This window comes from Klebsiella quasivariicola (assembly GCF_002269255.1).
GTDB lineage: Bacteria > Pseudomonadota > Gammaproteobacteria > Enterobacterales > Enterobacteriaceae > Klebsiella > Klebsiella quasivariicola.
In genome coordinates, this window is the sequence record NZ_CP022823.1 from 2,967,227 (window position 1) to 3,418,658 (window position 451,432).

Below are 451,432 nucleotides of genomic sequence, written 5' to 3' on the forward strand. Positions count from 1 at the left end.
GCCGAAGATGGTAAGAATTTCCAGCTGCGACCGCGGATCCTGGCGCTGGGCCACGCCTGGCTGGCCTCCACGCCGCTGGCGCGTTCGGCGCAGCCGGTGCTGCGGCATCTGAGCGAAATGCTCAATGAGTCCTGCTCCATCGCCACCCTCGACGGGGACGATATCCTGTATATCGCCCGCGCCTCCAGTTCGCGCATTATGACCATCGACCTGGATATCGGCAGCCGCCTGCCCGCCTGGGCAACCTCGATGGGCCGGGTGTTGCTCAGCCATCAGCCGGAGGAGAAGCTCAACGATATGCTGGCCCGGGTGACCATGATCCGCTACACCCCGCAGACGGTGGATTCGGTGGCGAAGCTGCGCACCGAACTGAAACGGGTGCATCAGCAGGGGTATGCGCTTAACGATCAGGAGCTGGAGATGGGGCTGCGTTCCCTGGCGGTACCGCTGTTTAACGCCCAGGGGCAGGTGCAGGCGGCGCTGAACGTTGGGGTACATGCGGGCCAGATGTCGGCCCGCGAGATGATCGACCGCGTGTTGCCGGAGCTGCAGAAAGCCGCCCGCGAGCTGACGCTGCTTCTGCGCTAACGGCTGCGCTTGGCGTGCTGCTCCCAGGTCTCCTGCTTCGCCTCGGCCGATTTACGCAACGCGACATAGCAGGCGCCGCTGCCGCCGTGATGTGGAAGCGCGGCGCAGAAGGCCTGCACCTCCGGCAGCTCTTCCAGCCAGCGCGCCAGATAGCTACGGATGATATTGGCGTGGGACCGATCGTCGCGGCCTTTGCCGTGAACGATCAGCACATTGCGTAATCCCTCTTTTTGCGCCTGCACCATAAAGGCGAAGAGCATCTGTCGACACTGTTCCACCGGCTGGCGCAGCAGGGAGAGGCTCGCCTGCTGGCTGTATTTCCCCCGCCGTAGCTTATCCAGCACACCGCTTTGCAAACCTTCGCGCTTAAACTCCAGCGGCGCGGCGAGCGGCACGATATCCAGATAGCCGGTAGTGAGGAAATTATCCAGCTGCAGGGTATCGACGCGCTGCGGGGCGCGGCTGTTGCGCCCGGGATGCCAGTGCACGTCATTGTTACGTTTCAGAGGCAGGACATCTTCCATGGCGTCAAGAAACAGGGATTTGTCATCAAGGTTCATGGGCTCTCCTCCAGCGGCTGTCGCCAGCTACTATAGCCGCCCCGCGCTCCCCCCTCAACGCGTTTAGCCGCGTTCGCTGGCAAAGTGAGCGCCACGGGCGATTAAGGAAACAATTGTCGGCTCTGACGACGAAACAGCGTGATTAACGACGCCGTTAATGGCGTCTGCCGGGTGTCGCGCCGCTGTATCAGAAAATAGGCGGCCGTCGGCAAGACGTCGCGGACAGGGATCATCACCAGCTTGTCCGCCATCAGCGGATCGTTGCCGAGCTCCACCGGCAGGATGCTGAGAAAATCACTTTTCACTACCAGGCTGATGCACGACGAGAAGGTTTCGCAAACAATATCCACCTTAGGCGCCATCCCGGCCTGATTAAACCGGTCCTGCAACTGTTTAAAGTAGCTGCCGCGCGGCGTCGGCATGGTCCAGTGGTGATCCATCAGCTCCCCCAGCGAGGTAGCCTGCGCCGCCGGATGGCCCGCGCGGGCGAATACCGCGAACGGTTTCTCAAACAGCTTCTCAAAGCTGAACTCATGGTCGTACGGCCCGGGATAGTAGGTGTTAATGGTGAAATCCAGCTCCCCCTGGCGCAGCTCATTAATCATCGCCAGCAGCTGGCCCTCCATGATCCGCACCTTTACCTGCGGATGCTGCTGATGAAAGCGGCAGATCACCGACGGCATCAGTGACCGGGCGACGCTGGCGCCAAGGCCAATATTGATCTGCCCGGCCTGCTCTCCCTGGCGCTGCAGCAGTTCATCCTGCGCCGCCCGCAGCTCCTCAAGGATCAGGCTCGCATGTTGATAAAAACTTTCGCCGTTTTCGGTCAGCGCCACCCCCTGGCTGCGGCGGACAAACAGCTGGGCGGAAAGCCCCTCCTCCAGCTCTTTAATCGCTTTGGTCAGCGCCGGCTGCGAGACCGACAGCGCCCGGCTGGCGCCGCGAATACTGCCTTCCCGGGCCACTTCGACAAAGGCGCGGATTTGATGAAATTTGATCTGAAATGCCATGTTTTAGGTGATAACCATTGTTTATCAGACAGAAGAAAATGACATCTACTGTAATCCATCAGGCTGTGGCAGGTTAAGGGTGTTAAGGCCTGTAGCGCGTTAGCGATAAACAAAAGCTATCACATCGTGAACGCCGTCACATTTTTTACTTATGACAGGATATGCTATGCCGCAACTTGAAGAATACCTGCGCCAGCTGGCGCCCTCCATGACCCAATGGCGCCGCGATTTTCACCTGCACGCGGAATCCGGCTGGCTGGAGTTCCGCACCGCCAGCAAGGTGGCGGAGATCCTCGACGGACTCGGCTATCAGCTGGCGCTGGGCCGCGACGTTATCGATGCCGACAGCCGGATGGGGCTGCCGGACGAGAAGACCCTGGCCCTCGCTTTCGAGCGCGCCCGCGAACAGGGTGCGCCGGAGCGCTGGTTACCGGCGTTTGAAGGCGGATTTGCGGGGGTGGTCGCCACGCTTGACACCGGACGTCCCGGCCCAACCCTGGCCTTTCGCGTCGATATGGATGCCCTCGATCTCAATGAACAGCACGACGACAGTCACCGCCCCCATCGCGACCATTTCGCCTCCTGCAATACCGGCATGATGCACGCCTGCGGCCATGACGGCCATACCGCCATCGGACTGGGGCTGGCGCACGTCCTGAAGCAGTATGCCGACCAGCTCAATGGGGTGATCAAACTGATTTTCCAGCCTGCAGAAGAAGGGACCCGTGGCGCCCGCGCGATGGTGGCCGCCGGCGTACTGGACGAGGTGGACTATTTCACGGCGATACATATCGGTACCGGCGTCGCGGCAGGCACCGTCGTCTGCGGCGGGGACAACTTTATGGCCACTACCAAATTCGACGTGCAGTTCAACGGCGTGGCCGCCCATGCCGGCGGCAAGCCCGAGGACGGGCGCAACGCACTGCTGGCCGCCGCCCAGGCCGCTCTTGGCCTGCACGCCATTGCGCCGCACAGCGCCGGCGCCTCGCGGGTCAACGTCGGCGTGATGCAGGCCGGTACCGGACGCAATGTGGTGCCCTCTTCCGCGCTGTTAAAAGTGGAAACCCGCGGCGAAAGCGAAGCCATTAACCAGTACGTGTTCGAGCGGGCGCAGCAGGTCATCGCCGGGGCCGCGGCGATGTACGAAGCCCGCTACGAACTGCGCATGATGGGCGCGGCAACCGCCAGCGCGCCGTCGCCGGCATGGGTGGCGTATCTGCGTGAGCAGGCCGCTCAGGTACCCGGCGTGCAACAGGCGGTGGATCGCATCGCCGCCCCGGCGGGGTCGGAAGATGCCACCCTGATGATGGCCCGGGTCCAGGCGCGCGGCGGCCTCGCCTCGTACATGATTTTCGGCACCGAACTGAGCGCCGGTCACCACAACGAGAAATTTGATTTCGATGAGAGCGTGATGGCGGTGGCGGTCGAGACTCTGGCGCGCGTCGCGCTTAACTTTCCCTGGCAGCGGGGGGTGTGATGGAAGCCATTTTTCAGTTTGTGGACGAGATGATTGAGGCACAACGGGACACCTACTGTGCGATCGCCGACGACATCTGGGACCACCCGGAGACCCGCTTTGAGGAGTTCTGGTCCGCCCAACGGCTGGCCGACGCCCTGGAAGCGGAAGGTTTTCAGCTCACCCGCGATGCCGGCGGGATCCCGAATGCTTTTATCGCCAGCGTCGGCGAGGGCAAACCGGTCATTGCCCTGCTCGGCGAATTTGACGCCCTGGCGGGACTCAGCCAGCAGGCCCACTGCGCAGAACCGACCTCCTCGACACCGGGAGCCAACGGCCACGGTTGCGGGCACAATCTGCTCGGTACCGCGGCTTTCGCCGCGGCGGTCGCCGCCAAAGCCTGGCTGCAGCAGCACGGCGGCGCGGGCACGCTGCGCTTTTACGGTTGTCCCGGCGAGGAAGGCGGATCGGGAAAAACCTTTATGGTGCGCGAAGGGTTGTTTGATGATGTCGATGCGGCCCTCACCTGGCATCCGGAAGCCTGGGCCGGGATGTTCAGCACCCGCACCCTCGCCAATATTCAGGCGGCATGGCGATTCACCGGCACCGCCGCCCACGCCGCTAATTCACCGCACCTGGGCCGGAGCGCGCTGGATGCCGTCACCCTGATGACCACCGGCAGCAACTTCCTCAATGAACATATTATCGAGAAGGCGCGGGTTCATTACGCCATTACCGATACCGGCGGCGTCTCGCCCAACGTGGTGCAGGCGCAGGCGGAAGTGCTGTATCTGATCCGCGCCCCGGAGATGGCCGACGTAGAACAGATCTTCGCCCGCATCGAGAAGATTGCCCAGGGGGCCGCGCTGATGACCGAGACGCAGGTCAGTTGCCGTTTTGAAAAGGCCTGCTCCAGCTATCTGCCCAACCGTACGCTTGAGGCGGCGATGTATCAGGCGGTCTGTCATTACGGTACCCCTGACTGGAGCGACGAGGAACGCGCCTTTGCCGCGGCGATCCGCGCCACTCTCAGCGCCAACGATATTAATAACAGCCTGCACAATATTGCCGGCACCAGTGGGGAGGAAGGCAAAGCGTTTGCCCGCCGCCACCGCGACACGCTGCTGATTGATGAGGTGGCGCCGTGGGCGGCCACCGATAACATCCTCGCCGGCTCCACTGACGTCGGCGATGTCAGCTGGAAAGCGCCAGTGGCCCAGTGCTTCAGCCCGTGCTTCGCGGTGGGAACCCCGCTGCACAGCTGGCAACTGGTGAGCCAGGGCAGAACCACCATCGCCCATAAGGGCATGTTGCTGGCGGGGAAAGTCCTCGGCACAACCGCCATCCGTTTATTCAGCGACAGCGCGCTGCTGGCGGCCAGCCAGCAGGAGCTCAGGCAGGCGCTGGCCGAACACCCCTATCGCTGCCCGATCCCGGCGGAGGTGAGACCGTCGGTTTTACGCTAACCATACAGACCAGACCACTCCAGACAGACACTGACCGGCATCGCGGCACGCACCGACCATAATAACCGCCGGCAGTACGGGAGCAGGCCTGCCCAACACAACAACGACAACAGAGGAATGCCCATGAGTATGTCATCCATACCGTCGTCTTCCCCCGGCGGAAAGCGCTATGGCTGGGTAGAGAAGATCGGTAACAAAGTCCCGCACCCGTTTTTGCTGTTTATCTATCTTATCGTGGTGCTGATCGCCGCCACGGCGATCCTCTCCGCCTTCAACGTCGGGGTGCAGAACCCCGGGGACGGTTCGCGGGTGGTGGTCAAAAACCTGCTCAGCGTGGAAGGGCTGCACTGGTTTTTACCGAATGTGATCAAAAACTTCAGCGGTTTTGCGCCGCTGGGGGCGATCCTCGCCCTGGTGCTGGGCGCCGGCTTTGCCGAGCGCGTGGGTCTGCTGCCGGCGCTGATGGTCAAGATGGCCTCGCACGTTAGCGCCCGCTATGCCAGCTATATGGTGCTGTTTATCGCCTTTTTCAGCCATATCTCATCTGATGCGGCGCTGGTGATTATGCCGCCGCTGGGCGCGCTGATGTTCCTCGCCGTCGGTCGGCATCCGGTCGCCGGCCTGCTGGCGGCGATTGCCGGCGTGGGCTGCGGCTTTACCGCCAATTTACTGATTGTCACCACCGACGTACTGCTCTCGGGGATCAGCACCGAGGCGGCAAAATCCATCGATGCCTCATTACACGTCAGCGTGATCGACAACTGGTACTTTATGGCGACCTCGGTGATCGTTCTGACGCTCGTCGGCGGACTGATCACCGATAAGCTGGTGGAACCGCGGCTGGGACAGTGGCAAGGCAGTCGTGAGGAAAAGCTGCAGACGCTGACCCCCGAGGAGCGTTTCGGCCTGCGCATCGCCGGCGTGGCAACGCTGGTATTCGTGGCGATCATCGCCCTGATGGTGGTCCCCGAAAACGGTATTCTGCGCGACCCGGTTCAACACACGGTCATGCCCTCGCCGTTTATCAAAGGCATCGTGCCGCTGATTATCTTTTTCTTCTTTTTCGTGTCGCTGGCATACGGCATCGCCACCGGCAAAATTCGCCGCCAGGCCGATCTGCCGCAGTTAATGATTGAACCGATGAAAGAGATGGCCGGGTTTATCGTGATGGTCTTCCCGCTGGCGCAGTTCGTGGCGATGTTCAACTGGAGCAACATGGGCAAGTTTATGGCCGTTGGGTTGACGGATCTGCTGGAGAGTTCAGGCATGAACGGTGTTCCGGCGTTTGTCGGCCTTGCGCTGTTGTCGGCTTTTCTGTGTATGTTTATCGCCAGCGGCTCGGCCATCTGGTCGATTCTGGCGCCGATCTTCGTGCCGATGTTTATGCTGCTGGGCTTTCACCCGGCGTTTGCGCAGATCCTGTTTCGCATCGCCGATTCATCGGTGCTGCCGCTGGCGCCCGTGTCGCCGTTTGTGCCGCTGTTTCTCGGCTTTTTACAGCGCTACCGGCCGGATGCCCGGCTTGGGACCTACTACTCACTGGTGCTCCCTTACCCGCTGATCTTTCTCGCCGTCTGGCTGCTGTTGCTGGTGGGCTGGTATCTGGTGGGACTGCCGATCGGCCCTGGCATCTATCCGCGGCTATCTTAAACCGCTGATGCGCCAGGGACGGCCGCGTCACGTTAGCGGGAAATCTTCACTTTGCGGCTGGCCTGTTCCACGCTGGCGAATTTATACCACAACGCTTTATACCCCCGCTCAATCACCAGCGTCAGCGCGTGGATCCCTAAGCCGCTGACGATCAATACCAGTACGCCGGTCAGTATATATTGCATAGCCCCACCTCCGAGTTGTTAACCGCGCCGCGTCGACGCACAAAACTGTGCGCAGGCGGGACGTCGTCTGTTAAACGTAGCAAAAACCATGCCCGATAACCCGCCAGGATCGATCCAAAAATAAATCATCATCGCGGCCACTGAACGCAGCCCGTGATGGGGGTTTATCTTTTGGGAGTATAGTTGACCGCCGTCAGCGCGTGGTATCGTGTGGTCCTCGCAACAATAGTGGATGACGGAAAGATGTTGACCTTGCTGCAGGATAAAATGGATACCCCGCTGGGGCCGCTGTGGGTGCTCTGCGACGAACAGTTTAATTTGCGCGCTGTTGAGTGGGACGAGCATCGCGATCGGATGGAAACGCTGCTCGACGTGCATTATCGCCGGGAAGGCTACCAGCGCGTCGACTGCCGCAATCCCGGCGGTCTCAGCAGTAAACTGAACGACTATTTTGCCGGCGATTTGGCCATCATCGACACCCTGCCTACCGCCACGGCTGGCACCCCTTTCCAGCGACACGTCTGGCAGGCGTTACGCGATATCCCCTGTGGCCAGGTCATGCACTACGGCCAGCTGGCCGAAGCGCTGGGTCGTCCTGGCGCCGCCCGCGCCGTAGGGGCCGCTAATGGCGCTAATCCGGTGAGTATCGTGGTGCCCTGCCATCGGGTCATCGGGCGCAACGGCACCATGACCGGCTATGCCGGCGGCGTACAGCGTAAAGAGTGGCTTTTGCGCCACGAGGGCTATCTGTTGCTTTGACTGAAAATGCCTTTTCTGGAATTTTCAGGTAATTTTACAATCAAATGTGGCTGAATAACCTATTTCTAATCAATCAGATATCGGGCTGTTTTGATTTACCCTGCTGATATTACGTGTTTCAGAGCCTGAAGACTTACCTGCTCATCAAAAAGATGTTAAAATTGACCAATATCAATTAAGGCCTGAGCAGACATATGATCCCTGAGAAGCGAATTATTCGACGCATTCAGTCTGGCGGTTGTGCTATCCATTGTCAGGATTGCAGCATTAGCCAGCTCTGCATCCCCTTTACTCTGAACGAGCATGAGCTTGATCAGCTGGATAATATTATCGAGCGGAAAAAGCCTATCCAGAAAGGTCAAACCTTGTTCAAAGCCGGTGATGAGCTGAAGTCGTTGTACGCCATTCGCTCCGGGACCATTAAAAGCTACACCATCACCGAACAAGGTGATGAGCAGATCACCGGCTTCCATCTGGCGGGCGATTTGGTAGGCTTTGACGCCATCGGCACCGGCCTGCACCCGAGCTTTGCGCAGGCGCTGGAAACCTCAATGGTCTGCGAGATCCCCTTCGAAACCCTCGACGATCTTTCCGGAAAAATGCCGAATCTGCGTCAGCAGATGATGCGTCTGATGAGCGGTGAGATTAAAGGCGACCAGGATATGATCCTGCTGCTTTCCAAAAAGAATGCCGAAGAGCGGCTGGCCGCGTTTATTTATAACCTCTCTCGTCGTTTCGCCCAGCGCGGTTTCTCTCCTCGTGAGTTCCGTCTGACGATGACCCGCGGCGATATCGGCAACTATCTCGGCCTCACCGTCGAAACCATCAGCCGTCTGCTGGGTCGTTTTCAGAAAAGCGGCATGCTGGCGGTGAAAGGCAAATACATCACCATTGAAAACAGCGATCTGCTGGCCCAGCTGGCCGGACAGGCGCGCAACGTCGCGTAATCTCTGCGCAACACCTGGTCAGAATCGGCAATTTTTTCAGATTTGTTGATCTGACCAGGCTCCTCCCCTGTTTCAATTCATCCATATGAGTTATCTTTTTATTAACTGACGGTAGCTGCAGTTGTAAGGAGACCCTGTATGGCGAAGTATCAGAGCATGCTGGTAGTAATCGATCCTAACCAGGACGACCAGCCGGCGCTTAGGCGAGCGGTGTACCTGCACCAACGGATTGGTGGACGCATCAAAGCTTTTTTGCCGATCTATGATTTTTCCTATGAAATGACCACCCTGCTGTCCCCGGACGAGCGGACGGCAATGCGCCAGGGCGTCATTGCCCAACGTACCGCCTGGATCCGCGAGCAGGCGAAATTCTATCTTGAATCCGGTGTGCCAATTGACGTGAAAGTGGTGTGGCACAACCGCCCCTTTGAAGCCATTATTCAGGAAGTGGTTAGCGAGAAACACGATCTGCTGCTGAAGATGGCCCACCAGCACGACAAGCTGGAAGCGGTGATCTTTACCCCGACGGACTGGCATCTGCTGCGTAAATGCCCCTGCCCGGTGTGGATGGTCAAAGACCAGCCGTGGCCGGAAGGCGGCAAAGCGCTGGTGGCTGTCAATCTCGCCAGCGAAGAGAATTACCACAACACCCTCAACGAGAAGCTGGTTCGCGAAACCCTGTCGCTGGCGGAAGAAGTCAACCACACAGAAGTGCACCTGATCGGCGCCTACCCGGTCACCCCAATCAATATCGCCATTGAACTGCCGGATTTCGATCCCAGCGTCTACAACGATGCCATTCGCGGCCAGCATCTGCTGGCGATGAAAGCGCTGCGGCAGAAGTTTGGCATCGATGAGAAATTCACACACGTCGAAAAAGGGTTGCCTGAAGAGGTGATCCCGGATCTCGCCGAGCATCTGCAGGCGGGGATCGTGGTGCTGGGGACCGTTGGACGAACCGGCCTGTCGGCGGCGTTCCTCGGCAATACCGCGGAACAGGTTGTCGACCACCTGCGCTGCGATCTGCTGGTGCTCAAACCAGAAGCCTACCAGACGCCGGTGGAACTGGACGACGACGACGACGATTAACTGATGTTCCTGTTATGCCCCTCATCCCCCGCCTCGCGGGGGATTTTTTTGCCCGCTATCCGTCAGGCACAAAAAAGGGCCGCTCGCGGCCCCGTCATTGTTCAGTGAGAATGAATGACTTAGTGGATACCCAGACGCCAGGCCAGATCGATCTCTTCTTTCAGCTCCAGCGAGGAGAGCGCCATCAGGTCAGCAAACTCCAGCTCCAGCAGTTTAAGCTTTTTCAGATACTGCGCTGGGGTCATAACGGTGGTGTCGCGGCGTAAGAATTCGATGGCCATCTGCGTTGGGGTTAACTCGGTATCCATAATATCCTCTGTCTGATGTAAGAACCGGGACATTATATCACCTCTTGCCGCTTATTTTATGAACAATTCCAGGCATCCCCTTGTATATAAAAAAGCCGTCTCACAGGAGACGGCTTATAAACAAAGGTTGTAAAACAATAATTTTACATTACAGCGCTTTCAGGATCGCATCGACGCTGGCTTTCGCATCACCGAACAGCATATGGGTGTTCTCTTTAAAGAACAGCGGGTTCTGTACCCCGGCGTAACCGGTGTTCATCGAACGCTTAAAGACCACCACGTTCTGCGCTTTCCAGACTTCCAGCACTGGCATACCCGCGATAGGACTCTTCGGATCGTCCTGCGCCGCCGGGTTGACGGTGTCGTTGGCGCCGATGACCAGCACGGTGTCGGTATCGCTGAAATCGTCGTTGATCTCATCCATTTCCAGCACGATGTCGTAAGGCACTTTGGCTTCCGCCAGCAGGACGTTCATATGTCCTGGCAGACGCCCGGCCACCGGGTGGATGCCAAAGCGCACCTTGATGCCGCGCGCCCGCAGCTTCTCGGTAATTTCAGCCACCGGATACTGCGCCTGGGCCACCGCCATACCGTAGCCCGGGGTGATGATCACCGAGTGCGAATTTTTCAGCATCTCCGCGGTCTCTTCCGCGCTAATCTCGCGATGCTCGCCCACTTCTTCATCGCCACCGCTGGAGGAACCATCGGTACCGAAGCCGCCGGCAATCACGCTGATAAAGGAGCGGTTCATCGCCTTACACATAATGTAAGAGAGGATCGCACCGGAAGAGCCTACCAGCGCGCCGGTGACGATCAGCAGGTCATTGCTCAGCATAAAGCCCGCCGCCGCTGCCGCCCAGCCCGAGTAGGAGTTGAGCATGGAAACCACCACCGGCATGTCCGCGCCGCCGATAGAGGCCACCAGGTGCCAGCCAAAGGCCAGGGCGATGACGGTCATGACCAGCAGGCACAGGACCTGGGTGCCGGTGCTGTCGGCGCGAACAAAAATCACCATCAGAATGAAAGAGACCACCAGCGCCGCCAGGTTCAGCTTATGGCGATTGGGCAGCATCAGCGGCTTCGAGGAAATTTTGCCGCGCAGTTTACCGAACGCCACCACCGAACCGGTGAAGGTCACTGCACCGATGAAGATGCCGAGGAACACTTCGGTCAAATGAATATTGACCAAAATCTGCTCCATCCCGGTTTCATGCTGCAGGTAGCTGTTAAAACCAACCAGCACCGCCGCCAGGCCCACGAAGCTGTGCAGGATAGCCACCAGCTCCGGCATCTCGGTCATCTCGACCTTCTTCGCCAGACGAATACCGATCGCCCCGCCGATCACCATCGCGAGAATAATCCAGCCGACGTTGCCGGCATCGGGCCCCAGAATTGTGGCGATCAGGGCGATAGCCATCCCGGCGATACCGAAATAGTTGCCCTGCTGCGACGTTTCGTGTTTCGACAGTCCCGCCAGGCTGAAAATAAACAGGATTGCAGCAACAATGTATGCAGCTGTAACTAATCCACCAGACATGTGCTACCCCTTATCCTTTGCGAAACATTTTCAGCATGCGCTGAGTCACGGTAAAACCACCGAAAATATTAATGCTGGCGATCAGCACCGCGATAAAGCTCAGGAAGCTGACCCAGCCACCGTGGCCTATCTGCAACAACGCACCAACAACGATAATCCCCGAAATGGCGTTCGTCACCGACATCAGCGGCGTATGCAGCGCGTGGGAGACGTTCCACACCACGTAGTACCCGACCACACAGGCCAGGGCGAAGACGGTGAAATGGCCGAGGAACTCTTTTGGCGCCACGTTGGCCAGCCAGCCAAAGAGGATAATCACCAGCGCCATCAGCGCATATTTGCGCCACGGCGACGCCGGTTTCACCGCTTCTTTCGGCGCTTCCACTTTTTTCGCCGCGGCCTGCGGCTGAGCGGAGACCTGAATCGGCGGCGCCGGCCAGGTGATTTCGCCTTCGCGCACCACGGTCACACCGCGCACTACCACGTCATCGAAATCGATAACGATATTGCCGTCTTTCTCTTTGCACAGCAGCTTCAGCAGGTTGACCAGGTTGGTGCCGTAGAGCTGCGAGGACTGGGTCGGTAAACGGCCCGGCAGGTCGGTATAGCCAATGATTTTCACGCCATTGGCGGTGGTCACCACTTCGCCCGGCACGGTGTACTCACAGTTACCGCCGTTTTGCGAAGCGAGATCGACCACCACGCTGCCCGCTTTCATGGAATCAACCATCTCGCGGGTGATCAGCTTCGGCGCCGGTTTGCCCGGGATTAACGCCGTGGTGACGATGATATCGACATCTTTCGCCTGGGCGGCGAACAGCGCCATTTCGGCCTTGATAAACGCCTCGGACATGACCTTAGCATAACCGTCGCCGCTGCCCGCCTCCTCTTTGAAGTCCAGCTCGAGGAACTCGGCGCCCATACTCTGCACCTGCTCCTTCACTTCCGGACGGGTATCGAAAGCACGGACGATAGCGCCCAGGCTGTTGGCAGCGCCTATCGCCGCCAGACCGGCCACCCCGGCACCAATGACCATCACCTTGGCAGGGGGAACTTTACCGGCGGCGGTAATCTGCCCGGTAAAGAAACGGCCAAATTCATGCGCCGCTTCAACGATAGCGCGATAGCCGGCAATGTTAGCCATTGAGCTGAGCGCATCCAGCGACTGGGCGCGGGAAATACGCGGCACGGAATCCATCGCCATGACATTGATATTGCGGGCCGCCAGTTTTTCCATCAGCTGCGGGTTTTGCGCCGGCCAGATAAAACTTATCAGCGTGGTTCCCGGATTCAGCAAAGCAATTTCATCGTCATTCGGGGCATTGACCTTGAGGATGACATCAGACTGCCACACCTCGTTGCCGGTCACGATTTCAGCCCCAGCCTGGACAAAGGCCTCGTCGTCAAAGCTGGCCAGTTTCCCGGCGCCGCTTTCGACCGCGACGCTAAAGCCGAGTTTGAGCAGTTGCTCAACGGTCTTCGGCGTGGCGGCGGCCCGGGTCTCCTGGGCTAGCCTCTCTTGTGGTACACCAATACGCATAGTTTTCCCTTCCATCGGTTTTTGATGATGGTTTACTTTTCTGACCAACAACGACAAGACCGCGACAACGTCCTCGCCGTCTTTCGCTGACTGCAAAATGAAACAGTAACAAACTTTTTATAACCTACTGAAAATACCGATTGTGATCTACAACGATAAAACACAATTTTTGATTTTATTGCTTATTGTCAGCACAGATGGTTCCGGGCAGCAATATTTACCTGAATATGCCTTTCAGGCCTGATAATCCGCTTGTCTGGCGGCATAAAACGCCATTTATCGCCATAGAGATCATTGTATTAACATTACATTAACTAATAAAAGTGGTATTGATTATCGTTTTTGCTGGTCAAGCGGCTGTTTTTTCAACATATCGAAAAATGTTATCTTTCCGTAGTATACGATTTGGGCGGCATGCAAAAAATGACGCAGACAGTCACGGCGATTAAATGCAATAATCAAATGTTTTCAGTCAACAACAACACCAGTATATGGTTTGCGCAAGGCAAAGGATTATTTTTATGAAGCTTAAAAACACCCTCCTGGCGTCTGCTCTCCTGACAACCGCCGCGTTGTCTGCCCATGCAGCGACCGAGTTGACCCCGGAGCAGGCGGCTGCGCTGAAGCCCTACGATCGCGTTGTCGTCACCGGCCGCTTTAACGCCATCGGCGACGCCGTGCAGGCAGTATCGCGCAAAGCCGACAAAGACGGCGCGGCCTCATTCTATGTTGTCGACACGTCAGACTACGGCAATGGCGGCAACTGGCGCGTCACAGCAGACCTCTATAAAGAGGATGCGCCGAAAGCAGAGGCGCCGAAGAATCGCATCATTAATGGCGTGATGGAGCTGCCAAAAGATCAGGCCGTTGAGCTGATGCCCTACGACACTGTCACCGTTCAGGGCTTCTATCGCAGCCAGCCGGAAGTGAACGATGCCATCACCAAAGCGGCAAAAGCAAAAGGTGCCTATGCGTTCTTTATCGTGCGCCAGGTGGACGCCAACCAGGGCGGCAACCAGCGCATTACCGCCTATATCTACAAAAAAGATGCGGAAAAACGCGTGCTGCAGAGCCCGGATGCTATCCCGGCTGACTCTGAAGCGGGCCGCGCAGCGCTGGCCAAAGGCGGCGAAGCGGCGAAAAACGTGGAAATCCCTGGCGTCGCCACCACTGCTGCGGTGGGTTCAGGTACCGGCGTAGGCCGATTCTTCGAAACGCAGTCCTCCAAAGGCGGGCGTTACACTGTCACCTTGCCGGACGGCACTAAAGTGGAAGAAGTGAACAAAGTCACCGCGGCGCAAATGGTGCCGTTCGATAACATTCAGTTCACCGGCAACTACGGCAACATGACCGAGATCTCCTATCAGACGGCGAAACGTGCGGCGAAGAAAGGCGCGAAGTACTACCACATTACTCGCCAGTGGCAGGAACGCGGCGGCAATATCACCATCAGCGCCGATCTGTACAAATAATCGCTGCTGACTGGCTAAAAAGGCGGCGCATTGCCGCCTTTTCATTTTTTTTCATCCCCCGCCATTGCATGGCCCCCGGACACTCCGTAAAATCCCGCGCCTTAGCGCAATCCTCCATTTTTATGCGATTTCGCAAAATAAATATTCTGGAACAGCCGTTTTCACCTCGGGAATGCAATGGAAAAGAAACTGGGCCTGAGCGCCCTGACCGCCCTGGTCCTTAGCTCAATGCTCGGCGCTGGCGTATTCAGTTTGCCGCAAAATATGGCTGCCGTGGCCAGCCCCTCCGCTCTGCTCATCGGCTGGGCGATCACTGGCGTCGGGATCCTGTTTCTCGCTTTCGCCATGCTGCTGTTGACCCGTATTCGCCCCGACCTTGACGGCGGGATCTTCACCTACGCTCGCGAAGGGTTCGGCGAGCTGATCGGCTTCTGTTCCGCCTGGGGATACTGGCTGTGCGCGGTGGTCGCCAACGTCTCCTATCTGGTCATCGTCTTTTCGGCGCTCAGTTTTTTCACCGATACCCCTGAGCTGCGGCTGTTTGGCGATGGTAATACCTGGCAGTCCATCGTCGGCGCGTCGGGTCTGCTGTGGGTCGTCCACTTTCTGGTCCTGCGCGGCGTCCAGACGGCGGCGGGCATTAACCTGGTGGCCACCCTCGCTAAACTCCTGCCGCTGGGCGCGTTTATCGCGCTTGCCGCGCTGGCCTTCCAGCTGGATACGTTCCGCCTCGATTTCAGCGGCCTGGCGCTGGGCGTACCGGTGTGGGAGCAGGTGAAAAATACCATGCTGATCACCCTGTGGGTGTTTATCGGCGTGGAGGGGGCGGTGGTGGTGTCCGCCCGCGCGCGGCACAAGCGCGACGTTGGCCGTGCGACCTTGCTGGCGGTGCTGTCCGCCCTCGCGGTTTACCTGCTGGTCACCCTGCTGTCGCTGGGCGTCGTGCCGCGCAGCGAACTGGCTGAAATGCGTAACCCGTCGATGGCGGGACTGATGGTCAGGCTGATGGGGTCGTGGGGGGAGATCGTGATTGCCGCCGGGCTTATCGTCTCGGTGTGCGGCGCCTATCTGAGCTGGACGATTATGGCCGCGGAAGTGCCTTTCCTCGCCGCTACGCACAAAGCCTTCCCGCGACTGTTTGCCCGTCAGAATAGCAACAACGCCCCGTCCGCCTCATTGTGGCTGACCAATATCAGCGTTCAGCTGTCGCTGGTGCTCATCTGGCTGACCGGGTCAGACTACGGCACCCTGCTGACTATTGCCTCAGAGATGATCCTCGTCCCCTATCTGCTGGTCGGCGCCTTTTTGCTGAAAATCGCCACACGCCTACTGCACAAAGCAGTGGCTATCGGTGCCTGCATTTATGGCTTATGGTTATTATACGCGTCGGGACCTGTGCATTTGCTGTTGTCGGTGGTACTTTACGCTCCGGGTCTTCTGGTCTTTTTGTACGCCCGACGTACGCACCAGCACGATCGTTCGCTCAAACGCCGCGAAGTGGCGCTAATTGGTTTATTGCTGGTTGCCGCTGTGCCGGCAACGTGGATGCTGGTGGGGTAAGCGGTCGCCCTGCCGCAGAATGCATAGGAGATACCCATGGCTGAACAACAGCCCCGCCCGATTCTGATCACCGGAGCAGGCCGCCGCATCGGCCTCGCTCTGGCACACCATTTTCTGCAGCAGCACCAGCCCGTCATCGTCAGCTATCGCACGCCCTATCCGGCGATTGACGGCCTGCGCGAAGCGGGCGCCCTCTGTCTGCAGGCCGATTTCAGCAGCGATGACGGCATACTCACCTTCGCCGAAGCGGTCAAATCGCATACCAGCGGCCTGCGCGCCATCATCCATAACGCCAGCGACTGGATGGCGGAAAAGCCGGGCGTCCCGCTGAGCACCGTCATCAACCGCATGATGCAGATCCACGTCCACGCTCCCTATCTGCTCAACCACGCGCTGGAGGCGTTGCTGCGCGGCCACGGTCATGCCGCCAGCGACATTATCCATATCACCGATTATGTGGTAGAGCGCGGCAGCGACAAACATATCGCCTACGCCGCCAGCAAAGCCGCACTGGATAACATGACCCGCTCCTTCGCCCGCAAGCTGGCGCCAGAGGTTAAGGTCAACGCCATTGCACCGTCGCTGATTATGTTTAATGAGGGTGACGACGAGGCGTATCGTCAGCAGGCGCTGGATAAATCGCTGATGAAAATCGCCCCAGGTGAAAATGAGATTAGTGAACTTATCGACTACCTGTTGAGCAGTCGCTACGTTACCGGCCGCTCATTCGCCGTCGACGGCGGCCGCCCGCTGCGTTAGTGGAAGCGGCTCCAGCCAAGGATTAACAGCCAGGCGCACAGCCCCCAGCATCCCACCGCGCCTGCCAGCGCCAACGGCAGGCGCATGATCCCGGTGAAATACCACAGTGACAGCAGATAGATAAAATAGGGAATAATCGACCACATACCGAACACGATGGTCGCGCGCAAGGCTTCAATCCCCCGTTCGCTGGCGACGATATAGTGGGCGATCAGCGCAAAGGTGGGAAACAGCGGGATCAGGCCGGCGATAGCGTAGTTTTTGGTTTTCGCCAGCACGCCAATCAGCACCACCACCAGCGCACCCAGCAGCGCTTTGATTAACAGCCCCATATCCTTATGCCTTAACAGTGAATCAATAAGTTAGCGCAGCATAGCGGATTTAGCGCTGTTTATAAAAGAGTAATGGCGGGTAAAATAAGCGCGGTGTATGTTACTTCTTTTACTGATGTGCGATAGACATGAATAAAATCGTTTTTGTTGAGGATGACCCTGAGGTAGGCGCGTTGATCGCCGCTTATCTCGGCAAGCACGATATGGATGTGGTGGTCGAGCCTCGCGGCGACCGCGCAGAGGAGGTGATCGCCCGGGAAAAACCGGACCTCGTGCTGCTGGACATTATGCTACCCGGCAAAGACGGGATGACGCTCTGCCGCGATCTGCGCGGGCAATGGCAAGGGCCCATTGTCCTGCTGACCTCACTCGACAGCGACATGAACCATATTCTCTCCCTCGAGATGGGCGCCAGCGATTATATCCTGAAAACCACACCGCCAGCGGTGCTTCTCGCGCGACTGCGTCTGCATTTACGCCAGCATATCGCTCCGGCGGGCGCCGGCGCCGGTACCCCGGCAACGCTCACGCCGCACAAAACCATCTCCTTTGGTTCGCTGACCATTGACCCGGTCAACCGCCAGGTGCTGCTCGGCGGAGAAAGCGTCGCATTGTCGACGGCCGATTTCGATCTGCTGTGGGAGCTGGCCACCCACGCCGGGCAAATTATGGACCGCGACGCGCTGCTGAAAAATTTACGCGGCGTCACCTACGACGGGATGGATCGCAGCGTTGACGTGGCTATCTCCCGCCTGCGCAAAAAACTGCTCGACAACGCCACGGAGCCCTATCGTATTAAGACCGTTCGCAACAAAGGCTACCTGTTCGCCCCACACGCCTGGGACAACTAAGCTTCTCCCGCGGCCCTGCGAGGGGCCCGTTTTATGGAGCACTCCCCGACAGTAACCACCTCAACTTTTACTGCTTAGGGCAACTGCGCGGGTTTCCCTCTGCGCGCCCGCTGCCCGCTGCGAATTAGTCATATTGCGTAAATCAATAGATTTAGCCGTACAGTTCCCCATCACATAAGCCTTCAATATGATTGTGCTCAAGGACTTACTGTTATCAGAGTGGCATAAAGCCTGAAAACACAGGACTTTTGCATGATGAAATACGTTGTACTTTTGGCACTCTCACTCTTCACTTCACTCTCTGGTTGGGCTTTTTCCCTCGACAACGCCGATATTCGACTCCTCTGTCCACAGCGCGGGCAAATCGAGGTGATCCTCCACCGCTATGAACATACCCAGCAATCCTGGGGACAGCATCACTTTGAAACGGGAGGCGGCCACGTTCGCCAGGGACCGCTGCTGGTGATCCCGTTTGCCAACCTCGATCAGATGATTTACCACCAGACCACCGGCGAATTTGCTTACTGGTATGCCAAAACGGAAAAGCTGGTGCGCTGTCGTCTGCTGAGTCTGACGACCCTCTATCCGGTCGATATCCCCTACTATCGCGAGTAGCGCATCCATCGACGTACTGAATACGTTAGGCACACTACTGGCCTGATATCGACGTAAACTCACGATGAGTGACACTGTCACATATTAAACGACAGTGCGCTCCCGGCTAGCTATTGTCAGGGGGCATAAACCCTGCTTTGATAGCGTATCGGTTATTCCCGCGCGGGTCTCGGCTCGCCCAGATAAACCCATGACGTTTCCGCCCCGCCGGGCAGATGGTCCCGGGGCACCAGACAGGTCCTCATTTGAATACGCGGTAATGTAATGAAAAAGCTGTTCGTGCAGTTCTATCTTCTGCTCTTCGTCTGCTTTCTGGTGATGACCATGCTGGTCGGCCTGGTCTATAAATTTACCGCGGAGCGCGCCGGACGGCAGTCGCTTGACGATCTGATGAAAAGCTCGCTGTATCTGATGCGCAGCGAGCTGCGGGAAATTCCGCCGCGCGACTGGAGCAAAACCCTTAAAGAGCTGGACCTGAATTTGTCGTTCGATCTGCACATCGAGCCAATGAGCAAATTTAAGCTCTCGGAGAGTTCCCTGCAGCACCTGCGCGCCGGCGATATTGTCGCCCTCGACGATCAGTACACCTTTATTCAGCGCATTCCCCGCAGCCATTATGTGCTGTCGGTGGGCCCGGTGCCCTATCTCTATTTTCTGCATGAAATGCGCCTGCTGGACGTGGCGCTGATGGCGTTTATCGCCATCTCGCTGGCCTTTCCGGTGTTTATCTGGATGCGTCCGCACTGGCAGGACATGTTGCGCATTGAGACCGCTGCTCAGCGCTTTGGCGAAGGCCACCTCACGGAGCGCATTCACTTCGACAGTATGTCCAGCTTCGAACGTCTCGGGGTGGCCTTCAACCAGATGGCCGATAACATCAATGCACTTATTGCCAGCAAAAAGCAGCTGATTGACGGTATCGCCCATGAGCTGAGAACGCCGCTGGTGCGACTGCGCTATCGTCTGGAGATGAGCGAAAACCTCACCGAAGCGGAATCGCAGGCGCTGAATCGCGATATCGGTCAGCTGGAAGCGCTGATTGAAGAACTCCTGACCTACGCCCGCCTTGACCGCCCGCAGACGGAGCTCAGCCTGACCACCCCCGATTTTCCCGCCTGGATCAGTGACCATGTCGAGGATATTCAGATGGTCAACCCACAGCGCGAGGTCGCTCTGGCGACGCTGACCCAGGGTAACTACGGCGCGCTGGATATGCGGCTGATGGAGCGGGTACTGGATAATCTGGTGAATAACGCCCTGCGCTACAGTTCCCAGCAGGTGGCGGTCAGCCTGACCCTGCAAGGTTCACGCGCGTCGTTGCAGGTTGATGATGACGGTCCGGGAATCGCCCCCGAGGAGCGCGAGCGGGTGTTTGAGCCCTTTGTCCGGCTTGATCCCAGCAGGGACCGGGCGACCGGTGGATGCGGCCTCGGCCTGGCGATTGTCCACAGTATCGCCCAGGCAATGGGCGGCGACGTGCGCTGCGAGGCCAGCCCTCTCGGCGGCGCCCGCTTCTGCTTTAGCTGGCCGGTCTATCATCAGCTGCCTGATTTTACCTCTGCCTGAAGAAAACTTGCGCAGAAGCCGCGCGCTAGGTATGCTGCAAAAATCCAATAGTATGTTGTAACTAAGGTAATGATCATGGCCAGCTACGACCTCGTTGAACGTCTGAATGATACCTTTCGCCAGATCGAGCTGGAGCTGCAGGCGTTCCGGCAGGCGTTAAGTGACTGTCGGCTGCTGGCGGGCCGGGTATTTGAACTGCCGGCGGTCAGTAAGGATGCCGAGCACGATCCGCTGGCCACCATTCCGGTGGTACAGCACATCGGCAAGGCGGCCCTGGCGCTCGCGCTACGCCACTACAGCCATCTGTTTATCCAGCAGCAGTCGGAAACCCGCAGCAGCAAGGCCGCCGTTCGCCTGCCGGGCGCTATCTGCCTGCAGGTCACCGCTGCGGAGCAACAGGATCTGCTGGCGCGCATTCAGCATATCAATGCCCTAAAGGCCACCTTCGAGAAAATCGTCACCGTCGACTCCGGCCTGCCCTCCACTGCCCGTTTTGAATGGGTGCATCGCCACCTGCCGGGCTTAATTACCCTTAGCGCCTATCGCACGCTGACGCCCCTTGTCGACCCCAGCACCATCCGCTTCGGCTGGGCCAATAAGCACGTGATTAAAAACCTGACCCGCGATCAGGTGTTGATGATGCTGGAGAAAAGCCTGCAATCGCCGCGGGCGGTACCGCCGTGGACCCGTGAACAGTGGCAGAGCAAGCTTGAAAGGGAGTATCAGGACATCGCCGCCCTGCCGCAGAGGGCGCGGCTGAAGATCAAACGGCCGGTGAAAGTGCAGCCGATCGCCCGCGTCTGGTACGCCAGCGAGCAGAAACAGATACAGTACGCCTGCCCCAGCCCGCTGATTGCCCTGATTTCCGGCAGCCAGGGGGTGAGCGTGCCGGATATTGGCGAGCTGCTGAACTACGATGCCGACAATGTGCAGTATCGCTACAAACCGGAGGCGCAGTCGCTGAGATTACTGATCCCGCGCCTGCACCTCTGGCTGGCTAGCGAGTAGCCAGACTGCCGACCATCTCCTCCGGGCGCACCCAGCTGTCGAATTCGGCTTCCGTCAGGTAGCCCAGCGCCAGCGCCGAGGCCTTCAGGGTCAGCCCCTCGTGGTGGGCTTTTTTAGCAATTTCTGCCGCTTTATCGTAGCCGATATGGGTATTCAGCGCAGTGACCAGCATCAGCGACTCATTGAGCAACTGGCTGATCCGCTCGCGATTCGGCTCGATACCCACCGCACAGTGCTCGTTAAAGCTCGCCATGCCGTCCGCCAGCAGCCGCACCGACTGCAGGAAATTATGAATGACCATCGGGCGATAGACGTTAAGCTCAAAGTTGCCGGAAGCACCGCCGATATTCACCGCCACGTCGTTGCCCAGCACCTGACAGCAGACCATGGTCAACGCTTCGCACTGGGTTGGATTGACCTTACCCGGCATGATGGAGGAACCCGGTTCGTTTTCCGGGATGGCGATTTCGCCAATACCGCAGCGCGGGCCGGAGGCCAGCCAGCGGACATCGTTAGCGATTTTCATCAGCGACGCCGCCAGGCCTTTCAGCGCACCGTGGGCATGGACCAGGGCATCGACAGTGGCCAGCGCCTCAAACTTATTCGGCGCGGTGACAAATGGCTGTCCGCTGAGCGACGCCAGCTCGGCCGCCACCCGTACGGCGTATTCCGGATGGGTATTCAGGCCGGTTCCTACCGCCGTCCCGCCCAGCGCCAGCTCGGCAAGATGCGGCTGACTGGCTTCAATGTGCTTCAGGCTATGGTCCAGCATCGCCACCCAGCCGGAGATCTCCTGGCCTAAGGTGAGCGGCGTGGCGTCCTGCAGATGGGTGCGGCCGATCTTGACGATATCCCTGAAGGCCACCGCTTTGTCGTTGAGCGTCGCCCGCAGCCCCTGCAGCGATGGGATCAGTTTTTCCCGCAGGGCAATCAGCGCCGCAACGTGCATGGCGGTCGGGAACACATCATTTGAGCTCTGGCTTTTATTCACATCGTCATTGGGATGAATTTTTCGCCCCATCCCCCGCTCACCGCCAAGCAGTTCACTGGCGCGGTTAGCCAGCACCTCGTTCATGTTCATATTGCTTTGGGTGCCGGAGCCGGTCTGCCAGATAGCCAGCGGAAACTCCTGCGCGTGCTTTCCGGCGAGGACTTCGTCAGCGGCGGCGACGATCGCCCCGGCTTTCTCCGCCGTCAACAGCCCGAGATCCTGGTTAACCTTCGCCGCCGCCCGTTTGGTCAGCGCCAGGGCGTATATCAGCTCCCCGGGCATTTTTTCGCTTGAGATGCGGAAATGCTCCAGCGAGCGCTGGGTCTGGGCGCCCCAGAGTTTATCCGCCGGGACGTCGATGGCGCCCATCGAATCTTTTTCACTGCGATGCGTTGTCATTACTTTCTCCTTGGATGGAATGTGCGTCATAGCGACAAAGCTCACCTGCTCAAAAGATTAAGTATTGGCCAGATTAATAAGTTGTTTTAGTGGTTCGTGCCGCTAAGCGGCATAAAAAAGCCGCCGCGGAGGGCGGCCCGGACCGCTGACAAAATGCAATCGTCGGGATTGCCCGGCGGCGCTGCGCTTGCACGGGCCTACAGAGAAGAGCGTAACTATTTGATATTGCTGTTTTTCGTAGACCGGGTAAGGCGAAAGCCGTCACCCGGCAGAAAGGCGATCACAATGACGAAAACCGGTTTGTCATCGGCCAGAGCCGCCCCGGAGGGCGGCGTGGGTTACTTCACGCAGCGCGAGCACTGCGAGGTCTGGATCTGCTGGAAGAAGTCGTTGCCTTTGTCATCGACGAGGATAAACGCCGGGAAATCTTCCACTTCGATTTTCCAGATAGCCTCCATCCCCAGCTCCGGATAGGCCACACATTCCAGGCTGCGGATGCTCTGCTGAGCCAGCACCGCCGCCGGGCCGCCGATGCTGCCGAGGTAGAAGCCGCCGTGTTTGTGGCAGGCGTCGGTCACCTGCTGGCTGCGGTTACCCTTCGCCAGCATGATTTTGCTCGCGCCGTGCGACTGCAGCAGGTCGACGTAAGAATCCATGCGGCCTGCGGTGGTCGGTCCCAGAGAGCCGGAGGCGTAACCGTCCGGCGTCTTGGCCGGCCCCGCGTAGTAGATCGGATGGTCTTTGACGTACTGGGGCAGCGCTTCGCCATTATCGATAAGCTCTTTCAGCTTGGCGTGGGCGATATCGCGGGCGACGATGATAGTGCCGCTCAGCGACAGGCGGGTGGACACCGGATACTGCGACAGCAGCGCCAGGATCTCGCTCATCGGCTGGTTAAGGTTCACCTTCACCGCTTCGCCTTCCCCGGCCTGACGCAGATGCTCAGGGATATATTTCCCCGGGTTGCTCTCCAGCTTCTCGATCCAGATGCCGTCGCGGTTGATTTTGGCTTTGATGTTGCGGTCGGCGGAACAGGAAACCCCCATCCCTACCGGGCAGGACGCGCCGTGACGCGGCAGACGGATCACGCGGATATCGTGGGCGAAGTATTTCCCGCCGAACTGCGCGCCGAGGCCAAGGTTTTGCGCCTCCAGCAGCAGCTCCTGCTCCAGCTGCACATCGCGGAACGCCTGACCATGTTCGTTACCTTCCGTCGGCAGGCCGTCGTAGTATTTAGTGGACGCCAGCTTGACGGTCTTCAGCGTCGCTTCCGCCGAGGTGCCACCGATCACAAAGGCGATATGGTACGGCGGACAGGCGGCAGTCCCGAGGGTGCGCATCTTCTCGACGAGGTAGTTTTTCAGCTTCGCCGGGGTGATCAGCGCTTTGGTTTCCTGGTACAGATAGGTTTTGTTCGCCGAGCCGCCGCCCTTGGCGATGCAGAGGAATTTATACTCATCGCCATCGGTAGCATAGAGGTCGATCTGCGCTGGCAGGTTGGTGCCGGTGTTGACCTCTTTATACATATCCAGCGGCGCGTTCTGCGAGTAGCGCAGGTTGTCCTGGATATAGGTGTTGTACACCCCCTGCGCCAGCGCGGCCTCATCGCCCCCGCCGGTCCATACGCGCTGGCCTTTTTTACCCATGATGATGGCAGTGCCGGTATCCTGGCAGGTGGGCAGAATGCCTTTGGCGGCGATATCAGAGTTGCGCAGGAACTGCAGCGCGACGTATTTGTCGTTTTCGCTGGCTTCCGGGTCGTTAAGGATATCCGCCACCTGCTGCTGATGCGCCGGGCGAAGCATAAAGGAGGCGTCGTGGAAGGCATGCTGCGCCAGAAGGGTCAGCGCCTGAGGGTCAACTTTTAGCACTTCCTGGCCGGCGAATTCGGCGACGGAGACGTAATCACTGCTGAGGAGATAATACTCGGTGTCATCCTTTTTGAGGGGAAAAGGATCCTGGTAAACAAACGGTTTATTCGACATTGTACTCTCACTTACTGCTTTGGCTGATTATGTTTCAGGCAGGGACTCCATGTGCCTGTAGAAAAGCGAGTCGATCAATCTTACACAATTTTTTAACAAAAACTGAGACAGGGACGACTTTTTCTTTCAGCAGTTGCTTCTCCACGGTTTGCTGGTTTAATAGGGCGATAATTTACTTTGATTGATACAGGGAATGAGAATGCAAAAGCTGATCAACGCCGTACAGAACTACGCCTGGGGAAGTCACACCGCCTTAACCGAGCTGTATGGCATCGCCAACCCGGACAACCTGCCAATGGCCGAGCTGTGGATGGGGGCGCATCCGAAAAGCAGCTCGCAGATCCTGGCGGCCGACGGCCAGCCGCGTTCGCTGCGCGAGGTGATTGACGCGGATAAAGCCGCCCTGCTCGGCGACAAGGTAGCACAACGCTTCGGCGAGCTGCCGTTCCTGTTTAAAGTCCTGTGCGCCGCTCAACCGCTTTCCATTCAGGTTCATCCCAACAAGCAGGCGTCCGAAGAAGGTTTCGCCCGCGAGAACGCCGCCGGCATCCCGCTCTCCGCCGCCGAGCGCAACTACAAAGATCCGAACCACAAGCCGGAGCTGGTCTTCGCCCTGACGCCGTTCCTGGCGATGAACGCCTTCCGCGAGTTCAGCGAGATTGTCAGCCTGCTGCAGCCGGTAGCCGCCGCGCACCCGGCCATCGGCGCGTTCCTGCAGCAGCCGGACGCGACGCACCTGAGCCAGCTGTTTGCCAGCCTGTTGAATATGCAGGGTGCGGAAAAGGCCCAGGCGCTGCAGGTGCTGCGCGAGGTACTGGCCCGTGAACAGGGCGAACCGTGGCAGACTATCCGCCTGATCGCGGAATTCTATCCGGACGACAGCGGCCTTTTCTCCCCGCTACTGCTGAACGTGGTGAAGCTGAACCCAGGCGAAGCGATGTTCCTGTTTGCTGAAACGCCGCACGCCTATCTGCAGGGGGTGGCGCTGGAGGTGATGGCCAACTCAGATAACGTACTGCGCGCTGGCCTGACGCCGAAATACATTGATATCCCTGAGCTGGTCGCTAACGTCAAGTTCGAAGCCAAACCGGCGGCTGAGCTGCTGACCCAGCCGCAGCGCCACGGCGCGGAGCTGGACTTCCCGATCCCGGTGGAAGATTTTGCCTTCTCGCTGCACGACCTCTCCGCCGAGGCCAGCGATCTGGCCCAGGCGAGCGCGGCGATCGTGTTCTGTGTTGACGGCGAAGCCGTGCTGCACAAAGGTGAACAGAGCCTGACCCTCAAGCCGGGCGAGTCAGCTTTCGTGGCCGCCAGTGAATCACCGGTGCAGGTCACCGGCCACGGTCGCGTGGCGCGCGTATTCAATAAGCTCCAGTAAGTGGCTGACCTTTCAGGTCGCGCTTACTGATCGTGACAACTCAGCCAGGCGGTCTCTCCGCCTGGCTTCATTTATGGACAAATGCTATGAAAAAATCGCTGGTCGCAGCAGGAATCATCGTGGCGCTGGGCGTGGTATGGACAGGCGGCGCCTGGTTCACCGGCAAACAACTGGAAGGCCGGATCGCCGATATGGTGCAGCAGGCCAACGCCCAGCTGCGCAGCAGCGCGCCGGAGTCAGGTCTGGAGCTGAGCTATCAGAATTACCAGCGCGGGCTGTTCAGCAGCCACCTGCAGCTGGTGGTGAAGCCAGTCGCCGGTCAGGCTAACGGCTGGCTGGCCGCCGGGCAGAGCGTGGTGCTGGACGAAGTGGTCGATCACGGCCCCTTCCCGCTGGCCTCGTTAAAAGCCTTCAATCTGGCCCCGGCGATGGCGTCGGTCCACACCACACTGGTGAAAAACGACGCCAGCCAGGCGCTGTTCGAGATAGCCAAAGGCAGCTCCCCCTTTACCGTCGATACGCGCATTGCCTACAGCGGCGACAGCCAGTCGGCTATCATCCTCAATGCCCTCGACTACGCCAAAGGGGATGAAAAAGTCACCTTCAGCGGCGGTCAGTTCCAGCTCGAGGCCGACCGCGACGGTAAAAACATCAGCCTGAAGGGCCAGGCCGGTAGCGGTCAGATCGATGCCCTCAACGAATATAACCAGAAGGTACAGCTGCGCTTCGTCAACCTGACCACCGACGGCGCCACCGAGCTGGCCAGCTTCAACGAACGCATCGGCCAGCAAAAAATGACCCTCGATAAACTGGCCATCAGCGTCGAAGGCAAAGAGCTGGCGCTGATCGACGGCATGGCGCTGGACGGCGGCTCCACGCTGACCCAGGACGGCAAAGGCGTGAACAGCCAGGTGAACTACACCGTCAACAGCCTCAAGCTGCAGGGGCAGGATATGGGCAGCGGCAAACTGACGCTAAAAGTGGATAATGTCGATGGTCAGGCGTGGCACCAGTTTAGTCAGCAGTACAGCGCGCAGTCTCAGGCGCTGCTGGCGAAACCGGAGCTGGCGCAGAATCCGGAGCTGTACCAGCAGGCGTTAACCGAAACCCTGTTCAATGCGCTGCCGATCCTGCTTAAAGGCAACCCGTCGGTGACTATCTCTCCGCTGAGCTGGCGCAACGCCAAAGGCGAAAGCACGCTGAATCTGTCGGTTCTGCTGAAGGACCCGGCCCAGGTGACCACCCCGCCGCAGACCCTGGCGGACAGCCTGGATCGCGTGGTGCAGTCTCTTGACGGCAAGGTGGTGATCCCGGTGGATATGGCGACGGAGTTTATGACGAAAATCGCCGGTCTGGAAGGTTATCAACCGGCCGATGCCGCCAAACTCGCCGAACAGCAGGTCAAAGGCCTGGCAGCGATGGGCCAGATGTTCCGCATCACCACCATGGAAGATAACGCCATCAGCAGCAGTCTGCAGTACGCGAACGGCCAGGTGACGCTGAACGGACAGAAAATGCCGCTGCAGGATTTTGCCGCGATGTTTGGTCTGGAAGCGCCTTCGCTGCCGGACAGCGCGCCGCAGGAGGGCCAGCCGCAGCAGGATGACGCCGCTCCTCAGCAGGACGACGCGGCCCCGCAGCCGTAACTTATCGGTTCAGGAGACGGCCATCGCGCGCCGTCTCCGTCATTTTCGCGTCACCAGCCGCGGGGGCATTATCTGGTTTCGCGCCTCGCCGGTCCCCTCTTCCAGCCGCCGCAGCATTGAATCGGCCAGCGTTTTCCCCATCTCGCGCGCCGGGGTGGTCACCCAGGTGAGCGGCAGGTCATCAAGCGCCGCCTCCGGCACATCGGCAAATGCCGCCAGCGCCACCCGCTGTTCAAAGTAACTCTCGACGCCATCCTCCCCGCTCTGCCTTCCAGCCCTTAGCAGACCGAACCATGCGCCGGTCGCCACCACGTTGTTGTAACACAGCACCGCAGTGATGGTCGGATTCTGGCGCAACAGCCCCGCCATCGCCTCCGCCGCCTGCTTCTGGCTGGACTCGCACTCCAGCACCCATTCGCTGTGAAACGGCAGACCGTATTTCAGCAACGTGGCGCAATAGCCGCCGACCCGCTCGGCGCGCGTCAGCGACGAGCTCTGCCCGCCAAGCCAGGCAATCCGCTGATGGCCGCGGCGGATCAGATGCTCGGTCACCAGCTGTGCCGCCTGCATGTTGTCCGGGCGGATCAGGTCGACATCATCAAGGTAGCTGGCGCGGGAAGCGAACACCAGCGGCACCCCCGCCTCCGCCGCCCGCTCGCGCAGCTCGCTCCCGCGGTCGATCGCCCCGGCGATAATCACCCCGTCGACACCCTGCGCCGCGAGGGTATCAAACCGCTGGGCCATCTTCTCGCCGCTGCGTCCTCCCTGGGTGAGAAATACCATTTTCCCCTGCCTCTCCAGCGCATCGGTGAGGCCGGCGGTTAATTCAGCGTAAAACGGTTTTGACAGGTCGCTGACGATAAGGCCAATCACCCCGCTTTGCCCACCGCGCAGCGAGGCCGCCTGACGGTTGCGCACAAATCCCAGCTGTTCGATAGCCTGATTAACCCGCTCGCCGGTGGCGCTGGAGATACGCCCTTTACCGCTCAGTACCAGTGAAACGGTACTCACGGAGACGCCGGCAGCCAGCGCCACATCATTGATGGTGATCTTTTTTGCGATTGCCATAACCTGCTGGCTGACTCCCTTGCCTGTCGATAAATCGTTTTATCATTGTGCGATCTTTATAAACGTTATTATCGCTTGAATATGTGATTTTTATCGCACTAAAAAGTGGTAAAACGTTTTATCTTGCCGTGGCGTTAGTTCTTCCCGACCACTTATGAATCAGGAACCGTGCTATGACGGCGAAAACAGCACCAAAAATCACCTTATGGGAATTTTTCCAGCAGCTGGGAAAAACCTTCATGCTGCCCGTGGCGTTGCTCTCGTTTTGCGGGATCATGCTGGGGATCGGCAGCTCGTTAAGCAGCCACGATGTACTGACGCTGCTGCCATGGCTGGATATGCCGCTGCTGCAGGCGATCTTTATCTGGATGAGCAAAGTCGGCTCCTTCGCCTTCAGCTTCCTGCCGGTCATGTTCTGTATCGCCATCCCGCTGGGTCTGGCGCGGGAGAACAAAGGCGTCGCCGCCTTCGCCGGCTTCGTTGGCTATGCGGTCATGAATCTGGCGGTCAATTTCTGGCTGACGGCGAAAGGCATTCTGCCCACCACTGACGCCGCGATCCTGAAGGCTAACAATATCCAGAACATCATCGGCATTCCGTCGATCGATACCGGGATCCTCGGGGCGGTTATCGCCGGGATCATCGTCTGGCTGCTGCATGAACGCTTCCATAACATTCGCCTGCCGGATGCCCTGGCTTTCTTCGGCGGCACTCGCTTCGTGCCGATCGTCACCACCGTGGTGCTGGGGCTGGTCGGGCTGGCGATCCCGCTGGTATGGCCAGTCTTCGCCATGGGGATCAACGCCCTCGGGAAGATGATCAACAGCGCCGGGGATTTTGGCCCGATGATCTTCGGCACCGGCGAGCGCCTGCTGTTGCCGTTTGGCCTGCACCACATCCTGGTGGCGCTGATCCGCTTCACTGAAGCCGGCGGTACCCTCGACGTCTGCGGCCACAGCGTCAGCGGCGCGCTGACCATCTTCCAGGCGCAGCTGAGCTGCCCGACTACCCACGGCTTCGCCGAAAGCGCCACCCGCTTCCTGTCGCAGGGTAAAATGCCGGCCTTCCTCGGCGGCCTGCCGGGCGCCGCGCTGGCGATGTACCACTGCGCCCGTCCGGAAAACCGGCATAAAATTAAAGGCCTGCTGATCTCCGGGGTCATCGCCTGCGTGGTCGGCGGCACCACCGAGCCGCTGGAATTCCTGTTCCTGTTCGTGGCGCCGGTGCTGTACGTCATCCACGCGCTGCTGACCGGTCTCGGCTTTACCATCATGGCGGTGCTCGGAGTGACCATCGGCAACACTAAAGTAAAATACACCTCATTAAGAATTGAGGCGTAAAAACAGCTATACCTGTCGCCCCAATGGATTACCAAGGAGGTGATGACCAATGTCTGCACATGTTACAATCTTAAGAAATACAGTACTTCCAGTGAAATTCAATACCATGAATCGTCCACGCTTATATTCATATATCCGTTACTCCAGCGAACGACAAGGTAAAGGTAGTTCGATTGAGCGTCAGAAGAGCTACATTGCTGAAATGGCAAAACAGATTGCTACTGAGTACGATCTGGAGATTTTCGAGGAATACCAAGATTTAGGGGTATCCGCGTACAAGGGTAAAAACGTTCAGGAAGGAGCTTTATCGGATTTCATAGACCAAGTTGAATCCGGTTTGATCCCAAAGGGGTCTTTCCTCTTGATTGAATCCCTTGATCGCTTCTCACGCCAGAACGCCATGCAAGCGGTTAACCTTTTCACCAGCTTATTACTTAATGGCATCACGGTAATTACCGGGATTGATAAACAGGTTTACAGACAGACTGAAGTAAACACCGAGACATTGCAGCAACTGATGTTTAGCGTGATGTTGTTCAGCCGTGCAAACGAAGAAAGTTCAACCAAATCACACCGCACCATTGCAAGTGCTCTGTCCAAGATCAGACGTCACCAGGAACGGAAACCAGGTGATCCTGTAGTCGCAATTAAAGAGTTAGGCTCGGATAAATGGTGGACAGATTCAAGTACTGGATATGTCAATCCGCATCCAGTCCTGTTCCCCATAGCAAAAAAAATTATCCAGTTAAAACAAGACGGTTGGTCAAATCGGATGATCCTTCAACATCTGAAAAACAACTACGATGGACCGGTTATTGGCAACAAAAAATCAAAAGGTATATGGAATATGCAGCATTGTTCCAGAATCCTTGAACCTGCCATTTATGGACGAAAAGTAATCACTGTAAACAATGCAGAATACGTTCTGGATGATTATTACCCTGCGATCATCAGCAAAGATGAATATGAAGCGTTAAAGCTCCAAGTTGGAAACAAAGGATTTGCCCCGAATCGCGAGAGTAATCCAGAAATACCATTACTTTCCGGTATTGGTATTTTGCACTGTGCGCACTGCTCATGTTACATGGTTAAGGCTAAATCAACCCTTAAAAACCATCCACATGCTTACCGTTACCAATGTGCATCCAGAGATTTACATCAAGATTGTAATAAGTGGGGATTCAGGGCAAGCACCCTTGAAAGGACGATTTTACAACTAATAGCCGATAGAATATTCTTACAGACGAAATATCAACCATCTGGTTTAGAAGGGAAAATAGCGGACATACAATCGCAAATTGAGAACTATGTATTGGCTATAGGTTCAGCTAAAAGCCCTGAGATCATTAATAGCCTCACTTCGCAAATTGATCAACTAGAACAAGAAAAACAAAGTCTGATAGTGGAAAAAAGACTATACGATGAATCAATCGTGCAAATGAACACTGAAGGTTGGGACAAGTTCAGGAAGTTTGACATTGATGACGCACTTAACCCTTTACGCACAAAAATAAGAGCAAACATTAAGACCGTTATTATGCGCGTAGATTGCTCCAGAATAGATAAGAAACACAACTTGTTTACCATCACATACCGCGATCAGCATAAACAGCGTATCGTTATCGAAAACAACTCAGGCTGGAAGAAGGGTAAGATTTATGTTGAAGCGCAGACTATCAACGATATTCAAATTCTTGAATCTGAAGGTTTGATACTGCATGACCATATTGACATATTGATCAACCGAGACAAGTTCATGACGGAAGCGAAAAAACGACTAGATCATCCCCGAACACTGATCGATGAACTGACGGAATAAAGGTAAGTGTTAGTGCCATTGTAAAATTGCCCCACAGAAATGTTAGCGTAATCCATCGCTATATAGCCATGAATCGCTCTGTATCTTGTCAGAGCGATTAAAGCAGACTTCAGGCATCGTTCAATATAAAACCCCCGTAAAACTTGATACAGAGCGTTGTAGAGCAAGGGTTCAAAATTACATCGTATTCATTCTGTCTACGAACTGTACTTATTGCACCGCTCCTTATCGAAACACCTCTATGGTTGCCGGAAACCCCGCACAAAGTAGATTGTTATGTCTTTCAATCGCAGTATTCAAGACTAACCGCTGCCCGCCGCCCGACGTTAACACCAAGCATATGAACCATTTTAAAACCCTTTAAAAACAATACCCTTCGCATCTTCCCCCTCTTCTCCCCATGTTAATCGATCGTTTTTACAGATCAATTATACGATATTGATAGATTTCATAGATCAATGTAAGATCATGATTCTTCGGTTAGTGTTTCTCGTAAACAAGACTCACGGAATGAATACTCTGTCCACGATGGAGTGCGAAAGAAAGAAGGTATCCAGAATGACAATTCTTATTAAAACGTTAAAAATCATGGCGTCAGGTGTTGTTTTCGTTTCAGGTTTAACCACCGCCTCCAGTACCGTGTATTTCTTGCCAGAGGCAAAATCAATGGGTGTCGCCAGCAGCGACAAAAACGCACTGATGTTTCTCGGGATGGACAGGGATGTAAATCTGAAGGGAATATGCTTCGCGATGACAAAGCAATCATCATCAATCGTTCCGCTGGTAGATATCACTGCTACAACTGATAACGGCAGATTCACGATGCACGGGTTACGCCCTAATGTCAGTGATTCTAAAGAAGTCGCTTGTTCCTTCGGGTCCGAAGCTGGTGATTTCTTGACTGCCATTTCGAAGTCAACAACCGTTAACGTGAAGCTGGACTTCAATGGCGAGATCCGCAATTACAGTTTCGACACTACAGAGTTCGGAAAGGTATTGACTGCGAATGGGCAAGCCGTGGGGGAAAAAGCAGCTAAAGACTACGCTCAGGGAGTACGTGCACCCGTTTTCTATAGCAGCGGTAGCGAAGCTCCCAAAAACAATGCAGTAACCTCAAACGTCGATACACACAGTTATAAAGCAAGCGATGAGAAACTTAATTCGGTCTGGAAAAGCCTTAGCCCTGAAACCCGAAAACGATTGCTTCCTTCTCAAAGAGAATGGATAAAGCACAAATCCGGCTGCAATAATGAACAGAAATGTCTTACCGACATGACGAACAATCGCATTCGTGAACTGGAGTCTGAATATGGAAAATAATGCACTGACTTTGGTTTTAAAAAACGATTGGGTAGCATCGTCTTCTGGTAATACCTATACCGGAAAATACACAGTTGGACGGTTTCACCTGACAGATGCGTTCATCGTTGTGTATATGAAGCTGATACATGGAATTGAAATACCCGATTTATGGGTCAGTAGCAGTTTCACTAACATACCAGATACCGATACCCGTAGGGTTATGTATATGGAAGGCTGCGATATGTTATCGAAAGAAACAATGAACGAAATTCGTAATACGGTGAAGTCCCCAACAGACAATATGAAAATACACCGCAATGGCAATCATGTTACCAAAATAGAATTCATGGAAGAACGAAATGAAATCACCCTATGAACGTTATATTAAAATAGCAGTCATAACCGTCGCAATAGCCTACGGCATCAATCTCCTTTACGGGCTGACGCCCCCCCATATCAGCCTAAAACCCCCGAAGTGAAGGCCAAGGTAAATGCTGATACCGTAACTCAGCAACAACCTGAGCAACCATCCAAACCATCGATAATCGATATACTTCCGCGAATGTATACAATAGGGGAAGTTTATGCGCGGTTTGAACAACATGAATTCAGGGCAACAAATGACTTCAAAAAATGTCAGTTAATGGTAACAGGAAAAATAACTGGTATCGGTACTGTTACTTTCAGAAAAAATCCTGTAGTAACATTGGGTATTCCCGGTTCAGATGAAGGCCTGAAGTTCATATTTGAAGATACGAATTACAATAACGATAAAGTTGCTGCATTGAATATTGGGGATCTGATTATAATCGCCGGGAAGAATGCACGACCTGGAACCTTTGGTGGTATCTTTCTTGATGACTCGAAGATAATGACTGATATGATTTCAAAGAAGAAACGACAAATTTTGGTTGTCAATGGTGGCGTTTACGACCGGGAAATTTGCCAGAAGTAGCGTTGTCCTTGCCCTTGAAATGGAGGGGGAGAATCCCCTCCATCACCCCTTCAACAGGTATTGGCGCAAGCAGGAATCGAGTTTGAAGGGAGCTGCATTGCAAATTGTTTTGCGAAGCATCGCCAGTAAGATGGTACTCGAATTGTGCTTCATAACATTAAAGCAGGGCCTGCCCTGTAAAATGACCAATCCCCATAGACAAAAGCATAGCCATGGTACTCCAGAACGTAATTCTTATGATCGCCCTGACAGGAGAGGCTTTACTCAAAACCGAAGATATATAGCCAAGGACCGCCAGTGAAAAAAGGGTGGAAAGGATTATCAACAAAAAAGCCAGTTTCAGAGGGGAGAGCCATGCCACGATTAAGGGTAACACCGCACCAGCGGAAAAACTCAGGGCAGAAAAGACAGCTGCCTGTAGGGGCTGTGCAGAATTTATATCCGTCAACCCCAGTTCTTCACGGGCATGAGCATCCAGGGCATCTTTGACCATAAGTTGCTCCGCAACCTGCCGGGCAAGCTCTGGCTCCAGTCCACGTTGCATATAAAGTGAAGTCAGTTCCCGCACCTCTCCCTGATAATCAGTTTCCAGCTCCCTTTTTTCCTGGGCAAGTGCTGCGTTTTCGGTATCCGCCTGAGATGAGACGGAAACATATTCCCCTGTAGCCATTGACATAGCTCCGGCAACCAGTCCTGCAACACCTGCAAGTAAAACACCGGAAGGACTGCTATTTGCAGATGCAACCCCAAGAACAAGGCTCGCTGTCGAAACAATTCCGTCATTTGCCCCCAGTACAGCTGCCCTCAGCCATCCCACTTTTTCGATACTATGTCGTTCAAGATGCATATATTTTTTCCTTCAAATACGCATACTCATCGGAATTACGGATAAATAGAAAATGCATTGACGGATAAATGCGCGGTTATAGTCTGTTTTAGCCAACCATTACAGGGCATCTTATCCATCATAAACCTACAGCACTATTCGGTAACGGGATTTTTCCTTTGGCTACGAACGGTGAGGAAGATATGCAGCAACCCCATCGCACCATGTGCCCAGAAATAGGTTTCAATAAATACAGTCAGAAACTTATGCACATGCAGGACGGTTTCTGTCAGCACAGGTGACGTGCCAAGAGCAGTATTGAGAGCAAACCAGAATCCACCACATAATGCAACGCCCAATAGTGCAAGTACACCAAGCCCCTGAACCAGAGCAGCAATCCCACCAGCATGAGCTTCAGGAAGACGGAATGATATCAGCATTTTGATATCTTCAACCACACCTCGAAAATCAAGGACCACCCAGGCAAAATAGTAACGAAATCCTCGTTGTGTCAGCATCCATGCAAGCATGACAAACCCAAGGACAATCAGTGATAACCCAGTGATAACATGGAACCATGTTACGAACCCAGTGAGAGTATAGTCACTAAGCGCATCGCTTTCGGTAAGGTTTGAATTAATAATCTGCAATAAAATCAATACAGCTACGATGATATGCAGCACACGTAGAAATGGTGTGTTTTTGTGAGGAAGAGCATTACGTAAATTTTCGTTCATAATTTAGCCACTTTTTTAAGGTTGGTTGACCACTCAATATTATGCCTTTTTATTAATGATAACCTTAACTTCTCAAAACCAAGATGCACTCAGTAATATCCAAACCATGTTCAAAGGCCCAGTACTCGACAGGTAAATTCAGGTTCCTGAGTGGTTCTTATCGTCGCCAGATAGCCACGAAACAACGCAATGCTGTACAGAATGCTTATATCTGAACGCTTGAAATTCCAAAAGCGACGTGGATCGTACGGCACTTAATCCGACGACCGATGAAGAGTGCAGCCATGACAAAATCCATTCACCAAGCCACATTAGGTGACGTCGGAAATGATCTTCTTACGGCAAAGCACATGGCTTAGAATCCCTGTTCCAGCCTCGAAGAGGATACTGATGATTTATTTGCCGGAAAAAAGCATCTTAATGAGGGTCTCATACCGATGATGAAGACATTACGGGCATCAGTGTGTTAATCAACGGGGAGCAGGTCATCATGACCAACAAACAAAACACAGACTGACGCGTGACCACCAAATATAATTTGGCCCCCTGAATCCACCCCGCGCAACACCAATAGGTACTTAACTTATGTTGAGGCAACAAACTAAAATATGTAGCATTGATAATGCATGTTTGTTACCCCAACATTTTTATATGTATTTTGCAGATAAGATAACGTTGTGAAATTTCCTCACCAGTGCATAGCTATCTGCTTGATTACAGGCACGTGTATCATGTCAGTTCAGGGATATCTTTCCAGCATATCTACCTTCACCGAATAATTCCCGGTCTCAGTCAACACCTAGTTTATTGTGGTATTTTCTCATCAGACTGCCTAGTTTCTGTGCTGCAATTTTCCCGGCGTCAAGACCTTCCTTCTCAGCGGTACTTTCAACGGCAGTTACCTCATCAATTAGAAGTGACATGCCTGCAACATACGTTTCCCTGTCATACCCTTCTACAGGGCTGTTCAGGATGGACTCTGCTGTTGCTTTCAGTTCCCGCATATCTTTCCTGAAGGATGTAACGTCCTCCTCCTTAAGTGCTGCGCGGTAGCTTTTATTCATCATCTTCATGGCATGTTCAACACCGTCAGAACCAGCCATTACACAGGGGGATAAAAGAAGGGTGGCTCCTATCACAACAGTACGCATAATTTTTCTCATAATAGCCTCCATATTGTTTACTCTCGTTTTCACAGTCAGAAGGGGTAATATTGCGCAAAAAAATAATCCCTTCCCAATCTTCTTAAAAAACAGCAGCATTCATATTATTTTTCAGGATTATTTGCCCCCGCAACCAGGACTATTATCACCTTTAAAATAAGGGTCAACATGTGTCATAACATTTAAAACATGATGATTATCTAAAACTGATTTCCTGGCCAAAACAGCAATGTCATGTCCTACTTTCACTGATAAATCACCATCAATTTCCAGATGAACATCAACCACAACAAGGTCCCCCATTTTTCTGGTCTTGAGGTCATGGATGCCTTCGACCCCAGGCGTGGACAATAATGTTGTTTTTATACTATTTTCAGTTTCAATATCCACGGCCCTGTCCATCAAGTCATGAAGCGAATCTGACATAAATGAATATCCCATTCTGGTCACAATCAGTCCCACAACCAGTGCAGCTACCGGATCAAGCAATTTAAACCCTGATAAACTACCAATAATACCAATAGCCACCACCAAAGATGAGGCGGCATCAGAGCGGGCATGCCAGGCATTGGCAACCAGCATAGTGGATTTTACTCGGGTTGCTACTGCCAGCATATAGCGAAAAAGAAGCTCTTTGATAACCAGTGCGGCTAAGGCCACCCACAGAGCAACAATATGTACCTGAGGAATATCATCTGGTTGTTGCATTTTATTTGCTGCTGACCATAACATCCCGATGCCAACAATGAATAAAATTGTCCCCAGAATTAATGATGCACCATTTTCATAACGATGATGCCCGTAGTGATGGTCATCATCGGGATTTTTTTTACTTTTATGATTAGCAATAAGCACCACAAAGTCTGAAACTAAATCAGACAGAGAATGGATACCATCCGCAATAAGCCCCTGAGATCCGGAAAATACGCCAGTAATCACTTGCCCGGATGTCAGAAAACAATTAACAAGCACACTAACCCATGTGCTTTTACGGGCCGCGAGGAAACGCTCATGAGAACTAATATCAATATCATCCGTAAGTTTGTTTACCTGCACCTGAAACTCCTAATAACAGCATCTACAGTTAATACTAAGCAGCCAATACTACCCGGCCAAGTTCAGTTTTGGTATATGAAATTTTGAGGTACTGTGGTGAAAATATAAAAATGGTGAGATTTATTCCTGTAAAGACCGCGCCATGGTGGCGATAACATCTATTTATCATAACGCCTGAACATTAATTTATTCTGAACAGAAGAGAGAAGAAAAGTTGACAGTTATCACAACTATACACTTACGCCCAGTGTGGATGGGTTCAACAAACTAAAATTGCAAACCCGATTAACTGAGGAATTGAGCGCTCTCGAAGAGGAGTTGCTTTCGGGTAGCTGTCAACCATTGCAAAATGGTAAACAACATCCTTTGGGTCCCCAACTGTGTGGCCACTGTAGTGACTGTGGTGGGTGATAGAACTGGTCACATTGATGCCAGACTTTTTCGTGCCGCATGTATGGCACACTGAATTTGATTAAGACCTGCTGAAATGAAACCGGAGTGCTTCAGCTACAGAAACTGACCAAATCGTATACCCCAAGCAAGATCTGAATACCATCCGAACAATATCTCTTTTAGGTATACCTGATAAAGACCATGACACAAAGTATCGATAGGGTTTAAATTTAACTCTATTGACAGCAAAATAACGTAATGTATCATATGGATATTGGATTGATATTTCAAAGAGAATACATAATGAATGTCCGTATCTACTGCCGTGCATCTACGGAAGGCCAACATGCTGATCGTGCATTAGTTAGCCTGCGCGAATTTGCGCAAAGCAAAAACTGGTCGGTTGCCGGAGAATACGTTGAGAATGCAAGTGGTGCGAAGCTTGATCGTGTTGAACTCATGCATCTACTGGTGGAAGCACAACCCGGTGATCTGCTTCTTATTGAAGCAATTGACCGTCTCAGTCGTCTTCAACATGAAGAATGGGCTGAACTCAAAGCTACGTTGAATAGTAAAGGGCTGGTAATCGTATCAATGGACTTACCGACCAGTTGGCAGATGGTTGAAATGTCCGGTAATGACCTTACCAGTGGCATTCTTCGGGCAGTCAACTCCATGCTAATCGATATCCTCGCAACAATGGCACGACAGGATTATGAAACTCGGCGTAAACGTCAGGCACAGGGGATCGAGAGAGCAAAACAGGCAGGTTTGTATACGGGGAAAGAAAAAGATATGGAAGCCCGTGAGACTGTTCGCGAAATGCTGGCGCAGAACGTTAAACCAGCCCACATAATGAAAGCTGCTGATATCAGTCGTGCAACGTTCTACCGGATCAAAAAGGAATTGGTAAGCTAGTTCAAATAAGTGTATTGGCTTTGACTCGCACTGACAGTTTCCGCAGACAGAGTACAATCGAACCTGACTGTCCGCTCTGAGCGAGGATAGGACGTAAAACAACTGAAAAAAAACTATTTAACTCAGGAAGACATGTCAAGATTCAGTGAAAATGTCTAATCACTGGTTCGTTAGAAATGCCCATATGTTCAAAAGACCGCTGCAAAAAAGTCTCTCGCAGCGGCCTCTTTAATATAACGTCATTGAGTGCATCATCTTTAATTATGGGTTTAACTCAAATTGCTCCCCATTTATTAATTTTCGCAATAAGTCAAGTGCCTCTGATGAGTATTTTCCGACACCACTTTTCCCAGATTTAATGAAAACATGATAATTGTTGTCTGATGCTTTAATGTTGAAGTCGGTTAGTTTTCTTAATTTTTCGAATTCTTGATTAACATAGTGCCACGATCCCATGTCGAGAATCCTTGCCAGATCAGACATTGTATATGGGAAACTAGCATTTAGTGCCTGTCCATTATTGAGTTCAGCGATACCATACATTTTTGCTAATGCATCATCATGCTCTGCAATATTGCGGAACATCTCAAAATCGTATGGAAGCTCTTGTTTAACAAGGGATTCTGATGCGAATGTGTACGTTCTGGCTAGAAATGCACGCACAAGTTTTGGATTAACGCTAATTTCCGGTGTATTAGATGATAACGCATCAAAAATCCAACCAAAATCATTTGCGTATATCACCTTTATTCGAACGCTTTTATTCTCACCAACACCGATTAGCAATTCCTTTTGATGAGAACCAGTGGCCTCGCAGTCCTTACTGAAGGAGACAAGATAAATATTTGGAATAAGTGCATTATTGGGAGCGATGATTTCATCTATATCAGAGAGAATTGACTTTATGTTTTCATCATTGATACTGTACCCAAAGAAAAACAAGGGGTGTTCAGCAAAATATGTTAGCAACTTTGCACTGATATATTTCTTACGTTTATAGAAATCAACATAATCTTCATTTGTAATAACAATACTTTCAACTTCATGACTGCTACCATGAATTTTCATGATTTCGCCATAAGATGAATAATTCACTTTAACAACATTATGACCAACTATTGCCTGATAATTGTCAAATATTTTTTCTAATGTGTCGTCATAATTTGTTGTGATTATTGCATGAGGTTTTACTTTCCTTAATTTCTGAACTTCCTCTGTATATTCCATGTTCGAAAAATCAACGGAGTTTGATAATTCATTCAGAATAGATGCAATTTCATGCTTAATATAAATATCTTTTGGAGTCGTTCCTTCAAAGTATGTCTCTGGATAGCGATCCTTGCCATCATCCCAAGCCCACTCAGCATAGAAGTCACAAAAATCGCTAGCAATCAATGGTTTGTTATCACCCTTTGTTTGGCTGTAGTAACCATAAGGGCGTTTGATCAAGGGGCAATTTTCCGCTAGTTGCTTTAATAAACCTTCCCAGTCAGGCGCTTTTATATATCGTTGTGAAATACCCGCCCCCATGAATAAAATGGGTTGGACTTGTAAGTTTTCAAGGCAAGATTTAACATCTTCAATTATTTCTTCTTGATATTCCGTAAAGTCCATATATTTACCTCAGGGATAGGTGATTGCTATGTGATGCACCGCGAAACTATTCGGGGCTTTGTGACACCCAAACTTTGCCCCAGTTTCCCAGCGTTTCCTTTGTATATAATATCATTGAAGTTAATTGCGTTTCTCAGAAATCTTCTTAGGATGTGATTGCAATAACGGCAACACAGCGCACACATCGCGGCTGATCAGTGAGTATGAAGTGGTTTACTGAATTTGACCGCCTGAATCGATAGACAAAATGTCCGCACCTGGCACGGAGCGAGCTGTCAGATAGAGTTCGGCCCTGCGCCACACCTTTGTCAGGCCAAATCTGAGCTAATACAAATAAAGTTATCGTTTGACGGTCGCTGGAAGAACCTCATCCTGTGCCAGTAAAGTAATCACATCTCTGGCGATATCCGGTATTATGCCAGGCGTTTTGTAAGTGGCATACACCGCAACCGATAATGGACTCCATTTGTGCTTATCAGCAATACGTTTTACCTCCTCGATAACCTTAAACGTATCGTTTTCCAAAGCCAGTCCTAAACGAGCTGTATCCAGATAAACGCGCTGAACTGCGGAGATATACGCGAGCTTTTTAAGTTCTGTGGTAATAATGCGCTGCGCTTCAACACCGATAGAGGAGCCTCCCTCAACGACCCCTGTCAATCCAACAAGCTTGCCTCCATCACTACGAGTATTGTCATCTTTGTCTCTGTGGAGCGGTACTAAGGCATTCAACTCTACATCCTGCTGAAGTAACTCCAGCAGTTCGGGCAAAAGCTCAGTTTTGATGACACCTTTTAAAGCGGCTGCTCTTTTAGCCAGGCTAACAGGGTATTGCCCCAACCGAGCCGACATTGAAATAATGCAACTAGCGATTATGAAAATATCGTTTTCCCCGATTAGTGGGGCACACTCGGCACGAAAGGATTGTTCTTCACGAAGGAGAGGATTTGCTTTTTCAGGCTTCCTAATTTTTGATTTTGGCTGCTTCTTGCTATAGCCACGCAAAGCATCCTGTGCGCTTCGGGTTAGAATGCTGATACTTTTAATGAGCCCCTCATTACCCTTGAGGTTGGCAATCATTTGCTGCATATTTTCGAGCCTGCCAAGCATCTCGGGAACAGCTTTACCCGCTGCGATCTTCTCGCTGATATCATTAAGATTTCTCAGAACACCAGTAACAAGCTGTGAGGGTGCAGGAACCGAGGCATTCAGTTGGTGGCTTTTTTTGATTTCTTTTTCCATCAACTGGATCGCATGCTTCCAGTCGGTTTGTACACCAGCTTTAAGGGTCTCAAGATTAAGAATAGCAGTTCGAAGACTTTCGCATTTATCTAAGGAAGGTGCGAATAAGCAGGTCATTTCTTCCCAAGCTGACTCGCTGATTAAAATTTCGCGGATCTGGGCCGATTTTTTTCCCGCAAACACATCGAATCAGCCTATTTAGGCTATTTTTTCCACCATTTCTGGCGTTATTTCCGGTTTTTACTGAGATCTCTCCCACTGACGTATCATTTGGTCCACCCGAAACAGGTTGGCCAGGGTGAATAACATCGCCAGTTGGTTATCGTTTTTCAGCAGCCCCCTGTATCTGGCTTTCACGAAGCCGAACTGCCGCTTGATGATGCGAAACGGGTGCTCCACCCTGGCACGGATGCTGGCTTTCATGTATTCGATGTTGATGGCCGTTTTGTTCTTGCGCGGATGCTGCTTCAAGGTTTTTACCTTGCCGGGACGCTCGGCGATCAGCCAGTCCACATCCACCTCGGCCAGCTCCTCGCGCTGTGGCGCTCCTTGGTAGCCGGCATCGGCTGAGACAAATTGCTCCTCTCCATGAAGCAGATTACCCAGCTGATTGAGGTCATGCTCGTTGGCCGCGGTGGTGACCAGGCTGTGGGTCAGGCCACTCTTGGCATCGACACCAATGTGGGCCTTCATGCCAAAGTGCCACTGATTGCCTTTCTTGGTCTGATGCATCTCCGGATCGCGTTGCTGCTCTTTGTTCTTGGTAGAGCTGGGTGCCTCAATGATGGTGGCATCCACCAAAGTGCCTTGGGTCATCATGACGCCTGCTTCGGCCAGCCAGCGATTGATGGTCTTGAACAATTGACGGGCCAGTTGATGCTGCTCGAGCAGGTGGCGGAAATTCATGATGGTGGTGCGATCCGGCAGGGCGCTATCCAGGGATAATCGGGCAAACAGGCGCATGGAGGCGATTTCGTACAGGGCATCTTCCATGGCACCGTCGCTCAGGTTGTACCAATGCTGCATGCAGTGAATACGCAGCATGGTCTCCAGCGGATAGGGCCGTCGGCCATTGCCCGCCTTGGGATAAAACGGCTCGATGACAGCGGTCATATTCTGCCATGGCAGAATCTGCTCCATGCGGGAGAGGAAAATCTCTTTTCGGGTCTGACGGCGCTTAGTGCTGAATTCACTATCGGCGAAGGTGAGTTGATGGCTCATGATGTCCCTCTGGGATGCGCTCCGGATGAATATGATGATCTCATATCAGGAACTTGTTCGCACCTTCCCTAACGGAATAGGTTCACCATTCTGTTTACCTGTTTTCAGCCAGTGAACTAAGGATACGAAGTCAGCTTTAGCCGTCGCAACGAGTCCATTGATAACACGCTGCCTCGCTTCAGGCGTAAAGTGATTTGTTCTCGGCACTGGCAGACGATCATTTTTGCGCGCTATTGGTCTCTTCATAACGGATATCTCAACTTGGCCCCATCACGATAAACCCCATCTGGGTTATTGGCGGCAATTATCCCCAGTTACATATCATGTTTTAAGGTAGTAATACCCGCTACACCATCAAAGTATTGTCATATTTTGATCGCACAGATGGTTGTTCAACTTACGCTTCTGGCAAGGGGCGGAATGTCAAATTGCCTCCGGCTCTGCGGCAAAGCTGTGTCAGGCCAAATCTGATCTAATACTTTTTTCTCGATTCCGACCGGACAATAATCATCGAACAAAACATTCTGCGGGCTGTGAATACATTAAACACTCACTACGTTCGTGTACTTGCTTCAAATGCTGAAGTGATGTCCTGAATTACGAGCGAAGCGAGTTTCGTCAAGCGAAGCGAAGACGGATAGCCAAACTGGTTAAAAAGTATACGGATATGTCTACTTTTCTCTATATATAAAATATAAAAATATAATAGTAGACATTAGACACTCACTACGTTCGTGTCCCTCGCTTCGCTCGGAATTTTGAAGAAATGTATGAATCTATAAGCAAAGCAACTATCGTTGAACTATCATGCAATTGACCGAAGCTAAAGTTAATCAGGTTCAAATCATGCCTTAAAACGCTCTGAGCGAAGCTGTAAGCGCTTTTTATGATATGGGTAATACGATTCATGCCTTGGAAAGAAAAAACGCTCTACGGGCTTCCAGTGCGACATTTACGAATTCAGTGCTTTACCACTCAATTTCGATGTTGAATACAAGCGCGTTCCCTTCCCTGTCTGCGACTTCCCGCGTTCTTTTGCCAGGTAAGAAAGCCAGAATACCGGACCTTCGAGTGTCGAAGGATCATCACGATGAATGACGTAGTGATCGGGATAGTCTTTAGTGGCTTTAGACAAGTTCACAAGTGTTGCTTTCCCACCAGTCAGTTTCATCCAGATTTCCGTAATAACACCAGCAATACCTCTGTCTGGCGTTCCAAACCACCTTACCGAACGATGTGGAAGTGCAATCCAGCAATGGTAATGTGGCTGTGAAGCCTTTTCCTGTTCGCAAACCCAACCGTAAGCAAAATCGATGATAGGTTCTGATAAACCGTTGTTTCTAGACTCCAGGCGGTCACGTAATCGTTTGAATAGTTTGCGTATGTATTCGTTACCAGCTTCAACAGAAGTGAACTCAGGGAGGTGGAGATCAAAACGGGTCAGGAACACTCGACTGTAGAACTTCAGGATTGCTTTCAGTTCGTTGATTGTTGACATAAGTATGTCATGACGAACACCAGAGCCGATTCTTGTGTTAATCCGGTATTCATGACCATCATGAACAAAGGAGTTGCCATTAATTGTTTTGTAACGTCCGTGTTCATGGTAGACGGCACGAAAACTTGTTGCCGATAAAACCGACGATTCGAATAGGGTTTGTGATTGTTGCATCATTGTTAAATTAACCTTTTTGTACTCAGAAAGAGATCACACCCCCTACATAGTTACTACCTAAAACCACGGTAAAACGATGGCATTTGCGATAGCGCAAAGCCGCCTTGCATCTGACGTTGGGGATGTTTTCGAGGAGAGAAATACTACGGAACAAAGTTTACGGAAATATTTATAATAACTCATTATCATATCAGAAGGAGTGAAAGGGGGCAACGGAAATCATGCCTTGATAAAAGAGGGATGATGATTGTGTGGGGTGTTGGTAACAACGGAGAAATTCAAAGGGATTTACAATCTTGTCTTTGGCTTCCTTCCGGCATACACAGTTGAGTGGGAGCTGTAATTTTCAACATTGCAGTAACCTGATTGTTCACAGTGTACATCGGCAAATATCAATTATACCCATTACACTTCAGTGAACACCGACGGCAATATCATCGACTTCGTGGTGTTTGGCATCCTGCATGGTCTGGCAACCAAGTGGTATCTGGTGCCGGTGGTGGCGGCTATCTGGTTCGCGGTCTACTATGCCATCTTCCGCTTCGCCATTACCCGCTTCAACCTGAAAACGCCGGGCCGCGATATCGACACCGCCGCCAGCGTGGAGAAAGCCGTCGCGGGCACCATCGGCAAATCCGGGTATAACGTGCCGGCGATTCTGGCGGCCCTCGGCGGCGCCGAGAACATTGTCTCGCTGGATAACTGCATTACCCGTCTGCGTCTGTCGGTCCACGATATGAGCAAAGTGGATGCTGCCGCGCTGAAAGCCCATCGCGCCATCGGGGTGGTCCAGCTCAATCAGCATAATCTGCAGGTGGTCATTGGCCCGCAGGTGCAATCGGTAAAAGATGAGATGGCCACACTGATGAATACCGTTCAGGCCTGACACCCGGTCCCCCTCCGCAGCGGAGGGGGACACTCGCTAAGGAAGTTCCGATGTTTGATTTTGCTACCCCCATCGACCGCCACGGCACCTGGTGCACACAGTGGGACTATGTCGCCGACCGGTTTGGCGCCCCCGACCTGCTGCCGTTCACTATCTCCGATATGGACTTTGCCACCGCTCCGTGCATTCTCGATGCCCTCAGCCAGCGACTGGCCCACGGCGTGTTCGGCTACAGCCGCTGGCAGAACGAGGCGTTTCTCGGGGCGATTGCCCACTGGTACGCCAGCCGCTTTAACAGCGTCATCGATCCGCAAACGGTGGTCTACGGGCCGTCGGTTATCTACATGGTGGCGGAAACCATCCGCCAGTGGTCGAGCGAAGGCGACGGCGTCGTGGTCCATACCCCCGCCTATGATGCCTTCTTTAACACCATCACCGCTAACCGGCGGCAGATTGCCCCGGTGCCATTGACCCTGGCGGATAATCAGTGGCACTGCGATATGGCACGCCTGGAAGCGGCGCTGGCCGAGCCGAAAAATACCCTGCTACTGCTGTGCAGCCCGCACAATCCAACGGGGAAAGTCTGGCGGCGCAAGGAGCTCCAGACCATGGCGGCCCTGTGTCAAAAACATGGCGTCAGGGTGATTAGCGACGAAATTCATATGGATATGACCTGGGGCGAACACCGCCATATCCCGTGGAGCGAGGTCGCTCAGGGGCCATGGGCGCTGTTCACCTCCGGTTCGAAGAGCTTCAATATTCCGGCACTAACCGGGGCCTACGGCTTTATCCCCGAGGCGAACGCGCGCGACAGCTACCTGCAGGCGCTGAAGGGGCGCGACGGGCTCTCATCACCCGCGGTGCCGGCGCTGGTTGCCCATATCGCTGCCTACCGCGACGGGGCTCCGTGGCTCGACGCCCTGCGCGACTACCTGCAGGCGAATATGCGCTATGTGGCCGACACGCTCAACCGCGCCTTCCCTGCGCTACGCTGGCAGCCGCCGGAAGCCACCTATCTGGCGTGGATCGACCTGCGCCCCCTGAACATCGACGACCGTGCGCTACAGCAGGCGCTGATCGCCGACCAGAAGGTGGCGATTATGCCGGGCTATACCTATGGCGCCGAGGGCAACGGCTTTCTGCGTCTCAACGTCGGCTGTCCTCGCGAGAAGCTGACGCGCGGCGTCGAAGGGCTGATTGCCGCCCTGCGCAGCCTCAGCTGATTCGACGTGCATTCTACAGGTCATCGCGCCGACGGAACGCCAGGTAACCGGCGCCGAGGGTGAAGACGGCGACAATCACCACCAGCAGGATAAACCCGTGGTGGTTGCTCGCCAGCGGGATCCCGCCGACGTTCATGCCGAAGAAACCGGCCACGATATTAATCGGCAGTGCGAGAACGGTGATCACCGTCAGGGTATAGAGGGTGCGGTTGCTCTGCTCCAGCTGGCGGGCGCCAATCTCCTCCTGCAGCAGGCTGATGCGCTCGATCAGGCCGGACAGGTCGTTAAGCACCACGCTAAACTCTTCAGTGAACTGGCGAAACGCCTGCACCACCGCGCGATCCATCCATCCCGGCGGCCGGTTAAGCAGCCGGAACATCGCTGCGGGCTCCGGCGCCAGTAGTCGCTGAAAACGCAGAAGCATCCGCCGCAGCCGCGCCAGATCGGCCCGGTTGCGCTGCACGCGGCTGCTCAGGAGACGCTCTTCGATAAGGTCAACGTGGCGGCTGGCCTGGCGCACTACCTGCTCCAGCACTTCCTCCTGCTCCTCCAGCAGAAAAGCCAGCAGCTCGGTAGACGTGTTCACCCTGAGCGTCTGCAGCCGCGGCAGCATCCATTCAATAAAGCGTAACGGTTTAAAGCGCGCCGTCACCACCAGCTTAGGGCTACAGTAGAGCCACAGCGTGGCGGTTTCGGCGCTGGTATCCTGCGGACGAAACAGCACATCGTTGAGCACGGCGAACAGGTTCTCGCCCTGTCGTTCAATGCGGGTGGTATGCGATCCGCTGCGGATTTCCTCGAAGAAAAAGTCCGCCACCGGAAAGTGGCTGGTTAACCATTTCTCCGCGGTGGCGTGATTGAGATTAAGATGCAACCAGATAAAGGCCCTGTCGTCGGCCAGCGCCTGATAACGGGCGCATACCTCACCAGAGAGGATAGGCTGCGGGGGGCGCTGTTCATGAAACAGATAACCATGCACCAGGCCGGATACTTCACTATCAAAATCGGGCTTTAACATCTTCGCGGTGACGTCTTGACTCATGGAACCCTCAGGACAGGCACTGGCACATGGGTGCCCGAAAAGCGCCATCTTTCGCTATTTTCCACCGCCTGGCAAGGTTAATAATTTCGTCATAAAACAGTCACCTGGCAGACATATTACCCATCGCTGTCAGGCGGTTTTCACACGTAGGTCGCAGCCCCGTTGCGCATTTGCGCCTGCTTGTTTAAAATTTTTTTGATTATTCTCAAAACTTTTTTAAGCAAACAGGCGTATTACTTTAGGCGCTTAATCATTGCTTCCACACAGGTTTATTGAGGAGGAGACCATGAAAACCTATGACCGTAATCGTAACGCTATTGCTACCGGCAGTATGGTAATGATCGCTGGCAATGGTGGGACCGGAGTGATTAAAGCTATCCATGGCGAGGGGAAAACCGCCGAGCAGCTGCGCCGGGCAGACTGCGTTGAAATTGACGGCCGCGAAGGCCGTTTCTGCCCGATAGATCTCATTCGCCTCGGCATGCATTAATCCCCGCAATCCTGCGCTGATGGCCTGAGACGACCGCCAGGTCATCAGTCTCAGGCTATCTGAGAACGGTTCTACGCGCCGCAACCGGTTGGCCAGGCGCTTAGCGAAAGCGCCACTGAATACTCATCACAAAGATCGCCGGCACAATAATGCCGCCTTCCACGCCGAAATAATCGGTGAAGTTATATTGCAGCCCATGATAGATATAGGGCGAAAAACCGACGCCGGTGATTTTTTTGGCGGTACGGTAGGTACCTGAATCCCCACAGTGGCTGAAAGCATCAAAGAAAAATTCCCCGGTATAGGCATACACCCCTTTCAGCACCCAGCCGGTATCGTTTTTCAGCCAGTCGCGGCGCACGCCGAGAGTCAGACAGCGATCGTCAAAGCTGTTTTTCATCGTGCCGATCAGCACACTATATTTTGAATCCGCAGAAAACTTGCGCTCCACCGAGAAAAAGTTGTTATTGAAATGTTCGTTATATTGTCCATGGTTACCGGTCATATGATAAACATATGAGCCGGTATTCATCGAATAGAGGTTTAATTCTCCGGCCTGCGCCGAGGGCATGGCGACCATCACTAGTCCTGATAACAACAATAATAATTTATTTAACATTCAGTAACCTACGCCATACGCGAAAAAAGAACCCGGCATACTAGCACCGTGAAATTAAACCAAAGGGCAATCAGCTAACCGACGCAGATCGCGCCGGCTAAACATGACGCTGTCGCCACAGGTAGTGCCTTGATCCAAAACAGAGAAAGCCGGCGCTGAGGCGGGTACTATTTGCTCCCTTCGGTCGCTCATCGACCTTTAATACCTTCTGAGTTCAGAGGCATTCTTATGACATGGCAATCCTTTAAACAGGCCTGGCTTATCCGGTTCTGGTCCCCCGTCCCGGCGGTTATCGCGGCAGGCATCCTCTCTACCTACTATTTTGGCATCACCGGCACCTTCTGGGCGGTGACCGGCGAATTCACCCGCTGGGGTGGTCAGCTGCTGCAGCTGATGGGCGTCCACAGCGAGCAATGGGGCTATTATCAGCTGATCCATCTTGACGGGACGCCGCTGACCCGCATTGATGGCAGGATGATCATCGGTATGTTCGGCGGCTGTCTGGCCGCGGCGCTGTGGGCCAATAACGTCAAACTGCGTTTCCCGCGCAGTCGCATCCGCATTATGCAGGCTGTGGCCGGGGGCATCATCGCCGGCTTTGGCGCACGACTGGCGATGGGCTGCAACCTCGCCGCCTTTTTCACCGGCATTCCGCAGTTCTCCCTGCACGCCTGGCTGTTTGCCATCGCCACCGCCATCGGCTCCTGGTTTGGCGCCCGCTTCACGCTGCTGCCCCTTTTTCGCATCCCGGTAAAAATGCAAAAAGTGTCCGCCGCCTCGCCGTTAACCCAAAAACCGCAGCAGGCGCGCCGCCGCTTCCGCCTGGGGATGGTGGTCTTTTTCGCCATGATCGGCTGGGGCCTGCTCACCGCCGCAGACCACCCGGCACTGGGCCTGGCGATGCTGTTCGGTATTGGCTTTGGTCTGCTTATCGAGCGCGCGCAGATCTGCTTTACCTCCGCCTTTCGCGATATGTGGATCACCGGCCGGACGGTGATGGCGAAGGCGATTATCTTCGGCATGGCGGCGAGCGCCATTGGTATCTTCAGCTATGTGCAGCTGGGGATGGCGCCGAAAATTATGTGGGCGGGTCCCAACGCCGCGATTGGCGGCTTGCTGTTTGGTTTTGGTATCGTGCTGGCCGGCGGGTGTGAAACCGGCTGGATGTACCGGGCAGTAGAGGGTCAGGTTCACTACTGGTGGGTGGGGCTGGGCAATGTCATCGGCTCAACGCTGCTTGCCTGGTGCTGGGACGATATCTCGGCCCCCCTCGCCACCCACTGGCAGAAAATTAACCTGTTAAACGCCTTTGGCCCCTTCGGCGGGCTGCTGGCGACCTATCTGCTGCTGCTGATCGCCCTGCTGCTGGTGATCGCCTGGGAGAGACATTTCTTCCGCCGTCAGTCGGCGGCGGTCCGGACCGTGAAGGAGAGCGCATGAAAAACATCATCCCTGATTATCGCCTGGATATGGTCGGCGAACCCTGCCCCTATCCGGCCGTTGCCACTCTGGAGGCGATGCCCTCCCTGCAAAAAGGCGAGATCCTGGAAGTAGTCAGCGACTGTCCGCAGTCGATCAATAACATTCCCCTCGATGCCAGGAACCACGGCTATACGGTGCTGGATATTCAGCAGGATGGCCCCACCATTCGCTATCTGATCCAGAAATAATTGCAGCGGGAAGTCCTTCCCGCCGCCGGCGATCTTCATCGCCGGCGCTTCTCCCCGTTGTTCACATCGCGACCTTCCCCTTCGCTGGCTCGCCCTGGCAAACGATTGCAATAGCTTGTAACACTTGAAACGGTGTTCCAGTTACATAATAACCATTAATATAACGCGCCTATATTATTTAAAAATGAATAAGTGATTTCGTGAATGGTTTTTGCCCGCACACAAAGCAGCCTGACACGACAATACCGTAAGGACAGAAATGGAACTGCTGGCAAGATTGGGTCATTTTTTTGAACAAGTTCGCTCGGATGCTGATTTTGCCACCTTCGCCGGTGAGCTACGGCGGCATCAGGTCTCCTACTACATCTATTTTGTCACCACCGGCAATGTGAATTTCGTGATGGCGAACGATGACGTGATTTCGATAAAAAGCGCTCGCGGCCTGCTGCGCGTATGCGCTGAGGTCAGCCACTGTCTGACCAGAGCCGCGGTTATCCGCCACTTCGCCGGGGCCATCAATTTTGAACAGTACTGCCAGGATTTGGCCAGCGCCGGGGTATTTAAGTGGACCGTCGATCTTGAGGACAATACCCGCCATTACTGGTCGAAGGATAATACCCTGCTGTTTAAAGAGCGTTTACTGCCCCCCTGAACGGGTCGCCGGGGGGCGTCGCGAGCGGTTCATCTTTAGTCGCGGGTTTGCACCCAAAAGGCGTGGATCAGACCAGGAATATAGCCCAGCAGGGTCAGAATGATGTTGAGGATAAACGCCCAGCCGAAGCCTTTACCCAGCAAAACGCCCAGCGGCGGCAGAATGATAGTGAAAACAATTCTCCAGAATCCCATAACCTCTCCCTTCGTCTAACGTCATTATTTTACTAAGCTATTCAATAGTTAAGCATAGACGCTTTTCACCGTTTCGCCAGCAGACGGCACTCTCATCCCGGTAACAAAAATTTTTCTCTGCCGTCGACGACAAAAAAGACCGGGAAAACATTCACTTTTTACTCAACAGTCCTGGCGCACTGGCGTTGCGCACAAATTATCGGTTGACCAATCTAAGTGACAGGGCTAAGCCTGGAGGAGTTTTATTACATCGAGTCGTTTTACCAACCGGAGAATATCCATGAGTAAACTTGGAATTAATGGATTTGGTCGTATCGGACGTCTGGTGTTACGCCGCTTATTAGAAGTCGACAGCAGCCTGGAAGTGGTCGCTATCAACGACCTCACCTCGCCAAAGGTGCTGGCCTACCTGTTAAAGCATGATACAAACTACGGCCCCTTCCCGTGGAGCGTCGACTTTACGGAAGACGCGCTGATCGTCAACGGTAAAACCATCACCGTGTATGCCGAAAAAGAGGCGCAGCATATTCCGTGGCAGGCGGCCGGCGCCGAGGTGATCGTGGAGTGTACCGGGTTCTACACCTCAGCAGAGAAATCGCAAGCCCATCTCCAGGCCGGCGCCCGCAAAGTGCTGATTTCGGCCCCCGCTGGCGAGATGAAAACCATCGTCTACAACGTCAACGATGACACTCTGGCTCCGGATGACACCATCATCTCCGTGGCCTCCTGCACCACCAACTGCCTGGCGCCGATGGCCAAAGTGCTGCAGGATGCCTTCGGCATCACCGTCGGCACCATGACCACCATCCATGCCTATACCGGCACCCAGTCGCTGGTGGACGGGCCGCGCGGTAAAGATCTGCGCGCCTCCCGTGCGGCGGCAGAGAACGTCATTCCGCACACCACCGGCGCGGCTAAGGCCATCGGCCTGGTGATCCCGGCCCTCAGCGGTAAACTGAAGGGGCATGCCCAGCGTGTGCCGACAAAAACGGGTTCGGTGACGGAGCTGGTCTCCGTGCTGGAGAAAAAGGTGACCGCGGATGAAGTGAATCAGGCGATGAAGCAGGCGGCCGAGGGCAATGAATCCTTCGGCTATACCGAAGAAGAGATCGTCTCTTCCGATATCATCGGCAGCCATTTCGGTTCAATCTACGATGCCACCCAGCTGGAGATTGTGGAGGCTGGCGGCGTACAGCTGGTGAAAACCGTCGCCTGGTACGACAACGAATACGGCTTTGTCACCCAGCTGATCCGCGTGCTGGAGAAATTTGCCCGCTAAGTGAACGGCGGGCCGCCTGCGCTGCCCGCCGGTACGGTGTTGAGTGCCTCAGGCCTGCAGATAGACCACCTGGGTCTGCAGGTACTCGTTCAGTCCGTGGCGGCCGTCAGCGCCGCCGATCCCCGATTTACGCCAGCCGGCGTGGAAACCCTGCATCGCCTCAAAGTTCTCGCGGTTGATATAGGTTTCGCCGAATTTCAGCCCCTTAATTGCCTTCATCGCCACGTTCAGATCGCGGGTATAGATTGAGGAGGTCAGGCCATAATCGCTGTCATTGGCCATCGCCAGCGCCTCGTCGAGGGTCGAAAACGCCACCACCGGCAGCACCGGTCCGAAGGTTTCTTCGTGGATAATATCCATCTCCTGGCGTACATCCAGCAGCAGGGTCGGCGGATAAAAATAGCCTTTGCCCTCCAGCGGCTGGCCGCCCAGCGCCACCCGCGCCCCCTGCGCCACCGCCTTCGCCACTTTGCCCGCCACCTGGTCCCGCGCCGCCGCATTGATCAGCGGCCCCATCGCGATGTCGTCCCGCGCCGCCGGATCGCCAAACTGCACGGCCTTCATCGCCTCGCCGAGACGGTTAACGAAGCGGTCGTAAATACCCTGCTGGACATAGACCCGCTCGACGCAGTTACACACCTGCCCGGTATTAATCGCCCGCGAGTCCACCACCGCCTTCACCGCCAGCTCCAGATCCGCATCGTCCATCACAATCGCTGGCGCTTTACCGCCGAGCTCGAGGCACACTTTGGTGATATTTTTCGCCGCGGCGGCCATGATTTTCTCCCCTGCCGCCACGCTGCCGGTCATGCTGACCATCGCCACCTTCGGATTACCGGCCAGCTCCTGACCAACGGTTTCTCCGCGGCCGAGCACCAGGTTAAAGACCCCTTTCGGCAGCCCAACCTGATGGACAATCTCGGCAAAGGCGATGGCATTATTGGGCGTAAATTCGCTGGGCTTAATGACGATGGTATTCCCGGTGATCAGGGCCGGGGCCAGCTTGCGGGCGATAAGAAAGAACGGGAAGTTCCACGGCAGGATCCCGGTAGTCACCCCCAGCGCGCGTTTAAAGACGAGGATATTCTCCCCGGGGCGATCGCTCTGCACGATCTCGCCTTCGTAACGCCGCGCCCATTCGGCCATATAGTCGAGATAGTCCGCGGTGAACGCGACCTCCACCGCCGCCAGCTGCTGGATCTTGCCGCCTTCAGCCACGATCAGCCCGGCGATGTCGTCGGCACGCTGGCGGATACCCGCGGCAATTTTGCGCAGCCAGCCCGCGCGCTCAATGGCCGGCAGCGCTTCCCAGGCCGGCTGGGCGCGCTCCGCCGCGTCAATCGCCAGCCGCGCCTCTTCGGCGGTCCCGTCCGGGATCCGCGACAGCAGCGCTTCGGTCGCCGGGTTAAGCACGTCGATCCAGCCGTCGCCGCGACCGGAAACGAACTGGCCATCAATATACATCGGGTGTTGAACGGGTGCTGTCATGGCTGCTCCTGTGGTGCATTTGTATTTAACAAGTGATTTTTTTGTTAAATATCGAGCGGATAAGCCGCCGTTTCGCAGCACATTAGCGCCGTTCTGTGAGCTAATTCATAAAAATGGGCCTAATGCACCCGTTTTAAGTTACATTTCAATAACACAAAATGCCCGTTTGCGACGAATCTGCCGTAAACGGGCATTTTTCAGCCGAGGGTTCGCACCTGCAGCGCCCCGGCAAGCCGGGCGTCCTCCCGCAGCTGTCGCCAGGCATCGACGACCTCCGGCGGAAAGGTGACGTGGCAGATGAAGTCTTTCCCGCGCGGGCCGTATCCGTCAGGCGTATCCTGCAGACGGGGCAGCTCGCCCAGCAGCAGCGCCAGGTAGCGGGTAACCGGCCAGAGCCCCGTCCCGCCGCCCGCGAACCCCAGCTGGCCATCGGTCTGCTCCAGCACCGGCGAGCAGCCGGGAAAGCTCAGCCACTGTGGCGGCGTCGTCGCCCCCTGCCAGACGCGGGCGAAGGTAGCCATGGTTCGCCGCTGCATGGTGGGGTCCTGAATGACGATCCCGCGACGATGAGGGATCCCCCGGCTCTCCAGCGTGTTCCGGGTAAAACGGGCGTTCTCGCCGCAGTTGGTCGACTGGTCCTCCACCACCAGCCGCGAGCGTGGAATGTGCCAGTAGTCATGAGCAATATCGGCCAGAATATGCGCTTCCGGACGCCCCGCCACCGGCAATGTACGGTAACGGGGATCCTGGCGCACCGCCTCGTAGAGATAGTTCGTAGAATGTCCCACGCCGCCGCTGATCAGCAGCGGGACTTCCCGTTTAGCCGCCAGCCGACAGGCGGCGTCAATGGTCGGGATCACGGCATTGCCGGCCAGCACCATCACGTCCACTTCCGGCATCGCGGGCAGTGTCGCCAGATCGTCCTGCGCCAGCCAGGCGCCGACCTGGTTAGCCGCCGCCAGCGTCGCTGCCGACAGCAGAGGAAATTGTTCTGCCATTCTGTCTCCTTTAATCCCTCTCAGCCGATCGGAGAGGATGCATTCGCCATCATAAACGCCGCCTCGCGGGAGGCAAAGCGGCGTCGATTTGTAACCATTTTGAAATAACAAGAAACATCTAAAAACAGGCGGGTTGCACCTGAACAACTCACTATGAAAATAACAAAAAACAGCAAAATCAGGTGGAAAATAAAAAATAGCTTCGCGGTTACACCAGTCCATAGCGCGCCATAACGCCCAGTTTGCCAGCGCTGAACTTGCCAATTGTAACCTTCACCCCTAAGTTGCTTAACAATTACACAACCTTTTCACACCGGGTTGCACCCTGCACGCACAGAGTGACACCTGACCTATTTACCGTCGCGGGAGAACGTTTCGTAATGAGCAATCCACAAGACAACACTGCATACATTCTGCAGAAATCAAGAAGGTCCTGATCGCGAGCCTGACAGGCAGCGCCATCGAATGGTTCGATTATTTTCTCTATGGCACCGCCGCCGCGCTGGTGTTCAACAAAATCTTCTTTCCGATGGTCGACCCGGTCATCGGCCTGATCCTCTCCTGGCTCTCCTTCTCGCTGACCTTTTTTATCCGCCCCATCGGCGGGGTCATTTTCGCCCATATCGGCGATCGCATCGGCCGCAAGAAGACGCTGGTGCTGACCCTGTCGCTGATGGGCAGCGCCACGGTGGCGATCGGCCTGCTTCCCACCTATGAGATGGTGGGCCTGTGGGCGCCCGCCCTGCTGATTACCCTGCGCATTATTCAGGGCATGGGTATCGGCGGTGAATGGGGCGGCGCGCTGTTGCTGGCCTACGAATACGCGCCGGAAAAGCGGAAAGGCTTTTTCGGCAGTATTCCCCAGGCCGGCGTGACGATCGGCATGCTGATGGCGACGTTTATCGTCTCGCTGATGACCCTGTTCGATGAGGCACAGTTTCTCGCCTGGGGCTGGCGCATACCGTTCCTGCTCAGCTCCGTTCTCGTTTTTCTCGGCCTGTGGATCCGCAAAGATATCGACGAAACCCCCGCCTTTAAGCAGGTGAAAAAATCCGGCCAGGTAGCGAAAGCCCCGCTGCGCGAAACGCTTAAGCACCACTGGCGCGAAGTGCTGATTGCCGCCGGTCTGAAGGTGGTGGAGACCGCGCCCTTCTATATTTTCTCCACCTTTGTGGTCAGCTATGCCACCACCACCCTGAGCTATCAGAAGTCGCAGGCGCTGGAATCCGTGACCCTGGGCGCGCTGGTGGCCACCGTGATGATCCCGCTGATGGGGCTGCTGTCAGACAAGGTGGGGCGGCAAAAGATGTATACCCTGAGCGTGGTGCTGCTGGGGCTGTTTATCGTTCCGTGGTTCCTGCTGCTCGACACCGGCACCAACTGGGGCATCATGCTGGCGACGGTCGTTGCCTTCGGCATCCTGTGGGCGCCGGTAACTGCGGTGCTCGGCACCTTGTGCTCTGAGATTTTCAGCGCCAATGTGCGCTATACCGGGATCACCCTCGGCTACCAGCTGGGTGCCGCGCTGGCCGGGGGCACCGCGCCGCTTATCGCCACCGGTCTGCTGGCAAAATATGACGGGGACTGGCGGCCGGTGGCCGTTTATCTGGGCGTAACGGTGGTGATTTCGCTGCTGGCAATTTTCTGCGCCAGCCGGATGAAGTCCGCGCCGGGTGCGGCCCCTTCCCGGGCGGAAAGCGCCTAACCGCCGCCGTCTGGGCAGGTAGCGTGCCGACTATCCCGCCCGGCGGCGCTGCGCTTGCGCGGGCCTACAGAGGGAGATCACGCCGCGGGGGATACCGCTCATCCCAGGTCCGGTAAGCATGTAGGCCCGGTAAAGCGCCAGCCGCCACCGGGCAGTAAAGCCGCTACGGAACCGACTATCCTGCCCGGCGGCGCTGCGCTTGCGCGGGCCTACAGGGGGGATCATACCGTGAGGGATACCGCTCATCCCAGGTCCGGTAAGCATGTAGGCCCGGTAAGGCGCCAGCCGCCACCGGGCAGAAACAGACGTAACGTCTTCACCTCCTGCTTAGCCGGCCAGGTTGGCCGGCGAGTGTCAGGCGCTCTGGTTATCCAGTGTCAGTTGCCCCTCACGCCGCTGCTTCAGCTTCCAGAAGCCCCACAGGGCAATAAACCACAGCGGAGAAGCCAACAGCGCCAGCAGCGTGTCCGGGTCAAAGATCATGATGAAGATGGCGAAGGCGAAGAACAGCAGGCTCACCCAGCTCATCACCACCCCGGCAGGCATCTTAAAGATCGACCCGGCGTGCAGGTCCGGACGCTGACGGCGATAGACCAGATAGGCCACGAGGATCATCCCCCAGCTGAACACCACCATAATCGCCGCCAGGGTCGAGACGATGGTGAACAAGGTCATCACGTTCGGCACCAGGAACAGCAGCAGCGTGCCGATCAGCATGCAGAAGCAGGAGAACAGCAGGCTACGCACCGGGATGCGGGTATTGCGCGACAGGATGCGAAACTGCCAGTGCGCATGCTTCTCCACCGACAGGCCGTACAGCATGCGGGTGCTGGAGAAGACGCCGCTGTTGGCCGAGGACATCGCCGAGGTCAGCGCCACGAAGTTAATCACCGCCGCGGCGGCAGGCAGCCCGGCCTTGGCAAACAGCGTCACGAACGGACTGGTCTCCGCCGATACCCCCGGCCAGGAGGCGACGGCGATAATCACCACCATCGACAGCAGATAGAAGATGATAATCCGCTGCGGCAGAGCATTGATCGCCTTGGGCAAAATGCGCTGCGGATCGCGGGTCTCCGCCGTCATGGTGCCCAGCAGCTCAATGCCGGTAAAGGAGAAGATCGCTATCTGGAAGCCGGCGAAAAAACCGGTGATACCGTGAGGCATAAAAGCCGTCGGGTCGGTAAGATGGCTGAGAGAAGCCGTCACGCCGTCCGGAGAAGTCCAGCCAGTGGCAATCATCCAGCCGCCGGTGCCGATCAGGGCGATAATGGTGATCACCTTGATCAGGGCGAACCAGAACTCCGCCTCGCCAAACATTTTCACCGACAGCAGGTTAAGCAGGAACAGGATCGCCAGCATGCTGAGGGCCGGCATCCATGCCGACAGTTCCGGGAACCAGTACTGCATATAGCTCCCGCAGACCACCACGTCGGCAATGCAGGTCACTACCCAGCTTAGCCAGTAGGTCCAGCCGAGGTAAAAGCTGGCCTGCGGCCCGAGATACTCGCCGACAAAGTCGGCAAACGAGCGGTAGTCATGGCGGGTGAGCAGCAGCTCCCCCATCGCCCGCATCACCATATAGGTAAAGAACCCGACCAGCACATAGATCACCAGAATCGAGGTGCCGGCGACGGCGATGTTGCGCCCCGCCCCCATAAACAGCCCGGTGCCGATGGCGCCCCCGAGGGCAATCATTTGAATGTGGCGGGCGCCGAGCCCGCGTTTAAGCTGTGACGCGCCCTCACCTCCGGCGGCAGGAGACGCCTGATGTTGATGTTCAGTCATGGTGTTTCCTCAGGCTGGTTGTGGGAGGCGAAGAGCCGCGGCGCGCAGCAGCAGCCCGGCGCGCTGACCGGTGGCGACCCCGGCATTGGGAAAGAGGATATAGGGGGCCCGGGCCTGCACCACCCACCGTTTCTCCGCCTGGCGAGCGATTTCGTATCCCGCCGGGAGCGCGGTGAAGTTCTCAACGTTGGCCGCGAGATTAAGCGTAAATTTCCCCTCGCGCTTGATGATGCTCTCCTCGACCAGGAAGTAGTCCACTGGCGCTTTGTCGCGCGGCGGTAGCGGCGCGTCAGAAATCCAGGCCCGGATCGCCGCGTCGGTAGCGGCGAACAGGCTGAGATCGTTGGCGCCGAACGGCATCACTTTCCCCAGCTCCAGGGTGGCGCTTTGCGCGGCGAACTTTTCGCAGGTGAAATGGGTGAAGGTGCCGCCCGCTTCGGTATGCCGCACGATGGCGTCCATCCCGCTGGCCTGCAACAGCTGGTAGAAGCCAGGCGAAAAATCCCCGGCGTGGGCCGGGAGCAGCGCAAACTGGCGATACAGCGACCCGCGAATGGCGGTATGCATATCGAGATGGCTACGGTTGACCGGACCCGCCGCATCGGCGGCGCGATAGAAGGCCTGCACCGCTTGCTCCAGCGCAAAAGCCCGCCGCGACTCATTCCCCGGGGTGACCGCCAGATGGCGGCCGCCGAACAGGCGATTCAGGTCGTTGTGCAGATAGCGGCGTGCGGCGCGGATCGCCGGCAGGTTACCAAAGACGATCAGCAGCGCCTGAGTGAGCGGCTGCCGCCCCTGGCTCAGATCGTGGGTCAACTGCAGCAGCAGCTCCGTCGGCGCGGTCTCATTGCCATGCACGCCCGCGGAGAGGATCGTCGCCTGGCGCCACGGCGCCGTCGGCAGCAACTGCAGGATCCCCTCGCCCAGCCAGCGGGCCTCGATGCCCGCCGGGAAGCTCCACTCCTGCAGGCGGCAGTGCAGTAAATCGTTAACCAGGTGCTCCATCTGCCGCTCCTTAACGCTGAAAATCATAGACCGCGCCCAGGCGCAGGATCTGCGTCAGCTCATCCAGCGCCTGATAAACCTCGCGCAGCAGCTGCGGGTCCGCCAGATCGCGGGCGTGCAGCCGGTCGCGATAGTGTTTTTCCACCCATGCCGTCAGCTGCTGATAACGCTCGTCGTTCATCAGACTGTGGGCGTTGACCGCCTGGCGTTCAGCCTCGTTGAGCACTACCCGCAGCCGCAGACAGGCCGGGCCGCCGCCGTTGCGCATGCTTTCCCGCAGGTCAAAGACCGCCACTTCATCGATCGGCGATGCGCTGTCGGCGGCGAGGTCGCTCAGATAGCGCCAGACGTTTTCCCGCTGGCGGCACTCCTCCGGCACCACGATCAGCATCTTGCCGTCAGGTTTACTCAGCAGCTGGCTGTTGAACAGGTAAGAGGACACCGCGTCATCGAGCGACACCCGCTCGTCCGGCACTTCCACGCTGGTGAACGGGATATCCAGACTGTCGCTTTTAGCCCGTAGCGTCGCCAGCACCGTCGCCTGATCGACAAACGCCTGCTGATGGTGGAACAGCACATGGCGATTGCTGACCGCGATGACGTCGTTGTGAAACACGCCGCGATCGATAGCCTGCGGCGCCTGCAGGGCAAACACCGTGTAGCGCGGATCCAGCTGATGCAGGCGGGCCACCGCCTCGCTGGCCTCGAGGGTCTGCCGCGCCGGATACTTCACCGGGGCGATCCCGCCGCTGGCGCGTCGACCGTAGACAAAAAACTGCACCCCCTGTCGGTCATACTCCCGGCAGAAGCGGTTATGGTTGGCTGCCCCTTCATCGCCGAGGTCGCCATGCTGCGGCAGCGCCGCATGGTGGGCGAAGTAGCGCGGATCGGCGAACGTGGCGCCCAGGATCGCCGAGGTGGTGGGCGCCTCCTGCATACGGTGCAGCTTATTGTTCAGGTTGGCGACGGTGAAATGGACTTTGCCATCGGCGCTGTCCGCCGACGGTGAGACGGTCGCCGCATTGGCGGTCCACATCGACGAGGCGGAGCTGAAGGCGGAGAGCAGCTGCGGCGCCGCGTGGGCCGCCTGCCGGATGACCTGCTCATCGCTGCCCTGGAAACCGACTTCGCGCAGCAGACGTAGATTCGGACGCGGCTGCGGCGGCAGAATGCCCTGCACGAAGCCGCGATCGGCAAGGGCTTTCATTTTATACAGCCCCTGCAGCGCCGCCTTTTTAGGGTTAGAGAGACCATCGCGGTTATTTTGCGAGGCTTCATTGCCGACGGAGAGTCCGGCGTAGTGGTGCGTCGGGCCGACCAGGCCATCAAAGTTTGCTTCAAAACCAGACATATGTCCTCACAGGATCCGTTATCAGAATGGCAGGCCCGGCGATACCGTCGCCGGGAGCGTCAGCGTATCGCTGACCAGAGAGGCCATCGGCCAGGCACAGTAATCAGCGGCGTACCACGCTGCCGCGCGATGGTTGCCGGAGGCGCCCACCCCGCCAAACGGCGCTTTACTCGAGGCGCCGGTCAGCGGCTTGTTCCAGTTGACGATCCCGGCCCGCGCCTCGTCCGCCAGCTGTTCAAACTGCGCCGCATCGCTGGAGATCAGCCCGACGGCCAGGCCATAGCGGGTCTGGTTGGCGAGGCGAATGGCCTCCGGGAAATCGTCATAACGGATAACCGTCAGCAGCGGGCCAAAGTATTCTTCATCCGGCACCTCGATACCGGTGACGTCGACGATCCCCGGCGTCAGCACCGTGGAGTGCGGGTCGGGCTGGCGCATGCGCAGCAGCACCTTGCCGCCGAGCCCCTCCAGTTTTTGCTGCGCCGCCAGCATGTTCTGCGCGGCGTCGAGAGAAATCACTCCGCCCATAAACGGCGTGGGCTGGTCATCCCACTTGCCGGCGCGGATCTGCGCGCTGGCCGCGACCAGCCGCTGCAGCAGCGCATCCCCCTGCTCGCCGCGCGGCACGATCAGCCGGCGCGCGCAGGTGCAGCGCTGCCCGGCGGAGATAAACGCCGACTGGATAATCACATGCAGCGCCGCATCGACATCGGCCACGTCGGCGACGATCAGCGCGTTGTTGCCGCCCATCTCCAGCGCCAGCATCTTCTCCGGCTGGCCGCCGAAATAGCGATGGAAGTGGAAACCCGCCGCCGCGCTGCCGGTGAACAGTACGCCGTCGATATCACGATTTTCCAGCAGCGCCTGGCCAGTGGTTTTTCCGCCCTGCAGCAGATTGATCACCCCGTCAGGGACGCCCGCCTGCTGCCACAGCTGGACGGTCATTTCGGCGGTGGCCGGCGTCAGCTCGCTGGGTTTAAACACGATGGTATTGCCGGCAATCAGTGCCGGAATGATGTGCCCGTTGGGCAGGTGGCCCGGGAAGTTGTAGGGACCAAAGACCGCCATCACGCCATGCGGTTTGTGGCGCAGCTGTGCTTTTCCGTCCGGCAGCGTCGACTCGTGAAAGCCCGTCCGCTGGTGATAGGCCTCGATGGAGATCGCGGCCTTGCCGATCATCGCCTGTACTTCGGTGCGGGTCTCCCACAGCGGCTTGCTGGTCTCCCGGGAAATCAGGGTCGCCAGCGCCTCTTTATGTGTCTCCAGCAGCGCGGCAAAACGCTCCACCACGGCAATACGCTCGGCCAGCGGCCGGTGCGACCAGGGGTAAAATGCCGCGCGCGCCGCGGCGCAGGCCGCCTGGACGTCGTCGGCACCCGCGCTGGCCGCCTGCCACAGCAGCGACTGATCCTCCGGGGCCAGTTTGCTCATCGTTGCCCCACTGCCCGCCTGCCACTGCCCGGCTATAAACTGTGCTTTTACCGCCATGATCTGTTTTCCTCTGGATTCAGGGTTACCGTATAAACGCGGTCGGTTTCACTGACCTGCAGCGCGTCCAGCGCGGCGGCGTCCAGTGAGACCTGCTCTTCGTGGGCCACCAGCAGCGCCCGGAAATTGTCGAACTGACCGTTGGCGACGAGCGTCGGCGCCGGCAGGGCGCCCATCAGCTGCTGGGCCGGCAGGCACTGGCTGTCGCGTACGGCGCGGATCTGATCGGTGTTCGCCTCCAGCACCGGTCCGGCATCGAAAATATCCACCGAGCCGCGCCAGCTGAATCCCTCTTTCTCGAGGATCGCCCGCGCCGGGGCGGTATTGGGATGCACCTGACCGATGACCTCGCGGGCCGCTTCCGGCAGCAGTGAGATATAGATCGGGTAAGCCGGCATCAGTTCGGCAATAAAGGTTTTCATGCCGGTGCCGGTCAGCCGGTCAGCATCGGCAAACGGGATGTCGAAGAAGTGATGGCCCAGCGCATCCCAGAACGGCGACTGCCCCTGCTCATCGCTGCAGCCGCGCAGTTCGGCAAACAGGTACGGGGAAAACCACTCGCGGAAGGCGGCGATAAATAAAAAGCGCGCCTTGGAGAGCAGCAGACCATTGCGGTTGCGCTGATAGGCCGGGTCGAGAAACAGCGTACACAGTTCGCTGTGCCCGGTGTGGTCATAGCTGAGATTAAGCAGCTCCTGAGGCTTATAGACTCCCAGCGCTTTCGAGGCGCGAACCGTTTTCTGAATGCGAAAATTGTAAAACGGCTCGTCCAGGCCCACCGCGACCTCAATGGCGCTCACCCCCACCACCCGCGCCAGCGCGGTGTCTTCCAGCACAAACAGGAAACCCTGCTGGCCGCGCGGCAGTTCGCCGGCGAAGGTCTCGATACTGCGCTGGATACGGGCGGCCAGGCGCCCGGCATCATGCGGTAAGGAGGTCATGCCGACCCCCGCCCGCGCGGCAAGGCGGACGATGTCGTCGAGATCGTTTTCCCGTACGGGACGAAATAGCATCACAGGCCGTCCTCCCGGTTAGCGGGTTAAGCGAGCAACGGCGCGATCAAGGCGCACGAAGGCTTCCGCAATATCCGCCAGCGGGATATTGAGCGCCGGCGCGAAGCGCAGCACGTCCGGGCCGGCAATCAGGGCGATCAGCCCCTCTTCCGCCGCCAGGTTGGTCAACGTTTTGGCCTTGCCGCGCAGCGGCCCCGCCAGCTCAGCGCCGATCAGCAGACCGGTGCCGCGCACGGCGCTGAACGCATCGTAACGGGCAGAGATCGCATTCAACTGGTCAACAATCAGCGCATGGCGCTCGCCAACGCCCGCCAGCAGCGGCGCATCGAGATGGGCCAGCACGGCGTTAGCGACGGTCGCCGCCAGCGGGTTGCCGCCGAAGGTGGTGCCATGGGTGCCGGGCTGGAAGACCTGCGCCCAGGCCTCTTTCGCCAGCATCGCGCCGATTGGGAAGCCGCCCCCCAGCCCTTTGGCGCTGGTGAGGATGTCCGGGACGACGTTGTAGTGCTGGTAGGCGTAGAGATGGCCGGTACGGCCCGCCCCGGTCTGCACCTCATCGAATATCAGGGTCGCGTGATGGCGATCGCAGAGGGTGCGCAGCGCCTGGAGGAACGCCGGGTCAGCGGGTATCACGCCGCCTTCGCCGATGATCGGCTCGACGATCACCGCACAGGTGCGCGAAGAGATGGCCGCGGTGACCGCCTCGATGTCGTTATAGGGCAGATGGGTAATGCCCTGCGGCAGCGGAGCATAATCGCTGGAATATTTCGGCTGGCCGCCGACGGAGACGGTGAACAGCGTCCGGCCATGGAAGGCATGGTTGAAGGCGATGATTTCGCTTTTTTCACCACCAAACTTATCGTGAGCGTATTTCCGCGCCAGTTTGAGAGCGGCCTCGTTGGCTTCGGCGCCGGAGTTGCAGAAAAACACCTTATCGGCAAAGGTCGACTGCACGAGGGTTTTCGCCAGCTGCAGCACCGGCTCGTTGGTATAGCCATTGCCGATATGCCACAGTTTCGCCAGTTGATCCTGCAGGGCCTGAGCCAGCGCCGGATGGGCATGGCCTAAGGCATTCACCGCAATGCCGCCCGCCATATCGATATACTCTTTCCCCTGCTGGTCCCAGACGCGGGAACCCGCCGCCCTGACCGGAATAAACGGCGCGGGGGCAAAACAGGGAACCAGGTAAGCGTCAAAATCTTCGCGAGTCATAGTGCCTGACATCATTCATCTCCGGAACGTAAGACGACGGAAAACGCTCCCGCCGCGTTGGACAATCGACATTAACCCTGACCCTCGGCTTATTTTGGACACGAGCGCGCCCGCTGTGATGGCAAAAATATTCACCACAGGAAAAATAAGCCCTATTTATTTTGCGGGTATTTGTTAATTCATGGTTAACGTCATGTTGTTGTGTGGGCTAATGCTGGCCTGTGAACAATAAGATTGTCAATACGGGTGGAAGCAATTTATTCACTTTTTGAAGATCATCAAGATAATGAAAAACATAGAAAAAATATTTTTCTATGCACTTAAGTGAATAAAAAGTGAATTAAAATGCACAGCTTGTAGGTGGTTGGCGTGCGTAGTTATTCACTTAAAAAATAAAAAATCTAACAAAAATTTAAAAATCGGAATTGCCGTCAAATACCGCTTTATAAAATTGGTGATACCATTCATTGCACAGAGTTTACTGCTGTAGCTATTCCACGGTTTTACACGACATAAATAACACTGAGAAACAGGACTCTTATGGAAAAGTTATCTTACGCATCTGAAAGTAGTACATCTCCATGGACCACCTACCTGCGCCAGATCGACCGTGTCGCGCCTTATCTCGGCGATCTTGCCTACTGGGTGGAAACCCTGCGCCATCCGAAGCGTGCGCTGATCGTCGACATTCCTGTGCAAATGGACGACGGCACCATCCGCCACTTCGAGGGCTATCGCGTTCAGCACAATCTGTCGCGTGGACCGGGTAAAGGTGGTGTTCGCTACCATCCGGATGTCGATCTTAACGAAGTCATGGCACTTTCTGCCTGGATGACCATTAAGTGCGCCGCGGTCAATATTCCTTACGGCGGGGCCAAAGGCGGCATTCGCGTCGACCCCTTCTCACTGTCAGAAGGTGAACTGGAGCGTCTGACCCGCCGCTACACCAGCGAAATCGGCATTATTATCGGGCCGCAGAAAGATATTCCGGCGCCGGACGTCGGCACCAACGGTAAAGTGATGGCATGGATGATGGACACCTACTCCATGAACCATGGCACCACCATTACCGGCGTGGTCACCGGCAAACCGATCCACCTCGGCGGCTCCCTCGGCCGTGAAAAGGCCACCGGGCGTGGCGTATTTGTCACCGGCCGGGAAGTGGCTCGTCGCGCCGGTATCGAAATTGAAGGCGCCAAAGTCGCGCTGCAGGGCTTTGGTAACGTCGGTAGCGAAGCAGCCCGCCTGTTCGCCGGCGTCGGCGCCCGCGTGGTGGTCATTCAGGATCATACCGCGACCCTGTATAACGAAGGCGGGATTGATATGGCCGCCCTCACCGCCTGGCAGGCGGAGAAAAAGCAGATTGCCGGTTTCCCTGGCGCCCAGGAGATCGATAAAGACGCCTTCTGGACCACCCCGATGGACATTCTGATCCCGGCGGCACTGGAAGGGCAAATCACCCGCGAGCGCGCGGAGAAGCTGACCTGCAAACTGGTGCTGGAAGGGGCCAACGGCCCAACCTATCCGGAAGCGGACGACGTGCTGGCCGAGCGCGGCGTGATCGTAGTGCCGGACGTTATCTGTAACGCCGGTGGGGTGACCGTCAGCTATTTTGAGTGGGTGCAGGATATGGCCAGCTTCTTCTGGAGCGAAGAAGAGATCAACGCCAAGATGGACCGCATCATGACCGACGCCATTATTCACGTCTGCGATAAAGCCGCCGAGAAAGCGTGTACCCTGCGTACCGCCGCCTATATCGTGGCCTGCGAGCGCATTCTGATGGCGCGAAAAGACCGCGGCATCTACCCGGGCTGATCCCCGCCAGCAACCGCAACAGGGGTGGCATTGCGCCGCCCCTTTTTTCGCTACCACGCCGTTAACCACCGAGGATATGCGCTATCTGACGGAGAACTGCCCAAAAAATGTGACAACGTCACGCCAACGGAACAAATCCACTGCCCATCCGGGATTATTTTTCGATTAAATCAAAGTCGCCCTGGGTATAGCGTAGGCCAGTGACGTTGTCGGCAGTGAAAATCTGTTCGATGGTCTGAATATCCTCAGGCGCGAGGGTAATATTCGCGGCGCCGGCATTATCGCGCAGATGGGCAATTGTCCTCGCCCCCGGAACAGGCACGATATCCTCGCCTTTGCTCATCACCCAGGCGAGAGCAATCTGCGCCAGGGTGGCTTGATAACGAATGGCCACCTGTTGCAGGCGCGCCAGCAGTCGCTGGTTCTGGCGCATGGTCTCGGCCTGGAAGCGCGGCAGATGGCGGCGAAAATCATCCGCCGCCAAAACGCCGGGATCGGTGATAGTCCCGGTCAGGAAGCCGCGGCCAAGCGGGCTGTATGGCACAAAGCCGACACCCAGCTCGCGGCAGGTAGTGAGAATACCGTCCTCCGGCTCGCGGCTCCATAGCGAGTATTCCGTCTGCACGGCGGTAATCGGATGCACCTTGCAGGCCCGGCGCAGCGTCTGAGCAGAGACTTCCGACAGTCCAATATGGCGAATTTTACCCTCTTTAACCAGGTCAGCCATTGTGCCCACCACCTCTTCCACCGGTACCGCCGGATCGACGCGGTGCTGATAGAGCAGATCGATGGTCTCGATATTCAGTCGCTTCAGCGACCCTTCCACTGACTCGCGAATATGTGCCGGACGGCTGTCAACGCCGGCCATCCGCTCCAGACCCTGGCCGGTGGGCAGAATACGAAAGCCAAATTTGGTGGCAATCTGCACCTTATCGCGGATACCTTTAATCGCTTTGCCGATCAGAATTTCATTAGCGAAAGGGCCATATACTTCGGCGGAATCCAGGAAGGTCACGCCCATATCCACGGCGGCATGGATCGTATTTATCGCCTGCGACGTTTCAGCACCGCCATAGGCAAAACTCATTCCCATACATCCGAGACCTAATGCGGAAACCTGAAAATTTTCTTTTCCAAGATAACGTGTTTTCATCTTATTTTCCTTACCTGCTGAATGGTGTTAAATATATACTTCCCTTTCATATTGATAACAATTAATCTATTCCTAATGCGGTGTTAGCTGGAAATTAACAATGAAAACCTTGCCCGATCTGCAACAAATTGAAATATTAATGCTCATAGTGAAACATGGCAGTTTTCGCCAGGCCGCCAAAGCGTTAAACCTTTCTCCACCGGCGCTGACCGCCGCCATTAATCATCTGGAAGAAAAGTTAGGCGTGCGCCTGCTAAATCGCTCGACGCGCAGTTTGTCATTAACCGCTGTGGGTGAGGAATTTCTTAACAATATGATGCCAGTGGTTAATGATTATCGCCGGGTGGTTGATAGTCTGAATTATCATCGCCAAACGCCGGAAGGCGCGATTAAAATCAATTTACCGCGGATTGTTGTTGACCTCTTTTTTCACCGCTATTTTATTGCCTTTAAAAATCGCTGTCCCGACGTAACCCTCGAACTGTTTACCAGCGATCGGAAAGTCAATATTATTGAGTCTGGTTTTGATGCCGGCATTCGTTATTCTCAGGATGTGCCCAAAGATATGATTGCCATCCCCTTTGGCGAGAAACTGTCGCTGATCCCGGTGGCCAGCCCGGACTATATTCGCCAGGCCGGCAAACCCGACACCCCGCAGTCGTTGGTTAATTTCCGCTGCATTAACCGCTGTTTTCCCAGTGGTGAGAAGTACCGCTGGGAGTTTATTAGCCCCCACGGCGAGCTCAGCGAGATCGCGGTCGCAGGCGATCTGGTGGTCGATTCCGATAACGCAATGATCCAGGCGGCGGAGAGCGGATTAGGCATCGCCTTCGTCTACCAGTCGCTGGTGACGCAGCAGCTCAGCGCTGGCTCGCTGGTTCAGCTGCTGGCGGACTACCGCTACCCGGCGGATCATTTCTGCCTCTACTATCCAAGCCGCAAACATATTCCCGCTCCCCTGCGGGCCTTTATCGCCTGGGTGATGGCGCAGAATAAGAACATCCTCCATGAGTAAAAGGTGTGAGGGGGAATCTCCTTCTCACCACAATAAACGCACATACCGTTAACCTCTTTTTATCCTTCACCTTGAATTCCGCCGGTCGTCAGGCATAAACTCGTTAGAGCTCTAACGATATTGACAGACGACCTATGGACAACCGACAGCTTAACTTCTCCCATCTTTTATATCTGACTGCCCACCACTGGCGGCTGGCGGTCAATCGCCGGCTGAAAGACCTCGGCCTGAGCCAGGCCAGCTGGGTGGCGGTCGCCGCCATTGCCCGCCAGCCGCAGCCGCTGTCGCAGAGCGAACTGGCGCAGGAGCTGGGCGTTGAGAGCCCGACCATTGTGCCGCTGATCAACCGCCTGGTCGCCCTCGGGCTGGTGGAGCGCGTCACCACCGCGCGTGATAAACGTAAGCGGCTGCTGGTCGCCACCGGCCAGGGAATGGCGCTGTATGAGCAGGTCAAAACGGTAGCAGACGATCTGCGTGAAGAGATCCTGACGGCGATTACCCCGCAGGAGCGGGAGCAAACTCAGCGGGTGCTGGAAAAACTGTTGCGCGAAGTGGAGAAGAAATAATGCCCCGTCGCCAGGATAACCCCTATGCTCCGCATGACTGGGCGCCGCATGAAAAACCGGCCCTGCTTGGCTCGCCCTCTACGCCGCTGCACAGTCCGCAGAAACGCCTCGCTTACGGCGTAGTCGGCCTGCTGGTGTGCCTCACCGGCGCGCTGGGCAATGCAGTGGTCACCGCCAACCTGCAGCTGCTGCAGGGCACCTTCGCCGCCTGGTCGACCGAGATCGCCTGGCTGCCGGCGGTGTACGTCATGACCAATGTCTCCATCAACCTGCTGCTGGTGAAATTTCGTCAGCAGTTCGGACTGCGCGCTTTCACCGAAGGCTTTCTGGTGCTCTATGTGCTGGTGACCTTTTCCACCTGTTCGTCAACGACCTCAGCTCGGCGATGATGGTGCGCGCCGCCCACGGCATGGTGGCCGCGGCGCTCAGCTCGCTGGGGATCTACTATCAGGTACAGGCCTGGCCCGCACGCCACCGCCTGAAAGGGCTAATCATCGGCATTACCGGCTCGTCGCTGGCCATTCCCCTGGCGCGCCTCTTTTCCACCGAGCTGCTGCAGATAGATGAATGGCGCGGACTCTACTTTTTTGAACTGGGACTGGCGCTGGTGTCGCTGGCCTGCGTCATCGCGCTGAAACTGCCGCCGAGCGATCGTAAAAAGGTCTTCGAGAAGAAGGATTTTATTACCTTCTTTCTGCTGGCGCCCGGCATGGCGCTGGTCTGCGCCGTGCTGTCGCTGGGGCGGCTGGAGTGGTGGTTCGAAGCACCGTGGATCGGCTGGGCGCTGGCGGCAGCGGTGGTGCTGATCGTCGCCGCCATTACTTTCGAGCATAACCGCAGCAATCCCCTGCTCAATACCAAATGGCTCTCCAGCGGCAGCATCGTGCGCCTCGGCCTGATTATGCTGCTGATCCGCATCGTGCTGGCGGAGCAGAACACCGGGGTCATCGGCTGGCTGCAGTACGTTGGTCTGCAAAACGAACAGATGACTAACCTCGCGTGGTCGATTTTCGCCGGTATTCTGTGCGGGATCGTTGCCAGCTGTCTGACGCTCAACCCGCAGAAGCTCTACTGGCCGACCGCCACCGCCCTGGCGCTGATCATGATAGCCTCGCTGCTCGACAGCCAGTCCAACGCCCTCACCCGTCCGGAACAATTAATGTTCAGCCAGTTTTTACTCGGCTTCGGCAGCGCCTTCTTTCTGGCCCCGGCGATGCTCGCCGGGATTGGCGGCGTGTTTGCCGACCCGCGCAACCTGGTCAGCTTCTCGGTGCTGTTCGGCATGAGCCAGAACATTGGCGGCCTGCTCGGCTCGGCGATCCTCGGCACCTTTCAGACCTGGCGGGAGAAATTCCATTCCAGCCAGCTGGCGGACCAGATAACCACCCTGAATCCGCTGATCGTCGAGCGGTTGCAGCAGTACAGCCAGATGTATCAGAGCCAGATTGGCGACAGTGCGCTGCTCAACGTTCAGGCCACCACCCTGCTGCAAAACGCCGCGACGCTGCAGGCCAATATTCTCGCCTGGAATGACACCTATCTGCTGACGGCGGCGATCTCCGCCGGGACATTAGTGTGGGTGTTCTGGCGCTTAATTCGCTTACGTCTGACCGCCCGTATCGCCTTAAAACGCGCCACCGGCAGCAAATAATTATCATCATTTCATCTCTGGAGTCGTTATGAGTCAGCAGGATGCGGCCAAACAACAGGCCAACACCCGGAACAACATTCGTGTGGTCTCCATTTTTACCGCCGCGGCGATAGGCCTCGTCGGCGTGCTGGTGATCCTCTACGCCTGGCAACTGCCGCCGTTCACCCGGCATAGCCAGTTCACTGACAACGCCTATGTGCGCGGCCAGACCACCTTTATCAGCCCCCAGGTCAACGGCTACATCACCGCCGTCAACGTCAAAGATTTCGCGATTGTTGAGCCGGGCGAGGTGCTGTTCCAGATAGACGACCGCATCTATAAGCAGCGGGTGCATCAGGCCCAGGCCACCCTGGCGATGAAGGAGGCGGCGCTGCGCAACAATCTGCAGCAACGCAAAAGCGCCGAGGCGACGATAGCGAAAAACGAAGCCGCGCTGCAAAACGCCCGCGCGCAGAATCAGAAAATCCAGGCCGATTTAAAACGGGTGCAGGAGTTAACTGCCGACGGTTCGTTGTCGATCCGCGAACGCGATTCAGCACGCGCCAGCGCAGCCCAGGGGGCGGCGGATATTGAGCAGGCGAAAGCGGCGCTGGAGATGTCGCGCCAGGACCGTGAATCGACCATCGTCAATCGCGATTCGCTGGAGGCCGACGTCGCCAGCGCCAAAGCGGCGCTTGAGCTGGCGCAGATCGACCTGCAAAACACGCAGATCATCGCCCCCACCGGCGGCCAGCTGGGGCAGATCTCAGTGCGTCTTGGCGCTTACGTCAGCGCCGGAACCCACCTGACCTCGCTGGTTCCGCCGCAGCACTGGGTGATCGCCAACCTGAAAGAGACCCAGCTGGCCGAGGTGCGTATCGGCCAGCCGGTCACCTTCACCGTCGACGCGCTCAACGGCGAGCGTTTCCACGGCAAGGTGCAGAGCATCTCCCCGGCGACCGGGGTGGAATTTAGCGCCATCTCTCCGGACAATGCCACCGGTAACTTCGTCAAGATCGCCCAGCGCATCCCGGTGCGCATTACGGTCAACGACGGGCAGAACAACAGCGAACGCCTGCGACCGGGGATGTCGGTGCAGGTAACCATTGATACCCGCGCGGAGAAACAGCCATGATCCGCCCGCTCACCCTTGCTGTCGTCCTGGCACTGGTCGGCTGCCAATCCGCCGACGTGCAGCGCGCGCAACCGACCCTGACCATTCCTGCCGCCTGGCGGGCCGACGTTGGCCCGGCGAGCCCGGTGGAAGGCGTATGGTGGCGCAATTTTCATGACAGCACGCTCAATCAGTATGTTGATCAGGCGCTGCGCTATAACAGCGATGTGCTGATCGCCCGTGAGCGAGTGAATGAGTATCAGGCGCGCGCTTACGCCGCCGACAGCAGTCTGTTTCCGTCACTGGACGCCAGCCTGACCGGCACCCGCGCCCGGGCGCAGTCCGCCGCCACCGGTCTGCCGATCCACAGCACACTGTATAAGGGCGGCCTGACCGCCAGCTATGATGTCGATATCTGGGGAGCGAACCGCAGCGCGGCCAGCGCCGCCGGGGCCAGCCTCGAGGCGCAGAAAGCCGCCGCCGCCGCGGCCAATTTGAGCGTCGCCAGCTCGGTGGCCGTTGGCTATGTCACGCTGCTGTCGCTGGATGAGCAGTTGCGGGTGACCCAGCAGACGCTGAAATCACGGGAAGACGCCTGGCGCCTGGCGAAACGCCAGTTTGAAACCGGATATACCTCGCGCCTTGAGCTGATGCAGGCAGATTCGGAGCTGCGCGCAACGCGCGCCCAGATCCCGCCGCTACAGCACCAGATAGCCCAGCAGGAAAATGCCCTCAGCGTGCTGCTCGGTGATAACCCCGGCGCGGTAAAACGCGGCGAATTTGCCCAGCTCACGCCGCTGAGGCTGCCGTCGCAGCTGCCGTCCACCTTACTCAACCGCCGCCCGGATATCGTACAGGCCCAGCGTCAGCTGGTGGCCGCCGATGCCACGCTGGCGTCATCGCAGGCGCAGCTGCTGCCTTCCCTCAACCTCACCGCCACCGGCAGCCTGCAGGATCGCACGCTGCCGGATCTGCTGGATAACCCGCTGCGGCTGTGGAGCGTGGGCGGCAGTATTCTGGCGCCGCTGCTAAACCGCCAGGCGTTAAATGCCCAGGTGGATGTTTCCATGGCGCAACGCAACCAGGCGCTCTACAGTTATGAGAAAGCAGTGCGCGGCGCGTTCAAAGAGGTCAATGACAGCCTGGATGCCATCAGTCGCTACAGCGAACAGTTAAACGAGCTTCAGGAACAAGAGACCGTTGCCCAGGAAACCTTACGTATTGCGCAAAACCGCTACCGCAACGGCTACTCTTCGTATCTGGAGGTGCTTGATGCCCAGCGAACGCTGTTCTCCACCCAGCTTAGCGTGGTGCAGGTGAAAAATAACCTGTTGCTGGCGCAGATCGATCTGTATCGGGCGCTGGGAGGCGGCTGGTTGAACGCGTGACGCACGCGAAACCTCAACCAGGGAGAGAGCGGAAACCCATATTCAGGCCGGGACAGCCTCGCGCCACCCGGCCACCACTACCACCAGGGAGTCAACCAATGCAACACCAGTGGTCTGCAGTCGATAATTTCATGATTTCTTCGCTTATTCCTGACGATGACGTACTGAGTCAGGTACTGGAAAACAACAAACGCGCCGGGCTACCTGAACACGATGTTGCGGCCAATCAGGGGCAACTTCTGGCGCTGTTGGTGCGTATAACGCAGGCGCAGCGGATCCTGGAGATTGGTACCCTCGGCGCCTATAGCACCATCTGGATGGCGCGCGCGCTGCCCGCCGACGGCAAATTGATCACCCTTGAGGCCGATCCCACCCATGCCGGGGTGGCGCGCCAGAATATCCGCCTCGCGGGGCTAAACGATCGTATTGAACTCATTGAAGGGCCAGCGCTGAACACGCTGGAAAATTTCGCGGATGTGCAGCCGTTCGACCTGATCTTTATTGATGCCGATAAACCAAATAATCCTCACTATCTGGAGTGGGCGCTGCACTATTCGCGCCCCGGAACGTTGATCGTGGGCGATAACGTGGTGCGCGATGGCGAAGTGATTAACGGGCAAAGCGAGGATGCGCGCGTGCAGGGCGTGCGCCGGTTTATCGAAATGATCGGGGATAACCCGCGGCTCACCGCCACCGCGCTGCAGACGGTGGGCATTAAGGGATGGGATGGGTTTACGCTGGCGCGGGTGAATGGATGAGCGCTGGGCGGCCTGACGCCCTCCCCCGACCCTCTCCCCCAGGGAGAGGGAGAACCCCCGCGCCGAGACGCGTCACCCGCGGCAGGTTACCGCGAACGATCATTGGGGATAATAGGTATAGCTATAATGCAGAGACTCTTCGCTTTTTCCGCCGTATCCTTCATGTTCACTATATTCTCCGCTACAGTTCCCCGCGGGATCCCAGCCTAAGCAGCGGGACTGGTATTTGGTACGATAAGTGGTGGTTCTATCCTCGGATAGCCAACGTCCTTTTTCATCCCAACGCAGCGTCGAGGTGGAATCCGAGTCGGAGATACCGCTTAAATGCCCTGCCACGTAGCGATAATTGACAGACAGCATAGCCATCAGGCCGCCATTGACCGTTTTACGCACCAGCTGGTGCCGCTCGTCATAGTGATAGGTGGTCGTGCTCAGGAGCTTTGATGATTGCTGGGTGGTGGACACATTTTCGGAGCGCACAATCCGTCCCAGATTATCGGTATAGAACTGCTCGCGCATGACCATTTTTCTGATATTCCCGTTCACATTTCGGGTCTGCCTGATATATTCCCGTACCCATCCTTTATCATTATGCCAGCGGACATTATCTCTGACTATCGTTGAGTCATTCGCGGTATTAAAGGTTTTTGCTCTCTCATAACTTACCAGCCGACGGCACTGGGAAAAACGCAGCGTGCCTGCGTCGTTATTTTGCTTACCGTCAATTTGCACGCTTTGCACATCGCCGTTCAAAGGAGAAAGATAAGTGAGAATAAAAAAATTGGCATCATTAATGGCACGCTGTGCTTCATCGCAGGGCGAAGAGTCAGAAAACGGTTTACATGCCGCGACAAGAACAATGGCGGGGAGTAGCATTAGCGGTTTATACATATCATCTCGTATTAAAAGGTGGTAAATAACGTCGCGGACGGGGGCGATGACAAATCACAGGATGTCTTGCCACCGCCGCAGTGACATCGTATTACACGGCGTATTCGGCTGTTCATCTGAATTATTATCGCCAGTCATAGATGGCAAGCGCGAGCAGTTGAAAAGGCGATGTGACAATATCAACAACAACGGCCACCGGATAAAGGACGCGGGCCGCTGACAGGCCATTCTTTTTATAGAAGGTCACCGGGTAGGGCTGTTCAAAATAGCGAATAGCGCGGTTGTCCGGGATTTTGCCTTTCTTCTGGATCGTACCCTGCAACGCGTTAACAGGCAGATAACAAGGCCCGGTATTCACCCCGTAGCCATAGCATTCGAAGCCATTTTTCGCGAGAACATCGCGCGTCGTTTCATCTATTATTCGCTGCCCATAGCGAAACCGGATATTACCTGAAAATTCGCTACGTGTTTTCCCCATCATAAAACTCTTCAGATCGGTGATCTTTAGCTCAGGCAAATAATTTTCTTTCAATAGATAAATTTTCGTAATTTTTTCCCCGCCGCGCTGTAGCGGGTAATCAAAGCGTTCACCAATAAATGCAACTGTGCTGTTTGCTTTCCCATCCTGGCTCAATGTGATCCCGACGAGGCTATCATTCGCATATACGTTAACTTGTGATTCCTGACCTCGGATATATTCCTTAAGACAAAGCGTGCTGCATCCTGTTATCCCTAAAATCATTACCACACAACATGTCACTTTAATGAATAATAAATATTTTTTATATATCGAGTTAGTCATCAACACTCCGTGTCCTGTTTGACTCTTTGCGAAAGGCTAAAAATACGCGAACAAAGCAGGTTACCCAAGCCACCTTCCCGATTTTCAGATTCCATTAATTCTATGACCGCGAGAAACCCTGCGGGTAACGTCAGGTACGGGGAATTGACCGCCAGGGCAGGCTTATTCGCGGCGGCGGGGAACTGTCTCCCTTCAGCAGACCCGGCAACACGGTGCCGCCGGGCCTGAGGAAGGATGTTACTACGGCGTAATCTGCTCCATCGCCTGCAGCACACGCTTGTCCGAGATAGGATACGGGGTGCCCAGCTGCTGGGCGAAGAAGCTCACCCGTAGCTCCTCGATCATCCAGCGGATCTCCCGGACATCGTCGTCCTCACGGCGGTTCGGCGGCAGCTTATTCAGCCACTGCTGCCACGCCTGCTGCACGCTCTCCACCTTCAGCATCTGCGCGCGATCGCGGTGCGGATCGATAGCCATCTTCTCGAGACGCTTTTCAATCGCCTGCAGATAGCGCAGCGTATCGCCAAGACGGCGGAAACCGTTGCCGGTGACAAAACCGCGATACACCAGACCCGCCATCTGCGCTTTGATATCCGACAGCCCCAGCGCCATGGTCATATCCACGCGGCCTTTCAGCCGTTTGTTGATATTGAACACCGCGGTGAGGATCTGCTCGACCTGTTTGGCGATCTCCACCACCGTGTCGTTGAGCTCGGCTCGCACTTTATCGTGCAATTGACTGAAGCCCTCTTCCGTCCACACCGGACCACCCGCCTCGTCGATAAGCTTATCCACGCCGCAGGAGATGCAGTCGTCAATCAGATCCAGCACTTTGCCGTACGGGTTAAAGTAGAGCCCAAGCTTGGCTTTGTTCGGCAGTTTCTCGTGCAGATACTTAATCGGCGACGGGATGTTGAGCAGCAGCAGGCGACGCAGACCGCGCCACATGGCCTGCTGCTGTTCCTGTGGATTATCAAACAGCTTGATGGCCACGCTGTCGCGCTCATCCACCAGCGCCGGCCAGGCTTTCACCTTATAGTTGCCGCGTTTCTGTTCGTAACTTTCCGCCAGCGTGCCAAAGCTCCAGATATGCAGCCCGCTCTGCTCAATGCCGTCATCGGCCACCGCCGACAGCGTCTCCTGAACTTTGCCCTTCAGCGCGTCTTTTAACGCCTGCAGCGAGCGCCCTTCCTGCAGCTTCTTGTTTTTATCATCCACCACCCGGAAAGTGATTTTCAGGTGATCGGGCACCTGATCCCACTGCCAGGCCTCGCGGTCGATGGTCACGCCGGTCATCTTACGCAGCTCGCGCTCCAGCGAATCGAGCAGCGGCAGCTCGAGCGGCGTCGCCCGTCCGAGAAACGCTTCCGCATAGTTGGGAGCCGGGACGAAATTGCGCCGCACCGGCTTCGGCAGCGATTTTATCAGCGCGATGATCAGCTCGCGACGCAGGCCAGGGATCTGCCATTCAAAGCCGGCCTCTTCCACCTGGTTGAGCAGCGGCAGCGGAATATGCACCGTCACCCCGTCGGCATCAGCGCCTGGTTCAAACTGGTAGCTAAGCCGCAGCTTGAGGTTGCCCTGATGCCAGAAGTTCGGATAGTCCAGCTTGCTGACCTGCTCCGCCCCTTCCTTGATCAGCATACTTTTCTCAAAGTTGAGCAGATCCGGGGTTTCGCGGCTGGCCTGCTTCCACCAGGCATCAAAATGACGGGCGGAGATGACGTCGTGACTGATGCGCTGGTCGTAGAACTCGAACATTGTCTCGTCATCCACCAGGATATCGCGACGGCGCGATTTATGCTCCAGCTCTTCGATTTCCGCCCGCAGCTTCAGGTTTTCGCGGAAGAAAGCGTGACGTGTCTGCCAGTCACCCTCCACCAGCGCGTGGCGGATAAACAGCTCCCGACACAGCGCGGGGTCGATCTGGCTGTAGTTGACCTTGCGTGCGCCAACGATCGGCAGGCCGTAGACGGTGACCTTTTCCGTCGCCATCACCGCACCCTGCGCCCGCTCCCAGTGCGGTTCACTGTACGAGCGCTTGATCAGGTGCTGCGCTACCGGCTCCACCCACTCCGGCTCAATGCGGGCGGCGATGCGCCCCCACAGCCGGCTGGTCTCCACCAGCTCGGCCACCATCGTCCACTTCGGCGGCTTTTTAAACAGGCCGGAGCCCGGAAAAATGGAGAAGCGGGCGTTGCGCGCGCCGGTAAACTCCTGCTTATCGGCATCCTTCATCCCGATGTGCGACAGCAAACCGGTCAGCAGCGCAGTATGGATCTCGCGGTATTCCGCCGGCTCGCTGTTGACTGGCAGGCCAAGCTCTTTCACCACCTGGCGCAGCTGGGTGTAGATATCCTGCCACTCGCGCACGCGCAGATAGTTAAGAAAATCGACCCGGCACTGGCGGCGAAACTGATTCGACGACAGCGCCTTCTGCTGCTCGCCAAGGTAGTTCCACAGATTGACGAAGGCGAGAAAATCGGACTCTTTATCGTGGAAGCGGCGGTGCTTCTCGTCAGAGGCCTGCTGCTTGTCCATCGGCCGCTCGCGCGGGTCCTGAATCGACAGCGCGGAGGTGATGATCATCGCTTCCCGCACGCAGCCGTGCTTCTGTGCCTCCAGCACCATGCGCGCCAGACGCGGGTCCACCGGCAGCTGGCTGAGCTGGCGGCCCATCGGCGTCAGCTTATAGGCGGTGGCCTGCTCATCGGTGGTGATGGCGCCCAACTCTTCCAGCAGACGCACGCCGTCCTGGATATTGCGCTTATCCGGCGCTTCAACAAACGGGAAGGCGGCGATATCGCCTAAGCCCAGGGCGGTCATCTGCAGAATGACCGACGCCAGGTTGGTACGCAGTATTTCCGGGTCGGTAAACTCCGGGCGCGACAGGAAATCGTCTTCCGAATAAAGACGAATACAGATCCCTTCCGAGACGCGGCCGCAGCGGCCCTTACGCTGGTTGGCGGACGCCTGGGAAACCGGCTCGATCGGCAGGCGCTGCACCTTGGTGCGGTAGCTGTAGCGGCTGATACGCGCGGTACCGGGATCGATAACGTATTTAATCCCCGGTACGGTCAGCGAGGTTTCCGCCACGTTGGTCGCCAGCACGATGCGTCGGCCGCTGTGCGGCTGGAAGACGCGGTTCTGCTCGCTGTTGGACAGGCGGGCGTACAGCGGCAGCACTTCGGTATGGCGCAGATCCAGCTTATTCAGCGCATCAGCGGTATCGCGGATTTCCCGCTCCCCGCTCATAAAGATCAGAATATCGCCGGGCCCTTCGCGCCCCAGTTCGTCAACCGCATCAAAAATCGCCTGTAACTGATCGCGCTCGGTGTCGTCCGCCTCTTCCACTATCGGCCGGTAGCGGACTTCCACCGGGTAAGTTCGCCCGGAGACTTCGATAATGGGCGCATTATTGAAATGCTTTGAGAAGCGTTCCGGGTCGATGGTCGCCGAAGTAATGATGATTTTCAGGTCCGGGCGACGCGGCAGGAGCTCTTTCAGATAGCCGAGCAGAAAATCGATGTTCAGGCTGCGCTCGTGCGCTTCATCGATAATGATGGTGTCGTACTGCATCAGCAGGCGATCCTGCTGGATCTCGGCCAGCAGGATACCGTCGGTCATCAGCTTGACCATAGTGTTGTCGCTGACGTGATCGCTAAAGCGGACTTTATAGCCGATACAGCCGCCCGGCTCCGTTTGCAGCTCTTCGGCAATGCGGTTGGCGACGGTTCGCGCCGCCAGGCGACGCGGCTGGGTATGACCGATCAGCCCTTTCAGCCCGCGCCCCAGCTCCATGCAGATTTTAGGCAACTGGGTGGTTTTGCCCGAACCGGTCTCCCCGGCGACGATCACCACCTGGTGGTCACGCACCGCCTCGAGAATTTCTTGTTTTTTCTGGCTAACCGGCAGGTTTTCCGGATAGGTAATCGCCGGGCGCGCCGCTTCGCGCAGCAGGACTTTACCGGCTGCCTGGCTTATCTCCTGCGCCATCTCCTGCAGAATGGCCTGTTGCGATTCAGGATTTTTAACCTTCTTCACACCGTGCAGACGGCGGGCAAAGCGCGTCTTATCGCGCAGCATCAGGCCGTCGAGCTGTTGATAAAGCTGGGAGAAGGTGATTTTTTGTTGTTCTGTCATAGCGTTATCGGGCAGAGCTCTGCCGGTAAAATCTCTTTTGAAGTATTGCCTTAGAGTACCACATCTGTGTCATCCGCGCCTTGTTCAAAAAATCTGAACATAGGATTCGATATATTGCGCTATCTCTGTGGCGCGATTGTGAATACAGTGTCAACAAGCACCAGGGCATTGACCCGTCAATCACATTAATAAAAGGAAACACCCATGAGCAAAGTATTAGTTCTGAAATCCAGTATTCTGGCAGGGTACTCACAATCTGGTCAGCTTTCCGACTATTTTGTTGAACAATGGCAGGAAAAACACCCGGGCGACGAGATCACCGTGCGTGACCTGGCCGCTAATCCAATCCCGGTTCTGGATGGCGAACTGGTTGGCGCCCTGCGTCCGAGCGACGCGCCGCTGACTCCGCGTCAGCAGGAAGCGCTGGCCCTTTCCGACGAGCTGATCGCCGAGCTGAAAGGCAACGATGTGATTGTTATCGCTGCGCCGATGTACAACTTCAACATCCCGACACAGCTGAAAAACTATTTTGACCTGGTGGCTCGCGCCGGCGTCACCTTCCGCTACACCGAAAAAGGGCCGGAAGGTCTGGTGACCGGTAAACGTGCGGTCGTCGTTACCAGCCGCGGCGGTATCCATAAAGATACCCCGACCGACCTGGTCACTCCGTACCTGTCCACCTTCCTCGGCTTCATCGGCATCACCGACGTGAACTTCGTGTTCGCCGAAGGTATCGCTTACGGCCCGGAAGTGGCGGCCAAAGCGCAGTCTGACGCGAAAGCGGCCATCGACAGCGTGGTTGCAGCCTAAGATTTCCACTCCCACCGCCCGGTGGGAGTATTTTTTCCCCCACGCCCGTTTCCCTTTTACGAGCCGCCTCGTAAATTCACGCATCAATCCAACGCCTTAAGCATCCAGCCTGTACCATCGCCGTCGCCGCGCGAATCTGGCTCACTCCCGCTCGCTGATGGCAACCGTTGTCATGGTCAAAAACAGGAGTGCGTACTATGTACACTCAATGGTGTACATGGTACCTTAGCAAGGAGTGTTTTCGTATGTCATGCCATTGAATTTATCGAAACGTCGCTATTTACCCGCCAGATAAAACAGCTGGCCAGCGATGAAGAGCTGAGGGCACTGCAGAGGCTACTCATAGGCAACCCGGATTTTGGCGATCTTATCCAGGATACCGGCGGGTTACGGAAAATAAGAATGGCGACAGGCTCACAGGGGAAAAGCGGCGGCGTGCGGGTGATATATTTTCTGGCAACCTGCGAGATCATCTATCTGGTCTTAGCCTACTCTAAGCACACCAAAGAGAGCCTGAGCGCAGCGGAAAAAAACGAACTCCGGAAACTGACCCGGCGACTAAAAAATGAGGTTTGAAATGGGTTACTTTGACGAGCTTAAAGCGTCTCTGGAAGAAGCTATTGAGATCAAAGACGGCAATAAGGCCCCAGCCCGGACGACGCGCTATGAAGTTGCTGATGTGAAAGCCATCCGCGCGCAGCTTAATGTTTCACAGGCGGAAATGGCAAAAGCGCTGGGTACCAGCGTGGATACCATCAAAAGCTGGGAGTCCAGGCGGCGCAACCCTACGGGCCTGGCAGCAAAAGTACTGGCGGTTATCCAGGCCAACCCGGCGTTCTTTCGCGAACTGGCTGAGCACTAATCCACTGAACCTCTCCGGGCTGCTCTGGGAAGTTAGCGCGGCGATTTCGGCCGCAGGTTGTCATCAAACTCCAGCCGCTTACGCCCCTCTTCCACTTCCCGCAAAGGCTCCACCTGGTGCAGCGTCTGCTTACAGCGTTCCACCAGCGCCTGGTATTCACGGGTACCCTGTTTTTTCCACGCCAGCTCCTGTTCGCTCAGGGTGCGAATCGCTTTGGCCGGGCTGCCGATAATCAGATGGTTGGCGGGCATTTCGGCGTTGGCTTTGACAAAGGCCGAAGCGCCGACAATGCTGTTTTCGCCAATGACCGCCCCGTCGATAATCACCGCGCTCATCCCCACCAGCGCGTTGCGGCCAATCACGCAGCCGTGCAGGATGGCGCCGTGGCCGATGTGGCCCTCCTCTTCCACCACCGTATCCTGGCCGGGGAAGCCGTGCATGACGCAGTTATCCTGAATATTGGCGCCGTCTTTTACCACGATGCGGCCAAAGTCGCCGCGCAGGCTGGCGTTGGGCCCGACGTAGACCCCTCTGCCGAGGATCACGTCGCCAATCAATACCGCGGTTGGGTGGACGTAGCTCTCCTCCGGCACCACCGGCGTCAATCCATCAATCTGATAAATCGGCATGCAACCTCCTTATGCGCCCGGCAAACCGCCAAAGCGCTGATAATAGAGCGGGCCCGGCGCCGGAAGCTCGCCCACCGAGCTTTCCCCTTTCTCGCTAACGAACGCCAGCGCGCCGGAACTAACACGTTGATAAATATTGATACACAGCTGACGGGCGCTCTGCCCGGCCCAGTGCGCGGGCAGGAGCTCCTCCGGCAGCAGCGGATCTTTGAGCACCACCCGGCGATAGAAATGGATCAGCAGCAGCTGGATGTGGAAGCAGCGCGCCGGCGTCAGCTCTGACGGTTCGCTGTCGCGTAGCAGCGGCAGTAACGGTCGGAACAAGGCGATAAACGCCTCGTACATCTCGTTTTGTTCGGTGAGGTGCCAGCACTCCTCCACCCGGCTGCGCAGCGCTGCCCTGGAGAGCGCCAGCGGCGAATGGGCTTCAAAACAGATGACGTTTTCGGCGACGCCCGCCTCGTGGAGCAGCGACTGGACATCCGCCAGCTTTTGCGACGGCGAGGCTAACAGGCTGGGCGCCAGTGCGCCAAAACCCTGCCACAGCAGCTGCTTTTTGACGTCGGTAAGCACATTTTTTTCTAACCCTTCCGAGAGCAGCAGCAGCCAGGTGCCGTCCCATTCCGGTGCGCTGGCGCGATAGATCTTGTGTTCCGCGCGCCGGGTCAGACGTAGCCCTTTATCGCTCAGGCGATAGAAGCTGCGCCGGCCGATGCGCACCACATCAAGCCACTCTTCTTTATTGAGGCGAAACAGCGCGGTGCGCACAAAGCGCTCGCCGAAGCCTAATCCTTCCAGCAGCGCCGCGACGCTGCCCAGCCACACTTCCCCACCGCGTTGTAATAAGGCGTCGCCATACAGCGAGGCAATTAATGACGTGCCGCTGATCGGCATCGCCGTCACCGCTTGTTGAATAAAGGCGTCGAGTTTACTCATCTGATTCATTCTGTTGTTATATTTTTCCTTTATGAATCATAGCACAGGAAATTCCCCGGCTGACGGCGTCAGACCTTAGCCGGGGAGAGATTTAACCGCTAACCACCGCTTTACGCAGGTCGAATACCCGACAGGCTTTTCCTTCAGAGCGGGGAATGCTGCCGCAGTTGACGATAGTAATATCGGTAGAGATCCCGACCATTGACTTAATGCGGTGACGCAGCTGATGGCAAATCTGGCAGCGTTGTTCGTGGCTCAGCGCCAGCCCGCTCTCTTTCAGCTCAACGCGCACCGCCAGCGAATCAAGATGACCGCGGCGATTCACCTCCAGCTGATAGTGCGGCGCCAGGTGTTCAAACTTGAGGATCTCCTCTTCCAGCTGCGAGGGGAAGACGTTAACTCCGCGGATAATCAGCATATCGTCGCTGCGTCCACTGATGCGATCCATGCGGCGCATGGTCCGCGCGGTGCCCGGCAGCAGGCGCGTCAGGTCGCGGGTACGATAGCGGATCACCGGCAGCGCTTCTTTGGTCAAGGTGGTAAACAGCAGTTCGCCATGCTCGCCATCTTCCAGCGGCGTACCGTCGTCCGGGTTGACGATTTCCGGGAAGAAGTGGTCTTCCCAGATGGTCGGGCCGTCAACGGTTTCCAGACACTCCATCGCTACGCCCGGCCCCATGACTTCCGACAAACCGTAAATATCCAGGGCGGTGATCCCCAGGCGGCGCTCGATTTCCGCGCGCATCGCCAGCGTCCACGGCTCGGCGCCAAACACGCCGACCCGCAATGAACAGCCGCGGGCATCGCCGCCCATCTGGCGTTCCAGCTCTTCAATCAGATTCAGACAGTAGGACGGCGTCACCATGATCATATCCGGCTGAAAATCGCGGATCAGCTGCGCCTGTTTCTCGGTCTGACCGCCGGACATCGGGATCACCGTCGCTCCTAAACGCTCCGCGCCGTAGTGCGCGCCAAGGCCGCCGGTAAACAGGCCGTAGCCGTAGGCGACGTGAATTTTATCTTTTGCTGAACCACCGGCCGCGCGCAGCGAACGGGCGACAATATTGGCCCAGTTATCAATATCGTTTTGCGTATAACCCACCACCGTCGGTTTGCCGGTGGTGCCGGATGAGGCGTGAATGCGCACCACCTGCTCCATCGGCACCGCGAAGGTATCGAAGGGATAGTTGTCGCGCAGATCTTGTTTGGTGGTACAGGGGAATTTTTGCAGATCGTTTAATTCCCGGAAGTCGTCAGGGTGCACGCCGGCGGCGTCGAATTTGCGGCGATACATCGGCACATTTTCATACGCATGCTTCAGCGTCCATTTCAGGCGCTGGGTTTGCAGGGCCTGCAGTTCGTCACGCGATGCGGTTTCAATCGGATCTAATTTTGTAGTAGTTATCATTGTAGGGTACTCGCAGGTAAATTAGCTCACACTCGCTCGAGGATCATGGCAATGCCCTGACCCACGCCAATACACATCGTACACAGCGCATAGCGCCCGCCCCGGCGTTGCAGCTCAAGGCTGGCGCTCAGCGCCAGTCGCGCGCCGCTCATGCCCAGCGGATGACCTAACGCGATGGCGCCGCCGTTGGGATTCACGTGCGCCGCATCATCCGGCACGCCGAGTTGTCTGAGCACCCCCAGCGCCTGCGCGGCGAAGGCCTCATTCAGCTCTATCAGATCCATATCGTTAATATTGAGTCCGGCGCGCTCCAGCACTTTACGCACCGCCGGTACCGGCCCCAGCCCCATCAGGCGCGGCTCAACACCCGCCGTCGCCATCGCCACGATACGCGCCCGCGGCGTGAGCCCCTGTACGCTGGCCTGCTGTTCACTGGCGATAATCAGCGCCGCTGCGCCATCATTAACGCCGGATGCATTCCCGGCCGTAATGACTCCGCCTTTCCGGAACGGCGCTTTTAATAGCGCGAGTTGCTCAAGCGTGGTTTCCGGGCGCGGATGCTCATCATCGCGTACCGCGCTGACCGCGCCTTTCTTGCCGATGATCTGCACCGGCACGATCTCCTGCGCCAGAATGCCATCGCGCTGGGCCTGCGCCGTGCGCTGCTGGCTGCGCCAGGCGAAAGCGTCCTGGTCGGCCCGGCTGATATTTAACAATTCAGCTACATTCTCGGCCGTTTCCGGCATGCTGTCAGTTCCGAATTGTTGCGCCATGAGCGGGTTCACAAAACGCCAGCCAATCGTGGTATCGAAGAGTTCCGCCTGACGCTGATAAGGTGCGCTGGCTTTTCCCATCACGAACGGCGCGCGCGACATCGATTCCACGCCGCCGGCAATCAGCAGATCGGCCTCGCCGGCTTTGATCGCCCTGGCGGCAAAACCGATCGCATCCAGACCCGAGCCACACAGGCGGTTAATCGTGGTGCCCGGCACGGTATGCGGATAACCGGCCAATAGCGTCGCCATATGCGCCACGTTGCGGTTATCTTCACCGGCCTGGTTAGCGCAGCCGAAAATCACATCATCAATCGCTGCCGGGTCGAGCCCGGGATTGCGGCTCAGCAGCTCACGCAGCGGGATCGCCGCCAGATCGTCGGCGCGGACGCCGGCCAGCGCGCCGCCGTAGCGGCCAATCGGCGTGCGGATCCCGTCACAAATAAAGGCGTCGCGCATTACACGTCTCCTGTGATTGTGCCGCCGATACGGTGCGATTTGCCGCGGAACAGGGCCACAATCTTTTGCTGTTGATTAACAATTTCGATGTCGTAGACGCCGGTCAGCTTGCCCTGCTGTTTGACTCTGGCGGTGGCGATCAGCCGGTCGCCGGCAAACGCCGGACGAAGAAAATCAATGCTTGCCGCCGAGGCCACCGCCGCCAGCCCCTGGCTGTTACAGGCGTAAGCGAAAGCGGTATCGGCGAGCGTAAATAGCTGACCGCCGTGACAGGTTTGATGGCCGTTAAGCATGTCCGCCGAGACGGTCATGCTCATCTGCGCAAAACCGTCGTCCATTTCGATAAGTTCAATCCCCATCTTTCTGGCGCAGGTATCTTTTTCGTACATCACGCGCGCGTTGCGCCACGGATCATTGCTCATGGTGCTTCTCCATCAGCGCCTTCTGGCGCAACAGGGAACAGGGGCGATAGCGCTCCTCGCCATAATGGTGTTGCAGGTTCTCCAGCAGGTGCAGCACCCGTCGCCAGCCGAGGCTTTCTCCCCACGCCAGCGGGCCGTGCGGATAGTTGACGCCAAGGCGCATCGCGGTATCGATATCCTGCGGGCTGGCGACCCCTTTTTGCAGCGCATCCAACGCTTCGTTGATTAACATCGCCACCGTGCGCCACACCAGCAGTCCGGGATAATCGGCGATACGTAGCACTTTCTTGCCCTGCTGTTGGAAGTAATGCACGGCCTTATCAGTGGCCGCAGGCGCGTTGGTTGCCGCTGCGGCCAGCACCACCGTATCGCTGGCGCACAGGTCATACACCACCACCGGGCGGTGGTGCTTCACACTCAGCGCCAGCGCCGTCTCGCCTGCGGTCTCCAGCAACAAGAGATCATCTAATTCAGTGACGTTGTCACTTACAACCGTAATGGATTGAGCGCCAGTAGAGACCGACGGCAGCGCCGCGTCCGGCTGCGTCTCCATAGGCCAGCGATAGACGCCGTGACCGCTCTTTTTACCCAGCCGCCCGGCCAGCGTCAGCTCTTGCTGGAGGAGCGATGGCAGGTAGCGGCGGTCCTGCCAGAAGGCGTTAAACACCGAACAGGTCACGGCGAAGTTGACGTCCTGGCCAATCAGGTCAGTCAACGCCAGCGGTCCCATCGGAAAACCGCCGCCGTCACGCAAAGCGGCATCGATAACCTCAGGGGCGGCAACCTGCTCTTCCAGCGCGCGCCAGGCCTCGGCGTAGAACGGACGCGCTACGCGGTTAACGATAAAACCGGGCGTTGAGCGGCAGTGCACCGGCTGTTTCCCCCAGCCGCTTACGCACTGGCACAGCTGCTCTACCACCTCCGCAGACGTCTCCAGGCCACTCACCACCTCGACCAGCTTCATCACCGGCGCCGGATTAAAAAAGTGCAGCCCGGCCACCCGCTCCGGGTTTTTGACCCCGGCGGCGATGGCGGTAATCGAAATAGACGAGGTATTACTGGTCAACAGCGTTGACGGCGCGCAGATCTCCGCCAGCTGCGCGAACAGCGCCTTTTTTACTTCCAGACGTTCAGAGGCGGCTTCGATCACTAAATCTGCATCGGCAAGCGCGGTTAAATCGTGGGCCGGATGCAGGCGCGCCAGCAGCGCGTCGGCCTGCTCAGGGGCCAGTTTGCCCCGCGCAACGCGCGACGCCAGACGCCCGGCGATACCCTCTATCGCCTGGCCTACGGCCTTAGGGTTAATATCAAAAATACGCACCGGATGTCCGGCTGCGGCGGCCACTTCAGCAATACCAGCGCCCATGGTGCCGCTGCCGATCACTGCCACCGTGGATAAGGATGTTGTCATGGCCTATTTCCCGCTGAACTGCGGTGGTCGTTTGGCCAGAAACGCGCTGACCCCTTCGCGGTAATCATCGCTGCGCCCGGCCAGACGCTGATAATCGCGCTCCAGGTCCAGCTGCGCGTCGAGACTGTTGGTTTCAGCAGCCAGCAGCGCCTTTTTAATCAGCCCAAGACCAAACGTCGGTTGCGCCGCCAGATGGCGCGCCAGCTGCAGACTGGTATCCGCCAGTTCTGAATCGTCCACCAGCTGCCAGATCATTCCCCACTGCGCGGCTTGTTCCGCGCTGAGGCTATCGCCCAGCAGCGCCAGCCCCATTGCGCGAGCGCGACCGGCCACCCGCGGCAGGAACCAGCTGCCGCCGCAGTCCGGCACCAGGCCGAGCTTACTGAACGCCATCACAAATTTGGCCGAACGCGCGGCCAGCACGATATCGCAGCCCAGCGCCAGGGTAGCGCCTGCGCCAGCGGCCACGCCGTTGACCGCGCAGATGACCGGCTTCGGCAGCGCCGCCAGACGGCGCACTAACGGGTTGTAAAAGCGTTCTACCGACAGGCCGAGATCCGGCGGCGGGCCGCTGGGGTCGACATTGCGGTCGTTCAAATCCTGGCCGGCGCAAAAGCCGCGACCGGCGCCGGTGATCAGGAGGCAACGTATGCCGTCATCGCGCTCGGCCAGCTTCAGACAGTCCGCCAGCTGTTGATGCATCAGGTCGTTAAAACTGTTGAGGCGGTCCGGGCGATTGAGGGTAATGGTCATGACGCCCTGTTCCACTGCGCTGAGAATGAAAGCTTCCACGATTAGCGTCCTTTAAATTCCGGTGTACGTTTTTGTAAGAAGGCGTCGATACCTTCGCGGCGGTCCTCGGTGGCGCTCAGCAGGCTAAACAGCTGGCGCTCCTGTTGCAGACCGGCCTGCAGGCTGACTTCCTGCGACAGGCGCAGCGACTGTTTTGCCGCCCGTAGCGCCAGCGGCGAATGGCGGGCGATGGTGGCAGCCAGTTTCAGGGCGTACTCATCGGTTAACGCCGCCGGATGGATATCGCTGACCAACCCGGCCTGCTGGGCCTGGCGGGCGTCAATACTTTCGCCGCTTAGCACCATCCGGCTGGCCAGCGCCTTACCTACGCTGCGGATCAGCCGCTGGGTGCCGCCAGCGCCCGGCATAATGCCGAGGGTAATTTCCGGCAGGCCAAAACGGGCGTTGTCGCCGGCGACAATCAGGTCGCACAGCAGGGCCAGCTCGCAGCCGGCGCCGAGCGCGTAGCCGTTGACCGAAGCGATGAGCGGTTTAGTAAAGGCATCGATTCGCCCCCACAACCGTGGGCGAATATCATCCAGGGTGGCAGGCAGATCTTTTTCAGCCATTTCGTTGAGGTCAGCCCCGGCGGCAAAGAACCGCGGATTGCCGCTGATAACGCAGACGCTGACGCTGCCATCGACTGCCGCCGCCTCCAGCGTCTCGGCAATCTGGGTTAAGAGGGCATTGTTCAGCGCGTTGCGGGCCTGCGGGCGGTTCAGCGTCAGCTGTAGCACCCGGCCATGACGGTGGATCAGCAGGTCACTCATGCCATCCCCCGCGCGTCAAAGTCGACCACCACATCGCCGCTGGTCGGCAACGACTGGCAGCTCAGCACGTAACCCGCCGCCAGCTCATCCGCTTCCAGGCTGTAATTGGCGGCCATCGCCACTTCGCCGCGCAGCACTTTACATTTACAGGTGGCACAAACCCCGCCCTTACAGGCAAATGGCAGATCGGCGCCCTGGCGCAACGCGGCATCCAGAATGCTGTCGTCTTCGGCGCTGAGGGCGATCAGCCGGTCGCGCCCGTCCTGGCGGATGGTTACCGTGCGCCCTTCCGCCTGCACACCGGCGGTGCGCTTCACATTGCCGCCAGGTGTATTGAAGCGTTCGAGATGAATCGATTTCTCCGCTACACCAAGTTCACGTAACGTTGCTTCCGCGTCGTCCATCATCGCCGCCGGCCCGCAGATAAAGGCGTCATCGAAACGGCTGAAATCCAGTAAATGCGCGGAGAGCTGGCGCAGTTTGTCGCCGTCAATGCGCCCCTGTAACAGATCGCTGTCCATCGATTCCTGGCTAAACAGGTGTATCACCTGCTGGCGCTGCGGATAGCGGTCTTTTAAATCGGCCAGCGCCTGGCGGAACATCATGCTATGGCTGCTGCGGTTGCCGTAGATCAGCGTGAAGCGGCTTTGCGGCTCGGTCGCCAGCGTCGCGCTAATGATCGCCATCATCGGCGTGATCCCGGAACCGGCGGCAATCGCCAGATATTCACCCTGTCGTTCAGCCTGCGGTTGATAACCGAAATGCCCCTGCGGCACCATCACGTCCAGCTCCATACCCTGCTGGATATCGTGCTGGGCGTAGCGCGAAAAGCGCCCGCCGTCGATAGCTTTGACCGCGACGCTAATTTCGCCGGGCGTGCGGCTGCGACAAATGGAATAACAGCGGCGCAGTTCTTCGCCGCCCAGACGGGCTTTTAGCGTCAGATGCTGGCCCGGACGAAAGCAGTACTCCGCCTGCAGGGCTTGCGGGATCGCAAAAGTGATGGTCACCGCATCGCGGGTTTCCGGCTCGACTCTCGCCACCTTAAGCGAATGGAACGTCGTCATGGCAACCTCAAATACATTTAAAGTAATCAAAAGGTTCGCGGCAGCTGTCGCAGCGATAGAGCGCTTTGCAGGCCGTGGAACCGAATTCGCTAATCAGCGAGGTATGGATGCTGCCGCAGCGCGGGCAGCTCACCTCGGTGGGCATGTCCGCATGGCAGGCGTGCCCCTGGGGCGGGCTGATGCCGTACTGGTGCAGGCGCTCGCGAGCATCCTGGCTCATCCAGTCGGTGGTCCACGGCGGATCCAGCTGCAGGACGATATGTACCGGCACAAAGCCATGCTCGCTCATGACCGTGCGGATCTCGCCCAGCAGATGCTCTGTCGCCGGACAGCCCGAATAGGTCGGGGTAAAGCCAATCACCCAGCCGTCGCCGTGGCGCGCGACGCTGCGCACCATCCCGAGGTCGGTGATGGTCAGTACCGGCACTTCCGGATCCGGGATCGCGCTTAATAATCCCCAGATGGTGCGAACCTCTGCGGGAGCGATGTCGGCAAGACGTTGCATAGTCACCTCATTTACCACTGCAGTCCGGGATGCGAACGCTGCAGATACTGCATCTCCGCCAGCAGCGGGCCGAGATGTTCACTGTGCAGCCCCTGTTTGCCGCCGCTGCGGAAAGCCGCTTCCTGCGGGATCGGTAAGCCAGAGTCGAGCAGCGCCGTGTGTACCGCGCTTTGCCATTCGGCCTGCAGCTCGCGCGGATCAACCGCAATGCCCTGCTCAACCAGGCTGAGCTCCACTTCATCAGCCAGGAACAGTTCGCCGGTGAAGCGCCACAGATTGTCGACCGCCTGCTGCATTTTGCGATTTGATTCCTCGGTGCCGTTACCGAGACGCTCCAGCCAGCCGCGGCTAAAGCGCTGGTGGTAACGCACCTCTTTCAGCCCTTTAGCGGCAATGGCCGCCAGCTGCGCGTCGCGGCTGTTCACCAGACGGCTGAACAGGGCGACGTGCCAGACGTCGATAAAGAACTGGCGGGCGATAGTGTCGGCAAAATTACCGTTGGGCTGCTCCACCAGCAGCAGGTTGCTGAACTGGCGTTCATCGCGGCCAAAGGCCAGCGTATCTTCGTCGCCGCAGCCGTTAAGTTCGGCGGCATAGCTTAAAAAGTTGCGCGCCTGGCCGAGCAGGTCGAGGCCGATGTTGGCCAGCGCAAGATCGATCTCCAGCTCGGGCGCATGGCCGCACCAGGCGCCTAAACGCTGGGCCAGAACCAGACCATTGTCGCCAAGACGCAGGGCGTAGGTGGCTACGGGGTTAGGGGTATTCATCGCCGCCTCACATATGTTCCATGCCGTCCGGCACGGTATAGAAAGTCGGATGACGGTAGACTTTGCTTTCCGCCGGGTCGAAGAATTCGCCGCGCTCTTCCGGCTGCGAAGCAACGATTTCGCTGGCCTTCACCACCCAAATCGAGCAGCCTTCGCTGCGGCGGGTATAGGCATCGCGGGCGTTCTCCAGCGCCATTTGATCGTCGGCGGCGTGCAGACTGCCAACGTGGCGATGGGATAATCCCTGTTTGCTACGAACGAACACTTCATATAACGGCCAGTAAACTTTGCTCATGTTCTCTCTCCTCATGCCGCGCTGCGGGCCTGCTGTTTTTGCGCATGGGCCAACGCGGCTTCGCGCACCCACTCGCCCTCTTCCCAGGCCTTACGCTTGGCGGCCAGCCGTTCGTGATTGCAAATCCCACGGCCGCTAATCACCTCGTTAAATTCCTGCCAGTCGATTTCGCCAAAGCGGTAGTGGCCGCTGGCTTCATCAAAGCGCAAATCCGGGTCCGGGACGGTCATACCGAGGATCTCTACCTGCGGCACGGTGTTATCGACGAAGCGCTGACGTAGCTCGTCGTTGGAGTGCAGTTTGATTTTCCACGCCATACTGCGGGCGCTGTTCGGCGAGTTGTCATCGTTGGGGCCAAACATCATCAGCGCCGGCCACCAGAAGCGGTTAATGGCATCCTGCAGCATCTGCCGCTGCGCGTCATTGCCCTGCGCCAGCGCCATGCAGGCTTCAAATCCCTGACGCTGGTGAAAGCTCTCTTCTTTGCAGATTTTGACCATCGCCCGGGCATAGGGGCCGTAAGAGGTCCGGCACAGCGCCACCTGGTTGACGATGGCCGCGCCATCGACCAGCCAGCCGATCACGCCGATATCCGCCCAGCTGAGGGTCGGGTAGTTAAAAATGGAGGAGTATTTCATCTGCCCATCGAGCATTTTCTGATACAGGTCTTCCCGCGCGCAGCCCAGCGTTTCCGCGGCGCTATAGAGATAAAGCCCATGCCCGGCCTCATCCTGTACCTTAGCCAGCAGGATCGCTTTGCGGCGCAGCGTCGGCGCGCGGGTGATCCAGTTGCCTTCCGGCAGCATGCCGACAATTTCCGAGTGCGCGTGCTGGCCTATCTGCCGAATCAAGGTCTTACGATAGGCATCCGGCATCCAGTCCTGCGGTTCGATGGCCGTTTCCTGCGCGATGCGCTGGTCAAAGCGTTGTTCTTCTGTCACGTCATCACCTTTATGATTCCGATATTCACAACAAAAACATTTATGTGAATCACTTTGTTTATTGAAGGTTACATATTGGTTAAATAAAACCACAAATTTTGTTTATTCTTTTTGTGATGATAACCGCAAAACCTTTTGTAAATGGCAGATAAAACAGCGATATAAGCACAACAGCCAATTAACCACCGATCACAATGTTAATAAAATATTAAATACGGGCTTGATTTTTATGATTCATAAAAGAACTATTTATAGATATCACACGTAACATATTTGGAGATTTGCGATGCAGCAGTTAGCCAGTTACTTATCCGGCGCCTGGCAGACCGGCCGGGGCCGCGCCCGTACTATCCATCACGCCATTACCGGCGCGGCGCTTTGGGAGGTGACCAGTGAAGGACTGGATATGGCGCAGGCGCGCCGCTTCGCGATTGAACGCGGTGGCAAAGCCCTGCAGGCGATGACCTTTATTGAACGTAGCGCGATGCTGAAAGCAGTGGCGAAACACCTGCTGGAGCAGAAAGCCGAGTTCTACGCTATCTCGGCGCAAACCGGCGCCACCCGCGCCGACAGTTGGGTGGATATTGAAGGCGGTATCGGTACTTTGTTCACGTATGCCGGGCTGGGTAGTCGCGAACTGCCGGACGATATCCTGTGGCCGGAGGACGAACTCATTCCGCTCTCCAAACAGGGCGGTTTTGCCGCACGTCACGTGCTGACCTCGAAGTCGGGCGTCGCCGTACATATCAACGCCTTCAACTTCCCGTGCTGGGGAATGCTGGAAAAACTGGCGCCCACATGGCTTGCCGGTATGCCGGCTATCATTAAACCGGCAACCGCTACCGCCCAGCTCACCCAGGCGATGGTAAAAGCGATTGTCGACAGCGGCCTGGTGCCGGAAGGCGCCATCAGCCTGATTTGCGGCGGCGCGGGCGATCTTCTCGACCATCTCGATAGCCAGGACGTGGTGACCTTTACCGGCTCTGCCGCCACCGGCCAGCAGCTACGGTCGCACCCTAACCTGGTGGCCAAATCCATTCCCTTTACCATGGAAGCAGATTCGCTCAACTGCTGCGTATTAGGCGAAGATGTCGCCCCGGAGCAACCGGAATTCGCGCTGTTTATTCGGGAAGTGGTCCGCGAGATGACGGCGAAAGCCGGGCAAAAATGTACCGCTATCCGCAGAATCATTGTGCCACTGGCGCAGATTAATGCGGTTAGCGATGCACTGATCTCCCGCCTGCATACAGTAACCGTCGGTGACCCTGCACAGGAGGGCGTTAAAATGGGGGCCCTGGTTAACAGCGAACAGCGTCAGGATGTGCAGGATAAGGTGAATAAACTGATTGCCGCCGGCTGCGAAGCCCTGCTTGGCGGACAGGCCGATCTTAATGCTGACGGCGCATTCTTCCCGCCGACCCTGTTGTACTGCTCACAGCCGGATGAAACGCCGGCAGTCCACGCCATTGAAGCTTTTGGCCCGGTGGCGACGCTGATGCCATATCGTGACCGCCAGCATGCGCTGACTCTGGCGCGCGCCGGCGGCGGCAGTCTGGCCGGGACGTTGGTTACCGCCAGCGGCGAGCTGGCGCGCGAGTTTATCCTTGGCGCCGCGCGCGCGCATGGTCGTATTCAGATCCTTAACGAGGCGTCCTCGGCAGAGTCGACCGGCCACGGCTCGCCGCTGCCGCAGCTGGTACACGGCGGCCCCGGCCGCGCTGGCGGCGGAGAAGAGCTTGGCGGGCTGCGCTCGGTGAAACACTATATGCAGCGTACCGCGGTCCAGGGCAGCCCAACGATGCTGGCGACCATCGGCCAGCAGTGGGTGCGTGGCGCGCAGGTTAGCGAAGACCGCATTCACCCGTTCCGTAAATACTTCGAAGAGATCCAGCCTGGCGATAGCTTATTAACCCCGCGCAGAACCCTGACCGAAGCGGATATCGTTAACTTCGCCTGCCTGAGCGGCGACCATTTCTATGCGCATATGGACAAAATCGCCGCCGCCGAGTCGATTTTCGGCGAGCGGGTGGTTCACGGCTATTTCCTGATCTCCGCAGCGGCCGGGCTGTTCGTCGATGCCGGGGTCGGGCCGGTTATCGCTAACTACGGCATGGAAAACCTGCGCTTTATTGAACCCGTCAAACCGGGAGACACCATTCAGGTTCGCCTGACCTGTAAGCGGAAAACCGTTAAGCGTCAGCGCAGCGCCGATGAGAAAGCCACCGGCGTGGTGGAATGGGCGGTGGAGATTTTCAACCAGCACCAGCAGGCGGTGGCGCTGTATTCCATTCTGACCCTGGTGGCGCGCCAGCAGGGAGATTTCCCGACGTGATGCACTGAAAATCGCCCGGCGGCGCTGCGCTTGCGCGGGCCTACAGACAGTCAGACCCGGTTGGGTAGGCCGGGTAAGGCGTCAGCCGCCACCCGGCAAAAAAATCGGCGCACGTTCTCAATGCCTCTGCGGAGGCATTTTTTACGTCCGTCTGGCAAAACTGACAAACAAGCTGGCAAAAGCAAACAAACGTTCCTGAGCAGCAGACTGCTAGGGTAAGCGTAACAAAGCCGACATTCGCAGCGGCAATAACAACACAACAATAAGATGAGGTCACAATGGCAAACGGCTTAATGTTTTCCCCTCGTAAAACCGCGCTGGCGCTGGCTGTCGCGGTGATTTGCGCCTGGCAATCACCGGTCTTCGCTCACGGTAGCGAAGCCCACATGGTGCCGCTGGATAAAACGCTGCAGGAATTCGGCGCCGATGTGCAGTGGGATGACTACGCGCAAATGTTTACCCTGATAAAAGACGGCGCTTACGTCAAAGTCAAGCCCGGCGCCAAAACGGCGATCGTCAACGGCAAATCCCTTGATCTACCGGTGCCGGTGGTAATGAAGGAAGGTAAAGCCTGGGTCTCCGATACCTTTATCAACGATGTGTTCCAGTCCGGTCTCGATCAGACCTTCCAGGTGGAAAAGCGCCCTCACCCGCTAAACTCGCTCTCGGCGGCGGAAATCGGTGAAGCGGTGACCATTGTTAAAGCTGCGCCGGAGTTCCAGCCGAATACCCGCTTTACGGAGATTTCCTTACACGAACCGGACAAGGCGGCGGTATGGGCCTTTGCCCTGCAGGGAACGCCCGTTGATGCCCCGCGCACCGCCGATGTGGTGATGCTCGATGGCAAACATGTCATTGAAGCCGTCGTCGATCTGCAAAACAAAAAAATTCTCTCATGGACGCCAGTTAAAGGCGCCCACGGGATGGTGCTGCTCGATGATTTTGTCAGCGTGCAGAACATTATCAATGCCAGCAGTGAATTCGCTGAGGTGCTGAAAAAGCACGGTATCACCGATCCTGGCAAAGTGGTTACCACCCCGCTCACCGTTGGCTACTTTGATGGCAAAGATGGCCTGCAGCAGGATGCGCGTCTGCTGAAGGTCGTCAGTTATCTGGATACCGGCGACGGCAACTACTGGGCGCACCCGATTGAAAACCTGGTGGCGGTGGTCGACCTTGAAGCGAAGAAAATTATCAAAATTGAAGAAGGCCCGGTGATCCCGGTGCCAATGGAACCGCGCCCTTATGATGGCCGAGACCGCAACGCCCCGGCGGTGAAACCGCTGGATATTACCGAACCGGAAGGCAAAAACTATACGATTACCGGCGATACCATCCACTGGCGGAACTGGGATTTCCATCTGCGCCTTAACTCGCGCGTCGGGCCCATTCTCTCGACGGTGACTTACAACGATAACGGCACAAAACGCCAGGTGATGTATGAAGGTTCCCTCGGCGGGATGATCGTTCCCTACGGCGACCCGGACGTCGGCTGGTATTTCAAAGCCTACCTCGACTCCGGCGATTACGGCATGGGCACCCTGACCTCGCCGATCGTGCGTGGCAAAGATGCGCCATCGAATGCGGTACTGCTGGATGAAACCATCGCCGATTACACCGGCAAACCGACCACGATTCCAGGCGCGGTCGCCATATTTGAACGCTATGCCGGGCCGGAATATAAGCATCTGGAAATGGGCAAACCTAACGTCAGCACCGAGCGCCGGGAACTGGTGGTGCGCTGGATCAGTACCGTCGGCAACTATGATTATATCTTTGACTGGGTGTTCCACGACAACGGCACCATCGGCATCGATGCCGGCGCCACCGGGATTGAAGCGGTAAAAGGCGTGCTGGCGAAGACCATGCATGACCCCAGCGCCAAAGAGGATACCCGCTACGGGACGCTGATCGACCATAATATTGTCGGCACCACTCACCAGCACATCTATAACTTCCGCCTCGACCTCGACGTGGACGGCGAAAACAACACCCTGGTGGCGATGGACCCGGAAGTGAAGCCCAACACCGCCGGCGGCCCGCGCACCAGTACCATGCAGGTGAATCAGTACACCATTGACAGCGAGCAGAAAGCGGCGCAGAAATTTGACCCTGGCACCATTCGCCTGCTGAGCAACACCAGCAAAGAGAACCGCATGGGCAACCCGGTCTCTTATCAGATTATCCCTTACGCCGGCGGTACGCACCCGGCGGCGACCGGCGCGAAGTTCGCCCCGGACGAGTGGATCTACCATCGCCTGAGCTTTATGGATAAACAGCTATGGGTGACGCGTTACCACCCGACAGAGCGTTATCCGGAAGGGAAATACCCTAACCGTTCCGCCCACGATACCGGCTTAGGCCAGTATGCTCAGGATGATGAGTCGCTGACCAACCACGACGACGTCGTGTGGATCACCACCGGCACCACCCACGTGGCGCGCGCCGAAGAGTGGCCGATCATGCCGACCGAGTGGGCGCACGCCCTGCTCAAGCCGTGGAACTTCTTTGACGAAACCCCAACGCTTGGCGAGAAGAAAAAGTAATCTTAACCCGCGGTAAAATCGAGCAGGATTTTACCGCCTCTGCCCGGCTGGCCGGCGGCGGCAATCGCCTCCCGCCAGTCGTTCAACGCGATTCGCCGGGCCGGCGGCTGCGTGGTCATCGGCAGGCGCTGCCAGATTTCGTCGAACGCCGCCCGCCACGCCGCCACGCTGAGTGTTGGCAACGCCTCCCGCAGATGAAACTTGCGCACCGTCGCGCAACCGCGCGTCTGGGTCAGCGGCCGCCCGGATAACAGCCCATAGGAGATCAGGGTCGACGATGCGGGCAACACCGACAGCAGCGTATTCGCCAGTTCGCCGCCCACCGCGTCAAACACCAGATCGCTGTGCTGGCTGACCTTCTCCATCAGCGCCCGGTCGGTATCGAGGATCGGATAGATCCCGGACTGTTCCAGGCGCGCCCGGTGCTGCGGCGAGCGAATAATCCCGCTCACCGAGCGGGCGCCCATCGCCAGCGCCCACTGCCCCAGCAGGCTGGCGCAGGAGGAGGATGCCGCGGTCAGCAAGAGGTGTTTTCCGGCAACCGGCCAGCGCCTGAGCATCAGCATCGCGGTCAGCGGATTGATATACCCACGGGCGGCCAGCAGATCGTCCACCGCGGGCGGCACCGGCACCAGCCAGGTCTCATCCAGATCGATAAACCGCTGCCAGGTGCCGCCTCCGCGCAGAGGCAGCACCCGCTGGCCGGCGGTCAGCCGGCTGCCGTATGGCGCGGCGACCACCTCGCCAAGGCCTTCATAGCCGGCGACGGCCGGCAGTCGGGTACGGTGGCGATAGGCGCCGGTCACGGGGATCAGATCCGAAGGATTCACCGGGGCATAGCGCATCCTGACCCGCACTCGTCCGCCCGCCAGCGGCGCCAGCGGCGTGCGTTGCAGGGTCAGCACCGCGGCCGGCGGCCCGTAGCGGTCATAAACAATAGCGTCGTTGAACATCGACAGGCTCCAGACAGCGAAAGGCGGGATCATAGCAGATCCCGCCGCCGCTGGCTCACGCCCGCGGCCAGACCTGGGGGAACAGCGGGGAATCCAGCGGGTCGCCGTCCCGCAGGGTCAGCTGGGGGAATGGTGGCGACGTCACGCCGCCGCGATCGGCAAAGGCGGCGTCATCCCCAACCCAGCGGGCGGAGAAGACCCGTCGCGCCCGCGCGCCGGGGTTGCCGCGGGCGCCATGGACGGTGCGGAAATGAAAGGCCACCGCATCCCCCGGCTCCAGCGCCCAGCTGACGATATCGTACTCGTCCTCATGGGCGTCAATATCCGGCAGGGTGCTGAACCGGGTGTGCTCGTAAAGCTTAGTGCCATTGAAACGGGTGGGACTGTACTCCTCCTCCCAGCGATGCGACCCGCGAATGCAGCGCAGCGAGGTGGCTTCCGCCACCGGGTCCAGCGGGATCCAGAAGCTGACGTTCTGCCGGCCCGAAACGCAATAGTAAGGCTGGTCATGATGCCAGGGCGTCACCGTGCTGCCCCCGGCCGGTTTGACCAGCGTATGTTCATGGAAAAATTTCGCCGTCTGCGACTGCATCAGCGCCGCGGCGATCTCGGCGGCGGCCGACTGGAAGACAAACTCGCTAAACGCCGGGATCCGCGACCAGTTGCAGTAGTCCTGAAAAAAAGGCGGCGAGCCATCTTTGGGGATCACCGTGCGCGCATGACCATACTCGCTGGGGCTGGCCATCAGCGCCGTGACCCCCTCGGCGAGGCGCTCGACCCAGGGGGTAAAGACGCCTTTTAATAACACCGCGCCATCCGCCTGCCAGCGGTCGATGGTCGCTTGATCGATGTGGGGAGAGTGTTGATTGTGCATCGCTTGGGTTCCTGTGTTGAGGGATCAGGTGAGCGGTTCCGCGGGTTCGGCACGCATCCACGCGCAAAGCTGGCGCAGCATCGTCATACAGCGCTCGGTCTGCGCGATGCTGATGTACTCATCGGCTTTATGGCCCTGGGCCATGCTGCCCGGCCCGCAGACCAGGGTCGCGACGCCCATCTCATCGAACAGCCCCCCTTCGGTGCCGAACGCCACGGTGGAGAAGCGATCGCTGCCGCACCACTGCGCCAGCCAGCGGGCGAAGTCGGACTGCGGATCGCTGAGCAGCGGTGGATAGTGGCTTAACAGCTGGAACTGGATGTCGCTCCCGCTGCCGACCCGGCGCATCTCAGGCAGCAGCTGGCGACGGGCGTAGGCCGCCAGCGCCTCGGTGACCGCTTCGGGACGCATCCCCGGCAGGTAGCGGATCTCAAAATCAAAGCGGCAGGACTGCGGAACAATGTTCAGCGCCGCCCCACCCTGAATGGTGCCCACCTGCAGCGTGCTGAAGGGCGGCGAAAAGCGGCTGTCCTGCTGCCGGGCCAGACGCGCGCCCAGCCGATCCAGATGGTTGATCAGCCTCGCCGCGTAGCGGATAGCGTTCACCCCCTGCGGGGCATAGGCCGAATGGCAGGCCTGCCCCTCGATGCAGCAGCGCATGGCCAGTTTGCCTTTATGTCCGAACACCGGCTGCATCTCCGTCGGCTCGCCGATGAGGCACAGCGCCGGTTTCTCCGGTGAGGCCTGCAGAAAATCCACCAGGCTGCGCACGCCGAGACAGCCGACCTCTTCGTCATAAGAGAAGGCCAGATGCAGTGGCATGCGCAGCGGCGCCGCCAGAAAGTCATCCACTGCCGCCAGCACGCAGGCGAGAAACCCCTTCATATCAGCGCTGCCGCGGCCATAGTAGCGGCCATCGCGCTCGGTCAGGCTGAACGGCGGCACGCTCCAGGCCTGGCCGTCCACCGGGACCACGTCGGTGTGGCCCGAGAGCATTACCCCACCGCCACCGGACGGCCCCAGCCGGGCGTAGAGATTGGCCTTGCCGCCCGACGGGTCATAAAAACGACGCGACGCCACGCCGCGGTCAGCGAGAAAATCGGCGATCCAGTCGATCATCGCCAGGTTCGAATGGCGGCTGGTGGTATCAAAGGCCAGCAGCGCGGCGAGGATGTTATTCATCGCCGGGGACGCCATAGGCGGGCGCCTCGCGCGGGTCGAGCGCCCGGGTAATATAGGCGTCCATTTGCGGCTCCCAGGCCAGCCACAGTTGCTCAAGGGCCGCCAGCGGATCCGTCTCCGCCCAGTCAATGCGCAGATCGACCACCGGCCACGGGTAATCGTCCACCACCTTCACCGCCGCCGAGTGGACCGGGCCGGCCTCGCCCCCGGCGGCAATCCCTGCGCGCAGCCCGGCCAGCAGCCGGCTGGCCAGTTCACCGGTGGCCGCCTCGAAGGCGGCCACCATCGCGGCGATCACCTCGTGACTGGCCAGCATGTTGCCCGCCGCCACGCAGTTATCCCCCGCCAGGGTGCCGCCGATCCCGAGAGTATGTTCCCCGCTGAACACCGCCACTTCACCGTTGACGTCAATCGCCGCGACCTGGCGATATTCGCGGAAGCGGTCCTCCGCCAGAGCCTGCTTCAGGGCCTGCCCAACGCTGGCCCCCGCCTCGAGCGCGCTGAGGATCTGCGGCCCCAGCGACGGTAACGTGATGTTCTGACTGGCGACCGCGCCAACGCCAGGCAATAGCCACGGACAACGCGATCCCACGGCCATGCTTGACGAACTAATGGCAATGCCCAGCTGACCTGATTCCGGGCAGCGGGCGCTAATAGAGAGAGTCATTCCGCCGCCTCCCCCTGCCAGTCGTCGGGGATCACCGCCGTGACGTCAATCTCCATCAGCCACTGTGGCTGCGCGAGGGCCGACACCACCACCCCGGTAGAGATGGGAAAGACGCCTTTTAACCATTTGCCCACCTCCTGATAGACCGGCTCGCGATAGCGGGGATCGATCAGATAAGTGGTGGTCTTGACGATATGCGAGAGGTCGCTGCCGGCCTCTTTCAGCAACTGCGCGACATTCTTCATCGCCTGCTCCGCCTGCGCCCGCGGGTCGCCAAGGCCAATCAGATTGCCGGCGAAATCGGTGCCAACCTGGCCGCGAACGTAGACGGTATTGCCGGCCCGCACCGCCTGGCACAGATCGTTGTTCAGCGCCTGGTTCGGGTAGGTCTCTTTGGTGTTAAACATGCGAATACGGGTATGAGTTGGCATCAAAGCACTCCTTACGGACAACGGTTAACAGGACGGCTGGTAACGCTGGTACTGGCGCTGAATAGCGATCTGGTCGGCAATATATTTGGCATCGTGCCAGACGCCCCAGATAAAGGTGGACCCGCGCCGCGAGAGCCAAGGCAGGCCGAGGAAATAGACGCCCGGCTCCGTCGATACGCCGCGGTGATGCTGTGGCCGCTGTGCGTCATCGAAGGCGTTGACCTTCAGCCAGCGATAGTCGGTGGTGTAGCCCGTCGCCCAGATGATGGTGCCGATCCCGGCCTCCGCCAGATTGAGACTGAGCAGCGGGTCGGTAACGCAGGCCGGATCGGGCAGAAATTCGCGGGCGGAGGGCTCTTCGGGCAGGTCCATACCGTTGCGGGCCACCCACGCGTCCGCGGCGTCGAGCAGCGCAAGGTAGGAGGCATCGCCGCGGCGGATATTCTCCGCCAGGTCGTGGTGAAACAGTGCTTTGTCACCGTCAAAGCCACGGGTCTGCCCCACTAACGTGACCCCCTGATGCGCCAGCTGGCGAAAATCGACGGTATGGCCGCCGCGCGCGCCGCTCACCGCGATAGTGACATGCTCTTTACCCGGCGCATTGGCCGCGGCATCCCACATTCCCAGCACCCCGAGCCACCAGCAAAAATCGCGCTGACGATAGCGACGCGGCGGGCGGTCGTGCGCTCCCACCGACAGCCACACCGCGCGTCCGGCTCGCTGTAGCTCATCGGCAATCTGCACGCCGGAGGAACCTGCGCCAATCACCAGCACACCGCCCTCCGGTAGCTGCTGCGGGTTAAAATAGTGCGCGGAGTGGAGCTGGTGAATAGCCGGACTCTGCGGGGCGATGGCCGGGATCGCTGGCCGCTGAAACGGCCCGGTGGCCGCCACGATGCGCTGCGCTTCAATCACCCCCTGCGAGGTGTCGACACGAAAGCCCGGCCGTCCGACGAGGCGTTCGGCGCTGAAGACCTCCACCCCGGTACGGATCGGCGCATTGAAGCTGCGGGCATAGGCGGCAAAATAGTCTGCCACCTGCTCTTTGCCGACAAAGCTGTCTGCCGGGCAGTCCGGGAACACCATGCCCGGGAACCGATCGTGCCAGGCCGGACCGTTGGCGACCAGCGAATCCCAGCGTCCGCTGCGCCAGGCCTGGGCAATACCCTGCTTTTCCAGCACCAGGTGGGGGATATCCAGCCGGGTCAGATGCTCGCTCATGGCGACGCCCGCCTGCCCCGCGCCCACCACCAGGGTATCGATCTCGGTAATCTGTTCAGTCATTTCGCTATCCTTCAAGCACAGTTGCCGACGACGTCGCCGGAATTGACGGCTTTCAGGTTATTTAACTGTGACGAATTGGTAAAATATTATAAAACGATCGACTGAATAGAATTTTGCGAGGCTGAGTGACGACAAAAAATAATGCCTGCCGCATCGACAGGCGTTATTTCAGGCGTGAGTTGGGGTTAATTCAATACTGCGACAATAATCCATAAACAGTTGCGTCGGCCGCGTGGGTTCATTATTTGCGAGATGCGCCATAATTAAGGTCGAGGCGGGCATCTCATCGGCAATATCCCGCTGCACCACCCTTTCGCCATCATAGGTCATATCGCAGCAGGGCCGGGTGACCAGCACCGAAAAACCCAGCCCCTGGCCCACCATACAGCGCACCATTTCAATGGAGGGGGAGCTGTAAGCCACTTCCGGGTGATAACCCTTTTCCTTAAAGATGGAGATAAAATAATTTTTACTCGGGACCGCATCGAGGAGGATCATCGGTTCGCGGCTCAGCTCCTGCAGCGTCACCTGCGCCTTTTGCGCCAGCGGATGCGCGGCGGGCAGCAGTGCGTAGGGTTTATGCGGGGCATTGAGCCGCTCTTTATTGATCGAATGACCAAGCTCCAGATCGTAAACCAGCGCCAGGTCGAAGCGGCCGCGGTGCAGGCCATGCATCAGCTCATGCTGTTCGCCGTCGTACAACTGCAGGGTGATGTCCGGGTAGCATTTTTTAAACCCGGCCACCAGCTTCGGCATATACAGCGGGGCCACCGATTCAAAGCAACCGATGGAGATCATGCCAGAAACCAGCTCTTTATCCGCTCGCGAATTCTGTTCGAACTCCCAGGACAGGCGCAGCAACTCTTTCGCTTTATCGTAGATCCGCCGGCCGCTGGAGGTGAGCGAAACGCCCTGCGCATGGTGGCGAATAAACAGCTGCTGGTCGAAGGTGCTCTCCAGATTCTTGATGGCAATCGAAATCGACGGCTGCGCAATGTGCAGCTGGCGGGAGGCCTCGGCGATACTCTCCGTCTCCACCACGGTGACGAAATATTTGAGCTGCTTCAGGGTAAATCGGTTCATAGCATCACCATTGATAAAATATGGTCCGGCGCACAGGCGGAATAGTTTTCCTCTACGTCGCAAGCAATCCGCGTGCCACCCGCGGAAAAGAGCGGCGCATTGCCCGCCAGGGGGCAACAATATTTTTTATCGCTCTGCGTCTGCATCGTTTATTTCCGCCGTTGCACCATCATGCATCACGCTGCACATTGGGCAGGCAGCGGTCGCCCCAGTTTCGCGCAAAATACCTTTCCCCCACAAAATAGAGTTATTGAATTACAGTCATTGTTTTTAAATTGTTTACGCAAAGTATCTTAACAATCACTTTAAATTCCATATCGTTAATATCGCTGTATAGTTTTTTTAAACTTAAAGGCCAAAAATTTACTAATTGCCTCTGAAAGCTTCCTGCCAGCATAGTGTATTCGCACGATGAATAACGGTGGCGCCCCATTACGGCACAGCCGAGCCACTTTCATTTTTGATAATTATGACGAGTGAAATAGCCCATGACGTTTAACTGGAACTACATGTTAAGCCTGCTCAGCGATGCCGATTTTTGGTGGGCCACCTGGACCGTCATTAAATTAAGTCTGCTGACCTGGGGCTGCAGTATTGTGCTCGGATTTATTCTGGCGCTGGCCAAACAGTCGCCGCGCGGCTGGTTATCCACCCCTGCCCGGCTGTATATTTGGTTATTTCGCAGTATGCCGCTGCTGGTCCTGCTGATTTTTGTCTACAACATGCCGCAGGCGCTGCCCTCCTTCGCCCCGGTGCTCAACGATCCCTTCTGGGCCGGCCTGCTGGCGATGGTCCTCAGCGAAGCGGCCTATATCGCCGAGATCCACCGCGGCGGGTTGCTCTCCATCCCTCGCGGGCAGAGCGAAGCCGCGCGGGCCCTGGGTTTACGCTACGCCGGGATCCAGTGGCGAGTGATCATCCCTCAGGCGCTGCGCGTCGCCCTGCCGGCGCTGGCCAATGAATATATCGCCATCGTGAAGCTCAGTTCGCTGGTGTCGGTGATCTCCCTGACCGAAATATTGATGGTCGGCCAGCAGCTCTACTCGCAGAACTTTCTGGTCATGGAGACCATGACGGCAGTGGCGCTGTATTACATCTTTATCGTCACGGTGTTCGATTTTCTGCTGAAACGGCTGGAGAACTACCTTGACGTGACCCAGCGCAACACCGCCCGTCCGGTGGATGCCGAGATGCAGCGGCTGGCCAGCGCCCGCCGCCCGGCGATGGCGCGCAGCGTTACCCCGAGTCATGAACCGGCGCTGCAGGCCTCTAAGCTGCATAAGGCCTACAACAACGTCGAAGTGCTGGGGGCGGTAAGCCTGCAGATCCAGCCCGGCGAGGTGGTCTCGGTCATCGGCCCGTCGGGCTCGGGGAAAACCACCCTCATTCGCCTGCTGAATGGTCTTGAGCAGATCGACAACGGTGAAATTCAGATCAACGGCCAACCCTTTATTCACCTCGACCGCCAGGGACAGCAGAAGCCGCGCTTTATGGAGAATGCCGAACATCGCCTGAACATCGGCATGGTGTTCCAGAGCTTCAACCTGTTCCCGCACCTGACGGTGTTCGGCAATCTGCTGCTGGCCCCGCGCTATCACCGCCTGGCAAGTGACGCGGAGCTGCGCCAGCACGCCTGCGAACTGCTGCACAAAGTGGGCATGCTGGAGCACGCCTGGAAGTATCCGCACCAGCTCTCCGGCGGTCAGCAGCAGCGGGTGGCGATCGCCCGCGCCCTGATGATGCGTCCGCAGATCATGCTGTTCGATGAGCCCACCTCGGCGCTGGATCCGGAAAAGGTGAATGAAGTGCTGCAGGTTATCGAATCCCTGGCCCACGAAGGCATCACCATGGTCATCGTCACCCACGAGATGAACTTCGCCTTCAAAGTATCCGACCGGATCGTGTTTATGGAGAAAGGCCGGGTGGTGTGCGATGACACGCCGCAGGCGATGCGCAGCGGGCAACACCCGCGCGTCGAGGCCTTTCTCAAAGATGTTTCTCTGGCTTAACTATCGGGACGTGAAGAGGAAAAATTATGATTGCGCAGTGGCAAATTGATCAGTTTCATCAGCAGGGTTTTCTGGTGGTCGAAGGGGTGCTTTCCGCGACGGAGATCGCCGCCCTGCAGAGCGATTTCGACGGCTGGGTGGAGGAGAGCCGCGGTCACGCGACGGTGTGGGGAGAAACCCTCGACGGGCGGCCGCGCTTCGATATCGAGCGCGACCATGCGCCTGACCATCCGTCGCTGCGCCGGGTCGCCTCCCCGACGGAGATCTCCGAGGCCTATCGCTACACCGCGCTGAATTCGCGGATGGCGACCATCGCCGCGCAGCTGATCGGCGGCAGCGGTACCCGTTTTCATCACAGCAAAATTAACTCCAAGCTGCCGCACACCGCCACCGAGGTGAAATGGCATCAGGATTTCCTCTTCACCCCGCACAGCAATGACGACATTATCACCGCCCTGCTGATGGTCAGCGAGGTGACGCCAGAGAATGGCCCGCTCAACGTGGTGCCGGGCAGCCATCAGGGGCCGCTGTGGTCCCACTGGCAGGAGGGACGCTTTACCGGCGCGGTGGATGACGACGTGGTGACCGCCCACTGCCAGCAGCCGCAGGCCTGTTTTGGCCCGGCGGGCTCCGTCTGCTTTATGCATACCCGCCTGCTGCACGCCTCCAGCCCCAACGAGACCGCCCTGCCGCGCACCCTGTTCATCAGCGTCTACGCTGCGGAGGATGCGCTACCCTACGGCGAAAACCCGCTGCCGAGCCGCCATGCCGGCCAGCTGGTCGCCGGAGAAGAGAGCGGCCTGGTGCGCAGCACCGGCAATCAGCTTCGTCTGCCGCAAAAGCCGCGCGGCGCTTCATTTTTCGTTCAGCAGGCCGGTGCCGATCGCGCCAGCATGTAATTTGCCCACCCTCCGGAGGTTTTATGACACGCTTTTTCGCACCACGCCCGCTGGCCCTGCTGCTCTGCGCAGCCGGCGCGCTGACATCTTTTAGCGCGCTGGCTTTTCAGCAAAACGGCAAAATCACCGCCGGTTCGGACATGACCTTTTTCCCCTACGAGTACATGGAGAACAATAAGCCGGCCGGGTTTGACATCGAGCTGCTCGATGGTCTGGCGAAGACTATGGGCCGTGAAGCAGTGAATATCGATACCCGTTTCCCCAACCTGATCCCCGGGCTGCAGGGCGGGCGCTTCGATATCACCAACTCGTCGATGTACATTACCGCCGAACGCCTGAAGGTGATCGATATGGTGCCGTACCTGAAAAGTGGGGAAGCGATCCTCGCCCGCAAAGGCGACAACTACCAGCCTAAGACCCCGGAAGCGTTCTGCGGCCATAAAATCGGCTCGATGGGCGCCACCTCCTGGCTGGCTCAACTGCAAAAGCTCTCCACCGACTACTGCGTGAAGAAGGGGCTGCAGCCGATTGCGCTGAGCGTTTATACCACCGACCCGCAGACCACCCAGGCGCTGCTGTCGCGCGCCGTCGATGCGCAGATCACCGACGCCGCCGTGGCGCGCGGGGTGGTGGAAAAGCTGGGTGACCGGGTGGTGATCTCCTCTGACACCCTGATCTACCCGGTGCTGAACGGCTTTGGCGTCAAAAAGGGCAACACTGAGGTGAAAACCGCCCTCGAAGAGGGGCTGAAAAAATACAGCGCGACGCCGGAATATGCCGCCCTGCTGAAGAAATATCACTTCCAGGCGCCGACGGCGGACGATCTGCAGACCCTGATGCCGAAAGCGGAGTAATGCCCATGCGCGATACCGATGAAGAGCAGATCCGCATCGACCTGGCGGCCACCTTTCGCATTATTGCCCATCTCGGCATGCATGAGGCGGTGGCCAACCATTTCAGCGCCGCGCTCTCCGCCGACGGGAAAACGTTTTTACTCAACCCGAAGTGGAAACACTTTTCGCGCATCCGCGCCAGCGATCTGCTGGTGCTGAACGCCGATGATGAAGGTTGCGCCGCGCGCCCTGACGTCGATGCCACCGCGTGGGCTATTCACGGGCAGATCCATCAGCGGCTACCGGACGTGCGGGTGGTGCTGCATCTGCACCCGGTGTACACCACCAGCCTCGCCTGCCTGGCGACGCCGCAGATCCTGCCCATCGACCAGAACACCGCCCGCTATTTTAACCGGGTCGCCGTCGATACGCTGTACGGCGGGATGGCGGACACCGCGGCAGAAGGCGCCAGGCTGGCGGGCCTGCTGGCGGATAAACGCCGTCTGCTGATGGGGAATCACGGGGTGCTGGTGACTGCCCCGACCATCGGCGAGGCGTTCGATGATATCTGGACCCTGGAGCGCGCCTGTCAGATCCTGATCACCGCCTGGTCCACCGGCCAGCCGCTGAAGGTGCTGTCAGACGCGGTGGCGGAAAAAACCGCCCAGGACTGGGAGAAGATTGCCGATTTCTCGCGGCAGCATTTTGCCGAAATGAAGCAGTTGATGATCGACCTCGATCCCTCCCTGGTGGACTAACCCCGCCCCTGCCCGGGTCAGCCCGGGCCGTCGCTGGCCGCCGCCAGCAGCGGCACGATGATATCGCTGAGCGGTGTCGGAATGCCGTGCTGACGCCCGCGACGCTGCACCACGCCGTTACGAATATCCCACTCCAGCGGCCGGCCATTGAGGCGATCGATCAGAATAGAGGTGCTTAAGTCGGCAGGCGCCCGGTGAAAGCCGGCGATAATCTCCTGCGGCACGCTGTCGCCCAGGGCGGCCCCTTCCGCCCGCGCTACCAGCAGACATTCGTGCAGATAAGCCAGTCCGAGGGCAGTGATCTCCTCCCGGGCGAACATCCCGGCGCGGCGTCCGGTCAGCACCATCAGTCCGGCGACGGCGTTCTGCAACAGTTTGCGCCAGGCCACGGTGATAAAGTCCGCCGCCAGCTCCACCGCGCAGCGGGTCCCCGCCAGCGCCTGCTGCACTCGCTCTGCCCCCGGCAGATCCGGGAGGGTCAGTCGCGGCGTGGCGCGCAGCCAGACAGAGGCATCGGCATCGCGCTGCGCCGGAAACCAGACCACCGAGGGCAGCACCGTCGCGCCGCCGGTCAGGGGGGCAAACTGCTGGCGCTGCTCAACGCCGTTTTGCAGCACGCACACCACGGTGTCTGCGGAACACAGGGCCGTCAGCCAGGGGGCGATGGCCTCCGTCTGGGTGGTTTTCACTGCAACAAACACCAGGTCGAAGGGGGCGGCTATCGTCGTCGGGTCGGTATGCACTGGGCCGGGCACCACGATCTTGCCCTCGTCAGTGCGCAGCACCAGCGCCGAATGGGCGTTACGCCCGCAGACCACCGGCGCCCTCCCCACCGCAAACAGGGTGGCGGCGATCGTCGTGCCGATGGCGCCGGGACCAATAAGTGCAACCTTAGGAAATGCTGTCATGCCGAAGACCTCCGGGTGATTCACCGCCCTGGTTGGGCAAAGAGTGCCCTCCACAGTAGCGGGAAAGACCGGAGGTCGGCAAGCGGCGCAGCGGGAAAGGCCCTTCGCCTTTCCCGACAGAGGATTAGTAACGTACGCAGACGGATTTGGTTTCGCACCAGCCGTCGAGCCAGTCAGGGCCGAAATCGCGCCCGGTACCGGACTGCTTCATGCCGCCGAAAGGCAGGTTGGCGTCAATCAGGGTATGGCTGTTGACCCACACCGTCCCCGCCTGCAGACGGTCGGTGTAGTTCAGGGCCTGGGTCAGATCGCGGGTCCAGACGCTGGCGGTCAGACCAAAATCGCTGTCGTTGGCCAGGCGCAGCGCCTCCTCGCCGTCGGCCACCCGCACCAGGTTCACCACCGGGCCAAACACCTCCTCACGGGTGAGGCGCAGTCCGGCGTCCGGGTTAACCACCAGCGTCGGCGGAATATAGTACCCCCCCGTATCCGGTCCGGCGCTGCCGCTGATAAGCTCTGCCTTCTGCTGGCGAGCCTCTTCGAGGTAGGCCGCCACCTTGTCACAGTGGGCCCGGGAGACCACCGGGTTGATCTGCGCCGTCTCCTGCATCCCCGGCCCCACCTGCAGCGATTTCACCGCCTGCTCGAAACCGCTGACCAGGGTGTCAAACAGCGGCGCTTCGATGTAGATCCGCGAGCTGGCGGCACAGACCTGTCCCTGATTGAGGAAGCTACCGGTCATCAGCCCCTCAATAACCCACTGGGGATCGGCATCTTTGAGCACAATCGCCGGGTTCTTGCCGCCTAGCTCCAGCGTCACGCGGGTCAGGCGGTCGGCGGCCACGCGGGCAATCTGTTTCCCGGTCGCCGTCGAGCCGGTAAAACTGACCTTCGCCACCTGCGGATGGGCGGTCAGCGCCGCGCCGCAACCGGCGCCGCTGCCGGTGACCACGTTAAACACCCCGTCAGGAATGCCCGCCTGGGTCGCCAGCTCCGCCACCCGCAGCAGGGTCAGCGGGGTGGTTTCTGAGGGTTTGATAACGATCGAACAGCCCGCCGCCAGCGCCGGCATGGCCTTCCACATGCCGATCATCAGCGGGAAATTCCACGGGACGATGCCCGCCACCACCCCGACCGGCTCTTTTTTGGTCCACGCCTGGTAACGCGCCCCTTGCGGGAAGGGGATCGAAACGTCCAGCGTCCGGCCGCTGATCTTGGTGGACAGCCCCGCGGTGTAGCGCATCCAGTTCAGGGTGCAGCCAACCTCAAAGGCGCGGGAGATCGCAATGGATTTGCCCTGCTCGAGGGTTTCCAGTTGCGCCAGCTCTTCGCCGTGCTGCTCCACCAGATCGGCAAAACGCAACAGGATGCGTTCACGGTCGGCCGGAGTGCGCCCGGCCCAGCGGCGATCGACAAAAGCGCGCCAGGCGGACATCACCGCCCGATCGACATCCGCCGGGCTGGCGTCGGCGGTGGTGGCAATCGCCTGCCCGGTGGCCGGATCCCAGACGGTTAACCGGTTTTCGCTCTGCGCATCGAAGGGAGCGCCGTCGATATACAGGCCATGCTGACGGTCTAAGAACTGCTGGACGCTGGCAAGCAGCGCTATCTGAGAGCTGGACATACCCTTTCCTTATTCTTCGCGGATAGTGCTTTCAGTCTATGTCCGCTTGGCGGCTGGCGCTTTTTTCTCCGTGACATTCGTTTGCGCCGCTGTGACAGTCACCGCAATTCCGTCGTCTGCCCGCGCAGAAATGTGCCGCGGGTAATAGTTCTTTCATATACCCGTCATCGCACCCTTGCCTGAGGCGACATAAATGCAACAATGCAGACACATTGTTTTCACAGGGAGACGGCGAATGATCACCACGGCAGAGGGGGGGCTGGCGTACCAGCGCTGGCTGGCGACGATCAATCAGGTCTGCGGCCATTTTGCCGCCCGGCCGCTGGAGGGACGCTTCCACGGCGAAATTGACGCTCGCTATGCCGGTAGCCTTAAAGTGAGTACCGTCACCGCCGCCGGCGTCAATCTCTACCGCACCCGCGATGAGATAAAACGGGATAACGACGCCTGGTTTTATACCGTGTTTCAGCTCGCCGGCGAAGCCATCATCGAACAGGACGATCGCCAGGTAACGCTGGCGCCGGGCGATATCACGTTAATCGACGCCGCCCGCCCGTGCTCGATTGTCTGGCAGCAGACCTCGCGTCAGGCCTCGCTGCTGCTGCCGCGCCAGCGGGTGGCGCCGTCAGGCGACATCGCCACCGCCTGCCGGCTGGACAAATGCCTGCCGATGGTGCAGCTCAGCCAGCGCCTGCTGCTGGAAAGCATGGGCGGCACGGCGCTCTCTGCCAGCGAGAGCGAAGCGGCGCTGGAGGCAATAGCCTGCCTGTTGCGCCCGGTGCTGCATCAGCGCGAGCCCACGCCTTCCCGGCGGGAAAAGCAGTTTCAGAAGATTATTGCCTTAATCGATGCGTCCATTCAGTCGGAGCATTTACGCCCGGAGTGGCTGGCCAGCGAGACGGGGATGTCGGTACGCAGTCTCTACCGGCTGTTTGCCGACAAAGGGCTGGTGGTGGCGCAGTATATTAAGAACCGACGGCTGGATTTGTGCGCACGGGCGCTACAGAACGTTCATGACGACGAAAAGCTGGCGGGGATCGGCTACCGCTGGGGCTTCAGCGATCACAGCCATTTCTCCACCGCCTTTAAACAGCGCTTTGGCGTCTCGCCGGGGGAATACCGTAAGCGCTGTCGCTAATTATTTGCGCAGCCACTGGCCGTTCAGCCCCTGGACGTACTCCCCGGGCTGCGCGCGGGCCACCAGCTTCTGCCCGGCCATTTTCGCCACTTCATCCACCGGCAGATTGTTGTCATCGGCCAGCTGCTGGTAGCTTTCGCTGCGCGCGGCATTGATCTGCTTCACCAGCGCTAAGGTCTCTTTATCCTGGCGCAGCGGCGCCAGATAGCCGTTCAGCGTCTCCCCTACCCGCCCCTGCTGACGCGCTTCGCTCAGGGTCAACGCCAGCGCGGGCGCGCTGAGTAAGGTCAGCGCCAGCGCGGCGCTTAACAGTCGTTTTCTCATCGTCGCCTCAGAACAAATCGCTGCGCGATTTCAGCAGGTTTTCCACATCCTTATCGACCTTGATATGGATCTCATGCTCAATTTTGACATTCATATTGATGGTGATGGGCTCTTTCGATGCCGCGATTTCGATGCGCGGCGTACAGCCGGCGAGCAGCATCGACGCCACCATGGCCAGTAACAGCTTCTTCATTTAGGTTCCTTACACGTCTTACCGTCCGTACAGCGCCGCACGGGCAGCATGGCATTCTGTTCGAGCCACGCCTGTAAATTGTCGCCAAAGCGTAAACTGCGCCACAGATCGAAAATATTCTCTTCATGAGCGTAGTTTAGCTGCACGGTACTGCTTTTCCCTTCCACCCGGCTGGTGCCGTTAATGGTAGCCTTTAGCGTCAGCACGCCCAGATTATCGAGATTAATCCGCGTCGAAGAGCGGGAGATCTCCATATAGCGCAGCCAGTTGATCGCCGCCCCGGCGGAGACGTTGTCCGCCACCAGCGCATCGGCGGTGTCTTTATCCAGTCGCAGGGTCATCGGCCCGTCATTACGCAGCCAGCCGTCGTGGATAATCCACTGGTTATTTTCCAGCCACAGCGGCAGCGCGCCGCTCACCGCCCCGGACATGGCGAACTGCTTCACTTTGACCGCGCTGGTCAGCTCGCTGCTGGAGATATGCTGCAGGCGGATCAGCGCCGGGTCGCGCTGCGGCATGCGCAGCTGCAGCAGCGTCAGCTTACCGCCTAACAGATCGACGCTGACGTCGCTGAGCTGCAGCGGATTGGCCTCACTCCACGGCCAGGTACCCTGCAGGTCCGCCGTCAGGTTGCGCGCGGTGACCTGGTTGACGATTTCGCCAATGCGCAGGGAGACCGGGCGACGGGTGCCCAGCTGCCAGTGGCCGTCGCTGAAACGGAATGGCAGTACGAAGTCGACGCCGTTAATCTGATTATCCGGCATCCAGGCGCTGCCGCCCTTCAGCACACCATGGCCGCCCGCCTCAAATCCCTGCCCGGCTGCCGCTGAAAAGGCCACCTGGGCATAGAGGCTGCCTTCCCGGAGGTTCATCTTCCAGTCCGGCGGCACCAGCGGCTGGAACACCGTCAGCGACTGTTTTGGCCACCACGCCTGGCCGCGCAGCCGTTCGCCATCCCAGCGCCCGGTCAGCCGCACCGGGCCAATAGCCTCGGCGTGCAGGGCGCCGGTGAACTGGAACCATGTCGGGTCGCGACCGTCGAGAGCAAATTTCAGCGTTGACGCCGGGAGATAGCTGCCGCCGGAGAAGGTGGTTATTGCCGCGTCCAGCGACAGCGCGCCGGTCAGCCGCGGATGTTCGGCATCGCGCAGCCAGCGGATCGGCTGCTCGAGCGTCAGACGCGGCGTACTGACCCGCATCGTGCCGTACTCGAGCTTATCGAACCCGGTGGAGAGGCTGTTCAGGGTAATAGCATTGTCGCGCCACTCCCCGCTGCCCTTCACATCCCAGCGCGCCTGCATTGGCGTAAAATGCCCCTCGCCCCAGTAGCGCCACTGCCAGCGGCCGCTGTCAGGCAGAAAATCGTTCGCCTGGCCGTCCAGGTGCAGCGTAAAGTCGCCCATCTGCTGCTCATGGGCGCGGAGGATCGCCTGCAGGCGGCCATCGACGCCCTGCTGCGTGACCTTCACTCCGGCCAGCGGCCAGCGAATTTCGTCAATATTCAGCGCATCGATCACTCGTCCGCGCGAGCGCAGCAGCGCTCCGGGATGAAACGCCAGCTGCGGGCTGACCAGCGGCCCGCTGAGCTGGGCCGGCAGCGCCGCGTAGAAGATCATCTCTCCCAGCTTGGCCTCGCCGGTGAGCCGCAGCGGCAGGTCGCTGTTATCCATGCTCAGTTTGCCCGGGCCGATATTCAGCACCGCATTACCCTTCCCGGCATGCCCCTCGGTGAGAACATTCAGGCGACCGCTGACGGTCATCTGCTCGGTCCCCTGCTGCCAGTTACCCACCGACAGCGCCACGCGGCCACTCAGCGGATACGCCTCGTAGCGGGTGCGCCAGCGTCCGTCGCTGATGGTGATCCGCTCCGGGGTGATCTCCCACGGCAGATCCAGGATTGGCTCCACCTCGCCGCGCGGCGTCACCAGCAGCTGACCGCGATTGTGCTGCCATTCGAGCTCGGCATCGATCCATTCCGCGGTCTGCGGAAATTCAAAGGTACCCTGCATCTGGCCATCGACCGGCAGACCATCCGGTACCAGCGGCAGATGGAAGGTCCCCACCAGCTTCACCGGCGGCTGATCGTCAGTCAGCCGGGCGCTGAACTGGCTAACGGTGAGGGCCTGGCCGCGCAGGCGCGCCTGCAGACTCAGTTCCTTACCGGCAAAGCCGATGTCCTGCTGAGCGGGCGTCAACGACATCACCAGCCGCCCCTGCCATTTCTCCCACGGCGACAGCCGCAGGTTGTCAATGGTTAACCAGCTATAGGGCAACATCGATTGCCATTCGGCGAGGGTGCGCGGCGACCCCGGCGCAGGATCGCTGGCCGGCAGTTTGCTCAGACAAGCGCTATTGATATCCAGCTGGTCAATATGCAGGCGCCAGCGGCTGGGGCGCGAGAGGCGGGTATCGGTCACCCGGGCGAGTTCACAGTCGCCCACCAGATAGCGCAGATCGGGGATCAACAGGGCCGACCGCGTCAGGCGCGGGCTCTCCTGCAGCGAGATACGTGTGCCCACGGGCAGCCAGATACCCGCCAGCGTCGGCACCCAGTGGGTCAGCGTCAACAGCAGCGTTAGCGGTAATAACACCAGAACTAACACCAGCGCGATGGCGGCTTTATATTTACCCTTCATGGGCAGTTAATATCCTGATTCAACATAAGTAAAAGCCGAAAGGCGCCCATTGTGACACGTTCGACCAGTGAGTGAAAGTTTGCGACCTGTTAAAGCATAGTTGCCAGTCGGTATCGCGGCGCGGCGATTGCTCGTCACTATTTAGCTTTTGTTTAAGCGCCCCCTGCCACACTCCAGTCAGATCGGAATGGCTTGCGGGAGAGACGGTGTCGTTAATTATCTCGCTCATTGAGCGCGCACAGGACCACTATCCATGGGTATTGCTGATTGTTTTTCTGCTTACCTTCACTAAATCCTGCGCGCTGGTGTCGCTGGCGATCCCGGGCACCTCCGGCCTGCTGCTGCTGGGGACTTTTGCCTCCGCCAGCCTCGGGCATTTCCTGCTAATGTGGTCCAGCGCCAGCCTTGGCGCCATCGGCGGATTCTGGCTCTCGTGGTGGCTGGGCGTTCGCTACCGTCACCGACTGGCGCATCTGCGCTGGCTGACCGCTGAGCGGCTGGCCCGCAGCCGGCTCTTTTTTCAGCGCTATGGCCTGTGGGCGGTCTTTTTCAGCCGTTTTCTCTCACCCTTGCGCGCCACCCTGCCTTTCTTCAGCGGCGCCAGCGGTCTGCCGCTATGGTCGTTCCAGCTGGCCAACGTCACCTCCGGCCTGCTATGGCCACTTCTGCTGCTCTCCCCCGGGGCTTTCAGTTTAAGTTTGTGGTGAAAAAACTTTGTCTTTCAAAGAGATTCCGCAATTCCGCGATATGCTCTAGAATTAGGATTAGCACCTCCTTACTAAACTATTTTTTAATAATTGTACGATTATTTTAAATATGCTACCGTGACGGTATAATCACTGGAGAAAAGTCTTATGAAAATCGCGGTTTATAGTACGAAGCAGTACGATAAAAAGTACCTGCAGCACGTTAATGATGCATACGGCTTTGAACTGGAATTTTTCGATTTCCTGCTGACAGCGAAGACCGCTAAAACCGCCAACGGCTGTGAAGCGGTATGCATCTTCGTCAATGACGACGGCAGCCGCCCGGTGCTGGAAGAGCTTAAGGCCCACGGGGTGAAATACATCGCCCTGCGCTGCGCCGGATTTAACAACGTCGACCTCGAGGCGGCGAAAGAGCTTGGCCTGCGCGTGGTGCGCGTGCCGGCGTACTCGCCGGAAGCGGTCGCTGAACATGCGATCGGCATGATGATGTCGCTCAACCGCCGCATCCATCGCGCCTACCAGCGTACCCGTGATGCCAACTTCTCCCTCGAAGGCCTCACCGGTTTCACCATGTACGGCAAAACCGCCGGGGTGATCGGCACCGGGAAAATTGGCGTGGCAATGCTGCGGATCCTCAAAGGTTTCGGCATGCGCCTGCTGGCGTTTGACCCGTACCCGAGCGCCGCCGCGCTGGAGCTGGGGGTGGAATATGTTGACCTGGCCACGCTGTACAAGGAGTCGGACGTGATCTCCCTGCACTGCCCGCTGACCGACGAAAACTACCACCTGCTCAATCGCCAGGCGTTTGATCAGATGAAAGACGGGGTGATGGTGATCAACACCAGCCGCGGCGCGCTGATCGACTCCCAGGCGGCCATTGACGCTCTGAAACACCAGAAAATTGGCGCGCTGGGGCTGGACGTTTATGAAAACGAACGCGATCTGTTCTTTGAAGACAAATCCAACGACGTTATCCAGGACGACGTCTTCCGCCGCCTCTCCGCCTGCCACAACGTGCTGTTCACCGGCCACCAGGCGTTCCTCACGGCGGAGGCGCTGATCAGCATTTCGGAGACGACCCTGGGCAACCTGCAGCAGGTCGCCAACGGCGAAACCTGCCCGAACGCCATCGTCTGATTCCTTTCCCTTTTGTGCTCCTCTCCCGGGGGGAGCACATTCAGATAATCCCCACAGATCCCCGCTGCGATACCGTTACACTGGCTTGGTTTTATTAGTCATGTGAATGTTTTGGAGTGAAAATGAACAAATTTGCGGCGCTACTGGCGGCAGGTATGCTGCTGTCCGGCTGTGTCTATAACAGTAAGGTCTCCACCGGCGCGGAGCAGCTGCAGCATCATCGCTTCGTGCTGACCAGCGTCAACGGCCAGGCGGTCAACGCCAGCGACCGGCCGCTGGAGCTGAGCTTCGGTGAGAAGATGGCGATTACGGGCAAGATGTCTGTTTCAGGCAATATGTGCAACGGCTTTAGCGGCGAAGGTAAGGTGTCGGACGGCGAGCTGAAGGTGAACTCGCTGGCGATGACCCGGATGCTGTGCCACGATGCCCAGCTCAACACCCTTGACGCGACGATCGGCAAGATGTTGCGCGAAGGCGCGCAGGTCGATCTGACGGAAAACCAGTTGACGCTGGCGACCGCCGACCAGACGCTGGTCTATAAGCTCGCCGACCTGATGCACTAGCCGACGCTGCGGTGCCGCTGACGCCGGGGGCCGCCGTTAGTAGCCGCAGCTGCCGCCCGCCAGCGCCTGCTCGCTGCAGCGTTTGCCGTTCGGTAGCGCGCACATGCCAATCGCCGAACCATCGAGCTGACGAGCCACCGATAACGAGCCGCCTATCATGGCGCAGTTGGCCTGACCGGCGTCGCTCATCGCCGCCCGCATGCCCGGTGTGACGTGCGCCGCCGTGGCCTGCTGAACGGGTTCACTACTGCACGCCGACAGCAACAGCGCCGCACATCCTACTAACATCGCAGCTCGCATTCTCTCTCCCCTCGGAAACGTCTTAAAAAAGCAAACCCAAGAATAATAGGCAGCGTGCTGCGCGGCGTCGAGAGGGTAAACACGTATTTATGCGTCTCATTAACATTTTCTAGCAAATTTTTGCCTAAAGCTTGATCTGCCCCGGGTACGGAGTGAATCGCATGGTGTTCCCCCCTCGGCAGGCAGCCATTTTCTCCGCGAACGAGGCAAAATATTGATCTGGGCACGGGTACCTGCCCTATTGAGGACACAAATGCAAAAATGGCGGCGTCAACGGTTTGCTAAACTAGCTCTTATATAATTACAGGGCGCGTCGCGGTTTCACGCGTCCATTCTTTTGCGCAATGTAAGGGTGTCTTCATATGATTACGATTGATGGTAATGGCGCGGTCGCTTCCGTCGCGTTTCGCACCAGTGAAGTTATCGCCATCTACCCGATCACGCCCAGTTCAACGATGGCGGAGCAGGCCGACGCCTGGGCCGGTAATGGACTGAAAAACGTCTGGGGCGATGTTCCCCGGGTGGTCGAAATGCAATCGGAGGCGGGCGCTATCGGTGCCGTGCATGGCGCGCTGCAGACCGGCGCCCTCTCCACCTCCTTTACCTCATCGCAGGGCCTGCTGCTGATGATCCCCACGCTGTACAAACTGGCCGGCCAGCTGATGCCGTTTGTGCTGCACGTCGCCGCCCGCACCGTCGCCACCCACGCGCTGTCGATCTTCGGCGACCATTCCGATGTCATGGCCGTGCGCCAGACCGGGTGCGCGATGCTGTGCGCCAGCAGCGTCCAGGAGGCGCAGGATTTTGCGCTGATCTCGCATATCGCCACCCTGCAGAGCCGGGTGCCGTTTATTCATTTCTTTGATGGTTTCCGCACCTCGCACGAAATCAACAAAATCGCCCCGCTGGCCGATGACACCATTCGCGCCCTGCTGCCGCAGGATAAGATCGCTGAGCATCGCCAGCGCGCGCTAAATCCGGAGCATCCGGTGATCCGCGGGACCTCGGCCAACCCCGACACCTACTTCCAGTCGCGGGAGGCCACTAACCCGTGGTACGACGCGGTGTATGAGCATGTCGAGAAAGCGATGGACGACTTCGCCGCCGCCACCGGCCGCCAGTACAAACCGTTTGAGTTTTACGGCCACCCGCAGGCAGAGCGCGTGATCGTCATTATGGGTTCGGCCATCGGTACCTGCGAAGAGGTGGTTGATGAACTGCTGAGCCGCGGCGAGAAAGTCGGCGTGCTGAAAGTGCGCCTCTATCGCCCATTCTCCGCCGCCCACCTGCTGGCAGCGCTGCCGGAAAGCGCCCGGGCGGTAGCGGTGCTCGATCGCACCAAAGAGCCTGGCGCCCAGGCAGAGCCGCTGTATCTCGATGTGATGACCGCCCTGGCGGAAGCCTTTAACCGCGGCGAGCGCGAGACGCTGCCGCGCACCATCGGCGGCCGCTATGGCCTCTCCTCCAAGGAGTTCGGCCCGGAATGCGTGCTGGCGGTATTTAGTGAACTGCAGTCCGCTCAGCCGAAGCCGCGCTTTACCGTCGGTATCTATGATGACGTGACCAATCTGTCGCTGCCGCTGGGCGAAAATACCCTGCCCGCAGAGGCCAAGCTCGAGGCCCTGTTCTACGGTCTCGGCAGCGATGGCAGCGTGTCAGCCACCAAAAACAACATCAAAATCATCGGCAACTCGACCCCGTGGTTCTCACAGGGCTATTTTGTCTATGACTCGAAGAAAGCCGGCGGCCTGACCGTCTCGCATCTGCGCGTCAGCGAAAAACCGATTCGTTCATCGTATCTGATTTCGCAGGCTGATTTCGTCGGCTGCCACCAGCTGCAGTTTATCGATAAATACCAGATGGCCGAGCGGCTGAAGCCCGGCGGTATTTTCCTGCTCAACACGCCGTACAGCGCCGATGAGGTCTGGTCCCGCCTGCCGCAGGAAGTCCAGGCCACCCTGAATCAGAAAAAAGCGCATTTCTACGTGGTCAACGCGGCGAAAATCGCCCGTGAATGCAACCTCGGCGCGCGCATCAATACCGTCATGCAGATGGCGTTCTTCCATCTCACCCGCATCCTGCCGGGCGACAGTGCGCTGGCAGAACTGCAGGCGGCGATTGCCAAAAGCTACAGCAGCAAAGGTCAGGAACTGGTGGAGCGCAACTGGCAGGCACTGGCCCTGGCCCGCGAATCGCTGGCGGAAGTGCCGCTCCAGCCGGTGAACGCCAGCAGTCCGAACCGCCCGCCGGTGGTTTCCGACGCCGCGCCGGATTTCGTCAAAACGGTCACCGCTGCGATGCTGGCCGGCCTTGGCGATGCGCTGCCGGTCTCCGCTCTGCCGCCGGACGGCACCTGGCCCATGGGTACCACGCGGTGGGAGAAACGCAACATTGCCGAAGAGATCCCCATCTGGAAGGAAGCGCTGTGTACTCAGTGCAACCACTGCGTCGCCGCCTGCCCGCACTCGGCGATCCGCGCCAAAGTGGTCGCGCCGGAAGAGATGGAGCACGCCCCTGCCAGTCTGCATTCGCTGGACGTTAAATCCCGCGATATGCGCGGACAGAAATACGTTCTGCAGGTCGCCCCGGAAGACTGCACCGGCTGTAACCTGTGCGTCGAAGTGTGCCCGGCAAAAGATCGCCAGAACCCGGAGATCAAGGCCATCAATATGATGTCGCGCCTGGAGCATGTGGAAGAGGAGAAGGTCAATTACGAGTACTTCCTCAACCTGCCGGAAATCGACCGCACTAAACTGGAGCGGATTGATATTCGCACCTCGCAGCTGATTAGCCCGCTGTTTGAATACTCCGGCGCCTGCTCGGGCTGTGGCGAAACGCCGTATATCAAACTACTTACTCAGCTGTACGGCGACCGGATGTTGATTGCTAACGCCACCGGCTGCTCTTCCATTTATGGCGGTAACCTGCCCTCAACGCCCTATACCACCGACGCCAACGGCCGCGGCCCGGCGTGGGCCAACTCGCTGTTTGAGGATAACGCTGAATTCGGGCTCGGCTTTCGTTTAACCGTCGACCAGCATCGCCAGCGCGTGATGCGCCTGCTGAGTGAATTTGCCGACCAGCTGCCGGCAGAGCTGAACGCGGCGCTGCATGCGGAGGCGACGCCGGAAGTTCGCCGCGAGCAGGTGGCTGCCCTGCGTCAGGCGCTGGCCGGCGTGGCTGGCGCTGAAGAGCTGCTGACCGATGCCGACGCGCTGGTGGAAAAATCCGTCTGGCTGATCGGTGGCGACGGCTGGGCCTACGATATTGGCTTCGGCGGTCTGGATCATGTGCTGAGCCTGACGGAAAACGTCAACATACTGGTGCTGGATACCCAGTGTTACTCCAACACCGGCGGGCAGGCGTCAAAAGCCACGCCGCTGGGGGCAGTCACCAAGTTTGGCGAGCATGGCAAACGCAAGGCGCGCAAAGATCTGGGCGTCAGCATGATGATGTACGGTCATGTTTATGTGGCGCAAATTTCGCTGGGCGCGCAGTTGAACCAGACGGTGAAAGCGATTCAGGAAGCGGAAGCCTATCCGGGGCCATCGCTGATCATCGCCTACAGCCCTTGCGAAGAGCACGGTTACGATCTGGCGCTCAGCCACGACCAGATGCGTCAGCTGACCGCCACCGGCTTCTGGCCGCTCTACCGCTTCGACCCGCGTCGGGCAGACGAAGGCAAGATCCCACTGGCGCTGGATTCCCGTCCGCCATCAGACGCGCTGGCCGAGACGCTGCTCAATGAGCAACGTTTCCGCCGCCTGAACGCCCAGCAGCCTGAAGTGGCGGAGCAGTTGTGGAAAGACGCCGCCGCCGATCTGCAAAAGCGCTATGACTTCCTCGCCCAGCTGGCAGGCAAAGCGGAGAAAGCGCCAGGCGAAGGTTAACCGCCCCGTCACCTTCGGCCATAAAAAAAGCCCGAACATAACGTTCGGGCTTGTCGTTTTACCGATAAACAAAATCATTCCGTAGAATGAGACGGCAACAATAAATTATTGGCATGACAATAAAGGCATATAACGCGCAAATAATACGTGATTAGCCCGGGCATGTATAATTTTTATTTTGTATATTACCCATGAATGTATTCAGCATAATTATCACCATTTCACTGGTATTATTTATTTTAGATTTTACTTATATCGTAACAATTGAATCTTACCGGATCTCAGACCGCTCCTTTAGCATGAGTTCACTTCCTTCCCGGAAGCTAAAACATAAAAACAGTTAAAGGAATTTCTTCATGAAAAGAAAAGTACTGGCCCTCGTCATCCCGGCTTTATTAGCTGCCGGTGCCGCTCACGCAGCGGAAATTTATAATAAAGATGGAAATAAATTAGATCTCTATGGCAAGGTAGATGGTCTGCATTATTTCTCCAGCGACTCGAAAAAAGACGGCGATCAAACTTATTTGCGTTTTGGCTTTAAGGGCGAAACTCAGATCAACAATATGCTGACCGGCTATGGTCAGTGGGAATATAACGTTCAGGCCAACAACACCGAGAGCTCCAGCGATCAGGCGTGGACCCGTCTGGCATTCGCGGGTATCAAAGTCGGCGATTACGGCTCCTTCGACTACGGTCGTAACTACGGCGTGCTGTACGACGTCGAAGGCTGGACCGATATGCTGCCGGAGTTCGGCGGCGACTCCTACACCTATGCGGATAACTTTATGGCAGGCCGCGCCAACGGCGTCGCGACCTACCGCAACAGCGATTTCTTTGGCCTGGTGGAGGGTCTGAACTTTGCCCTGCAATATCAGGGTAAAAACGAAGGTCAGAACGCACAGGATATCAACGTCGGCACCAATAACCGCAGCAGCGACAGCGATGTTCGTTTCGACAATGGCGATGGTTTCGGCCTCTCCACCTCTTATGACTTCGGCATGGGCATCAGCGCGGCGGCAGCCTACACCTCTTCTGACCGTACTAACGATCAGATGACCCAGACCAACGCCTACGGTGATAAAGCGGAAGCCTGGACCGCCGGTCTGAAGTACGACGCCAACGATATCTACCTGGCGACCATGTACTCTGAAACCCGCAATATGACCCCGTACGGCAACGACGGTGTGGCCAATAAAACGCAAAACTTCGAAGTCACCGCGCAGTATCAGTTCGACTTCGGTCTGCGTCCGGCCATCTCCTACCTGCAGTCCAAAGGCAAAGATCTGTACAATAACGGCCGCTATGCCGATAAAGATCTGGTCAAATATATGGACGTTGGCGCGACCTATTACTTCAACCGTAATATGTCCACCTATGTTGATTACAAAATCAACCTGCTGGATGGTAACGACAAATTCTACGAAGACAACGGTATCTCTACCGATAACATCGTCGCTCTGGGCCTGGTTTACCAGTTCTGATGCGCCTGCCCGCCGGTTCCGGCGGGCTTCCCCCACCCGCCTCGCTGCAGATAAAACAAAACGCTATATCTTACGAGCTAAAATAGCCGTCCGTTTAATGATATAGTCATGGCCAGTCAGTGCTTGCCCGAGGACGTCCATGATGCACCACCATCCGGTAAAATCTTCCCGAATTATCTCCGTCGCCTACGATGACGCCTCCGCCACACTGGAAATCTATTTTTATCACCAGCCGCCATTACAATATACCGGCGTTCCACCGCGTATTTTTCGTGACTTTTTACAGGTGGTTTCAAAAGGGCGATTTTATGACGGCGTGATTAAAGGAAAATTCCCCGAACGCAAGCCACGTTAATGTCAAAATGTGACCGCGGTCATGATACAAAATGTGCCATATTGCCTTACAATATGAGGGGATACTTAAACAGGAGGTTTTATGAGCAGAATGATTCTTGTCCCTATCGATATCTCTGATAAAGAATTTACTGAACGCATTATCAGTCACGTTGAATCGGAAGCGCGGATTGACGACGCCGAGGTCCATTTCCTCACCGTGATCCCTTCTCTGCCCTATTATGCCTCACTGGGAATGGCCTATACCGCTGAGCTTCCCGGCATGGATGAGCTGCGTGAGGGTTCTGAAACGCAGTTGAAAGAGATCGCAAAGCAGTTCTCTATCCCGGAAGACCGGATGCATTTTCACGTCGCGGAAGGGTCGCCAAAAGATAAAATCCTTGCTCTGGCCAAGTCGCTGCCAGCCGACCTGGTGATCATCGCCTCCCACCGGCCTGATATCACGACTTATCTGCTGGGCTCCAACGCCGCCGCGGTGGTTCGTCACGCCGAGTGCTCGGTCCTGGTAGTCCGCTAACGCCACAGCCCGCCGCCCGGCGGGCTGTTAATTTCCGCATCAGCCGGCCCCGCCCGGCTGCTCGCTGCGGAAAGTGCCGGAAAGATGCTGACATTCCGCCCCTGAATCCGTACCATACACGCCACGGTTGCCTGTCAAACCTCAATAATTGCTACGCGCCAGCGCCACGTTGTTCAGCGGCTGGCAGAATGCGTGCTCTTCTGATGCCACACTATGAATTGAGCCACTATTACATGCTGCAAAATCAAGAAATCAGTAAAAAAGAAAAATACAACATCGATAAGCTGCAGAAACGTCTGCGCCGCAACGTCGGTGAGGCGATTGCCGACTTCAATATGATTGAAGAGGGCGACCGCATTATGGTTTGTCTTTCAGGCGGCAAGGACAGCTATACCATGCTGGAGATCCTGCGTAATCTGCAGAAAAGCGCGCCCATCTCCTTTTCGCTGGTGGCGGTCAACCTCGATCAGAAGCAGCCCGGGTTCCCGGAGCATATTCTGCCGGCGTATCTTGAGCAGCTGGGCGTGGAATACAAGATTGTCGAAGAGAATACCTACGGCATCGTCAAAGAGAAGATCCCGGAAGGGAAAACCACCTGCTCGCTGTGCTCTCGCCTGCGTCGCGGCATCCTCTACCGTACCGCCACCGAGCTCGGGGCGACCAAGATCGCCCTCGGCCATCATCGCGATGACATCCTGCAGACGCTGTTCCTGAATATGTTCTACGGCGGAAAAATGAAAGGGATGCCGCCGAAGCTAATGAGCGACGACGGCAAACACATCGTCATCCGCCCGCTGGCCTACTGCCGCGAAAAGGACATCGAGCGCTTCTCCCAGGCCAAAGGCTTCCCGATTATTCCGTGCAACCTGTGCGGTTCGCAGCCAAATCTGCAGCGTCAGGTGATCGCCGATATGCTCCGCGACTGGGATAAGCGTTATCCTGGGCGCATTGAAACCATGTTCAGCGCGATGCAGAACGTGGTGCCTTCACATCTGAGCGATGTCAATCTGTTTGATTTTAAAGGCATCACCCACGGCTCCGAGGTGGTGGACGGTGGCGATCTGGCGTTTGACCGGGAAGAGATTCCCCTGCAACCTGCCAGCTGGCAGCCGGAAGAAGAAGACGCCCGTCTCGATGAACTGCGTCTGAACGTGGTGGAAGTGAAGTAACCCTCACGCGTCTCAGGCAGCCGCCTGAGACGCACTAACCTGCCCTTACTTCAGCAGTCGAACGCGGCAGGCTTTGCCCTTAATCTTGCCATTTTGTAACTGCTTATACGCCTTCTGCGCCATATTCTGGCGGATCGCCACATAGACATGAGCCGGATGAACGGTAATTTTGCCGATATCGGCGCCATCAAAACCCATATCCCCGGTCAGGGCTCCCAGCACATCTCCCGGGCGCATTTTCGCCTTTTTACCGCCGTCAATACACAGCGTGGCCATCTCCGCCGTCAACGGTGCGATGGTGTTGCCCGTCGGCGCCGGCAGCCAGTTCAGGGAGAGCTGCAGCATGTCGGCCAGGATCGTGGCGCGCTGCGCCTCTTCCGGCGCACAGAAGCTGATGGCCAGCCCTTGTTCGCCGGCGCGGGCGGTACGGCCGATGCGGTGAACATGCACCTCCGGATCCCAGGCCAGCTCGAAGTTCACCACCAGCGCGAGGGATTTGATGTCGAGGCCGCGGGCGGCGACGTCGGTCGCCACCAGAACCCGGACGCTGCCGTTGGCGAAGCGCACCAGCGTCTGATCGCGGTCGCGCTGCTCGAGATCACCGTGCAGCGACAAGGCGCTCTGCCCGGCGGCGTTGAGCGCATCGCAGACCGCCTGGCAATCGCGTTTGGTGTTGCAGAACACCACACAGGATGCGGGCTGATGCTGGCTGAGCAGGCGCTGCAGCAGGGCAATCTTACCGTGGCGGGAAACTTCAAAAAACTGCTGCTCAATCGCCGGGAGCGCATCGACAGTGTCGATCTCAATTGTCTGCGGATTGCGCTGCACCCGGCCGCTGATCGCCGCGATTGCCGCCGGCCAGGTGGCGGAAAACAGCAGGGTCTGCCGGTCAGCCGGCGCGAAGCGGATCACCTCGTCGATGGCGTCGCTGAAGCCCATATCGAGCATGCGGTCCGCTTCATCCATCACCAGGGTCTGCAACGCGTCAAGGGAGACCGTCCCCTTCTGCAGATGATCGAGCAGACGGCCCGGGGTGGCGACGATGATATGCGGGGCGTGCTGGAGTGAATCTCGCTGGGCGCCAAAGGGCTGCCCGCCGCAGAGCATCAGAATCTTGATGTTCGGCAGGCAGCGCGCCAGGCGACGCAGCTCACCGGCAACCTGATCGGCCAGCTCGCGGGTCGGACACAACACCAGCGACTGGGTCTCAAAGCGCGCCGGATCGATATGCTGCAGCAGACCCAGCCCGAATGCGGCCGTTTTTCCGCTGCCGGTTTTTGCCTGCACGCGCACATCTTTCCCCGCAAGGATCGCCGGCAGGGCGGCGGCCTGAACCGGGGTCATCGACAGATAACCCAGCTCATTAAGGTTGGCTAATTGGGCGGCAGGTAAAACAGTCAGGGTAGAAAAAGCGGTCACAATGTATTCTCGTATTAAAGGACGGACAATCTGCAGGCGCGTATCCTCGCAGATCTCCGCGCCTGATGCGACAATTTAATCGGCTCTTCGTCAGGCGGCGGATCGGGCTGCGGCTGCGGACGCGGTCGTGGGTCGGGTAAAGGAGCCGGATCGTTCGGCTCGGGTGAGATGGGGATAGACTGGGCTGTCAGCCCTGAAGCGTAATGCATAGAGGCCTCCCGGAGAGTAATACGGGCGTACCCGCAGGCTTAACGGCCTGAAGACCGTCGGGTGTCTTAGTAAGCGTAGAAGCTGGTCCGGAGAGCGCAAAAAAAAAGCCGACTCAACAAAGTCGGCGTCGTACGAATTAATTGTGCTATGCAGTAATTCAAAAAAGGAAGTAAGACAATATGGAGCGCAACGCCCATCGCTTGACGTTGCATTCACCTGCGAGAGAGATATTGCCCTGAATGGGTAGGTGGTTTATTGATTTCGCTCAAACATTGCCGGGTTTTCCCGGCAATGCGGCCGCTAAAAGGCGATTCTTTACAACCATTTACTGCGATGTAACCACCACGCAACACCACCGATGACAACAACTAACATCAGGCAGAAGAGGCTAAACCCCAGATGCCAGCTGTTTCCCGGGATCCCGCCAAGGTTGACGCCGAACAGGCCGGTTAAAAAGGTGCTGGGCAGAAACACCATCGCCATCAACGACATTGTATAAGTCCGCCGCGCCAGAGACTCCTGCATAATCTGGGCGATCTCGTCGCTCATGATCGCCGTCCGGGCGATACAGCTGTCGATCTCATCCAGACCGCGCCCCAGCCGCTCAGCGATATCCTGCATCCGCCGCCGCTGATCGTCACTCATCCACGGCAGCCGCTCGCTGGCCAGTCGGGCGTAAACGTCGCGCTGCGGCGCCATATAGCGGCGCATCACAATCAGTTGCTTACGCAGCAGCGCGAGAAAACCCCGCGGTGGCACCTGTTGGTCAAGCAGGTCATCTTCCAGGTCGATAATGCGGTCGTGCAGCTGTTCGATAAACTCGCTGGCATGATCGGTCAGCGCATCGCAGACTTCCACCAGCCAGCTGCCGCCGTCCGTCGGGCCATTGCCCTCCTTCAGGTCACCCAGCACATCGTCCAGCGCCAGCACCTTGCGCTGACGGGTGGAGACGATCAGCCGCTCGTCCATGTACAGGCGCATCGCCACCAGCTGGTCGGGACGCTCATCAGTACTGCCGTTAATGCAGCGCAGGGTTATCAGCGCCCCGTCGCCGATCCGCGTCACCCGTGGCCGGGTGCTCTCTCCCGCCAGGGCGTCACGCACGTTATTGGGCAGCAACGGGGTGGCCGCCAGCCAGTCGGCGCTGTCGCTGTGGGTATAATTCAGATGCAGCCAGCAGGGCTTGTCTTTGTCGATAATATCGTTATCGGTGAGCGGCTTCACGCCCCCCTGCCCGTCGAGCACCCACGCGAAGATCGCGTCCGGTATTTGCAACTCCGAGCCTTTAATCGCGTCCACTCAACCTCCGTTAATCCATACCTGTCACATTGCGCGCACTCTCTATAAGGTACGCGAAAGCGCGCTTTTTCGCTTTTTATTGCCCGGTAAGTAGGGCTAATAGCTTCATTAAAAAGCGCTTTCGCCCCGGGTCGCGCTGCACTCTTCATTTAACGTTAAAGCGTAGTGAAATCAAGTTCTTCCCGTTTTGCCGATCTCACTGCGCTTTTTTGCGGTTTATTTTGCCACTCATTGCTGTATTATGCTGTTTATTGCGTTAATTTGCGGGGTCACTTGCCATGCATAAGCTCGCCAGACAAAAACACATCCTCGACAGGCTGAGTGAAAACGGCCAGCTGAGTATTAGCGAACTGGTTGACGCGCTGCAGGTGTCAGCCGATACCATTCGCCGCGATCTGAGCGACCTGGAAAAACAGGGCGTGCTGCAGAAAAGCCACGGTGGCGCCATCGCCCTTAACGTGCCGGCGATGACGCGCCAGGGAAGAAATGCCCTGCTCACCCAGACGAAGCAGCGTCTCGGCGAGCTGGTCGCCGCCCATATCCCCCAGGGCTCGACGCTGTTTCTCGACGCCGGAAGCACGCTGCTGGCGGTCGCCGCGCAGCTTAAAGGGCCGCTGACCGTGATCACCGCTTCTCTGGATATCGCCCAGCTGTTCAGCGATCGCGCCGACATTCAGCTGATCCTGCTTGGCGGCCAGTGGGACAGCGAACAGCGGCTCTTCGCCGGCAGCGCCACCCTGTCGCTGGTCGCCCGCTACCGGGCCGATATCGCGATCCTCGGCGCCTGCGCCTTGCATGCCGGGCTGGGGCTGAGCGCCAGCCAGGAGGCCGATGCTGACGTGAAGCGCGCCATGCTGGCCGCCAGCGCAGAGCACTGGCTGGTGGCAGACCATACCAAAGTCAACCATTGCGAGCCGTGGCTGGTGGCCGGGCTCAGCGATATTCACCATCTTTTTCTTGATCGTCCCTGGGCTGAGCTGGGGGATGACCCCGCCCTCTCTGTACACATTGCTGACGCTTAACCGCGTGGAGAACCTGATGAGTAACAACACAATAAATATCGCCCTGATTGGCTATGGCTTCGTCGGTAAGACCTTCCACGCGCCGCTTATCCGTTCAGTGCCGGGTCTGAATCTGGCGTTCGTCGCCTCGCGCGATGAAGAGAAAGTCAAACGCGACCTGCCGGATGTCACGGTCATCGCTTCCCCGGAGGCAGCGGTTCAGCATCCGGATGTCGATCTGGTGGTCATCGCCTCCCCCAACGCCACCCACGCGCCGCTGGCCCGCCTGGCGCTGAACGCCGGCAAGCATGTGGTGGTGGACAAACCTTTCACTCTCGATATGCAGGAAGCCCGGGAGCTGATCGCCCTGGCAGAGGAAAAACAACGCCTGCTCTCCGTCTTCCATAACCGCCGCTGGGACAGCGACTATCTCGGGATCCGTCAGGTGATTGAGCAAGGCACCCTCGGCGCGGTGAAACACTTCGAGTCGCATTTCGACCGCTTTCGCCCGGAAGTCCGCGTCCGCTGGCGCGAGCAGAACGTCCCGGGCAGTGGCTTATGGTTCGACCTGGGGCCGCACCTGATTGACCAGGCGCTGCAGCTGTTTGGTTTGCCGCAGTCGGTGCAAGGCAACATCGCGACCCTGCGCGACGGCGCGGAGATCAACGACTGGGCGCATGTGGTACTAAACTACCCGGCGCATAAAGTGATCCTGCACTGCAGCATGCTGGTCGCGGGCGGCTCATCGCGCTTTACCGTGCACGGTGATAAAGGCAGCGTTATCAAAGCGCGGGCCGACCAGCAGGAGAGCCAGCTGCTGGCAGGCGTGGCGCCGGGAAGCGCCGGCTGGGGTGAAGATGATGACCCGCTGGTTATCTATGATGCCGCGCTGCAGGCCCGCACTCAGGCCACTCCGCAGGGCGATCAGCGCCAGTACTATATGCAGATCCGCGAGGCGCTGAACGGTCAGATTGCCAATCCGGTACCGCCGGTAGAAGCGCTGGCGGTGATGGCCGTGCTGGAAGCGGCGGTACGCTCCGCGGAAAGCGGCGTGGTACAGCCCCTGGACCTGACCGAGGACGAGCGCAACGCGCTGCGCTAATCCTGCCTGTTTCCCCCGGTTACCTGCGCAACTGCCGGTAATCGGGTCGGCTTCGCCATTGTCAGCAAAAATCACTACCTGTCCGCATATTAGCCCTTCATTATCCTGCCCTCAGGGGCAAACCTCCGCTGGAAATTTCAGCCATTTGGGAGGAGGATAGAGAACAGATCGATCGTGATGAGAACAAGGTTGCTGACGCTGTGGACGCGGCAACCGCATTACTGGACAGGAGAAGCTCATGTATTACACGTTAGGAGATACCACTCTCCATTTTTATCGCTATCAGTGCAAATTCTACGTCGCCCACTGGGAAGGGGGTAACGTGATGACCGAAAAATTTAAATCGTTTATCGAACAGATCACTGAAAAGACCGGGCTGGATGCGAAACGCGTCGAGACCGCTGCGCGCGATTATTTTACTAACGTGGATTAACAGGTCGGCTGATGCTGTTCGCGAGGGGGGGGTTGGCTGATGCGGTAGCCGCGTATGCTAACCCTCTCTTTCACCGCCAGGGCGCCTGGCGGTTTATCAACCCCACCCGCGTTAAACGGTAGTCAGTTTTGCCAGAATGGCGGCAAAGGCGTCATTAACGTTATCGCCAGCCAGCATCTTTTTGCGCAGTATAAAACTCCTGCCGCTGGACGGGATCAGCAGCCGAACTTTCGCATCATTATTGCTGCGCTCAACCACGACCACGTCACGCAAGGGAATAACGTAAGTATCAGCATAAAGTCCTGGCGTAAATATCATCGACTCGCCGCTCACGCCAATCACCACGCGATTTTGCAAACGGTAGCCATTGCACAGCGCAACAATACCGGCAGCAATAAATACGCCGCCGATACCCATACCAATCATTAAAATAATGATCCCGGCGATGATCGCCAGCGCCCCCTGAGGATAAAAGCCCGAGGCGTTAAAGGTTAACAGCTTGTGGTTATCATCTGTTCCTGCTTGCGCAGTTGACTGCCACGGCGTAAATCCGGCGTTAATTCGCGTTTGCAAGCTGAACAGACTGCCCACCAGAAAGATCACGCTGGCGGGCACCATCACGATACCGCCAACAAACGCCAGGACGATGGCCAGATAAGGATAGCGGCCTGACAGCATTATGCTGACCGCCTGAACCACCACGGCAATAAACAGGGCCAGCACCAGCCAGGACCACATGCTATCCACTCCACGATGGAAGTTCAGTTGTCCCTCCTCTAATAATAAATTACGCGAAATAAAACAGATTACGATATTAACGAACAGGCCAATCCAGACCAGCTTATGTACATGCTTCATGCCATACTCCATGAGGTATTTTTACATTCCATTCTCGGGCATTATTAATAACATTCAATGCCGCCTGGATAGTAGCAAAGCCCCCGGCAAGATCAATCAAAAAGCGCGCAATCCCCCTTTCCGTTATCTATTTTCAGATTGCTATCATCAGTGAGTATTTATGGTGATTATATAATCCATTATATATATTCTCAGAATTTGTTTACGGCAAAATAAGATCGCCCTGCCATCCTGGAGGGCGTTGAAGATTAACAAGCCTTTAGTGCGCGGCTCCCGGCGCGAAATGGCCGTTATTCACGGCGCAGTCGACGAGCTAAACGGGTGCCCAGCGTCTGGATCAGCTGGACAATCACAATCAGCACCAGAGCGGTGGTTAGGGTGGCAAAGGCGTCGAAGCGCTGATAGCCGTAGGTGATGGCGAGGTCGCCAATCCCGCCGCCGCCCACCGTTCCCGCCATGGCGGTAGCGCCAAGCAGGCCGATCGTCGCCGTGGTGAGGGCCAGAATCAGCGACGCCGCCGCCTCCGGCAGCATAAAGAGCCAGACCGTCTGCAGGGGCGTGGCGCCCATGGCATCCGCGGCCTCCAGGATCCCCTCATCCACCTCCAGCAGCGAGCTCTCCACCAGCCGGGCAATATAGGGAGCGACAAAGACGATCAGCGGCACGATGGCTCCCGCCGTGCCGATCGTGGTGCCCACCAGCAGTCTGGTAAAGGGCAGGATCACAATCAGCAAAATGATAAACGGCAGCGAGCGCAGCACGTTAATCAGCGGATTCAGCGCCTGATGCACCACCGGATGGGCTACAATGCCGCCGGGACGGCAAATCACCAGCACAATTCCCAGCGGTACGCCAAGCAGCGCGCCAAAACCCAGTGAAACGGCGACCATAATCAGAGTGTCATGCAGCGCCAGCAGAAACTGATCGCCGGTGATAGCGGTATCTATAAGATCAAACATGGATGATTTTCACTCCTGCATCAGCAAGATGGGTGATGGCGCGTTCGGTTTCGTCAGGCTCGCCGAGGAGTTGCACAATCATAAATCCCAGAATCCGGCCCTGAACTTCGGACATACTGGCGAACAGGATATTGACCTCGACCGCATATTCGCGGATCAGGTGATTAATGATCGGCTGCTGCGCCGTCGCGCCGATAAATTCGAGGCGTAAAGCCCGGGCGCCGTTATCGCGCTGCAGGAGCGACGCCACCCGTTGCGGCAGGCGGTCGTGCACCACCGACTGAACAAAACTGGCGGTGACCGGGTGCTGCGGCTGGGCAAAGAGGTCGAAAACCGTTCCCTGTTCAACGATACGGCCCGCCTGCATCACCGCCACCTTGTGACAGATTTTCTGGATCACCGACATTTCATGGGTGATCAGTACGATGGTGATGCCATAGCGGCGATTTATCTCCTGCAGCAGAAGTAAGATCTGCACCGTGGTGTGGGGATCGAGCGCCGAGGTAGCTTCATCGCACAGCAGCACCGACGGGTTAGTGGCCAGCGCCCGGGCAATACCGACACGCTGCTTTTGCCCTCCTGACAGCTCATTGGGGTAGCTGTGCATTTTGTCGCTCAGATCGACAAACGCCAGCAGCTCCGCCACCCGCGCCTGAATATAGGCCTTGTCACGCCCCTGCAAAATAAGCGGGATGGCGATGTTATGGAAAACGGTTTTCGAATTCAGCAGATTAAAATTCTGAAAGATCATGCCGATATCTTTTTTGATCGCCTGCAGACGCTGGCCGTTGCAGGCCTGTAACGACTCGCCGTTCAGCAGCACGTCGCCCTCGCCCGGCGTTTCCAGACGATTAATCAGCCGCAATAAGGTGCTTTTTCCTGCGCCGCTGTAACCAATAATGCCGAAAATATCGCCCCGCTCAATGCTGAGATTAATATCCTGTAAGGCCAGTACCGGATGCCCTTTCCTGGAAAAGGATTTACTGACGTGGCGAAATTCAATCATCGCGTTATTCATTTTAAATAATCAGGCAGCAGGTAACCATCATACTGCGGATGGCTAAGAATATATTTTTTGAAATCGGCAGAGTGATAGCCGGCAATAATATCTTTGGCAAACTGCGCGTTTTGGTTTTTACCGGCGACGGTCACGACATTAATAAAATGGCTGGTGGCGGTCTCCAGCTTTAATGCCGAGGTGAGCGACATGCCGCTGGATACGGCGAAATTGCCCTGAATCAGGCCATAGTCGACGTCCGGCAGCGCGCGAACCTGCTGGGCATTATCCATCTCTTTGAGAACAATTTTGTAGGGATTATCCACGATGTTACGCTGCGAAAAAGTGGCCGGATCGCTGTCTGGTTTGATTTTCACCCAGCCCAGACTCTCCAGCACCAGTACCGCGCGATACTCATTCGACGGCTGGTTTGGTACCGACACGACGGTGCCTGCCGCCGGGGTACCCAGGGTGGTTAGTTTCCCACCATACAGCCCCATCGGCGGCGTCGGTACCTGCACAATGCCCACGTTATCAATCCCCAGTCGCTCATTAATCGCTTTCAGGTATACCGGATGCTGCATGATATTTGCTTCGATAGCGCCGCGGGCCACCGCGTCATTGATCTGAATACCATCGCTGAAATCTTTATATTCGATTTTATACCCCTTACTCAATAAATAGGGCGCGACGCCTTTTTCAAATTGTTCTTTATACGGTCCGGGGTTAAAGCCGACGCGAATAAGATGATCGTCGGCGGCGGCGTAAAAAGAGCTAGCGGACAACAGGATGAATGTTATCCCGAACGCAACTGATTTGTTCATAAGGTATTTTCCCCGAAGGTTGGCGATAATGAGCGATTAAATCACAGCCGACTGTGGGTTGTAAGCCAGAACGCCGGTTTTCCTTTTGCCTATTCTTCATAACCTTTTATCATGCTGGCATATCCTGAAAACAATAATGCTTTGCAAATTTTGTTATTTAGCTCGCGGCAATAAATCCTTTAAAGATGGCGGATTATTTACGATCTGAGCCGGAAATTTTATGCCTGATTTTACTGCTTCACCGCTGGTGGACGCCCTGGAAGAGAATTTATTCAGTGTTCTGGAAAAACTGGCCGCCGAGGTCAACACCGAGACACTGCCGCTGATCGATCTCTCCAGCGGTAGCCCGGATCAGCCTACCCCGCCCGAAGTGATTGATGCATTGCAAAGCGCTATCCAGCGTCGTGAAAACCATGGCTATCCGTCGTTCTGGGGCAAGCCGCAGGTCCGCGAGGCGATCGCCCAGTTCTATCGCCGGCAGTATGATGTGGAACTCGATCCACATAGCGAAGTCGCCGTGTTTCAGGGTTCCCATATCGGCATTGGCGGCATCCCGCGGGCGCTGCTCAGCCCCGGGCAATACCTCATCTCCACCGATCCGTGCTATCCGATTTACCGCTCGGCGGCGCTGCAGTCTCAGGCGGCGTTTTTTGGCCTGCCGCTGAGGGCGGAGAATCAGTTCCTGCCGGATTTTGACGACCTTCCTCAGGAAGTGGCGGACAAAGCAGGCCTTGTGGTGCTCAACTACCCGCATAACCCGACCGGCGCCCTCGCCACGCCGGCGCTGTTCGCCAGCGCCCTGCAGTTTGCCCGTCGTCACCATGTGCCGATCCTGCACGATTTCGCCTATGCGGCCATCGGCAGCACGGCTGGCGACGCGCCGCTAAGCCTCTTCTCCCAGCCCGACGCGAAAGCGTGGGGAGTGGAAACTTATACCTTTTCCAAGACCTTTAACATGGCCGGCTGGCGCTTCGGCTTCGCGGTCGGCAACGCCTCGATTATCCGCGCGTTCAAAAAGCTGCATACCCATAGCTACAGCACGGTGTTTGGCGCAATCCAGGATGCGGCGATCGCCGCGCTGAACCTGCCGGCGGAGCGCATTGCGCAGCTGACGGCGGTCTATCATCAGCGCCGGACGTGGGTTTTGCGTCGACTGGCCGCGCTGCGCTGGCCGGCTCGTGCCGCCCAAGGCACGTTCTTTCTCTGGCTGGGCGTGCCGCCAGGATACAGCTCACAGCAGTTTGCCCAGCTGCTGTTGCAGGACGCGCATATTCTGGTGGCGCCGGGCAGCGGTTTTGGCGAAGGAGGAGAAGGGTTTATTCGCATTAGCCTGACCGCAGGGGACGACGCGCTGAGCAACGCGCTGGACCGTCTTGCCCGGCTGGCGCTGTTTTAGTCCGCCGCCGGGAAGAAGCCAAAAACGCAACTCTGGCCGCCGGGCCTTACTCTGCTGACGGGTCAATCACCGACAGTACGATTTTGCCCTCAAGATGGCCCTGCGCTGCCCGCTCGTGCGCCCTGCGCGCCTGTGCAAGCGGGAAAACGCTGTCAACAGCGACCCGAATGGCGCCAGCATCCAGTAGATCCGCAAGTTGAGCGAGCTGCGCGCCGCTGGAGCGCACCTGGGTAGTCGAAACGGTCACGCCGCGCTGCCGTGCCTCTTCCGCCCCGGCAAAGCCGAGCGGGAAGATCGGGTACAGCACGCCGCCGCGCCGCAGGGTACGCAGAAAACGGCCGCTGTCCGGCCCGCCCGGCGCATCGATAACCAGATCCAGGTCACGCACCGTCTCCTCGACCGCTGTGGTCGTATAGTCGATAAAAGCATCGGCGCCGATCTGACGCAAAAAGGCTTCATGACTGCCGGCAGCGACGGCAATCACCTCGGCGCCCTGCCACTTCGCCAGCTGCACGGCGAAATGACCGACGCCCCCTGCCGCGCCGTTGACCAGGACGCGTTTACCCGCCAGCGGCACCGGCCGGTGCGGCTCCGGCTGCAGCGGATTCGCCACCTCATGCCCGGGATCGATCATGAACTGCCAGGCGGTCAGGAGCGACATCGGCACGGCCGCAGCCTGCTGATGGCTTAACATCCGCGGTTTGCGGGCCAGGTCGCTCACCGGTACGCTAACGTACTCGGCGTAAGCGCGGCTGCCCCCTGCCGCCCCTTCGGGAAATCGCGCCATGGCATACACGTCGTCGCCGAGCGCCACCTCCCGGACGTCGTCTGCCCGCGCTACCACCACGCCGGAGAGATCCGTTCCGAGGATCAAGGGAAAGTGGACCTCGGGCCGCCACTCCGGGGGCAGCTGTTGATAGCCATCGCGCAGATAGCTGTCCGGAGGGTTCACGCCCACCGCGTGCACCTGCACCAGTACCTCACCAGCCTGCAGCGCCGGCAGTGGCGCATCCTCATAGCTCAGGACTTCCGGGCCGCCAAAGGCGTGCTGTTGAACGGCCTTCATCATCTGCGTCGACATCGCTTTCTCCTCATATGGAAATGCGTTATATTTAACGGAGCACTGTTCCGAATATATGGAGCAGTGCTCCGATTGTCAAGGAACGCCAATGAGAGCTGATGCCAGAAAAAATTATGACCTGTTAATCGACGTGGCCCGCGAGGTTTTTGTGGAGCAAGGCGCCGAAGCGTCGCTACGCGATATTGCCCGCCGGGCGGGCGTCGGAATGGGAACCCTTTACCGCCACTTTCCCAACCGCGACAGCCTGCTGGAAGCCCTGCTTCGCAGCCGCTTTGCGGCGCTAACCGCCCGGGCTGAGTCGCTTCTGCTCGCCGCCGATCCTGGCGCGGCCCTGCTGGAGTGGCTGGCCGAGAGCGTGGCGTTTACCCATCAGCATCGCGGGATCATCGCTCCGCTGATGAGCGCCATCGACGATCCTGAGTCCGCCCTGCACAGCGCCTGCGTGACTCTGCGCGCCGCCGGCACGTCGCTGCTGACCCGCGCGCAGCAGACCGGGCAGGCACGGCCAGATCTCAGTGGAGACGAACTGTTCGATCTGATTGCCGCACTTGCCTGGCTACGGGAGCAGCCGTCCCATGCCCCGCGCGCCGAGCGGATTTTCGCGGTGCTGGCCGACGCGATCCTGACTGCCGGCTAGCGGCGGTCGGTCACCGGCGAGACAGCACGCCTGGCGGGTGACCGGAACCTCCGTTTGTTAACGATCAAACGCCCAGCTGGCCGCGCTGGTCAGCGCTCGCTCGAAGGCAGGACGGCCGGGGCCGGCCAGCCAGCCGGCGAAGGTGTACAGCTGCGGGTGCAGCCGGCGCATGGCGTCGAGGTCGGCATGCCCGGCCAGCCGCCCGTCGTCCACCAGCCCGGTCAGCTTATGCAGAAAAGGACTGGCGGCCAGCACCTCGTCGGAAAATCGCGAATAGGGGATCGGCCGTCCCGCCTGCGCGGAAAATAACGCCTCGAGCTGACGACCGGTCACGCTGTCGCTGGCGATCTCGAACGTCTTGCCGGCAAACCGTGCCGGCGCGGCAAAAACCGCGGCGACCAGGTGGCCGATATCCTCCACCGCCAGCACCTGCATCCTCCCCTCCGGCAGCATAAAAAAGTGAAAATGCCCTTCATCAAGACCAAAACCGGGCATCACCAGCAGCTCCATAAAGGTGGCGGGCCGCACGATGGTCGACGCCAGCGGCAGGCCGCGGATATGCCGTTCAATCGCCGCTTTGGTGTCATAATGCGCTACGCCGGTCGGCGTATCGCCCGCCGCACTACCGGAGCTGTACACCAGATGCTTCACCCCGCACTCGACGGCGAGATCGGCGATGGTTATCCCGTAGCGTACCTCCTGCTCATCGGTCACCGTCCCTCCCGGCGAACTGGGCTGGACGCTGAAGACGCCGTCGACCCCGGCCATCGCCGACCGCATTGCCGCCCGGTCTTCAAAGGTACCCTCCACCAGCTCGGCTCCCCGCGCCGCCAGCGCGACCGCCCCGACGGAGAAAGGATCCCTGACCAGCGCCCGCACCTGCCAGCCGCGGTGCAGCAGCGCCCGCGCCACCGAGCCGCCCTGCTGACCGGTGGCGCCAAAAACCAACACGCTTTGCGCATTATTCATCACTCTTCCCCTTTATCTGCAGCCTGTTGCCCGGCCTCTCGCCAGCGATATTCACCTTGCTTATCCTCCTCCAGCCAGCCGCAGGAAGGCCCGGCAAAATGCCCGGTGAACCATTGAGCATGATGGCTTGTCCCCCACGCCATCATCTCCCGTCGCGAGGCTTCCGCCAGCCGGGGATCGCCGCAGAACGCCGAATTCCACTGCGGGTGGGCAAACTGGAGCGGGGAATGCAGAAGATCGCCGGAGAAACAGGCGTAGTCATCCCCGGAGGCGAGGATCAGCGCGGCGTGGTCGGGACTGTGGCCGGGCGTGGGCACAAAGGCGATCCGCCCGCCGACCCGCGGCCGGGCCGCCACATCGACGGTTTCCAGCTGGCCGGCTTCGATCACCGGCAGCAGGCTGTCGAGCCACAGCGCCCGGTAGCGTTCGCTGTTTTTCACCCGCGTCAGCTCTTTTGCCGAGCACAGATAGCGCGCATTCGGGAACAGCGGCACCCAGCGATCGTCCTGCCACACGGTATTCCATCCAACATGGTCGGTATGCAGGTGGGTCAGTAGCACCAGGGTCACGTCCTCCGGGTTCACTCCCGCGGCGCGAAGATTCTCCAGATACGGCGTGTTAAGTTGATGATAGAGCGGATTACCGCCGCGCTCCCGACCGTTGCCGGTGGCCGTATCAATAACAATCAGATCGTGGGGGGTCTGCACCACCCAGCTGTGGATCGACAGCGCAATCGGCTGAATGACGGCGTCCGCCTCCGCTACCGGGAACGCCTCTGGATAGAGCGCCGCCGGCTGCAGGGTAATCTCGCGCTCCGGCACTTTGAAAATCAGGCTATCGCCTGTCTGGTACGTTTGCATCACTCCCTCCGCGCGTATTGCGCTGGTTGATTTATCGGGGTGATATTCACTATGCTGCCAGGATAACCCACATTCAAATTGATTATCATAATGAAGAAAATCATTGAAAATGATTTTAGTCGTATCGATCTGAATCTGTTGACGGTCTTGATGGTGCTGTACCGCGAAGGGAGCGTCACTCGCTGCGCAGAGGCACTGCATCTTGGCCAGCCGGCCATCAGCGGGGCGCTGAAACGGCTGCGCGAGATGTTTGACGACCCGTTGTTCGTGCGCAGCGCCAGGGGCATGCTGCCGACGCCGCGGGCGCAAGCGCTGATGACCGACCTGCAGCCGCTGATGGAAAAGCTGCATTCGGCGATGTTTGGCGCCGGAGAGTTCGTCCCGGCGCGCGCGCAGCAGCTTTTTCGTATCGGCCTCAGCGACTGGAGCGAACACTGGCTGATGCCCCCGCTGTTACCCGGGCTGATGCAGGAGGCGCCCGGGGTTTCGTTGCAGACGATAGCCGCCGACCCCTTCCAGGTACGCCAGCTGCTGGAGGAGGATCGCATTGATGTCGCAGTGTCTCTCAACAAACAGAGCCGCGGGGAGATCGTCAGCGAGCCGGTGATGACCATGGGGGTCACCACCCTGTGGTCGCCGCAGCAGATCCCCTGTCGCGGCCCGCTGTCGGTGGGCGACTTTGTCGCCTGGGAACATGTGATGGTGGCCTATCGCGAAACCGGCCACGGTGAAATTGACCGCCAGCTCGCCAGCCAGGGGCTGGCGCGGCGCGTGCGCTTTGCCACGCAGAATTTCTCCACCTTTCCCCTGCTGCTGACCACCCTGCCGCTGTTCGCCACCGTCCCGCAGGGGCTGGCGCAGCGCTGGCAGGCGCAGTACGCGCTGCGCGCAGAGGCTCCGCCAGTGGCATATCCGCAATTTACCTTGTGTATTCTGCGTCACAAACGGCGGGCGCAGGATCCGGCGCTGAACTGGCTGGTGGCGAGACTGAAACAGGCCATGCGCGGCGAGTAACGGGGTCAGCGTTCGATGAGCGGAGGCTCCAGAACACGCCTGCTCCAGTCATAAAACGCGCGCACCGCCGGCGGCAGATAGCGGTTTTGCGGATAGACCAGCGACAAAGGAAGATCAGAAGCGGTCTGCTCCAGACAGGCGACCAGCGCCCCGCTCTGCAGATAAGGTTGCGCCAGATAGCTGGCGACGCGGATCAGACCCAGCCCCTGAACGCCGGCCTGGATATAGGCATCGGTATCGTCGACCACCAGCGTCTCCTGCATACGGATCGCACGATCACCGTCGTCGAGAGTAAAAAGCCAGTCGATGGTCCGCCCGGTACGGTGGTTGAGATAGCCTACCGCGCGGTGCTGGTGCAGCTCGTCGATGTCCTGCGGGCAGCCGTGGGCCGCGAGCCAGGCCGGCGCGGCGAGAATCATCCAGCGGTAGCGGGCCAGAGGCCGCGCCACCAGGGTGGTGGAATCTTCGATCCGCCCGGTACGGATCACGCAGTCGAATCCCTCCTGAATAATATCTTCCACGTTGTCGCTTGAGCAGAGGATCAGCTCCAGGTCGGGATACTGCTGCAGAAACTCGCCGATCCGCGGCAGAATGCAGTGGCGGGCGAGGGATTGCGGCATCCCTACCTTGAACCGTCCGGCGGGCTGAGCCGAGCGCCCGGGAAAGGAGGCTTCCATCGCCGCCATCTCGGCCAACAGCCGTTTACACTCCTCATAGTACCGGCGACCTTCCGCCGTCACGCTGAGCTTGCGGGTGGTGCGCTGGAGAAGCTGCGCCCCGAGCCAGGCCTCCAGCTCCTTTACCACTCGCGATACCGTGGAGCGCGGCTGCCCGAGCACCTCCGCCGCGCGGGCGAAGCTATGGGCGTCCACAACCGCAACATAGACCTGCATAGCATCCAGTTTGTCCATTTCGTTATCTCCCAGCGCTGATTATCCCATTATTACGAACAGTCTAACCCGAAACGCTGTACTTATCGAATGTCGCCCGCCCCCCTACACTGAGCCTGTAACCAGCCAATTCAGGGCTTAACTGAGTAAGGAGTCAAAATGAATACTGATAATTTTAATCATGAGGAAAAGGTATTGGTGCTGGGAGCGGGACAACTGGGCGCCGCCGTTCTCGATGCGCTGGTGCCTGCGGTGTTCCAGCGCCAGGGCACGGTCTCGGTTATCGTCTCGCCGGGGGCCTGGGATGAAACCGGCCAGCTGCGGTCGGCAAACCATCAGGCGCTGGCCGACGCCGGGGCCACTTTTCTGGCGGTCGACATCGCCGGTGGATCCCAGGAGGCCCTCGCCGGGCAGTTTCGCGGATTCACCACCGTGATTAACTGCATGGGGTTTGTCGCCGGTCCGGGGACACAGCTGAAAATTACCCGCGCGGTGCTGGCGGCCGGGGTACCCCGCTATTTTCCCTGGCAGTTTGGCGTCAATTACGATGTGGTTGGCAAAGGCAGCGGTCAGCCGGTCTGGGACGAGCAGTACGATGTCCGGACCCTGCTGCGCGCGCAGCAGGCCACGGAGTGGGTCATTGTCTCCACCGGGATGTTTACCAGCTTTCTCTTCGAACCAGACTTCGATGTAGTGAATTTATCCAACCGAACCCTTCACGCCCTTGGCAGCTGGGATACCCAGGTGACCGTCACCTCACCGGCGGATATTGGCCGCCTGACCACGGCGATTTATCTGCATCAGCCGCGGATCGTCAACGAGGTGGTGTTTGTTGCCGGCGAAACAACTTCTTACCGGCAGCTGGCAGACACCGTAGAGCGCGTAACGCAGCAAACGTTCAGCAAAGCTGTTCATACCCTGCCCGCCCTGCTGGACCAGCTGCGGGCGGACCCGGAGAACACCATGCTGCGCTATCGCGCCGCCTTCGCCCGGGGCGACGGCATGTGGTGGCCGATGGAGGATACCTGGAATGCCCGGCATCATCTGCCGACCCAGAACGTTGCCGGCTGGCTGCAGGCCGCGCGCTGATTTTCTCTCACAGGACAGAATGACGATGAAAAAGTTAATTCCACTGATCGTAGTGAGTTGTCTGCTGCCGCTGGCGGCAAATGCCAGAACCATCACCGCCACCGGCGATACCCTGGACCATGCGGAGAGCAAAATCCGCCAGCAGGCCGCCCGCGAGGGCACGACCGCCTATCGCATCATTGAGGCGCGAATGGGCAACAACGTACATATCACGGCGAAAATCGCGGACTAATTCCCCGGCATCAGGCTCAGGGAGGAGCCGCCGCCAGCCCGCGCGCCAGGTCAGGCGCTCATTTTTTCCCGTCGACGATCGCGGCCCGGCGGCGCGCCGTACAGGCGAGCATACTCCCGGGTGAACTGCGACACGCTGATATAGCCCACCTCCCCGGCAGCCTGCGCAATGCTCATGCCTTCCGCCAGCATCAGGCGACGGGCGTGGATCAGGCGCAACTGCTTCTGAAACTGCAGCGGCGACAGCGTGGTCATGGCGCGGAAATGACGATGAAAGACCGAGACGCTCATCCCGGCGGCATCGGCCAGCGCGTCGATGCTGACGGGCTGCATAAAATCCCGGCGCAGCATCGCCACCGCCCGGCGGATCCGCGCTGAATGGCTGTCTACGGCGCCCAGCGTCCGAATGGCCGGCCCATGGACACTCTGCAACAGCCAGTAATGCAGCTCCCGCCGCAGACCTTCTCCCAGCACCGCCTGCGCCCCCGGCTGATCAAACAGCCTTGCCAGCCGGTAAGCAGCGTCCGTCACATCGGCGTTCATCGGCTCGATACCGACGCGGGGTACTTCATCCGGTCCTGACGGCCCGGCCTCCGTCAGCTCGCGCAGGATAGCCAGGTCCAGCTCCAGCACCAGCGCGTAATAGGGAAAACGCTGACTGGCCTCGGTGATCTGGCTGGTGGTGGGGACATCCGCGGCAATCACCATTGCCTCGCCCGGACCATAGTCAAAGCTTGTCAGGCCGGTAGTCACCTGCTTTCGCCCCTGCAGCAGCATGGCCACCAGCGGCCTGGCGATGGCCGCCTGCAGATCGCCGGGGTGCAGAGCCCGCACCAGGGTGATACCGGGAACCGGGGTAACCGCCACCCCGCTGCTATCGACATGAGCATCGGCAAACCGGCGGCAGTGATCGAACAGGGCGTCGCGCATACGTTCCTTTCAGGCAAGTTTTAAAGCCTGAGTATGCGCTATTTCCCGGCAAAAGGGAGTGAACGGAGAGAAATGGGCAAAAAATAACAAGGATTGGGCAACCCGACCTGACGCGCGGCCCCTATTGTAGAGCCTCAACATACCAGAGAGGACAGACCATGACTAAGATTGCACTTATCACCGGCGCCAACCGCGGCCTTGGCCGTCAGACCGCACTTGCTATCGCCCACCAGGGCGGCGATGTTATTGTCACCTGCCGCGGCAGTCTCGAACAGGCGGAAGCGGTGGTCGCCGACATTCGCGCGCTCGGTCGTAAAGTCATCGCTCTGCAGCTGGATATGGCGCAGACTGCCAGCTTCCCGGCCTTCGCCGACAGCCTCGGCAGCGCGCTGGCCAGCGTCTGGGGGCGGGCCACTTTCGACCATCTGATCAATAACGCAGGGCACGGCGAATTCGCCCCGCTGGCCGAAACGCGCGAGGCGCAGTTTGACGGGCTGTTTAACGTCCACGTTAAGGGGGTGTTTTTCCTCGTCCAGACCCTGCTGCCGCTGCTGGCAGACGGCGGACGGATCGTAAACTTCTCCTCCGGGCTGACCCGCGTCTCATACCCAGGCTTCTCCGCCTACGCCGCCGCCAAGGCAGCCGTGGAGATGCTGAGCGTGTACATGGCCCGGGAGCTGGGCGGGCGCGGCATCACCGTCAATACTGTCGCCCCTGGCGCTATCGCTACCGATTTTGGCGGCGGGCTGGTACGTGACGACGCAGGGGTTAACGCGCAGTTTGCCGCCATGACGGCCCTCGGACGGGTCGGCGTTCCCGAGGATATTGGGCCGATGGTCGCTAGCCTGCTGCGCGACGATAACCGCTGGGTGACGGCCCAGCGAATCGAGGTGTCGGGCGGACAAACCATCTGACAACTCAGGCTGGCAGGAGGCGCTCCAGCGCCAGGCCAGCCAGCCGCGCGGTCTGCAGAAGACGCGGGAGGCTATCGCCCTCCCGCGCTTTCGCCGACAGGCCGAGCATCAGCGTGTCCATGTAGTCGGTCACCCGCAAAGCCTCCTGCGGGTAATGGCGGGCAATATACTCGTGGATTTTGGCCCTGGCAGCAGCATGCCATTCGCCCGCCGCCACGCGAGCGTCGGGATCCTGACAATGCTCTCCCTCCAGCACCAGGCAGCCGGCGGCAGCCGGATCGGCCACGTAACGACGGGCGGCCTCCTGCAATACCGCACTCAGCGACGCCGCCACCGGCTGGTTGTCTTGCAACAGTTCCGCGATGGGGATAGCTCCATGCTGACTATAACGTTGCAGGACGCGGGTATACAGCCCAAGTTTGCTGCCGAAAGCGGCATAAAAGCTCGGGGGGTTAATGCCGAAAGCCTGGGTCAGATCGGCCACGCTCACCGCGTCATAGCCTCGCGAATGAAAGAGACGTTGCGCCGTTTCAATAGCCTGTTCTGCATCAAACTGACGGGGGCGTCCCGGAGTACGCCTCGATTTTGTAGTGGTCACTATACTAATCCTTGACAGCCTGTTTTGCTGCAGCATATTGTAATCATCACTACAATATCACGAGGTGCGGGACATGACAGCGTTTAACAACAAATCAGTGCTGGTTTTGGGTGGGAGTCGGGGAATTGGCGCGGCGATCGTCAGGCGTTTTGCCGCCGATGGCGCATCGGTGATGTTTAGCTATTCCGGATCGCCAGAGGCTGCCGAGCGGCTGGCAGCAGAGACGGGCAGCACAGCGGTACAGGCAGACAGCGCCGATCGCGACGCGGTCATAAGTCTGGTTCGCGACAGCGGTCCGCTGGATGTGTTAGTGGTCAATGCCGGGATCGCGATTTTCGGCGATGCCCTGGAGCAGGACAGCGATGCCATCGATCGCCTGTTCCGCATCAACATTCATGCCCCCTACCATGCCTCCGTGGAAGCCGCGCGCCGTATGCCGGAGGGCGGGCGCATTATTGTCATCGGTTCAGTCAATGGCGATCGTATGCCGGTGCCGGGGATGGCGGCCTATGCGGTCAGTAAATCGGCTCTGCAGGGACTGGCGCGCGGACTGGCACGGGATTTTGGCCCGCGCGGCATCACGGTCAACGTCGTCCAGCCCGGTCCTGTTGATACCGATGCCAACCCGGAGAACGGCCCGATGAAGGAGCTGATGCACAGCTTTATGGCGATTAAGCGTCATGGCCGCCCGGAAGAAGTGGCGGGAATGGTGGCGTGGCTCGCGGGTCCGGAAGCATCGTTTGTGACGGGAGCCATGCATACCATCGACGGGGCGTTTGGCGCCTGATGGCCCAGGGCGGCGGCGCGCGCTTTGCACCGCCGCATGGGCGTACTGGCCCGCAGGGTATCATCAGGCCAGGCTGTCGACCGCCATAAAAAAGCGATCCTCGGTGAGATTAAGACGCGCCTCCGGTGGCTGGTGTGCTTTGCGGATCATCCAGCCATCGTCCGGCGCCAGGCTCAGATAATAAACCTGGCGGGTCGCCGTACCGCCGTGAGTATCAAGACTAAGGCTCACGACCCCTTTTTCAACGCCGTTCCACAGCTGCTGCGGCACAATATTGACGCTGCGCTCGCCGTTTTGCAGGCGGATAGCCGGGATATCGTACCGGCAGATGCCGCTGTTGAGGCTATAGCCGAGGGTGCTCAGATCGTGGAGGTATCGGGTCGAAACCTCCACATCGATACCTGAGCCGTCAAACCACTGGCTGATCTGCTGCGCCAGCGCCGCCATCTGCTGGCGAAAGGCGTTGATGTCCGCAGCGGCCGACCCGTCGAGGGGCAGTGTCCGCTGCGGATTTTGCTGTTGCTGCAGTTTCTTAAAAAATCGTTCCCTCGCTGTCACGTTATCTCCCTGTGCTGTGGTGAAGATGGTTATCGCCCGTTCGCTGGTTAATGAAGGTGGAGGGCGAACTGTGGCGATAGCCCCGCCACAACTGTTTGTTTTCGACGTTACTTCGCCGGTTCAGGCTTAAGCCGTAGCTGATTGTTTTCGGCGGTAAAAATACGCGGCTTGTCCGGGTCCAACTCCTCACGCGCCAGTACCTGCTTCCAGGTATTTCTCTCCAGGTCCGGATGGCGGAACAGGCCAACAAGCGCCACGAACGTCGCCTCCGCCTCCAGCGGCATATTCAGACTGGCGTCACCTCCGGGGCTGATCACCACATCGCGACTGGCGAGAAGATCGGCGGCAAGCAGGATATCCCCCTCCTCGAGCAGTTGCTGGTAAACCAGCCGGTCAAAGGTCTGGCGATCTTTAAGCTGATAGATGCGCACCACCACCGGCTCGGAAAGCGTGTGATTCTCTCTGGTGTCGGTATTGAGCGCTTCGCGGGCCGTGAAATCCAGATGCAACGTAGTAATTTTCTTATAAAAAACGGCGTTGAAAGCGGATTTTGTCCCGTCGGTGACACGTTGGGTAAGTCCGCATCCGCTCAGGCAAAACGCCAACAAGGGCAGCAGGCAGGCCGTTTTAGTCAAACTTGTACGTAACACGTCGGTTTCCTTGTGATGAGGTAGCAGACTGCAGGCCCGAATAGGTGCCCAGCTCAGTGGTAAAGGTCTGAGGAATATCGTCCTGACGCTCATCCTCCCCCACGCCCAGTACGCCATTCATGCCGAGCCAGAACGGCCCTTCCCCCAGCGGCGGGACGGCCAGCAGTCGGGTCGGCACGGTCAGGGTGATATTGGCCCGGAATCGCCAGCCCAGATAAACCCGTAGCATAATAAGGAAGTCCTGAAATAGCTGTCCGTCAGGCTTCCAGCCTTGTGCCTCCTCGGGATTATCCGTCGTGAGGGTTATCCGTAGCTGGCTGCTGGCGTCCATCACTTCATCCCCCAGAGGGGTATTACCATCCAGCAGGAAGTCGTCATCGCCGTAAAAGCCCAGCGGCTGGCTGATCGCCACCGGACGCAGGCTGTACGGGCTCACCCTGACGGTAGTCGCCGGGGCCAGCAGGGTGACCAGCGCCTGGATCCCCTGCTCGGTTTTGCCAGGCTGGCGCAGCACGCTGGTCAGCGCCAGAAAACGCGATGCCGGCGAGGCAATATGATCTGCTGTTCCAGGAATACCCAGCCCCGCCAGGCTCAGCAGCGACTGTGAAAGCTGATCGCTACCGCCGGGCTCAAAGGTGGCCGGCCAGGAGTATTTCCGCCAGATGCGGTAAAACTGCGTCATGATCCGGTGGCTGAAGATGTCCAGTAAGCCCTGCAGCGCTTCATGCCCTTCCCTGCGCTGGGCAATATCATCGAGATATGCCGTCGGGAGCGGCGAATCGACACCGTACAACCCCATAAAGGTGGTGCGAATGACCGGCGGCCTGCTTTCATCAGCCTCATCGTATTCCACGGCTTTCAGTTCGCTGGCCGGAAACCCCATCCCCGGATGCGGGTAAAACCGTACCGGATCGTCTGCCGGATGGCTGGTCGCCCCCATCAGCGGTTGGCCGGGACGCCGCTTTTCCAGAAGCTGGCAGAAGCGGTAAAAATTGATCCGCGGCAGGTCGGCCTCCAGCCGTGGGGTCAGCCGGGAATGCGGCGGCTGTGCTTCTCTTCCCATTCCAGTCGTTCTCCGGTAGGTTGCAGAATGATAATCAGGCGGTTAAACAAGTAGATATCGGTGTAGAGCGCAAAGAAGCGGCTGAGCATCTCGCCAAACAGGCATATGTCGCCTCGTCCGGCAAAGCCGTGACTGTCAAGGGTGACTTCAATCTCCACGCCGCGTACCAGATGGCCCTGTGCGAAGCGTTCTATTGCGCTGTGCTTCACGTCAAGGATGGCCTCCAGGCGTCGACGATTCATCTCGCTGTCGGTCCATTCATACAGCGCCAGGGTACCGCGCAGGACCTCCGCGTTATCCATCAGGGAAAGAAAGCTGCTGCCCAGATGGCTCAGCACGCGCCAGTGAAAGCGGTCCTGAGCAGGGGGATAGCACGGCAGCGTTGGTGCGCAGAGGTTACGCACTGCGACGCTGGCCGAGGTGGTTTTCATCACTGTATCAAGCACGGTGCTCTGCAGCGCGCGCCGCGGCAGCTGGCCGTTAGTTCCGGTGAGGGTCAGCGACAGGCTTTCATCTTCCGGTACGGTATGATTGTCAAAGGCTTCCCCGCCGACGATAAGCCAGGTGTTGTACAGCCCGGAGGGGCCACGGCGCACCCGGGTATGATAGTAATAGTCCGCCGCGTCATGACGCATCATGCCGCCTTTGTGGCGAAAACTTGAGAACGGCGCGTAAACCTGCTGGTGCGAGGAGATCACGGAATCGACGGTGTAAATTTCGGTGTGGCCGTCCTGCACGCGCATCGGGCGCAGCGGGTATTCGGTCTGCAGGGAATTGATGGTCAGCGGATCGGACTCCAGCGGAAACAGGTTGATCACTGGCACGCAGTGCAGGCGCAGCTGCTTTTCGCTGAAGCGGAAGTCATGTTCCCAGCGTTCCGCCAGCACGACGTCGATTTCAAACCACGCCAGTCCGGCCGGAAAAGCCACCGTCTCCAGCCCGCGCAGATCGATGAACATGAACTTTTCGCGGAAGGTAAAATACTCCAGCAGCAGCTGGTAACCGCGAAAACTGCGGCCATCTTCAGGCCAGAGGCTGTCCTCCTCGCCAAATCCCAGCGCGCTGAAATACCCGTCCAGCGGCCTTCTGTCCACCTCATCGGACATGCGCAGCCACATCCGGGCCACATTGAGGGTAAAGGCCTCGTGCATGGCGCAGGCCAGCGGCGCATCGGCGTTGCAGTAGAGCGGGATATGACTGAGATCGACCCGGCGCCAGTCCGTCAGCTGGCTGCAGTTAAAGCGCAGCGTGATCACCGACCGGCCATCCGTATCGGTGGCCAGCCGGGCGTGCTCAAGAGATAACGGCTGCAGAGCGATCGCTTTGGTGGTGGTGTACCGGCAGCGCGTGCCCTTTTCACCGATCGGCCGGGAAAGCACTTCAAAGCCTTTGACCATCGTCATCGGCTCTTTCATTTCCGGCCAGTCGGGGGTGAATTCCACGACCGACATCGAGGGAATGGTACGTAAATAATGTGGCCACAGCAGACTGACCACGCCTTCGGTCAGCTCAGGCAGATCGTCATCGAGCTTCTCGCGCATGCGGCCCATCAGGAAGGCAAAACCTTCAAACAGGCGCTCAACAAAGGGGTCGCGGGCGCCCGCTTTGTCGAGATTGAGCATTGCCGCCTGCTCAGGATGAGCACGGGCAAACTCTTCACCCGCTTCCAGCAGGTAGCGCATTTCAGCGTCGTAATAACGCAGGGTTAAATCGTCCATAAATCACCAGAATGAGTAATAGCTTTCAGATATGCAGAAAACCGCAGGTGCAGGGAGTGCAATGTGAATGATGCGTGAATTATGCGCACAGCACCGCAGCGCGAGCGGGATCCAGAGCGATAAGCCCGGCAAGCAATGACTCCATTTCTGGCAGCAAGCGATTTTTTTCTGCCTCACTGCGCCCGGCCTTGCCTCTGAGCAGCCGGAGTCGGCGGGCTTTGACCTCAAAGATAAGCTCCGGCTTCCATTGTTCGAGCGTCATTTCCCGGGCGCGGCTGTCGAGTTCCGCCAGCAGATGCAGCGCCATTTCATTTTTTCCGTACTGCTCGCTGACCCGCGCCATCAATAAGCGCATCAGCCACCGATTGCGGCTGGTGGTATAGCCCGGCTGCGCCTGTAACCAGTTCAGCGCCGACTCAATACCCTCATCGTCCGCGCGGGTGAGCACTTCTGGCTCCAGCGACAGCACCTCATCAGCGCTGGTCGCCGCCATTACCGGCTCATCTTGCCATCCGGCCATCTCATCCAGAACACGCTCGTTAAGCCAGTTGAGCGTTACTTCATCGGCGAATGGCGTACCATCGTTAAACGCCAGGGTTTCCAGCCCCGGCAGACGAGCCAGTAGCCCTTTCATATCCCGGCACAGGATATCGGCCCGTACACTGTCAGCATCCAGTTTCAGCAGCGCCTGCCAGGCGTACCACTGCACATCCAGCCACAAGTGGTTGACGCCTTGCGCCAACAGCGTGTCCGTATGCTCCAGCAGTTCCGACCAGCTTTTCTGTAAATACAACCGCTTAAGATGGGCTTTACTCTCAGGCTTGGGAGGCAATAGCCGGGTCCGGCCCGTGGCATCCAGCGGCGGTAACTCCGTTAACGTATCCCAACGCACACTCTTCATCAGATGATGACCTGCCAGCCATCCACCGGGACACTCACGCAGATATTTCGCCAGCACCTTAGCCTGATCGAGCAAATCACGACCAGACGTGACGGTATGCATTACCGGTGCGGTGTCCGTATGTTGGGGCAGCAGATCGTGTTCTTCACGGCTGGTCTGCGGCACCAGACTGTGGGCTCCGCCGTTTTGCACCAGGCGGTTCTCCAGTATCTGATATAGCCCGGAAAGATCGGGGCGGGATGCCTCAGCCAAGCCGGCAAAAGAGGCTTCCGCCAGCAATAACGCCCCGATAATGACCTGCATAGTGGTCATGTCGACTTCCGGATAAAGAGACAGACTGTCCGACATCCGGCGACTGCCAAGCCATTCCAGCGCCGATTTACAGCTACGTTCACGCTGGGGATGGAGCATAGCCCCAAACCGCTCAAGCATTGCCGCCAGCAGCGTAACGCCTTCCGCCAGACCGCTCTCGCCTTCCCGCTGCAGACGCGCCCACACGTAAAAGGTGATCACGCGCAGATCCTTGCAGGTCTGAGTCAGCAGTTTTTCTGCCAGCTGGCAAATCAGTTCGGTATCGACACCGGAGATCTTATTGACCTCCTCGCGGATACGCTGAAAATCATCGTCATAGCCCGGATCGTCCCCGGTTGGTTGGGCGTCACTGATTGGCGCAAGCCAGGACTGCCACTGCGCCTGACGTGACCGGGCCTGCTGTTGCAGTACGCTTTCATCCAACTGACTGGCGGCAACCAAATTTTGTAAAATGCTCATTATTCCATCTCATCCATGTCACTATTCCCTACCCCCGTCGTCAGGGCCTGTGCGCTCTCAGCCGCATCGACAGTGAAAATCTGATCTGGCAGGGTCAATCCGCGCAGCGCCAGAAGCGCCAGCGGGCCACTCCCAAGCTGGGAGCGCAATACCCACTGCAGGGTGCGGCCATCCGGAGCGGAGAAGCTCATCATCCACTGACTGCGATCCAGCGGCTGGCGTTTACCCTGCTCCAGCCAGCGAATAAAGCCCCAGGTACCGCTGTAGTCACCGAACAGGCGCGTGCCCGCATTGACGCTGGTCCAGGTCAGCAGAGTGCCGGGTTTATACGTCTCCCCCGGCCAGCGGAAAGTCTTCCAGTCGGCCATCTGATTGAAATAGCGTAACTTTTGGCCGTCTATCGTCAGCTGTGTCTCCACAACCTCCGGGGCAGGCCTGGCCTGTAACTCAAAGCTGATCCCCTGGCTTCCGTCGGTGAAAAGAATGTCGGACAGCTGGCTTAGCTGGTTGATCGCGCGCAGAAAGGCCGGATTAAAGACCAGGCCGTGACTGTTGACCTTATCCGGCACCCATTGACTGCCTTCTTTATGCAGGACACCGTTCAGCTCCGTCGTGAGAAAACGTTCGATCCGCCCGCTGTCCTTGCGCACAAACTCAGCCAGCATCGGCAGGGAGGCGTCGCTTTTGCTGGCGGCAAACGGAAAGCGTCCGTCAAAGGCGGTGTGCCAGTTGGCGACCACCGATCGGCGCCATTTATCATTCAGACTGGCCGCCGACGGCAGAAGCACGGTTTCCCAGGCCTGAGTTAGCGGCTGCACAAACAGAGTGTTACCGAAGCCACTCCACTCTTCGCCAAGGCTTGCCGAAATCAGGCTGCCATATTGTTGCGTGTCGGTCAGGTCGACGCTTTTCCCCTGGAAGACGGTCTGCGCCAGGGTCTGCATCATCTCCTGCGGATCGGAAGCATTCGCAACCTGCTGCAGGCGCAGGCGCACGCGGGTGATACGGGTCAGATAGGTTTGCAGGCTCAGGGTGCTATCGGCCGACATGACGTTGCTGCCCGTGTTTTTCCCCATCAGCTGGAGCAGTGGGCCGAACGTGTCATCCAGAGGCCCCTGCGGGCCGGCGGCCGACTGGTCGATGACCGGCTTGTCTTTCCCGCCCACCAGATCTTTGGCCGATTTAATAAGGCTGTCCGACAGCCCCTCCCTTTGTTGCCCCGCCTGCCCCTGCCAGGCAAGGGTATTCATCAGGGCAATCAGCGGTGACTGACGGACATCGCTTATCAGCGTGAGCTGGTCGGTAACATCGGCGATATTGGTCGTCGGGTTGAGTCGCAGACTGTTGAGAAAATTCAGCCAGCTGCCGGCGAAATCGGTGAAGTAGCGTCGGGTCAGACGCGCTTTCAGCGCCTCCGGCGACAGGTCTGTCGACATCGTTTTGCGCGAATCGCTCAGCACCCAGTCGATTTCCTCCCGGCGCGAGCTGGCTGCCTTATCAATGGCCTGCTGAATGCCGCCTTCCCATGCCTGGCGGGTAAACATCCCCGGGACCACTTCATCGGTGGTAAACAGGCGGCGCGCGTCGGTGCCACTGGTCATGTCTTCCAGCGACACATCGGCAAAATTACGACGCACGGATTTGAGCATGTTCTCATATAAGGTGCTTTCGGCATTGCGGCGACCTAGCTGCTGCAACAGAACCTGACGGCTCTGACTCACCCGTTGCGCATCCGGGATGATCTTCCACTCTGGCCGCTCGGGCAGCAGGGAGAGATAAAAGGCCCACAAATCCGGCGCCAGACTTTGCCACAGACCGGTCGAGATCCCCATTCGCGTCGGCTGGACCGTTTTCATGGTCTGCGCGAAAAATGCGCCATCGGCTTTATCCGGACGAGCCATCATCAGCCAGGCTTTCAGCTGGTCATAGCCTGGTTTCGCCAGCTGGGCTCGTTGGTCGCTATTGGGGGCGGAGTTGACCAGCGCGCTGAGCGCCTGCTGCAACGCGGCATTGGCCGGGTCACGTATCAGGCGATGATTTGCCACACCGTACCAGGGCAGGACGGCGTCTAATAGTTGCTGATGATGGTCCAGACCAAAGCGCCGATACCAGGGAGCGCCCTTCTGCCCATCGTGCACGAGACGGCCGGCCTCATTGCGCAGGGCATGCAGGGCCGTCAGTTGATAGTCAGAAACAGAGGGGTGGGCCACCAGGTCGCGGGCTTTTCCCGCTACCGAAGCAATCTGACTGTAATTGAGGGCAAAGGAGAGCAGCAGTCCCGCCGCCCACAGGCCGAGGATGGCCAGCAGACCGCACGCCAGGCCCCGCTCCCATGCCATTCCCACGTGATGCCCGCGTAAACGGCGGCAGTCATCGACGATCCCCTGCCAGGTCGCGGGCAGCGTCAGGAGATGAGGCTGGCCCGCAGGCGAGGTATCAGCCTCCTGATAAGGATCCTTGGCGCGAGGCTCTGGCAGGCTAAACATCAGGCCACGCAGCGCAAACCGCTGCCGCGAGGCGGTCAGCCACGGCGCCAGCTGCCAGCGCCATTGCGCGATCCCTCCGTCGATAAGCCGCTGCCCCAGACGCAGCAGGAAGTCGTGGCGGGTCTCCTCCGCGATCTGGCGCATCCCCTGCTCCCGCAGCATGGGCAGCATCTGCGCAAGCTGACGGGCGACATCGTCCTCAGTGGCGCGCAACGGGAAGCTAACGCCTACCGCCTGCACCGCGCGGTCAGCCTGCGGCCACTCACTATCGCATAGTTTCCACAACCAGACCGGGGCGGCATAGCCCAGCAGTTCACTGATTTTTTCCAGCCCGTGCAGGTCGCTCTCGCTTATCTGCGGCGTCAGGGTGAGAGACGACGGCATCACCCGCACAATCCCGTCCAGAGGACGACCGCGGCGCAGCTTGCGCAGCGCGGCGTATTTTTCTTGGTCGGGCTCTGTGATCAGGTTACCGCCGTAAATCAGCACAGTGCGGTTACCTTCAAGCCACTGCTGCTGACGCAGACCAGGCGCCAGTTGTTCGATTGCTGCATCGTCCCCGGTAACCAGCAGCAGGCGGACTTTGCGGCGCCAGCGCAGGCGGTAACGTGCGTGAAGGTGCTTTTTCAGCGGGGCATAAAGGGCTTCGCGCCCGGCGGGCCTGGTGGGTTGCCGCACAGGCGCAGCTGAAGGCTTAACCTTATCTTTTATCAGCAGTCGAAAGGCCATAAACCCCAGTACCAGCAGGCTGAGTGCCATCCCCCAGATAATAAAGCCCGTGGCGATAAGCGGGCGCAGCGTTTCCCACTGCGTGGCACGATCCATCGCCCACAGCCACCATGCCAGCCCGCCCAGGAGCACCAGAAGCGTGATCGCAGCAATACAGACGATAACCGTAGCCGCCACAGAGATAGCGGCAGGTTTATTGACGTTGTCCATCAGGTTTTACAATTCCAATTGCGAGGGTATTCAAGGGATCGCGGGCTAGCCAGCCACACGGTTGTTGGTAGTGCGCGGCGTAGATCGCCGCCAGCGACAGAACGGTCAAGCCTTCCATCTCGCCGATGTCTCCCCAACAGGCATCCTGGCGATACAGGTTAATATCCCAACCGCTGTGCGCCAGCGCTTCCAGTCCCGGCTGAAAAAACAGCGCACAGGCTTCCGGGGGGCCGCTCAGTTCGTTCTGCTCCAGCACACGAGCGGCTACAGCAGTCAGGGCCTCCCCTTTTTCTGCGCAATAGGTTTCCCCCCTGGTCAGGTGCACCGGACCGTCCCGTCCGGCGAGCCACAGTACCGCAGACTCTCCGGCGGGTTGCACCGCCCCCGTCCGGGCGACAATCACCTGACATCCGGCGATAAGCACAGTGTCATCGGGGTCAGCTTCCGCCAGAGTGTGTGCTATCTCCGCGAGGCTGGCCTCCCCACGCCAGGCATACGGGCGTGAGGGTAGTGTCATCTGCGCAACAGTGAGGGTCATCTGTGCACGAAACGCCTGCCAGGCGAGCTCCGTTCCCTGCCAGTAGCAACGCAGCGGCGGCGTAAGCGTTCTTTCACTGCGCTGTCGTTGCCATTCCATCACCAGTAGTTCCGCCAGCCGTTTTTCGCGGGCGATAGCCTCAGAAACTGAAAGGTATGGCGCTCGCAGCGCCCTGCCGCCGCCCTCGTTCTCTTCCTCTGGCGGACGCTGGTGACGGCTTAGCACCCGCAGCCAGTCAGTGGTCGTTTTGCCCATGGGCCCCAGCAACAGACCTTCCTGTAACCCGATCGGCTGCCGATGCTCCGCCCACCATTGCTGTTGTTCGTATGCTACCAGTTGGTCATAGAACCTGGCGTTATGCACGCTCATGCGGTAGTACAGCAGCCGGATCAACCAGCCGGTACCCGCCAGCACCAGAGCCAACAGGATCCCGGTGGCGGCCAGGGCGCTTTTTCCTTCTGCCGAGGGAAGTAAAGCGCTGACCCCGCCGCTAAGCAGGACCAGCAGGGCCGAAGCCGATAGCCACCTGGCCGTACCAGGCGGTCGCGCGTCTCCGTACGGGGGATACTCCGGTACCGGCCTCACTGATCAACCCCGCAGTCTGGGTTAGAGCTGACCAGCGTGCAGCCGCAGGCGCAGCGATGACCGTGCAGCGCAACCGGCTGGCCATCAATCGTGGTTCGTGCGCTGCCTTCAGCAATGGTCGTCATACCGTGTTTGTTACACTTGACCGGGTCGCCCTTGCAGGCGAATCCCAGACCAAAACACTGATAATGCCCCATCAGCACCCTGCCCCCATACTCCCGCAGGGTATCGCCTTTGCGAATGACTTTATTCATCGGATCCTCCTTATCCGCGTTCAGACCGTTGTCGTCAGAACGTCCTCCAGCCAGCTGGCCGGCAGCGCGGCTTGCCCCCGCGCCAGCTGCTGTTCCGCTTTCCGCGCCTTTTGCTGTGCGACAACGGTTCCCGGCTCGTGGGTAAATGCCCGCAGCTGCTCCCCTCCGGGCAGCTCCGGCAGCGCTTCCCCGGTTATCTTGTCCAGCACCGCCACCTCCAGCGAGCGCACGGCGCCTGTCGCGGCCAGCCCGGCCAGCTTGCCGGTCAGGCGCTTTTGCCGGAAACTGAGCACGACACCCGCGGTCACGGTCGCAAAACCCACCAGGTCTCCGGCGAGCACCAGCGGCGAGAGCGGTTTACTGCAGCGCTCGCTGAAGTAAATCATCCGGTAGCGGAAGTAACCGGTCCACATCTCGCGCGTGCCGAGCGCGGCATACATAAACCAGGCGCGTGAGTCATGCACCTGATCATCAAACAGCGCCCTCACCAGCCCGGCAGGCTGCTCCGCGTTGCTGGCCTCCCCGGCATCGGGAAAGAGGACGGCCACCCGGGCCTCTCCGTCACACTTCATGCGCCGGTATTCCTGCGCTTCATCATCGGTATTGAGAACGAAAATCACCGGCTGCAGCACGGTATCCAGCACCAGCTGCGCCAGGTTATCCGGGATACGGTAACCGTCGTGGTAATCCTTTCCGAACTCCTTCGCCGCGTCGAACAGCTGGGTTTGATCCATCTTTGGGTCAAAATCCTTCACGCCCGGCTGCAGAACCAGCTCATCCATCCTGTCAGGAGACTGGTTTGCTATCTGGTCCTGGCGAGCACTGAGCACCTTCTCCTGTTCTTTATCACGAATCTCTTCTGCCGCCTTACGCGCGGCAGGCAGCGCTTCGGTATTCGTGGCGCGCTGATAGAAGGGCGTTTTCAGCATCGAGCCTCTGGCATAGCGGTCGATGCGCCAGGCGGTGATCCAGGCCATCTGCTCAGCAATGACGGTTTCCAGACTGCCGCCGGCGGCAAGTGGTTCGTAGTGAGAGGCTGCTTCAGGATCGAACGTTTTCGGCGTGGTTTGGCCCAGGGTGAGTTCGCGCCAGGCGTTGAAGCGGTTGATAAGTTCAGGTGAAACAGCAAACTCCAATTGCATTGTTGGATCCATAGCCCTCCAGTTAGCATTTTTCAAATTTTCTGGGAGCGATGGTTCTGGAACCTTTAATGGAGCACCTGCTTGAAATGCATTGGCATACATGTCATGAAGCGAGATCTGCGATAACAAAAATCGATCAAATTCATCGTTGCCTTTTCCTTGATCCCCCGGCGGATACCCTCCCCCGATATCCGAATGCATCCCCGGGTAAACCACCTCTCTGGCACAGGGCGGGTATTTGCCGTTTGCCCGCCGCACAGAGTCCAGCGGAAAGCAGAGACGCTGCTCATGCCCGGAGACCAGGTGAACACATTTTTTTATCAGCCCGCCATAGGTTTCATCATCCGGCAGCTCCATCGTGCCGTCTGCCCAGGACATATGCCCGTCGGCAACCGGCACCACATGCGCCACCCCGACGGAGGCCACCGTATCCAGCAGCCCGAGAAACTCCACGCTGACGGGCAGCTGCATCCCGCCTGTCTGCAGGCACTGCGGCGGTTTTTCACCCTCCGCCGCCGGAGGGGGCAGCAGTTCGCTCAGCCAGCGCACAAAGGTGCGCGCCGCTGCCGCGCCGCGGGAAAAACCATAGACATACAGCTTGATGCCTGTCAGTTTCGGCTTGCCCGGTTCAGGCTGAATCAGCATCGGCATCAGTTTCGGGGCAAGACCATTCAGCAAGCGAGTGAACTCTTCATAGCGGTTATGGCTGCCGCCAAACCACAGCCGGTTCCAGCTGGTGCTCATTTCTTTCAGTGAACGACGACTCTCTGTGGTGGTCAGCCATTTTTCGGTGGCACTAAACATCAGCACATCGATTATGCGCAGCAGCGCCCAGTTAATCCGATCCTCCCCCTTAACTGCCCCCACCAGACCCATGGTGGAATAGTCCGGGTCATTCACTTCCGGGAAGGGGGTGCCAACGCCAGGCATATAGAATTTAAAATATTTCCCGTCCCCCCCGCCGTCATCATCAAACAGCTTGCTCTGATCGTCAGACGGCACCCCGCCAGCCGTTCCCGTTCCAATAGTCGCCCGAAACAGCCGGGCGATATTGGTCGGATGTTTCGGGTTCGCGATAAAAAAGTCATGATTTAAGTTATTGCCGGTACCGTCGAAAAACAGGCTGATGTGCAGCGTCTTGCAGCACGGCGGCTCCACGCGACGTCCGGCAGCCAGGCACAGTTCCTGGTGATAGCGCCGCTCGTCGCTGTTCTGCTGATGGCAGTTCTGCCCAACCTGCAGCGCCCGGCCCGGCAGACGTCCCTGCGGCGGAAACGGCGGCGGGACCCAGGCGGCATGGGTTTCGGTTATTTCGGACATACAGCGGGCTCCTTCATCCTGACGGGCTCTTTTATCGGATAGTTCGCATTTCTCGGTGACCAGCAGCTGGTGGTCACTTTCACGTCATCGCAGGGCAAAAAGTGAACCGTAATGCCGCACACATCCTGGCCGTTATAGTCGGGCAGCGGGACAGTTTTGCTGTGCTGGCGGTTGTTTTGTTTTAAATTATCTCTCCACTCTCTGTATTTTTTTGAATCAGCAAATCCAGGAAAACCTTCAGTCGATGCCTCACCACTTTCCCAGTCAACGCGCACCGTCATACCCGGCGTCCAGCGGGCGGGCACGCTGAAGCAGCAGCCGCCTCCGCCGCCCTGAAACGGGCCTATAATGTCGATCCCCGACTGGCCGTTGACACTGAAGTGGTTGATCGCCCATTTTGTGTGGTTGATGGCTTTTATTGTTCCGCCACCGCCGCCTCCGGCCTGTGCGGCAGGCTGTGCACAGCCGGTTAACAGCAGCAGACCCGCCAGCAGCGGGCTGATTAATGCAGATTTCATCGGACTCTCCCTGTCGGTTTGAGGGTGATTAAGTGAGGGTGATGCCAGCCTGACGTGCTACTCCGGACAGACGGCGGGCTCCTTCATCCTGACGGGCTCTTTTATCGGATAGTTCGCATTTCTCGGTGACCAGCAGCTGGTGGTCACTTTCACGTCATCGCAGGGCAAAAAGTGAACCGTAATGCCGCACACATCCTGGCCGTTATAGTCGGGTAGCGGGACGGTTTTGCTGTGCTGACGGTTCTGAGCTTTAATATTCCTTGCCCACTCTAAAAACTTCTTCTCATCTTCATATCCCGGGAAACCCGCAGATGAACCCACCCCGGTTTCCCAGTCAACGCGCACCGTCATACCCGGCGTCCAGCGGGCGGGAACGCTGAAGCAGCAGCCGCCACCGCCGCCCTGAAACGGGCCTATAATGTCGATCCCCGACTGGCCATTGACACTGAAGTGGTTGATCGCCCATTTTGTGTGGTTGATGGCTTTTATTGTTCCGCCACCGCCGCCTCCGGCCTGTGCGGCAGGCTGTGCGCAGCCGGTTAACAGCAGCAGACCCGCCAGCAGCGGGCTGATTAATGCAGATTTCATCGGACTCTCCCTGTCGGTTTGAGGGTGATTAAGTGAGGGTGATGCCAGCCTGAATAAACGAAGGCGAGCTACTTCGGACAGACGGCCGGCTCCTTCATCCTGACGGGCTCTTTTATCGGATAGTTCACATTTCTCGGTGACCAGCAGCTGGTGGTCACCTTCACATCATCGCAGGGCAAAAAGTGTACCGTAATGCCGCACACATCCTGGCCGTTATAGTCGGGCAGCGGGACGGTTTTGCTGTGCTGGCGTTTTTGGGCATCAATGTCTGCTATCCAGGCTTTATATTTAGCCCTGTCGGCAAACCCCGGGAAACCCGCGGATGAACCCTGCCCGGTTTCCCAGTCAACGCGCACCGTCATACCCGGTGCCCAGCGGGCGGGCACGCTGAAGCAACAGCCGCCACCGCCACCCTGGAACGGACCTATTGAATCAATGCCCGACTGGCCGTTGATACTGAAGTGGTTGATCGCCCATTTGGTGTGGTTGATGGCGTCAATGGTGCCGCCTCCGGCCCGGGCGGCAGGCTGCGCGCAGCCGGTTAACAGCAGCAGACCCGCCAGCAGCGGGCTGATTAATGCAGATTTCATCGAGTTCTCCCTGTCCATCGGTTCCTCTTTTTCGGCGTTCAGACCGTTGTCGTCAGAACGTCCTCCAGCCAGCTGGCCGGCAGCGCGGCTTGCCCCCGCGCCAGCTGCTGTTCCGCTTTCCGCGCCTTTTGCTGTGCGACAACGGTTCCCGGCTCGTGGGTAAATGCCCGCAGCTGCTCCCCTCCGGGCAGCTCCGGCAGCGCTTCCCCGGTTATCTTGTCCAGCACCGCCACCTCCAGCGAGCGCACGGCGCCTGTCGCAGCCAGCCCGGCCAGCTTGCCGGTCAGGCGCTTTTGCCGGAAACTGAGCACGACACCCGCAGTCACGGTCGCAAAACCCACCAGGTCTCCGGCGAGCACCAGCGGCGAGAGCGGTTTACTGCAGCGCTCGCTGAAGTAAATCATCCGGTAGCGGAAGTAACCGGTCCACATCTCGCGCGTGCCAAGCGCGGCATACATAAACCAGGCGCGTGAGTCATGTATCTGGTCATCAAACAGCGCCCTCACCAGCCCGGCAGGCTGCTCCGCGTTGCTGGCCTCCCCGGCATCGGGAAAGAGGACGGCCACCCGGGCTTCTCCGTCACGCTTCATCCGCCGGTATTCCTGCGCTTCATCATCGGTATTGAGAACGAAAATCACCGGCTGCAGCACGGTATCCAGCACCAGCTGCGCCAGGTTCTCCGGGATACGGTAACCGTCGTGGTAATCCTTTCCGAACTCCTTCGCCGCGTCGAACAGCTGGGTTTGATCCATCTTTGGGTCAAAATCCTTCACGCCCGGCTGCAGAACGAGTTCGTCCATCCTGTCAGGAGGCTGGTTTGCTAGCTGGTTCTGGCGAGCCCTGAGCACCGCCGCCTGTTTTTCATCACGAACCTCTTCTGCCGCCTTCCGCGCGGCAGGCAGCGCTTCGGTATTCGTGGCGCGCTGATAGAAGGGCGTTTTCAGCATCGAGCCTCTGGCATAGCGGTCGATGCGCCAGGCGGTGATCCAGGCCATCTGCTCAGCAATGACGGTTTCCAGACTGCCGCCGGCGGCAGGTGGTTCGTAGTGAGAGGCTGCTTCGGGATCGAACGTTTTCGGCGTGGTTTGGCCCAGGGTGAGTTCACGCCAGGCGTTGAAGCGTGATATTAATTCCGGTGCAGCGACAAAATCTCTAATTTGCTCAGCATCAAGAGCGCGCCAACTATCCTTTCTTAAACTCTCCGGTAAACTAAATTTATTGACTTTCAGTGGCGCGCCAGCAGAAAAAGCGCTTGAATACAGGTCATGCAACACTATTTGTGACAACAGATAGCCATCATGTTTAGCATTCGCCTTCCCCTGATCCCCCGGCGGATATCCTCCACCGATATCCGAGTGCATCCCCGGGTAAACCACCTCAGTGGCACAGGGCGGGTATTTGCCGTTTGCCCGCCGCACCGAGTCCAGCGGAAAGCAGAGACGCTGCTCATGCCCGGAAACCAGGTGAACACATTTTTTTATCAGCCCGCCATAGGTTTCATCATCCGGCAGCTCCATCGTGCCGTCTGCCCAGGACATATGCCCGTCGGCAACCGGCACCACATGCGCCACCCCGACGGAGGCCACCGTATCCAGCAGCCCGAGAAACTCCACGCTGACGGGCAGCTGCATCCCGCCTGTCTGCAGGCACTGCGGCGGTTTTTCACCCTCCGCCGCCGGCGGGGGCAGCAGTTCGCTCAGCCAGCGCACAAAGGTGCGCGCCGCTGCCGCGCCGCGGGAAAAACCATAGACATACAGCTTGATGCCTGTCAGTTTCGGCTTGCCCGGCTCAGGCTGAATAATCAGGGGCTTCAAATCAGAGGCCAAATCATTCAGCAAACGAGTGAACTCTTCATAGCGGTTATGGCTGCCGCCAAACCACAGCCGGTTCCAGCTGGTACCCATTTTTTTGAGGGATTCACGGCTGGCTCCTTCGGACAGCTTTATGCTGTTGTTTTCCTTGTCCTTACTCAGGCGCATTAGCACATCAATAATCCGCAGCAGCGCCCAGTTAATCCGATCCTCACCCTTAACTGCCCCCACCAGACCCATGGTGGAATAGTCCGGGTCATTCACTTCCGGGAACGGGGTGCCCACGCCGGGAATATAAAACTTGAAGTATTTTCCTCCACTGTCTTTTACCCCATCCAGCGGCATCTTTTTGGTATCAGTGACGCCGCCGGCGGTGCCGTCGCCAATGGTGGCGCGAAACAAACGCGCGATATTGGTCGGGTGCTTCGGGTTCGCGATAAAAAAGTCATGATTTAAGTTATTGCCGGTACCGTCGAAAAACAGGCTGATGTGCAGTGTCTTGCAGCACGGCGGCTCCACGCGCCGTCCGGCAGCCAGGCACAGTTCCTGGTGATAGCGCCGCTCGTCGCTGTTCTGCTGATGGCAGTTCTGCCCAACCTGCAGCGCCCGGCCCGGCAGACGTCCCTGCGGCGGAAACGGCGGCGGGACCCAGGCGGCATGGGTTTCGGTTATTTCGGACATACGGCGGGCTCCTTCATCCTGACGGGCTCTTTTATCGGGTACGACAGACTGCCGTAGGTGTAACAGCTGGTGGTCACCTTCACGTCATCGCAGGGTAAAAAGTGCACCGTAATGCCGCACACATCCTGGCCGTTATAGTCGGGCAGCGGGACAGTTTTGCTGTGCTGCCGATGACTGGCTTTTATTTTCTTTTCCCATTCAAGATATTTATTCCAGTTTTCATATCCCGGGAAATCATCAGTTGAAGCTTCCCCACTTTCCCAGTCAATGCGTACCGTCATACCCGGCGTCCAGCGGGCGGGCACGCTGAAGCAGCAGCCGCCACCGCCACCCTGAAACGGGCCTATAATGTCGATCCCCGACTGGCCGTTGACACTGAAGTGGTTTATTGCCCATTTTGTGTGGTTGATGGCGTCAATGGTGCCGCCGCCGGCCCGGGCGGCTGGCTGTGCGCAGCCAGTTAACAGCAGCAGACCCGCCAGCAGCGGGCTGATTAATGCAGACTTCATCGGACTCTCCCTGTCGGTTTGAGGGTGATTAAGTGAGGGTGATGCCATCCCGGGGAAACGGAGGCGAGCTACTCCGGACATACGGCGAGCTCCTTCATCCTGACAGGCTCTTTTATCGGGTACGACGGACTGCCGTAGGTGTAACAGCTGGTGGTCACCTTCACGTCATCGCAGGGTAAAAAGTGCACCGTAATGCCGCACACATCCTGGCCGTTATAGTCGGGCAGCGGGACGGTTTTGCTGTGCTGACGTTTTAGTGCTTTGATTTTTTTATACCAAACTCTTTTTTGTTGGTTATATTCTGCTATTTCTTCGGTCCAGACTTTATTATCCTGCCCTTTATAATTCGGATAAGCAGGTTCAGGAATTTCAGGAATGTCTCTGGCAAATGCGACTCCACTTTCCCAGTCAACGCGCACCGTCATACCCGGCGTCCAGCGGGCGGGCACGCTGAAGCAGCAGCCGCCACCGCCGCCCTGAAACGGGCCTATAATGTCGATCCCCGACTGGCCATTGACACTGAAGTGGTTGATCGCCCATTTTGTGTGGTTGATGGCTTTTATTGTTCCGCCACCGCCGCCTCCGGCCTGTGCGGCTGGCTGTGCGCAGCCGGTTAACAGCAGCAGACCCGCCAGCAGCGGGCTGATTAATGCAGATTTCATCGGACTCTCCCTGTCGGTTTGAGGGTGATTAAGTGAAGGTGATGCCATCCTGACGTGCTACTCCGGACAGACGGCGGGCTCCTTCATTCTGACGGGCTCTTTTATCGGATAATTCGCATTTCTCGGTGACCAGCAGCTGGTGGTCACCTTCACGTCATCGCAGGGTAAAAAGTGCACCGTAATGCCGCACACATCCTGGCCGTTATAGTCGGGCAGCGGGACGGTTTTGCTGTGCTGCCTCTTTTGGGCATCAATTCCTTTTTTCCAGGCAAGGTATTTTTCCCTATCCTGATACCCCGGAAAGTCCATGGAGTACCCCACCCCGGTTTCCCAGTCAACGCGCACCGTCATACCCGGCGTCCAGCGGGCGGGCACGCTGAAGCAGCAGCCGCCTCCGCCCCCCTGAAACGGGCCTATAATGTCGATCCCCGACTGGCCATTGACACTGAAGTGGTTAATTGCCCATTTTGTGTGGTTGATGGCTTTTATTGTGCCGCCACCGCCGCCTCCGGCCTGTGCGGCTGGCTGTGCACAGCCCGTTAACAGCAGCAGACCCGCCAGCAGCGGGCTGATTAATGCAGATTTCATCGGACTCTCCCTGTCGGGTGAGGGTAATGAAGGGATGGTGATGTCACCCCGGGGAAACGAAGGCGTGCTACTTCGGACATACGGCGGGCTCCTTCATCCTGACGGGCTCTTTTATCGGATAGTTCGCATTTCTCGGTGACCAGCAGCTGGTGGTCACCTTCACGTCATCGCAGGCTAAAAAGTGCACCGTAATGCCGCACACATCCTGGCCGTTATAGTCGGGCAGCGGGACAGTTTTGCTGTGCTGGCGGTTGTTTTGTTTTAAATTATCTCTCCACTCTCTGTATTTTTTTGAATCAGCAAATCCAGGAAAACCTTCAGTCGATGCCTCACCACTTTCCCAGTCAACGCGCACCGTCATACCCGGCGTCCAGCGGGCGGGCACGCTGAAGCAGCAGCCGCCACCGCCGCCCTGAAACGGACCTATAATGTCGATCCCCGACTGGCCGTTGACACTGAAGTGGTTAATTGCCCATTTTGTGTGGTTGATGGCGTCAATGGTGCCACCGCCGCCTCCGGCCTGTGCGGCTGGCTGTGCGCAGCCGGTTAACAGCAGCAGCCCCGCCAGCAGCGGGCTGATTAATGCAGATTTCATTGGACTCTCCCTGTCGGTTTGAGTGTAATGAAGGGATGGTGATGCCATCCTGAATAAACGAAGGCGGGCTACTTCGGACAGACGGCGGGCTCCTTCATCCTGACGGGCTCTTTTATCGGATAGTTCGCATTTCTCGGTGACCAGCAGCTGGTGGTCACCTTCACGTCATCGCAGGGTAAAAAGTGCACCGTAATGCCGCACACATCCTGGCCGTTATAGTCGGGCAGCGGGACGGTTTTGCTGTGCTGCCTCTTTTGGGCATCAATTCCTTTTTTCCAGGCAAGGTATTTTTCCCTATCCTGATACCCCGGAAAGTCCATGGAGTACCCCACCCCGGTTTCCCAGTCAACGCGCACCGTCATACCCGGCGTCCAGCGGGTGGGCACGCTGAAGCAGCAGCCACCGCCGCCCCCCTGAAACGGGCCTATAATGTCGATCCCCGACTGGCCGTTGATACTGAAGTGGTTAATCGCCCATTTGGTGTGGTTGATGGCGTCAATGGTGCCGCCACCGCCGCCTCCGGCCTGTGCGGCTGACTGCGCGCAGCCGGATAACAGCAGCAGACCCGCCAGCAGCGGGCTGATTAATGCAGATTTCATCGGACTCTCCCTGTCGGGTTGAGGGTAATGAAGAGAGGGGTGTACTCAGCCAGACCAGGCTTTTCATTCTGAAGGTCTCTCACTGGTTTTTACGTCGGAAAGCCACTTCTTCATTACCCAGTCTTCACGAGCGTCATCCAGAAGAAGGCCCTGGCGTGTCGCCTCCACCATGCCTTGGTAACAGGCCGAAAACAGTGACTGTCTTGAATCAAACATGCCCGCAGGCGGAGCACAGTGCGACAACATGACGATGACATCGCTGATACACATCAGATGCTCAAGCTGGCGATCGCTGAGTTCAATTTTGGGCGCATTTTCATCGCGTTCCGGCGGGAGACCACTGCCTTTGATGCCTTTCGCCTGGCCGTCAAAATCCTGCCACGCCCAGAACAGGGCCGGACGCATCAATGGCTCTTGCTGCTCGTCACTGAGAATGTGCGTAAACAACAGCGGAAATACCCGGGTATCGTAAAAGCGTAAAATTCCGCTGCGCCCTTCCTGCAGAATATCCATACACTGCGTGAGCCAGTTCGCTAGCGCCGAAAAGGGCCAGTATGTGCAGAACAGGAGCAGCGGCGCCTGGATGGCAAGTTGCTGGCTGATATCCTGTAACCAGCGCATTTGCTCATGATCATCAAGCGTAAAGCGTGCCACCAGCGGAGCATCATCGACAATAAATGCTTCCGGAAGTCCATGAAAAAGCGACTGCCACTCAACTGACAGCGAATTCAGCGCCGGAATAACGGAAAAATCCACCCCCGCCTGATCGATAATGACATGCAGATAATCCGTTCCGAAAGCCCGACAGGTTCCGGCGACCTCTTCAATCCATTGTCTGGTCATCTATGCCTCCCGCGGCACGAAGCCCTGCGCCAGCGCCTGGGCTTTTTTAAGGCACTCTTTACACACCGATGCCGGTAGCTCAGGCAAGGGAAACGCCTCGCTGACCGGCCCCTGCAAATCATGCTGCCCCTTAAGGCTAATCACCCCCGGTCCGTGGATCTGTACCTCTCCCTGCGGGGTAAGACGGATATATGCGCCGCCGCAACCCAGGGTGATGCCATTTTTAGCCGTCAACTGCAGATGCCCCTGGGTTGACTGGACGGTGATATCTTTTAGCGCGGTCAGCGATAGAATATCGCCGTGCGACTCTACTTGCAGCGGACCTTTGGCGGAGACCAGCCTCATCCCCTCCTGTTGCGCCAGCAGTGAAATAGCCTGGCTGGCATTCAGAGAACAGCGCTGTGCCGTGGTGATGTTGACCTCTCCCAGGCTCTGCAGATACAGCCCGTTACCGCTGTGTAGTAGGGTCGTTTCCGGCGTGACTGCGGCAATCCCCTGCGGGGCCGACATCAGCAATGTCGGCTGTTTAAGATCGCTGGCGCCTGTGGTCAGTGCGCTTAATGGGCCGGTGTCTGGGATAACATTATGATGGGTTTGCGTAATGCTTCCCCATTCCGTGACCTGATTCACCGCACCTTTCAGCAAACTGACCGCCGGCTCCATCGCCAGCACCTGCCCCTGAGCCTGCGCCTGCCCGTCAGCGCTGATAAATATCCCTTTCTGTGCCCGGATAGCTCCCCAGCTGTCGGTTCTTAGCTCAAAACCGTCCCCGCGCTGCTGCTTTTCAGCATCCACGAGATGGCCGAGGTTCAGCTGGCTCTTGCCGCCATACTCCGTCGACACCTTGATATGTTCTTTCCCGCGCTCATCGTCGAGGCGGATTTTGTTGTTGGCCGGGGTGCGCAGGACGTTACGTTTGTCATTGCGGATGGTGACATGGTCGCCGTGCGCCGAGTCGTGCAGCACGCCCGCGATATACGGCCTGTCGGGGTTACCATCCTCAAAGCCAATCGCCACCTCCGTCCCCGCCAGCAGCGGCAGGTGCAGACCGTAGGTGTCTCCGGCATACGGCCGCGACTGGCGGACCCACAGGCTCTCGAACCCGGTTTCCCAGCGCGCCCGGTCAAACAGCATATTCACCCGGTAGCGCCCGTGTTTGTCGATATGCCCGTAGGTGTCGTTTTCCCGGGTGCTGGTCACGCGGGCCGGCAGCGTCCCGGCCATCACCGGACGCGCGCCGGGCTCAGGCCGGTAGCCGACGTCCGGGCTGTCCGGTATGCCGGCAAACTCCACCGCAAAGTCCGCATCGCGCCGGGCGTGGCTGTGCATCGCCGTGACGAGCACGCCATCAGCAAACTCCCCGGCCACCTCCTCTCCGCCGGTGACCTTCAGCACCTGTCCCGGGCAGAGCGTCGGGCAGCTGGTGGTGGCCTGCATCCGGGTCTGGCCGTTCAGATAACGCTCATGGCGAAGGCGGGCGTAAAACGCCCCGGACTCCGGCGCCGGATGCCGGTCATGGGCATTCCCCGCCGTCAGGTAGTTATCTCCCCAGTGGTAAGCCTCACCGAAGGTGGTGGTCTCCCCGCGGGTGACATCCACCTGCGCGCTCATGTCCGCCGTCGCCTCGCGGTAGTTGTAGTCGCGGGTACTGACCTGCTGCTCCACGACACGGTGGCGGCATGCCATCTCCCACACCGCGTCCACCCCGGCCGACTGCTGCCCGGACGGCGGGACCGAAGGCAACGTCAGCCCCTTCTCATAACCCTGCTGACTGTCGCAGAACTCAGCGACGTCGATGTGCAGCCGCGTGTCGGCGGTAAAGCGAAACCAGATCCCCACCTCACCCAGCAGCCGGGTGATAAAGCGCAGGTCATCCTCGCCGTACTGCATCACCTGCTCGCGGCGCGGATACGTTTTTGTCAGCGAGAACAGAAAATCCTGACCGCGCAGGCCGTGGCGCTCGCGGAGGATTTTTTCCACAATCTGCGGAACGGACTGGTCCTGGTAAATGGCGTTCTGGTGCGAGCGGTTAAGCAGCGCCAGGCGTGGCTGAAGCGTCAGCGCGTAGTGCGTTTCATCCCTGGAGGTACTGAGCCGTTCAAACCCCGTCACCACGCCCTGGATAACCCGCACGGGTTGCTGAACATTGATGCCGAAGCCCTGAGCCACCGGCGCCTGCAGCGTCAGGGAGGCTGCCTTCATCAGCATCATCTCTTTGCTGATGGCATGGTCTGCGCTGGTGAATTCAATACGGTAGCGGAACGGCTGGCTCAGGGCTTCATCGCCCTCGAAGGCCAGCACATCAAGCCCGGCTTCACATCCCTTCACCGAAAGCAGGTGGTGGTTATGGCTGAACAACAACGATTTCACGCTACTCATCGGATATTGTCCCCTCGTCAAACGCCATCACGACGCCTTCCTCTTCGTGATACCCCAGCGTCACCTGGCGCGGTTTCTGCCCCGCCGCCATATGGCTCAATAGCTGCTGACTCAGCGCCGGCAGGATCTGCTGATTCAGCAGACTGTCGACGTTGCGGGCGCCGGTATCCGGCAGCAGGCAGGCCTCGGTCAGCACTTCGAACAGGCTCTCGCTGAGGGTGGTGGTGATTCCGTAATGGCAAGCCAGACGCTGACTCACCTGACCGAGCTTGATCCCGACAATGGCGCGCAGCGCAACCGCCGGCAGCGGACGGTAAATCACCGTCTGGAAGCGGGCCAGCAGCGCCGGCTGGAAGTGGCCGCGCAGCACCGGGCGCAGCAGCTCGTGCAGGTCTGATTCACTGGCCTCCGGCTGTTCATCCAGCAACTGCATCAGGAGGTCGCTTCCGAGGTTGGCGGTCATCAGGATCACGGTGTTGCGAAAGTCAATTTCACGCCCCTCGCCGTCGCGCATCACCCCCCGGTCGAAGACCTGATAGAACAGGTTCATCACATCGCGATGGGCCTTCTCCACCTCATCGAGCAGCACCACGCTGTAGGGGCGTTTGCGCACCGCCTCGGTCAGGATCCCGCCCTGGCCGTAGCCGACGTAGCCCGGCGGAGAACCCTTCAGCTGGCTGACGGTGTGCGGCTCCTGGTACTCGGAGAGATTGATGGTGATCAGCGCTTTCTCGCCGCCGAACAGCGCATCGGCCAGGGCGAGAGCCGTTTCCGTTTTGCCGGTGCCGCTCGGCCCGACCAGCAGGAACACCCCCTGCGGACCGTTCTCCGGCGTCAGGCCGGTTTTCGCGGCGCGCAGGCGCCGGGCAATAGCGCTCAGGGCCGCCTCCTGGCCAACCACCCGTTTGCCGAGACTCTCTTCCAGACTCAGCAGCTCCGTCTGCTCATCTTTCATTAGCGAGGAGAGCGGCACGCCGGTCCAGTCGGCAATCACCGTCGCCACGGTGCGGACGTCGACGTCCAGCCCGAGCAGCGGATTGCCCTGCTGGACGGCAATAAGCGCGTTTTGCAGGTCGTTAATTTCCGCCTGGCGGGAGATATCGCGGCGACAGGCCAGCAGCGCCTCCGTCAGCTGCAGCTCCTGACCATACTGAGTTTCAAGGGTATCCAGCGCCAGAATAAGGCGGATCTCCTCCTGCTCAATGGCCGCCAGCCGTTCGCCGCGGGGGCTGTTGCCCAGCGCAATATCTTCCAGCAGCGCCTGTTTCTCCATCGCCAGCGCGGTGAGCTGCGCCTTCATGCGGGTCAGCGGCTCAGGCACGGTATCGAGACTCATGCGCAGGCGGGCGGAAGCGGTGTCGAGTAAATCCACTGCCTTGTCCGGCAGCTGGCGACCGGTGAGGTAGCGTCGTGACAGCGTCACGGCGGCGCGCACCGCATCATCCGTGATATGCACGCCGTGGTGGTCGGCATAGCGGGACTTCAGGCCGCGCAGCATCAGGCAGGCGGTGTCGTCGTCCGGCTCATCCACCTTGACCATCTGAAAGCGGCGCTCCAGCGCGGCGTCGCGCTCGAAGTACTGCTTGTATTCAGACCAGGTGGTGGCGGCGATGGTCCGCAGCTCGCCCCGGGCCAGCGCCGGCTTCAGCAGGTTGGCGGCATCCGCGCCGCCCGCCTGATTACCCGCGCCGATGATCGTGTGCGCCTCGTCGATAAACAGCAGCACCGGCGAAGGCGACTGCTGTACCGCCTCAATGATATTTTTCAGCCGCTGCTCGAACTCGCCTTTGACCCCGGCGCCGGCCTGCAGCAGACCGAGGTCGAGGGTGCGCACCGACACTGGCTTCAGCGCGTCGGGGACGTTGCCTTCGGCTATGCGCAGCGCCAGGCCTTCCACCAGGGCGGTCTTGCCCACGCCCGGCTCACCGACGAGGATCGGGTTGTTTTTACGTCGACGGGAGAGAATATCCACCATCTGGCGGATTTCCGTGTCGCGTCCGAACACCGGGTCAATCTGGCCGTCTCTGGCTTTGGCGGTGACGTCGAGAGTGAATTTGTCCAGCGCGTTCTGCAGCGCCGGATTGAGCCCATCCGCATTCAGTTCGCTGCCCGCAGGACGCCCCACAAATTCCACGTCCCCGCCATGGGGCTGCGCCAGCGCCGCTTCCTGCTGCGCTGGCGGACGTTCGTCGGACTGGGCATCAAGCAAGGGGCGCAGGCGTTCCAGCTGACGCTGGCCCAGCGTTAACAGCGGCCACAGCCCATCGCACTGGATCAGATTCTGTTTTTCAACCAGCGCCATCAGCAGGTGAACACTGCGGATCTGCGCTTCGCCGCTGAGCGAGGCAATCAGCCAGGCCTCCTGCATCAGCCTCAGGGTATGGTCAGAGAGCTGGGGACGATGACGTACCGAGCGCGGCTGTTTATCCAGCCAGTTCAGCAGATCCTGCCACAGCGCATCCATATCCCATTCATAGCGCCGCGCCAGCACCGTCAGATCGCCTTCCCCCTGTTCCAGCAGCTTAAGCAGCCAGTGCTCGGGCAGGATCTCGGCATGCGCCCGGGTCTGGCACAGGGAGGCCGCCCCCTCCATTGCGCGGGCACAGCAGGGATTAAGACGGCGTAACAGGCTGGCTGGATTTTCCATGAGATCCTCTCTTATTGGTTCCGGACACGCTACCGCCCGTCGCTGTTCCTGAACAGGAACCCCAAGCGCACAAGGTCAGGCAGACAGATTGTGTTTTTCTTTGCTGAGACCCCGTATCTCAGGCGCTCAGCAAAAAACGGCGGGCAGAGAAACGCTGCCCGCATCAGGCGATCGCCCGCAATAATCCCCGGCCGCAGAGATAACGATGCGGCCGGGATGAGCGAACGTCGCCTGCGCGCCAGCGGCGCGAAATATGACGGGCAATTACGCGGTGGCGCGTTCGTTCCAGCTATCGGAGTGAATGATGTTGCCGTCTTTATAGGTCCAGGTGATCTTCTCGTAGCGCAGCTCAATCTGTTCCAGATGGTTGTGCTTCTCGTAGGCGGGGTTTTTGATGTCGTGCATCAGGGGATTCACTTTCACCACCTTGACGTTCTCAAGTTTGGTATTGAAATACTCCACTTCCTGGCCGGCATCGTTGATTCGGTACCACTTGAACTCAGCGGATTTCAGGGTCTGGCCGGTGGTCACTGCCTTGTACAGGTAGGGGCTGGAGGAGTCGATCTCCTTGGTGAACAGGAACGGCGTATGAATACGCGTGCCGGTCAGTTTGCCGGTGTTGTTATCGGTCGGGATGTACAGGTTATGCTCCTGGGCCACCACTTCGATACTGCCTTCACGATCCTGAACGTCGACAGACCCTTTAATGTCCGCGCCGCCGTCGTCTTTCAGCCAAAGATAAACAGGAATTGCCATGGAATTACTCTCCATTGTGTAGTGAAGCGCCATCATCCTGGGATGACGCAGAGGGTTGGTCCGGTAACCGGCAGGCGTCTACCTGCGGCACCAGACTGATTTCGACACGACGGTTCAGCGCACGGCCTTCCGGCGTATCGTTTGTTGCAATTGGTCGGCTTTCGCCATAGCCCTGAACGGCAAAGCAGCTGTCCGGCACGTCGCCGGTATCGCGCATCCAGTCGCGGACCGATTCCGCACGTTTCAGCGACAATAGCTGGTTGGCTTTTTCCTCACCCACGCTGTCGGTATGGCCCGCCACCACGATCAGCCACCCGGGCCTGGCCTTAATGTCCATCAGCGAGCTGACCAGCCGCTTTGTCGAACCAGGCTTCAGTACCCATTTCCCGGTATCGAATAGCGACATGCTGTCAAGGCGGATGACGTTCGGCGCGACGCGCTGCACCGGCCTGGGCGGCGGCGGAGGCGGCACGTAACCGCGAATCGCCTCCAGCAACGGCAGGCGAATCTGCGCCCCGTGATACAAGCCCAGACTCAGGCGCAGCGGGACGCCGTTACGCGCCCAGCTATCAAGCAGCGCGGCATCTTCACGCAGCACCCTGACAGCGCTGGCTTTTGGTTCATAATCATCCATCGCAATCCGCTCATAACGGGCAATATCGACGCCCACGCGCTGCAGCAGTTGTCGATTGTTCCAGCCACTGCTGAGCAGCGCGGCGATAGCTGCGAGGGTGAAAATAGCGAGCGCCGCGCGCCAGGTCCTGCCCCGTGGCATGAGCCCCCGCCCTGCCGGTAATTGCGGCAGGATAAAATCCGGCAAAGCTGAAGCGTCCCCGGTGTCGCGCTCATCTGGCTGCCAGCCCGCTACCCGCGACAGGCCGCTATGTCGGGATAACCACGTCGTCCAGGCTGACGACGCCAGACTTCCGGGCAGCGAGGGTCCGAGGCCCCACAGCACTGCCGCCGGGGTCAGGGGCGGCAGGTCGGTATTCTCTTCCGTCAACACGGCAGTGACGTGCTGTTCAAACCAGCCCATCAGGCTGTTCATCAGCACCTGCTGCTCCAGCGCGGCCGCCCCGCTGGCGCTTACCCATGCCGGTACGGAACAGGGGGCGCAGGAGGGCGGCCAGGTTTTCACCGCTTCACCTGGCAGAACCGACTGCCACAGCATGACGTGGGCCATCGCGCTCCCCACCTGCCCGCCCAGTACCAGCGGCACGGCATATCCCGTTTGCTGACGCAGCTGGCTGAGTTGCCAGCGCAGGGCCAGCAGACGGCTGGTAAGCCGCTCGCTTTGCGCGTGCTGCTGCGGACAAACGCAGACCAGCGCTGACAGCTGACGACCCCACTCCGGTCGCAGATTCAACACCTGGTGCGCCATTTGCTGCAGGTCCTCTGTCTTTTCCACGCGGATCCAGCAGCCCTGTTTAACGACCCGCACCGGTGATGGCTGCGGCCAGACACACGGCAGATCGCCACAGACGAGGACGACAGGCTGGCGATAAGCGCCGCCCGGAAGATTGTCCAGGGTTGACGTGAGATTGCGCCCAGTCCGACGACTGGCGATGCGCCAGCTTCCCGCAATCAGGATCAGCATGACCAGCAGAATGAGCCACGCTCCCCAGCGGGGAACCGGTAAGAACAGCAGGCAGACCAGCGCACTCAGCAGACCGGCCCATAACGCCAGCCCGCGGTGTTGCGCCGGGCTCATTTCACCTCCCCCGGTAACCGGGTTAACAGCAGGTGAGCGAGCCAGTGGTTAAGCCCCCACCACAGGGCGAGTACCACCACCACGCTCAGGCCAATACGTACCGGCCATGAAGCCAGCCAGCCGCTTATCCCCGGACCGGCACGACTTTCTACCAGCACCGGCGAGGCTGGCGGGCAATGGAAAGGCGCTACATGTTCACTGAGTGCGTTGACCAGCCTTTGGCGCTCGGGGTCGTTAAGGGAGCGGAAGCTGCCAAGAAACCCCAGCAGCATCACCCGCTGAAAACAGGTCACCACGGCCGGGTCGGGCGCCGGTTCACGCAGGACTTCCCGCATCCGCTCACAAAGGGTGTCGCCGGCATCCATGGTGCCGAGGAAGTGTCCCTGCAGCGGAATGTCATACCACTGCAGGCAGGCATCATCCTCCACGCCGCGCCCCTTTACTGCTTCATCGAGCAGCGCGCACTGGGCGGTAAGAATATGCTGACAGCTGCGCTCATCAAGCCCGCTCGCTTTCAGCTCACGCTGTACGCGTTCGACATCAGCAATGCAGCGCTCCCACAACGTGCGCCCTTCCTCATCGCGGAACTGCGGGCCGTGGCGCAGGCTGATAACCTGCAGCCAGGTGTCCTGCAGAAGGGCATCAATATCAATCGAGGCAGCAGAGCTGCGTTCAGGCTCACTCATGTTCTCAATACCGCAAAGAGTTCAAGTTCAGGCTCGCCGAGCATGCCCGGGACGTAAAACATACAGGTGCCGCTCTGCAGCATTTCCGTCGCCAGAGGGTGGGTGACATCGAGGCTGAAATACTGATTTTCCAGACGCAGCGGAATGGCGGCCGGCACATGACGCAGCGGCGTCAGCGGCACGCCCACCCGGGAGGAGTTGACGATGGCTTTGACATGGTCCGGGCTGCCCACTTTGCACTGGCGCGGAAACTGCTCCTGCAGCCGGGCAACCGGTACCGACGAACGCACTGACAAATAGTAATCAGCCCCTTCCCGCAGCCGGGCATCGTGCAGACGCGCCTGCCAGAAGTGCAGCCGTTTATCATGTTCCAGCGCAATCGCCACCACCCGCGACGGCAGGCTCGCCTCCAGCAGGTCGCTCAGTAAATCAAACAGCGGCGGAAAGACCGCGTTCAGCTGGTCATGCTGATAGACCGGGACGGCATTCGCCTGGTGGGTCAGCGAAAAGGTCAGCAGGCTACCGGCCAGGCGCGCCAGCTCAGGATAGAGGCGCTCCGGCGGGCTCTGCCGGTAACGCAGAAAGTATCCCAGCACCGGCTCAGCGCTGTTCAGCGCATTCAGCAGCCAGAACAGTGAAACATCGGCCACGGCAAAATCAGCCATCCGTTCATTGCTCTCGCGACGCATGGCCATCAGGCGCGCCAGGCGAGCCCGGAGCTGGGTGAGCAACTGTTCAAGCTGCGTCGTCAGCCAGCGGCTTCCCTGGATTTGCAACAGCGGCGGGATAAAGGTCTCGTCGATAAACCAGGCGCCCTGCGAATCCTGCTGCAGGCGAACAAGCGGACAGGTCAGGTAATCGCTGTTGTCCTGATGGGCGAAGCGGAGGGTCAGCTCCGGCTGCATGACGGCAATCTGCCGGGTATCATCCCCGAACTGGTTGCGGACATCACACCAGCGCTGCCGGAAGCGCACCGGCCTTTCGGCCACCTCCTCCGGCTTCAGGCAGTTGCCGCCATTCGCCTGCATCAGGGGCAGCGCCAGCACGATCACCGCCTCGCCGTCCGCGCCGTCCAGTGACAGCGCGGACGGCAGCGCATCGGCATTGTCCGTATCAATCATCGTGCCATCCTGGAACCGGACCTGCAGCCTGTGAGCCTGCAGGCGGCCCAGTTTGAGCATCTCTGGGTCGAAGGTCGCCTCAACCACTCCCCAGGGGTGGTTAAGCCCCATCCGGGCAATCACTTCCGCAGTCCAGGCTGCATACGCAGCCTGCTGTTGAAAATGCTGGGGCGACACCATAATGCCCCGCCCCCACAACGGACGTTCCGTTTTCATCATCGTCCGAACCTACGCCTTCGCCTTTGGCATCTGGCTAACCAGCGACAGATTGACGTCCATCCCCTCGACCTGGAAATGCGGCACCGCGTACAGCTTCACGCGGAAGAAGCCCGGGTTATCCTCAATATCTTCCACCACCACGCTGGCATCGCGCAGCGGATGGGAGGCCTGCAGCTCGTCGCCAGGGTCGGTCATTTCAGTCACCAGGCTCCGCACCCAGGTGTTCAGCTCCAGTTCCAGCAGCCGTCGGTCCTTGGTGGTGCCGATATTCTCGCGCTGGATCATCTTCAGGTAGTGCGCGATGCGCGACAGCAGGAAGATGTAAGGCAGACGAGCGTTGATGCGGCTGTTGGCGGTGGCGTCGGCGGTATCGTACAGCGCCGGTTTCTGTGCGGAGTTGGCCGAGAAGAAGCAGGCGTAATCACGATTTTTGTAGTACGACAGCGGGATAAAGCCCAGGCTTGCAAACTCAAACTCCCGCGTTTCCGGGATCATCACCTCGGAAGGGATCTTCACCTGGTTGCCGGTGCCCAGATCGTACAGGTGGATGGGCAGATCTTTCACCGCGCCACCGGCCTGCGGACCGCGAATTTGCACACACCAGCCGTTATTGACAAAGCTCTTCACCATATTGGAAGCGAAGGAAAACGCCGCGCTGGTCCACAGATACTTTTCGTGGTCCGGCCCCTTTACCTGCTCGACATAGTTGAAGCTGCGCACCGGCACGGTGTCCGGGCCGTACGGCAGACGACCCAGCACGCGCGGCATCACCAGGCCAATGTAGCGGGCGTCGTCGGTTTCACTAAACGCCTTCCAGCGAATATATTCCGCGCGATCGAAGTAGTTGCCGATATCCTTAATGGCAGCCACCTCTTCCATGGTCTCTTTCAGGAAAAAGGCCGGACCGACGGCGCCGATAAACGGCATATGGGCGGCCGCAGAGACGCGGGAGATATTGCGCAGCAGCGCCACATCCTGCGGGCTGGCATCGAACTCATAGGCCGAGATCACCGAGCCGATCGGCTCGCCGCCGGGAGTGTCATATTCCGCGGTATAGGTGTGCCAGTAGAGGCCGCTCTGGATAAGCTCCGGCGCGTCCTCAAAGTCCTGGCGCAGGTCGTCTTTGGCGACGTCGAGGATCTCCGTTTTCACGTTCTGGCGATAGTCGGTGTTGTCCACCAGCTGTTTGAGGCCACGCCACAGGGATTCGACCTGCTGAAACTCCTGGTGGTGCATCACCGCGTCCAGCTGGCGGCTTATCTGGAAATCCAGTTCGGCGATGTGATGATCAATCAGCGTTTTGTCGAGCTTGTCCACCCGCTGGCCGGACTGGCGGATGCGCTCCATAAACACCTGCATCGCCGCGGTGAGACGTTCTGCCGCCGGCGCCTCGGAGAGCGCGGCATCGTCCAGAAAGTCGTTGATATCCCCGAGGCGAGACGCCGGGGCGAGATTAATTTTTTCAAACAGCGAGGCGTAAACGCCCTCGCCCACCCTATTTTCCTGCAGCGTGGTTTGCCCCTGAACAGGAGCATTTTCTGTGGTAACAGACATTAGCATTTTCCCGGTTAATCCATTAACAGACTTGCCTCGAAATTATTTCGGGGCAAGTGCACTCATTTCGTCACGTAATTCCTGGGACAGCGCCGGATCTTTCAGGATTGCCTCAAGCTCTTTTCTGAAAGTGGCGTTATCGAGAAGATTGGATTTGAGATCGCGTAATAAATTTCGCATTGCCAGCATGGCGCGCAGTTGCGGAATTTGCCGGGCGACCTGTTCCGGTTCAAAATCTTTGATATCGGTAAAACGCAGCCTGACATTCTCCTCTTCGCCGTTGCCGGTCAGCGTATTCGGTACGGAAAGATTAACCTCCGGGCTAAATTCTGAAAGTACGCTGTTGAAGTTATTTTTATTGACGCTGATTTTTTCTCTTTCCGATAATGGCCGGTTTTCCCTGCCATGACTAAAATCACCGACGGTAAGCAGCTTGAGCGGTAGTTCAACCTTTTTTTGCGCGCCGCCGGTATGGAGAGATAATTTGAGATTAATGCGAGCCTTGGGGACTTCATTCTGGAACGTATCAGCCATAGCAGTTCCTTTCCTTAGGGAATAATGAGTAAAGAGTTGACAGTGAAAAACGTGGCAATCATAAAACAAAAATAGATTATCGATCAACTTAACAAGAAAATTTATTAAATATATTCATAAGATGAAGATATTTTCTCTTAACAACAAGAATTACACATGTTCATTAATGGATGATAAAAAATCAATGATAAGAATAATAGATTTTGATACAGATGATATTAATGCAAAATATTAAAGCGCCCATAAAAATATAAAATATATGAATATAAATAGCGATGCCATTGTTAGCATTATTCTCTCCAGATAGCACCGCGCGTTCGTAACCCCTTGTCGCAAGGTAGGTGGATCGCGGACAACGCACCTGCGCGAAACGGCGCCGTACGCAAGGGCTTTGGTTCTTCTCAACCCCGACCGGGGCACAGTTGACGTCGTATCGTGGGCGGCCACAGGGGCTGGCTAAAAAGAGCGCCATTGCCGGAAAAACATGATGCTGATAACAAGACGCTCATGTCGCTGTCGCCGCGCTTCAGGACAGTTCGCATTCTGCGGAGCGCCAGGCTATATCTAAGACACCTTTTCTCCCACAATGAGTAACCACGATGAGCAAGAAGATCCTGATGCTGGTCGGTGATTATGCCGAAGATTACGAAACGATGGTCCCTTTTCAGGCACTGCAAATGATTGGCCACCAGGTCGATGCCGTCTGCCCGGATAAAGCCGCCGGCGACTATGTCATGACCGCGATCCACGACTTTGATGGTGCCCAGACTTATAGCGAAAAGCCGGGCCATCGCTTCACGCTGAACGCTGACTTCGCCGCAGTAAAGGCCGAGAGCTACGATGCGCTGGTGATCCCCGGCGGCCGGGCGCCGGAGTATCTGCGCCTGAATGAGGAGGTTATTAAACTGGTACAGGCGTTCGACGCCGCGCGTAAACCTATCGCCGCCGTCTGCCATGGCCCGCAGCTGCTGGCCGCCGCCGGTATTCTCCAGGGCCGCACCTGCAGCGCTTATCCCGCCTGTGCCCCGGAAGTGCGCCTGAGCGGCGGACACTATGCCGAGATCGGTATCGACCAGGCATATGTGGACGGTAACCTGGTCACCGCTCCCGCCTGGCCGGCCCACCCGCAGTGGCTGGCGAAATTCGCCGCCCTGCTGGCGGAATAATCATACTGAGCCGGCGTTTTTGCTGAGCCACCCGCCGCCCTGAGGAGGATATGCCTCAGGGCGTTGTAAAGTAACGGACGGTAGTGCTGTTTTATGCAATCCCGACAGCGACGATGCACCACGATTTCTCGCTTATCTCCAGGGTCCGGTAAACAAGCCAGACCCTGAAAGGTTTATCGCTGCCCTGGCGGGCATCATCAATTCAGCAACGCGATCTGCTTTACCACTATTTCATTGATTTTATAGATTATTTCAGGAGTTACGCGTGCTTTGATATCGCGGTCAACAAATACCCGAATGCAATATTTGATGATTTGATATTGATTTAACTTATCACCACATTCAATTAACGGTTTTATTTCGTAGCGGTTCTTAAGATCTTTCACCAAAAGCTTAACTTCGGTTTTATCCAGGTCTTTAAAGGCGCAGTCGGAGACAATATCAACGGCAAATTCATGTGGTTTGAAATGAGGCTGTAATACAGAAGTCAATAACCCGGTGAGTTGACTCTTCCACGCCTTATTTTCCTTGTCAGCGATGTTAGCTTTATAAACAGAGTGCTTGGCCTCATAGACCTTCGACCATGGGTGTCGGTTAATAATGTCATCAAGTATTTTTTTATTAACCGCTTCGGTATTGCTGATATCTATCCATTCACCAAGCTTTTCATTCAAAAAATAATCATCACTGCATGCTAAATAAAAATCCTTCAGCACGTCAATGAAGCTTTCAACGCCAGGGTCAACAATACGGTCGCTAACATCGGTGATAATGACATTTTGTGGATCCTTGCTTTGCATAAGCTCGCATAACTTGCTCAACATCGTCGCAAAGGCGCGGTTTGTTTTATGGTAATACACCTGTGAGAAAAGGCTTGAGCGCGCCCCGATAAACTCAGCGATCGAGTCAATTCCACTCTCTTTGTAAGCGAGGTACAGTTTTCCCTCTTCCTCGACAGGCACAATAGACATAAACAAGCGATTGTAATCGTAGATGCCACATTTAACCCCGGAGAAATAGCCGTCTCTGAGCAAGTAATCCATCCGATCGGCATCGATCGGACAGGAAGAGATAATCGAGGTCATTAACGGCAGGATATCTGTTGCCTCTCCATTAATTTCCTCAATGATCTGTTGGTCACCGTATCTTTTTTCGATGATTTTTAGCACGTTTTCTATTTTTATTTCGTCATCGACCTTACCCTGTTTTCTCAGATCATCATAAATCATCAGGCTGAACAGCAGCGAGAGCTGTTCATGTTCAACTTTCTGATCTGGCTTGCTTAATACATCGATGACCGAATGGAAGGCTTTAGGGAGAACATCGGAGAATTCGTGCTTACTGGGCATAAAACTCTCAAACTGGTGGGATACAGGCCCATGCCCGATGTCATGCATCAGCGCAGCCAGTCTCAACTCCTGAATGTTGTGTTTTGGTATCTGATCGATATGACAAAACACATGGCCATCATCATATTTCTTTTGATAGCGTATCGCATTGAGACGTAAATTATTGAGTATTTCACTTGATAAATGCAGTACGCCAAGAGAGTGTTCGAAGCGGCTGTGCACCGCAGAGGGAAACACCTTATATAAAAAAGAGTTCTGTTTAATATTGCGTAAGCGCTGGAACAGGGGGTGATTGATAAATGCAATCTCGAGCATCGTCAAACGAATAGTGCCATGAATGGGATCAAGAATCTTGCTGGTCAATTCATTTTCAAAATCCATATCTTTAATCCTATCATAAGTGTATTAAATATATTTAGTATATTGGCTGTTTATTCAACAATAATCTTGCGCATTCAGGCAATAAGGTCAATCACTACTCTTTAATGAGCAACGCGGCAGATTTTATTTCCTTATCTCTGCTCAGCGTTGCGCGATGCCGGCATCCTCTGCCACACCGATTGACTAAGGATGAAAACGGCAGCGGTTTTCTCCGCTCAGATGCGCATTCCCCCGGAGACTTCAATTCGCTGGGCATTCACCCAGCGATGATCCTCAGATAGCAGCGAGGCGATCATCGGCCCGATATCTTCTGGCAGGCCAGGCCGGCCCAGCGCTGTCATCGCGGCGACAGCCTGGGCGACCTGCGGGTTATCCCGCACCGCCCCGCCGCTGAAATCGGTGGCGATGGCGCCGGGCGCCACGCAGTTAACCGAGATCCCGCGACTGCCCAGCTCAAACGCCATATAGCGGGTCAGGGTTTCCACCGCGGATTTCATGATCGCATAGGGCGCCCGGTTCGCCATCACGATGCGGGTCAGTCTGGACGAGACATTCACTATTCGCCCGCCGTCTGCCAGCAGCGGCAATAGTTTTTGGCTGAGGAAAAAAACGCCCTTCACGTGGATACGATACAGCGCATCGAATTCCGCTTCCGTGGCGTTAAGAAAACCCATGCCGCTGGCGTTGCCGGCGTTATTGACCAGATAATCAAATTTACCGGCACCCAGCTCCGCCAGCGCGCCCTGAAAGGCGCTAACAAACGCGTCAAAGGTGTCGATGTCGCCGGCGCTGAAGGGCAGCGCGATCGCCCGGGCGCCCAGTGCTTCAACCCGTGTAACCACCTCGCTCGCCTCGACAAGACGCGTTTTGTAGGTCAGTACTACATTTACGCCGCGCTGAGCCAGCGCTTCAACGGTCGCGCGCCCCAGGCCGCGGCTGCCGCCTGTCACCAGGGCAATTTTTGCGCTATTGTTCATGTTTCCCCCTTTTATCTCTGCTGAAAACATGAGCGATTATAGGCTTCTGCATGCCGACGATAAGACCGCGTTGCGCGACAGGATTGTTTTGCCAGCTGGAACAATGTCATGGATAGACTGGATACCCTGACCCTGTTCGTGCGCATCGTCGAACGTGGCTCATTCAGCGCCGCGGCCGCGGATCTGGGGGTTTCCCGGCCGGTGGCGACTGCGGCTATTAAGGCGCTGGAGGCAAGCCTCGGGGCCCGGCTGCTACAGCGCACTACCCGACACGTAACGCCGACGGCGGAGGGCTCGCTGTATTATCAGCGCTGCGTGTCCATTCTGTCTGCGCTTGAGGAGGCCAACCGCAGCGCCGGGGGGAGCATTTCCGGCACTATTCGGGTAGACGTGGCGGGTAACCTGGCGCGGACCCTGCTTCTGCCCGCGCTGCCGCAGTTTCTCGCCCGCTATCCTGACATTACCCTGCAGATCGGCGAAAGCGAGCGCGACGTCGATCTGGTTCGCGAAGGTGTCGACTGCGTCATTCGCGGTGGTCATCTTCCCGACAGCGAGATGATCTGCCGGTCACTCGCCAGGCTGCAGGAGATCACCTGCGCCAGCCCGGCCTACCTCGCCCGGTACGGTACGCCGAAAACGATCGACGGGCTGGCGGATCACCAGATGATTGGATTTGTGTCATCGCGTACGCACCGTACCTTGCCGCTGACCTTTACCCTGGATGGCCTTCAGACCGAGGTCAGTTTGCCCTGCCGGCTGCTGACCTCAGATGCCGACGTCGGCGCCGAAGCGGCAAGGCTTGGCTTTGGCCTGTACCAGGCGCCCTTGCCCCGTCTTATGGCCGATCTGGCGGCTGGCGCATTAGTTGAAATTCTCGCTGATTATCGCCCTGCGCCGTTGCCGCTGTCCCTGCTCTATCCCAGCAACCGGCAGCTCTCTGCCCGGGTACAGGTATTTATCGACTGGGTGACGGTGCTGATGAAGGCACCCCTGACACAGCAGGCATCCGGAAGGCTAAAATAATATTTGCTATTATTCGCGGCACGTGCGTTAATCGTTGTGTCGATTTACCAGACGAAAAGTTATTATCTGAGTACGAGTTCTCATCTCCAGGCGTTATCCCTGATACCACCTTCCTTTGAGCAGTCCCGTTAGTATTTTGCTTTTTCTGTAAACAGGCCCTGTCAGATCCCCTATCGGCTCACGAAATAAGCCGCCATCTGACCCAAAACCCGGCTTACCACTAACAAAAAATAGCCGCGTTAATTTTCCTGAAAACGACCATTGTCTTTTCAACAGAACATTACCCATACAAGGTTTATATTATGATCGAACATATCCATTTTAGATGCCCATGCTGCCATGGCTCCCAGTACCGAACCTCTCAGTTTGACGTGACGGAAAAAAACCCTTTCGGTGCAAAATGTATTTTTTGCAAATCGGCGATGATGACATTTGATGCTATCCGCCCTCGTCATCTGGGCGCGCAGTCCACTGCACAGGCACAACAATAAGTATGCGTGGGTAAAGTATGCCTGTTATCCGCCAGGCGGATGGTGTCTTTTTATCAACCGCCGTTTTTGTCGGTTGAATGATTAACAGCGGGACCAGGCAACGCTTTTATCAGGGTGGTAATATTCTTCCCTGCATTAATTTCAACGTCAAAACAGTCCACCGCACGCAGAATAAGCCGCAAGCCTCTACCGCTTTCCGCTAACGGATCGACATCAAAGTGCTCATCACTACGCGCCAGCGCCAGGCGCTCGGCGGGAAAGGTTTCCCCCGCGTCGGTAAAGCGCAACGTCACCCGTCGGTCCACGACCCTAAATTCCACACCAAAACGACGTTGCCCATCCTCATGCAGCGCATAGCGAATAATATTCGTCGCCGTTTCACAGGCGGCGAGATCGAGCGCGAAACGCCACTCCTCCCCGACAGGCAGCGGAGCCATTTGCTGGGCAAGCCACTCCGCCAGCGGTGAAAGCGAGGTGAGTTCGGCAGGAAACATCATGATGCTATTCACGGGCACATCACTGATTTAACTGCGCAAGCGCTGAAATGCGATCCTCGCAAATACGGAAAATACGATCCATACGGGTCAGCGTGAACATATTGCGGATGCCAGGGTTCAGCGCGCACAGTGTCATCTCACCTTTTCCGTTCATGATTTTCATCAGAGAAACCAGCGTTCCCAGACCACTACTGTCGATAAAATCAATTTTGCTGAAATCAACAATCAGATCGCCGGGCGCTTCGCCTATCTCCTGGACGATTGCCGCTTTAAAGGCCACTGCGACGGAAGCATCCAGCCGCCGCACAACCGGCGTCAGGATCGTGACCGAGGCCTGCCGTTCAGTATCAATTTTCATCACTGTCCCCTGTACGTTCAATAATCAAGAGTGACACATCATCAGCCATTGCCTGCGGTTCACGGCCATCACCATTGCGCCAACGAGTGAGATGCCCGGCAAATTCCGCCAGCAGCGTAGGTAGCGAAAGCCTCACGCCATCCTGCAGACAACCCTGCAGGCGCACGTCGCCAAACTGTTCGCCGCTCAGGTTTTCACATTCGGTAATACCGTCGCTGAAGAGGCACAGCCGCTCCCCCGGCGCCAGCGAGAAGCTGACATCTGCCCATGAGAGATTGTCTATCAGCCCCACCGGCGCGCCACCGCTGCCGACCCGCCGAACACTTCCATCCAGGCTAACAATAAAGGGGGTAGGATGACCGCCCTGACACAGTTTACCCGCGCCGGTCTTCATGTCGATGACGCCATAGATCAGGGTGAAATAGCTGACGATATCTGCCTCGTCGCTACAAAAACGACCATTCAGGATCTGCACCACCTCGGCTGGTGACGCCGGCTGGTTGTCTGCAGTAAAAAGAAAACGCTCAACCGCCCTGCCATGCAGAAACTGGCGGGCGACGGCAAGCGACATCATCGCCGCCCCTACGCCGTGCCCGGAGACATCCACGCAGTAAAACCCGAGATGATCCCCCAGTGGGAAAACATTAAAAATATCCCCCGATACCCAGGCCGACGGCAGGAATATCCAGTCGGAGAAAAAACCCTGATGGCACAGCTGATGGGCGGGGAGAACCGACTGTTGAATGCGCGCCGCCAGCTCCAAATCGTGCTCAATCTGCCGCAGCGCTTCGCTCAGCCGCGCATTGCGCGCGGCGAGGTCAGACTCCAGAGAGAGGATCCGCGCCCCGGCATGCAGCCGCGCCCGCAGTTCACTCTGCTCCACCGGCTTACTGAGAAAATCGTCGGCCCCGGCCTCAAACCCCAGCGTTAAATCGCCCGGATTTTCGCGGGCGGTGAGCAATATCAGATAAACGTAGTGGCCAAAGTGGCGGCGGCGAACTTCCCGGCACAGCGTCAGGCCATTCATCTCCGGCATTTCCCAGTCGCTAATCACCAGGCTGACGGACTGGTTCTCCAGGATCGCCAGTGCAGCGACGCCGTTTTCCGCCTCACTGACGATATAGCCCCACTGCGTCAACATTCGGCTCAACAGCCGACGATAAACCAGCGAATCTTCAACAATCAGGACGTGCTGTGCCGACATTGCGCCTCCTAAATCGGCAGGAACCAAATCAGGCTGACCGTGCCTTCACGAAACTTGCCGCTGTACGTTATCAGTTTAGTCAGTAGCGGGTTGGCTTGCTCATCAGCAACGGGGTTGTCAACCAGGCTATACTCCAACCTGACGGCAACGCCAATCGACTGTAGCGACAAACCGGCGATAAATGGCTGGTCAGCAAAAGTATCGTGTGGCTGATGCTGGATAAAGACGGGTGAGCGGCGGCCCGCTTTACCGCAGAATGGCAACGAGGAAATCCTGTAAGGGGAAAACTCATGCATGGCCAGCGCGTGTCGCCTGCGGATCCTAGCCCGCCCGGCCGCTGCCGGGCGAACGGGTCATGAGGAACGCACCATGAAGTTTTATCGCGATCTTTTTGAAGCCAGTCTGAATCGCGTCGTACCGGAGCACGATAAAAAGCGCTTTTTTCAGGCCTTCTACAGCACCTTTATCCATATGTCGCCCGAGACGGAGCAGCACTTCTCACGACGCCCGGGCGAGGAAGGCCAGCAGATGATCTTTAAAAGCTTTTTCGCCATGCTGGCGGTCAACGGCGACCTCTTTGTACCCGATTTTCTGGAACGGCTGGCACGCGAGCAGAGCGAGGAAGGCCTGCGTCTGCCGCCGCGGTTTTTTGCGCTGTGGCGAGAAGCAATGCTCAAAACCGTCCGCGCCAGCGATCCACTGTGCGATGAAGAGATCCTCACTGCATGGGCAATGGCGATCGCCCCTGGTCTTGAGTATCTGCGCCGCCAGGCGGAGCTCCACTATCAGACCGCAGGTCAGTGATCATGCGCGCCGATAACCGTGTCGACCTCAACGTCCTGCCCTCAGCGGTGATGATCTACGATGATCGCGAACGACTGCAGGCCTGGAATGATAAGGTGACGCTGTTTTATCCAACGATCGCGCCCTGGCTCGCCGTCGGCGCTCCCCTGGAGAGCCTGGCGGAGAAGTTCATTGATGCCGGGTATAACATCGACCCTGGCCGGCAACAGACGCTACGCGAGACGATTATCCGCAACTGCCGCCAGGCGAACCATTGCGAAGTCAGGCAATCGGGAAAACGTCGGCTGTACGTCCAGCATCAGCGGCTGGGGGATGGTGGAATTGTCAGTCTGCATACCGACATCACCGAGCTTGACGACGCCCGACGCGCACGTCACCAGCTTCACGACGATTTTTTATTCACTGCGGAGTCGATCCAGATTGGTATCTGGGACTGGCAGGTCTCCCACGACAATCTCCAGGTGAATGACACCCTGCTGGCGATGGTCGGCCAGTCGCGGACACAGTGGCGCTATCCGCTGCGTTTTATGCTCAATCTGGTCCACGAGGACGATCGCACTACCCTGCAACAGGCGATGATCGCCTCGCAAAACGAGCATATGCCGGTTTTTGAATGTGAACTTCGCGTCCAGCACCCGACGCAGGGCTGGCGCTGGATGCTGCTCTCCGGGCAAATCGTCACCCTCAATATGCAGCAACAGGCAGAGCGAGTGATCGGGACGTTGCAGGATATTACCCGGCGCAAAGCCGCAGAGCTGCTGGCCATTGAGGCGGCGAAGGAGGCCCGCGAGGCAAACGAGGCCAAAAGCGCCTTCCTCGCCAATATGAGCCACGAAATCCGCACCCCGATGAACGGCATTCTCGGCATGACGCAGCTGTGCCTCGACACGCCGCTGACCGCGGAGCAACGGGAGTACCTTTCGCTGGTGATGAGCTCAGCCCAGTCGCTGCTGCACATTATTAACGACATTCTTGATTTCTCACGCATTGAGTCGGGCAAGATGCAGGTGGACGAAGAGCCGCTGGAGATCCGCCCCTTTATTCAGTCGCTGATCCGCCCGCATATGCCCGCCGCCAGCGAAAAGGGTATTGAGCTGCTGGTGGATATCTCCCCTGCGGTACCGGAGGTGCTGATCGTCGATGGCCCCCGGCTGCGGCAAATCCTGACTAACCTGTTGGGTAATGCGCTGAAGTTCACTCATCAGGGGGAGGTTCTGCTGGCGATAGCGCCGGCCGACGACGAAAGCCGCTGGCGCTTTCGCATTCGCGATACCGGGATCGGCATCGCCCCGGAGAAGCAAAAGGCGATCTTCGAAGCCTTCAGCCAGGCCGATAGCTCTACCACCCGCCGCTACGGCGGCACCGGGCTGGGGTTAACCATTTCAGCCCGCCTGGTCAGCCTGATGGGCGGCGAGCTGATGGTGGAGAGCCAGCCCGGGGCGGGCAGCGAATTTGCCTTCACCCTGCCGCTGGCAGGTCTGCACACCGCCTCCGCTAACGCCCCGCCGGGACGCTTCAACAATGAGCGGGTGCTGGTGGTTGACGACAACAGCACCAACCTGCGCCTGCTCGACACCATGCTTCGCCAGATGGGACTGATACCGACCTGCGTGGACAACGCCGGCGAGGCGTTACGCCGGGCCGCCGAAGGGCCGCCCTGGCCGCTGATCCTGCTCGACGCGCAGATGCCGGACATGGACGGCGTATCGCTGGCGCTGGAGCTGTCCGCTCTGCCCGAAGCACGGCAGAGCCAGATCATTATGCTCAGCTCCATGAGCCGTCATTTTGACGCCAATATGCTTAAGCGCATCGGTATCGCCCACTATCTGCATAAACCGGTGGCGCAGCGCGAACTGCATCAGGTTATCGCCGGTATTCTGGTCCCCACGCCAGTGGCGACAACAACGCCAGCCCCCGTTGCGGCGCCGGTCAGGGCCCAGGCCGGGCTGCATATCCTGCTGACCGAGGACAATCTGGTTAACCAGAAGGTCGCCAGACGGCTGCTGGAGCAGCTTGGTCACCGCTGCGAGGTAGTGAACAACGGCCGGGAGGCGCTGGAGCGCTGGCGCGCCGCCTGCTGGGATCTCCTGCTGATCGATCTGCAAATGCCGGAGATGGACGGTGAAACCGCCATCCGCCTGCTGCGCGAAGAGACGCTGGCGCGGGGCCGGGAGCACCAGCCCGCGATGGCCATGACCGCCCACGCCATGCAGGGCGATAGAGAGCGCTGTCTGGCGATGGGCTTCGACGGCTATATCGCCAAACCGGTGAGTCAGGAGGCGCTACGGGAAGCCATCGCCCTCGTCGGCGCAGCGGAAGATTGCGGTCTGGAGGAAGGGGAAGGCCTGCCGGACGAGGCCCACCTGCTAAAACAGTGCGCCGACGATCCTGAGCTGGTCGAGGAGCTGCTGGGACTCTTCGCTGAAGGGCTTGATGCTGCGGTCATCGCCCTCACCCACGCCATTGATGCTAATGACCGGGAGACGCTGCGCCGTACCGCCCACAAGCTGCGCGGCGAGGCGGTCACCCTCGGCTTTCAACGCCTTGCCGGGGTGCTCCAGCAGCTGGAGAGCCAGGCGACGTCGCCCGACCAAACCGTGTCTGACGCTCTGCGCGACGCGCTGGCTGAGGCGATCACAGGCTGCCACTTGTGGCTGCGGCGCAGAGCGCAGGCGGCTTCACGCTAAGCTCCTCTCAGTCGTGGATTTTCACCCCCAGACAGCTGCGAACAAATTCAGGGTTAAAGTGTTTCACCGCTTCGCCAACGTAACCTAAATCCAGGGCGCCGATCTGCGCCATTTCGCTCGTGGTGAGCGAGAAATCCCAGATGGCAAAGTTCTCTTCAATACGCTCCTGGCGGGTGGATTTAGGGATCACCGTGACGCCACGCTGCACGTTCCAGCGCAGGATAACCTGCGCAATGGTTTTTTGATGGGCATCGGCAATCCCCTGCAGCATCGCCTCTTGATACGGATTATGTCTGCCACCGCCTAACGGCGCCCACGCTTCCGGCTGAACGTGATAATGCTTCATGGTTTCCAGCGCCGCAGGCTGCGCGAAATAAGGATGCAGTTCAACCTGGTTCACCATCGGCCTGATTCTGACGGTTTCGCAGAAGTTAGCTAACACATGGGGGTAGAAATTGGAGACACCGATCGCTTTCAGGGTACCGACCTCATAAACCTCCTCCAGCGCGCGCCAGGCGCTGAAATAATCCCCCATCGCCTGATGTAATAGATAAAGATCGAAGTATTCCAGGCCCGATTTTTTTAATGACGCCGCAATACCGGCTGCCGCTAACTCGCCGCTGGCCATATCCTGAACCCAGAGTTTAGAGGTAATAAAAAGCTCCTCGCGGGTACACAGACCTTGTGCAATAGCTTCACGGACGGCGTCACCGACGGCGTCTTCATTGTCATAGACGGCGGCAGTATCGATGAGGCGATAACCGGTGCGAATGGCGTTCAACACCGCCTGCTTACACTCCGCTTTATCGGTCACTTTGAAAACGCCAAAACCCAACATCGGCATTTTGCGAGCATTACTTAATACTGAATAGTCCACGGTGAAGCCCTCATCATGTAAAAAAGCAATGGTAAGCCAAAAACGCCGTCACGATTAGACGGTCAATCCTGATTTGACCTATGCATCCAGTTCATTAATCGCGTTGCGCTGAGATGACCTGTGTTTGACAGAGAGCAGGACGCTCCCTCCCGCGGCACCCAGCAGTAACAAACCGCTCAGTGCAAAAGTGCTGTGCCATCCCAGACGATCAAACGCCAGGCCGCCTGCCGTTGACCCGAGGGCTATCGATAGCTGGATCACGGCGACCATCAGCCCGCCGCCCGCCTCCGCATCCTCGGGCAGCGTCCGCGCAATCCATGTCCACCAGCCGGTGGGCGCCGCCGTCGCCAGCAGCCCCCACAGGCTTAACAGTACGGCGACCGATCCCGTGTGGTGTCCGGCCAACAGAAGCGTTCCGGCAATTGCGGCCATCAACAAAGGGATAGCCACCAGCGTCGGATAAAATCGGGCATTCAGAACGGTCGTAATAAGCAGCGTGCCGACAAAACCGGCGATACCCATTGCCAGCAATATCAGGGACAGACCAGAAGGACTGACTTGGGTCACCGTCTCCAGAAACGGTCGCACATAGGTAAATAAGGTAAACTGTCCCATAAAGAACAGTCCGCAGGCCAGCAATCCCAGGGATAGCGTAAAAAGACGGAACAGACGCAGCACCGATCCCTGCCGCTGTGGTGCGCGCGGACTTTTCATCGACGGCAGGCTAATGCATTGCCAGACGAAGGCCAGCACCGCCAGCGGGACAAGACATAAAAAGGCGCCGCGCCAGCCGACGGTGGCCCCCAGGTAGCTGCCCAGCGGCGCTGCCACAACGGTGGCCAGCGCGTTGCCGCCGTTAAAGATGGCCAGTGCGCGGGGGACCTGGCGTTGCGGCACCAGCCGAATGGCCGTTGCCGCCGACATCGACCAGAAGCCGCCGATGACGATCCCGATCATCGCTCTGCCCAGCATATAAACCGGGAAACTGGACGCCAGGGCAATAATCACTCCAGAGGCCGCCATCAGCGCCGTGAGCCCCAGCAGTAGCCATTTACGATCCAGCGATCCGGTAAGACGGGAAATGGTCAGGCTGGTCAGTACCGCCAGCGCGCCCGAAAGCGTAATGCCCTGACCGGCTAATCCCTCGGTAATGTGTAAATCACCCGCGATGGGTGTCAACAGACTGACCGGCATAAATTCTGAGGCAATGAGCACAAATACGCAGAGCGTCATCGCCAGGACGCCGCTCCAGTGTGCCCGGGTATTACCTAATGCAGACATTCTTTATCTCCGACAATACAAAGCCGCCTGCAGGCGGCTTAGGGGATGTCTCCGACACAGGAGATCTATTTCAGATTGGTTTTGAAGAACTGCTCGAACCTGGCAAATGGGATTTTGCCCGCGACGTTGTCATAGAGATCGACGTGGTTTGCGCCAGGGACAATCACCAGCGCTTTCTCTTTACTGCCGATGGCCTTAAAGGCATCTTCGGCAAAATAGCGTGAATGGGCTTTTTCACCGGTCACGATAAGCGTCGGAATAGTCACTTCGCTGGCGTAACTCAGCAGCGGCATATTCATAAACGACAGCGGCATCGTTGCATTCCAGGCCCCGGTTGAATTAACCGAACGCGGATGGAAACCACGCGGCATACGGTAATAATCGAAGAACTCTTTCAGGACCGGGTTGGGGTTGGCGGGCAAGGTTTCCGGCAAAATACGATCGGCAGCGCTGACGTTGCCCTTATCATCAACATAAATGTCATGCCCACCGGGGGCGAAGGTGCCGTTTGCCGCATCTTTCCAGCGCTGCACGTTCAGATAGCGCAGTACGGCGCGACGATCGGCAGTGGTATAGCGGTCTTTGCCATCGCCCACCCCATGCCCCATCGCGCGGCTCATGTCATACATTACGCTGGTCGCCACCGCTTTGACGCGTGTATCCATCGCCGCGTCGTTTAGGGCCATACCGCCCCAACCACAAATGCCGAGCAAACCGATACGGTTGCGATCCACCTCTTTTTGCAGGCCCAGAAAGTCCACCGCGGCACTAAAATCCTCGGTATTGATATCCGGTGAGGCCACGTTGCGTGGGTAGCCACCGCTTTCGCCCGTATACGATGGGTCAAACGCCAGGGTGACAAAACCTTGTTCGGCCAGCATCTGGGCATACAGGCCGCTGGACTGCTCTTTTACCGCGCCGAAGGGACCGCTCACGGCAATGGCTGCCAGTTTGCGTTCACCGCGATCCTTCGGCAGGTAGAGATCGCCAACTAAGGTTATCCCGTAGCGGTTCTGGAAGGTCACCTTACGGTGATCCACTTTCGAACTCTCAGCAAAAGTTTTGTCCCATTTTTCAATCATTGAAACAGGCGCATTCGGGTTAGTTGTCTCAGCAGAGCTCATCGTTGTGACTCCAGTTAATGAGGCGCAAAGCAGCATGGCGGGTATCGCGGCTGTCAGTTTTTTGGTGAAAACCGTCATCAAAATTCCCCTAAATAAACGTGATCAATGCAAGTCTTCAGTAGACAACGCTGCTGTGCTTTGTTGTCGTGCGCTTAGTGTAGCCAGCAGTAATGGTTCTGATTAGAGGCTGAAAAGTGCTAAAATTAATACCATATTGTTCTAAATGGCATCTGGGTGACGAGGCAGGAGAATGGCGAAACGGGAAAACTATAATGACCTCTATCTGTTTATGCAGGTGGTGCGGGAAGGCAGTTTTACCGCCGCAGCGCAACGACTTGGCCTGGCGCAGTCCGGTGTAAGCCGTGCGGTTCGTGAACTTGAAGAGCGGCTGGGCGTTCAGCTTCTGGTGCGCACCACCCGCCGATTGTCGCTCACTCAGGCGGGTGAGCAGCTCTATCACAATGTCGAATCCGGTTTCGACGCCTTAGATATGGGACTCGCCACGCTGGCCCACTATCGTCAAACGCCCTCCGGTACGGTACGCATCAATGCCAGCCAGCATGCCATTGATAAAGTCCTGCTGCCGAAGCTGGCAGTATTTAAACAACGCTATCCCGATATCAGACTGGAACTGATCAGCGAAAGCCGGTTTGTCGATATTATTGCGCAGCGATTTGATGCGGGCGTACGTCTGGGCCCGGAAGTCGGAAGCGGCATGATTGCGGTACGCATTTCGCCCGATATGGAGATGGCGGTGGTGGGTACCCCGGAACATTTTCGACGCTACGGCTTTCCACAAACGCCCGCCGATTTAGTCGCCCACCCCTGCATCGCTTATCAGTTCGGCGACGGCAGCCTTTACGCCTGGGAACTTAATGTGGATGGCAAAAAAATTACCCACCCGCCTCAGGGACAGTGGGCTTTCGCCGATAGCTACATGGAAGCCAAAGCGGCGAGGCTCGGTCTGGGGCTGGCCTATGTCCCGGAAGAACTGATTACCGACGATCTCGCCCAGGGCACGCTTATCCGGGTGCTCCAGCGTTATAGCCAGCGTCTGGAAGGTTCATTTCTCTATTACCCGCACCGCAATGTGTCGCCCGCGCTGAGAGCGGTCATTGATACATTGCGAATGTAGCTGAGGTTGCCTGCAGGCAGCAGGCAACCGGTAGCGGCCGGTGACAGCTTCTGTACTCGGACCTGTCATTTAATTCCGATCGATGCAAACAGTAATGCCAGACGGAAATGAATTTATATAAATATTAATTTTGTGAGTTATGTACTTCATTATAAAGTTTAGAAGCAGCACCTCTGCGTAACAAGCTAAAAAAGCAAATAATCGTAAAGATGAAGGGGTAAATAGCCAAAACCCATGCCAGTTTTTGATTTTTAATAATATTATTTATAGTATCACTCAACGAACCACTTGAAAAGTTCTCACAAATCCTGTCAACCGAGCGCACACTTATCCCCGCTTTTTCTGAGAAAACCGTTTTATCGAAATCTTCACTTTCACACTGTTTTTTATCGAGCTTCCACTCAGTCCAGTTCAGGGGAAGGTAATTATTGGTCCAGATCGAACTCTCAGCAATATGATCATTAATCCAAACCCATGACTTGTCATCGCCTAATCGTACTAATGCGGATGGCTTCAATGCCAGCAACATAAAATTTGATAATAGCAGCATAGTTAACACACAAGAGACAAATACACCAACGTTAGCGATAAATAATGGTTTTATTGCCTTAAGCGTTGATATTTCAAACCATCCTTTCGCGGCTGTGACATGACGAATATCTATATTTTTCTTTTTCGTCCAGTTAATCAGTGACTTGATCTCTTCTTTATTTCTTGCGCCGACATTAAATAAAACATTAAAACGTTCAACATCATTTCTCTCATTGAAATATGCATTTATTTTACCGTCGTGAAACGTTTTCCCTCCCAGGCAGAACTCCCATAGCCGGTTCAATAAAGAATATGCGGATCCTGCCCGTTTCCAGATAAACACTCCTAATAAACCAAAAGTAACAAAAATTAACGCGCTATTTATCAGTCCATCAAAATTCCATATCGAAGAAATTAAACTTTCCATCTAGCCCCTCTTAATCATCCCGCTAATCGTATGCTCAGCAATCACACCACAGCATCATTACAAAATAAATATTTTTTAACTGCAACTTTTCTTATCGAGAGCACAAGGTCATTGCCGATATCTTCTTATACGCAGGCCACAACTATACGTCACGCTCTTCTGCTACTTGAGCCTTACATTCCACCTCAGTGCTGCTACGCTATCTCTGAGAAAATGGCGAAGGAGATATAATGAAAGTCCTCAATATCCTGATCCGTCGATGCGTGCTGATTGCCCGCTTTGAAGATACCGTTTCGTTCTACGAAAATCTCATCGCGCAGAAGGCAAGGTTGCGTTTCGACTATCCCGAATACGATCTCAAACTGGCGCAGGTGGGTTCCGTGCTTTTAATTGGCGGAACCGAGCAAAGCCTGGCGCCGTTTCGCGCCACCGAGGCCACTTTCCTGGTAAACGACATTACCGCCTGGGAGAAACATCTGCCTTCCACCGGGGCAACGATTATCAACCCGGTGAAGGCCGTGCCAACCGGCTGGAACATGCTGGTTCGGCATCCGGATGGCATGGTTGCCGAATACGTTGAGCATCATGATAAAAACCCGGCGGATGAGATCTTCTGATGCTTCGCGACCAGATGGTAGAACCTGGCATCAGTCGGCCATACTGCCAGAAAAGTCATGCTTTCTGCTGTATCGGGAGAAGGAGAGCAGGAGAAACTGGCGCTGCAAGCCGCGCCAGCGCGGAGTTCAGCGATGGTTGCCTGACATCTTCAGGCAACCACGACCGGTTAGTGCTTCACGATATACATGGTACGGCTGTAGGCCACATCTTCCGGGTTGGTGATCGGGTAGCCTTTCAGCCACGGCTTAATCAGCCGGCCGTTAGTGTACTGGTAGATCGGCGCGATCGGCGCTTTGACCATAATGATCTTCTCCGCCGCGTTGTAATCGTCGTTACGCGCTTTGGCCGAATTCTCCACCGCCGCCTGGGCGAGGATTTTGTCGTACGCCGGATCGTTAAAGCGCGAGATATTTCCGCTGTGGGTGGAGGTCAGCAGCGACAGGAAGGTGGACGGCTCGTTGTAATCCCCTACCCACGAGGCGCGGATCACGTCGAAATTGCCGGTATTACGGCTGTCGATATAGGTTTTCCACTCCTGGTTCTGCAGTTTCACTTCCACGCCGAGGTTCTTTTTCCACATCGACGCCACCGCGATGGCTATCTTCTGGTGGTTCTCAGAGGTGTTATACAGCAGCGTCAGCTTCAGCGGACGATTCGGGCCATAGCCGGCGGCAGCCAGCAGGGCTTTCGCCTGGGCATTAAGTTCGGCCTGACTCATGCTCTCAAACTGCGACGGCTGTGGGGTGAAGCCGGCCGTCACGTCCGGGGTGAAGCGCCAGGCCGGTTTTTCTCCGGTCCCCAGCACCTTCTCCGCCATTACCCGGCGATCGATGGTCATACTCAGCGCCAGCCGTACCCGCTCATCCGCCGTCGGCCCCTTTTGGGTATTAAAGGCGTAGTAGTAGGTACCCAGTTGCGGCGGGGTATACACCTGCCCCGGAATATCCTTCAATAGCTTCTGATACATATTCTTTGGGAAAGATTCGGTGATATCGATATCGCCAGCGAGATAGCGCTTGGTGGCAGCAGACTCCTGGTTGATCGGCACAAAGGTGACCTGCTGGATCACCGTTTTGGCGTTATCCCAGTACTGTGTGTTCGGCACCAGCACCAGTTTTTCATTGACCACGCGGTCTTTCAGAATATAGGCGCCGTTGCCCACCAGGCTGCCGGGCCGCGTCCAGTTCGCGCCGCTGTCGACATTCGCTTTTTGCACCGGGTAAAAGGCAAAGCTAGCGGTCAGATTACTAAACCACGGCAGTGGTTTATCCAGCTGCACCCGCAGGGTGTGGGCATCGACGGCGGTGACCCCCAGGGTCTCCGGCGCGGCTTTACCGTCGATAATGTTCTGTGCGTTAGCGATCCCCGCGAGGGCCGCAAACCAGGCGAACGGCGAGGTGGTTTTCGGATCCACCAGACGCTGCCAGCTATAGACGAAATCTTCGGCGGTAACCGGCGTGCCGTCGGACCAGCGGGCGTTATCACGCAGGGTGAAGGTCCAGACGCGGTTATCGTTGCTCTGCCAGCGGGTCGCCACGCCCGGAACCAGGTTGCCTTTCGCATCCTGATTAACTAAACCTTCAAACAGATCGCGGATCACCTGGATTTCCGGCAGGCCCACCGCTTTGGCGGGATCTAACGAGGCGGGTTCATCTTTGATATGGCGTACTAACAGCTGTTTTTCCGCCAGTACCGTGCCCGGCGGTACATCCGCCGCCCAGGCCAAAGAAGATACGCTGGCTAACCACAGCGCGCCGCATGTCAAAGCGACAGGATACTTCATAAGATCCCCTTTAAAATGAAAAAAATACCGCCAACAGAGCGATAATTATTTGTTTCATCACCTGAAATTGCAAACGACATATGATAGAAAATTGATGTGTCGTCGGATTTCACGCCCCAGGGAATGGGTTTGATCCCGACACACTTTTCGCCAACACTGAATAATAACGACACACAGGAAGCCCTATGTCTATTTCACGCCCTCGCCCGCAGCGCGGCGACTTTCCGCCGGGAACCCGGCAGTACGGCAGCTCGGAACTGGGCGCGCCGCTGCTGTGGTTTCCTGCGCTGCAGGCCGACAGCTGTAGCGGGCTGATTATTGCCGGCACCCACGGTGATGAGAACTCGTCGATTGTGACCCTCTCCTGCGCCCTGCGCACCCTGAAACCTGAGCTGCGCCGTCATCACGTGGTGCTGACGGTCAATCCTGACGGCTGCCAGCTCGGGCTGCGGGCCAACGCCCGTGGCGTTGACCTCAACCGTAACTTTCCAGCCGCTAACTGGAAGCAAGGGGAAACGGTGTACCGCTGGAACAGCGCGGCAGAAGAGCGAGACGTGGTGCTGTTGACCGGCGAGCAGCCGGGTTCGGAGCGGGAGACCCAGGCGCTGTGCCAGTTGATCCATCAGATCCATCCGGCGTGGGTAGTCTCCTTTCACGATCCGCTGGCCTGTATCGAAGACCCGGGCCACAGCCCGCTGGGGCGCTGGCTGGCCGACGCCTTCTCCTTGCCGCTGGTGGGTAGCGTGGGATATGACACGCCGGGCTCCTTTGGCAGCTGGTGCGCCGATATCGGACTCCCCTGCATCACCGCCGAGTTTCCGCCGGTCTCCGCCGACGAGGCAACAGAGCGTTACCTGCCGGCGATGACCGATTTGCTGCGCTGGCAGGCTTAAAGATGAAGCACGCCGGTGCTGAACCGCAGCGCCGGCTCGATGTCCACCGCCAGCCATGTCGGTCCATCGAGATCGGCAAAGCGCGCCAGCGGCGCCAGGGGGAGCGCGGCGGCGATCCCGCGCGAGGTGCAGAGCATACAGCCCAGCATCCGTTCAAAGCCCTGCCGTTCCGCCTCCCCGGCCAGGGCCAGCGCTTCGGTCAGGCCGCCCGTTTTATCCAGTTTGATGTTGACCATCTCATACCGTCCGCGCAGCCGCGGCAGGCTCTCCCGGGTATGGCAGCTCTCATCGGCGCAAATCGGCAGCGGATGAACGAAGTTTTCCAGCGCCGCGTCGGCGTCGGCAGGGAGCGGCTGCTCGAGCATCGCCACGCCGAGGTCTGCCAGCAGCTGACAGCGCGCCGCCAGCCCCTCGCTGTGCCAGGACTCATTGGCGTCGACAATCAGCGTGGCCTGCGGTGCCGCCTGGCGGATAGCGATTAGCCGCTCGCTGATCAGCCGGTCGTCAAGCTTCACCTTCAACAGCTGAGCCCCCTTCTGCCACAGCGCCGCGGCGCTGGCCGCCATCTGGTCCGCCGTGCCAATCACCACCGTCTGAGCGGTGATTACCCGGTTAGGTAACGCCACGCCCAACAGCTGGGGCAAGGTTTTGCCTTCGCGTCGCGCCTGCAGATCCCACAGCGCGCAGTCAATGGCATTGCGCGCGGCGCCTGCCGGCAGCAACCGCTGCAGCTGTTCGCGGGTGAGGCCCGCCTCCAGCTGCTCGCCGATCGCCATCACCTGGGCCATCACCGAGGCGATACTCTCGCCATAGCGGGGATACGGTGTGCATTCGCCCACCCCTTTCACGCCGTCCTCTTCCAGTTCCACCACCACCACTTTTGCTTCGCTGCGGCTGCCGCGGGCGATCACAAAGGGGGTATGTAGCGGCCAGGCTTCCTCGTACACTCGCACGTTGCGCATTCCCTTGTCCTCACAGGTAGATGTTAAATAGGGTTTGCCGTGTAGCTGGCGGATGTCATACACTACTCGCGACGTTAACTATATGTAAACAGGAAGATAACCATGTCACAAACCGTGCATTTCCAGGGCAACCCCGTTTCTGTTCAGGGCACCATTCCGCAGGCAGGCGCTAAAGCGCAGCCGTTTACGCTGGTCGCCAAAGATCTCTCTGACGTCGCGCTGAGCCAGTACGCCGGCAAACGTAAAGTACTAAATATTTTCCCGAGCATTGATACCGGCGTGTGTGCCGCATCAGTGCGTAAATTCAACCAGCTGGCCGCTGAACTGGACAACACCGTGGTGCTGTGCATTTCCGCTGACCTGCCGTTCGCCCAGTCCCGCTTCTGCGGCGCGGAAGGCCTGAGCAACGTGGTGACCCTTTCCACGCTGCGCGGCGCGTCCTTCCTGGCTGACTACGGCGTCACTATCGCCACAGGTCCGCTGGCAGGCCTGGCCGCTCGCGCCGTGGTCGTTATCGATGAGAACGATCAGGTCGTCTACAGCCAGCTGGTGAACGAAATCACCGAAGAGCCGGACTACGACGCCGCGCTGGCCGCCCTGAAAGCCTGATAACAGACGGCCCGGGCGCATCGCGCCTGCGGACATCCGCTCTGCCCGGCCCTCGCTCTGCGAGGGCTTTTTATTGCCGCGGCGCATAGCGGGAGATGGCCCGCGCCATCGCCGGGCCGGTCAGCAAAATGGTAAACAGCCGCAGCGTCTGGAGCGCCATAATAAACGACATATCCGCCCGGGTACCGGCGGCGATAATCGCCACCGTGTCCAGCCCGCCAGGGCTGGTCGCCAGATAGGCGGTCATAAAGTCCATCTGCAGAATGTGGGTCAGGCCGAGGGCCATCAGGGCACACATCAGGATCAGCCCAAGGATGGAGGCGATAATCTGCGGTAGCGTCTTCAGCGCCAGCAGAAAAATAGCTTTGTTAAACTGAAGACCGACCGTCCAGCCGAGCACCGCATAGGCCATCGCCAGCAGCCACTCCGGCAGCTCCAGCATCACCCAGCCGTTCCCCTGCGCCAGCGCGCCAAGCAGCATCGGCAACAGCATGGCCCCGGAGGGGATGCGCAGCCGCATGCCCAACCAACAGGCTAGCGCCGTCAGCAGCAACGTGAAAGGGAAATTCAGGGTCAACGATGGAAACCAGACAATATCCTGAGCCATTGCCTGCGCTTCATTGCCCAACGCATAACGCACCACCAGCGCCGCCGCGCCGACGACAAACAGCACCCGCAGATACTGCATCAGCGCCACCAGCCGCACATCGGCCCCGTACTCCTGGGCCATCACCACCATTGCCGACGCGCCGCCGGGAGAACTTCCCCAGGCGCCGGTGGCGCCGGGCAGCGCGCTGTAGCGGACCAGCAGCCAGCCGGTAAGGCCGCTGATCGCCAGGGTGGTCAACAGGATCGCCAGCACCAGCGCCCAGTTGCTGAACAGCACGCTAAAAACTGAGGGGTTGATCGCCCGGGCGATCATGCAGCCGACAATAGCCTGCGCCGCCAGGTAACAAGCGCGGGGGATCTGCAGCTTCACCCCGCGCAGGCTCAATATAATGCCGGCGATGAGCGGCCCCAGCAGCAGCGCCGCCGGCAGATGAAGTCGTAACAGCAGCGCGGAGAAGAGAACAGAGAGCAGCAGCAATGTTAGCCATTGCCCAATCGCGAGACGCGACGCCAAGATGCACCACCCCGGAAAAAGAATTAAAAAACCAGTATATACAGGTTTTGCCCGCTTTGCAGGCCGGGATGCCGGCGACGAGGGTCGCCGGCCGGGCGGGATTATTCGTCGCCCTTTTTCTGGCTCAGACCATATTCGCGCAATTTGTTAGCGATGGCGGTATGCGACACCCCCAGACGTTTCGCCAGCTTACGGGTGCTGGGGTAGCTGCGATACAGTTGGGTCAGCACCGAACGCTCAAAGCGGCGGGTGATGTCGTCCAGCGACCCTTCCATCGCCTCCTCACCCACTGGCAGCGACGCGACGTCATGGTCCGGCAGCAGAATGTCCTGCGGACGCAGCTCGAATCCTTCCAGCTGAGTCAGCGCGCGATAGACGGCATTCTTCAACTGGCGAACGTTGCCGGGCCAGCTGTAGCGGGTGAGCACCGTACTGAGATCGGCGGAGAGCTTCGGCCGCGGGACCCCCTGCTCATCAGCAAAGCGGGCCACGAACAGCTCCGTCAGCGGCATAATGTCCTGCGGGCAGTCGCGCAGCGGCGGCAGATACAGCGTCAGGACGTTGAGGCGATAGTAGAGATCTTCACGGAACAGCCCTTTCTGCACCAGCTCGACCAGGTTTTTCTGCGTCGCGCAGATCACCCGCACATCGACGTGCACTTCATGATCCTCGCCAACGCGGCGGAAGGTGCCGTCGTTGAGGAAGCGCAGCAGCTTAGTCTGCATTCGCGGCGACATCTCGCCAATTTCATCCAGCAGCACCGAGCCGCCGTTGGCCTGCTCGAAGAAGCCTTTTTTACCCTGCAGGGCGTCGCCAAACAGCTCACTCTCGACGGCATCTTCAGGAATAGAGCCGCAGTTGAGCGCCAGATAGGGTTTGCCCGCCCGCGGGCTGGCCAGATGACAGGCATGCGCCAGCAGATCTTTACCGGTACCGGTGTCGCCGACAATCAGCAGCGGCGCGCTGAGCATCGCCAGCTTGCGCGCCTGCTCCACCACGTGGCGCATTTTCGGTCCCACCGCAAGGATCTGGCTGAAGGCGCTGGTGTCCTGGCTGGTCATGGTCTGCAGCTGGCGTCCCATGCGTACGGTTGAGCGCAGCATCGCCACGGCGCCAGTGAGCACCCGTTCGTTATGTTCCCCTTCCAGATAGACCGGGGTCACTTCCAGCAGGAAATTCTGACCATTCACCACCACATGCTCCGCCAGCGTCTCCTGCGGGCTGCTCTCCAGCCAGCGCTGGGCGTTAAAATCGGCGATCAACTGCGCCACCGGGTGGTTACGCAGCTTCGCCTGGCTTTGACCAAACAGCAAACAGCTGGCGGGGTTGGCCAGTTCCACCCTGCCTTTGGTATCCAGCGACAGCACCGGCTCCGGCATCGCCACCAGCAGGGCGCTGAGCGCCAGGTGTTCGCGTTCAGACGGCATCCACGGCACAGTGCGCACGTCGGTTACGCCAGCGATTCGGCGGATCTCCGCCATCAGGCTGCTGAAAGTGGCGAACTCCAGTTCGGCGAAATTGAGGTAAATTCGGCCAATAGGGTCAATATCGATACCGCGCAGGTCAATGCCGCGCAGCACCAGCAAATCGAGCAATTCACGAGTCAGACCGAGACGGTCTTCACAAAAGACTTCAAGACGCATGGGAGTGTTCACCCTAAAAGTGCCAATGACGGGAGAATAATAGGCCAGGAATGGGTTTTCGGGAAGCTAACTGTCAACAATTATTGACAGTATGGCGGAAAAATGGGCGTTGCGCCGTAAAGTCAGGCGGTCAGGGGTTAAATCACCGGCCAGGGGGCCGGTGAGTCTCGGGTCAGGCGTGAAAAGCAGGCAGCCACTGACGGTTCTCGGCGATCACCTCATCCAATGCCAGTTCGAGCTTCTCGCCGCTGACGATCAGTGGATTCAGCATCAGAGCACGCCATGCCGTATGGCGGTTGCCAGTGAGCGCGGCCTCGATAGTCAGCCGTTCAAATGATTTCATCAGCTGCAGCAAACGCAGGGTATCTTCCGGGAACGGCGCCACATTGAGAGGCAGCGGACCAGAAGCGGTAATCAGCGAGCTGACCTCTACCGCGCAGTCATCCGGCAGGCCATTGATAGCGCCGTTATTACGCGTGTTGACGTGCATGATAATCCGCTTGTCGTTGTAGATGGCATTCATCAGCTCGCAAGCCGCCTCGGAATAGTACTGGCCGCCGCGGCCTTCCAGCGCCTTGGGCTTAACCGCCAGGTGCGGGTCGCGGTACTGGTCAAACAAGGTTTTTTCCAGCTGTTTAACCACTTCGCCACGAGTCCCTTCGCCGCCCGCCTCCGCCAGCTCCTGGCGCAGCAGATCGTCTTTCATGTAGTAATAACGCAGATAGGCGCAGGGGATCATGCCTAAGCCTTGCAGCAGATGCGATGGCCAACGGAACGGCGGAATATTGCGTGGCACCAGCGGATCCCGTCCGGCGTTGATCTCAGCTATCACCTCCGGCAGCCATTCTTTACCTTTGTGCAGGATCTGGCGCACAAAGATAAAGTGGTTCAGGCCGGCGACCTGCATCACCACCTCTTTTTCGTCGGCGCATTGCAGCAGAGTGGTTACCCCTTTTTGCATAATCACCGGCACATTACACAGGCCGACGGCTTTGATGCGGCTGTGGCGCAGGATCGCTTCGGTCACCATCCCCGACGGGTTGGTAAAGTTCAGCAGCCAGGCGTCGGGACACAGTCGCTCCATATCGGCAGCGATCTCCAGGGCGATGGGTATGGTGCGACAGGCGTTGGCGAAGCCCCCAAGTCCGTTGGTCTCCTGGCCGATCAGGCCATACTTGAGGGAGATACGTTCATCGCTGATGCGGGCGTCAAGGCAGCCAGCGCGAAACTGCGAGCAGACGAAATCGGCATCGCGCAGCGCGCTTTCCCGGTCAAGGGTGGCCACCACCTCGATGGTCAGCCCGGCTTTGGCGATCATTCGCCGCGCCAGTCCGGCGATAATCTCGACTTTCTCTTTGCCCTCTTCAATGTCCACCAGCCATAGCGAAGCGACCGGCATCTCGTGATAGCGGTTAAGCAACCCCTCAATCAGTTCCGGGGTGTAGCTGGAACCACCGCCAATCACCACAATTTTGCGTCCTGACATGGTATACCTCGGTTTAGTTACGATATAACTATTTAAAACCGGCCAAACTGGCGTAACAAACGAATTAAATCCGCCTATGCATGAACCCAGTTAATGCATAAGGGAGACAACTTGTGCTTGAACAACAAAGCATCCTTGCACTGCTGCAGACCTTTGAGGTGACCGCCCGCCATCTGAGCTTTACTCTCGCCGCGCATGAAATGAACCTGACTCAAGGGGCCGTCAGCCACCGGATCCGCAGGCTGGAGATGCATATCGGGTTTCGCCTGTTTATTCGGCTGACGCGTAAACTGGCGCTGACGGAAGAAGGCAAGCGGCTGCTGGCGACGCTAAGCCATTCGCTGCGAGCGATTAACGATGAAATTGAGGATATTCGCGATCAGGATCTGCGCGGCACACTGCATATTGGTATTGCGCCGACGCTGGCCCATCTGTGGCTAATGCCGCGCCTGCCGCGCTTTCAGGCGCAATGGCCGGGACTGAATCTGCAGTTTCGCGTGCGCGCCGGGGTGATGGATTTTAACGAGGAACGGGTGGATCTGGCAATTTACTACGGCGCTACGCGCTATCCCGATCTTTATCAACAGCGGCTGATGGCGGAAAGTTTGCTCCCGGTCTGCTCCCCGCGTTATCGCCAGCAGTATCGTCCGCTGAGCGACGGCGACCCGGCGGCGATCGTCTGGATCCATGCGTGCGAATCCACCGACGTACAGGATCAGTTTGCGGAATGGCGCCTGTGGTGCCAGCACAGCGGACAAGCGTTACCTTTTGACGGCCGGTATTACGCGGTGAATAACCACTCGCTGGCCATCGAGATGGCGCTCAATGGACTCGGCGTGGTGATGGGGCGCAAAACGCTGATCCAGCCGCTGCTCGACGCCGGCAGGCTGGTGGCCTTGTCTGAAAATGAAGCGCCCTCGCCCTTTGGCTATGACCTGATTTGTCCCCAGGAGAACCGCTCACGCCCGCGCTTTCGCGCCTTCAGCGAGTGGCTGGCGGCGGAATGCGCCTAATCGAATATTGCCAGGATGCGCGAGCCATGGCTCGACGTCGTAGGCCGGGCAAAGCGAAGCCGCCGCCCGGCAATGTCTCTGAGCGGAAGTTACTTCTCCGGACGGGTTTTGCTTTTCTGCAGGGTCTCTTTCAACTGCCCAATCAGCTCGCGACGAAAATCGCCCAACCGCGGTTTATCATCGGCGATCCACGGCAGCGGGCGGCACAGCTCCATCGCCTTGATCCCCAGACGGGCGGTCAGCAGACCGGCGCCAATGCCCTGCGCGGCGCGCGCCGACAGCCGGGCCGCCAGATCCTGCGACATCCAGTCCATTCCCACCTCACGCACCAGTTCGCTGGCGCCGGCGAAAGCGATATTGAGCAACACCAGGCGAAACAGTCGCAGACGGCTGTAATACCCGAGCTCAATGCCGTACAGCGTGGCAATCCGGTTGATCAGCCGCAGATTACGCCAGGCGATAAACGCCATATCCACCAGCGCCAGCGGACTGACGGCAATCATCAGCGTCGACTCCGCCGCCGAACGGCTGATTTCCCGCCGCGCCTGGGCATCGAGCACCGGTTGCACCAGCTGGGCATAAAGACTCACCACTTCGCGATCGCTTTGTGTTTCGTGGATCGCGGCATACCAGCGCTGCAGCGCCGGATGTGACTGATCCAGACCTGCCTGCTGCGCCAGCTTCTCACAAAAGGCTTTGGCTTTACCGACCGCGTGGCTGTGCAGCATATCGCGCGCTTCATCGCGTTCGTGATCGCGCTGGCGCAGGCGCCACAGGCGGCGCCACTCGGTGGCCACTGAGCCGACGCCGGCCCCGACGATCAGCGCCCCGGCCGCACAGCCGCCCAGCGCAATCCAGTCCTGGGTCTGCCAGGCGTTGGCCGTCCACTGCACCCCTTGCGCCACGACGCTGACGCCGAAGATCGCCAGTCCGGCGCTGACCATCCGCCGCCACAGGCTGCGTTTGGGTCGCAGGACCGACTCCACCACCGCTTCCGCCGCCCCCTCTTCCTCTTCTCCTGCCACCAGACGGGCCGGCGCGAAGTTGTCCGCCTCAAGAGTGTCAAAGGCGCGGGCGCTTTTCAGCGGCGGAATTTTTTCCGCTTGCAGCGGGCCATCAAAATCAATCCGCGGTTTTAACGGTTCGCTCATCGCAGTTTATCTCCAATCAAAAATTCCAGCGCCGCGTCGAGGCGAATGTGCGGCAAAGGCCGATCGACATCCATGACCTGCGGACGAAAGTTTTCAAACTGAAATCCCTGCTGCTGCCAGAAGGCCTGGCCCGGCAGGCGCGCTGGCACCTCGCCAGGATAGATGGTCAACGGCTGGCCATCACTCAGGCGATTGCCGCGCAGGGCGGGGATTTTCTCACCGTTCACCTCAATAAGCCCGCTCTGGGTCGCCTGAATGGACGCCAGCCCCAGGCAATCCATACTGATCCCCTCGAAAGCGGCGTTTTGCCACGCGTCCTGAATCAGCTGTTGCAGAAGCGACACCATATTGCTGTGCTGATCCACCGTGACGTGGTCGGCTTTGGTGGCGGCAAACAACAGCTTGTCGATGACCGGCGAAAACAACCGGCGGAACAGAGTGCGCTGTCCGTAATGGAAACTTTGCATTAGCTGGGTCAGCGCCAGGCGCATATCGTTAAACGCCTGCGGCCCGCTGTTGAGCGGCTGCAGGCAATCCACCAGCACGATTTGCCGGTCGAAGCGCAGGAAGTGCTCTTTGTAGAACCCCTTCACCACCCTATCGCAGTAGTACTTATAGCGTTCGCGCAGCATACCGGCATTGCTGTGTTTATCGGCCTGGGCCAGCCTGGCTTCGCCGACGGCGTCGACGTCAGGCCATGGGAAAAACTGCAGCGCCGGCGCACCCGCCATTTCTCCGGGCAGGACAAAGCGCCCGGGCTGAATAAAGTGCAGTCCTTCGCGCTTACAGGCGTGCAGATAGTCCGTCCAGGCGGCAGCGATATCTGCCAGCCGGGCCTCGTCGGCGGGCGCCAGCGGATCCAGCCCCGCACACAGCTGCCGCCAGCGGGCCGACCACTCCGCGCGCTGTCCCTGCAGGAGACCGGTCATCTGTCGCGACCAGCTCAGATAGTCCTGCGCCAGCATCGGCAGATCGAGCAGCCACTCGCCCGGATAGTCGACGATCTCCAGATACAGCGTGGAGGTATCTTTAAAATGGCGCAGCAGGGAGTCATTGGAACGGTAGCGCAGCGCGAGACGGATCTCGCTCACCCCGCGCGTTGGGGTCGGCCAGGTCGGCGGCTGGCCGTACAACTGGGCCAGCCCTTCATCGTAAGTGAATCGTGGGATACCGAAATCACGCTGCGGCACGCGCTTGACGCCGAGCAGCCGCTCTTCGCGCGCGGCGCTCAGCAGCGGCAGGCGGGCGCCGGTATGGATATTCAACAGTTGATTGACCAGCGCGGTGATAAACGCCGTTTTACCGCTGCGGCTCAGGCCGGTCACCGCCAGACGTAAATGCCGGTCAACCCCGCGGTTAACCAGCGCATTCAATTCAGTTTTCAGTCGCTTCATCGCCAGTCCATTATGCCCTGAAGGTGGTTCTCGTTATCATAAGCTATCTGCCGGGGATAAGCAGGGCTACGTTCATCCCTGGGGGATGTCCCCACGACGGCATTATTTCATCCCGCGCGTGACCCGGTTGGCCAGCCGGCTGAGCAGCGGCTCCAGCGCCACCGCCAGCAGCATTTTCAGCGGCCGCCGCGCGACCGATTTGACCGCCCAGCCGGCAACGCCCGCCGGGCCATAACGCAGCGCGGTCAGCAGCGCCAGCTTACCGACGATTTTCAGACCGGGTTTCACCTGCTGCCCGGCGCGTTGCCATTTGCTATTCATGGGTTGCCTCACTCGTTAAAACAGGATTTACAGCTGGCGAAAGCGGCTGCGCAGCGTAAAGGTGTCGGAGGTCACATACCGCTCCATTTCACGCAGACGCTGTTCGCCGGAGGCCAGTTCGGCATCCACGGCGGCCAGCAGGTCGCCATTACTCGGCGCTTTGTGGCCGTACAGCTCGCTGTCCGGTATCGGGTCCAGGGCAAAGGTCAAAATGACGTAGGCCACGAGGACAAAGAAAAACAGGCCAAAAACCATCGCCAGCACGGTAATCAGGCGCACCAGCTTCACCGGGACATCAAGATGCTGAGCAATGCCCGCGCAGACGCCCTTCACCATCCCGCGCTGCGGGATACGCCACAGTTTTTTATTCAGATCCAGTCCAGCCATTATTTGTCTCTCCAGTTCGGATGTTCGGCATCCAGGATCGCTTCCAGCGCCTGAATGCGCTCGCGCATCCGCTTCGCATCATCAGTCAGCTGCAGCAGCCGCTGCTGCTCATTTTGCGTCAGGCTGCCGTTGGCGCCGCGATTGTTGTAGTGCAGCCACAGCCAGACCGGCAGAACAAACAGCACAAACAGCGTCAGCGGAATGGCGAGAAAAAGCATGCTCATGTGTACTCCTTACAGGGGGTGAGCCGCGGCGCAACGCCGCGCCGCGCAATCGTACTTACTGGTTGGACTGATTCATTTTGGCTTTCAACGCCGCCAGCTGCTCGCTGATTTCGTCGTCTGCTTTCAGTTCGGCAAACTGCTGATCCAGCGTCTGCTGCTTGCCAAAGCGGTGGCTCTCCGCTTCCGCTTCCATCTGATCGATGCGACGCTCAAAGGATTCAAAGCGAGCCATCGCCTCATCCAGTTTACCGCTGTCCAGCTGGCGACGCACATCGCGGGACGAGCTCGCCGCCTGATGGCGCAGCGCCAGCGCCTGCTGACGGGCGCGGGTTTCGCTGAGTTTGTTCTCCAGCTCGCCAATCTCTTTTTTCATGCGCGCCAGCGTTTCATCCACCAGCTGCACTTCGTGGTCCAGCTGAGCGATCAGGTCGGTCAGTTTCTGTTTTTCGATCAGCGCCGCCCGGGCCAGATCCTCTTTCTCTTTACGCAGCGCCAGCTCGGCTTTTTCCTGCCATTCCGCCTGCTGGGCAATTGCCTGCTCAATACGACGGGACAGCTGTTTCTTTTCCGCCAGCGCGCGGGCCGACGTCGAACGCACCTCCACCAGCGTGTCTTCCATCTCCTGGATCATCAGACGCACCAGCTTTTGCGGGTCCTCGGCTTTCTCCAGCAGGGAGTTGATGTTGGCGTTCACGATGTCGGCAAAACGAGAAAAAATACCCATAATTTCAATCCTCATAGTTCTGGTTTCAGGTATTCACCTGTGGCTTAGCTAATACAAATGGCGTGCCAACTTTTTATCTTATTGATTTTAAACAACGTGGTTGCGAACTGCGCAGCGCATTGCTACAGTCACCTGGTTAATCACACTACTTAATGGCGAAATTCATCATGGCGCAGTACAAGGATAATCTGCTGGGCGAGGCCAATAGCTTTCTCGAGGTGCTGGAACAGGTTTCCCGGCTGGCCCCGCTGGATAAACCGGTGCTGGTCATCGGCGAGCGCGGTACCGGGAAAGAGCTTATCGCTAACCGTCTGCACTACCTCTCCAGCCGCTGGCAGGGGCCGTTTATCTCGCTGAACTGCGCGGCGCTGAACGACAATTTGCTCGATTCGGAGCTGTTCGGCCACGAAGCCGGGGCCTTCACCGGGGCCAGCAAGCGCCATCCCGGGCGCTTCGAGCGCGCCGACGGCGGGACGCTGTTTCTTGATGAGCTGGCGACGGCGCCGATGCTGGTACAGGAGAAGCTGTTAAGAGTGATTGAATATGGTGAGCTGGAGCGTGTAGGCGGTAGCCAGCCGCTGCAGGTCAACGTCCGGCTAGTGTGCGCCACCAACGCTGACCTGCCGCGGATGGTGGAGGAAGGCCATTTTCGCGCCGACCTGCTCGATCGCCTCGCCTTCGACGTGGTGCAGCTCCCCCCGCTGCGCGAACGGCAGAGCGACATCATGCTGCTCGCCAACCAGTTCGCCATTCAGATGTGCCGCGAACTTGGTCTGCCGCTGTTTCCCGGCTTCAGCGAACGGGCGACCGCAACGCTGCTTGGCTACCGCTGGCCGGGGAATATTCGCGAACTGAAGAACGTCGTTGAACGCTCAGTGTATCGCCACGGCGACAGCGAGCATGAGCTGGACGCCATTATTATTAACCCTTTTCGCCAGACCACCGTCTCCCCGCCGGAAGCCGCGTCCGGCGATGAGCTGCCCGCCCTGCCGCTGGATCTGCGTGATTTTCAGCTCCAGCAGGAAAAACGCCTGCTCCAGCGGAGTCTGGAGCAGGCGAAGTATCATCAGAAGCAGGCGGCGACGCTGCTGGGGTTAACCTATCACCAGCTCCGCGCCCTGCTGAAAAAGCATCAGCTGTGAGAGGCGCGCGGCAGCAGCAGCGCGCTCACCGCCATCGCCCCCAGACATAAGGCGGCGTTAAACCACAGGGCATACTGGGCGGCATGGGCCATGCCCAGTGGTAAAAACAGCGCAAAAAGTGACGCCGTCACGGCGATACCCATCGCCCCGCCCAGCGAGCTGCCCATCTTGTAGATCCCTGAAGCGACGCCGATTTTGTTCTCCGGCGCGTTGGCTACCACCGTATCCGTTGACGGCGTGGCGTAGCAGCCCAGCCCGAGGCCAAACAGCACATTGCTGCCGAACACCACCCCGATATACAGCGCCTTATCAAGAAAAGTACAGGATATCAGCGCGATGGCGATGGCGGTCAGCACCGGCCCGGCCATCATCGGCAGCCTGGCGCCATAGCGCTGCAGCAGCTTCTCGCCGACCCGGATCATCGCCAGGACGGTCACCAGATAGCCGAGGGTCATCATCCCGCTCTCCAGCGGCGTCAGGTGGTGCCCCTGCTGCAGCCAGATGCTGGCGATCATCATCGTGCCAATCGCCCCGTTGAGCAGAAAGTTCGACAGCACTGCCGCGCCGTAGGCCCGGTTACGAAACAGCGCAAAATCAATCAGCGCCGCCTCGCCTTTGCGCAAACCGCTACGGATAAATACCGCACCGGCCGCCAGCGCCCCGACCAGCATGGTCAACGACAGCGGGCTGCTCCAGCCCCAACCGTGGCCCTTGCTGATAAACAAATTCACCAGCACCAGGGCGGCAATCAGGCTCAACAGACCGCCAACGTCCAGCTTATGCTGACTGGCGCTGGCGCTACGGCTCTCCGGCGTACCGCGCAGCAAAAACAGCGCCAGCAGGGCAACGGCGATGGAGAAGACGAAGATCCAGCGCCAGCCGAGCCCGGTGGCGATGGCCCCGCCAACGAAGGAACAGAGACCGCTGCCGCCCCACGAGCCGATGACCCAGAAGCTGACCGCCCGCTGCCGCGCACGCCCTTCGTACCAGGTCTTAATCAGCGCCAGCGTCGCTGGCATAATGCAGGCCGCCGACAGCCCCTGCAGCACCCGGCCGGCCAGAAACAGCCCCGGCCCCTGGGCCAGTACCAGCATGGCGCTGCCGACAATACTCAGCCCCAGCCCGAGGGTGGTCATCCGCATGCGGCCAAATTTGTCCGCCAGGCCGCCGCTGGCAACCACGAAACAGCCGCTGAACAGCGCGCTGAGGCTGACGGCCAGGGTTAAGGTTTCAAGGGAAATATCAAGACTGCTTTTCATCGCCGGCACCACGTTAATCACCGACTGGGCAAACAGCCAGAAGGTTAAAACGCTTAACACAATCCCCACCAGCAGGCGATCGTTGCCGACAAACGGGGTGTCGCTTATTGTGACAGTGCTCATCGCATGGCCCTCCCGTTTCCGGTGATTAACGCAGATAGTGTTCCGTCAGGCCGCACCATAGCGCCGCCCCGGTCAGCAACAGCGCGTCGTTGAAGTCATAGCCCGGGTTATGCACCATGCAGCGCTCCGGCTCATCGCCCGCGCCGATAGTGAAATAGCTGCCGTGCGGGTGCTGTTCGAGCATAAAGGCGAAATCTTCACTGCCCATAAACGGCTTCACTTCACCCACCTGCTCTGCACCGAACAGCGATGTCGCCACCTCCCGCACCATGGCGTTCGTCGCCGGATCGTTACGCAATACCGGGCTGCCATTGACGTGCGTCAGCGTGGCGGTGGCATTGAAGCTCTCCGCCTGGGCCACGGCAATATCGTGGATCCGCTGCAAAACGGTTTCACGTACCTGCTCATTGAGGGTGCGCACCGTGAGCTTCATCAGCACATGGTCGTTAATGATATTGGGCGCGTGTCCAGCCTGGATGCTGCCGACGGTGACCACCGCCGGTTCAAACGGGGTGATATTCCGCGAGACGATCGACTGCAGCGCGAGGGTGATATGGCAGGCGACCAGCGTGGCATCCACGGTATGCTCCGGTACCGCGCCGTGGCCGCCAACGCCTTTCACCTCAATATGCAGCGTATCGGAGGAGGCCATCATCGCCCCGTCGCGCAGGCCGATCTTGCCCAGCGGCTGACCCGGCATATTGTGCAAGCCGAAGATAGCGTCGCAGGGAAACTGATCAAACAGACCGTCCTCGACCATCACCCGCCCGCCGTACAACAGCTCTTCCGCGGGCTGGAAAATCAGCTGCAGCGTCCCGGTAAACTGGCGGGTGCGCGCCAGATATTCTGCCGCATAGAGCAGCGTGGTGGTGTGCCCGTCATGGCCGCAGCCGTGAAAACGCCCTTCAATCTGGCTGGCCCACGGCTTCCCGCTGCGCTCCTGCATCGGCAGGGCATCCATATCCGCCCGCAGGCCAAGGCGTTTTTTCCCCTCGCCGACGCGCAGCGTGCCCACCACTCCGGTGCCTGCCAGGCCGCGGTGAACGTCGTATCCCCATTCGCTCAACAGCCGGGCAACCTCCTGGCTGGTCTGATGTTCTTCAAAGCCGATCTCTGGCTGCTGGTGGAACTGGCGACGCAGGGCAATAAATTGCGCCTCGTTGACCTGCAGGGCTTCAAGCAACGGATGTGTCATTTTTGTTATTCCTGTGTTGTGTTTGCACGACACTGTCGAGTTTATGCGGCTCACCCCGCTTTCAGGTGCGCTTTTTTGTTTTATATTGACGATAAACTCATGACTGTTTTTCATACACATCAGTTATGACAAAAAATAACCGGTTTTTTTTTGTCTCACGAGGAGAGCCATGTGGAACTGCATTCCGGCGACTTTAGCGTCACCGTGCGCGATGTGCGCCAGTTGAATCAGCCGGAAGGCGACCTGCTGACCCTGCTGTGGGTACTGGAAGGAGCCGTGACGCTGACCGAGGCGGATGTCGCGCTGCCGCTGGGCGTTGACGCGCTGGCCATCGTCAACCGCAACCGTCGCTGGAGCCTGAGCAGCGCCGCGTCCAACGCGGTGATGATCCTGACCCTCTCTGCCAGCTGGCTGGCCCGCCTCGACAGCGCTTTTTTTGCCGTCGACTATCAGATAACGTCGCGCACCCGTGATGCGCAGGATGGTCTGCGCCATCTGATGCGCCAGCTGCTGGTGAGCGGCCTGGTCAATCATCCCGGCCATTCCCGGCTGGAGGCCAACCGCTGGCTGAGTGAGATGGCGCTCCTGCTGGCCACCCGCTTCAGCCAGCCCATCGCCTCCATGCCACGGCGCGATGCCGAGCCGTGGAGTCGGCGGATAGCCAGCGTGGTGGCGCGGATCGACGCCAACTATCAGCGCCGCCTTTCATTACAGGAGGTGGCGGCGGCGGAATTTGTCTCGGAGGCCTGGCTGTCCCGGTTATTTCGCAAAGAGGTGGGCGTCAGCTTTGTCCAGTATCTCACCGCGCTGCGTCTGCGCCACGCGGCAGACCAGCTGTCGGCCACCCGCAAACCGGTCCAGCAAATTGCCCGCGAACAGGGGTTTGCCAGTACGCGAATGATGAGTGACCTGTTTAAGCGCCAGCACGGCGTGACGCCGCGCCAGTATCGTGAACAGCATCCCCGCGAGCTTGCCCGACCGCGTCCGCCGCTGGCCGATCGCTGGCAGCCGGTAGCGCTTGACCGGCTGTATGCCCGACTCAATGAACCGGAGAAGCGCGACCGGGAGAGCCCTCCGCTGCTGATCAATCCGCCGCAGACCCGGGAAATCAACCTGCAGGAGCGCCCGGCGCGCTCCGCCGTTCTGCGCCATACACGGATGGTAGTGACCGTGCGCGAGCTGGACGACCTGCTGCGGGAGGATGTGCGCCGGGAGCTGGAACACCTGCATCGTACCCTGCCGGTGTATGCCGTCGATATCAACGATCCCTTTCTCAGCAGCCGGCTGTTCGGCACCGGCTGGGACGATCCGCAGATGGCCGGCTACGCCTGCTGGTACAATCTGCAGCAGATCTTCAGCTGGCTGGCGGCGATGGGCTGGCATGTGATCCTGCATACCGGCGTCACCACCCGCAGCGACCTGCTGCAGCGCTTTCTGCAACTCGCCGCCAACCATTTCCCCCCGGCGACGCTCAACAGCTGGCGCGTTGTCTGGCACTGGTCGCCGCAGGCCAGCGAAGCTACCCGCCAGGCCGCCTGGCGGCAGCAACGCGAGGTTCTTGACCGCCTGCTGCCGCAGCCGCAGCTGGGGATCTGGCACCGCTTTGCCGCCAGTGACCCTGGGGACGATCCGCTGTTTCACTCACCGCTGCTGGCGGAAGCCGATTTTCTCGCCTGCCAGGCAGATGCCAACGAACAGCTGGATCTGGCGCAGGCGGACAGCAGCCGCCTGGCCTCCAGCGAGCATTATCCGCTGCACAAGCTGCGGCAGATCCACAGCGCGCTGCGCCAGCGCCAGCTCAACCTGCCGCTATGGCTGCTCTCCTGGAATACCCTGACCGGCGATACACGTGATACTAATGGCCGTTTTTTTCGCGGTGCGCTGTTGATGGACAATTTGCTGGGGGTGGCGGACCAGGTCTGGCTGGCGGGGTTCTGGTTGAACTCAGGCCTGCAGGGAGAAGCCCGCTCCAACGGGAAGCTGGATACCTCAAGCCTCGCGCTGCACTATCTGCACGGACTGCCGCGACCGGTTTACTGGGTGCTGTGGCTCTGGCGGCGGCTGCGCGGCGAGATCCTGTTTCACGACAGAAACCTGCTGCTGCTCCACCACCAGGGGCATTACCAGCTGCTGTTACGCAATACAGTAGTCTACAATCCCTGGCTCTCCAGCGAAGCGGCCTTTATTCAGCGCTTTAGCCAGCCGTACAGCGTCAAGCTGCTGGGTCTGGCGGGCCGCTGGCGCATTAAACAGCACCTGTTCGATCAGCATCACGGCGCGTTATTCCCACTGGTCGACGCCTTTCGCAGCCGCAGTGGCCCCGACGCCGAGGATTACCAGTGGCTGATGCATCAGGCCCGTCCGGCGCTCAGCGTGGAGGAGGCCCGGCTCGACGGCCACTGGCTGCGGATCGACTCGCTGGAAAGCAACGCCCTGGCGCTGTATGAATTTACCCCTCAGCTCTCCTCCGGCGAGGATCCCGTCCCCTGAAGCAACCCGTCAATTTTCCGCTGACTTTCCGTTGTTGCCGGATTAAAGACCAGCAGGGACAGATCGGGGCGGCCTTCCACGGCAAACGAGGTGAACTCCAGGTCGAGGGGGCCCATCTGCGGGTGGTGGATGCGCTTATAGCCTTCTCCATGGCCGGCGACGTCATGGCTTTGCCAGAAACGGGCAAACTCGACGCTCTGCTGGGTGAGTTCCGCGATCAACTGATCCGTCTCCGCCGTGGCCCCCAACCGGGTGACATCGGCGCGAAAGGCGTTGACGATAAGCTGTCCCACGGTTTGCCAGTTCTCCAGGGTGCAGCGGGCCTCTGGCCGGGTAAACAGGCGGCGCAGCACATTGCGTTCGGCCAGCGGCAGCTGGCCATAGTCGGTCAGTACCCTGGCCGCCGCGCTATTCCAGGCGATGACGTCCCAGCTGGCGGTGCGGATAATCGCCGGAATGGTGAAAGCATCAAGCACCCGCTGCAGGCGCGGCGTCATATCATCCGTGACCGTCAGACGCGTCTGCGGCGGATGGCCAAACGCAAGAATAAACAGATGTTCGCGCTCCGGGGTGGTCAGCCGCAGACCGCGGGCGATCCGCTCCAGCACCTCGCGGGACGGCGCGCCGCCGCGCCCCTGTTCAAGCCAGGTATACCAGGTCGGGCTGATGCTGGCGAGCTGCGCGACCTCTTCGCGGCGCAGACCGGGCGTGCGTCGGCGCCCCGCCGGAAAGCCAAAGGTTACCGGGTCGAGGCGCTGGCGCCGGGCGCGAAGAAAATCACCTAATGCATGGTGGTCAGAAGTATTCATCATCTGTGTGAGATCTGCCTGTTAGAATTTATACCCCGATAATGTCTCTACTTTAAGAGTATGGCAGCGCGGGTAGGATACGCCTGAAAACTCGTTCAGGAGGTTCAATGATGCGTATATTTCTTACCGGCGCGAGCGGCTTTATCGGCTCACGTATTCTTCCGGCGCTGCAGGCGTCGGGACATCAGGTTATCGGCCTCGCGCGCAGCGACGCCGCGGCGCAGGCCCTGGAGGCGGCCGGCGCCGAGGTGCATCGCGGCACGCTGGACGCCCCGGACTCGCTGCTGGCGGGTGTCGGGGACGCCGACGCGGTGATCCATACCGCCTTCGACCACGATTTCAGCCGCTTTGCCGCCAACTGCGAGAAGGATCGACAGGCGATCCTGGCCCTGGGCCAGGCGCTGCGGGGGAGCGCGCGGCCGCTGGTGATCACCTCCGGCACGCTGATGGGTGACGACGGAAGCGGCGCCCCGGCCCGGGAGTCGTTCTTCAACGCAGCGCACCCCAGTCCGCGCACCGCCTCAGAGCTCGCCGGCCAGCAGCTGCTGGAAGCGGGAGTGGATGTTCGGGTCGTCCGCCTGCCTCAGGTGCATGACACCGTACGCCAGGGGTTGCTGACCTGCTATATCGAACGTGCGGTCGCCAACGGGGCGGTAGCCCTGCGCGGCGAGGGGAGCAATCGCTGGTCCGCCGCCCATGTGGATGACGTCGTACGTCTGTATGTCAGTGCGCTGCTGCATGGTGCGGCCGGTGAGCGCTATCATGCAGTGGCCGAAGAGGGGATCGCGTTACGGGATATTGCTGCGGTAATTGCCCAGGGATTAAACCTGCCGCTGACCCACCTGGATGAGTCGCAGGTCGACGCCTGGTTCGGCTGGTTTGCGCCGTTTACCGCTCTTGACCTGCACGCCAGCTCGGCATGGACCCGCGAGCGATTGCAGTGGCAACCCATTGGCCCCGGCCTGCTCGACGATCTGCAAAATATGGACTATGAAAAAGTGACGTTGTCACTATAAACAATGGCGTTCCCCCTGCATAACACCCGACGGGTGCATTGTTGTGCCCGTCGGGCCACGCTCGTTCTTCCCCGCTATACTCAATGCACTATGCCCTCAGCGCCTGCTAAACAGGCGAGCAAACCGCAGCCAAACAGACCTGACTGGCGATATCGGCGATAAAAAGTTACCATGTTTCACTATACAGACTCGGTTCCGCGACTATTTTAATCAATTGACTGAATACTATACGCACCCGGTAACCGCATTATCCCTCAGGCTTGTTGAAGGCGGTGGTGAATGTCTATTAATCTTAATAAGATAGAGTTCAACTCTATAATCAAACAGAAAATATGCGCCTGAAATTGTCATCTCTCCTGGCAGCCGTTTCCCTGCTGTGTGGACAGGCTTTTGCCGCCCCTGCGCTTCCCGACCGCGCCGATATCCGCGATAGCGGTTTCGTCTATTGCGTCAGCGGCCAGGTGAATACCTTTAATCCGCAAAAAGTCAGCAGCGGACTGATCGTCGATACGCTGGCGGCGCAGATCTATGATCGCCTGCTTGACGTCGACCCCTATACCTACCGGCTGGTACCCGAGCTGGCGGAGAGCTGGGAAGTCCTTGATAACGGCGCCACCTACCGTTTTCACCTGCGTCGTCATGTCCCGTTTCAGCGCACAGCGTGGTTTACCCCGACCCGGGATTTCAACGCTGATGATGTGATTTTTACCTTTGGCCGTATTTTTAACCGCGACCATCCGTGGCACAACGTCAATGGCAGCAGTTTCCCCTACTTCGACAGCCTGCAGTTTGCTGACAGCGTAGAGAGTGTGCGTAAACTGGATAATCAGACCGTCGAGTTTCGCCTTAAGCGACCGGACGCCTCGTTCCTCTGGCATCTGGCCACCCACTATGCATCGGTGACTTCCGCCGAGTATGCCGCCCGGTTAACGCAAAATGACCGTCAGGAACAGCTGGATCGCCAGCCGGTCGGCACCGGTCCGTTCCAGCTGGCAGAGTATCGTACCGGGCAGTACATCCGCCTGCAGCGCCATCCCGGCTACTGGCGCGGTAAGCCGTTGATGCCGCAGGTGGTGGTCGACCTCGGCTCCGGTGGTACCGGTCGTCTGTCGAAACTCCTCACCGGGGAATGCGACGTGCTGGCCTGGCCTGCCGCCAGTCAGTTGACGATCCTGCGTGACGACCCGCGCCTGCGCCTGACGCTGCGCCCGGGCATGAACATTGCCTGGCTGGCTTTCAACACCGCCAAGCCGCCGCTGGATAACCCGCAGGTGCGCCATGCCCTCGCGCTGGCCATTAACAACCAGCGCCTGATGCAGTCCATCTACTACGGCACCGCGGAAACCGCGGCCTCGATGCTGCCACGCGCCTCGTGGGCCTACGATAACGACGCTAAAATTACCGAATACAATCCGCAGGAGGCCCGCGCCCGCCTGAAGGCTCTGGGGCTGGAAAATCTGACCCTCAAGCTGTGGGTACCCACCAGCTCGCAGGCGTGGAACCCGAGCCCGCTGAAAACGGCGGAGCTTATCCAGGCGGATATGGCGCAGATTGGCGTCAAGGTGATCATCGTGCCGGTAGAGGGGCGATTCCAGGAAGCGCGCCTGATGGATATGAGCCATGACCTGACGCTCTCCGGCTGGGCGACGGACAGTAACGATCCGGACAGTTTCTTCCGTCCGCTGCTGAGCTGCGCGGCGATCGCCTCGCAAACCAACTTTGCCCACTGGTGTAATCGGGAATTTGACGACGTGCTGCAAAAAGCGCTGATCTCGCAGCAGCTCGCCTCGCGAATGGACGCGTACAAAGAGGCGCAGCAGATCCTCGCCCGCGAACTGCCGGTCCTGCCGCTGGCCTCATCGCTGCGGCTACAGGCTTATCGCTATGATATGAAAGGCCTGGTGCTCAGCCCCTTCGGTAACGCTTCGTTCGCTGGGGTGTCGCGGGAGAAAACCGAAGAGGTGAAAAAACCATGATTATATTTACCCTGCGCCGCCTGCTGCTGCTGCTGGTCACCCTCTTTTTTCTGACCTTTGTCGGCTTCAGCCTGAGCTATTTCACCCCTCATGCCCCGCTGCAGGGCGCCTCGCTGTGGAATGCGTGGCTGTTCTGGTTTGAAGGGGTGCTGCACTGGGATTTTGGCGTCTCCAGCATTAACGGCCAGCTGATTTCTGAGCAGCTGCGCGAGGTGTTCCCGGCGACCATGGAGCTGTGCATCCTCGCCTTCGGCTTTGCCCTGCTGATTGGCATTCCGGTGGGCATGATCGCCGGCGTAATGCGCAACAAATGGCCCGATACGCTGATCAGCGCCGTTGCGCTGGTCGGTTTCTCGATCCCGGTCTTCTGGCTGGCACTCCTGCTGACCCTCTTCTTCTCCCTGACCCTCGGCTGGTTTCCGGTCTCAGGCCGCTTCGATCTGCTGTATGAGGTGAAAAATGTCACCGGTTTCGCGCTGATCGACGCCTGGCTCTCGGACTCGCCGTGGCGTCATGAGATGATCGTCAGCGCCGCCCGGCATATGGTGCTGCCGGTGCTGACCCTGGCGGTCGCCCCCACCACTGAAGTGATCCGCCTGATGCGCATCAGCACCAGCGAGGTGTATGACACCAACTACGTAAAAGCGGCCGCCACCCGCGGCGTGTCGCGACGCAAAATTTTACTGCGTCATGTACTGCATAACGCCCTGCCGCCGGTGATCCCGCGTCTCGGCCTGCAGTTTTCCACCATGCTCACCCTGGCGATGATCACCGAGATGGTGTTCAGCTGGCCCGGGCTGGGCCGCTGGCTGATCAACGCCATCCGCCAGCAGGACTACGCGGCGATTTCCGCTGGCGTCATGGTGATTGGCGCGCTGGTGATTATTGTCAACGTAATTTCCGATATCCTCGGTGCCATGGCTAACCCGCTGAAACATAAGGAATGGTATGCCCTACGATAGCGTTTATCTGGAAAAGCGTCCGCCCGGCGCGCTGCGCACCGTATGGCGTAAATTCTATGGCGACACCACGGCGATGATCGGCCTGTACGGCTGCGCGGGCCTGCTGCTGCTCTGTATCTTCGGCGGCTGGTTCGCTCCCTACGGTATCGATCAGCAGTTTCTGGGCTACCAGCTGCTGCCTCCATCATGGTCGCGCTACGGTGAAGTCTCCTTCTTCCTGGGAACCGATGACCTCGGCCGCGATGTGCTGAGCCGGCTGCTGAGCGGCGCGGCGCCGACCGTTGGCGGGGCCTTTGTCGTCACCCTCGGCGCCACGCTGTTTGGCCTGGTGCTGGGCGTGATTGCCGGTTCAACCCACGGCCTGCGCTCGGCGGTGATGAACCATATCCTCGATACCCTGCTCTCCATCCCGTCGCTGCTGCTGGCGATTATCGTCGTCGCCTTTGCCGGACCGCATCTCAGCCATGCCATGTTCGCCGTCTGGCTGGCGCTGCTGCCGCGGATGGTGCGCTCGGTTTACAGCATGGTCCACGACGAGCTGGAGAAAGAGTACATTATCGCCGCCCGCCTCGATGGCGCGTCGACGCTGAATATTCTGCTGTTTGCCATCCTGCCCAATATTGCCTCCGGCCTGGTAACCGAGATCACCCGCGCCCTGTCGATGGCTATTCTTGATATTGCTGCGCTGGGCTTTCTTGACCTCGGCGCCCAGCTGCCTTCGCCAGAATGGGGAGCCATGCTGGGCGATGCGCTGGAGCTTATCTATGTGGCGCCGTGGACCGTCATGCTGCCCGGGGCGGCGATCATGCTCAGCGTACTGCTGGTCAACCTGCTGGGCGACGGTATTCGCCGGGCGATCATTGCCGGGGTTCAATAATGCCGTTACTCGATATTCGTCACTTAACCATCGAATTTAAAACCAACGAAGGTTGGGTAAAGGCCGTCGATCGCGTCAGCCTGACCCTGACCGAAGGCGAAATCCGCGGCCTGGTGGGTGAATCCGGTTCCGGAAAAAGCCTGATCGCCAAAGCTATCTGCGGCGTCACCAAAGACAACTGGCGGGTCACCGCCGACCGCATGCGGTTCGATGACATCGACCTGCTGCGGCTGTCGAACCGCGAGCGGCGGAAACTGATCGGCCATAATGTGTCGATGATTTTCCAGGAGCCGCAGTCCTGTCTCGATCCCTCTGAGCGCATCGGCCAGCAGCTGATTCAGAGTATCCCAGGCTGGACCTACAAGGGGCGCTGGTGGCAGCGGCTGGGCTGGCGCAAGCGCCGGGCCATCGAGCTGTTGCACCGGGTGGGCATTAAAGATCACAAAGACGCGATGCGCAGCTTCCCCTATCAGCTGACCGAGGGCGAGTGCCAGAAGGTGATGATCGCCATTGCCCTGGCCAACCAGCCGCGCCTGCTGATCGCCGACGAGCCGACCAACGCCATGGAGCCGACCACCCAGGCGCAGATTATTCGCCTGCTGACGCGGCTCAACCAGAACAACAACACCACCATCTTGCTGATCAGCCACGACCTGCAAATGCTCAGCAAATGGGCGGATAAAATCAACGTCATGTACTGCGGGCAAACGGTAGAGAGCGGGCCCAGCGAAGAGCTGATCACCCTCCCACATCACCCCTACACCCAGGCGTTAATCCGCGCGATCCCGGATTTTGGCAGCGCCATGCCGCATAAAAGCCGCCTCAACACCCTGCCGGGAGCGATCCCGCTGCTGGAGCAGTTGCCCATCGGCTGTCGGCTGGGGCCGCGCTGCCCGTACGCCCAGCGCGAGTGTATCGAAACGCCGCGTCTTACCGGGGCGCGCAACCATCTGTACGCCTGTCATTTCCCGCTGAACATGGAGAAAGAGTGAAATGGTCGAAACATTGCTGGAAGTTCGCCAACTCAGTAAGACCTTTCGCTACCGCACCGGCTGGTTTCACCGCCAGACGGTGGAGGCGGTTAAGCCGCTGAGCTTCACGCTGCGCGAACGGCAGACGCTGGCGATTATTGGCGAGAACGGCTCCGGAAAATCGACGCTCGCGAAGATGCTGGCGGGCATGGTGGAGCCCACCAGCGGCGAGCTGCTCATCGACGACCATCCGCTAACTTTCGGGGATTACTCCTACCGCAGCCAGAAGATTCGCATGATCTTTCAGGATCCGTCGACCTCGCTGAACCCGCGCCAGCGTATCTCGCAGATCCTCGATTTCCCGCTGCGGCTGAATACCGATCTCGACGCTGAAGCGCGGCAGAAACAGATTATCGACACCCTGCGCATGGTCGGTCTGCTGCCGGACCACGTCAGCTATTACCCTCATATGCTGGCGCCCGGTCAGAAGCAGCGTCTCGGCCTCGCCAGGGCGCTGATCCTGCGGCCGAAGGTCATCGTCTGTGATGAGGCGCTGGCCTCGCTGGATATGTCGATGCGCTCCCAGCTCATCAACCTGATGCTGGAACTGCAGGAGAAACAGGGCATCTCCTATATCTATGTCACTCAGCACCTGGGAATGATGAAGCACATCAGCGATCAGGTGCTGGTGATGCATAACGGGGAAGTGGTCGAGCGCGGCAGCACCGCCGATGTGCTGGCTTCGCCGCTGCACGACCTGACCCGACGCCTGATCGCCGGCCACTTTGGTGAAGCCCTCACCGCCGACGCCTGGCGTAAAGACGGGAAATAGCTCGCAAGGACCAGCAGGGGCGCCTCTTACGCCGCCCCTGTCATTCAGGTGGTAGGGAAGAGACTCTGCGCCGGCAGCGACCGGCGGTCAAAGCGGCGCAGCGCGTAGTAAAGCCCCCCGGTACCAAACCAGCCAATCATCCATGACACATCGTTACCGGCGAAGATCCACGTGAGCGAACCATGGAACAACGGGTTCTCAATGAACGGCAACTGGATCAGCACACCGACGATATACAGGCTAATCGCGTACAGGTTCCAGAAACCGTAGCGTTGATGCGGGTCGCTTAGCGCCGGAATATCGAGGGCCCCTTTCGAGATAAGGTAGTAATCCGTTAGACAGATGGCGCTCCACGGCACGAAGAACGCCAGCAGGAACAGAAGAAAATGCGTGAAATGCTTTAAGAAAGCGGGCTCGCTAAGCAGCGCGATAATACAGGAAGCCGCCACCATCAGCACCACGAATGCAATGCGGCACGCTTGCGACAGCACGGTCTGTCGGCGGAAGGCGGAAACAATGGTGGTCAGCGACATAAAGCTGCCGTAGGCATTCAGGGTAGTAAAGGTAATTTTACCAAAGCAGATGGCGAAATAGATAATCATGGCCATAGCCTGGCTCTTACCTAATCCCACCAGATAGCTCACCTCGTGACCAGGGAACGCGCTGCCGGCAATGGCCGCCGTCAGTACGCCCAGCGTCATCGACGTTTGGGTGCCCAACACGGTGCCGAAAAACACCGAGCAGCACGTTTTTATGGCGGAGACATTGCGTGGCAGGTAGCGCGAATAGTCGGAAACATAGGGGCAAAAGGCGATCTGCCACGATGAAGAGAGCGATACGGCTAACAAAAACGTCGGCAGCGAAAAATGGTTATTGCGCGCAAGCGCACTGAGATCGGCCGAGAGTAGCAGCGTGATGAACATATAAACGAAGGCCAGAATACCGACGATACTCGCCAGTTTGCCCAGTTTGTGGATCACTTTATAACCGAGGACGGCGATAACAATAATAATCGCACTGAATATCAGCATCCCGGCCACATGGCTGATCTTCAGCAGTTTGGCCATTGCCTGCCCGGCCAGTACGGTACCGCTGGCAGAAAAACCGATATACATGACGCAAACCAGCACCAGCGGCACCACCGCGCCAAAAACGCCAAACTGGGCGCGGCTAAGGATCATTTGCGGCAGTCCGAGTCGCGGTCCCTGCAGCGCATGTAGCGACATCACCGCCGCCCCCAGCATCTGACCGACCAGAAGCCCGATCAACGACCACACGACGTCGCCGCCCAGCACAACGGCTAAAGCGCCGGTGACAATTGCCGTAATTTGCAGATTGCCGCCAAACCACAGGGTGAACTGGCTAAAAGGGTGTCCATGCCGTTCGCTTTCCGGAATGTAATCAATCGACCGCGTTTCACTCATTCCAGCATAATTGCTCTTTGACTGCCCGTCTGTAGATGAAAACGAAGACATAGGTTCCTCACTGAAATTGTTAATGTCACCTCACTCAACCGATCATGTATATACAAGCATTGACAATACTCCGCCTTGCATGCACTCTCATTTTGTGACGAATATGTAAAATATTTGTATTGCAAAAGGTTACTAAATAACGTCAAGGCGGCGTTTATCCTTGGCGTCAGAAGCAATTAACGAAGGTGTGCTACCCATGATGGTCCCTTTTCAACTTGCGTCGCTCCCCGTCACGCCGTGGAAAAACGGCGGCGGAGAAACGCGCGAAATCATCTGCGTACCCGCGCCAGATGCCCCCTTTCTCTGGCGAGCCAGCATCGCCACTCTGCAGGCGGATGGTCCTTTCTCCCCTTTCCCAGGCGTTGACCGGGTGATCACCCTGCTGGCGGGACAGCCGTTACGGCTGTGTGGCGAGAATATCAACCAGCCGCTGGCGCTCTGGCAGCCGTGGGCGTTCCCCGGGGAATGGGCGCTGTCCAGCGTCGGGATCGTTGAGCCGGGGCTGGACTTCAATATCATGACCCAGCGCGGGCGAGCATCGGCAACGGTGCAAATGGTGAGCTCGCCGCAACACCCGGCCACCGACGGGGTCGCTTATGTGCTGCAGGGCGAGTGGGATCTGGCCGGGCGGCGCTGCGCCGCCGGTAGCGGCCTCTGCTGGCGCGGTGAATCGCCGGGAGATCTGCGTCCCCTGGGCAGCCATGGACGCCTGCTGCTGGCGGAGATCGCGCTCAAATAATCGTCAGGAGAGAGGGTATACTGGAGCTATCGCGATACGCTTTTGCCCTGTACGCCGCGGGCCGGCTGAAAAATATCGTGACACAAGGGGTCGTCAGTGGGATATAATTCCCGGCTAAATTTGAGTTATTTTGAAATAACAATGTTAACGTTATGATTGTTAAAGTAAAAATAAGCAATAACGATAAGGATTAAAGCTATGGGTTTTCTTTCCGGTAAGCGCATTTTGATCACTGGCGTCGCCAGCAAACTGTCCATCGCCTACGGTATTGCGCAGGCAATGCACCGTGAAGGCGCGGAACTGGCATTCACCTATCAGAACGAAAAACTGAAAGGTCGCGTAGAGGAATTTGCTGCCGCGCTGGGTTCTGACATTGTGTTGCCGTGCGACGTTGCTGAAGATGAGAGCATCACCGCGCTGTTCACCGAGCTGGAAAAAGTCTGGCCAAAATTCGATGGTTTCGTCCACTCTATCGGTTTTGCCCCGGCTGACCAGTTAGACGGCGACTACGTTGACGTTGTCACTCGCGACGGCTTTAAAATCGCGCACGACATCAGCACCTACAGCTTTGTGGCGATGGCTAAAGCCTGCCGTACTATGCTGAACCCGGGCTCGGCTCTGCTGACGCTCTCCTACCTGGGCGCAGAGCGCGCGATCCCGAACTACAACGTGATGGGTCTGGCCAAAGCTTCTCTGGAAGCTAACGTCCGCTATATGGCTAACGCCATGGGTCCGGAAGGCGTTCGCGTCAACGCCATCTCTGCCGGTCCGATCCGTACGCTGGCCGCGTCCGGTATCAAAGATTTCCGTAAAATGCTGGCCCACTGCGAAGCGGTCACCCCGATCCGTCGCACTGTCACCATTGAAGATGTGGGCAACAGCGCAGCCTTCCTGTGCTCTAACCTGTCCGCGGGTATCTCCGGTGAAGTCGTTCACGTTGACGGCGGGTTCAATATCGCCGCCATGAACGAGCTGGAACTGAAATAAGTTCCTTGCCCTCCTCGCCCCGGTGAGGAGGGTTCCCCCTTCCCCTTCGCATCGCGCTCCCTCTGTTATTCCAATCGGCTATTTGTTAGCACGTATCAATATTTTCTCCGGCTTCCGGGTTACGCCAGGATAGTTCTGCATAAACGATCCGCGGAACGGCGGTTCGCCACATACCGAACAAGGAAAGCCCATGGAGCCACGCCGCGTGAATGGCAAAAACCACTGGTATCACGAAACCCAGTCAACAATCTGCCCGGTGGATGTCCTGCCGCTTGTCCCCGAAGCCGCCCATGTTGAAGACCGCTTTTTGCTGGACCTGACGCTGCCGGACGCCTGGTTATCTACTCATGCTGGCTGGTTACACCCCGCTCGCCAGCTGGCCGGACTGCTGTTTCCCGATCAGGTGACTGTCAGCCGCCTGCAAACCTTTACCGCCTACGATCGCCTGAGCACCGCGCTGACTGTTGCTCAGGTTTACGGCGTCCAGCGCTTGTGTAACCACTACGCTGCCCGCCTGGCGCCCCTGCCGGGTCCTGACTCTTCGCGCGAGAGCAACCGCCGCCTGGCGCAGATCACGCAATACGCTCGTCAGCTTGCCGGTTCTCCCTCTGTGATTAACGCCCTCTCCCGCAGCCAGCTGGATGAAGTCGGTTTAACCAGCCGGGATATTATTTTGATCAACCAGATTATTGGTTTCGTCGGCTTCCAGGCCCGGGCAATTGCCGTCCTGCAGGCGGCGCTGGGCTTCCCGGTGCGCTGGATCCCCGGTATGCCTCAGCAAGAGGAGGCGCCCGCCGACCTGTTCACTTCCCCGACGGGTGAGTGGCAAAGCGACCTTGACGATCCTGACCTGCAGTACGCCGATGATGAGCGCCAGCGGCGCATCGCCAGCTGGCAGTCGCTACCTGGCCTCGGCGAATTAGCCCCCCTGCTGGCCTGCGACCCGCTGTTGATCGCGCCTCTGGAGACATTGATCCGCCAGCTCAGTACTGACGATGCCTTTGGCCCGCAGATCGCCCTACTCACGGCGCGTACCAACGGCAGCGCCACCTGTTTTGACGCCTGGCTTAATCGCTGGCAAGACGAAGAGGATTTTGCCAGCCATCTGCGGCAAGGCGAGCTTGCGCTCCAGCGCTGGCTTAACCGGCACCCTCAGTCGCGTGCGCTCGTCACCGCGGTCCAGTTGTTGACCCGCTCGCCAGACCGGTTTAGCGCCGCTCAGCTAACCCCCCTCGCGGAATATGGACTTTCTGCGGAACAGGCAATCGATTTGTTAACCTGGAGCGGGTTGTGCGGCTGGATGAATCGTCTGAAAATCGCCCTCGGCAATGTGCGTCAGCAGACGTAAATTGCTGAAACAGCGCTTGCTGCGGCAGGCATATTCGCGTAAAAATGTCAGCCGCTCTTTTAGCCACGAAAATACCTAATTATGTTTCAGGATAACCCGCTGCTAGCGCAGCTTAAACAGCAACTGCATTCCCAGACGCCGCGCGCGGAAGGGGTCGTTAAGGGCACGGAAAAGGGCTTTGGCTTCCTCGAAGTGGACGCTCAGAAGAGCTACTTCATTCCGCCGCCGCAGATGAAAAAAGTGATGCATGGCGACCGTATCGTCGCGGTGATCCATTCTGAAAAAGATCGCGAAAGCGCCGAACCAGAAACCCTGGTTGAGCCCTTCCTGACCCGTTTCGTCGGTAAAGTCCAGAAGAAAGACGACCGCCTCGCTATCGTTCCTGACCATCCGCTGCTGAAAGACGCCATTCCCTGCCGCGCCGCCCGTGGCGTTGAGCACGATTTCAAACAGGGTGACTGGGCCGTCGCCGAGATGCGCCGTCATCCCTTAAAAGGCGATCGCGGGTTTTACGCGGAGCTGACCCAGTTTATCACCTTTAGCGACGACCACTTCGTCCCCTGGTGGGTAACGCTGGCGCGCCATAATCTGGAAAAAGAGGCGCCGGACGGCGTCGCCACTGAGATGCTTGACGAAGGGCTGACCCGCCGCGATTTAACCGCCCTCGACTTCGTCACCATCGACAGCGCCAGCACCGAAGATATGGACGATGCGCTGTATGCTGAGTCCGCCGCCGACGGCAAACTGCTGCTGACGGTCGCCATTGCCGACCCGACCGCCTGGATTGCCGAAGGTAGTAAGCTGGATAACGCCGCAAAAGTACGCGCCTTTACCAACTACCTGCCGGGCTTCAATATTCCGATGCTGCCGCGCGAGCTGTCAGACGATCTGTGCTCGCTGCGTGCCAACGAAGTGCGCCCGGTACTGGCTTGTCAGATGACCCTGGCAGCCGATGGCACCATTGAAGACAACATCGCGTTCTTTGCCGCCACCATCGAATCAAAAGCCAAGCTGGCCTATGACGATGTTTCTGACTGGCTGGAAGGCCGCGGCAGCTGGCAGCCGGGCAGTGAGGCGATCGCCCAGCAAATTACGCTGCTGAAGGACGTGTGCCAACGTCGTAGCGAATGGCGTCAGACCCATGCACTGGTATTTAAAGACCGTCCGGACTACCGTTTCGTCCTCGGCGAAAAAGGCGAAGTGCTGGACATCGTCGCGGAACCGCGCCGTATTGCCAACCGCATTGTTGAAGAGTCGATGATCGCCGCCAACATCTGTGCCGCACGCGTTCTGCGCGACAAGCTCGGCTTCGGCGTTTATAACGTCCATACCGGCTTCGACCCGGCGAATACCGAACAGTTGGCCGCCCTGCTGAAAACCCACGACGTGCACGTCGACCCGGCGGAAGTCCTGACTCTCGAAGGGTTCTGTAAACTGCGCCGTGAACTGGACGCTCAGCCGACCGGTTTCCTCGACAGCCGCATTCGCCGCTTCCAGTCGTTTGCGGAAATCAGCACCGAGCCGGGTCCGCACTTTGGTCTTGGGCTTGAAGCTTACGCCACCTGGACTTCGCCGATCCGTAAGTATGGCGACATGATTAACCATCGTCTGCTGAAGGCCATCATCAAAGGTGAGACCATTGCGCGTCCGCAGGATGAAGCCACCGTGCAGATGGCGGAGCGCCGTCGTCTTAACCGCATGGCGGAACGCGATGTCGCTGACTGGCTGTATGCCCGTTTCCTCAACGACAAAGCCGGGACCGATACCCGCTTTGCCGCGGAGATTATCGACGTCAGCCGCGGCGGGATGCGCGTACGTCTGGTGGACAATGGCGCGGTTGCCTTTATTCCGGCCCCGTTCCTTCACGCCGTACGCGATGAACTGGTGTGCAGCCAGGAGAACGGCACCGTGCAGATCAAGGGCGAAGTGGTTTACAAAGTCACCGACGTTATCGATGTCACCATCGCCGAAGTCCGCATGGAAACCCGCAGCATTATTGCGCGTCCGGCAGTCTGACGTGTCATCTCAGCGGTTCCTGCGGGAACCGCTGCTTCTTTCCTCTCCATCCAGCTATTTCCGTCGCGCCGATTAAGGTTGTGCGTTTTTTTCGCTTCTCTTTTTCACTCTTTTTTAGCATCATTGATTTCATTCGTTTTTGTTACCAGGATAATGCCATGTCAGATGTGAATGCCCACCTGCTCGCTCAACGTATCGATACCGTGCTGGATATTCTGGTTGCCGGTGATTATCACTCTGCAATCCATAATCTGGAGATCCTCAAAGCAGAGCTGCTGGCGCTGGCGGCGGACGACGCGGAGCAACAAAACCAGCCCAAAGCGCCCTGGGAAATCTGATTATCACCTATTCTGCAACCGGCTTTTCATTCCGGTTGCTCGCCAAATAGCCCCCTAACAGTGATGTTGCTATGAACGCCCGACAACAAAGTATTTTGCAAGTGGTCATCGATAAAGGCCGCATGAGCGTCGCCGATCTGGCGAAGATGACCGGTGTCTCAGAGGTCACTATTCGCCAGGACCTGAATCTGCTGGAGAAGCAGAGCTATCTGCGCCGCACCCATGGTTATGCCGTCCCGCTGGACAGCGAAGATGTCGAAACCCGCATGATGACTCATTTTGCCATTAAGCGTGAGCTGGCCAGCCGGGCAGCGGCGCTGGTAAACGCCGGCGAAACCGTGTTTATCGAAAACGGGAGCAGCAACGCCCTGCTGGCGCGCACCCTGGCTGAACGGGGAGATATCACCATTATCACCGTCAGCAGCTATATTGCCCACCTGTTGAAAGAGACGCCGGGAGAGGTGATCCTGCTGGGCGGGATATACCAGAAACGCAGTGAGAGCATGGTAGGCCCCTTGACCCGCCAGTTCATTCAGCAGGTGCATTTCAGTAAAGCCTTCATTGGGATCGATGGCTGGCAAGCAGACACCGGCTTTACCGGCCGCGATATGATGCGTGCGGATGTGGTAAACGCCGTGCTGGAAAAACATTGCGAGGCAATCATCCTCAGCGACAGCTCTAAATTCAGCGCGGTTCACCCCTATCCACTGGGGCCCGCCGGCCGCTTTAATCGCGTGATCACCGACGATCGGCTGCCGACCGCGTGCCGCGATCAGCTGATCCGCAGCGGTCTTCTCGTCGATATCGTCCCTCACACCTGACAATCTCTCACCCCGCTCCACACGATAGCAGCGGACGGGGTGTTCTGGCGCTCTGAGAGTATTCCGAGCCGTTAATTAAGATTTTTTACCTGACGATAAATTTTAAAAAAAGTAAAATTATTATTAGCGATATAACAGGAAGTGACTATCACCTGCGTGATTTTCGTGAAACCTGCGCACCCTAACTTCATGGTATTGCCCTAAAGCTGCTATATCAGGCTATGCTTAAAGGAGCGTTGTATCCATGAATAGATTATTCAGGAGAAAAAAAATGATGACTTCAACGAGCAAAAAAATGGCTGCTGTCGTTCTGGCTGTCACTGTAGCAATGTCTCTGAGCGCTTGCTCTAACATGTCCAAACGCGATCGCAACACCGCAATCGGTGCTGGCGCGGGCGCCATCGGTGGGGCAGTGTTAACTGACGGTAGCGCGCTCGGTACCCTGGGCGGGGCAGCAGTCGGTGGTATTATTGGTCACCAGGTCGGCAAATAATATAATTACCTGACCAAATAAAAGAATAATTCACACGAATTGACTTACGCACGTAAAATGATTCAAGGCCGCGGCTTTCACCGCGGCCTTGTTATTTGAGCAGAAGATTTAAATATTGCAGAAATAGTGCTCAACCGCCGGCTAACTTGACCTTCATCCCTTTCGCCTCGAGCAGCGATTTGAGTAAATCGCGTTTATCGCCCTGAATCTCGATCACGCCATCTTTCACCGCGCCGCCGCAACCACATTTCTTTTTCAGCTCTGCCGCCAGGGCCGTTAGCGCAGCATCATCGGCATCAATGCCGCTAATCAGGCAGACGCCTTTGCCCTTGCGACCGCTGGTCTGACGCTGGATACGTACAATGCCATCGCCTTTAGGGCGCACTGGCGCCGGTTTTGCCTCGTCGATACGCCCGGATTCCGTGGAGTAAACCAGGCGGCTATTGGAATCGCTCATTATGCCTCCTTTGACAACGAGACGTTGATCGCCCGCAGCGTTGCGGCAGGATCGGCCGACTGCGTTACCGGCCGACCAATCACCATATAATCCACCCCGGCTTGCTGGGCCTGCTCAGGGGTCATGATCCGCCGCTGATCGCCAGCGTCGCTGCCCTGCGGACGGATCCCCGGGGTCACCAGTTTAAACGCCTGCCCCAGCTCCTGTTTGAAGCGCACTGCCTCCTGAGCTGAACACACCACCCCGTCCAGGCCGCAGCGCTGAGTGAGCGCCGCCAGCTTCGCCGCATAGTCCGCCGGGGATAAGGTAATGCCCAGATCCTGCAGGTCGCTGGCTTCCATGCTGGTGAGCACCGTGACAGCGATGAGCAGCGGCGCATCTTTTCCAAACGGCAGCAGCGCTTCCCGCGCGGCGGTCATCATTCGCGCCCCGCCGGAGGCATGGACATTCACCATCCATACGCCCAGCTCCGCCGCTGCCGCCACCGCACGGGCGGTAGTGTTGGGAATATCATGAAACTTAAGGTCAAGGAATACCTCAAACCCGCGCTGATGCAGCTCGCGTACAAACTGCGGCCCCAGCAGGGTGAACATCTCTTTACCCACCTTCAGACGGCAGTCGAGCGGGTCGATGCGGTCGACAAATGCCAGCGCTTTATCGCGATTATCATAGTCAAGCGCAACCACAACGGGAGAGGAAGTGACAGCGCGGGAAGATGTGATAGCTGTAGACGTCATGACCAGACCTTAGTGTTGATGGGCGCCTGAGCGGCGCAAAAAAGGTAAACGGGCAGCATTCTACCTGTGATGCTAACAAAATGACAGGCCGCTGTATTTGCGCTGGTCGAACGATGGCGCTGCCGGGGTCACAGACGATAAAGCCGAAAAAACCGATAAGGATGTTGTAACTAATTAGCGGCTTTTTTTTGACCCTATTGGCCATCGAGGCCGCGAATCGGTTTGATGGTTGCCCAGGAGCGGCAGGATGGGCAATGCCAGTAAAGAGTATGCGCCGTAAAGCCGCATTTCTGGCAGCGGTAACGCGGTTTGCTGCGCACCTGCTCGCCAACCATGTTTCGCAGCACCCCCAGGCTTTCTTTCGCCCGCCCTTCTTCCGCCTCGTTGAGATGGTAGTCCATCAACTTATGGAAGACACGCATGGTCGGGTGACGTTCCAGCTGACGGGTCACATAATTTTGCGCCGCTTCAACCCCTTCCCGTTGCTCGAGAATTTGCGCCAGCATCAGTTCGGCAGTCGCCCCGGTGTTCTCTTCGACGCAGCGCCGCAGGAAAGCCTCCCACTCCTCGGCTTTGCCAAGCTGCTGGTAGCAGGTCTGCAGCATCTCCAGCGTCTCTCCCACCAGCTCTTTATCCTGATCGATAACCCGTTCAAGGCTTTCCACCGCTTTGGCGTAGTCACCCTTTTCCATCCACACCCGACCCATCATGATCGACACCCGGGCGCTGTTGCGGTCCGCGGCGGCACCTTTTTTCAGCAGGGCCATCGCCTTATCCAGATCGTTGGCCGCCATCTGCTGCAGGGCCAGCTCGCACCAGAAGTTGGCGATCTCGCCACGATGTTTCTCTTTACCCAGCTTCACCAGTCGTTCAGCCACTTCAATCGCCGACTGCCAGTCGCTGGTCGCCTGATAGATCTGCAGCAGCTGCTGCAACGCGCCGAGACGGAAATCGGTCTCATCCACCAGCTGCTTAAACATGTCTTCCGCGCGATCGTACAACCCGGCGGCCATATAGTCGCGCCCCAGCTGTTGCACCGCCAGCAGGCGCTGATCGTAGGTTAAGGATGCGCTTTCCATCAGGCTCTGATGAATACGGATCGCGCGGTCAACTTCGCCGCGGGAACGGAACAGGTTACCGAGCGTCAGGTGCGCCTCGACGGTGCCGGTATCCTCTTTCAGCATATCAAGGAACAGGTCGACGGCCTTATCCTGCTGGTTACTGAGCAGGAAGTTTACCCCCGCCACGTAATCACGTGACAGGCGGCTCGCATCGTCCTGTTTGGACTGTTGTGCACTTCTGCGGCCCATATACCAGCCGTAAGCGGCGGCAACGGGTAAAAGCAGAAACAACAACTCCAGCATAAGAGGTTATTCCTTCACGGCAGGCACGCCTGCGACGGCAGTGGCCGGACTGACGGGGGCAATCTGATGCTCAAGGCGCTTAATTTTACGCTCCGCGCGCGCCAGCGAGACACGCACCCGCAGCCAGAACAGGCCGCAGATCAGCCAGCCGATGGCAAAGCCCGCGGCAAACAGCACCGCCAGCAGCGTCGATATGCGGAATTCACCCTGAGCGAGTAAATAGTTGAAAGTGACCTGTTGGTCATTCTGCGCCCCCAGCGTCACTGAAATGACGAAGATTGCTAACACCAGTAAGAAAATGAGTAAATATTTCACATGACTTCCCGTTATGTGGGTTGCGCGAAAAAAGCCCGCTTTCAGCCCTATAAAGTATCATTTTCGCCGCAGCGGTGGAATGAAAAAGCATGGCAACTCGTCAGGATATGCGGTCGGATGCCGCTAAAATCAACATTACTCTGCTTCGGTTGTCCGTTTTTTAATATCCTGCGCCTCTTCCCCCGGAGGGGAAAGCGGCCCGCAGAGGCGCTGTGTCAACCAGCAGGCCACGGTGACCAACAGCCAGGAGATCAGCGTAGCGACGATGAGATCCAATGGCCAGTGCATGCCCAGCGCCAGGCGACTGCCCATCACCGCCGTCGCCCACACCAGCAACACCGCGATCGTGCCCCAGCGCCGACGCGGCCACAGCAGCCCGGCAGCTAACAGCGCCCAGCTGGCGGCGAACATCGTGTGACCAGACGGGAAGGCAAACCCGGTCTCCTTCTGCCAGTGCTTGCGTAAAAAGGGCGGGATATCCTGCGCCTGTGCCAGCTGTTCATGCACCAGTTTAGCGCGTTCTTTGCGCTTCAACGCATAGAATTGCGTCACCGGCACCTGGCGTGTGTTTTCCAGCCAGATGACAAAGGGTCTCGGCTCCTGGACTCGCGCCTTGACCCAGGATTTCGCCCCCTGTCCCACCAGGATGGCGGCGGCGAGGATAAGGAACAGGATCAGCGCCGCGCGCAGGCGAAAGCGCAGACACCAGAGAAACCAGGCGCACAGCACAACATGCGTGATGATCCCCCATGGCTGAGTCACCGTTTCTGTCACCCACCACAGTGTTTTCAGCCAGGCGACCGGCAGCCCTGGCTGCCACAGCCAGCCAGACAGCCAGACGGCAAGGGGCATGATCAGCAGCAGCGCCGCCGCGAGAGCGGTTCGTCGGGCAATTAACAGCATTTTCTCTCCTTCTCCTTGTAGATGAACATCATAGCGGAAACTGGTTCGTTTGTGCGCTTTCCACGCGGCTAACCGTTCGCGATTAGGAGAACGTCCAGGCCTTGTGGCAAAATAGCGGTAAACAGAAAGCACATTCAGGTGCTGACAGAATCTGGAGAATCACATGCAGCTTAAACGTGTGGCAGAAGCCAAACTGCCAACCCCCTGGGGCGATTTCCTGATGGTGGGTTTTGAAGAACTGGCAACCGGACAGGATCATGTCGCGCTGGTTTATGGCGATATTTCAGGGCAGACGCCCGTTCTGGCCCGAGTACATTCAGAATGCCTGACCGGCGATGCCCTGTTTAGCCTGCGCTGTGATTGCGGCTTTCAACTGGAGGCGGCTCTGTCGCATATCGCTGAAGAGGGCCGGGGGATCCTGCTCTATCATCGCCAGGAAGGACGCAACATTGGGTTATTGAATAAAATTCGCGCCTACGCGCTGCAGGACCAGGGCTATGACACCGTTGAGGCGAACCATCAGCTTGGCTTCGCCGCCGATGAGCGCGACTTCACCCTGTGCGCCGATATGTTCAAACTGCTCAACGTTGAGCAGGTGCGGTTATTAACCAATAACCCGAAAAAAGTGGAAATTCTTACCGAAGCCGGGATCAACATCGTGGAGCGCGTTCCGCTGATCGTCGGACGCAACCCGAAAAACGCTCACTATCTGGACACCAAAGCCGCCAAGATGGGTCATCTGCTGAACAGCAAGCCGGCGGAATAAACCGGTGTAACCAAAGAGAAAGGGCCAGCGATGCTGGCCCTTTGCTTTACAGCATATTACGGATGACGTAGTGCAGGATACCGTCGTTGCGGTAGTAGGTCAGCTCGGTCGCAGTGTCGATACGGCACCGACACGGGATCACGTCCTGCGTGCCGTCAGCCCGCGTAACCGTGACCGGCACCGTCGCGCCAGGCTGAAGCGACTGCAGGTTGCTGATATCAATCCGCTCCTCCCCGGTCAACTGCAGCGTTTTACGGGTCACACCTTGCGGGAACTCCAGCGGCAAAATGCCCATTCCGATCAGGTTGGAGCGGTGGATACGTTCGAAGGATTCGGCGATCACCACCCGGATCCCCAGCAGGCGCGGCCCCTTGGCCGCCCAGTCACGGCTGGAACCTGACCCATACTCCTTACCAGCGATCACCGCCAGCGGTATGCCTTCGGCTTTATACCGCATCGCCGCATCGTAGATCGCCACCGGTTCGCGGTCTGGCAAATGGCGGGTCATGCCGCCTTCCACGCCTGGCACCATCTCGTTGCGAATGCGGATATTGGCGAAAGTGCCGCGCATCATCACCTCATGGTTACCGCGACGGGAACCGTAGGAGTTAAAGTCGCGCCGGGCAACCCCATGCTCCTGCAAATAGCGACCAGCCGGACTATCGGCTTTGATGCTCCCCGCCGGCGAAATGTGGTCAGTGGTCACTGAATCGCCCAGCATAGCGAGGATCCGCGCACCATGAATATCCTCCACCGGCAGCGGCTCGACGCCCATCTCGTCAAAGAACGGCGACAGGCGAATATAAGTCGAGTCCTCCTGCCAGTCATAGGTATCTGACGCCTCCACCTTGATTGCTTTCCACTCCTCAGTACCGGAAAACACTTCCGCGTACTCTTTGCGGAACATTTCGGTGGAGACCTGTTCCACCGCGAGGGCAATCTCCTCCCCGCTCGGCCAGATATCTTTCAGATAAACCGGCTCGCCATTCTTACCCTGCCCCAACGGCTCGCGGGTGAGGTCGATATTCATGTTCCCCGCCAGGGCGTAAGCGACCACCAGTGGAGGAGAGGCCAGCCAGTTGGTTTTCACCAGCGGATGGATGCGTCCTTCGAAGTTACGGTTGCCGGAGAGCACCGCCCCGACGGTCAGGTCGCCCTTTTTGATCGCCTCTTCAATCGGTTCCGGCAACGGACCGGAGTTACCGATACAGGTGGTACAGCCATATCCCACCAGATTAAAGCCGAGCTGGTCGAGGTAAGGCGTCAGGCCGGCATGAGCCAGATAATCTGACACGACTTTCGAGCCTGGAGCCAGAGACGCTTTTACCCAGGGCTGCGGCTGCAGGCCACGTTCGACGGCTTTTTTCGCCAGCAGACCGGCGGCCATCAGCACGCTGGGGTTGGAGGTATTGGTGCAGGAGGTGATTGCCGCAATGGCTACGGCGCCATCCGGCAGCGAGTAGTGATGCCCGTTCAGCGTATAATCCACCGGCTGGCGCTGACGCTGCAGATGGTTGACCTCCAGTTCACCGCTGGCGGCAAAAGCTTTCGGCACATCGCCTAAGGCCACGCGATCCTGCGGCCGCTTCGGCCCGGCGAGGCTCGCCTCAACGCTGCTCATATCCAGTGCCAGGGTGCTGGTAAACACCGGCTCATCGCCAGGCTGGCGCCACATTCCCTGCGCTTTGGCATACGCTTCCACCAGCGCGACCTGCTCTTCGCTACGACCGCTGAGACGCATATAGCTGAGCGTCACGTCATCGATTGGGAAGAAGCCGCAGGTGGCGCCATACTCCGGCGCCATATTGGCGATGGTCGCGCGGTCGGCCAGGGGTAAGGTATCCAGCCCGTCGCCGTAGAATTCAACAAATTTGCCGACGACACCATGCTGGCGCAGCATCTGGGTAACGGTCAATACCAGGTCGGTGGCGGTGATACCTTCGCGCAGTTTACCGCTGAGTTTAAAGCCCACCACATCCGGGATCAGCATCGACACCGGCTGACCCAGCATGGCGGCTTCCGCCTCAATCCCGCCGACGCCCCAGCCAAGCACGCCGAGACCATTAATCATGGTGGTATGGGAGTCCGTACCCACCAGGGTATCCGGCCACGCCATCCACTGGCCATTGACTTCCTCGCTCCACACCGCGCGACCCAGGTATTCAAGGTTGACCTGGTGGCATATCCCGGTTCCCGGCGGCACCACGCTGAAGCGGCTAAAGGCCTGCTGCCCCCAGCGCAGAAACGCGTAGCGCTCGTGGTTGCGTTCCATTTCCAGACGGACGTTGTCTTCGAAGGCTTCATCATCGCCGAAACGGTCGACGGTCACTGAGTGGTCGATCACCAGGTCAACAGGTGACAGGGGATTGACCTTCGCCGTATCGCCGCCCAGGCGTTTCACCGCCTCGCGCATCGCGGCCAGATCCACCACCGCCGGCACGCCGGTAAAGTCCTGCATCAGGACGCGAGCCGGACGATAGGCAATCTCCCGGTCGGCATGGGCCTGTTGCAGCCAGCCGGCCAGGGCACGAATATCTTCTTCAGTTACCGAGTCACCGTCCTGCCAGCGCAGCAGGTTTTCCATCAGCACCTTCAGCGATTTGGGCAGCCGACTGATATCACCCAGCTGTTTTTCCGCTAACGGCAGACTGTAGTAGTGCCAGGTTTTCTCGTTAACCTGTAGCGTGTCCTTACTGGCTTCTCGTAGGGTTGACGACATAGCTCCTCCTTTATCTCAGGGATGGCATACCCTGATTCTCCTCAGGGTCTCCATTAAAGATAACACATGCTGAGCATAACACTTTGATAACAACCCAAATTGCTAAATGCCGGGAGGGCGCAGGTCCTGAAACGGGAATTATCTTAATACCGGCGAAAAGGCACCAAAATAGTGCAAAGAGGTGGTTAAAGGCGATATTGTATTAGTACATGAGGACAAAAAAAGAGCTAATCTGTCAACGAAGGATGATTAGCTCTTATGAGAGGTTTCTGGTTGGATAAATCCCGCGGCAAAATATATTCTCCCTGTATTGCCGGTCACTAATTTTATATTACGGTTTCCTTTCACTGTCATAAAAATGACATGTATCTACAACGATGACCTACAGCTTTAGCTGACAATCCAGATGTTGCAGATGGTGAGCGCAATGATGCTCCAGAACATCGCCAGCCCCACCAACACTACGCCCCATACGCGACTACGCAGAACGGGATCGATTTCGGTTTTGTCATTCTCGTATGACATCGCCAGTTTCATGTAATCGATATTACTTATCATATTGTCACCACCAATTGCTCAAATCATCAGGTACAGATAAATCTTAATTATGGATAAAAGATTAATCCAGTGAATTTAGGCTTGATGGTATATATTTAACCGGTTATTTGATCGCGGCGGGCATAATGGCAAACGTGTTACCAGAATTTATTAATTTTGTGATTGGTTCGAGGTTTACATCGTTAAATAAGGGCCATGATAGTAAATGGCACTCCCCACCGGGAATGCCATTATTTTTATCAGGGTTATTTTTCCGGAAGTTTTATATCTTTGAACATCGCTTCAATATCTTCATTCGAGCGCAACGCCACGGCGGTATCTACCACATCGCGGGTCAGATGAGGGGCAAAGCGTTGAATAAAATCATACATATAGCTGCGTAAAAAGGTGCTACGGCGGAAACCAATTTTAGTGGTGCTGTGGCTGAAAATACCGTTCGCATCCAGCTTCACCAGATCCGGGTCCGAAACCGGGTCCACCGCCATGCTGGCGATCACCCCGACCCCAAGCCCCAGACGAACATAGGTCTTGATAACATCGGCGTCAGTGGCGGTAAAGACAATGCGTGGCGTCAGACCCGCACGATTAAACGCGGTGTCCAGTTCGGAACGGCCGGTAAAGCCAAAGGTGTAAGTCACCAGTGGATACTGCGCCAGTTCCTCTATGGATACCGAACCCTTCGCCGCCAGAGGATGCTCAGGCGTGACCACAATCGAGCGGTTCCAGTGATAGCACGGCAACATCACCAGATCGTCATACAGATGCAGCGCCTCGGTGGCGATAGCGAAGTCGGCGTTACCTTTTGAGACCGCCTCCGCAATCTGGGTCGGCGAGCCCTGATGCATATGCAGCGAGACGCGCGGATAACGCTCAATGAAGCCTTTGATCACCCCAGGCAATGCGTAGCGCGCCTGGGTATGGGTGGTCGCCACATACAGCGAGCCTTTATCAGGCCAGGTATGCTCCCCGGCGACAGATTTGATAGCATCGACTTTCGACAACACCTCGCGGGCGATGCGGATGATCTCCTGCCCGGCCGGTGTCACCTGGGTTAAATGTTTGCCGCTGCGGGCAAAAATCTGGATGCCCAGCTCATCTTCCAGCATGCGGACCTGCTTACTGATGCCCGGCTGGGAGGTATAAAGCCCTTCGGCGGTGGATGAAACATTCAGGTTATGGTTAACCACCTCAACGATGTAGCGAAGCTGTTGTAGTTTCATGGCTGATATCCGTTTGCGCGTAAAATGAAGCCGCTTAATACACTTTACGTTCAGGCAACTTGTCGGCTGTGAAGACCCGGGTCTACCGGCAGTTGGCCATAGTGGCGCCGCAACGCATCCTGAAAGCGATGATGTATAAGACGTTTTAATAATAAAAAAGGGATTAACTATAACCACTATATCATTTATATCTACAGTGTATAGACACTAACGAAAAATAATATAGGTGGTTATAAGGGGCAAAAAACCCATGCGGAAGGGGGAAACGACACGGCAGAGATATCCGCTATCTCTGCCGGTCGGAGGAGCAGGAAAAGCGTGCTTTTCCTGCCCGAACGAACGCCATTACTTTTTAGCTTCCGTCCATTTACCGTCGATAAAGAAGGCTGACCAGCCAGTCGCTTTACCCTCTTTTTCGGAGGCGACATACTGCTGCTTCGTTTTACGGCTAAAGCGTACCAGCGTTTTATTGCCTTCCGGATCCTGCTGCGGCGCATCGGCAAGATAGCGCAGTTTTTCCGGCAGACGATCGCGGAAGCGGTACAGCTCTTCCACCAGCGGCGCACGCGTTTCCCGTGATTTCGGGAACGTGTTGGCCGCCAGGAAGACCCCCGCCGCCCCGTCACGCAGGACGAAATAAGCGTCAGACTTCTCGCACGGCAGCTCCGGCAGCGGGACCGGATCTTCCTTCGGCGGAGCCACTTCGCCATTGCGCAGGATCTTACGCGTGTTCTTACACTCGTCGTTGGTACAGGCCATGTACTTACCGAAACGCCCCATTTTCAGGTGCATTTCAGAACCGCACTTCTCGCACTCCACCACCGGGCCGTCATAGCCCTTGATGCGGAACTCGCCCTCTTCAATTTCGTAGCCGTCGCAGGTCGGGTTATTACCACAGACGTGCAGTTTACGCTTGGGATCGATAAGGTAGCTGTCCATCGCCGTCCCGCACTTCTGGCAGCGACGTTTAGCACGCAGGGCGTTAGTTTCCGCGTCATCGCCTTCCAGTACGTTGAGGACTTCGTTTTCCGGCACCAGGTTGATGGTGGTTTTGCACCGCTCTTTCGGCGGCAGGGCATAACCCGAACAGCCGAGGAAAACGCCGGTGCTGGCGGTACGAATACCCATTTTACGTCCACAGGTTGGGCAGTCGATGCTGGTAAGCACCATCGGGTTCGGCTGCATGCCGCCCTCTTCCGGATCTTTCTCCGCCGTCTCCAGCTGGGTGGTAAAATCGCCGAAGAAGTGGTTCAGCACCTCTTTCCACTCGGCCTGGTGGTTGGCCACCTGGTCGAGACGATCTTCCATCTGCGCAGTGAAGTCATAGTTCATCAGATCGCGGAAGTTTTCTTCCAGCCGGTCGGTGACGATCTCGCCCATTTTCTCTGCGTAGAAACGACGGTTTTCCACCCGCACGTAGCCGCGATCCTGAATGGTCGAGATGATCGACGCGTAGGTCGACGGACGGCCGATGCCGCGTTTTTCCAGCTCTTTCACCAGCGAGGCTTCGCTGAAGCGTGCTGGCGGCTTGGTAAAGTGCTGCGCAGGCGTCAGCTCCACCAGGCTCAGGCTGTCGCCCTGTTTGACCACCGGCAGCGTCCGGTCTTCATCGCCCTTGCGCAGGGCCGGCATGACTTTTGTCCAGCCGTCAAAACGTAAGGTACGACCGCGCGCTTTCAGTTTGAAATCACCCGCCGCTACGGTCAGCGTCGTGGAGTCATACTGCGCCGGCGTCATCTGACAGGCGACAAACTGGCGCCAGATCAGCTGATACAGTTTCTGCGCATCCGCTTCCATATCTTTCAGCGTTTCCGCCAGGACATTCACGTCAGAAGGACGAATCGCTTCGTGCGCTTCCTGCGAGTTTTCCTTGCTGGCGTACTGGTTAGCGCTCTCCGGCAGGTACTTTTTGCCGAATTTATCGCTGATATAGCCGCGGACCATGTTCAGCGCGTCCTGACTCAGGTTGGTGGAGTCGGTACGCATATAGGTGATGTGACCGGCCTCATAAAGACGCTGAGCCATCATCATGGTTTTTTTCACGCCGAAGCCAAGACGGGTGCTGGCCGCCTGCTGCAGCGTGGAGGTAATGAACGGGGCGCCCGGCTTGCTGCTGGTCGGCTTGTCTTCCCGCTCCAGCACGCTGTAGCTGGCTTTTTCCAGCAACGATACCGCCGCCATGGTCTCATCACGGCTGACCGGACGGAACGGCTTATCGCCTTTATGCGTCACCTGCAGCGGCAGCGCGTCGCCGCCCGGCGTGGTGGTGCTGGCATCGACTTCCCAGTACTCTTCCGGGACGAACGCCTTGATTTCACGCTCACGCTCCACCACCAGGCGGACCGCAACGGACTGCACGCGCCCGGCAGAAAGACCGCGGGCAATTTTTTTCCACAGCAGCGGCGAGACCATATAGCCCACCACGCGGTCCATAAAGCGGCGCGCCTGCTGGGCGTTAACCCGATCGATATTCAGTTCGCCCGGCTTTTCGAAGGCCTGACGAATCGCGTTTTTGGTGATCTCATTGAACACCACGCGGCTGTAACGCTGTTCATCGCCGCCGATCACTTCCCGCAGGTGCCACGCAATGGCTTCCCCTTCGCGGTCAAGGTCGGTTGCGAGATAGATGTGGTCAGCTTTTTCCGCCAACTGTTTGAGTTCTGAAACTACCTTTTCTTTACCCGGAAGTACTTCATAGTGCGCATTCCAGTCATGCCATGGGTCCACGCCCATGCGGTTAACCAGAGCACCACGTTCATCCTTTTTAGGCTTTTTAGCCCCTTTGGTGGCGGTAGAGTCGGCGCTCTTTTTGGAAGCTGATCCACTGGTCGGCAAATCGCGGATATGACCGACGCTGGATTTCACCACGTAGTCATTACCCAGATACTTATTGATCGTTTTGGCTTTTGCCGGGGACTCAACGATAACGAGAGCTTTACCCATATTCACCTTTACCTAATTTGATTCATCCAGGAATACATCGCACATTCATACACCCTCCACTGGCGACTGCCTCATATGTTGCGGCACCGTCGGTGAATATCAACCCTGAACACCCGTTTCATCTCCGTAAAACCAGGCGCTTGAGTTTGCTGACTTTTTTTCGTCAGGTGACATAGCACGAAGAATTTTTGGCCGAATGTCAAGCAAATCTGTTGCCAGATCGCCGAAAGCGTCACACTGTACCTGATAAAATTCGTTACGCAACTTTATTAGCATGCAAAAGCAAATCCCGCCAGTAAACGGCTGTTTCTCCACTGGTTACGATTACCCCTGTTTTGTCCATGGAAAATTTGCCCCACGCCGCCGCGCGGCGTACACTACGCGCGGAGAAAAAGAGGAGTCCGTTATGCAAGGTACAACCCAACCAATCGATCGCCAGACGCTGCTCGAAAAAGCCAATAAACTTATTCGTGAACATGAGGATACGTTAGCCGGTATCGAAGCCACCGACGTCGTTCAGCGCAACAATGTCCTGGTGTTTAGCGGTGAGTTTTATCTTGATGAGCAGGGACTACCGACGCCGAAGAGTACAGCGGTATTTAACATGTTTAAGTATCTCGCTCACGAGCTGTCGGACAAATACCACCTGGTCGATTAAGACCGGTGAAAACAATAACGCGAGGTCAGGCCTCGCGTTATGTCATTTACATCAGCGGTTTCTGACCGCGCTGCCACCAGCGTAGCAGTAATCTGTCAGCGCTCTCCGCCGCGCTACCGGTAAAACGATCGAGCATTTTCTTGCGCTGTTGATAGCGCACCCCGATCACCTCGTGGCTCTCCATCAGCCCCAGCAGCAGCTCGTCGCTGGTTTCAACCGCATCGACCAACCCTTTCTCCAGCGCCTGTACCCCATACCAGTGCTCGCCGGTGGCCACCTGTTCAATATCAAGCCCCGGACGCATCCGATGGACAAAATCCTTGAACAAATGGTGCGTCTCATTGAGATCCTCACGGAACTTGCGCCGCCCTTCTTCGGTGTTTTCACCCAGCAGAGTGAGCGTCCGTTTGTACTGTCCGGCGGTGTGCAGTTCGATATCAATATCTTTGTTCTTCAGGAAGCGGTGCAGGTTCGGGATCTGCGCCACCACACCAATTGACCCAAGAATCGCAAACGGCGCCGAGACAATCTTGTTCGCCACGCAGGCCATCATATAGCCGCCGCTGGCCGCCACTTTGTCGACCGCCACCGTCAGCGGGATCTGTTTGTCGCGCAAGCGCTGCAGCTGAGAAGCCGCCAGCCCGTAGCCATGTACCACCCCGCCAGGGCTTTCCAGACGAATAACTACCTGGTCGCGCGCTTTCGCCGCCGCCAGCACCGCGGTGATCTCTTCCCGCAGGCTATTGACCTCATGAGCATCCATACTGCCTTTGAAATCCAGCACCCAGGCGCGCGGCTTGCCTTCTGGCTCGGCATTACCCAACTTCGCCCGCGCTTTGGCCGCCTTCGCCTCTTGTTTTTGCTTTTTCTTCTGCGCCTTATGCCACTGCTTCTGCTGCGGGCCGTCCAGCAGCGCCACCGCCAGCGATTCCTTCATCTCTTTATAATGCTCGCTAAGATTAGTCACCCGCAGCTCGCCGCGCTGCTTCTTGCGCTGAGCGAGGTTGACGATAATAGCGGCAATCACCGCGATAGCGACAACGACGGTCGCGATCTTGGCCAAAAATAAGCCGTACTGAGCAAGTAATTCCACGTTTTCACCTTGTGTAAAGCACTGACGTTGCTGCACAGTGTACCTCAGCCGCTGGCGAGAAGTCTTTGTGCTTTGTGTCCTCTGCGCAGCGGATTCCCGTTTTTTTCAGCGAGGCTGAAATCGTTGCAAGATATTAATTTTGTGAATACTTTCCGCTTCGCCGATTGCAATGATGGACGCTTTCAGGCATAACAGCGCAAAAGTGAGATACCAAAGATGAAGCGCGATCGGGAACCGATCGCCCAAGGAGTCGCCGTGCATTATCAACCGCAACGCCACTTGCTGAAAGATCGCATCATCCTGGTCACCGGCGCCAGCGACGGGATTGGTCGTGAAGCGGCCCTGACCTACGCCCGCTACAGCGCCAGCGTGATTCTGCTGGGCCGCAACGACGAAAAACTGCGCGCCGTCGCCCAGGAAATCGAGCGCGAGGGCGGCATTCCCCCTCGCTGGTTTACCCTCGACCTGCTGACCTGCACGCCGCAGGCGTGCCAGCAGCTGGCGCAGCAGATCGGCATGCATTATCCCCGCCTTGACGGCGTGCTGCACAACGCCGGCCTGCTCGGCGACATCTGTCCCATGGACGAGCAGAAGCCGGAGGTCTGGCAGCAGGTGATGCAGGTGAACGTCAATGGCACTTTTATGCTGACCCAGGCGCTTCTTCCTTTATTACTCCGTTCGGATGCGGGTTCGCTGGTCTTTACCTCGTCCAGCGTCGGTCGTCAGGGCCGCGCTAACTGGGGAGCCTATGCGGTTTCAAAATTCGCCACCGAAGGGATGATGCAGGTGCTGGCCGACGAGTATCAAAGCCGCCACCTGCGGGTGAACTGCATCAACCCCGGCGGCACTCGCACCGGGATGCGCGCCAGCGCGTTCCCGACGGAAGATCCGCTGAAACTGAAAACCCCCGCTGACATCATGCCCGTCTATCTGTGGCTGATGGGCGACGACAGTCGCCGCAAGACGGGAATGACCTTCGACGCCCAACCGGGACGCAAACCAGGAATTGCCCAATGAGTGAAGAACGCTACCGCGAACGCCAGCAGCGGCTGAAAGATAAAGTTGACGCCCGGGTGGCGGCAGCCCAGGACGAACGCGGCATTGTGATGGTCTTTACCGGCAACGGTAAAGGTAAAACCACCGCCGCCTTTGGCACCGCGACCCGTGCCGTCGGTCATGGCAAAAAAGTCGGCGTGATCCAGTTTATCAAAGGGACCTGGCCTAACGGCGAGCGTAACCTGCTGGAACCTCACGGCGTCGAATTTCAGGTGATGGCCACCGGTTTCACCTGGAACACCCAGGACCGCGACAGCGATACTGCCGCCTGCCTGGCGGTCTGGGAGCATGCCCGCCGTATGCTCGCTGACGACCAGCTCGATCTGGTGCTGTTGGATGAGCTGACTTACATGGTGGCGTACGATTACCTGCCACTGGAGTCGGTGCTGAGCGCCCTGCGTGAGCGTCCTGCCCATCAGTCGGTGATCATCACCGGCCGCGGCTGTCATCGCGATATTATTGAACTGGCGGATACCGTCAGCGAACTGCGCCCGGTCAAGCATGCGTTTGATGCCGGGATTAAAGCGCAGATGGGGATTGACTACTGAGGGCCTGATACGGCGAAAAGAAGTACGCGTTCCGGCGGCAAGCCACCGGAACGCATAATATTAACCGTTAGTCTTATTGCGGGTACTGGAACGACGGTTGCTGTTGTTACCCTGGCGCGGATTAGCGCTGGTCTGGCTGTGACGCTTCACCGCCCGACGGATCTGATTGGCTTTCAACCGCCGACGGTCTTTCTCAACGGCAACCTTAGAGCTGGTTTCCGGCGTCAGCTCCACCAGCTCGCGCAGGTAGTTGGTCTGCGCCAGGTCCAGCTCGGTATAACCGCCGCGCGGCAGGCCTTTCGGCAGCAGAATGTCGCCGTAGCGCACGCGGATCAGACGGCTGACCTGCACGCCGACCGCTTCCCACAGGCGACGCACTTCGCGGTTACGCCCTTCGGTCAGGGTGACGTTGTACCACTGGTTAATCCCTTCACCGCCGGTGAATTTGATGGTTTTAAATGCTGCCGGACCATCTTCTAACTGTACGCCGCGCGACAGCTGGCGCAGCTTATCCTCATCCACCTGGCCGAAAACGCGAACGGCGTACTCACGCTCGACTTCACGGCTCGGGTGCATCAGGCGGTTGGCCAGTTCACCATCGGTGGTGAACAGCAGCAGGCCGCAGGTATTCACGTCCAGACGACCAACGGCAATCCAGCGCGCGCCGCGCAGTTTAGGCAGACGGTCGAACACCGTCGGGCGCCCTTCCGGATCGTTACGGGTACAGAGCTCGCCTTCCGGCTTATAGTAAGCCAGCACGCGGCAGATCTGCTCGGCAGACTCTTTCACCGAGATCAGATGACCATCGATACGAATTTTTAACCCAGGGACAATTTCTACACGATCGCCGAGGGTGGCGATTTTGCCATCGACGCTGACGCGGCCAGCTTCGATTTTCGCTTCAATTTCACGGCGGGAGCCGTGGCCGGCGCGGGCCAGCACTTTTTGCAGTTTCTCGCTCATTGAGCTTCCTTAAGGTGTCGCCTTCCCAGGCGTCTGGTATGCTTTATGAAACAATGAGGCCAGAACAGACAACTCATTGTTACGTATATACTTTTAACGTAAAGTCTCGTCGGCGCGTTCAGCACATTCACCGCGAGCCCGTATTCGTGGCCGAACATACTACACTAACTTCATCGGGAAAGCTTCTGTTCGCCGCACCGCGCCTTGAGTATGGAACAGATTTTCCTTATTCTCCTGGGCATTCTCGCACTTGTCCGTCTTTGCCAGAAAGAGGGGTCCCCTCGTTACGCCCCTTCTCTGCCATAGCCAACAGCCAGTCGCGAAAACAGCGATTGGCAGGCGCCAGCAGCGCGGTCTCGTGGTAAACCAGATAATAGGCAAGCGGGCAGGCGATGGGCTGCGCCAGGGGATTAACCAGACGTCCCTGCGCCAGCGCTGGCGCTATGAACGAGCGCCGCAGTAATGCCATTCCCATCCCGGCAAGCGCCGCCTCCATCACGCCGTTGGAATCAATGAACACCGGCCCGCGCCGCGCGTGATCCGCCTCCAGCCCCACGGCCTCGCACCACAGCGCCCAGTCTTCACGATGTTCATCATGCAACAGCGGATAATGCAGTAGATCGCTCGCGTCGCTAAGGGTCCGGCGCGGAGCAATCAGCTGCGGGCTGCATACCGGCATCAGGTCGTCATCCAGCAGGCGGTAAGCCTGTAGTTCCGGCCAGCCGCCGGGCCCATGACGCACGGCAAAATCGATCCCTTCGCTCAGCAAATCCACTCGCCGGTTGGTGGTGCCGATCTGGATCTCTATCTGCGGGTAGCGCCGTTCAAAATCAGCCAGCCGCGGTAGCAACCATTGAATGGCAAATCCGCTGGTACAGCTGAGCATCACCTTTTCCGGGGCGGTATGCACCTGCAGGCGCTGGGTGGCGGCGGCTATCTGGATAAACGCGGGCTGAATAGCCCGCAGGTAGATCGCCCCCACCGCCGTTAACTGTAACTGTCGGGGAGTACGAATAAAAAGCGGGGTATTTAGCGCTTCCTCCAGGCGGGCAATCTGTTGACTAACGGCGCTGGGCGTTACGCAAAGCTCACTGGCGGCCAGCTTCAGGCTGAGCAGTCGCGCCGCCGCCTCAAAGCAGCGCAGCGCATTCAGCGGCGGAAGTTTCATGTAGAGAGAACCTCAGTTAAGAAAAACTTAATCATGTAAGCATAACGCGTTTGTCGGCCCCTGCACGTGAACCCTACAGTAGATTTCCTTCGTGACTACAAGGAGTCAATCATGCGTGTTATCGACTATGGCCGCCTGCTGCTGCTCGCCGCCCTCTGGGGCGCCAGCTTTCTGTTTATGCGCATCACCACCCCGGCCTTCGGGGCGGTGAACAGCGCCTTTCTCCGCGTGTTGTTCGCCGCTATCGCGCTTGGGCTGTTACTCGGTGCGCAGGGGAAATGGAGCGGGTATCAGGGAAAATTCATCTCCACTCTGAAGCTGGGGGTCATTAACTCCGGTCTTCCTTTTCTGATGTACTGCCTGGCCGCGCAGTGGCTGCCGGCGGGGTACTCCGCCACGCTCAACGCCACGGCGCCGATGATGGGAATGCTTATCGGCGCGTTATGCTTTGCAGAACCGTTAACCGTGCGTAAAGGCGGCGGCGCGATACTGGGCGCCATTGGCGTGGCGGTGATCGCGCGCCCAACGTCCAGCCTTAGCGCCGCTCTCCTGCTGCCGGGGATCGGCGCCTGCCTGATCGCGACCGCCTGTTACGGCCTGGCCGGCTTTCTGACCCGCCGCTGGATCCAGCAGCGGGGCGGCCTTGAGGCTGAGCGCGTCGCGCTGGGTAGCCAGGTCGGCGCTACGCTGTTTCTGTTCCCTTTCTTTCTCTGGTCCTGCTGGCATGGGCCAGCGGTAGACTGGCGGCAGAGTTTTCCGTGGATAGCGATAGTCATGCTGGGCGTGGTCTGCACGGCGGCAGGGTATATTCTCTATTTCCGCCTGATTGCCGATATAGGACCGCTGCGTTCGCTGTCCGTGACCTTTTTGATCCCACCTTTTGCGGTGCTGTGGGGCTATCTGTGCCTCAAAGAGACCCTCGAGGAAGAATTGATTCTCGGCGCGCTGCTGGTCTGTCTGGCACTGTGGATGACGGTCGTACCGTCAGGGAGAAAACGTGGAGCGCCGGGCGGTGTATGATTCACCGCCCGGCGAACACGATTAGAGAAACGGCCTCACGTCGCCGACGCCTTCGCGCAGCACCACCGGGGTATCTTCCGTCAGGTCGATAACCGTGGTCGGCTGCTGCCCAAGGAAACCGCCGTGAATGATGAGGTCCACCACCTTCTCCAGACGATCTTTGATCTCTTCCGGGTCGGATTCGGTAAAGTCGCTGCCGGGCAGCATCAGCGAGGTGGAGAGCATCGGCTCGCCTAAAGTCTCGAGCAACGCCTGAGCAATAGGGTTAGACGGGACGCGCATGCCGATGGTTTTACGCTTCTCCTGCAGCAGCCGGCGCGGCACTTCTTTGGTCCCCTTAAGGATAAAGGTGTAGTTGCCCGGGGTGTTGTTTTTCATCAGGCGAAACGCCACGTTGTCGACAAAGGCATAGGTCGACAGCTCGGACAGGTCGCGGCACATCAGGGTGAAGTTGTGGCCGTCCGGCAGCTGACGAATGCGGCAAATCCGCTCCATCGCGCCCTTATCTTCAATTTTGCAGCCCAGCGCGTAGCCGGAGTCGGTTGGATAAACGATCACCCCGCCCTTACGCACAATCTCCACCGCCTGGTTAATCAACCGCGCCTGCGGATTATCCGGATGGATATAAAAAAACTGGCTCATACTTCCCTCTCAATTTTTATTCGGCGGCCGTTTCCCAGCTGTGCCAGACGCCTTCCACGCCGGCAGGAAGCCAGAGCTTACGGCCAAGCTCGATCCACGCGCAGGGCTGATGAAAATCGGACCCCTGCGACGCCAGAAGACCAAACTGCACGGCCAGGGCGGCCAGCTGGGCACGCTCATGGGGCGCCTGCTGACACTGGGCCACTTCCATAGCGTCACCGCCCTGCTCGCTAAAGTGGGCCAACAACCGCTTCAGCCACTTGGCGGAAAGATCGTAGCGCCCGGGATGGGCTATCACCGCCTTGCCGCCAGAATGATGAATGACATCAATCGCTTGTTTTATTGTACACCACTGCGGCGGCACGTAACCGGTTTTCCCACGGGCAAGGTATTTTTTGAAGACCTCCGCCATGTTTTTCGCGTGGCCGGCCTCTACCAGAAAACGGGCAAAATGGCCGCGGGTGACGGCGCCACCGTCCGCCAGGCGCAGCGCCCCTTCCCAGGCGCCGGGGATGCGCGCCTTCTCCAGGCGCTCGGCAATCATCTGGCCGCGCAGCTGGCGCCGCGCTTTCTGCTCCTCCAGCAGGGCGGTCATCGCCGGGTGCGCAATATCAATATTGAGACCCACAATATGAATCTCATGGTTCTCCCAGAGGGTGGAAATCTCGACGCCATTCACCAGCGTTAAGGGTAATCCGGCGCGGGCGATCTCTTCCCGCGCCGCCGGGATCGCCGCCACGCTGTCATGGTCAGTGATCGCCAGGGTGCCAACGCGCATCTCATGGGCGCGGTGGACCAGTTCCTGCGGAGTCAGCCGCCCGTCAGAGGCGGTGGTGTGGCTGTGCAGATCGTAAATCACTGCGTATTGGCTGTCGCTCAAAAGGACTCCTGCTGGACTTCAAGGTAAATAAGCGCATTATCATACCGACAGGCAGAGAAAATCTGCAAACAAGGGTTGACTTTATTCCATCGAACTAGTTAACTAGTACGCAAGTTCACATGAAGGGGTATCACGATGAAAAAGCACATTATCACTCTGCACAGCTGGTGGCGCACCTCCTGACAACGGGCGGCGTGATCGCGTTTTGCATTCAGCATACAGATACCCGGCCCGCCAATGAGCGGGCTTTTTATTGGACAAAAATAATACGAACAGGCGAGAACAATAATGCAAACATCCAAACCGGCACTCGAGCTTCTCACCAGCGACGCCATCTACCGGGAGAACCCGACGGCGTTATTCCACCAACTGTGCGGCGCCCGTCCGGCCACGCTGCTGCTGGAATCGGCTGACATCGACAGTAAAAATGACTTAAAAAGCCTGCTGCTGGTCGACAGCGCGCTGCGCATCACCGCTCTTGGTGACACTGTCACTATTCAGGCCCTCTCCGCCAACGGCGCCGCGCTGCTGGAACTGCTGGACGGCGCGCTGCCTTCCGGGATCGCCAATCAGCGCCAGCCCAACGGTCGCATTCTGACCTTCCCGGCGGTCAGCGCCCTGCTCGATGAAGACGCCCGCCTCTGTTCGCTGTCAGTGTTTGACGCCTTCCGTCTCCTGCAGGAGCTGGTGACCGTTCCGGCTCACGAGCGCGAAGCGATGTTCTTCGGCGGCCTGTTCGCCTATGACCTGGTGGCCGGTTTTGAAGATCTCCCGCAGTTGCAAAGCGACACCGCCTGCCCGGACTACTGCTTCTACCTGGCGGAAACCCTGCTGGTCATCGACCATCAGACCAAGCATACCCGCATTCAGGCCAGTCTCTTCACCCCACTGGAGAGTGAAAAGCAGCGCCTGGAGCAACGCCTCAGCCAACTGCGTCAGCAGCTGAACGAGCCACCGGCGCCGCTGCCGGTCACCACCGTGGCCGAAATGCGCTGCGACGTTGACCAGAGCGATGAAGAGTACGGCGCGGTGGTGCGTAAAATGCAGCGTGCGATCCGCGCCGGGGAAATCTTTCAGGTGGTTCCTTCCCGTCGCTTCTCGCTGCCCTGCCCGTCGCCGCTGGCCGCTTATGATGTGCTGAAAAAGAGCAACCCCAGCCCGTACATGTTCTTTATGCAGGACAACGATTTCACCCTGTTCGGCGCCTCGCCGGAAAGTTCGCTGAAGTATGATGCCGTTAGCCGTCAGATTGAGATCTACCCCATCGCCGGCACGCGGCCACGCGGCCGTCGCGCCGACGGCTCGCTGGATCGCGATCTTGACAGCCGCATCGAACTGGAAATGCGCACCGACCATAAAGAGCTTTCCGAACACCTGATGCTGGTGGACCTGGCGCGTAATGACCTGGCGCGCATCTGCACCCCGGGCAGCCGCTATGTCGCCGATTTAACCAAGGTTGACCGCTACTCCTTCGTGATGCATCTGGTCTCCCGCGTGGTCGGCGAACTGCGTCAGGATCTCGACGTCCTCCACGCCTATCGCGCCTGCATGAACATGGGCACCCTCAGCGGCGCGCCGAAGGTTCGCGCTATGCAGCTGATTGCCGCCGCCGAAGGTAAACGCCGCGGCAGCTACGGCGGCGCGGTGGGCTATTTCACCGCCCACGGCGACCTCGATACCTGCATCGTCATCCGTTCCGCCTATGTTCAGGAGGGTATCGCTACCGTCCAGGCCGGCGCCGGCATTGTGCTCGACTCGGTTCCTCAGTCGGAAGCGGATGAGACCCGAAATAAAGCCCGCGCGGTGCTGCGCGCCATTGCCCAGGCCCATCACGCGAAGGAGATTTTCTGATGGCTGACATTCTGCTGCTCGATAATATCGATTCTTTCACCTATAACCTGGCAGACCAGCTGCGGGCCAACGGCCATAACGTGGTGATTTATCGCAACTCCGTCCCGGCGCAGGCGCTGATTGAGCGTCTGGGCACCATGGACAACCCGGTGCTGATGCTCTCCCCGGGCCCGGGTACGCCGAGCGAAGCTGGCTGCATGCCGGAGCTGCTGACCCGTATGCGCGGCAAGCTGCCGATCATCGGCATCTGTCTTGGCCATCAGGCCATTGTCGAAGCCTACGGCGGCTATGTCGGCCAGGCGGGCGAGATCCTGCATGGCAAAGCCTCCAGCATTGAGCACGACGGCCAGGCGATGTTTGCCGGTCTGGCTAACCCGCTGCCGGTGGCGCGCTACCACTCGCTGGTCGGCAGCAACATTCCCGCCGGGCTGACGATTAACGCCAATTTCAACGGTATGGTGATGGCCGTGCGTCATGACGCGGACCGGGTGTGCGGCTTCCAGTTCCATCCGGAATCGATCCTCACTACCCAGGGCGCACGCCTGCTGGAGCAGACCCTGGCCTGGGCGCTGCAGAAGCTGGAGCATACCAACACCCTCCAGCCGATCCTCGAGAAGCTGTACCAGGCGGAAACCCTGAGCCAGCAGGAGAGCCACCAGCTGTTCTCCGCCGTCGTGCGCGGCGAAGTGAAGCCTGAGCAACTGGCCGCCGCGCTGGTCAGTATGAAAGTGCGCGGCGAGCAGCCGCAGGAAATTGCCGGCGCCGCCACCGCGCTGCTGGAAAACGCCGCGCCGTTCCCGCGCCCGGACTACCTGTTTGCCGATATCGTCGGCACCGGTGGCGACGGCAGCAACAGCATCAATATCTCCACCGCCAGCGCCTTTGTCGCCGCCGCCTGCGGGTTAAAAGTGGCAAAACACGGCAACCGCAGCGTCTCTAGTAAATCAGGCTCTTCTGACCTGCTGGCAGCCTTCGGCATTAATCTCGATATGAACGCCGATAAATCCCGCACTGCGCTCGATGAGCTGGGCGTCTGCTTCCTGTTCGCGCCGAAATACCACACCGGTTTCCGCCATGCGATGCCGGTCCGCCAGCAGTTGAAGACCCGCACCCTGTTCAACGTGCTGGGGCCGCTGATCAATCCGGCGCATCCGCCGCTGGCGCTGATTGGCGTCTACAGCCCGGAACTGGTGCTGCCGATCGCCGAGACCCTGCGCGTGCTGGGATATCAGCGCGCGGCGGTGGTGCACAGCGGTGGGATGGATGAAGTCTCGCTGCATGCGCCTACGGTGGTGGCCGAACTGCATAACGGGGAAATTAAAAGCTATCAGCTAACCGCCGACGACTTCGGCCTGACGCCTTACCATCAGGCGCAGCTGGCGGGCGGCACCCCGGAAGAAAACCGTGACATTCTGACGCGCTTGCTACAAGGTAAAGGTGAAGCCGCTCACGAAGCCGCCGTCGCCGCCAACGTCGCCATGTTGATGCGTTTACACGGGCATGAAGATCTGAAAGCTAACGCTCAGCAGGTACTGGATGTGCTGCACAGCGGCGCGGCCTATGACAGAGTGACCGCCTTAGCGGCAAGAGGGTAAAGAATGCAAACCGTTTTAGCAAAAATCGTTGCCGACAAAGCGATTTGGGTGGAAGCCCGCAAACAACAACAACCGTTAGCCAGTTTTCAGAATGAAGTGGTCCCGACGCAGCGCAATTTCTATGATGCGCTGGCCGGCACCCGCACCGCGTTTATTCTCGAGTGCAAAAAGGCCTCGCCGTCGAAGGGGTTGATTCGCGAGGATTTCGACCCGGCGGCGATCGCCAGTATCTACAAGCACTACGCCTCGGCGATCTCGGTGCTGTGTGATGAGAAATATTTCCAGGGCAGTTTCGATTTTCTGCCGATCGTCAGCAAGGTCGCGCCGCAGCCGATCCTGTGTAAGGACTTCACCATCGACCCTTACCAGATCTACCTGGCGCGCTACTATCAGGCCGACGCCTGCCTGCTGATGCTCTCGGTACTCGACGATGAGCAGTACCGCCAGCTCTCCGCGGTCGCGCACAGCCTGAATATGGGCGTGCTGACCGAAGTCAGCAATGAAGAGGAGCTGGAGCGCGCTATCGTCCTGAAGGCCAAGGTGGTGGGTATTAACAACCGCGACCTGCGCGATATGTCGATTGACCTTAACCGCACCCGTCAGCTGGCGGCGCGTCTCGGCCCGGATGTCACGGTGATCAGCGAATCCGGCATCCATACCTATGCTGAAGTGCGCGAGCTGAGCCACTTCGCCAACGGCTTCCTGATCGGCTCCGCCCTGATGGAGCAGGCGGATCTGGACGCGGCGGTCAAACGCGTACTGCTCGGCGAGAACAAAGTGTGCGGCCTCACGCGCCCGCAGGATGCCCAGGTGGCCTGGGAGTCTGGCGCCATCTACGGTGGCCTGATTTTTGTCCCGACCTCGCCGCGGGCGGTGAATGATGCCCAGGCCAAAGCGGTGATCGCCGCTGCGCCGCTGCAGTACGTCGGCGTCTTTCGCAATGCGCCGCTGGACGAGGTGGTCGCCCGCGCACAGGCTCTGGGGCTGGCCGCCGTGCAACTGCACGGTGATGAAGACCAGGCCTATATCGACGCGCTGCGCGACGCCCTCACGGACAATGTCCGCATCTGGAAAGCACTGAGCGTTGGCGAAACTTTCCCGGCCCGTACGCTCCGCCATGTCGACAAATACCTGCTGGACAACGGCCAGGGCGGCAGTGGCCAGCGCTTTGACTGGAGCCTGCTGCAGGGTCAGGATCTGCGCAACGTCATGCTGGCGGGCGGCCTGGGGGCGGATAACTGTGTGGAAGCGGCCAAAAGCGGCTGTGCCGGACTCGATTTCAATTCAGGCGTAGAGTCGCAACCCGGGATTAAAGACGCCAGCAAGCTGGCCTCCGTATTCCAGACGCTGCGCGCATATTAAGGAGCAATAATGAGCACTTTACTGAACCCCTATTTCGGCGAATTCGGCGGCATGTATGTGCCGCAGATCCTGATGCCCGCCCTGCGCCAGCTGGAAGAGGCTTTTGTCAGCGCGCAGAAGGACCCGGCCTTTCAGGCGGAATTCACCGACCTGCTGAAAAACTACGCCGGTCGTCCGACGGCCCTGACCAAATGCCGGAATCTGACCGAAGGCACCCGCACCACCCTGTATCTGAAACGCGAAGATCTGCTGCACGGCGGCGCGCACAAAACCAACCAGGTGCTGGGCCAGGCCCTGCTGGCCAAACGGATGGGCAAAACCGAAATTATCGCCGAGACCGGCGCCGGTCAGCACGGGGTCGCCTCAGCGCTGGCCAGCGCCCTGCTCGGCCTGAAATGCCGTATCTACATGGGCGCCAAGGACGTCGAGCGCCAGTCGCCGAACGTCTTCCGTATGCGCCTGATGGGCGCCGAGGTGATCCCGGTGCACAGCGGCTCCGCCACGCTGAAAGATGCCTGTAATGAGGCGCTGCGCGACTGGTCTGGTAGCTACGAGAAGGCGCACTATATGCTGGGCACCGCCGCCGGTCCGCATCCGTTCCCGACCATTGTACGTGAATTCCAGCGCATGATTGGCGAAGAGACTAAAGCGCAGATCCTCGAAAAAGAGGGACGTCTGCCGGACGCGGTGATCGCCTGCGTTGGCGGTGGGTCAAACGCCATCGGCATGTTTGCCGACTTTATTGATGAAACCAACGTCGGCCTGATCGGCGTGGAACCGGCCGGGCACGGTATCGAGAGCGGCGAGCACGGCGCGCCGCTGAAGCATGGCCGCGTGGGGATCTACTTCGGTATGAAGTCGCCGATGATGCAAACCGCCGACGGCCAGATCGAAGAGTCTTACTCCATTTCCGCCGGGCTGGACTTCCCGTCCGTTGGGCCGCAGCACGCGTTTCTGAACAGCACCGGTCGCGCTGACTATGTGTCGATCACCGACGACGAAGCGCTGGATGCGTTTAAAGCGCTCTCCCGCCACGAAGGGATTATCCCGGCGCTGGAGTCCTCTCACGCTCTGGCCCACGCGCTGAAGATGATGCGCGAGAACCCGGAAAAAGAGCAGCTGCTGGTGGTTAACCTCTCCGGCCGCGGCGACAAAGACATTTTCACCGTACACGACATCCTGAAAGCGCGAGGGGAAATCTGATGGAACGCTATGAGACGCTGTTTGCCCAACTGAAAAGCCGCCAGGAAGGCGCCTTCGTTCCCTTTGTCACCCTCGGCGATCCGGGACCGGAGCAGTCGCTGAAAATTATCGATGCGCTGATCGAAGGCGGCGCCGATGCCCTGGAGCTGGGGATCCCCTTCTCCGACCCGCTGGCAGACGGCCCGACCATCCAGGGCGCAGCCCTGCGCGCCTTCGCCGCGGGGGTCACCCCGGCGCAGTGCTTCGAGATGCTGGCGGCGATCCGCCAGAAGCATCCGACCATCCCAATCGGCCTGCTGATGTATGCCAACCTCGTCTTCAGCCCGGGCATCGATGCGTTCTATGCCCAGTGCGAACGCGTCGGCGTCGACTCGGTGCTGGTGGCCGACGTGCCGGTGGAAGAGTCCGCCCCGTTCCGCCAGGCGGCGATGCGCCATAATATCGCGCCGATTTTCATCTGCCCGCCCAATGCGGATGACGATTTACTGCGCCAGATTGCCTCTTATGGCCGCGGCTACACCTATCTGCTGTCGCGTGCCGGGGTGACGGGTGCGGAAAATCGCGCCGCGCTACCGCTACACCACCTGGTGGAGAAGCTGGCGGAATATCACGCCGCACCGCCGCTGCAGGGCTTTGGTATCTCCGCGCCGGAGCAGGTGAGCGCCGCCATTGACGCCGGGGCCGCCGGGGCTATCTCCGGTTCCGCCATCGTCAAAATCATCGAACGCCACCTCGATGAGCCGCAGATCATGCTCGACGAACTGAAAGCCTTCGTCCAGAGTCTGAAGGCGGCGACCAAAACCGCCTGACCATCAGCCGCCTGGCATCGCGCCAGGCGGCGATTTCCTCGTGTTACCTCCCCTCCACGTTTTCTTGCCCGCCAGCACATCAGACGGACCGATGATCGACACCTCGACGCCGGGCGATGCGCTTTAGCGTGGAAAGGGATGGCGGGCGGATACCGAAGATTTGAACTATGTGAAAGGGAAAAATATCGCTCTCCCTGACACAGGAGAGCGATACGGTCAGGCAATCATTATTGCCCGAATATCATTGACGTTGGTTAACGTCGGGCCGGTGATCAGCAAATCATTAAGCGCGTGAAAATAACAATAACTATCATGGCCATCCAGATATTGCACGGCATTAAGACCGCTCAGCTTGCCGCGCGCAAGCGTATCCGGGAAGACGATCGCGCCTGCGGCATCTTCTGTGCCATCAATACCATCGCTGTCTCCCGCCATGGCCCAGATACCGTGTTCCCCCTGGAGCGCACAGGCCAGACTGAGTAAAAACTCGGTATTGCGGCCCCCTTTTCCAGGCTGAGTGTGGTTTACTGTCACCGTGGTTTCGCCACCTGACAACAGCACAGCAGGCCCTGAAATCGGGTGACCATACTGCTTCGCCGATTTCGCCATACCGGCCATGACCACCGCCACTTCCCTGCTTTCACCTTCTATCGCATCCCCCAAAATAAGAGGGGTGAGTCCATGTTGTCGTGCGGCCAGAGCCGCCGCCGCTAACGCCATCGCCGGCGTGGCGATAAGCCTGACCTCGCCTGTCGCGGCGTTTTCCACCGGGCCGGCCGGCTGGTTTAGCCGTTCGCTAACGGGCTTCGGGATCGCAATGCCATACCGCTGCAGTACCCGGAGCGCATCACGTGGTGCGCTGTTATCGGCAACGGTGGGGCCAGACGCTACGTCCGTCGGATTATCGCCAGGCACATCGCTGATAATCAGTGATACGATGCGCGCCGGTTGCGCCATGGTCGCCAGCTTTCCGCCTTTCACCGCTGAGAGATGACGACGTACCAGATTCATCTCTTTGATGCTGGCCCCGCTATGGAGCAGGGCCCGGGTGATGGTCTGCTTATCTGCCAGCGTTAACCCCGGGGCGGGCAGCGCCATCAACGCCGACCCTCCCCCTGAAATCAATGCCAGCACCAGATCATCGGCAGTTAAACCGCGCAGCGTCTCCACAATCAGCATTGCGGCAACCTCGCTCATGGCATCTGATACGGGATGAGCCGCCTCAATAATGCGGATGCGGCCCGCAGGAACCGCGTAACCGTAACGCGTCACCACCACGCCCGACACCGCCACATCCGGCCAGGCCGCATCCACGGCAGCCGCCATTGCCGCGGACGCTTTACCCGCACCGATCACCACACAACGGCCGCGAGGTTTTTCCGGCAGGTTAGCCAGGGTCACCGGCCCGGCGCGGGCACTGTTGACCGCATGTTGAAAGATATCCTGCAGGATCTCTGCAGCCTGTTCGTTATTCATGGTTATGCGGTCTCGGCAATGTCGGCTTTAGCGTCAATGTAGTGCACCACGGCGCGTGTCACCTCCGCGGTATTGGCTGAGCCACCGACATCTGGCGTCAGAATGCCTTTTTCACACACATACTCAATGCTTTCCATAATCAGCGCAGCGGCATGGCGTTCGCCCAGATGTTCAAGCATCTGTACCGCGGTCCAGAAAGTGGCAATGGGGTTCGCAATCCCTGTGCCGGTGATATCGAATGCGGAACCATGGATCGGTTCGAACATGGAAGGGAAGCGGCGTTCAGGATCAATATTCGCGGTCGGCGCTACGCCCAGACTACCCGCCAGCGCGCCAGCCAGATCGGAAAGGATATCGGCGTGCAGATTGGTGGCAACGATGGTATCCAGGGTCTGGGGATGCAACGTCATACGGTGCGTCATGGCATCGACCAACATTTTGTCCCACTGCACATCCGGGAATTCCTGCGCCACTTCAGCGGCAATCTCATCCCACATCACCATACCATGGCGCTGGGCGTTGGATTTGGTCACCACGGTCAGCAGCTTACGTGGACGGGACTGCGCCAGTCTGAAGGCATAGCGCATAATGCGCGTCACCCCAACACGGGTAAAGATTGCCACTTCGGTACCGACTTCTTCAGGTAAACCACGGTGCGCACGGCCGCCGTTACCAGAATATTCACCTTCGGAGTTTTCACGCACGATGACCCAGTCAAGATCGCCCGGCCCGCGGTTGCGCAGCGGTGAAGTGACGCCCGGCAGAATTTTGGTGGGTCGCACATTGGCGTATTGGTCAAAGCCCTGGCAAATCGGCAGGCGCAGGCCCCAGAGCGTGATGTGGTCAGGGACATCCGGCGCGCCCACCGCGCCGAAGTAAATGGCATCGAATGCTTTCAGCATGTTCAGCCCTTCCTCCGGCATCATCACGCCATGTTTTTTGTAATAGTCTGACCCCCAGTCAAAGGTCTCTACATCAAATTTCAGTTGCGGATCGTGGCGCGTCAGCGCGTGCAAGACTTCAATACCTGCCGAAATGACTTCCGGTCCGATACCGTCCGCAGGGATAGCAGCAATTTTGTAGTGACGCATCGTTATTTCTCCAGTTAATGAGTATGAGGATGTGGAAGCTCTGCTGTCGGCGATTTGTTCGCTCTGGCAGAGAGAATCACGACCACGAGGGCCGAGAGCGCCAGCAATCCGGCGACAAAGTACAGGCCCCAGCTGTAGCTACCGGTTTGCTCGCGGATCACGCCAATCATCATCGGCCCGACGAAACCGCCGAGGTTGCCGATGGAGTTGATAGCGGCAATGCCAGCGGCCGCAGCCGGGCCGCTGAGGAACAGGGTTGGCATGCTCCACAGCGGGGGTTTTGATGCGCTAATCCCCACGGTGACCAGCGTTAAGGCAACCATTACGGTAAACAATGTGTTGACGTTACCGGCGTATATCAGCCCGCCAGCCGCCAGCAGGCAGGCGCCAATGACGTGCCAGCTGCGCTCTTTGGTTCGATCGGAATGACGCGCCCAGAGGATCATGGCGATGACGCCGATCACCGCCGGAAAAGCGTTCAGGAAACCAATCTCCAGCGAGGAAGCACCGAAACTGCGAATGATTTGCGGGGACCAGATGCCAAGCGTATACAGCCCGGCGGAGGTACCGAAATAGACCAGCGCCAGCGCCAGGACGCGTATATCCGCCAGTCCCCGCCATGCGCTGGAATGGCTCTGTTTTGCCGCCCGCGCCAGCTCCTCGGCGTGCAGGGTGTTTTCCAGCCAGGCACGCTCTTGTTCAGTCAGCCATTTGGCCTTGGCCGGACGATCCGTCAGGAAGAACAGAACCACAACACCGAGCACCAGCGCCGGCAAAGCTTCCAGGACAAACATCCACTGCCAGCCGGCATAGCCAAGGAAGCCATGCATCTCCAGCAGTGCGGCCGAAACCGGCGATCCCAGTGCTGTCGACAGGGAAGCTGCGGCCATAAAGATGGCAGTGACCTGCGCACGCCTGGCGGCAGGAAACCAGTAGCTGAGATAGAGAATGATCCCCGGGAAGAAACCGGCTTCCGCCACGCCGAGCAGAAAACGCAGAATGTAGAAGCTCGTCGTGCCCTGCACAAAAGCCATGCAGCCCGAGACCAATCCCCAGGTGATCATGACGCGGGCGATCCAGATACGGGCGCCCACTTTATGGAGAATTAAGTTTGACGGTACCTCAAACAGAAAGTAACCCAGGAAAAAAATGCCGGCGCCCAGCCCAAAAACGGTGGGTGAAAATCCCAGATCCTGATTCATGGTCAGGGCGGCAAAGCCAATATTGACGCGGTCAAGGAAGGCAATGAAGTACAGCAGCATGATGAAAGGAATAATGCGCAGGGTAACCTTACGCATCACCTTCTTTTCGAGGTCGTTTTTCATGACGGGATGCTCCATAGTGATGTAGGGTTGTTATCGTTTTGTAATAAACCCAGTATGAAGTTTTGAACCGCTTTATCATCGGCACGGCTTTATATAAATAATTTGTATAATCAGCTTTTGGTGAAAAAATGGATATAAATCAGCTACGTTGCTTTGTGGTATTAGGTGATGAGCTTCACTTTGGCCGGGCTGCCCGTAAACTCGAAATGATGCCTGCGTCACTGAGTCGCTTTATCAAACTACTGGAAGATGATTTGGGGATAAGGCTACTGAATCGATCGACCCGCAATGTGTCGCTAACGCCTGAAGGCGCCGCCTTTTTGAATGAGGCCAAAACGGTCATTGCTGATTTCGATGCGCTACGGCAGCGATTCCGGAAAAATAGCCTGTTGCAGAAAAGAACGTTGCGGATCGGGGCTATCGACAGCGCAGCCAAAGGGTTACTGCCTGAACTGCTTAATCTTTTCGTCAGACGTTTTCCTGAGGCAGATATTCATCTTACGGAAGATAAATCTCACAAGCTGATTCCCCGACTCATTTCAGGATGGCTGGATGTGGTCTTTGTGCGCCCGCCGGAACATATTGACGCCACGCTGACAACGCGTTTTATCGCCAATGAAACCTGCGTGCTCGCCGTGCCCGCTAACCACCGGCTGGTCAGTTATGACGACGTCAGTATCGATGACTTCCGGCACGAGCCGGTTATCTTGCCGGAAAGACGCACCCGGCGTCACAGCCATGACCTGACAATGAATATTTTCAAAGAAGGTGGCAGCATGCCTGTCATCGCGCAGTACGCCGAAGAGAAGCAGACTATCCTGAGTTTTGTCGCCGCTGGACTCGGTATTGCTCTGGTGCCAGCGTCCTATAAAGACATGAATGCGGACGGCGTGAAATACCTTGCGCTCACGCCCAAAAAACATCTCGAAGGCCTCCCCCTCAGCGCGATGTGGCATCAGGGAAATAACAATATCTATGTGCGATCCCTGCTGGAGATACTTTCCGACAACATCGACGAACTGACCCGTGATTTGTGACGAACAAGATGATTGTTGCGCCAGGCGGCAACACACGAGAATTTAGCCTGGTTGCTGCAAACTGTCGGCGTATTTGCGTGTTAAGCGAAACAGCGCCTGCACCTCCTCTTCCGGCCACTGCGCCAGCACCTGATTCATTAACCGCCGCCGCGCTACCGCAATACTGTCGATCATCTGTTGTCCGCTGGCGCTAAGCGTTACTTCGCTGATCCGTCGATCATGACGGTTAGGTTGCTTACAGGCGAGTCCCTGGGCTTCCAGTTTCTTCACCTGGCGGCTGACGGTGGTGTAATCGCGCCCTAAATGATCCGCCAGCTCCACAACCCCCACCGGGCCATGGCGTCCTACCGCCACCAGCAGCGGAAACAGCATCTGCTCCAGCTGGACGCCGGCCGCCTGGAGGATCTGCTCGTCGCGCAGGGGCTGGTTCATCACGCTGATGATATCCAGCAGCGCACCGTGAAAGTCGGTAATATCGTAGTCATTATGTGCATATTGCATATATTAATTTTCCGCGTATAGTGCTGCAAAATAATATGTGTATTTTACACATAATTCCCGACAGGAGATAATTTATGAAAGCAGCCGTCGTGTTTGACCTCGCAGAAGGTCCGGTATGGGCCGATTTTATCGACCCGCAGCCCGCTGCCGGCCACACGCTCATTGACGTCCGCGCCGCCGCGATAAGCCATGTGGTTAAGGCCCGGGCATCCGGACGCCATTACAGCTTCGATGGCAATCTGCCCTTTGTGCCCGGTATCGATGGCGTTGGCACATTACCCAACGGCCAGCGCGTCTACTTCGCCTTCCCCACCGCCCCCTTCGGCAGTATGGCGCAGCGGGCGCCGGTTGCCCTGCAGAATTGCCTGCCGTTGCCGGATGCGCTCGATGATGTTAGCGCGGCGGCGATGGCCAATCCCGGCATGTCCGCGTGGGCGTCTCTGGTAACACGCGCCCAGCTTCAGGCCGGTGAAACGGTGCTGATTAACGGCGCCACCGGCAGTGCCGGCCAGCTGGCGGTGCAGATTGCCCGCTATCTGGGGGCCAAAAAGATCATTGCGACCGGGCGTAATGCGCAGGCGCTGGCGACGCTGGACGCCGATGAGTGTATTCAGTTAACCGCTGATGATAAAACCTTGAGCGGGCAGTTTTCAGCGGCCAGCGCCGCGCAGATTGACGTGGTCATCGATTACCTGTGGGGACACAGCGCGGAAGTGTTATTGCCGGCGCTGGCGAAATATACTCCTGCCGGCAGACCGGTGCGCTATGTGCAGGTGGGGTCCCTGGCTGGCGCCGATATCGCGTTAAATGGCGCAGTGCTGCGATCGGCTCCGCTCGTGCTGATGGGCAGCGGTATCGGTAGCCTGTCGATGCCGCAGCTGCTGGCGGCCACCGGTGAAATGCTGCAGGCGGCGGTGCCGGGGCAATTGACCATCGCCACCACCCCACGGCCGCTGCAGGATATCGCGGCGGCCTGGCCGCAGGACGACAGTCAGAAGCGTACGGTTTTCACCCTCGGATAAAAAATCGCTTCCGCACAAAAGATGGGGTTGATATCTTAAATGAGAAATATTATCTTTCTCATTACTGAATAGTTGAGTAAATAACTCAGGTATTCAGTACGACATTGCTCACATTGCTTCCAGTATTTTTGCCCGCACTTGTGCGGGCTTTTTTTTACTCGCGACACACCTCACACACCAGCTGACGCTGCCAGCGGTGGCCCGGCGCCTGCTCCAGACGACCTACGGCGCGGCATCGTTCTCCGTCACGCGGCGGGAGAACGCTCGCTGGTCATCACCCCAACAACGCGGTCGCGGAACAGTGCCTGCAGAGGGATCGGTGGTCCCCTGTTTTTCATTACACCATTTTCCAGAACGGCGTTCTCCTCGCGCAGAAGGAGGGCATTTTTTACGCCAAAAGCCACGAAGCGCCGGGTTAGCCCTGGCGCCTGTCACCTCACGGCGCGGCCTGTCACCGGCCTCTTCCAGCCGCCCTTTCGCTTCAATCCCACCCTTTCGTTCAAAATTTGTGAATTATGTAAATTGCGATGAAGAAATAAGTTTAAACGTCAACTTTTCTATGTAAATATTAAGACGAATGATAACTATTCTTTTTATCATTTATGGAATCACACCGGGTCAGCGCAAGCCAGACGACGAATAACGTCGCTTTTGCGCGGTGTGAGATGTGCTAATAACTAAAAATAAGCCTGCATTTATCATGGAAAAAAACGCTTCTCTGCCTTTCGGCAGTTTCAACTCATTGGCATTGTTTACGGGTCTGTGTCTGGGTGCCTCACCGGCAACGGGCATCGCAGCGGAAAAATCGGTCAAAAATAGTGAAGAGACGCTGGTGGTAGAAGCCAGCCCACCTTCACTTTATTCTCCCGGCGCCTCTGCCGATCCGAAATTCAATAAACCACTGGTCGATACCACCCGCACCATCACCGTGATCCCGGAACAGGTGATGAAAGATCAGGGCGTCACCAACCTGACTGACGCCCTCAAAAACGTCCCCGGCGTCGGGGCGTTTTATGCCGGGGAAAATGGCAGCTCAACCACCGGGGATGCCATCTACATGCGCGGCGTGGATACCTCTAACAGCATCTATGTGGACGGCATTCGCGACATCGGCAGCGTGACGCGCGATACCTTCAATACCCAGCAGGTGGAAGTCATCAAAGGACCCGCCGGCACGGACTATGGTCGTAGCGCCCCCTCCGGCTCGATCAATATGATCAGTAAGCAGCCACGTCTTGACTCCGGGATCGACGGCTCGGCCAGCATCGGCAGCGCCTGGTCGCGCCGGGGCACTCTCGACCTGAACCAGGCGTTCAGCGACAACGCTGCGTTCCGTCTGAACCTGATGGGCGAAAAAACCCACGACGCCGGCCGGGATAAGATTGAGAACGAGCGCTACGGCATCGCGCCATCGCTAGCCTTTGGCCTTGATACGCCCACCCGCTTGTATCTGAACTATCTGCACGTTCGGCAGAACAACACCCCGGATGGCGGGATCCCCACCGTCGGCCTGCCGGGCTATTCGGCGCCTTCGCCGAAATATGCCGCGCTCAATTCCGCCGGGAAGGTGGATACCAGCAATTTCTATGGCACCGACTCCGACTACGATAAATCTACTACCGACAGCGGTACCCTGCGCTTCGAACACGATCTGACGGAGAATACCACCGTGCGCAATACCACCCGCTGGTCGCGGGTGAAGCAGGAGTATCTCCTGACCGCGGTGATGGGCGGCGCAAGTAATATCACCGCCCCTGATATCAATGACGTTAACACCTGGAGCTGGTCGCGTCTGGTTAATACCAAAGATGTCAGCAACCGCATTCTGACCAACCAGACCAATGTCACCTCGACGTTCTATACCGGCTCGATAGGCCATGACGTCAGCGCCGGCGTGGAGTTTACCCGGGAAAATCAGACCAACTATGGCCTCAATGCCATGACCGCGCCGGCGGTGAATCTCTACCATCCGGTGAGTAACCTGTCGATTGGCGGGCTGGACAGAAACGGGGCGAACGCCAACGGCCAGACCGATACCTTCGGGATTTATGCCTTCGATACGCTGGCGCTGACCGAGCAGATTGAGGTCAATGGCGGGCTGCGTCTCGACAATTATCATACTAAATATGACAGCGCCACCGCCTGCGGCGGCAGTGGACGCGGGGCTATCGCCTGCCCGCCCGGCCAGTCGACAGGCAGCCCGGTCACCACCGTGGATACCGCCAAATCCGGCAACCTGGTTAACTGGAAAGCCGGGGCGCTGTACCGCTTAAGCGAGCAGGGTAATGTCTACGTCAACTACGCCATTTCACAGCAACCGCCGGGGGGCAGCAGCTTCGCCCTGGCCGCCAGCGGCAGCGGCAACAGCGCTAACCGGACCGACTTTAAGCCGCAGAAGGCGAAATCCAGCGAGCTGGGCACCAAGTGGCAAATCTTCGACAACCGTCTGCTGCTCAGCGCGGCGTTATTCCGCACCGATATCGAAAACGAAGTGGCCGCCAACGATGACGGAACCTGGTCGCAGTATGGCAAAAAGCGCGTGGAGGGGTATGAGCTCTCCGCGACCGGAAACCTGACGCCGGACTGGACGATCATCGCTGGCTACACTCAGCAGCATGCGACAGTGACGGAGGGGCAGAATGTGGCGCAGGATGGCTCATCCGCGCTGGCCTACACCCCGAAACATGCTTTTACGCTATGGACGCAGTATCAGGCCACCAGCGATCTGTCCGTCGGCGGCGGCGCGCGCTATGTCGGAAGCCTGCGCCGGGGCAGCGATGGCGCGGTGGGTACCCCGGATCACACCGAGGGCTACTGGGTCGCCGACGCCAAACTGGGCTATCGGGTCAACAGCAACCTCGATCTGCAGCTCAATATGTACAACCTGTTTGATACCGATTATGTGGCTTCCATTAACAAGAGCGGCTATCGCTATCATCCGGGCGAACCCCGTACCTTTATGCTGACGGCGAACGTCCACTTCTGAGTTTGCACGTGGGGCCGTTGCGCCCCACCTTTTAGGAGAACACCGCCATGATGTATCACATTTCTGACGTGCTAACGGCAGACCAGGTGGCTGATTTTACCCGCCTGCTCACCCAGGCCGACTGGGTTGACGGGCGGATAACCGTCGGCAGCCAGGGAGCGACCGTCAAACAGAATCAACAGATCGATACCCGAACGCCGCTGTATGCCCACCTGCAAGCCGCCGTGCTCGACGCGCTGCGCGGCCATCCGCAGTTTTTTTCCGCCGCGCTGCCGCGGACGATTTCCGCGCCGTTATTTAATCGCTACGGACCGGGGGAGACTTATGGTTTTCATGTCGATGGCGCCGTTCGTCAGAACGGCGAGGCGGGGTGGATGCGCACTGACCTGTCAGCGACGCTGTTCCTTTGCGATCCGGAGAGCTATGAGGGTGGCGAACTGGTGATTGAAGACACCTATGGCCAGCACCGGGTGAAGCTCCCGGCCGGGCATCTGGTGCTCTATCCCGCCAGCAGCCTGCACTGCGTCACCCCGGTCACCCGCGGCGTACGTCAGGCCTCTTTCCTGTGGATCCAGTCGATGGTCCGCGACGATAAGCAGCGCGCGATGCTCTACGACCTGGACCGCACCATCCAGTCTCTTAAGGCCCGCTTTGGCGACGGAGAAGAGGTCCTCTCCCTGCTGAATATGTATCACAACCTGCTGCGCCAGTGGACGGAAGTATGATCCGCTGACCGCAAGCAGGGAGGACGAGGCAATAGACTGGCCATCCGCTGGCCAGTTTTCAACAGAGATTAAAACCGGTAGCCCGCGGAGAACATAAACACCCACGGATCCAGGCGGGTGCTGACTTTCTGGTCCACGCCGCCGGCTTTGAATTTCACATCGGTATCGATATCCATGTACCACACCGACATATTCAGCAGCCAGTCGCGGTTAATCAGGTAATCGAGGCCAACCTGCCCCGCCGCGCCCCAGGAGTCCTTAAGGCTCAGATCGGAAAGCCCGGCCGCTTTGCCGGTGTCGTTAAAGTCTTCATTAAAGAAGGTGGTGTAGTTAATACCGGCGCCTACGTACGGGCGCACCTTGCTTTGCGCATCGCCAAAGTACCACTGCGCCATCAGGGTGGGTGGCAACTGATGGACGGTGGCGATGGTCCCGGTTGGCCCGGTGCCAACCTTATGGCGGAACGGCGTTGCCGCCAGCAGTTCCACGCCGATGTTATCGGTCGCCATATAGGTAAAGGTTAAACCCAGCTGGGTGTTGTTACTGACGTTGAAACTGCCCAGGCTACCCAGCACATTGTCAGAGCCCTCCGTCGGACGGACGGTGGCGGTCCCGGCACGAATGAAAAACTCACCCGCCTCATGCGCCCAGACGCTGCCGGTGGAAAGCGTGCCCAGAATAACTGCCGCCGCTGCTAACTTCCTCATATCCACTTCCTCATTATGGTTTTTCAGCGCGGCCAAATATACCTATAACGAGTTACGTTTGATCTGTTTTAGATCACACTAAATCCTTAGATTTAACATTTATTGATCCAGATTAATTTTTGCAACCAATCGCAATATGCTGATTCCCTCTCACATCAATTTTCACTTATCAGCCAAAAATTTATTTCTGCCCCTCTTGCCGCCGCTGAGGCGGCTGGATAAGTTAACTGCCGACAATCTGTGTTGATGCGTTTTTTTCAGGTGTAATTATGAGTGAAATCAACCCGTGCATGACGTGCGGTGCCTGTTGTGCGTATTTTCGAGTCTCTTTCTACTGGGCGGAAGCCGACGACGCGGGCGGCGTGGTGCCCTCCGCGCTGACCGAGCCGCTGACCCCCTTCCTGCGCTGCATGAGCGGCACTAACCAACGCCAGTGCCGCTGCGCCGCGCTGTCGGGCACCATTGGCGACACCGTCCACTGCACTATCTATGAAAATCGTCCCTCGCCGTGCCGGGAATTTGCCATGTCCGGGGAAAACGGCGTGGAAAACGATGCCTGCAACCGGGCGCGGGCGCGCTATGGCCTGCCGCCATTGCGCTCTCTTTACAAAGATATACCTGCCCGGACCGGCGCAGAGAGTGCTACGACGGAACGATTTGCGGTACAATCGCCGGCTAGTTAACACCTGCAACACTCAAGGAGAATGCATGTCTATCACGGCGAAGTCCGTCTACCGTGACACCGGGAATTTTTTTCGTAATCAGTTCATTACCATTTTGCTGATTGCGCTGTTGTGCGCGTTCATTACGGTAGTGCTTGGCCATGCCTTTTCACCCAGCGATGAGCAGCTGTCGATACTCAGCGAAGGCGACAACCTCACCGGTAGCGTAGGCCTGTTCGAGCTGGTGCAGAACATGACGCCGGAGCAGCAGCAGGTCCTGCTGCACGCCTCGGCGGCATCGACCTTCTCGGGCCTGGTGGGCAATGCGATCCTCGCCGGTGGCGTCCTGCTGCTGATCCAGCTGGTCTCTGCAGGTCATCGCGTCAGCGCCCTGCGCGCCATCGGCGCTGCGGCGCCGGTGCTGCCGAAGCTGCTGCTGCTGATCCTGTTCACCACTTTCCTGGTGCAGATGGGGATGATGCTGGTACTGGTGCCCGGCGTGCTGCTGGCCATCGTGCTGGCCTTTGCGCCAATCATGCTGGTACAGGACAAAATGGGCATCCTCAGCGCCATGCGTAGCAGCATGCGCCTGGCGTGGGCCAATCTGCGGCTGGTGGCGCCGGCCATTATTGGCTGGCTGGTGGCGAAAACCCTGCTGTTACTGCTCGCTTCCAGCTTTGCCGTCCTGACGCCGAATGTGGGTGCAGTGGTCATCAACACGATCAGCAACCTGATTTCCGCCCTGTTGCTGATCTATTTATTCCGCGTGTATATGCTTATCCGCCGCTAATTTTAACCAGGATCGGGGCGTTCCCCGGTCCGTCCTGAAAGACGGGATCGATGTATGAAGCAGTTTCTGGATTTTTTACCCCTGGTGGTCTTCTTTGCCTTCTATAAGCTTTACGATATCTACGCCGCCACTACCGCACTGATCGTGGCGACCGCCATCGTGCTGATCTACAGCTGGGTGCGCTATCGTAAAGTCGAAAAAATGGCGCTGATCACCTTTGTACTGGTGGCCGTCTTTGGCGGGTTGACCATCTTCTTCCACAATGATGAGTTTATTAAATGGAAGGTGACGGTGATCTATGCCCTGTTCGCCGGCGCGCTGCTGTTTAGCCAGTGGGTGATGAAAAAGCCCCTGATCCAGCGCATGCTCGGCAAAGAGCTGACCCTGCCGCAGCAGGTCTGGTCACGGCTTAACCTTGCCTGGGCGGTGTTCTTTATCCTCTGCGGGCTGGCCAATATCTATATCGCCTTCTGGCTGCCGCAGAATATCTGGGTGAACTTCAAGGTCTTTGGCTTAACCGCCCTCACGCTGGTCTTTACCCTGCTGAGCGGGATCTACATCTACCGCCATATGCCGCAGGATGACCACCACTAACGCCTCCGCCGGCGCGCCATCGCGCGCCGCGCTCGCCCCCTATAATCTCACTGCGCTGGCAAACATTCCCTTCAACCACACAACCTCAGCGCATACGCTGACAGCTTCCCGGCCACACTGTGCAGGCTCCCTTCACGATTTCTCCCAACTGCATAAAAAGTTGCGATAATTGTGAGGATTTTATGGAGATTTATTTCCCCACATTGTAATGATAATGATTATCATTAATATTCTCGATCTCGTTTTTCTTTGCTTTGAAAAGGATATTTATATGAGATCGCTGCAATATTATGCCCCCACGACCCTGGCGCTGGTCATATCCAGCCTGCTTGCCCCGACCGCCTTTGCTGAAGAGTCAGAACAAGATACCGAAACGATGATTGTGCGCAGTACGGCGGAAGAGGCGCTCAAGCAACAGCCCGGGGTGTCGATTATCACGGCAGATGATATTGCTAAGCAGCCGCCGGTCAACGATCTCTCAGACATCATCCGTAAAATGCCCGGGGTGAATTTAACCGGCAACAGCGCCAGCGGCAGTCGGGGTAACAACCGCCAGATTGATATCCGCGGCATGGGGCCGGAGAACACCCTGATCCTGATAGATGGAGTACCGGTCACGTCACGTAACGCGATTCGCTATAGCTGGCGCGGCGAACGCGATACCCGAGGCGACAGCAACTGGGTACCTGCCGAAATGGTCGAGCGAATTGAAGTTCTCCGCGGTCCGGCAGCCGCGCGCTATGGTTCCGGCGCGGCGGGCGGAGTGGTCAATATCATTACTAAACGCCCAACCAACAACTGGCACGGTTCGCTCTCTTTCTTTACCAATCAGCCGGAAAACAACAAGGAAGGCACGACTAATCGCGCTAATTTCAATCTCAGCGGCCCACTCGCCGGCGAGGCGCTGACGATGCGCCTGTATGGCAATATCAATAAAACGGAACCCGACGCCTGGGACATTAACCATGCGCAAAACGGTTCCTATGCTGCGGGACGCGAAGGGGTACGCAATAAAGATATTAACGCCCTGCTGTCATGGAAAATGACCCCGCAACAGATCCTCGATTTCAACTACGCCTACAGCCGTCAGGGGAATATCTATGCCGGTGATACCCAGTACAGCAACGGCAATCTTAGCCCGAACGGGCTGGTGGACTCCCTGTACGGCCACGAAACGAATCGTCTCTATCGTCAGTCCTGGGGGCTGACTTACAACGGCCTATGGGATTGGGGCCAGTCCAAAGCCGGGGTTTACTACGAGAAAACTAACAATACCCGCCTGCAGGAAGGTTCCACTGGCCGCGTCGAGGGCATGATCAACAGTGAGGATTATGCCACCAGCCGTCTGGAATCCTGGCGTACGACCTCGGAATTCAATGTGCCTTTCTTCTGGCTGGCGGACCAGACGCTGACGCTGGGAATGGAATGGAACCATGATCAGCTCGACGATCCGGCATCGATGCAGGCCACTGACAGCAACGGCGAGACTATCCCCGGAACCTCGGGCGATCCTGCTCAACGTAGTACCAAAAACAGCGCCACCCTCACCGGGATCTATCTGGAGGATAATATCGAAGCCGTACCCGGCACCAACCTGATCCCCGGCATTCGCTTTGATTATCATAATCAGTTTGGCAGCAACTGGAGTCCAAGCCTCAACGTTTCTCAGGCGCTGGGCGATATGTTCACGCTGAAGGCCGGTATCGCGCGCGTGTTTAAAGCGCCTAACCTCTATCAATCCAGTGAAGGCTATTTGCTCTCCACCCGCGGCAATGGTTGTCCGAACACTATCGCTGAAGGCAGCTGCTATCTGCTGGGCAACCCTGACCTCGATCCGGAGATCAGTATTAACAAAGAGATCGGTATCGAATTCAACCTTAATGGTTACGCTGCCGGAGTTACCTGGTTCCGCAACGATTACAAAAACAAAATCGTCTCCGGAACCGAGGTGCTGGGCTATACCTCCAGCGGCAATAATATTCTGCAGTGGCAGAACGGCGGCAAAGCCGTGGTCGAAGGGCTGGAAGGAAATCTGCTGATCCCGGTGCTGGCTGATATCCTGAGCTGGCGGACCAATGCCACCTGGATGCTCAAATCGGAAAGTAAAGAGACAGGCAACCCACTGTCGGTTATCCCGAAATATACCGTTAACACGATGCTCGACTGGCAGGTAAACGACGCCCTGTCTGCAAATGTGAACTGGACGCTTTATGGCCGTCAGAAGCCGCGTCAGTATGCGGAGATCCGCAACGAAACCGGGACCCTTGCCACTACCGAGGTTGGCGCCTATTCCATCGTGGGGATCGGTACTCAGTACCAGCTAAACCGGGATATTCGCCTGAACGCCGGAATAAGTAACCTGTTTGATAAGCAACTGTATCGCGAAAACGCTGGCGCCTCGACCTACAACGAGCCTGGCCGCGCGTATTACGCCGGGGTGACTCTCTCCTTCTGAACCGCCGCGCCCGCGTCAGCGGGCGTATTCCCCTATTCTCACTGCGCCGTTTTCATAGTAGCATCCCGCTGATCGTCTTTGACCACAACAGAGTAGAGCATGACAACAACAGATCTCGCCCCGAAGGGTGAAATGGTTTTACGCACCCTGGCAATGCCGGCGGATACCAATGCCAACGGGGATATTTTTGGCGGCTGGCTGATGTCGCAGATGGATATCGGGGGCGCCATCATGGCCAAAGAGATCGCTCAGGGTCGCGTGGTGACCGTGCGCGTGGATGGGATGACCTTTTTACGCCCGGTGGCCGTCGGCGACGTGGTGTGCTGCTACGCCCGCTGCGTCAAGCGCGGCAACACCTCGGTGACGATCAATATCGAAGTATGGGTGAAAAAAGTCTCTTCCGAACCAATTGGCCAGCGCTACAAGGCGACGGAAGCGCTGTTTATCTACGTTGCTGTCGATAATCAGGGTAAACCACGCCCCCTGCCAGCAGAATAAGAAGGAGCCCGGCTCACCGGGCACCTGACTTACAGAAAGCCCAGCAGCGAAAAGAAGAAGTAGCCGATGACAATCACGATCACCGGCAGCACGTACAGTGGGAAATACTGCACCAGGATAGTATGGCGCGGAACCACAATGCGTTCGGCGAGCTGCTCGCGGGTTAACCCATCTACGCCTTTGGCCTGCTCAAGGATCAGCTGGTCCTCAATCCCCTCGCGGAGAAATTTCGCCTGCCGCGCCATCCGCGCGCCGGAAGCCTGCAGGGCCATGCCGACGAACACCAGAATGAAGATGATCCAGAAGCCGATGTTCAGGCTATGGTGAAAATCCGGCAGCGGTGAGTTGTACCAGAAAAAGTTCAGGAACGGCGTGTTAAAGCGCATCATCTCAATCATCACGTGCGCAAAATCCATCATTACCGCATCAATGCCGGGTTTCTTTTCACTGTGCTCATACATAAATTTGAGCACAGAAATCAGCGTCGACAGCACGGCGGGAATAAAGATAACCCATCCTAAAATGCGTTTAATAACCGCTATGCGTCCAGCTTGTTGGTACGTCATGAGTTCCCCTTGTTAAAGACGCGTTGGTGGTTCGCCTGCTGCCTGTTGCGTGGCGCTGGCGTCCCTCGCTCCCCCGAGTAGGTCGGGTATAAGTCTATCTGCCACGGCGAATTTCGCCCAATAATGCGCGGTATGATATACCATGATTGCCGATTCGTTTATCTGATTACGCAACAGGAGAAGGACTTATGTCAGCGAAGCGCCGCATTGAGGCCGCGATATTTGATATGGACGGGTTGCTGATTGACTCGGAGCCGCTTTGGGATCAGGCGGAGGTCGAGGTCATGGAAAGTCTGGGGGTGGATACCCGTCGCCGCGATGAACTGCCCGACCTGCTCGGTCTGCGAATCGACCTGGTGGTGGATCTGTGGTACGCCCAGCAGCCATGGCACGGCGTAGACCGGGCGGAAGCCACCGCGCGCATTATCCGTCGCGCCATCGAACTGGTGGAAGCTTCCCGTCCGCTGCTGCCGGGCGTGCGCGAAGCGGTGGCGCTGTGTAAAGCGCAGGGCTTGAAGGTGGGTCTGGCCTCGGCCTCGCCGCTGATGATGCTGGAAAAAGTGCTCGATATGTTTGAACTGCGCGACCAGTTTGCTGCTCTCGCCTCTGCGGAGCATCTGCCCTGGAGCAAACCGCACCCGCAGGTGTACCTCAACTGCGCTGCCGCCCTGGGAGTTGACCCGCAGCGCTGCGTCGCGCTGGAGGACTCGGTCAACGGCATGATCGCCAGCAAAGCCGCGCGCATGCGGTCTATCGTGGTGCCGGAAGCGGAGAACAGCCGCGACCCGCGCTTTGTGCTGGCGGACGTCAAGCTCCCGTCACTGCAGGCACTCACTGCTGAGCACTTGCTCGGCTAACACCGCTGGCGGGTGCAACGATCGCTGTCACGCCGCCAGAACTTAAATCAAAACACAGTTTCATTTTAATTGTAATTTTGTTTCTCTGCCTCTATGCTGGGGACAGGTGGCGTCATGGTACGCCTGAAGATCAGCTGACAGAGGTGCATATGATACTGAACGCCTTCGACCTGACGGGTAAGGTCGCCATCGTGACCGGTTGCGATACCGGCCTGGGACAGGGAATGACGCTGGGCCTGGCGCAGGCCGGGTGCGATATCGTCGGCATTAACCGCAAGATCCCCCATGATACAGCCGAACAGGTTCAGGCGCTGGGACGTCGGTTTCATGCCATACAGGCGGATCTCAGCCATCAGAGTGATATGACTGCCCTGGTTGACCAGGCCGTGGCGGCGATGGGCCGGGTCGATATTCTGGTCAACAACGCGGGTACTATTCGTCGCCATGATGCCCTGAATTTCCCGGAAAGCGACTGGGATGCGGTGATTGACCTGAATCTTAAAGCCGTGTTTTTCCTTAGCCAGGCGGTTGCCAGACAGTTTATTCATCAGGGCGACGGCGGGAAAATCATCAACATTGCCTCGGTGCTCTCGTTTCAGGGCGGTATTCGCGTGCCCTCCTACACCGCCTCGAAAAGCGGCCTGCTCGGCCTCACCCGTCTGTTGGCCAATGAATGGGCCAGCCAGGGTATCAACGTCAACGCCATTGCTCCCGGCTATATGGCGACCAATAACACTCAGCCGCTGCGCGAAGACGAAGAGCGTAACCAGGCGATCCTCGAACGCATTCCCGCCGGGCGCTGGGGTGTGCCGGGCGATCTGCAGGGACCGGTGGTGTTTCTCGCCTCGTCTGCCGCTAACTATGTTAACGGCTACACGCTGGCCGTCGATGGCGGATGGCTGGCGCGCTAAGAGTTTGTGACAAAGAGTTACACCGTCACCTCTTCCGTACACTGTATAAAAACCCTATACTGTATGAATCGACAGTTTAGGGTGTATGATCATGACGGCGGAAGGCCATCTCTTCTTTTCAATCGCCTGCGCAGTATTTGCCAAAAATGCAGAATTAACGCCGGTGCTGGCGCAGGGCGACTGGTGGCATATTGTGCCCTCTGCGGTCCTGACCTGCCTGCTGCCGGACATCGATCACCCGAAGTCGTTTCTTGGCCAGCGGTTGAGCTGGATCTCCAGACCCGTGGCGCGGGCCTTTGGCCACCGCGGCTTTACCCACAGCCTGCTGGCGGTATTTGGCGCGCTAACGCTGTTCTATCTGAAAGTGCCTGACAGCTGGATTATCCCGGCGGATGCCCTCCAGGGTCTGGTGCTGGGCTACCTCAGCCACATTCTCGCCGATATGCTCACGCCTGCCGGCGTACCGCTACTGTGGCCCTGCCGCTGGCGCTTCCGGTTGCCGATCCTCGCACCGCGCAAAGGTAACCAGCTCGAACGCGCCTTGTGTATGGCGTTGTTCGTCTATGCCGTCTGGATGCCGCAGACGCTGGCGGATAACAGCGCGATACGCTGGTCATCCGGGGTGATCAATTCCCTGCAAATCACCTTCAATCGCTTTATTAGTCACCAGAGTGGGCGATAAACCGGCAGAAAACACCGTTTGGTTATAACCCATTCCATTTGAATATAAGTCCTTAATAACGCCTTCTGCTAACCTTGCCGTCATAAGAGCTGGTTATCCACCAGCCCAGGTTATAAAAATATCAGGAGAACGGGGATGAACTTTCCATTAATAGCGAACGTAGTCGTGTTCGCCGTATTACTGTTTGCGCTGGGGCAAACACGCCATAAACAGTGGAGTCTGGCCAGGAAAGTGCTGGTCGGTCTGGCGATTGGCGTGGTCTTTGGTCTGGCGCTGCAGCTGATCTACGGGTCTGACAGCCAGGTGCTGAAGGATTCCATCCAGTGGTTCAATATCGTCGGTAACGGCTATGTCCAGCTGCTGCAGATGATCGTTATGCCACTGGTTTTCGCCTCCATCCTCAGCGCGGTGGCCCGCCTGCACAATGCCTCCCAGCTGGGAAAAATTAGCTTCCTGAGCATTGGCACCCTGCTGTTCACCACCCTTATCGCCGCCCTGGTTGGCGTGCTGGTGACCAATATGTTCGGCCTCAGCGCCGAAGGACTGGTCCAGGGCAGCGCAGAAACCGCCCGTCTGAACGCCATCCAGAGCAACTATGTAGGGAAAGTGGCCGATCTTAGCGTCCCACAGCTGATCCTTTCTTTTGTGCCGAAGAACCCGTTTGCTGACCTGACCGGGGCTAACCCGACCTCCATCATCAGCATCGTCATTTTCTCGGCATTCCTCGGCGTCGCAGCGCTTAAGCTGCTGAAAGAGGATGTGGAAAAAGGCCAGCGCGTGCTGACGGCCATCGATACCCTGCAGGGCTGGGTGATGAAGCTGGTGCGTCTGGTGATGCAGCTGACGCCTTACGGTGTGCTGGCGCTGATGACCAAAGTGGTTGCCGGGTCGAATCTGCAGGATATCATCAAGCTCGGCGGCTTCGTGGTGGCCTCCTACATCGCGCTGGGCATCATGTTTGTCGTCCACGGCCTGCTGCTGGCGATTAACGGCGTTAGCCCACTGAAGTACTTCCGTAAAGTCTGGCCGGTGATCACCTTCGCCTTTACCAGCCGCTCCAGCGCCGCGTCGATTCCGCTGAACGTGGAAGCCCAGACTCGTCGTCTCGGCGTTCCGGAGTCGATTGCCAGCTTCTCTGCCTCCTTTGGCGCCACCATTGGCCAGAACGGCTGCGCCGGTATCTACCCGGCAATGCTGGCGGTGATGGTCGCGCCGACCGTGGGCATCAACCCGCTGGATCCGATGTGGATTGCCACCCTTGTGGGCATCGTCACCGTCAGCTCGGCGGGCGTCGCCGGGGTGGGCGGCGGCGCGACCTTCGCTGCGCTAATCGTTCTGCCGGCGATGGGCCTGCCGGTGACGCTGGTAGCGCTGCTGATCTCCGTCGAACCGCTGATCGATATGGGGCGTACTGCGCTGAACGTTAACGGTTCAATGACCGCCGGCACCCTGACCAGCCAGTGGCTGCGCCAGACCGACAAGTCGATTTTCGATAGCGAAGAAGAGGCCGAACTGGCGCATCGCTAAACGGTAAGCACAAAAAAACCGCTGATAATCAGCGGTTTTTTTATTTCTGCAGCAGACTCAGGCTTCAATCTCACCTTCCTGACGCACCTGGTTAGCCCAGCGCTGGGCCGATTCCGGCACGCTGAACGCCGGTGAACGACGGAAATGCTCCCCCATCAGCAGAAAAGCGACATACTTCCCGCGCAAAATCCAGACATCGCGAAAATGGTCCATTTTCACGGCATGTTCCGGGGGCGCAGGCTCCACGCGCGGCACGTAGCTAATGACAGGGCGATTTTGTTGGCGCAATGGTTTCATAACAAATGGATTCACTAAACAAAGCGGGAAACAGAAACCTCTATCATAGCCGATTGTGGACCCGTTCGTCGCCCCCCTGCCGCCGATGCGCATTTTAGGATAACTCCCTGCCCCCTCGCCGGTCGCGGACAGCGTAATGTTCTATAGTTAGAAGGGTTTTGGTTTATCAACGACCACTTTTAGCAATGAAAGCAGGAGACGAGCAATGTCTGATAAGCACCCGAACCCTCACCACCAACAGGCACCGGTCCATGACAGCGAGGAAGCGCAGCCGGGTCTCGACTCGCTGGCGCCGGACGATCGGGAGTGGCGCCCGACGCCGAAACCCACCGCCCCAGGCGCCGAACCGACAGCCCCCGGCAGCCTGAAAGCGCCGGAAACCCACAGCAGCAAACTTGACGCCCTCGAACCGCAGCGCAAAGGGGGAGAAGACTTTCCGCTGACCACCAACCAGGGCGTACGTATTGCCGACGATCAGAATTCACTACGCGCTGGCACCCGCGGCCCAACGCTGCTGGAAGATTTCATTCTGCGCGAGAAGATTACTCACTTTGACCATGAGCGTATTCCCGAGCGCATCGTTCACGCCCGCGGCTCTGCCGCCCACGGTTACTTCCAGCCCTACAAGAGCCTGGCGGCGTTGACCAAAGCCGATTTTCTTTCTGCAGCGGATAAAGTCACGCCGGTATTTGTCCGTTTCTCCACGGTGCAGGGCGGCGCAGGGTCGGCGGACACGGTCCGCGATATTCGCGGTTTCGCTACCAAGTTTTACACTGACGAAGGGATTTTTGACCTGGTCGGCAACAACACACCGGTCTTCTTTATCCAGGACGCGATAAAGTTCCCCGACTTTGTCCACGCCGTGAAGCCTGAGCCTCACTGGGCTATCCCGCAGGGGCAAAGCGCCCACGACACCTTCTGGGATTATGTCTCTCTGCAACCGGAAACGCTGCACAACGTGATGTGGGCGATGTCGGATCGCGGCATCCCGCGCAGCTACCGCACCATGGAAGGCTTTGGTATTCACACCTTCCGCCTGATCAACGCCGAAGGTAAAGCCACTTTCGTCCGCTTCCACTGGAAACCGGTGGCCGGCAAGGCGTCGCTGGTGTGGGATGAAGCGCAGAAGCTGACCGGTCGCGATCCCGATTTTCACCGTCGCGAACTATGGGAAGCCATTGAGGCCGGAGATTACCCGGAATTTGAGCTCGGCCTGCAACTGATCCCTGAAGAGAACGAATTTGATTTTGACTTCGACCTGTTAGATCCTACCAAGCTGATCCCTGAAGCGCTGGTGCCGGTGCAGCGGGTCGGCAAAATGGTTCTCAACCGCAACCCGGACAACTTCTTTGCCGAAAATGAACAGGCGGCCTTCCATCCCGGGCATATCGTACCGGGGATTGATTTCAGCAACGATCCGCTGCTGCAGGGGCGACTCTTCTCTTACACCGATACGCAAATTAGCCGCCTGGGTGGGCCGAACTTCCATGAAATCCCCATCAACCGTCCGACATGCCCGTACCACAACTTCCAGCGCGACGGGATGCACCGGATGGACATTGACACCAATCCGGCCAACTACGAGCCCAACTCAATAAACGACAACTGGCCGCGTGAAACGCCGCCGGCGGCCAAACGCGGCGGCTTTGAGTCCCTCGCCGAGCGCGTCGACGGCGAAAAAATTCGCCAGCGCAGCCCCTCGTTCGGCGAATATTACGCCCAGCCGCGTCTGTTCTGGCTGAGCCAGACGCCAATTGAGCAGCAGCATATTATCGATGGTTTCAGCTTCGAACTCAGCAAAGTGGTCCGCACCTGGATCCGCGAGCGAGTGGTCGATCACCTGGCCCATATCGATACGCGGCTGGCGGAAGCGGTCGGGGCGAATTTAGGTCTCGAACTGAGCGATGAACAGCGCGCCATTACCCTGCCCTCCCCGGTCAACGGCGTGGAGAAAGACCCCAGCCTCAGCCTCTACGCCGATGCCGAAGGGGATGTGAAAGGCCGCGTGGTGGCCGTCCTGCTCAACGAGCACACCTCGGCGCAGGATCTGGTCCATCTCCTGCAGGCGCTGCAGGCCCATGGCGTACACAGCAAACTGCTCTTCTCGCGGATGGGCGAGGTCATCGCCGACGACGGTTCTCCCGTGCCGATCGCCGGCACCTTCGCGGGTTCGCCGTCGCTGACGGTGGATGCTGTGGTGGTGCCTGGCGGCGACCTCAGCGCCCTGAGCCAGAGCGGCGACGCGCGCTACTACCTTCTGGAAGCCTATAAACATCTGAAGCCGATTCTGTTGGCAGGCGATGCGCGACAGCTGACGTCCGTTCTGCAGGTCCCGTCCCAGGGTGAAGAGGGAGTCATCGTCACCGATGCTCTCGACACGCCAGCGGCAGACGCACTGCTCGCCCTGATGACCGCGCACCGCGTGTGGTCGAGAAGCCCGAAAATCGCCGCTATTCCGGCGTAGTAAAAAGCCCGGCACACTGTGTCGGGCTTGATTCACTTTCTCTTTCCACCGTCGGGCTTACACGTCGCGGTAGGTTCCCAGACGATAACCCCGGTCGGCTATCGCTGCTTTCAGCGAGGCAGAGGTCAACACATCAAGCTCACCCAGCCGCGGGTAGCAGTAGGCGCTGCCCATAATGGTCTGATCGACAAAAGCCGGATGACACATCACCTCCAGGGAGCGCTCCCCACGGGCGAGTGAGGCATCCAGCGTCTGCACAAACAGTTCCTCAGAGACCGCTTCGCCGTAAAACTCGCTGCTGAAGCCTGCGCTGCTGCGCGCCGCCTGTTGATCGAGCCCACTCTGCGCCGCCACCTGGCGGTCAATACGTAACGCAATCCCCTTCTCGCGGGCAAAGGCCGCCACGATGGGATAGATCGGGGCGATCATATGCACATGGTGGTGGCTGTCGATATGCGTCGGCTCATGGCCGAAGCGTTCGACAAAACGACGGTACTGACACGCCAGCTCATGGGCGATCTCCTCCAGCGGCAGGCGACCTTCTTCCGCCTGCTGCCAGATCCATTTCCCGAGCTTACCCTCGCGAGTTAATCCCGGCATCGCCGACAGCGGCTCGCCCAGCGTCAGCACAAAGTGCATCCCGACCGCCAGCTCCGGGATACTGCGGCTCAGCTGGGCGGCGTGGTCAATGGCCGCGCCGTTGACCAGCGCCGTGGTCGATGTCACCACGCCGTTACGGCAGGCCTCAATAATGCCGTAGTTCTGCCCTTTACTGAGGCCGAAATCGTCGGCATTGACGATCAACACGCGTTCCATTTTGCCGCTCCCGTTACGATTTCAGTTTTTCGATAGTCGCCGCGAAGTTCGGCAGCCATTTTTCATGCGCCAGGATCATCTCCCGCGCCAGCTGCTCGGCGTCACGATCGGAATGGATCAGCGGGCTTAAGTTCAGCGCCAGCAGTACGTCGTTCAACTCGCCGCTGATCGCCGCCTGGCTGGCCGCCACTTCGAACCCCTTGATGGTGTAGATAAGCCCTAACACCTTCTCATCGAAATGGGTGATGCGCGGCGTCGGCTTCGCGCCGTCGCGACCTAAGGTGCAGCTCATCTCTACCGCCCAGTCCGCCGGGATATTATCGACATGGCCATGATGCGGGATATTCACATAGTGCTCAGTCTGCTTGTCGTTATAGATAGCGTTGATCACTTCGCAGGCGGCATCAGAGTAATAGGCGCCGCCACGCTGCTCCAGCTCCTTCGGCTTGACGTTAAGATCCGGGTTTTTATACAGCTCGAACAGCTGCTTCTCCACCTTCTGCACCACCTGAGCGCGCGCGCCGCCCTTATAGTACTCGCCCATCTCAATCGCCAGCATCTCTTTTGGCTTAAAGTAGTAGAGCAGATAGGAGCACGGGATCAGGCGCAGGGAGCGGATCAGCCCCTCGCTAAACGGCAGATCGAAGATATTTTTCACCGAGTTCGCGGTCAGACGGCCAGAGGCCACGCCGTCCAGCAGTTCATCGAAGCGCGATACCCCGTTAACCAGTACGTCGCGGACGAACACCAGGTGGTTCAGACCAAACAGGTCGATATTCAGCTCATCGCTCGGGCTCAGCTGCAGTACGTCGGTGATGAACATCTTCATGCCGATAGGAATGTTGCACACGCCGATAAAGCGTTTGAAACTGGTGTGGCGATAGACCGCTTCAGTGACCATACCCGCCGGGTTGGTGAAGTTGATGATCCACGCGTCCGGGCAAATCTCCTGAACATCTTTCACGATATCGAAAATCACCGGGATGGTGCGCAGACCTTTAAACAGCCCGCCCGCCCCGTTGGTCTCCTGGCCCAGGTAGCCGTGGCTCAGCGGAATACGCTCATCTTTTTCACGCGCCTTCAGCTGGCCAACGCGCAGCTGGGTGGTGACGAAATCCGCGCCCTGCAGCGCCGCGCGACGATCCAGCGTTTTATAGACCTTCATCGGCACGCCGGCTTTTTCCACCATCCGCTGGCACAGCGCATGGATAATATCGAGCTTCTCCTGGCCCTCTTCCACGTCCACCAGCCACAGCTCGGTCACCGGCAGTTCATGATAACGCTTCAGAAATCCTTCCAGTAATTCCGGGGTATAGCTGCTGCCGCCGCCAATAGTGACTACTTTTAATTTCTGGCTCATCTTTTTCTCCCTTAGGCGCTACGCCTGGACGCAGGCCGCTCTCCGCAACAATGCGGACAGTTAACTTGAATGATTTTCGGTATAAACCGGGCGGCTAAAACCGCGCGGGTTTAATTAATACTGGTCAAATGTTTGCGATAACTGCTCGGCGTAAACGACGTCAGTTTTTTAAACGTTTTAATAAACAGGCTCGGGCTACTGTAGCCGGATTCATACGCAATATCCGTCACCGAATAGTTGGTAATTTCCAGCTGCTTTTTGGCAAAATTGATACGGATATCATTAATTATCTGCATCGGCGTTTTACCATAATAGCGCTGGGTCGCCCGGGTTAAATATTCCTGGGTTTTGCCCGATAGCTGAACCATATTTTCGAGCGCGCCCTCACCAAATTTCAGTTTATCGTGCATGGCCTCAACGGTATTTTTTAACCATTGCGGAATGACGTCGGCAACTGGCTCTTCGCGATAGTGACGTAAACGGTTAATGACATAAAAGGAGACCAGCTCGATAAATTCGTCAAATTCCGTTTCGCGAAAATTGAGTGAGGCGATAACCGACTCTACGTAACCAAGAAAAGCGCTCTGCACCGCGTAGACCTGGGAGGCCACCAGGCCAAACGGCAGCAGCGGCAGATAATGTTTCTCAAAGAAGCGTCTGCTGATGCCGACGTTAAGGATCCGCGTCGCACCAAACTCGTAAAAGCTCTGATGGTGCGAGCCCATCGGGATAAAGACAAAATCCCCACGCTCCAGCAGCACCCGTTTGCCATTGATCTCCTGGTAATAGCGCCCGGTTAACACCACGGTAAATTCGTAGTAATCATGCTGGTGAAGCCCGCTCACGCTTTCCGTTTTGTTATAGATGACCACATGAAAGTTCTTCCCGTTGAACAGCTGTTGTTCTCTGGCGGTACTGATCTCGGTGGTCATCATCCTGGGCTGCCTCATCGTCGCGATGGCCTATTGTACCTTCTCGTGCAGCTCAATCAATTCGGCGACCAGCTCACGGGCCAGCATGGAGGTCATCAGATGGTCCTGAGCATGCACCAGCACCAGGCTGACCTTCATTTTGCCTTCGCCTTCGTCGCTTTCGATAAGCTGGGTCTGTACGCGATGCGCCTCGCTCAGCGCCTGGCGCGACTGCTCCATCATCGCTTTCGCGGCAGCAAAATCCCCCTGCTTCGCCTGCTTCAGCGCGGCATAGGCCAGGCTGCGGGCTTGTCCGGAGTTGATAATCAGCCCCATCACCACCTCTTCGAGGTCATTTTCCGGGGTCTCTACCGCGTCGATGTTGTCCAGATCAAACATAATATTTCCCTCATTTATCAGGCGGTACGGGATGCTGCCCGTACCGCGCGGTATCAGAATTTCAGTGCGTTAGCGATATCTTCTTCGCTCTCTTCCTGCTCGATGACGGTCTGCGCTTTATTCGACAGCACCACAAACGGCAGGTAGACCAGAGTCGCGACGCCAAGGTTGAACAGGGCGACCAGCAGGGCAGCCACGCTGCCGTTACTGTTAAAGAACGCTCCCAGACCGGTCGGCATGGTCCACGGCGCCAGGTTGGTCACCGGTGGGATAATCCCCAGGCTGTAGGCCGCCAGCGTAATGGCCGCCAGAATCGGCTGGACCAGCACGAACGGGATGAACATCACCGGGTTCATGATGATCGGCAGGCCAAACAGAATCGGTTCGTTAATCTGGAAGATACCTGACGGCAGCGCCAGCTTCGCAACCTGACGATGGTCAGCGCGGCGGGAAGCGATAAAGATGGCGATAATCAGGCCCAGCGTCGCTCCGGAGCCACCCAGCAGGATGTAGGAGTCGAGCATCGGCTTGGCCCAGAAGTGGAACTGTTTGCCCGCTTCGATGGCCGCATCGACAGAGCCGTACTGGTTGTACAGCGCGATGTTTTCCAGCGCCCACGGGGTCATGATGCCGTTATCCAGTGCGGTCAGCGCCAGGGAGCCGTGCACGCCGAAGAACCACAGCAGGGAGTTAAAGATAACGTATGCCCAGCCAACCACGCTGCCCATCGCCGCCAGCGGCGTGGAGATGGAGTCCATGATGATCTGGTGGAAGTTGCTGCCGTAGCTCGCCAGGGCCCACGAGATAATGCCGAAGATGGAGAGGATCAAGAAGCCCGGGATCAGCGCGGAAAAAGAGCGCGATACCGACCCTGGGACGCTGTCCGGCAGTCTGATCACCCAGTTACGACGGATAACGAAGGTGAACAGTTCCGCGACAACCAGACCGATAATCATCCCGGAGATGATGTTCTGCCCGCCCAGCCAGTTGGCCCCCACCGCATAGGCTTCGCCCACGCTATACGGGGTCACGGTCATGAAAGCCGCCACCGCCAGCAGACCCGCGGCCATCGGGTCAACTTTGCGCTCTTCCGCCAGCGCGGAGCCGATAAAGAACGGCGCCATCAGCGACATAATGCCGAGGGTACCGTTATAGACGTTTCCGCCGATAGCCTTAAAGCCGTTTAAGGTTTCAATGGTGGAGGCATCCAGGCGAATGCCCATGGAATAAAAGAAAGAGCCCTCGCCGAAGCTCAGAAAAACGTTGTTAATTAATACAAACATGGCCCCGGCGAGGGTCAGCGGCATTAATTTAATAAATCCGTTTTTAATCGCATTAATATGCGGCTGCTTTCCTATTTTCACTGCAAAAGGAAGGAGTACCTTTTCAAGCGAGTCGATCACTTTACTCATAGTCAATACCCTTAAAAGCCGCAATAAGCTATTACGGCGATGATGTATGAAATTACTCTTTGACGGGAAAATAAACTCTTTATTTTTTGACGTCCGGCAACAGGGTGCCGCCAGGCGTCAAAATACATCGAGTTTTAAAATTTAAAATTATTGTGCTGCAGCTTTCTTAATGGCCGCGACGGCGGCTTTCAATACACCTAAACCATCCACCTTGCCATAGAGAAGAGAATCGATGACTTCTACCGGTTTATTTGGCAGCAGACGCTGAATTTCCGGTAACATATACGCAATTTGTGGGCCTAATAATACCACGTCGGCTTCCGGTCCCTTTTCACCCGCGAGAGTTTCGGGATAGGCTTCAATAATGACCGGGACTTCGTATTTTTCTGCCTGCGCGCGCATTTTGGAGACCAGCAGTGACGTGGACATGCCTGCCGAGCAGAACAGATAGATGTGTTTCTTTTCCATGAACGCTTCCTCAATGTGTGAGACCAGGGCCTTCAGTAACCGCTGAGAGCCGGTAAGACTGGTAACATCCGGTTAATTCTGTTTATGGGTTGAGTATACGGCAACCTGAGCCACGAGGATAATTCGCTGTTGAACAGAATTGTCTCTCATTGACCTCCGGTTTTGACTACCTTCACATTTTCACCCAAATAATTCGCGCAATTAAATAAGCATCAGTACTCGCAAAAAAGCCCGACCAATGGTCGGGCTTACGTATGACTCAGTAAACAGTAGGAAGCTTACTTGGCGTTGCGCGGGTCGGTATCATACTCAGCGCAGGTCTGGTAGCCGGAGTTCATGACATGGCCTGTTTCGTCGAGGGCCACAAAATAGGTTTCCACTTTACCATCTCGTTGACCGAGGATGTAGGTCTGACAGGTGCCGCGAGCATGGACCATGGTAACTTCCGTTGAAGGTTTGCCGGCAATCTGCATCACCTGCTGACGCGACATCCCTTTCTTAACATCTTTCACCACCGGCTGAGTAAACTGGTCTTTGGTACGGTCGTAAGCGGTACAGCCCGCGAGTAAGGTTAACGCGACGGTGACGCCCAGTATTCCTGCTAAGCTTTTGTTCATTTTGGTTCCTCTCTTCTACTGTGTAACGATAAGCCTGGAATAAATAGTGTTATTTTTCAAGCCGAACTGCGAAATCATGTCTGATTGTGTTATTGCGTAAACAGGATTGATCTGCCGCCGTCGGACGGCGGCGCAACGCGCGGTACAGCATCTATAATGAAAACCTATGTCATTGATTGCCTTCTTTTCCGGCAGTCAAAACCCCGGTCCTTGTCGTTTCAGCGGCAAAGAGGTAGCTTTAAGCCAACAGCTTGCCAAACAGATTCACTTTCGGAGGGCGCGATGACGCTACAACAAGAGATTATTCAGGCGCTGGGCGCAAAGCCGCAGATTGATGTCGCCGGCGAGATCCGCCGCAGCGTGGATTTTCTGAAATCCTACCTGCAGACCTACCCGTTTATTAAATCGCTGGTGCTGGGTATTAGCGGCGGTCAGGACTCCACCCTGACGGGAAAACTATGCCAGATGGCGATTAACGAACTGCGTGCCGAAACCGGCGACAGCAGCCTGCAGTTTATCGCCGTCCGTTTACCCTACGGCGTGCAGGCGGATGAGCAGGACTGCCAGGACGCCATCGCCTTTATCCAGCCTGACCGGGTGTTGACGGTCAATATTAAAGCTGCGGTGCTGGCCAGCGAACAGGCGCTGCGCGAAGCAGGGATCGAACTGAGCGACTTTGTTCGCGGTAACGAAAAAGCCCGTGAGCGAATGAAGGCCCAGTACAGCATCGCCGGAATGACCAAAGGGGTGGTGGTCGGCACCGATCATGCGGCGGAAGCAATTACCGGCTTCTTCACCAAATATGGCGACGGCGGCACCGACATCAACCCAATTTTCCGCCTGAACAAACGTCAGGGCAAACAGCTGCTGGCCCATCTCGGCTGCCCGGAACATCTGTATAAGAAGCTGCCGACCGCCGACCTGGAAGACGATCGCCCCTCCCTGCCGGATGAAGTGGCCCTGGGTGTCACCTACGATAACATCGACGATTATCTGGAAGGCAAAACGCTGGACCCCAGTATCGCCAAAACCATCGAAGGCTGGTATCTGAAAACCGAACACAAGCGTCGGCCGCCGATCACCGTCTTTGACGATTTCTGGAAAAAATAGTCCCTCTTCCGCCCCGGCCCGCGCCGGGGTTATTTTTTGCGCTTTTCGCCGCAAAAACCGCCTGCTATACTGGATAGATAGACAGTATCAGGAGTTATTGTGGCCAGAAAGCAATCTGCCCCGCGTCTGGAGTTTGAGGCGGCGGCGATCTATGAATATCCCGAACACCTTCGCCCGTGGCTGGAGACATTGCCAAAGCTACCGGGCGTCTATCAGTTTCACGGCGACAGCGACACGATGCCGCTCTATATCGGTAAGAGCGTCAACCTCCGCAGCCGCGTGTTGTCCCATTTGCGCACCCCCGAAGAGGCCGCGATGCTGCGTCAGTCGCGGCGTATCACCTGGCAGCGCACCGCAGGTGAACTGGGAGCGCTGCTGCTGGAGGCGCAGCTGATTAAAGAGCAGCAGCCGCTGTTTAACAAGCGGCTACGGCGTAACAAGCAGCTCTGCGCCTGGCTGCTTGCGGACGACCGGCCGCAGATTGTCTATGCCCGCGAGGTTGATTTCTCGCACCAGCAGCATCTCTATGGTCTGTTCGCCAACCGGCGGGCGGCGCTGCAGATGCTGCAGACCCTTGCTGACGAACAGCGCCTCTGTTATGGCCTGCTCGGCCTGGAGCCGCTCAGCCGCGGCCGCGCCTGCTTTCGCTCCGCGCTGGGCCGCTGCGCCGGCGCCTGCTGTGGAAAGGAGAGCGTGGAGGCGCACCGCCAGCGCCTGCTGGCGCAGATGAGCAGACTGCAGCTGGTGTGCTGGCCGTGGGCGGGGCCGGTGGCGCTTGAGGAGCGCGGGGCAGATATGACGCAGTATCACGTCATTCATAACTGGCTGTGGCTGGGCGCCGTCGACTCGCTCGACCAGGCCGCTGAGCTGACCCGTCTGCCCGCCGGGTTTGACCAGGATGGTTACAAGATCCTCTGTAAGCCTCTGCTCAGCGGCAACTACCCGCTGCACCCGCTGGGCTGAGAAGCCACCAATAAAAAACCGCCGGTCCTGCCCAACGCCTGATGGCATTATTGGGCAAGACCGGCGGTCTTGATTCAGTACGCTACATTATTATTCAGCTGGTGCAGGCATTTTACCTGCCGGCGCGTTGCGTTCTGTCAGATGCTTCTCAAAATTAGCATTGAACTGTTTTTTCTGCTCTGGAGTCAGAATGTTGTAGATCTTGTTCTGCGTTTCCAGACGGGACAGCGCCATCGCTTTATGCTGCGCTTCCATCTTATCGATCTGCGCTTCCGCTTTCGTCTTATCGAAGGTGTCGCTGGCGATCAGATCGTGCATCGCGCGGCGTTCTTCAAGGGACGGACGTTTCATATTTTCGCGCTGGCTCTTCATGATGTCGCGGATCTGTTGCTTCTGCGTATCGGTCAGGTTCAGGCCTTTAAACATCATGTCATGCTGACCCGGGCCGCCTTTATGATGCATCATCATCGGCTTGCTGTCGCTCGGCGCAGCGGTGGTATCGGCGGCGTGTGCCAGGTTAGCCGCGCCCAGAGCCAGAGTAGAGGCAACAAACAGTGCAGTGAGTTTCTTCATCATTCAATCCTTACTTTACGTTATTCTTACGGCGCGTTGCCGTGTTGACGAGATTAACTTTACGACGTTAATCGTCAATTAGTCAGAGCAAGAGTAAAACAATGAAAGTGTAAAAAACAGTTTCTCGCCAATTATGGAGAAAATAAGGAATTTAGACGAAGAATTTCAATAAAAAATAAATAACTTGCTGTTTTGCAGAGAAATTATGGAGAGTATAAAAGAGGAGAGATTAAAAACAAAGCATTTTACCAGGAATAATCTGCAAATTTACACTGGGGCACGAAAAAAATAAGATGACGAAAAACGACGTGCAAAATAAAGCAGGCCGCCCGGCGGACGGCTTGCCCTCAGGATAATTTCTCCAGCATCAGGCCAGCGCGCAATCCTTTCGCCACCGTCGGGTTGGGAAACAGGACATACTCCGGCTCAGGCCCCACCACATATCGCGTCTCACCCTCCTCCGCCAGCAGCGTGCCGGGTTCGAAGGGGGTGAAGTTCTGCGTCTGATCCGCCATATGCAAGCGGAAATCATCGCTATGGCGGGTTAGCTGCTGTACCACCCGGTAGCGCAGCGGCTCTGGGGCGTCGGCAATGGCCAAATCCCCCACCAGCAGCCGGGAAAGCGCTCCTTCGGCGGCGGCAAACTGCGTCAGATCGTTTTCACCCAACGGCAGCGCTTTGCCCAGCTCAAGGGTGCAGGCCAGCGCCGCGAACCGTTCGCAGCTGAAGTGGGTGAAGGTCCCGCCTGGCTGGCGATGAAACACCAGCGCCTCCAGCCCGGCGCCGCCCAGCCAGTGAAGAAAATCCTCCTCCCACGGCGTATCGCGGGCCGGGAGCACGCCGAAGCGCGGATGCAGCGACCCGCGGATGGCGGTATGCAGATCGAGATGCCAGCGCGGACCGCCGTGGTCGCGATAGAAGCGGGCCACCGCCTGCTCCAGCCGCTGCGCCCGCTGCGTCTCCTCACTGGCCGGGAACTGCCGCCAGCGCTCGCCAAACATGCGGTTCATATCGCTGTGCAGATAGCGCTTATTCGCCCGCAGCGCCGGTGGGTTGCCGACGATCACCAGCAGCCGCCAGCGCAGCGGGAGTTGCTCGCGAACCAGTTGCTGCACCAGCCGGTCGACGATCTCCACCGGTGCCGTTTCGTTGCCATGAATGGCGCAGGAGAGTACCAGCCCGCGCTCGCAGCGCGCATGCGGCGTCAGCTCAAGGATCCCCTCCCCGAGCCAGTGCCAGCGAAAGTGCGCCGTCTCGCCGTGAAAATGGTGGGGCAGACGCCCCGCCAGGGTTAATGCCAGAAAGTGTTCCACCGCGCCCCCTTATTGCTGAAATGGATAAACCGAACCGAGCTGCAGGATCTGGGTCAACCGATCCAGCGCGTCGCGCCCTTCCCTTAACAGTTGCGGGTCGGCGAGGTCGGCCTGGGTGAGGCGATCGCGATAGTAGCGATCCACCCAGTCATTGAGGGTGGCAAACAGCGTATCGTTCATCAGGACGTGCGGATTGACCGCCTGATACTCCCCGGCCGTCAACACCACCCGCAGACGCAGGCATGCCGGACCACCGCCGTTGGCCATACTCTCGCGCAGATCGAACACCTGTAGCGCGGCGATGGGGTTATCCCCGGCCAGCAGCTCATTGAGGTATTCCCAGACGCCGGCATGCTCCTGCGCTTCCTGGGGCAGGATCAGCGCCATGCTGCCGTCCGCCCGGCTCAACAGCTGGCTGTTGAACAGATAGGTGGCAACCGCCTCTTGCACCGTGACCCGGCTGGCGGGAACCACCAGCGGGGTGAAGCCCGGCACCCGCTGCGCCAGCTGCTGGAGAAGCGCGGTCTGGTCGGCAAAGGCCTGCTCATGGCACAACAGGACCTGACGGTTGCTCACCGCGATGACGTCGTTATGAAAAACCCCCGTGTCGATCGCCGTCGGATGCTGGCGGGCGAAGATCAGCTGACGGGGATTGACCTGATTGAGGCGCGCTACCGCCTGGCTGGCCTCAAGGGTTTGCCGCGCCGGATAGCGACGCGGGGCCTCCTCGCTCCCCCGGCGGCGGCCATAGACAAAGAGCTGGACGCCGGGGGCGCCATACTCGCCGCCGAGACGGTTATGGTTCGCCGCCCCTTCGTCGCCAAACCAGGCCGAGGCGGGCAGCGCCGGGTGGATGGCAAATCGCGTGCGGTCGGGGAATATCGCCTGCAGCAGCGCCTCTGTGGTCGGTGCTTCGCTGGCGCGGTGGAATTTATCCTGCAGATTTGCCACCGTCAGGTGCACCAGGCCATCCAGCGAATCGGCGGAGGGACAGACCGTCGCCGCGTTCGCCACCCACATCGCCGAGGCCGAACTTACCGCCGACAGCTGATCCGGATCCTGCTGCGCCGCCCGGGCCACCACCTGCTCATCGCTGCCGCGAAAGCCCAGCTGCCGCAGGAGCGGCACGTTCGGTCGCTCGTGCGGCGGGATCACTGCCTGCGGGTAGCCGGCGTCGGCGAGGGCTTTCATTTTTTTCAGCCCTTGCTTTGCCGCCAGCTGCGGGTTCGACACCCGGTGGCGGTGCCGGGTGGAAGCCTCGTTGCCAAAGGAGAGCCCGGCGTAGTGATGGGTCAGCCCGGGCAGACCGTCAAAGTTGACTTCGCGGGCGGTCATGACGCCTCCCCGGCCAGAAAGTCGAGCCCCGGGTTCAGGCTGGCGGGCAGCGTCAGGGTCGGCGATTCAAGGCTGGCCATCGGCCAGGCGCAATAATCGGCGGCATACCAGGCCCCCGGACGATGGTTACCGGACGCCCCGGTGCCGCCGAACGGCGCGGTACTCGCCGCCCCGGTCAGCGGTTTGTTCCAGTTGACTATCCCTGCCCGCGCCTCGAGCAGCAGTCGATCAAACTTCTCCCGTTCCGGAGAGATTAACCCACAGGAGAGGCCGAAGCGGGTGGCGTTGGCTAAGGCAATCGCCTCCTCGAACGTGTCGTAGCGCCAGACGCCAAGCAGCGGGCCAAACACCTCTTCATCTTCAACATTGGCCACGTCGCTCATGTCGACAATCCCCGGCGTTAGCAGCGACGTTCCGGCCTGCAATAAACGTGGCTCCAGCAGCGTGACCGCGCCAGTGGCGACCCGCTGCAGCCAGGCCTGATGCACTTTCTGCGCGGCCGGTTCAGAGATAAGCCCGCCGAGAAACGGCTGCGGCTCGGCATCCCACGCCGCCGGGATCAGCCGCTGGCTCACCGTCACCAGCCGGGAGAGGAAGGCATCGCCCGCCTCGCCGCGCCGGACCAGCAGACGGCGGGCGCAGGTGCAGCGCTGGCCGGCGGTAATAAAGGCGGACTGGATGGTCAGATGCACCGCGGCATCCACGTCCCGCGGGTCGTCGACGATCAGCGGGTTATTGCCGCCCATCTCCAGCGCGAGGATCTTCTGCGGCTGCCCGGCCAGCTGGCGATGCAGATGAAAACCGGTGGTTGAGCTGCCGGTAAACAGCAGCCCGTCGATATCCGCCTGACCGCTGAGCGCCTCGCCGGTTTCCCGACCGCCCTGCACCAGGTTGAGCACCCCGGCGGGCAGGCCGGCCTGCTGCCATAGTTTCACCACCGCTTCGCCGCTGCACGGGGTGAGTTCGCTGGGTTTAAAGACCACGGTATTGCCCGCCAGCAGCGCCGGCACGATATGCCCGTTCGGCAGATGGCCGGGAAAGTTATAGGGGCCAAACACCGCCAGCACGCCATGCGGCCGGTGACGCAGCGTGGCGGCGCCGTCGGGCAGATCGCTGTGCTGTTCGCCGGTGCGGACGTGGTAGGCCTTCACCGAGATCGCCACCTTGTTGATCATCGCCGTCACTTCCCCGGCCGCCTCCCAGCGCGGCTTTCCGGTCTCGGCGCCGATCATCGCCGTCAGCTCAGCCTTACTGGCCTCCAGCAGGGCGGCAAACTTTTCAACGATCGCCTGACGGTCGGCAAACGGCAGCCGCGCCCAGGCCGGGAACGCCTGGCGGGCAGCCGCCACCGCCTCAGCAACCTGCCCGGCATCCGCCGCTTCGCCCTGCCACACAACCTTCAGGTTAACCGGATCCTGTTTACTGAAACCTGGCCCACGACCGGGCCGCCACTCGCCATTAATCCACAGACTCATGCGGTTTTCTCCTCAGGGATCAGGCGCACCATGCGCACCTGGTCGCCGGCATGACACTTCAGCATATCCAGTTCGCGGGCGCTGAGGGTCAGGGTGTCGCCATCCGGGTCGGCATGCACCAGCAGAGCGCGGAACTGGTGATACTGTTCATTCGCCACCAGGCACAGCGGCCAGTCACCGGGTGGGGTTTCACCGGCCTCGGTGGTCACCAGACGGCTTTTGCGGATCGCCCGCACCCTGTCGATGTCGCACTCCAGAGTCGGGCCGCCGTCGAAAATATCGATGTAGTTCAGGTAGCGGAACCCCTCTTTCTCCAGCACCGTCCGGGCCGGGGCGGTCTGCGGATGAACCTTGCCGATCACCGCCTGCGCCTCAGGGGAAAGGAAATCGATATACAGCGGATGCTTGGGCATCAGGGCGGCAATGAAAGCCTTCTGTCCGGTGCCGCACAGGTAGTCGGCGCGGGAAAACTCCATGGCGAAAAAGCTTTTGCCCAGGCTCTCCCAGAACGGCGAGTAGCCCTGCTCGTCAATCACCCCGCGCATCTCGGCGACCACCTTCTCATTGAAGCGCTCGCGAAAGGCGGCCATAAATAAGAAGCGCGATTTCGACAGCAGATAGCCATTGCCCTCTTTGCGCCACTGCGGGTCGAGGAACAGGGTACACAGCTCACTGCTGCCGGTATGGTCGTTGCTGAGAAACAGCGTCGGCAACGCCTGATAGACGTTGAGCTCCTTCGAGGCATGGACCTGGGTGCCGACCCGGTAGTTATACCAGGGATCGTTGAGCCCCACCGCCACCTCGATCGCGCAGATGCCCACCACCGCGCCGCTTTCGCTCTCCTCCAGCACAAAGACATAGCCCTGCTCGCTTTTCGGTAGCTCGCCGCGCCAGGTCTGCTGCGAGCGGGCGATCCGCGCCGCGAGGGTCGCTTCATCCACCGGCAGCGAGGTCAGCCCGCCGCCGGTCTCCGCTGCCAGCTTCAGCAGCCCGGGCAAATCGCCCGGCTCCACCGGTCGAATAACCATCATGATGAGACTCCTGCCACGAAACGCGCGCAGGCCCGCTCGACGCGATCCAGCCCGCTATTCACCTCTTCTTCACTGACGTTCAGCGCCGGCGCAAAACGCACCACATTAGCGCCGGCGATCAGGATCATCACCCCCTCTTCCGCCGCCAGGTTGCTGAGCGTTTTCGCCTTCCCGGCCCAGGCGTCGTTCAGTACGCAGCCGAGCAGCAGTCCCAGGCCGCGGATCTCCTTGAACAGACCATAGCGGGCGTTGATCGCCTGCAGACGCTCGCAAAACCACTGGTGGCGCTGTCTGACGCCGGAGAGGACTTCCGGGGTGTTGACGATCGACAGCAGCTCGCCGGCCACCGCCCCGGCCAGCGGGTTGCCGCCGTAGGTGGTGCCGTGGGTACCGACGGTCATCACGCTGGCGCAGGCCTCTGTCGCCAGCAGCGCGCCGATAGGGAAACCGCCGCCCAGCGCTTTGGCGGTGGTCAGCACATCGGGCGTCACGCCGTAGTGCATATAGGCATACAGCTCGCCGGTGCGCCCGACCCCGGTCTGCACTTCATCGAAAATCAGCAGAGCGTTGTGCTGGTCGCAAAGCTGGCGCAGGCCGCGTAAAAACTCGACGTTGGCCGGCACCACGCCGCCTTCGCCCTGCACCGGCTCGACGATCACCGCGCAGGTTTGGTCATTGATTAAGGCCTTTGCCGACTCGAGATCGTTAAACACCGCATGCTGGATCTGCGGCGGCAGCGGGGCAAAATCCCGGGAGTAGGCCGGCTGACCGCCCGCCGAAACGGTGAACAGCGTCCGCCCGTGGAAGGCGTTCTGGAAAGCGACGATGCCGCTTTTTTCACTGCCAAAGCGATCGTGGGCATATTTTCGCGCCAGCTTGAGCGCCGCCTCATTGGCCTCGGCGCCGGAGTTACAGAAGAAGACCCGGTCGGCGAAGGTGGCATCGATAAGCATCCTGGCCAGCCGCAGGATCGGCTCATTGGTGTAGCCGTTGCCGGTATGCCAGAACTTGCCGGCCTGGTCGGTCAGGGCTTGCACCAGACGCGGATGGGCGTGCCCCAGCGCGTTCACGGCGATGCCGCCGGCAAAATCGATATACTCTTTACCCTGCTGATCCCACAGCCGCGACCCGGCGCCCCGCACCGGAATAAACGCCGCTGGCGCGTAGACCGGCATCATCCATTCATCAAAGTGGTTACGCGTAATTGACTGAGACATATCGACCTCTTCCGGTAAATTAAAAGTAGCAATAATGTTAATAAATATGAGTTATTACGCTGTAAATGTAGATTGCACGGTTCGTGCCAGCCAGCGATAAAAATGCATAAACCGGATGAGATAACGCAAAATCAAGGAGTTACAACCATTCACTATTCACATAAAATGCATATTTAGTGAATAAGTATCCGATAAAGGGGGATAAACAGTGATTAACAAAGATAAGTTATGCAACGGTAAGATATAATTCTGTAATTGTGATCCTCTGCGAAATTTATCGTAGCTATTTGCCCTTTTTTGGCGCGGCATGCCCGCAAAAGGGGCAACCACGGCACGCTCATGCGCAGCGATTGGCAGAATGATGTATCGGGTGGCAGCCAGCCTGGCGAATTTCTGCTACCATCCCTGCACTATTCACCTTGCACAGTGGCAGCGACTATGAAATTCGTCTCTTTTAATATCAACGGCCTGCGTGCCCGCCCACACCAACTGGCCGCCATCGTCGAAAAACACCAGCCGGACGTGATTGGCCTGCAGGAAACCAAAGTTCACGACGACATGTTCCCTCTGGAAGAAGTTGCCAGACTCGGCTACAACGTCTTTTATCACGGGCAGAAAGGCCATTATGGCGTCGCGCTGCTGACCAAAGAGACGCCGATTGCCGTCCGCCGCGGTTTCCCGGACGATGGCGAAGAGGCTCAACGCCGCATCATCATGGCGGAGATCCCATCGCCTTTCGGCAACGTCACCGTGATTAACGGCTATTTCCCGCAGGGTGAAAGCCGCGATCATGAAACCAAATTCCCGGCCAAAGCGGCGTTCTATCAGAATCTACAGAACTATCTGGAGACCGAACTCAACAAAGAGCAGCCGGTGCTGATCATGGGCGACATGAACATCAGTCCTACCGATCTCGACATCGGTATCGGCGAAGAGAACCGCAAACGCTGGCTGCGCACCGGCAAATGTTCCTTCCTGCCGGAAGAGCGGGAATGGATGGACCGCCTGTTGGGCTGGGGGCTGGTGGACACCTGGCGTCAGGCTAACCCGGACAATCAGGAGCACTTCTCGTGGTTTGATTACCGCTCCAAAGGCTTCGACGATAACCGCGGGCTGCGCATCGACCTGCTGCTGGCCAGCCAGCCTCTGGCGCAGCGCTGCGTGGAGACCGGGATCGATTATGAGATCCGTGGGATGGAAAAACCGTCCGACCACGCGCCGGTGTGGGCCACCTTCCGACCATAATTCGCCCCTTCTCTCGCCTCCCGCTCTGCGGGGGGCAGAATTTCCTGAGCAAAATCAACAAAGCGACGGTAAAGCATTGTGACCGTTGTCGGAACAGGATACTGTCGCGCGCACTTTTTGATGTCCACCGCGCCCAGGCTGTACAGGAGAACCCCCATGCAAAAGAAGCCGTCATCCGGCCATTGGTAAAGGGCTGGGACTTCTCGCGCTGGTGGCCACGCTGGCCGTGATCAGCCATCGCGTCGGTCTCCACGATCTGCTGACTCATCTGCATCTGCTTCAGGACACCCTGCGCCATCATGGCGCCTGGGGATATCTGGTCTATGTTGCGCTATTTATCATTGCCACCCTGTGTCTCATCCCCGGCAGCCTGCTGGTGATCGCCGGTGGGATGCTCTTCGGCCCGCTGCCAGGCTCCCTGCTCTCGTTTGCCGCCGCCACCGTCGCCTCTTCGCTGTCGTTTTTGCTTGCCCGCTGGCTTGGGCGCGATCTGCTGCAGCGCTATGTGGGCCATACCGCCGTCTTTCAGGCGATTGAGCGCGGTATCGCCCGCAGCGGTAGCGATTTCCTGATCCTCACCCGCCTGGTGCCGCTCTTTCCCTACAACATTCAGAACTACGCCTACGGTCTGACGGCGATCCGCTTCTGGCCCTTTACCCTGATCTCCGCCGTCACCACCCTGCCGGGTCTGGTCATCTATTCGGTGATGGCCAGCGAACTGGCCCGCGAGGGGGTGACCCTCGCCTTCGCGCTCAAACTGAGCCTCGCCGGCGGACTGCTGTTTGCCCTGGTGCAGATGGGCAAACGGTTTGCCCGCGCCCGTCGCGTGGCGGCGTGCAGTGAGGAGGTGCGCCATGACCCGACCTGATCGCCATCACCTGCGCCGCGCCCGGCTGGCCCTTGCCGTCGTGGCCGTCGCCGCGCTGGCCGCCTGGCTGTGGTTCCCCGGCGGGCGTGCCTTTCTGCAGCAGAGCCTGGCGGCGTTAGCGTCGCTGGATCCGCAGCATGTCGAAGGGTTTATCGCCGCCTGGGGGCCGCAGGCCGCGCTGGTCTCTTTTGCGCTGATGATCCTCCAGGCGATCGTCGCCCCGTTGCCGGCTTTCCTGATTACCCTGGCGAACGCCGCGCTGTTCGGCGCCTTCTGGGGCGGGGCGCTGTCGTGGTTCAGCGCCATGGTCGGGGCCGGGCTCTGCTTCTGCATCGCCAGAGCGCTCGGGCGCGAAGTGGTGGAAAAACTCACCGGCCGCACGGTGCTGCGCAGCGTTGACGGTTATTTCACCCGCTTTGGCCCGCAGACGATCCTCATTTGTCGCCTGCTGCCGTTTGTGCCGTTTGATCCGGTCAGCTATGCCGCGGGGCTGACCACGCTGCGCTTCTGGCCCTTTATGCTGGCCACCGGCGTGGGCCAGCTGCCAGCGACCATCGTCTATTCCTGGGCCGGGAGTCTGCTCACCGGGGGCACCTTCTGGCTGGCCACCGGGCTTTCGCTGCTTTTTGCCCTGGCGGTAGTCATCTCTATCGCCAAAAATATTTACCGTGAACGTCATAAGAGATCGTCGCCATGAGCTTACCCCCGCTGGATTCTGTCCCCCTGATCCTTCGTCCGCAGGCCTGGCTGCACCGCCGGCATTACGGCCAGGTGCTGAGCCCCATTCGCTGGTGGGGACGGATCCCGTGGCTGTTTTATCTGGTTTCGCTGTTCGTGGGCTATATTGAACGCCGCCGCTCGCCGCTGGAGCCGGTGCTGCGCTCGCTGGTCAGCGCCCGCATCGCCCAGCTGTGCCACTGCGAATTCTGTATCGATATCACCAGCATGACCCTCGCGGCGCGGAGCGGGAGCCAGGACAAGCTGCTGGCGGTCGCCGACTGGCGCAGCAGTACGCTGTTCAGCGAAAAAGAGCGTCTGGCGCTGACCTATGCCGAAGCCGCCACCCAGACGCCGCCAGCGGTAGATGATGCCCTGCGCAGCGCGCTGTCCGCGAATTTTGACGCCCGGGCGCTCACCGAGCTGACCGCCCTGATTGGCCTGCAAAATTTATCGGCGCGGTTTAATGCCGCGATGGCAATCCCGGCCCAGGGCCTGTGCCAGCTGCCCACCTCTTCCTCACACAATAAGGAGTAACGATGCGCCGTTTGCGTGATTACAGCCTCTGTCTGTGCCTGCTGCTCCTCTTGCCGCTGGCGGTTCATGCCGACGACCGCTGGCAGCAGATCCAGACCGAAGCCCGCGGGCAGACCGTCTGGTTTAACGCCTGGGGCGGCGACCCGGCCGTCAACCGGTATCTGGCGTGGGTCAGCGAGGAGGTGAAACGCCACTACGCCATCGACCTGCGTATCGTGCCTGTCGCCGACGCCGCCGACGCAGTGAAACGCATCCAGAGCGAGGCGCAGGCCGGTCGTCGCCGGGGCGGGTCGGTGGATCTGCTGTGGATCAACGGCGAGAACTTTCGCACCCTAAAACAGGCCAACCTGTTGCTCACCGGCTGGGCCGAATCGCTGCCCAACTGGCGCTTTGTCGATCTGCAAAAGCCGGTTCGGGAAGACTTTTCTGTCGCCACCGAGGGCGCGGAGTCGCCGTGGGGTAGCGCCCAGCTGACGTTTATCGCCCGCCGCGGGCAAACGCCGCAGCCGCCCACCAGCCCGCAGGCGCTGCTGGCCTTCGCCAGAGCCCATCCGGGCAGCGTAACCTATCCGCGGCCGCCGGACTTCACTGGCACCGCCCTGCTGGAGCAACTGTTGATTGCCCTCACCGACCAGCCAGCCGCCCTGCGCCAGCCGCCGCAGGCGGCGACCTTCGCGGCGGTCACGGCCCCGCTGTGGCGCTATCTCGATGCGCTGCACCCGGCCCTGTGGCGAGCGGGGAAAGATTTCCCGGCGTCCCCGGCACGGATGGATACCATGCTCAACCAGGGCACCCTCCGCTTATCGCTCACCTTTAACCCGCTGCACGCCCGACAGAAAGCCGCCAGCGGCGAATTACCGACGGACAGCTACAGCTTCGGCTTTACGGCGGGGACCCTCGGCAACGTCCATTTCGTTACCATCCCGGCTAACGCCCGCGCCGTCGCGGGCGCCAAAGTGGTGGCCAATTTCCTGATCTCGCCCGAAGCGCAGCTGCGCAAGGCCGATGCCGCCGTCTGGGGCGATCCGAGCGTACTGGACCCGCAGCGTCTGCCTGACGGCCAGCGGCAGGCGCTGGCGGCCACCGTGCCGCAGGATCTGCCGCCGGTGCTTGCCGAGCCGCACGCGGCATGGGTTGACGCGCTGGAGCAGGAATGGCTGCGTCGCTACGGTACCCACTGATCCTGCTGGCCTGGGGGACAATGGCGGCGATCTATCTGCCGCTGCTCCCCGCCGCCGGGGAACTGGTGGGCGCTGCGCGCTCCCCGGTCCACTGGCGGGCGCTGTTCGCCGACCCGCAGCTGGGCCAGGCGCTGGCCGCCACCCTTGTCTCGACGCTGCTGTCCGTCGGCGGTGCGCTGCTGATCGCCCTGACCGTTGCCGCAGCCCTCTGGCCCTCGCCGCGCTGGCGACAGCTGGCTTCCCGTCTGCCGCTGCTGCTGGCGGTGCCGCATCTTGCCCTGGCGACGGCGGCGCTGCTGCTGTTCGCCGAAGGGGGCTGGCTCTGGCAGCAGCTGCCGTTCTTGTCGCCGCCGGTTGACCGGTACGGCATCGGGCTTGGCCTGACGATGGCCCTGAAAGAGAGCGCCTTTATGCTGTGGGTGCTGTATGGCCTGTTGGGGGAGAAACGCCTCGCCGACCAGGCGACTGCGCTGAAGAGCCTTGGCTATGGCCGCTGGCAGTGCCTGCGCTGGCTGGTGCTGCCCGCCACCCTCCCCGCCCTCGGCATGGTGCTGCTGGCCACCACCGCCTGGAGTCTGTCGGCGGTCGATGTCGCCCTGGTGCTGGGGCCTGGCAATCCGCCCACGCTCGCCGTACTGGCGTGGCAGTGGTTAAGCCAGGGCGACGACCTGCAGCAGGCCAAAGGGACGCTGGCCAGCCTGCTGCTGCTGGCGATCCTTGGCGGGATGGCGCTGATCGCCTGGGGCGGATGGCGGCTACAGCGTCGGCGTCTGCCCGATCTGCGCGGTGTTCGTCACCCTCATCCTCATGCCCTGCCCGGGCGCCTGCTGGCGACGCTGCTGCCGCTGAGCGGCCTGCTGGGCGCCCTGTTGCTGGCGGGGCTGGCCCGCTCGACGCCGCCGCAGATGGATGCTCTTGGCAACAGCCTTGGCCTGGCGCTGGCGGCCTGCGCCCTCGGCGCGGCCGTCTGCCTGCTGTGGCTGGCCTGCGGTCCGGCTCGAGGGGATGGCTGGGTCTGGCTACCGCTGGTGCTGCCGGCCCTGCCGCTGGCCGATGGCCAGTATCGGCTGGCGCTGTACGCCTGGCTTGACGGCGACTGGTTGACCGTCCTGTGGGGCCATCTGCTGTGGGTAGTGCCCTGGATGCTGTTTATTTTGCGCCCGGCCTGGCGCCAGCGCGACCCGCGGCTGACGGTTATCGCCCGCACGATTGGCTGGGGAGCTACGCGTATTTTCTGGCTGGTGACCCTGCCCTCGCTGACCCGCCCGCTGCTGACCGCGCTGGCGGTGGGCTTTTCCGTGAGTATCGCGCAGTATCTGCCGACGCTATGGCTGGGGGCCGGCCGAATTCCGACGCTCACCAGCCAGGCGGTGGCGCTCAGCAGCGGCGGCGAGGTGCAGACGCTCGCCGCCCAGGCGCTGTGGCAATTACTGCTGCCGGCAGTATGCTTTACCCTGACGGCTCTGCTGGCCTGGCTGGCGGGCCGCTACCGACGAGGACTTCGCTAGTGCTAACCGTAAACCATCTGACCCTGAGCGTGAAACGCCAGCCGCTGCTGCGGGAGGTTACCTTTTCGGTGGCGCCTGGCGAGGTGCTGACGCTGATGGGCCCCTCCGGTAGCGGGAAATCGACGCTGTTTGCCTGGATGATTGGCGCCCTGTCAGGCGATTTTCGCGCCGAAGGCGAGCTGTGGCTCAACGAACGGCGCTGCGATACGCTGCCGACGGAGCGTCGGCGCATCGGCATCCTGTTTCAGGACCCTCTGCTGTTCGACCATTTCAGCGTCGGGCAAAATTTACAGCTGGCGCTGCCGGAGTGCGTGCGCGGCGAGGCGCGAAAAGTCGCAGTCGAGCAGGCGCTCAACCGCGCCGGACTGGCTGGCTTCGCCCCACGCGATCCGGCCACGCTCTCCGGCGGGCAGCGGGCGCGGGTGAGCCTGCTACGTGCGCTGCTGGCGCGCCCCGAGGCGCTGCTGCTCGATGAGCCCTTCAGCCGCCTGGATGCCACCCTGCGCGCCGGGTTCCGCCGCTGGGTTTTTGAGGAACTGGCCCGCCAGGCCATTCCGGCGATCCTTGTGACCCACGATCGCGAGGACGGTCCGCCGGCGGGGCGCTGCCTGGCGATGGAGCGCTGGCAATGAAGAGTAATAGCGTGCAAACCTGCGTTACCGCAAAGAAATCGATGCCTGGCGAGCGGAGAATACGCCCTCCACTTTTTACCGTCGGGCATTTCGATGAAACGTGTTTCTCAATTGACCGCACTCGCCCTGCTTATGGGGCTTGCTGCTTCCACCACCTGCGCCGCTGAAACCATGCCTGCGCTCACCTTATCTCATCTGCAACAGCAGCACGGCGTGGCCATTGACACCCGCCTGAGCGCTTATTACAACGGCTGGCCGCAGCGCGCCAACGGCCCGGAAGGCCATGAGCCGCAGGCCCTGAATCTTTCCGCCCGCTGGCTCGGCGCCATGAGCGACGATCAGCTCCGCGCCTGGGCTAAGCAGCACCAGATCCAGCCTGATACCCCCGTCGCGCTGTACGGCAGTCCGGAGGATAACGTCAGCGTCGCGGCGCGGTTGAAACAAGCGGGTTTCACCCGGCTCAGCACGCTGAGCGATGCGCTGAGCCAGACCGACCGCCTGCAAAAACTGCCGCACTTTGAACAGCTGGTCTACCCGCAGTGGCTGCACGACCTGCAGCAAGGGAAAAGCGTAACCGCCACCCCAACCGGCGACTGGAAAGTGTTTGAAGCCGCCTGGGGAGCGCCGAAACTCTATCTGCTGAGCCATATCCCTGGCGCGGGCTACATCGATACCAATGAGGTGGAGAGCGAACCGCTGTGGAATAAAGTGTCCGATGCGCAGCTGAAGGCGATGCTGGCGAAGCACGGCATCCGGCATGACACCACAGTGATCCTCTACGGTCGCGACGTCTACGCCGCAGCGCGGGTGGCGCAGATCATGCTCTACGCCGGGGTCAAAGACGTGCGCCTGCTTGACGGCGGCTGGCAGACCTGGTCCGACGCCGGGCTGCCGGTGGAGCGCGGTATGCCGCCGGCCCAGCAGCCGGCGCCAGACTTCGGCGCGCCGATCCCCGGCCAGCCGCAGCTGATGCTGGATACCGAACAGGCCCGCGGCCTGCTGCATCGTCAGGATGCCTCGCTGGTCAGCGTCCGCTCGTGGCCGGAGTTTATCGGCACCACCAGCGGCTATAGCTATATCAAACCGAAGGGCGACATCGCCGGCGCCCGCTGGGGCCACGCCGGGAGCGACTCCACGCACATGGAGGATTTCCATAACCCGGACGGCACCATGCGCAGCGCCGACGATATCGCTGCCCTGTGGCGCCAGTGGAACATTCTGCCGAGCCAGCAGGTGGCGTTCTATTGCGGGACCGGCTGGCGGGCCTCGGAAACCTTTATGTATGCCCGGGCTATGGGCTGGCCGCACGTCGCGGTGTACGACGGCGGCTGGTACGAATGGAGCAGCAACCCGCACAATCCGGTCGCCCGCGGCGAGCGCGGCCCTGAAAGCAGTCAGTAACGCACCCCGCCTCAGCGCGTCGCCCCTTGTCGGCGACGCGCGCCGTTATAACGGTCCTTGTCGGCGACGCGCGCCGTTATAACGGTCCTTGTCGGCGACGCGCGCCGTTATAACGGTGTAGCCACCCGCTTTAGCGTCTGGTAGCCGCTCCAGATGCGCGTCGCCGTCGTCAGCCAGCACAGCGCGCCAAACAGCCACGCCAGCCAGGCGAAATGCGCCGGAAACAGGCAGCCGAGGACAAACAACATTATGGTCTCCGTCCCCTCCGTCAGTCCCCCGAGATAGTACAGCGATTTATGGGCGTAGCCGGGATTGGCAATTTGATGTCTGGCCGCCAGCGCGGCAAAAGCGAGAAAGCTGCTGCCGGTGCCGATAAAGGCAAACAGCAGCCAGCCGCCCGCCAGCGCATTGTTAAGCGGATCCGCCAGAATAAAGCCGAACGGCACCAGGGCGTAGAAGAGAAAATCCAGCGCAATATCGAGAAAGCCGCCCGCGTCCGTGAGCCCGCGCCGCCGCGCCAGAGCACCGTCCAGGCCATCCAGCAGGCGGTTGAGGAGGATGGCCGCCAGCGCCGCGCCATACCACCCCAGCGCCAGAAAGGGCAGAGCCAGCACGCCGATGGCAAAACCGATCAGCGTCAGCCCGTCTGGTGAGATGCCCGGACGGTCAAGGGCGCCGGCGACAGCGTTAAGCAGGGGTTTAAGGCGCGGATGCAAGTGGCTATCAAGCACGGAGGTCTCCAGCAGGGTTGGCGGTTGTCAGTCAAGGTCTATGGCGGTGATAATAGGCCAGATTCGTCTTATTAACGTTGATGCTTATGCTAAAAATGATTGATGTTGTCGCGGCCATTATTGAACAGGATGGCAAGATTCTGCTGGCGCAGCGCCCGCCCCACGCCGACCAGCCGGGGATGTGGGAGTTCGCCGGCGGCAAAGTGGAGCCAGGTGAAAGCCAGCCGCAGGCGCTGACCCGGGAGCTACAGGAGGAAATGGGTATCATCGCCCGTCCGGCATGCTATATCGCCAGCCATCAGCGGGAGGTCTCCGGTCGCCAGATCCATCTGCACGCGTGGTGGGTACCGCATTTTCAGGGCACGCCGCTGGCCCACTATCACAGTCAGCTGCGCTGGTGCCTGCCCGCTGACGCCTTGACCCTCGATCTTGCCCCGGCCGATATTCCGCTCCTGCAAGCCTTTATCGCCCAGCGCCCCACCTTTTCCGTCTGCTGATCCGCCCGCCGCTGCGTCATCGCTTTTAGTTATGACCGGCGGGCGATTATAAATTTTGTTGTCGGCTCAATTTTTCCTTGCTTGCCTAAGGATTAGCGGTGTTATAGTCGGAAAATCGGTTTTTTCAAGGACCGAACCATAATAAATACATGCAACCACAACCATAAGGGGAACTGATATCTATGGATCAGACGTGCACTCTGGAAGGCTTTCTCACCCGCGTTCAACAGCGCGATCCGCATCAAACCGAATTTGCTCAAGCCGTCCGGGAGGTAATGACCACCCTGTGGCCTTTCCTTGAGGAAAATCCGCGCTATCGTCAGCTTGCTTTGCTGGAACGTCTGGTGGAACCGGAGCGCGTGATCCAGTTCCGCGTGGTATGGGTTGACGACCGCAATCAGGTCCAGGTCAACCGCGCGTGGCGCGTGCAGTTCAACTCGGCCATCGGCCCGTATAAAGGCGGGATGCGTTTCCACCCGTCGGTCAACCTGTCGATTCTCAAATTCCTTGGCTTCGAGCAGACCTTCAAAAACGCCCTGACTACCCTGCCAATGGGCGGCGGGAAAGGCGGCAGCGATTTCGATCCTAAAGGCAAGAGCGATGGCGAAGTGATGCGCTTCTGCCAGGCGCTGATGACCGAGCTCTATCGCCACCTTGGCCCGGATACCGACGTACCGGCGGGCGATATCGGCGTCGGCGGCCGCGAAGTCGGCTTTATGGCCGGGATGATGCGCAAGCTCTCCAACAACAGCGCCTGCGTCTTCACCGGTAAAGGCCTCTCTTTTGGCGGCAGCCTGATCCGTCCGGAAGCCACCGGTTACGGCCTGATCTACTTTACCGAAGCGATGCTCAAACGCCACGGCCTCGGCTTCGAAGGCGCTCGCGTGGCGGTTTCCGGCTCCGGCAACGTCGCGCAATACGCCATTGAGAAAGCGATGGAGCTTGGCGCGCGGGTGGTCACCGCCTCCGACTCCAACGGCACCGTCGTGGACGAAGCGGGCTTCACCAAAGAAAAACTGGCCCGCCTGATCGACATTAAAGAGCGTGCCCACGGCCGCGTGGCCGACTACGCCCGCGAGTTTGGCCTCACCTATCTTGAAGGCCAGCAGCCGTGGTCAGTGCCGGTGGATATCGCCCTGCCTTGCGCGACCCAGAACGAACTGGACGTCGATGCCGCCCGCCAGCTGATTGCCAACGGCGTGAAGGCCGTGGCGGAAGGCGCCAACATGCCGACCACCATCGCCGCAACCGACCTGTTCCTGGAAGCTGGCGTGCTGTTTGCCCCGGGCAAAGCGGCCAATGCCGGCGGCGTAGCGACTTCTGGTCTGGAGATGGCGCAGAACGCCGCGCGCATGGGCTGGAAAGCGGAAAAAGTGGATGCCCGTCTGCATCACATCATGCTGGATATTCACCACGCCTGCGTCGAATACGGCGGTGAAGCGAAGCAGACCAACTACGTCCGCGGCGCGAATATCGCCGGTTTCGTGAAGGTTGCGGACGCCATGCTGGCCCAGGGCGTGATTTAACCGCCCCCCTCCATCCCGGCGGCTGCCCGCCGGGATGTATCTCACGACGTTATCGTGATCACCACTTTTCCCAGATGCTGACCACTGTCCAGACAGGCATGCGCCTCGGCAATCTCCGCCATCGGGTAGCTGGCGTAGATCAGCGGCTTACATTTCCCTGCCTCAAGCAGCGGCCAGACGTGGCGCCGCAGCGCCTCGGCAATATCCTGTTTCTCCGCCGCCGTCCGGCCGCGCATGGTTGAGCCAGTGACGGTGGCTCGCTTGAGCATCAGGGTCTGAATATCAACCTCATGAGCGATTCGTCCGCCCATAAAGCCGATGATCACCAGCCGTCCATCCTTTTTCAGTAGCCCAAGGTTGCGGTTAAAGTAAGGGCCGCCAACGATATCCAGAATAACATCCACGCCTTCATCGTGGGTCAGCTGGCCGATTTTCTCCGCAAAATCATCGGTTTTGTAGTTAATCGCCGTGGCATAGGGACGTAGGGCAGCGATTTTTTCGTCCTGGCCAACGGTGGCATAGACAGTCATCCCCAGCGCGTGGCACAGCAGGACCGCGGTGGTGCCAATCCCGCTGGCGCCGCCGTGCACCAGGATGCTTTCGCCAGGCTGCAGCTTACCCAGCTGGAAGACGTTCGCCCAGACGGTGAAGAACGTTTCCGGGATGGCGGCCGCTTCGGTAAAGCTAAGGCCCGCCGGGATCGGCAACGTCTGGCCTGCCGGTACGGCGCAGTATTCGGCATAGCCGCCGCCGTTGGTCAGCGCGCAAACGCGATCGCCGGGCGTAAACGCTGTGACCTGCGCGCCGACTTTTGCGACCACGCCCGCCACCTCAAGGCCGGGCACGGGGGTGACGCCTTCAGGCATGGGATACAGACCCTGGCGCTGCAGAATATCCGGCCGGTTGACGCCCGCCGCTTTCACCTCGACGAGCACCTCGTGCTCTCCGATAGTGGGGATATCTCCGTCGCGGATCTGCAATACCTCCGGGCCGCCCGGTTGGCTGATAGCGATATATTTCACGGGTCCTCCTTATCGCCGGTGAAAGAAATAAGCAACAATATCGGGAAGGGCGAAGACGCATTCAGGGGGGGAAAGTAATCAGGCCCTGCCCGGCTGTTTAGTGTAGACCATTGGCCTGGCTGGCGGAGAAGCGGTGGCCGCGGGGAATCGCTTCCTCGCGACCACCGGCGGGTTACTGCGGCGGCGGCGGCGCAGCATCGTCTGCCGCTTTTTTGCCTTTCGGCTTGCCTTTACCTTTGCTGAACGACTTTTTCGCCCCGCCCGGCGCCACCAGGCCGCGGAACTGACGCACTGGCGTGCTCCGTGCCTGATCGATCAGCTGGAACAGCGTCCCCACCAGCGGCTGCATAAAGTCCTGATAGCGGCACTGCTTTTCGCTGATCTGCGTCAGGACCGATTCCCAGTGGGCGGTCATATCCGGGCGCGCGGCCATCTCCGGCAGGGAGTGAATCAGCGCCCGGCCAGCATCCGAGGAGTGGATATAACGCCCTTTTTTGGTCAGGAAGCCGCGCTTAAACAGCAGCTCGATAATCCCGGCGCGGGTCGCTTCTGTGCCGAGACCGTCGGTGGCGCGGAGGATCTTCTTCAGATCTTTATCCTGCACAAAGCGGGCAATCCCGGTCATCGCCGACAGCAGCGTGGCGTCGGTAAAGTGGCGCGGCGGCTGGGTCTGTCGCTCCACCACTTCACCTTTTTCGCACAATAGCTCATCGCCTTTGGCGACCACCGGCAACGGCGTACCGTCATTCTCTTCGTCACGCTCTTTGTTACCAAGCAGCGCGCGCCAGCCCGCTTCGGCGAGGAAGCGCGCCTTAGCGACAAATTTGCCGTTAGCAATATCAAGGTCAATCTGGCATTTGCGGAACACCGCGTCCGGGCAGAACTGCATCAGATACTGCCGGGCGATCAGGTTGTACACCTTCTCTTCGTTATCGTTGAGTTTGACCTGACTGCTGCGCGCGGTCGGGATAATCGCATGGTGCGCGTCGACTTTTTTGTCATCCCAGCAGCGGTTGCGGATCTCCGGATCCATCACCGGCTGCGGCAGCAGGTCCGCCGCATGGACGGCAATCGCATTCAGTACCGCATGGCGGCCGGCAAAGTGCTCTTCCGGCAGGTAGCGGCTGTCCGAACGCGGGTAGGTAATGAGCTTGTGGGTTTCGTACAGCTTCTGGCAGATATCCAGCACGTTCTGCGCGCTGAAGCCGAAACGTTTGGCCGCCTCAATCTGCAGCGCCGACAGGGAGAACGGCAGCGGCGCGGGTTCAGAATCGCGCTTATCGTTATAGCCGGTCACCAGCGCCGGCTGCCCTTCGATGCGCTTGACCACATGCTCGGCCAGTGGACGATGCAGCAGGCGCCCTTCTTCATCCTGATAAGGTTCGCAGGCTTCGCTTGGCACCCAGGTGGCGACAAAACGTTCCTCCTGCGGCGTGACGATATGCGCCTTCACGTCGAAGAAGTCTTTGGCGACGAAGTTTTCAATCTCTTCATCACGGCGAACCACCAGGCCAAGTACCGGGGTCTGCACCCGCCCCACGGAGAGCACCCCCTGATAGCCGGCGTTGCGCCCCAGCAGGGTGTAGGCGCGGGTCATATTGATGCCGTACAGCCAGTCGGCGCGGGCCCGCGCCAGCGCCGACACGCAGAGTGGCACGAACTCGCTGTTGGCGCGCAGGCGGTTGATCGCCCGCTCAACCGCCTGCGGGTTGAGATCGTTAATCAGACAGCGCTGCACCTGCTGGCGCTTCTCCGGCGCCAGCTGCAGGTAATCGAGCACTTCGTCCACCAGCAGCTGCCCTTCTCTGTCCGGGTCGCCGGCATGGATCACTTCCTGCGCCTCGCCAAGCAGACGCTTGATTACATTGAGCTGTTTGGTGACCGAGGGTTTGGGCTGCAGCTGCCATTTCTCCGGCACAATCGGCAGATCGTTGAGATTCCAGCGGGCATAGCGGCTGTCGTAGATGTCCGGCTGCGCCTGCTCCAGCAGGTGGCCGATACACCAGGTGACCACCTGCCCGTTGCCGCACTCAATATAGCCATCGCCTTTGCGGTGCGGTTTAGGCAACACATCGGCGATAGCCCGTCCGAGACTCGGTTTTTCTGCAATAAACAACCGCATCGAATCAACGGATCTCGATCATGGGTCGCCCGCCGCGGGCGGTCACCAGCTCGCCGATGGCGGCCAGCTTAATGCCGAACTGCGCCGCGGCGGCCTGTACTTCGGCTTCCGCTTCCGGGGTCACCGCCAGCAGCAGGCCGCCGGAAGTCTGCGGATCGCACAGCAGATCCCGCCACTCCGTCGGCATCTCGCCCATCAGATGGCCGTAGCTGGCAAAGTTGCGCCCGGTGCCGCCCGGCACCGCGCCGGCGGCGATATACTCCTCCACCCCCGGCAGTTTCGGGATATCGGCATAGCGCAACTGCGCCTGCACGCCCGCTCCGCGGCACACCTCGCTGAGGTGGCCAAGCAGGCCAAAGCCAGTGACGTCGGTCATCGCCTTCACCCCGTCGACGGCGGCAAACGCGGCGCCGGCGAGGTTCATCTGGCACATGGTCTCTGTCGCCAGCCCCTGATGTTCCGGCTTGAGCAGCGATTTTTTCTCCGCGGTGGTCAGTACGCCGATCCCCAGCGGTTTGGTGAGATACAGTTTGCAGCCCGCCTGGGCGGTGCTGTTTTTCTTGATGCGCTCGGTGGGCACCACGCCGGTGACCGCCAGACCGAAGATCGGTTCCGGAGCATCGATGGAGTGGCCGCCCGCCAGCGCGATCCCGGCCTGCTGGCAGGCAAAGCGCCCACCCTCCACCACGTCGCGGGCGATTTCCGGCGCCAGGGTGTTGATTGGCCAGCCAAGGATGGCAATCGCCATAATCGGTTTCCCGCCCATGGCGAATATATCGCTGATGGCGTTGGTGGCGGCGATGCGGCCAAAGTCGAACGGATTATCGACAATCGGCATAAAGAAATCGGTGGTGCTGACGATGGACGTGCCGTTGCCAAGATCGTAAACGGCAGCATCATCGCTGGTTTCGTTGCCGACCAGCAGGTTCGGGTCGACAAACTTCGCCTGCTCGCTATGCAGGATAGTTTCCAGTACTTTCGGGGAAATCTTACAACCACAACCGGCTCCGTGGCTGTATTGCGTTAAACGAATGGCTTGCTCGCTCATGGACATCTCCTGTCATTGCAATCCCGCTATGTTAGCGCCCAAACGCCAGGGTGGTAAGTACGACAGTCTGAAATCGCGTATGGTTGCTCATTAAGCAGACAAAAAGCCGTTTTTGCGAGACACGGCAATTTTTTCCGCACCATTTTCACTTTTACTTAACGATGACAGAAATGTGACAGCACAGGACTGTCTTCTCTGGAATGATTATGACGTAAGGAAATTCTAATGAAAAAGCGTGTTCTTGCCCTTTGCCTGGCCAGTTTCTTCTCCGTTAACGCCTTCGCTCTGGTTCCCCCCGGGAATGATGTCACCACCAAGCCCGATCTCTACTATCTGACCAATGCTCAGGCTATCGACAGCCTGGCGCTGTTGCCGCCACCGCCGGCGGTGGGCAGTATCGCGTTTTTAAACGATCAGGCGATGTATGAGCAAGGCCGTCTGCTGCGCAATACCGAGCGCGGAAAACTGGCGGCAGAGGACGCGAACCTCAGCGCTGGCGGCGTGGCCAACGCTTTCTCCAGTGCTTTTGGCTCACCGATCACCGAGAAAGACGCGCCGCAGCTTCACAAACTGCTGACCAATATGATTGAAGACGCCGGCGATCTGGCGACCCGCAGCGCGAAAGAGAAATATATGCGCATTCGCCCGTTTGCGTTCTATGGCGTCTCCACCTGCAATACCGCCGAGCAGGACAAGCTGTCAAAAAACGGCTCCTACCCGTCCGGACATACCTCTATCGGCTGGGCCACCGCGCTGGTGCTGGCGGAGATCAACCCGCAGCGGCAAAACGAAATTTTGAAGCGCGGCTATGAGCTCGGCGAGAGCCGGGTGATCTGCGGCTATCACTGGCAGAGCGATGTCGATGCGGCGCGCATCGTCGGCTCCGCGGTGGTCGCTACGCTGCACACCAACCCGGCCTTCCAGCAACAGTTGCAGAAAGCCAAAGACGAATTCGCCAAAACGCAGAAATAACGTTATCGCCGTTAAACTCCCGGATGCGGCGCCTGGCGCGCCTTGTCCGGGCGACCAAATCGCACAGCGCTGTAGCCCCGGTAAGCGGTAGCGCCACCGGGGATAAGTCGCAAGCCGCCACCCGGCATAATAAGCACCGACTCAGAAGCGCGTCACAAACGGCGCGGTATCCGGCAGGGCAATCGTGGTTGAGGCTTTTAGCTGCGGCGTGCCCAGATAGAGGAAACCGACAATTTTATCCTGCTCGCGGCACGCGAAGCCGGCCCGCACCACCGGGCTCTCGGTCAATGCTCCGCTGCGCCAGATGCCATTGAATCCCTGGGCCAGGGCCGCCATCTGCATCGCCATCACCGCACAGCCTGCGGACATCTCCTGCTCCCAGCGCGGTACTTTCGGGTGGTCTTCACAGCGCGCGACCACGGTAATGATCAGCGGCGCGCGGAACGGCGCATTGCGGGCTTTCTCTATTCCCTTCTCATCCTGGCCGGCTTCCCGGGCCCCCTTTTCCAGCAACTGGCTGAAGCGCTCGCGGCCGTCATCGGCGATAATAAAGAAGCGCCACGGCTGCAGGGTGCCATGGTCCGGGGCGCGCAGCCCGGCGCGCAGTATATTTTCCAGCTGTTCGCCCGCCGGGGCCGGTTCAGCCAGGCGGGAAGCGCTTCGGCGATTAAGCAGCAGTTCGAGAGCATCCATCTGTATAACTCCTGTGATGTTATTTTTCATAAAATTAACACGCACAAGGATTTTGTTACAGCGCGGTCGGTGATTCCTGCTGACAACCGACGGCTCACTCTTTAGGATAGCCAGACGCGGCGGCCCCTGCGGCCTGCCCTTTTTAGATAACGTTAGGGAGAAGACATGCGAACCCTTTGGCGACTGATTGCCAGCTTTTTTAAATGGACGTGGCGGATACTCAACTTTATTCGCAAACTGGCTCTGAATGCGATCTTCCTGGTGCTGGTGCTGGTGTGTATCGGTATCTGGAGCCAGTTCAGCACCACCACCAGCGAACATGCCGCGCGCGGCGCGCTGTTGCTGGATATTACCGGCGTGGTGGTGGATAAACCTTCCGCCAGCAGCAAGCTCGGCGTAATTGGCCGCCAGCTGTTTGGCGCCAGCTCGGACCGTCTGCAGGAGAACTCTCTGTTCGATATCGTGCAGACCATTCGCCAGGCGAAAGATGACCGCAATATCACCGGTATTGTGCTGGATCTGAAAAACTTCGTCGGCGGCGACCAGCCGTCCATGCAGTATATCGGCAAAGCGCTGCGCGAATTCCGTGACAGCGGCAAACCGGTCTATGCCGTCGGCAGCAGCTACAGCCAGGGCCAGTACTACCTGGCGAGCTTTGCCAACAAAATCTGGCTCTCGCCGCAGGGCGAGGTAGACCTGCACGGCTTCGCCACCAACGGGCTGTACTACAAATCGCTGCTGGATAAGCTGAAAGTCTCCACCCACGTCTTCCGCGTCGGCACCTATAAATCCGCCGTTGAGCCATTCATTCGCGATGATATGTCCCCTGCCGCCCGCGAAGCGGACAGCCGCTGGATTGGCGAACTGTGGCAGAACTACCTCAACACCATTGCCGCCAACCGCCAGATCACCGCCCAGCAGCTCTTCCCAGGCGCCCAGGGCATTATCGACGGCCTGCGTAAAGTGGGCGGCGATACAGCGAAATATGCGCTGGACAATAAGCTGGTGGATGAGCTGGCGACCTCCACGGAAGTGGAAAAGGCGTTAACCAAACAGTTTGGCTGGAGCAAAACCGATAACAATTATCGGGCGATCAGCTATTACGACTACAACGTGAAGACGCCGTCTGACCAGGGTTCCGCCATCGCGGTCATCTTCGCCAACGGCGCCATCATGGACGGTGAGGAGACCCCGGGCAACGTCGGCGGCGACACCACCGCCGCGCAAATTCGCGATGCGCGCCTCGACCCGAAAATTAAGGCCATCGTTCTTCGCGTTAACAGCCCTGGCGGCAGCGTGACCGCCTCGGAAATTATTCGTGAAGAGCTGGCGGCAGCCAAAGCCGCCGGTAAACCGGTAGTGGTCTCGATGGGCGGCATGGCGGCATCCGGCGGTTACTGGATCTCCACCCCGGCGGATTACATCGTGGCGAACCCAAGCACCCTCACCGGATCCATCGGTATCTTTGGGGTGATCAATACCGTGGAAAATACCCTCGGGTCGATTGGCGTCCACACCGACGGCGTCGCCACGTCGCCGCTGGCCGATGTCTCCAGCACCAAAGCGCTGCCGCCGGAAGTACAGCAGCTGATGCAGTTGAGCATAGAGAACGGCTATCAGCGCTTTATCACCCTGGTGGCCAACGCCCGTAAGAGCACGCCGGAAAAAATCGACCAGATCGCCCAGGGCCACGTCTGGACCGGGGAAGATGCCAAAGCCAACGGCCTGGTCGACAGCCTCGGCGATTTCGACGACGCGGTGGCCAAGGCCGCCGAGCTGGCGAAGCTGAAAACCTGGCACCTTAACTACTATCAGGAAGAGCCGACCTTCTTCTCGATGGTGCTGGATAGCCTGACCGGCTCGGTACGCGCTTCGCTGCCGGCGGCCATTCAGGCCTGGTTGCCTGCGCCGGTGGCCGCGGCGGCTGAAACGGTGAAAGCAGAGAGCGACAAACTGGCGGCGTTTAACGACCCGCAAAACCGCTATGCCTTCTGCCTGACCTGCGCCAATATTCGTTAATACGCAGTGGCGGCCCCGTCCCCCGGGGCCGCCTTTTTCCCTCTCCTGCCAGCACCGCCACAAAGCCAGCGACCGACGCTGTATTTTTTCCTGCGTCTCTTTATACTGCGCCTGTCTACGACCAACCTAAGCGATGCTATGCAAAAAAAATCGATTTACGTTGCCTACACCGGTGGGACCATCGGTATGCAGCGCTCTGAACACGGCTATGTACCCGTTTCCGGCCATCTGCAGCGTCAGCTGGCGCTGATGCCTGAGTTCCATCGTCCGGAGATGCCGGACTTCACGATCCACGAATACCATCCGCTGATGGATTCCTCCGATATGACCCCCGAGGACTGGCAGCACATCGCCGACGATATCCGCAGCCATTACGAGGAGTATGATGGCTTTGTGATCCTCCACGGTACCGACACCATGGCGTTTACCGCCTCGGCGCTGTCGTTCATGCTGGAAAATCTCGGCAAACCGGTGATTGTGACAGGGTCACAAATTCCGCTGGCCGAGCTGCGTTCTGATGGGCAAATTAACCTGCTCAACGCCCTGTACGTCGCCGCCAACTACCCGATTAACGAAGTCGCGCTGTTCTTCAACAATCGACTGTTCCGCGGCAACCGCACCACCAAAGCCCACGCCGACGGCTTCGACGCTTTCGCCTCGCCAAACCTCGCGCCGCTGCTGGAGGCCGGGATCCATATCCGTCGTCTCGGAACGCCGCCCGCCCCGCAGGGCCGCGGAGAGCTTATCGTGCACCCCATCACCCCACAGCCGATTGGCGTGGTGACGATTTACCCCGGTATCTCCGCCGATGTGGTGCGCAATTTTCTGCGTCAGCCGGTGAAAGCGCTGATCCTCCGCTCCTACGGCGTCGGCAATGCCCCGCAGAATGGCGAGTTCATTCAGGTGCTGGCGGAAGCCAGCCAGCGCGGTATTGTGGTGGTCAATCTGACGCAGTGTATGTCCGGTAAAGTGAATATGGGCGGCTACGCCACCGGTAACGCTCTCGCTCAGGCGGGTGTCATCAGTGGTTTCGATATGACGGTGGAAGCGACGCTGACCAAGCTACACTATCTGCTTAGCCAGCAGCTGGACGTTGACGCTATTCGCGCGGCGATGCAGCAAAATCTGCGTGGCGAACTGACCCCCGACGAAGCTTAAGGAGAACGTATGGCACATCGAGCGCTATTACTGGTTGATTTGCAAAACGACTTTTGCGCCGGCGGCGCGCTGGCGGTTCCCGAAGGCGACAGCACCATCGAGGTGGCCAATGCGCTTATCGACTGGAGCCAGGCGCGCGGCGAGCCGATCGTCGCCAGCCAGGACTGGCACCCGGCGGATCATGGCAGCTTCGCCAGCCAGCACCAGGTGGAACCTTACACCCAGGGTGAACTCGACGGCCTGGCGCAGACCTTCTGGCCGGATCACTGCGTACAGCGCAGTGAAGGCGCGGCGCTGCATCCGTTGCTTAAGCAGCAGGCGATCGCCGCCGTATTCCACAAAGGACAAAACCGGGCCATTGACAGCTACAGCGCTTTTTTTGACAACGGTCACCGGCAGAAAACCGAGCTGGATGGCTGGCTGCGGGCGCAGGGCATTGTGGAGCTGACCGTTCTCGGCCTCGCCACCGACTACTGCGTCAAATTTACCGTGCTGGATGCCCTGACGCTGGGCTACGCGGTCAACGTCATCACCGACGGCTGTCGCGGCGTAAATCTGCAGCCGCAGGACAGCAGCCAGGCGTTTATGGAAATGGCCGCCGCGGGCGCCACGCTGTATACCCTCGACGACTGGCGGGAAACTCACGCGTAACCCCTCCCCCGGCGTCCACGCGCCGGGTCTTCTTTTGCCGCCACTTCGTTATCGTCCATAAATTGAACTCTCTCGCAGTTTCAACAGGTTATTGCTGGTAGTCTGGCAAGGCTATTTTTTCGCCACGCCATTTCCGTGGCGTGGTTATTTTTTTATGTCAAAGAGGAACCACTATGAAACGTTTGCCCTTGCTGGCAGCCTTGCCCTTGCTTTGCGCTTCCGCGCTCTCTGCCCAACCGCTGATGTCCGTCGGCTACTTCAACGGCGGCGGCGACGTCACTGCCGGGCCGGGCGGCGATATCGACAAGCTGGACGTCCGGCAGATTACCCACCTCAACTACTCGTTTGGCCTTATTTATAACGATGAGAAAGACGAGACCAATGCGGCCCTGAAGGATCCTGCGCATCTGCACGAGATCTGGCTGTCGCCGAAGGTGCAGGCGGATCTGCAAAAAATCCCTGCCCTGCGTAAACAGAACCCGAACCTCAAGGTCCTGCTGTCGGTCGGCGGCTGGGGGGCGCGCGGTTTCTCCGGCGCGGCGGCCACCCAAGAAACCCGTAAGGTGTTTATTCAGTCTGCGCAGGAAATTGTTGAAAAATATGGTCTGGATGGGATTGACCTCGACTGGGAGTTTCCGGTCAACGGCGCCTGGGGGCTGGTTGCCAGCCAACCGGCCGACCGCGATAACTTTACCGCGCTGTTAAAAGAGCTTCGTGCAGCGTTTGGTACCAGGAAACTGGTCACTATTGCCGTGGGGGCTAACGCAGAAAGTCCGAAAAGCTGGGTGGACGTTAAAGCGATTGCGCCCTCACTCGACTACATCAACCTGATGACCTACGACATGGCCTACGGCACACAGTACTTCAACTCGAATCTGTATGACTCCAGCCACTGGCCAACGGTCGCCGCGGCGGATAAATACAGCGCCGATTTTGTGGTCAACAATTACCTGGCCGCCGGGCTAAAACCCAGCCAGATGAACCTCGGGATTGGTTTCTATGGCCGGGTACCGAAACGGGCCGTCGAGCCGGGGATCGACTGGACGAAAGCGGATGCGCAAAACAATCCGGTCACCCAGCCCTATTTTGGGCCACAACAGATCGCGCTGTTTGCCTCGCTGGGCTATGACCTGAGCAAAGACACCTATGTGAAATACAACGATATTGTGGCCAAACTGCTCAACGATCCGCAAAAACGCTTTACCGAGCACTGGGACGATGAAGCGAAAGTCCCGTGGCTGTCGGTGCAGTCCGCGGAGGGCAAGCCGCTGTTCGCGCTGTCGTATGAGAACCCGCGCTCGGTGGCCATTAAGGCGGATTACATCAAGGCGAAGGGCCTCGCCGGGGCGATGTTCTGGGAATATGGCGCCGATGACCAGAACCAGCTGGCCCGTCAGCTGGCGGAATCGCTGGGGATCAAACACTAACCGCGGCTGTTTCACCGATCAACGCCGCCGGGCAGCGTGACGCAGGCAGCATCGGCTGCAATGCAGGTATCTCGCGCCGCCCGGGATCGGTTATGATGCCTGTTATCCGCTGCGCCACGCGCTGGCGCAGCTTAATCGTTTGACAGGAGGCAGGGGGCCATGGCCTATATCCCCAAAAATTACGCGCGTCTGGAAGTGGGTTACCGCGAAAAGGCGCTCAAGCTTTTTCCCTGGGTGTGCGGGCGCTGCTCGCGGGAGTTTGTCTACTCCAATCTGCGCGAACTGACGGTGCACCACATCGATCATGACCACTCCAACAACCCGGAAGATGGCAGCAACTGGGAGATGTTGTGCCTGTACTGTCACGATCACGAACATTCGAAGTACACCGAAGCCGATCAGTATGGCTCTACGGTGGTGGCGGGAGAAGATGCGCAAAAGAGCGTCGGCGAGGCCACCTACAACCCGTTTGCCGATCTGAAAGCGATGATGAATAAAAAGTAAGCAGGCTGGTCTGAGCGCTGCGCGCGGTCGTTCAGCCTGACGCCGTCCGGCGTGGGATCACCCAACGCCGGAACCGCTCCCGCCCCGCGAGCAGTTTATTGCAGCTTAACGGTGGCGATCGGCTTCGGCACGATGCCGAAATCTTCTTTCAGCTGCTGTTTGCTCTTCATCACCATCTGGCCACGGGTGTCGATGGTCATGTGCTGGGCGTCGGTGTTATACCGGGCCTGCCACAGCATCACCAGCTGCAGGCTATTTTCCTTCTGCTCCGGCGTCAGCGCCACGCCATCCGGCCATTTTCCCAGCTCCACCGCCGTCGCCAGACGCTGGTACACTTCCGGGGTCATGCTGTCGATAATTTGCTCAATATCCATCTTCCGCTCTCCTCCGCCTGGAATAATTTGCTGAATCGTTTCTTCAACCCTTGATCTGCTCGCCATTCTGCTCGTCGGTGAAGCTGAGCGACGCCGAATTAACACAATAGCGCTCGCCGGTCGGCTGCGGACCATCCGGAAACACGTGGCCGAGATGGGCGTCACAATTTCCACAACGGATCTCAATGCGCTGCATGCCGTGCGAGTTATCGGTCAGATAGCGAATGGCCTCATCGCTTACCGGCTCGTAGAAGCTCGGCCAGCCGCAACCGGAGTCGTATTTGGTCTGGGAGTTAAACAGCGGCGCATCGCACACCAGGCAGTGATACACGCCGTTTTTCTTGTTGTGCAGCAGCCGTCCGGTGAAAGGCGGTTCGGTGCCATGATGCTGCGTCACGTAAAACTGCATTTCGCTCAAGCCGTTTTTCAGCTCTTCCGGGGAGGGTTTATTCGCCATAGGCTTACATCTCGCTTTGCAATGGACTACTTTCGCTCCAATTCTAACAAAACATTAACAATGAAGCGTACACTTTTGTTCTAAACTTATCCGGTGCCCACAGGCAGCCAGATAATTGTGACTTAAATCACGTTTTTATCTTAAATGCCCTTTAAAATTCCGCGCGCAGCCCCCATATGGAATTGGGCTCAAAGGGAGAGTGAGGCAAATCAATCGCGCAAGGTGTGCTCAGGATTGATTTGTCGCAATGATTGACACGATTCCGCTTGACGCTGCGTAAGGTTTTTGTAATTTTACAGGCAACCTTTTATTCACTAACAAATAGCTGGTGGAATATATGACTATCAAAGTAGGTATCAACGGTTTTGGCCGTATCGGTCGCATTGTTTTCCGTGCTGCTCAGAAACGTTCTGACATCGAGATCGTTGCAATCAACGACCTGTTAGACGCAGAGTACATGGCTTACATGCTGAAGTATGACTCCACTCACGGTCGTTTCGACGGTACCGTTGAAGTGAAAGACGGTCATCTGGTCGTTAACGGTAAAAAAATCCGTGTTACCGCTGAACGTGACCCGGCTAACCTGAAGTGGGACGAAGTTGGTGTTGACGTTGTTGCTGAAGCAACCGGTATCTTCCTGACCGACGAAACCGCTCGTAAACACATCACCGCTGGCGCGAAAAAAGTCGTTCTGACTGGCCCGTCCAAAGACAACACTCCGATGTTCGTTCGTGGCGCTAACTTCGACACTTACGCTGGCCAGGACATCGTTTCCAACGCTTCCTGCACCACCAACTGCCTGGCACCGCTGGCTAAAGTTATCAACGACAACTTCGGTATCGTTGAAGGCCTGATGACCACCGTCCACGCTACCACCGCTACTCAGAAAACCGTTGATGGCCCGTCTCACAAAGACTGGCGCGGCGGCCGCGGCGCAGCTCAGAACATCATCCCGTCCTCTACCGGTGCTGCTAAAGCAGTAGGTAAAGTACTGCCAGAACTGAACGGCAAACTGACCGGTATGGCGTTCCGCGTTCCGACTCCGAACGTATCCGTTGTTGACCTGACCGTTCGTCTGGAAAAAGCAGCGTCCTACGAAGAAATCAAGAAAGCCATCAAAGCCGCTTCTGAAGGCGCAATGAAAGGCGTTCTGGGTTACACCGAAGACGACGTTGTTTCTACCGACTTCAACGGCGAAGTTTGCACTTCCGTGTTCGATGCTAAAGCAGGTATCGCACTGAACGACAACTTCGTGAAACTGGTTTCCTGGTACGACAACGAAACCGGCTACTCCAACAAAGTTCTGGATCTGATTGCTCACATCTCCAAATAAGTTGAGATGAATAAGTAATCTGTAAGAGCGACTTCGGTCGCTCTTTTTTTTGTCTGCAGAGATAGGATTGCACAATGATAAATAAAATTTTTGCTCTCCCGGTGAATGAAACCATTTCGCCCGTTATCTCCCGTCGCCAGCTTGACGACCTGGAGCTGATTGTCATCGACCATCCGCAGGTGAAAGCCTCTGTGGCGCTGCAGGGGGCGCATCTGCTCTCCTGGAAACCCGCCGGTGAAGAAGAAGTCCTGTGGCTGAGCAACAACACCCCATTTAAACAGGGCGTCGCCCTGCGCGGCGGCGTGCCGATTTGCTGGCCCTGGTTTGGCCCTTCTGCGCAGCAGGGTCTGCCGTCGCACGGTTTTGCCCGCAATCTGCCGTGGACCCTGGAAGGCCATGACGAAGACGACAATGGCGTGATGTTGACGTTTGCGCTCCAGCACAGCGCGGAAACCGTAAAGCTCTGGCCGCACGAGTTCACTCTCTATGCTCGCTTCAAGCTGGGCAAGACCTGCGAAATCGAGCTGGAAGCGCACGGCGAATTCGAGACCACCTCCGCCCTGCACACTTACTTCAACGTTGGCGATATCGCGGCGGTGAAAGTGAGCGGTCTTGGCGAGCGTTATATCGATAAAGTGAAGAATGCCGAAGAAGGCGTGCTGAGCAACGGCGTGCAGACCTTCCCGGACCGCACCGATCGCGTTTATCTCAATGCCGACAGCTGCAGCGTGATCCATGACGATGCGCTCAACCGCACTATCGACGTGGTGCATCATCATCAGCACAACGTAGTGGCCTGGAACCCGGGCCCGGCGCTGTCCGTCAGCATGGGCGACATGCCGGACGATGGTTACAAAACCTTCGTTTGCGTCGAAACCTGCTGCGTGACCCAACCGCAGAAAGCCAGCGAAGAGACCCCTTCTCGCCTGGCGCAGACCATCAGCGTGAAAAAACGCTAACAGCAAAAAGCCCCGTTTCCGACGGGGCTTTTTTTCTCCGCTGGCTGAGGTGCTGATTAAACCATATCCAGCCGGGTTTTTCGCTGCGGCGGCGGATAGAGGCGATCCAGCTGCGCGAGCTCTTGCGGGCTGAGGACGATATCGAGCGCGGCGGCATTCTGCACCACATGCTCAATACTGGCCGCTTTCGGGATCGCCAGCACTCCGGGATGACGAATCACCCAGGCGAGCAGCAGCTGCGCGACTGTCACCCCCCGCGCCTTTGCCATATTAATGATATCGGTATGCTGAAAAAGTCCATTGCGTAAGCGCCCCGCCTGGGCCAGCGGGCAGTAGGCCATCACCGGCAGACTGTGCTGTTGGCACCAGGGCAGGAGATCGTATTCAATGCCCCGCGATGCGAGATGATAGAGCACCTGGTTGGTTGCGCAATGCTCGCCACCCGCCGTCCGCCACAGCGCCTGCATGTCGTCGGTGTCCAGATTGGAGACGCCCCAGCGGCGGATCTTGCCCTCGTCCACCAGCCTTTCCATCGCCTCAACCGTCTCCTGCAGCGGGATATCTCCCCGCCAGTGCAGGAGATACATATCGAGATAGTCGGTCTGCAGCCGGCGCAGACTGTTTTCACAGGCGCGGCGCATCGCCGCTCCGCCGGCATGCCAGGGATAAACTTTGGAGACCAGCACCACCCGGTCGCGCAGGCCGCGGATTGCCTGGCCCACCACCTCCTCCGCCCCGCCGTCGGCATACATCTCCGCCGTATCGATCACCGTCAGTCCGTGGTCGATGCCCGCGCGCAGTGCAGCCACTTCCTGCTGACGCTGCGCCGCATTTTCGCCCATATACCAGGTGCCCAGCCCGATGGCCGGAACCGCCGCCTGCTCGCCAAAGCGTACTGTTTTTTTCACCGTCTCCTCCTCTTTAGCTTTCTGCACCACCATAAAGCAAAACAGGGCACAAGGCCCTGTTTTGATGCATGAAGTGCACTGTGATAATGCACAATCAGAAGGTGTAGGTGATCCCGGTGGAGATCAGGCCGCTCCAGGATTTATCCACCATCGGGCTGTCGGTAATTTCATCCGACAGACGGGTATAGCGTGCAATACCGTATACGCTCCAGTCGCCGAGGAAGCGATAGTTAGCCGACAGCTCCAGATACGGGTTCCAGCTGCTGTCCGGGTCATAGCTGCGCATGCCGCTGCGACGAGACTCGTGCTGTGAGACGCCATAGTAGTATTCGTTCTGATTGTCGCTGTTCCACTCCACGCCAATGCCCGGGGTCAGCGTCAGGTTACCGTTGGTGTAGCGGTACAGCCAGGCGAGATCCCAGTTGATACCGTTGCTGTTATCCAGCGTATCGCCGGCAATCGTCGTGCGCAGGAAGCCATAGGGCGTGTTGTGGACATACGAAAGACCGGCCATCACCGTCGATTTACGTTTATCCAGACGACGCATTTGTTCACTGTCGCTGTCACCCGGCTTGAAGTACATCGGTGACCAGTAGGCCGTAATCGACAATTTATCGTTGGTATCATTCCACAGGTAGTAGCCCCCGCCCAGCCCGTGGAACCAGAAGTTATCGCTCTCATAACTAATGACCGGCACCGGATAGACATCCGCATCATATTGCTTATACGGATGCTCAACGATACCTACGCCAGCCCCAAGAGTGAACTTCCCGTCGGCATGCGCCGCGCTGGCGGACGTCGCAATTAGCACGCCGAGTGCCAGAAGTTTGATTTTAGTCACAATCCATATTCCCGTTGTCAAATAATCAGCCCGTGCAGTTTACCGTCGTAGGTCTCATGCCTCAAATTCTTTACCCGACATGACACAAATCGTTCACTTTCTCACCCTTCTCTTACTATCTGGTGACAACCCGGTGACAGCTTCGCGTCCTGACGAATCAAAAAGCGTCATTTTCAGGATGAGTTATTGATATGTCATTGAAATTGATTTTCTGCGTCATGCAAGATTTCTAAATGCATCTACGCTTAAATTTAGAAGGTGTAATTGCAGGGCACATTCACGCTACTCCACCCGCAACCTGGCATAAGGGTTGCTGGATATCTGGAGAGCGACGTTCAGCTTATGTCTTCCGGGGGCCCCCACTACTCATATGAACGGCTCTCAACCTGTGCTAAAAAACGAAAGGACGGCATGCCATGAATATATTCGATCACTATCGCCAGCGCTATGAAGCTGCCAAGGACGAAGAGTTCACACTGCAGGAGTTTCTTACCATCTGCCGGCAAGATCGCAGTGCCTATGCCAATGCGGCAGAACGTCTGTTGATGGCCATTGGTGAACCCGTCATGGTTGATACGGCTCTCGAGCCGCGGCTATCCCGTCTCTTTTCAAACCGGGTTATCGCACGCTATCCGGCCTTTGAAGAGTTTTACGGTATGGAAGACGCCATTGAGCAGATCGTTTCCTACCTCAAGCATGCCGCCCAGGGGCTGGAAGAGAAGAAACAGATCCTCTATCTGCTGGGGCCGGTGGGCGGTGGTAAATCGTCGCTGGCTGAACGGCTGAAAGCGTTGATGCAGCGCGTGCCCATTTATGTACTGAGCGCCAACGGCGAGCGCAGCCCGGTCAACGATCACCCGCTGTGCCTGTTTAATCCGCAGGAGGATGCGCAGATCCTCCAGAAAGAGTATGGCGTCCCTACCCGCTATCTCGGCACGATCATGTCGCCATGGGCGGCCAAGCGCCTGCACGAATTTGGCGGCGATATAACTAAATTCCGCGTGGTCAAAGTCTGGCCATCGATTCTTGAGCAGGTCGCCATCGCCAAAACCGAACCGGGCGACGAGAACAACCAGGATATTTCGGCCCTGGTCGGTAAAGTGGATATCCGTAAGCTGGAACATTATGCGCAAAACGACCCGGACGCCTATGGCTACTCCGGTGCGCTGTGCCGTGCCAACCAGGGGATTATGGAATTCGTCGAGATGTTTAAAGCGCCGATTAAGGTGCTGCATCCGCTGCTGACCGCCACCCAGGAAGGGAACTATAACGGTACCGAAGGGATCTCCGCCCTGCCGTTCAACGGGATAATCCTCGCCCACTCCAACGAATCGGAATGGGTGACCTTCCGTAATAACAAGAACAATGAGGCCTTCCTCGACCGCGTCTATATCGTCAAGGTGCCTTATTGCCTGCGTATCTCCGAAGAGATCCGCATCTATGAAAAACTGCTCAACAGCAGTGAGCTGACTCACGCACCGTGCGCCCCGGGCACCCTGGAAACGCTGGCGCGTTTCTCGATTCTGTCGCGTCTGAAAGAGCCGGAGAACTCAAGCATCTACTCGAAGATGCGGGTCTATGACGGCGAAAGCCTGAAAGATACCGACCCGAAAGCGAAGTCCTATCAGGAGTATCGCGATTACGCCGGGGTGGATGAAGGGATGAACGGGCTCTCCACCCGCTTTGCCTTTAAGATCCTGTCACGGGTGTTTAACTTCGACCATGTCGAGGTGGCCGCCAACCCGGTGCATCTGTTCTATGTGCTGGAGCAGCAGATTGAGCGCGAACAGTTCCCACAGGAGAACGCCGAGCGCTACCTGGAGTTCCTCAAAGGCTATCTGATCCCGAAATACGCCGAGTTTATCGGCAAAGAGATCCAGACCGCTTATCTGGAATCCTACTCCGAGTACGGGCAGAACATTTTCGATCGCTATGTCACCTACGCCGACTTCTGGATCCAGGATCAGGAGTATCGCGATCCGGATACCGGGCAGCTGTTTGACCGTGAGTCGTTGAATGCGGAGCTGGAGAAAATTGAGAAGCCGGCCGGGATCAGCAACCCGAAAGACTTCCGTAACGAAATCGTCAACTTTGTGCTGCGCGCCAGAGCCAACAACAGCGGACGTAATCCGAACTGGACCAGCTACGAGAAACTGCGCACGGTTATTGAGAAGAAAATGTTCTCTAATACCGAGGAGCTGTTGCCGGTCATTTCGTTTAATGCCAAAACATCCACTGATGAGCAGAAAAAACACGACGACTTTGTCGACCGCATGATGGAGAAAGGCTACACCCGCAAACAGGTTCGCCTGCTGTGCGAGTGGTACCTGCGGGTTCGTAAATCGTCCTGATGCGTCAAGCCCGGCGGTACGCCGCCGGGTCAACTGCAGCTGAATGATGATAAGTAAAGTTGGCTAATGCAGTACAGGAGGGCATATGACCTGGTTCATAGACCGACGCCTGAACGGGAAAAACAAAAGCGCCGTCAACCGCCAGCGCTTTTTGCGCCGTTATAAGGCGCAGATCAAACAGTCGATCTCCGAGGCTATCAATAAGCGCTCGGTAACCGACATTGAGAGCGGAGAATCCGTCTCGATCCCGACGGACGATATCAACGAGCCGATGTTTCATCAGGGTCGCGGCGGCCTGCGCAACCGCGTCCACCCGGGCAACGACCATTTTGTGCAAAACGACCGCATTGAGCGCCCGCAGGGCGGTGGCGGCGGCGGCGGCGGTGGACAGGGGCAAGCCAGCGCCGATGGTGAAGGAAAGGATGAGTTTGTCTTCCAGATTTCGAAAGATGAGTACCTGGATCTGTTATTTGAAGATCTGGCCCTGCCGAACCTGAAGAAGAACCAGCACCGGCAGCTGAACGAGTTTAAAACTCATCGCGCGGGCTTTACCTCGAATGGGGTGCCAGCCAACATCAGCGTGGTGCGTTCGTTGCAGAACTCGCTGGCTCGCCGTACGGCGATGACCGCCGGCAAGCGCCGGGAACTGCGCGCCCTGGAGGAGGATCTGGAGACCATCAGCCGCAGCGAACCGGTGCAGCTGCTGGAGGAGGAGCGCCTGCGTAAAGAGATTGCCGAGCTGCGCGCCAAAATTGAACGGGTGCCGTTTATCGACACCTTTGACTTACGCTACAAAAATTACGAAAAGCGGCCGGAGCCCTCCAGCCAGGCGGTGATGTTCTGCCTGATGGACGTCTCAGGCTCGATGGACCAGGCCACCAAAGACATGGCCAAGCGCTTTTATATCCTGCTGTATCTGTTTCTCAGCCGGACCTATAAAAACGTCGACGTGGTCTATATCCGTCACCATACCCAGGCCAAAGAGGTGGATGAACACGAATTCTTCTATTCTCAGGAAACCGGCGGCACCATCGTCTCCAGTGCCCTGAAACTGATGGATGAAGTGGTGCAGGCCCGTTATGACCCGGCGCAGTGGAACATCTACGCCGCCCAGGCGTCGGATGGCGACAACTGGGCCGATGACTCCCCGCTGTGCCACGAACTGCTGGCAAAGAAAATTCTGCCGGTGGTGCGTTATTACAGCTACATCGAAATTACCCGCCGGGCGCATCAAACCCTGTGGCGCGAGTATGAACATCTGCAGGCGACCTTTGATAATTTCGCCATGCAGCATATTCGCGACCAGGAGGATATCTACCCGGTATTCCGCGAACTGTTTCACAAGCAGTCATCCAAAAGTGAAGCATAGTTAACTGCTCAGCCAGTAAGTCGAGTGACTTGCTGGCTGTTTTTCTCAGACACAAGGCCCGGTGGCACATCCATACATCATGTAAAACGGAAACAACGGGGCCAGGGCAACGGCGCCAAGCGAGCTGATCGTTTTGGTCTTATCATTGATTGATACCACAACGGGGTGCGCTAACTGGTAGGCGGCGGCCAGATCTGACGCGTCCGATGCAGTCCAAAATCCTGTCGCTTTAAACAACACCCCGAGGCGATCGTTATCAATCTGCACCGCATGATACTGATTCACCAGCTCGCTATGCTGCCCGGCATCCAGTTTGCGCTGATCCATCACCACCAGATATTCCGCCGTCACCTCATGTTGTTCCACGACAAAGTTAACCCGCACGCCGGAAGCCTGTTGGTGAAAGCGTTCATAAAAGGTCTTATAACGCTGATATTCCTGCGGCACACCGTCACGGACAAAGCGGTAACTGTATTTCGCTGAGCTGGCGACAATACCGGACTCCGTGGGTTTAACCGCCACAATAGTATCTGTCGGCGGCAAGTTTGGCGTGCTGATACATCCTGCAAGCATCGCCGCCACCACCAGCGATAAGACATATTTCATCATTTTCAGCCGTTCCTGTTCGCGATTTTTTCTATGATAACTGGCGTTTTTTTAACACTCCAGGTACAAATCCCTAACCCTGTGTATCATAACTGCCTAATCTGCTTCAAACATTCGCGCGATCGTCGGCGTTGAACTGTTTCTACTCTCAGGAGCCTGCTATGACCCCTTTTTATCAATTGACGGCCACCCGCCTGCGCGGCCAGCCCCTCTCAATGTCTGACTATACTGGCAAGGTGGTTCTGGTGGTGAATACGGCCAGCCATTGTGGCTTCACGCCGCAATATGCTGGCCTTGAAGCGCTCTACCAAAAGTACGCGGCTCAGGGGCTGGTTGTGCTGGGTTTCCCCTGCAACCAGTTTGGTCAGCAGGAACCCGGCGGTGCGGATGAAATCGAGCAGACCTGTCACGTTAACTACGGCGTGAGCTTCCCGATGTTTGCGAAAGTGGACGTCAACGGCCCTGCCGCACACCCGCTGTTTCGTTATCTGAAACAGGCGTTGCCCGGCATGCTCGGCGGCCGGATCAAGTGGAATTTCACCAAGTTCCTGATCGCTCGTGACGGCACCCCTCTCAGGCGTTTTGCCCCGTTCACGACACCGGAGAAAATGGAGGACGCCATTGTCGCTGCCCTCACGCGCTGAGTGTTCCCGTCATGCCACGTTCACCTGGCGGTGGCTGGCTGCCCATGCAAGGTAGACGTCGATCTCACGCGACCAGCAACCGTCTGTTGCTGGCCGATCTTCCACCTGCCCGGTCATCAGCCTACAGCGGCGACACGGCCTCAACTTCATGCTGAAACACATAGGGGTCGGAGAGGAGTGCGAATGCGTCGTCGTCCGGATAGGTGACCGCGACGTGATAGTCTTCGCCTGCGAAGGCTTTGACCGCCGCAAGATCCTGCCAGTAGGTGGCGAGAAAGAAATGCGCCCATTCGCCCTGGTTTTCCTGGCGCACCAGCGCGCCTCGGTTGCCGGGGATACCCCGGGCGTGTTCCACGCCGGTCCGCTCAAGGTGCCGGGCAAACCCCTCGGCATGTTGCAATGGCACACAGCCGTGCCAGGTCCTGACAATCATTTGCGTTCTCCTGTAATGATAAACGTCTCACCCTAACATCGACAGGCATTTCTGGGGGAGTACAACAATGCGGCGCTGGCAACAACACAAAATTATTTTGCCGGACGGGGATATCCTCTCACTCTGCAGTATTTTCAACTGCGAAGCAGCATTGGGCCGAATCTTGCGCGACGAGTATCATTGTTAGCTGGCGCGGAAAAAAAACCGCAACTCGTCCCCCCCGGGCAGTCTTATCGATACACGAGATACCTACGCCCCTTCAGGGCAACGCCAGCCGATCTTGATGGTCCGCAAAGAGAGTGATGAGATGGTCGGCGATAACCCGCACGCGTCTGGACCCGGCCAGGTCGGAATGCATCACCAGCCAAAGTGTTTGATCCGCACCGATCTCCGGCTGCAGGTACTGCAGCCCGCTGGCCCGCGCCATAAAGTGCGGCAGGACGCCCAGTCCAAGTCCCGCTGATACCGCGGAAACCTGGGCCACGAGCGTATTGGCTTCGACTTTACAGGGACGCCCTCGCAGGGTGCGCGCGATCCATTGGGCGGCCGGCAGGTGCTGGTGAGTCTCCGGCCACCCCACAAAGTCCGCCTCGCTCAGCGACAGGCCGTCCGCGCCGGCCAGATAGCCGGCGGCGCCATAGACGCCAAACCCCACCGTCCCCAGCCGCTTTAACGTCAGATGCCCGATGTCAGGCTTAACCATGCGGATCGCCAGATCGGCATCCCGACGGTGCAGGTTCACCGGCTGCACGCCGCTCAACACCTCCACCCGCAGGTCAGGATAGTGGTCCAGGAGCCCTTTCAGTGACGGCAGAATAAAATGGGTGGCCAGGTTATCCGAGGTGGCCAGGCGGACAACCCCGGCGACATGCCCCTGCAGCTGCGCCGCTTCGCCGAACGCCAGGCCTGCGTATTCCAGCGCCTCCGCCCGCGCGAGCAGGGCTTCGCCATCGTCGGTCAGGCGATAGCCGCTCTGATGGCGGCTGAAAAGCGGGACCTTCAGCGACTGTTCCAGCCGATCCAGCCTGCGGGACACGGTGGCAATCCCCATGTTCATCTTGTCGGCAGCGCCGCTCAGCGTTCCCGCCCGGGCGATGGCGAGGAAGATGCGCGCATCGTCCCAATGAAATTCTGCTGTCATCTCTTTTCCGTTTATGGAAAACGGCTCTCCGTTTTCTGCTCTTTTTTATCAATTTTGCAGGGATGATACTGCACGCCACTCGCGGAGACAAACAGGCCATCCGATCGCCTGTGCTCTCCTCACCTGAACGTCCGTGCACCATGCGCGACTTCCCTCTTCTTAGGATACGCCTGATATGAAAGAGATTGCTTTACCCCTTAACCCAACCCCGGCGCGCGTCTGGATAGCCGTCATTGCGCTCGGGATCTGCGCCTTTTCGATCGTCACCAGCGAACTGGCGCCGGTGGGCATGCTTAGCGCCCTGGCAGCGGATTTTCACCAGACGGAATCCGGTATGGGGCTTGCCGTCACCGCCTACGGCTGGGTGGGCGCCCTGGCGGCCCTGCTTTCCGGCGCGATGCCGGCGCGTATTTCACGCAAGGCGCTGCTGGTCGGGCTCATGCTGACCCTGGCGCTTTCCTGCCTCGCGGCGACCCGGTCTTATTCCATGTTCGCCCTGATGAGCGCCCGCATGATTGGCGCCCTGGCGCATGGCGCCTTCTGGGCCTTAATTGGCATCGTCGCCGCGCAGCTGGCGCCGCCGCACCGGCTGGGGTTGGCTACGGCAATCATTTTTGGCGGCGTGTCGGCGGCCAGCGTGGTGGGGGTGCCGCTGGCAAGCTTTATCGCCACTCTGGCGGGCTGGCGACACGCGTTTTTGGCGGTGGCCCTGTTGTCACTGGCCGCAGCGGTAGTGCTGTGCTCGACGCTGCCCGCGCCCACCCCGGTCAGGCTGCGTGTTTATCGCGATATCTTCCGCAATCCGCTGCTCTGTGGCCTGTATGGTGCCACGGCCTGCATCATTACCGCTCACTTTGCCGCCTTCACCTACGTTGAACCGCTGCTGATAACACTGCAGGGAGTACCGGCGACCACCCTCTCCGGCCTGCTGCTGTTGTCAGGGATCTCCGGACTGGTGGGTAACGTTATCGCCGGTAAGCTTATCGATCGTCATCTGCAGGGGCTGATTTTTGCTTCACTGCTGCTGAGCGGGGGCGCGCTGGCGCTCCTCGGCACCGGACGGCTTGCCCCCCTGCCTTTCTGTTTTAGCGGGCTGCTGTTAGCCCTGTGGGGCGCCGGTATCGCGATTGTATTCGTCGGCTTACAGACCTGGCTGCTGCGCAGCGCAGGCGAGGTCGCCCAGCCGGCGTCCGCCATCTATGTGGCTATTTTTAATGCCGCCATCGGCACCGGGGCGCTTGTCGGCGGCCAGCTGATCGCCACCGCGGGCTTGTCAGGCATGGTGTGGCTGGCGGCGGGGATCATGGCGGGCAGTACGCTGCTGATCGCCCTGCTGAAAACGCCCTCAACCCGCTAAAGGCTGCCCTGTAAAACCGCGTTTTCCCGATCCAGCGTGAAGACCTGCCACGCGACCTGAGTCGCACTCAGGGTAAAAATGGCCGTCGCCAGCGTATTTTCCTCGTCCGGATCGTCGGGAGATAGCCGGTAAATCGGTAACAGCGGATCCTGCTGGTCGGAGAGCATCGCTTTCGCTGCTGCCCCATCCAGCGACGGATTCGACGCCAGCCACGCGTCCAGGCGCTGCTGGCGTGAGCCGGAGCTCCCGGTCACGATCTGTTCCATGCCCTCAAGCTGGGGATGGATCAGATGGTTGGCATGCCCAAAGGTGGCGGTCAGCTCGCGCACTGAGCTGCCGGAGCCAGTAGCTTCCACGCTAAACAGACGGCTATCACCCATTTGACCCAGCGTGTGGTGAAACGCGCCCGCGCGCGGTGAGGCGGTCAGCAGGCTAATGGCCTCATCTAAGGTGGTGGCATTCAGCGATGCGCGGGCCAGAATCTGGCGCGGCATCCCGTCCGGACGATGCACGGCACGAATGTTGTTGACCGTATTAACTATCCCCTTCTCATTCACCGCGAAGGTGTGCCCGCACAGGGAGCCGGGATAGGCGAAGCTGGTGAAGGCGAGGCCCGCATCCGGCGTCACATGGACGATGGCGCATTCACCGCGCAGCTGCGGGAAGCCGTCTTCGTTGTGCGCAATAATTAACTCCCCCTCAGCGCATCTCCCCGCCAGGGTGGTGCAGCCATCCGACGTCGAACGTACCAGATCGCCGCGACAGTTCCAGGCAAACACCTCCTCCACTGGCGCCTGCAGCCCCTCTGCCATGCCCTCCAGCTCCTGCCAGATCAGCGGGAACTGAGCCTGGACGGCTGCGCGCATGCGCTGGATTTGTTCCGCCGTTTTCATGGCGGTGACGGTTTGCCACAGCGCTGTTTGCCTGATTTTAGTATGCCAGGCCTCACGACCAAACGCGCCAAGCTGCTGACCTACCGCACAGGCGGAACCACGGATTGCGATTGTTTTCATATTGTCATTATTCACTTATGTTCAGGATACATGTTGTAAAAACTCTTGCAGACGCGGATTGCTGCTGGCTGTGAGCAGCACCTCAGGTGAACCATCTTCGGCAATGGTGCCGCCATCGATAAAGATCAACCGCGAAGCGACCTCTCTGGCAAAGCCAATCTCATGCGTCACAATCACCATTGTCATGCCCTCTTCGGCCAGCGAGCGCATAACCTTTAACACTTCATGCCGCAGTTCGGGATCGAGGGCGGAGGTTGGCTCATCAAATAACATCATTTTGGGTTTCACCGCCAGGGCGCGAGCAATCGCCACCCGCTGCTGCTGACCGCCAGAGAGTTGCGCCGGATAGTGGTTAGCGCGTTCACGCAGACTCACGCGGTCCAGCAATGCCAGCGCCTGCTCCCGCGCCGCGGCCTTGCTCTGCTTACGTACGCGAACCGGACCGAACATGACATTCTCCAGGGCGGTCAGATGCGGGAACAAATGAAACTGTTGAAACACCATACCGGCTTCGCGGCGAATATCACACTCATTGGCGTGCGGATCCGTAATATGCATGCCCGCCACCAGCAGCGTGCCCGAGGAGATCTCCTCCAGCTTATTAATGCAGCGCAGCAGGGTCGATTTTCCCGAGCCGGAGGGGCCAATGATCACCACCACCTCGCCCGCTTCAATCTTTAAATTGATATCGTGCAGTACCTGAGTGGCGCCGAAGTTTTTCGCCACCGCGCTAAATTCAACCATGCTCATAAAATATGGATCCTTTTCTCAAGTTGTTTCAGCAGGAAGCTCAGACACAATGTCAACAACAGATAAATCATCGCCACCGCGGTCCACACCTCCAGCGCACGAAAGTTACCGGCAATAATCTCTTGTCCCTGGCGGGTTAATTCCGCCACGCCAATGACAATAAACAGCGAGGTATCTTTTATACTGATAATCCACTGATTGCCTAACGCCGGGATCATTCGCCGAAAAGCCAGCGGCATAATGACATGCCATAATGTACTGCGCGGCGATAGTCCCATCGCCAGGCTGGCTTCTTTAAATCCTTTATTGATTGACAGAATCGCGCCCCGGGTGATCTCGGCAATATAAGCGCCGGAATTAATGACAATAGTGATAATGGCGGCGGGGACCGGGTCAATACGCACCGGCAATACCATCGGAAGGGCGAAATAGATAAACATCACCTGCACCATAATAGGCGTTCCGCGGATTAATTCGACAAACACCAGCGACACCGTTTTGGCTATTTTACCGCCTAATGCGCGGCAGGTCCCCGCCAGCAAACCAATAATTAACCCGCCCAACAACCCTGTTAACGAAATAATCAGCGTCAGCTGCAAGCCTTGCATCAGCAGCGGTAATGCTTCCCAAATATAGCGACTGTCAAAATTCATCATTGTACCCGTCAAGAAAATATGAGGTCGGATCGCGCCGACCTGGCAGGGTTATTTCGGCTGCTTAGCAAACCATTTAACGTAAATCTTATCGTAGGTGCCATCGGCACGCAGGGCCTGCAGCGCCTGGTTTACTTTTGGCGTCAGACTACTGTTTTTCTGCATCGCAAAGCCATACTGCTGTGGCAGAATGCTGTCCGTCTCACCGGTGGATTTGACCTTGCCATTACCCGCCGTCTTCACGTAGTAAAGGACATTTGGCGAATCGTGAACGACGGCATCGAGATTACCGGCCTGCAGGTCAAGATAGGCGTTATCGATGTTCGGGAACTCGATATAATTCGCTTTATATTTGCTTTTCATAAAGCTGGCCGCCGCCGTCCCCTGCTTAAGGCCGACTTTTTTCCCGGTCAAATCACTGAATTTAACAATAGTATTGTCAGTACTTTTCACGGCCATTAACAGATCGGCATTATAATACCCGTCACTGAAATCCACGACCTGTTTACGCGCATCGGTAATTGTTATACCCGCCATCGCCACATCCAGATTACGCGATTGTAATCCGGGGATCAGGCCGCCAAAATCCATTGGCCTTAATTCGTAGCTGATATGCATTTTCTTCGCGATGGCATCCCACAAATCGATATCAAACCCGACATATTTATCACCTTGTTTAAATTCAAAAGGGACAAAAGCAGTATCGACACCTACCGTTATTTTATCCTGGGCGGCGGTAGCAAAACTGGCTGAACAGATAACCAATGCCAGTGTGAGTTTTAATTTATTCAATAATCCAGTCATAATTACCCTCAGCGTCAGTGAAATAGCCTACAACGAACGTCAACCTGCGAAATATATCGCCGGAAGAACCAATAATAAGCGCGGATATGCCGGGCGCAGGATTATGCGCCCGAATTAAAACGATAACTTATTCAGAAAACAGCGAGTCAGAGGTATCCGGTGCTGGCGTCTGGGCGCAGTTCATCACCATCGAGAGAAAACTGTAATAACCGTTTATCCCAATCAGATCCACGACCCCCTTTTCGCCCCATAACGCAATGGCCTGCTGCCAGGTATCATCGCTGACCTTTTGCTGTTGATGCAGTTGCTGACAAAAGTCATAGATCACCTGCTCATCGGGCCGGAGATCGTCTGGCGGGCGCTGTTGCTTAATCGCCCGCACCGCCGCGGCAGAAATGCCTTTCTCACGTGCGATTGGCGCATGGATCGCCCACTCAACCGGCTGTGACCAGTGCCGTGCGGTCAGCAAAATCACCAGTTCAGAAAGACGCTGGCCCAGCGCGCTGCGATAACGCAGGTACTCCCCCATACGCTGGGCATGCGCCATCAGCTCAGGGCTACGCAGCAGCGGTTCAAAAGGCGGCAGCAAGGCGCCGCGCGGCCCATTGATAATCTCTTCCGCTAACTGACGTTGCTGGTCGTCCCATTCTTGTTCCGCTAAGGGCGGCAAACGATTGATCATAATTTCCCCGTCTCTTCGCGGATCACGCTCTCCAGGGTATCGACCACAAAGTCGATCTGCGCCGGGGTGATGATAAACGGCGGTGCGATCAGGATGTGATCGCCATACTGACCATCGATCGTGCCGCCCATGGGATAGACCATCAGTCCACGCGCCATACAGTGTGCTTTGATCGCCGCATGCAGCTTCAGGTCAGGATCGAACGGCGTTTTGTCGTCTTTATCGCGCACCAGCTCGACGCCGGCAAACAGGCCGCGTCCGCGTGTATTCCCGACATGCGGTAACTCACCCAGCACCTCGCGCAGGGCCTTCTGCAGATAGGCGCCCTGCTGTTTGACGGCATCCAGCAAATTATCGCGCGCAATCACCTGCTGCACCGCCAGGGCTGCCGACGCGGCGGTAGCATGACAAATGTAAGTGTGACCATGCTGGAACAACCCGCTGCCCGCCTTCAGCGCGGCGACAATAGTCTCACTCGCCAGTACCGCGCCAATCGGCTGATAGCCTCCACCGAGTCCCTTGGCGATGGCCACTAAATCGGGCACTACGTCGTCCTGTTCAAACGCATGCAGCGTCCCGGTCCGCCCCATACCGCACATCACCTCATCGGCGATATACAGGATGCCGTATTTGTCGCACAGGCGGCGCACGCCTTTCAGATACCCCGGCGTCGGCGGCGTGGCTCCCGTCGTCGCCCCGACGACGGTTTCCGCACAGAAACCGATAATCGTTTCCGGGCCGGCCTCAAGGATGGCTTGCTCCAGCTCATTAAGCAGACGCTCGGTATATTGTTGTTGGGTCTCGTCAGCCCGGCGATCGCGGTACTCGTTGCAGGCTGAGACGCGGATGACATCCATTAATAAGGGGGCAAACTGACGACGGCGCCATTCGTTACCGCCCACCGCCAGCGCGCCCAGCGTATTGCCGTGATAGCTCTGTTTACGGGCGATAAAGCGGGTGCGCGATGGCTGGCCGATCTCCACAACGTACTGCCGCGCCATCTTCAGCGCCGTCTCTATTGCCTCGGATCCGCCTGAGACAAAGTAGGCGTAGTTCAGCTCGCCAGGCGCTGTACGCGTGAGATGGTCGGCCAGCTGCTCTACGACATTGCTGGTAAAAAAGCTGGTGTGCGCATAGGCCAGCCGATCGATCTGGCGGTGCATCGCCGCCAGCACATCAGGATGCGCGTGCCCGAGGCAGGAAACGGCGGCCCCGCCGCAGGCATCGAGATACGGTTTGCCCTGGGCATCAAAGATATAGGCCCCTTGCGCGCGTGAGGCGACCATCGGCGTGCTACGCAGGCTGCGGTGAATGACATGACTCATACTGGGTTCGGCTCCTGAATCCGCGACATTAATTGAGCGTATCTTGCAGGATCCATTTGGATCACGTCAACGAAATAAAGATATAAATGCATCCATTATTCTTATATCAGATACATTTGAATCATTTATCAGGATTTACCGGGGGACACGTAGGCGCCGGACTCGATAAGGTAGCGTTCGGCATTTTCAATTTTACTCACCGCATCGCGGCCGTGGCGCACCACCAGCATCGCCAGCAAGCATTCTGCCAGCCCCATACCGGAGACCACGGAAGGGAAAAACGACGGGCTATCGATGGAGAACAGCAGCGTGCAGTCTGCCGCCTGCGCTAAGGGGGACACCGGCGAGTCGGTAATGGCGAGGATCTTCGCCCCTGCCTGTTGGGCTGCCTGTAAAACATCCAGTGATTCGCGTGAATAAGGCGCAAAACTGGTCAGTAAAACACAATCCCGGGCGGTCAGCTCACGGGTGAACACTTCGATATTGCTGGCCAGGCCATCGATTAACGATACCTGCCGGTTGAACAGACGATAGACATAAAACAGCGACCACGCGATTGGAAAGCTGGCGCGGAATCCGCAGATATAGACATTCTCCGCGCTATCGAGCAAGGTCACTGCCTGCTCCATCTCCTGCGTATTTTCATTTTGCGTAAAGGCCAGATTCGCCTGATGTGCCTGAAATACCTCTTGATACAGCTGTGTTTGCGTCCCGCGGGCCATCAGTTTTTCCGCTTTTGATACGTATGTATCATCGCGCAAACCCAGATCGTCAATAAAATCGCTTTTCAGCTCGCTCCAGCCGCGGTAGCCCAGCCGTTGCGCCAAACGCAGCAGCGTCGCCGGTTTTACCCCAGCTTCCGCCGCGAAGGCACGCATCGATAGCACCACCAGCTGGCTGGCATTTTGCAGTGAGAACTCGGCGGCGCGTTGCAGCTCGGGCGACAACTTGCCAAATTCATTAATAATATTTTCCCTGAGATTCATGGCCGCTACTTACTGGTTTTACGTGAAAGCTATCTAATCATATTTGAGATCAAGACTCTATAGGTCCACTCAGCGCCGCAACCACGCCACTGAAACTGACAATCAGCCCCCCGGCGCAGTCCATCAGCCGAGGTGCTTAAGGTGACTCACGACAATAACACCGCGCTGGTCGTTGACCAGCCGTCCAGGCTGAGACCCTTGCCGCGACAGACTGCACTCAGATTTGCGCCAGTCCGCCATCGACATAGATCTCTGCGGCGTTAATAAAGCTCGACTCGTCAGACGCTAAAAACACCACCGTCCTGCCAATCTCCTCCGGCTCGCCCAGCCGCCCGAGCGGTACGTCCGCGGCCAGGGCGTCGAACAAGCCCTGACGATCCGCCTCCGCCACCAGTCCTCCCAGACCCGGAGTACGCACCGGCCCTGGGCTAACCACATTGATGCGGATCCCGCGATCGTTAACCTCCAGCGCCCAGGAGCGCGCCAGGCTGCGTACCGCGGCTTTACTGGCGCTATAGATGCTGAAGTTAGCCGTCCCTTTGACCGCCGCCGTAGAGCCGGTCAAAATCACCGAGGCGCCGTCGGTGAGCAGCGGCAGCGCTTTCTGAACGGTGAACACCACCCCGCGTACGTTAGTGGCGAAAATTCGGTCGACGTGCGCTTCGGTAACGGCGCTGAGCGGCAGCATATCCCCGCCGCCAGCATTGGCAAACAACACATCCAGCCGGCCGGACTCTTCGGCAATGGTCGCAAATACCGCGTCAAGGTCGCTTAACACGCTGGCATCGGCGCGGATCCCCCGGGCGGCGGGCCCGATAAAACTGACCGCCGCATCCAGTGCGTCCTGACGGCGGCCGGTGATATACACCTTCGCGCCCTGCTCCGCCAGCGCTTTCGCCGACGCCAGGCCAATACCGGTGCTGCCGCCAGTCACTAACGCCACTTTATCCGCAAGTTTTTTGCTCATGGTGCATTTCCTTGGTTAGAGTATAAACAGGCCAGGTTCGCGAAAGCGCCCCGCCGGGTATGGAAAGCACTCTAATCGCCTCAGTGAGGCGGAAAAATGGCCTAATCTGAAAAACACTTTTCCCCTCCGTGGATAATGGACGCCCGCTAACCAGGATACAGCGAATAATGGATCGGTTTTCAGCCCTCAAAGCCTTCACCCGCGTTGTCGAAGCCGGCAGCTTTACCCGCGCCGCGGACTCGCTGGATATGCCCAACGCCACGCTCAGCAAAACCATCCAGCAACTGGAAGCGCACCTGGGGGTTTCCCTCCTGCAGCGTACCACCCGGCGTATTACCGTGACGCCGGAAGGACGGGAGTACTATGAAAAAGCCCGCTGCCTGCTGGAAGACCTGGAAGAGATCGACGCGTCTTTCAATACCACCCACAATAAGCCGAAGGGCCATCTACGGATCGCTATCGGCGGGTCGACCGCGTGCGATGTGCTGATCCCGCTACTGGCGGACTTTATGACCTCCTGGCCGGATATCCGTATCGATTTGCAGGTGGCCGATAAACCTGCGGACCTCATCAGCGGTAATATTGACTGCGCCATCCGCGGCGGTCCGATGGAAGACTCGACGCTGATCGCCCGTAAAATCGGCGAGGCGACGCTGGTCACCTGCGCCACTCCTGGCTATCTTCAACGCTACGGCACCCCCGCCTCGCCGGATGAACTCCATCATGGCCACCGGCTCATCAGCTATCTGTCGCCGGCCAGCGGCAGAGCGTTTCCGTTTCGCTTTACGCGTCACGGCGTCAGCACCGAGCTGAAGACAGAGCCCCATCTCGGCATCAATGAGAGCAACGCGCATATTGCCGCTGGCGAGGCGGGCTTAGGCATTGTGCAGACGTTTACCTATTCGCTGAAACCGGCGCTGGCGAGTGGTGAACTGGTGGAGATCCTCAGCGCCTGGCGCCCGGCCCCCTATCCCTTTCACGTCATCTATGCCCGGCACCGGCACGTGCCGCCCCGGCTCCGCGTCTTTATTGACTGGCTGGCGGCAGTGTTTCCGGCCGCGGTACGGGGATAGCGCGCGTTATCTGACGCGGAGCAGGTCCCCGTATCGCGTGGTGTAGCGCGGCGATAGCATCTCCCGCTTCATCTGCCACTGCTGCTGGATCCCCTGGCCGGCAAAATAAAGCGCGCCCTTGCCATTTTTCGCATTCAGCTGGTCGAGAACCTGCATCAGCCTGGCGCTGTTCTGACGTGGAGCAAGCTCGTCGAACAGATTCAGCTGGGCGACGCCCTGGCTGTAGAAATCACCGAGCATCACGCCGGCCTTCTGATAGCGATGCCCCGCTTTCCAGATAGCATCCAGACAGCTCGTCGCCGCGGCAATAATATCCCGGGAGTCCTGCGTCGGCGTCAGCAGCTTTAGCGAGGCGCTGTTGCCGTAATAGGGTTCATTCAGGGCAAAGGGACTGGTTTTGACAAAGGCGGAAACAAACCGGCAGTACTGATGTTCGCCGCGCAGCTTTTCTGCCGCCCGCGCGGCATAGCTGCAAATCGCCTGGCGCATATCCTCATAGGCCGTAATGCGATCCCCGAACGAGCGGCTGCAGATAATTTCCTGCTTAGCGGGGGCAAACTCCTCCAGCGCCAGGCAAGGCTCGCCGCGCAGTTCCCGTACCGTTCGCTCGAGGACTACCGTGAAATGCTTGCGGATAAAGCGGATATCGCTCTCCGCCAGCTGGAGTACTGTACCGATCCCCATCGCTTCGAGCTTTTTGCCGATCCGCCGCCCGATACCCCAGACTTCACTCACCGGCAGCAGCGCCATCAGCTTCCGTTGGCGCTGCGGGCAGGATAAGTCCACCACCCCGCCCGTCTGCCGCTGCCACTGCTTCGCCGCGTGGTTGGCCAGCTTCGCCAGGGTTTTGGTCGGCGCGATCCCGACGCCCAGCGTCAGATGGGTGCGCTGTAGCACCGTGGCGCGGATTTCCCGGCCAAAGTCGGTCAGATCTCTGCAATGGCGCACGCCGCTGACATCGCAAAAGGCCTCATCGATACTGTAAATTTCGCAGCGCGGAGCCAGCTCTTCCAGGGTGGCCATCACCCGGCTGGACATGTCGGCATACAGTTCATAGTTACTGCTGAACGCCACGACGCCGTGGCGAAGAAACGCCGCCTTCTGCTTAAAGTAGGGTTCGCCCATTTTCACAAACGGCTTCGCCTCTGGCGAGCGGGCGATCACACAGCCGTCGTTGTTCGACAGCACCACCACCGGCCGCCCCTTCAGGTCTGGCCGGAAGGCGGTCTGGCAGCTCGCATAGAAGGCGTTCACATCACAATGCGCGAACATGATCAGCCCGCCGCCTTGATGATGTAGGTCACGACGCCGAAAATATCGAGCGTCTCCTCGCGGCCGACCACGATAGGCGAATAGGCCGGGTTCATCGGGTTAAGCTGCACCCGCGGCAGAAGTTGCAGCTTTTTTACCGTAAACTCGCCGCCGACGGCGGCAATCACGATATCGCCATGCTCCGCTTTGCGTGCGCTGTCCACCACCAGCAGATCGCCTTCGTCAATGCCGGCATCGATCATGCTGTCGCCGGCGGCTTTGACAAAATAGGTCGCACTGGGATGCTGCACCAGCAGTTCGTTGAGGTCGATTCGCTTCTCGACATAGTCCTGAGCCGGACTGGGAAACCCGCACTGCACCAGGTCGGCAAAAAAGGGAAAGGAGACCATCTGACGTAGCTCAACCGGCGTGTAAAAGTTCATTTTTTAACCCACCACATAAATACTGAATATATATACAGTAGTTTTGCCGGTTTTGCGGGTCAATATAGGCTCCAGCTATCAATTGTCCGCACTGAGATAACTTATTGATGTCACTGAAAGTCAGCTTCAGTGGTGACGAACTGTTTGGTGCTTTTGCGCGCAGCCCGCCCGCCGCGCGAGGTGGCGGACGAGAAACGCGGCGGCATTTGCTTGACACTGTACATTAATACAGTAAAACTATCGCCCGCGATCAGCATACAGAGGACAGAAGATGTTTGTGGAACTGATTTATGACAAGCGCAATTTTGCCGGTCTGCCGGGTGCCAGAGAGACCATTCTTAACGAGCTGACCAAACGCATGCAGCGCATTTTCCCGGAGGCGGAAGTCCGGGTGAAGCCGATGATGACGCTGCCGGCGATCAACACCGATGCCAGCAAGCATGAAAAAGAGCTGATCAGCCGCACGGTACAGGAGATGTTTGAAGAGGCGGATATGTGGCTCACTGAAGAGTGATGGCCATCGTCGCTCAGCGCGGCCACATCTTTAAGAGCTTTCCCGGATGTGGCAGGGCGGCGGGCAACAGTACAATAGCGGCGGTTGCAGACTGGCAATGCAACCTTCGTTCACCTGCTGGCTCTTGCATACGGCCAGCAGGTGAGCCCTACCAGCCCGCCCTCATCGCCCTTACAGCGTCTCCGGTAGCGCCGCTATAATTCTATCCACCAGCTCGCGATGCTGATACACCTTCCCGCATTTAACGATGATCTGTCTGGCGTTGTCATACCCCGGCGCCCACAGCCGGTTATTGAGCAGAACGTCCTTATAGACTGCGATCAGCGGCTTGTTCCACGCCGCCGCCATATGCACCACCGAGGTGTCCGGGGAGATAATCAGCTCGGCCTGGGCAATCAGCGCCATCGCGTGATGCAGCGTGTTAAACGGATTAACCACCACCTCCGCTGGCAGCGGGATACGGATCTCGCGCCGGTGATCGAGCAGAATAACCGCGATCCCCGGATAGCGGGCCAGCAGTTTGTCGAGCAGTTCCGCCAGCTGCGTCTGGGACAGGCTGCGGTCGGCGTGGCCGGCAAAAATATTAATCACTACCGCTTTTCCGCTCAACGATGCCAGATACTGCGCCACCTCCTGCATAATCGGCCCGGGCACCGCCAGGTCATAGGTGTCCAGCCCGCGGGTGTCCAGTTTGAGATAGTCGGCGATCAACGCGAACGTCTTCGTCACGTGCCAGCGCTGGCAGTCAAAAGCAAAAGAGTGGGAGTAATACTTAATTGATGGCCATTTATTAAAGCCGAGCACTGATTTGGCTTTTATTTGTCGGAAAAGCCGCAGGCGATGCACGGGAATATCGAACAGCGAAGGGTCAATAATAATATCGTACTTATTATTAGCCAGTTCATTAATAACGTCGCGGGGAACGTTATGGTTAAATTTACGCAAAAAATCGGCGGAAGTGACCGGTTCGGCTTCATAAATATGGCGGATCCGCGGGTTATAACGCATCACCTGGCTATTGGATGTCGTGAGCAGAAAATCAACGATATAGCCTGACTGATGGAGGCATTTCACCAGCGCGGAATCCACCACCACATCGCCGACCGCCCCCTCATTGCGCATCAACAGGACGGTTTTCGCGGACGACAAATCCACCGGCTGACGGCGTCGGCGATCCCAGATCGCTTTCGCCACCCCCACCCGCAGGGCATTACGTACTTTCTTAGTAAAGTAATTCCGCCGTCTGTTGAGTTCCCTTATTTTATTAAACTTCTTGCGTGGGGAACCCTGCATGGTTGCATCGTGCATCATCCTAACCTCATTACGGCAATTATTAATATTCTGTGTCGTCCGATAGAGACTAAGTGAAATAAAAAAAGTTCGATTGAAAATGAAAATCATTCTTTTTTTATTTACAAAACTCATCTGCGCCCGCGAGATTGCACCACAGCACTGTGAAGCAATAATGAGTGAATAGTGAATTTCCTGACCCACCGTTGGCAGGCTGGCGCAACAGCGCTAAGCTGACGGCTTTATGATGTCAGGAGGACGCTATGCTTGAAGCAGTAGAAGGCAATATCCACCAGCGGCTGTGCGCGCTGCTCGACCAACACCAGGCGCGCTACCGGGTGGTGGCGCACGACGCAGTCGGCCAGTGCGAAGCCGTCTCCGCGATCCGCGGCACCGCGCTTGGCCAGGGCGCAAAGGCGTTAGTCTGTAAAGTAAAAGGAAACGGCGTTAACCAGCATGTGCTGGCGATCCTCGCCGCCGATCGGCAGGCCGATCTCGCCAGCCTGGCCCGGCATATCGGCGGCAGTAAAGCCTCGCTGGCCAGTCCGGCGGAAGTGGATGCCCTCACCGCCTGCGTGTTCGGCGCCATTCCGCCGTTCAGCTTCCACCCGGCGCTGCGGCTGGTGGCCGACCCGCTGCTGTTTGAGCGCTTTGCACAAATCGCCTTTAACGCCGGACGCCTGGACCGGTCGATCATTCTCGATACCGAAGACTACTTACATATCGCCCGACCGGAGATCGCGACCTTTCGCCGTCTTAGCTAACCAGGCATCTGCCCTGATTTCCGCCGTATGGCGTAAAAATCCTGTTTATTCACGCTGCGGTGCGTAGAGTAAGCGGGATATTTTTTGGCATTCTTTTTTGGCAAGGACCTCTGTATATGCTTGATACCACCCTGTTGATCCTGCTGGGCCTGGCGGCGCTCGGCTTTATCAGCCATAACACCACCGTAGCGATCTCTATCCTCGTGCTGATTATCGTGCGCGTTACACCGCTGAATACTTTCTTTCCCTGGATTGAAAAACAGGGGCTGACCGTCGGGATCATCATTCTGACCATCGGCGTGATGGCGCCTATCGCCAGCGGCACGCTGCCGCCGTCGACGCTGATCCACTCCTTTATGAACTGGAAATCACTGCTGGCGATTGCGGTCGGGGTATTTGTCTCGTGGCTCGGCGGGCGCGGTGTCTCCCTGATGGGCTCCCAGCCGCATCTGGTGGCCGGGCTGCTGGTCGGTACGGTGCTTGGCGTCGCCCTGTTTCGCGGCGTCCCGGTCGGGCCGCTGATTGCCGCCGGGATCATCTCGCTGTTTATTGGGAAATCGTAGCCAGGCTGCCGTGATAGCGGCCCGGCGTCTGCCCGAGCCCTTTCTTAAACATGGTGATAAAGGCGGTGGTGGAATCGTAGCCCAGCGCCTGGGCCGTCTGCTGCACCGTCTGCCCGCGGATCAGCAGCTGCAGCGCGAGGATCAGCTGCAGCTGATGGCGCCAGCGGCGAAAGCTCAGCCCCGTTTCGCGCACCACCAGGCGCGCCAGATTGCGCTCGCTCATCGCAAACACCGCCGCCCACTGGCTCAGGGTCTGCCAGCGCGCCGGATCCTCGGCCATCATCGTCACCATCTGGCGAATTTTCGGGTGGTTTGATACCGGCAGCTGCAGGTGCTCCTGCGGCTGGCGGGGCAGCTCATCAAACAGAACCTGCACCAGCCGGGCCGTGGCAGGGGCGGCCAGCAACTCCCCGCCGCGCTCTGCCAGGGTGAGGATCAGCTCACGCACCAGCGGCGAAATCTTTAACGTACAGCAGCGGTCCGGCATCGGCGCGGCGCCCGGCTCGATGAACAGGAAGCACACCTGGGCGCCCGGCGTGGCGCGGTTACTGTGGGAAAGCTGTCCCGGGACCCACACCGCATACTGCGGCGGCACCATCCACATCGCGTTCTCCACCTCGCAGGTCAAGGCGCCGTGCAGGGCCAGGATCAATTGCCCCTTACGGTGGGAATGCGCCGGAATATACTGTTCCGCCTCCACTACCTGAATACGAAAGGCAATGGCCGATTCGTGGCCATTGTCCGGTTCATAACCATCCAGACCCAGTCCGATCATCATGTTGTCCGATATTAGCGATAATCTGTCATTTTAGCTTGATTTAAACAGGGGACAAAGTCGCTATCGTAACCCCCTCGTTAGTTACCTTGAGAATGATATGTCTTCTGTGATCTCCTCTACCGGCCGCCGCCCCGCGCTGCTGATTGCCGGTATCTTGCTCATCGCCACCACCCTGCGCGTGGTCTTTACCGGCGCGGCGCCGCTGCTGGACGCGATTCGTAGCGACTATGGCCTGACCACCGCGCAGACCGGGCTGCTCACCACCTTGCCGCTGCTGGCCTTTGGCCTTGTCTCACCGCTGGCGGCGGGGGTTGCCCGCCGCTTCGGCATGGAACGCAGCCTGCTGCTGGCGATGCTGCTGATCTGCGCCGGCATTGCCCTGCGCTCCCTGCCCTCCGCTGCGCTGCTGTTTACCGGCACGGCGGTGATCGGCTGCGGCATTGCGCTGGGTAACGTGCTGCTGCCTGGGCTGATTAAACGGGATTTCTCGCAGCATGTCGCGCGGATGACCGGCGCCTACTCCCTGACGATGGGCGGCGCGGCGGCGCTCGGCTCGGCGCTGGTGGTTCCCGTGGCGCTGGCCGGATTCGGCTGGCGCGGGGCGCTGTTGCTGCTGATGGTCTTCCCCCTGCTGGCGATCCTCAGCTGGCTGCCACAGTCCCGGCGCCGGGCGGAGACGCCATTGACCGGCTCTGGCGCCATGCATAACCGGGGGATCTGGCGGTCGGCGCTGGCCTGGCAGGTGACGCTGTTCCTCGGCATCAACTCGCTGGTCTATTACGTGATTATCGGCTGGCTGCCGTCGATTCTGCAGAGTATGGGCTATAGCGAAGCGCAGGCCGGCTCGCTGCATGGCCTGCTGCAGCTGGCGACCGCCGCGCCCGGCCTGGCGATACCGCTGATCCTGCATCGGCTGCGCGACCAGCGCGGGATCGCGGTGCTGGTCGCCCTGATGTGCGCCATCAGCGCCGCCGGGCTGTGGCTGTTGCCTGAGCTGGCGATCGGCTGGACGCTGCTGTTCGGCTTTGGCTCCGGAGCCACCATGATCCTCGGCCTGACGTTTATCGGCCTGCGCGCCAGCTCGGCGCACCAGGCCGCGGCGCTGTCAGGGATGGCGCAGAGCGTCGGCTATCTGCTGGCCGCCTGCGGGCCACCGCTGATGGGCAGGATCCACGATGCTAATGGCGACTGGCATATTCCGCTGCTGGCGGTGGCGCTGATTTCGCTGGTGATGGCGGTCTGCGGCGCGCTCGCCGGACGTGACCGGGAAATTCACGCCTGAAGATGACCGGCAGCGCCCGCTGCCGGTGGGTTTATTGTGCCGCGGCGCGAAGAAACGCCTGCACCAGCGGCGCGGGACGCCCGTCCAGCGCGTGGCGTTCATGCTGGAACAAGGTGGCGACAAAAAACGGGTGCGTCACCAGCTCGACGGCGCGGATCTCGCCCTCTTCATCCCAGCCGGTGACGCGCAGATCGCCCTGTTCCAGCTCCGCGGCAAACGCGCTGCTCACGCCGTAGCGGCAGTGGTAGCCCTCTTCAATGCTTTCCCGGCCATAGGCGCGGGCAATCAGCGTATTCGCCCGCAGCTCGACAACGGCGGAGGTCTCCACCAGCGAACAGCTGAGGGGAGCGATCACCATCCGCCCTTCGCTGTCGGTTTCCGCATGACCGGCATCCTGCCAGCCGAGTACGTTACGGGCGTATTCAATCACCGCGTGCTGAAAGCCGCCGCAGGTGCCGAGGAAAGGGATGCCGTTTTCACGGGCATAGCGGATCGCGGTAAACGCGCCTTCCGGATGACGATACGGGCTACCGGGAACGACCCAGACGGCATCGTACTCGGCCAGCGCCTCGCCGGAAACAATCGACGGGGTGGCGAGCCAGTCATATTTCACCGGCTGTTCAAGCACCGCGGCGGCATCGTCTATCGCCAGGGGAATAGCCTGATGGGCAACAATATCGGGGTGATAATCGCCGACGAGGGCGAGGCGTAAAGGGGTTTTCATAGCAGGTTCCTTATGTCTGGACGAGACGAGCAGCACAAGGCACGTCAGGATAGCGATCCCTCCTGTGGAACACAATCCTTATTTTCGCCCCACCGCCCCCGCCGGCGGGTAAGGTATACTGGAGCAAGCGCGAAAGGGAGAGAGGATGAAAAGTAAGCTTTTGGTCAGCGCCTGCCTGATGGGATTCCAGGTGCGGTATAACGGTAGCGAGAAGGCACAGCTGGCGGCGACGCTGTCCCGCTGGCAGCAGGCGGGGCGGCTGGTGATCCACTGCCCGGAGCTGGCGGCCGGTCTGTCCACGCCCCGTCTGCCGGCGGAGATCGTCGGCGGCGCCGGCGGGGATGTCCTTGCCGGGCGGGCGCGGATCGTGGAAAGCGACGGCCGCGACGTCACGGGACATTACCAGCTGGCCGCCTGGCTGGCGCTCAGCGCCGCTCGGGAAGCGGGCTGTCAGGCAGCGTTACTCACCGATGGCAGCCCTACCTGCGGCAGCCAGTTTGTCTATGACGGTTCCTTTCGCGGACGACGCAAAGCGGGAGCCGGGGTCGCGGCCGACCTGCTGCGCGCCCACGGCATCACGGTATTTTCCGACGGGCAAATCCCGCAGTTGCTCGCCTGGATGGCACAGAGGGAGCAAGATGATGATTCAGTGTAAACGGGTGTATGACCCACAGGAAAGCAGCGACGGCTACCGGGTGCTGGTCGACCGTCTCTGGCCGCGAGGGCTCAAAAAAGAGGCACTGGCCTGTGATGAATGGTGTAAGGAATTAACGCCTTCCACCGAGCTGCGAAAAGCCTTTCACGGCGAGGCGATTGATTTCGCCCATTTCAGCCAGCGCTATCGCCAGGAGCTTGAGGCTCATCGCGAAACGGGCCTGCGGCTGGCGGCGCTGGCGCAACGCCAGCCGCTGACGCTGCTGTATGCCGCGAAAAACACCGAGCAAAATCATGCCCGGGTGCTGGCCGCCTGGCTGGCGGCGCTGCCCGTTACGATTTAGCCGGATGGTCCCGGCGCCACAGCGCCCACTCGTCGAGAGTTTCGCCGCCGGGCAGTTGGCACTGAGTGCTGACGCCCTGCGGCGTTTGCACCGGCACCCGGGTACCGCCGGATTGCTGACAGTACACCGCCGCGGGATTGGGCATGCCGATGGCTTTCGTCGGCGCAGTGGGCTGCGGCTGGGTACAGCCGGCTAATACCAGTGGCAAAATAGCCAGTAACTTTTTCATCGCGCCTCCCTTTCCTGAACGCCCCGGGATTTTAGCCTGAATCTCCATGTTTTCTCCATCTTGCCTGCACTTTTCCCCCGTAGAGTAGCCCCTGTTCTCGAACTGACCAGAGAACAGATCATTCCATAATCAATGAGTTTTTCCCCGTCGCCCCCGACGGGGCTTTTTTTTCCCGCCGCATGGACAAGTATTCCCCAAACAGATGTGATAAATTTAAAAAATATCACTGTTTATTCGACGCTGATGTCCGTTTGCAGCCCATTATGCTGGGGTGACGTTTGGCGTGCTGGAGCTGTATTATTCATGTCAGATTTTATTCTTGCCCGGGTGTCGCAAACCCTCGCTGCGGAACAGTCCCTGGAAACCCTGGTGCGTCAGCTACTGGAGATGCTGGAGGCGGTGACGCGAATGGAGTCCACCTACCTCACCCGCATCGATCTGAACGCCCAGCGGCAGCAGGTGATGTTCGCCCATAACAGCAGCGAAATGCAGATCCCGGAAGGATTTTCCGTCCCATGGAATGAATCCCTGTGCAAACGCGCCCTTGAGGATCAGTGCACGTTTTGCAATGACGTTGCCCGTCGTTGGCACTCCTGCATCGCCGCCCAGGAGCTGGGGATCGCCACCTTTTTCAGCATTCCCGTCCGCCTGGCCGACGGCTCGCTGTTCGGCACCCTCTGCGCCACCAGCCGGCAACAACAGCCTTATAACCTTGAAGGTGAACAGGTCATGGGCCTGTTCGCGAAGCTCATTTCCCACTACGTGGAAAAAGACACCCTGGTGCAACAGCTGCAGGCGGCTAACGTCGCGCTGGAGCTGCACTCGTCGACCGATGAGCTCACCCAGCTTCCTAATCGCCGCGCGCTGTTTAAGCAGCTGGCGCTACGCTTTGCCGCTGCCCGCGCCCAGCAACAGCAGGTGTCGCTCATTTTTATCGATCTTGACGGTTTCAAAGCCATTAACGATCGGTTCGGCCACCCGTGCGGCGACAGCTTCCTGGTGCAGGTCGGCGAACGGCTCACCGCCGTCGCGCGCCGTGAGGATATCGTTGGCCGCCTTGGCGGGGATGAGTTTTTGATTGTCGGTAGCGCCCAGGATCCCGCGGCGCAGCAGGCGTATGTCGCCGCACTGCGCGATGCGCTGTGCGGTATCTACTCTCTCGGTGCGCAACGGATCGACTATGCCGGAGCCAGTTTCGGGGTCATTACCTGCGACCCGCAGAATATCGATGTGGAAGCGGCCTTGCGCGCTGCCGATGATGCGATGTATCTGGATAAGAAATCCCGCCGTCAGGAGAATTTCATTCATATTGACTAAAATGCCGGGATATCCAGTATCATGCTGGGCATCACTCGTGGGTACAGGGACACTATCATGAAATTGGGTATTCTTTTTCCGGTGGCGATCTTTATTATCGCTGTCGTCTTTCTCGGCTGGTTTTTTGTCGGCGGCTATGCGGCGCCGGGTGGGGCATAATGAAAAAAAGCACCATTATCATGCTGATTGTCGCCATCGTAGCGGTCGCTGGTACCCAGTTCGGCTGGTGGTGATCGTCGCGGCGATATTGCGGAGTTATCCTATCCCATCAATAAGTTAACCCTTTACACTCCCGTTATCCACCGCGGCATTCTCAGCCCCGGGGAAAGAAGAGTAGCGGGAGAAGTAAGGGATGAAAAAACCGATCGTGTTACCGGTGATTATTGCGCTATGCACGCTGTTATCGGGATGCATTATTGACGATGGATATCACGCCCATCGCCATCACCACCATCATCACTATCATGACGATGATTAATCCTTCACGCTGTTGATGAGCGGATAAGACAGGGCGAACCGCAGTTCGCCCGTTGACGCTTAATCCTGACGCTCATCGCCGAGAAAAATAAACCCAAGAGGAATAGCGAAGAGCGCGGTAAAGACAATGCTGTAAACTGTCACCATCGCCCCCTGCAGGAAGAACATGGACGTTGTCCACTCCGAGTATGGCATATTGTACTCGCTCACCACGCCCCCGAAGGTCGCCCGCCCCACCACCGCCAGCGCGATAGCAAACACCACCGCAAGCGACAGACAGTATTTTTTGCAGTTTTTATTGCTGAGGAGTTTTTGCAGAATCATCCGGGCTTCCTTTTTACTGAGCGATAAACGGCTGTATATGTAACACCAATGCAATAAAAAATGAAGGGTTTTTGTTACAGGGCAGGATAAGAGGCGGTGGGCCGGTCAGCGGGTAACCGGCCCAGGGGATCAGGACTGCAGCGTCGCCAGCCGCGCGGCAAAACCAACGAAAACCAGACCAATCAGGCTGTTGCCAAGTTTGGCCAGCTTCTTGCGAGTTTTGACGTAGCGGGTAACAAACGAGCCTGAGAGGATCAAAAAGCTCATATAGCAGAAGCTAATCATCTCGAGAGTCAGCGCCAGAATAAAGAACGCCACCCCGGGGGTTTTGGCATTCACATCGATAAACTGCACGAAAAACGACACATAAAACAGAATCGCTTTCGGATTGGTCAGGCTCAGGGTCAGGGAGCGCTTGAGGATCGCGCTCGCCGGCTCCGCACTGGCGTCAGTCTGGCCGTCGCGCTGGGTCAGCACCGCATAAAGCATTTTGCCACCCAGCCACAGCAGGTAGATCGCCCCGAGGTAGCGGACGACGTTAAACAGCACCGGCGTGGTCTTAATCAGCGTCGCCACGCCGGCAAAGGCCAGAAACATCAGCACCGCGTCGCCAATAAAAACGCCCGCCGCCGCCAGATAGCCCTTCTTCACGCCGTGGGCAATGCCCGTCTTCAGCACAAAAAACGTATTAGGACCAGGAACGAGGATGATAAAAATCGCCCCGACCAGGTAGGTCAAATAATTCAAAACACCAAACTCAGCGAACACTCTGCACTCCTTCGCGCACGACTAAAACATGATCCGGCTCACGTTACCCCAACTGTCGGGATTTTGAAAGCGCAGCCTGTGCGGGAAGGTTAATAGACGGAGGGTTCACCCAGCGGACGGGTTTTAAAACGGCGATGCACCCACAGATACTGTTCCGGGGCGCGCAAAATTTCGCGCTCAATGACTTTGTTGATGTAGCCGGCGGCGATTTGCTTATCCTCACCCGGATAGTCATTCATCACTTCGCTAATATGCAGGCTGTAGCCCTGACGATCCAGCTTGCGCACCATGCTGATGCTCAGCATTTTTGCGCCCGATAAACGGGAAAGGACGTAGGTGCCGTTGGTGGTCGCCGCCTGTGGGACGGAGAAAAATGGCGCAAATACGCTGCCCTTAGGGCCGTAATCCTGGTCCGGAGCAAACCATACCGCTTCACCTGATTTCAAGGCATGTACCAGGCCGGTCAGGTTGTTGCGATCGATCATCGCTTTGTTCGAACGCAGGCGACCGCGGGTTTGCACCCACTCCATCAGCGGACTGTTGTGCGGACGATAGGTGGCCATCATTGGGCGGCACAGTCCCATGGCGCGTCCGCCCAGCTCCAGCGACATAAAGTGCACGCCGACGACCATCACCCCCTTGCCACCGCTAAGCGCATGATTAAGGTTGGCAAAGCCCTCAACATCAAACCATTTCTTGACCCGCTCGTCGCGCCAGAACCAGGCCATGCCGGTTTCGATAAGCCCCATTCCCAGCGACATAAAGTTCTGATCGATCAAGGTCTCGCGCGCCGCAGGTGACATCTCCGGGAAGCAGAGTTCAATATTGCGCCGGGCGATATGTTCGCGGCGTTTGAGAAAGCGTCGGGAAAGTCGTCCAACACTGGTACCGATAAAATGCAGCAACGGATAAGGCAGCTGAACGATCAGCCAGAGGATGCCGAGCCCAAACCAGGTCAGCCAGTAACGTGGATGTAAAAGCTGTTTATGAGATACGCAAGCCATGATTTTTCCTGTAAACATTAATTATGCGGTAACGCTTAAGGAAAACAGAATCCATTTATCATCATTAGGCGGTACGTACAGCAAGTTCGACAATATTAATCCGGCGAAATTCCCTCCGGCAAGTAAAAAACAACATGCTGACAAAAAAACATAATTCCGGCACAAATGTTACCAAATGTAAACTTAAACATAGCGTGCGACTTAATATATTCATCATGCATATCATTTTCATGCTAATCATCTGTGCGACTAGCGGCGAAAAGCAAAATCCATCGCTGTAACCCCTCTCCCGTCAGGGGCTGGCGCCCGCGGAGCCTCACCGTGAGAGGCCTGTCCGCGTTGTCCTGGGCACCGACGTTCAGAGAAATAATTAAAGTGCGTATCGCCACGGTTGCGTTATTTTTAATCCATCAGCGGCAGAAAGATTAAACGCACCTTAAGAGAATAATTAAGAATAGGCTTATTTAAAGTTGCTTTAAAAATAAGCGTTCTACCGCTCGCGAAAATTTTATTCTCCCCTCGCCGACCGGTAAAAAGATATTTCTTTACGCCTTATCGGAGGAAATACCCTGGATATCTGCTGAACGATGACCCACGCGCATTTACACCGCCGCCGGGTCACGAAGGGGAGAAATGCGGCGAAGGGAGAAACGATGCCCTCGCCGCAGAGGATCAATAGGTGTGGAAATATTGTTGGATCAGCTGCGGATCTTTCGTTTGCGTCAACGCCGTCATCAGCAGAATACGCGCTTTCGCCGGGTTGAGTGAATCGGCCACCAGTCCTGGCTGACTGTCATCCGGAGGTACAACGCCGCTGCCCGTGCGGGAGGCGCGCACCACCACGATGCCCGCCTGCTGCGCTTTTTTGATTCCGGCAGCGCTACGTACCGACACCGACCCCGCCCCGGTGCCGGCGTAGATAATACCATCGGCATGATGGGCGATCGCCGCATCGTACATATACTCCGGATCATCCTGATAGCCATAAATGATCACCACCTTCGGCAGGGTCTTCAGCTGACGCACATCAAACACCGAGCGCAGGGTGTGAATTTTATCCACTCGCGTTTCAAACTGCGGTTTCCCCCCGACCACGACGCCAAGGTAACCCTCCTCTGGCGCACGGAAGGTATCCAGCGAAGTGGCATTGGTTTTAGTGACAAAGCGCGCCGCGCCGATGCGGTCGTTAAGCACCACCATCACCCCGCGCCCGCGGGCATCCGGGTCGGCGGCGACCGTGACCGCTTCCAGCAGATTCATCGGCCCATCGGCGCTGATCGCGGTCGCCGGACGCATCGCCGCGGTAAAGACCACCGGCTTGTTGCTTTTCACCGTCAGATTGAGGAAATACGGAGTTTCATCCAGGGTGTCCGTGCCGTGGGTAATCACGACGCCATCGACATCATCCCGGGCTAACAGGGCATTCACCCGCTGCGAGAGCTGCAGAATAATGTCGCTGGTCATATTTTCACTGCCGATATTCGCCACCTGCTCGCCCTCGACGTGAGCGATTTTACTCATCTCCGGCACGGCGTTAATCAGCGTCTGCACCCCAATCGCTCCGGCTTTATAGCCGGTTGTTTGGGTATTGCTCGCCGCCGAACCAGCGATAGTGCCGCCGGTGGCTAAAATAACGATATGCGGTAAGCGCGTCTCGCTGAACGCCAGGCTGCTCATCGTCAGTAACGCAATAGCCAGTAATGCTCTAAAATTCATACAGGTCACTCCCTTCATAGACATTAATCAAACTTACGCTTGCTTAATGCAAAGGGCTTGCCAGTATTTATTTATTTTTGGGGGGAGAAATGGTTAACTATCAGACAATAATAAGATTCTTGCCTGCACATCGCCCAAATCTGGTGCACGGCTGTCTCCAGTTTGGGCAAATGACATGAATCCATACATTCCGAATATTAACCGGTTCAGCCACACACAACACAACACGCATTGCGATCAGATTATCGACACTTCCGTCACCTGCGTGGTCAGCTTTGCCGCCAGGTAACGCGTACGGAGAACAGAAATGCGTATTGCCCTGAAGTCAGCCCTGATGCTGACCACCAGAGTCATTCAGATCATTAACCCTGAACTGCACCGGCATATGCAACGAACAGCCTTAATCGCCCTGACGCTGGCGCAAAGGCTGGGACTGCCCGCCGAGCGGCAGCAAACCATTTTTTGCGCCGCGCTGTTGCACGATATCGGCGTGCTGGGAGATAAACGCACCATTCGTTCGCTGGATGTTATCGACAACATTCACGATCCGCATCAGCATCAGGGGGCGGCAATGCTGGAGGGATTAGCGACCTTCCAGGCCATCGTCCCCTTTATTCGCGATCACCATTTTAGTTCGACCCACCGGGGCTCCCGCGAACAACATATCGTCTATTTCGCCGATGCCTTTGAACGGCTGCTGCCGACCGGGAGTCATGTTGCCGCCTGGCCCACCCGCGCGGTGGTGGAGACGTTCGTCTCTCTGCACCGGGAGATCGATCCGCCGCTCTGCGATACCCTGTGCGAGGTCGCCGAAAATGCGAACTTCTGGCAGCACCTTCATCCCGGCCATATTCAACGGCTGCTGGAGATCATTGGCCCCATCAACACGCGGTATCTGGATATTCACGGTCTGAAAGATATCTGCCTGTTGATTGCCAAAATTGTCGACACCTACAGCAGCTTTACCGCCAGCCACAGCATTATGGTAGGGGAAATCGCCTATCAGCTTGCCCGCTGGATGCAGCTACCAGAGCCGACCTGCCTGCAAATTCAGATTGCCGGCTATCTGCACGACATTGGTAAGATTTATGTCCCTCTTTCTATTCTGGAAAAAGAGGGCGAGCTGGATGATGACGAGCTGAATCAGGTACGCGAGCACAGCTACATGACCGGGGATCTCCTCAGCGACTACAGCGAGCTCGGCGACATTATTAACTGGGCCTCGAATCATCATGAAAAACTGGACGGTAGCGGCTATCCGCTGCATCTCGACAACAATCACCTGACGCTTGCCGACCGCATTATCTCCATCGCCGATATTTTTACCGCCCTGACCGAAGATCGCCCCTATCGTAAAGGGATGGCCTGGCAGGAGGCCTTACAGATTATGGAAGCGGATGTTATAAATGGCGCTCTGGATAGCGATGTCTTCCACGTTTTGCGCCGCCATGCAGAAACGCTACACGCCATCATTCTTCAGACCCTCGAACACCCCAGCCGTGAGAGCCGCTCCTGAAACGGGCCGCCGTTATGGCAGGGGCGGGTTCTATAATTAAAACAGCTTCATCTGCATGCAAGGAAATACAGGGTGAGAATCGCCACCATCACCAACTGGGCTTACGGGATAACCGTCGGCCTGACGCTGGCATCCGGGAGCGCCATGCTCATGGCCTCCAGCGCCGATCGCGTCGAACGCCAGGCGGTACAGCAACGCCAGGTCTTTGATACCCTCTCCGACGAGGTGGAAAACGACGCCTGGGCACTGTCTGATCTTGCCCGGCTGTACGTGGTTAAGCCTTCACCGGAGACGCTGCAGCAATATCAGCAGCTGCAGCAGACCAACAAGAGTATTGAGCTGCGGCTGACCAGGCTGAAAGATAACGGCGCCAGCCGCGAGGAGCTGGCGTTGTTGCACGACGGTCTGCAGATCGCCGATGAGCTACAGGATGAACAGCAGGCCGCCTTAGCGCATGTCGCTCGCGGCGACGCGCCAGCAGCCATTGCGGTGCTGTACGGCAAAGCGTACGAGAGCGAACTGGAACGCATGCAGACGCAGATCGATCACTTTCGTCTGATGCTCGAGCATCGCGCCGCCGCGGCCATCGACCAGGCCACCGAGCGCTCGCGGATCTGGCGCACGCTGTCGGAAATCATGGTCGGCCTGACCGCCCTGATGTTTTTATTTGTCCTCGGCTTCATTCTCAAACGCCGGGTGCTCTACCCGGTGGTTCGCCTGAGCGACGTGGTCCAGCGTCTCGCCTCCCAGGATTATGCAGTGGAGACGCCGCACTTCAGCCAGGTGGATGAGATTGGCGATATGGCCCAGGCGATCCGCATTTTTCGCGAGAACGGTCTGGCTCGCCAACAGCTGGAGCAGCAGCGCGACGCCGACTGGGCGATCCGCGAACTGCTGGCGCGCATGACCCAGCGCCTGCAGGGCTGTGAAACCATCGAGGATGTGATTATGGTGGCGGAGCGTTTTGCGCCGAATATCGCGCCGACGATCCCCGGAAAACTGTATATTCTGGATACCGACCCCTGGCAGATGCGCTGCGTGGCGCAGTGGCTGTCGCCCGCCGGGGAGGAGCCTCCCTTTTCTCCTGACGACTGCTGGGCGATACGCCGGGGACTCAGCCATCCGCCAGTGCAGGGTGAGCCTGATATCACCTGCTACCATCTGCCGCAGGCGCACGCCGACCAGTCGCTCTGCGTCCCGCTTATTGCCCAGGGCGAAGCTATCGGTCTGCTGAGCTTTCAGAACGTCACCGCCAGTGATGGCCCTTCCCGGGCCTACCTGGAGCTGATGGCCGAAGCGCTGGGGCTGGCGCTCGCCAATCAGAGTTTACGCAGCGCCCTGCTGGAAAAAGCGCTGTTCGACTCTCTGACCGGCCTGCGTAACCGCCATCATCTTGACGAAGCGCTGCATTCGCAGATGGCGCTGGCAGTTCATACCCACACCCCGCTGAGCTGTCTGATGATCGATATCGATCACTTTAAAGCCATCAACGATCGCTATGGTCATGAAGCCGGGGATCTGGTGATTAAAAGCGTGGCGACCATCGTGCAACGCGCGGTACGCGATATCGGCATGGCTTTCCGCTACGGGGGCGAGGAGTTTCTGGTGCTGCTGCCTGGCATTGACGAAGCTGATGCGCACCAGTGCGCCAGCGAGATCTACACCCAGGTACATAATATGACGCTACGCGATGGCCTGACCGAGATAGGCCAGGTGGATGTGTCGATTGGCATCGCCAGCTACCCGCAGCATACCCAAAGCGACAGTCTGCTGCGCGCGGCTGACGCTGCGCTGTACCGGGCGAAGGAGCTGGGCCGTTCAAGGATTGTCAGCTTTGGTCGGCTGAAGACTGGCTAACCGGGTTTATTGCTCCGTGGCATTGAGCAGCGAAATAACTTTCCGCACCACCGCCGAACGGATATGGCGGTGGTAAACCATGCTCAGCTCACTCTCCGCCAGCCGGTCCTGCAGATCGATATACACCACGTTATCAAGGCGTAGAGCCCGCGCCGAGACCGGAACCAACGCTACTCCCACCCCGGCGGAGACAAGGCTAATCATCGAAGTGACATCGTTGACGCGCTGCGCCACCTGCGGCGTAAAGCCCGCGACGCGACAAGCGCCAATAAACACCTGCTCCAGCCCGGTGCCCTGCGGATCGTCGAGAGAGATCCAGTTGTCAGTCCGCAATGACGCCAGATTAAGGGCTGCCACGCCCGCCAGCGGATGCTGCTGATAGAGCGCCAGACAGAGCTTTTCCCGCACAAACGGCCTGACTACCAGCTCGTCCGGCGGCGAGGCCAGCGGCGCGCGGATAATGGCGATATCCAGGCGCAGGTCCTGCAGCGCGTCGTAGAGCATTTGCACATCGCCATGTACCAGCGACAGTTCAATGCCCGGCCAGTCAGTGCGCAGCGCGCGCAGCAACCCCGGCAGCTTGCTGTCATACATCGCGCTGGAGACATACCCCAGATGTAATTTTCCCTGCTCGCCTCGCGCGGTGCGCTGGGCGTCCAGTACCGCCTGATCGGCCATTTCCAGCGCCAGCCGCGTCTTGTGTAAAAAGGCCTCGCCCGCGGCGGTGAGGGTCAGCCGACGGTTAGCGCGGGAGAAAAGCACCACGCCCAGGCGCTGCTCCAGTTGTTTAATCTGCTGGCTGAGGGCGGGCTGAGCGAGATGTAACCGCTCAGCCGCCCGGTGCATATGTAACTCTTCGGCAACGACGACAAAATGGCGTAACGAACGAAAGGACATCTTCGTACTCCGCAGGCTTTATTGATAATAAAAAACTTATCAATAAAGCATGAATGATGCAATTGATAATACTTAGCCTGCAAAGCATACTGACCGCATTGACCAGTATTGACCAGCATTGACACGCCAAGGAGAACATCATGACCGCACCCATTCAGGATCTGCGCGACGCCATCGCGCTGCTGCAACAGCATGACAATCAATATCTCGAAACGAATCATCCGGTAGACCCTAACGCCGAGCTGGCTGGCGTCTATCGCCATATCGGCGCGGGTGGTACCGTTAAACGCCCTACCCGTATCGGTCCGGCAATGATGTTTAACAATATTAAGGGCTATCCACACTCGCGCATTCTGGTGGGGGTACACGCCAGCCGCCAGCGCGCCGCGCTGCTGCTGGGCTGTGAAGCCTCTCAACTGGCTCTGGAAGTGGGCAAAGCGGTCAAAAAGCCGGTCGCACCCGTGGTCGTGCCGGCCAGCAGCGCCCCCTGTCAGGAGCAGGTATTTCGTGCCGACGATCCAGACTTTGATTTGCGCAAACTGATCCCGGCGCCCACTAACACCCCGATCGACGCCGGCCCTTTCTTCTGTCTGGGCCTGGCGCTGGCCAGCGATCCTGACGACGCCTCGCTGACCGACGTCACTATCCACCGTTTTTGCGTGCAGGGCCGGGATGAGCTGTCGATGTTTCTTGCTGCCGGCCGCCATATCGAAGTGTTTCGTCAAAAAGCCGAAGCCGCCGGCAAACCGCTGCCGATAACCATTAACATGGGCCTCGATCCAGCTATCTACATTGGGGCCTGCTTCGAAGCGCCGACTACGCCGTTTGGCTATAACGAACTGGGCGTCGCCGGATCACTGCGTCAGCGTCCGGTTGAACTGGTGCAGGGCGTCAGCGTCCCGGAGAAAGCCATCGCCCGCGCCGAAATCGTCATTGAAGGCGAGCTGCTGCCGGGCGTGCGCGTCAGAGAGGATCAGCACACCAACAGCGGCCACGCCATGCCGGAATTTCCAGGCTACTGCGGCGGCGCCAATCCGTCGTTACCCGTGGTCAAAGTGAAAGCGGTAACCATGCGGCAGAACGCGATTCTGCAGACGCTGGTAGGACCGGGGGAAGAGCACACCACCCTCGCCGGGCTGCCAACGGAAGCCAGTATCTGGAATGCCGTCGAGGCTGCCATCCCGGGCTTTTTACAAAATGTCTACGCCCATACCGCGGGTGGCGGTAAATTCCTCGCCATTCTGCAGGTGAAAAAACGTCAGCCTGCCGATGAGGGGCGTCAGGGGCAGGCCGCGCTGCTGGCGCTGGCGACCTACTCCGAGCTTAAAAATATTATTCTGGTCGATGAAGATGTCGATATCTTTGACAGCGACGATATCCTGTGGGCGATGACCACCCGCATGCAGGGGGATGTCAGCATTACGACAATCCCCGGCATTCGCGGTCACCAGCTGGATCCGTCCCAGACGCCGGAATACAGCCCGTCGATTCGCGGCAAGGGCATCAGCTGCAAGACGATTTTCGACTGTACCGTGCCGTGGGATCTGAAATCGCACTTCGAGCGTGCACCGTTTGCCGAAGTTGATCCGCGCCCCTTTGCGCCAGAGTATTTTGCCCGTCTGGAAAAAAACCAGGGCAGCGCAAAATAAAGCGATAGCCGCCGGTAAACGGCGGCATCTTACAGCTCAGCGCCATCGGCGACGGATGGCTGAGACAGGGTTAGTTGATCGCGGCGGCGAGATCTTTTTTGACCTGCTCACGCTGCTCAGGCGTCAGCACCTGACTAACGTCGAAGTAGTATTTCACCCGATAATAGCGCACCTGCTGATCCAGCTGGCCAAAGGCGGCCAGCTGCTGTTTGACTTTGGCATCATCCCATTTCCCGGAGTGAATAACCTCAGCCAGAGCGCCGTCCTGATAGCCGCTGATTTTAATCTGGCTCACATTGTTTTCGAACCCCTGACGTAGCGCCTGGATTTTGGCGACCTGCTCCTCACTCAGTTTCAGATGCTGGACAACCGGATCCTGCGAGACCGACGGCACATCAGTCGAGGTCGACGCCTGACTGGCGGCGGTGAAGCTGGTGGTCAGAACAAGAGCGATCAGGGTGTTACGCAAGCGAGTATTCACAGTGAATTATCCTTCAGGCAAGAAAAAGAGAGTGGATTATCACTGCGCAAATAAAGACTATCTGTAACAAAGGGTTAGTTTAAAACTGGACAAATAAAGCGTGGCAGGGAACAAAAATCAGCTTATCGGCGACTCAGCAGTGCAAAAAGATGTATTCATCTTTCCAGTAACGACCCTGACCGATGATATTGCCGGCCGATCCGATCAGCCGTTTTTGCTTCTCGGTTTCCACCCCCTCGACAATCACATGGCGGGTCAGAGCAGAGATAGCCTGTAACAGGCCGGGCAATGTGGGGTCGTCTTCTTTATCCCAAAAATAATCTTTATCCACTTTGACGCAATCGAAGCGAAATCTGTCCAGTAAGGCGAAAGAAGTGCGTCCGCGACCGAAGTCATCCAGCCAGACCGGGCAAAGCGCCGCCAGCGCGCTCAGCGTGGTGAGTTCGCTCCCGGCGATGAATTCATGAAAATTCTCATTAATTTCCAGCGCGATATGTTTACAGGAGCGTAAAAAATCACAGAGGTAGCGGTCCGCCAGAATAAACTGGCTTAATAAATCATCAATATTCAACGATACCGGCTTATTATCCAGGCGGGTAAAATCAAATACAGAAAGCAGCTCGATTTGGCGAGTGAATAGTGCAATCTTGTCGCGGTCGGTAAGCGTGGAGAAAGAAAACGTTGACGCTGAGGTGATATTTTGTGCGGGTGCTATAATATCCTTAGTGAGCAATTCCCATGAGTGGTAGCTGCCATCATCGCTAATAGCCGGCTCCAGCACGAAGCGGTATAAGGTATTTTTCACGTTTTCTTCAACCATTTAAAAAATACCAAAAATAAGAAAGGGTTAAAGCATGTCATATATTTCCCGGCAACAAAAATAGTTTAAAATGATCGATAAAGATCATTCAATAGCTAAAATCTATCAACATATAATTTATTGATCGGTAAACTGAATTAATATAAATTAGCCACTGCTACAACGCCCGTTGAAACAACATTTAAAATATCGTTTCAAACCAGCCAGTTACCAGAAAACCCTCTGTAGTACAAACTGATATCCTGCTTTCCACCACTACGCCAAAAACAGCGATGCGTAATAAAAATGAAAAATACAAGCCGCCAGTTTTCGTTCCGAGGGATAGCGTAACGAGATAAACGCATCCCCCCTTCGCTGCGCCTGTTAAGCCATGCTCCTCATGGAAAAAGCGTTTCAGTCACTGAACCGTCATACTTTCCCACTACCCTGCCGCCAGGCAACGTGAAGTGGGTGATGGGTAGTGAAAAGAATAAACGTGGTTCCGCTGGCGCTGATACTGTTAATGCTCATCGCCAGCGCGTGGCTGGCCCCGGCCCCGCGCCATGCCGCCAGGGGGCGGTGTGTCTGGTTTGATGGAGCAGTGGTGACTTGTCTGCAAAGACAGCGCCTGGGCGAAGGGTTACCCCCTCATGCGCTGGCCAGACGATAAACCGGTACCCGCCGGGTGGTATTGAACAGATTGTCGCTGACCTCTACCTCTTCAGTGGCAATCCGCATACCGGAGCGCCGTAACTGCGCAATATCCGCCGCCACCCGCTGGCTGCCAAACCAGAACAGGGCATCGAGAGCGGTGACCGGTAAGCCGGCGAGAAGCGCCCGCTCAAGTCGCTCCCGCGCCGGTTTTATCTCCCGGGCGATCTGCTGGTACGGGGATGCCGTTAATCCTGTCGGATCGACACGACGAATGCGGTTTGACAGGCGGTAATGAAAGGCCTCCGGGATAGCCTGTAAATCTTGTTTCAGAGTGTAGACGCAGCCATACCGCTTACCATTGAAAACGGCGGCTTTGCGATTGAGCTGTAGTGCCTCACGCACGCTGGCGATAAGCTGAGGCGCCCGGACCAGCAGCAGGCGAAATGGCAGCTCGAAGCTGGTCACATAATCGACGTTCAATAGCGCAATGCGCAGCCGTTCCTCTGCCCCGGCCTGCAGCTGACGACACTCCTGATATACCTCGCGCCATTGCGCCCGCAGCCGCGGCGTCTCGCCGGCTTCGGTAAACTGGTATTTTTCAATATCGTAATCAATTCTCCCGGCCACCGTATCTTCCTTTCTCCATCAGCCCGGCATTATTCTATCACTCTCCGGCGCCGTCCCCTATGCCGACCGCCACGGCCCTCGCCGGTTATTTACGATACAGATAGCGGGTGATGACCACATCAAGAACAAACAGCAGGAAAATAACGCAGCTTAACCACAATAACCCTGCGAATAAATCAAGTAATTGCATCGTTGTTCCCTCGCCGTTGGTCATAACAAAAGGACACCCCATTACCATAAAGTAGTTAAGAACTGCCCTAACAGCCACACTATAAAATAATGTAATGCGTTAAACGCCCGTCATGCTTAATGGTTCATTTTATTGTCATTACTTTGTCATCATAAAATGTCTATCATCAACCGGACCGCCGGGTTATCTCTCCCATTCTGACCTTACGAGGACACGAGCGGCCACAGGTTTAACAACAGGGATAATATCGCCCCACCTGATCCAGAAGGTCATTGCATAATCTTATATCAGACACGATCGTCATCCTGCTGAATAATCCGTAAAAACGCCGTAAGCAATAAATACCCTGCTGATTGGTTTACCATGGAGAAATAAGATGCCTAGCGAAAAAGCCCGCAACCTTGACCATTTCTATGAATTACTGGCGACCGGACGGCACCAGAAAATCGAACTCGATTTTGATGTCGCCGCTGACGACTTTTTTAAAATCGCCAGCGAATTTGGCGAGACGGGTGCGAAAATCACCCGGGTGAACGAGCGGTTTATTATTAAGCTCTCCTCGCCGAAGGCATAAACACCCGGCCAGAGGAGGTGGAACGGCTCGCCGGTTTGTCCGCGCCCCTCCTGGTCCTCCCTGACCGGGTGGCGCGGCGCGCCGGTCAATCAGCATCCCGCTTGTTGGCCTCTCAGTGATAGCCTTCGCTGCCGGAGACTTTGCCGCGAAAGACGTAATAGCTCCAGGCGGTATACATCAGGATCACCGGGATAATAAGCAGCGCTCCCGGCAGCATAAACACCTGGCTGGACGGCGGCGCGGCGGCATCCCACAGGGAGATATGCGGCGGGATAATGTTCGGCCAGACGCTGATCCCCAATCCGCTGAAGCCGAGGAAAATCAGGCCCAGGGTCAAAATAAACGGGCGGGCATGGCTGGCGGGGCGCGCGCTCAGGCGCCAGATCCACAGACTCAGGACCAACACCAGAATCGGCACCGGCACGAACCAGAAGAAATTGGGCAGCGTGAACCAACGTTCCGCTATGTAGCGCCAGCCCAACGGCGTCCAGACGCTAACCACCGCGATCACCGCCATCAGCGCCAGCAGCACCTTGCGGGTCAGATCGCGCATCCGCTGCTGCAGCGCGCCTTCGCTTTTCATGATCAACCACGTGGTGCCCAGCAGCAGATAGGCCACCACCAGCCCCAGGCCGCAGAACAGATTGAAGGGGGTGAGCCAGTCCAGCGTCGAGCCGGCGAAGCGGCGGTCGGCCACCGCAAAGCCGTTGATAAACGCCCCGACGACAATCCCCTGGCTGAAGGTCGCCAGCAGCGAGCCGCCGGCGAAGGCATAGTCCCAGAAGGTGCGGTGCGAGGGGATCGCTTTGAAACGAAACTCAAACGCCACGCCGCGAAAAATCAGGCCAATGAGCATCGCCGTCAGCGGGATAACCAGCGCATCGGTGATCACCGCATAGGCCAGCGGAAAGGCGCCGAATAGCCCTGCCCCGCCGAGCACCAGCCAGGTTTCGTTACCGTCCCAGACGGGCGCCACGCTGTTGACCATCACGTCGCGCTCTTCGCCATCATGCACCACGCTGAACAACATCCCGATGCCTAAATCGAAACCGTCCATCACGATATACATCAGGGTGGCGAAGACGATGATGACAAACCAAATCACCGAGATATCGATGCTCATGATGCGTTCTCCTCATCGCGCACCGGCTCTGCCGCCGAGAGCGGGCGCGCCGGCGTGCCCGCGGTTTGTGAGGTCAGCTCCGTCACCGGCTGCGGCCCTTTTTTAATCAGCCGGAAAATGTAGTAATACCCCACGCCAAATACGGCGCAGTAGACCACGATAAACACCAGCAGGCTGATGGCCATCTGCAGCGTACTGTGCAACGACACCGCGTCCCGGGTGCGCAGCAGGCCGTAGATCACCCACGGCTGGCGGCCCATCTCGGTGGTCACCCATCCGGCAACCAGGGCAATAAGGCCTGCGGGCCCCATACAGAGCGCAAACCACTGGAACGCTCGCGAGTGGTACAGCCGCCGCCGATAACGCAACCAGGCGCTGCAGACGCCTAAGGCGATCATCAACACGCCCATTCCAACCATGATGCGGAAGGACCAGAACACGACGGGCGAATAAGGCCGATCCTCTTTCGGGAAATCTTTCAGGGCCGGCACCTGTTTATGCAGGCTGTGGGTGAGGATCAGGCTGCCGAGCGCCGGGATCTCCAGACCATAACGGGTACGCTCCTGCTCCATGTCCGGCAGGCCAAACAGCAGCAGCGGCGTGGCCTCACCGGGGCGATTTTCCCAGTGCCCCTCGATGGCGGCAATCTTCGCCGGCTGATGCTCCAGAGTATTCAGGCCATGCATATCTCCTACTAGCGCCTGGATCGGCGCGACCAGCAGCGCCATCCACATCGCCATCGATAACATTTTACGGATAGCCGGCGAATCGTTACCGCGCAGAAGATGCCACGCCGCCGATGCCCCGACGAACATAGCGCTGCTGAGAAAAGCGGCTATCGCCATATGGAACAAGCGATACGGGAACGAGGGATTAAAGATGATTGCCAGCCAGTCCTGCGGAATGAGATGGCCATTTTCGATGGTAAAACCCTGCGGCGTCTGCATCCAGCTGTTGGAGGCGAGGATCCAGAAGGTGGAGACCAGGGTGCCGAGCGCCACCATACAGGTGGTAAAAAAATGCAGCGCTGGCGGTACTTTGCTCCAGCCAAACAGCATCACCCCAAGGAATCCCGCTTCGAGGAAAAAGGCGGTCAGCACTTCATACAGCAGCAGTGGGCCGGTAATACTGCCGGCAAACTGCGAAAATCCGCTCCAGTTAGTGCCGAACTGATAGGACATCACTAAGCCGGAGACCACGCCCATCCCAAAATTGACGGCGAAAATTTTCAGCCAGAAGTTATAGAGCGAGCGCCAGACATTATCCCGGGTCCGCAGCCACAATCCCTCGAGCACCACCAGATAGCTGGCAAGACCGATGGTGATAGCCGGAAACAGGATATGAAAGGAAACGGTAAAGGCGAATTGCACTCGGGCAAGATGAAACGCGTCGAATTCAAACATATTCCACACCCATCATTGTGAAGCGCCCCGGCCGCAACCGGGGCTCATGCGAACATCACTTAGCCGATGATGAGGTGTTTTGCTTCCCGGCGCCAAGTTCGGCGCCGGTCAAAGGATCATCCTGCGGGTCAGACTGTGTTCGCTTCAGCATTGCTTTGCACAACGCTTCCTGCTCTGGCGTCAGGCTGACAGAGGCACTGCCATCGCCGCCATCCACCGCCGGCTGCGGATCCTTGACATAATCAAAGTGTTTGTCACTGTTCCAGCTGCCGCGCACTTCTCCACCTTCAGACATATTGTAGTAGGTGTTAGCGTACTCGCTAATGGGCGGCAGTTTACCCGGTGGAAAATGGTTACGAATCGACTGCTGGGCCTTCTCGAAAGAGAGCTGGTGCGCCGCTTCGCGGGTCATCAGGAACGCCAGGGCGTCTTTTACCCCGGGATCGTCGGTGACATTGATCAGGCGTTCATAGACGATCTTCGCCCTCGCCTCTGCCGCCACGTTCGATCGCAGGTCAGCGGTGGGTTCGCCGATCGTATCAACGTAGGCCGCCGTCCACGGTACACCCGCCGAGTTGGTCAGCGGGGTACCGCCGCCGTACAGCAGGGAGGTGATATGACTGTCGTTACCGTTGGCGGTCAGCGAACGGTAGAGTTCCGCCTCGCTCTCGGTGCCCTCCGCCAGTGCCCCTTTGGCGCCTTTATTCAGCATGCCGACCAGGGTGCCAATGATCTCCAGGTGGCTCAGCTCCTCTGTCGCGATATCCATCAGCATATCTTTGCGGCCGGGATCGTCATCGCTTAATCCCTGGGTGAAATAACGACACGCAGCGGCCAGCTCGCCCTGAGGGCCGCCAAACTGTTCGAGCAGTAAATTCGCGAGTCCCGGATTGGGTTCAGCAACGCGCACGGTATACTGCAGTTGTTTCACATGACGAAACATAGGCCTGCCTCCTGGGTTATTTTTTCGCTTCTACGCCGTCAGCATCTGAACGCAGGAGAAACTGCTCCGTAGTCTGAGGAATATGTGTGATCAGCCAGTCGGCCATGGCCTGCTCTTCCGCCAGAATGGCTTCGATCGCCGGGATGGAGGCGGTATCACCCGCATTTTCAGCCGCCGCCAGCAGAGAGGTATAGCAGGCGATCTCAAACTGCTCGAAGACGTACCCGCTGATCGAACCTTTGACGATTTCATCGGAAGGAAACATCCCGCCGATGGACTGGCCAAGAGCCGCCATTTTACTCATCGAATCTTTAATCACCGATCGCGAAATCTCGTTACGGTCGAGGATCTCTTCCAGCACGGTTATTTGCCGTTTGGTCTCATTAATATGCTGTTCAATTCTGGCACGGAGATCGGGATAATTATCGATACGGCCAGCCATCGATTCCAGCATGGATTCTGCCTGCTTTTCCATGGCATGCGCATCGCGTAGCCAGTCATGATAATGTTCAACGTGATTCATCGTCATTTCCTCGTGTCAGGGAGCGTTTATTTTTCCGCTTTTTTATTAATATTACCTACCGCCAAATCGGTTAATTTAACGTCGGTTTGTTTTTCTTCTTCCAGCGTTGCGGCCAGCAATTTAACCGCTTTTTTGTAACCCAGTTGTTCCGCCAGGGTGACCAGGGTACCGTAACTGGCAATTTCGTAATGCTCGACCTTTTGCGCAGCGGCAATTAACGCAGCATCACGTACCTCATTTTTTTCCGTGCTCTCAACGACTTCATTGGCCTCTTCGATTAATCCTTCCATGGCCACGCATTTCATGCGTTTGATCTTCAGGCCGGATTCCTGCTCGATAATCTGGTCGATACGTTCAATCTGGCCCTGGGTTTCTTCGAGATGAGCATTGAACGCCGCGCTGAGTTTTTCACTGGACGCCGCTCTGGCCAGTTTAGCCAGCCCGCGGGTTAATTGTTTCTCTGCGCTGTAGGTATCTGAGAGCAGGTGAATAAATACATCTTCAATGCTTTTCATATTCATAGAAATACCTTCTGGAGTCAGAAAATAACTGCGAGTCTATACAGACTCGCAGGAAATACTTTCACTTCAGGGTGCAAGGAAAAGGATAATCAGGAATTATCGGACTTGCGGCCACCGCCGTGGCTGTTTTGTCCACCTTTTTTACCCGCTTCGGACGCACGCTGCGGATCATTTTTAAAGTTCCCGCCGCTGTGCTGACCACCTTTACGACCTGCTTCAGAAGCTTTTTCACGGTCTTCAGCAAAATTACCGGAACCACCACGATGCTCTGCCATATTTCACCTCATATATATCGGTTATGTCAGTACGATACGAAAATATTCCGTATCACTCGTCGTTCGATATTTAAATCTAGCGGGTAATGCTGGCTAGTCAAATTATTATTCCGTTTTTCCGCTGTCTTTTAGCAGCAATTCGGAATTATTCTACAAGATACCTTAAAAATAACCAGGCGGTACTTTTTCTGGTAACTCACTGTGTTCAGGGAAATAATATCTGCATTCCTCCCATTATCTATACCTGCGAAGTACTCCGATTGGGTGATATAACGAAGCGGCACCGATACGCTTCGTCAGCCTGAAATTCAGAACTTTTCTAAAAATTATCAATAAAAAAAGCCGCTGGGGGAGCGGCTATCAAATAAAAAATGGAGCGAATATCATGCGTGATTAAGGCTAGTACGCTTAATGAAAATAGACAAATAATTTAAACAAACCAGACGTGAAATAAGCGAAGCGTAGAATACGCTCAGCGACTTGAATATCACGCAGCTACATTATTTGTGCTCTACGCTTTATTTTTTAAGGTGACTTGTCGGCAGCAAGCGCGTCGGGTCACGATACCCTGGGCCTTATGCGGTTAGCCGCTCTCTTCAGGAGAATACGCAATGAAAGCACTCACTTATCACGGTCCCCATCATGTTAGTGTCGACACCATGCCTGACCCGACTCTTGAGGCGCCGGACGATATTATTCTGCGCGTCACCGCGACGGCGATCTGCGGTTCCGATCTGCATCTTTACCGCGGAAAGATCCCGGGGACGCACCATGGCGATATTTTCGGCCATGAATTTATGGGGGAAGTGGTGGAAGCGGGTGCCGAGGTCACCGCGGTCCGCAAAGGCGACCGGGTGGTTATCCCGTTTGTCATCGCCTGCGGAGACTGCTTCTTTTGTCGTCTGCAGCAATATGCCGCCTGCGAAAGCACCAATAGCGGCCAGGGGGCAACGCTCAACCGCAAAGGGATCACGCCACCGGCGGCCCTGTTCGGCTACAGCGATTTGTACGGCGGGATCCCCGGCGGCCAGGCAGAATATGTACGGGTCCCCAAAGCCAATACCGGACCGTTTAAAGTGCCGGACACCTTACCCGATGAAAAGGTGCTGTTTCTGTCAGATATTCTGCCCACCGCCTGGCAGGCGGTAAAGAACGCCGAGGTCAAACCCGGCAGCAGCGTGGCTATTTTTGGCGCCGGCCCGGTAGGGCTGCTGTGCGCCTCCTGTGCCAGGCTCAATGGCGCAGAGCAGATATTTATCATCGATCATAACGATTACCGACTCGATTTCGCACAGCAGCGTTATGGCGCGATCCCGATAAACTTCGACACCCATGACGACCCGGCGCAGTGGATTATCGATAACACGCCGGGACATCGCGGCGTCGACGCGGTGATTGACGCCGTGGGCTTCGAGGCGAAAGGCAGCCTTACGGAGACCGTCCTGAGTACGCTGAAAATTGAAGGCAGCAGCGGCAAAGCCCTGCGCCAGTGCATCGCCGCCGTGCGCCGCGGCGGTATCGTCAGCGTGCCCGGCGTGTACGCCGGTTTTATTCACGGGTTTATGTTTGGCGATGCTTTTGATAAGGGCCTGACCTTCAGGATGGGGCAAACCCACGTCCACGCCTGGTTACCGGATCTGCTGGCGCTTATTGAGCAAGGGCTGCTTACCCCGGAGGAGATCGTCACTCACCATATGCCGCTGGAGGAGGCCGCGCGCGGCTATCAGATCTTTGAGAAACGCGAAGAGGCATGCCGCAAAGTCATCCTCGTGCCGGGGATGCAGCCCGGGAAAGCAACGCTTTGAGATGGCGGTTAACGCGCTGCGAACCCTCTCGGCAGCCAGTCCGGGCAATAATATAAAAGCCCTACCACTGCTGATAGAGCCGTTAACCCCAGGAGAAGTTGATGCTCGAACGACGCCCGAATTGCGAATGCTGTGATAAAGATCTGCCGCCCGACTCACCCGAGGCGTTTATCTGCTCGTTCGAGTGTACTTTTTGCCGGGACCGCATGACGGCGCGGCTGGACGGCTATTGCTCTGGCCTGTTCAAACCGTAAGGCCGCAAGTCGCCCCATGGCATCAACCCGTTTCTTTTTTTGCCGTTCACAAGCGCGAAAATATACTGGCAAACTGCCATTACCATCGCTTATCTGCCTACAGGCATACTTCGCTGCCCACCGAAGCATCCTGCTCTGGCCGTCAGTAGACTGCGGGGACATTCACCACGGAGCACACTGATGATCGCGGTACTTTTTGAGGCCGACGCCTTACCAGAAGCACAGGAAAGATATTTACAGCTGGCGGCCGGGCTGACGCCTTTGCTTTCAGACACGCCGGGGTTCATTGCCATCGAGCGCTTTCAGAGCCTGAATACGCCCGGCAAAATCCTCTCGCTATCCTGGTGGGAAGATGAAGCATCGGTGGCCAACTGGCAGCAAAATGAGCGGCATCTGGCTGCCCAGCGCGAAGGCAAAGCATCGATCTTTTCATACTACAGAATACGCGTCGCCCGCGTGTTCCGCGATTACGCATCGGATCGGGAGGCACAGCCAGATGTATGATATTCACGTGATTCTCAGCAACACGCCGGGCTCGCTTGGCGCAATGGGTATGGCGCTGGGGAACAACGGCGTGGGGCTCGAAGGCGGCGGCGTATTCACCACGCCTGAGGCCAGACATGCGCATTTTCTGGTGGAAGACGGTGAAAAAGCCCGCAGGGTACTGACCGAAGCTGGCTTTACGGTCAGCAGTGTGTGCCGCCCTCTGATACGAAAGTTACCGCAGAAACGACCGGGGGAGCTGGGTGAAATCGCAGACACCCTGGCCCGCAACGGCATTACTATTCTGGTACAGTACAGCGACCACCGTAACCGGCTCATTCTCATTACCGATGATGACACCCGGGCAGCGGAAGTGACCGAAAAATGGGCCATACTTTCTGAATGAATCTCCTGAAAACATCGCAAGACAGTAAGCCAGAGGAAGCACTGGAAACCGCTATGGCGATGGTAGCTTCAGCCCTCTCTGACCCGTCAAGGGTCAGTATTCTCTGCGCCCTGATGGACGGACGCGCCTGGACGGCGACCGAGCTCAGCACGGTCGCCGACGTGTCCGCTTCCACTACCAGCGGACATCTTGCCCGACTGCTCAGCAATGGGCTGGTGGTGTGTCTTGCACAGGGGCGTCACCGCTATTACCGCCTGGCGGGCCCGCATATCGCCGGGCTGCTGGAAAACCTGATGGGCGTCTCCATGCAGGCGCATAAGGCGCTGACCACCAGTACGCCGGTGAATCTTCGCTACGCCCGGACCTGCTACGATCACCTGGCGGGCGAGCTGGCGGTCAATATTTATGAGTTTATGCTGCGGGAGGAATGGCTGGCGGCAGATGGCCAGGCCCTGACGCCAGCCGGTAAAACCCAGTTTGAACGCCTTGGCGCAGTACTTAACGCCCGCCCGCGACGCAAGTCTTGTTGCCCCTGTCTCGACTGGAGTGAAAGACGTTTTCATCTGGGAGGCGACGCCGGTTCGGCGCTGATGGCGCTGCTTGAGCAGAAAGGATGGATAACCCGCACACCGGGATACCGGGAAGTGCAAGTGACCGACAGCGGCAGAGCGGCGCTGTCCCGGCTGTTTAACCTGAAGGTGAGCGGATAGCCTGAGTTTAGGCTACATCACATTTTCGCCGACCTGCTCCGGTTTAGGCCGGTCGGGCCATCAGTAAGACGCCCGGCGTTCAATCGCTGGCCACTTGCGATCTGGCGATAAACTGCGCTATTCCTGTCACGAAATGCATGGCGTTGATGGACGTTGTGCTGCGGGAAATCGGCGCTGGCATCGCGCAGCGAGCGCCCGGCAAAAGCATTGACTGAATATCAAAAAAAAGCGGGAGCCCATCGGCTCCCGCTTTTACTTAATCCACCAACGGGATTACATGTTCGCGATAATCGCGTCGCCAAACTCTGAACATTTCAGCAGTTTCGCGCCTTCCATGCCTTTAACGATCAGGTCTGCGGCTTCGAACCACTGCATGTGGCGCAGCAGTAGTTCTCTGCATTGCTCTTAATACTTTGATTTTTAAAAAAAATATGTTTCTGAACACTTATCTAGAACCATTTTTATGTTAATTCTAACATGCTGATTACATGATAAATTATCCGAGTTTTGATAACATATTTTCTCTCAATCAGTACTCTTTTGTTTGAACCTGCTTGTTCAAATCACGAACTTGTTTTGTTAACTCCTGCACCGTAAGAACAAGATCCGCGATGATGGCCGTATGGTCTACGTTAAGGATATTGATCTTCTCGCCATCAATTTCTACATCGCCGCTTTGAAAGGTGTAAATCGGGTCAACTTTTTCAGCTTGTTGAGCAATAAATCCACGCCTACGGCGTGTTTCGCCTTTCATGTTGAACTCACATACCCCCAGCGCGTTAATACGCCTGGAGGCCCCTTCCTGGGATTCCGTAAAATCCTTTTTCAGCCGCACGTCTGAGCCAGTGGTCATAACATCGCCTTTAGGGGTGGAGATTGTCCCACCGGTGTAAAAGAGCCAGGCATCTTTTCTGTCAAAACCGTCCATATACAGTACCACCCGGTGGTTGTACCCAACGTATTCTTCAAGGTAGAAACCACCCCACGCTCCGGAGGTGTCACCGTTACCGCCGCGTCCCAGCATTCTGGATCGAATACGTCCGCCTGAAACCAACGAACCATCAGCAGGGGAACCAAAGTCTGTTCTGTTGGCCGAAAGGTCGACTCCGCATTGCGCCCACCCTCCAATATCTGCCATACCACCAACACGAAGATCCCTGTCAACTCGCCAATGACTACCTTGTACACTAATTTGATCGGCGGCAGTGGCCATAATCCGCCCGGTGAAGTCGTCGGTGCTGTAGTTAAAATGAAAGTCGATGTACGGAGTGCCCATCGACAGCTCTAACGCCTGGGAATACAGCTTGCCCTTTGCCGTATTATCGAAACCACCACCGACAACCAAATCTCCGGGCAACGTCGTCTGGTTGTTGGTGCCAATAACGAGGATGTCATCATAGGTGTCTGACGGTGATACACTGGTCGCTCTTGAACGCTGAACCCTGAACGGTGTTCCCGAGCCAACGGCAATCGTCCCGCCTTGCCCCTGTTTTTTGAGCAGAGCCAGATCTGAGTTCTTACCGAGAATAAAACCGGCATTATCGCTGGTTATAACCTGCGAGCCGTCGAGTTTGTTTCCTCCGGTGAGTTTTGCCAGCGCGTTAAGATCCGAGGCCTTCGCCATCCCGGCTATCGCCGGCACGGTCACCTGCTTTCCTGTGATCGGGTCAGTCAGGGTGATATTGCCGCTGCCGGTCAGGGCCATCGACCAGCCCTCCACTACACTACGCCAGAATGCAAACGCGCTGGCCAGCTGGTTAGCAAACGACGAGGTGCTGGCGGTTTCAGCGGTAATAATGCCGTAACTGGCACCGGAAAATGCGGTGGTGATATTCCGGGTCAGCGTCAGTTGCGTGTCGCTGTCCACGGATTTGATCGCATACAGGTCAGCACTACCGCTGCGGTAGACCACTAGAATCGACCCGGGCAGTATCCCCAGCGCCTCCTGTGACCATTTTGTTGTCGCACCTGTCACCCGTGCCTGCGACGCGGCACCCGTGACGGTACCGACTTCATACATCGCCATAATAAAGTTCCTCCTGGATGATTTTCCCTGGAAAAAGAAAAGGCCCCTTGCGGGGCCATATATTGTTATCAGGTTGATGAACCGCGAATTACGTTGTTATTGCGCGCGGCGAAGGCGTCGAATCTTGAGAGGATGGTTAATACCATCTGTCCGTTACGGTCCAGGTAACAGCCATATCGCAGAACAGCGTCGCCAGTACCGGCAGGGACGACAAATGACATGTTGTCTACGTTCATTGACTCTTGCGCCGTTAACAGGCGTGTTGCTCCACCTGTTTCATACATAAGCTCAATGCCTAGCTCCATACTGCCGCCACCAGACGTAGCGCCTGTGCCACGAAGAAGCATTGCATACGACAGATAGCCAGGATTCAGTCCGCCGTCAGCCCCTGGCGCGTAGGACATCCCCGCTCTGAGTTTCGCGCCGCCGTAGATAGTGATGCTATCCGTCTGGAGGAGTCCACCGCGAATATTGATCACCTGGTCGAAATTCTGCCGCCGGAACCGGGCCAGCTCAAACCACTGCCATGTAGCCTTCGGCACCTTGCGCGTGCGGTGCTGAGCGATGTTGATCGCAAATGACCCGATGTCGCCCTCGATGTGGTTCGCATATACCGTCCCCTGGAACCAGCCGTCAGTCGCATAAACCGCACCGCGAACGATCACGTTGTTGAACTGCGAAGAGCCATCCTTAGCGATACGCCAGCCGCGTGACCCGTCTACAAAGTCATTCGAGCGGATCTCGTTGCCGATCTTCGCGTTCGTGATGGAACCGTCCGCGATTTTGGTTGAGGTCAGGGAACTGTTTTTGATACGTGCCGTATCGATATACAGTTCATTGCCTTCGGCAACCATCACCGGAACAGCCGTCGCATTATTACGGTTAAACAGCGAGAAGCGGTCGGCATAAAGGATAATGTCGCTCGTTTCACCATTGCTGCCCAGCGTAATCCCCGCGCCAACCTTCTTCCCGTTAACCGTCTCAACCTTCATCGACCACAGAGAACTCACCGTACCATTCACAGCCGCCACGGTTTTGGCGGTATTCTGAACGGAAGCACTGAGATCCCCGACACTGGATGTCAGGGTCGTCTGCTGCGTTGCCAGCGCCTCCAGTGCCGTTGCATGCGTCTGCTGGGTACTGGTGATACTGGCCACCGATTTAATCGTGTTGTCCAGCGTCGTCTGGTTTTTGATGTTGGCGGCCGCCTGCGCGTCAATCTGCGACTGAAGCGAGGTATTCAGACTGGCCTGTGTGTTCTGGCTGTCGCTCAGCGTCTTCGCCATGTTATCGACGCGGGAGTTGGCATTATCCACTTTCGTGGCCAGTGCCGCCTGCTGCTGCGCCTGGGCGGTGATTTTCCCTTCGGCATCCGTTACGCGAGCCGTCAGACCGCTTACGGCACTCGCCGTCGCGTCAGAGGCATCCTGTGCCGCTTTCGCATCGGTAACATCCGTGATAACCAGATCGTCGATATACAGCGAATAACCGGGGGTGCCGCTGCCGGAGGCGCCACGGGTGGAGATCCAGACCACCGCGCGTGTTCTGCCACCCCCGTTGTTACTGGCAATACCCGTAAATTTCACCCACTTATCACGCGCACCAAGAGCGGCTTCGCTGACAGTGACCGCCGACTGCCAGGAGTTTTGACCGGCAGCATTCAGTGAGTTGATACCGACCAGCGTTGTCCACCCGGAGGAGGGTTTCTGATCCGCCGGCATCATGGCCCAGAACTCAAACCGGAACTTCGCATCCTCACGGACTGACTGCCAGCTCCCAAGCTGTTTATCGCTGTTGCCGTTATTGTTCGCTTTCCGGCTCACCTGCAGGCTCTTATTGCCGGTGAATTTCTGAGACGCCACCACAACGGCGGTGCCGCCCCCGCCCAGCACATGACCATCTCCGTAGCTTTCGAACGTTCCGTCAACCCACGGATTAGCGCCCTGAGTGCGGATGGTATTGATGGTGCTGGTCAGCGACGTGATGCTCTGCGACTGGCTGGTGATGGTTTTTTCCACCTGGCTTACGCGACCGGTAAGTGAACTCACCGCGGACGTGTCGGCCTTTTTACTCACCGTATCGTTTGTCGACCTGAGGCTGTTCTCCAGCGCCGTTACCGAGGAACTCAGGGAGTCAATATTACCCCCCTGGGCCTTCACTGTGTTCTGGAGCGTGGTAATTGCCGACGCGTTCGCATCAGCCTTCATCATCACACCGCCGGCGGCGCCCAGTCCCATCATTACCCCGTTCACAAACTCGACTGAGGTCGAAATGTGGGCAGTGGCGTCACCACCGGTTGGCGCACGCAGTTCCAGACCATCGCCCGGCCTCATGCCTTTGCGGCCAAGGAGAATATAGGCACCACGATACGGCAGGGAGTTGACGACTTCGGATGTACCACCAAGAGATTCCAGAGCAGACAATATCTTACCTCGGTTGCCAGATGGCTCATCGAATGTCAGGACGCAAACGTAAGTGCCACTGGCCAACGCCTCGATATCAGCCGACATCGTGGCACCATTATTCGCGCTGCCAAAAACATCGTATGTTTTGGAGGTCGCAATCACCGTTGATCCGTCGCTGTGTTTTGCAAAAGTGATCAGCGCCCAGCTACGACCGGGGGTAAACAGGTTATTACCGCTTTCATCAAACACACCATGAGGTACGCTGGAGCCCAAACCACGTGCTGCGACAGTGAACACAGTGCGACGGTTTATGGAGGCCTGTAGTTTGGTAATGTTACTGTTCGCCGCGGTTAAATCGCCCCCCTGAGATATCACCGTGTTCCGTAAATCCTGCAATGCAGAAGCATCAGCCTTCTTACCGATATCGTTCTGAGCGGTAGCCAGTCCGTTTTCCAGTGAGGTGGTTCTATTACCAATAGAGCTGATTGCATCACCCTGCGTCTTAACCGTACTGGTCAGCGAGTCAATAGCGGAACTATTCGCTATAGTCGTTGCGTCTCGACGGGTAACAACGACGTTATAGATTGTGACACCCGCGGTAACGCCTATGTTCGGTTGCAGCCTTGCTGTGGTCGCGCCGACAGGAACGACAAACGTACCGCTTACAGCCTTCTTCTCACCAGCTTGATAACTCAAGTTGTTTGTGTAGACGGTTTTATTGTTGAGAATAGGTCCGTCAAAGCGCAACCCCCAGGCGAAAGTAATTGCCGCATCCACCAAACACATCAGGCTTAAATCCAGCGTATCGCCCGGTGTCACTTCAAACGGTGCGGAGCTCGGTTGCCATCCCCTTGCGCTGCTCACAGCAGCATAACCGTCAACAGTTGTCGCGTTCCCATCCCACCCCTGTGCGTTATTGAGCATCTTGGCGTTAGGGATGAGGTTAGCACCAGACGTCAGGCTATTCTCGATGGCCGTTACACGAGTGCCCTGGCTGGAAATGTCATTACCCTGCTGCGTCACCGTGTTCTGGAGTGTCTGCAGGGATGAAGCATCTGCCTTCTTCGCGACGTTAGCATTAGTGGTGCTAAGACCATTCTCCAGCGACGTTGTGCGATTACCAATAGAGGTAATGGTGTCGCTATGTTGGTTCACTGTCGTTGTCAACAAGTCCACAGCGGACGCACTGGCGCTATCAGTTGGAGAGTTGTTCCAATCGGAAACAACGTTACCAACCTCCAGCTTCGGACTGCTGATGTACACAGTCTGGTCGTTGGAAGCATTGCTCTCGATACGACACAGAATAAGGCGCTTGGTACCCGTGGTAGGGGTATGCTTCCACTTAACCCAATAACGAGCCCAAGAAGTAGTCAGCGTAAAGTATGCGCGGCCATCTGTGTTACCGCTTTTAATACCCTGGCTGGTCTCGGAAGACTTTGTGGTGTTGGGATTATAGAAGAACACCGTCATTGGCTGCCCGTCGACAGCACCTTTCGCGTAGAAGCTGTAAACGTATTCACCAGCATCTACAGGCGCATCGAGTGTGATTTCCCGCAGATCCTTGTAACCGGAGCCCGCTTTTGTCGTTGCGCCAAGTACTGCGTTACCACGATACGTCTCGCTGATCACGTTAGACCATCCGGTCATAGCGCCGGAGTTCTTAATTAAGTTTGTCCCACCGACAGAAATAGAATCAACTTTGTTGTTCAGCGTTGTGACAGACGAACTCGTTGAGGTGATGTCTTTTTCGGTCTGAGTGACACGGTTGGCCAGCGTCGTCAGAGCAGTAGCGTCTGCTTTCTTGCTGACGTTGTTATTAGTCGTCGCCAGATCATTTGTCAGTTTAGTGATGCTGTTACCCTGACTAGTGAGCTGGTCGCCTTGTTGGGATACGGTCGAATTCAGTGTAGAAATCGCACTAGCGTTAGCATCTGCGGTATTTTGCGCATTGTAGGCATCAGTCACTTCGGTAAGGACTATGTCATCAATGAGGAATGAGTTACCCGCCTTAACGCTACTAACGTTAGGGACAGAAATCCTGAACATCGCCTGCTTAACACCGCTCTTCGTTGATTTCAGGTAACCAGAAACCTTCGTCCATTGAGTCGAAGAGAGATCCTTTGCCGCTTTGGTAACTGCTGGCCACTGCCAGGATTCGTCCTGATACTGGAACGATAAGCCAACGGAAATCTGCACGTTGTCGGCCATAGCGGTGCTCTTGGCGTCCAGCTTAATCCAGCATTCTAGATAAAAGACTGCGTTATCCCGAACCTGGAACCCGCTAAATATGTGGTTATCGCTGTTATCAATTCCGGTAGCGTTATAATCATTCGGACGCGTTACACGGATGCACTTATTACCACCGTGGGAGTCATCGGTGCTTACGATAACGCGGTTATTAGACAGGTTGTAGTTAGCCGGGTAGCTTTCAAAAGTACCATCAGGGAGCAAATTAGCGCCGCGTCTGGATTGCTGGCTCAGAGAGGTATTAAGAGACGTAATGCTGCTGTTCGCCGCTGTCAGACCAGTCTCTGTATTCTCCACTCGCCCAGTCAGAGAGTTCAGCGCAGTCTGATCTGCTTTACCAGCCACATTCGCGTCTGTCTGCGTCAACGAATTGCGGAGCTGGGTGATACTTTGCGAATTGCTGACCACATCCTTACCGATCTGGCTAACATTCGAGCTGAGTACGCCTGCTGCGTTTGACAGCGCGGAAACCCCGAGACCGGAGTACATCTCATCAACCTTGTCTGACAGCTTCAGGCCCAGGTTGATATACGCCTGTCCGGTCCACTGGTTCACCAGAAACTCAACGGTATTCCAGCCTGCTTTCAGTTCAAAACTAACGGTACTCGTGCTTGCGTTACCCCAAGCGACCTGAACCCCATTCACAAATACAACGCCGGTATCATCAAACACCCTGCTACCCGGCCCCATTGTGACGGTTGTGTTGGCGGCCACTTTCACCTGGCAGGAATACAGCGCGACCAGATAGCTACCGGCGAACGTGAAGTCCAGTTTGGTCGTATCGGCCACCTCATCCACGGTCGTAGGTGCCACAGCGCGAATATCACTAAAGGACGGAAGTGCCACGCCACTAGCCAGCTGAATAGGATAGATCCGACGAGACCAGCTATTCCGCAGGCCATTGACCAGCCGATTCGACAGACTGGTGAGGTTGTTAGTATTGCTGCGAATATCCTGGCCGTTTTGCTCTACCTGCTGTGTTAACGCGGTGACCGCGCTCGCCTCCGCTTTCTTCTCCAGCGCGGCATTTGTCGTGTTCAGGCTGTTCTGCAGGTTCGTCAGCTGCTGGCTTTGCGAGGTGATATGCCCTTCCGCTGTATTGACCCGGTTCGTTAGTCCGGTAACGGCGCCGGCGGTGGCATCGATGTCCACCCGGTCGGTAACGTCAGTGACGTAAAAATCATCGAAGTAGCGGCTTCCGCTAATCAGATAGTTGCTCATCGTCACCGGCAGGCTGGCTGTCTCCGTCGCTTTCCAGCGACCGGAAATCAGGCTCCAGTTTGTCCCCACCGTACCGCTGTTATATGGACGCTCAAAAACCGGCTGGCCGGCAGAGTTACCGATCCGCAGCTTGTTGTTCCCCGCGCCATTATCCGTCGTCGCTCCGGGTTCCTTGACCCACACCCCGATTTCATAGGTTCGCCCCTGAACAAACGGGATGTATTGCCCCGGAGACACGCTTCCCGGATCAACCTTCAGCGCCCGCGTCCCGCTGTGAGGAGCGGAAACCTCCACCACACTGGTCGCGGTTGACCGCCCGGTATAACCATCCAGCCCGCGTTCAAACGAGGGATTCACGACTAGGTTACCCGGTATCTGCCCGCTGGCATCGATATCTGCCGCGACCTGCGAGAGGCTGTTCGACAGGTTCGTCAGCGAATTGCTCTGGCTCTCCAGCGTTTTGCCCTGCTGCGTCACTTTCGTGTCGAGCGTGGCCAGCGCAGTCGCATCGGCTTTCTGCGCCAGCGCTTTATCGGTATTCGCCAGATTTCCGGTCAGCTTCGTGATGGCGCTGTTCGCAGCCGTCAGGTCATTGCCCAGCTGTTTGACGGTATTGGTCAAATCCTGCACCGCTGTCGCATCAGCCTTTTTGGCCACTGCGGCATTGGTGGTTGCCAGCCCGTTTTCCAGCTGGGTTGTCCGGTTGCCGGTCGAGGTCAGCAGATTACCCTGTTGAGTCACGGTGGTGGTCAGGGAGTCAACCGCCGCCGCCGTGGCGTCCGCAGTATCCTGAACCTTTTGCGCCGCTGTCACATTTCGCATATGCCAGTCCGTAACGAACCATACGGTGCCATACGGGCTGTTCTGCGAGATCTGCAGGAACGGGCGGATATAACCCCTGTCCACCATCGCCTGCGTGACCTTGAAGCGCCAGGTGGTTCTCTGCCAGGTCGCGGAGGGGGATTTTCCGCCACCCGCCATGAGTGGCGCACCGGTGCTAGTATCTGGCCGAACGGCGGTACCAACATACAGATTAAAATTCGCGGTGCCGGCGCCGCAGGCAACCAGTGCGCTGATCTCAATCACATCGTTAAGCGTGGCCGGGAACGCGGCAAAGTTAGGATGGTGATCCCGGCTGGCAATTCTGGCCGCATAACCATACGGGCATCCCGACGGAACATCCTCAGCCGTCGTGGATACCACACTGAACCCCATCTGGTCGTAAGTTGGATCAAATGTCGGGTTGGGAATTAAATCCCCGCCTGATGCGTTTCCGGCCCGTACAGCGGATTTCAGCGAGGTAATGTTGGCGTTAGCAGCCGTCAACCCGGATTCCGTCTTCTCCACTCGTCCGGTTAGCGAGTTCATCGCCGTCTGATCCGCTTTGCTGGCCACGTTCGCGTCTGTCTGCGTCAGCGCATTCCGGAGCTGGGTGATGCTCTGCGAATTGCTGACTACATCGTTGCCAATCTGGCTGACATTCGAGCTGAGTACGCCGGCTGCGTTTGCCAGCGCGGAAACACCGAGACCGGAGTACATCTCAGCAACCTTGTCTGACAGCTTCAGGCCCAGGTTGATATACGCCTGTCCGGTCCACTGGTTCACCAGAAACTCAACGGTATTCCAGCCTGCTTTCAGTTCAAAACTAACGGTACTCGTGCTTGCGTTACCCCAAGCGACCTGAACCCCATTCACAAATACAACGCCGGTATCATCAAACACCCTGCTACCCGGCCCCATTGTGACGGTTGTGTTGGCGGCCACTTTCACCTGGCAGGAATACAGCGCGACCAGATAGCTACCGGCGAACGTGAAGTCCAGTTTGGTCGTATCGGCCACCTCATCCACGGTCGTAGGTGCCACAGCGCGAATATCACTAAAGGACGGAAGTGCCACGCCACTAGCCAGCTGAATAGGATAGATCCGACGAGACCAACTATTCCGCAGGCCATTGACCAGCCGATTCGACAGACTGGTGAGGTTGTTAGTATTGCTGCGAATATCCTGGCCGTTTTGCTCTACCTGCTGTGTTAACGCGGTGACCGCGCTCGCCTCCGCTTTCTTCTCCAGCGCGGCATTTGTCGTGCCCAAATCGCTCGTCAGTTTCGTGATGGACTGACCCTGGCTGGTTATCCTGTCGCCCTGCTGGGTAACAGTAGACTCCAGCCCGCTCAACGCCTCATTCGTACCAGCCAGGCCCGTTTCCGTCTGGCCCACCCGGTTAGTGAGTGATGTTAACGCGGCTCCCTGCGATGTCAGCGTGGCACCCTGTTGCTCAACTTTCTGCGTCAGGGACGTCAGCGCGGTCGCATCGGCTTTTTTCCCGAGGCTGGTTTCCAGGCCTCCGATACGACTCGCCTGCGCACTCTGCTCTGTCGTCAGAGAACTCAGTTCACCAGAAACAGCAGCTTTGTTGTCGTTAAACTGCGTCTGCAGGGACTCTCTGGCCTTAACTTCCGCTGAGATGGCGGTAACGCGCGCCGTTTTTTCCTGGTACAGCAGCCCAGAGGTGACTTTCTCCAGATCGCTGCCCTCATAGGAGCCACGCATCTGCGCCGCCAGCGTGCTGCGTGCCTGCGCTTCGGCGGTCAGCGCGTTACTCAGCGTACTGCGCACATCCTGCAGAGCCGCCGTACTGGCGCCGGGTGCTGGCCGGCCAACGGCGATCCAGTCGAATTCGATAAAGTTGCTGGCATCCTGCTGGTTCGTCAGGTCCAGACGAATACGATCAATGTTCCCTGTCCAAGGAATATCACGCACCGTCAGGGTTGCCACCCCATCGGCATATTCTGGCTCAGCAACAATGTATCGCTTCGTGTTATTGAAGTTTTCGCCGGCAGACACCCAACGGATCTCACCCGCCCAGACTGGTTTGCCGGTTTTACGAAAGCGCAGCATGATGAAGCGGTACGCCGCACCATCGACAGCCAAACCGCCAGGAGAGGTAATGTACGGATCGGTGGCGCTGTCCGCCGGGCGTAACCAGCCATCCTGGGACACTCCCGGTACGCCGGCGCTTCCGGTCCAGCCCTCGGTCGTCTGATTGTTGAAATGCCAGATAACCTGCGAATCGAACTGGATATTAGCGCCGGCAGCGAGGCTGGACATTTCCCGCGCCAGATTTTCATCGGCACTCTTCATTACCTGAGTCAGGCTCTCGATACTCGCCTCAATCCCCTGCGTTGCCGCCAGCAGTTCATCAGCAGCCTGTGCCGCCTTCGCGTTAACATCTGCGATACGATCCGCAGTTTCCTGCTTAACCGCATTGGTTAACGTGGTGTTGACCTGAGACAACGACTGCTTCAGGCCATTCTCGGCAGTTTTAATCTGCGCATTCAATGCGGCATCGCCGTCGGCCAGCGACTTGCTCAAAATTGCTATCTGCTGATTCGCATCAGCGACGGCGGATTTTGCCTCCTGAATCCCCTTGTTTGCCTGAGCCAGACCAGAATCGAGAGACTCATTTACCGAGGTAAGCTCATCCGTGATGGTTTTATTCACGGCGGAGATCTTCCCGTCAACATCAGCAGTGATGCTTTTCGCCGATGCATCAATATCCTGGCTGACTTGCTTCGCCTGATCTGCGGCTTCCTGACGCAGCTCTTCAGCGGTCTGCTCCAGTTCCTGCTGCGTATTGCGGATACCTTCCTGCGTTTCGCTAATGGTGCGCTGCGTTTCCTCCCAGGCATCCGTATCCTTGATCGCATCGGTCAGGTTTTCGTAGTAGTCATCAAAGTTATCGCTGGCCATCCCCTGGACCCAGCCGGTCCACGGGCTTTCATTGTCAAGACGATCCACAAGGCGCGCCCGGTACCAGAATTCGGCGCCCATACTGAGGCCCATCTGCTGATAGCTTTTCCCCGGATAGGCTACGTCTGATAATGGCATTGGCGCACTGCCGTCCTGGTTTTTGCTGTACTGCAATTCCGTGCGCAGCGTATCCCCGGAGCCGGTCGGGAACTCCCAGCTAACCTGGACCCCATGAACCAGCGAACGGGTTGCCAGCGCCAGCGGTGCCAGCGGCTCGCCGACCTTGCCGGTCAGGGTTTTCTCTTCGGAATACGCCCAGCCGCTCGAGATCTCCGCCGCATTGATCGCACGGACGCGAACCAGGTAACGACCGGCATAAATGCCGCTGACCTCAAACGAGGTGGTCGAGCTGCGCGGCACATTAATCCAGTTCCCGTCGTTACGGCGCCACTGCGCCTCGTAGGCAATAGCGCCGCTGACCGCTGACCAGTTAACCTGCATCGTTTCGACGCTGATCCCCTGATTCACGACCGAGCGGGATGTGATGACAATATCGTCAGGAGGTGACTGGTTGCCCGCCGGCAATACGCTAACCGGGCGCTGGTCGATAATAGCGCCGGTATCGATGCGGGGGAATTTATCCGGGTCATGTGCCACGCCGGTGATCGTGAGGGTGGCATCGCTGTTCTCTTTTACCCCTGTAACCCGGTACTGCTGCAGGAAGAGGTCATCGGATTCAATGGCCCAGACGCATTCCCGTTCTGGTGTCTCACTGTACGCCGTTGTGACCGTAATCTGCCGGCGTCCGTTAACAGCCTGAATAGTCCGGCTCTGTGAGATCCCGGATGGCAGGTTTAGCTGGAGGCGGTCGCCAGGTTTGGCATCCACATCACGATCCAGCGTAATCACCCGGCCATTCACCGCGCTGATTCGCCCGCCGTTGACCCGTCCGGCCAGCAACTCATCCGCCAGGGCAATGATATAACCGGGTTGAGGAATGCGACCGTCCAGCCCGACATCAATTTCGACCATGCGGTCCTTATTGTTGGTCAGTATGCCCCACAGCCCCTTACGGTGGGCTTCGCTCTGGCGCGTACAGCCAATCGCCGTCATTTCGAGCTGGTTAAAACTGTAGCGGGAAACCAGTTCCGGGATAAATGCCGGCTCCATTGCATCAGCATAAGCATTATCCGGATCAGACCAGGAAACCAGGGCGTTGGTGTACCGAACCTGGCTGCTGCTGCTCGAATAACGGGGTTTGCCGATAATATTGGCGCGCGTATAGGTAAAATCGACATCACGCGGCATATCAGCCTGCACAACAATCTGCTCACCGTTCCAGCAGGTCATGCCCCGGAAAATGGCGGCAAAGTCTCGCAGCACGGTGTAAGCATCGTTGCGTTCCTGGACATAGACGTTACAGGTATAGCGCGGCTCCATGCCGTCACCACCGCGCCCGTCAGGAACCAGCTGATCGCAGTACTGTGCAATCTGGTACAACGTCCATTTCGAAATATTGGCGCTGCTCAGACGATTACCGAGACCAAAACGGTCAGCTATAACAATGTCGTAATAGATCCAGGCCGGGTTATCCGTCCAGGCCCATTTAAACCCGCCGGTCCAGACGCCGGTATATTCGCGGGTTTCCGGATTGTAGTTATCCGGCACACGAATCACGCGCCCACGCGGCTCACAGGAAATTTGCGGAATGGAGCCATTAAACTGGCTGGAGTCGAACTCGATATAAAGCAGCGCGGTGTTGGGATAACGCAGCTTCGCGTCAATCACTTCGGTATAGCTCTGCAGCGTCATCACGTCGCCAACTTTGACACTGTTTGCATCCGGAGAGATTTTACGCAGGCGTAGCGTCCAGGTACTGCCGGCCTGGGGAAGATCAATACGATGGCTCCGCTCATAACCGGAGGTGGTTTTACCCGTGACAGCGGTTTCCAGCACCGTCTGCCAGGCGCCGCCGTCGGTCTGCAGGTCAATCGCATACTTGACGGTATTGCCCACCACGTCGCCGTCATCTTCCTGTTTCATCAGGGACGGCCATTTCAGGCGGACACGAACGGCAGAAAGCTGGGTATTAGTAAAGGTATGGGTCCAGGCTGTCTTGCTGGAAACTTCCGTTCCTACACTGATTTCATTTTCAGTGCCGGGAATACCCTGAATATAAGTCTGTGCCTGCGTGCCAGGGCGAAATTCCCAAGACACGCCACTGAAGTTTTGCGAACCATCAGCATTTTCAAGCGGAGTGCCATCAAGATAAATATCTTCCCCGGTTAAACCACCTGCAAATTCACCCTCACCTAATGCGAGCAGAATTTTGGCTTTCGCAACGGACTGTAAATCATCCGGCTGTTCCGTCGGTGTACGCTGCTTTGAGCCGCCACCCTTGCGCCCTTTAATTATGTTATTTGCCATATTACGCCCATAAAAAAAGCCACCGCAAGGTGGCCTGAATTGGATGGTTTACTGAATAAAACTTATTGCTGGTCTTCTACGTAAATACCGGCAGATATAATGGCGCCGCCAATTCGCCTTTTGCCATAAAGCAAAGGGACCGGGTATCCCTGAGAGGCAGTGTTCGTCACGCCCCCAAAGGCGTAGGACGCTTTATTGTCAGCGGATTCTTTTCGTGCCAGGCCTGCTGGCTGTGGAGAAAGCATCTGAACGACGCCGCCGAGCATCATGGCGCCGCCAGCCATCATTACATTAACCCCCCACGGCTGATCGAATCCGAAAGTGGCTATAGCTCCAACCGCAACAATGACCGCACCTAAAATAGTCTGAAGAAAACCGGCTTTTTTGCTACCAATGACTACAGGGACAATGCGGATTACTTCCCCGGTTATGGGGAATCCTAAGTCATCTAGACCTATATTTTTTTCATCCTTAAATACCGCATAAGTTAGTCCACGTTCTTTACTTGTAATCATGAATTTTTCGAAGCCTGGTATCGTTGCCGATAATGCCTGCCCTGCTTCATGAACAGTGCTAATTAAACGATAGTGAATTTTCCCAAAAGTTTTACCTAATACTCCAGAAAGTATTATTTTGGTCATTGTTTCCTTCATATATACCCCGGGAATAAAAGCCCGAATATAATCGGGCCTATAATTTTCAAAGACGCACTTCTTTAATTAATTCCTTTCCATTCCTTAAAATGGTGACTTTCACATTATCCCCTGAGTGATACTTTTCCATCACCGAGGTTAAGTCGTACTGGCTTCGCACCGCATCATTCCCTACCGCTGTGATAATATCATCATCACGTAACCCTGCGTTATAAGCAGGTCCGTCATGAGTAACACCTTTTATTATCATTCCTGCGGAATAAGACGTGTTTTGCACTTCATTCCCCTTGGTATCAGACATTCTTGCCATAAAACCCATTCTGACTGGTGCAAATTTCTCAATATAATCATTAATGTATTTATTGAAATTAATAGCAGCCTGATATACATCAGGAACGCATCCAAACATATTTGAGCATGATATACGTACGTTTATTGAGCTAGCACCTGTAGGTAACGGGTTTTTGGTTACTTGGCAAGCGATTGCTGCACTATTAGCAGGGGAATTATATGTTTCTATATAATCACTGCTATAGTTCTGGATTTTCATTCCACAATTCTGATTCACCCACTGTCTTGCAGCAGCCCAAGCTGCATCGCATTGTTTTTGGGATGAACAGCTTGGCGTGGTTCTGTCAATTTCAGCTTGCTGCTTTTGTCTTTCTGAGTTTGATACACACCCTGCTAGTGCTAATGTAGCTAAAAATATCACTACTTTTTTCATATCCATATTCCCATGAGTAAAGGAAGCTAGATGTTACCAAAGAGAAGTGATATATAAAGCCTAAATTAATGTTTTGTATCGAACAATCTTCATTGTCCTTTCCATCCAGTACCCACCATACGGCACGCGCTTGCTGAGATGGCCATACAGGTGATGCAGCAGCAGGTTCCCTTTCAGCAGAATCCCGGCGTGGTTCCACTTATCCGCCTGCACCTGCATGATCACCATATCACCCGGTTGCGGTGGACCATCAAACTCACGGAACCCGCATTCATACCAGCAGTCCTGATAAAAATTGTCCGGATACTCCTTTTCCCACCACGGATAATCGACGCGGTAATCGTGCAGCTCGATGCCGTGGGTTTGCCTAAAATAGCTCATCACCAGGCCCCAGCAATCGTAGTGGCCCAGCACGAATGGTCGCTCGAGGAGCGGCAACTCACCACGCGGGTGGATGGTACGGAGATCGCCTTCTGGCCAGCTGATAATATGCCAGGGGAGAAGGGTCGCGTCGCATTGCGCTTTATCCAGTTCGCTCGGCTGGGTGGTGGCATCAGGATGGCTGTGAACAATACCGGTGATCGTTCCCCATTCCTCAACCTCCGCATAATCCTCCGGCGCCAGCACAAAATTATCTTTCGACTCTGTGGCCAGGTTCCGGCAGGGGAAATAACGCTCCGCTCGCCCCCTCTGGGCGACGAGGCCGCAGGCCTCGCGCGGATATTCTGCGGCCGCATGTTCCTGGATGGCCTTAATCGTTTTCTGACGCATATCAGCTCCTGATTAATGAGGTGCCAGGGAACCCGCCAAACGGCAGTTCGCTATTCTCACCATAACGTAATTTGCAGGCCGTGAGCGTTCCGTTGCAGACATCCTGCGACGGGTCATCAACTGGCTGATTGTTCCTGTCAAAATACCGGGTGCCGGCATAGTCGCACCCGTTACCGCTGCGGTACTGATTGCGGATACACCAGGTGCAAATCGCATGCAGCTGGCGAGTGGGGATCATCATCCCCTGCAGGGCAAACGGGCTGGAGAGAGTAAATTCCACCTTCTCATCGTCTTCATAATGCTTTACGTCGATGAAGAAAAGGCGCCGTTTCTCCTGCGTCGGATCAGCTGAGGCATTCCCTTCCGGAAAGTTCTTCGCATCGAGATACTGTTTTTGCGTGTCGTGGATGACAACCCGCGCCAGAGCCAGATCGTCGTAATGAAGACAGAGCGCGGATATCTTTCCGTCGATATTCCCTACCCGCAGCGTTGGCTGCGCGTCGCTGCCCGTGGTGGAGGACTCGATCCCTTCGATTTCACATGGCCAGGCTTTATACTCCCGCCCCTGCCACCAGATGCTTTTCGCCGGCAGCTTATCCAGGTCGCCGCCAGCGGCGAGGATTTCGGCTGCAGTATGGGGAACGTTATAGCCGTGGAAATACAAAACCTCATCCAGGCCAAACGCCTGGCCATCGATCTCCAGGAGACGAACCTCATCGCCTGGCTCTAACTTCTGATAATTCGCGTTAAGGCTCATGGTTTAAATGCCTGAATAAAAGTGGCTGAAAGTGAGTAATTTCCGCCGCCCAGCGGCACCGGTTTATATTGTTCGCAGCGGTAAAGCCCCACCTCTTCCAGAGGCGGGGTCCACTGAAACGCGCGGGTGCCGGCATGACGGTCGAGGAACTGCTTAATCGGACGGATATAGTCCTCCGTACCGACAAAACTCAGCTCCCAGTCCTGTGATCGGGTGTTAATACCATCGCCGGATACCTGCGTATACCCGTCACCGAACTGCGCCTTTCGGACACGAAAGTTAACGGTCTGCTGGGGATTAACCCGCGGACTCCAGGTGAATATCTCAATAGCCATTAGCGTTGCCCTTTAACTGCATTCCAGACCATCCCGCCAGGGCGCATATCCTGCGCCATCAGCTCCCTGTATTTTTTCTCCACAAACGAGCCGATCTGCTGACCAAACTGCTCAAAACCAGACGGCGCCTGCGTTGAGATGTTTCCGCCTTCAATCGTGATATAGACTTTTGGCCCTTCCGACGCGCCGGCGTTCTGAACACCACCGACAGCGCGTACACCCAGCGAACCATCGCCGGCACGCGTCAGCGGCATGATGGCCTCCGGCCCGGCCTCGCCAAATACGCCGGCCCCTTTTGCGAAAGCGAAGAACTGCGGAGAGTCGTAGACCTGGTTGCTGTAGGCACTTAATGAAGGAGAATCGAAGACACCGCCTTTGGCATAACCCGGTATTTGAAAGTTAAAGTTTTTACCTGCATTCTGAATCGCAGTACCTGTGCCGACATCAGCCGCTCCAGAAACACCACTTGCAATACTCACTCCAGCTCCCACCACGCCCATAATGGTTTGCATGACGGAACTGGTGACCAGCGCCTGAGCAGCCATATCAACGAGGTTTTTTATGACCGACTGCGTGAGCGAGGAAAACAGGTCAGCCATGTTCTCCTTAAAGCTTCTCGTCCGCGTCAGCATGCTCGTCAGGAAGTTGCTTGAGCGCTCATGGGCCGTTTCAAATAACCCGACGGCCAGGCTCTGGAATTCTCCCTGTGATCGGTATAACTCCAGTGACGTCTGATACTGCGCATCGGCGGATTCTTTCGTCGCCTTCTGCATCAGCATTTCGTACTGTTCTTTGCTGATCGCGCTGCCCTGGTAGTACGCCTGCAGCAATGCCTGCCGCTGCGCAAGCTGATTGCGCAGCGAGACCAGTGGATCAACTTCGCCGGCGATATCCAGTGCCGGCGCAGCGATTTCATCGGCATGCGCCTGCAGCAGCTCTTTCGCAGTATCTCTGGCCAGCGTTATTCGTGCGGCCTGGTACTCTTTTTCATCAAGAAGGCGGGCTTTGAAAAGCTCAGCCAGGTCCCGGCTGGCTTCCTGCTCTTTTCGCAGAGTTTCCTGGGCGGGGGAATACTGCGCGGCCAGATCCAGTCGCTGTTTCTGGTAGTTCTCTGCATTCATTAACAGCGCGCGCTGCAGGTCAGCATCACTGGCGCCATTTTTCTTCGCCGCTTCCTGGAGCTCCCTGTTGCTGTCCTTTTCCTGCAGGTTAATTCTGGCCAGGCTGGATGCATGGGCTTCTTCAATTTGCTGCCGCAGCGTTTTGAACTGGTCGACCTGGGACTTACTGCCTTTCCCCGTGCCGGTACCGCCATCGCCGCCCCAGGGATTTCCATCTCCGGTCTCTTTGGGGGGCGTGCTTAACGCTCCTTTCAGATCGTCCGTAAGGGAGGTTATTTTTCCCGATAAACCCAGCTGAGCCAGTGTTTTTGCATCACTGACACGCTTAATGTTTTCCTCGGTTTTGCGGAGTCCCTCGTTAACGCTATCGAGATCCGCCCGCGCCCGCGTCTGGTCTTTTGTCACCCCTTCCAGCTGGCCGAAGGGGTCAAACCCTTTCAGGCTGTCGATACGACTGTCGGCATCCTGAATCTCTTTTATCAGCTGGTTACGCTGCACGACCTGGTTTTCGTACTTATCCTCCAGGTCGAACTGCTTCACATTTAACTGGTTAAGCGAGAGGCGCATCAGCGCTTCACTGGTTTCCACTACGGCATCTTTTAAATCAATGGCCGATTGCCGGGCTTCTTTTGCCTGTTGATGGAAATACAGTAATGCAGAGCCAGCCAGCGTCGCCGCGCCAACCGGACCACCAACAAAAGCCAGGGCGCCTCTTGCCAGGCCCACCGCAAAGGAGGCCGCACGGGCTGATATCGACAATTGCCGGTTTGCCGCTGCCAGTTTCAGTTTCGCCTGGCTGGCCAGATTGGTTTGCTCAGTTTCCTGTCGGATGAGGCGGGTAAACTCATCCTGGTAACTGATATTCATCCCGTACTGTTTAGCCGTCCGCTCCATCTGCCGGTAGTGGCCAAACTCAGCGTCGTTCTGTTTCAGGATGGCCGCTGTCGAATCCAGCGTTTTGCGGGCAATATCCGCATCAGCCTGCGCCCGCGCTTTTACCGCCGCCTGGCTTTCCCGCCAGGCCGCGATATTCTCCCGCAGCCCTGCAGTCAGTTTCGTGGATAACACGGGGATCAGGCTGTAAAGCGCCACGCTGGAGACGGTGTTGAAATTGTCTGCCAGGCTGTTCAGTGCCTCCGTGGCAACCTGAATCCCGCTGCGGAGTGGCCCGTTACTGCTCTGCCCGATCTTAATGACCATCCCTTCAAACGCACTGCTCAGCCCCAGCAAATCGCCGTTCAGGTTGTTAACCCTGATGGATGCCTGCTCATGCGCCGTTTTGGTACCGGTCAGGGAAGCGGTCAGCTCATCAAGCTTTGAACGGTTCTGGACCAGGATAGACGCCGCATTCAGGTTCTCCACGCCAAACAGTTTTACGGCCTGGGCCGTGGAGAGATTTTTCCCGGAAAGAGTGGTCAGCGCCTGGCTGAGACCAACCACGGACGGCTTGAGGCTCTTGTCCGTGCCCTTTTCCAGGTTCAGGATGACGTTACGCAGCGCCGTGCCGGCTTCACCGCCTTTAATTTCACGCTCTGCCAGCACCTGAATCGCGGCATTCAGCTGCTCAAAACCAACGCCGGCCTGTGCGGCTGCAACGCCACCATTTTTAATGGCGGCCGCTGTATCCACAATCTCCGACGACCCGTATTTCGCGCCGGCGGCCAGCACGTTGATATAACGATCCGCTTCCTGCGTGCTCGCCCCGTACTGGTTTAAGGAGAGCGCCAGCGTTCTGGTCGCATCGGGCAGCGTTGTGCCGGCGGCCTGCGCCAGGATAAGCGCGCTGTTCGTAGCCTTCTGCAGTCCATCGGACGTTTTTAAAAGCTCCGGTTTAGCCGACGCCATCAGCTTTAACGCTTCGGCGGCCTGGCTGGCGCTGTACTCTGTCGTGCGCCCCATTTCCTGCGCAGCCAGATCCAGCGCTTTCATTTCAGCTGCAGTCGCACCGGTGATGGCCTGCAGGTCTGATAATGCCTGTCCATATTGTCTGGACGTGGTGACGATCGTGCCGATGGAAAGGCCGGCTCCTGCCAGCCCCGCTAGCCGGCTGGCCATCCCGGATATCGACAGACCGACCTTCTTATAGGCGTCCTCCGTCTTTTTCGCGTCCGCCTGGGCATTACGGTTAAACCGTCGTGACTGGTTCTCCGCATCGCCATACGCTCCCAGCAGCTGGGATTTAAAACTGGCTGCGTTCAGGTGCAGCCCGACCGCTAAAGATGCGACGTCTGCCATTACATTAACGCCCTCATGACTGCCGCGCATTCATCATCGACCCGGGATGGCGCAGGTGTGGTTTCGGTAGGTGGCGCGTTTTCATCGCCAGGACGGCGGAAAATGCCCTGTTTCAGGAAGTAGGCTCGCCAGTGGTACAGCGTGTTTGCCGGCAATGCGGCAATTTTGGATGGGTCAGGCTCGCCCCAGCGGTCGGCCAGCCAGAAGATAAGCTCCAGCCAGGGCGAGTCACTCAGTTTTTTTCCGCTTCGTCCAGCTTGCCGATTGCGTGTTGCTTCACTTTTTCCACTGCGGCCAGCAGTTCGGGGTTTTCATGGGCCTTCAGCAGTTCGGCTGCCGTGGGTTTAAACTCATCCGGAATGGCCGTTCCATCCGGCTGAACCAGTGCATCGATGACGATCTGGATGACTTGCTCCGATGCCTCGCGCGCTGCGCCAGCTTTTGCGGTTTCAGCCATTTTCTCTTCGTAGCTGATGAGGTAATCCCCGGTCAGGCGGCGGATGAATACGGTGGCGCCAAATAACTCGGTTTTAATGACGGTTGGCTCCGATTTAAGCAACGCGGATTTCAGCGTGGACAGGTAATCTTTATCTTTCACAGGTAGTCCTTAAAAATAAAAAGCCACCCGAAGGTGGCTGTTTAAAGGTTAAGTTAATCAGGCACCGCCGGAGACAGCGACGGTTCCCCAAGCGATCTTGTTCTGTTTACCCTGAACAGTGATCTGGATGACCTCATTCGCCGGAGCGGCGATTTCATTCATCTGCCACCCGGACAGCGCCAGGAGCATCGTCGCTGTTCGCTTGTTGGGTAATTCGACGTATAACTGGATGGTCTTGCGGGCCTCTGCTGCGTTCAGCAGCGCGGCAAAATCGGTATTGCTCGGATCATCAATGAAGCCCAGCGACTTTTCAGGCCCGTCAGGCAGATCGCTGATGGACTGTTTCTGCTTATCCAGTAACGTGGTGCAGTCGACAAAGCCCCCCGTCTGCCCCATTGCACCCAGCGCTTTACAGTTAATCAGCGGTTTTAGCGCTGACGTGGCAGCGCCAGGCTCTCCGTATTTCACAATGGTGCCCGCCGGCAACATCGCATATTCAGGCGAAGTTTTATCAGCCATGTTTCTCTCTCTTTTTATACGGCAGCGGATGCTACCTGTTTTCAATGCCGTTTCGGATTTCCACGGTTAACACGCGCAAAACGGTCTGGAGGTTGTAATCCAGGGCGGGTCGGATAAAGGGGTCTGCAACCTGTTTAACCGTGCCAAACTCCTGCGCCAGCGCCTTCATATGGTGCTGCTTGCTGGGGCCGACACGGAGCGTTACAACCGCGTTCCCTTTACCCTTGCGGGTGGAAGAGCGGATTTTGATTGAGTCCCGCATGTGCGGCCCGGCAGACGTTTCGTCAAAGCCGGCATGCTGCTTCATATCTTCCTCGACGACCTTTAGCGCTTCGCGCCCGGCATCCCGCAATACCTTCGTCGCCACTTTTTCGCCCAGGGCCATTAACTGCCGCTCCAGCTCATCCAGCCCTTTAACTTCCATTCGGATCACGAGGAGTCCTCCACGTAGTGAATGATGAAATCGCGGGTCAGGCGATACTGAATGCGACGATTCGTCAGCTGGTTTTTATCCTGATGGATGCCGCCTCGTTCCACATACTGAACCGGAATACCCTCCAGCTGGCCATGAACGACGGACTTCAGTTCCGTCCAGATTTTTTTATCCAGCTGCAGCAGTGAGGTGTAATCATCGAGACGGTACAGATTCACCTGGATACGGGCAGATACGATCCCCGTTCGCAACATTCCCGAGACCATTTCCGGGTCAGAGATACGCTGAAAGGTCGCACCTTCCTGGACCGTGTCCGGCAGTAAAAGCGGATACGCATTCATGCCGGTGATGCGCTCCAGCGCACCCTTAATCGCCAGCTCTATCATGCCGCCCGTCAGCCTCCCCCGTGATAATGATCCGGTCCGTTTTGCGGTCGATATTACGGACGGTATAAACCAGATTTTTCGTCGTGATTTTCCAGTCAATATCAACCAGCACACCCGGATAGACCGTAAACAGGCAGGTTTCCACCACCTGCTGCTGATCCAGCGTGCGGACTTTCCGCCCCGATACCAGCTCCCGTTTTGCCCACGCTTTTCCCGATTCAACCTGCTTTTCCGGTAGCGGTTCGCCCAGCGGCCCCCGACCGGACTGAACGTAGCTAATCGCAATGCGACAGTTCATATCACCCGGTTTCAGGCTCATAGCGTATGCTCCTGCAGGGGGAAAAGAAGATACCTCACCGCAGCGGTTTCCAGCCACTGTCCGGTATGGCCATTCAGATACGCATCGCTAACCAGAAACTGAATGGCCAGCCGGATATCTTCATCCGCGATAAATCCGCGGACGGTCTCCGGGAGTGCCTGCAGCTCTTCATCACTGGTGACCAGCTTGCAGTAATAATCACGCTCGATGCTCCGCTGCGCGGCGTTCACCATTTGCGTGAGCATGGCGTCGTGCTCCGTGAAATCCAGTTCCAGGCGTAGCTGGGTTTTCACATCATCCAATGTCAGTATCAAAATCGCTGTCTCCCGGCTTCGGTTTCAGCGCACGTTCGGCATCCTCCGGCCATACCGCGATACGCCGGTTAACCAGCTCTTCGGCGCGCGTTCCTTCAAAGCACGCGATATCTCCACGGGAATAACGGTGGTGCGGCCCAAGGAACACAACGGATTTACGCTCTGCCTGTGCGACCACGGTCGCATGGTTGTCCTGTGCGACCGTTTCTTCCGACTCCACTGCTTTATTTTTCGCAGCCATAACATTCTCCTGAAAGGGAAAAGCCCGCATATGCGGGCCGTATTTACTGAGGGATGGGTTAGAACAGGACGCCGGTACCCAGCACCAGGCCTTCCGGATGACGGAAGCCAATATCATGCTCAGTAACAACGCGGATTAGCGATTGGTTACGGGAAAACGCAGATACCAGGGTGCCATCGGCATCGATGTAAGAGGCTTCCTTCGAGAAGTCGACTTTCATATTGCCGTCTTCAGCAATAACCACATCATTGAAGTCAGCAAAGTAAATCTCAGTCTCCTTACCCCCGGTCCCCAGATTCGCAGGGATCGCGCTGGTACGCTGAACTGGATATCCTTTAAGTAATCCCTGAGCCATTTCCGGATAGACTTTGTTGCCGTTGCCGTCACGCAGCCCAAACAACTTCATATAGGTACGGTTCGACATGCCCCAGCCGCTGCTGATCATATTGCTGTTGCCGTCCATCGCCATCAAAATGATCTTGTCTAGGTACTCGTCAACCGTGTTCAGGTTGATCGCTGCATCAGCTTCCCACGGCAGCAGGCGGTTCCACTGCGTCGCGCGCGCCTTCATACCAATCGGTGTATCGCCGGTACCGTCATCGCGCATAAAGGCTTTATCCTCACGCACTGAGATGGCGGTCAGAATATCCTGCAGGACCAGTTGCTCGACGTTGAATCCGGCGCGGCCAATCAGTGCATTGGAAATAGGCACCATCGCAATCAGAGTTTTCGCCGTAAGTTTTACATCATCAAAGCGTGTTTCTGATGTCTTGGCGTCTTTGTTTTCTCCTGTGTAGCTTGCCGTTGCTCCACCGGCCACGCGTGGTAGCGTCATATTACCGTTAGGCAGCGGAACGGGACGGGCACCCAGCTTGCGGACGATGGTTCGGTCGCTCAGTAGCTCGATCACCTCACTGTGGAGGTTCTGCGGAATAAGCACACCCCCGGACGCCGCTGCGGTGGAAATGGCCATCGATACGGACTGGTCATTCAGCTCTTCTGAAGCGAATTTTGCCGCGTCCTGCAGATTCCCTGCGCCTGCGGCGACAGACATAACCAGTCGGGTCATGCCAGCACCGGTGTACTGTTTCGGCTCCTGCTTAACAATAATGCCGGGGGCCTGCTGAGTCGCTTTCACGGGTTTTGCGACCAGCGCCGCAGCACGTTCGGTGGCTTCCAGGCGTTCAATTTTGGCGCTGATATCAGTGAACTGCTGCTGCAGGTTCGCAAACTCCGTAAGCTGCTCCGCAGTCAGCGTGCTGCCGCTGGCGTCAATGGTTGCCAGGGCCTGAACCTGTTCGTTGATACCCGCACGCTGACGACGCAATTCTTCAATATGTGGCATTTTATTTCTCTCTTTTTAGACATAAAAAAAGCAGCCTGCTGGCTGCTTAAGGTGACGCGGTTTATGTTTGCGCCGGGTTACATTTTGGTTTGCAGATCCATCGCGGCTGCCTGCATCTGAATGGAGGTTTTTTGACGGGGTTGCTGATACTTTGCCGCGATAGCATTGATCGCCGCCTGGGGGTCAGAGACTTCATCCGCCAGGCCGGCGGACACAGCGCCAGGGCCAAAATACAGCCCCGCCTGCGTATCAATGACGGCCTGCTGATTCAGGCCGCGATATTCGGCCACCGACCCCGTAAACGTCTCGTACATTTCGTCGATCATGCCCTGGAACATACCCAGCGACTCTTCACTCAGTGGTTCATGTTGGGTGCCGTTATTTTTGTTATCTCCCCGGTAAATGGTGGTGAACGTCAGCCCCATTTTTTCTTCCATCTTCGACGTATCGAGGTGCTCCATGATCACACCAATCGACCCCACGCCACTGGTCTGGCTGACGATGATTTTGCTGCAGGCCGATGCGATGAAATACGCGGCGGAATACGCGCTGTAGTTCACAATCGCCGTGATGGGTTTCGTGTCGCGAGACTGATAAATGTAATCGGCCAGCTCCTTGCACCCCACCGCTGCGCCGCCGCCGGAGTTAATATCCAGAACGATTTCGCTGATTGAGGGGTCGTTTAATGCCGCCTGCAGCTGCCCGCGGATCCGCTCGTAGCTGGTCAGCTCGGAGCACATCGCCGTAATCTGCCCCCGGCGTGGAACAAGAATGCCGTGAACGGGGATCACTGCCACCCCGCCGGTGGGCTGAACCTGCTCAGCTGCAGGTGATTTACCCGGATTCAGCGCTATCTGAATGACGGCATCTTCGGTGATCCCCTGAATACGGGGGATGAGCACCGCTTTCACGGAGTCCATTGTTTGCCGCGTCACGTAATGCGGCACGCCAAAGACCATATCTGCCAGGTGCGGCAGGTTAATTAATTTCGTTGTCATGTTGTCTTCCAGGTCATCCCGCGCGGCGGGAAACAATCAGGCTCTGGCCAGAAGGGATTCTATTTCGGCCAGCTGTTTTGCTGTCGGCGACTTATCGCCAGGAAGGATCTTCGCGCTGTCGACCATATTGAGCGGCGTCAGGTATTTGTCCCCGCCAGCAATTGGCGGTAGATTCTCCATACGCCGGATATCGTTAGTGGATAGCCATCCCCACTGGCGGCCCAGCGCATACGATTCATAGCGTGACTTCTGGTCGCCTCGCAGCAGCCCGGAAACGTTGAACTCGATGTACAAATCGCGGCGTTCGCTGGGCAGAAGCAGATCGCGCTGCAGCGCACCTTCATGGCGTTTCAGCCAGGCCAGCAGCGTATACATCACGAACTGCAGGCCCTGGTGCTCGATGTTGTTGTTGGTCGCTTTCGCCAGCATCTGCACCATATGTGGCGGGATTTTATAGAGCCGGCAGACCTCTTCCACGCCCCACTGCCGCGACTGTAGCAGCTGCGCCTTTTCGTTATCCTGCGACAGTTGTTTGTAGCTCATGCCCTCCTGCAGCAGTGCCACAGAGAACATATTGTGAATACCGGAATGGCGTTCGGTCCATTTCGCCAGCAGGCGATCAATAGCATCCTGGCTTTTAATGGTCGCAGCCTCTTTCGGACGCTCTATCACCCCGCTCATCGTTGTCCCGCGCCGAAATGTCGCTGCCGCATGCTCCTCAACGGCCAGATTCAGCCCCAAGACATCGGCGTTCGTCTGAATGGGGGAACTGCCGATATAGCCATCCAGAGAAAAGACCTTCACATGGTGCATCATGCGCATCGGCAGAATTTCACCGACTTCCGGGAGTTCGTAATACGGCATACCGTCCGGCCCTTTCAGCACAATGACCTTTTTCGGGTTAATGGGGATCAGCTCTTTCGGGTAGCCTTTTCCGTCCCGTTCGATGATCGAGTAGCAATTTCCCTCAAGCCCCAGCAACCCCTGCTGCTGCTCGAAATACTCGAATGAGGTGTCTTTCCTGTTGGGCTGGGAGTGAATCAGGTCATAAACCGGGTGGTCCGTCGCACGCTGGCGCCCGCCATTTTTATCCCGCCGGTAGAGTTCGCACGGCAGCTGCGCGACTGACTCCGCCAGGAGGGTGACACAGGCCCGGACCGCTGAAAGTCCAAGAGCGGTTTCCGGCGTGATTATGATGCCAGTTTTGCTCTGGCTTGAACGAACCCCGCCCAGCATGGCTTCCCAGAAGCTATTACCCGAGTATTGTCGGCCCCTGAACATCTGGGGTAGGAACATTATTTACCTCCGCCATTGCTGACGCCGGAGGAAAAGGCCCGGGTTGTCATATATGACCAGCCCAGACAAATAATCCCTCCTGTTATCAATCCCACTGATGGAGAAATAAGCCAGGCACCTGCGGATAACAATCCAGCACCAGTGAGGCCGACAATAAAACTCAGAACTGAAATTAGCATGCTATATCTTCCTCATCGTATACGGATGTCATCACTGAACTGTTAAGCATGGCGCGCCCCAGCCCCATCATTAAACCAACCGCACCATCTATCTTGTTCTGCCGCCCTTCTTTCCCGGGACGCACAATATCGTCACTTCCGGGAAGGTACTGGCCGACGATATTGGAAATACACCAGTTCATGACAGGGTGTCCGTCATGATGGAATCTCCCCGAGATGAGCGCAGCCTCAATCTCTCTCATAGGATCACTCATATGGGTAAAATTTTGTCTTATCTCGACAGGCTCAAGCCCCTCTTCCTCAAGCATGTGACGTAATGAAGTCGCGCCATAAGGATCAATGGGGCATTGGGCAATTTTTACGGTATTCCGCAGCTTCAGGATCGTTTCAAATATCAGCCTGTAATCAACTTCGCCACCATCGGTCGGGATCAACTTACCCTGCCGGACAAAGGACTGATAACGTTCTGCGGTACTTTTCAGCGCGGTCTCCTGAGAGTAAATGGTTTCTTCTGGTGCCCAGAACAGAGGAGAAACACAGTAAAAATGTGTTATTCCGTCTATTTCACGACGAAAAACTGGAACCACGGCATTGAGGTCAACTTTCGAGGCCAGATCTATACCCAGCCAGCATTCTTCCCCTTCAAAATCTGACAACTTAAGGTTTTTATCGGCTGCATCCATCCATTTTCTCAGGTCGTAATAAGCTGATTTTGCGCTTACCCAGCGATTGAAATGCTTGGTCAGAATCTTGTTTGTCTGCCCGGGCGTCGACATACCCAATAATTGTTTAGCCCGGAGAAAATCTGCTTTTACCGAAATGCCATAGTTGGGGTTTGCCTTGATTAATGCCTCAGGAGTCGTCCAGTCATCATCGTCATCAAGGCCATAAATCAGCCCAAATATGGTTTCATTTTCCTCGCCATTACGGGTTCTCCGCAGGATCTCGACAACCTGGGTACGCTTTTCATAGCAAGGGGATGTAATGTCATAGCCGGCGGTGGTGATGATCAGTGTCATCGGTTGTTCACGAGCCCCCATACCGGTGGTCATGGTGGTGTAAAGCGCATCAGTAGTATGTTCGTGATATTCATCAATGATGGCGCATGATGGCGAATCACCATCCCCCGGGTCACCGATCACAGGCGCAAAAACCGAACCGTCAGGGCGCGTCATTTTTTTTGCCCAAGGTTTTATCGAGAATTTTTGCCGCAATGCCGGCAGCTTTTTCACCATTTGCAGCGCCGGAGAAAATACCTTCCATGCCTGTTTTTCAGTCGTGGCGCCGCAATAGACTTCTGCACCATGCTCGCCATCTGCACAAAACATATAATTTCCTACAGCAGCGGCAATAGCGGATTTCCCGTTCTTCCTGGGCACCTCGATATAGATTTCAGAGAAACGACGCAGGCCTGTCTTCTTGTGTACCCATCCAAACGGTACGCCAAGAGCGAACTTCTGCCAGGCTTCAAATTCAATCCGGAGTTTACGCCGGGCCCATTCCCCTGAGGTATGAGGCATTTTCTGGGCAAAACGAAGAAATCGTTCTGCTTTGTTTTTATCGAAGCGGTAGGGCCAGTGGGGATCCTTTGCTCGTTCGAGGTCGTCCAGATGTCGCTGACAGGCAAGTACCGTTAACTGACACGCCAGAATCTTCCCGCCAACGATATCCCGCGCATACTGGTTCGCCGCATTGACGTTCGGATAGGTAGCCATCAGTCAAACTCATCGAATTCATTCCCGTCATCGTCCGGATCCTTTTGTCCGCTGGTCATGCGAAGACGACTGAGCGGATCTAACCCCAACAGAGAGCCGAGGCGGGCAAGTTGGGAAACCGAGTCATTCCGGACATTAACTGCAGGGTGTTTTTTCAAGCCCCCCATTTCACTTTCTGAGGTCAGTCCGCTGGCCAGCATTTTTTCGGCTTCGAGCATCAGATGAAAAGCATTGCAGTAAGCCAGCAACAAAGGTGCGTCCTCCAGCTCAAACACCCCTCGGTCGATGAGTATTTTGCTTTGCGTCTTCCACATTCTTATTGCCGCCTCCCCCATTAACTCAGCGGGAGGCGCAATACGTGTTAATTTGCTTTTTTGCCCGGTGGGTAAAGTGGGTTTTCGGCCACCACCGGACGATCGAATTCCTCCGGCCATAAACGTTCCTTTGATAGATGAAACCTTCCGGAAAAAAGTTTCTTATTTCTGGCGTGTAAAAATAGACTTCAACGGGCAGTCCCGAAGCGCGAAAGGGGTCAGGGATTTGATCCCCCCTCCCCCTGGCTGCAGCTGCCTCAGTCGAGGTGGAGGTCGTCATTCCGGCTGTGCCAGCGGCGAATACGGTTCGTATTGCGCGGGCCGGCATATCTCAGACGCTCAATGAACACCAGTTGTTATACCGGCGGTCAGGATCCTGTAGCTGTAGCGGAGCCTCCATCGGCCTGCAGTACGCTTTCTGGTAGCCGTTCATCTAATGGCTGGTTCTCGAACACCTTCATCCCAAACTGACCGATCCAGGTGCTGACTGAGTTGATGTTCCCTGCGATGAAGTCGGTCACCTCGGCGATCAATGCTTTAACGACGACATCTGTACTCTGACGCCAGTAATTCTCAATCGCGACCAGCAACGGATCGGAACCATTACTGACAGATTGTTCACCTACGCTATATGTTTTTTTCTTCGCGCTATCGGTGATGCATAGCAGCTGGCTGGTCTGGACGGCTCCAGCCTCTGCCGCAATGACCTGCATCGTCAGCGTAGCCAATTTGTTCCCGTCTGCATCAGCGCTGGATGCATAGAACATGGAGAGCGTCAGATCCGTGCGTTGATACATCATTGCTTACCTCCACGGCGATGGCGGGAACGGCGACCACCGGAAGGCGGAGATTGTTGCTCCTGTACCAGCTCACCCTCTAAAGGCTCCTGATCCATTGCAGGTGATGAGGCAGGGGCCGGAGCAATATCATGTGCAATCGTCAGTTTAAGCAGGGGCCGGCCGCCCTGAACATGCTCAAAATGGATGCCATGTACGGCTTCATGCATCCGTGACTGACCATCCGTCTCCAGAACGGTCAAAGCGCCATCAACGTATTCAATTTTGAAATTCTTCATCGGGTTCTCTCTGTTGCTGTTTTCTTGCTGTGGCAGCTCCAGCACAATGACTCGAGATTAAAGTCATCGTCCGTACCGCCATGAGCTTTAGGAATAATGTGGTCTACACTTGAGGCTTTCGTGGCAATACCGTCTCGCCTGCAGTTCTGACAAAGGTATTTATCCCTCTTCATGATACGGGCCCGTTTAATTTCCCACGGACGACCATAACCACGTTCCTGCCGAGTTTTTCCGGGCTGATAGTTACGCCAGCCATCACCGGCGTGTTGCTGCCGATGGATCTCACAGAACCCACTGACATCATTCGTTACTGCCGTGCATCCTCTGTGCCGGCAAGGTCGTTTAGCGCGTGGAGGCATAACTTTTTCCGAAGTTAGGGAGTTAGTGATAACGCAGTCGTTAACACCGTTTTTTGTTACAGGAATGATGCCAGGGTGAACTTGGGTGAACTTGCTGCCATATTCACCCCAATAAAAAGCCCCGCATAAGCGGGGCTGTAGATTCAGAAATATGGTTTTGGCTACTGGTAGGTATCTGCGAAATGCCCTTCGATCTGAGATCTGACATCAACAGTTTCGTCTAACTTTAAGGAATCATAGCCCTTAATATGGAAATGAGGCTCATATGCATAAATCGTAATAAATGCATATGACTCTTCATCTCCCGTGAAAATCTCATATTTGACGCGAGAAAGACCGGCACCAACTAACATGTATGTATCCAGAAGCTTCTGGGTATTCATCATCCATTCCTTTTCCTTTAAAAATCCTTATCAGCATACATGAATTCGATGGATGACGACAGCAATGAATTCTTGCAGACTTTGAAAAAAACCTCAATATCAGTAAATTAATACCCATACAGCACCCCAAATATGCCAAAAAATAAAGCAGAAAGCAGCCAGGCAAGTGCAGTCTTCTTCATTAAGACTCCGTAAAATGCTATAGACATTGCTAGACACAGCGTTATAAAAACTGGCCACATAGTCAATAAAAAAAGCAAATAACCAAAAAACCCACTATTAGTAGTTATATTCACCGCTAACTTAACCCTGACGTTCTAAATATGAGCTGTATCGCATGACACCATGCAATCTGTTCTTTCTGGCGAACTATAGCATTATCAAAGCCACTTAGTGAATGCTTGATGCCTTAGCCGCTGAGCTCCGTTAACTGATTTACACCCGCTACGCTTGTTATATCCGGAGTGTTGTCTAAACTATCTAATGACTTTGCTCTGCCACGACAAAGTCCGTCGTTCTACCTGTGAGCTCAGGGATGAGCCACTTCCTGTAGTATCTGGCCTTCCATTTTTTCTCAAAACCAGTAGAAAAACATCCCGCAATCTGACTACACTCCTACATTGGCTGCCCCTGCAGCACCCCGTCAATTTGTCGGATTTACTCCACGGGGTTTTTTATAACCTGAAACTGCTGGACAAAAGGCTCCAAGAACTAAGCCCACCAGCAGCACATTTCCAGGATATCCAGAAACAGGATACCTAAGAGTTGTTATGTCCTTCGAACATATAAGGCGCGTATGATGATTAGTTATATTCAAACCTGAGCTCATCAAGCCTTAATGGTTTTCTTATAAAATTATTTTTGCATTCGATAATGAGTATCTGCCCCTCGCACAATGCGCAAAGCATAGGGGAGGATTTATCGGAATCACCATTTCCACCGGTGTAATTATTAACCACCCAAAGAGTGTAATCAATCGTGTTATCTCTGACAAGATTGATATTCCCAGCATTCTTTTCACCTCGTAAAATATACTTACCCTGCTTATCTTTTATACCATGAGAGAGAGCCCCACTCTTTTATTAAAATAATAGATAAAAATCTTAAGTCCACCATCTGATAAAAGTACTTCCAATGACAGTTTGTCACCTGAAGCTGGATCAGACATTCTCGCATAACATTTTTTAATCACAACCCACCCACTCATTTTTGGGTAGGATATAAGCAAGGCAGGGACTGAATTCAACAAGAAAATGACCTATCGGGCTATAGCTTTATAATAAGCCTGCCAGCGGTACTTATCCAATCTCAGTTGCCGCAAGCACTGAGTGCTTTCAATATCAGCCTGCAGATCTTCGTCGCTGTCCTTCGCGGCGTCACTTGCTTTGCACGGCGGGCTCATCAAATCCGGGGATGGAGTTGGCAGCATCGATGGCGCGCTGACGCAGCTGCACAGCATCATCATCAAACCTGCATACAATACGATTCGGAGACTGAACATATTTCACCACGTCACGGGTTATTGTTTTGTAGATGACCTTACCCGCTTCGTTAGCAGTAGCGGCCTTTTCCTCTACAGGCTTAATGGTACTCTCGGCCTTCTCTCTCTTCTTTGAAGCTTGAGCATTGATGTGATCAGCGTGAGAACTCCAGCCTGAGCGCCACGAAATCACGTTAGAGGCCAGCAGGATTGTTATAGCGATGATAACGGCGGTTAAGCGACTCATCTTTGCTCCCATAAACACACTTCGCGCTCAATCTCCCTCCGGGTAACAAGTCCCTTCCACTGCTTACCTTTGGCATAAGTCCAGCGACGTAGCTGATCACATGCCCCTTTCTGGTCACCCTGGTTGATTCTGCGCAGTAGCGTTGAGGTCCGAAAGTTACCAGCGCCGACGTTATAGGCGAACGAGTACAGAGCCCCACGCATCGTTTCGGGGATCGGCTTCTGGATGTATGGGTCAATCTGGCGGGCAACGGTGTTCAGGTCTTTACTAAGCAGCGCGCGGCATTCAGCCTCGGTGTACCTCTTACCGAGCATTATGTCTTTGCCAGTGTGGCCATAGCAGACAGTCCAGACACCAACCACATCCTGATAGGGATCGTATCGCACACCTTCAAGGCCATCGTTACCGGTCGGGCCGGTGATGAGCGCTGAAGCAATGGCTATGGCTCCCCCGCCGACGGCAGCGATAACGCTATTCCTCAGCCTTGTTGACATAGCCATTGAGCCGGTCCTCTCGTTCTTTTCTTCGGTAATACCAGTTCACGCCGCAGGTAATAACGGTGCATGTGATACCGACAATGATTGCCCAGTCACTCAGGGTCAGCCCTGCAATTTTGTCGGCCAAAATCCATACCTCTGTTTTAGCTGTGTCAGCGTATGCCTTTGCGGAGACACCGCAGCCCGTCAGTGCGGTACCGGTGCCGTAGGAAAGTCTGCTGTATATGGTGCTCATTCTTGTCATAACCTCACCTCCGCTGATTACGGATGGCGCTGTGTGCATGAAGGGGTCAGGCCCATCGGGCTGATTTGACAACGAGCCGTATCGATGATGATTCCCGTGAGCCTGAAAAAAGAAAGGCCACGCAAAGCGCAGCCTTCAAACGATGTTTTCCTTTGGTTACTGAATCGCCTGATTGATGGCGTAAAAAAGCCCGCCGTGAGGCGGGCACAAAGTAGGCATTCTAGGTAGTAACGAAACGAAGGCATCCCTAATAGTCCGAGCTACCGATTTACCAGGAAGCATTCACTTTTGCCGTTACGTTCTATAAACATAGAAGGGCAACCGCAAAAGTAAACCCACTATGAAATATTCAATATGCTTAGTGACAGTGTGGTGCCGGGTGCCTCCCGGTGAGCATGCCCCAGTCGGCATGGCCCGCGCTGCATTTACAGGTGTCTGTAACTGACTGGTCGCCCCTCCGCACAGGGGGATTCACCACATCAATAATTTATGATCCAAACATTCGATGCGTCAATGTCAGATGTATAACTGCCTGTGTTTGATAAACGCCAAGCCTTAACAGTAGAACCCAGCAAGGTGCACAGAGGGGGTCTCCATACTACTAACTCTTCAACTCAGTATCTCAAACCAGTTGTTGAACGTTTTCATTGTATCTACTTCCAGGTAAGTAAGGACGCGGAAAGATAAGGGATAGGTCTCAGGCTCCAGCTAACCAGCCTAATCAGTAGGTTCTAGCCTAGGCCTGAAAAGCAAAAACCCCGCCATTTGGCGAGGTTTGATGTTTAAGCTGTGTGTCTAAGTGACCACTCTTAACAGATTACGATAGTTTTTGCGTACGCGTTACTCATTTGTGTATAGTGTTTTTTCACAAGGATGATGTATTAGACATCCACATGATTTATACTGTACAAAAAAACAGTATCATGGGAGTGTTCAATGAACAAAATTGCAAGGTTTCTTTTAACAGCAAGTTCGATAGCTCCTGTAGGTATCACGCTGATATTTATAGGATATATGAAAAACAAGCCATGGCTTATTTGGTGGTCGTTAGGGATCTGTCTTGCTAGTTTTATAGCAGTTATTTTTTTCCTACACTATGCAAATAAAAACCTCCCTTCTCTTTATAAGAATGTTGAGACCATATCTCCTGCAAATAAAGAGGTTACCAATTATTTCTTGAGTTATCTATTCCCTTTATTAGGGACAGATTCAATCGCCGATAAATGGCAATATGCAGTATTTTTCTATATATCTCTTATCGTTTATATATGTTTCTCTGAGAACTATAATTTCAACCCTCTTATCTCCGCTTTAGGATTTAAATTTTATGAAGCAGAAGACGATACTGGCGTTGGATTTGTGTTGATATCCAAAGAAGTTATTACAAATTTAAAAAACAGAGATTTTGAAGTTATTCAACTTACAGACTACACATTTATGCATGTAACAAGGGAATAATATGAGCCTTTTTGCAATGATGAATAAAAACTCTGCTGTGAAAGTGTATCGTATTGATACCGACAGACAAACAGACATCAAAATCAAAAAAATATTTGATGACCAATTATCTCTTTTTGAAAGTCATCACAATACGGAACTTGTTTTCGAAGCCGGATATACCCCTAGCTATAATGAATGTAGTTATATAGATAACTTTGATGAAGGAAAAATACTTCTTGATGCAGTTCAGCGTAGCACCGCAATGCCTTTGTGGACAAAAAATGTTGGGCTTAATGATATAACAGCTTTTTTTATGGCTCCTGCGTATCCTCAAGTGAAAGACAAAATAGCAATCCAAACCTTTTCAAAAAAACAGATACTTAACGAGTCAAGATACTTATGGCTCAGTAAAAATTCATTTACGATGTCAGATCTTTTGGGTTTCAATCTAGACGATAAATTAGTTGCAATCCTTGAAGGAGATAAAATAAAGTTCAGGAACTTCAACAACCTGAGAAGCATATTTGATATGAGTTCTTATTTTGCTGAAGCAACAAAGCAAGAGATTTCTGACTTTGTAAACCAACCAGTTTTTAATATACCAGTGGGGTTTGATCTTCCAGCCCTTGCAGATAACGTCATAAGAAAAAAAGTCACATTAATAAACAAATCTAAAATATTGGTAAATCATACTGTAACCGAAATAAAAAACGCAGCGCTAACTTTGAACTTCCCTATAAAAACGACCGGCTCAGGAAACTCCGAGAAAATAGAAATGCCAACAAATAAAAAAGAAATAAAAGAGTTACTTAACTTCTTGGATGAAGACTATTTCAACTCTGAAATAACTAAGCAAAGGTTTCGATCAAATTCAAAACGTAAAGCATAAAAAATGGCCGCCGATGCGGCCATTTAAACTATAGTATCATAGAAATGATACCATCAATGAACCCCATGGCCTTATGCAATTCTTTCCTGATGGTACCATCAGAGCATTTACGTTTCTTAGCGATGCTACGTAAGGAGATTCCGATAATAAAATGAGCAATAATTAACTCATACTCTTCTGGCTTATATTTCCGCAATCGCGCTACACAACCGTCAATCATGATACCTTCATCATCATCGCATTGCTGGCGTGTTTTCTTTCCATGAGGTAGCAAACCTTTAAACCCAGCAGCAATGGGTTGCCAGTCAACACCACTATTGTCAGAAGCCGCCCAAGCTCCCCAACGGTCCAATAGTTCGTACATATCTCTCATTTTTAAAGCTCCTCAGGAAAGAACGCCGAGCGAGTATGCCCGGTCCAGCAATTTAATGATCAATACCGGCTGGGTGCCGTATTCACGCTCAAAAGCGGCAGGGTCATGGTGCAAAGCACGGTGGTGCTTGCGGCATAATGGGATCGTAAAAACATCGTGGGCCTTGGTGCCTACGCCGCCCTGCCCCCAGCCAATAAGATGGTGTGCATCATCTGCAGGCTGCCCGCAGCACATACACGGTTGTGTTTTAACCCATGAGATAAAATCAGCTGATAACCATCGGCTCCGCTTAGGTCTCGCGAATAGTGTCGCCGGAGCAACAGGATCGACGTTCACAGGAACCAGAGGTTTGCCCGGCGTTGTTATTGCCGTTGGCTTAATTGTTTTTTCGAGACGGGGAGAAAGAATACTGGTGGCCGGTACCGACGGAACAATCTCACTCTCCCTGTAAACCGATTTAATGCCATCGTCTTTAATACGCAGGGATCGGCGCGCCATTTCTTCTGTAATTTCATCGCCAATCCCGGCGCCTACCGCCCACCAGCATAGCTCCGCCAGTGACAATGAGCGCTGAGCGTCCAGACCAAGCGCGATGCGGGCAGTGTCGATTACCCAGTCAGCGTTGTTAACACCTACCAGTTGATCGAGGGTTTGTTCCGTTTGGTTTTTCAGCTCATTATCACAGTGCCAGCATGCGATTATTACACCCGTCGAATGGCGAAACGGGACGAGCTCATGGTGATGGTAATCGGAATGTGTCCACTGACAGTTTTTAACCTGCCTACGCAACCATGACTCGAGGGCACTAACCCCACCAGCTGCAGTGATAACCGCCTTCTTCATGAAAAAAGGTCTGATCCCCATATCATCCCGCAACGGCTGCCGGGCATCAGGAAGACGTCCACTGGGTATCTTTTTCATGCTTGCCGGCGGTATTTCAACAAGAACTCGGCCGGCACCGAATAACGGCATTAATTCACTACCCGGCTTAAGCAGCACAATTCCAAGATGGCGTGCAATATCCACGTTAAGCAAAGCTCGCATCAGTCCCTCCACATCTTCTGTATGTAGGTCCTGTCAATCCGTGGCGGCTTCTTCGATTCCGGCAACAACACGCGGATCTCCCACGATGCAAAGTCTCTGGATAAGCTCTTCTCAACCACACAGTTATTTTTACGGTATCGCTCCACCAGCTCTGTAGCCTCAGCCTCTGAAAGTTGCTCGTGTAAAAACCAACTTTTCTTCATGGCTGATCACCGAACAGTCGCAAAAACTCAATCGCTCTTTCACGCGCACCGGGTTCTTCAGCGATCATTTCCTGCAGCAGTTGCACGGCGAGCACAGGCTCCTTTCGCCCGACGATGGAAATTCCTCTGGAGACACGGCGAGAGAGTTTTATAAAATTTTTCCTCTCTAACGCACGCAGATGCAACAGAACAGCATTAGACGAGCTAACGCCGAGCATATCGGCCAGCTCAGATAGCGTAGGTGGGAAGCCATGCTGATTGATGTAGGCGATCAGCAGATCGAAAACTTCCTGCTGTCGAAAAGTGAGTTTCGAAGACGAGAGTAAACCGGCGCTCGTTGAAGGAGCACCAGTCTGGTGGGATTTTGATACTTCGGTTGTTTGCGTCATGGCTTCTCTCCGTGACGCAGCAGGTATAGGTTGTTCAGGCCTATGACGGGATTGTAACAGAACCAGGGGGAACCTGGTAACCAACTCCAGACTTAGCCTTTTCAATCATCTGTGAAAAAAGAGAGAGAGTCCCCACGATCTCATCCGGCTGCAGAGGCATAAACGAAACAGTATCGCCGCGCCGGTACATCAAAGCGCGCTCACATACAGGAAAGGATGTCAGACGGGCAACGATCACACCATCGTCGCATCTGATTATTGCGTAGCCGGTGTTCGGCATTTCTTGTTTTTTACTCACAGCAAAATCCTCAAAATAAACCAGGCAAGCCACTGGACCTCAACTTAACAGAACCAGTCATCAGCGCTTTCCCTGGTGTCCTGCAGGATTTCCTCTACACGTTTTTTATCTCCGTCCATTCCACCAAGCACGGTCAACCTATCAGAGCTGGCCCGACGAATCACAAGACTGCAGTTATTAAAGTTTTGATCCAATCGCCGCAGTAGCTCCTTCTCCAGAGCAGGCACAGCGCCATCCGGCAATTTTTTTTGGCGATCAATTGTGATTTCCACTTTCATAACTAGCTCCTCACGCAAGTACTGTATAAATAAACAGTATACTTGTTAGGTGAAATGTTCAAGCGTTTAATGCCACTTTTCGCTAACCCATGCTCATGTTTAGATTGATCTTTTCTCCACAAAGGACGAAATCCGCTATCACAGGGATACAGTCATTTTTGTGGTGATCAACACCTTTGATAAGAAACGTTGCTACCTCTGGCGTTCCAGATTCCGCTCTTGGCACAGAGCGGACAATCTTAATGGGATGAAGGTCTGCTTTGAGCGATAAGCGGAAGTTCGAATTGAGTCGGCACGGGAATTATTAGCATTGCCATAGCTTGTCAACGGAGTCAGGTCACACCTTGTCTATATGTAAACAGGCAGGCAATGATTAACAATTGAGTTGGATTAATATTTAATCAAGGATTGACAACTAGATTAGTTTTCCATATGATTTTCTAAAGTGGAAAACTAGTGGTGATGTTATGACTAATGAATCTAATGTTAATGCTTTGATAGAACGTCAATTTGAAGTTGCTGATGGCAACGTGAGTAGTCTTAGTTTGCCAAAATTTGACAAATATACTGTGTGCAACCTCCGAGGAGGTATTGGCAAGACGTCTCTGGCTTTTAACCTTTCTTATCTTGCAGATGATGCTCTAATTGTTGATACTTGTCCTCAAGGAAATCTGTCTTATTTTTTTGATAATAATTATGCTTCTTCAACCAGTACAACCGCAAATGATCTGTTGATGCCCTATTTTGTTCCGGGGCTTGGTTTTGCCACTCGTGCGGCAAAATTAATATCATCAACTAATCCTTGGTTCGCTGGTAAACAGAATTACTTCATTCAATCTGATAGTCAGCTTTACCTTTTACCTACCCAAATGGCAAATGCTTTAGCTCAAGCGCGAACTATTACTGGGGCAACTCAGCAGGTTGTTATTGATAATATTCTTTTTTCATTGAAAAAAGAAATTGAGAGAGAGATGACTGAGACAGAGACAAAAAAAGTTCTCATTGATACCTCACCTTTCTTCTCCGGAGCGACGCATTTATCTTGGCATGCTACAGATGCATTGATTGTTCCTGTGCGTACGGATCAGCAATCAATTAACTCACTGAGATTACTCATTGATACATTGACTAAACCAACATCTGAGTTCAGAAAAACAATGCCATCTGATGGTCATACACCAAAAATTCAAATGGTTGTCATCACTCATTGCGGATGGTCTACAGTAGCAGGTGCCAGAAACAAACCAAATCAACAGACAAAAATGTATATCGAAGCTGTAAGGGAAGTCATTCGTCAGAATATCAGTAATTTCACAACCAATGATCCTAATAATCATATTGTGATTCTTGATGATTTCCTTGGCAGTGGCAGAATGTCGAGTGCAAAGTCTAAGCCTCTAGAGCTTTTGAACCCTGGCGATGCAATGACTGTTAATAGAGTCAGAACCTCTGTGAATTTATCAGTAAACAAGATAAAAAATGAATTAAAATTCATCCATAATTCAATATGGTAAATAGTAGATTGTCAGCGTTAGATTAACATAATCATTCTAACCCTCGTTGAAATCGTAATATTTATTGTTAATAATAAGAACCACCTAGAAAGATGGTTCTTATTTTATTAATTATTGAATTTTTATCTATAGTTAATAGCTCTGACATGGACTGTGCCGATGAGTACATACTGATGTTAGCAACGTCGACTTCTGGCACTTAGCTGCCATAGGACGGTCAAGCAACTCACCGAACATTTCTGTTTCGCAATTAAGTTGCCTTTTCTGCATTGCGTCGACAGATACGCCATTGCCTAGCTTTTTACAGCCAAGCACCCAAACGTAATGTTATTCAACAAAGCCGTAACGCTACCCCGCTTTTAGCATTCGCCGAAGTTCATGATCCATATATTCATCTACAGCATTGGCATCAATTCCGCCTGCTTTATACCAGACATGGAGTTCTTTAATCGCTAGAATTCCAAACCTCGTCCAGCCGATGAGGTTCGTTCTCAGGAGGAACTGAATCATTTCGCCTCCTGAACGAAGTGCCGCATCTCCTACATCCATCAGACACAAGGTTCCATGCGCCACAAGCAACATTCGCCTGAGTTCAGGGTTATTTGCTGAAGGAATACATTCACCCCAGTCCTTCTTATGATAGCAACGTTGTTTAACCGTCCAGGTGATTCGCACAAGCAACTCAGTAATCATGACGGGGATCGCCATCGCTAATCCATGCCGTAAGTCATACCCTTTCTCAAAAACCTGGACGGCGACGGTTGCGAAAGACTGGCGATGCTGGCCAAATTCACCCACATTAATAAACTGAAGTAATGAAAAGAAAGGAATGGGGATACCGGAGCCTCTCCCTGCTGCACCGGAAGAACCTGCCATATCAGAGAAAAGGTGGCCCAGCCAGTTTACGAAACCACTAAATACCTTAGAGACAACGTTATTCCCTTTAAGCTCAAAAGTCTCGGTATCTACGGAAACCAATTTTCCGTCTGCCACAAAATGTGCCGTACTGGTAAATTGATCCAGGATCGAGAAAAATAAACCGACTAAGTCCGGGGAGTGGGCGAGACTTTTAATATGGTGATTCTTCGTGTTCATCCTGAACAAACCGTCAACATCTCCGCCATGCCGATGGTCATAATTGATTTTGAATTTTCTCTCCAGAAAACCGATAGCGCTTTTTGTCGAATCGCTTGCTTCTGAACTGCCCTTCCATCCAAAGGCTGAAGCGAATTTCTCAACGGCACCGTCCACTGCATTATCTGCAAGCTGGGTCAGTTTTCCTGCTCCAGGTACGCCTACCAGAAAAATATCGATAAGTCCGCCAATAACGCCACAGGTGCCAGCGATCATGTAATCATATTTGTCGCAGCGGGCAGTCTTTAAGGTCAAGTCTTCCTGAATACGTTTTTCCAGAGCAATTCTTTGGATTGGAGACATCAGGGCGCTAAACGGATCGACTATTAAATCGATATTGTGTTTATGGGCATACTGCGATATGGACTGGGAATAGGTTTCCCAGTCCATATCGCTGGTGAACGCTATTGTTTCTATCATCGACAGTTTACTGATACTGGACGATGACGTGGTCAAACAGGATTCAAGGTAATCGCTGAATTCACTAGAAACCGTTGTGTGGATATCCTCATCAAACGTGATACCTGAGTGTTCCAGAACACCATCCATAGCCAAAATCATTTCATCTAAAGAAGCTTCGGTATCAGTTTGCAAAGCGTTAAGCGCTTCTAGAGCAGCATCAAGGTCACCCAATTGATGCTCGCTTTGTTCAAGCTGGTGCTTCTGCACCAGCAAGGCCGATACCTGAGTATCTGGTTTTTTCATTATGAGAATAGCCCAGTTAGTTTGCCTTTAATAACATCCCCCGCTCTGAAATAGCCGATGCCTTCAAAGATCGCGGCAAGTTTCTCTAATTGCTGAGTGGAAGCGTTTTCTTTGATCTTAAGTTTTTTCACTTCAACACTCTTCCCATCGTTTTGCTCTTCAACAATATATTCTTCGTAGAATGAAAGAACAACATCATGGAATTGTTTTTTGATGGGCTCTCGGGTCAGCGAACTGAGTTTGGCCTCATCAAGATAAACAGGGCACTTAAGTTTGAGTGCACTGTTTTGCATTTTATTAGATTTCTTATTCAATTCATCTGCTGCACCGGTCAATGCATTCATCATCTTCTGGAGTTTTAGAATTTTTTCTCCTTGCCGATTATGCGCATCCAGGGCGTCGTTAAACTTTCCAGAAATATAATTTAGATCATTAATTAGCGCGGACAATGTGGATTGTGTCTGCTTGATGACTTCATTAAGCATGAGTTCCCGGCGCTTGGTTTTATCCAGTTCATTGGCACCCGTAAGATGACGAATCCCTTTATAGGCACCTACACCTAATAACACCGCAACACCGATACCTGTTGCCATACTTGAAAAACCCAGCACGCCACCAAGTCCAAGTGTTGCAAGCCCAGAAGTGATGCCCGCTGCGGACATACCGATGACAGAGCCAGAGAGATAGACAGCAGCGAGTGGCACGCCTACCGCACCTGCTTTTGCCGTAAGTTCTTTCATACTGCGTTTCAGCGCATCATCGGAAAAATCTTCCCGTAACATCTTAAAATCTTGCTGAATAGCCATTACTGCGAGTTCTATTTCTTCGTCAGTTACGCCCAGCAAAGGTTGCACTTGCTGAAGAAACGGGAATTTTTTATATTCACCTTCATTAACACTCATGAAAATGCTAATCAGGTCTTTAACAAGAGAGACTTTTATTGATTTGTTATGGCTTGGGACACATTCCCGGTCAATGATCGCAATTAATTCTTCAACCGGTATCAGACTGGATTCTGAACCGACATAACTACGCAGTGTAAACCGGGATTCAGTCGTTAACTCAAGTCGGGTCATCAACAAGAGAATTTCGGCAAATTCTTTTTTATCAACCTGACCATCATCTGAGAACGCCATGTTCACAATGATTTTGACATAAGCCACTTTGAGAGCTTCTGACATTTCGGCAAGAGTGATGAGCTGATCTTCTTCTTTGAACTCATCAAAGTCACTGATGGTATGCTTAAGAATGTCGCTCAACTTCTTATAGTTGCACTCCATCAAGCCTTTGATTCGTTTTACCTCGCCATTTTTTAGTTTGAGGGAAACAGACTCTGTTCGCTTCTCCTTGCCTTTATCATTTACCGTGACATCTTCTATATATTCTACTGCTTCAATATTGCTGTAGAACAAGTCATAAGGACTTTCAAAAGCTTCTTTTATGACCAGTTTTTCACCGGTAAAAACGATGCCATCTTTTGCGCTACCAAATACCGTATTGTCATAAATGGCTAGCACAGTATTCAAGTTATCCACAACATTAAATGCTTTAGCGACATTATTCAGTTTTTTTTCAGGGATGCCAGGAGCCACAAAAACATTCTTACTTACTGAAGATAAATTTTCCTTAAGGAAAGTGTTGACGTTACTCACAAATTTCTCCTTATTCGTTGCTGTGGGGCGAAGAGTAATTGACCCGTTTTTTTTTCAAAGCGTGATTATATCCACTAAATAGCTGCGCGGAATAGTAGATCACTGAAAGGGAACTCAGCCCGGATTGTGCGATCTGAGCAATCGCCAAACCAACCAAAACCACCAACCGGACTGAGCGATGCCGATCATAGCACCAATACCCCGTGGCGATCGACGCCTGATGCAGAAAGCTATTCATAAAACGCGCGATAAAAATCATGCCCGCAGACTCACGGCCATGCTGATGCTTCATCGGGGTGAACGGGTCAGCGATGTTGCCAGAACTCTCTGTTGTGCCCGTTCATCCGTTGGTCGCTGGATTAACTGGTTTACGCACTCAGGTATTGAAGGCCTGAAATCCTTACCCGCAGGGCGCTCCCGACGCTGGCCTTTTGAACATATCTGCACCCTGTTACGTGAGCTGATAAAGCATTCTCCCCGCGATTTTGGTTATCAACGTTCACGCTGGAGCACCGAATTACTGGCAATAAAAATCAATGAGATAACCGGTTGCCAGTTTCATGCAGGAACCGTTCGCCGCTGGTTGCCATCTGCGGGGCTTGTATGGCGCAGGGCCGCGCCAACTCTGCGTATCCGTGACCCACATAAAGATGAAAAGATGGCGGTAATCCACAAAGCGCTGGATGAATGCAGCGCAGAGCATCCGGTATTTTATGAAGATGAAGTGGATATCCACCTTAATCCTAAAATCGGTGCGGACTGGCAGTTGCGCGGACAGCAGAAACGGGTAGTGACGCCGGGGTAGAACGAAAAATACTATCTGGCCGGCGCACTGCACAGTGGCACGGGTAAAGTCAGCTACGTGGGCGGCAACAGCAAAAGTTCAGCGCTGTTTATCGCTCTGCTGAAGCACCTGAAAGCCACTTACCGGCGGGCGAAAACAATCACGCTGATCGTTGATAACTACATTATCCATAAAAGCCGCGAAACACAGCGCTGGTTGAAAGCAAATCCCAAGTTCAGGGTAATTTACCAGCCGGTTTACTCGCCGTGGGTGAATCATGTGGAACGGCCATGGCAGGCACTTCATGACACGATAACCCGTAATCATTAGTGCCGCTCAATGTGGCAGTTACTGAAAAAGGTCCGCCATTTTATGGAAACCGCCAGCCCATTCCCCGGAGGAAAACATGGTCAGGCAAAAGTGTAGCGGTATTAGGCGCAGCTATTTAGGAGTGTCACATCTTGTCATTAGCACATAGATATATGATTGAAATATAAAAATGAGCATGCCATTTAGGCAAGTAAATTATTCACAAAATACTAAAAGGATACATGAGGCTGTTCTATCTCTTGAGTGAAATAAAATATAACCCGCTATTAACTAAAGAAATTAAGTAAAACACCATAAAATCACCACGAGATGCAACGTGCTTGACGCTGAGAACTATGTGACGATTAACACTTAAAAAGGAACTCAACGCATCGTCCGCTCCTGGCACTCAGTGGATATCTTAGCTTTGCCTAACCCCGCAATAATTAAACTTAACTTTGACATCCCGTACCAGCTGCTGTTGATTCTGTTTAAGGCATAATCAGCACCTCGCCGCGTTGCGCAGGCAGCGGTTGCGCATTCTGGTAAGCAACCAGAGCTCGTTTGCTGTTGTCGTCATTCCAAGCATTGATGTGTAAACAGTCGCAGCCCGGCGCCACAGCTTTTTGTCTTCCAGCGTCTTCGCCAGGGACAGTGCGTTTTGGACTTTTTTCACATCCTCTTCAGATAATGGTGTTGCAGTCTGCGGCAGGGCAACATCGGGAACCTCAACGCCTGCAACCACTCGATAGACATACTGGTAGCCGTTATGGGTACGATGGAGATTTCCCGCGGCATGGAGCTGCCGCAGCAAGTTACCTGCTGTACTGGCTTGCAAGTCGAGCGCATCGCAGACATCCTGCAGGACGCATTCTGGCGTCCGGCTAACGATGGCAAGCACCATCTGTGCTTTGGTTACTTTGGTTTTTGATTGTTTGGTCATGGTCAAAACTCGTTTACTTGGTTAAACCTGCCGCCTTGCGGCGTTTGTACTCTTCCATCAGAATCTGTGCTGGCGTCGGTCCTGCAGGATGTCTCGGTGCTGCCAACTGCTGACGAATTGGCGGAATCGAAAACCCGTTAGCCAGGTGTTTGGTCCATTTCGTGAGTAAGTTTTCTGCCAGTTTTTTCAGCTCTCCCTCCGTCAGGTTCCTCTCCACTCCAGTTCTGCGCATCTCAATGCAAATGTGATAGAGAACATCCTGTTTCCATGGATATTTGTCGCTGCCCGAGTATCGGTAAGACTCATTCCTCCAGCGCTTGTATTCCGCCATTACAGATTCGGATGTCAGATTGAACGGGTTAGCACCGCTGGCAGATACCAGAGCAACGAATTCAGCCAGATCCGGTGGCCATGTGTTACCCGCGGCGCAGCGCTCCATGCACTGACTGCAGACCAGAGTAATCTGGGCTTCACTCATCGATCCAATCTGGGCAATCCACATATCCGAGGGCGCCGCCCCGTTCTTCTGGGTCCACCGGTTCGAAAATATTTCCCCCATGACTGTCCATAGCCGCCATGCCGTATCCGCCGCCAGCAAGTCCGTTTTGCTTTTCCCAGCGTTCTCTGGCTGCCTGAATTTCCTGAACAGCCCGGGATGCGGTGTTAACTGGTTGAATTCCTGCATGGTCTTTACCTCCGGTTGCTGGTTGTGGTTTAGATTTGGCTCTGGCACTTATCACGCTGCGGGCAAATTTCTGCTCCCACTGAATCTGAGTGAACACTTTCCCCTCGGATTTCCAGTACGCGATGAACTCTGCCAGCTCTGTCGGCAGGTATGCCGGTTCGGGAAGCGCTATACCCCAGGTAGCAGCCAGCCGCGGCCAGTCCTGTGACGGCAGCCAAAGGTCGTGCATGGCGAATTTCCCGATCGGAATATCCACTCCAGGCAGATACTGAGGTTGCTGGGGAAAATTTCTCTCCTGCGCATAGAGAGTGGGGTTTGATCCTTTTCCTTTCCCTTCCCTTCCTTTTCCGTCAGTGAGTCCTCCATGAGGATTCACTGAGTCCTCACTGAGCCCTCCTTGATTAGGAGCTCTCTTTTCTTCCTTTCCTGCCTTAGACTCAGTGAATTCTGGCGGAAGAGGTATTTTTGAGGCCGAAGGCCTGTTTATTTTTTGATGCTTAAGGAAACCTTTAATCTGCAAATAGCAGACATCATTCACTGAATACTCAGTGAGTAATCCATGAGTAATCAGTTCCTGTATTAGTGGTTCGCAATCGAGCGCGTCCGCAGGGAAGATTTGCATCTTCAACCGTTTTGGCGAACGCTCAAGGCATCCCATATCGTTGGCGAAGTTGAACAACCCGATAAACAGGAGACGCGCTGGAATTGAACATTCCACCACCTTCTCATCTGTCCAGAATTCAGGTTTAACTGTTCTGATGCGGGCCATCTGAAACCTCTTATTAACCAGCTGGTGCTGGTGGTCATTGTCAAAACTCGATTAGAAAAACTGCGGCGCTACGGCGCTAATGCTCGCCAGAAGTGGTCCCGCCGCATCTGCAGGAAGCATGTTAAAAAGTGCAATTGCTGCCTCCCGAATTTCACGCTCTAACTTCTGCAACGGAGCACCAAGCAATTTTGCCTGGTGCGCTTCGCTACACTCTTTGATTGCTTGAGCCACCAGCTCGCTTTCAGTCAATCCACGTTTCAATCCGTGTTTGCGCGCAATCTCAATAGGCATCGCATCAGCGATCGCTCCTGAAAGCTGCATGACGTAGCTGGTGTACTTCTCTGATCCGGATTCGTTTTTCAGGTAGCGGTACAGATTCTGTTTATTGACGTTTATTCCGCGACCGTTTTGTTTTCTCCATTGCTCATCCACCAGCTGCGCGATGTGGTCCTGTGCACGTCCAGGTAAAGTCGACTCCCATTCCTGAACGGCAGCAAAAATTGCTCTACTCTTCATCCGAGCCCGGCGTAGACCGGAAAACTGATTTTCTGAGTTCAGTTGCAGGCCCATTACCGGGTTATGATTTTTAAAAGAGATGGTTTGCATGCTTACTCCTTCGGTAATCCATCCGTTGGGTTTGGGTAGAGATCTGGTCTGAGTTCATGCGGAGTAACTTTCCACTCCAATGCCTTACTGACTTTCAGAACCAACTCGCCGGGAACTTTATGTTTGAACCAACCATTTACTGTTTGTGCTCGCCGATTAAGCCGCCGTCCGATTTCCGATTGGCTACACACGGCAAGTAATTTTTTTTGAAGTGATGGCTTCATACGTTGCCCCACTAAAAACTGTAAATTTGAATTACAGTTTAATCAGTTTATTTCGATAGTGTCAAATCATTCGATATGAGGCCTGAAGAAAAAATCTGTATAATCTTTCTCATGTGTTTGTTTGGGTGGATGAAGATGAACTTTGGTGTTCGACTGCAACGAGTCTTAGATGAGATAGGAATGTCTCAATCAGAACTGGGGCGGAGGATCGGTGCGACATCCCAATCAGTGAATGGCTGGTGTCAGGCTGGAATCCTTCCCAGAAAAGAAATGCTTGAGCAACTTCCTGATATAACAGGAAAACCTTTGTATTGGTTTTTCATGACAGATGAAGACGAAGAGACGCTGCAGCCGCCAAGATCGGAAGATATCTATGTCCTTACCCCGGAGACCAAAAAGCTCATAGAAATTTACGATCAGCTTCCTCAAGTGGAGCAAGAACGATTCGTCGGGTTAATGCAGTTAAGGTTGGAAGAACTCGATGCTTTCATGAACGAATATTTAATGAAACGAAAGAAAGACTAGAACAGCCTTCCCCCCCTTCATAAGCGCCGCCTTCGGGCGGTTTTTTTGTGCCTGCTCCCCACCTCACATCCAATTCTGAAATTTAAATCATCAGTTTTAATTGACAGCTGTAGTTTATATCGATAATACTATCTCCGTCCTATGACGTCATCGAGGCAGGAAGCCCACGTAGTAGCTGCCGGCGGCATACGAAACACCGGATGAGATGACAGCAATATCAATCGCAGCAGGTTCAACGTTCGGCTGCCCGGCCTTAAGGGAAGGAAATGAGTATGGATAAAGCATATGAAGACTATTTTGAAAACCTCTCTGAAGGTGAAGAGGCATTGAGTTTCAGCGAGTTTACCGCAGCACTTTCAGGTAAGCCGGCAGACTGCGCCTCCTCTGAAATGTAATGGAAATCCTGCGCGCTTCGTGGTGGTGAATTGCAGGGTGAAAAAGCTCACTCGTGAAGATCAGCGTCACGACACCACCGACGAAGCGCGTCGAAGTGGTGAAAATAAAAAATCTGGGTTTGCAATGCGGTGAATGCGGCTATGCGCACGCGACACAGTTAAAAAAGTAAACATGGCGGTTATTCACACGTTGTGGGGAAAAAGTTGTCGGCGGTAGTTGTTAACTGGCTGCCGTCACCGGGAGGCACCCGGCGCCGCATTGCAAAACCACATCCTAATACTGAGTTAACTGGAGATAACTATGAAGGATTTTGCCCGAGTACCTACCGGGAACCAGGCGACCCGCCTGAACTGGTTCGAGGTGAGACTTCGCCAGCTGTGTTACTTGCTGGCGCAGAAAGGAAACCCTGAGGCTGAGGCATGAATACCCTGTTTGCCCTTGTCATCAGCGTATGTGCTCTCACTGGTGAATGCTCTGATGTTCTGATCGGTGTTTATCCATCAGAGGCCAGTTGCAACAGCAACGCCGATGAACAAAAAGTACAGGGCCAGTGCCTCCCCTACCGAAATGCACAAAACATGGCTGACGACCAACAGCCTGCAGTGAGTTTTTGAATCGAGTTTTGACCAATGGCCGTTACGGCCGGAGAAGTGATTATGGAATTTGGAATGAAACGCGTTCTGGCATCTGTCCAGGCCGCCGCCACTTTGAATAAGCTCTATGACGGCTCGCCCGTTTCACTGACGGCCATCAGTAAAGAGTCAAAGCTGTCTACTTCATACCTTGAGCAGATCTTCAAAAAGCTGCGGGCGGGTAACCTGGTAATTTCACAGCGTGGCCCAGGTGGTGGTTATAGCCCCCGCGGCGATGACATCACCGTTACAGAAGTGATCACTGCGGTATCTAAACTGCCAGCCCATAAAACTTTTGAGCCTATCCTGCGAGCGCTTGACGACGTTCGCGTATCACAGCTGCTGCGGGGCGATTCGCCAGCCCCATAAAGCACAAAACCCGCGCAAGGCGGGTTAAGTACCCGGTCAGCCGACCAAAGCTTTCCGGAATCGAGTTTTGACCAATGACCACCACCAAGGCGGCTGCCATCAGCTGCCGGGTATCTTACAATCCAAAGGAGCCCAAACGCAATGAACAACTACCCGTATCTCATTAAAGCGAAGGCAAAAGCAAACGAAGCGAAAAGTCTCTTCTGCTGGTTCTCTGCTAAATCCGATTCTCGCGCCGAGCGCAAAATCCTGGACATCCTGGAAGACGCTGAAATTAACGTTGGCCGCGGCGCCAGCCATCAGCTGCCGATCCGCACCAACTGGCTCATCGTTGATGACTTACCGGAAGAAGGTGTACTGGATGACACCTGGTGCGATCGCTACGAGCTTGGTGGTGAAGACGGGCTGACATGGCAAAAAATCGTTGCGCCAGCGGCTGCTGAACCACAGCCCTCCAGTAAACCAGAAAACGATATCTCTCCTGCAAATAGCGATGAAGAGGACTATTCGAACAATGAAGAAGCACTCTTCAACCTGGCGGAAATGTCATTCCGCACGCAGCTGCTTGCCCAGTATATGGCCGACGAGCGTCACGTGTATCACATTAGCATTCCTCATCGTAACCGCCTTTCAGCGATGGAAATGGATACGGATAATCACGGTGTGCAGAATCTGCTGCTGACGGCAGAAAATATTCCGGAGCTTAAAAAATATGATATGCCTGGCCTGTGGAAATTTACCAGTGCATTTAAGAGCGTATTTCCTGTGGGGAAACGCCATGAGCTCGGCAAGCAAATTCAGTTCGCCAAATTGTGGCTTGAAACGTCGCACATTGACCGCGGGATCCTTACAAAGGAATGGGCTGCTGGAAACTATATCACCTCAATAAACAAAACCGATGCCGGCGCCAATGCTGGCGGCGGTAACAAAACTGACCGCAATCCGGATTATCAGCATTCGCTGGATACTCTGGATATAGAGATCGCTCTTGCAACGATGCCTATGGATTTTGACATCTATAATTTTCCGGCATCAGTCCACCGCCGCGCGAAGGAAATAGTACAGAAGAAAGAAAGTCCATTTAAAGAATGGTCTGCAGCATTACGGAGCACACCAGGCATCCTTGATTATTCCCGTGCAGCGATTTTTGCACTGATCAGGGAAGCATCCAGTGGAATAACTCCTTTTCCAGATCGGTTGCGTGGCTACATCAACGCGAATCTGACTGAACATAAGCATGATACCCCGAGCGCTGAGACGCTTACCAAGGCGGGACATATTCCATCTGCTGCAGTCACTCTGGATGCAACAAACCAAGTAATCGCCGGAGAGGATAGCAGCGCAAAACTGGAAACACTCTCCTCCGACATTAAAGCAGTTGGTGCCGAACTGGTAAAAGAGGCTCAAAAGCAACGTCCGGACGCTAATCAGGTTCTGGCCGCCGAGCGCGGCGAATATGTTGAAGGGGTTAGCGACCCTACGGATCCGAAGTGGGTAACCGAAGACCTTACCAAGACCAGGCAGCCTGAAGTTTCAAAAATTGGGGACGGAGTATTTTCCATTGAAGGTCTTGTTGACGTTACGGGCAAGGTTAACCAAAAAGAAAAAACAGATGAAGTTGTTCATCAAACGGATTCTGTAGATATTGAATCCGGTCATCATAATAAGGAGGAAGATCAGCCAATTGATTATGTTCACGTTATGGTTGATCTGGAAACCATGGGTAAAAAACATAACGCCCCTATCGTCGCTATTGGTGCGGTTGTTTTTGACCCGGCAACCGGCTCTATTGGAGAAAGTTTCTATAAAGTCGTATGCCTTGAATCCTCCGTGAACTGGGGCGCCGTAATCGATCCATCTACTGTTATCTGGTGGCTTAGACAGTCCTCCGAAGCACGCTCTGCGATCGTAAATGATGATGCTATCCCGTTGCAGGATGCATTACTCCAGTTCAGAGAATTTGTTTCTGATAATGTTGCTGGTGGGAGCAAAAAGGCGCAGGTATGGGGTAACGGTGCGTCATTCGACAACTCTATTCTGCGTTCTTCTTACGATTGCATTGCTGAAGATTATCCGTGGGAATACTGGAACGATCGGGACGTACGAACAATGGTAGAGCTCGGCCAAGCCATTAGCTTCGACCCCAAAACAACGATCCCGTTTGAAGGGTCTCGTCACAATGCCCTCGCTGATGCTATTCATCAGGCACGCTATGTATCAGCGATCTGGCAGCGAATAATTGCCGGCAATCAGGTGCTGCAAAAATTGATGCAAAACTGATTTTGTATTTTCAGATACTGGCCCAGCAATGGGCCATGATGAGGTAAAACATATGCTCCAGATGTTAACCCTTGAAGAGTGGGCAAACGAGAAATACAGAAGCAATCCTCCAAGTGTTTCCACTCTCAGGAATTATGCTAAACAGAATATGTTTTCTCCCCCAGCCAAAAAAGAAGGTCGATTCTGGCGCGTCAGGGAGGATGCTGAGTTGGTCGGTACATTGACCACTCCTGTAGTAAAGAAAAGCGACCCTGTTCTTTTGCAGAGGATTTTGAACGATGGCTGCCAGACCACGTAAAAATAATATATCTATTCCAAATTTATACCCGCTCTTCAGCAGAAAGGTTAATAAAGTATACTGGCGTTATAAGCACCCGATAACTGGTAAGTTTCATAGTCTAGGAACAGACGAAGCAGAGGCCACGGCAATAGCTATTGAAGCAAATAAAAGACTGGCGGAACAACAAACCCGCCAGATAATGGCAATCACTGACAGAATTTCCACCAGCTCAGGAAAATCAATATCAACTAACACCTGGCTTGAACGTTACTGGAAGATTCAGCAGGAAAGATTGAAGTCCGGAGATATTAAAGAAAACACTATCAAACAAAAAGCAAAACCAGTATCTCTGCTTAAGGAACGGGTAGGAATGAAATTAATATCCGCTGTCAATGTTCGAGATGTTGCGCAAATTCTTGATGAATATTTAGCGGAGGGACAACCCAGAATGGCTCAGGTCATTCGCTCTGTCCTAATAGATGTTTTTAAAGAAGCTCAGCATGCGGGAGAAGTACCTCCTGGTTATAACCCTGCACTAGCAACTAAACAACCTCGTAGAAAGATCACTCGCCAGCGCCTCACTCTTGAGGAATGGCAAAAGATTTTTGATATAGCCGATGAAAATCACAAATACATGGGGAACGCCATGCTTTTAGCCATAGTAACAGGACAGCGACTAGGTGATATATCCCGTATGAAATTCTCGGACATCTGGGACGATCATCTACACGTTGAGCAAGAGAAAACCGGAAGCAAAATCGCTATACCATTAGCTCTGCGTTGCAACGCAATCAACTGGAGCCTCCGAGATGTAATCAGTCGTTGCCGGGATTATGCAGTAAGCCCTTATTTGGTTCATTTCTTTAGAACCACCTCACAGGCTGAGCGAGGAGCACAGGTGAAACCCAGAACACTGACCATGAATTTCAGCAAGGCAAGAGACAGTGCAGATATTGACTGGGGACAAGGTACACCGGCAACTTTCCATGAACAAAGATCGCTTTCCGAGCGGTTATATAAAGCCCAAGGTATAAACACGAAAGATTTACTTGGACATAAAACTCAACAACAAACGGATAGGTACCATGATGATCGTGGGAAGGGGTGGACAACGGTGGCCTTATGAGGTTTTTCGGGAGGGGTTTTGATAACTTGTTTTGATAAAATTTTGATAACCGTTCGAAAACTAATAATAAAAACGGGAACCACCAGGTTCCCGTTCTGACATAATCTGGGGGCCAGATTACATGTTCGCGATAATCGCGTCGCCAAACTCTGAACATTTCAGCAGTTTAGCGCCTTCCATCAGACGTTCGAAGTCATAGGTTACGGTCTTGGCGGCGATAGCGCCTTCCATGCCTTTGACGATCAGGTCTGCGGCTTCGAACCACTGCATGTGGCGCAGCAATACCTACCACAAAAACAGATAAGATATTGTTTTTATTATTTATTATATTAGTTTAAAGTAAATTTTTTACCTCAAGTATCCATTTTCAACCCATTGATTTATCTTATGTAATTCTTCATTTTGGGGAATGTATATCTATCAATATTCATGCTCACGGTTCTTTGTCTCACAACACTGGACAATCATCATCATCCTTCCCTGTCCGATTGATAACGAATGTCACTACCCCGACAACTGTAACATCATCCAGGGACTCACCTTCCAGCGCTTCACCGTCTCGTGTAATAAATGCCCGGCCCATAATTTTTGCAAAATCAGTGCCGCCGCCGTATTGAATTAAAACGGTATCTCCTTGCTTTGGTTTACCGGAAACATCGACTACGGTGTAACCAGTTTCTGTCTGAACGAGCCTAGTATTTGGGCCGGTACCGCAGAGTGAATCAACGGTCAGACGCCGTTCAACATAGTCAGCAGATGGTGATGGAAAGCCCACGATTACAGCCCTCCATTTGGGTTGTAAAGCTGGAACGTGCGATCGTCACCTTCCTGAGTTGAGACGTCGCGGAATGTTGTCACGTAGACTTCTATCCACTGGTTAGCCTGCTGTGGCGACCAGTGCCAGTTATATCTCTCCAGTTCCTGCAGAAATCGCTTGGTGGTGAGGATGCGCTTTCCGTTAGGCAGGATATCTATTGCGTTACGGCAGGCCGTCTCGATTTCGTATAAACGCGGCATACTTTCCCCTGTCAAATTTACTGTATATAAATACAGTAAACGCATGTGTGCAGCAGATCAATATTGGCAGTGGCTATCAATGATCGGCGCTGACGTAACGCATTGATGCCTCAATTCGACTGGCAACATTGAGCAGGGAAATATTTATAAATCGTATTCACCCCCTCCGAGCACATAGGTCACAGACAGAATGTTTTAACTGCTCAGACCAGAAATATCTGGAAGCTTTAGGCATCTTCATGGAAGATAGACGAGCGCAAAGACGCACACAGCAATGATGTTATGTAGTATTTTCCCCTTGAGTGTGCCTGCTCAAGGGGATTTTTATCGCCGTATTGTACTGGCAAATATTTGTAAATCGTCTTCACTCCCACGCCTGTCACATCGGCCACACGCTATTGGACAGGCGCTTAGTCCGGTATATTTCTCGCGCTACTACTGCTTACGTTAACGTCTGGTAATGATCTAGCGGCGCGACGTAAAGCGGCGTTGAAAGCAATTATAGTGACCGGCCGGCGATGGTACTTCACACGGTTAGAATGACTCTGAAATAAATAAACATCTTCTGGATAGCGTTCTCTTCTACGAGCAATCATCGCCTCCACTGGAGGGGTTGATTTAACACGTAGCTCCTTCAGGTGACCCTGTTTTCGTATCAGTATCAAGTCACCATCAATATCATCATATCGAATACTCAGCAGCCTTCCAGCGCTTAAACCCGTGTGAAAAATTAACGCCCACAAGTCAGCCCATGTATCTGAGATGGAAACAAGATTGCTGTTAATAGTTAAAAATTGCTCAAAACTTATTGTTTTCTTACCGTTCACGAACAAACCAAACTGTTTTCAAAGCTGAATGAATTGATTAAGCCAAACGTAACATATCAGGAAAAGTAGTGAAATCTTTGTCTTCAAGTCGCCGGGAGGTACTTGTAGATTGTTTTCACGTCTACACCTATTACATCAGCTACCTGCTGCCGGGTTGCGCCGTTCTCCAGCATCCGGCGGCAGCGATCCACAACATCAGGAGTCATTACCCGGCGGCGGCCGCCAGCATTGCGGCGCTGAACTTAGCTTTGTTGCTCATAGTCCTGTGCCTTCCGCCGGTCGTCTTTGATTTTGAAATACAGATTGGTGAGGTAGGTAAGCAGTCCAAAAACAATACTGGCCGGAACACCTATAGCCGCCCACTGGCTGGGGCTTACCTTATCGAGAAGTTGCAGCAGCCAGTAGCTGCCGCTGACGGTGGATGTGATATAGGACGCTCCCGCCGCCACATCCGGCAAATTCTTCATTCGCATGCCTTACCCCCATGGGGATCACTATGTAGAGTAGTGTGAGGGTAAGGTGTGGTTCAGGTCGGAATCCCGACCATATCAACCAGGTAGGATATCCAAATCAACAGCAAGCTTTTCAGCGTCGCTGATTTCAACATTGTTTTCTTCAATGGCTACTGATTCCTGCCGATACTCAAGATTTTCCTCTGACAGATAGTTTTCTTCCATTTATGCCCATCCTTTTGATTTAATGAATATGGCGACAAACTCCGAATTCACCTGCACTCCTGAACGAAGAGCATTATCTTGTCTATATTTCGAAGGGTACAACGAGTCATAACGTAGAGACCTTGGCGTAACCCCATTACTTACATCTGTAACATCAGATGTATAATTTGGGTTGGCGTTATTTTTAAAGTTTCGCAACATATCAACACCAGAAATTTCACAATAGTTATTTGGATACGCTTCCTTTAACTGAGCGTTATAACTATTAACTGTTTTATGTTATGTCAAACTTTCATTTCTCAAAGTTTTTTGTCTAACATATGGCAAAACAATAAAAGGAATAAAAGTAGATGATCCCGCCCGTTATGAGTTATATGCGCTTAGTTCCGGCGTAGGCCTATGCATCTTGATACTTATCTCTTCATTCTTCATAAGATGAGTCTTAGGGAAGGTGCGAATAAGCAGGTCATTTCTTCCCAAGCTGACTCGCTGATTAAAATTTCGCGGATCTGGGCCGATTTTTTTCCCGCAAACACATCGAATCAGCCTATTTAGGCTATTTTTTCCACCATTTCTGGCGTTATTTCCGGTTTTTACTGAGATCTCTCCCACTGACGTATCATTTGGTCCACCCGAAACAGGTTGGCCAGGGTGAATAACATCGCCAGTTGGTTATCGTTTTTCAGCAGCCCCCTGTATCTGGCTTTCACGAAGCCGAACTGCCGCTTGATGATGCGAAACGGGTGCTCCACCCTGGCACGGATGCTGGCTTTCATGTATTCGATGTTGATGGCCGTTTTGTTCTTGCGCGGATGCTGCTTCAAGGTTTTTACCTTGCCGGGACGCTCGGCGATCAGCCAGTCCACATCCACCTCGGCCAGCTCCTCGCGCTGTGGCGCTCCTTGGTAGCCGGCATCGGCTGAGACAAATTGCTCCTCTCCATGAAGCAGATTACCCAGCTGATTGAGGTCATGCTCGTTGGCCGCGGTGGTGACCAGGCTGTGGGTCAGGCCACTCTTGGCATCGACACCAATGTGGGCCTTCATGCCAAAGTGCCACTGATTGCCTTTCTTGGTCTGATGCATCTCCGGATCGCGTTGCTGCTCTTTGTTCTTGGTAGAGCTGGGTGCCTCAATGATGGTGGCATCCACCAAAGTGCCTTGGGTCATCATGACGCCTGCTTCGGCCAGCCAGCGATTGATGGTCTTGAACAATTGACGGGCCAGTTGATGCTGCTCGAGCAGGTGGCGGAAATTCATGATGGTGGTGCGATCCGGCAGGGCGCTATCCAGGGATAATCGGGCAAACAGGCGCATGGAGGCGATTTCGTACAGGGCATCTTCCATGGCACCGTCGCTCAGGTTGTACCAATGCTGCATGCAGTGAATACGCAGCATGGTCTCCAGCGGATAGGGCCGTCGGCCATTGCCCGCCTTGGGATAAAACGGCTCGATGACAGCGGTCATATTCTGCCATGGCAGAATCTGCTCCATGCGGGAGAGGAAAATCTCTTTTCGGGTCTGACGGCGCTTAGTGCTGAATTCACTATCGGCGAAGGTGAGTTGATGGCTCATGATGTCCCTCTGGGATGCGCTCCGGATGAATATGATGATCTCATATCAGGAACTTGTTCGCACCTTCCTTAGCTCACGACGCCAGAAAGGTATTGGTATACTACTATGGAGAACCCCACCGAAGCGGGGTTGCATGGCGTTAATTTCCCTATTCGCCAGAATCGTGCTGAGCACTTTCATCCTCAGCTTCCTCAGACTCTTTAATCACGTCAGCGAGAGTCTTACTTCTGTAGTCAAGTTGTTCTTCTGTCATTATAACCTCAATAAGTGCTCGCAACCTCAATTTCCCCAGTAATAAGAATTGTTGACGCAGCACCAACATAAGCCGCAGCATCTAAATTCCTAACCCCACCAGTGTCACGATAAACGATGATCTGGTCTTTATTCGTGCCGTCCTGGTACGCCTTCAAAGAACCTGTCATCGTGTTCCATCCAGTCGCGTTGTTGGCACTAACTAACGATATTCTGATGGTTGCACTGGACATTCCCGGAAGATAACCAAATACCAGATTCCCTGAAGGTGTGGACCCTGACAACGTCAGCTGCATGCTGAATCGCAAAACCTTATCGTTGATGCTGTAATAGCCCGTAGCCGCAGTAACTGTAACTCCTGTACCAGACAGCAAAGTCGGCTTGAACGTTCCTTGGAAGCGTGAAATCGTATTGTTGTACAACCGGTTTGCGTCGATGGACCACATATAATCAGCTGGAGTTCCGGTAACGGTATTGTGGACGTACTTCATGTTTGTGCCATTCAGCACTACGCGATACAAAGCTGATGCGTAATCAACAATAACCCTATTGTTGGATATAATTACCCCAGATATTGAAGTGCCACCAGTAGCGATTCCCGACGTGCTGCTTGATACATAGGATCCGAAAATACTCGCATAATTGCTTGTGATGCGGACCGAGTTACCATCAACGACAAAATCGTTAGCGTTAAACAGCCACAATTGCGGCTCTCTGTTATCGTAAATGACGTTACTTGTGATAATGTTTCTCAACACCGAATTTGTCGTGGAGACGGTGCCAGAAACCCCATTATCTATGCCACGGTTGAAGTTATATCTAATCGTGTTCCTTGAGATTATATTGTCGTAGCTGAGAGAGTTATTGCCCCCAATGTAGATTCCAGACTGTCCGTTATACTCGCATATATTATCAGCGATTAGCGAGTTGCTTAATCCTTCTGCGGTGATCCCGTCCCAATACGGTGATGAAGATGACCACGCCGATAAATTCTCATCAACAAAATGGTTGTTGCAGTAATTCCTGGTTATTTGATGCTTATCACCGCGAGCAGTAATCCCCATAGAGCAATACTGAACATCGCAAAACAAAATTTTGTTTCCGGTACCAGTACAGCGAATTCCATTGCTGAAGCCCATGACAGTATCATCGGGCTTTCCGTTTATGGTTAGCCAATTTATCGTGCAGTCTTTCGAGTTTGCCTGGAGAAATACGCCGTATATCTGAACCGCTGAAATGCTCCCCTGACCGCCCGTGTTGAAATAGACACCAAAGTTTTCAAGCCTTGACCCCACGCAAGCCATATTAAAAATAATGTGCATAGGTTCAGCGGGTGCTTTTTCCAGATAAACACCTGTTTCTGGCCCACCGCCACGGATTGTAACCCCATCCGGTATATCGAAAGACGATGATATTTTATATAGGGAACCCAATATTATTAATTTCACCGGGCCGTTTTTTGCGGCTTCAATGGTGCGATGAAGTGCAAATGAGAAATCATCATCGAGGGTTATATTTTCACTGAACATTTCAGGAGTCAGAAACCCTAGTCCACCAATCAGGCTTGCCCCATCGCTTGAACTCAGGTTTTGGCGAAGCGTATCACCATCCATCAGAACGAAGTGAGTAACGTCGTTAGCAAAGCTGGTTGCATCGGTTCCGGTGGTCGTAAAGCCGACGTCAGTAGCAGCATTCAGGCGGTAATACTGGTTGTTATAGCGAATGTACTGGTTACGGGCACTAAACTGGAATGGGCCATCCAGGTAATCACCCAGGAACACGTAGCCGGATGACAAGAGGAACTGCTGGAAACGAGCTTCCTGGCTAGAAATCTGCCGATCATGTTCCTGCTCCATCCCATACCGGGTTTTACCCGGCACCCCAAACCGGTTTTCCCACGTCTCATTACTGCGATCGTTTTCAAAATGATCCAGGTTCTCAGCGTTATCAAATAAATCCTTCACAGCTGCCGAACCCAGCGGGTTACCGGTTTTATATGTGGTCATGCTCGCCTCATTAACGAAAAAACCCGCCGAAGCGGGTTATGGTAAGTTATTCAAGTTTTATGCAACGTTGCCGGGATAACTGGCGTTGTCGTAGTCATAGAAGGACGCGCGGTACTCTTTGGCGGTAACCTGACACGTCCCGTCTGATTGAGGGGCAATCTCCTCAACAATGGCGTCATAGACATGACGCGTTGAGCCGCAGAACACCAGGCGGACTGGCTCAATGGCTGGTGAAGTCTGGTCAATCTTCAATGGGTCATCAAAATCACTCAGATGGGGAACGGACAACTGATAATCCCCCACTCTGCTCGCCACCATCAGACCGGATGCAGAACCATCCTGATAGCGGATCAGCGCACGGGGGTTTTCGAAAGACCAGTCCAGCGGCTCCGTAACGGTGAAGGTTGTCACGCCACCAGCCGTTGTCATCGCCTCCACCAGACAGGAAATCGTGTTGTTACCCGGAATATCATCCGTGAGCACGATGCGATCGCCTGTGTTGTAGCAGAGCGCATCCAGCTCGGTGGTGGTCTGGTATGTAAGCCGCTGCTGAAGATACTTCATCAGGCGACGCATGCCGATCTGGTAGGCGTGATCCTGATTGAGCACCCCATCGAGTTTGTAGTTCTCGATTTTCACCGGCGTGGGATTATCGGGTGTCCGACATTTAACAGTCTCCTCTGACCAGGTGACGCCGTTGATGTACGTCACGTCGACACCATCAAAATCATCGTCGGACGGCACGGTAAATCCGCTCTGCAGCTCCTCCACCATCTCATGCGGCGTTATGATCCCCGTCCAGGGCTTAATCCCCTCGCGGTTGACCGTCGCAAGGCCATCGCTTAACAGGAAGCGGGATTTCCCGGCATTGGCAATCATCTGCAGCATTTCCAGCGCCGAGATACTGTCGCCGGTGGCGAAATCGAAATTTTCGCCCCGTGGTGTCCAGTACGCTGATTCCAGCGCGTTGATGGTGTCAACATCCATTTCCAGCCCCAGCGAGTTACCGACATGCAGCAGAGCACCCGAGATAGTTCTGGCCGTTCCGGTTTCATAGGCCCGCGTGGCCACAACGTTTACGCGGCGGTCCGACTGAGCCGCCAGCTTCCCTCCCGTCTCGACGGTCACCGCCATCAGCGACACGCCGGGATAGGATGAAGGTCGTGTCAGCAGTCGCCCGCGCAGTGCCTGCCAGTACATCGAATCCCTGGCGTTGTTTGAGCCCTGCTCATTGCGCCGACGACAGCGAACTTCCACCAGCCCCGGAGAACTGAGCGTGATCCGCTCAGTAAAACCCAGCCCGTTGACGTTTTTCAGCGCATACTCGCCCTGGTGACTCACCCACCCCGATCCGGAACCGTAGACGCGATACTGTATCTCCCACTCAACGTGGCGAATCCGTTTTTTCCCCTTACTGTCAAAGCCGCAGATACCGTTCGGGAAGGAGAAATTCACCTCGAACATATCCACGGTTTCATTTTCAGGGCACACCAGGAACGGCCCCAGCCAGCTCAGCGTGTCATTGAGGCCGGTGGCTTCATAGTCGATCATCGTCCTGGCGGTGAATCCCGGCCATGACTCATCAATAGCACCGGAAACCAGGCGCGCCACTGTCGCCGTTGTGCCGTCGGACGAGACTATCTGATATTCGTTGCCGCGGTGAGCAAGGGAAAGCCGTTGCACACCTTCAGGCATGCCCGAGAATGCGGTTCCCGTAGCGCTGGTATAGGCGAGCGTCACGTTTGCCGTTACCGCCGGGCTGCCGCCGGTTGATGCCGTGCCGGAGGTGTAAACCGGGGCATCACCGAAAACGGCTGCAGGAAGCGAGGAGGATGTGATTGCCCCACCAACGAACGGGCTGGCCGCCTCGGTTATCAGTACGGTACCGCCGTTGTCCCGTGCGACCAGGCCGGAGCCAGTGAGCCCCTCGGTGATAGCCGCCAGCAGTCCCGACATCGAGATGTAGTTCGCTACCAGCGACACCGTATAGGTGGTGCCCTGCCATGTGATCATGAACGTACTGGAGCTGGTCGAAAAGTCGTAGGTGACAGGAGCCGCGCTGGCCTGAATTTTTGCCGCGCTGCCACCCTCGCCGGGCACCGCGTCCTGACCCGGGGTATAGGACGCAATGACGAGGTCATAATCGACACTGTTGAAACTCAGCGTCACTGGCATACCCGCTACGGGAGCAAGTTCGGTAAGCAACGAGCTGGCAAAGACACTGTAACCAGAAGAGGTGGATATCAGATAATTTGTCGGTGCCTTAATTTCGACTATGGCCCCGGTAACCCAGCTGTCCGGGAGAGAATTATCGTCCTCGTCGTCATCGTCAGCATCATCCGTATCAAGACCTGTAAAGGTTACGGATGCACCAGAAACCGTCATACTGTCAGCGATAATATCGTCGGAATCAGGCGAGGTCTGGGCCATGTCCAGCCCTGTTCCGCTTGATGTTCCACCGACCTCTGTCGAGTTGAACCAGTTCTCGCTGCGCTCATCGCCGGAAACATCCGCGCCGGGCGGAAAATAGGTGATGCTGAATCCCGGCAGCGTTGAAGCTGGCGTACTGCCAACCCGGATATCACCATTGGTATAAATCAGTTCACCGACACCGAGACACAGCAGCATCTGGACGCGCATTTTCGTAGGATCAGCAGCGTCGAACCGGGTCACAGGCTGGACCACATAATCAGGGTAGATGCGCACCCGGCCAAACACCTCGCGAATCGGATCACCCAGCTTTGCGGTATTTGCCTTCGCCGGGTTCAGGTCGAGACTGCGCCCTGTGGATGATGTATAGCCCCCCGTATCGATACTGCTCATCATAAACAGCGAATAAGCTGCTGCAGCAACGGAGATGCCGACACCTATCCACGCGATGGTGGCGGCCTCCAGCCCGAAGGGCACCGGATAAAGCCGGACATCACTTTCAGGGTGGATCACGCAAGTAGCCCACTCGCCTGGCGGAATGGACAGACCGTCAACCTCAATGGTTAACGGCGGTACATCCCGATCCTCGTAACCTTCAACATTCACCGCCAGCCAGTTTCGAAGGCTGGTTACGCCATGTTCATGCGTTTCGAGAGGTTCACCGGGAAGCCGGGACGGGTAAAAACGAATGGTCATTGCCAGAACTCCACTTTGACAAATCGCCGCTTAAACCGCGCTAACGGAAGAAACGTTACGTTAGAGCCTGGATTGCATTCCGCCACATGCAGCAGGCCATCAATACTGACGACAATCCCCACATGGGTGACGGTTGAGCCGGAATAGCAAGCTACGCCAGCCCCTTCGCAGGGGTCGCAGCGCTCCAGGGTAAGCATCATTTGACGCGCCTCCCGGTCGAGGCCGCCGTCGTCTTTCGTGACCCCGGCAAAATCAGGCCAGAGAGGCAAGCCCAAATCGCGGCGTATCTCGTTCACAATGCCAAAGCAGTCGAGCTGCGGGTATACGCGACCGCCCTTCAGCCAGGTGACTGAAAGGTATTTATCAGGGTTAAACATTGGGATTCCTTAGCTGATATAACGCAGACCGGGGAAGACCGGGAGCGTGTAGCGGTAACGCGGCCAGGCCATATCGAGGACATTCATATAGCCCGCAGTGATCTGCACCTCTGTAGCCGTCCAGTAACCCGACTTGATTTTCAGCGTATACGGCACTGCCGCAGGCGCGGCTAAATCCGTGGAGATAAAACTGCGGTATGTCAGCGATGCAGATAACCTGTTAGCCAGGGCATTGCGGATCGTCGTGGACACAACACCATCAACATTGCACAGGGCGAATTTCAAATCTTGCGTACCGTCCGCATTGCGCGCCGGCAGCGCAATGTCAATCGCGCAGGCGGTAAACGTTACGGTATCGCCGCTCTCCGTCGTCGCCGTAATATCCTCGTACCCCTGGCACAGGTAGTGAACATCTGAGCCAACGGTGATCTGCAGCGTTTCAATGATCACCTCCGGCCCGCTGCTGGCATACAGCCTGTTAAGTCTTGTCATGCTTCAGGCCACTCCCTGTTAACTGCAAGATCAAGAATATCGCTGTTCACAATGAAGTCAGGGAACTCGGCCCAGCCAGGCGGAAGGATTGGACGCTCCCATAATTCCAGCGTTGCACTATATCGCCAGTATTTACCGCCCTCTGGTGTCGGTCCCTCGTATATATCGACAAACCTACAGACATAATCTTGCGCACCTAAAGGGGTAAGGAGCGGCATGTTGAACCAGTCAGCCCCATCGGTAATGATGTCGCGGTACCAGGCTTCGAAAAGCTGTGCCTGACCATCAGTAAAGATCCATGAAACTGGCGTTTGAGTAGGAACCGAAGTATAAGCTCGCCTTTGTCGCCGCCTGCCGGTAACCATCGCTGTACTTTTTAGCGGAGAAGTCGCTTTAAGACCAAAGTTCTCCTTCAATGGGCAAGGGAGATAATCCTTCGGGTAATTGAGATTAGTTGAAATTGCCATCAGCTAATTTTCCTCCGCGAGGTAGTTTTCCCCATCAGAGCTCTATGTAAATCACCCTGCCCGGTAGCAATAGACTGAACCGCTTTTTGATACCCCATCTGAGCACCATCGGATGCAGCTTTCTTCATCATGGCGATTTGAGCATCAGAGGGATCGCCGTTGACATAGAAACTCAAACTCGGCGCATAGGTTGCCCCCCCTGTTGACTGGTTTGCTACTCGATCCAGAGTGGCATCAAGTTTGGCGCTGGTTTTAGCAGTCGTAACGCGCTCACCTTTCTGCAGTAGCCAGGTTCCTGTTTCGGGCACAGAGTCGATACCGTCATGAGCCTGGCCATGAAGCGCCGATCCAATAGCAGTCATGAACACGCCAGCAGCTGCCGCCGCAGCTATTGCTTGTGCAGGTGCAACAGCAGGACCAACATAAGGAACCCCTATCCATTGGGTGAAAGCATTCAATGCAGCCATGGCGACTTGCGCTGCTGCATATTGCAATAGCGCAGTTCCTACAGATTGAATAAACGTTGCTGCAAAATCTTGAGCATTTAATTTACCTGTTTCGGCCCATTGAACGATCATATCGGTCATGCTGCTAAATGTTTGCGCACCAACCTGTTGCATGGTGGAATACAAATCCATTGCGGCAGTTGCTTGTTCAGCAAACCCAGATATAAACCCAGCGTTATAATCACCACGCATCTCATCCTGCTGCTTATAGTAATCCTTCTGAATTTCAAGCCTTTGATTTAGAGCATCCTGCAAAGCTGATGTTTCAGAATCATACAAGCTCTTAGTTATATCACCAGATTGATACTGCTTTAATAAATCCTCTTTTTGTGATTCAAAGTCTAACTGAATGCTATTTAACTCTTGCGCCCTGCCTCTTTCTCTTGAGCCCGAATAACGACCAACAAACTCACTTTCATGACCCTGTCTAATTAACTTATTTTGGCGTTCAAGATTTGATGCAAATTCAGCTAACTTTGCATTTTCTTTGTTTATCCGAAGCTCTTCTTTTTTGGAATCGAGAACTTTCGCTGCATCTCGCAATTGCTCTTTTTGTGCTTCTGCTAATTTTTTAAGATTCCCACTGGAAATATCGAAGTTTATCTTTTCAAGCTCGGTAACTTCGGCTGTTTTTTTACCAGTCGTTTCAATCAGGGCGGCTTGCTTTTGTAAATCAAGCAGTCTATTTTTGAAAGCATTATCAGTAGGATTGCTTTTTGGTTTTGTTTTTGGCTGGTTCTGGTTAGACTCCCCTTTGCCCAACGAAAAATCATTATCTTTAGAAGTGTCAATGCCAAGCTCAGAAAGTAGAGAGGTGAGCCCTTTCGCTCCTCTATCTACCTGCTCCGGAGTCATGCTTGACTTTATCGCGCGAAGAAATTGAAGGCGTTTAGTTAAAAAGTCTAATTCGTCTTTTTGTTCCTTACTTTGATTCCCTCGTTTGTTAAGGAATTCAATGCGCTGTGCAATATCACTTTCATCAGCAGCGTTATAATTACCAGATACAGCACCGATACGAGAGCGGGTATAAGTAGCAATGGCCCCCAAGCCACCAGCAATACGCCCCACAACCCCGGCAAGGCTTATGGCTTCACCAACCAGGTCTGATAGCCCCTGAAGAACAGCAGGATCGGTGAAGACGTCACGAATGTCATCAAGCCCATCCTGCAATGGCGTAAGGTCAACCTTAGCCAGCCCCGAAGCAATTTCCATTTTAAGGCCGCGGGCGCTAGTCTCTATGTCCTGAAAGAACTGATTAACCTTAACAAGGTTATCAATATCTTCTTGCGGTGGAGCGACACCAAAATCTTTTGATAGCTGGATAAACTGTTTCAGCTTCTCGTTGTTGTTGTCGAACAACGGCAGCATTTTTGACAGGTCATTACCCAGGCTTTCGAGAATATTTGTTTTCCCGGCCTGAGTGGGGATTTTCTGTAATGCTTCACTGATTGCCATCAGCTGCTTGTCTGGGGATTGCTGAGCCAGCTTCTGAGCTGAAAGCCCCAAAGTATCCAGCGCCTGAGCTGCCTCACCTGATTTATTCAGGACCGCATCACCGACCTTATCATTAATGTCTTTGAAAATATCGGCTATGTTGTCACCGGTTAAACCGGCTTGTTCAGCAGCGTATTGCCAGGATAACAAATCCTGGGTGGACATTTTAAGAGATTTTGCCCAGCGATCAGCTTCTGTAACCTGCTGTGCAGTATTTTTAACTATGGCTAACCCAGCAGCACCAATGCCAACAGCTGCTGTAGCCGCCGCAGCACCCACAGCAATGATTGAAGAACTAACCTCTTTAGCATCCTTTTTTACTTGGTCACGCCACTTTTGAGAAGATCTTTCGGCTTTGTCCATACCCTGAACAAATCCACCCACTTTTGCGATCAGGTCGATTGTTAACGTACCAAGGGACTTGCCAGCCATTGAATTTTCTCCAGGCAATAAAAAACCCCGCAGGAGCGAGGTTTATTTTATGATTTAGCTAATTTAACTTTTACCGCACCCACCGATTTGGAAGGATGCAGTATAGTCAGTGGCGCTATTTTGATTAACAAGATACAGATAAGACTTATTACCAACATAACCGCCATAACTGTTTTTAGCGTTAAGAGTAAAAGGAACTAACCATCCGTAATAAGTTGTAAACCCTGATTTGCACCAGCCTTTGAAAGGTTCATTGAAATCATATCGTGCAGAATAAGGGTCCTTAAGGCGCGCAGACATACTATTTTTAATTATTTCCTGATAATTATCAGGTAACTTCCCATAATCGGCGCGGCTTAGCTCCGCCTTATCTGGCGCACTAACGCAGCCACCTAAAAGCATTACAGTAAAAACAACAGCTGCTTTCTTTATCATAATCCCCTCGGTATCAATATAATCATCCCAGAGAGAATATAACCAAATAAATGATATCAATGCCAACTTTTCATAGCTTCTTCCAGAGATAATGGCGCTTCGTTGATGTGCGGTGCAAAGTCACTTACCTTGAACGGCGGCGTGTTTTTTGCCTTATTGATGTTAGCCAGGACAGACGCCACCAGCGACGCCCCCCACTCGGTACGCATCATGATATTGAGCGGTCCGTACTTCTCACGGTACTTGAGCCAAACCAGAAATTCCCTGCGACTCATCCGCTCCTGAGCCTCTGCGATGGTGTGGCCGCCGATGCCGTTCATCACCAGTTCGCACCAGAATTCATCCTCGCCGGTTAGCTCGTAGTCTTTCCCAGTTCGTTTACATCATGAATTGCAGCCAGGAGGGCCATAACAATCGGACCGTCCAGCGCCCCACGATCCGGGGAAGCAGTCCCAAGTATGTCAGCCGCGGTAAACACTGGGGCGCCGTCCTGATCGCAAATATGCGCCGCAATGCGCTCAGCAATCGGGTCCGATTTCCCGTTATACGCCAGCAGTTCAGCTTTAGTGGTGTGGTAGCCCATCGGGCGCACATAGACGGTTGCGATATGCTCTTTCCCGTCACGGCCTTTCCACTTAATTTCTTTTTCCACGGGACGCCCGGTAAAAGCACCGGTTTCTTTTAACGTATCGAGAGTAAGTTGCATTTCAGCTCCTGAACTGAAAAGCCCGGATAACCGGGCATATTAATTACGCTGCGGCCTTCGGCACCCATACGGAAGAGCCAGAACGCTGGATCGTGGCGGAGGTCGTCACAACAGCGTTACCCTGAAAATCAAACGGGAAGTCAGAAACGTAACCCTGGAAAATGAACCAGGTTCGATCCGATGGCAGCACCAGACCATCAACAGCATCCTCAGCGCCAGGAGCGGCGGCTGTCGGGATACTGGTTCCATCTGACCAGCCAACCGCAAAAGTTAACGGCGTCTGATCATTCGCTTCAGCGAGGCCATGCAACATAATGTGGCTGGCGTTCGTCGGATCAGCGTTAAGCCCGACGGTTGCGGCCGCAGGCGTTTTAAGTCCCTTTTTGTAGGTTCTGGAATCCCGCTCACTCAGACAGGTATCTTCAATCTGATCGGCAGGGTTCCCGCCGGGGTTGAAACTGGTGATGCATTCAACCTCGCTGACCACGCCAGACTTGAGCACAAAAAACTGCGTGCCTTGCGTTAATACAGACATGTTTTGTCTCCATAAAAGAAAAACCCGCACAAGGCGGGTCAGTTTGGGGTTGTTGGTTATCTGGTCGTTATCCAGTCAACATCGAAGGAATAGCGGTATCGCATTGTTTCAGGATCGCGGCTTTGTTCACCCCATCGGGTGATATAGGCCTTGCCCTCAATTGCGTCGCGTAAAACACGGGCAGCAGCGATCACGTCGGTGTCAGTATCGCCATAGACATCAACCTGCAGAGAATAGCGATCCGCATCTGGCCGCTGGTTCAGAAAATTTTCAGGTGAGCCGCCTATGTTTTGCCAGACTGCATAGGGATAAACGATATTGTCGTCCTGCATCCCGAACGGATAAAGCCTCACGGGATTAGAGCCTAACAAATCCCTGACTGCCTGGCTGGCTGCGCAAACTGCAAATATTGGAGCAATCATACCGGAGTTCCTTTTTTAGCCGCCCGTCGCACAGCGCGATCAATGGACTTTTCCAGCTCCGCTGCGAAAATATTAATTACGTCGGTATCAACACCATTGATCGCCGGTCGCAAAACAGGCTTTGCTGCTGCGTGCTCTGTGCCGAACTCCAGGAATCGCCAGTACCAGGTATCCCCGCCGGGATTACCTTTATCTCCGGCAGTGTTAAAACTTTTACCCGCCCTGCCTTTTCGGACGTTGGCCTTTGTATTGGCGTATTGCCTGGCGCCGCCCATCACCCCGACACGAAACGTTGGATCGCCGGTTCTGCGAAATGCCTTGCTGCTGAAACTGACCACAATGTTTTTATAGATAGCCTCTTTGGTGAGAGGATCATCAACCCGCGCGGCATTATTGCGCGCTCTGTCCCTGATGACGTTTGCCGCTTTACGCAGCGCTGCACGACCGGATTTATCGCGAGTGACCTGTGAGACGGCATCCAGTTTCCCCAGGACGGAATCGAGGCCGGTCAGGTTTACTTCCACGCCATCAGCCATCGTTAGCCCCCTCTGAACAAGGCAGTGTCAGGTATTCCCTGCCGCTCCGTGGATCAGGTAAAACGCCCTCAATGTTGTAGATGCGGCCACGAAACAGGATCCGATGTTTGCGGGTAACACCCTCACGGTAACGAATCGTTATCCGGGTGGTAACTTCGCCCTGAGAGGCCTGGGCGGCGATAAACTCACGTGCGGATAAAGGAGCGACTTCGGCCCAAAGGGTTGCGACATCGCGCCAGGTATTAATTACGGCTCCCGTTGTCGGGTTCTGTTCTTTGACCGGTTCCTGCAGGGTGATCCTGTGACGCAATTTTCCGGCCTGCATATCACCCCCTGGGTTTCCCGCTCAGATAGGTTTGCTGCTCTGGCGCCTCATCGAGATCGCCGGCAAGCGACTGGATAATTACATCGGACAGGGCGACGTTAGACTCAGCCAGGCGGTTTATCGCTTCCGTCTGCTCTCGCTGTGCTGCTGTTTGTTCTCTCAGCGCTGCTATCAGCGCATTTACCAGTTGCTCGTTCATAGGCTATTTTCGTCCACTTTTTTAACCATTCACGCCGTTTAGCACATCCTGAGCAGCCCATTAACTCCACCTCCGGTGCCTAATCAGAAGAGCTTCAACACCCAGCGGAACTTCCGAAAGGTTCTGCGCTACCGCTTCGCGGTTCGCATACCAGTGTCCAATCAGCAAAAGCATTGCCGCCCAGATGCCGGAAGTAAAAATAACCTCACGGGGCTGAGTTTCCCCTTCCACTGGCGGCGTTAATGTTTCGACCAGCGCACCGTCGCAGAACCGCTCAACATAATCGATGGAGGCCGAGGCATAGGCAGAAATAAGCGTATCTTCGTCGTCACCATCAACCTTCAGATGCGCCTTTATCTGCGCCAGCTGTTCCTCGCTTATTTCCACCTTTACCCCCTGGTTTGGCTTTTGCAGGCTCTGCAGAACCAGAGTCCGTTGCCTTTTCCGGCTCAACCGCCTCGGCCAGATGCAGTTTCACCAGTACTTCGCCGATTTCTTTATGCACCTCGCGGATTTCCCCCTGAGATACCGTACCCAGGTGATAATGCGAGAACATACGGAGAGCTTTAATTTTCATCGCGTTTACGCGGCCATTGCTGGCCGCGCCCTTTTGTTATGCACCAGTGCTGACAGCAATATCACCCGTCACAATCGCTGCCGGGCGATAGTGGGCCAGCGCCAGGCGCTCTTCGCAAAGGATGGTCAGCATGTTTTTAACGAAGTTATCGCGGTCCTGGTTGCTGATCTCGATGGTGGCATCCATGCGATCCCAAACCTGCGACGCCAGGCCAAACGCGCCAACGGTGAATTTGCCTGCCGTCTGCGCTGTGGTCGACACCACCGGAAGCCCCCAAAGCACTTTCGAGGCAAACGCCTGCGGGCCACCGAGAATGTAATTGCCGTTAGCGTCCTTCAGCAGGGCAATACGGTGCCAGTCCGCCGGGTTCAGAATAATGCCGTCTGCTTCGAACTCACTCAGCGATACCTGATAGATGGCGTGTGCCAGAACATCAGCGCCAGTATCTCCGGTTGCGTTGAGTGTGGTTTCGTAGTCGTTCGCTACTACATTGAGCCCCTGCAGGTTATCGCCGGTACCGTCCCCGTTCAGCATCTGGTTCTCTTCCACCAGCGCCAGTCCGTACATCATGCGGGAATTGATGTAAGACTCGAGCGCCGGGGCATCATCCATGATCTGGCGCGATGCCTGGATCCAGTGGGCGATAGTTTTCACGTTCGCCATTTCTTTGGTGAAAGTGATGTTGCTTTCCGGCTTGAGGGTACCTTCTGCCACTGGTGCTGCAGCGTTGGTAAACACGTTTTCGCGCACGTATTCCAGCGCGTTACTGGTGATGCGCCCCTGCGCCAACAGGTCGCGGACGGTCAGGCGGCGCAGGCCCGGCGTGAGGATGCCCGGTACCTGCTGCGGCTGCACCAGTGCGCCGGCAGAGGCCGCGCCTGAGCCGAGTGCTTTATCAAAGCTGGTTACTTTCGTTTTGGCGCGGTCGCCGTTCCAGTTTTTGATGAGGTCTTCAGAGACGCGCTCAGAGAAAGACTTCTTCGCAGTCTGATCCGGCGCGTTGCCGGCAAGCTTTTGCTCGAGGTCGAAGAGACGCTGGCCGGACAACTTCAGTTCGTCCTGGGCTTTGGTCAGGTCTTCCTGAAGCTGCTTGTTAATCTTCCCGTTCTCCTGAATGGCCTTGCGCTGCTCTTCGATCAGGTTTTTTACTTCAGTCTGGGAATTTTCAATCGCTTTCTGAAGGGTTGCTAATTCACTCATGGATAGCTCCGTTAATTGGTCCGCAGGGTAGCGGCAAAGGAAGTAATGCGCTGCGTCAGCGCGTCAATGTCGCCGCCGTCGAACTCGCTTCGACCTGCGGACTTCACGCGGGCGATGAACGCCTGCGCTTCAGCGCGGGTCAGGCCGACTGAATCCCTCAGCCAGCCTTCCGCGTCACGAATGGTTTTGATGCCGTCGATACTTTTCATGGCGGTCACGCCCGCCAGCTCGTTAGCCGGAAAAGTGCAGACACTGATTTCCCGCAGATAGGAGATGTTTTTGAAGATGAGGCCGGTAGTACCGACGGTGTAATCGTCCGGCCCGACCGAGAAGCCCACCGACATACCTTCGACGGTACCGTGCTGCATGGCGGCTTTCAGATCTTCAGAGATGCTCAGGCCGGGCGTGAGCTGGCCGCGTACAAATAACCCCTTTTCGTCTTCGTGCATCGCATCCCATTTACCAACCGGGATAGCACGCGTCTGGTGATTGAAGAACATCGCCACCTTGCGGCTCTGGCTGGCGAGCACGGTACTGAATGCACCGGGCAGGATGATGTCGCCGTCGGAGTCGGTGTTGTTGAACACCGAGGCATACCCCTCAAAGGTCCCCTTGCTGCCGTCGCCGGTGAACTTGATTTCGGTCTGGTCGAACGCCAGCGTTTTATGAATGTCAGGCATCTTGGCCCCCATAAAAGTCAGGCCCCGTCATTGCGGGGCCCGTTGTTTGTTCCGAGGTCGGTAATGGGTATGTTCTGCGACTGGCGCGTCGCCACATCTCCGCCTGGCAATGGCGGGAGGTTGTCCAGCCTTCGAACTTCGTTAACCGTGCGGATACCGGTATTAACCATGATCTGCATAAACGAGGCACGGCTTGCCGAGTCGCCGCGCAGCAGGCCGTCGAGGTTGTGCTCGGCGTGAATAAAGCCCTGCTCCGACTCTTTAACAATCCAGCGCTCAATGCTGTACTCCCAGCGGTCGAGGTAGGGTTTAAGGGTGTATTGCAGGAAGCCCAGGTTCTGCTGCTCGATGCCGCTGCCCCAGGATGTGGTTTTCTCAACATCCCCGACCAGATGCGGCGGCACGCCGTAAAAGCGCGCCAGCTCCGCCACCTCAAATTTTCGCGCTTCAAGCATCTGCGCATCCTGCGGGCTGATACCGATAGCCTGGGTGGTAAAGCCACTTTCGAGGATCCAGAGACGTTTCTTTACCGGGCCGCCGGCAATTTCCCGGAAGTTCTCCTCAAGCTGGCCGCGCTGCTCTTTAGTGAGCACCTTGCCATCTGTCATCAGGATTTGCGGAGACTTGGCACCATTGGCGAAGAAATCCCGCTGCTGGTCTTCCATGGCAATAGCAACACCCGCCGCTTTCGCACTGAACGCCAGCGGCGAAAGCCCAGTCAGACCGTTAAAGCCAAAGCCCTTGAGGTGGAAAATCTCTTTCTGGCTGAACTCGGCGTACTCAGTGTCGCGCCGGTAGCGGTAGACAATGCGTTTTCTGTCCTCCAGACGCACTTCCATATTGGCGCTCATCAGCGGGATCAGGCTGATTACATCGCCCGCCCGGTTGCGCTCAATCAGCGCATAGGCGTTGCCGTACGCGCAGAGTTGCATGGTCATGGCCTCGCGGAACTCCAGCGCGGTCATAAAGTTATTGGGCCGGAAGCGCAGCAGTTGCGCCAGCGGGTGTTTCGGGTCCGCCTTGCTGCGCTGCCCGTCCTTCGTTTCGTAGATATCCAGCGGGAGGCTGGCGGTTACGGTGGAAATCAGCCGGATACAGGCCCAGACGGTACTGATCTGTAGCGTGCGCTCGTCCGTTACAACGGAATCCCCGACGGTGCCGCTCGCTGACGTGCCCGCCATCTGCGAGCCGTTATCGGGCGTCACCAGGAGCCCGCCTGTAAAAATTGCAGCCATGCGCGCCCAGAATGGCGATCGTGTCCGCAAGTCAATGCTGTAGTCGGTATCTGCCATGCTAGATGCTCAAAAAGTTGTAAATGAAATCGTTAACGTCGCCCTGGTCCTCTACCTCATCGCTGGTCTGCGCGCCGATGGACATCGCCAGCGCAACCATGCCATCAATGCGCCCGCTGGATTTGCCTTTCACAAACTTGCGGTTGCCGGCGGGGTCAGTAATGACCGTGGCGTTTTTGGCGCACATTTCGAGGATGGGATGGTTGCCGTGCTTCAGTTGCGCGCCGAGCAGTTTAGTTTCCAGCTCCCTGAGCGCTGGCGACATGGAGACAAAGCCCTGGCCGAATTCCACGAACCGCTCGAGCTCTGCCTCAGTGAAACCAGCGTCGATGAGATGCGGGCGAAGGAAGCGCATGTTGTAGCGGTCGAACGCCAGCGCCCTGACATTGCAGATGTCAAAAACGCGCCGCAGCTCCCGGGCAATAAAGGCATACTCAATGGCTTTTCCGGGCGTTGTGTTCAGCCAGCCTTGCTTCGCCCATATGTCATAAGGCACACGATCGTTACGCGCCTTATCTGCCAGCCCTTCCTCTGGTAGCCAGAACTTACAGTGCACATCGCCCTGCGTGGTGTTCAGCACCAGTGCGGTCAGGTCTGACACGCTGGAAAGATCGAGACCGCCCCAGACGGTAGCCCCCGCCAGTTCGCCGGGTTCCTCTTTGTTCATATGCCAGACACTCTGGCTAACGAAGGGGCTTTTCGCTTCAACCCTGCGGTTTAACACAAGGTTCTCAAACTCTGCCTGGCGAGACGGCAGGCGTTTCGCACTGGCGGCCATATCCAGCACTTCTTTCTGGTTCATGAACACATCGAAGGCCGGGTTTGCCAGCCTGATGGCCTCAACAGAGAAAGGATCGATATCTTCCGGCGCGGTCTGAAGCCGGACCACCGTCCGGGGATCGGCTCCGGTCAGTCCATCATCAATCAGCAGGCTAAGCAGGTCGCTCGCATCAGGCGCCTGGGTGCTGATGATTATCGAAATAGGGTTATCCTGTGCAGCGGTGGCGGTTTCCAGCGCTTCATAAAGCGGGTCTCGCGGCCCACGCACCTGGCCCAGTTCGTCGTGTGCGACAAATCGCGGCGAGAAACCGTAGGCCGTGGTAGCTTCGGCACTCAGTGCGCGGTAATAAGAACCCAGCTCAGGGCAGTGGATTTCTTTAGCTGAATCCTTGATCACAACGTACTGCATTAGTACCGGGTTCATCCGGCACATCTTCGAGGCAAGGTTAAACAGAATGGCCGCCTGGTCGCGTGAGCGTGCCGCAGAATACAGCTGCGAGTTCGGTGCAGCCTCGGGCCCTACCAGGTAGAGCAGCATCAGCATGGCGGTTTCCACCGTTTTGGCGTTTTTTCGCCCGCGACTGATGATTGCGCGGCGTGTACCATGCTTGTTGTCGAAAATGGCTCTGAAGTCATCCTTCATGAACTCAGCCATTTTCAGCGGCTGGCCGACAAACTTACCTTCGGGAATATAAATATTTCTTTCGCACCAGAGGATATTCCTCTCGGCTCTTGTCAGAGTTTTTTTAGCCATCGAAGAGCCTTATTCAATTTCCCAGGGTTTTTTCTCCCGCGGCAGATTTTTGTTGGCGCGTCCTACTGTTTTAGGATCAGCAGTCGCCTGCCGGGTGATACGCAGTCGCGTTGCCAGTGAAGACGCAGAACGCACTTCACGCTCGCGCATCGTGAGCAATTTATCGTAGCGCTTCAGCCCATCATCCCGAGCCAACCACTCCAGCTCAAACTCCTCGATCTGAGTGGTTAACAGTCTCGCCTGCACCACATGCCGACAGTACATTTCCATCATGTCGCGATGTGTTTCAGTAAATGAGCTGGCCGGGTTATCGTTAACCAGTCTGATCCAGACGTTTATCTCTGGATCGCTAAGGTGTAACGAGGGCTGCAGCCTGCTTTCAGCCAGAGCCGGAAGCGACACAGCCGTCGTCGCGGCAAGAGATTTTCTGCCTCGCTGTGCCATCGCTTTTTTCCTTTTTTTCTGGACGTTTTTGAAAAGAAAACTGGGGGCGCGGTCTTTTTACGATTGCCGCCAGAGTTTTGCCCCTCCCCCCTTCCCTCAGGACAATCAAATGAGAACTCATATCATTTCTCAATGATGTGCAGATTTTCACGGGACAGGCTGGCGGGCACCAGTCGTTCGCCGATACCGATCGGAAAGGTCAGGCTGACAGTTGGCAGCGTCTCGCCCACCGTGTGGCTGAAGGAGATTCCTGTGAGATTGTGGAAGCTAACACCGTCGATGCTCAGCTCTGTCAGCTTGCCGTCGCGGTATTCAATCTTTAAATCTTTCATCCATTGCTCCTGTTACCAGATAACACGGCCATCATTGTCGAACTCAGTGACAGTTCCTCCCTTCTCCATGCGTTGCTTCACTGAGTCGTGGCAGCGCTTGCATATCGACTGAAGATTGTCCGGGTCGTGGAAGAGGTTTTCATCGCCCTTGTGAGGTTTGATGTGATCAACAACGGTTGCGGATATCACCTGATTTCGCCTGAGGTGAAACTCGCAGAGTGGCTGCTTCTGGAGCTGGTGATATCGCAGCCGGTACCAACGTTTGGTGTTATAGAGATGATGCCAAGGTGAATTGGAAGCCATATTCATTCCAATAAAAAAGCTACCCGAAGGTAGCTACTCAATGGTAAAAAAACAATGCTGCTATCCAGTTAAATTTTCAGCTTACTTCTTATGTGCTCTTTCATGATGAGAACCTGTTCCTCCAATTCTATTGAGGACTGATTAATGTTTTTTGTACTCCCCTCAACATCGGTCTGCAGACCTCTCTTAAAACGTTCGAAAACATCATTGCATTTCTTCATCTCACCTCGGATTTTTCCCAAACGTGGTGTTAACTCATAAAAATAAATATGCAACAAAGACTCAAGCCGATCATACACACCCGGCCCGAGAGATATACTTTCAATATATTCATTAAAGCCAGACCATTCCCTCTGACTTTTGATATATCTAATTTGTGCCATCTGGATCAAAAACAACATTTTTTCCCATCGACAAAGGAGGGTATAGAGCTCTTCTCCTTTATCTCTTATGACTTTGAGTGAATCCTTTTTTGATTCATATTCAATCTGCCTTTGCCACCTTACATCTGCAAAATGATTGGCTAGCAAAGCACCACCAAATGCGCCAACAAGGCCTACAAATGGGGTTAGTAGTTCACGCCAAGGTATTTGAATAGCCATTGTGGCCGCTGTACTGGACATAGTATCTCCTTCTCAATCAGGAGAATTTAGCATTATCACAGGCACTTAGTGAATGCCTGCTGTAATGCCTTAACTCGCCAGCCCTGTGCTGGTATCAAACAGCGCCAGCGCCTCAGTCGCTTCCTGGATGGCCTTACGGGTCTTCGAGACAATCTCACTTTCAGTGAAGACGCGATCGAAAGAGTCAGCGAATAGCTCAGCTTTCAGATTGCTATCACCAACCCAGTCAATGGCCAGCTTGGCCGCTGCGGTGTCGTAGTTAACTTTCTTGATGATATCCAGGCGGATTTGCTCGGATGCGGTGATCTCTGACATGTCTTACCTCTGTGCGATGTGGGGAGCATTATCGAAGCCACTAACTTAGTGACTTCTGTAATATCCTCAAGTGGGGATAGTTGGTGATTTATCCCTTAGTGGGGTTAGCGCATGGGAAAGTTGATGAGAAACATAAGCCCGATAAATGCACACAACAGCCCAACAGCTGCGCCTACAACGATGAGCGCCCAAACAATAATGGTTCCTATGGTTGCAATCATTTCGTAGCCTTTTCGGTTGTACCTGGTTTGCTTTTACTAGCTCGTAGGTGGATATTGTTGGGAGGGAAAGCATGGAGATAACCAAATGAAACAGATACTTTTTACATGGTTTGCTTTTACAAATACCTATGCCTGCATCACCGCCAGCATTAATGTGAACAACTCGCTAATGCTTAATTCAGCTGTGCCGTGGATTGCTGGGGTTTCTCTTGGAGTAATCACCAATTACTTATTGGCTAAAAAACTGAAGGATAGCGGGTTTCTGTAGCCCGCGCTTAAGGCGTTGATGTACTCACTATTTCAGACACTGCGTGCGGATGTATTCCTGCTACTGACTCACAGCCCGATAGTAGGCCTGCCAGCGGTATTTATCTAACCGCAATTGGCGCAGACACTGAGCGGTTTCGATATCAGCCTGCAGGTCTTCGTCGCTGTCTTTCCCTGCGTCACTTGCTTTGCAAGGCGCCGTCATCAAATCCGGGGATGGCATTGGCAGCGTCGATGGCACGTTGGCGCAGCTGCACAGCATCATCGTCAAACCGGCAAACAGTACGATTCGGAGACTGGACATATTTCACCACGTCGCGGGTTATGGTTCGGTAGATGACCTTGCCCTCTTCTGTAGCGGCAGCGGCCTTTTGCTCAACAGGCTGGATAGCCTTTTCGGCTTTCTCTTTTTTCTTCACCGCCAGGGCATTGAAATGGTCAGCGTGAGAATTCCAGCCAGAACGCCATGAGAAAACACAGCAAAGCAGCAGGATAACCACTGCGCTGATAATGGCGGTTAACCGGTTCATGGTTGTACTTCGGCTACAACGCCGCCAGCGACTTTGAATTTTGCGATCAGGTTGTCTGCCTTATGCTCAAACTGGCCATAGCCTGCCCCGGGCAATGACGCCCAGATATTGCTGCAACGATCGATAGCTTGCCGAATCTGCCCGTTATCGATGAGCGGAAGCGCGCCACGTTCTTTGATTTGCTGCAGTGCCACCTGGTCCTGTGAGGCTGGAGAGAAGTCTTTCAGTCCAAGCTGTTTCCGGTACGCATCCCACCATTTTGAAAGCAACTGGTAACGCCCAGCCGCGGTAGATTTGATGCCCAACTTGGGGAGGTTGACCAGTTTTCGTGGGTGGTCGCTGTAGTCAGAGAAAAGCGATCCGCCGACAATGACATCATAACCCCTGTTTTTGGTGTTCTGCCCTGGCTTGTCAGTACCCTCTGACCAGGCGAGCATATCCAGAAATGCCCTGCGCTGCTTATTGAGTTCCAGCATCATCAACCCCTGCTTTTCTGGCGGCGAACTTCTTAATCAGGTTGCCGATCGAGTCTGTACCGATGTAGCCAATGAAGACACTGGCGATATACGCGAGATTGCTGCTCAGGCCAATGAAGTCGAGAAGGTCACGGACGAACCAGGCGATCATCGCGCACATGACCGCATCGATCAGCGTCTTCGCCATAGCGCCACCGTTATAGCGACCCCGCAAATACGCCATGATGAAAGCCAGTATTGCGCCGATACCCTGCTCCTTAGCTGCCAGCAGAGCGGCGATGAAATCTTGTTTGTAGGGCATTCGCATAAGCCTCACCTCCGTTAATGACGGATGGCGCTGTGTGAAGTGGGGAATGGCCACCAGATGAATTTACGACAAAGCACAAAGTGAGTGACGTTCTGGCGACCAAAACAGAAAGAGCCGCCTGTTGGCAGCCCTGTGATTCGGATTTAGTTCTTTAAAAGCAGTGATATTATCGCGCTACCTGAGCTGAACCATCAGGTGTCCAACTTTTGCATGTCACCTTAATGCGCCCGCTGATTTAACCATCTCTAAGCGGGCTTTTTTCGCCCAAAGAAAAGGCCCACCGAGTGGGCCTTCCGGCTATCATCATTTTTATATTGGC

The 451,432-nt window shown here is 56.9% G+C and carries 440 protein-coding genes, 13 pseudogenes and 1 other annotated feature (1 of these 454 only partly in view); of the genes and pseudogenes, 174 read left to right on the forward strand and 279 right to left on the reverse strand.

Annotation, left to right across the window (positions count from 1 at the left end):
- Nucleotides 1-588, forward strand: partial view of an IclR family transcriptional regulator domain-containing protein gene (locus B8P98_RS14825; RefSeq protein ID WP_012541880.1) — the 3' portion only. It extends 219 nt beyond the left edge of the window; the window shows 588 of its 807 coding nt (coding positions 220-807); its start codon lies beyond the left edge, outside the window; the stop codon is at nt 586-588.
- On the opposite strand, the gene smrA is transcribed toward B8P98_RS14825, so the two are convergent.
- A complete protein-coding gene (gene smrA / locus B8P98_RS14830) occupies nt 585-1,148 on the reverse strand; it encodes a DNA endonuclease SmrA (protein ID WP_025713070.1) in 564 nt (187 codons plus the stop codon). The genes B8P98_RS14825 and smrA overlap by 4 nt on opposite strands.
- Before the next feature lie 101 nt (nt 1,149-1,249).
- The gene (locus tag B8P98_RS14835) at nt 1,250-2,158 is read right to left on the reverse strand and encodes a LysR family transcriptional regulator (RefSeq protein WP_025713069.1); all 909 of its coding nucleotides are present in this window, start codon (nt 2,156-2,158) and stop codon (nt 1,250-1,252) included.
- 166 nt (nt 2,159-2,324) lie between these two features.
- Between B8P98_RS14835 and B8P98_RS14840 the strand changes: the two genes are divergently transcribed.
- The 3 genes from B8P98_RS14840 (at nt 2,325) to abgT (ending at nt 6,730) form a co-directional block, all read left to right on the forward strand.
- On the forward strand, nt 2,325-3,635 hold the full coding sequence (locus B8P98_RS14840; RefSeq protein ID WP_087805581.1) for a M20 family metallo-hydrolase: 1,311 nt from the start codon (nt 2,325-2,327) through the stop codon (nt 3,633-3,635).
- Nucleotides 3,635-5,080 (forward strand): M20 family metallopeptidase, encoded by a 1,446-nt coding sequence (locus B8P98_RS14845; RefSeq protein ID WP_080897430.1) that lies wholly within the window; start codon nt 3,635-3,637, stop codon nt 5,078-5,080. Before B8P98_RS14840 ends, B8P98_RS14845 begins: the two co-directional genes overlap by 1 nt.
- A gap of 123 nt (nt 5,081-5,203) precedes the next feature.
- A complete protein-coding gene (gene abgT, locus B8P98_RS14850) occupies nt 5,204-6,730 on the forward strand; it encodes a p-aminobenzoyl-glutamate transporter (protein WP_025713066.1) in 1,527 nt (508 codons plus the stop codon).
- Between the two features lie 32 nt (nt 6,731-6,762).
- Here the strand turns inward: abgT and B8P98_RS14855 are convergent, their stop codons facing one another.
- Nucleotides 6,763-6,915: a hypothetical protein gene (locus B8P98_RS14855; RefSeq protein ID WP_025713065.1), complete on the reverse strand. Its 153-nt coding sequence runs from the start codon at nt 6,913-6,915 to the stop codon at nt 6,763-6,765.
- 243 nt (nt 6,916-7,158) lie between these two features.
- On the opposite strand from B8P98_RS14855, the gene ogt reads away from it, so the two are divergent.
- The 3 genes from ogt (at nt 7,159) to uspE (ending at nt 9,710) form a co-directional block, all read left to right on the forward strand.
- Entirely contained in the window at nt 7,159-7,674 is a 516-nt protein-coding gene (gene ogt, locus B8P98_RS14860) for a methylated-DNA--[protein]-cysteine S-methyltransferase (RefSeq protein WP_025713064.1), read from the forward strand.
- A gap of 194 nt (nt 7,675-7,868) precedes the next feature.
- The gene (gene fnr, locus B8P98_RS14865; protein ID WP_002903394.1) at nt 7,869-8,621 is read left to right on the forward strand and encodes a fumarate/nitrate reduction transcriptional regulator Fnr; all 753 of its coding nucleotides are present in this window, start codon (nt 7,869-7,871) and stop codon (nt 8,619-8,621) included.
- Between the two features lie 138 nt (nt 8,622-8,759).
- Nucleotides 8,760-9,710, forward strand: coding sequence for a universal stress protein UspE (gene uspE / locus B8P98_RS14870; RefSeq protein ID WP_002903391.1), 951 nt, complete (start codon nt 8,760-8,762; stop codon nt 9,708-9,710).
- Nucleotides 9,711-9,829: 119 nt separating this feature from the next.
- Here uspE and B8P98_RS14875 read toward each other — a convergent pair whose 3' ends face one another.
- The 3 genes from B8P98_RS14875 to pntA form a co-directional block, all read right to left on the reverse strand.
- Nucleotides 9,830-10,018 carry a YdiH family protein gene (locus B8P98_RS14875; protein ID WP_004887037.1) on the reverse strand — a complete coding sequence of 63 codons (189 nt, stop codon included), beginning with the start codon at nt 10,016-10,018 and terminating at the stop codon, nt 9,830-9,832.
- 148 nt (nt 10,019-10,166) lie between these two features.
- Nucleotides 10,167-11,555, reverse strand: a complete 1,389-nt coding sequence (gene pntB, locus B8P98_RS14880; protein WP_025713063.1) for a Re/Si-specific NAD(P)(+) transhydrogenase subunit beta — start codon at nt 11,553-11,555, stop codon at nt 10,167-10,169.
- Between the two features lie 10 nt (nt 11,556-11,565).
- On the reverse strand, nt 11,566-13,095 hold the full coding sequence (gene pntA / locus B8P98_RS14885) for a Re/Si-specific NAD(P)(+) transhydrogenase subunit alpha (protein ID WP_080897432.1): 1,530 nt from the start codon (nt 13,093-13,095) through the stop codon (nt 11,566-11,568).
- 521 nt (nt 13,096-13,616) lie between these two features.
- On the opposite strand from pntA, the gene ydgH reads away from it, so the two are divergent.
- The 3 genes from ydgH to folM all read left to right on the forward strand — a co-directional run bounded on the left by ydgH (nt 13,617) and on the right by folM (nt 16,886).
- Nucleotides 13,617-14,567, forward strand: a complete 951-nt coding sequence (ydgH, locus tag B8P98_RS14895; RefSeq protein WP_025713061.1) for a DUF1471 family protein YdgH — start codon at nt 13,617-13,619, stop codon at nt 14,565-14,567.
- 177 nt (nt 14,568-14,744) lie between these two features.
- The gene (locus tag B8P98_RS14905; RefSeq protein WP_025713060.1) at nt 14,745-16,127 is read left to right on the forward strand and encodes an amino acid permease; all 1,383 of its coding nucleotides are present in this window, start codon (nt 14,745-14,747) and stop codon (nt 16,125-16,127) included.
- A 36-nt stretch (nt 16,128-16,163) separates the two neighbouring features.
- Complete coding sequence (gene folM, locus B8P98_RS14910) at nt 16,164-16,886, forward strand: dihydromonapterin reductase (protein ID WP_080897434.1); 723 nt, start codon at nt 16,164-16,166, stop codon at nt 16,884-16,886.
- Here the strand turns inward: folM and B8P98_RS14915 are convergent.
- Nucleotides 16,883-17,218 (reverse strand): GlpM family protein, encoded by a 336-nt coding sequence (locus B8P98_RS14915; protein WP_025713058.1) that lies wholly within the window; start codon nt 17,216-17,218, stop codon nt 16,883-16,885. The genes folM and B8P98_RS14915 overlap by 4 nt on opposite strands.
- Before the next feature lie 128 nt (nt 17,219-17,346).
- Between B8P98_RS14915 and rstA the strand changes: the two genes are divergently transcribed.
- The 4 genes from rstA (at nt 17,347) to tus (ending at nt 21,258) form a co-directional block, all read left to right on the forward strand.
- Entirely contained in the window at nt 17,347-18,069 is a 723-nt protein-coding gene (gene rstA / locus B8P98_RS14920) for a two-component system response regulator RstA (protein WP_080897435.1), read from the forward strand.
- A gap of 252 nt (nt 18,070-18,321) precedes the next feature.
- A complete protein-coding gene (locus tag B8P98_RS14925) occupies nt 18,322-18,684 on the forward strand; it encodes a hypothetical protein (protein ID WP_080897436.1) in 363 nt (120 codons plus the stop codon).
- Nucleotides 18,685-18,948: 264 nt separating this feature from the next.
- The gene (rstB, locus tag B8P98_RS14930) at nt 18,949-20,250 is read left to right on the forward strand and encodes a two-component system sensor histidine kinase RstB (protein ID WP_025713055.1); all 1,302 of its coding nucleotides are present in this window, start codon (nt 18,949-18,951) and stop codon (nt 20,248-20,250) included.
- A 75-nt stretch (nt 20,251-20,325) separates the two neighbouring features.
- Nucleotides 20,326-21,258, forward strand: a complete 933-nt coding sequence (tus, locus tag B8P98_RS14935) for a DNA replication terminus site-binding protein (RefSeq protein ID WP_095033164.1) — start codon at nt 20,326-20,328, stop codon at nt 21,256-21,258.
- Here tus and fumC read toward each other — a convergent pair.
- Entirely contained in the window at nt 21,248-22,648 is a 1,401-nt protein-coding gene (gene fumC / locus B8P98_RS14940) for a class II fumarate hydratase (RefSeq protein WP_080897437.1), read from the reverse strand. The two genes, tus and fumC, sit on opposite strands and share 11 nt — an antisense overlap.
- A gap of 338 nt (nt 22,649-22,986) precedes the next feature.
- Entirely contained in the window at nt 22,987-24,633 is a 1,647-nt protein-coding gene (gene fumA, locus B8P98_RS14945; RefSeq protein ID WP_025713052.1) for a class I fumarate hydratase FumA, read from the reverse strand.
- Between the two features lie 199 nt (nt 24,634-24,832).
- Here fumA and manA point away from each other — a divergent pair, with 199 nt between their 5' ends.
- Nucleotides 24,833-26,011: a mannose-6-phosphate isomerase gene (gene manA, locus B8P98_RS14950; protein ID WP_025713051.1), complete on the forward strand. Its 1,179-nt coding sequence runs from the start codon at nt 24,833-24,835 to the stop codon at nt 26,009-26,011.
- Nucleotides 26,012-26,097: 86 nt separating this feature from the next.
- Nucleotides 26,098-27,657 (forward strand): YdgA family protein, encoded by a 1,560-nt coding sequence (locus B8P98_RS14955; protein ID WP_087805575.1) that lies wholly within the window; start codon nt 26,098-26,100, stop codon nt 27,655-27,657.
- Nucleotides 27,658-27,696: 39 nt separating this feature from the next.
- Here the strand turns inward: B8P98_RS14955 and B8P98_RS14960 are convergent, their stop codons facing one another.
- Nucleotides 27,697-28,725 (reverse strand): Mal regulon transcriptional regulator MalI, encoded by a 1,029-nt coding sequence (locus B8P98_RS14960; protein WP_025713049.1) that lies wholly within the window; start codon nt 28,723-28,725, stop codon nt 27,697-27,699.
- A gap of 173 nt (nt 28,726-28,898) precedes the next feature.
- Here B8P98_RS14960 and malX point away from each other — a divergent pair.
- The 5 genes and pseudogenes from malX to B8P98_RS30975 form a co-directional block, all read left to right on the forward strand.
- Nucleotides 28,899-30,029: pseudogene (malX, locus tag B8P98_RS14965) on the forward strand (PTS maltose transporter subunit IICB); the annotation flags it as partial.
- An 85-nt stretch (nt 30,030-30,114) separates the two neighbouring features.
- Complete coding sequence (locus tag B8P98_RS14970) at nt 30,115-31,884, forward strand: recombinase family protein (RefSeq protein ID WP_013096884.1); 1,770 nt, start codon at nt 30,115-30,117, stop codon at nt 31,882-31,884.
- A gap of 558 nt (nt 31,885-32,442) precedes the next feature.
- Nucleotides 32,443-33,204 carry a lysozyme inhibitor LprI family protein gene (locus tag B8P98_RS14980; protein WP_023280005.1) on the forward strand — a complete coding sequence of 254 codons (762 nt, stop codon included), beginning with the start codon at nt 32,443-32,445 and terminating at the stop codon, nt 33,202-33,204.
- On the forward strand, nt 33,194-33,562 hold the full coding sequence (locus B8P98_RS14985; protein WP_029464058.1) for a hypothetical protein: 369 nt from the start codon (nt 33,194-33,196) through the stop codon (nt 33,560-33,562). The genes B8P98_RS14980 and B8P98_RS14985 overlap by 11 nt, the downstream gene beginning before the upstream one ends.
- A gap of 99 nt (nt 33,563-33,661) precedes the next feature.
- Nucleotides 33,662-34,141: an OB-fold putative lipoprotein gene (locus tag B8P98_RS30975; protein ID WP_228706662.1), complete on the forward strand. Its 480-nt coding sequence runs from the start codon at nt 33,662-33,664 to the stop codon at nt 34,139-34,141.
- Nucleotides 34,142-34,298: 157 nt separating this feature from the next.
- Here B8P98_RS30975 and B8P98_RS14995 read toward each other — a convergent pair whose 3' ends face one another.
- The 5 genes and pseudogenes from B8P98_RS14995 to B8P98_RS15010 form a co-directional block, all read right to left on the reverse strand.
- Nucleotides 34,299-34,988, reverse strand: a complete 690-nt coding sequence (locus B8P98_RS14995) for a VIT1/CCC1 transporter family protein (RefSeq protein WP_032730251.1) — start codon at nt 34,986-34,988, stop codon at nt 34,299-34,301.
- A 134-nt stretch (nt 34,989-35,122) separates the two neighbouring features.
- Entirely contained in the window at nt 35,123-35,704 is a 582-nt protein-coding gene (locus B8P98_RS15000; RefSeq protein ID WP_001004932.1) for a cytochrome b/b6 domain-containing protein, read from the reverse strand.
- Between the two features lie 94 nt (nt 35,705-35,798).
- A pseudogene (locus B8P98_RS31665) lies at nt 35,799-36,029 on the reverse strand (IS3 family transposase); the annotation flags it as partial.
- Nucleotides 36,030-36,492: 463 nt separating this feature from the next.
- Entirely contained in the window at nt 36,493-36,867 is a 375-nt protein-coding gene (locus B8P98_RS15005) for a cytochrome b562 (RefSeq protein WP_013096889.1), read from the reverse strand.
- Between the two features lie 117 nt (nt 36,868-36,984).
- Entirely contained in the window at nt 36,985-37,923 is a 939-nt protein-coding gene (locus B8P98_RS15010) for a cation diffusion facilitator family transporter (RefSeq protein ID WP_001198019.1), read from the reverse strand.
- A gap of 696 nt (nt 37,924-38,619) precedes the next feature.
- Between B8P98_RS15010 and B8P98_RS15015 the strand changes: the two genes are divergently transcribed.
- Nucleotides 38,620-39,234 (forward strand): recombinase family protein, encoded by a 615-nt coding sequence (locus B8P98_RS15015; RefSeq protein WP_032730990.1) that lies wholly within the window; start codon nt 38,620-38,622, stop codon nt 39,232-39,234.
- A 261-nt stretch (nt 39,235-39,495) separates the two neighbouring features.
- Here the strand turns inward: B8P98_RS15015 and B8P98_RS15020 are convergent, their stop codons facing one another.
- The 4 genes from B8P98_RS15020 to B8P98_RS15040 all read right to left on the reverse strand — a co-directional run bounded on the left by B8P98_RS15020 (nt 39,496) and on the right by B8P98_RS15040 (nt 44,986).
- Entirely contained in the window at nt 39,496-40,848 is a 1,353-nt protein-coding gene (locus B8P98_RS15020; protein WP_032730250.1) for an SIR2 family NAD-dependent protein deacylase, read from the reverse strand.
- Between the two features lie 339 nt (nt 40,849-41,187).
- Nucleotides 41,188-42,246: a hypothetical protein gene (locus B8P98_RS30980; RefSeq protein WP_323807390.1), complete on the reverse strand. Its 1,059-nt coding sequence runs from the start codon at nt 42,244-42,246 to the stop codon at nt 41,188-41,190.
- 84 nt (nt 42,247-42,330) lie between these two features.
- Nucleotides 42,331-43,311, reverse strand: coding sequence for an IS5-like element ISKpn26 family transposase (locus tag B8P98_RS15035; RefSeq protein WP_020806188.1), 981 nt, complete (start codon nt 43,309-43,311; stop codon nt 42,331-42,333).
- A gap of 952 nt (nt 43,312-44,263) precedes the next feature.
- Entirely contained in the window at nt 44,264-44,986 is a 723-nt protein-coding gene (locus B8P98_RS15040; RefSeq protein ID WP_050861828.1) for a YagK/YfjJ domain-containing protein, read from the reverse strand.
- A gap of 418 nt (nt 44,987-45,404) precedes the next feature.
- On the opposite strand from B8P98_RS15040, the pseudogene B8P98_RS15045 reads away from it, so the two are divergent.
- Together B8P98_RS15045 and B8P98_RS15050 are read left to right on the forward strand one after the other, a co-directional pair.
- Nucleotides 45,405-45,872 (forward strand): annotated as a pseudogene (locus tag B8P98_RS15045) (glucose PTS transporter subunit EIIB); the annotation flags it as partial.
- A 50-nt stretch (nt 45,873-45,922) separates the two neighbouring features.
- Nucleotides 45,923-47,095 carry a MalY/PatB family protein gene (locus B8P98_RS15050; protein WP_080897136.1) on the forward strand — a complete coding sequence of 391 codons (1,173 nt, stop codon included), beginning with the start codon at nt 45,923-45,925 and terminating at the stop codon, nt 47,093-47,095.
- Nucleotides 47,096-47,108: 13 nt separating this feature from the next.
- On the opposite strand, the gene B8P98_RS15055 is transcribed toward B8P98_RS15050, so the two are convergent.
- The gene (locus B8P98_RS15055) at nt 47,109-48,137 is read right to left on the reverse strand and encodes a CorA family divalent cation transporter (RefSeq protein ID WP_025713047.1); all 1,029 of its coding nucleotides are present in this window, start codon (nt 48,135-48,137) and stop codon (nt 47,109-47,111) included.
- Nucleotides 48,138-48,423: 286 nt separating this feature from the next.
- Between B8P98_RS15055 and ydfZ the strand changes: the two genes are divergently transcribed.
- Nucleotides 48,424-48,627 (forward strand): putative selenium delivery protein YdfZ, encoded by a 204-nt coding sequence (ydfZ, locus tag B8P98_RS15060; protein ID WP_087805573.1) that lies wholly within the window; start codon nt 48,424-48,426, stop codon nt 48,625-48,627.
- Nucleotides 48,628-48,727: 100 nt separating this feature from the next.
- Here ydfZ and B8P98_RS15065 read toward each other — a convergent pair whose 3' ends face one another.
- Nucleotides 48,728-49,207, reverse strand: a complete 480-nt coding sequence (locus B8P98_RS15065; RefSeq protein WP_167382699.1) for a hypothetical protein — start codon at nt 49,205-49,207, stop codon at nt 48,728-48,730.
- A 267-nt stretch (nt 49,208-49,474) separates the two neighbouring features.
- On the opposite strand from B8P98_RS15065, the gene yedE reads away from it, so the two are divergent.
- The 3 genes from yedE to B8P98_RS15080 all read left to right on the forward strand — a co-directional run bounded on the left by yedE (nt 49,475) and on the right by B8P98_RS15080 (nt 51,568).
- The gene (gene yedE / locus B8P98_RS15070) at nt 49,475-50,686 is read left to right on the forward strand and encodes a selenium metabolism membrane protein YedE/FdhT (RefSeq protein WP_080897137.1); all 1,212 of its coding nucleotides are present in this window, start codon (nt 49,475-49,477) and stop codon (nt 50,684-50,686) included.
- Nucleotides 50,683-50,916, forward strand: a complete 234-nt coding sequence (yedF, locus tag B8P98_RS15075) for a sulfurtransferase-like selenium metabolism protein YedF (protein ID WP_002903233.1) — start codon at nt 50,683-50,685, stop codon at nt 50,914-50,916. The genes yedE and yedF overlap by 4 nt, the downstream gene beginning before the upstream one ends.
- A gap of 259 nt (nt 50,917-51,175) precedes the next feature.
- Nucleotides 51,176-51,568, forward strand: a complete 393-nt coding sequence (locus B8P98_RS15080) for a DUF1398 domain-containing protein (protein ID WP_025713042.1) — start codon at nt 51,176-51,178, stop codon at nt 51,566-51,568.
- 35 nt (nt 51,569-51,603) lie between these two features.
- Here the strand turns inward: B8P98_RS15080 and B8P98_RS15085 are convergent, their stop codons facing one another.
- A complete protein-coding gene (locus B8P98_RS15085; protein WP_002903230.1) occupies nt 51,604-51,762 on the reverse strand; it encodes a YqaE/Pmp3 family membrane protein in 159 nt (52 codons plus the stop codon).
- 280 nt (nt 51,763-52,042) lie between these two features.
- Here B8P98_RS15085 and gap point away from each other — a divergent pair, with 280 nt between their 5' ends.
- Nucleotides 52,043-53,041, forward strand: coding sequence for a type I glyceraldehyde-3-phosphate dehydrogenase (gene gap, locus B8P98_RS15090; RefSeq protein WP_080897138.1), 999 nt, complete (start codon nt 52,043-52,045; stop codon nt 53,039-53,041).
- A gap of 48 nt (nt 53,042-53,089) precedes the next feature.
- On the opposite strand, the gene aldA is transcribed toward gap, so the two are convergent.
- On the reverse strand, nt 53,090-54,529 hold the full coding sequence (gene aldA / locus B8P98_RS15095) for an aldehyde dehydrogenase (protein WP_080897139.1): 1,440 nt from the start codon (nt 54,527-54,529) through the stop codon (nt 53,090-53,092).
- Here aldA and B8P98_RS30985 point away from each other — a divergent pair.
- Nucleotides 54,528-54,659, forward strand: a pseudogene (locus tag B8P98_RS30985) (hypothetical protein); the annotation flags it as partial. The gene aldA and the pseudogene B8P98_RS30985 overlap by 2 nt on opposite strands.
- A 67-nt stretch (nt 54,660-54,726) precedes the next feature.
- On the opposite strand, the gene B8P98_RS15105 reads toward B8P98_RS30985, so the two are convergent.
- Nucleotides 54,727-55,527, reverse strand: a complete 801-nt coding sequence (locus B8P98_RS15105) for a YdcF family protein (protein ID WP_080897141.1) — start codon at nt 55,525-55,527, stop codon at nt 54,727-54,729.
- 380 nt (nt 55,528-55,907) lie between these two features.
- On the opposite strand from B8P98_RS15105, the pseudogene B8P98_RS15110 reads away from it, so the two are divergent.
- Nucleotides 55,908-57,232: pseudogene (locus B8P98_RS15110) on the forward strand (MFS transporter).
- A gap of 354 nt (nt 57,233-57,586) precedes the next feature.
- On the opposite strand, the gene B8P98_RS15115 reads toward B8P98_RS15110, so the two are convergent.
- From B8P98_RS15115 to B8P98_RS15140, 6 genes are read right to left on the reverse strand one after another with little or no spacing between them, the layout of a single operon-like run.
- Entirely contained in the window at nt 57,587-59,017 is a 1,431-nt protein-coding gene (locus tag B8P98_RS15115) for an amino acid permease (protein ID WP_095033168.1), read from the reverse strand.
- Between the two features lie 9 nt (nt 59,018-59,026).
- The gene (gene astE / locus B8P98_RS15120) at nt 59,027-60,022 is read right to left on the reverse strand and encodes a succinylglutamate desuccinylase (RefSeq protein ID WP_095033169.1); all 996 of its coding nucleotides are present in this window, start codon (nt 60,020-60,022) and stop codon (nt 59,027-59,029) included.
- 10 nt (nt 60,023-60,032) lie between these two features.
- Entirely contained in the window at nt 60,033-61,373 is a 1,341-nt protein-coding gene (gene astB / locus B8P98_RS15125; RefSeq protein WP_095033170.1) for an N-succinylarginine dihydrolase, read from the reverse strand.
- A 21-nt stretch (nt 61,374-61,394) separates the two neighbouring features.
- Complete coding sequence (gene astD / locus B8P98_RS15130; RefSeq protein ID WP_095033171.1) at nt 61,395-62,861, reverse strand: succinylglutamate-semialdehyde dehydrogenase; 1,467 nt, start codon at nt 62,859-62,861, stop codon at nt 61,395-61,397.
- Nucleotides 62,852-63,874, reverse strand: a complete 1,023-nt coding sequence (astA, locus tag B8P98_RS15135) for an arginine N-succinyltransferase (RefSeq protein WP_012968350.1) — start codon at nt 63,872-63,874, stop codon at nt 62,852-62,854. The genes astD (B8P98_RS15130) and astA (B8P98_RS15135) overlap by 10 nt, the downstream gene beginning before the upstream one ends.
- Before the next feature lie 18 nt (nt 63,875-63,892).
- Nucleotides 63,893-65,098 carry a bifunctional succinylornithine transaminase/acetylornithine transaminase gene (locus B8P98_RS15140; protein ID WP_012968351.1) on the reverse strand — a complete coding sequence of 402 codons (1,206 nt, stop codon included), beginning with the start codon at nt 65,096-65,098 and terminating at the stop codon, nt 63,893-63,895.
- A 169-nt stretch (nt 65,099-65,267) separates the two neighbouring features.
- Here B8P98_RS15140 and B8P98_RS30990 point away from each other — a divergent pair.
- Both B8P98_RS30990 and B8P98_RS15145 read left to right on the forward strand, forming a co-directional pair.
- Nucleotides 65,268-65,414, forward strand: a pseudogene (locus B8P98_RS30990) (hypothetical protein).
- 212 nt (nt 65,415-65,626) lie between these two features.
- Entirely contained in the window at nt 65,627-66,901 is a 1,275-nt protein-coding gene (locus B8P98_RS15145; RefSeq protein WP_008805096.1) for a Glu/Leu/Phe/Val family dehydrogenase, read from the forward strand.
- Between the two features lie 154 nt (nt 66,902-67,055).
- Here B8P98_RS15145 and B8P98_RS15150 read toward each other — a convergent pair whose 3' ends face one another.
- Complete coding sequence (locus B8P98_RS15150; RefSeq protein ID WP_025713030.1) at nt 67,056-68,054, reverse strand: aldo/keto reductase; 999 nt, start codon at nt 68,052-68,054, stop codon at nt 67,056-67,058.
- Between the two features lie 100 nt (nt 68,055-68,154).
- Here B8P98_RS15150 and B8P98_RS15155 point away from each other — a divergent pair, with 100 nt between their 5' ends.
- The 6 genes and pseudogenes from B8P98_RS15155 to B8P98_RS15180 all read left to right on the forward strand — a co-directional run bounded on the left by B8P98_RS15155 (nt 68,155) and on the right by B8P98_RS15180 (nt 74,525).
- The gene (locus tag B8P98_RS15155; protein WP_080897145.1) at nt 68,155-69,069 is read left to right on the forward strand and encodes a LysR family transcriptional regulator; all 915 of its coding nucleotides are present in this window, start codon (nt 68,155-68,157) and stop codon (nt 69,067-69,069) included.
- A 134-nt stretch (nt 69,070-69,203) separates the two neighbouring features.
- Nucleotides 69,204-69,635 (forward strand): MarR family winged helix-turn-helix transcriptional regulator, encoded by a 432-nt coding sequence (locus tag B8P98_RS15160; protein ID WP_025713028.1) that lies wholly within the window; start codon nt 69,204-69,206, stop codon nt 69,633-69,635.
- Nucleotides 69,635-71,286: pseudogene (locus B8P98_RS15165) on the forward strand (efflux MFS transporter permease). Before B8P98_RS15160 ends, B8P98_RS15165 begins: the two are co-directional and overlap by 1 nt.
- Before the next feature lie 28 nt (nt 71,287-71,314).
- On the forward strand, nt 71,315-72,400 hold the full coding sequence (locus tag B8P98_RS15170; protein WP_025713026.1) for an HlyD family secretion protein: 1,086 nt from the start codon (nt 71,315-71,317) through the stop codon (nt 72,398-72,400).
- Complete coding sequence (locus B8P98_RS15175; RefSeq protein ID WP_095033172.1) at nt 72,397-73,767, forward strand: efflux transporter outer membrane subunit; 1,371 nt, start codon at nt 72,397-72,399, stop codon at nt 73,765-73,767. The genes B8P98_RS15170 and B8P98_RS15175 overlap by 4 nt, the downstream gene beginning before the upstream one ends.
- Before the next feature lie 98 nt (nt 73,768-73,865).
- Complete coding sequence (locus tag B8P98_RS15180; RefSeq protein ID WP_025713024.1) at nt 73,866-74,525, forward strand: O-methyltransferase; 660 nt, start codon at nt 73,866-73,868, stop codon at nt 74,523-74,525.
- A gap of 99 nt (nt 74,526-74,624) precedes the next feature.
- On the opposite strand, the gene B8P98_RS15185 is transcribed toward B8P98_RS15180, so the two are convergent.
- From B8P98_RS15185 to hrpA, 3 genes are all read right to left on the reverse strand, one after another.
- The gene (locus tag B8P98_RS15185; protein ID WP_080897149.1) at nt 74,625-75,416 is read right to left on the reverse strand and encodes a hypothetical protein; all 792 of its coding nucleotides are present in this window, start codon (nt 75,414-75,416) and stop codon (nt 74,625-74,627) included.
- A gap of 124 nt (nt 75,417-75,540) precedes the next feature.
- Nucleotides 75,541-76,218 carry a YidX family protein gene (locus B8P98_RS15190; protein ID WP_117140942.1) on the reverse strand — a complete coding sequence of 226 codons (678 nt, stop codon included), beginning with the start codon at nt 76,216-76,218 and terminating at the stop codon, nt 75,541-75,543.
- 240 nt (nt 76,219-76,458) lie between these two features.
- A complete protein-coding gene (gene hrpA, locus B8P98_RS15195; RefSeq protein WP_243812697.1) occupies nt 76,459-80,304 on the reverse strand; it encodes an ATP-dependent RNA helicase HrpA in 3,846 nt (1,281 codons plus the stop codon).
- A 261-nt stretch (nt 80,305-80,565) separates the two neighbouring features.
- Here hrpA and azoR point away from each other — a divergent pair, with 261 nt between their 5' ends.
- The 3 genes from azoR to nadS all read left to right on the forward strand — a co-directional run bounded on the left by azoR (nt 80,566) and on the right by nadS (nt 82,033).
- Nucleotides 80,566-81,171, forward strand: coding sequence for an FMN-dependent NADH-azoreductase (gene azoR, locus B8P98_RS15200; protein WP_002902889.1), 606 nt, complete (start codon nt 80,566-80,568; stop codon nt 81,169-81,171).
- Between the two features lie 255 nt (nt 81,172-81,426).
- Nucleotides 81,427-81,747, forward strand: a complete 321-nt coding sequence (locus B8P98_RS15205) for a type II toxin-antitoxin system RelE/ParE family toxin (protein WP_095033641.1) — start codon at nt 81,427-81,429, stop codon at nt 81,745-81,747.
- Between the two features lies 1 nt (nt 81,748).
- Nucleotides 81,749-82,033, forward strand: a complete 285-nt coding sequence (gene nadS, locus B8P98_RS15210) for a NadS family protein (RefSeq protein WP_025713684.1) — start codon at nt 81,749-81,751, stop codon at nt 82,031-82,033.
- A 32-nt stretch (nt 82,034-82,065) separates the two neighbouring features.
- On the opposite strand, the gene paaY is transcribed toward nadS, so the two are convergent.
- The 13 genes from paaY to paaA form a co-directional block, all read right to left on the reverse strand.
- Nucleotides 82,066-82,662 carry a phenylacetic acid degradation protein PaaY gene (gene paaY / locus B8P98_RS15215; RefSeq protein WP_025713683.1) on the reverse strand — a complete coding sequence of 199 codons (597 nt, stop codon included), beginning with the start codon at nt 82,660-82,662 and terminating at the stop codon, nt 82,066-82,068.
- Nucleotides 82,663-82,671: 9 nt separating this feature from the next.
- Complete coding sequence (gene paaX / locus B8P98_RS15220; protein ID WP_025713682.1) at nt 82,672-83,598, reverse strand: phenylacetic acid degradation operon negative regulatory protein PaaX; 927 nt, start codon at nt 83,596-83,598, stop codon at nt 82,672-82,674.
- Nucleotides 83,599-83,689: 91 nt separating this feature from the next.
- Entirely contained in the window at nt 83,690-85,006 is a 1,317-nt protein-coding gene (gene paaK / locus B8P98_RS15225; protein WP_004148224.1) for a phenylacetate--CoA ligase PaaK, read from the reverse strand.
- A gap of 26 nt (nt 85,007-85,032) precedes the next feature.
- On the reverse strand, nt 85,033-86,238 hold the full coding sequence (gene pcaF, locus B8P98_RS15230) for a 3-oxoadipyl-CoA thiolase (protein ID WP_095033173.1): 1,206 nt from the start codon (nt 86,236-86,238) through the stop codon (nt 85,033-85,035).
- A complete protein-coding gene (gene paaI / locus B8P98_RS15235) occupies nt 86,238-86,660 on the reverse strand; it encodes a hydroxyphenylacetyl-CoA thioesterase PaaI (protein WP_080897151.1) in 423 nt (140 codons plus the stop codon). The genes pcaF and paaI overlap by 1 nt, the downstream gene beginning before the upstream one ends.
- A complete protein-coding gene (locus tag B8P98_RS15240; protein ID WP_095033174.1) occupies nt 86,650-88,071 on the reverse strand; it encodes a 3-hydroxyacyl-CoA dehydrogenase in 1,422 nt (473 codons plus the stop codon). The genes paaI and B8P98_RS15240 overlap by 11 nt, the downstream gene beginning before the upstream one ends.
- A gap of 3 nt (nt 88,072-88,074) precedes the next feature.
- Nucleotides 88,075-88,863: a 2-(1,2-epoxy-1,2-dihydrophenyl)acetyl-CoA isomerase PaaG gene (paaG, locus tag B8P98_RS15245; RefSeq protein WP_095033175.1), complete on the reverse strand. Its 789-nt coding sequence runs from the start codon at nt 88,861-88,863 to the stop codon at nt 88,075-88,077.
- A gap of 2 nt (nt 88,864-88,865) precedes the next feature.
- Nucleotides 88,866-89,633 carry a 2,3-dehydroadipyl-CoA hydratase PaaF gene (gene paaF, locus B8P98_RS15250; protein WP_025713678.1) on the reverse strand — a complete coding sequence of 256 codons (768 nt, stop codon included), beginning with the start codon at nt 89,631-89,633 and terminating at the stop codon, nt 88,866-88,868.
- A complete protein-coding gene (gene paaE / locus B8P98_RS15255; protein ID WP_095033176.1) occupies nt 89,630-90,700 on the reverse strand; it encodes a 1,2-phenylacetyl-CoA epoxidase subunit PaaE in 1,071 nt (356 codons plus the stop codon). Before paaE ends, paaF begins: the two co-directional genes overlap by 4 nt.
- A 7-nt stretch (nt 90,701-90,707) precedes the next feature.
- Complete coding sequence (paaD, locus tag B8P98_RS15260; protein ID WP_095033177.1) at nt 90,708-91,205, reverse strand: 1,2-phenylacetyl-CoA epoxidase subunit PaaD; 498 nt, start codon at nt 91,203-91,205, stop codon at nt 90,708-90,710.
- Between the two features lie 11 nt (nt 91,206-91,216).
- Nucleotides 91,217-91,972 (reverse strand): 1,2-phenylacetyl-CoA epoxidase subunit PaaC, encoded by a 756-nt coding sequence (gene paaC / locus B8P98_RS15265; protein ID WP_025713675.1) that lies wholly within the window; start codon nt 91,970-91,972, stop codon nt 91,217-91,219.
- A 7-nt stretch (nt 91,973-91,979) separates the two neighbouring features.
- On the reverse strand, nt 91,980-92,267 hold the full coding sequence (gene paaB, locus B8P98_RS15270) for a 1,2-phenylacetyl-CoA epoxidase subunit PaaB (RefSeq protein WP_004224492.1): 288 nt from the start codon (nt 92,265-92,267) through the stop codon (nt 91,980-91,982).
- An 11-nt stretch (nt 92,268-92,278) separates the two neighbouring features.
- Nucleotides 92,279-93,208: a 1,2-phenylacetyl-CoA epoxidase subunit PaaA gene (paaA, locus tag B8P98_RS15275; protein WP_025713674.1), complete on the reverse strand. Its 930-nt coding sequence runs from the start codon at nt 93,206-93,208 to the stop codon at nt 92,279-92,281.
- A 286-nt stretch (nt 93,209-93,494) separates the two neighbouring features.
- On the opposite strand from paaA, the gene paaZ reads away from it, so the two are divergent.
- Together paaZ and tynA are read left to right on the forward strand one after the other, a co-directional pair.
- A complete protein-coding gene (gene paaZ, locus B8P98_RS15280) occupies nt 93,495-95,540 on the forward strand; it encodes a phenylacetic acid degradation bifunctional protein PaaZ (RefSeq protein WP_025713673.1) in 2,046 nt (681 codons plus the stop codon).
- A gap of 278 nt (nt 95,541-95,818) precedes the next feature.
- Nucleotides 95,819-98,086: a primary-amine oxidase gene (gene tynA, locus B8P98_RS15290; protein WP_095033178.1), complete on the forward strand. Its 2,268-nt coding sequence runs from the start codon at nt 95,819-95,821 to the stop codon at nt 98,084-98,086.
- Between the two features lie 2 nt (nt 98,087-98,088).
- Here tynA and B8P98_RS15295 read toward each other — a convergent pair whose 3' ends face one another.
- From B8P98_RS15295 to B8P98_RS15325, 7 genes are all read right to left on the reverse strand, one after another.
- Entirely contained in the window at nt 98,089-99,072 is a 984-nt protein-coding gene (locus B8P98_RS15295; RefSeq protein ID WP_167382668.1) for a zinc-dependent alcohol dehydrogenase family protein, read from the reverse strand.
- A 22-nt stretch (nt 99,073-99,094) separates the two neighbouring features.
- A complete protein-coding gene (locus B8P98_RS15300) occupies nt 99,095-99,913 on the reverse strand; it encodes a phytanoyl-CoA dioxygenase family protein (protein ID WP_095033180.1) in 819 nt (272 codons plus the stop codon).
- 24 nt (nt 99,914-99,937) lie between these two features.
- Nucleotides 99,938-101,110, reverse strand: coding sequence for an acetylornithine deacetylase (argE, locus tag B8P98_RS15305; protein WP_374189752.1), 1,173 nt, complete (start codon nt 101,108-101,110; stop codon nt 99,938-99,940).
- Nucleotides 101,088-101,762, reverse strand: a complete 675-nt coding sequence (locus tag B8P98_RS15310) for a DUF1028 domain-containing protein (protein WP_025713669.1) — start codon at nt 101,760-101,762, stop codon at nt 101,088-101,090. Before B8P98_RS15310 ends, argE begins: the two co-directional genes overlap by 23 nt.
- Complete coding sequence (locus B8P98_RS15315; RefSeq protein ID WP_023279978.1) at nt 101,759-102,193, reverse strand: RidA family protein; 435 nt, start codon at nt 102,191-102,193, stop codon at nt 101,759-101,761. Before B8P98_RS15315 ends, B8P98_RS15310 begins: the two co-directional genes overlap by 4 nt.
- A 24-nt stretch (nt 102,194-102,217) precedes the next feature.
- Nucleotides 102,218-103,477: a flavin-containing monooxygenase gene (locus B8P98_RS15320; protein WP_025713668.1), complete on the reverse strand. Its 1,260-nt coding sequence runs from the start codon at nt 103,475-103,477 to the stop codon at nt 102,218-102,220.
- Between the two features lie 168 nt (nt 103,478-103,645).
- Nucleotides 103,646-104,560: a LysR substrate-binding domain-containing protein gene (locus B8P98_RS15325; protein WP_023279976.1), complete on the reverse strand. Its 915-nt coding sequence runs from the start codon at nt 104,558-104,560 to the stop codon at nt 103,646-103,648.
- Nucleotides 104,561-105,048: 488 nt separating this feature from the next.
- Here B8P98_RS15325 and B8P98_RS15330 point away from each other — a divergent pair, with 488 nt between their 5' ends.
- Genes B8P98_RS15330 through B8P98_RS15345 form a run of 4 tightly spaced genes read left to right on the forward strand, consistent with a single transcriptional unit; the run spans nt 105,049 to nt 109,059 of the window.
- Nucleotides 105,049-106,569, forward strand: a complete 1,521-nt coding sequence (locus tag B8P98_RS15330) for an amino acid ABC transporter permease/ATP-binding protein (RefSeq protein ID WP_023279975.1) — start codon at nt 105,049-105,051, stop codon at nt 106,567-106,569.
- 26 nt (nt 106,570-106,595) lie between these two features.
- Nucleotides 106,596-107,468 carry a phytanoyl-CoA dioxygenase family protein gene (locus B8P98_RS15335; protein WP_023279974.1) on the forward strand — a complete coding sequence of 291 codons (873 nt, stop codon included), beginning with the start codon at nt 106,596-106,598 and terminating at the stop codon, nt 107,466-107,468.
- Between the two features lie 23 nt (nt 107,469-107,491).
- The gene (locus B8P98_RS15340; protein ID WP_023279973.1) at nt 107,492-108,322 is read left to right on the forward strand and encodes an ABC transporter substrate-binding protein; all 831 of its coding nucleotides are present in this window, start codon (nt 107,492-107,494) and stop codon (nt 108,320-108,322) included.
- A gap of 5 nt (nt 108,323-108,327) precedes the next feature.
- Complete coding sequence (locus B8P98_RS15345; RefSeq protein WP_025713901.1) at nt 108,328-109,059, forward strand: class II aldolase and adducin N-terminal domain-containing protein; 732 nt, start codon at nt 108,328-108,330, stop codon at nt 109,057-109,059.
- 17 nt (nt 109,060-109,076) lie between these two features.
- On the opposite strand, the gene B8P98_RS15350 is transcribed toward B8P98_RS15345, so the two are convergent.
- Both B8P98_RS15350 and B8P98_RS15355 read right to left on the reverse strand, forming a co-directional pair.
- The gene (locus B8P98_RS15350; RefSeq protein ID WP_095033181.1) at nt 109,077-109,967 is read right to left on the reverse strand and encodes an oxidoreductase; all 891 of its coding nucleotides are present in this window, start codon (nt 109,965-109,967) and stop codon (nt 109,077-109,079) included.
- 124 nt (nt 109,968-110,091) lie between these two features.
- Complete coding sequence (locus B8P98_RS15355; protein WP_095033182.1) at nt 110,092-111,591, reverse strand: aldehyde dehydrogenase family protein; 1,500 nt, start codon at nt 111,589-111,591, stop codon at nt 110,092-110,094.
- Between the two features lie 235 nt (nt 111,592-111,826).
- Between B8P98_RS15355 and feaR the strand changes: the two genes are divergently transcribed.
- Entirely contained in the window at nt 111,827-112,729 is a 903-nt protein-coding gene (gene feaR / locus B8P98_RS15360) for a transcriptional regulator FeaR (RefSeq protein WP_095033183.1), read from the forward strand.
- Here the strand turns inward: feaR and B8P98_RS15365 are convergent, their stop codons facing one another.
- Genes B8P98_RS15365 through B8P98_RS15375 form a run of 3 tightly spaced genes read right to left on the reverse strand, consistent with a single transcriptional unit; the run spans nt 112,730 to nt 115,882 of the window.
- Nucleotides 112,730-113,053, reverse strand: a complete 324-nt coding sequence (locus B8P98_RS15365; RefSeq protein ID WP_095033184.1) for a YdbL family probable chaperone protein — start codon at nt 113,051-113,053, stop codon at nt 112,730-112,732. It lies immediately after the preceding gene.
- A 7-nt stretch (nt 113,054-113,060) separates the two neighbouring features.
- Complete coding sequence (locus tag B8P98_RS15370) at nt 113,061-113,246, reverse strand: YnbE family lipoprotein (protein ID WP_004140145.1); 186 nt, start codon at nt 113,244-113,246, stop codon at nt 113,061-113,063.
- Entirely contained in the window at nt 113,243-115,882 is a 2,640-nt protein-coding gene (locus B8P98_RS15375; RefSeq protein ID WP_095033185.1) for a YdbH family protein, read from the reverse strand. Before B8P98_RS15375 ends, B8P98_RS15370 begins: the two co-directional genes overlap by 4 nt.
- Before the next feature lie 206 nt (nt 115,883-116,088).
- Between B8P98_RS15375 and B8P98_RS15385 the strand changes: the two genes are divergently transcribed.
- The 3 genes from B8P98_RS15385 (at nt 116,089) to hslJ (ending at nt 118,289) form a co-directional block, all read left to right on the forward strand.
- Entirely contained in the window at nt 116,089-116,589 is a 501-nt protein-coding gene (locus B8P98_RS15385; protein WP_025713906.1) for a DedA family protein, read from the forward strand.
- 147 nt (nt 116,590-116,736) lie between these two features.
- Entirely contained in the window at nt 116,737-117,726 is a 990-nt protein-coding gene (locus B8P98_RS15390) for a 2-hydroxyacid dehydrogenase (RefSeq protein ID WP_095033186.1), read from the forward strand.
- Between the two features lie 122 nt (nt 117,727-117,848).
- On the forward strand, nt 117,849-118,289 hold the full coding sequence (gene hslJ, locus B8P98_RS15395) for a heat shock protein HslJ (protein WP_095033187.1): 441 nt from the start codon (nt 117,849-117,851) through the stop codon (nt 118,287-118,289).
- Nucleotides 118,290-118,325: 36 nt separating this feature from the next.
- Here the strand turns inward: hslJ and B8P98_RS15400 are convergent, their stop codons facing one another.
- Nucleotides 118,326-118,589 carry a putative hemolysin gene (locus B8P98_RS15400; protein ID WP_004140155.1) on the reverse strand — a complete coding sequence of 88 codons (264 nt, stop codon included), beginning with the start codon at nt 118,587-118,589 and terminating at the stop codon, nt 118,326-118,328.
- Nucleotides 118,590-118,951: 362 nt separating this feature from the next.
- On the opposite strand from B8P98_RS15400, the gene nifJ reads away from it, so the two are divergent.
- The 5 genes from nifJ (at nt 118,952) to ttcA (ending at nt 126,000) form a co-directional block, all read left to right on the forward strand.
- Nucleotides 118,952-122,479 carry a pyruvate:ferredoxin (flavodoxin) oxidoreductase gene (gene nifJ / locus B8P98_RS15410; protein ID WP_095033188.1) on the forward strand — a complete coding sequence of 1,176 codons (3,528 nt, stop codon included), beginning with the start codon at nt 118,952-118,954 and terminating at the stop codon, nt 122,477-122,479.
- A 356-nt stretch (nt 122,480-122,835) separates the two neighbouring features.
- A complete protein-coding gene (ompK37, locus tag B8P98_RS15415; RefSeq protein ID WP_025713909.1) occupies nt 122,836-123,960 on the forward strand; it encodes a porin OmpK37 in 1,125 nt (374 codons plus the stop codon).
- Between the two features lie 142 nt (nt 123,961-124,102).
- Nucleotides 124,103-124,315, forward strand: a complete 213-nt coding sequence (locus B8P98_RS15420) for a KTSC domain-containing protein (RefSeq protein ID WP_008805148.1) — start codon at nt 124,103-124,105, stop codon at nt 124,313-124,315.
- 81 nt (nt 124,316-124,396) lie between these two features.
- The gene (uspF, locus tag B8P98_RS15425; protein WP_004140161.1) at nt 124,397-124,831 is read left to right on the forward strand and encodes a universal stress protein UspF; all 435 of its coding nucleotides are present in this window, start codon (nt 124,397-124,399) and stop codon (nt 124,829-124,831) included.
- A gap of 233 nt (nt 124,832-125,064) precedes the next feature.
- Complete coding sequence (gene ttcA / locus B8P98_RS15430; protein WP_025713231.1) at nt 125,065-126,000, forward strand: tRNA 2-thiocytidine(32) synthetase TtcA; 936 nt, start codon at nt 125,065-125,067, stop codon at nt 125,998-126,000.
- 45 nt (nt 126,001-126,045) lie between these two features.
- On the opposite strand, the gene dbpA is transcribed toward ttcA, so the two are convergent.
- The 3 genes from dbpA to zntB form a co-directional block, all read right to left on the reverse strand.
- Nucleotides 126,046-127,419, reverse strand: a complete 1,374-nt coding sequence (dbpA, locus tag B8P98_RS15435; RefSeq protein ID WP_008805151.1) for an ATP-dependent RNA helicase DbpA — start codon at nt 127,417-127,419, stop codon at nt 126,046-126,048.
- A gap of 14 nt (nt 127,420-127,433) precedes the next feature.
- Nucleotides 127,434-127,628 carry a proline-rich small protein YnaL gene (gene ynaL, locus B8P98_RS31905; RefSeq protein ID WP_049245597.1) on the reverse strand — a complete coding sequence of 65 codons (195 nt, stop codon included), beginning with the start codon at nt 127,626-127,628 and terminating at the stop codon, nt 127,434-127,436.
- Between the two features lie 316 nt (nt 127,629-127,944).
- Nucleotides 127,945-128,928: a zinc transporter ZntB gene (gene zntB / locus B8P98_RS15445; RefSeq protein WP_008805152.1), complete on the reverse strand. Its 984-nt coding sequence runs from the start codon at nt 128,926-128,928 to the stop codon at nt 127,945-127,947.
- Nucleotides 128,929-129,206: 278 nt separating this feature from the next.
- Between zntB and B8P98_RS15455 the strand changes: the two genes are divergently transcribed.
- The 3 genes from B8P98_RS15455 to B8P98_RS15465 all read left to right on the forward strand — a co-directional run bounded on the left by B8P98_RS15455 (nt 129,207) and on the right by B8P98_RS15465 (nt 131,464).
- Complete coding sequence (locus tag B8P98_RS15455; protein WP_095033189.1) at nt 129,207-129,950, forward strand: DeoR/GlpR family DNA-binding transcription regulator; 744 nt, start codon at nt 129,207-129,209, stop codon at nt 129,948-129,950.
- Complete coding sequence (locus B8P98_RS15460; RefSeq protein WP_095033190.1) at nt 129,913-131,031, forward strand: oxidoreductase; 1,119 nt, start codon at nt 129,913-129,915, stop codon at nt 131,029-131,031. The genes B8P98_RS15455 and B8P98_RS15460 overlap by 38 nt, the downstream gene beginning before the upstream one ends.
- A 238-nt stretch (nt 131,032-131,269) precedes the next feature.
- The gene (locus tag B8P98_RS15465; protein WP_025713227.1) at nt 131,270-131,464 is read left to right on the forward strand and encodes a hypothetical protein; all 195 of its coding nucleotides are present in this window, start codon (nt 131,270-131,272) and stop codon (nt 131,462-131,464) included.
- A 111-nt stretch (nt 131,465-131,575) separates the two neighbouring features.
- On the opposite strand, the gene B8P98_RS15470 is transcribed toward B8P98_RS15465, so the two are convergent.
- The 4 genes from B8P98_RS15470 to B8P98_RS15485 form a co-directional block, all read right to left on the reverse strand.
- On the reverse strand, nt 131,576-132,322 hold the full coding sequence (locus B8P98_RS15470; RefSeq protein WP_095033191.1) for a hypothetical protein: 747 nt from the start codon (nt 132,320-132,322) through the stop codon (nt 131,576-131,578).
- A gap of 290 nt (nt 132,323-132,612) precedes the next feature.
- Complete coding sequence (locus tag B8P98_RS15475; protein WP_025713225.1) at nt 132,613-133,281, reverse strand: methionine ABC transporter permease; 669 nt, start codon at nt 133,279-133,281, stop codon at nt 132,613-132,615.
- On the reverse strand, nt 133,274-134,287 hold the full coding sequence (locus B8P98_RS15480; RefSeq protein ID WP_025713224.1) for a methionine ABC transporter ATP-binding protein: 1,014 nt from the start codon (nt 134,285-134,287) through the stop codon (nt 133,274-133,276). The genes B8P98_RS15475 and B8P98_RS15480 overlap by 8 nt, the downstream gene beginning before the upstream one ends.
- A gap of 8 nt (nt 134,288-134,295) precedes the next feature.
- Complete coding sequence (locus B8P98_RS15485) at nt 134,296-135,102, reverse strand: MetQ/NlpA family ABC transporter substrate-binding protein (RefSeq protein ID WP_025713223.1); 807 nt, start codon at nt 135,100-135,102, stop codon at nt 134,296-134,298.
- A 220-nt stretch (nt 135,103-135,322) separates the two neighbouring features.
- On the opposite strand from B8P98_RS15485, the gene B8P98_RS15490 reads away from it, so the two are divergent.
- Nucleotides 135,323-136,498, forward strand: coding sequence for an aminotransferase class I/II-fold pyridoxal phosphate-dependent enzyme (locus tag B8P98_RS15490; RefSeq protein ID WP_025713222.1), 1,176 nt, complete (start codon nt 135,323-135,325; stop codon nt 136,496-136,498).
- A 46-nt stretch (nt 136,499-136,544) separates the two neighbouring features.
- Here B8P98_RS15490 and B8P98_RS15495 read toward each other — a convergent pair whose 3' ends face one another.
- The gene (locus B8P98_RS15495) at nt 136,545-137,579 is read right to left on the reverse strand and encodes an NADP-dependent oxidoreductase (protein ID WP_025713221.1); all 1,035 of its coding nucleotides are present in this window, start codon (nt 137,577-137,579) and stop codon (nt 136,545-136,547) included.
- Between the two features lie 88 nt (nt 137,580-137,667).
- Between B8P98_RS15495 and B8P98_RS15500 the strand changes: the two genes are divergently transcribed.
- The gene (locus B8P98_RS15500; protein WP_025713220.1) at nt 137,668-138,216 is read left to right on the forward strand and encodes a TetR/AcrR family transcriptional regulator; all 549 of its coding nucleotides are present in this window, start codon (nt 137,668-137,670) and stop codon (nt 138,214-138,216) included.
- Nucleotides 138,217-138,273: 57 nt separating this feature from the next.
- Here B8P98_RS15500 and B8P98_RS15505 read toward each other — a convergent pair whose 3' ends face one another.
- Complete coding sequence (locus tag B8P98_RS15505; protein WP_025713219.1) at nt 138,274-139,185, reverse strand: NmrA/HSCARG family protein; 912 nt, start codon at nt 139,183-139,185, stop codon at nt 138,274-138,276.
- Nucleotides 139,185-140,048 (reverse strand): MBL fold metallo-hydrolase, encoded by an 864-nt coding sequence (locus B8P98_RS15510; protein ID WP_167382669.1) that lies wholly within the window; start codon nt 140,046-140,048, stop codon nt 139,185-139,187. The genes B8P98_RS15505 and B8P98_RS15510 overlap by 1 nt, the downstream gene beginning before the upstream one ends.
- 87 nt (nt 140,049-140,135) lie before the next feature.
- Here B8P98_RS15510 and B8P98_RS15515 point away from each other — a divergent pair, with 87 nt between their 5' ends.
- The gene (locus B8P98_RS15515) at nt 140,136-141,059 is read left to right on the forward strand and encodes a LysR family transcriptional regulator (protein ID WP_080897172.1); all 924 of its coding nucleotides are present in this window, start codon (nt 140,136-140,138) and stop codon (nt 141,057-141,059) included.
- A gap of 5 nt (nt 141,060-141,064) precedes the next feature.
- On the opposite strand, the gene B8P98_RS15520 is transcribed toward B8P98_RS15515, so the two are convergent.
- Entirely contained in the window at nt 141,065-141,970 is a 906-nt protein-coding gene (locus B8P98_RS15520; protein ID WP_095033193.1) for a LysR family transcriptional regulator, read from the reverse strand.
- Nucleotides 141,971-142,108: 138 nt separating this feature from the next.
- On the opposite strand from B8P98_RS15520, the gene B8P98_RS15525 reads away from it, so the two are divergent.
- Nucleotides 142,109-143,038 (forward strand): aromatic alcohol reductase, encoded by a 930-nt coding sequence (locus B8P98_RS15525; RefSeq protein ID WP_095033194.1) that lies wholly within the window; start codon nt 142,109-142,111, stop codon nt 143,036-143,038.
- Between the two features lie 25 nt (nt 143,039-143,063).
- Nucleotides 143,064-143,270, forward strand: a complete 207-nt coding sequence (locus B8P98_RS15530; protein ID WP_087805500.1) for a YdgH/BhsA/McbA-like domain containing protein — start codon at nt 143,064-143,066, stop codon at nt 143,268-143,270.
- 50 nt (nt 143,271-143,320) lie between these two features.
- Here B8P98_RS15530 and B8P98_RS15535 read toward each other — a convergent pair whose 3' ends face one another.
- Nucleotides 143,321-144,199, reverse strand: coding sequence for an AraC family transcriptional regulator (locus B8P98_RS15535; RefSeq protein WP_087805502.1), 879 nt, complete (start codon nt 144,197-144,199; stop codon nt 143,321-143,323).
- Between the two features lie 158 nt (nt 144,200-144,357).
- Between B8P98_RS15535 and B8P98_RS15540 the strand changes: the two genes are divergently transcribed.
- Nucleotides 144,358-145,113 carry an SDR family NAD(P)-dependent oxidoreductase gene (locus B8P98_RS15540; RefSeq protein WP_025713212.1) on the forward strand — a complete coding sequence of 252 codons (756 nt, stop codon included), beginning with the start codon at nt 144,358-144,360 and terminating at the stop codon, nt 145,111-145,113.
- A gap of 4 nt (nt 145,114-145,117) precedes the next feature.
- On the opposite strand, the gene B8P98_RS15545 is transcribed toward B8P98_RS15540, so the two are convergent.
- Nucleotides 145,118-145,711 (reverse strand): TetR/AcrR family transcriptional regulator, encoded by a 594-nt coding sequence (locus B8P98_RS15545; RefSeq protein WP_025713211.1) that lies wholly within the window; start codon nt 145,709-145,711, stop codon nt 145,118-145,120.
- A gap of 73 nt (nt 145,712-145,784) precedes the next feature.
- On the opposite strand from B8P98_RS15545, the gene bdcA reads away from it, so the two are divergent.
- Nucleotides 145,785-146,498 (forward strand): SDR family oxidoreductase, encoded by a 714-nt coding sequence (gene bdcA, locus B8P98_RS15550; RefSeq protein WP_025713210.1) that lies wholly within the window; start codon nt 145,785-145,787, stop codon nt 146,496-146,498.
- A 63-nt stretch (nt 146,499-146,561) separates the two neighbouring features.
- On the opposite strand, the gene B8P98_RS15555 is transcribed toward bdcA, so the two are convergent.
- The 27 genes from B8P98_RS15555 to tssB all read right to left on the reverse strand — a co-directional run bounded on the left by B8P98_RS15555 (nt 146,562) and on the right by tssB (nt 179,014).
- On the reverse strand, nt 146,562-147,056 hold the full coding sequence (locus tag B8P98_RS15555; protein WP_025713209.1) for a hypothetical protein: 495 nt from the start codon (nt 147,054-147,056) through the stop codon (nt 146,562-146,564).
- Between the two features lie 107 nt (nt 147,057-147,163).
- A complete protein-coding gene (gene tssJ, locus B8P98_RS15560) occupies nt 147,164-147,706 on the reverse strand; it encodes a type VI secretion system lipoprotein TssJ (RefSeq protein WP_025713208.1) in 543 nt (180 codons plus the stop codon).
- Nucleotides 147,684-148,769 (reverse strand): type VI secretion system baseplate subunit TssG, encoded by a 1,086-nt coding sequence (gene tssG, locus B8P98_RS15565; RefSeq protein ID WP_025713207.1) that lies wholly within the window; start codon nt 148,767-148,769, stop codon nt 147,684-147,686. Before tssG ends, tssJ begins: the two co-directional genes overlap by 23 nt.
- Entirely contained in the window at nt 148,733-150,487 is a 1,755-nt protein-coding gene (gene tssF / locus B8P98_RS15570; protein ID WP_095033195.1) for a type VI secretion system baseplate subunit TssF, read from the reverse strand. The genes tssG and tssF overlap by 37 nt, the downstream gene beginning before the upstream one ends.
- A gap of 79 nt (nt 150,488-150,566) precedes the next feature.
- On the reverse strand, nt 150,567-152,159 hold the full coding sequence (gene tssA / locus B8P98_RS15575; protein WP_023340031.1) for a type VI secretion system protein TssA: 1,593 nt from the start codon (nt 152,157-152,159) through the stop codon (nt 150,567-150,569).
- Nucleotides 152,159-155,584, reverse strand: coding sequence for an ImcF-related family protein (locus B8P98_RS15580; RefSeq protein WP_023340030.1), 3,426 nt, complete (start codon nt 155,582-155,584; stop codon nt 152,159-152,161). The genes tssA and B8P98_RS15580 overlap by 1 nt, the downstream gene beginning before the upstream one ends.
- Nucleotides 155,568-156,707, reverse strand: a complete 1,140-nt coding sequence (locus tag B8P98_RS15585; RefSeq protein ID WP_095033196.1) for a hypothetical protein — start codon at nt 156,705-156,707, stop codon at nt 155,568-155,570. The genes B8P98_RS15580 and B8P98_RS15585 overlap by 17 nt, the downstream gene beginning before the upstream one ends.
- Nucleotides 156,704-156,961, reverse strand: coding sequence for a PAAR domain-containing protein (locus tag B8P98_RS15590; protein WP_002902252.1), 258 nt, complete (start codon nt 156,959-156,961; stop codon nt 156,704-156,706). The genes B8P98_RS15585 and B8P98_RS15590 overlap by 4 nt, the downstream gene beginning before the upstream one ends.
- Before the next feature lie 20 nt (nt 156,962-156,981).
- Nucleotides 156,982-159,423: a T6SS phospholipase effector Tle1-like catalytic domain-containing protein gene (locus B8P98_RS31430; RefSeq protein WP_095033197.1), complete on the reverse strand. Its 2,442-nt coding sequence runs from the start codon at nt 159,421-159,423 to the stop codon at nt 156,982-156,984.
- A complete protein-coding gene (gene tli1 / locus B8P98_RS15600; protein WP_038422402.1) occupies nt 159,411-159,941 on the reverse strand; it encodes a T6SS immunity phospholipase A1-binding lipoprotein Tli1-KP in 531 nt (176 codons plus the stop codon). The genes B8P98_RS31430 and tli1 (B8P98_RS15600) overlap by 13 nt, the downstream gene beginning before the upstream one ends.
- 57 nt (nt 159,942-159,998) lie before the next feature.
- Nucleotides 159,999-160,529, reverse strand: coding sequence for a T6SS immunity phospholipase A1-binding lipoprotein Tli1-KP (gene tli1, locus B8P98_RS15605; RefSeq protein WP_095033198.1), 531 nt, complete (start codon nt 160,527-160,529; stop codon nt 159,999-160,001).
- Between the two features lie 68 nt (nt 160,530-160,597).
- Nucleotides 160,598-161,119, reverse strand: a complete 522-nt coding sequence (gene tli1, locus B8P98_RS15610) for a T6SS immunity phospholipase A1-binding lipoprotein Tli1-KP (protein ID WP_032746719.1) — start codon at nt 161,117-161,119, stop codon at nt 160,598-160,600.
- A 38-nt stretch (nt 161,120-161,157) separates the two neighbouring features.
- Nucleotides 161,158-163,611, reverse strand: coding sequence for a T6SS phospholipase effector Tle1-like catalytic domain-containing protein (locus tag B8P98_RS31435; RefSeq protein ID WP_095033199.1), 2,454 nt, complete (start codon nt 163,609-163,611; stop codon nt 161,158-161,160).
- On the reverse strand, nt 163,599-164,120 hold the full coding sequence (gene tli1 / locus B8P98_RS15620) for a T6SS immunity phospholipase A1-binding lipoprotein Tli1-KP (RefSeq protein ID WP_012968404.1): 522 nt from the start codon (nt 164,118-164,120) through the stop codon (nt 163,599-163,601). Before tli1 (B8P98_RS15620) ends, B8P98_RS31435 begins: the two co-directional genes overlap by 13 nt.
- A 68-nt stretch (nt 164,121-164,188) precedes the next feature.
- Nucleotides 164,189-164,782 (reverse strand): DUF3304 domain-containing protein, encoded by a 594-nt coding sequence (locus tag B8P98_RS15625; RefSeq protein WP_095033200.1) that lies wholly within the window; start codon nt 164,780-164,782, stop codon nt 164,189-164,191.
- A 57-nt stretch (nt 164,783-164,839) separates the two neighbouring features.
- On the reverse strand, nt 164,840-165,370 hold the full coding sequence (gene tli1 / locus B8P98_RS15630; RefSeq protein WP_095033201.1) for a T6SS immunity phospholipase A1-binding lipoprotein Tli1-KP: 531 nt from the start codon (nt 165,368-165,370) through the stop codon (nt 164,840-164,842).
- A gap of 67 nt (nt 165,371-165,437) precedes the next feature.
- Nucleotides 165,438-165,965, reverse strand: coding sequence for a T6SS immunity phospholipase A1-binding lipoprotein Tli1-KP (gene tli1 / locus B8P98_RS15635; protein WP_095033202.1), 528 nt, complete (start codon nt 165,963-165,965; stop codon nt 165,438-165,440).
- Between the two features lie 68 nt (nt 165,966-166,033).
- Complete coding sequence (gene tli1 / locus B8P98_RS15640) at nt 166,034-166,564, reverse strand: T6SS immunity phospholipase A1-binding lipoprotein Tli1-KP (protein ID WP_023340023.1); 531 nt, start codon at nt 166,562-166,564, stop codon at nt 166,034-166,036.
- Nucleotides 166,565-166,627: 63 nt separating this feature from the next.
- Nucleotides 166,628-167,407: a DUF4123 domain-containing protein gene (locus B8P98_RS15645; protein ID WP_023340022.1), complete on the reverse strand. Its 780-nt coding sequence runs from the start codon at nt 167,405-167,407 to the stop codon at nt 166,628-166,630.
- Nucleotides 167,408-169,777, reverse strand: a complete 2,370-nt coding sequence (locus B8P98_RS15650) for a type VI secretion system Vgr family protein (protein ID WP_165453988.1) — start codon at nt 169,775-169,777, stop codon at nt 167,408-167,410. It abuts the gene before it with no gap.
- A gap of 1 nt (nt 169,778) precedes the next feature.
- Nucleotides 169,779-172,433 carry a type VI secretion system ATPase TssH gene (gene tssH, locus B8P98_RS15655; RefSeq protein WP_095033204.1) on the reverse strand — a complete coding sequence of 885 codons (2,655 nt, stop codon included), beginning with the start codon at nt 172,431-172,433 and terminating at the stop codon, nt 169,779-169,781.
- A 264-nt stretch (nt 172,434-172,697) separates the two neighbouring features.
- A complete protein-coding gene (gene hcp, locus B8P98_RS15660; protein ID WP_002902160.1) occupies nt 172,698-173,189 on the reverse strand; it encodes a type VI secretion system effector Hcp in 492 nt (163 codons plus the stop codon).
- Nucleotides 173,190-173,193: 4 nt separating this feature from the next.
- Nucleotides 173,194-174,900: an OmpA family protein gene (locus B8P98_RS15665; protein WP_095033205.1), complete on the reverse strand. Its 1,707-nt coding sequence runs from the start codon at nt 174,898-174,900 to the stop codon at nt 173,194-173,196.
- Nucleotides 174,897-175,586, reverse strand: coding sequence for a type VI secretion system protein TssL, short form (gene tssL, locus B8P98_RS15670; protein WP_095033206.1), 690 nt, complete (start codon nt 175,584-175,586; stop codon nt 174,897-174,899). The genes B8P98_RS15665 and tssL overlap by 4 nt, the downstream gene beginning before the upstream one ends.
- Nucleotides 175,583-176,926, reverse strand: coding sequence for a type VI secretion system baseplate subunit TssK (gene tssK, locus B8P98_RS15675; protein ID WP_167382670.1), 1,344 nt, complete (start codon nt 176,924-176,926; stop codon nt 175,583-175,585). Before tssK ends, tssL begins: the two co-directional genes overlap by 4 nt.
- Nucleotides 176,927-176,935: 9 nt before the next feature.
- On the reverse strand, nt 176,936-178,480 hold the full coding sequence (gene tssC / locus B8P98_RS15680) for a type VI secretion system contractile sheath large subunit (RefSeq protein ID WP_095033207.1): 1,545 nt from the start codon (nt 178,478-178,480) through the stop codon (nt 176,936-176,938).
- Between the two features lie 42 nt (nt 178,481-178,522).
- Nucleotides 178,523-179,014, reverse strand: coding sequence for a type VI secretion system contractile sheath small subunit (gene tssB / locus B8P98_RS15685; protein WP_025714937.1), 492 nt, complete (start codon nt 179,012-179,014; stop codon nt 178,523-178,525).
- Nucleotides 179,015-179,613: 599 nt separating this feature from the next.
- Between tssB and B8P98_RS15690 the strand changes: the two genes are divergently transcribed.
- A complete protein-coding gene (locus B8P98_RS15690) occupies nt 179,614-180,180 on the forward strand; it encodes a DJ-1/PfpI family protein (RefSeq protein ID WP_080897185.1) in 567 nt (188 codons plus the stop codon).
- 197 nt (nt 180,181-180,377) lie between these two features.
- On the opposite strand, the gene B8P98_RS15695 is transcribed toward B8P98_RS15690, so the two are convergent.
- The gene (locus B8P98_RS15695; protein ID WP_087805973.1) at nt 180,378-181,910 is read right to left on the reverse strand and encodes an HD domain-containing protein; all 1,533 of its coding nucleotides are present in this window, start codon (nt 181,908-181,910) and stop codon (nt 180,378-180,380) included.
- Nucleotides 181,911-182,125: 215 nt separating this feature from the next.
- Nucleotides 182,126-182,887 (reverse strand): SDR family NAD(P)-dependent oxidoreductase, encoded by a 762-nt coding sequence (locus B8P98_RS15700; protein ID WP_080897187.1) that lies wholly within the window; start codon nt 182,885-182,887, stop codon nt 182,126-182,128.
- A 108-nt stretch (nt 182,888-182,995) separates the two neighbouring features.
- On the opposite strand from B8P98_RS15700, the gene B8P98_RS15705 reads away from it, so the two are divergent.
- The gene (locus B8P98_RS15705) at nt 182,996-183,910 is read left to right on the forward strand and encodes a LysR family transcriptional regulator (RefSeq protein WP_095033208.1); all 915 of its coding nucleotides are present in this window, start codon (nt 182,996-182,998) and stop codon (nt 183,908-183,910) included.
- Nucleotides 183,911-184,212: 302 nt separating this feature from the next.
- Nucleotides 184,213-184,401, forward strand: coding sequence for a cold shock small protein YmcF (ymcF, locus tag B8P98_RS15710; protein WP_008805199.1), 189 nt, complete (start codon nt 184,213-184,215; stop codon nt 184,399-184,401).
- Between the two features lie 53 nt (nt 184,402-184,454).
- Here ymcF and B8P98_RS15715 read toward each other — a convergent pair whose 3' ends face one another.
- The 4 genes from B8P98_RS15715 to B8P98_RS15730 are packed head-to-tail and all read right to left on the reverse strand — an operon-like array spanning nt 184,455 to nt 186,723.
- Nucleotides 184,455-184,898: an ATP-binding protein gene (locus tag B8P98_RS15715; RefSeq protein ID WP_025714189.1), complete on the reverse strand. Its 444-nt coding sequence runs from the start codon at nt 184,896-184,898 to the stop codon at nt 184,455-184,457.
- A gap of 19 nt (nt 184,899-184,917) precedes the next feature.
- Nucleotides 184,918-185,256 (reverse strand): STAS domain-containing protein, encoded by a 339-nt coding sequence (locus B8P98_RS15720; RefSeq protein ID WP_095033209.1) that lies wholly within the window; start codon nt 185,254-185,256, stop codon nt 184,918-184,920.
- Nucleotides 185,246-186,460 carry a PP2C family protein-serine/threonine phosphatase gene (locus B8P98_RS15725; RefSeq protein WP_025714187.1) on the reverse strand — a complete coding sequence of 405 codons (1,215 nt, stop codon included), beginning with the start codon at nt 186,458-186,460 and terminating at the stop codon, nt 185,246-185,248. The genes B8P98_RS15720 and B8P98_RS15725 overlap by 11 nt, the downstream gene beginning before the upstream one ends.
- A gap of 8 nt (nt 186,461-186,468) precedes the next feature.
- A complete protein-coding gene (locus B8P98_RS15730) occupies nt 186,469-186,723 on the reverse strand; it encodes a hypothetical protein (protein ID WP_080897190.1) in 255 nt (84 codons plus the stop codon).
- Between the two features lie 106 nt (nt 186,724-186,829).
- Between B8P98_RS15730 and B8P98_RS15735 the strand changes: the two genes are divergently transcribed.
- Both B8P98_RS15735 and B8P98_RS15740 read left to right on the forward strand, forming a co-directional pair.
- The gene (locus B8P98_RS15735) at nt 186,830-187,264 is read left to right on the forward strand and encodes a globin family protein (RefSeq protein ID WP_025714185.1); all 435 of its coding nucleotides are present in this window, start codon (nt 186,830-186,832) and stop codon (nt 187,262-187,264) included.
- A 2-nt stretch (nt 187,265-187,266) separates the two neighbouring features.
- Complete coding sequence (locus tag B8P98_RS15740; RefSeq protein WP_087805979.1) at nt 187,267-189,951, forward strand: hybrid sensor histidine kinase/response regulator; 2,685 nt, start codon at nt 187,267-187,269, stop codon at nt 189,949-189,951.
- 7 nt (nt 189,952-189,958) lie between these two features.
- On the opposite strand, the gene B8P98_RS15745 is transcribed toward B8P98_RS15740, so the two are convergent.
- The 3 genes from B8P98_RS15745 to B8P98_RS15755 all read right to left on the reverse strand — a co-directional run bounded on the left by B8P98_RS15745 (nt 189,959) and on the right by B8P98_RS15755 (nt 193,311).
- Nucleotides 189,959-190,828, reverse strand: a complete 870-nt coding sequence (locus B8P98_RS15745; RefSeq protein ID WP_087805981.1) for an aldo/keto reductase — start codon at nt 190,826-190,828, stop codon at nt 189,959-189,961.
- Nucleotides 190,829-190,906: 78 nt separating this feature from the next.
- The gene (locus tag B8P98_RS15750) at nt 190,907-192,109 is read right to left on the reverse strand and encodes an MFS transporter (RefSeq protein ID WP_095033210.1); all 1,203 of its coding nucleotides are present in this window, start codon (nt 192,107-192,109) and stop codon (nt 190,907-190,909) included.
- Nucleotides 192,110-192,174: 65 nt separating this feature from the next.
- Nucleotides 192,175-193,311, reverse strand: a complete 1,137-nt coding sequence (locus tag B8P98_RS15755) for an alpha/beta hydrolase (RefSeq protein ID WP_095033211.1) — start codon at nt 193,309-193,311, stop codon at nt 192,175-192,177.
- Nucleotides 193,312-193,483: 172 nt separating this feature from the next.
- Here B8P98_RS15755 and B8P98_RS15760 point away from each other — a divergent pair, with 172 nt between their 5' ends.
- Nucleotides 193,484-194,368 (forward strand): LysR family transcriptional regulator, encoded by an 885-nt coding sequence (locus B8P98_RS15760; RefSeq protein ID WP_004152138.1) that lies wholly within the window; start codon nt 193,484-193,486, stop codon nt 194,366-194,368.
- 124 nt (nt 194,369-194,492) lie between these two features.
- On the opposite strand, the gene B8P98_RS15765 is transcribed toward B8P98_RS15760, so the two are convergent.
- Nucleotides 194,493-195,326, reverse strand: coding sequence for a DUF6216 family protein (locus B8P98_RS15765; RefSeq protein ID WP_004176445.1), 834 nt, complete (start codon nt 195,324-195,326; stop codon nt 194,493-194,495).
- Nucleotides 195,327-195,556: 230 nt separating this feature from the next.
- Here B8P98_RS15765 and B8P98_RS15770 point away from each other — a divergent pair, with 230 nt between their 5' ends.
- Nucleotides 195,557-195,943 (forward strand): VOC family protein, encoded by a 387-nt coding sequence (locus B8P98_RS15770; protein ID WP_004179496.1) that lies wholly within the window; start codon nt 195,557-195,559, stop codon nt 195,941-195,943.
- 167 nt (nt 195,944-196,110) lie between these two features.
- Here B8P98_RS15770 and B8P98_RS15775 read toward each other — a convergent pair whose 3' ends face one another.
- Together B8P98_RS15775 and B8P98_RS30500 are read right to left on the reverse strand one after the other, a co-directional pair.
- Entirely contained in the window at nt 196,111-197,727 is a 1,617-nt protein-coding gene (locus tag B8P98_RS15775) for a peptide ABC transporter substrate-binding protein (protein ID WP_025714179.1), read from the reverse strand.
- Nucleotides 197,724-197,840 (reverse strand): hypothetical protein, encoded by a 117-nt coding sequence (locus B8P98_RS30500; protein WP_012542015.1) that lies wholly within the window; start codon nt 197,838-197,840, stop codon nt 197,724-197,726. The genes B8P98_RS15775 and B8P98_RS30500 overlap by 4 nt, the downstream gene beginning before the upstream one ends.
- A gap of 72 nt (nt 197,841-197,912) precedes the next feature.
- Here B8P98_RS30500 and mpaA point away from each other — a divergent pair, with 72 nt between their 5' ends.
- Complete coding sequence (gene mpaA / locus B8P98_RS15780; RefSeq protein ID WP_025714178.1) at nt 197,913-198,620, forward strand: murein tripeptide amidase MpaA; 708 nt, start codon at nt 197,913-197,915, stop codon at nt 198,618-198,620.
- Here mpaA and ycjG read toward each other — a convergent pair.
- Nucleotides 198,617-199,582, reverse strand: coding sequence for an L-Ala-D/L-Glu epimerase (gene ycjG / locus B8P98_RS15785; RefSeq protein ID WP_025714177.1), 966 nt, complete (start codon nt 199,580-199,582; stop codon nt 198,617-198,619). The genes mpaA and ycjG overlap by 4 nt on opposite strands.
- 102 nt (nt 199,583-199,684) lie before the next feature.
- Between ycjG and tpx the strand changes: the two genes are divergently transcribed.
- Entirely contained in the window at nt 199,685-200,191 is a 507-nt protein-coding gene (gene tpx, locus B8P98_RS15790) for a thiol peroxidase (RefSeq protein ID WP_025714176.1), read from the forward strand.
- A gap of 70 nt (nt 200,192-200,261) precedes the next feature.
- On the opposite strand, the gene B8P98_RS15795 is transcribed toward tpx, so the two are convergent.
- The 3 genes from B8P98_RS15795 to B8P98_RS15805 form a co-directional block, all read right to left on the reverse strand.
- Nucleotides 200,262-201,314 carry an AbrB family transcriptional regulator gene (locus B8P98_RS15795; protein ID WP_025714175.1) on the reverse strand — a complete coding sequence of 351 codons (1,053 nt, stop codon included), beginning with the start codon at nt 201,312-201,314 and terminating at the stop codon, nt 200,262-200,264.
- A 101-nt stretch (nt 201,315-201,415) separates the two neighbouring features.
- Nucleotides 201,416-202,957 carry a transcriptional regulator TyrR gene (gene tyrR / locus B8P98_RS15800; RefSeq protein ID WP_025714174.1) on the reverse strand — a complete coding sequence of 514 codons (1,542 nt, stop codon included), beginning with the start codon at nt 202,955-202,957 and terminating at the stop codon, nt 201,416-201,418.
- 172 nt (nt 202,958-203,129) lie between these two features.
- Nucleotides 203,130-204,443 (reverse strand): 6-phospho-beta-glucosidase, encoded by a 1,314-nt coding sequence (locus B8P98_RS15805; RefSeq protein ID WP_025714173.1) that lies wholly within the window; start codon nt 204,441-204,443, stop codon nt 203,130-203,132.
- A gap of 158 nt (nt 204,444-204,601) precedes the next feature.
- On the opposite strand from B8P98_RS15805, the gene B8P98_RS15810 reads away from it, so the two are divergent.
- The gene (locus tag B8P98_RS15810; protein WP_025714172.1) at nt 204,602-205,456 is read left to right on the forward strand and encodes a LysR substrate-binding domain-containing protein; all 855 of its coding nucleotides are present in this window, start codon (nt 204,602-204,604) and stop codon (nt 205,454-205,456) included.
- Nucleotides 205,457-205,545: 89 nt separating this feature from the next.
- Here B8P98_RS15810 and B8P98_RS15815 read toward each other — a convergent pair whose 3' ends face one another.
- The 6 genes from B8P98_RS15815 to pspA all read right to left on the reverse strand — a co-directional run bounded on the left by B8P98_RS15815 (nt 205,546) and on the right by pspA (nt 209,657).
- Nucleotides 205,546-206,607: a TIGR01620 family protein gene (locus B8P98_RS15815; protein WP_095033212.1), complete on the reverse strand. Its 1,062-nt coding sequence runs from the start codon at nt 206,605-206,607 to the stop codon at nt 205,546-205,548.
- Nucleotides 206,604-208,001 carry a YcjX family GTP-binding protein gene (locus tag B8P98_RS15820; protein ID WP_025714170.1) on the reverse strand — a complete coding sequence of 466 codons (1,398 nt, stop codon included), beginning with the start codon at nt 207,999-208,001 and terminating at the stop codon, nt 206,604-206,606. The genes B8P98_RS15815 and B8P98_RS15820 overlap by 4 nt, the downstream gene beginning before the upstream one ends.
- A 102-nt stretch (nt 208,002-208,103) precedes the next feature.
- Nucleotides 208,104-208,322 carry a phage shock protein PspD gene (gene pspD, locus B8P98_RS15825; protein ID WP_002901915.1) on the reverse strand — a complete coding sequence of 73 codons (219 nt, stop codon included), beginning with the start codon at nt 208,320-208,322 and terminating at the stop codon, nt 208,104-208,106.
- Between the two features lie 27 nt (nt 208,323-208,349).
- Nucleotides 208,350-208,709, reverse strand: a complete 360-nt coding sequence (pspC, locus tag B8P98_RS15830; RefSeq protein WP_025714169.1) for an envelope stress response membrane protein PspC — start codon at nt 208,707-208,709, stop codon at nt 208,350-208,352.
- Nucleotides 208,709-208,933, reverse strand: a complete 225-nt coding sequence (gene pspB, locus B8P98_RS15835) for an envelope stress response membrane protein PspB (RefSeq protein ID WP_002901911.1) — start codon at nt 208,931-208,933, stop codon at nt 208,709-208,711. Before pspB ends, pspC begins: the two co-directional genes overlap by 1 nt.
- 55 nt (nt 208,934-208,988) lie before the next feature.
- Entirely contained in the window at nt 208,989-209,657 is a 669-nt protein-coding gene (gene pspA / locus B8P98_RS15840; protein WP_025714168.1) for a phage shock protein PspA, read from the reverse strand.
- Between the two features lie 152 nt (nt 209,658-209,809).
- Here pspA and pspF point away from each other — a divergent pair, with 152 nt between their 5' ends.
- A complete protein-coding gene (gene pspF / locus B8P98_RS15845; RefSeq protein WP_025714167.1) occupies nt 209,810-210,799 on the forward strand; it encodes a phage shock protein operon transcriptional activator in 990 nt (329 codons plus the stop codon).
- Here pspF and B8P98_RS15850 read toward each other — a convergent pair.
- On the reverse strand, nt 210,790-212,181 hold the full coding sequence (locus B8P98_RS15850) for an MFS transporter (protein WP_095033213.1): 1,392 nt from the start codon (nt 212,179-212,181) through the stop codon (nt 210,790-210,792). The two genes, pspF and B8P98_RS15850, sit on opposite strands and share 10 nt — an antisense overlap.
- 25 nt (nt 212,182-212,206) lie before the next feature.
- Nucleotides 212,207-213,376 (reverse strand): M20 aminoacylase family protein, encoded by a 1,170-nt coding sequence (locus tag B8P98_RS15855; protein ID WP_095033214.1) that lies wholly within the window; start codon nt 213,374-213,376, stop codon nt 212,207-212,209.
- A 171-nt stretch (nt 213,377-213,547) separates the two neighbouring features.
- Between B8P98_RS15855 and B8P98_RS15860 the strand changes: the two genes are divergently transcribed.
- Nucleotides 213,548-215,866 carry a helix-turn-helix domain-containing protein gene (locus B8P98_RS15860; protein ID WP_095033215.1) on the forward strand — a complete coding sequence of 773 codons (2,319 nt, stop codon included), beginning with the start codon at nt 213,548-213,550 and terminating at the stop codon, nt 215,864-215,866.
- Here B8P98_RS15860 and B8P98_RS15865 read toward each other — a convergent pair.
- On the reverse strand, nt 215,833-216,675 hold the full coding sequence (locus B8P98_RS15865; protein ID WP_095033644.1) for a helix-turn-helix transcriptional regulator: 843 nt from the start codon (nt 216,673-216,675) through the stop codon (nt 215,833-215,835). The two genes, B8P98_RS15860 and B8P98_RS15865, sit on opposite strands and share 34 nt — an antisense overlap.
- A gap of 107 nt (nt 216,676-216,782) precedes the next feature.
- Between B8P98_RS15865 and B8P98_RS15870 the strand changes: the two genes are divergently transcribed.
- The 6 genes from B8P98_RS15870 (at nt 216,783) to sapF (ending at nt 223,309) form a co-directional block, all read left to right on the forward strand.
- Nucleotides 216,783-217,691, forward strand: coding sequence for an SDR family oxidoreductase (locus tag B8P98_RS15870; RefSeq protein ID WP_167382671.1), 909 nt, complete (start codon nt 216,783-216,785; stop codon nt 217,689-217,691).
- A 332-nt stretch (nt 217,692-218,023) separates the two neighbouring features.
- On the forward strand, nt 218,024-219,667 hold the full coding sequence (gene sapA, locus B8P98_RS15875) for an ABC transporter substrate-binding protein SapA (RefSeq protein WP_080897192.1): 1,644 nt from the start codon (nt 218,024-218,026) through the stop codon (nt 219,665-219,667).
- Complete coding sequence (gene sapB, locus B8P98_RS15880) at nt 219,664-220,629, forward strand: putrescine export ABC transporter permease SapB (protein ID WP_025714713.1); 966 nt, start codon at nt 219,664-219,666, stop codon at nt 220,627-220,629. Before sapA ends, sapB begins: the two co-directional genes overlap by 4 nt.
- On the forward strand, nt 220,616-221,506 hold the full coding sequence (gene sapC, locus B8P98_RS15885; RefSeq protein ID WP_025714317.1) for a putrescine export ABC transporter permease SapC: 891 nt from the start codon (nt 220,616-220,618) through the stop codon (nt 221,504-221,506). Before sapB ends, sapC begins: the two co-directional genes overlap by 14 nt.
- On the forward strand, nt 221,506-222,498 hold the full coding sequence (gene sapD, locus B8P98_RS15890) for a putrescine export ABC transporter ATP-binding protein SapD (RefSeq protein WP_023289349.1): 993 nt from the start codon (nt 221,506-221,508) through the stop codon (nt 222,496-222,498). The genes sapC and sapD overlap by 1 nt, the downstream gene beginning before the upstream one ends.
- Nucleotide 222,499: 1 nt before the next feature.
- Nucleotides 222,500-223,309, forward strand: a complete 810-nt coding sequence (gene sapF / locus B8P98_RS15895) for a putrescine export ABC transporter ATP-binding protein SapF (RefSeq protein WP_004140269.1) — start codon at nt 222,500-222,502, stop codon at nt 223,307-223,309.
- 44 nt (nt 223,310-223,353) lie between these two features.
- On the opposite strand, the gene B8P98_RS15900 is transcribed toward sapF, so the two are convergent.
- A complete protein-coding gene (locus B8P98_RS15900) occupies nt 223,354-224,733 on the reverse strand; it encodes a purine-cytosine permease family protein (protein ID WP_025714316.1) in 1,380 nt (459 codons plus the stop codon).
- 247 nt (nt 224,734-224,980) lie between these two features.
- On the opposite strand from B8P98_RS15900, the gene B8P98_RS15905 reads away from it, so the two are divergent.
- The 7 genes from B8P98_RS15905 to osmB all read left to right on the forward strand — a co-directional run bounded on the left by B8P98_RS15905 (nt 224,981) and on the right by osmB (nt 231,526).
- The gene (locus B8P98_RS15905; protein ID WP_025714315.1) at nt 224,981-225,523 is read left to right on the forward strand and encodes a HutD/Ves family protein; all 543 of its coding nucleotides are present in this window, start codon (nt 224,981-224,983) and stop codon (nt 225,521-225,523) included.
- Between the two features lie 198 nt (nt 225,524-225,721).
- The gene (fabI, locus tag B8P98_RS15910) at nt 225,722-226,510 is read left to right on the forward strand and encodes an enoyl-ACP reductase FabI (RefSeq protein ID WP_095033216.1); all 789 of its coding nucleotides are present in this window, start codon (nt 225,722-225,724) and stop codon (nt 226,508-226,510) included.
- A 190-nt stretch (nt 226,511-226,700) separates the two neighbouring features.
- The gene (locus B8P98_RS15915) at nt 226,701-227,858 is read left to right on the forward strand and encodes a CMD domain-containing protein (RefSeq protein WP_095033217.1); all 1,158 of its coding nucleotides are present in this window, start codon (nt 226,701-226,703) and stop codon (nt 227,856-227,858) included.
- Between the two features lie 81 nt (nt 227,859-227,939).
- Nucleotides 227,940-229,874: an exoribonuclease II gene (locus B8P98_RS15920; protein ID WP_025714312.1), complete on the forward strand. Its 1,935-nt coding sequence runs from the start codon at nt 227,940-227,942 to the stop codon at nt 229,872-229,874.
- Nucleotides 229,875-230,032: 158 nt separating this feature from the next.
- The gene (locus B8P98_RS15925) at nt 230,033-230,212 is read left to right on the forward strand and encodes a YciZ family protein (RefSeq protein ID WP_002901786.1); all 180 of its coding nucleotides are present in this window, start codon (nt 230,033-230,035) and stop codon (nt 230,210-230,212) included.
- 71 nt (nt 230,213-230,283) lie between these two features.
- Nucleotides 230,284-231,033, forward strand: coding sequence for a DNA-binding transcriptional regulator YciT (yciT, locus tag B8P98_RS15930; RefSeq protein WP_025714311.1), 750 nt, complete (start codon nt 230,284-230,286; stop codon nt 231,031-231,033).
- Between the two features lie 274 nt (nt 231,034-231,307).
- On the forward strand, nt 231,308-231,526 hold the full coding sequence (gene osmB, locus B8P98_RS15935) for an osmotically-inducible lipoprotein OsmB (RefSeq protein WP_002901783.1): 219 nt from the start codon (nt 231,308-231,310) through the stop codon (nt 231,524-231,526).
- Nucleotides 231,527-231,656: 130 nt separating this feature from the next.
- Here the strand turns inward: osmB and yciH are convergent, their stop codons facing one another.
- The 5 genes from yciH to pgpB all read right to left on the reverse strand — a co-directional run bounded on the left by yciH (nt 231,657) and on the right by pgpB (nt 235,302).
- Nucleotides 231,657-231,983 carry a stress response translation initiation inhibitor YciH gene (gene yciH / locus B8P98_RS15940; RefSeq protein WP_025714310.1) on the reverse strand — a complete coding sequence of 109 codons (327 nt, stop codon included), beginning with the start codon at nt 231,981-231,983 and terminating at the stop codon, nt 231,657-231,659.
- Nucleotides 231,983-232,720, reverse strand: a complete 738-nt coding sequence (gene pyrF / locus B8P98_RS15945; RefSeq protein ID WP_025714309.1) for an orotidine-5'-phosphate decarboxylase — start codon at nt 232,718-232,720, stop codon at nt 231,983-231,985. Before pyrF ends, yciH begins: the two co-directional genes overlap by 1 nt.
- Before the next feature lie 194 nt (nt 232,721-232,914).
- On the reverse strand, nt 232,915-234,084 hold the full coding sequence (gene lapB, locus B8P98_RS15950; protein WP_095033218.1) for a lipopolysaccharide assembly protein LapB: 1,170 nt from the start codon (nt 234,082-234,084) through the stop codon (nt 232,915-232,917).
- Between the two features lie 6 nt (nt 234,085-234,090).
- The gene (locus B8P98_RS15955; protein WP_025714307.1) at nt 234,091-234,399 is read right to left on the reverse strand and encodes a LapA family protein; all 309 of its coding nucleotides are present in this window, start codon (nt 234,397-234,399) and stop codon (nt 234,091-234,093) included.
- Nucleotides 234,400-234,534: 135 nt separating this feature from the next.
- Nucleotides 234,535-235,302, reverse strand: a complete 768-nt coding sequence (gene pgpB, locus B8P98_RS15960) for a phosphatidylglycerophosphatase B (RefSeq protein ID WP_025714306.1) — start codon at nt 235,300-235,302, stop codon at nt 234,535-234,537.
- Nucleotides 235,303-235,465: 163 nt separating this feature from the next.
- On the opposite strand from pgpB, the gene ribA reads away from it, so the two are divergent.
- Nucleotides 235,466-236,068, forward strand: a complete 603-nt coding sequence (gene ribA, locus B8P98_RS15965) for a GTP cyclohydrolase II (RefSeq protein ID WP_025714305.1) — start codon at nt 235,466-235,468, stop codon at nt 236,066-236,068.
- Between the two features lie 46 nt (nt 236,069-236,114).
- Here the strand turns inward: ribA and acnA are convergent, their stop codons facing one another.
- From acnA to topA, 4 genes are all read right to left on the reverse strand, one after another.
- A complete protein-coding gene (gene acnA / locus B8P98_RS15970; protein WP_025714304.1) occupies nt 236,115-238,787 on the reverse strand; it encodes an aconitate hydratase AcnA in 2,673 nt (890 codons plus the stop codon).
- Between the two features lie 390 nt (nt 238,788-239,177).
- On the reverse strand, nt 239,178-239,345 hold the full coding sequence (locus B8P98_RS15975; RefSeq protein ID WP_002901776.1) for a YmiA family putative membrane protein: 168 nt from the start codon (nt 239,343-239,345) through the stop codon (nt 239,178-239,180).
- A 245-nt stretch (nt 239,346-239,590) separates the two neighbouring features.
- On the reverse strand, nt 239,591-240,565 hold the full coding sequence (cysB, locus tag B8P98_RS15980; RefSeq protein ID WP_008807786.1) for an HTH-type transcriptional regulator CysB: 975 nt from the start codon (nt 240,563-240,565) through the stop codon (nt 239,591-239,593).
- Nucleotides 240,566-240,910: 345 nt separating this feature from the next.
- Nucleotides 240,911-243,508, reverse strand: coding sequence for a type I DNA topoisomerase (gene topA, locus B8P98_RS15985; protein WP_025714303.1), 2,598 nt, complete (start codon nt 243,506-243,508; stop codon nt 240,911-240,913).
- 406 nt (nt 243,509-243,914) lie between these two features.
- Here topA and B8P98_RS15990 point away from each other — a divergent pair, with 406 nt between their 5' ends.
- Nucleotides 243,915-244,166, forward strand: a complete 252-nt coding sequence (locus B8P98_RS15990) for a YciN family protein (protein ID WP_002901761.1) — start codon at nt 243,915-243,917, stop codon at nt 244,164-244,166.
- Between the two features lie 46 nt (nt 244,167-244,212).
- Here the strand turns inward: B8P98_RS15990 and sohB are convergent, their stop codons facing one another.
- Nucleotides 244,213-245,259 carry a protease SohB gene (gene sohB, locus B8P98_RS15995; protein WP_025714302.1) on the reverse strand — a complete coding sequence of 349 codons (1,047 nt, stop codon included), beginning with the start codon at nt 245,257-245,259 and terminating at the stop codon, nt 244,213-244,215.
- 255 nt (nt 245,260-245,514) lie between these two features.
- On the opposite strand from sohB, the gene B8P98_RS16005 reads away from it, so the two are divergent.
- Nucleotides 245,515-246,276 carry a YciK family oxidoreductase gene (locus B8P98_RS16005; protein WP_025714301.1) on the forward strand — a complete coding sequence of 254 codons (762 nt, stop codon included), beginning with the start codon at nt 245,515-245,517 and terminating at the stop codon, nt 246,274-246,276.
- The gene (cobO, locus tag B8P98_RS16010) at nt 246,273-246,863 is read left to right on the forward strand and encodes a cob(I)yrinic acid a,c-diamide adenosyltransferase (protein WP_025714300.1); all 591 of its coding nucleotides are present in this window, start codon (nt 246,273-246,275) and stop codon (nt 246,861-246,863) included. The genes B8P98_RS16005 and cobO overlap by 4 nt, the downstream gene beginning before the upstream one ends.
- Before the next feature lie 60 nt (nt 246,864-246,923).
- Here the strand turns inward: cobO and rluB are convergent, their stop codons facing one another.
- Together rluB and gcvA are read right to left on the reverse strand one after the other, a co-directional pair.
- Entirely contained in the window at nt 246,924-247,826 is a 903-nt protein-coding gene (rluB, locus tag B8P98_RS16015; protein ID WP_004203870.1) for a 23S rRNA pseudouridine(2605) synthase RluB, read from the reverse strand.
- Nucleotides 247,827-248,052: 226 nt separating this feature from the next.
- On the reverse strand, nt 248,053-248,994 hold the full coding sequence (gene gcvA / locus B8P98_RS16020) for a transcriptional regulator GcvA (protein WP_080924383.1): 942 nt from the start codon (nt 248,992-248,994) through the stop codon (nt 248,053-248,055).
- 111 nt (nt 248,995-249,105) lie between these two features.
- Here gcvA and B8P98_RS16025 point away from each other — a divergent pair, with 111 nt between their 5' ends.
- Complete coding sequence (locus tag B8P98_RS16025; protein ID WP_025714298.1) at nt 249,106-250,014, forward strand: DMT family transporter; 909 nt, start codon at nt 249,106-249,108, stop codon at nt 250,012-250,014.
- Between the two features lie 21 nt (nt 250,015-250,035).
- On the opposite strand, the gene B8P98_RS16030 is transcribed toward B8P98_RS16025, so the two are convergent.
- Both B8P98_RS16030 and rnm read right to left on the reverse strand, forming a co-directional pair.
- The gene (locus B8P98_RS16030; RefSeq protein WP_002901738.1) at nt 250,036-250,656 is read right to left on the reverse strand and encodes an L-threonylcarbamoyladenylate synthase; all 621 of its coding nucleotides are present in this window, start codon (nt 250,654-250,656) and stop codon (nt 250,036-250,038) included.
- A gap of 16 nt (nt 250,657-250,672) precedes the next feature.
- The gene (gene rnm, locus B8P98_RS16035; protein WP_025714297.1) at nt 250,673-251,536 is read right to left on the reverse strand and encodes an RNase RNM; all 864 of its coding nucleotides are present in this window, start codon (nt 251,534-251,536) and stop codon (nt 250,673-250,675) included.
- 159 nt (nt 251,537-251,695) lie between these two features.
- Nucleotides 251,696-251,791, forward strand: a sequence feature (Trp leader region).
- A 33-nt stretch (nt 251,792-251,824) separates the two neighbouring features.
- Here rnm and B8P98_RS16040 point away from each other — a divergent pair.
- The 5 genes from B8P98_RS16040 to trpA are packed head-to-tail and all read left to right on the forward strand — an operon-like array spanning nt 251,825 to nt 258,356.
- Complete coding sequence (locus B8P98_RS16040; protein ID WP_025714296.1) at nt 251,825-253,387, forward strand: anthranilate synthase component 1; 1,563 nt, start codon at nt 251,825-251,827, stop codon at nt 253,385-253,387.
- Nucleotides 253,387-254,982, forward strand: coding sequence for a bifunctional anthranilate synthase glutamate amidotransferase component TrpG/anthranilate phosphoribosyltransferase TrpD (gene trpD, locus B8P98_RS16045; protein WP_021312925.1), 1,596 nt, complete (start codon nt 253,387-253,389; stop codon nt 254,980-254,982). The genes B8P98_RS16040 and trpD overlap by 1 nt, the downstream gene beginning before the upstream one ends.
- Before the next feature lie 3 nt (nt 254,983-254,985).
- Nucleotides 254,986-256,344 carry a bifunctional indole-3-glycerol-phosphate synthase TrpC/phosphoribosylanthranilate isomerase TrpF gene (gene trpCF, locus B8P98_RS16050; protein WP_025714295.1) on the forward strand — a complete coding sequence of 453 codons (1,359 nt, stop codon included), beginning with the start codon at nt 254,986-254,988 and terminating at the stop codon, nt 256,342-256,344.
- 9 nt (nt 256,345-256,353) lie between these two features.
- Nucleotides 256,354-257,547 (forward strand): tryptophan synthase subunit beta, encoded by a 1,194-nt coding sequence (trpB, locus tag B8P98_RS16055; protein WP_012542059.1) that lies wholly within the window; start codon nt 256,354-256,356, stop codon nt 257,545-257,547.
- Entirely contained in the window at nt 257,547-258,356 is an 810-nt protein-coding gene (gene trpA / locus B8P98_RS16060; protein WP_025714294.1) for a tryptophan synthase subunit alpha, read from the forward strand. Before trpB ends, trpA begins: the two co-directional genes overlap by 1 nt.
- Nucleotides 258,357-258,572: 216 nt before the next feature.
- Here trpA and B8P98_RS16065 read toward each other — a convergent pair whose 3' ends face one another.
- The 3 genes from B8P98_RS16065 to B8P98_RS16075 are packed head-to-tail and all read right to left on the reverse strand — an operon-like array spanning nt 258,573 to nt 262,248.
- Nucleotides 258,573-259,832 carry a glycerate kinase type-2 family protein gene (locus B8P98_RS16065; RefSeq protein WP_025714293.1) on the reverse strand — a complete coding sequence of 420 codons (1,260 nt, stop codon included), beginning with the start codon at nt 259,830-259,832 and terminating at the stop codon, nt 258,573-258,575.
- Between the two features lie 2 nt (nt 259,833-259,834).
- On the reverse strand, nt 259,835-260,923 hold the full coding sequence (locus tag B8P98_RS16070) for a tartrate dehydrogenase (RefSeq protein WP_080897196.1): 1,089 nt from the start codon (nt 260,921-260,923) through the stop codon (nt 259,835-259,837).
- A 14-nt stretch (nt 260,924-260,937) separates the two neighbouring features.
- A complete protein-coding gene (locus B8P98_RS16075) occupies nt 260,938-262,248 on the reverse strand; it encodes an MFS transporter (protein WP_095033219.1) in 1,311 nt (436 codons plus the stop codon).
- 128 nt (nt 262,249-262,376) lie between these two features.
- Between B8P98_RS16075 and B8P98_RS16080 the strand changes: the two genes are divergently transcribed.
- Nucleotides 262,377-263,285 (forward strand): LysR family transcriptional regulator, encoded by a 909-nt coding sequence (locus B8P98_RS16080; RefSeq protein ID WP_025714290.1) that lies wholly within the window; start codon nt 262,377-262,379, stop codon nt 263,283-263,285.
- Between the two features lie 42 nt (nt 263,286-263,327).
- Here B8P98_RS16080 and B8P98_RS16085 read toward each other — a convergent pair whose 3' ends face one another.
- Nucleotides 263,328-263,786 carry a MarR family winged helix-turn-helix transcriptional regulator gene (locus B8P98_RS16085; RefSeq protein ID WP_025714289.1) on the reverse strand — a complete coding sequence of 153 codons (459 nt, stop codon included), beginning with the start codon at nt 263,784-263,786 and terminating at the stop codon, nt 263,328-263,330.
- A gap of 74 nt (nt 263,787-263,860) precedes the next feature.
- Between B8P98_RS16085 and B8P98_RS16090 the strand changes: the two genes are divergently transcribed.
- The 3 genes from B8P98_RS16090 (at nt 263,861) to ybiX (ending at nt 268,519) form a co-directional block, all read left to right on the forward strand.
- Nucleotides 263,861-264,808 carry a quinone oxidoreductase family protein gene (locus B8P98_RS16090; RefSeq protein ID WP_025714288.1) on the forward strand — a complete coding sequence of 316 codons (948 nt, stop codon included), beginning with the start codon at nt 263,861-263,863 and terminating at the stop codon, nt 264,806-264,808.
- Nucleotides 264,809-265,508: 700 nt separating this feature from the next.
- On the forward strand, nt 265,509-267,794 hold the full coding sequence (locus B8P98_RS16095) for a catecholate siderophore receptor Fiu (protein ID WP_095033220.1): 2,286 nt from the start codon (nt 265,509-265,511) through the stop codon (nt 267,792-267,794).
- Between the two features lie 47 nt (nt 267,795-267,841).
- Nucleotides 267,842-268,519 carry a PKHD-type hydroxylase YbiX gene (gene ybiX / locus B8P98_RS16100; protein ID WP_095033221.1) on the forward strand — a complete coding sequence of 226 codons (678 nt, stop codon included), beginning with the start codon at nt 267,842-267,844 and terminating at the stop codon, nt 268,517-268,519.
- 68 nt (nt 268,520-268,587) lie between these two features.
- On the opposite strand, the gene ompW is transcribed toward ybiX, so the two are convergent.
- Nucleotides 268,588-269,226, reverse strand: coding sequence for an outer membrane protein OmpW (gene ompW, locus B8P98_RS16105; protein ID WP_095033222.1), 639 nt, complete (start codon nt 269,224-269,226; stop codon nt 268,588-268,590).
- A gap of 269 nt (nt 269,227-269,495) precedes the next feature.
- Between ompW and B8P98_RS16110 the strand changes: the two genes are divergently transcribed.
- From B8P98_RS16110 to yciA, 5 genes are all read left to right on the forward strand, one after another.
- Complete coding sequence (locus B8P98_RS16110; protein ID WP_095033223.1) at nt 269,496-269,909, forward strand: YkgJ family cysteine cluster protein; 414 nt, start codon at nt 269,496-269,498, stop codon at nt 269,907-269,909.
- A 25-nt stretch (nt 269,910-269,934) separates the two neighbouring features.
- Nucleotides 269,935-270,678 carry a YciC family protein gene (locus B8P98_RS16115; protein WP_025713612.1) on the forward strand — a complete coding sequence of 248 codons (744 nt, stop codon included), beginning with the start codon at nt 269,935-269,937 and terminating at the stop codon, nt 270,676-270,678.
- Nucleotides 270,679-270,732: 54 nt separating this feature from the next.
- Nucleotides 270,733-271,272, forward strand: a complete 540-nt coding sequence (locus B8P98_RS16120) for a septation protein A (RefSeq protein ID WP_025713613.1) — start codon at nt 270,733-270,735, stop codon at nt 271,270-271,272.
- A gap of 271 nt (nt 271,273-271,543) precedes the next feature.
- Nucleotides 271,544-273,727 (forward strand): TonB-dependent siderophore receptor, encoded by a 2,184-nt coding sequence (locus tag B8P98_RS16125; RefSeq protein ID WP_095033646.1) that lies wholly within the window; start codon nt 271,544-271,546, stop codon nt 273,725-273,727.
- 99 nt (nt 273,728-273,826) lie between these two features.
- On the forward strand, nt 273,827-274,225 hold the full coding sequence (yciA, locus tag B8P98_RS16130; protein WP_002901629.1) for an acyl-CoA thioester hydrolase YciA: 399 nt from the start codon (nt 273,827-273,829) through the stop codon (nt 274,223-274,225).
- A gap of 29 nt (nt 274,226-274,254) precedes the next feature.
- Here yciA and B8P98_RS16135 read toward each other — a convergent pair whose 3' ends face one another.
- Nucleotides 274,255-274,791, reverse strand: a complete 537-nt coding sequence (locus B8P98_RS16135) for a YniB family protein (protein ID WP_025713614.1) — start codon at nt 274,789-274,791, stop codon at nt 274,255-274,257.
- A 188-nt stretch (nt 274,792-274,979) separates the two neighbouring features.
- On the opposite strand from B8P98_RS16135, the gene hxpB reads away from it, so the two are divergent.
- The 4 genes from hxpB to B8P98_RS16155 all read left to right on the forward strand — a co-directional run bounded on the left by hxpB (nt 274,980) and on the right by B8P98_RS16155 (nt 278,768).
- Nucleotides 274,980-275,648: a hexitol phosphatase HxpB gene (hxpB, locus tag B8P98_RS16140; protein ID WP_080897200.1), complete on the forward strand. Its 669-nt coding sequence runs from the start codon at nt 274,980-274,982 to the stop codon at nt 275,646-275,648.
- Nucleotides 275,649-275,797: 149 nt separating this feature from the next.
- Nucleotides 275,798-276,559: a 2-dehydro-3-deoxy-D-gluconate 5-dehydrogenase KduD gene (gene kduD, locus B8P98_RS16145; RefSeq protein ID WP_025713616.1), complete on the forward strand. Its 762-nt coding sequence runs from the start codon at nt 275,798-275,800 to the stop codon at nt 276,557-276,559.
- Between the two features lie 91 nt (nt 276,560-276,650).
- A complete protein-coding gene (locus B8P98_RS16150; RefSeq protein WP_025713617.1) occupies nt 276,651-277,241 on the forward strand; it encodes a metal-dependent hydrolase in 591 nt (196 codons plus the stop codon).
- 135 nt (nt 277,242-277,376) lie between these two features.
- Nucleotides 277,377-278,768, forward strand: a complete 1,392-nt coding sequence (locus tag B8P98_RS16155) for an L-cystine transporter (RefSeq protein ID WP_080924381.1) — start codon at nt 277,377-277,379, stop codon at nt 278,766-278,768.
- Between the two features lie 57 nt (nt 278,769-278,825).
- On the opposite strand, the gene cedA is transcribed toward B8P98_RS16155, so the two are convergent.
- Nucleotides 278,826-279,065 (reverse strand): cell division activator CedA, encoded by a 240-nt coding sequence (gene cedA / locus B8P98_RS16160; protein ID WP_004151919.1) that lies wholly within the window; start codon nt 279,063-279,065, stop codon nt 278,826-278,828.
- 205 nt (nt 279,066-279,270) lie between these two features.
- On the opposite strand from cedA, the gene katE reads away from it, so the two are divergent.
- Complete coding sequence (katE, locus tag B8P98_RS16165; protein ID WP_080924380.1) at nt 279,271-281,529, forward strand: catalase HPII; 2,259 nt, start codon at nt 279,271-279,273, stop codon at nt 281,527-281,529.
- A gap of 57 nt (nt 281,530-281,586) precedes the next feature.
- Here katE and chbG read toward each other — a convergent pair whose 3' ends face one another.
- From chbG to osmE, 8 genes are all read right to left on the reverse strand, one after another.
- Nucleotides 281,587-282,345: a chitin disaccharide deacetylase gene (gene chbG, locus B8P98_RS16170; RefSeq protein ID WP_025713620.1), complete on the reverse strand. Its 759-nt coding sequence runs from the start codon at nt 282,343-282,345 to the stop codon at nt 281,587-281,589.
- A 13-nt stretch (nt 282,346-282,358) separates the two neighbouring features.
- On the reverse strand, nt 282,359-283,705 hold the full coding sequence (locus B8P98_RS16175) for a 6-phospho-beta-glucosidase (RefSeq protein WP_025713621.1): 1,347 nt from the start codon (nt 283,703-283,705) through the stop codon (nt 282,359-282,361).
- Nucleotides 283,706-283,815: 110 nt separating this feature from the next.
- On the reverse strand, nt 283,816-284,640 hold the full coding sequence (chbR, locus tag B8P98_RS16180) for a transcriptional regulator ChbR (RefSeq protein WP_061154926.1): 825 nt from the start codon (nt 284,638-284,640) through the stop codon (nt 283,816-283,818).
- A 27-nt stretch (nt 284,641-284,667) separates the two neighbouring features.
- The gene (gene chbA, locus B8P98_RS16185; RefSeq protein ID WP_004179419.1) at nt 284,668-285,015 is read right to left on the reverse strand and encodes a PTS N,N'-diacetylchitobiose transporter subunit IIA; all 348 of its coding nucleotides are present in this window, start codon (nt 285,013-285,015) and stop codon (nt 284,668-284,670) included.
- Nucleotides 285,016-285,068: 53 nt separating this feature from the next.
- Nucleotides 285,069-286,427: a PTS N,N'-diacetylchitobiose transporter subunit IIC gene (gene chbC / locus B8P98_RS16190; protein WP_004148091.1), complete on the reverse strand. Its 1,359-nt coding sequence runs from the start codon at nt 286,425-286,427 to the stop codon at nt 285,069-285,071.
- A gap of 11 nt (nt 286,428-286,438) precedes the next feature.
- Nucleotides 286,439-286,555 carry a hypothetical protein gene (locus tag B8P98_RS31025; protein ID WP_042929645.1) on the reverse strand — a complete coding sequence of 39 codons (117 nt, stop codon included), beginning with the start codon at nt 286,553-286,555 and terminating at the stop codon, nt 286,439-286,441.
- A 19-nt stretch (nt 286,556-286,574) separates the two neighbouring features.
- Nucleotides 286,575-286,895: a PTS N,N'-diacetylchitobiose transporter subunit IIB gene (chbB, locus tag B8P98_RS16195; protein ID WP_002901547.1), complete on the reverse strand. Its 321-nt coding sequence runs from the start codon at nt 286,893-286,895 to the stop codon at nt 286,575-286,577.
- A gap of 278 nt (nt 286,896-287,173) precedes the next feature.
- Nucleotides 287,174-287,512, reverse strand: coding sequence for an osmotically-inducible lipoprotein OsmE (gene osmE / locus B8P98_RS16200; protein ID WP_004203822.1), 339 nt, complete (start codon nt 287,510-287,512; stop codon nt 287,174-287,176).
- Nucleotides 287,513-287,794: 282 nt separating this feature from the next.
- Between osmE and nadE the strand changes: the two genes are divergently transcribed.
- Together nadE and cho are read left to right on the forward strand one after the other, a co-directional pair.
- Nucleotides 287,795-288,622: an ammonia-dependent NAD(+) synthetase gene (nadE, locus tag B8P98_RS16205; RefSeq protein WP_025713623.1), complete on the forward strand. Its 828-nt coding sequence runs from the start codon at nt 287,795-287,797 to the stop codon at nt 288,620-288,622.
- A 99-nt stretch (nt 288,623-288,721) separates the two neighbouring features.
- Complete coding sequence (gene cho, locus B8P98_RS16210; RefSeq protein WP_025713624.1) at nt 288,722-289,585, forward strand: excinuclease Cho; 864 nt, start codon at nt 288,722-288,724, stop codon at nt 289,583-289,585.
- Nucleotides 289,586-289,675: 90 nt separating this feature from the next.
- Here the strand turns inward: cho and spy are convergent, their stop codons facing one another.
- The 6 genes from spy to astC all read right to left on the reverse strand — a co-directional run bounded on the left by spy (nt 289,676) and on the right by astC (nt 296,529).
- The gene (gene spy, locus B8P98_RS16215; RefSeq protein WP_165931808.1) at nt 289,676-290,161 is read right to left on the reverse strand and encodes an ATP-independent periplasmic protein-refolding chaperone Spy; all 486 of its coding nucleotides are present in this window, start codon (nt 290,159-290,161) and stop codon (nt 289,676-289,678) included.
- Nucleotides 290,162-290,505: 344 nt separating this feature from the next.
- Entirely contained in the window at nt 290,506-291,471 is a 966-nt protein-coding gene (gene astE / locus B8P98_RS16220; protein ID WP_025713626.1) for a succinylglutamate desuccinylase, read from the reverse strand.
- A gap of 9 nt (nt 291,472-291,480) precedes the next feature.
- Entirely contained in the window at nt 291,481-292,806 is a 1,326-nt protein-coding gene (astB, locus tag B8P98_RS16225) for an N-succinylarginine dihydrolase (protein ID WP_025713627.1), read from the reverse strand.
- Complete coding sequence (gene astD, locus B8P98_RS16230; RefSeq protein ID WP_072045757.1) at nt 292,803-294,281, reverse strand: succinylglutamate-semialdehyde dehydrogenase; 1,479 nt, start codon at nt 294,279-294,281, stop codon at nt 292,803-292,805. The genes astB (B8P98_RS16225) and astD (B8P98_RS16230) overlap by 4 nt, the downstream gene beginning before the upstream one ends.
- A complete protein-coding gene (gene astA, locus B8P98_RS16235) occupies nt 294,278-295,312 on the reverse strand; it encodes an arginine N-succinyltransferase (protein ID WP_095033224.1) in 1,035 nt (344 codons plus the stop codon). Before astA (B8P98_RS16235) ends, astD (B8P98_RS16230) begins: the two co-directional genes overlap by 4 nt.
- Complete coding sequence (astC, locus tag B8P98_RS16240; RefSeq protein WP_080924379.1) at nt 295,309-296,529, reverse strand: succinylornithine/acetylornithine transaminase; 1,221 nt, start codon at nt 296,527-296,529, stop codon at nt 295,309-295,311. Before astC ends, astA (B8P98_RS16235) begins: the two co-directional genes overlap by 4 nt.
- 438 nt (nt 296,530-296,967) lie before the next feature.
- Between astC and xthA the strand changes: the two genes are divergently transcribed.
- The 8 genes from xthA to B8P98_RS16280 all read left to right on the forward strand — a co-directional run bounded on the left by xthA (nt 296,968) and on the right by B8P98_RS16280 (nt 304,618).
- A complete protein-coding gene (xthA, locus tag B8P98_RS16245) occupies nt 296,968-297,774 on the forward strand; it encodes an exodeoxyribonuclease III (protein WP_080897202.1) in 807 nt (268 codons plus the stop codon).
- A 211-nt stretch (nt 297,775-297,985) separates the two neighbouring features.
- The gene (locus tag B8P98_RS16250; protein ID WP_095033225.1) at nt 297,986-298,642 is read left to right on the forward strand and encodes a TVP38/TMEM64 family protein; all 657 of its coding nucleotides are present in this window, start codon (nt 297,986-297,988) and stop codon (nt 298,640-298,642) included.
- Nucleotides 298,629-299,339, forward strand: a complete 711-nt coding sequence (locus tag B8P98_RS16255) for a TVP38/TMEM64 family protein (protein ID WP_087806025.1) — start codon at nt 298,629-298,631, stop codon at nt 299,337-299,339. The genes B8P98_RS16250 and B8P98_RS16255 overlap by 14 nt, the downstream gene beginning before the upstream one ends.
- On the forward strand, nt 299,336-299,896 hold the full coding sequence (locus B8P98_RS16260; RefSeq protein WP_087806027.1) for a carboxymuconolactone decarboxylase family protein: 561 nt from the start codon (nt 299,336-299,338) through the stop codon (nt 299,894-299,896). The genes B8P98_RS16255 and B8P98_RS16260 overlap by 4 nt, the downstream gene beginning before the upstream one ends.
- 2 nt (nt 299,897-299,898) lie before the next feature.
- Nucleotides 299,899-301,077: an ABC transporter substrate-binding protein gene (locus B8P98_RS16265; protein WP_087806029.1), complete on the forward strand. Its 1,179-nt coding sequence runs from the start codon at nt 299,899-299,901 to the stop codon at nt 301,075-301,077.
- On the forward strand, nt 301,050-302,585 hold the full coding sequence (locus B8P98_RS16270) for an ABC transporter permease subunit (protein ID WP_087806031.1): 1,536 nt from the start codon (nt 301,050-301,052) through the stop codon (nt 302,583-302,585). Before B8P98_RS16265 ends, B8P98_RS16270 begins: the two co-directional genes overlap by 28 nt.
- The gene (locus B8P98_RS16275; protein WP_080924378.1) at nt 302,585-303,217 is read left to right on the forward strand and encodes an ATP-binding cassette domain-containing protein; all 633 of its coding nucleotides are present in this window, start codon (nt 302,585-302,587) and stop codon (nt 303,215-303,217) included. The genes B8P98_RS16270 and B8P98_RS16275 overlap by 1 nt, the downstream gene beginning before the upstream one ends.
- 93 nt (nt 303,218-303,310) lie before the next feature.
- Nucleotides 303,311-304,618: a sulfurtransferase gene (locus B8P98_RS16280; RefSeq protein ID WP_095033226.1), complete on the forward strand. Its 1,308-nt coding sequence runs from the start codon at nt 303,311-303,313 to the stop codon at nt 304,616-304,618.
- Between the two features lie 107 nt (nt 304,619-304,725).
- Here the strand turns inward: B8P98_RS16280 and B8P98_RS16285 are convergent, their stop codons facing one another.
- Nucleotides 304,726-305,349 carry a CDP-alcohol phosphatidyltransferase family protein gene (locus tag B8P98_RS16285; protein WP_025714546.1) on the reverse strand — a complete coding sequence of 208 codons (624 nt, stop codon included), beginning with the start codon at nt 305,347-305,349 and terminating at the stop codon, nt 304,726-304,728.
- 86 nt (nt 305,350-305,435) lie between these two features.
- Between B8P98_RS16285 and B8P98_RS16290 the strand changes: the two genes are divergently transcribed.
- Nucleotides 305,436-305,846 (forward strand): pyrimidine (deoxy)nucleoside triphosphate diphosphatase, encoded by a 411-nt coding sequence (locus B8P98_RS16290; RefSeq protein ID WP_080897244.1) that lies wholly within the window; start codon nt 305,436-305,438, stop codon nt 305,844-305,846.
- Nucleotides 305,847-306,028: 182 nt separating this feature from the next.
- Entirely contained in the window at nt 306,029-307,372 is a 1,344-nt protein-coding gene (gdhA, locus tag B8P98_RS16295; RefSeq protein WP_025714544.1) for an NADP-specific glutamate dehydrogenase, read from the forward strand.
- Between the two features lie 41 nt (nt 307,373-307,413).
- On the opposite strand, the gene B8P98_RS16300 is transcribed toward gdhA, so the two are convergent.
- The 3 genes from B8P98_RS16300 to selD form a co-directional block, all read right to left on the reverse strand.
- Nucleotides 307,414-308,394: an NAD(P)H-quinone oxidoreductase gene (locus B8P98_RS16300; RefSeq protein ID WP_025714543.1), complete on the reverse strand. Its 981-nt coding sequence runs from the start codon at nt 308,392-308,394 to the stop codon at nt 307,414-307,416.
- A gap of 172 nt (nt 308,395-308,566) precedes the next feature.
- Nucleotides 308,567-310,516 carry a DNA topoisomerase III gene (locus tag B8P98_RS16305; protein WP_025714542.1) on the reverse strand — a complete coding sequence of 650 codons (1,950 nt, stop codon included), beginning with the start codon at nt 310,514-310,516 and terminating at the stop codon, nt 308,567-308,569.
- Between the two features lie 4 nt (nt 310,517-310,520).
- Nucleotides 310,521-311,564 carry a selenide, water dikinase SelD gene (selD, locus tag B8P98_RS16310; protein WP_080897206.1) on the reverse strand — a complete coding sequence of 348 codons (1,044 nt, stop codon included), beginning with the start codon at nt 311,562-311,564 and terminating at the stop codon, nt 310,521-310,523.
- 225 nt (nt 311,565-311,789) lie between these two features.
- Between selD and phoC the strand changes: the two genes are divergently transcribed.
- Entirely contained in the window at nt 311,790-312,536 is a 747-nt protein-coding gene (phoC, locus tag B8P98_RS16315; protein ID WP_025714471.1) for an acid phosphatase PhoC, read from the forward strand.
- Nucleotides 312,537-312,677: 141 nt separating this feature from the next.
- Here the strand turns inward: phoC and B8P98_RS16320 are convergent, their stop codons facing one another.
- Entirely contained in the window at nt 312,678-313,229 is a 552-nt protein-coding gene (locus B8P98_RS16320) for an NAD(P)H nitroreductase (RefSeq protein ID WP_025714472.1), read from the reverse strand.
- A 165-nt stretch (nt 313,230-313,394) separates the two neighbouring features.
- Here B8P98_RS16320 and sppA point away from each other — a divergent pair, with 165 nt between their 5' ends.
- From sppA to yajD, 5 genes are all read left to right on the forward strand, one after another.
- The gene (sppA, locus tag B8P98_RS16325; RefSeq protein ID WP_025714473.1) at nt 313,395-315,248 is read left to right on the forward strand and encodes a signal peptide peptidase SppA; all 1,854 of its coding nucleotides are present in this window, start codon (nt 313,395-313,397) and stop codon (nt 315,246-315,248) included.
- A 138-nt stretch (nt 315,249-315,386) separates the two neighbouring features.
- Nucleotides 315,387-316,406, forward strand: a complete 1,020-nt coding sequence (gene ansA / locus B8P98_RS16330) for an asparaginase (RefSeq protein WP_023289277.1) — start codon at nt 315,387-315,389, stop codon at nt 316,404-316,406.
- Between the two features lie 9 nt (nt 316,407-316,415).
- Nucleotides 316,416-317,057 carry a bifunctional nicotinamidase/pyrazinamidase gene (pncA, locus tag B8P98_RS16335; RefSeq protein WP_025714474.1) on the forward strand — a complete coding sequence of 214 codons (642 nt, stop codon included), beginning with the start codon at nt 316,416-316,418 and terminating at the stop codon, nt 317,055-317,057.
- Nucleotides 317,058-317,230: 173 nt separating this feature from the next.
- Nucleotides 317,231-318,484, forward strand: a complete 1,254-nt coding sequence (locus B8P98_RS16340; RefSeq protein WP_025714475.1) for a glycoside hydrolase family 18 protein — start codon at nt 317,231-317,233, stop codon at nt 318,482-318,484.
- A 159-nt stretch (nt 318,485-318,643) separates the two neighbouring features.
- A complete protein-coding gene (yajD, locus tag B8P98_RS16345) occupies nt 318,644-318,988 on the forward strand; it encodes an HNH nuclease YajD (protein WP_002901254.1) in 345 nt (114 codons plus the stop codon).
- Between the two features lie 95 nt (nt 318,989-319,083).
- On the opposite strand, the gene B8P98_RS16350 is transcribed toward yajD, so the two are convergent.
- Nucleotides 319,084-319,362, reverse strand: a complete 279-nt coding sequence (locus B8P98_RS16350; protein ID WP_004203787.1) for a YeaC family protein — start codon at nt 319,360-319,362, stop codon at nt 319,084-319,086.
- A 43-nt stretch (nt 319,363-319,405) separates the two neighbouring features.
- Nucleotides 319,406-319,819 carry a peptide-methionine (R)-S-oxide reductase MsrB gene (gene msrB, locus B8P98_RS16355; protein WP_008807627.1) on the reverse strand — a complete coding sequence of 138 codons (414 nt, stop codon included), beginning with the start codon at nt 319,817-319,819 and terminating at the stop codon, nt 319,406-319,408.
- Between the two features lie 337 nt (nt 319,820-320,156).
- On the opposite strand from msrB, the gene gapA reads away from it, so the two are divergent.
- Nucleotides 320,157-321,152 (forward strand): glyceraldehyde-3-phosphate dehydrogenase, encoded by a 996-nt coding sequence (gene gapA / locus B8P98_RS16360; protein ID WP_004203784.1) that lies wholly within the window; start codon nt 320,157-320,159, stop codon nt 321,150-321,152.
- A 74-nt stretch (nt 321,153-321,226) separates the two neighbouring features.
- The gene (locus B8P98_RS16365; protein WP_025714476.1) at nt 321,227-322,111 is read left to right on the forward strand and encodes a D-hexose-6-phosphate mutarotase; all 885 of its coding nucleotides are present in this window, start codon (nt 321,227-321,229) and stop codon (nt 322,109-322,111) included.
- Nucleotides 322,112-322,167: 56 nt separating this feature from the next.
- Here the strand turns inward: B8P98_RS16365 and B8P98_RS16370 are convergent, their stop codons facing one another.
- Together B8P98_RS16370 and B8P98_RS16375 are read right to left on the reverse strand one after the other, a co-directional pair.
- Nucleotides 322,168-323,019, reverse strand: a complete 852-nt coding sequence (locus tag B8P98_RS16370) for an aldo/keto reductase (RefSeq protein WP_025714004.1) — start codon at nt 323,017-323,019, stop codon at nt 322,168-322,170.
- A 94-nt stretch (nt 323,020-323,113) separates the two neighbouring features.
- Complete coding sequence (locus B8P98_RS16375) at nt 323,114-323,860, reverse strand: MipA/OmpV family protein (protein ID WP_004203780.1); 747 nt, start codon at nt 323,858-323,860, stop codon at nt 323,114-323,116.
- Nucleotides 323,861-324,276: 416 nt separating this feature from the next.
- On the opposite strand from B8P98_RS16375, the gene yeaG reads away from it, so the two are divergent.
- Nucleotides 324,277-326,211 (forward strand): protein kinase YeaG, encoded by a 1,935-nt coding sequence (gene yeaG / locus B8P98_RS16380; protein WP_008807632.1) that lies wholly within the window; start codon nt 324,277-324,279, stop codon nt 326,209-326,211.
- A gap of 85 nt (nt 326,212-326,296) precedes the next feature.
- Complete coding sequence (locus B8P98_RS16385; protein ID WP_012968476.1) at nt 326,297-327,580, forward strand: YeaH/YhbH family protein; 1,284 nt, start codon at nt 326,297-326,299, stop codon at nt 327,578-327,580.
- Nucleotides 327,581-327,625: 45 nt separating this feature from the next.
- Here B8P98_RS16385 and B8P98_RS16390 read toward each other — a convergent pair whose 3' ends face one another.
- Entirely contained in the window at nt 327,626-328,189 is a 564-nt protein-coding gene (locus B8P98_RS16390; protein WP_080897210.1) for a hypothetical protein, read from the reverse strand.
- Between the two features lie 158 nt (nt 328,190-328,347).
- Here B8P98_RS16390 and B8P98_RS16395 point away from each other — a divergent pair, with 158 nt between their 5' ends.
- Nucleotides 328,348-328,830, forward strand: a complete 483-nt coding sequence (locus B8P98_RS16395) for a glutathione peroxidase (protein WP_080897211.1) — start codon at nt 328,348-328,350, stop codon at nt 328,828-328,830.
- A 121-nt stretch (nt 328,831-328,951) separates the two neighbouring features.
- Here the strand turns inward: B8P98_RS16395 and B8P98_RS16400 are convergent, their stop codons facing one another.
- Complete coding sequence (locus B8P98_RS16400; protein ID WP_095033227.1) at nt 328,952-329,263, reverse strand: hypothetical protein; 312 nt, start codon at nt 329,261-329,263, stop codon at nt 328,952-328,954.
- 67 nt (nt 329,264-329,330) lie between these two features.
- Between B8P98_RS16400 and B8P98_RS31030 the strand changes: the two genes are divergently transcribed.
- On the forward strand, nt 329,331-329,450 hold the full coding sequence (locus tag B8P98_RS31030) for a hypothetical protein (RefSeq protein WP_165931811.1): 120 nt from the start codon (nt 329,331-329,333) through the stop codon (nt 329,448-329,450).
- Nucleotides 329,451-329,522: 72 nt separating this feature from the next.
- Here the strand turns inward: B8P98_RS31030 and B8P98_RS16405 are convergent, their stop codons facing one another.
- Nucleotides 329,523-330,404, reverse strand: coding sequence for a LysR family transcriptional regulator (locus B8P98_RS16405; protein WP_095033228.1), 882 nt, complete (start codon nt 330,402-330,404; stop codon nt 329,523-329,525).
- A gap of 175 nt (nt 330,405-330,579) precedes the next feature.
- On the opposite strand from B8P98_RS16405, the gene B8P98_RS16410 reads away from it, so the two are divergent.
- A complete protein-coding gene (locus B8P98_RS16410) occupies nt 330,580-331,761 on the forward strand; it encodes an MFS transporter (RefSeq protein WP_095033229.1) in 1,182 nt (393 codons plus the stop codon).
- Here the strand turns inward: B8P98_RS16410 and B8P98_RS16415 are convergent.
- The 8 genes from B8P98_RS16415 to B8P98_RS16450 all read right to left on the reverse strand — a co-directional run bounded on the left by B8P98_RS16415 (nt 331,758) and on the right by B8P98_RS16450 (nt 338,941).
- The gene (locus B8P98_RS16415) at nt 331,758-332,774 is read right to left on the reverse strand and encodes a C45 family autoproteolytic acyltransferase/hydolase (RefSeq protein WP_095033647.1); all 1,017 of its coding nucleotides are present in this window, start codon (nt 332,772-332,774) and stop codon (nt 331,758-331,760) included. The two genes, B8P98_RS16410 and B8P98_RS16415, sit on opposite strands and share 4 nt — an antisense overlap.
- Before the next feature lie 21 nt (nt 332,775-332,795).
- Complete coding sequence (gene glnQ / locus B8P98_RS16420) at nt 332,796-333,518, reverse strand: glutamine ABC transporter ATP-binding protein GlnQ (RefSeq protein WP_095033648.1); 723 nt, start codon at nt 333,516-333,518, stop codon at nt 332,796-332,798.
- Nucleotides 333,519-333,520: 2 nt separating this feature from the next.
- Nucleotides 333,521-334,177, reverse strand: coding sequence for a glutamine ABC transporter permease GlnP (gene glnP / locus B8P98_RS16425; protein ID WP_025714011.1), 657 nt, complete (start codon nt 334,175-334,177; stop codon nt 333,521-333,523).
- Nucleotides 334,178-334,228: 51 nt separating this feature from the next.
- Nucleotides 334,229-334,981: a glutamine ABC transporter substrate-binding protein GlnH gene (gene glnH, locus B8P98_RS16430; protein ID WP_025714012.1), complete on the reverse strand. Its 753-nt coding sequence runs from the start codon at nt 334,979-334,981 to the stop codon at nt 334,229-334,231.
- Nucleotides 334,982-335,108: 127 nt separating this feature from the next.
- Entirely contained in the window at nt 335,109-335,663 is a 555-nt protein-coding gene (locus tag B8P98_RS16435; protein WP_174705286.1) for a carboxymuconolactone decarboxylase family protein, read from the reverse strand.
- A complete protein-coding gene (locus B8P98_RS16440) occupies nt 335,660-336,988 on the reverse strand; it encodes an aspartate aminotransferase family protein (RefSeq protein ID WP_095033230.1) in 1,329 nt (442 codons plus the stop codon). The genes B8P98_RS16435 and B8P98_RS16440 overlap by 4 nt, the downstream gene beginning before the upstream one ends.
- 128 nt (nt 336,989-337,116) lie before the next feature.
- Entirely contained in the window at nt 337,117-337,974 is an 858-nt protein-coding gene (locus B8P98_RS16445) for a MurR/RpiR family transcriptional regulator (protein WP_025714015.1), read from the reverse strand.
- 217 nt (nt 337,975-338,191) lie between these two features.
- A complete protein-coding gene (locus B8P98_RS16450) occupies nt 338,192-338,941 on the reverse strand; it encodes an SDR family oxidoreductase (RefSeq protein WP_025714016.1) in 750 nt (249 codons plus the stop codon).
- Nucleotides 338,942-339,108: 167 nt separating this feature from the next.
- Between B8P98_RS16450 and B8P98_RS16455 the strand changes: the two genes are divergently transcribed.
- The gene (locus tag B8P98_RS16455) at nt 339,109-340,014 is read left to right on the forward strand and encodes a LysR family transcriptional regulator (RefSeq protein WP_087806049.1); all 906 of its coding nucleotides are present in this window, start codon (nt 339,109-339,111) and stop codon (nt 340,012-340,014) included.
- A gap of 6 nt (nt 340,015-340,020) precedes the next feature.
- Here the strand turns inward: B8P98_RS16455 and B8P98_RS16460 are convergent, their stop codons facing one another.
- Both B8P98_RS16460 and B8P98_RS16465 read right to left on the reverse strand, forming a co-directional pair.
- Nucleotides 340,021-341,286, reverse strand: a complete 1,266-nt coding sequence (locus tag B8P98_RS16460) for a Y-family DNA polymerase (RefSeq protein ID WP_087806051.1) — start codon at nt 341,284-341,286, stop codon at nt 340,021-340,023.
- Nucleotides 341,287-341,288: 2 nt separating this feature from the next.
- Complete coding sequence (locus B8P98_RS16465) at nt 341,289-341,708, reverse strand: translesion error-prone DNA polymerase V autoproteolytic subunit (RefSeq protein WP_025714019.1); 420 nt, start codon at nt 341,706-341,708, stop codon at nt 341,289-341,291.
- A gap of 271 nt (nt 341,709-341,979) precedes the next feature.
- Here B8P98_RS16465 and B8P98_RS16470 point away from each other — a divergent pair, with 271 nt between their 5' ends.
- Nucleotides 341,980-342,222 carry a DinI family protein gene (locus tag B8P98_RS16470; protein WP_004203750.1) on the forward strand — a complete coding sequence of 81 codons (243 nt, stop codon included), beginning with the start codon at nt 341,980-341,982 and terminating at the stop codon, nt 342,220-342,222.
- Between the two features lie 171 nt (nt 342,223-342,393).
- Here the strand turns inward: B8P98_RS16470 and B8P98_RS16475 are convergent, their stop codons facing one another.
- Nucleotides 342,394-343,530, reverse strand: coding sequence for a glycosyltransferase family 9 protein (locus B8P98_RS16475; RefSeq protein ID WP_165931874.1), 1,137 nt, complete (start codon nt 343,528-343,530; stop codon nt 342,394-342,396).
- On the opposite strand from B8P98_RS16475, the pseudogene B8P98_RS31035 reads away from it, so the two are divergent.
- The 3 genes and pseudogenes from B8P98_RS31035 (at nt 343,525) to B8P98_RS16485 (ending at nt 344,839) form a co-directional block, all read left to right on the forward strand.
- A pseudogene (locus B8P98_RS31035) lies at nt 343,525-343,680 on the forward strand (hypothetical protein). The gene B8P98_RS16475 and the pseudogene B8P98_RS31035 overlap by 6 nt on opposite strands.
- Before the next feature lie 95 nt (nt 343,681-343,775).
- Nucleotides 343,776-344,276: a YbaK/prolyl-tRNA synthetase associated domain-containing protein gene (locus B8P98_RS16480; RefSeq protein WP_080924366.1), complete on the forward strand. Its 501-nt coding sequence runs from the start codon at nt 343,776-343,778 to the stop codon at nt 344,274-344,276.
- A gap of 116 nt (nt 344,277-344,392) precedes the next feature.
- Nucleotides 344,393-344,839 carry a DUF441 domain-containing protein gene (locus B8P98_RS16485; protein WP_080924365.1) on the forward strand — a complete coding sequence of 149 codons (447 nt, stop codon included), beginning with the start codon at nt 344,393-344,395 and terminating at the stop codon, nt 344,837-344,839.
- Here the strand turns inward: B8P98_RS16485 and B8P98_RS16490 are convergent.
- A complete protein-coding gene (locus B8P98_RS16490; RefSeq protein WP_167382672.1) occupies nt 344,823-345,617 on the reverse strand; it encodes an AraC family transcriptional regulator in 795 nt (264 codons plus the stop codon). The two genes, B8P98_RS16485 and B8P98_RS16490, sit on opposite strands and share 17 nt — an antisense overlap.
- A gap of 106 nt (nt 345,618-345,723) precedes the next feature.
- Here B8P98_RS16490 and B8P98_RS16495 point away from each other — a divergent pair, with 106 nt between their 5' ends.
- The gene (locus B8P98_RS16495; RefSeq protein ID WP_167382700.1) at nt 345,724-346,899 is read left to right on the forward strand and encodes a CynX/NimT family MFS transporter; all 1,176 of its coding nucleotides are present in this window, start codon (nt 345,724-345,726) and stop codon (nt 346,897-346,899) included.
- A gap of 31 nt (nt 346,900-346,930) precedes the next feature.
- On the opposite strand, the gene B8P98_RS16500 is transcribed toward B8P98_RS16495, so the two are convergent.
- Entirely contained in the window at nt 346,931-347,623 is a 693-nt protein-coding gene (locus B8P98_RS16500; RefSeq protein ID WP_025713443.1) for a CTP synthase C-terminal region-related (seleno)protein, read from the reverse strand.
- Nucleotides 347,624-347,768: 145 nt separating this feature from the next.
- Between B8P98_RS16500 and B8P98_RS16505 the strand changes: the two genes are divergently transcribed.
- Together B8P98_RS16505 and B8P98_RS16510 are read left to right on the forward strand one after the other, a co-directional pair.
- Nucleotides 347,769-348,278: a 2-thiouracil desulfurase family protein gene (locus tag B8P98_RS16505; protein WP_025713444.1), complete on the forward strand. Its 510-nt coding sequence runs from the start codon at nt 347,769-347,771 to the stop codon at nt 348,276-348,278.
- Nucleotides 348,265-348,621: a DUF488 domain-containing protein gene (locus tag B8P98_RS16510; protein WP_025713445.1), complete on the forward strand. Its 357-nt coding sequence runs from the start codon at nt 348,265-348,267 to the stop codon at nt 348,619-348,621. Before B8P98_RS16505 ends, B8P98_RS16510 begins: the two co-directional genes overlap by 14 nt.
- Here B8P98_RS16510 and B8P98_RS16515 read toward each other — a convergent pair.
- Complete coding sequence (locus B8P98_RS16515; protein ID WP_080924413.1) at nt 348,611-348,850, reverse strand: putative hemolysin; 240 nt, start codon at nt 348,848-348,850, stop codon at nt 348,611-348,613. The two genes, B8P98_RS16510 and B8P98_RS16515, sit on opposite strands and share 11 nt — an antisense overlap.
- Nucleotides 348,851-349,153: 303 nt before the next feature.
- On the opposite strand from B8P98_RS16515, the gene B8P98_RS16520 reads away from it, so the two are divergent.
- The 4 genes from B8P98_RS16520 (at nt 349,154) to B8P98_RS16535 (ending at nt 350,645) form a co-directional block, all read left to right on the forward strand.
- Nucleotides 349,154-350,167, forward strand: coding sequence for a sensor domain-containing diguanylate cyclase (locus B8P98_RS16520; RefSeq protein ID WP_025713447.1), 1,014 nt, complete (start codon nt 349,154-349,156; stop codon nt 350,165-350,167).
- A gap of 57 nt (nt 350,168-350,224) precedes the next feature.
- Entirely contained in the window at nt 350,225-350,326 is a 102-nt protein-coding gene (locus tag B8P98_RS16525; RefSeq protein ID WP_004150782.1) for a YoaK family small membrane protein, read from the forward strand.
- A 20-nt stretch (nt 350,327-350,346) separates the two neighbouring features.
- Complete coding sequence (locus tag B8P98_RS32035; RefSeq protein WP_071890698.1) at nt 350,347-350,400, forward strand: hypothetical protein; 54 nt, start codon at nt 350,347-350,349, stop codon at nt 350,398-350,400.
- 119 nt (nt 350,401-350,519) lie between these two features.
- On the forward strand, nt 350,520-350,645 hold the full coding sequence (locus tag B8P98_RS16535) for a hypothetical protein (RefSeq protein ID WP_042929590.1): 126 nt from the start codon (nt 350,520-350,522) through the stop codon (nt 350,643-350,645).
- A 59-nt stretch (nt 350,646-350,704) separates the two neighbouring features.
- Here B8P98_RS16535 and B8P98_RS16540 read toward each other — a convergent pair whose 3' ends face one another.
- From B8P98_RS16540 to fraE, 4 genes are all read right to left on the reverse strand, one after another.
- Nucleotides 350,705-350,968 (reverse strand): DUF2534 family protein, encoded by a 264-nt coding sequence (locus B8P98_RS16540; protein WP_004892904.1) that lies wholly within the window; start codon nt 350,966-350,968, stop codon nt 350,705-350,707.
- A gap of 129 nt (nt 350,969-351,097) precedes the next feature.
- Nucleotides 351,098-351,736 (reverse strand): leucine efflux protein LeuE, encoded by a 639-nt coding sequence (leuE, locus tag B8P98_RS16545; protein ID WP_025713448.1) that lies wholly within the window; start codon nt 351,734-351,736, stop codon nt 351,098-351,100.
- An 89-nt stretch (nt 351,737-351,825) separates the two neighbouring features.
- The gene (lpxP, locus tag B8P98_RS16550; protein ID WP_025713449.1) at nt 351,826-352,740 is read right to left on the reverse strand and encodes a kdo(2)-lipid IV(A) palmitoleoyltransferase; all 915 of its coding nucleotides are present in this window, start codon (nt 352,738-352,740) and stop codon (nt 351,826-351,828) included.
- Between the two features lie 672 nt (nt 352,741-353,412).
- Entirely contained in the window at nt 353,413-354,456 is a 1,044-nt protein-coding gene (fraE, locus tag B8P98_RS16555) for a fructose-asparagine asparaginase (RefSeq protein ID WP_025713450.1), read from the reverse strand.
- Nucleotides 354,457-354,763: 307 nt separating this feature from the next.
- Between fraE and B8P98_RS16560 the strand changes: the two genes are divergently transcribed.
- Together B8P98_RS16560 and B8P98_RS16565 are read left to right on the forward strand one after the other, a co-directional pair.
- A complete protein-coding gene (locus B8P98_RS16560) occupies nt 354,764-355,972 on the forward strand; it encodes an HD-GYP domain-containing protein (protein ID WP_080897222.1) in 1,209 nt (402 codons plus the stop codon).
- 72 nt (nt 355,973-356,044) lie between these two features.
- Nucleotides 356,045-357,829 carry a diguanylate cyclase gene (locus B8P98_RS16565; protein WP_095033231.1) on the forward strand — a complete coding sequence of 595 codons (1,785 nt, stop codon included), beginning with the start codon at nt 356,045-356,047 and terminating at the stop codon, nt 357,827-357,829.
- Nucleotides 357,830-357,835: 6 nt separating this feature from the next.
- On the opposite strand, the gene B8P98_RS16570 is transcribed toward B8P98_RS16565, so the two are convergent.
- A complete protein-coding gene (locus tag B8P98_RS16570; protein WP_025713453.1) occupies nt 357,836-358,726 on the reverse strand; it encodes a LysR substrate-binding domain-containing protein in 891 nt (296 codons plus the stop codon).
- Nucleotides 358,727-358,866: 140 nt separating this feature from the next.
- Between B8P98_RS16570 and B8P98_RS16575 the strand changes: the two genes are divergently transcribed.
- Complete coding sequence (locus B8P98_RS16575) at nt 358,867-360,375, forward strand: UbiD family decarboxylase (RefSeq protein ID WP_025713454.1); 1,509 nt, start codon at nt 358,867-358,869, stop codon at nt 360,373-360,375.
- Nucleotides 360,376-360,445: 70 nt separating this feature from the next.
- Here B8P98_RS16575 and B8P98_RS16580 read toward each other — a convergent pair whose 3' ends face one another.
- From B8P98_RS16580 to B8P98_RS16590, 3 genes are all read right to left on the reverse strand, one after another.
- On the reverse strand, nt 360,446-360,856 hold the full coding sequence (locus tag B8P98_RS16580) for a Spy/CpxP family protein refolding chaperone (RefSeq protein WP_095033232.1): 411 nt from the start codon (nt 360,854-360,856) through the stop codon (nt 360,446-360,448).
- A gap of 133 nt (nt 360,857-360,989) precedes the next feature.
- Complete coding sequence (locus B8P98_RS16585) at nt 360,990-361,676, reverse strand: EAL domain-containing protein (RefSeq protein ID WP_080924360.1); 687 nt, start codon at nt 361,674-361,676, stop codon at nt 360,990-360,992.
- 627 nt (nt 361,677-362,303) lie between these two features.
- Nucleotides 362,304-362,936, reverse strand: a complete 633-nt coding sequence (locus B8P98_RS16590; RefSeq protein WP_080897226.1) for an ECs1377 family protein — start codon at nt 362,934-362,936, stop codon at nt 362,304-362,306.
- A gap of 566 nt (nt 362,937-363,502) precedes the next feature.
- Here B8P98_RS16590 and B8P98_RS16595 point away from each other — a divergent pair.
- On the forward strand, nt 363,503-363,700 hold the full coding sequence (locus B8P98_RS16595) for a hypothetical protein (protein ID WP_025713458.1): 198 nt from the start codon (nt 363,503-363,505) through the stop codon (nt 363,698-363,700).
- A gap of 112 nt (nt 363,701-363,812) precedes the next feature.
- On the opposite strand, the gene cydB is transcribed toward B8P98_RS16595, so the two are convergent.
- The 6 genes from cydB to B8P98_RS16625 all read right to left on the reverse strand — a co-directional run bounded on the left by cydB (nt 363,813) and on the right by B8P98_RS16625 (nt 368,488).
- Nucleotides 363,813-364,823 carry a cytochrome d ubiquinol oxidase subunit II gene (gene cydB / locus B8P98_RS16600; RefSeq protein WP_080924359.1) on the reverse strand — a complete coding sequence of 337 codons (1,011 nt, stop codon included), beginning with the start codon at nt 364,821-364,823 and terminating at the stop codon, nt 363,813-363,815.
- Nucleotides 364,820-366,226, reverse strand: coding sequence for a cytochrome ubiquinol oxidase subunit I (locus B8P98_RS16605; RefSeq protein ID WP_080897228.1), 1,407 nt, complete (start codon nt 366,224-366,226; stop codon nt 364,820-364,822). The genes cydB and B8P98_RS16605 overlap by 4 nt, the downstream gene beginning before the upstream one ends.
- A gap of 55 nt (nt 366,227-366,281) precedes the next feature.
- Complete coding sequence (locus tag B8P98_RS16610; RefSeq protein WP_025713461.1) at nt 366,282-367,169, reverse strand: manganese catalase family protein; 888 nt, start codon at nt 367,167-367,169, stop codon at nt 366,282-366,284.
- A gap of 16 nt (nt 367,170-367,185) precedes the next feature.
- Nucleotides 367,186-367,692, reverse strand: a complete 507-nt coding sequence (locus tag B8P98_RS16615) for a ferritin-like domain-containing protein (RefSeq protein WP_025713462.1) — start codon at nt 367,690-367,692, stop codon at nt 367,186-367,188.
- Between the two features lie 26 nt (nt 367,693-367,718).
- On the reverse strand, nt 367,719-368,213 hold the full coding sequence (locus B8P98_RS16620; protein ID WP_025713463.1) for a YciE/YciF ferroxidase family protein: 495 nt from the start codon (nt 368,211-368,213) through the stop codon (nt 367,719-367,721).
- An 89-nt stretch (nt 368,214-368,302) separates the two neighbouring features.
- Nucleotides 368,303-368,488 carry a con-10 family general stress protein gene (locus B8P98_RS16625; RefSeq protein ID WP_004150795.1) on the reverse strand — a complete coding sequence of 62 codons (186 nt, stop codon included), beginning with the start codon at nt 368,486-368,488 and terminating at the stop codon, nt 368,303-368,305.
- 611 nt (nt 368,489-369,099) lie between these two features.
- Between B8P98_RS16625 and B8P98_RS16635 the strand changes: the two genes are divergently transcribed.
- The 5 genes and pseudogenes from B8P98_RS16635 (at nt 369,100) to B8P98_RS16655 (ending at nt 372,146) form a co-directional block, all read left to right on the forward strand.
- Complete coding sequence (locus B8P98_RS16635; RefSeq protein ID WP_095033233.1) at nt 369,100-370,293, forward strand: zinc-dependent alcohol dehydrogenase; 1,194 nt, start codon at nt 369,100-369,102, stop codon at nt 370,291-370,293.
- A gap of 101 nt (nt 370,294-370,394) precedes the next feature.
- A pseudogene (locus B8P98_RS16640) lies at nt 370,395-370,526 on the forward strand (DUF1272 domain-containing protein); the annotation flags it as partial.
- A 201-nt stretch (nt 370,527-370,727) separates the two neighbouring features.
- Complete coding sequence (locus B8P98_RS16645; protein ID WP_087805958.1) at nt 370,728-371,051, forward strand: antibiotic biosynthesis monooxygenase family protein; 324 nt, start codon at nt 370,728-370,730, stop codon at nt 371,049-371,051.
- Nucleotides 371,044-371,436 (forward strand): amino acid-binding protein, encoded by a 393-nt coding sequence (locus B8P98_RS16650; RefSeq protein WP_080897236.1) that lies wholly within the window; start codon nt 371,044-371,046, stop codon nt 371,434-371,436. The genes B8P98_RS16645 and B8P98_RS16650 overlap by 8 nt, the downstream gene beginning before the upstream one ends.
- A complete protein-coding gene (locus tag B8P98_RS16655) occupies nt 371,433-372,146 on the forward strand; it encodes an ArsR family transcriptional regulator (protein WP_095033234.1) in 714 nt (237 codons plus the stop codon). Before B8P98_RS16650 ends, B8P98_RS16655 begins: the two co-directional genes overlap by 4 nt.
- Nucleotides 372,147-372,419: 273 nt before the next feature.
- Here B8P98_RS16655 and B8P98_RS31675 read toward each other — a convergent pair.
- From B8P98_RS31675 to B8P98_RS16810, 29 genes and pseudogenes are all read right to left on the reverse strand, one after another.
- Nucleotides 372,420-372,539 (reverse strand): annotated as a pseudogene (locus tag B8P98_RS31675) (hypothetical protein); the annotation flags it as partial.
- 136 nt (nt 372,540-372,675) lie between these two features.
- Nucleotides 372,676-374,172, reverse strand: a complete 1,497-nt coding sequence (locus B8P98_RS16660; RefSeq protein WP_040200296.1) for a tail fiber domain-containing protein — start codon at nt 374,170-374,172, stop codon at nt 372,676-372,678.
- A gap of 68 nt (nt 374,173-374,240) precedes the next feature.
- Nucleotides 374,241-386,222 carry a TipJ family phage tail tip protein gene (gpJ, locus tag B8P98_RS16665; protein ID WP_095033235.1) on the reverse strand — a complete coding sequence of 3,994 codons (11,982 nt, stop codon included), beginning with the start codon at nt 386,220-386,222 and terminating at the stop codon, nt 374,241-374,243.
- A gap of 62 nt (nt 386,223-386,284) precedes the next feature.
- A complete protein-coding gene (locus B8P98_RS16670; RefSeq protein WP_040200292.1) occupies nt 386,285-386,875 on the reverse strand; it encodes a tail assembly protein in 591 nt (196 codons plus the stop codon).
- Between the two features lie 46 nt (nt 386,876-386,921).
- Nucleotides 386,922-387,599 carry a PDZ domain-containing protein gene (locus B8P98_RS16675; RefSeq protein WP_157738373.1) on the reverse strand — a complete coding sequence of 226 codons (678 nt, stop codon included), beginning with the start codon at nt 387,597-387,599 and terminating at the stop codon, nt 386,922-386,924.
- 60 nt (nt 387,600-387,659) lie between these two features.
- Nucleotides 387,660-388,370: a C40 family peptidase gene (locus B8P98_RS16680; protein WP_040200289.1), complete on the reverse strand. Its 711-nt coding sequence runs from the start codon at nt 388,368-388,370 to the stop codon at nt 387,660-387,662.
- 1 nt (nt 388,371) lies between these two features.
- On the reverse strand, nt 388,372-389,127 hold the full coding sequence (locus B8P98_RS16685; RefSeq protein WP_040200287.1) for a phage minor tail protein L: 756 nt from the start codon (nt 389,125-389,127) through the stop codon (nt 388,372-388,374).
- Nucleotides 389,124-389,462 carry a phage tail protein gene (locus B8P98_RS16690; protein WP_023159871.1) on the reverse strand — a complete coding sequence of 113 codons (339 nt, stop codon included), beginning with the start codon at nt 389,460-389,462 and terminating at the stop codon, nt 389,124-389,126. The genes B8P98_RS16685 and B8P98_RS16690 overlap by 4 nt, the downstream gene beginning before the upstream one ends.
- Nucleotides 389,462-392,818, reverse strand: a complete 3,357-nt coding sequence (locus B8P98_RS16695) for a phage tail tape measure protein (protein ID WP_095033236.1) — start codon at nt 392,816-392,818, stop codon at nt 389,462-389,464. The genes B8P98_RS16690 and B8P98_RS16695 overlap by 1 nt, the downstream gene beginning before the upstream one ends.
- Before the next feature lie 232 nt (nt 392,819-393,050).
- Nucleotides 393,051-393,416 (reverse strand): phage tail protein, encoded by a 366-nt coding sequence (locus tag B8P98_RS16705; RefSeq protein ID WP_040200283.1) that lies wholly within the window; start codon nt 393,414-393,416, stop codon nt 393,051-393,053.
- Between the two features lie 57 nt (nt 393,417-393,473).
- The gene (locus B8P98_RS16710; RefSeq protein ID WP_095033237.1) at nt 393,474-393,935 is read right to left on the reverse strand and encodes a phage tail protein; all 462 of its coding nucleotides are present in this window, start codon (nt 393,933-393,935) and stop codon (nt 393,474-393,476) included.
- 31 nt (nt 393,936-393,966) lie between these two features.
- Nucleotides 393,967-394,359 (reverse strand): HK97-gp10 family putative phage morphogenesis protein, encoded by a 393-nt coding sequence (locus B8P98_RS16715; protein ID WP_014907811.1) that lies wholly within the window; start codon nt 394,357-394,359, stop codon nt 393,967-393,969.
- 5 nt (nt 394,360-394,364) lie between these two features.
- Complete coding sequence (locus tag B8P98_RS16720) at nt 394,365-394,754, reverse strand: hypothetical protein (RefSeq protein WP_017880258.1); 390 nt, start codon at nt 394,752-394,754, stop codon at nt 394,365-394,367.
- Nucleotides 394,735-395,073: a phage head completion protein gene (locus tag B8P98_RS16725; protein WP_014228910.1), complete on the reverse strand. Its 339-nt coding sequence runs from the start codon at nt 395,071-395,073 to the stop codon at nt 394,735-394,737. Before B8P98_RS16725 ends, B8P98_RS16720 begins: the two co-directional genes overlap by 20 nt.
- Nucleotides 395,070-395,387, reverse strand: a complete 318-nt coding sequence (locus tag B8P98_RS16730) for a head-tail connector protein (RefSeq protein WP_095033238.1) — start codon at nt 395,385-395,387, stop codon at nt 395,070-395,072. The genes B8P98_RS16725 and B8P98_RS16730 overlap by 4 nt, the downstream gene beginning before the upstream one ends.
- Nucleotides 395,368-395,628, reverse strand: a complete 261-nt coding sequence (locus B8P98_RS16735) for a hypothetical protein (protein WP_016160673.1) — start codon at nt 395,626-395,628, stop codon at nt 395,368-395,370. The genes B8P98_RS16730 and B8P98_RS16735 overlap by 20 nt, the downstream gene beginning before the upstream one ends.
- A 58-nt stretch (nt 395,629-395,686) precedes the next feature.
- The gene (locus B8P98_RS16740) at nt 395,687-396,973 is read right to left on the reverse strand and encodes a phage major capsid protein (protein WP_095033239.1); all 1,287 of its coding nucleotides are present in this window, start codon (nt 396,971-396,973) and stop codon (nt 395,687-395,689) included.
- A gap of 77 nt (nt 396,974-397,050) precedes the next feature.
- Complete coding sequence (locus B8P98_RS16745; RefSeq protein WP_040200280.1) at nt 397,051-397,971, reverse strand: S49 family peptidase; 921 nt, start codon at nt 397,969-397,971, stop codon at nt 397,051-397,053.
- A 36-nt stretch (nt 397,972-398,007) separates the two neighbouring features.
- Complete coding sequence (locus B8P98_RS16750) at nt 398,008-399,267, reverse strand: phage portal protein (protein ID WP_040200279.1); 1,260 nt, start codon at nt 399,265-399,267, stop codon at nt 398,008-398,010.
- A complete protein-coding gene (locus B8P98_RS16755) occupies nt 399,267-399,446 on the reverse strand; it encodes a hypothetical protein (protein WP_017898992.1) in 180 nt (59 codons plus the stop codon). Before B8P98_RS16755 ends, B8P98_RS16750 begins: the two co-directional genes overlap by 1 nt.
- Nucleotides 399,440-401,161, reverse strand: a complete 1,722-nt coding sequence (locus B8P98_RS16760) for a terminase large subunit (RefSeq protein WP_012542167.1) — start codon at nt 401,159-401,161, stop codon at nt 399,440-399,442. The genes B8P98_RS16755 and B8P98_RS16760 overlap by 7 nt, the downstream gene beginning before the upstream one ends.
- The gene (locus tag B8P98_RS16765; protein WP_012542168.1) at nt 401,161-401,595 is read right to left on the reverse strand and encodes a phage terminase small subunit P27 family; all 435 of its coding nucleotides are present in this window, start codon (nt 401,593-401,595) and stop codon (nt 401,161-401,163) included. Before B8P98_RS16765 ends, B8P98_RS16760 begins: the two co-directional genes overlap by 1 nt.
- A 248-nt stretch (nt 401,596-401,843) precedes the next feature.
- Nucleotides 401,844-402,275 carry a hypothetical protein gene (locus B8P98_RS16770; RefSeq protein ID WP_023316687.1) on the reverse strand — a complete coding sequence of 144 codons (432 nt, stop codon included), beginning with the start codon at nt 402,273-402,275 and terminating at the stop codon, nt 401,844-401,846.
- Entirely contained in the window at nt 402,272-402,595 is a 324-nt protein-coding gene (locus tag B8P98_RS16775; RefSeq protein WP_064793022.1) for a hypothetical protein, read from the reverse strand. Before B8P98_RS16775 ends, B8P98_RS16770 begins: the two co-directional genes overlap by 4 nt.
- Nucleotides 402,547-402,909, reverse strand: coding sequence for an HNH endonuclease (locus tag B8P98_RS16780; protein ID WP_032440987.1), 363 nt, complete (start codon nt 402,907-402,909; stop codon nt 402,547-402,549). The genes B8P98_RS16775 and B8P98_RS16780 overlap by 49 nt, the downstream gene beginning before the upstream one ends.
- Before the next feature lie 161 nt (nt 402,910-403,070).
- Nucleotides 403,071-403,295 (reverse strand): hypothetical protein, encoded by a 225-nt coding sequence (locus tag B8P98_RS16785; RefSeq protein WP_023316686.1) that lies wholly within the window; start codon nt 403,293-403,295, stop codon nt 403,071-403,073.
- A 1,373-nt stretch (nt 403,296-404,668) separates the two neighbouring features.
- Nucleotides 404,669-405,019 (reverse strand): hypothetical protein, encoded by a 351-nt coding sequence (locus tag B8P98_RS16800; protein ID WP_017898986.1) that lies wholly within the window; start codon nt 405,017-405,019, stop codon nt 404,669-404,671.
- A complete protein-coding gene (locus B8P98_RS16805; RefSeq protein WP_032439908.1) occupies nt 405,016-405,513 on the reverse strand; it encodes a lysozyme in 498 nt (165 codons plus the stop codon). The genes B8P98_RS16800 and B8P98_RS16805 overlap by 4 nt, the downstream gene beginning before the upstream one ends.
- On the reverse strand, nt 405,491-405,760 hold the full coding sequence (locus B8P98_RS16810) for a phage holin (protein ID WP_023289178.1): 270 nt from the start codon (nt 405,758-405,760) through the stop codon (nt 405,491-405,493). Before B8P98_RS16810 ends, B8P98_RS16805 begins: the two co-directional genes overlap by 23 nt.
- 936 nt (nt 405,761-406,696) lie before the next feature.
- Between B8P98_RS16810 and B8P98_RS16815 the strand changes: the two genes are divergently transcribed.
- On the forward strand, nt 406,697-407,218 hold the full coding sequence (locus B8P98_RS16815) for a hypothetical protein (protein ID WP_023316685.1): 522 nt from the start codon (nt 406,697-406,699) through the stop codon (nt 407,216-407,218).
- Nucleotide 407,219: 1 nt separating this feature from the next.
- Nucleotides 407,220-408,089 carry a Kiwa anti-phage protein KwaB-like domain-containing protein gene (locus B8P98_RS16820; RefSeq protein WP_032440985.1) on the forward strand — a complete coding sequence of 290 codons (870 nt, stop codon included), beginning with the start codon at nt 407,220-407,222 and terminating at the stop codon, nt 408,087-408,089.
- A 28-nt stretch (nt 408,090-408,117) separates the two neighbouring features.
- Here B8P98_RS16820 and B8P98_RS16825 read toward each other — a convergent pair whose 3' ends face one another.
- From B8P98_RS16825 to B8P98_RS16850, 5 genes are all read right to left on the reverse strand, one after another.
- Nucleotides 408,118-408,462 carry an antiterminator Q family protein gene (locus B8P98_RS16825; protein WP_023316683.1) on the reverse strand — a complete coding sequence of 115 codons (345 nt, stop codon included), beginning with the start codon at nt 408,460-408,462 and terminating at the stop codon, nt 408,118-408,120.
- Between the two features lie 12 nt (nt 408,463-408,474).
- On the reverse strand, nt 408,475-409,506 hold the full coding sequence (locus B8P98_RS16830) for a DUF968 domain-containing protein (protein WP_023316682.1): 1,032 nt from the start codon (nt 409,504-409,506) through the stop codon (nt 408,475-408,477).
- A gap of 199 nt (nt 409,507-409,705) precedes the next feature.
- Nucleotides 409,706-410,098 carry a LexA family protein gene (locus B8P98_RS16840; protein ID WP_023316681.1) on the reverse strand — a complete coding sequence of 131 codons (393 nt, stop codon included), beginning with the start codon at nt 410,096-410,098 and terminating at the stop codon, nt 409,706-409,708.
- A gap of 40 nt (nt 410,099-410,138) precedes the next feature.
- Complete coding sequence (locus tag B8P98_RS16845) at nt 410,139-410,378, reverse strand: hypothetical protein (RefSeq protein ID WP_050597314.1); 240 nt, start codon at nt 410,376-410,378, stop codon at nt 410,139-410,141.
- 62 nt (nt 410,379-410,440) lie between these two features.
- Nucleotides 410,441-410,674, reverse strand: coding sequence for a DinI-like family protein (locus tag B8P98_RS16850; protein ID WP_023316680.1), 234 nt, complete (start codon nt 410,672-410,674; stop codon nt 410,441-410,443).
- Between the two features lie 467 nt (nt 410,675-411,141).
- Between B8P98_RS16850 and B8P98_RS16855 the strand changes: the two genes are divergently transcribed.
- Nucleotides 411,142-412,188, forward strand: a complete 1,047-nt coding sequence (locus tag B8P98_RS16855) for a ParA family protein (protein WP_023316679.1) — start codon at nt 411,142-411,144, stop codon at nt 412,186-412,188.
- A 348-nt stretch (nt 412,189-412,536) separates the two neighbouring features.
- Here the strand turns inward: B8P98_RS16855 and B8P98_RS16860 are convergent, their stop codons facing one another.
- Both B8P98_RS16860 and B8P98_RS16865 read right to left on the reverse strand, forming a co-directional pair.
- Nucleotides 412,537-414,027 (reverse strand): hypothetical protein, encoded by a 1,491-nt coding sequence (locus B8P98_RS16860; RefSeq protein WP_023316678.1) that lies wholly within the window; start codon nt 414,025-414,027, stop codon nt 412,537-412,539.
- Nucleotides 414,027-415,679 carry a hypothetical protein gene (locus B8P98_RS16865; RefSeq protein ID WP_023316677.1) on the reverse strand — a complete coding sequence of 551 codons (1,653 nt, stop codon included), beginning with the start codon at nt 415,677-415,679 and terminating at the stop codon, nt 414,027-414,029. The genes B8P98_RS16860 and B8P98_RS16865 overlap by 1 nt, the downstream gene beginning before the upstream one ends.
- 178 nt (nt 415,680-415,857) lie before the next feature.
- Here B8P98_RS16865 and B8P98_RS16870 point away from each other — a divergent pair.
- A pseudogene (locus B8P98_RS16870) lies at nt 415,858-416,889 on the forward strand (IS630 family transposase).
- Between the two features lie 385 nt (nt 416,890-417,274).
- Here the strand turns inward: B8P98_RS16870 and B8P98_RS16875 are convergent.
- The 5 genes from B8P98_RS16875 to B8P98_RS16895 are packed head-to-tail and all read right to left on the reverse strand — an operon-like array spanning nt 417,275 to nt 419,999.
- A complete protein-coding gene (locus B8P98_RS16875) occupies nt 417,275-417,715 on the reverse strand; it encodes a hypothetical protein (RefSeq protein WP_023316675.1) in 441 nt (146 codons plus the stop codon).
- A gap of 13 nt (nt 417,716-417,728) precedes the next feature.
- On the reverse strand, nt 417,729-418,274 hold the full coding sequence (locus B8P98_RS16880; protein ID WP_223168508.1) for a replication protein P: 546 nt from the start codon (nt 418,272-418,274) through the stop codon (nt 417,729-417,731).
- The gene (locus B8P98_RS16885) at nt 418,186-419,169 is read right to left on the reverse strand and encodes a DnaT-like ssDNA-binding domain-containing protein (protein WP_049110569.1); all 984 of its coding nucleotides are present in this window, start codon (nt 419,167-419,169) and stop codon (nt 418,186-418,188) included. Before B8P98_RS16885 ends, B8P98_RS16880 begins: the two co-directional genes overlap by 89 nt.
- A 51-nt stretch (nt 419,170-419,220) precedes the next feature.
- On the reverse strand, nt 419,221-419,775 hold the full coding sequence (locus B8P98_RS16890) for a toxin YdaT family protein (RefSeq protein WP_017898969.1): 555 nt from the start codon (nt 419,773-419,775) through the stop codon (nt 419,221-419,223).
- 2 nt (nt 419,776-419,777) lie between these two features.
- On the reverse strand, nt 419,778-419,999 hold the full coding sequence (locus B8P98_RS16895) for a transcriptional regulator (protein ID WP_004147982.1): 222 nt from the start codon (nt 419,997-419,999) through the stop codon (nt 419,778-419,780).
- A 180-nt stretch (nt 420,000-420,179) separates the two neighbouring features.
- On the opposite strand from B8P98_RS16895, the gene B8P98_RS30510 reads away from it, so the two are divergent.
- The 7 genes from B8P98_RS30510 (at nt 420,180) to B8P98_RS16925 (ending at nt 425,607) form a co-directional block, all read left to right on the forward strand.
- Nucleotides 420,180-420,524, forward strand: coding sequence for a transcriptional regulator (locus B8P98_RS30510; protein WP_223168509.1), 345 nt, complete (start codon nt 420,180-420,182; stop codon nt 420,522-420,524).
- A gap of 272 nt (nt 420,525-420,796) precedes the next feature.
- The gene (locus B8P98_RS31820; protein WP_016529975.1) at nt 420,797-420,919 is read left to right on the forward strand and encodes a hypothetical protein; all 123 of its coding nucleotides are present in this window, start codon (nt 420,797-420,799) and stop codon (nt 420,917-420,919) included.
- 420 nt (nt 420,920-421,339) lie between these two features.
- Nucleotides 421,340-421,534, forward strand: coding sequence for a DUF1482 family protein (locus tag B8P98_RS16905; RefSeq protein WP_016160636.1), 195 nt, complete (start codon nt 421,340-421,342; stop codon nt 421,532-421,534).
- A 42-nt stretch (nt 421,535-421,576) separates the two neighbouring features.
- On the forward strand, nt 421,577-421,921 hold the full coding sequence (locus B8P98_RS16910) for an Rrf2 family transcriptional regulator (RefSeq protein WP_014228879.1): 345 nt from the start codon (nt 421,577-421,579) through the stop codon (nt 421,919-421,921).
- A gap of 141 nt (nt 421,922-422,062) precedes the next feature.
- On the forward strand, nt 422,063-424,201 hold the full coding sequence (locus B8P98_RS16915; RefSeq protein WP_023316673.1) for a 3'-5' exonuclease: 2,139 nt from the start codon (nt 422,063-422,065) through the stop codon (nt 424,199-424,201).
- 52 nt (nt 424,202-424,253) lie between these two features.
- A complete protein-coding gene (locus B8P98_RS16920; protein WP_012542206.1) occupies nt 424,254-424,499 on the forward strand; it encodes an excisionase in 246 nt (81 codons plus the stop codon).
- A complete protein-coding gene (locus tag B8P98_RS16925) occupies nt 424,480-425,607 on the forward strand; it encodes a site-specific integrase (RefSeq protein WP_014228877.1) in 1,128 nt (375 codons plus the stop codon). The genes B8P98_RS16920 and B8P98_RS16925 overlap by 20 nt, the downstream gene beginning before the upstream one ends.
- 117 nt (nt 425,608-425,724) lie before the next feature.
- Here B8P98_RS16925 and B8P98_RS16930 read toward each other — a convergent pair.
- The 34 genes and pseudogenes from B8P98_RS16930 to B8P98_RS17085 form a co-directional block, all read right to left on the reverse strand.
- A pseudogene (locus B8P98_RS16930) lies at nt 425,725-425,892 on the reverse strand (isocitrate/isopropylmalate family dehydrogenase); the annotation flags it as partial.
- A gap of 163 nt (nt 425,893-426,055) precedes the next feature.
- Nucleotides 426,056-426,382, reverse strand: coding sequence for a S24/S26 family peptidase (locus B8P98_RS16935; RefSeq protein ID WP_049026370.1), 327 nt, complete (start codon nt 426,380-426,382; stop codon nt 426,056-426,058).
- A gap of 2 nt (nt 426,383-426,384) precedes the next feature.
- Entirely contained in the window at nt 426,385-426,624 is a 240-nt protein-coding gene (locus B8P98_RS16940) for a DNA polymerase V (RefSeq protein WP_095033240.1), read from the reverse strand.
- Nucleotides 426,625-427,034: 410 nt separating this feature from the next.
- A complete protein-coding gene (locus B8P98_RS31685; RefSeq protein WP_001333465.1) occupies nt 427,035-427,457 on the reverse strand; it encodes a site-specific integrase in 423 nt (140 codons plus the stop codon).
- 77 nt (nt 427,458-427,534) lie between these two features.
- A pseudogene (locus B8P98_RS16950) lies at nt 427,535-427,678 on the reverse strand (helix-turn-helix domain-containing protein); the annotation flags it as partial.
- A gap of 15 nt (nt 427,679-427,693) precedes the next feature.
- Nucleotides 427,694-427,918 (reverse strand): class II holin family protein, encoded by a 225-nt coding sequence (locus B8P98_RS16955; RefSeq protein ID WP_095033241.1) that lies wholly within the window; start codon nt 427,916-427,918, stop codon nt 427,694-427,696.
- A gap of 81 nt (nt 427,919-427,999) precedes the next feature.
- Nucleotides 428,000-428,128 (reverse strand): hypothetical protein, encoded by a 129-nt coding sequence (locus B8P98_RS31825; protein ID WP_256660827.1) that lies wholly within the window; start codon nt 428,126-428,128, stop codon nt 428,000-428,002.
- 363 nt (nt 428,129-428,491) lie between these two features.
- Nucleotides 428,492-428,740 carry a hypothetical protein gene (locus B8P98_RS31915; protein ID WP_323807386.1) on the reverse strand — a complete coding sequence of 83 codons (249 nt, stop codon included), beginning with the start codon at nt 428,738-428,740 and terminating at the stop codon, nt 428,492-428,494.
- A complete protein-coding gene (locus tag B8P98_RS16960; RefSeq protein WP_020806188.1) occupies nt 428,722-429,702 on the reverse strand; it encodes an IS5-like element ISKpn26 family transposase in 981 nt (326 codons plus the stop codon). The genes B8P98_RS31915 and B8P98_RS16960 overlap by 19 nt, the downstream gene beginning before the upstream one ends.
- A 260-nt stretch (nt 429,703-429,962) precedes the next feature.
- Entirely contained in the window at nt 429,963-431,960 is a 1,998-nt protein-coding gene (locus B8P98_RS16970) for a right-handed parallel beta-helix repeat-containing protein (protein WP_095033243.1), read from the reverse strand.
- Nucleotides 431,961-432,017: 57 nt separating this feature from the next.
- Nucleotides 432,018-435,086 carry a host specificity factor TipJ family phage tail protein gene (locus B8P98_RS16975; protein WP_095033244.1) on the reverse strand — a complete coding sequence of 1,023 codons (3,069 nt, stop codon included), beginning with the start codon at nt 435,084-435,086 and terminating at the stop codon, nt 432,018-432,020.
- The gene (locus tag B8P98_RS16980) at nt 435,083-435,463 is read right to left on the reverse strand and encodes a nitrite transporter (RefSeq protein WP_095033245.1); all 381 of its coding nucleotides are present in this window, start codon (nt 435,461-435,463) and stop codon (nt 435,083-435,085) included. The genes B8P98_RS16975 and B8P98_RS16980 overlap by 4 nt, the downstream gene beginning before the upstream one ends.
- Nucleotides 435,464-435,472: 9 nt before the next feature.
- Nucleotides 435,473-435,955, reverse strand: coding sequence for a DUF1833 family protein (locus B8P98_RS16985; RefSeq protein ID WP_023317177.1), 483 nt, complete (start codon nt 435,953-435,955; stop codon nt 435,473-435,475).
- Nucleotides 435,952-436,422 carry a hypothetical protein gene (locus tag B8P98_RS16990; protein WP_004207036.1) on the reverse strand — a complete coding sequence of 157 codons (471 nt, stop codon included), beginning with the start codon at nt 436,420-436,422 and terminating at the stop codon, nt 435,952-435,954. The genes B8P98_RS16985 and B8P98_RS16990 overlap by 4 nt, the downstream gene beginning before the upstream one ends.
- Nucleotides 436,422-438,854, reverse strand: coding sequence for a phage tail tape measure protein (locus B8P98_RS16995; protein ID WP_095033246.1), 2,433 nt, complete (start codon nt 438,852-438,854; stop codon nt 436,422-436,424). Before B8P98_RS16995 ends, B8P98_RS16990 begins: the two co-directional genes overlap by 1 nt.
- A 63-nt stretch (nt 438,855-438,917) precedes the next feature.
- Nucleotides 438,918-439,289: a hypothetical protein gene (locus tag B8P98_RS17000; protein ID WP_223347304.1), complete on the reverse strand. Its 372-nt coding sequence runs from the start codon at nt 439,287-439,289 to the stop codon at nt 438,918-438,920.
- Nucleotides 439,290-439,345: 56 nt separating this feature from the next.
- Nucleotides 439,346-439,609, reverse strand: a complete 264-nt coding sequence (locus B8P98_RS17005) for a phage tail assembly protein T (protein ID WP_095033247.1) — start codon at nt 439,607-439,609, stop codon at nt 439,346-439,348.
- Between the two features lie 32 nt (nt 439,610-439,641).
- Nucleotides 439,642-439,995, reverse strand: coding sequence for a phage tail assembly chaperone family protein, TAC (locus B8P98_RS17010; protein ID WP_023284981.1), 354 nt, complete (start codon nt 439,993-439,995; stop codon nt 439,642-439,644).
- A 43-nt stretch (nt 439,996-440,038) separates the two neighbouring features.
- Entirely contained in the window at nt 440,039-440,530 is a 492-nt protein-coding gene (locus tag B8P98_RS17015) for a phage tail tube protein (RefSeq protein WP_017880225.1), read from the reverse strand.
- A gap of 56 nt (nt 440,531-440,586) precedes the next feature.
- Nucleotides 440,587-440,952 carry a tail completion protein gp17 gene (gene gp17, locus B8P98_RS17020; RefSeq protein ID WP_095033248.1) on the reverse strand — a complete coding sequence of 122 codons (366 nt, stop codon included), beginning with the start codon at nt 440,950-440,952 and terminating at the stop codon, nt 440,587-440,589.
- The gene (locus B8P98_RS17025; protein ID WP_095033249.1) at nt 440,949-441,488 is read right to left on the reverse strand and encodes an HK97-gp10 family putative phage morphogenesis protein; all 540 of its coding nucleotides are present in this window, start codon (nt 441,486-441,488) and stop codon (nt 440,949-440,951) included. The genes gp17 and B8P98_RS17025 overlap by 4 nt, the downstream gene beginning before the upstream one ends.
- A complete protein-coding gene (locus B8P98_RS17030) occupies nt 441,481-441,813 on the reverse strand; it encodes a phage head closure protein (protein ID WP_004184710.1) in 333 nt (110 codons plus the stop codon). The genes B8P98_RS17025 and B8P98_RS17030 overlap by 8 nt, the downstream gene beginning before the upstream one ends.
- A gap of 1 nt (nt 441,814) precedes the next feature.
- Nucleotides 441,815-442,012: a hypothetical protein gene (locus B8P98_RS17035; RefSeq protein WP_004216816.1), complete on the reverse strand. Its 198-nt coding sequence runs from the start codon at nt 442,010-442,012 to the stop codon at nt 441,815-441,817.
- A 60-nt stretch (nt 442,013-442,072) separates the two neighbouring features.
- Nucleotides 442,073-442,399 (reverse strand): head-tail connector protein, encoded by a 327-nt coding sequence (locus B8P98_RS17040; RefSeq protein ID WP_004184712.1) that lies wholly within the window; start codon nt 442,397-442,399, stop codon nt 442,073-442,075.
- Nucleotides 442,347-442,589: a hypothetical protein gene (locus B8P98_RS30515; RefSeq protein WP_044067369.1), complete on the reverse strand. Its 243-nt coding sequence runs from the start codon at nt 442,587-442,589 to the stop codon at nt 442,347-442,349. Before B8P98_RS30515 ends, B8P98_RS17040 begins: the two co-directional genes overlap by 53 nt.
- A 36-nt stretch (nt 442,590-442,625) precedes the next feature.
- On the reverse strand, nt 442,626-443,789 hold the full coding sequence (locus B8P98_RS17045; protein WP_095033250.1) for a phage major capsid protein: 1,164 nt from the start codon (nt 443,787-443,789) through the stop codon (nt 442,626-442,628).
- An 11-nt stretch (nt 443,790-443,800) separates the two neighbouring features.
- Complete coding sequence (locus B8P98_RS17050) at nt 443,801-444,469, reverse strand: HK97 family phage prohead protease (protein ID WP_049109186.1); 669 nt, start codon at nt 444,467-444,469, stop codon at nt 443,801-443,803.
- Between the two features lie 17 nt (nt 444,470-444,486).
- A complete protein-coding gene (locus B8P98_RS17055; RefSeq protein WP_095033251.1) occupies nt 444,487-445,761 on the reverse strand; it encodes a phage portal protein in 1,275 nt (424 codons plus the stop codon).
- A gap of 1 nt (nt 445,762) precedes the next feature.
- A complete protein-coding gene (locus B8P98_RS17060) occupies nt 445,763-447,295 on the reverse strand; it encodes a terminase large subunit (protein WP_095033252.1) in 1,533 nt (510 codons plus the stop codon).
- A gap of 9 nt (nt 447,296-447,304) precedes the next feature.
- A complete protein-coding gene (locus B8P98_RS17065) occupies nt 447,305-447,739 on the reverse strand; it encodes a hypothetical protein (protein WP_004143905.1) in 435 nt (144 codons plus the stop codon).
- A 122-nt stretch (nt 447,740-447,861) separates the two neighbouring features.
- Complete coding sequence (locus tag B8P98_RS17070) at nt 447,862-448,071, reverse strand: serine acetyltransferase (protein ID WP_095033253.1); 210 nt, start codon at nt 448,069-448,071, stop codon at nt 447,862-447,864.
- Nucleotides 448,072-448,083: 12 nt separating this feature from the next.
- Entirely contained in the window at nt 448,084-448,380 is a 297-nt protein-coding gene (locus tag B8P98_RS17075; RefSeq protein WP_313899256.1) for an HNH endonuclease, read from the reverse strand.
- Between the two features lie 62 nt (nt 448,381-448,442).
- Nucleotides 448,443-448,997, reverse strand: coding sequence for a hypothetical protein (locus B8P98_RS17080; protein WP_064153921.1), 555 nt, complete (start codon nt 448,995-448,997; stop codon nt 448,443-448,445).
- 69 nt (nt 448,998-449,066) lie between these two features.
- A complete protein-coding gene (locus B8P98_RS17085; protein WP_064153920.1) occupies nt 449,067-449,312 on the reverse strand; it encodes a DUF2560 family protein in 246 nt (81 codons plus the stop codon).
- Nucleotides 449,313-449,618: 306 nt separating this feature from the next.
- On the opposite strand from B8P98_RS17085, the gene B8P98_RS17090 reads away from it, so the two are divergent.
- The gene (locus B8P98_RS17090) at nt 449,619-449,801 is read left to right on the forward strand and encodes a hypothetical protein (protein WP_095033255.1); all 183 of its coding nucleotides are present in this window, start codon (nt 449,619-449,621) and stop codon (nt 449,799-449,801) included.
- Between the two features lie 178 nt (nt 449,802-449,979).
- Here the strand turns inward: B8P98_RS17090 and B8P98_RS17095 are convergent, their stop codons facing one another.
- Genes B8P98_RS17095 through B8P98_RS17105 form a run of 3 tightly spaced genes read right to left on the reverse strand, consistent with a single transcriptional unit; the run spans nt 449,980 to nt 451,113 of the window.
- Nucleotides 449,980-450,330 carry a hypothetical protein gene (locus tag B8P98_RS17095; protein ID WP_095033256.1) on the reverse strand — a complete coding sequence of 117 codons (351 nt, stop codon included), beginning with the start codon at nt 450,328-450,330 and terminating at the stop codon, nt 449,980-449,982.
- A complete protein-coding gene (locus B8P98_RS17100; RefSeq protein WP_048334543.1) occupies nt 450,327-450,806 on the reverse strand; it encodes a glycoside hydrolase family 24 protein in 480 nt (159 codons plus the stop codon). Before B8P98_RS17100 ends, B8P98_RS17095 begins: the two co-directional genes overlap by 4 nt.
- Complete coding sequence (locus B8P98_RS17105; protein WP_032456970.1) at nt 450,790-451,113, reverse strand: phage holin, lambda family; 324 nt, start codon at nt 451,111-451,113, stop codon at nt 450,790-450,792. The genes B8P98_RS17100 and B8P98_RS17105 overlap by 17 nt, the downstream gene beginning before the upstream one ends.
- Nucleotides 451,114-451,432 lie beyond the last annotated feature (319 nt).

What these genes read in the sequence shown, in the direction of transcription:
- pyrF (WP_025714309.1), bottom strand. Translation starts at nt 232,720, where the DNA reads ATGACGTCTACAGCTATCACATCTTCCCGCGCTGTCACTTCCTCTCCC.
- B8P98_RS16615 (WP_025713462.1), bottom strand. Translation starts at nt 367,692, where the DNA reads ATGAATCACGTTGAACATTATCATGACTGGCTACGCGATGCGCATGCC.
- sapF (WP_004140269.1), top strand. Translation starts at nt 222,500, where the DNA reads ATGGTCGAAACATTGCTGGAAGTTCGCCAACTCAGTAAGACCTTTCGC.
- B8P98_RS15850 (WP_095033213.1), bottom strand. Translation starts at nt 212,181, where the DNA reads ATGAGCACTGTCACAATAAGCGACACCCCGTTTGTCGGCAACGATCGC.
- B8P98_RS16435 (WP_174705286.1), bottom strand. Translation starts at nt 335,663, where the DNA reads ATGATCAATCGTTTGCCGCCCTTAGCGGAACAAGAATGGGACGACCAG.
- B8P98_RS16890 (WP_017898969.1), bottom strand. Translation starts at nt 419,775, where the DNA reads ATGCAAACCATCTCTTTTAAAAATCATAACCCGGTAATGGGCCTGCAA.
- B8P98_RS16125 (WP_095033646.1), top strand. Translation starts at nt 271,544, where the DNA reads ATGAGATCGCTGCAATATTATGCCCCCACGACCCTGGCGCTGGTCATA.
- tssA (WP_023340031.1), bottom strand. Translation starts at nt 152,159, where the DNA reads ATGAGCATTTTACAAAATTTGGTTGCCGCCAGTCAGTTGGATGAAAGC.
- cydB (WP_080924359.1), bottom strand. Translation starts at nt 364,823, where the DNA reads ATGAGCATCGATATCTCGGTGATTTGGTTTGTCATCATCGTCTTCGCC.
- B8P98_RS16680 (WP_040200289.1), bottom strand. Translation starts at nt 388,370, where the DNA reads ATGCGTCAGAAAACGATTAAGGCCATCCAGGAACATGCGGCCGCAGAA.
- B8P98_RS16920 (WP_012542206.1), top strand. Translation starts at nt 424,254, where the DNA reads ATGCTCCAGATGTTAACCCTTGAAGAGTGGGCAAACGAGAAATACAGA.
- B8P98_RS30515 (WP_044067369.1), bottom strand. Translation starts at nt 442,589, where the DNA reads ATGAAAATTAAAGCTCTCCGTATGTTCTCGCATTATCACCTGGGTACG.
- B8P98_RS14845 (WP_080897430.1), top strand. Translation starts at nt 3,635, where the DNA reads ATGGAAGCCATTTTTCAGTTTGTGGACGAGATGATTGAGGCACAACGG.
- B8P98_RS14970 (WP_013096884.1), top strand. Translation starts at nt 30,115, where the DNA reads ATGTCTGCACATGTTACAATCTTAAGAAATACAGTACTTCCAGTGAAA.
- B8P98_RS15925 (WP_002901786.1), top strand. Translation starts at nt 230,033, where the DNA reads ATGTCAGATGTGAATGCCCACCTGCTCGCTCAACGTATCGATACCGTG.
- B8P98_RS16150 (WP_025713617.1), top strand. Translation starts at nt 276,651, where the DNA reads ATGACGGCGGAAGGCCATCTCTTCTTTTCAATCGCCTGCGCAGTATTT.
- astE (WP_095033169.1), bottom strand. Translation starts at nt 60,022, where the DNA reads ATGGAGCACCTGGTTAACGATTTACTGCACTGCCGCCTGCAGGAGTGG.
- B8P98_RS15900 (WP_025714316.1), bottom strand. Translation starts at nt 224,733, where the DNA reads ATGAGTGAAACGCGGTCGATTGATTACATTCCGGAAAGCGAACGGCAT.
- B8P98_RS16610 (WP_025713461.1), bottom strand. Translation starts at nt 367,169, where the DNA reads ATGTTTCGTCATGTGAAACAACTGCAGTATACCGTGCGCGTTGCTGAA.
- ribA (WP_025714305.1), top strand. Translation starts at nt 235,466, where the DNA reads ATGCAGCTTAAACGTGTGGCAGAAGCCAAACTGCCAACCCCCTGGGGC.
- B8P98_RS16400 (WP_095033227.1), bottom strand. Translation starts at nt 329,263, where the DNA reads ATGATTGTCAGGACCTGGCACGGCTGTGTGCCATTGCAACATGCCGAG.
- tpx (WP_025714176.1), top strand. Translation starts at nt 199,685, where the DNA reads ATGTCACAAACCGTGCATTTCCAGGGCAACCCCGTTTCTGTTCAGGGC.
- B8P98_RS15815 (WP_095033212.1), bottom strand. Translation starts at nt 206,607, where the DNA reads ATGAGCGAACCGTTAAAACCGCGGATTGATTTTGATGGCCCGCTGCAA.
- ompK37 (WP_025713909.1), top strand. Translation starts at nt 122,836, where the DNA reads ATGAAAAGAAAAGTACTGGCCCTCGTCATCCCGGCTTTATTAGCTGCC.
- glnP (WP_025714011.1), bottom strand. Translation starts at nt 334,177, where the DNA reads ATGAATTTTGACAGTCGCTATATTTGGGAAGCATTACCGCTGCTGATG.
- B8P98_RS16645 (WP_087805958.1), top strand. Translation starts at nt 370,728, where the DNA reads ATGATCGCGGTACTTTTTGAGGCCGACGCCTTACCAGAAGCACAGGAA.
- yciT (WP_025714311.1), top strand. Translation starts at nt 230,284, where the DNA reads ATGAACGCCCGACAACAAAGTATTTTGCAAGTGGTCATCGATAAAGGC.
- tus (WP_095033164.1), top strand. Translation starts at nt 20,326, where the DNA reads ATGGCCAGCTACGACCTCGTTGAACGTCTGAATGATACCTTTCGCCAG.
- B8P98_RS15085 (WP_002903230.1), bottom strand. Translation starts at nt 51,762, where the DNA reads ATGGGATTCTGGAGAATTGTTTTCACTATCATTCTGCCGCCGCTGGGC.
- pspA (WP_025714168.1), bottom strand. Translation starts at nt 209,657, where the DNA reads ATGGGTATTTTTTCTCGTTTTGCCGACATCGTGAACGCCAACATCAAC.
- B8P98_RS16940 (WP_095033240.1), bottom strand. Translation starts at nt 426,624, where the DNA reads ATGCCGCGTTTATACGAAATCGAGACGGCCTGCCGTAACGCAATAGAT.
- B8P98_RS16340 (WP_025714475.1), top strand. Translation starts at nt 317,231, where the DNA reads ATGAAACGTTTGCCCTTGCTGGCAGCCTTGCCCTTGCTTTGCGCTTCC.
- B8P98_RS15325 (WP_023279976.1), bottom strand. Translation starts at nt 104,560, where the DNA reads ATGAACCGATTTACCCTGAAGCAGCTCAAATATTTCGTCACCGTGGTG.
- B8P98_RS15185 (WP_080897149.1), bottom strand. Translation starts at nt 75,416, where the DNA reads ATGTATAAACCGCTAATGCTACTCCCCGCCATTGTTCTTGTCGCGGCA.
- B8P98_RS16525 (WP_004150782.1), top strand. Translation starts at nt 350,225, where the DNA reads ATGAAATTGGGTATTCTTTTTCCGGTGGCGATCTTTATTATCGCTGTC.
- B8P98_RS16980 (WP_095033245.1), bottom strand. Translation starts at nt 435,463, where the DNA reads ATGTTTAACCCTGATAAATACCTTTCAGTCACCTGGCTGAAGGGCGGT.
- pntA (WP_080897432.1), bottom strand. Translation starts at nt 13,095, where the DNA reads ATGCGTATTGGTGTACCACAAGAGAGGCTAGCCCAGGAGACCCGGGCC.
- B8P98_RS16290 (WP_080897244.1), top strand. Translation starts at nt 305,436, where the DNA reads ATGCTAAAAATGATTGATGTTGTCGCGGCCATTATTGAACAGGATGGC.
- B8P98_RS15665 (WP_095033205.1), bottom strand. Translation starts at nt 174,900, where the DNA reads ATGAGCCCGGCGCAACACCGCGGGCTGGCGTTATGGGCCGGTCTGCTG.
- msrB (WP_008807627.1), bottom strand. Translation starts at nt 319,819, where the DNA reads ATGGCGAATAAACCCTCCCCGGAAGAGCTGAAAAACGGCTTGAGCGAA.
- B8P98_RS16415 (WP_095033647.1), bottom strand. Translation starts at nt 332,774, where the DNA reads ATGAAAACAATCGCAATCCGTGGTTCCGCCTGTGCGGTAGGTCAGCAG.
- nifJ (WP_095033188.1), top strand. Translation starts at nt 118,952, where the DNA reads ATGATTACGATTGATGGTAATGGCGCGGTCGCTTCCGTCGCGTTTCGC.
- B8P98_RS17000 (WP_223347304.1), bottom strand. Translation starts at nt 439,289, where the DNA reads ATGATAAAGAAAGCAGCTGTTGTTTTTACTGTAATGCTTTTAGGTGGC.
- B8P98_RS16715 (WP_014907811.1), bottom strand. Translation starts at nt 394,359, where the DNA reads ATGGAAGTTAAAGGGCTGGATGAGCTGGAGCGGCAGTTAATGGCCCTG.
- B8P98_RS17060 (WP_095033252.1), bottom strand. Translation starts at nt 447,295, where the DNA reads ATGGCTAAAAAAACTCTGACAAGAGCCGAGAGGAATATCCTCTGGTGC.
- B8P98_RS14985 (WP_029464058.1), top strand. Translation starts at nt 33,194, where the DNA reads ATGGAAAATAATGCACTGACTTTGGTTTTAAAAAACGATTGGGTAGCA.
- B8P98_RS15690 (WP_080897185.1), top strand. Translation starts at nt 179,614, where the DNA reads ATGAGCAAGAAGATCCTGATGCTGGTCGGTGATTATGCCGAAGATTAC.
- B8P98_RS16455 (WP_087806049.1), top strand. Translation starts at nt 339,109, where the DNA reads ATGGATCGGTTTTCAGCCCTCAAAGCCTTCACCCGCGTTGTCGAAGCC.
- ydfZ (WP_087805573.1), top strand. Translation starts at nt 48,424, where the DNA reads ATGAAAACCTATGACCGTAATCGTAACGCTATTGCTACCGGCAGTATG.
- B8P98_RS17050 (WP_049109186.1), bottom strand. Translation starts at nt 444,469, where the DNA reads ATGCCTGACATTCATAAAACGCTGGCGTTCGACCAGACCGAAATCAAG.
- B8P98_RS16875 (WP_023316675.1), bottom strand. Translation starts at nt 417,715, where the DNA reads ATGACCAAACAATCAAAAACCAAAGTAACCAAAGCACAGATGGTGCTT.
- rluB (WP_004203870.1), bottom strand. Translation starts at nt 247,826, where the DNA reads ATGAGCGAGAAACTGCAAAAAGTGCTGGCCCGCGCCGGCCACGGCTCC.
- B8P98_RS15390 (WP_095033186.1), top strand. Translation starts at nt 116,737, where the DNA reads ATGAAAATCGCGGTTTATAGTACGAAGCAGTACGATAAAAAGTACCTG.
- B8P98_RS17015 (WP_017880225.1), bottom strand. Translation starts at nt 440,530, where the DNA reads ATGTCTGTATTAACGCAAGGCACGCAGTTTTTTGTGCTCAAGTCTGGC.
- B8P98_RS16535 (WP_042929590.1), top strand. Translation starts at nt 350,520, where the DNA reads ATGAAAAAACCGATCGTGTTACCGGTGATTATTGCGCTATGCACGCTG.
- B8P98_RS15485 (WP_025713223.1), bottom strand. Translation starts at nt 135,102, where the DNA reads ATGAACAAATCAGTTGCGTTCGGGATAACATTCATCCTGTTGTCCGCT.
- B8P98_RS15720 (WP_095033209.1), bottom strand. Translation starts at nt 185,256, where the DNA reads ATGAAAATTGATACTGAACGGCAGGCCTCGGTCACGATCCTGACGCCG.
- B8P98_RS16650 (WP_080897236.1), top strand. Translation starts at nt 371,044, where the DNA reads ATGTATGATATTCACGTGATTCTCAGCAACACGCCGGGCTCGCTTGGC.
- B8P98_RS15240 (WP_095033174.1), bottom strand. Translation starts at nt 88,071, where the DNA reads ATGACAACATCCTTATCCACGGTGGCAGTGATCGGCAGCGGCACCATG.
- B8P98_RS16155 (WP_080924381.1), top strand. Translation starts at nt 277,377, where the DNA reads ATGAACTTTCCATTAATAGCGAACGTAGTCGTGTTCGCCGTATTACTG.
- B8P98_RS16975 (WP_095033244.1), bottom strand. Translation starts at nt 435,086, where the DNA reads ATGACCATTCGTTTTTACCCGTCCCGGCTTCCCGGTGAACCTCTCGAA.
- B8P98_RS16040 (WP_025714296.1), top strand. Translation starts at nt 251,825, where the DNA reads ATGCAAACATCCAAACCGGCACTCGAGCTTCTCACCAGCGACGCCATC.
- B8P98_RS16350 (WP_004203787.1), bottom strand. Translation starts at nt 319,362, where the DNA reads ATGGATATTGAGCAAATTATCGACAGCATGACCCCGGAAGTGTACCAG.
- B8P98_RS16385 (WP_012968476.1), top strand. Translation starts at nt 326,297, where the DNA reads ATGACCTGGTTCATAGACCGACGCCTGAACGGGAAAAACAAAAGCGCC.
- B8P98_RS15505 (WP_025713219.1), bottom strand. Translation starts at nt 139,185, where the DNA reads ATGAATAATGCGCAAAGCGTGTTGGTTTTTGGCGCCACCGGTCAGCAG.
- B8P98_RS16635 (WP_095033233.1), top strand. Translation starts at nt 369,100, where the DNA reads ATGAAAGCACTCACTTATCACGGTCCCCATCATGTTAGTGTCGACACC.
- B8P98_RS16030 (WP_002901738.1), bottom strand. Translation starts at nt 250,656, where the DNA reads ATGAGCCAGTTTTTTTATATCCATCCGGATAATCCGCAGGCGCGGTTG.
- manA (WP_025713051.1), top strand. Translation starts at nt 24,833, where the DNA reads ATGCAAAAGCTGATCAACGCCGTACAGAACTACGCCTGGGGAAGTCAC.
- B8P98_RS16110 (WP_095033223.1), top strand. Translation starts at nt 269,496, where the DNA reads ATGAGTGAAATCAACCCGTGCATGACGTGCGGTGCCTGTTGTGCGTAT.
- B8P98_RS31025 (WP_042929645.1), bottom strand. Translation starts at nt 286,555, where the DNA reads ATGTATTTTGACGCCTGGCGGCACCCTGTTGCCGGACGTCAAAAAATA.
- yciH (WP_025714310.1), bottom strand. Translation starts at nt 231,983, where the DNA reads ATGAGCGATTCCAATAGCCGCCTGGTTTACTCCACGGAATCCGGGCGT.
- B8P98_RS15315 (WP_023279978.1), bottom strand. Translation starts at nt 102,193, where the DNA reads ATGCCAACTCATACCCGTATTCGCATGTTTAACACCAAAGAGACCTAC.
- B8P98_RS15050 (WP_080897136.1), top strand. Translation starts at nt 45,923, where the DNA reads ATGTTTGATTTTGCTACCCCCATCGACCGCCACGGCACCTGGTGCACA.
- B8P98_RS15525 (WP_095033194.1), top strand. Translation starts at nt 142,109, where the DNA reads ATGAATACTGATAATTTTAATCATGAGGAAAAGGTATTGGTGCTGGGA.
- B8P98_RS16840 (WP_023316681.1), bottom strand. Translation starts at nt 410,098, where the DNA reads ATGACGCAAACAACCGAAGTATCAAAATCCCACCAGACTGGTGCTCCT.
- B8P98_RS15180 (WP_025713024.1), top strand. Translation starts at nt 73,866, where the DNA reads ATGCAACACCAGTGGTCTGCAGTCGATAATTTCATGATTTCTTCGCTT.
- B8P98_RS15005 (WP_013096889.1), bottom strand. Translation starts at nt 36,867, where the DNA reads ATGAGAAAAATTATGCGTACTGTTGTGATAGGAGCCACCCTTCTTTTA.
- tssL (WP_095033206.1), bottom strand. Translation starts at nt 175,586, where the DNA reads ATGAGTGAGCCTGAACGCAGCTCTGCTGCCTCGATTGATATTGATGCC.
- B8P98_RS15625 (WP_095033200.1), bottom strand. Translation starts at nt 164,782, where the DNA reads ATGAAATCTGCATTAATCAGCCCGCTGCTGGCGGGTCTGCTGCTGTTA.
- B8P98_RS15105 (WP_080897141.1), bottom strand. Translation starts at nt 55,527, where the DNA reads ATGGCAGAACAATTTCCTCTGCTGTCGGCAGCGACGCTGGCGGCGGCT.
- B8P98_RS30510 (WP_223168509.1), top strand. Translation starts at nt 420,180, where the DNA reads ATGTCTCAATCAGAACTGGGGCGGAGGATCGGTGCGACATCCCAATCA.
- B8P98_RS16595 (WP_025713458.1), top strand. Translation starts at nt 363,503, where the DNA reads ATGCCTAGCGAAAAAGCCCGCAACCTTGACCATTTCTATGAATTACTG.
- gcvA (WP_080924383.1), bottom strand. Translation starts at nt 248,994, where the DNA reads ATGAAACTTCCGCCGCTGAATGCGCTGCGCTGCTTTGAGGCGGCGGCG.
- lpxP (WP_025713449.1), bottom strand. Translation starts at nt 352,740, where the DNA reads ATGGCTTGCGTATCTCATAAACAGCTTTTACATCCACGTTACTGGCTG.
- B8P98_RS15055 (WP_025713047.1), bottom strand. Translation starts at nt 48,137, where the DNA reads ATGAGTCAAGACGTCACCGCGAAGATGTTAAAGCCCGATTTTGATAGT.
- B8P98_RS16080 (WP_025714290.1), top strand. Translation starts at nt 262,377, where the DNA reads ATGGATATAAATCAGCTACGTTGCTTTGTGGTATTAGGTGATGAGCTT.
- B8P98_RS16070 (WP_080897196.1), bottom strand. Translation starts at nt 260,923, where the DNA reads ATGCGTCACTACAAAATTGCTGCTATCCCTGCGGACGGTATCGGACCG.
- B8P98_RS15540 (WP_025713212.1), top strand. Translation starts at nt 144,358, where the DNA reads ATGACTAAGATTGCACTTATCACCGGCGCCAACCGCGGCCTTGGCCGT.
- B8P98_RS15160 (WP_025713028.1), top strand. Translation starts at nt 69,204, where the DNA reads ATGGACAACCGACAGCTTAACTTCTCCCATCTTTTATATCTGACTGCC.
- B8P98_RS17065 (WP_004143905.1), bottom strand. Translation starts at nt 447,739, where the DNA reads ATGGCACAGCGAGGCAGAAAATCTCTTGCCGCGACGACGGCTGTGTCG.
- B8P98_RS15065 (WP_167382699.1), bottom strand. Translation starts at nt 49,207, where the DNA reads ATGGTCGCCATGCCCTCGGCGCAGGCCGGAGAATTAAACCTCTATTCG.
- nadE (WP_025713623.1), top strand. Translation starts at nt 287,795, where the DNA reads ATGACGCTACAACAAGAGATTATTCAGGCGCTGGGCGCAAAGCCGCAG.
- ymcF (WP_008805199.1), top strand. Translation starts at nt 184,213, where the DNA reads ATGATCGAACATATCCATTTTAGATGCCCATGCTGCCATGGCTCCCAG.
- tli1 (WP_032746719.1), bottom strand. Translation starts at nt 161,119, where the DNA reads ATGAAATCTGCATTAATCAGCCCGCTGCTGGCGGGTCTGCTGCTGTTA.
- aldA (WP_080897139.1), bottom strand. Translation starts at nt 54,529, where the DNA reads ATGACAGCACCCGTTCAACACCCGATGTATATTGATGGCCAGTTCGTT.
- yedF (WP_002903233.1), top strand. Translation starts at nt 50,683, where the DNA reads ATGAAAAACATCATCCCTGATTATCGCCTGGATATGGTCGGCGAACCC.
- B8P98_RS16575 (WP_025713454.1), top strand. Translation starts at nt 358,867, where the DNA reads ATGACCGCACCCATTCAGGATCTGCGCGACGCCATCGCGCTGCTGCAA.
- B8P98_RS15300 (WP_095033180.1), bottom strand. Translation starts at nt 99,913, where the DNA reads ATGCACAATCAACACTCTCCCCACATCGATCAAGCGACCATCGACCGC.
- B8P98_RS15295 (WP_167382668.1), bottom strand. Translation starts at nt 99,072, where the DNA reads ATGATCCCGCCTTTCGCTGTCTGGAGCCTGTCGATGTTCAACGACGCT.
- B8P98_RS16805 (WP_032439908.1), bottom strand. Translation starts at nt 405,513, where the DNA reads ATGTCAACAAGGCTGAGGAATAGCGTTATCGCTGCCGTCGGCGGGGGA.
- hslJ (WP_095033187.1), top strand. Translation starts at nt 117,849, where the DNA reads ATGAACAAATTTGCGGCGCTACTGGCGGCAGGTATGCTGCTGTCCGGC.
- chbA (WP_004179419.1), bottom strand. Translation starts at nt 285,015, where the DNA reads ATGTTTGATCTGGACAACATCGACGCGGTAGAGACCCCGGAAAATGAC.
- B8P98_RS15520 (WP_095033193.1), bottom strand. Translation starts at nt 141,970, where the DNA reads ATGGACAAACTGGATGCTATGCAGGTCTATGTTGCGGTTGTGGACGCC.
- B8P98_RS15590 (WP_002902252.1), bottom strand. Translation starts at nt 156,961, where the DNA reads ATGAATAAAGTCATTCGCAAAGGCGATACCCTGCGGGAGTATGGGGGC.
- B8P98_RS16710 (WP_095033237.1), bottom strand. Translation starts at nt 393,935, where the DNA reads ATGGCTGATAAAACTTCGCCTGAATATGCGATGTTGCCGGCGGGCACC.
- phoC (WP_025714471.1), top strand. Translation starts at nt 311,790, where the DNA reads ATGAAAAAGCGTGTTCTTGCCCTTTGCCTGGCCAGTTTCTTCTCCGTT.
- B8P98_RS16120 (WP_025713613.1), top strand. Translation starts at nt 270,733, where the DNA reads ATGAAGCAGTTTCTGGATTTTTTACCCCTGGTGGTCTTCTTTGCCTTC.
- B8P98_RS14995 (WP_032730251.1), bottom strand. Translation starts at nt 34,988, where the DNA reads ATGCATCTTGAACGACATAGTATCGAAAAAGTGGGATGGCTGAGGGCA.
- paaY (WP_025713683.1), bottom strand. Translation starts at nt 82,662, where the DNA reads ATGCCGATTTATCAGATTGATGGATTGACGCCGGTGGTGCCGGAGGAG.
- paaD (WP_095033177.1), bottom strand. Translation starts at nt 91,205, where the DNA reads ATGCAACGTCTTGCCGACATCGCTCCCGCAGAGGTTCGCACCATCTGG.
- glnQ (WP_095033648.1), bottom strand. Translation starts at nt 333,518, where the DNA reads ATGGTTGAATTTAGCGCGGTGGCGAAAAACTTCGGCGCCACTCAGGTA.
- B8P98_RS16780 (WP_032440987.1), bottom strand. Translation starts at nt 402,909, where the DNA reads ATGCCTCCACGCGCTAAACGACCTTGCCGGCACAGAGGATGCACGGCA.
- B8P98_RS15080 (WP_025713042.1), top strand. Translation starts at nt 51,176, where the DNA reads ATGGAACTGCTGGCAAGATTGGGTCATTTTTTTGAACAAGTTCGCTCG.
- B8P98_RS15500 (WP_025713220.1), top strand. Translation starts at nt 137,668, where the DNA reads ATGAGAGCTGATGCCAGAAAAAATTATGACCTGTTAATCGACGTGGCC.
- B8P98_RS31825 (WP_256660827.1), bottom strand. Translation starts at nt 428,128, where the DNA reads ATGGAAGAAAACTATCTGTCAGAGGAAAATCTTGAGTATCGGCAGGAA.
- B8P98_RS15375 (WP_095033185.1), bottom strand. Translation starts at nt 115,882, where the DNA reads ATGAAGGGTAAATATAAAGCCGCCATCGCGCTGGTGTTAGTTCTGGTG.
- B8P98_RS15535 (WP_087805502.1), bottom strand. Translation starts at nt 144,199, where the DNA reads ATGCGCGACGCCCTGTTCGATCACTGCCGCCGGTTTGCCGATGCTCAT.
- B8P98_RS16260 (WP_087806027.1), top strand. Translation starts at nt 299,336, where the DNA reads ATGAGCTTACCCCCGCTGGATTCTGTCCCCCTGATCCTTCGTCCGCAG.
- ttcA (WP_025713231.1), top strand. Translation starts at nt 125,065, where the DNA reads ATGCTGCAAAATCAAGAAATCAGTAAAAAAGAAAAATACAACATCGAT.
- B8P98_RS15175 (WP_095033172.1), top strand. Translation starts at nt 72,397, where the DNA reads ATGATCCGCCCGCTCACCCTTGCTGTCGTCCTGGCACTGGTCGGCTGC.
- tli1 (WP_095033201.1), bottom strand. Translation starts at nt 165,370, where the DNA reads ATGAAATCTGCATTAATCAGCCCGCTGCTGGCGGGTCTGCTGCTGTTA.
- B8P98_RS16490 (WP_167382672.1), bottom strand. Translation starts at nt 345,617, where the DNA reads ATGATGATCGGACTGGGTCTGGATGGTTATGAACCGGACAATGGCCAC.
- tli1 (WP_012968404.1), bottom strand. Translation starts at nt 164,120, where the DNA reads ATGAAGTCTGCATTAATCAGCCCGCTGCTGGCGGGTCTGCTGCTGTTA.
- astA (WP_095033224.1), bottom strand. Translation starts at nt 295,312, where the DNA reads ATGATGGTTATTCGACCGGTGGAGCCGGGCGATTTGCCCGGGCTGCTG.
- B8P98_RS17095 (WP_095033256.1), bottom strand. Translation starts at nt 450,330, where the DNA reads ATGAACCGGTTAACCGCCATTATCAGCGCAGTGGTTATCCTGCTGCTT.
- tssH (WP_095033204.1), bottom strand. Translation starts at nt 172,433, where the DNA reads ATGGAAAATCCAGCCAGCCTGTTACGCCGTCTTAATCCCTGCTGTGCC.
- B8P98_RS16505 (WP_025713444.1), top strand. Translation starts at nt 347,769, where the DNA reads ATGAAAAGTAAGCTTTTGGTCAGCGCCTGCCTGATGGGATTCCAGGTG.
- fabI (WP_095033216.1), top strand. Translation starts at nt 225,722, where the DNA reads ATGGGTTTTCTTTCCGGTAAGCGCATTTTGATCACTGGCGTCGCCAGC.
- bdcA (WP_025713210.1), top strand. Translation starts at nt 145,785, where the DNA reads ATGACAGCGTTTAACAACAAATCAGTGCTGGTTTTGGGTGGGAGTCGG.
- B8P98_RS16605 (WP_080897228.1), bottom strand. Translation starts at nt 366,226, where the DNA reads ATGTTTGAATTCGACGCGTTTCATCTTGCCCGAGTGCAATTCGCCTTT.
- glnH (WP_025714012.1), bottom strand. Translation starts at nt 334,981, where the DNA reads ATGACTGGATTATTGAATAAATTAAAACTCACACTGGCATTGGTTATC.
- B8P98_RS17080 (WP_064153921.1), bottom strand. Translation starts at nt 448,997, where the DNA reads ATGTCCAGTACAGCGGCCACAATGGCTATTCAAATACCTTGGCGTGAA.
- B8P98_RS16075 (WP_095033219.1), bottom strand. Translation starts at nt 262,248, where the DNA reads ATGAAAAACGACCTCGAAAAGAAGGTGATGCGTAAGGTTACCCTGCGC.
- paaI (WP_080897151.1), bottom strand. Translation starts at nt 86,660, where the DNA reads ATGAGCAATGATCCGTGGCGCAACGCGCGCGTGATGTACGAAAAAGAT.
- B8P98_RS16405 (WP_095033228.1), bottom strand. Translation starts at nt 330,404, where the DNA reads ATGACAGCAGAATTTCATTGGGACGATGCGCGCATCTTCCTCGCCATC.
- B8P98_RS16690 (WP_023159871.1), bottom strand. Translation starts at nt 389,462, where the DNA reads ATGGCTATTGAGATATTCACCTGGAGTCCGCGGGTTAATCCCCAGCAG.
- B8P98_RS16085 (WP_025714289.1), bottom strand. Translation starts at nt 263,786, where the DNA reads ATGCAATATGCACATAATGACTACGATATTACCGACTTTCACGGTGCG.
- chbB (WP_002901547.1), bottom strand. Translation starts at nt 286,895, where the DNA reads ATGGAAAAGAAACACATCTATCTGTTCTGCTCGGCAGGCATGTCCACG.
- ansA (WP_023289277.1), top strand. Translation starts at nt 315,387, where the DNA reads ATGCAAAAAAAATCGATTTACGTTGCCTACACCGGTGGGACCATCGGT.
- B8P98_RS15115 (WP_095033168.1), bottom strand. Translation starts at nt 59,017, where the DNA reads ATGACTGAACATCAACATCAGGCGTCTCCTGCCGCCGGAGGTGAGGGC.
- B8P98_RS15475 (WP_025713225.1), bottom strand. Translation starts at nt 133,281, where the DNA reads ATGTTTGATCTTATAGATACCGCTATCACCGGCGATCAGTTTCTGCTG.
- B8P98_RS16815 (WP_023316685.1), top strand. Translation starts at nt 406,697, where the DNA reads ATGAACAAAATTGCAAGGTTTCTTTTAACAGCAAGTTCGATAGCTCCT.
- B8P98_RS15725 (WP_025714187.1), bottom strand. Translation starts at nt 186,460, where the DNA reads ATGTCGGCACAGCACGTCCTGATTGTTGAAGATTCGCTGGTTTATCGT.
- pcaF (WP_095033173.1), bottom strand. Translation starts at nt 86,238, where the DNA reads ATGCGCGACGCCTTTATTTGTGACGGGATCCGCACGCCGATTGGCCGC.
- ycjG (WP_025714177.1), bottom strand. Translation starts at nt 199,582, where the DNA reads ATGCGCAACGTGCGAGTGTACGAGGAAGCCTGGCCGCTACATACCCCC.
- B8P98_RS31820 (WP_016529975.1), top strand. Translation starts at nt 420,797, where the DNA reads ATGGATAAAGCATATGAAGACTATTTTGAAAACCTCTCTGAAGGTGAA.
- B8P98_RS16755 (WP_017898992.1), bottom strand. Translation starts at nt 399,446, where the DNA reads ATGCTAATTTCAGTTCTGAGTTTTATTGTCGGCCTCACTGGTGCTGGA.
- tssK (WP_167382670.1), bottom strand. Translation starts at nt 176,926, where the DNA reads ATGATGAAAACGGAACGTCCGTTGTGGGGGCGGGGCATTATGGTGTCG.
- B8P98_RS14875 (WP_004887037.1), bottom strand. Translation starts at nt 10,018, where the DNA reads ATGGATACCGAGTTAACCCCAACGCAGATGGCCATCGAATTCTTACGC.
- B8P98_RS15915 (WP_095033217.1), top strand. Translation starts at nt 226,701, where the DNA reads ATGGAGCCACGCCGCGTGAATGGCAAAAACCACTGGTATCACGAAACC.
- B8P98_RS14925 (WP_080897436.1), top strand. Translation starts at nt 18,322, where the DNA reads ATGATGAAATACGTTGTACTTTTGGCACTCTCACTCTTCACTTCACTC.
- xthA (WP_080897202.1), top strand. Translation starts at nt 296,968, where the DNA reads ATGAAATTCGTCTCTTTTAATATCAACGGCCTGCGTGCCCGCCCACAC.
- B8P98_RS16460 (WP_087806051.1), bottom strand. Translation starts at nt 341,286, where the DNA reads ATGTTCGCGCATTGTGATGTGAACGCCTTCTATGCGAGCTGCCAGACC.
- B8P98_RS16025 (WP_025714298.1), top strand. Translation starts at nt 249,106, where the DNA reads ATGCGTGTTATCGACTATGGCCGCCTGCTGCTGCTCGCCGCCCTCTGG.
- B8P98_RS17030 (WP_004184710.1), bottom strand. Translation starts at nt 441,813, where the DNA reads ATGCAGGCCGGAAAATTGCGTCACAGGATCACCCTGCAGGAACCGGTC.
- pspF (WP_025714167.1), top strand. Translation starts at nt 209,810, where the DNA reads ATGGCGAAATTCATCATGGCGCAGTACAAGGATAATCTGCTGGGCGAG.
- B8P98_RS17010 (WP_023284981.1), bottom strand. Translation starts at nt 439,995, where the DNA reads ATGCAACTTACTCTCGATACGTTAAAAGAAACCGGTGCTTTTACCGGG.
- B8P98_RS16745 (WP_040200280.1), bottom strand. Translation starts at nt 397,971, where the DNA reads ATGACAACGAAATTAATTAACCTGCCGCACCTGGCAGATATGGTCTTT.
- hcp (WP_002902160.1), bottom strand. Translation starts at nt 173,189, where the DNA reads ATGGCAATTCCTGTTTATCTTTGGCTGAAAGACGACGGCGGCGCGGAC.
- B8P98_RS15700 (WP_080897187.1), bottom strand. Translation starts at nt 182,887, where the DNA reads ATGAACAATAGCGCAAAAATTGCCCTGGTGACAGGCGGCAGCCGCGGC.
- astC (WP_080924379.1), bottom strand. Translation starts at nt 296,529, where the DNA reads ATGTCTCAGTCAATTACGCGTAACCACTTTGATGAATGGATGATGCCG.
- B8P98_RS15865 (WP_095033644.1), bottom strand. Translation starts at nt 216,675, where the DNA reads ATGAATACTTCTGACCACCATGCATTAGGTGATTTTCTTCGCGCCCGG.
- tssG (WP_025713207.1), bottom strand. Translation starts at nt 148,769, where the DNA reads ATGGGAAGAGAAGCACAGCCGCCGCATTCCCGGCTGACCCCACGGCTG.
- B8P98_RS16570 (WP_025713453.1), bottom strand. Translation starts at nt 358,726, where the DNA reads ATGTCCTTTCGTTCGTTACGCCATTTTGTCGTCGTTGCCGAAGAGTTA.
- trpA (WP_025714294.1), top strand. Translation starts at nt 257,547, where the DNA reads ATGGAACGCTATGAGACGCTGTTTGCCCAACTGAAAAGCCGCCAGGAA.
- B8P98_RS15150 (WP_025713030.1), bottom strand. Translation starts at nt 68,054, where the DNA reads ATGAAAACACGTTATCTTGGAAAAGAAAATTTTCAGGTTTCCGCATTA.
- B8P98_RS17045 (WP_095033250.1), bottom strand. Translation starts at nt 443,789, where the DNA reads ATGAGTGAATTAGCAACCCTTCAGAAAGCGATTGAAAATTCCCAGACT.
- B8P98_RS15495 (WP_025713221.1), bottom strand. Translation starts at nt 137,579, where the DNA reads ATGTCGACGCAGATGATGAAGGCCGTTCAACAGCACGCCTTTGGCGGC.
- gdhA (WP_025714544.1), top strand. Translation starts at nt 306,029, where the DNA reads ATGGATCAGACGTGCACTCTGGAAGGCTTTCTCACCCGCGTTCAACAG.
- pspB (WP_002901911.1), bottom strand. Translation starts at nt 208,933, where the DNA reads ATGAGCATGCTTTTTCTCGCCATTCCGCTGACGCTGTTTGTGCTGTTT.
- feaR (WP_095033183.1), top strand. Translation starts at nt 111,827, where the DNA reads ATGATCACCACGGCAGAGGGGGGGCTGGCGTACCAGCGCTGGCTGGCG.
- B8P98_RS15365 (WP_095033184.1), bottom strand. Translation starts at nt 113,053, where the DNA reads ATGAGAAAACGACTGTTAAGCGCCGCGCTGGCGCTGACCTTACTCAGC.
- topA (WP_025714303.1), bottom strand. Translation starts at nt 243,508, where the DNA reads ATGGGTAAAGCTCTCGTTATCGTTGAGTCCCCGGCAAAAGCCAAAACG.
- B8P98_RS17025 (WP_095033249.1), bottom strand. Translation starts at nt 441,488, where the DNA reads ATGGCTGATGGCGTGGAAGTAAACCTGACCGGCCTCGATTCCGTCCTG.
- mpaA (WP_025714178.1), top strand. Translation starts at nt 197,913, where the DNA reads ATGTCTATTTCACGCCCTCGCCCGCAGCGCGGCGACTTTCCGCCGGGA.
- ynaL (WP_049245597.1), bottom strand. Translation starts at nt 127,628, where the DNA reads ATGCATTACGCTTCAGGGCTGACAGCCCAGTCTATCCCCATCTCACCC.
- B8P98_RS15455 (WP_095033189.1), top strand. Translation starts at nt 129,207, where the DNA reads ATGCATAAGCTCGCCAGACAAAAACACATCCTCGACAGGCTGAGTGAA.
- gpJ (WP_095033235.1), bottom strand. Translation starts at nt 386,222, where the DNA reads ATGGCAAATAACATAATTAAAGGGCGCAAGGGTGGCGGCTCAAAGCAG.
- trpCF (WP_025714295.1), top strand. Translation starts at nt 254,986, where the DNA reads ATGCAAACCGTTTTAGCAAAAATCGTTGCCGACAAAGCGATTTGGGTG.
- B8P98_RS15370 (WP_004140145.1), bottom strand. Translation starts at nt 113,246, where the DNA reads ATGAAGAAGCTGTTACTGGCCATGGTGGCGTCGATGCTGCTCGCCGGC.
- B8P98_RS15460 (WP_095033190.1), top strand. Translation starts at nt 129,913, where the DNA reads ATGACCCCGCCCTCTCTGTACACATTGCTGACGCTTAACCGCGTGGAG.
- B8P98_RS16850 (WP_023316680.1), bottom strand. Translation starts at nt 410,674, where the DNA reads ATGAAAGTGGAAATCACAATTGATCGCCAAAAAAAATTGCCGGATGGC.
- B8P98_RS16925 (WP_014228877.1), top strand. Translation starts at nt 424,480, where the DNA reads ATGGCTGCCAGACCACGTAAAAATAATATATCTATTCCAAATTTATAC.
- B8P98_RS16465 (WP_025714019.1), bottom strand. Translation starts at nt 341,708, where the DNA reads ATGAACTTTTACACGCCGGTTGAGCTACGTCAGATGGTCTCCTTTCCC.
- tli1 (WP_023340023.1), bottom strand. Translation starts at nt 166,564, where the DNA reads ATGAAATCTGCATTAATCAGCCCGCTGCTGGCGGGTCTGCTGCTGTTA.
- B8P98_RS15755 (WP_095033211.1), bottom strand. Translation starts at nt 193,311, where the DNA reads ATGACGGTTTTCACCAAAAAACTGACAGCCGCGATACCCGCCATGCTG.
- B8P98_RS15350 (WP_095033181.1), bottom strand. Translation starts at nt 109,967, where the DNA reads ATGACAGCATTTCCTAAGGTTGCACTTATTGGTCCCGGCGCCATCGGC.
- tli1 (WP_095033198.1), bottom strand. Translation starts at nt 160,529, where the DNA reads ATGAAATCTGCATTAATCAGCCCGCTGCTGGCGGGTCTGCTGCTGTTA.
- B8P98_RS15905 (WP_025714315.1), top strand. Translation starts at nt 224,981, where the DNA reads ATGATGGTCCCTTTTCAACTTGCGTCGCTCCCCGTCACGCCGTGGAAA.
- B8P98_RS17055 (WP_095033251.1), bottom strand. Translation starts at nt 445,761, where the DNA reads ATGGCAGATACCGACTACAGCATTGACTTGCGGACACGATCGCCATTC.
- B8P98_RS15770 (WP_004179496.1), top strand. Translation starts at nt 195,557, where the DNA reads ATGAAAGTCCTCAATATCCTGATCCGTCGATGCGTGCTGATTGCCCGC.
- B8P98_RS16725 (WP_014228910.1), bottom strand. Translation starts at nt 395,073, where the DNA reads ATGAGCCTGAAACCGGGTGATATGAACTGTCGCATTGCGATTAGCTAC.
- B8P98_RS15340 (WP_023279973.1), top strand. Translation starts at nt 107,492, where the DNA reads ATGACACGCTTTTTCGCACCACGCCCGCTGGCCCTGCTGCTCTGCGCA.
- B8P98_RS16655 (WP_095033234.1), top strand. Translation starts at nt 371,433, where the DNA reads ATGAATCTCCTGAAAACATCGCAAGACAGTAAGCCAGAGGAAGCACTG.
- B8P98_RS31435 (WP_095033199.1), bottom strand. Translation starts at nt 163,611, where the DNA reads ATGTCCGAAATAACCGAAACCCATGCCGCCTGGGTCCCGCCGCCGTTT.
- B8P98_RS16995 (WP_095033246.1), bottom strand. Translation starts at nt 438,854, where the DNA reads ATGGCTGGCAAGTCCCTTGGTACGTTAACAATCGACCTGATCGCAAAA.
- B8P98_RS16895 (WP_004147982.1), bottom strand. Translation starts at nt 419,999, where the DNA reads ATGAAGCCATCACTTCAAAAAAAATTACTTGCCGTGTGTAGCCAATCG.
- B8P98_RS16175 (WP_025713621.1), bottom strand. Translation starts at nt 283,705, where the DNA reads ATGAGCCAGAAATTAAAAGTAGTCACTATTGGCGGCGGCAGCAGCTAT.
- B8P98_RS15320 (WP_025713668.1), bottom strand. Translation starts at nt 103,477, where the DNA reads ATGACTGAACAGATTACCGAGATCGATACCCTGGTGGTGGGCGCGGGG.
- B8P98_RS15480 (WP_025713224.1), bottom strand. Translation starts at nt 134,287, where the DNA reads ATGATTGAATTTCGCCACGTCAGTAAATCCTTTTCCAGGAAAGGGCAT.
- B8P98_RS16510 (WP_025713445.1), top strand. Translation starts at nt 348,265, where the DNA reads ATGATTCAGTGTAAACGGGTGTATGACCCACAGGAAAGCAGCGACGGC.
- B8P98_RS16660 (WP_040200296.1), bottom strand. Translation starts at nt 374,172, where the DNA reads ATGGCGATGTATGAAGTCGGTACCGTCACGGGTGCCGCGTCGCAGGCA.
- spy (WP_165931808.1), bottom strand. Translation starts at nt 290,161, where the DNA reads ATGATGAAGAAACTCACTGCACTGTTTGTTGCCTCTACTCTGGCTCTG.
- tli1 (WP_095033202.1), bottom strand. Translation starts at nt 165,965, where the DNA reads ATGAAATCTGCATTAATCAGCCCGCTGCTGGCGGGGCTGCTGCTGTTA.
- B8P98_RS16280 (WP_095033226.1), top strand. Translation starts at nt 303,311, where the DNA reads ATGAAACGTGTTTCTCAATTGACCGCACTCGCCCTGCTTATGGGGCTT.
- fumA (WP_025713052.1), bottom strand. Translation starts at nt 24,633, where the DNA reads ATGTCGAATAAACCGTTTGTTTACCAGGATCCTTTTCCCCTCAAAAAG.
- folM (WP_080897434.1), top strand. Translation starts at nt 16,164, where the DNA reads ATGGCTGAACAACAGCCCCGCCCGATTCTGATCACCGGAGCAGGCCGC.
- B8P98_RS16620 (WP_025713463.1), bottom strand. Translation starts at nt 368,213, where the DNA reads ATGAATATGAAAAGCATTGAAGATGTATTTATTCACCTGCTCTCAGAT.
- B8P98_RS16480 (WP_080924366.1), top strand. Translation starts at nt 343,776, where the DNA reads ATGCTTGAAGCAGTAGAAGGCAATATCCACCAGCGGCTGTGCGCGCTG.
- B8P98_RS16560 (WP_080897222.1), top strand. Translation starts at nt 354,764, where the DNA reads ATGCGTATTGCCCTGAAGTCAGCCCTGATGCTGACCACCAGAGTCATT.
- B8P98_RS16685 (WP_040200287.1), bottom strand. Translation starts at nt 389,127, where the DNA reads ATGAGCCTTAACGCGAATTATCAGAAGTTAGAGCCAGGCGATGAGGTT.
- B8P98_RS16740 (WP_095033239.1), bottom strand. Translation starts at nt 396,973, where the DNA reads ATGCCACATATTGAAGAATTGCGTCGTCAGCGTGCGGGTATCAACGAA.
- B8P98_RS15170 (WP_025713026.1), top strand. Translation starts at nt 71,315, where the DNA reads ATGAGTCAGCAGGATGCGGCCAAACAACAGGCCAACACCCGGAACAAC.
- B8P98_RS16670 (WP_040200292.1), bottom strand. Translation starts at nt 386,875, where the DNA reads ATGAAGGAAACAATGACCAAAATAATACTTTCTGGAGTATTAGGTAAA.
- B8P98_RS16135 (WP_025713614.1), bottom strand. Translation starts at nt 274,791, where the DNA reads ATGACGTACCAACAAGCTGGACGCATAGCGGTTATTAAACGCATTTTA.
- B8P98_RS14960 (WP_025713049.1), bottom strand. Translation starts at nt 28,725, where the DNA reads ATGGCAATCGCAAAAAAGATCACCATCAATGATGTGGCGCTGGCTGCC.
- B8P98_RS16270 (WP_087806031.1), top strand. Translation starts at nt 301,050, where the DNA reads ATGGCTGCGTCGCTACGGTACCCACTGATCCTGCTGGCCTGGGGGACA.
- B8P98_RS15990 (WP_002901761.1), top strand. Translation starts at nt 243,915, where the DNA reads ATGCAAGGTACAACCCAACCAATCGATCGCCAGACGCTGCTCGAAAAA.
- B8P98_RS16770 (WP_023316687.1), bottom strand. Translation starts at nt 402,275, where the DNA reads ATGATGTATCAACGCACGGATCTGACGCTCTCCATGTTCTATGCATCC.
- B8P98_RS15750 (WP_095033210.1), bottom strand. Translation starts at nt 192,109, where the DNA reads ATGTCTGCATTAGGTAATACCCGGGCACACTGGAGCGGCGTCCTGGCG.
- gap (WP_080897138.1), top strand. Translation starts at nt 52,043, where the DNA reads ATGAGTAAACTTGGAATTAATGGATTTGGTCGTATCGGACGTCTGGTG.
- selD (WP_080897206.1), bottom strand. Translation starts at nt 311,564, where the DNA reads ATGAGCGAGCAAGCCATTCGTTTAACGCAATACAGCCACGGAGCCGGT.
- B8P98_RS16470 (WP_004203750.1), top strand. Translation starts at nt 341,980, where the DNA reads ATGTTTGTGGAACTGATTTATGACAAGCGCAATTTTGCCGGTCTGCCG.
- yajD (WP_002901254.1), top strand. Translation starts at nt 318,644, where the DNA reads ATGGCCTATATCCCCAAAAATTACGCGCGTCTGGAAGTGGGTTACCGC.
- gapA (WP_004203784.1), top strand. Translation starts at nt 320,157, where the DNA reads ATGACTATCAAAGTAGGTATCAACGGTTTTGGCCGTATCGGTCGCATT.
- B8P98_RS15355 (WP_095033182.1), bottom strand. Translation starts at nt 111,591, where the DNA reads ATGTCCAGCTCTCAGATAGCGCTGCTTGCCAGCGTCCAGCAGTTCTTA.
- ydgH (WP_025713061.1), top strand. Translation starts at nt 13,617, where the DNA reads ATGAAGCTTAAAAACACCCTCCTGGCGTCTGCTCTCCTGACAACCGCC.
- B8P98_RS16910 (WP_014228879.1), top strand. Translation starts at nt 421,577, where the DNA reads ATGGAATTTGGAATGAAACGCGTTCTGGCATCTGTCCAGGCCGCCGCC.
- B8P98_RS15645 (WP_023340022.1), bottom strand. Translation starts at nt 167,407, where the DNA reads ATGACCAGACAATGGATTGAAGAGGTCGCCGGAACCTGTCGGGCTTTC.
- B8P98_RS15020 (WP_032730250.1), bottom strand. Translation starts at nt 40,848, where the DNA reads ATGGACTTTACGGAATATCAAGAAGAAATAATTGAAGATGTTAAATCT.
- B8P98_RS15735 (WP_025714185.1), top strand. Translation starts at nt 186,830, where the DNA reads ATGAAGTTTTATCGCGATCTTTTTGAAGCCAGTCTGAATCGCGTCGTA.
- B8P98_RS15465 (WP_025713227.1), top strand. Translation starts at nt 131,270, where the DNA reads ATGTATTACACGTTAGGAGATACCACTCTCCATTTTTATCGCTATCAG.
- B8P98_RS15145 (WP_008805096.1), top strand. Translation starts at nt 65,627, where the DNA reads ATGGAAAAGTTATCTTACGCATCTGAAAGTAGTACATCTCCATGGACC.
- fumC (WP_080897437.1), bottom strand. Translation starts at nt 22,648, where the DNA reads ATGACAACGCATCGCAGTGAAAAAGATTCGATGGGCGCCATCGACGTC.
- B8P98_RS15330 (WP_023279975.1), top strand. Translation starts at nt 105,049, where the DNA reads ATGACGTTTAACTGGAACTACATGTTAAGCCTGCTCAGCGATGCCGAT.
- B8P98_RS16390 (WP_080897210.1), bottom strand. Translation starts at nt 328,189, where the DNA reads ATGATGAAATATGTCTTATCGCTGGTGGTGGCGGCGATGCTTGCAGGA.
- pgpB (WP_025714306.1), bottom strand. Translation starts at nt 235,302, where the DNA reads ATGCTGTTAATTGCCCGACGAACCGCTCTCGCGGCGGCGCTGCTGCTG.
- B8P98_RS16855 (WP_023316679.1), top strand. Translation starts at nt 411,142, where the DNA reads ATGACTAATGAATCTAATGTTAATGCTTTGATAGAACGTCAATTTGAA.
- B8P98_RS31430 (WP_095033197.1), bottom strand. Translation starts at nt 159,423, where the DNA reads ATGTCCGAAATAACCGAAACCCATGCCGCCTGGGTCCCGCCGCCGTTT.
- B8P98_RS16520 (WP_025713447.1), top strand. Translation starts at nt 349,154, where the DNA reads ATGTCAGATTTTATTCTTGCCCGGGTGTCGCAAACCCTCGCTGCGGAA.
- fnr (WP_002903394.1), top strand. Translation starts at nt 7,869, where the DNA reads ATGATCCCTGAGAAGCGAATTATTCGACGCATTCAGTCTGGCGGTTGT.
- osmE (WP_004203822.1), bottom strand. Translation starts at nt 287,512, where the DNA reads ATGAACAAAAGCTTAGCAGGAATACTGGGCGTCACCGTCGCGTTAACC.
- B8P98_RS14835 (WP_025713069.1), bottom strand. Translation starts at nt 2,158, where the DNA reads ATGGCATTTCAGATCAAATTTCATCAAATCCGCGCCTTTGTCGAAGTG.
- B8P98_RS15040 (WP_050861828.1), bottom strand. Translation starts at nt 44,986, where the DNA reads ATGATGCAACAATCACAAACCCTATTCGAATCGTCGGTTTTATCGGCA.
- B8P98_RS14980 (WP_023280005.1), top strand. Translation starts at nt 32,443, where the DNA reads ATGACAATTCTTATTAAAACGTTAAAAATCATGGCGTCAGGTGTTGTT.
- B8P98_RS15400 (WP_004140155.1), bottom strand. Translation starts at nt 118,589, where the DNA reads ATGCGAGCTGCGATGTTAGTAGGATGTGCGGCGCTGTTGCTGTCGGCG.
- B8P98_RS16985 (WP_023317177.1), bottom strand. Translation starts at nt 435,955, where the DNA reads ATGACAAGACTTAACAGGCTGTATGCCAGCAGCGGGCCGGAGGTGATC.
- B8P98_RS16485 (WP_080924365.1), top strand. Translation starts at nt 344,393, where the DNA reads ATGCTTGATACCACCCTGTTGATCCTGCTGGGCCTGGCGGCGCTCGGC.
- B8P98_RS16955 (WP_095033241.1), bottom strand. Translation starts at nt 427,918, where the DNA reads ATGAAGAATTTGCCGGATGTGGCGGCGGGAGCGTCCTATATCACATCC.
- B8P98_RS16515 (WP_080924413.1), bottom strand. Translation starts at nt 348,850, where the DNA reads ATGAAAAAGTTACTGGCTATTTTGCCACTGGTATTAGCCGGCTGTACC.
- B8P98_RS14915 (WP_025713058.1), bottom strand. Translation starts at nt 17,218, where the DNA reads ATGGGGCTGTTAATCAAAGCGCTGCTGGGTGCGCTGGTGGTGGTGCTG.
- B8P98_RS16395 (WP_080897211.1), top strand. Translation starts at nt 328,348, where the DNA reads ATGACCCCTTTTTATCAATTGACGGCCACCCGCCTGCGCGGCCAGCCC.
- B8P98_RS16265 (WP_087806029.1), top strand. Translation starts at nt 299,899, where the DNA reads ATGCGCCGTTTGCGTGATTACAGCCTCTGTCTGTGCCTGCTGCTCCTC.
- B8P98_RS15855 (WP_095033214.1), bottom strand. Translation starts at nt 213,376, where the DNA reads ATGACACATCCGTTGCTTGAAGCCCTGCAGGTCAACGAGGCGCAATTT.
- B8P98_RS16585 (WP_080924360.1), bottom strand. Translation starts at nt 361,676, where the DNA reads ATGGTTGAAGAAAACGTGAAAAATACCTTATACCGCTTCGTGCTGGAG.
- paaX (WP_025713682.1), bottom strand. Translation starts at nt 83,598, where the DNA reads ATGAGTAAACTCGACGCCTTTATTCAACAAGCGGTGACGGCGATGCCG.
- uspE (WP_002903391.1), top strand. Translation starts at nt 8,760, where the DNA reads ATGGCGAAGTATCAGAGCATGCTGGTAGTAATCGATCCTAACCAGGAC.
- B8P98_RS16825 (WP_023316683.1), bottom strand. Translation starts at nt 408,462, where the DNA reads ATGAGAGATATGTACGAACTATTGGACCGTTGGGGAGCTTGGGCGGCT.
- paaF (WP_025713678.1), bottom strand. Translation starts at nt 89,633, where the DNA reads ATGAGTGACCTGCTGATCCACCGTCATGGCCGGGTGCTACAGCTGACG.
- acnA (WP_025714304.1), bottom strand. Translation starts at nt 238,787, where the DNA reads ATGTCGTCAACCCTACGAGAAGCCAGTAAGGACACGCTACAGGTTAAC.
- ompW (WP_095033222.1), bottom strand. Translation starts at nt 269,226, where the DNA reads ATGAGGAAGTTAGCAGCGGCGGCAGTTATTCTGGGCACGCTTTCCACC.
- B8P98_RS16625 (WP_004150795.1), bottom strand. Translation starts at nt 368,488, where the DNA reads ATGGCAGAGCATCGTGGTGGTTCCGGTAATTTTGCTGAAGACCGTGAA.
- B8P98_RS15870 (WP_167382671.1), top strand. Translation starts at nt 216,783, where the DNA reads ATGATGCGTATATTTCTTACCGGCGCGAGCGGCTTTATCGGCTCACGT.
- B8P98_RS17070 (WP_095033253.1), bottom strand. Translation starts at nt 448,071, where the DNA reads ATGAAAGATTTAAAGATTGAATACCGCGACGGCAAGCTGACAGAGCTG.
- B8P98_RS15920 (WP_025714312.1), top strand. Translation starts at nt 227,940, where the DNA reads ATGTTTCAGGATAACCCGCTGCTAGCGCAGCTTAAACAGCAACTGCAT.
- B8P98_RS15740 (WP_087805979.1), top strand. Translation starts at nt 187,267, where the DNA reads ATGCGCGCCGATAACCGTGTCGACCTCAACGTCCTGCCCTCAGCGGTG.
- tssF (WP_095033195.1), bottom strand. Translation starts at nt 150,487, where the DNA reads ATGGACGATTTAACCCTGCGTTATTACGACGCTGAAATGCGCTACCTG.
- B8P98_RS15805 (WP_025714173.1), bottom strand. Translation starts at nt 204,443, where the DNA reads ATGTCAGGACGCAAAATTGTGGTGATTGGCGGTGGTTCCAGCTACACC.
- B8P98_RS17075 (WP_313899256.1), bottom strand. Translation starts at nt 448,380, where the DNA reads ATGAATATGGCTTCCAATTCACCTTGGCATCATCTCTATAACACCAAA.
- B8P98_RS15015 (WP_032730990.1), top strand. Translation starts at nt 38,620, where the DNA reads ATGAATGTCCGTATCTACTGCCGTGCATCTACGGAAGGCCAACATGCT.
- B8P98_RS15140 (WP_012968351.1), bottom strand. Translation starts at nt 65,098, where the DNA reads ATGTCAGGCACTATGACTCGCGAAGATTTTGACGCTTACCTGGTTCCC.
- sppA (WP_025714473.1), top strand. Translation starts at nt 313,395, where the DNA reads ATGCGAACCCTTTGGCGACTGATTGCCAGCTTTTTTAAATGGACGTGG.
- B8P98_RS16720 (WP_017880258.1), bottom strand. Translation starts at nt 394,754, where the DNA reads ATGATAGAGCTGGCGATTAAGGGTGCGCTGGAGCGCATCACCGGCATG.
- B8P98_RS16255 (WP_087806025.1), top strand. Translation starts at nt 298,629, where the DNA reads ATGACCCGACCTGATCGCCATCACCTGCGCCGCGCCCGGCTGGCCCTT.
- B8P98_RS15765 (WP_004176445.1), bottom strand. Translation starts at nt 195,326, where the DNA reads ATGGAAAGTTTAATTTCTTCGATATGGAATTTTGATGGACTGATAAAT.
- B8P98_RS15310 (WP_025713669.1), bottom strand. Translation starts at nt 101,762, where the DNA reads ATGACTCTCTCTATTAGCGCCCGCTGCCCGGAATCAGGTCAGCTGGGC.
- B8P98_RS16750 (WP_040200279.1), bottom strand. Translation starts at nt 399,267, where the DNA reads ATGTTCCTACCCCAGATGTTCAGGGGCCGACAATACTCGGGTAATAGC.
- sapC (WP_025714317.1), top strand. Translation starts at nt 220,616, where the DNA reads ATGCCCTACGATAGCGTTTATCTGGAAAAGCGTCCGCCCGGCGCGCTG.
- chbG (WP_025713620.1), bottom strand. Translation starts at nt 282,345, where the DNA reads ATGGAACGCGTGTTGATCGTCAATGCCGACGATTTCGGCCTCAGTAAA.
- cysB (WP_008807786.1), bottom strand. Translation starts at nt 240,565, where the DNA reads ATGAAACTACAACAGCTTCGCTACATCGTTGAGGTGGTTAACCATAAC.
- B8P98_RS16880 (WP_223168508.1), bottom strand. Translation starts at nt 418,274, where the DNA reads ATGGGGGAAATATTTTCGAACCGGTGGACCCAGAAGAACGGGGCGGCG.
- B8P98_RS15515 (WP_080897172.1), top strand. Translation starts at nt 140,136, where the DNA reads ATGAAGAAAATCATTGAAAATGATTTTAGTCGTATCGATCTGAATCTG.
- B8P98_RS14905 (WP_025713060.1), top strand. Translation starts at nt 14,745, where the DNA reads ATGGAAAAGAAACTGGGCCTGAGCGCCCTGACCGCCCTGGTCCTTAGC.
- paaE (WP_095033176.1), bottom strand. Translation starts at nt 90,700, where the DNA reads ATGACGACGTTCCATTCGCTTAAGGTGGCGAGAGTCGAGCCGGAAACC.
- B8P98_RS16885 (WP_049110569.1), bottom strand. Translation starts at nt 419,169, where the DNA reads ATGGCCCGCATCAGAACAGTTAAACCTGAATTCTGGACAGATGAGAAG.
- B8P98_RS16305 (WP_025714542.1), bottom strand. Translation starts at nt 310,516, where the DNA reads ATGCGGTTGTTTATTGCAGAAAAACCGAGTCTCGGACGGGCTATCGCC.
- B8P98_RS16540 (WP_004892904.1), bottom strand. Translation starts at nt 350,968, where the DNA reads ATGATTCTGCAAAAACTCCTCAGCAATAAAAACTGCAAAAAATACTGT.
- sapD (WP_023289349.1), top strand. Translation starts at nt 221,506, where the DNA reads ATGCCGTTACTCGATATTCGTCACTTAACCATCGAATTTAAAACCAAC.
- cobO (WP_025714300.1), top strand. Translation starts at nt 246,273, where the DNA reads ATGAGTGAAGAACGCTACCGCGAACGCCAGCAGCGGCTGAAAGATAAA.
- B8P98_RS15335 (WP_023279974.1), top strand. Translation starts at nt 106,596, where the DNA reads ATGATTGCGCAGTGGCAAATTGATCAGTTTCATCAGCAGGGTTTTCTG.
- astB (WP_095033170.1), bottom strand. Translation starts at nt 61,373, where the DNA reads ATGTCTGGTTTTGAAGCAAACTTTGATGGCCTGGTCGGCCCGACGCAC.
- B8P98_RS15705 (WP_095033208.1), top strand. Translation starts at nt 182,996, where the DNA reads ATGGATAGACTGGATACCCTGACCCTGTTCGTGCGCATCGTCGAACGT.
- B8P98_RS16090 (WP_025714288.1), top strand. Translation starts at nt 263,861, where the DNA reads ATGAAAGCAGCCGTCGTGTTTGACCTCGCAGAAGGTCCGGTATGGGCC.
- B8P98_RS16065 (WP_025714293.1), bottom strand. Translation starts at nt 259,832, where the DNA reads ATGAATAACGAACAGGCTGCAGAGATCCTGCAGGATATCTTTCAACAT.
- B8P98_RS14955 (WP_087805575.1), top strand. Translation starts at nt 26,098, where the DNA reads ATGAAAAAATCGCTGGTCGCAGCAGGAATCATCGTGGCGCTGGGCGTG.
- yedE (WP_080897137.1), top strand. Translation starts at nt 49,475, where the DNA reads ATGACATGGCAATCCTTTAAACAGGCCTGGCTTATCCGGTTCTGGTCC.
- B8P98_RS15975 (WP_002901776.1), bottom strand. Translation starts at nt 239,345, where the DNA reads ATGATAAGTAATATCGATTACATGAAACTGGCGATGTCATACGAGAAT.
- osmB (WP_002901783.1), top strand. Translation starts at nt 231,308, where the DNA reads ATGACTTCAACGAGCAAAAAAATGGCTGCTGTCGTTCTGGCTGTCACT.
- B8P98_RS17035 (WP_004216816.1), bottom strand. Translation starts at nt 442,012, where the DNA reads ATGAACGAGCAACTGGTAAATGCGCTGATAGCAGCGCTGAGAGAACAA.
- B8P98_RS31030 (WP_165931811.1), top strand. Translation starts at nt 329,331, where the DNA reads ATGCGGCGCTGGCAACAACACAAAATTATTTTGCCGGACGGGGATATC.
- argE (WP_374189752.1), bottom strand. Translation starts at nt 101,110, where the DNA reads ATGGCGTCCCCGGCGATGAATAACATCCTCGCCGCGCTGCTGGCCTTT.
- hrpA (WP_243812697.1), bottom strand. Translation starts at nt 80,304, where the DNA reads ATGCTGCGCGATAAGACGCGCTTTGCCCGCCGTCTGCACGGTGTGAAG.
- ogt (WP_025713064.1), top strand. Translation starts at nt 7,159, where the DNA reads ATGTTGACCTTGCTGCAGGATAAAATGGATACCCCGCTGGGGCCGCTG.
- B8P98_RS15470 (WP_095033191.1), bottom strand. Translation starts at nt 132,322, where the DNA reads ATGAAGCATGTACATAAGCTGGTCTGGATTGGCCTGTTCGTTAATATC.
- B8P98_RS16095 (WP_095033220.1), top strand. Translation starts at nt 265,509, where the DNA reads ATGGAAAAAAACGCTTCTCTGCCTTTCGGCAGTTTCAACTCATTGGCA.
- B8P98_RS16845 (WP_050597314.1), bottom strand. Translation starts at nt 410,378, where the DNA reads ATGCCGAACACCGGCTACGCAATAATCAGATGCGACGATGGTGTGATC.
- B8P98_RS15000 (WP_001004932.1), bottom strand. Translation starts at nt 35,704, where the DNA reads ATGAACGAAAATTTACGTAATGCTCTTCCTCACAAAAACACACCATTT.
- abgT (WP_025713066.1), top strand. Translation starts at nt 5,204, where the DNA reads ATGAGTATGTCATCCATACCGTCGTCTTCCCCCGGCGGAAAGCGCTAT.
- B8P98_RS15820 (WP_025714170.1), bottom strand. Translation starts at nt 208,001, where the DNA reads ATGAAGCGACTGAAAACTGAATTGAATGCGCTGGTTAACCGCGGGGTT.
- astD (WP_095033171.1), bottom strand. Translation starts at nt 62,861, where the DNA reads ATGGCGGTAAAAGCACAGTTTATAGCCGGGCAGTGGCAGGCGGGCAGT.
- rstA (WP_080897435.1), top strand. Translation starts at nt 17,347, where the DNA reads ATGAATAAAATCGTTTTTGTTGAGGATGACCCTGAGGTAGGCGCGTTG.
- B8P98_RS14840 (WP_087805581.1), top strand. Translation starts at nt 2,325, where the DNA reads ATGCCGCAACTTGAAGAATACCTGCGCCAGCTGGCGCCCTCCATGACC.
- pspC (WP_025714169.1), bottom strand. Translation starts at nt 208,709, where the DNA reads ATGGCTGGACTGGATCTGAATAAAAAACTGTGGCGTATCCCGCAGCGC.
- B8P98_RS16475 (WP_165931874.1), bottom strand. Translation starts at nt 343,530, where the DNA reads ATGCACGATGCAACCATGCAGGGTTCCCCACGCAAGAAGTTTAATAAA.
- paaB (WP_004224492.1), bottom strand. Translation starts at nt 92,267, where the DNA reads ATGAGCAAAGTTTACTGGCCGTTATATGAAGTGTTCGTTCGTAGCAAA.
- B8P98_RS15530 (WP_087805500.1), top strand. Translation starts at nt 143,064, where the DNA reads ATGAAAAAGTTAATTCCACTGATCGTAGTGAGTTGTCTGCTGCCGCTG.
- pntB (WP_025713063.1), bottom strand. Translation starts at nt 11,555, where the DNA reads ATGTCTGGTGGATTAGTTACAGCTGCATACATTGTTGCTGCAATCCTG.
- B8P98_RS16785 (WP_023316686.1), bottom strand. Translation starts at nt 403,295, where the DNA reads ATGATGAATACCCAGAAGCTTCTGGATACATACATGTTAGTTGGTGCC.
- B8P98_RS17085 (WP_064153920.1), bottom strand. Translation starts at nt 449,312, where the DNA reads ATGTCAGAGATCACCGCATCCGAGCAAATCCGCCTGGATATCATCAAG.
- chbR (WP_061154926.1), bottom strand. Translation starts at nt 284,640, where the DNA reads ATGATGACCACCGAGATCAGTACCGCCAGAGAACAACAGCTGTTCAAC.
- B8P98_RS16735 (WP_016160673.1), bottom strand. Translation starts at nt 395,628, where the DNA reads ATGGCTGCGAAAAATAAAGCAGTGGAGTCGGAAGAAACGGTCGCACAG.
- B8P98_RS16675 (WP_157738373.1), bottom strand. Translation starts at nt 387,599, where the DNA reads ATGAAAAAAGTAGTGATATTTTTAGCTACATTAGCACTAGCAGGGTGT.
- paaZ (WP_025713673.1), top strand. Translation starts at nt 93,495, where the DNA reads ATGCAGCAGTTAGCCAGTTACTTATCCGGCGCCTGGCAGACCGGCCGG.
- B8P98_RS16365 (WP_025714476.1), top strand. Translation starts at nt 321,227, where the DNA reads ATGATAAATAAAATTTTTGCTCTCCCGGTGAATGAAACCATTTCGCCC.
- B8P98_RS15155 (WP_080897145.1), top strand. Translation starts at nt 68,155, where the DNA reads ATGAAAACCTTGCCCGATCTGCAACAAATTGAAATATTAATGCTCATA.
- B8P98_RS17090 (WP_095033255.1), top strand. Translation starts at nt 449,619, where the DNA reads ATGAAACAGATACTTTTTACATGGTTTGCTTTTACAAATACCTATGCC.
- pncA (WP_025714474.1), top strand. Translation starts at nt 316,416, where the DNA reads ATGGCACATCGAGCGCTATTACTGGTTGATTTGCAAAACGACTTTTGC.
- B8P98_RS15715 (WP_025714189.1), bottom strand. Translation starts at nt 184,898, where the DNA reads ATGATGTTTCCTGCCGAACTCACCTCGCTTTCACCGCTGGCGGAGTGG.
- B8P98_RS16960 (WP_020806188.1), bottom strand. Translation starts at nt 429,702, where the DNA reads ATGAGCCATCAACTCACCTTCGCCGATAGTGAATTCAGCACTAAGCGC.
- yciA (WP_002901629.1), top strand. Translation starts at nt 273,827, where the DNA reads ATGACAACAACAGATCTCGCCCCGAAGGGTGAAATGGTTTTACGCACC.
- astD (WP_072045757.1), bottom strand. Translation starts at nt 294,281, where the DNA reads ATGAGTCTGTGGATTAATGGCGAGTGGCGGCCCGGTCGTGGGCCAGGT.
- paaC (WP_025713675.1), bottom strand. Translation starts at nt 91,972, where the DNA reads ATGAATACCCCTAACCCCGTAGCCACCTACGCCCTGCGTCTTGGCGAC.
- B8P98_RS17100 (WP_048334543.1), bottom strand. Translation starts at nt 450,806, where the DNA reads ATGCTGGAACTCAATAAGCAGCGCAGGGCATTTCTGGATATGCTCGCC.
- B8P98_RS15775 (WP_025714179.1), bottom strand. Translation starts at nt 197,727, where the DNA reads ATGAAGTATCCTGTCGCTTTGACATGCGGCGCGCTGTGGTTAGCCAGC.
- azoR (WP_002902889.1), top strand. Translation starts at nt 80,566, where the DNA reads ATGAGCAAAGTATTAGTTCTGAAATCCAGTATTCTGGCAGGGTACTCA.
- B8P98_RS16915 (WP_023316673.1), top strand. Translation starts at nt 422,063, where the DNA reads ATGAACAACTACCCGTATCTCATTAAAGCGAAGGCAAAAGCAAACGAA.
- B8P98_RS15490 (WP_025713222.1), top strand. Translation starts at nt 135,323, where the DNA reads ATGCCTGATTTTACTGCTTCACCGCTGGTGGACGCCCTGGAAGAGAAT.
- B8P98_RS15695 (WP_087805973.1), bottom strand. Translation starts at nt 181,910, where the DNA reads ATGGATTTTGAAAATGAATTGACCAGCAAGATTCTTGATCCCATTCAT.
- B8P98_RS15420 (WP_008805148.1), top strand. Translation starts at nt 124,103, where the DNA reads ATGCACCACCATCCGGTAAAATCTTCCCGAATTATCTCCGTCGCCTAC.
- katE (WP_080924380.1), top strand. Translation starts at nt 279,271, where the DNA reads ATGTCTGATAAGCACCCGAACCCTCACCACCAACAGGCACCGGTCCAT.
- tssB (WP_025714937.1), bottom strand. Translation starts at nt 179,014, where the DNA reads ATGGCTGATACGTTCCAGAATGAAGTCCCCAAGGCTCGCATTAATCTC.
- sapA (WP_080897192.1), top strand. Translation starts at nt 218,024, where the DNA reads ATGCGCCTGAAATTGTCATCTCTCCTGGCAGCCGTTTCCCTGCTGTGT.
- B8P98_RS16760 (WP_012542167.1), bottom strand. Translation starts at nt 401,161, where the DNA reads ATGGCTACCTATCCGAACGTCAATGCGGCGAACCAGTATGCGCGGGAT.
- tssC (WP_095033207.1), bottom strand. Translation starts at nt 178,480, where the DNA reads ATGTCTGTTACCACAGAAAATGCTCCTGTTCAGGGGCAAACCACGCTG.
- B8P98_RS16800 (WP_017898986.1), bottom strand. Translation starts at nt 405,019, where the DNA reads ATGAGTCGCTTAACCGCCGTTATCATCGCTATAACAATCCTGCTGGCC.
- trpD (WP_021312925.1), top strand. Translation starts at nt 253,387, where the DNA reads ATGGCTGACATTCTGCTGCTCGATAATATCGATTCTTTCACCTATAAC.
- tli1 (WP_038422402.1), bottom strand. Translation starts at nt 159,941, where the DNA reads ATGAAATCTGCATTAATCAGCCCGCTGCTGGCGGGTCTGCTGCTGTTA.
- B8P98_RS16860 (WP_023316678.1), bottom strand. Translation starts at nt 414,027, where the DNA reads ATGAAAAAACCAGATACTCAGGTATCGGCCTTGCTGGTGCAGAAGCAC.
- B8P98_RS16440 (WP_095033230.1), bottom strand. Translation starts at nt 336,988, where the DNA reads ATGAGTCATGTCATTCACCGCAGCCTGCGTAGCACGCCGATGGTCGCC.
- lapB (WP_095033218.1), bottom strand. Translation starts at nt 234,084, where the DNA reads ATGCTGGAGTTGTTGTTTCTGCTTTTACCCGTTGCCGCCGCTTACGGC.
- B8P98_RS17005 (WP_095033247.1), bottom strand. Translation starts at nt 439,609, where the DNA reads ATGAACGGCATCGGCGGCCACACCATCGCAGAGGCTCAGGAGCGGATG.
- chbC (WP_004148091.1), bottom strand. Translation starts at nt 286,427, where the DNA reads ATGAGTAAAGTGATCGACTCGCTTGAAAAGGTACTCCTTCCTTTTGCA.
- B8P98_RS16765 (WP_012542168.1), bottom strand. Translation starts at nt 401,595, where the DNA reads ATGGCCGGAGGAATTCGATCGTCCGGTGGTGGCCGAAAACCCACTTTA.
- B8P98_RS16445 (WP_025714015.1), bottom strand. Translation starts at nt 337,974, where the DNA reads ATGAATCTCAGGGAAAATATTATTAATGAATTTGGCAAGTTGTCGCCC.
- B8P98_RS15035 (WP_020806188.1), bottom strand. Translation starts at nt 43,311, where the DNA reads ATGAGCCATCAACTCACCTTCGCCGATAGTGAATTCAGCACTAAGCGC.
- fraE (WP_025713450.1), bottom strand. Translation starts at nt 354,456, where the DNA reads ATGAATTTTAGAGCATTACTGGCTATTGCGTTACTGACGATGAGCAGC.
- uspF (WP_004140161.1), top strand. Translation starts at nt 124,397, where the DNA reads ATGAGCAGAATGATTCTTGTCCCTATCGATATCTCTGATAAAGAATTT.
- B8P98_RS15580 (WP_023340030.1), bottom strand. Translation starts at nt 155,584, where the DNA reads ATGGACAACGTCAATAAACCTGCCGCTATCTCTGTGGCGGCTACGGTT.
- astA (WP_012968350.1), bottom strand. Translation starts at nt 63,874, where the DNA reads ATGCTATTTCGTCCCGTACGGGAAAACGATCTCGACGACATCGTCCGC.
- B8P98_RS16450 (WP_025714016.1), bottom strand. Translation starts at nt 338,941, where the DNA reads ATGAGCAAAAAACTTGCGGATAAAGTGGCGTTAGTGACTGGCGGCAGC.
- trpB (WP_012542059.1), top strand. Translation starts at nt 256,354, where the DNA reads ATGAGCACTTTACTGAACCCCTATTTCGGCGAATTCGGCGGCATGTAT.
- cedA (WP_004151919.1), bottom strand. Translation starts at nt 279,065, where the DNA reads ATGAAACCATTGCGCCAACAAAATCGCCCTGTCATTAGCTACGTGCCG.
- ybiX (WP_095033221.1), top strand. Translation starts at nt 267,842, where the DNA reads ATGATGTATCACATTTCTGACGTGCTAACGGCAGACCAGGTGGCTGAT.
- B8P98_RS16990 (WP_004207036.1), bottom strand. Translation starts at nt 436,422, where the DNA reads ATGGCAATTTCAACTAATCTCAATTACCCGAAGGATTATCTCCCTTGC.
- B8P98_RS16500 (WP_025713443.1), bottom strand. Translation starts at nt 347,623, where the DNA reads ATGAAAACCCCTTTACGCCTCGCCCTCGTCGGCGATTATCACCCCGAT.
- B8P98_RS16830 (WP_023316682.1), bottom strand. Translation starts at nt 409,506, where the DNA reads ATGCGAGCTTTGCTTAACGTGGATATTGCACGCCATCTTGGAATTGTG.
- B8P98_RS15345 (WP_025713901.1), top strand. Translation starts at nt 108,328, where the DNA reads ATGCGCGATACCGATGAAGAGCAGATCCGCATCGACCTGGCGGCCACC.
- B8P98_RS15190 (WP_117140942.1), bottom strand. Translation starts at nt 76,218, where the DNA reads ATGACTAACTCGATATATAAAAAATATTTATTATTCATTAAAGTGACA.
- pspD (WP_002901915.1), bottom strand. Translation starts at nt 208,322, where the DNA reads ATGAATAGCAAATGGCAACGCGCCGGGCAGCAGGTGAAACCCGGTCTG.
- kduD (WP_025713616.1), top strand. Translation starts at nt 275,798, where the DNA reads ATGATACTGAACGCCTTCGACCTGACGGGTAAGGTCGCCATCGTGACC.
- nadS (WP_025713684.1), top strand. Translation starts at nt 81,749, where the DNA reads ATGGGTTACTTTGACGAGCTTAAAGCGTCTCTGGAAGAAGCTATTGAG.
- B8P98_RS17105 (WP_032456970.1), bottom strand. Translation starts at nt 451,113, where the DNA reads ATGCGAATGCCCTACAAACAAGATTTCATCGCCGCTCTGCTGGCAGCT.
- hxpB (WP_080897200.1), top strand. Translation starts at nt 274,980, where the DNA reads ATGTCAGCGAAGCGCCGCATTGAGGCCGCGATATTTGATATGGACGGG.
- rstB (WP_025713055.1), top strand. Translation starts at nt 18,949, where the DNA reads ATGAAAAAGCTGTTCGTGCAGTTCTATCTTCTGCTCTTCGTCTGCTTT.
- sapB (WP_025714713.1), top strand. Translation starts at nt 219,664, where the DNA reads ATGATTATATTTACCCTGCGCCGCCTGCTGCTGCTGCTGGTCACCCTC.
- B8P98_RS16905 (WP_016160636.1), top strand. Translation starts at nt 421,340, where the DNA reads ATGAATACCCTGTTTGCCCTTGTCATCAGCGTATGTGCTCTCACTGGT.
- B8P98_RS16810 (WP_023289178.1), bottom strand. Translation starts at nt 405,760, where the DNA reads ATGACAAGAATGAGCACCATATACAGCAGACTTTCCTACGGCACCGGT.
- tyrR (WP_025714174.1), bottom strand. Translation starts at nt 202,957, where the DNA reads ATGCGTCTTGAAGTCTTTTGTGAAGACCGTCTCGGTCTGACTCGTGAA.
- B8P98_RS16115 (WP_025713612.1), top strand. Translation starts at nt 269,935, where the DNA reads ATGTCTATCACGGCGAAGTCCGTCTACCGTGACACCGGGAATTTTTTT.
- smrA (WP_025713070.1), bottom strand. Translation starts at nt 1,148, where the DNA reads ATGAACCTTGATGACAAATCCCTGTTTCTTGACGCCATGGAAGATGTC.
- tynA (WP_095033178.1), top strand. Translation starts at nt 95,819, where the DNA reads ATGGCAAACGGCTTAATGTTTTCCCCTCGTAAAACCGCGCTGGCGCTG.
- B8P98_RS16970 (WP_095033243.1), bottom strand. Translation starts at nt 431,960, where the DNA reads ATGACCACATATAAAACCGGTAACCCGCTGGGTTCGGCAGCTGTGAAG.
- B8P98_RS15760 (WP_004152138.1), top strand. Translation starts at nt 193,484, where the DNA reads ATGGCGAAACGGGAAAACTATAATGACCTCTATCTGTTTATGCAGGTG.
- B8P98_RS16695 (WP_095033236.1), bottom strand. Translation starts at nt 392,818, where the DNA reads ATGGCAGACGTCGCATCTTTAGCGGTCGGGCTGCACCTGAACGCAGCC.
- B8P98_RS16820 (WP_032440985.1), top strand. Translation starts at nt 407,220, where the DNA reads ATGAGCCTTTTTGCAATGATGAATAAAAACTCTGCTGTGAAAGTGTAT.
- paaK (WP_004148224.1), bottom strand. Translation starts at nt 85,006, where the DNA reads ATGATAACTACTACAAAATTAGATCCGATTGAAACCGCATCGCGTGAC.
- gp17 (WP_095033248.1), bottom strand. Translation starts at nt 440,952, where the DNA reads ATGATTGCTCCAATATTTGCAGTTTGCGCAGCCAGCCAGGCAGTCAGG.
- astB (WP_025713627.1), bottom strand. Translation starts at nt 292,806, where the DNA reads ATGACCGCCCGCGAAGTCAACTTTGACGGTCTGCCCGGGCTGACCCAT.
- B8P98_RS16320 (WP_025714472.1), bottom strand. Translation starts at nt 313,229, where the DNA reads ATGGATGCTCTCGAACTGCTGCTTAATCGCCGAAGCGCTTCCCGCCTG.
- yeaG (WP_008807632.1), top strand. Translation starts at nt 324,277, where the DNA reads ATGAATATATTCGATCACTATCGCCAGCGCTATGAAGCTGCCAAGGAC.
- B8P98_RS16410 (WP_095033229.1), top strand. Translation starts at nt 330,580, where the DNA reads ATGAAAGAGATTGCTTTACCCCTTAACCCAACCCCGGCGCGCGTCTGG.
- B8P98_RS14855 (WP_025713065.1), bottom strand. Translation starts at nt 6,915, where the DNA reads ATGCAATATATACTGACCGGCGTACTGGTATTGATCGTCAGCGGCTTA.